Source organism: Luteimonas notoginsengisoli (genome assembly GCF_042648885.1).
Lineage (GTDB): Bacteria > Pseudomonadota > Gammaproteobacteria > Xanthomonadales > Xanthomonadaceae > Luteimonas > Luteimonas notoginsengisoli.
Genome location: NZ_JBHRYF010000008.1, coordinates 223,313 through 682,376 on the forward strand (window position 1 = coordinate 223,313; position 459,064 = coordinate 682,376).

385 protein-coding genes, 1 tRNA gene and 4 pseudogenes (1 of these 390 only partly in view) are annotated in these 459,064 nt (G+C 69.1%); 187 read left to right on the top strand and 203 right to left on the bottom strand.

Annotation, left to right across the window (positions count from 1 at the left end; translation table 11 throughout):
* The 3 genes from ACFOM9_RS08975 to ACFOM9_RS08985 all read right to left on the bottom strand — a co-directional run bounded on the left by ACFOM9_RS08975 (position 1) and on the right by ACFOM9_RS08985 (position 1,995).
* Entirely contained in the window at positions 1-831 is an 831-nt protein-coding gene (locus ACFOM9_RS08975; protein ID WP_386709223.1) for a helix-turn-helix transcriptional regulator, read from the bottom strand.
* 76 nt (positions 832-907) lie between these two features.
* The gene (locus ACFOM9_RS08980) at positions 908-1,444 is read right to left on the bottom strand and encodes a cytochrome b (protein ID WP_386709226.1); all 537 of its coding nucleotides are present in this window, start codon (positions 1,442-1,444) and stop codon (positions 908-910) included.
* Between the two features lie 128 nt (positions 1,445-1,572).
* A complete protein-coding gene (locus ACFOM9_RS08985) occupies positions 1,573-1,995 on the bottom strand; it encodes a VOC family protein (protein ID WP_386709229.1) in 423 nt (140 codons plus the stop codon).
* A gap of 192 nt (positions 1,996-2,187) precedes the next feature.
* Here ACFOM9_RS08985 and ACFOM9_RS08990 point away from each other — a divergent pair, with 192 nt between their 5' ends.
* Entirely contained in the window at positions 2,188-2,889 is a 702-nt protein-coding gene (locus tag ACFOM9_RS08990) for a glycosyltransferase (RefSeq protein WP_386709231.1), read from the top strand.
* Positions 2,890-2,896: 7 nt separating this feature from the next.
* Here the strand turns inward: ACFOM9_RS08990 and ACFOM9_RS08995 are convergent, their stop codons facing one another.
* Positions 2,897-3,808: a formate/nitrite transporter family protein gene (locus ACFOM9_RS08995; protein WP_386709234.1), complete on the bottom strand. Its 912-nt coding sequence runs from the start codon at positions 3,806-3,808 to the stop codon at positions 2,897-2,899.
* A gap of 285 nt (positions 3,809-4,093) precedes the next feature.
* On the opposite strand from ACFOM9_RS08995, the gene ACFOM9_RS09000 reads away from it, so the two are divergent.
* The gene (locus ACFOM9_RS09000; protein WP_386709237.1) at positions 4,094-5,374 is read left to right on the top strand and encodes an extracellular catalytic domain type 1 short-chain-length polyhydroxyalkanoate depolymerase; all 1,281 of its coding nucleotides are present in this window, start codon (positions 4,094-4,096) and stop codon (positions 5,372-5,374) included.
* A 163-nt stretch (positions 5,375-5,537) separates the two neighbouring features.
* Here ACFOM9_RS09000 and mddA read toward each other — a convergent pair whose 3' ends face one another.
* Positions 5,538-6,326, bottom strand: coding sequence for a methanethiol S-methyltransferase (gene mddA, locus ACFOM9_RS09005; RefSeq protein WP_386709240.1), 789 nt, complete (start codon positions 6,324-6,326; stop codon positions 5,538-5,540).
* Positions 6,327-6,493: 167 nt separating this feature from the next.
* Positions 6,494-7,561: an alpha/beta fold hydrolase gene (locus ACFOM9_RS09010; protein ID WP_386709243.1), complete on the bottom strand. Its 1,068-nt coding sequence runs from the start codon at positions 7,559-7,561 to the stop codon at positions 6,494-6,496.
* Positions 7,562-7,767: 206 nt separating this feature from the next.
* Here ACFOM9_RS09010 and ACFOM9_RS09015 point away from each other — a divergent pair, with 206 nt between their 5' ends.
* The 5 genes from ACFOM9_RS09015 (at position 7,768) to ACFOM9_RS09035 (ending at position 12,108) form a co-directional block, all read left to right on the top strand.
* Positions 7,768-8,325 carry a gluconokinase gene (locus ACFOM9_RS09015; RefSeq protein WP_386710960.1) on the top strand — a complete coding sequence of 186 codons (558 nt, stop codon included), beginning with the start codon at positions 7,768-7,770 and terminating at the stop codon, positions 8,323-8,325.
* Between the two features lie 292 nt (positions 8,326-8,617).
* Positions 8,618-9,241, top strand: coding sequence for a GntR family transcriptional regulator (locus tag ACFOM9_RS09020; protein WP_386709246.1), 624 nt, complete (start codon positions 8,618-8,620; stop codon positions 9,239-9,241).
* Between the two features lie 264 nt (positions 9,242-9,505).
* Complete coding sequence (locus ACFOM9_RS09025; protein WP_386709249.1) at positions 9,506-9,649, top strand: benenodin family lasso peptide; 144 nt, start codon at positions 9,506-9,508, stop codon at positions 9,647-9,649.
* A 51-nt stretch (positions 9,650-9,700) separates the two neighbouring features.
* Positions 9,701-10,369 (top strand): lasso peptide biosynthesis B2 protein, encoded by a 669-nt coding sequence (locus ACFOM9_RS09030; protein ID WP_386709252.1) that lies wholly within the window; start codon positions 9,701-9,703, stop codon positions 10,367-10,369.
* Positions 10,369-12,108: an asparagine synthase-related protein gene (locus tag ACFOM9_RS09035; protein WP_386709255.1), complete on the top strand. Its 1,740-nt coding sequence runs from the start codon at positions 10,369-10,371 to the stop codon at positions 12,106-12,108. The genes ACFOM9_RS09030 and ACFOM9_RS09035 overlap by 1 nt, the downstream gene beginning before the upstream one ends.
* Before the next feature lie 16 nt (positions 12,109-12,124).
* On the opposite strand, the gene ACFOM9_RS09040 is transcribed toward ACFOM9_RS09035, so the two are convergent.
* Both ACFOM9_RS09040 and ACFOM9_RS09045 read right to left on the bottom strand, forming a co-directional pair.
* Complete coding sequence (locus ACFOM9_RS09040; protein WP_386709258.1) at positions 12,125-14,209, bottom strand: Atxe2 family lasso peptide isopeptidase; 2,085 nt, start codon at positions 14,207-14,209, stop codon at positions 12,125-12,127.
* 129 nt (positions 14,210-14,338) lie between these two features.
* Positions 14,339-17,014, bottom strand: coding sequence for a TonB-dependent receptor domain-containing protein (locus ACFOM9_RS09045; protein ID WP_386709261.1), 2,676 nt, complete (start codon positions 17,012-17,014; stop codon positions 14,339-14,341).
* Positions 17,015-17,278: 264 nt separating this feature from the next.
* Between ACFOM9_RS09045 and ACFOM9_RS09050 the strand changes: the two genes are divergently transcribed.
* The 3 genes from ACFOM9_RS09050 to ACFOM9_RS09060 all read left to right on the top strand — a co-directional run bounded on the left by ACFOM9_RS09050 (position 17,279) and on the right by ACFOM9_RS09060 (position 19,062).
* Positions 17,279-17,584 carry a helix-turn-helix domain-containing protein gene (locus tag ACFOM9_RS09050; RefSeq protein WP_386709264.1) on the top strand — a complete coding sequence of 102 codons (306 nt, stop codon included), beginning with the start codon at positions 17,279-17,281 and terminating at the stop codon, positions 17,582-17,584.
* Between the two features lie 236 nt (positions 17,585-17,820).
* Positions 17,821-18,105 (top strand): helix-turn-helix domain-containing protein, encoded by a 285-nt coding sequence (locus tag ACFOM9_RS09055; protein WP_386709267.1) that lies wholly within the window; start codon positions 17,821-17,823, stop codon positions 18,103-18,105.
* 21 nt (positions 18,106-18,126) lie between these two features.
* Positions 18,127-19,062 carry an HNH endonuclease gene (locus ACFOM9_RS09060; protein WP_386709270.1) on the top strand — a complete coding sequence of 312 codons (936 nt, stop codon included), beginning with the start codon at positions 18,127-18,129 and terminating at the stop codon, positions 19,060-19,062.
* 155 nt (positions 19,063-19,217) lie between these two features.
* Here ACFOM9_RS09060 and ACFOM9_RS09065 read toward each other — a convergent pair whose 3' ends face one another.
* From ACFOM9_RS09065 to ACFOM9_RS09085, 5 genes are all read right to left on the bottom strand, one after another.
* Entirely contained in the window at positions 19,218-20,996 is a 1,779-nt protein-coding gene (locus tag ACFOM9_RS09065) for an ATP-dependent nuclease (protein ID WP_386709272.1), read from the bottom strand.
* A gap of 14 nt (positions 20,997-21,010) precedes the next feature.
* Positions 21,011-22,957, bottom strand: a complete 1,947-nt coding sequence (locus ACFOM9_RS09070) for a Z1 domain-containing protein (protein WP_386709275.1) — start codon at positions 22,955-22,957, stop codon at positions 21,011-21,013.
* On the bottom strand, positions 22,954-23,382 hold the full coding sequence (locus tag ACFOM9_RS09075) for a hypothetical protein (RefSeq protein ID WP_386709278.1): 429 nt from the start codon (positions 23,380-23,382) through the stop codon (positions 22,954-22,956). The genes ACFOM9_RS09070 and ACFOM9_RS09075 overlap by 4 nt, the downstream gene beginning before the upstream one ends.
* Before the next feature lie 229 nt (positions 23,383-23,611).
* Entirely contained in the window at positions 23,612-24,664 is a 1,053-nt protein-coding gene (locus ACFOM9_RS09080; RefSeq protein ID WP_386709281.1) for a DNA cytosine methyltransferase, read from the bottom strand.
* Between the two features lie 600 nt (positions 24,665-25,264).
* Entirely contained in the window at positions 25,265-26,230 is a 966-nt protein-coding gene (locus ACFOM9_RS09085; protein ID WP_386709284.1) for a hypothetical protein, read from the bottom strand.
* 759 nt (positions 26,231-26,989) lie between these two features.
* Here ACFOM9_RS09085 and ACFOM9_RS09090 point away from each other — a divergent pair.
* The 7 genes from ACFOM9_RS09090 to ACFOM9_RS09120 all read left to right on the top strand — a co-directional run bounded on the left by ACFOM9_RS09090 (position 26,990) and on the right by ACFOM9_RS09120 (position 34,903).
* Complete coding sequence (locus ACFOM9_RS09090; RefSeq protein ID WP_386709287.1) at positions 26,990-28,882, top strand: hypothetical protein; 1,893 nt, start codon at positions 26,990-26,992, stop codon at positions 28,880-28,882.
* Positions 28,872-29,705, top strand: coding sequence for a hypothetical protein (locus ACFOM9_RS09095; protein WP_386709290.1), 834 nt, complete (start codon positions 28,872-28,874; stop codon positions 29,703-29,705). Before ACFOM9_RS09090 ends, ACFOM9_RS09095 begins: the two co-directional genes overlap by 11 nt.
* Complete coding sequence (locus ACFOM9_RS09100) at positions 29,702-30,466, top strand: DUF6339 family protein (protein WP_386709293.1); 765 nt, start codon at positions 29,702-29,704, stop codon at positions 30,464-30,466. Before ACFOM9_RS09095 ends, ACFOM9_RS09100 begins: the two co-directional genes overlap by 4 nt.
* 79 nt (positions 30,467-30,545) lie before the next feature.
* Positions 30,546-31,790, top strand: a complete 1,245-nt coding sequence (gene dcm / locus ACFOM9_RS09105) for a DNA (cytosine-5-)-methyltransferase (RefSeq protein ID WP_386709296.1) — start codon at positions 30,546-30,548, stop codon at positions 31,788-31,790.
* 4 nt (positions 31,791-31,794) lie between these two features.
* Complete coding sequence (locus ACFOM9_RS09110) at positions 31,795-32,214, top strand: very short patch repair endonuclease (RefSeq protein WP_386709299.1); 420 nt, start codon at positions 31,795-31,797, stop codon at positions 32,212-32,214.
* Positions 32,214-33,599 (top strand): MvaI/BcnI family restriction endonuclease, encoded by a 1,386-nt coding sequence (locus ACFOM9_RS09115; RefSeq protein WP_386709302.1) that lies wholly within the window; start codon positions 32,214-32,216, stop codon positions 33,597-33,599. Before ACFOM9_RS09110 ends, ACFOM9_RS09115 begins: the two co-directional genes overlap by 1 nt.
* A 212-nt stretch (positions 33,600-33,811) precedes the next feature.
* Positions 33,812-34,903 carry an IS3 family transposase gene (locus ACFOM9_RS09120; protein WP_386709305.1) on the top strand — a complete coding sequence of 364 codons (1,092 nt, stop codon included), beginning with the start codon at positions 33,812-33,814 and terminating at the stop codon, positions 34,901-34,903.
* 798 nt (positions 34,904-35,701) lie between these two features.
* Here the strand turns inward: ACFOM9_RS09120 and ACFOM9_RS09125 are convergent.
* The 3 genes from ACFOM9_RS09125 to aceE form a co-directional block, all read right to left on the bottom strand.
* On the bottom strand, positions 35,702-38,935 hold the full coding sequence (locus ACFOM9_RS09125; RefSeq protein WP_386709307.1) for an RHS repeat domain-containing protein: 3,234 nt from the start codon (positions 38,933-38,935) through the stop codon (positions 35,702-35,704).
* A 14-nt stretch (positions 38,936-38,949) separates the two neighbouring features.
* Positions 38,950-43,197, bottom strand: a complete 4,248-nt coding sequence (locus ACFOM9_RS09130; RefSeq protein ID WP_386709310.1) for a hypothetical protein — start codon at positions 43,195-43,197, stop codon at positions 38,950-38,952.
* Positions 43,198-43,774: 577 nt separating this feature from the next.
* On the bottom strand, positions 43,775-46,465 hold the full coding sequence (gene aceE / locus ACFOM9_RS09135; protein WP_386709313.1) for a pyruvate dehydrogenase (acetyl-transferring), homodimeric type: 2,691 nt from the start codon (positions 46,463-46,465) through the stop codon (positions 43,775-43,777).
* A 233-nt stretch (positions 46,466-46,698) separates the two neighbouring features.
* Between aceE and ACFOM9_RS09140 the strand changes: the two genes are divergently transcribed.
* The 3 genes from ACFOM9_RS09140 to ACFOM9_RS09150 all read left to right on the top strand — a co-directional run bounded on the left by ACFOM9_RS09140 (position 46,699) and on the right by ACFOM9_RS09150 (position 49,382).
* Positions 46,699-48,498 carry a sensor histidine kinase gene (locus ACFOM9_RS09140; RefSeq protein ID WP_386709316.1) on the top strand — a complete coding sequence of 600 codons (1,800 nt, stop codon included), beginning with the start codon at positions 46,699-46,701 and terminating at the stop codon, positions 48,496-48,498.
* The gene (locus ACFOM9_RS09145; protein WP_386709319.1) at positions 48,495-48,935 is read left to right on the top strand and encodes a response regulator; all 441 of its coding nucleotides are present in this window, start codon (positions 48,495-48,497) and stop codon (positions 48,933-48,935) included. Before ACFOM9_RS09140 ends, ACFOM9_RS09145 begins: the two co-directional genes overlap by 4 nt.
* A gap of 105 nt (positions 48,936-49,040) precedes the next feature.
* Positions 49,041-49,382, top strand: coding sequence for a response regulator (locus tag ACFOM9_RS09150; protein ID WP_386709322.1), 342 nt, complete (start codon positions 49,041-49,043; stop codon positions 49,380-49,382).
* A 97-nt stretch (positions 49,383-49,479) separates the two neighbouring features.
* Here ACFOM9_RS09150 and ACFOM9_RS09155 read toward each other — a convergent pair whose 3' ends face one another.
* Together ACFOM9_RS09155 and ACFOM9_RS09160 are read right to left on the bottom strand one after the other, a co-directional pair.
* Positions 49,480-49,938 carry an REP-associated tyrosine transposase gene (locus ACFOM9_RS09155; RefSeq protein ID WP_449284265.1) on the bottom strand — a complete coding sequence of 153 codons (459 nt, stop codon included), beginning with the start codon at positions 49,936-49,938 and terminating at the stop codon, positions 49,480-49,482.
* Positions 49,939-50,113: 175 nt separating this feature from the next.
* Entirely contained in the window at positions 50,114-52,447 is a 2,334-nt protein-coding gene (locus tag ACFOM9_RS09160) for an NADP-dependent malic enzyme (RefSeq protein WP_386709328.1), read from the bottom strand.
* 409 nt (positions 52,448-52,856) lie between these two features.
* On the opposite strand from ACFOM9_RS09160, the gene dgcN reads away from it, so the two are divergent.
* From dgcN to ACFOM9_RS09190, 6 genes are all read left to right on the top strand, one after another.
* Positions 52,857-53,909: an N-acetyltransferase DgcN gene (dgcN, locus tag ACFOM9_RS09165; protein WP_386709331.1), complete on the top strand. Its 1,053-nt coding sequence runs from the start codon at positions 52,857-52,859 to the stop codon at positions 53,907-53,909.
* The gene (dgcA, locus tag ACFOM9_RS09170; RefSeq protein ID WP_386709334.1) at positions 53,894-54,922 is read left to right on the top strand and encodes an N-acetyl-D-Glu racemase DgcA; all 1,029 of its coding nucleotides are present in this window, start codon (positions 53,894-53,896) and stop codon (positions 54,920-54,922) included. The genes dgcN and dgcA overlap by 16 nt, the downstream gene beginning before the upstream one ends.
* 81 nt (positions 54,923-55,003) lie before the next feature.
* Entirely contained in the window at positions 55,004-56,221 is a 1,218-nt protein-coding gene (gene gltS / locus ACFOM9_RS09175; RefSeq protein WP_386709337.1) for a sodium/glutamate symporter, read from the top strand.
* A 368-nt stretch (positions 56,222-56,589) separates the two neighbouring features.
* Entirely contained in the window at positions 56,590-58,356 is a 1,767-nt protein-coding gene (locus ACFOM9_RS09180) for a gamma-glutamyltransferase family protein (RefSeq protein ID WP_386709340.1), read from the top strand.
* Positions 58,357-58,514: 158 nt separating this feature from the next.
* Positions 58,515-59,414 carry a LysR family transcriptional regulator gene (locus tag ACFOM9_RS09185; RefSeq protein WP_386709343.1) on the top strand — a complete coding sequence of 300 codons (900 nt, stop codon included), beginning with the start codon at positions 58,515-58,517 and terminating at the stop codon, positions 59,412-59,414.
* Between the two features lie 232 nt (positions 59,415-59,646).
* Positions 59,647-61,008 carry a hypothetical protein gene (locus ACFOM9_RS09190; RefSeq protein ID WP_386709346.1) on the top strand — a complete coding sequence of 454 codons (1,362 nt, stop codon included), beginning with the start codon at positions 59,647-59,649 and terminating at the stop codon, positions 61,006-61,008.
* Between the two features lie 42 nt (positions 61,009-61,050).
* Here ACFOM9_RS09190 and ACFOM9_RS09195 read toward each other — a convergent pair whose 3' ends face one another.
* Together ACFOM9_RS09195 and rsgA are read right to left on the bottom strand one after the other, a co-directional pair.
* On the bottom strand, positions 61,051-62,313 hold the full coding sequence (locus tag ACFOM9_RS09195) for a flavohemoglobin expression-modulating QEGLA motif protein (RefSeq protein WP_386709349.1): 1,263 nt from the start codon (positions 62,311-62,313) through the stop codon (positions 61,051-61,053).
* A gap of 201 nt (positions 62,314-62,514) precedes the next feature.
* Positions 62,515-63,624, bottom strand: a complete 1,110-nt coding sequence (gene rsgA / locus ACFOM9_RS09200; RefSeq protein ID WP_386709352.1) for a ribosome small subunit-dependent GTPase A — start codon at positions 63,622-63,624, stop codon at positions 62,515-62,517.
* A gap of 260 nt (positions 63,625-63,884) precedes the next feature.
* Here rsgA and ACFOM9_RS09205 point away from each other — a divergent pair, with 260 nt between their 5' ends.
* The 3 genes from ACFOM9_RS09205 to ACFOM9_RS09215 are packed head-to-tail and all read left to right on the top strand — an operon-like array spanning position 63,885 to position 66,582.
* On the top strand, positions 63,885-65,144 hold the full coding sequence (locus ACFOM9_RS09205) for an aminotransferase class I/II-fold pyridoxal phosphate-dependent enzyme (protein ID WP_386709355.1): 1,260 nt from the start codon (positions 63,885-63,887) through the stop codon (positions 65,142-65,144).
* Positions 65,145-65,155: 11 nt separating this feature from the next.
* A complete protein-coding gene (locus ACFOM9_RS09210) occupies positions 65,156-65,899 on the top strand; it encodes an SGNH/GDSL hydrolase family protein (RefSeq protein ID WP_449284268.1) in 744 nt (247 codons plus the stop codon).
* 11 nt (positions 65,900-65,910) lie between these two features.
* Positions 65,911-66,582: a methyltransferase domain-containing protein gene (locus ACFOM9_RS09215; protein ID WP_386710963.1), complete on the top strand. Its 672-nt coding sequence runs from the start codon at positions 65,911-65,913 to the stop codon at positions 66,580-66,582.
* A gap of 72 nt (positions 66,583-66,654) precedes the next feature.
* Here ACFOM9_RS09215 and ACFOM9_RS09220 read toward each other — a convergent pair whose 3' ends face one another.
* Positions 66,655-67,461 carry a polysaccharide deacetylase family protein gene (locus ACFOM9_RS09220; RefSeq protein ID WP_386709361.1) on the bottom strand — a complete coding sequence of 269 codons (807 nt, stop codon included), beginning with the start codon at positions 67,459-67,461 and terminating at the stop codon, positions 66,655-66,657.
* Between the two features lie 146 nt (positions 67,462-67,607).
* Between ACFOM9_RS09220 and ACFOM9_RS09225 the strand changes: the two genes are divergently transcribed.
* Positions 67,608-67,934 carry a rhodanese-like domain-containing protein gene (locus ACFOM9_RS09225; protein ID WP_386709364.1) on the top strand — a complete coding sequence of 109 codons (327 nt, stop codon included), beginning with the start codon at positions 67,608-67,610 and terminating at the stop codon, positions 67,932-67,934.
* A 39-nt stretch (positions 67,935-67,973) separates the two neighbouring features.
* Here ACFOM9_RS09225 and ACFOM9_RS09230 read toward each other — a convergent pair whose 3' ends face one another.
* The 6 genes from ACFOM9_RS09230 to ACFOM9_RS09255 all read right to left on the bottom strand — a co-directional run bounded on the left by ACFOM9_RS09230 (position 67,974) and on the right by ACFOM9_RS09255 (position 74,008).
* Entirely contained in the window at positions 67,974-68,507 is a 534-nt protein-coding gene (locus ACFOM9_RS09230) for a DUF924 family protein (RefSeq protein WP_386710966.1), read from the bottom strand.
* Positions 68,508-68,545: 38 nt separating this feature from the next.
* On the bottom strand, positions 68,546-68,959 hold the full coding sequence (locus ACFOM9_RS09235) for a GFA family protein (RefSeq protein ID WP_386709367.1): 414 nt from the start codon (positions 68,957-68,959) through the stop codon (positions 68,546-68,548).
* A gap of 331 nt (positions 68,960-69,290) precedes the next feature.
* Complete coding sequence (locus ACFOM9_RS09240) at positions 69,291-71,441, bottom strand: prolyl oligopeptidase family serine peptidase (RefSeq protein WP_386709370.1); 2,151 nt, start codon at positions 71,439-71,441, stop codon at positions 69,291-69,293.
* Positions 71,442-71,531: 90 nt separating this feature from the next.
* Entirely contained in the window at positions 71,532-71,882 is a 351-nt protein-coding gene (locus ACFOM9_RS09245; RefSeq protein ID WP_386709373.1) for a hypothetical protein, read from the bottom strand.
* A gap of 256 nt (positions 71,883-72,138) precedes the next feature.
* Positions 72,139-73,035, bottom strand: a complete 897-nt coding sequence (locus tag ACFOM9_RS09250) for a patatin-like phospholipase family protein (RefSeq protein ID WP_386709376.1) — start codon at positions 73,033-73,035, stop codon at positions 72,139-72,141.
* Between the two features lie 4 nt (positions 73,036-73,039).
* Entirely contained in the window at positions 73,040-74,008 is a 969-nt protein-coding gene (locus ACFOM9_RS09255) for a helix-turn-helix transcriptional regulator (RefSeq protein ID WP_386709379.1), read from the bottom strand.
* Between the two features lie 283 nt (positions 74,009-74,291).
* On the opposite strand from ACFOM9_RS09255, the gene ACFOM9_RS09260 reads away from it, so the two are divergent.
* The 6 genes from ACFOM9_RS09260 to ACFOM9_RS09285 all read left to right on the top strand — a co-directional run bounded on the left by ACFOM9_RS09260 (position 74,292) and on the right by ACFOM9_RS09285 (position 80,868).
* Positions 74,292-74,909: a hypothetical protein gene (locus ACFOM9_RS09260; RefSeq protein WP_386709381.1), complete on the top strand. Its 618-nt coding sequence runs from the start codon at positions 74,292-74,294 to the stop codon at positions 74,907-74,909.
* Between the two features lie 27 nt (positions 74,910-74,936).
* On the top strand, positions 74,937-78,002 hold the full coding sequence (locus ACFOM9_RS09265; protein WP_386709384.1) for a molybdopterin oxidoreductase family protein: 3,066 nt from the start codon (positions 74,937-74,939) through the stop codon (positions 78,000-78,002).
* Complete coding sequence (locus ACFOM9_RS09270; RefSeq protein ID WP_386709387.1) at positions 77,999-78,226, top strand: hypothetical protein; 228 nt, start codon at positions 77,999-78,001, stop codon at positions 78,224-78,226. Before ACFOM9_RS09265 ends, ACFOM9_RS09270 begins: the two co-directional genes overlap by 4 nt.
* Entirely contained in the window at positions 78,223-78,990 is a 768-nt protein-coding gene (locus ACFOM9_RS09275) for a 4Fe-4S dicluster domain-containing protein (RefSeq protein ID WP_386709390.1), read from the top strand. Before ACFOM9_RS09270 ends, ACFOM9_RS09275 begins: the two co-directional genes overlap by 4 nt.
* Before the next feature lie 104 nt (positions 78,991-79,094).
* Positions 79,095-80,045, top strand: a complete 951-nt coding sequence (locus ACFOM9_RS09280; protein ID WP_386709393.1) for a dimethyl sulfoxide reductase anchor subunit family protein — start codon at positions 79,095-79,097, stop codon at positions 80,043-80,045.
* A gap of 139 nt (positions 80,046-80,184) precedes the next feature.
* Positions 80,185-80,868: a DUF481 domain-containing protein gene (locus tag ACFOM9_RS09285; protein ID WP_386709396.1), complete on the top strand. Its 684-nt coding sequence runs from the start codon at positions 80,185-80,187 to the stop codon at positions 80,866-80,868.
* A gap of 228 nt (positions 80,869-81,096) precedes the next feature.
* Here ACFOM9_RS09285 and hemC read toward each other — a convergent pair whose 3' ends face one another.
* The 5 genes from hemC to ACFOM9_RS09310 form a co-directional block, all read right to left on the bottom strand.
* Positions 81,097-82,014 (bottom strand): hydroxymethylbilane synthase, encoded by a 918-nt coding sequence (gene hemC / locus ACFOM9_RS09290; RefSeq protein ID WP_386709398.1) that lies wholly within the window; start codon positions 82,012-82,014, stop codon positions 81,097-81,099.
* Positions 82,015-82,134: 120 nt separating this feature from the next.
* The gene (locus ACFOM9_RS09295) at positions 82,135-82,869 is read right to left on the bottom strand and encodes a LytR/AlgR family response regulator transcription factor (RefSeq protein ID WP_386709401.1); all 735 of its coding nucleotides are present in this window, start codon (positions 82,867-82,869) and stop codon (positions 82,135-82,137) included.
* Positions 82,870-83,143: 274 nt separating this feature from the next.
* The gene (locus ACFOM9_RS09300; RefSeq protein ID WP_386709403.1) at positions 83,144-83,809 is read right to left on the bottom strand and encodes an alpha/beta hydrolase; all 666 of its coding nucleotides are present in this window, start codon (positions 83,807-83,809) and stop codon (positions 83,144-83,146) included.
* A gap of 49 nt (positions 83,810-83,858) precedes the next feature.
* The gene (gene mdoH / locus ACFOM9_RS09305) at positions 83,859-85,763 is read right to left on the bottom strand and encodes a glucans biosynthesis glucosyltransferase MdoH (protein WP_386709406.1); all 1,905 of its coding nucleotides are present in this window, start codon (positions 85,761-85,763) and stop codon (positions 83,859-83,861) included.
* Positions 85,760-87,316, bottom strand: a complete 1,557-nt coding sequence (locus ACFOM9_RS09310) for a glucan biosynthesis protein (protein WP_386709409.1) — start codon at positions 87,314-87,316, stop codon at positions 85,760-85,762. Before ACFOM9_RS09310 ends, mdoH begins: the two co-directional genes overlap by 4 nt.
* Positions 87,317-87,756: 440 nt before the next feature.
* On the opposite strand from ACFOM9_RS09310, the gene ACFOM9_RS09315 reads away from it, so the two are divergent.
* Positions 87,757-89,259, top strand: a complete 1,503-nt coding sequence (locus tag ACFOM9_RS09315; RefSeq protein ID WP_386709412.1) for a catalase — start codon at positions 87,757-87,759, stop codon at positions 89,257-89,259.
* An 86-nt stretch (positions 89,260-89,345) separates the two neighbouring features.
* Here ACFOM9_RS09315 and ACFOM9_RS09320 read toward each other — a convergent pair.
* Together ACFOM9_RS09320 and ACFOM9_RS09325 are read right to left on the bottom strand one after the other, a co-directional pair.
* A tRNA-Ile gene (locus ACFOM9_RS09320) sits at positions 89,346-89,418 on the bottom strand.
* A gap of 193 nt (positions 89,419-89,611) precedes the next feature.
* The gene (locus ACFOM9_RS09325; protein ID WP_386710968.1) at positions 89,612-92,011 is read right to left on the bottom strand and encodes a GH92 family glycosyl hydrolase; all 2,400 of its coding nucleotides are present in this window, start codon (positions 92,009-92,011) and stop codon (positions 89,612-89,614) included.
* A gap of 220 nt (positions 92,012-92,231) precedes the next feature.
* Between ACFOM9_RS09325 and ACFOM9_RS09330 the strand changes: the two genes are divergently transcribed.
* From ACFOM9_RS09330 to ACFOM9_RS09340, 3 genes are read left to right on the top strand one after another with little or no spacing between them, the layout of a single operon-like run.
* Complete coding sequence (locus ACFOM9_RS09330; protein WP_386709415.1) at positions 92,232-93,254, top strand: N(4)-(beta-N-acetylglucosaminyl)-L-asparaginase; 1,023 nt, start codon at positions 92,232-92,234, stop codon at positions 93,252-93,254.
* A 51-nt stretch (positions 93,255-93,305) separates the two neighbouring features.
* Complete coding sequence (locus ACFOM9_RS09335) at positions 93,306-94,427, top strand: LacI family DNA-binding transcriptional regulator (RefSeq protein ID WP_386709418.1); 1,122 nt, start codon at positions 93,306-93,308, stop codon at positions 94,425-94,427.
* Positions 94,424-95,404, top strand: coding sequence for a carbohydrate kinase family protein (locus tag ACFOM9_RS09340; RefSeq protein ID WP_386709421.1), 981 nt, complete (start codon positions 94,424-94,426; stop codon positions 95,402-95,404). Before ACFOM9_RS09335 ends, ACFOM9_RS09340 begins: the two co-directional genes overlap by 4 nt.
* Here ACFOM9_RS09340 and ACFOM9_RS09345 read toward each other — a convergent pair.
* The 8 genes from ACFOM9_RS09345 to ACFOM9_RS09380 all read right to left on the bottom strand — a co-directional run bounded on the left by ACFOM9_RS09345 (position 95,392) and on the right by ACFOM9_RS09380 (position 110,289).
* Complete coding sequence (locus ACFOM9_RS09345; RefSeq protein WP_386709424.1) at positions 95,392-96,369, bottom strand: glucokinase; 978 nt, start codon at positions 96,367-96,369, stop codon at positions 95,392-95,394. The genes ACFOM9_RS09340 and ACFOM9_RS09345 overlap by 13 nt on opposite strands.
* Complete coding sequence (locus ACFOM9_RS09350) at positions 96,293-97,144, bottom strand: copper homeostasis protein CutC (RefSeq protein WP_386709427.1); 852 nt, start codon at positions 97,142-97,144, stop codon at positions 96,293-96,295. The genes ACFOM9_RS09345 and ACFOM9_RS09350 overlap by 77 nt, the downstream gene beginning before the upstream one ends.
* Complete coding sequence (locus ACFOM9_RS09355; RefSeq protein WP_386709430.1) at positions 97,141-98,565, bottom strand: glycoside hydrolase family 47 protein; 1,425 nt, start codon at positions 98,563-98,565, stop codon at positions 97,141-97,143. The genes ACFOM9_RS09350 and ACFOM9_RS09355 overlap by 4 nt, the downstream gene beginning before the upstream one ends.
* Entirely contained in the window at positions 98,562-99,854 is a 1,293-nt protein-coding gene (locus ACFOM9_RS09360; protein WP_386709433.1) for an AGE family epimerase/isomerase, read from the bottom strand. The genes ACFOM9_RS09355 and ACFOM9_RS09360 overlap by 4 nt, the downstream gene beginning before the upstream one ends.
* On the bottom strand, positions 99,851-102,565 hold the full coding sequence (locus ACFOM9_RS09365; protein WP_386709436.1) for a beta-mannosidase: 2,715 nt from the start codon (positions 102,563-102,565) through the stop codon (positions 99,851-99,853). Before ACFOM9_RS09365 ends, ACFOM9_RS09360 begins: the two co-directional genes overlap by 4 nt.
* Positions 102,562-104,079 (bottom strand): tryptophan halogenase family protein, encoded by a 1,518-nt coding sequence (locus tag ACFOM9_RS09370; protein ID WP_386710971.1) that lies wholly within the window; start codon positions 104,077-104,079, stop codon positions 102,562-102,564. The genes ACFOM9_RS09365 and ACFOM9_RS09370 overlap by 4 nt, the downstream gene beginning before the upstream one ends.
* Positions 104,080-104,252: 173 nt before the next feature.
* A complete protein-coding gene (locus tag ACFOM9_RS09375) occupies positions 104,253-107,414 on the bottom strand; it encodes a TonB-dependent receptor (protein WP_386709439.1) in 3,162 nt (1,053 codons plus the stop codon).
* Between the two features lie 529 nt (positions 107,415-107,943).
* The gene (locus ACFOM9_RS09380) at positions 107,944-110,289 is read right to left on the bottom strand and encodes a GH92 family glycosyl hydrolase (RefSeq protein WP_386709442.1); all 2,346 of its coding nucleotides are present in this window, start codon (positions 110,287-110,289) and stop codon (positions 107,944-107,946) included.
* A gap of 101 nt (positions 110,290-110,390) precedes the next feature.
* On the opposite strand from ACFOM9_RS09380, the gene ACFOM9_RS09385 reads away from it, so the two are divergent.
* Together ACFOM9_RS09385 and ACFOM9_RS09390 are read left to right on the top strand one after the other, a co-directional pair.
* Positions 110,391-111,482: a LacI family DNA-binding transcriptional regulator gene (locus ACFOM9_RS09385; RefSeq protein WP_386709445.1), complete on the top strand. Its 1,092-nt coding sequence runs from the start codon at positions 110,391-110,393 to the stop codon at positions 111,480-111,482.
* The gene (locus ACFOM9_RS09390) at positions 111,479-112,774 is read left to right on the top strand and encodes a sugar MFS transporter (protein ID WP_386709448.1); all 1,296 of its coding nucleotides are present in this window, start codon (positions 111,479-111,481) and stop codon (positions 112,772-112,774) included. Before ACFOM9_RS09385 ends, ACFOM9_RS09390 begins: the two co-directional genes overlap by 4 nt.
* 129 nt (positions 112,775-112,903) lie before the next feature.
* Here the strand turns inward: ACFOM9_RS09390 and rpoD are convergent, their stop codons facing one another.
* Entirely contained in the window at positions 112,904-114,775 is a 1,872-nt protein-coding gene (gene rpoD / locus ACFOM9_RS09395; protein WP_386709451.1) for an RNA polymerase sigma factor RpoD, read from the bottom strand.
* 132 nt (positions 114,776-114,907) lie between these two features.
* Positions 114,908-115,348, bottom strand: a complete 441-nt coding sequence (gene dtd, locus ACFOM9_RS09400) for a D-aminoacyl-tRNA deacylase (RefSeq protein WP_386709454.1) — start codon at positions 115,346-115,348, stop codon at positions 114,908-114,910.
* Between the two features lie 299 nt (positions 115,349-115,647).
* On the opposite strand from dtd, the gene ACFOM9_RS09405 reads away from it, so the two are divergent.
* The 3 genes from ACFOM9_RS09405 to ACFOM9_RS09415 all read left to right on the top strand — a co-directional run bounded on the left by ACFOM9_RS09405 (position 115,648) and on the right by ACFOM9_RS09415 (position 118,617).
* Positions 115,648-116,568: a lauroyl acyltransferase gene (locus ACFOM9_RS09405; protein ID WP_386709457.1), complete on the top strand. Its 921-nt coding sequence runs from the start codon at positions 115,648-115,650 to the stop codon at positions 116,566-116,568.
* The gene (locus ACFOM9_RS09410) at positions 116,565-117,092 is read left to right on the top strand and encodes a PH domain-containing protein (protein WP_386709460.1); all 528 of its coding nucleotides are present in this window, start codon (positions 116,565-116,567) and stop codon (positions 117,090-117,092) included. Before ACFOM9_RS09405 ends, ACFOM9_RS09410 begins: the two co-directional genes overlap by 4 nt.
* Positions 117,093-117,153: 61 nt before the next feature.
* Positions 117,154-118,617, top strand: coding sequence for a PH domain-containing protein (locus ACFOM9_RS09415; protein ID WP_386710974.1), 1,464 nt, complete (start codon positions 117,154-117,156; stop codon positions 118,615-118,617).
* Between the two features lie 18 nt (positions 118,618-118,635).
* Here the strand turns inward: ACFOM9_RS09415 and ACFOM9_RS09420 are convergent, their stop codons facing one another.
* Positions 118,636-119,700, bottom strand: a complete 1,065-nt coding sequence (locus ACFOM9_RS09420) for a CDP-glycerol glycerophosphotransferase family protein (RefSeq protein ID WP_386709463.1) — start codon at positions 119,698-119,700, stop codon at positions 118,636-118,638.
* Between ACFOM9_RS09420 and ACFOM9_RS09425 the strand changes: the two genes are divergently transcribed.
* The 3 genes from ACFOM9_RS09425 (at position 119,651) to ACFOM9_RS09435 (ending at position 122,364) form a co-directional block, all read left to right on the top strand.
* Positions 119,651-120,511: a glycosyltransferase family 2 protein gene (locus ACFOM9_RS09425; RefSeq protein WP_386709466.1), complete on the top strand. Its 861-nt coding sequence runs from the start codon at positions 119,651-119,653 to the stop codon at positions 120,509-120,511. The genes ACFOM9_RS09420 and ACFOM9_RS09425 overlap by 50 nt on opposite strands.
* Positions 120,512-120,632: 121 nt before the next feature.
* Entirely contained in the window at positions 120,633-121,490 is an 858-nt protein-coding gene (locus ACFOM9_RS09430) for a glycosyltransferase family 2 protein (protein ID WP_386709469.1), read from the top strand.
* Positions 121,491-121,587: 97 nt separating this feature from the next.
* A complete protein-coding gene (locus ACFOM9_RS09435) occupies positions 121,588-122,364 on the top strand; it encodes a class I SAM-dependent methyltransferase (RefSeq protein ID WP_386709472.1) in 777 nt (258 codons plus the stop codon).
* Between the two features lie 35 nt (positions 122,365-122,399).
* On the opposite strand, the gene ACFOM9_RS09440 is transcribed toward ACFOM9_RS09435, so the two are convergent.
* The 4 genes from ACFOM9_RS09440 to def form a co-directional block, all read right to left on the bottom strand.
* A complete protein-coding gene (locus ACFOM9_RS09440) occupies positions 122,400-124,079 on the bottom strand; it encodes an ArnT family glycosyltransferase (RefSeq protein WP_386709475.1) in 1,680 nt (559 codons plus the stop codon).
* A 55-nt stretch (positions 124,080-124,134) separates the two neighbouring features.
* Positions 124,135-125,463, bottom strand: coding sequence for a 16S rRNA (cytosine(967)-C(5))-methyltransferase RsmB (gene rsmB / locus ACFOM9_RS09445; RefSeq protein WP_386709478.1), 1,329 nt, complete (start codon positions 125,461-125,463; stop codon positions 124,135-124,137).
* Between the two features lie 267 nt (positions 125,464-125,730).
* Entirely contained in the window at positions 125,731-126,651 is a 921-nt protein-coding gene (gene fmt, locus ACFOM9_RS09450) for a methionyl-tRNA formyltransferase (protein ID WP_386709480.1), read from the bottom strand.
* Positions 126,652-126,735: 84 nt separating this feature from the next.
* Positions 126,736-127,251, bottom strand: a complete 516-nt coding sequence (gene def / locus ACFOM9_RS09455) for a peptide deformylase (protein WP_386709483.1) — start codon at positions 127,249-127,251, stop codon at positions 126,736-126,738.
* 230 nt (positions 127,252-127,481) lie between these two features.
* On the opposite strand from def, the gene ACFOM9_RS09460 reads away from it, so the two are divergent.
* The 9 genes from ACFOM9_RS09460 to ACFOM9_RS09500 all read left to right on the top strand — a co-directional run bounded on the left by ACFOM9_RS09460 (position 127,482) and on the right by ACFOM9_RS09500 (position 137,285).
* Positions 127,482-128,642: a LysM peptidoglycan-binding domain-containing protein gene (locus tag ACFOM9_RS09460; protein WP_386710977.1), complete on the top strand. Its 1,161-nt coding sequence runs from the start codon at positions 127,482-127,484 to the stop codon at positions 128,640-128,642.
* Positions 128,643-128,721: 79 nt separating this feature from the next.
* Positions 128,722-129,909: a DNA-processing protein DprA gene (dprA, locus tag ACFOM9_RS09465; RefSeq protein ID WP_386709486.1), complete on the top strand. Its 1,188-nt coding sequence runs from the start codon at positions 128,722-128,724 to the stop codon at positions 129,907-129,909.
* Positions 129,906-130,379 carry a DUF494 family protein gene (locus tag ACFOM9_RS09470; protein ID WP_386709489.1) on the top strand — a complete coding sequence of 158 codons (474 nt, stop codon included), beginning with the start codon at positions 129,906-129,908 and terminating at the stop codon, positions 130,377-130,379. The genes dprA and ACFOM9_RS09470 overlap by 4 nt, the downstream gene beginning before the upstream one ends.
* 98 nt (positions 130,380-130,477) lie before the next feature.
* Positions 130,478-131,221, top strand: coding sequence for a GYF domain-containing protein (locus tag ACFOM9_RS09475; protein ID WP_386709492.1), 744 nt, complete (start codon positions 130,478-130,480; stop codon positions 131,219-131,221).
* A gap of 44 nt (positions 131,222-131,265) precedes the next feature.
* Complete coding sequence (locus ACFOM9_RS09480) at positions 131,266-132,186, top strand: RDD family protein (protein ID WP_386709495.1); 921 nt, start codon at positions 131,266-131,268, stop codon at positions 132,184-132,186.
* Positions 132,187-132,359: 173 nt separating this feature from the next.
* Positions 132,360-134,882, top strand: coding sequence for a DNA topoisomerase I (locus ACFOM9_RS09485; RefSeq protein WP_386709498.1), 2,523 nt, complete (start codon positions 132,360-132,362; stop codon positions 134,880-134,882).
* 320 nt (positions 134,883-135,202) lie between these two features.
* The gene (locus ACFOM9_RS09490) at positions 135,203-135,763 is read left to right on the top strand and encodes a Sua5/YciO/YrdC/YwlC family protein (RefSeq protein WP_386709501.1); all 561 of its coding nucleotides are present in this window, start codon (positions 135,203-135,205) and stop codon (positions 135,761-135,763) included.
* Between the two features lie 100 nt (positions 135,764-135,863).
* Positions 135,864-136,652, top strand: a complete 789-nt coding sequence (locus ACFOM9_RS09495) for a DUF4124 domain-containing protein (protein WP_386709504.1) — start codon at positions 135,864-135,866, stop codon at positions 136,650-136,652.
* Entirely contained in the window at positions 136,653-137,285 is a 633-nt protein-coding gene (locus ACFOM9_RS09500; protein WP_386709507.1) for a DUF4124 domain-containing protein, read from the top strand. It abuts the gene before it with no gap.
* 223 nt (positions 137,286-137,508) lie between these two features.
* On the opposite strand, the gene alkB is transcribed toward ACFOM9_RS09500, so the two are convergent.
* The 7 genes from alkB to ACFOM9_RS09535 form a co-directional block, all read right to left on the bottom strand.
* On the bottom strand, positions 137,509-138,147 hold the full coding sequence (gene alkB, locus ACFOM9_RS09505; RefSeq protein ID WP_386709510.1) for a DNA oxidative demethylase AlkB: 639 nt from the start codon (positions 138,145-138,147) through the stop codon (positions 137,509-137,511).
* Positions 138,148-138,175: 28 nt separating this feature from the next.
* Entirely contained in the window at positions 138,176-138,988 is an 813-nt protein-coding gene (locus ACFOM9_RS09510) for a 2OG-Fe(II) oxygenase (protein WP_386709513.1), read from the bottom strand.
* Positions 138,985-140,052, bottom strand: a complete 1,068-nt coding sequence (gene ada / locus ACFOM9_RS09515) for a bifunctional DNA-binding transcriptional regulator/O6-methylguanine-DNA methyltransferase Ada (protein WP_386709516.1) — start codon at positions 140,050-140,052, stop codon at positions 138,985-138,987. Before ada ends, ACFOM9_RS09510 begins: the two co-directional genes overlap by 4 nt.
* A 209-nt stretch (positions 140,053-140,261) precedes the next feature.
* Positions 140,262-140,663, bottom strand: a complete 402-nt coding sequence (locus tag ACFOM9_RS09520) for a YciI family protein (protein ID WP_386709519.1) — start codon at positions 140,661-140,663, stop codon at positions 140,262-140,264.
* 283 nt (positions 140,664-140,946) lie between these two features.
* Entirely contained in the window at positions 140,947-141,387 is a 441-nt protein-coding gene (locus ACFOM9_RS09525; RefSeq protein ID WP_386709522.1) for a VOC family protein, read from the bottom strand.
* Entirely contained in the window at positions 141,384-141,812 is a 429-nt protein-coding gene (locus ACFOM9_RS09530) for a helix-turn-helix transcriptional regulator (RefSeq protein WP_386710979.1), read from the bottom strand. Before ACFOM9_RS09530 ends, ACFOM9_RS09525 begins: the two co-directional genes overlap by 4 nt.
* A 79-nt stretch (positions 141,813-141,891) precedes the next feature.
* Entirely contained in the window at positions 141,892-142,668 is a 777-nt protein-coding gene (locus tag ACFOM9_RS09535) for an SDR family oxidoreductase (protein ID WP_386709525.1), read from the bottom strand.
* A 60-nt stretch (positions 142,669-142,728) separates the two neighbouring features.
* Here ACFOM9_RS09535 and ACFOM9_RS09540 point away from each other — a divergent pair, with 60 nt between their 5' ends.
* The gene (locus tag ACFOM9_RS09540) at positions 142,729-142,956 is read left to right on the top strand and encodes a hypothetical protein (protein ID WP_386709528.1); all 228 of its coding nucleotides are present in this window, start codon (positions 142,729-142,731) and stop codon (positions 142,954-142,956) included.
* A 223-nt stretch (positions 142,957-143,179) separates the two neighbouring features.
* Here ACFOM9_RS09540 and sppA read toward each other — a convergent pair whose 3' ends face one another.
* Together sppA and ACFOM9_RS09550 are read right to left on the bottom strand one after the other, a co-directional pair.
* Positions 143,180-145,084, bottom strand: coding sequence for a signal peptide peptidase SppA (gene sppA, locus ACFOM9_RS09545; protein ID WP_386709530.1), 1,905 nt, complete (start codon positions 145,082-145,084; stop codon positions 143,180-143,182).
* Positions 145,085-145,253: 169 nt separating this feature from the next.
* The gene (locus ACFOM9_RS09550) at positions 145,254-146,645 is read right to left on the bottom strand and encodes an MATE family efflux transporter (protein ID WP_386709533.1); all 1,392 of its coding nucleotides are present in this window, start codon (positions 146,643-146,645) and stop codon (positions 145,254-145,256) included.
* 142 nt (positions 146,646-146,787) lie between these two features.
* Between ACFOM9_RS09550 and ACFOM9_RS09555 the strand changes: the two genes are divergently transcribed.
* Positions 146,788-148,224, top strand: coding sequence for a DUF3667 domain-containing protein (locus ACFOM9_RS09555; RefSeq protein ID WP_386709536.1), 1,437 nt, complete (start codon positions 146,788-146,790; stop codon positions 148,222-148,224).
* 197 nt (positions 148,225-148,421) lie between these two features.
* Here the strand turns inward: ACFOM9_RS09555 and ACFOM9_RS09560 are convergent, their stop codons facing one another.
* Both ACFOM9_RS09560 and ACFOM9_RS09565 read right to left on the bottom strand, forming a co-directional pair.
* Positions 148,422-149,066, bottom strand: coding sequence for a DUF3106 domain-containing protein (locus ACFOM9_RS09560; RefSeq protein WP_386709539.1), 645 nt, complete (start codon positions 149,064-149,066; stop codon positions 148,422-148,424).
* The gene (locus ACFOM9_RS09565; RefSeq protein WP_386709542.1) at positions 149,056-150,024 is read right to left on the bottom strand and encodes a sigma-70 region 4 domain-containing protein; all 969 of its coding nucleotides are present in this window, start codon (positions 150,022-150,024) and stop codon (positions 149,056-149,058) included. The genes ACFOM9_RS09560 and ACFOM9_RS09565 overlap by 11 nt, the downstream gene beginning before the upstream one ends.
* A 434-nt stretch (positions 150,025-150,458) precedes the next feature.
* On the opposite strand from ACFOM9_RS09565, the gene ACFOM9_RS09570 reads away from it, so the two are divergent.
* Positions 150,459-152,804: a primosomal protein N' gene (locus tag ACFOM9_RS09570; protein WP_386709545.1), complete on the top strand. Its 2,346-nt coding sequence runs from the start codon at positions 150,459-150,461 to the stop codon at positions 152,802-152,804.
* A gap of 177 nt (positions 152,805-152,981) precedes the next feature.
* On the opposite strand, the gene ACFOM9_RS09575 is transcribed toward ACFOM9_RS09570, so the two are convergent.
* A complete protein-coding gene (locus tag ACFOM9_RS09575; RefSeq protein WP_386710982.1) occupies positions 152,982-153,752 on the bottom strand; it encodes an NYN domain-containing protein in 771 nt (256 codons plus the stop codon).
* Between the two features lie 199 nt (positions 153,753-153,951).
* Between ACFOM9_RS09575 and ACFOM9_RS09580 the strand changes: the two genes are divergently transcribed.
* Positions 153,952-155,238, top strand: coding sequence for an NAD(P)/FAD-dependent oxidoreductase (locus tag ACFOM9_RS09580; RefSeq protein WP_386709547.1), 1,287 nt, complete (start codon positions 153,952-153,954; stop codon positions 155,236-155,238).
* A gap of 225 nt (positions 155,239-155,463) precedes the next feature.
* Here ACFOM9_RS09580 and rpoH read toward each other — a convergent pair whose 3' ends face one another.
* The 10 genes from rpoH to rhlB form a co-directional block, all read right to left on the bottom strand.
* Positions 155,464-156,342, bottom strand: coding sequence for an RNA polymerase sigma factor RpoH (rpoH, locus tag ACFOM9_RS09585; protein WP_386709550.1), 879 nt, complete (start codon positions 156,340-156,342; stop codon positions 155,464-155,466).
* A 358-nt stretch (positions 156,343-156,700) separates the two neighbouring features.
* Positions 156,701-163,111: a hypothetical protein gene (locus ACFOM9_RS09590; RefSeq protein WP_386709552.1), complete on the bottom strand. Its 6,411-nt coding sequence runs from the start codon at positions 163,109-163,111 to the stop codon at positions 156,701-156,703.
* Positions 163,112-163,267: 156 nt separating this feature from the next.
* Positions 163,268-165,700: a winged helix-turn-helix domain-containing protein gene (locus ACFOM9_RS09595; RefSeq protein ID WP_386709554.1), complete on the bottom strand. Its 2,433-nt coding sequence runs from the start codon at positions 165,698-165,700 to the stop codon at positions 163,268-163,270.
* A gap of 117 nt (positions 165,701-165,817) precedes the next feature.
* Positions 165,818-166,237 (bottom strand): DUF3037 domain-containing protein, encoded by a 420-nt coding sequence (locus ACFOM9_RS09600; protein WP_386709557.1) that lies wholly within the window; start codon positions 166,235-166,237, stop codon positions 165,818-165,820.
* Positions 166,218-166,991 carry a HipA family kinase gene (locus tag ACFOM9_RS09605; protein ID WP_386709560.1) on the bottom strand — a complete coding sequence of 258 codons (774 nt, stop codon included), beginning with the start codon at positions 166,989-166,991 and terminating at the stop codon, positions 166,218-166,220. Before ACFOM9_RS09605 ends, ACFOM9_RS09600 begins: the two co-directional genes overlap by 20 nt.
* Positions 166,988-167,695 carry a uracil-DNA glycosylase gene (ung, locus tag ACFOM9_RS09610; RefSeq protein WP_386709563.1) on the bottom strand — a complete coding sequence of 236 codons (708 nt, stop codon included), beginning with the start codon at positions 167,693-167,695 and terminating at the stop codon, positions 166,988-166,990. Before ung ends, ACFOM9_RS09605 begins: the two co-directional genes overlap by 4 nt.
* Positions 167,696-167,734: 39 nt before the next feature.
* Positions 167,735-168,526, bottom strand: a complete 792-nt coding sequence (locus ACFOM9_RS09615; protein WP_386710985.1) for a response regulator — start codon at positions 168,524-168,526, stop codon at positions 167,735-167,737.
* Positions 168,527-168,678: 152 nt separating this feature from the next.
* Positions 168,679-169,608, bottom strand: coding sequence for a permease-like cell division protein FtsX (ftsX, locus tag ACFOM9_RS09620; RefSeq protein WP_386709566.1), 930 nt, complete (start codon positions 169,606-169,608; stop codon positions 168,679-168,681).
* Positions 169,601-170,290 carry a cell division ATP-binding protein FtsE gene (gene ftsE / locus ACFOM9_RS09625; RefSeq protein ID WP_386709569.1) on the bottom strand — a complete coding sequence of 230 codons (690 nt, stop codon included), beginning with the start codon at positions 170,288-170,290 and terminating at the stop codon, positions 169,601-169,603. The genes ftsX and ftsE overlap by 8 nt, the downstream gene beginning before the upstream one ends.
* Positions 170,291-170,464: 174 nt before the next feature.
* The gene (gene rhlB, locus ACFOM9_RS09630; protein ID WP_386709572.1) at positions 170,465-172,231 is read right to left on the bottom strand and encodes an ATP-dependent RNA helicase RhlB; all 1,767 of its coding nucleotides are present in this window, start codon (positions 172,229-172,231) and stop codon (positions 170,465-170,467) included.
* Between the two features lie 224 nt (positions 172,232-172,455).
* On the opposite strand from rhlB, the gene trxA reads away from it, so the two are divergent.
* Together trxA and rho are read left to right on the top strand one after the other, a co-directional pair.
* Positions 172,456-172,782, top strand: a complete 327-nt coding sequence (trxA, locus tag ACFOM9_RS09635; protein ID WP_386709575.1) for a thioredoxin TrxA — start codon at positions 172,456-172,458, stop codon at positions 172,780-172,782.
* 280 nt (positions 172,783-173,062) lie between these two features.
* A complete protein-coding gene (rho, locus tag ACFOM9_RS09640) occupies positions 173,063-174,805 on the top strand; it encodes a transcription termination factor Rho (RefSeq protein ID WP_386709578.1) in 1,743 nt (580 codons plus the stop codon).
* Between the two features lie 41 nt (positions 174,806-174,846).
* On the opposite strand, the gene ACFOM9_RS09645 is transcribed toward rho, so the two are convergent.
* The 3 genes from ACFOM9_RS09645 to ACFOM9_RS09655 all read right to left on the bottom strand — a co-directional run bounded on the left by ACFOM9_RS09645 (position 174,847) and on the right by ACFOM9_RS09655 (position 177,649).
* Positions 174,847-175,734: a hypothetical protein gene (locus ACFOM9_RS09645; protein ID WP_386709580.1), complete on the bottom strand. Its 888-nt coding sequence runs from the start codon at positions 175,732-175,734 to the stop codon at positions 174,847-174,849.
* Between the two features lie 154 nt (positions 175,735-175,888).
* Positions 175,889-176,752, bottom strand: a complete 864-nt coding sequence (locus tag ACFOM9_RS09650) for a TonB family protein (RefSeq protein WP_386709583.1) — start codon at positions 176,750-176,752, stop codon at positions 175,889-175,891.
* A 99-nt stretch (positions 176,753-176,851) separates the two neighbouring features.
* Positions 176,852-177,649, bottom strand: coding sequence for an energy transducer TonB (locus tag ACFOM9_RS09655; RefSeq protein ID WP_386709586.1), 798 nt, complete (start codon positions 177,647-177,649; stop codon positions 176,852-176,854).
* 340 nt (positions 177,650-177,989) lie between these two features.
* Between ACFOM9_RS09655 and ACFOM9_RS09660 the strand changes: the two genes are divergently transcribed.
* Positions 177,990-179,822 carry a monovalent cation:proton antiporter-2 (CPA2) family protein gene (locus ACFOM9_RS09660; RefSeq protein WP_386709589.1) on the top strand — a complete coding sequence of 611 codons (1,833 nt, stop codon included), beginning with the start codon at positions 177,990-177,992 and terminating at the stop codon, positions 179,820-179,822.
* Positions 179,823-179,996: 174 nt separating this feature from the next.
* Here the strand turns inward: ACFOM9_RS09660 and ACFOM9_RS09665 are convergent, their stop codons facing one another.
* The 4 genes from ACFOM9_RS09665 to ACFOM9_RS09680 form a co-directional block, all read right to left on the bottom strand.
* A complete protein-coding gene (locus ACFOM9_RS09665; protein ID WP_386709592.1) occupies positions 179,997-183,275 on the bottom strand; it encodes an ankyrin repeat domain-containing protein in 3,279 nt (1,092 codons plus the stop codon).
* Entirely contained in the window at positions 183,268-183,540 is a 273-nt protein-coding gene (locus ACFOM9_RS09670) for a YcgL domain-containing protein (protein WP_386709595.1), read from the bottom strand. The genes ACFOM9_RS09665 and ACFOM9_RS09670 overlap by 8 nt, the downstream gene beginning before the upstream one ends.
* A 134-nt stretch (positions 183,541-183,674) precedes the next feature.
* A complete protein-coding gene (cydB, locus tag ACFOM9_RS09675; protein WP_386709598.1) occupies positions 183,675-184,688 on the bottom strand; it encodes a cytochrome d ubiquinol oxidase subunit II in 1,014 nt (337 codons plus the stop codon).
* Positions 184,685-186,130, bottom strand: coding sequence for a cytochrome ubiquinol oxidase subunit I (locus tag ACFOM9_RS09680; protein WP_386710988.1), 1,446 nt, complete (start codon positions 186,128-186,130; stop codon positions 184,685-184,687). The genes cydB and ACFOM9_RS09680 overlap by 4 nt, the downstream gene beginning before the upstream one ends.
* 320 nt (positions 186,131-186,450) lie before the next feature.
* Between ACFOM9_RS09680 and ACFOM9_RS09685 the strand changes: the two genes are divergently transcribed.
* Positions 186,451-188,832: a S9 family peptidase gene (locus ACFOM9_RS09685; RefSeq protein ID WP_386710991.1), complete on the top strand. Its 2,382-nt coding sequence runs from the start codon at positions 186,451-186,453 to the stop codon at positions 188,830-188,832.
* A 48-nt stretch (positions 188,833-188,880) separates the two neighbouring features.
* Here ACFOM9_RS09685 and ACFOM9_RS09690 read toward each other — a convergent pair whose 3' ends face one another.
* Complete coding sequence (locus ACFOM9_RS09690; RefSeq protein WP_386709601.1) at positions 188,881-189,321, bottom strand: hypothetical protein; 441 nt, start codon at positions 189,319-189,321, stop codon at positions 188,881-188,883.
* Between the two features lie 352 nt (positions 189,322-189,673).
* On the opposite strand from ACFOM9_RS09690, the gene hemF reads away from it, so the two are divergent.
* Positions 189,674-190,585, top strand: coding sequence for an oxygen-dependent coproporphyrinogen oxidase (gene hemF / locus ACFOM9_RS09695; protein WP_386709604.1), 912 nt, complete (start codon positions 189,674-189,676; stop codon positions 190,583-190,585).
* A gap of 141 nt (positions 190,586-190,726) precedes the next feature.
* Here the strand turns inward: hemF and ACFOM9_RS09700 are convergent, their stop codons facing one another.
* Together ACFOM9_RS09700 and polA are read right to left on the bottom strand one after the other, a co-directional pair.
* Entirely contained in the window at positions 190,727-191,203 is a 477-nt protein-coding gene (locus ACFOM9_RS09700) for a DUF421 domain-containing protein (protein ID WP_386709607.1), read from the bottom strand.
* 313 nt (positions 191,204-191,516) lie between these two features.
* Positions 191,517-194,279 (bottom strand): DNA polymerase I, encoded by a 2,763-nt coding sequence (gene polA, locus ACFOM9_RS09705; protein ID WP_386709609.1) that lies wholly within the window; start codon positions 194,277-194,279, stop codon positions 191,517-191,519.
* A gap of 109 nt (positions 194,280-194,388) precedes the next feature.
* On the opposite strand from polA, the gene ACFOM9_RS09710 reads away from it, so the two are divergent.
* Positions 194,389-194,694 carry a DUF2782 domain-containing protein gene (locus ACFOM9_RS09710; protein ID WP_386709612.1) on the top strand — a complete coding sequence of 102 codons (306 nt, stop codon included), beginning with the start codon at positions 194,389-194,391 and terminating at the stop codon, positions 194,692-194,694.
* Between the two features lie 274 nt (positions 194,695-194,968).
* Here ACFOM9_RS09710 and ligD (ACFOM9_RS09715) read toward each other — a convergent pair.
* Both ligD (ACFOM9_RS09715) and ku read right to left on the bottom strand, forming a co-directional pair.
* A pseudogene (ligD, locus tag ACFOM9_RS09715) lies at positions 194,969-195,835 on the bottom strand (non-homologous end-joining DNA ligase); the annotation flags it as partial.
* 24 nt (positions 195,836-195,859) lie between these two features.
* On the bottom strand, positions 195,860-196,774 hold the full coding sequence (gene ku, locus ACFOM9_RS09720) for a non-homologous end joining protein Ku (protein WP_386709615.1): 915 nt from the start codon (positions 196,772-196,774) through the stop codon (positions 195,860-195,862).
* A 205-nt stretch (positions 196,775-196,979) separates the two neighbouring features.
* Between ku and ACFOM9_RS09725 the strand changes: the two genes are divergently transcribed.
* Together ACFOM9_RS09725 and chaB are read left to right on the top strand one after the other, a co-directional pair.
* Complete coding sequence (locus tag ACFOM9_RS09725) at positions 196,980-197,225, top strand: hypothetical protein (protein WP_386709618.1); 246 nt, start codon at positions 196,980-196,982, stop codon at positions 197,223-197,225.
* A gap of 127 nt (positions 197,226-197,352) precedes the next feature.
* Positions 197,353-197,580, top strand: a complete 228-nt coding sequence (gene chaB, locus ACFOM9_RS09730; RefSeq protein ID WP_386709621.1) for a putative cation transport regulator ChaB — start codon at positions 197,353-197,355, stop codon at positions 197,578-197,580.
* A gap of 125 nt (positions 197,581-197,705) precedes the next feature.
* On the opposite strand, the gene uvrD is transcribed toward chaB, so the two are convergent.
* From uvrD to ACFOM9_RS09755, 5 genes are all read right to left on the bottom strand, one after another.
* The gene (gene uvrD, locus ACFOM9_RS09735; RefSeq protein ID WP_386709624.1) at positions 197,706-199,886 is read right to left on the bottom strand and encodes a DNA helicase II; all 2,181 of its coding nucleotides are present in this window, start codon (positions 199,884-199,886) and stop codon (positions 197,706-197,708) included.
* A 263-nt stretch (positions 199,887-200,149) separates the two neighbouring features.
* Entirely contained in the window at positions 200,150-200,755 is a 606-nt protein-coding gene (locus tag ACFOM9_RS09740) for a TIGR00645 family protein (protein ID WP_386709627.1), read from the bottom strand.
* A 196-nt stretch (positions 200,756-200,951) separates the two neighbouring features.
* Complete coding sequence (locus ACFOM9_RS09745) at positions 200,952-201,281, bottom strand: hypothetical protein (protein ID WP_386709630.1); 330 nt, start codon at positions 201,279-201,281, stop codon at positions 200,952-200,954.
* Between the two features lie 36 nt (positions 201,282-201,317).
* The gene (locus ACFOM9_RS09750) at positions 201,318-202,148 is read right to left on the bottom strand and encodes a hypothetical protein (protein WP_386709633.1); all 831 of its coding nucleotides are present in this window, start codon (positions 202,146-202,148) and stop codon (positions 201,318-201,320) included.
* Positions 202,149-202,171: 23 nt separating this feature from the next.
* Positions 202,172-204,508: a S9 family peptidase gene (locus ACFOM9_RS09755; RefSeq protein ID WP_386709636.1), complete on the bottom strand. Its 2,337-nt coding sequence runs from the start codon at positions 204,506-204,508 to the stop codon at positions 202,172-202,174.
* Positions 204,509-204,648: 140 nt separating this feature from the next.
* Here ACFOM9_RS09755 and ACFOM9_RS09760 point away from each other — a divergent pair, with 140 nt between their 5' ends.
* Complete coding sequence (locus ACFOM9_RS09760; protein WP_386709639.1) at positions 204,649-206,442, top strand: DUF885 domain-containing protein; 1,794 nt, start codon at positions 204,649-204,651, stop codon at positions 206,440-206,442.
* Between the two features lie 197 nt (positions 206,443-206,639).
* Here the strand turns inward: ACFOM9_RS09760 and ACFOM9_RS09765 are convergent, their stop codons facing one another.
* The 3 genes and pseudogenes from ACFOM9_RS09765 to coaBC all read right to left on the bottom strand — a co-directional run bounded on the left by ACFOM9_RS09765 (position 206,640) and on the right by coaBC (position 210,797).
* The gene (locus ACFOM9_RS09765) at positions 206,640-208,955 is read right to left on the bottom strand and encodes a phosphomannomutase/phosphoglucomutase (protein WP_449284266.1); all 2,316 of its coding nucleotides are present in this window, start codon (positions 208,953-208,955) and stop codon (positions 206,640-206,642) included.
* Positions 208,956-208,979: 24 nt separating this feature from the next.
* Positions 208,980-209,438 (bottom strand): dUTP diphosphatase, encoded by a 459-nt coding sequence (dut, locus tag ACFOM9_RS09770; RefSeq protein ID WP_386709642.1) that lies wholly within the window; start codon positions 209,436-209,438, stop codon positions 208,980-208,982.
* A 121-nt stretch (positions 209,439-209,559) separates the two neighbouring features.
* Positions 209,560-210,797 (bottom strand): annotated as a pseudogene (gene coaBC, locus ACFOM9_RS09775) (bifunctional phosphopantothenoylcysteine decarboxylase/phosphopantothenate--cysteine ligase CoaBC).
* 184 nt (positions 210,798-210,981) lie between these two features.
* Here coaBC and radC point away from each other — a divergent pair.
* From radC to ACFOM9_RS09810, 7 genes are all read left to right on the top strand, one after another.
* Entirely contained in the window at positions 210,982-211,656 is a 675-nt protein-coding gene (gene radC, locus ACFOM9_RS09780; RefSeq protein WP_386709645.1) for a RadC family protein, read from the top strand.
* A gap of 232 nt (positions 211,657-211,888) precedes the next feature.
* Positions 211,889-213,577 carry an arginine--tRNA ligase gene (gene argS, locus ACFOM9_RS09785; protein ID WP_386709648.1) on the top strand — a complete coding sequence of 563 codons (1,689 nt, stop codon included), beginning with the start codon at positions 211,889-211,891 and terminating at the stop codon, positions 213,575-213,577.
* Complete coding sequence (locus ACFOM9_RS09790; RefSeq protein WP_386709651.1) at positions 213,578-214,333, top strand: SPOR domain-containing protein; 756 nt, start codon at positions 213,578-213,580, stop codon at positions 214,331-214,333.
* A gap of 2 nt (positions 214,334-214,335) precedes the next feature.
* Complete coding sequence (locus ACFOM9_RS09795; RefSeq protein ID WP_386709654.1) at positions 214,336-215,193, top strand: carboxylesterase family protein; 858 nt, start codon at positions 214,336-214,338, stop codon at positions 215,191-215,193.
* Between the two features lie 90 nt (positions 215,194-215,283).
* On the top strand, positions 215,284-215,694 hold the full coding sequence (locus ACFOM9_RS09800) for a hypothetical protein (protein WP_386709657.1): 411 nt from the start codon (positions 215,284-215,286) through the stop codon (positions 215,692-215,694).
* Between the two features lie 48 nt (positions 215,695-215,742).
* Positions 215,743-216,303 (top strand): methyltransferase family protein, encoded by a 561-nt coding sequence (locus tag ACFOM9_RS09805; protein WP_386709660.1) that lies wholly within the window; start codon positions 215,743-215,745, stop codon positions 216,301-216,303.
* 67 nt (positions 216,304-216,370) lie between these two features.
* On the top strand, positions 216,371-217,129 hold the full coding sequence (locus ACFOM9_RS09810; protein WP_386709663.1) for an SDR family NAD(P)-dependent oxidoreductase: 759 nt from the start codon (positions 216,371-216,373) through the stop codon (positions 217,127-217,129).
* A gap of 167 nt (positions 217,130-217,296) precedes the next feature.
* Here ACFOM9_RS09810 and speA read toward each other — a convergent pair whose 3' ends face one another.
* Positions 217,297-219,186: an arginine decarboxylase gene (gene speA, locus ACFOM9_RS09815; protein WP_386709666.1), complete on the bottom strand. Its 1,890-nt coding sequence runs from the start codon at positions 219,184-219,186 to the stop codon at positions 217,297-217,299.
* 205 nt (positions 219,187-219,391) lie between these two features.
* Between speA and speE the strand changes: the two genes are divergently transcribed.
* Together speE and ACFOM9_RS09825 are read left to right on the top strand one after the other, a co-directional pair.
* Positions 219,392-220,246, top strand: coding sequence for a polyamine aminopropyltransferase (gene speE, locus ACFOM9_RS09820; protein ID WP_386709669.1), 855 nt, complete (start codon positions 219,392-219,394; stop codon positions 220,244-220,246).
* Between the two features lie 483 nt (positions 220,247-220,729).
* Positions 220,730-221,395 (top strand): lipopolysaccharide core heptose(II) kinase RfaY, encoded by a 666-nt coding sequence (locus tag ACFOM9_RS09825; RefSeq protein ID WP_386709672.1) that lies wholly within the window; start codon positions 220,730-220,732, stop codon positions 221,393-221,395.
* Between the two features lie 11 nt (positions 221,396-221,406).
* Here ACFOM9_RS09825 and ACFOM9_RS09830 read toward each other — a convergent pair whose 3' ends face one another.
* Positions 221,407-221,745, bottom strand: a complete 339-nt coding sequence (locus ACFOM9_RS09830; protein WP_386710997.1) for a P-II family nitrogen regulator — start codon at positions 221,743-221,745, stop codon at positions 221,407-221,409.
* A 213-nt stretch (positions 221,746-221,958) separates the two neighbouring features.
* Between ACFOM9_RS09830 and ubiK the strand changes: the two genes are divergently transcribed.
* Both ubiK and ACFOM9_RS09840 read left to right on the top strand, forming a co-directional pair.
* Positions 221,959-222,231, top strand: coding sequence for a ubiquinone biosynthesis accessory factor UbiK (gene ubiK, locus ACFOM9_RS09835; RefSeq protein WP_386709675.1), 273 nt, complete (start codon positions 221,959-221,961; stop codon positions 222,229-222,231).
* 10 nt (positions 222,232-222,241) lie between these two features.
* Complete coding sequence (locus ACFOM9_RS09840) at positions 222,242-223,756, top strand: YifB family Mg chelatase-like AAA ATPase (RefSeq protein WP_386709678.1); 1,515 nt, start codon at positions 222,242-222,244, stop codon at positions 223,754-223,756.
* A 54-nt stretch (positions 223,757-223,810) separates the two neighbouring features.
* Here the strand turns inward: ACFOM9_RS09840 and ACFOM9_RS09845 are convergent, their stop codons facing one another.
* The 4 genes from ACFOM9_RS09845 to aceB all read right to left on the bottom strand — a co-directional run bounded on the left by ACFOM9_RS09845 (position 223,811) and on the right by aceB (position 228,850).
* Entirely contained in the window at positions 223,811-224,278 is a 468-nt protein-coding gene (locus ACFOM9_RS09845; protein WP_386709681.1) for a hypothetical protein, read from the bottom strand.
* A gap of 39 nt (positions 224,279-224,317) precedes the next feature.
* Positions 224,318-225,517 carry a polymorphic toxin type 44 domain-containing protein gene (locus ACFOM9_RS09850; protein ID WP_386709684.1) on the bottom strand — a complete coding sequence of 400 codons (1,200 nt, stop codon included), beginning with the start codon at positions 225,515-225,517 and terminating at the stop codon, positions 224,318-224,320.
* A gap of 199 nt (positions 225,518-225,716) precedes the next feature.
* Entirely contained in the window at positions 225,717-227,012 is a 1,296-nt protein-coding gene (gene aceA, locus ACFOM9_RS09855; protein WP_386709688.1) for an isocitrate lyase, read from the bottom strand.
* Between the two features lie 218 nt (positions 227,013-227,230).
* Positions 227,231-228,850, bottom strand: a complete 1,620-nt coding sequence (gene aceB / locus ACFOM9_RS09860; protein WP_386709691.1) for a malate synthase A — start codon at positions 228,848-228,850, stop codon at positions 227,231-227,233.
* A 109-nt stretch (positions 228,851-228,959) separates the two neighbouring features.
* On the opposite strand from aceB, the gene ACFOM9_RS09865 reads away from it, so the two are divergent.
* The gene (locus ACFOM9_RS09865) at positions 228,960-229,925 is read left to right on the top strand and encodes a LysR family transcriptional regulator (protein ID WP_386709694.1); all 966 of its coding nucleotides are present in this window, start codon (positions 228,960-228,962) and stop codon (positions 229,923-229,925) included.
* 35 nt (positions 229,926-229,960) lie between these two features.
* On the opposite strand, the gene ACFOM9_RS09870 is transcribed toward ACFOM9_RS09865, so the two are convergent.
* The gene (locus ACFOM9_RS09870; RefSeq protein WP_386709697.1) at positions 229,961-230,515 is read right to left on the bottom strand and encodes a gliding motility protein GldB-related protein; all 555 of its coding nucleotides are present in this window, start codon (positions 230,513-230,515) and stop codon (positions 229,961-229,963) included.
* A 180-nt stretch (positions 230,516-230,695) separates the two neighbouring features.
* The gene (locus ACFOM9_RS09875; RefSeq protein ID WP_386709700.1) at positions 230,696-231,754 is read right to left on the bottom strand and encodes a LysR family transcriptional regulator; all 1,059 of its coding nucleotides are present in this window, start codon (positions 231,752-231,754) and stop codon (positions 230,696-230,698) included.
* A 126-nt stretch (positions 231,755-231,880) separates the two neighbouring features.
* Here ACFOM9_RS09875 and ACFOM9_RS09880 point away from each other — a divergent pair, with 126 nt between their 5' ends.
* The 10 genes from ACFOM9_RS09880 to sigJ all read left to right on the top strand — a co-directional run bounded on the left by ACFOM9_RS09880 (position 231,881) and on the right by sigJ (position 244,280).
* Positions 231,881-232,138, top strand: coding sequence for a hypothetical protein (locus tag ACFOM9_RS09880; protein ID WP_386709703.1), 258 nt, complete (start codon positions 231,881-231,883; stop codon positions 232,136-232,138).
* Positions 232,135-233,082, top strand: coding sequence for an SDR family NAD(P)-dependent oxidoreductase (locus tag ACFOM9_RS09885; protein WP_386709705.1), 948 nt, complete (start codon positions 232,135-232,137; stop codon positions 233,080-233,082). The genes ACFOM9_RS09880 and ACFOM9_RS09885 overlap by 4 nt, the downstream gene beginning before the upstream one ends.
* A 125-nt stretch (positions 233,083-233,207) precedes the next feature.
* Positions 233,208-234,341 carry an efflux RND transporter periplasmic adaptor subunit gene (locus ACFOM9_RS09890; protein ID WP_386711000.1) on the top strand — a complete coding sequence of 378 codons (1,134 nt, stop codon included), beginning with the start codon at positions 233,208-233,210 and terminating at the stop codon, positions 234,339-234,341.
* 319 nt (positions 234,342-234,660) lie between these two features.
* Positions 234,661-237,846: an efflux RND transporter permease subunit gene (locus tag ACFOM9_RS09895; RefSeq protein ID WP_386709708.1), complete on the top strand. Its 3,186-nt coding sequence runs from the start codon at positions 234,661-234,663 to the stop codon at positions 237,844-237,846.
* A gap of 100 nt (positions 237,847-237,946) precedes the next feature.
* A complete protein-coding gene (locus tag ACFOM9_RS09900; RefSeq protein WP_386709711.1) occupies positions 237,947-238,675 on the top strand; it encodes an SDR family oxidoreductase in 729 nt (242 codons plus the stop codon).
* 23 nt (positions 238,676-238,698) lie between these two features.
* Complete coding sequence (locus ACFOM9_RS09905) at positions 238,699-240,177, top strand: efflux transporter outer membrane subunit (protein ID WP_386709715.1); 1,479 nt, start codon at positions 238,699-238,701, stop codon at positions 240,175-240,177.
* Positions 240,178-240,214: 37 nt separating this feature from the next.
* A complete protein-coding gene (locus tag ACFOM9_RS09910; RefSeq protein WP_386709718.1) occupies positions 240,215-241,249 on the top strand; it encodes an NADP-dependent oxidoreductase in 1,035 nt (344 codons plus the stop codon).
* A gap of 69 nt (positions 241,250-241,318) precedes the next feature.
* On the top strand, positions 241,319-242,704 hold the full coding sequence (locus tag ACFOM9_RS09915) for a M28 family metallopeptidase (protein ID WP_386709721.1): 1,386 nt from the start codon (positions 241,319-241,321) through the stop codon (positions 242,702-242,704).
* Positions 242,705-242,899: 195 nt separating this feature from the next.
* Positions 242,900-243,331 carry a carboxymuconolactone decarboxylase family protein gene (locus ACFOM9_RS09920; protein ID WP_386709723.1) on the top strand — a complete coding sequence of 144 codons (432 nt, stop codon included), beginning with the start codon at positions 242,900-242,902 and terminating at the stop codon, positions 243,329-243,331.
* 16 nt (positions 243,332-243,347) lie between these two features.
* On the top strand, positions 243,348-244,280 hold the full coding sequence (sigJ, locus tag ACFOM9_RS09925; RefSeq protein ID WP_386709726.1) for an RNA polymerase sigma factor SigJ: 933 nt from the start codon (positions 243,348-243,350) through the stop codon (positions 244,278-244,280).
* 58 nt (positions 244,281-244,338) lie between these two features.
* Here sigJ and ACFOM9_RS09930 read toward each other — a convergent pair whose 3' ends face one another.
* From ACFOM9_RS09930 to ACFOM9_RS09975, 10 genes are all read right to left on the bottom strand, one after another.
* A complete protein-coding gene (locus ACFOM9_RS09930; protein ID WP_386709729.1) occupies positions 244,339-245,679 on the bottom strand; it encodes a hypothetical protein in 1,341 nt (446 codons plus the stop codon).
* A 95-nt stretch (positions 245,680-245,774) separates the two neighbouring features.
* Positions 245,775-247,949: a peptidyl-dipeptidase Dcp gene (gene dcp, locus ACFOM9_RS09935; RefSeq protein WP_386709731.1), complete on the bottom strand. Its 2,175-nt coding sequence runs from the start codon at positions 247,947-247,949 to the stop codon at positions 245,775-245,777.
* 179 nt (positions 247,950-248,128) lie between these two features.
* The gene (locus ACFOM9_RS09940) at positions 248,129-249,712 is read right to left on the bottom strand and encodes a serine hydrolase (RefSeq protein ID WP_386709734.1); all 1,584 of its coding nucleotides are present in this window, start codon (positions 249,710-249,712) and stop codon (positions 248,129-248,131) included.
* Positions 249,713-249,731: 19 nt separating this feature from the next.
* A complete protein-coding gene (locus ACFOM9_RS09945) occupies positions 249,732-250,856 on the bottom strand; it encodes a YkvI family membrane protein (RefSeq protein WP_386709737.1) in 1,125 nt (374 codons plus the stop codon).
* 136 nt (positions 250,857-250,992) lie between these two features.
* On the bottom strand, positions 250,993-252,006 hold the full coding sequence (locus tag ACFOM9_RS09950; RefSeq protein WP_386709740.1) for a DUF1611 domain-containing protein: 1,014 nt from the start codon (positions 252,004-252,006) through the stop codon (positions 250,993-250,995).
* Positions 252,007-252,104: 98 nt separating this feature from the next.
* Entirely contained in the window at positions 252,105-254,489 is a 2,385-nt protein-coding gene (locus ACFOM9_RS09955; protein WP_386709743.1) for a TonB-dependent receptor, read from the bottom strand.
* 196 nt (positions 254,490-254,685) lie between these two features.
* On the bottom strand, positions 254,686-256,446 hold the full coding sequence (locus ACFOM9_RS09960; RefSeq protein WP_386709746.1) for an N-acyl-D-amino-acid deacylase family protein: 1,761 nt from the start codon (positions 256,444-256,446) through the stop codon (positions 254,686-254,688).
* A 152-nt stretch (positions 256,447-256,598) separates the two neighbouring features.
* Positions 256,599-257,726, bottom strand: a complete 1,128-nt coding sequence (locus ACFOM9_RS09965) for a DUF819 family protein (RefSeq protein ID WP_386709749.1) — start codon at positions 257,724-257,726, stop codon at positions 256,599-256,601.
* A gap of 13 nt (positions 257,727-257,739) precedes the next feature.
* Positions 257,740-258,744 (bottom strand): dipeptide epimerase, encoded by a 1,005-nt coding sequence (locus tag ACFOM9_RS09970; protein ID WP_386709752.1) that lies wholly within the window; start codon positions 258,742-258,744, stop codon positions 257,740-257,742.
* Between the two features lie 69 nt (positions 258,745-258,813).
* A complete protein-coding gene (locus ACFOM9_RS09975; protein WP_386709755.1) occupies positions 258,814-260,832 on the bottom strand; it encodes a serine hydrolase in 2,019 nt (672 codons plus the stop codon).
* Between the two features lie 212 nt (positions 260,833-261,044).
* Here ACFOM9_RS09975 and ACFOM9_RS09980 point away from each other — a divergent pair, with 212 nt between their 5' ends.
* Complete coding sequence (locus ACFOM9_RS09980) at positions 261,045-261,788, top strand: helix-turn-helix domain-containing protein (RefSeq protein ID WP_386709758.1); 744 nt, start codon at positions 261,045-261,047, stop codon at positions 261,786-261,788.
* 132 nt (positions 261,789-261,920) lie between these two features.
* On the opposite strand, the gene ACFOM9_RS09985 is transcribed toward ACFOM9_RS09980, so the two are convergent.
* Positions 261,921-262,529, bottom strand: a complete 609-nt coding sequence (locus ACFOM9_RS09985; protein WP_386709761.1) for a lysophospholipid acyltransferase family protein — start codon at positions 262,527-262,529, stop codon at positions 261,921-261,923.
* A gap of 24 nt (positions 262,530-262,553) precedes the next feature.
* On the bottom strand, positions 262,554-262,973 hold the full coding sequence (gene arfB / locus ACFOM9_RS09990; RefSeq protein ID WP_386709764.1) for an alternative ribosome rescue aminoacyl-tRNA hydrolase ArfB: 420 nt from the start codon (positions 262,971-262,973) through the stop codon (positions 262,554-262,556).
* A gap of 682 nt (positions 262,974-263,655) precedes the next feature.
* On the opposite strand from arfB, the gene ACFOM9_RS09995 reads away from it, so the two are divergent.
* Positions 263,656-266,097: a putative bifunctional diguanylate cyclase/phosphodiesterase gene (locus ACFOM9_RS09995; RefSeq protein ID WP_386711003.1), complete on the top strand. Its 2,442-nt coding sequence runs from the start codon at positions 263,656-263,658 to the stop codon at positions 266,095-266,097.
* On the opposite strand, the pseudogene ACFOM9_RS10000 reads toward ACFOM9_RS09995, so the two are convergent.
* The 12 genes and pseudogenes from ACFOM9_RS10000 to ACFOM9_RS10055 all read right to left on the bottom strand — a co-directional run.
* Positions 266,088-266,873, bottom strand: a pseudogene (locus tag ACFOM9_RS10000) (pseudouridine synthase); the annotation flags it as partial. The gene ACFOM9_RS09995 and the pseudogene ACFOM9_RS10000 overlap by 10 nt on opposite strands.
* A 4-nt stretch (positions 266,874-266,877) precedes the next feature.
* Positions 266,878-267,210, bottom strand: a complete 333-nt coding sequence (locus ACFOM9_RS10005; protein ID WP_386709767.1) for an endonuclease domain-containing protein — start codon at positions 267,208-267,210, stop codon at positions 266,878-266,880.
* Between the two features lie 119 nt (positions 267,211-267,329).
* Complete coding sequence (gene ubiB, locus ACFOM9_RS10010; protein ID WP_386709770.1) at positions 267,330-269,003, bottom strand: ubiquinone biosynthesis regulatory protein kinase UbiB; 1,674 nt, start codon at positions 269,001-269,003, stop codon at positions 267,330-267,332.
* Positions 269,000-269,656 carry a ubiquinone biosynthesis accessory factor UbiJ gene (locus ACFOM9_RS10015; protein WP_386709773.1) on the bottom strand — a complete coding sequence of 219 codons (657 nt, stop codon included), beginning with the start codon at positions 269,654-269,656 and terminating at the stop codon, positions 269,000-269,002. The genes ubiB and ACFOM9_RS10015 overlap by 4 nt, the downstream gene beginning before the upstream one ends.
* A 234-nt stretch (positions 269,657-269,890) precedes the next feature.
* The gene (locus tag ACFOM9_RS10020) at positions 269,891-270,049 is read right to left on the bottom strand and encodes a DUF1328 domain-containing protein (protein WP_386709776.1); all 159 of its coding nucleotides are present in this window, start codon (positions 270,047-270,049) and stop codon (positions 269,891-269,893) included.
* Between the two features lie 51 nt (positions 270,050-270,100).
* Complete coding sequence (oleD, locus tag ACFOM9_RS10025; RefSeq protein ID WP_386709778.1) at positions 270,101-271,111, bottom strand: 2-alkyl-3-oxoalkanoate reductase; 1,011 nt, start codon at positions 271,109-271,111, stop codon at positions 270,101-270,103.
* Entirely contained in the window at positions 271,108-272,889 is a 1,782-nt protein-coding gene (locus ACFOM9_RS10030) for a fatty acid CoA ligase family protein (RefSeq protein WP_386709781.1), read from the bottom strand. Before ACFOM9_RS10030 ends, oleD begins: the two co-directional genes overlap by 4 nt.
* Positions 272,890-273,027: 138 nt before the next feature.
* Positions 273,028-273,711, bottom strand: coding sequence for a phospholipase D-like domain-containing protein (locus ACFOM9_RS10035; RefSeq protein ID WP_386709784.1), 684 nt, complete (start codon positions 273,709-273,711; stop codon positions 273,028-273,030).
* A 10-nt stretch (positions 273,712-273,721) separates the two neighbouring features.
* The gene (locus tag ACFOM9_RS10040; RefSeq protein WP_386709786.1) at positions 273,722-274,660 is read right to left on the bottom strand and encodes an alpha/beta fold hydrolase; all 939 of its coding nucleotides are present in this window, start codon (positions 274,658-274,660) and stop codon (positions 273,722-273,724) included.
* A 63-nt stretch (positions 274,661-274,723) separates the two neighbouring features.
* Entirely contained in the window at positions 274,724-275,740 is a 1,017-nt protein-coding gene (locus ACFOM9_RS10045; RefSeq protein ID WP_386709789.1) for a 3-oxoacyl-ACP synthase III, read from the bottom strand.
* Between the two features lie 93 nt (positions 275,741-275,833).
* On the bottom strand, positions 275,834-276,154 hold the full coding sequence (locus ACFOM9_RS10050) for a DUF4156 domain-containing protein (protein ID WP_386709792.1): 321 nt from the start codon (positions 276,152-276,154) through the stop codon (positions 275,834-275,836).
* A gap of 235 nt (positions 276,155-276,389) precedes the next feature.
* Complete coding sequence (locus tag ACFOM9_RS10055; RefSeq protein WP_386709795.1) at positions 276,390-279,284, bottom strand: M16 family metallopeptidase; 2,895 nt, start codon at positions 279,282-279,284, stop codon at positions 276,390-276,392.
* A gap of 359 nt (positions 279,285-279,643) precedes the next feature.
* Here ACFOM9_RS10055 and ACFOM9_RS10060 point away from each other — a divergent pair, with 359 nt between their 5' ends.
* Both ACFOM9_RS10060 and ACFOM9_RS10065 read left to right on the top strand, forming a co-directional pair.
* The gene (locus ACFOM9_RS10060; RefSeq protein WP_386709798.1) at positions 279,644-280,351 is read left to right on the top strand and encodes an SDR family oxidoreductase; all 708 of its coding nucleotides are present in this window, start codon (positions 279,644-279,646) and stop codon (positions 280,349-280,351) included.
* A gap of 312 nt (positions 280,352-280,663) precedes the next feature.
* On the top strand, positions 280,664-281,131 hold the full coding sequence (locus ACFOM9_RS10065; protein WP_386709800.1) for a tRNA (cytidine(34)-2'-O)-methyltransferase: 468 nt from the start codon (positions 280,664-280,666) through the stop codon (positions 281,129-281,131).
* Positions 281,132-281,285: 154 nt separating this feature from the next.
* Here ACFOM9_RS10065 and ACFOM9_RS10070 read toward each other — a convergent pair whose 3' ends face one another.
* Both ACFOM9_RS10070 and ligD (ACFOM9_RS10075) read right to left on the bottom strand, forming a co-directional pair.
* A complete protein-coding gene (locus tag ACFOM9_RS10070; protein WP_386709803.1) occupies positions 281,286-281,579 on the bottom strand; it encodes a hypothetical protein in 294 nt (97 codons plus the stop codon).
* 120 nt (positions 281,580-281,699) lie between these two features.
* A complete protein-coding gene (ligD, locus tag ACFOM9_RS10075) occupies positions 281,700-284,339 on the bottom strand; it encodes a DNA ligase D (protein ID WP_386709806.1) in 2,640 nt (879 codons plus the stop codon).
* A gap of 470 nt (positions 284,340-284,809) precedes the next feature.
* Here ligD (ACFOM9_RS10075) and ACFOM9_RS10080 point away from each other — a divergent pair, with 470 nt between their 5' ends.
* A complete protein-coding gene (locus tag ACFOM9_RS10080; RefSeq protein ID WP_386709809.1) occupies positions 284,810-285,394 on the top strand; it encodes an outer membrane beta-barrel protein in 585 nt (194 codons plus the stop codon).
* 284 nt (positions 285,395-285,678) lie between these two features.
* On the opposite strand, the gene ACFOM9_RS10085 is transcribed toward ACFOM9_RS10080, so the two are convergent.
* The 5 genes from ACFOM9_RS10085 to ACFOM9_RS10105 all read right to left on the bottom strand — a co-directional run bounded on the left by ACFOM9_RS10085 (position 285,679) and on the right by ACFOM9_RS10105 (position 288,907).
* A complete protein-coding gene (locus ACFOM9_RS10085) occupies positions 285,679-286,692 on the bottom strand; it encodes an NAD(P)H-dependent glycerol-3-phosphate dehydrogenase (RefSeq protein ID WP_386709812.1) in 1,014 nt (337 codons plus the stop codon).
* 5 nt (positions 286,693-286,697) lie between these two features.
* Complete coding sequence (gene secB, locus ACFOM9_RS10090; RefSeq protein ID WP_386709815.1) at positions 286,698-287,225, bottom strand: protein-export chaperone SecB; 528 nt, start codon at positions 287,223-287,225, stop codon at positions 286,698-286,700.
* A 90-nt stretch (positions 287,226-287,315) separates the two neighbouring features.
* Positions 287,316-287,759 (bottom strand): rhodanese-like domain-containing protein, encoded by a 444-nt coding sequence (locus ACFOM9_RS10095; RefSeq protein WP_386709818.1) that lies wholly within the window; start codon positions 287,757-287,759, stop codon positions 287,316-287,318.
* A gap of 213 nt (positions 287,760-287,972) precedes the next feature.
* Positions 287,973-288,392, bottom strand: coding sequence for a hypothetical protein (locus tag ACFOM9_RS10100; protein ID WP_386709821.1), 420 nt, complete (start codon positions 288,390-288,392; stop codon positions 287,973-287,975).
* Between the two features lie 50 nt (positions 288,393-288,442).
* Positions 288,443-288,907 (bottom strand): YiiD C-terminal domain-containing protein, encoded by a 465-nt coding sequence (locus ACFOM9_RS10105; protein ID WP_386709823.1) that lies wholly within the window; start codon positions 288,905-288,907, stop codon positions 288,443-288,445.
* A gap of 91 nt (positions 288,908-288,998) precedes the next feature.
* Between ACFOM9_RS10105 and ACFOM9_RS10110 the strand changes: the two genes are divergently transcribed.
* The 5 genes from ACFOM9_RS10110 to ACFOM9_RS10130 all read left to right on the top strand — a co-directional run bounded on the left by ACFOM9_RS10110 (position 288,999) and on the right by ACFOM9_RS10130 (position 293,650).
* Positions 288,999-289,790 (top strand): uroporphyrinogen-III synthase, encoded by a 792-nt coding sequence (locus ACFOM9_RS10110; protein WP_386709826.1) that lies wholly within the window; start codon positions 288,999-289,001, stop codon positions 289,788-289,790.
* 58 nt (positions 289,791-289,848) lie between these two features.
* The gene (locus ACFOM9_RS10115; protein ID WP_386711006.1) at positions 289,849-290,820 is read left to right on the top strand and encodes a hypothetical protein; all 972 of its coding nucleotides are present in this window, start codon (positions 289,849-289,851) and stop codon (positions 290,818-290,820) included.
* Positions 290,821-290,904: 84 nt separating this feature from the next.
* On the top strand, positions 290,905-292,158 hold the full coding sequence (locus ACFOM9_RS10120) for a heme biosynthesis HemY N-terminal domain-containing protein (RefSeq protein WP_386709829.1): 1,254 nt from the start codon (positions 290,905-290,907) through the stop codon (positions 292,156-292,158).
* Positions 292,159-292,322: 164 nt separating this feature from the next.
* Positions 292,323-292,700, top strand: coding sequence for a hypothetical protein (locus tag ACFOM9_RS10125; protein WP_386709832.1), 378 nt, complete (start codon positions 292,323-292,325; stop codon positions 292,698-292,700).
* A gap of 221 nt (positions 292,701-292,921) precedes the next feature.
* Positions 292,922-293,650 (top strand): hypothetical protein, encoded by a 729-nt coding sequence (locus ACFOM9_RS10130; protein ID WP_386709835.1) that lies wholly within the window; start codon positions 292,922-292,924, stop codon positions 293,648-293,650.
* A gap of 9 nt (positions 293,651-293,659) precedes the next feature.
* On the opposite strand, the gene ACFOM9_RS10135 is transcribed toward ACFOM9_RS10130, so the two are convergent.
* Positions 293,660-294,130 carry a hypothetical protein gene (locus tag ACFOM9_RS10135; protein WP_386709838.1) on the bottom strand — a complete coding sequence of 157 codons (471 nt, stop codon included), beginning with the start codon at positions 294,128-294,130 and terminating at the stop codon, positions 293,660-293,662.
* Positions 294,131-294,133: 3 nt separating this feature from the next.
* On the opposite strand from ACFOM9_RS10135, the gene ACFOM9_RS10140 reads away from it, so the two are divergent.
* Complete coding sequence (locus tag ACFOM9_RS10140; protein WP_386709841.1) at positions 294,134-295,018, top strand: XVIPCD domain-containing protein; 885 nt, start codon at positions 294,134-294,136, stop codon at positions 295,016-295,018.
* A gap of 89 nt (positions 295,019-295,107) precedes the next feature.
* On the opposite strand, the gene ACFOM9_RS10145 is transcribed toward ACFOM9_RS10140, so the two are convergent.
* Positions 295,108-296,385: an acetyl-CoA C-acetyltransferase gene (locus ACFOM9_RS10145; protein ID WP_386709844.1), complete on the bottom strand. Its 1,278-nt coding sequence runs from the start codon at positions 296,383-296,385 to the stop codon at positions 295,108-295,110.
* A gap of 92 nt (positions 296,386-296,477) precedes the next feature.
* Between ACFOM9_RS10145 and ACFOM9_RS10150 the strand changes: the two genes are divergently transcribed.
* Positions 296,478-297,359, top strand: coding sequence for a hypothetical protein (locus ACFOM9_RS10150; protein ID WP_386709847.1), 882 nt, complete (start codon positions 296,478-296,480; stop codon positions 297,357-297,359).
* Positions 297,360-297,623: 264 nt separating this feature from the next.
* Here the strand turns inward: ACFOM9_RS10150 and ACFOM9_RS10155 are convergent, their stop codons facing one another.
* Both ACFOM9_RS10155 and ACFOM9_RS10160 read right to left on the bottom strand, forming a co-directional pair.
* Positions 297,624-298,103: a GNAT family N-acetyltransferase gene (locus ACFOM9_RS10155; RefSeq protein ID WP_386709850.1), complete on the bottom strand. Its 480-nt coding sequence runs from the start codon at positions 298,101-298,103 to the stop codon at positions 297,624-297,626.
* A gap of 249 nt (positions 298,104-298,352) precedes the next feature.
* On the bottom strand, positions 298,353-298,934 hold the full coding sequence (locus ACFOM9_RS10160) for a superoxide dismutase family protein (RefSeq protein WP_386711008.1): 582 nt from the start codon (positions 298,932-298,934) through the stop codon (positions 298,353-298,355).
* On the opposite strand from ACFOM9_RS10160, the gene ACFOM9_RS10165 reads away from it, so the two are divergent.
* Positions 298,933-299,061: a hypothetical protein gene (locus ACFOM9_RS10165; RefSeq protein ID WP_386709853.1), complete on the top strand. Its 129-nt coding sequence runs from the start codon at positions 298,933-298,935 to the stop codon at positions 299,059-299,061. The two genes, ACFOM9_RS10160 and ACFOM9_RS10165, sit on opposite strands and share 2 nt — an antisense overlap.
* Positions 299,062-299,081: 20 nt before the next feature.
* Here ACFOM9_RS10165 and ntrC read toward each other — a convergent pair whose 3' ends face one another.
* From ntrC to glnA, 5 genes are all read right to left on the bottom strand, one after another.
* Positions 299,082-300,494: a nitrogen regulation protein NR(I) gene (gene ntrC / locus ACFOM9_RS10170; RefSeq protein WP_386709856.1), complete on the bottom strand. Its 1,413-nt coding sequence runs from the start codon at positions 300,492-300,494 to the stop codon at positions 299,082-299,084.
* A gap of 210 nt (positions 300,495-300,704) precedes the next feature.
* A complete protein-coding gene (locus ACFOM9_RS10175; RefSeq protein ID WP_386709859.1) occupies positions 300,705-301,730 on the bottom strand; it encodes a two-component system sensor histidine kinase NtrB in 1,026 nt (341 codons plus the stop codon).
* 394 nt (positions 301,731-302,124) lie between these two features.
* The gene (locus tag ACFOM9_RS10180; RefSeq protein WP_386709862.1) at positions 302,125-302,856 is read right to left on the bottom strand and encodes an N-acetylmuramoyl-L-alanine amidase; all 732 of its coding nucleotides are present in this window, start codon (positions 302,854-302,856) and stop codon (positions 302,125-302,127) included.
* A 57-nt stretch (positions 302,857-302,913) separates the two neighbouring features.
* The gene (locus tag ACFOM9_RS10185) at positions 302,914-303,420 is read right to left on the bottom strand and encodes an arsinothricin resistance N-acetyltransferase ArsN1 family B (RefSeq protein ID WP_386709865.1); all 507 of its coding nucleotides are present in this window, start codon (positions 303,418-303,420) and stop codon (positions 302,914-302,916) included.
* A 127-nt stretch (positions 303,421-303,547) separates the two neighbouring features.
* Positions 303,548-304,957 (bottom strand): type I glutamate--ammonia ligase, encoded by a 1,410-nt coding sequence (gene glnA / locus ACFOM9_RS10190; protein WP_386709868.1) that lies wholly within the window; start codon positions 304,955-304,957, stop codon positions 303,548-303,550.
* A 322-nt stretch (positions 304,958-305,279) separates the two neighbouring features.
* On the opposite strand from glnA, the gene ACFOM9_RS10195 reads away from it, so the two are divergent.
* Positions 305,280-306,092, top strand: a complete 813-nt coding sequence (locus tag ACFOM9_RS10195) for an undecaprenyl-diphosphate phosphatase (protein WP_386709871.1) — start codon at positions 305,280-305,282, stop codon at positions 306,090-306,092.
* A gap of 92 nt (positions 306,093-306,184) precedes the next feature.
* On the opposite strand, the gene ACFOM9_RS10200 is transcribed toward ACFOM9_RS10195, so the two are convergent.
* The 7 genes from ACFOM9_RS10200 to ACFOM9_RS10230 form a co-directional block, all read right to left on the bottom strand.
* Positions 306,185-306,796, bottom strand: a complete 612-nt coding sequence (locus ACFOM9_RS10200) for a YbhB/YbcL family Raf kinase inhibitor-like protein (protein WP_386711011.1) — start codon at positions 306,794-306,796, stop codon at positions 306,185-306,187.
* A 64-nt stretch (positions 306,797-306,860) separates the two neighbouring features.
* The gene (locus tag ACFOM9_RS10205) at positions 306,861-308,936 is read right to left on the bottom strand and encodes a tetratricopeptide repeat protein (protein WP_386709874.1); all 2,076 of its coding nucleotides are present in this window, start codon (positions 308,934-308,936) and stop codon (positions 306,861-306,863) included.
* A gap of 64 nt (positions 308,937-309,000) precedes the next feature.
* On the bottom strand, positions 309,001-310,008 hold the full coding sequence (locus tag ACFOM9_RS10210) for a YheT family hydrolase (RefSeq protein ID WP_386711014.1): 1,008 nt from the start codon (positions 310,006-310,008) through the stop codon (positions 309,001-309,003).
* A 77-nt stretch (positions 310,009-310,085) separates the two neighbouring features.
* Complete coding sequence (locus ACFOM9_RS10215) at positions 310,086-310,997, bottom strand: lysophospholipid acyltransferase family protein (protein ID WP_386711017.1); 912 nt, start codon at positions 310,995-310,997, stop codon at positions 310,086-310,088.
* A 141-nt stretch (positions 310,998-311,138) separates the two neighbouring features.
* Positions 311,139-311,501 carry a hotdog fold thioesterase gene (locus ACFOM9_RS10220; RefSeq protein ID WP_386711019.1) on the bottom strand — a complete coding sequence of 121 codons (363 nt, stop codon included), beginning with the start codon at positions 311,499-311,501 and terminating at the stop codon, positions 311,139-311,141.
* Between the two features lie 91 nt (positions 311,502-311,592).
* Complete coding sequence (locus ACFOM9_RS10225; protein ID WP_386709877.1) at positions 311,593-312,204, bottom strand: YkvA family protein; 612 nt, start codon at positions 312,202-312,204, stop codon at positions 311,593-311,595.
* Between the two features lie 101 nt (positions 312,205-312,305).
* A complete protein-coding gene (locus tag ACFOM9_RS10230; protein WP_386709880.1) occupies positions 312,306-312,509 on the bottom strand; it encodes a hypothetical protein in 204 nt (67 codons plus the stop codon).
* Between the two features lie 386 nt (positions 312,510-312,895).
* Between ACFOM9_RS10230 and ACFOM9_RS10235 the strand changes: the two genes are divergently transcribed.
* A complete protein-coding gene (locus ACFOM9_RS10235; protein WP_386709883.1) occupies positions 312,896-313,531 on the top strand; it encodes a hypothetical protein in 636 nt (211 codons plus the stop codon).
* Positions 313,532-313,556: 25 nt separating this feature from the next.
* Positions 313,557-315,401 carry an XVIPCD domain-containing protein gene (locus tag ACFOM9_RS10240; protein WP_386709886.1) on the top strand — a complete coding sequence of 615 codons (1,845 nt, stop codon included), beginning with the start codon at positions 313,557-313,559 and terminating at the stop codon, positions 315,399-315,401.
* Between the two features lie 18 nt (positions 315,402-315,419).
* Here ACFOM9_RS10240 and ACFOM9_RS10245 read toward each other — a convergent pair whose 3' ends face one another.
* The 4 genes from ACFOM9_RS10245 to ACFOM9_RS10260 all read right to left on the bottom strand — a co-directional run bounded on the left by ACFOM9_RS10245 (position 315,420) and on the right by ACFOM9_RS10260 (position 319,117).
* Positions 315,420-317,336: a phospholipase D family protein gene (locus ACFOM9_RS10245; RefSeq protein ID WP_386709890.1), complete on the bottom strand. Its 1,917-nt coding sequence runs from the start codon at positions 317,334-317,336 to the stop codon at positions 315,420-315,422.
* Positions 317,333-317,914 (bottom strand): YceI family protein, encoded by a 582-nt coding sequence (locus tag ACFOM9_RS10250; protein ID WP_386709893.1) that lies wholly within the window; start codon positions 317,912-317,914, stop codon positions 317,333-317,335. Before ACFOM9_RS10250 ends, ACFOM9_RS10245 begins: the two co-directional genes overlap by 4 nt.
* The gene (locus ACFOM9_RS10255; RefSeq protein ID WP_386709896.1) at positions 317,905-318,381 is read right to left on the bottom strand and encodes a SixA phosphatase family protein; all 477 of its coding nucleotides are present in this window, start codon (positions 318,379-318,381) and stop codon (positions 317,905-317,907) included. Before ACFOM9_RS10255 ends, ACFOM9_RS10250 begins: the two co-directional genes overlap by 10 nt.
* A gap of 106 nt (positions 318,382-318,487) precedes the next feature.
* A complete protein-coding gene (locus ACFOM9_RS10260) occupies positions 318,488-319,117 on the bottom strand; it encodes a nucleotide-binding protein (protein WP_386709899.1) in 630 nt (209 codons plus the stop codon).
* A 195-nt stretch (positions 319,118-319,312) separates the two neighbouring features.
* Between ACFOM9_RS10260 and ACFOM9_RS10265 the strand changes: the two genes are divergently transcribed.
* The 5 genes from ACFOM9_RS10265 to ACFOM9_RS10285 are packed head-to-tail and all read left to right on the top strand — an operon-like array spanning position 319,313 to position 324,533.
* Positions 319,313-319,987, top strand: coding sequence for an ABC transporter ATP-binding protein (locus tag ACFOM9_RS10265; RefSeq protein WP_386709902.1), 675 nt, complete (start codon positions 319,313-319,315; stop codon positions 319,985-319,987).
* A complete protein-coding gene (locus tag ACFOM9_RS10270) occupies positions 319,974-320,984 on the top strand; it encodes an HlyD family secretion protein (RefSeq protein ID WP_386709905.1) in 1,011 nt (336 codons plus the stop codon). Before ACFOM9_RS10265 ends, ACFOM9_RS10270 begins: the two co-directional genes overlap by 14 nt.
* Positions 320,981-321,958 (top strand): HlyD family secretion protein, encoded by a 978-nt coding sequence (locus ACFOM9_RS10275; RefSeq protein ID WP_386709908.1) that lies wholly within the window; start codon positions 320,981-320,983, stop codon positions 321,956-321,958. The genes ACFOM9_RS10270 and ACFOM9_RS10275 overlap by 4 nt, the downstream gene beginning before the upstream one ends.
* The gene (locus tag ACFOM9_RS10280; RefSeq protein WP_386709910.1) at positions 321,955-323,268 is read left to right on the top strand and encodes an efflux RND transporter periplasmic adaptor subunit; all 1,314 of its coding nucleotides are present in this window, start codon (positions 321,955-321,957) and stop codon (positions 323,266-323,268) included. Before ACFOM9_RS10275 ends, ACFOM9_RS10280 begins: the two co-directional genes overlap by 4 nt.
* The gene (locus ACFOM9_RS10285) at positions 323,265-324,533 is read left to right on the top strand and encodes an ABC transporter permease (protein WP_386709913.1); all 1,269 of its coding nucleotides are present in this window, start codon (positions 323,265-323,267) and stop codon (positions 324,531-324,533) included. The genes ACFOM9_RS10280 and ACFOM9_RS10285 overlap by 4 nt, the downstream gene beginning before the upstream one ends.
* Positions 324,534-324,694: 161 nt before the next feature.
* On the opposite strand, the gene ACFOM9_RS10290 is transcribed toward ACFOM9_RS10285, so the two are convergent.
* Positions 324,695-325,756, bottom strand: coding sequence for a hypothetical protein (locus ACFOM9_RS10290; protein ID WP_386709915.1), 1,062 nt, complete (start codon positions 325,754-325,756; stop codon positions 324,695-324,697).
* Positions 325,757-325,908: 152 nt separating this feature from the next.
* Here ACFOM9_RS10290 and ACFOM9_RS10295 point away from each other — a divergent pair, with 152 nt between their 5' ends.
* On the top strand, positions 325,909-327,696 hold the full coding sequence (locus ACFOM9_RS10295) for an Mbeg1-like protein (RefSeq protein WP_386709918.1): 1,788 nt from the start codon (positions 325,909-325,911) through the stop codon (positions 327,694-327,696).
* A 53-nt stretch (positions 327,697-327,749) separates the two neighbouring features.
* A complete protein-coding gene (locus ACFOM9_RS10300; protein WP_386709920.1) occupies positions 327,750-328,553 on the top strand; it encodes an ankyrin repeat domain-containing protein in 804 nt (267 codons plus the stop codon).
* 149 nt (positions 328,554-328,702) lie between these two features.
* Here ACFOM9_RS10300 and ACFOM9_RS10305 read toward each other — a convergent pair whose 3' ends face one another.
* The 3 genes from ACFOM9_RS10305 to ACFOM9_RS10315 all read right to left on the bottom strand — a co-directional run bounded on the left by ACFOM9_RS10305 (position 328,703) and on the right by ACFOM9_RS10315 (position 332,012).
* Positions 328,703-329,359 (bottom strand): tetratricopeptide repeat protein, encoded by a 657-nt coding sequence (locus ACFOM9_RS10305; protein ID WP_386709923.1) that lies wholly within the window; start codon positions 329,357-329,359, stop codon positions 328,703-328,705.
* 284 nt (positions 329,360-329,643) lie between these two features.
* Positions 329,644-331,554, bottom strand: a complete 1,911-nt coding sequence (locus ACFOM9_RS10310) for a M61 family metallopeptidase (protein WP_386709926.1) — start codon at positions 331,552-331,554, stop codon at positions 329,644-329,646.
* A 146-nt stretch (positions 331,555-331,700) separates the two neighbouring features.
* Positions 331,701-332,012 carry a hypothetical protein gene (locus ACFOM9_RS10315; protein ID WP_386709928.1) on the bottom strand — a complete coding sequence of 104 codons (312 nt, stop codon included), beginning with the start codon at positions 332,010-332,012 and terminating at the stop codon, positions 331,701-331,703.
* A gap of 33 nt (positions 332,013-332,045) precedes the next feature.
* On the opposite strand from ACFOM9_RS10315, the gene ACFOM9_RS10320 reads away from it, so the two are divergent.
* Complete coding sequence (locus ACFOM9_RS10320) at positions 332,046-332,360, top strand: hypothetical protein (RefSeq protein ID WP_386709931.1); 315 nt, start codon at positions 332,046-332,048, stop codon at positions 332,358-332,360.
* A gap of 39 nt (positions 332,361-332,399) precedes the next feature.
* Here the strand turns inward: ACFOM9_RS10320 and egtD are convergent, their stop codons facing one another.
* Together egtD and egtB are read right to left on the bottom strand one after the other, a co-directional pair.
* Positions 332,400-333,362, bottom strand: a complete 963-nt coding sequence (gene egtD, locus ACFOM9_RS10325) for an L-histidine N(alpha)-methyltransferase (RefSeq protein ID WP_386709934.1) — start codon at positions 333,360-333,362, stop codon at positions 332,400-332,402.
* On the bottom strand, positions 333,359-334,654 hold the full coding sequence (gene egtB / locus ACFOM9_RS10330; RefSeq protein WP_386709937.1) for an ergothioneine biosynthesis protein EgtB: 1,296 nt from the start codon (positions 334,652-334,654) through the stop codon (positions 333,359-333,361). The genes egtD and egtB overlap by 4 nt, the downstream gene beginning before the upstream one ends.
* A 111-nt stretch (positions 334,655-334,765) precedes the next feature.
* Between egtB and ACFOM9_RS10335 the strand changes: the two genes are divergently transcribed.
* Positions 334,766-335,962 (top strand): aminotransferase class V-fold PLP-dependent enzyme, encoded by a 1,197-nt coding sequence (locus ACFOM9_RS10335; RefSeq protein WP_386709939.1) that lies wholly within the window; start codon positions 334,766-334,768, stop codon positions 335,960-335,962.
* A gap of 220 nt (positions 335,963-336,182) precedes the next feature.
* Here the strand turns inward: ACFOM9_RS10335 and ACFOM9_RS10340 are convergent, their stop codons facing one another.
* The 3 genes from ACFOM9_RS10340 to ACFOM9_RS10350 form a co-directional block, all read right to left on the bottom strand.
* The gene (locus tag ACFOM9_RS10340; protein ID WP_386709942.1) at positions 336,183-337,643 is read right to left on the bottom strand and encodes an ABC transporter permease/substrate-binding protein; all 1,461 of its coding nucleotides are present in this window, start codon (positions 337,641-337,643) and stop codon (positions 336,183-336,185) included.
* Positions 337,644-337,870: 227 nt separating this feature from the next.
* On the bottom strand, positions 337,871-338,608 hold the full coding sequence (locus tag ACFOM9_RS10345) for an ATP-binding cassette domain-containing protein (RefSeq protein ID WP_386709945.1): 738 nt from the start codon (positions 338,606-338,608) through the stop codon (positions 337,871-337,873).
* Positions 338,609-338,705: 97 nt separating this feature from the next.
* Positions 338,706-339,305: a DUF938 domain-containing protein gene (locus tag ACFOM9_RS10350; RefSeq protein ID WP_386709948.1), complete on the bottom strand. Its 600-nt coding sequence runs from the start codon at positions 339,303-339,305 to the stop codon at positions 338,706-338,708.
* Positions 339,306-339,426: 121 nt separating this feature from the next.
* On the opposite strand from ACFOM9_RS10350, the gene ACFOM9_RS10355 reads away from it, so the two are divergent.
* The 7 genes from ACFOM9_RS10355 to ACFOM9_RS10385 all read left to right on the top strand — a co-directional run bounded on the left by ACFOM9_RS10355 (position 339,427) and on the right by ACFOM9_RS10385 (position 345,714).
* Positions 339,427-339,921, top strand: a complete 495-nt coding sequence (locus ACFOM9_RS10355; protein WP_386709951.1) for a hypothetical protein — start codon at positions 339,427-339,429, stop codon at positions 339,919-339,921.
* Between the two features lie 105 nt (positions 339,922-340,026).
* Entirely contained in the window at positions 340,027-342,495 is a 2,469-nt protein-coding gene (locus ACFOM9_RS10360; protein WP_386709954.1) for a DEAD/DEAH box helicase, read from the top strand.
* Between the two features lie 451 nt (positions 342,496-342,946).
* A complete protein-coding gene (locus ACFOM9_RS10365; RefSeq protein WP_386709957.1) occupies positions 342,947-343,828 on the top strand; it encodes a ribonuclease H-like domain-containing protein in 882 nt (293 codons plus the stop codon).
* Positions 343,829-343,883: 55 nt separating this feature from the next.
* A complete protein-coding gene (locus tag ACFOM9_RS10370) occupies positions 343,884-344,264 on the top strand; it encodes an I78 family peptidase inhibitor (protein ID WP_386709960.1) in 381 nt (126 codons plus the stop codon).
* A 70-nt stretch (positions 344,265-344,334) separates the two neighbouring features.
* On the top strand, positions 344,335-344,817 hold the full coding sequence (locus ACFOM9_RS10375) for a ribonuclease domain-containing protein (RefSeq protein ID WP_386709963.1): 483 nt from the start codon (positions 344,335-344,337) through the stop codon (positions 344,815-344,817).
* On the top strand, positions 344,814-345,257 hold the full coding sequence (locus ACFOM9_RS10380) for a barstar family protein (RefSeq protein WP_386709966.1): 444 nt from the start codon (positions 344,814-344,816) through the stop codon (positions 345,255-345,257). Before ACFOM9_RS10375 ends, ACFOM9_RS10380 begins: the two co-directional genes overlap by 4 nt.
* 154 nt (positions 345,258-345,411) lie before the next feature.
* Positions 345,412-345,714, top strand: a complete 303-nt coding sequence (locus ACFOM9_RS10385) for a hypothetical protein (RefSeq protein ID WP_386709969.1) — start codon at positions 345,412-345,414, stop codon at positions 345,712-345,714.
* Positions 345,715-345,787: 73 nt separating this feature from the next.
* On the opposite strand, the gene ACFOM9_RS10390 is transcribed toward ACFOM9_RS10385, so the two are convergent.
* From ACFOM9_RS10390 to ACFOM9_RS10405, 4 genes are all read right to left on the bottom strand, one after another.
* On the bottom strand, positions 345,788-346,897 hold the full coding sequence (locus tag ACFOM9_RS10390; protein WP_386709972.1) for a DNA topoisomerase IB: 1,110 nt from the start codon (positions 346,895-346,897) through the stop codon (positions 345,788-345,790).
* 56 nt (positions 346,898-346,953) lie between these two features.
* Positions 346,954-347,214 (bottom strand): hypothetical protein, encoded by a 261-nt coding sequence (locus ACFOM9_RS10395; RefSeq protein ID WP_386709975.1) that lies wholly within the window; start codon positions 347,212-347,214, stop codon positions 346,954-346,956.
* A 218-nt stretch (positions 347,215-347,432) separates the two neighbouring features.
* Positions 347,433-348,032, bottom strand: coding sequence for a GTP cyclohydrolase I FolE (folE, locus tag ACFOM9_RS10400; RefSeq protein WP_386709978.1), 600 nt, complete (start codon positions 348,030-348,032; stop codon positions 347,433-347,435).
* Between the two features lie 226 nt (positions 348,033-348,258).
* Positions 348,259-348,576, bottom strand: coding sequence for a hypothetical protein (locus ACFOM9_RS10405; RefSeq protein ID WP_386709981.1), 318 nt, complete (start codon positions 348,574-348,576; stop codon positions 348,259-348,261).
* A gap of 326 nt (positions 348,577-348,902) precedes the next feature.
* Between ACFOM9_RS10405 and dbpA the strand changes: the two genes are divergently transcribed.
* On the top strand, positions 348,903-350,285 hold the full coding sequence (gene dbpA / locus ACFOM9_RS10410) for an ATP-dependent RNA helicase DbpA (protein WP_386709984.1): 1,383 nt from the start codon (positions 348,903-348,905) through the stop codon (positions 350,283-350,285).
* Between the two features lie 199 nt (positions 350,286-350,484).
* On the opposite strand, the gene ACFOM9_RS10415 is transcribed toward dbpA, so the two are convergent.
* The 3 genes from ACFOM9_RS10415 to ACFOM9_RS10425 form a co-directional block, all read right to left on the bottom strand.
* Positions 350,485-351,036: a YdeI/OmpD-associated family protein gene (locus tag ACFOM9_RS10415; RefSeq protein ID WP_386709987.1), complete on the bottom strand. Its 552-nt coding sequence runs from the start codon at positions 351,034-351,036 to the stop codon at positions 350,485-350,487.
* Between the two features lie 180 nt (positions 351,037-351,216).
* A complete protein-coding gene (locus ACFOM9_RS10420) occupies positions 351,217-351,444 on the bottom strand; it encodes a hypothetical protein (protein ID WP_386709990.1) in 228 nt (75 codons plus the stop codon).
* A 143-nt stretch (positions 351,445-351,587) separates the two neighbouring features.
* The gene (locus ACFOM9_RS10425; protein WP_386709993.1) at positions 351,588-352,565 is read right to left on the bottom strand and encodes a zinc-binding dehydrogenase; all 978 of its coding nucleotides are present in this window, start codon (positions 352,563-352,565) and stop codon (positions 351,588-351,590) included.
* Between ACFOM9_RS10425 and ACFOM9_RS10430 the strand changes: the two genes are divergently transcribed.
* The 11 genes from ACFOM9_RS10430 to ACFOM9_RS10480 all read left to right on the top strand — a co-directional run bounded on the left by ACFOM9_RS10430 (position 352,548) and on the right by ACFOM9_RS10480 (position 361,631).
* A complete protein-coding gene (locus ACFOM9_RS10430; RefSeq protein ID WP_386709995.1) occupies positions 352,548-352,964 on the top strand; it encodes a DoxX family membrane protein in 417 nt (138 codons plus the stop codon). The two genes, ACFOM9_RS10425 and ACFOM9_RS10430, sit on opposite strands and share 18 nt — an antisense overlap.
* A 114-nt stretch (positions 352,965-353,078) precedes the next feature.
* Complete coding sequence (locus ACFOM9_RS10435) at positions 353,079-353,924, top strand: dioxygenase family protein (protein ID WP_386709998.1); 846 nt, start codon at positions 353,079-353,081, stop codon at positions 353,922-353,924.
* A gap of 223 nt (positions 353,925-354,147) precedes the next feature.
* On the top strand, positions 354,148-355,176 hold the full coding sequence (locus ACFOM9_RS10440) for an ABC transporter substrate-binding protein (RefSeq protein WP_386710001.1): 1,029 nt from the start codon (positions 354,148-354,150) through the stop codon (positions 355,174-355,176).
* 18 nt (positions 355,177-355,194) lie between these two features.
* The gene (locus tag ACFOM9_RS10445; protein WP_386710004.1) at positions 355,195-355,797 is read left to right on the top strand and encodes an SCO family protein; all 603 of its coding nucleotides are present in this window, start codon (positions 355,195-355,197) and stop codon (positions 355,795-355,797) included.
* Positions 355,794-356,288 (top strand): cupredoxin domain-containing protein, encoded by a 495-nt coding sequence (locus tag ACFOM9_RS10450; RefSeq protein ID WP_386710007.1) that lies wholly within the window; start codon positions 355,794-355,796, stop codon positions 356,286-356,288. Before ACFOM9_RS10445 ends, ACFOM9_RS10450 begins: the two co-directional genes overlap by 4 nt.
* 21 nt (positions 356,289-356,309) lie before the next feature.
* A complete protein-coding gene (locus ACFOM9_RS10455; RefSeq protein ID WP_386710010.1) occupies positions 356,310-357,068 on the top strand; it encodes an ABC transporter permease in 759 nt (252 codons plus the stop codon).
* The gene (locus ACFOM9_RS10460; protein WP_386710013.1) at positions 357,058-357,834 is read left to right on the top strand and encodes an ABC transporter ATP-binding protein; all 777 of its coding nucleotides are present in this window, start codon (positions 357,058-357,060) and stop codon (positions 357,832-357,834) included. The genes ACFOM9_RS10455 and ACFOM9_RS10460 overlap by 11 nt, the downstream gene beginning before the upstream one ends.
* Positions 357,835-357,933: 99 nt before the next feature.
* A complete protein-coding gene (locus tag ACFOM9_RS10465) occupies positions 357,934-358,788 on the top strand; it encodes a type II toxin-antitoxin system RelE/ParE family toxin (RefSeq protein ID WP_386710016.1) in 855 nt (284 codons plus the stop codon).
* A gap of 106 nt (positions 358,789-358,894) precedes the next feature.
* Positions 358,895-360,787 carry a molecular chaperone HtpG gene (htpG, locus tag ACFOM9_RS10470; protein WP_386710019.1) on the top strand — a complete coding sequence of 631 codons (1,893 nt, stop codon included), beginning with the start codon at positions 358,895-358,897 and terminating at the stop codon, positions 360,785-360,787.
* A 272-nt stretch (positions 360,788-361,059) separates the two neighbouring features.
* Positions 361,060-361,455, top strand: coding sequence for a nuclear transport factor 2 family protein (locus ACFOM9_RS10475; protein WP_386710022.1), 396 nt, complete (start codon positions 361,060-361,062; stop codon positions 361,453-361,455).
* 47 nt (positions 361,456-361,502) lie between these two features.
* Positions 361,503-361,631, top strand: coding sequence for a hypothetical protein (locus ACFOM9_RS10480; RefSeq protein WP_386710025.1), 129 nt, complete (start codon positions 361,503-361,505; stop codon positions 361,629-361,631).
* On the opposite strand, the gene ACFOM9_RS10485 is transcribed toward ACFOM9_RS10480, so the two are convergent.
* Positions 361,628-362,533: a MerR family transcriptional regulator gene (locus tag ACFOM9_RS10485; RefSeq protein WP_386710028.1), complete on the bottom strand. Its 906-nt coding sequence runs from the start codon at positions 362,531-362,533 to the stop codon at positions 361,628-361,630. The genes ACFOM9_RS10480 and ACFOM9_RS10485 overlap by 4 nt on opposite strands.
* A 123-nt stretch (positions 362,534-362,656) precedes the next feature.
* Between ACFOM9_RS10485 and ACFOM9_RS10490 the strand changes: the two genes are divergently transcribed.
* Positions 362,657-363,166, top strand: a complete 510-nt coding sequence (locus tag ACFOM9_RS10490; protein ID WP_386710031.1) for a fasciclin domain-containing protein — start codon at positions 362,657-362,659, stop codon at positions 363,164-363,166.
* Positions 363,167-363,196: 30 nt separating this feature from the next.
* Positions 363,197-363,433: a DUF378 domain-containing protein gene (locus ACFOM9_RS10495; protein WP_027079414.1), complete on the top strand. Its 237-nt coding sequence runs from the start codon at positions 363,197-363,199 to the stop codon at positions 363,431-363,433.
* A 295-nt stretch (positions 363,434-363,728) separates the two neighbouring features.
* On the opposite strand, the gene ACFOM9_RS10500 is transcribed toward ACFOM9_RS10495, so the two are convergent.
* A complete protein-coding gene (locus ACFOM9_RS10500; RefSeq protein ID WP_386710035.1) occupies positions 363,729-364,232 on the bottom strand; it encodes a M48 metallopeptidase family protein in 504 nt (167 codons plus the stop codon).
* 163 nt (positions 364,233-364,395) lie between these two features.
* Here ACFOM9_RS10500 and ACFOM9_RS10505 point away from each other — a divergent pair, with 163 nt between their 5' ends.
* The 3 genes from ACFOM9_RS10505 to ACFOM9_RS10515 all read left to right on the top strand — a co-directional run bounded on the left by ACFOM9_RS10505 (position 364,396) and on the right by ACFOM9_RS10515 (position 367,320).
* On the top strand, positions 364,396-365,781 hold the full coding sequence (locus ACFOM9_RS10505) for a hypothetical protein (protein ID WP_386710038.1): 1,386 nt from the start codon (positions 364,396-364,398) through the stop codon (positions 365,779-365,781).
* Between the two features lie 134 nt (positions 365,782-365,915).
* Entirely contained in the window at positions 365,916-366,869 is a 954-nt protein-coding gene (locus ACFOM9_RS10510) for an MBL fold metallo-hydrolase (RefSeq protein WP_386710041.1), read from the top strand.
* 184 nt (positions 366,870-367,053) lie between these two features.
* Positions 367,054-367,320 (top strand): hypothetical protein, encoded by a 267-nt coding sequence (locus tag ACFOM9_RS10515; RefSeq protein ID WP_386710044.1) that lies wholly within the window; start codon positions 367,054-367,056, stop codon positions 367,318-367,320.
* Between the two features lie 654 nt (positions 367,321-367,974).
* Here ACFOM9_RS10515 and ACFOM9_RS10520 read toward each other — a convergent pair.
* Complete coding sequence (locus tag ACFOM9_RS10520) at positions 367,975-368,379, bottom strand: RidA family protein (RefSeq protein ID WP_386710047.1); 405 nt, start codon at positions 368,377-368,379, stop codon at positions 367,975-367,977.
* Between the two features lie 127 nt (positions 368,380-368,506).
* Here ACFOM9_RS10520 and ACFOM9_RS10525 point away from each other — a divergent pair, with 127 nt between their 5' ends.
* Positions 368,507-369,430 carry a LysR family transcriptional regulator gene (locus ACFOM9_RS10525; protein WP_386710050.1) on the top strand — a complete coding sequence of 308 codons (924 nt, stop codon included), beginning with the start codon at positions 368,507-368,509 and terminating at the stop codon, positions 369,428-369,430.
* 160 nt (positions 369,431-369,590) lie between these two features.
* On the opposite strand, the gene ACFOM9_RS10530 is transcribed toward ACFOM9_RS10525, so the two are convergent.
* Together ACFOM9_RS10530 and ACFOM9_RS10535 are read right to left on the bottom strand one after the other, a co-directional pair.
* Positions 369,591-370,019, bottom strand: coding sequence for a hypothetical protein (locus ACFOM9_RS10530; protein ID WP_386710053.1), 429 nt, complete (start codon positions 370,017-370,019; stop codon positions 369,591-369,593).
* A gap of 185 nt (positions 370,020-370,204) precedes the next feature.
* Positions 370,205-371,632, bottom strand: coding sequence for an MATE family efflux transporter (locus tag ACFOM9_RS10535; RefSeq protein WP_386710056.1), 1,428 nt, complete (start codon positions 371,630-371,632; stop codon positions 370,205-370,207).
* A 138-nt stretch (positions 371,633-371,770) separates the two neighbouring features.
* Between ACFOM9_RS10535 and ACFOM9_RS10540 the strand changes: the two are divergent.
* Positions 371,771-371,983, top strand: a pseudogene (locus ACFOM9_RS10540) (AraC family transcriptional regulator); the annotation flags it as partial.
* Between the two features lie 89 nt (positions 371,984-372,072).
* Here the strand turns inward: ACFOM9_RS10540 and ACFOM9_RS10545 are convergent.
* On the bottom strand, positions 372,073-372,348 hold the full coding sequence (locus tag ACFOM9_RS10545) for a winged helix-turn-helix domain-containing protein (RefSeq protein ID WP_386710062.1): 276 nt from the start codon (positions 372,346-372,348) through the stop codon (positions 372,073-372,075).
* A gap of 965 nt (positions 372,349-373,313) precedes the next feature.
* Here ACFOM9_RS10545 and ACFOM9_RS10550 point away from each other — a divergent pair.
* The 3 genes from ACFOM9_RS10550 to ACFOM9_RS10560 all read left to right on the top strand — a co-directional run bounded on the left by ACFOM9_RS10550 (position 373,314) and on the right by ACFOM9_RS10560 (position 377,175).
* Positions 373,314-373,967 carry a hypothetical protein gene (locus ACFOM9_RS10550; RefSeq protein ID WP_386710065.1) on the top strand — a complete coding sequence of 218 codons (654 nt, stop codon included), beginning with the start codon at positions 373,314-373,316 and terminating at the stop codon, positions 373,965-373,967.
* Position 373,968: 1 nt separating this feature from the next.
* Positions 373,969-374,571 (top strand): hypothetical protein, encoded by a 603-nt coding sequence (locus ACFOM9_RS10555; RefSeq protein WP_386710068.1) that lies wholly within the window; start codon positions 373,969-373,971, stop codon positions 374,569-374,571.
* Between the two features lie 102 nt (positions 374,572-374,673).
* Positions 374,674-377,175 carry a hypothetical protein gene (locus tag ACFOM9_RS10560; RefSeq protein WP_386710071.1) on the top strand — a complete coding sequence of 834 codons (2,502 nt, stop codon included), beginning with the start codon at positions 374,674-374,676 and terminating at the stop codon, positions 377,173-377,175.
* Between the two features lie 66 nt (positions 377,176-377,241).
* On the opposite strand, the gene ACFOM9_RS10565 is transcribed toward ACFOM9_RS10560, so the two are convergent.
* From ACFOM9_RS10565 to recC, 4 genes are all read right to left on the bottom strand, one after another.
* The gene (locus tag ACFOM9_RS10565; protein WP_386710074.1) at positions 377,242-378,153 is read right to left on the bottom strand and encodes a DNA adenine methylase; all 912 of its coding nucleotides are present in this window, start codon (positions 378,151-378,153) and stop codon (positions 377,242-377,244) included.
* 107 nt (positions 378,154-378,260) lie between these two features.
* The gene (gene recD / locus ACFOM9_RS10570; RefSeq protein WP_386710077.1) at positions 378,261-380,030 is read right to left on the bottom strand and encodes an exodeoxyribonuclease V subunit alpha; all 1,770 of its coding nucleotides are present in this window, start codon (positions 380,028-380,030) and stop codon (positions 378,261-378,263) included.
* Positions 380,027-383,755, bottom strand: coding sequence for a UvrD-helicase domain-containing protein (locus tag ACFOM9_RS10575; RefSeq protein WP_386710080.1), 3,729 nt, complete (start codon positions 383,753-383,755; stop codon positions 380,027-380,029). Before ACFOM9_RS10575 ends, recD begins: the two co-directional genes overlap by 4 nt.
* The gene (gene recC, locus ACFOM9_RS10580; protein ID WP_386710083.1) at positions 383,752-387,198 is read right to left on the bottom strand and encodes an exodeoxyribonuclease V subunit gamma; all 3,447 of its coding nucleotides are present in this window, start codon (positions 387,196-387,198) and stop codon (positions 383,752-383,754) included. Before recC ends, ACFOM9_RS10575 begins: the two co-directional genes overlap by 4 nt.
* A gap of 403 nt (positions 387,199-387,601) precedes the next feature.
* Here recC and ACFOM9_RS10585 point away from each other — a divergent pair, with 403 nt between their 5' ends.
* From ACFOM9_RS10585 to ACFOM9_RS10610, 6 genes are all read left to right on the top strand, one after another.
* The gene (locus ACFOM9_RS10585) at positions 387,602-388,384 is read left to right on the top strand and encodes an ABC transporter ATP-binding protein (protein ID WP_386710086.1); all 783 of its coding nucleotides are present in this window, start codon (positions 387,602-387,604) and stop codon (positions 388,382-388,384) included.
* Positions 388,384-389,133 carry an MlaE family lipid ABC transporter permease subunit gene (locus tag ACFOM9_RS10590; protein WP_386710089.1) on the top strand — a complete coding sequence of 250 codons (750 nt, stop codon included), beginning with the start codon at positions 388,384-388,386 and terminating at the stop codon, positions 389,131-389,133. Before ACFOM9_RS10585 ends, ACFOM9_RS10590 begins: the two co-directional genes overlap by 1 nt.
* 102 nt (positions 389,134-389,235) lie before the next feature.
* Positions 389,236-389,781 (top strand): outer membrane lipid asymmetry maintenance protein MlaD, encoded by a 546-nt coding sequence (mlaD, locus tag ACFOM9_RS10595; protein ID WP_386710092.1) that lies wholly within the window; start codon positions 389,236-389,238, stop codon positions 389,779-389,781.
* Positions 389,778-390,437, top strand: coding sequence for an MlaC/ttg2D family ABC transporter substrate-binding protein (locus ACFOM9_RS10600; protein WP_386710095.1), 660 nt, complete (start codon positions 389,778-389,780; stop codon positions 390,435-390,437). Before mlaD ends, ACFOM9_RS10600 begins: the two co-directional genes overlap by 4 nt.
* Complete coding sequence (locus ACFOM9_RS10605) at positions 390,424-390,714, top strand: STAS domain-containing protein (protein WP_386710098.1); 291 nt, start codon at positions 390,424-390,426, stop codon at positions 390,712-390,714. Before ACFOM9_RS10600 ends, ACFOM9_RS10605 begins: the two co-directional genes overlap by 14 nt.
* 66 nt (positions 390,715-390,780) lie before the next feature.
* On the top strand, positions 390,781-391,866 hold the full coding sequence (locus ACFOM9_RS10610; RefSeq protein WP_386710101.1) for an MlaA family lipoprotein: 1,086 nt from the start codon (positions 390,781-390,783) through the stop codon (positions 391,864-391,866).
* A 164-nt stretch (positions 391,867-392,030) separates the two neighbouring features.
* On the opposite strand, the gene rmuC is transcribed toward ACFOM9_RS10610, so the two are convergent.
* Positions 392,031-393,362, bottom strand: a complete 1,332-nt coding sequence (gene rmuC, locus ACFOM9_RS10615; protein ID WP_386710104.1) for a DNA recombination protein RmuC — start codon at positions 393,360-393,362, stop codon at positions 392,031-392,033.
* A gap of 107 nt (positions 393,363-393,469) precedes the next feature.
* Between rmuC and ACFOM9_RS10620 the strand changes: the two genes are divergently transcribed.
* The gene (locus ACFOM9_RS10620; protein WP_386710107.1) at positions 393,470-394,030 is read left to right on the top strand and encodes a DinB family protein; all 561 of its coding nucleotides are present in this window, start codon (positions 393,470-393,472) and stop codon (positions 394,028-394,030) included.
* Between the two features lie 10 nt (positions 394,031-394,040).
* Complete coding sequence (locus ACFOM9_RS10625) at positions 394,041-394,400, top strand: DUF488 domain-containing protein (RefSeq protein WP_386710110.1); 360 nt, start codon at positions 394,041-394,043, stop codon at positions 394,398-394,400.
* A gap of 196 nt (positions 394,401-394,596) precedes the next feature.
* On the opposite strand, the gene ACFOM9_RS10630 is transcribed toward ACFOM9_RS10625, so the two are convergent.
* The 6 genes from ACFOM9_RS10630 to rpmH form a co-directional block, all read right to left on the bottom strand.
* Positions 394,597-395,793 carry a class I SAM-dependent rRNA methyltransferase gene (locus ACFOM9_RS10630; protein ID WP_386710113.1) on the bottom strand — a complete coding sequence of 399 codons (1,197 nt, stop codon included), beginning with the start codon at positions 395,791-395,793 and terminating at the stop codon, positions 394,597-394,599.
* A 403-nt stretch (positions 395,794-396,196) separates the two neighbouring features.
* Positions 396,197-397,216: an energy transducer TonB gene (locus ACFOM9_RS10635; RefSeq protein WP_386711022.1), complete on the bottom strand. Its 1,020-nt coding sequence runs from the start codon at positions 397,214-397,216 to the stop codon at positions 396,197-396,199.
* A 114-nt stretch (positions 397,217-397,330) separates the two neighbouring features.
* A complete protein-coding gene (mnmE, locus tag ACFOM9_RS10640; RefSeq protein WP_386710116.1) occupies positions 397,331-398,674 on the bottom strand; it encodes a tRNA uridine-5-carboxymethylaminomethyl(34) synthesis GTPase MnmE in 1,344 nt (447 codons plus the stop codon).
* Positions 398,675-398,777: 103 nt separating this feature from the next.
* Positions 398,778-400,487 carry a membrane protein insertase YidC gene (gene yidC, locus ACFOM9_RS10645; RefSeq protein ID WP_386710119.1) on the bottom strand — a complete coding sequence of 570 codons (1,710 nt, stop codon included), beginning with the start codon at positions 400,485-400,487 and terminating at the stop codon, positions 398,778-398,780.
* Complete coding sequence (gene rnpA / locus ACFOM9_RS10650) at positions 400,487-400,930, bottom strand: ribonuclease P protein component (RefSeq protein WP_386710122.1); 444 nt, start codon at positions 400,928-400,930, stop codon at positions 400,487-400,489. The genes yidC and rnpA overlap by 1 nt, the downstream gene beginning before the upstream one ends.
* Before the next feature lie 49 nt (positions 400,931-400,979).
* Positions 400,980-401,120, bottom strand: coding sequence for a 50S ribosomal protein L34 (rpmH, locus tag ACFOM9_RS10655; protein WP_013536759.1), 141 nt, complete (start codon positions 401,118-401,120; stop codon positions 400,980-400,982).
* A 248-nt stretch (positions 401,121-401,368) separates the two neighbouring features.
* Between rpmH and dnaA the strand changes: the two genes are divergently transcribed.
* From dnaA to ACFOM9_RS10715, 12 genes are all read left to right on the top strand, one after another.
* Positions 401,369-402,694, top strand: coding sequence for a chromosomal replication initiator protein DnaA (dnaA, locus tag ACFOM9_RS10660; protein ID WP_386710127.1), 1,326 nt, complete (start codon positions 401,369-401,371; stop codon positions 402,692-402,694).
* 291 nt (positions 402,695-402,985) lie between these two features.
* A complete protein-coding gene (dnaN, locus tag ACFOM9_RS10665; protein ID WP_386710130.1) occupies positions 402,986-404,086 on the top strand; it encodes a DNA polymerase III subunit beta in 1,101 nt (366 codons plus the stop codon).
* A gap of 77 nt (positions 404,087-404,163) precedes the next feature.
* Positions 404,164-405,249 carry a DNA replication/repair protein RecF gene (gene recF / locus ACFOM9_RS10670; protein WP_386710133.1) on the top strand — a complete coding sequence of 362 codons (1,086 nt, stop codon included), beginning with the start codon at positions 404,164-404,166 and terminating at the stop codon, positions 405,247-405,249.
* A 120-nt stretch (positions 405,250-405,369) separates the two neighbouring features.
* Positions 405,370-407,817, top strand: coding sequence for a DNA topoisomerase (ATP-hydrolyzing) subunit B (gene gyrB / locus ACFOM9_RS10675; RefSeq protein WP_386710136.1), 2,448 nt, complete (start codon positions 405,370-405,372; stop codon positions 407,815-407,817).
* A 13-nt stretch (positions 407,818-407,830) separates the two neighbouring features.
* Entirely contained in the window at positions 407,831-408,649 is an 819-nt protein-coding gene (locus ACFOM9_RS10680; protein ID WP_386710139.1) for a CPBP family intramembrane glutamic endopeptidase, read from the top strand.
* Between the two features lie 59 nt (positions 408,650-408,708).
* Complete coding sequence (locus ACFOM9_RS10685) at positions 408,709-409,518, top strand: M48 family metallopeptidase (RefSeq protein ID WP_386710142.1); 810 nt, start codon at positions 408,709-408,711, stop codon at positions 409,516-409,518.
* A 108-nt stretch (positions 409,519-409,626) separates the two neighbouring features.
* Positions 409,627-410,853: a tetratricopeptide repeat protein gene (locus ACFOM9_RS10690; RefSeq protein WP_386710145.1), complete on the top strand. Its 1,227-nt coding sequence runs from the start codon at positions 409,627-409,629 to the stop codon at positions 410,851-410,853.
* Positions 410,854-410,995: 142 nt separating this feature from the next.
* The gene (locus tag ACFOM9_RS10695) at positions 410,996-411,673 is read left to right on the top strand and encodes an energy transducer TonB (RefSeq protein WP_386710148.1); all 678 of its coding nucleotides are present in this window, start codon (positions 410,996-410,998) and stop codon (positions 411,671-411,673) included.
* A gap of 90 nt (positions 411,674-411,763) precedes the next feature.
* On the top strand, positions 411,764-412,534 hold the full coding sequence (locus ACFOM9_RS10700) for a MotA/TolQ/ExbB proton channel family protein (protein ID WP_386710151.1): 771 nt from the start codon (positions 411,764-411,766) through the stop codon (positions 412,532-412,534).
* A 26-nt stretch (positions 412,535-412,560) separates the two neighbouring features.
* A complete protein-coding gene (locus tag ACFOM9_RS10705; RefSeq protein WP_386710153.1) occupies positions 412,561-412,989 on the top strand; it encodes an ExbD/TolR family protein in 429 nt (142 codons plus the stop codon).
* 12 nt (positions 412,990-413,001) lie between these two features.
* Complete coding sequence (locus ACFOM9_RS10710; protein WP_386710156.1) at positions 413,002-413,415, top strand: ExbD/TolR family protein; 414 nt, start codon at positions 413,002-413,004, stop codon at positions 413,413-413,415.
* A 164-nt stretch (positions 413,416-413,579) separates the two neighbouring features.
* Positions 413,580-414,755, top strand: a complete 1,176-nt coding sequence (locus tag ACFOM9_RS10715) for a hypothetical protein (protein WP_386710159.1) — start codon at positions 413,580-413,582, stop codon at positions 414,753-414,755.
* Here ACFOM9_RS10715 and ACFOM9_RS10720 read toward each other — a convergent pair.
* The 3 genes from ACFOM9_RS10720 to cls form a co-directional block, all read right to left on the bottom strand.
* Positions 414,710-415,477, bottom strand: coding sequence for a pyridoxine 5'-phosphate synthase (locus ACFOM9_RS10720; protein ID WP_386710162.1), 768 nt, complete (start codon positions 415,475-415,477; stop codon positions 414,710-414,712). The two genes, ACFOM9_RS10715 and ACFOM9_RS10720, sit on opposite strands and share 46 nt — an antisense overlap.
* Positions 415,478-415,490: 13 nt before the next feature.
* Positions 415,491-415,742: a hypothetical protein gene (locus ACFOM9_RS10725; protein ID WP_386710165.1), complete on the bottom strand. Its 252-nt coding sequence runs from the start codon at positions 415,740-415,742 to the stop codon at positions 415,491-415,493.
* A gap of 81 nt (positions 415,743-415,823) precedes the next feature.
* Positions 415,824-417,266, bottom strand: coding sequence for a cardiolipin synthase (cls, locus tag ACFOM9_RS10730; RefSeq protein WP_386711025.1), 1,443 nt, complete (start codon positions 417,264-417,266; stop codon positions 415,824-415,826).
* A gap of 69 nt (positions 417,267-417,335) precedes the next feature.
* On the opposite strand from cls, the gene ACFOM9_RS10735 reads away from it, so the two are divergent.
* Positions 417,336-418,454: a PA0069 family radical SAM protein gene (locus ACFOM9_RS10735; RefSeq protein ID WP_386710168.1), complete on the top strand. Its 1,119-nt coding sequence runs from the start codon at positions 417,336-417,338 to the stop codon at positions 418,452-418,454.
* 231 nt (positions 418,455-418,685) lie between these two features.
* On the opposite strand, the gene ACFOM9_RS10740 is transcribed toward ACFOM9_RS10735, so the two are convergent.
* A complete protein-coding gene (locus ACFOM9_RS10740; RefSeq protein ID WP_386710171.1) occupies positions 418,686-418,979 on the bottom strand; it encodes a hypothetical protein in 294 nt (97 codons plus the stop codon).
* 174 nt (positions 418,980-419,153) lie between these two features.
* The gene (locus tag ACFOM9_RS10745) at positions 419,154-420,953 is read right to left on the bottom strand and encodes an SLC13 family permease (protein WP_386710174.1); all 1,800 of its coding nucleotides are present in this window, start codon (positions 420,951-420,953) and stop codon (positions 419,154-419,156) included.
* Between the two features lie 90 nt (positions 420,954-421,043).
* Between ACFOM9_RS10745 and ACFOM9_RS10750 the strand changes: the two genes are divergently transcribed.
* Both ACFOM9_RS10750 and ACFOM9_RS10755 read left to right on the top strand, forming a co-directional pair.
* Positions 421,044-422,186 (top strand): sensor histidine kinase, encoded by a 1,143-nt coding sequence (locus ACFOM9_RS10750; RefSeq protein ID WP_386710177.1) that lies wholly within the window; start codon positions 421,044-421,046, stop codon positions 422,184-422,186.
* Positions 422,183-422,623 (top strand): response regulator, encoded by a 441-nt coding sequence (locus tag ACFOM9_RS10755; protein WP_386710180.1) that lies wholly within the window; start codon positions 422,183-422,185, stop codon positions 422,621-422,623. Before ACFOM9_RS10750 ends, ACFOM9_RS10755 begins: the two co-directional genes overlap by 4 nt.
* A 54-nt stretch (positions 422,624-422,677) precedes the next feature.
* Here ACFOM9_RS10755 and ACFOM9_RS10760 read toward each other — a convergent pair whose 3' ends face one another.
* Positions 422,678-423,394: a UPF0149 family protein gene (locus tag ACFOM9_RS10760; protein WP_386710183.1), complete on the bottom strand. Its 717-nt coding sequence runs from the start codon at positions 423,392-423,394 to the stop codon at positions 422,678-422,680.
* Positions 423,395-423,538: 144 nt separating this feature from the next.
* Between ACFOM9_RS10760 and ACFOM9_RS10765 the strand changes: the two genes are divergently transcribed.
* Entirely contained in the window at positions 423,539-423,934 is a 396-nt protein-coding gene (locus ACFOM9_RS10765) for a YchJ family protein (RefSeq protein WP_386710186.1), read from the top strand.
* Positions 423,935-424,172: 238 nt separating this feature from the next.
* On the opposite strand, the gene ACFOM9_RS10770 is transcribed toward ACFOM9_RS10765, so the two are convergent.
* Positions 424,173-425,240 (bottom strand): class 1 fructose-bisphosphatase, encoded by a 1,068-nt coding sequence (locus tag ACFOM9_RS10770; RefSeq protein WP_386710189.1) that lies wholly within the window; start codon positions 425,238-425,240, stop codon positions 424,173-424,175.
* A gap of 124 nt (positions 425,241-425,364) precedes the next feature.
* On the opposite strand from ACFOM9_RS10770, the gene ACFOM9_RS10775 reads away from it, so the two are divergent.
* Both ACFOM9_RS10775 and ACFOM9_RS10780 read left to right on the top strand, forming a co-directional pair.
* Positions 425,365-425,739, top strand: a complete 375-nt coding sequence (locus ACFOM9_RS10775) for a VOC family protein (protein WP_386710192.1) — start codon at positions 425,365-425,367, stop codon at positions 425,737-425,739.
* A gap of 40 nt (positions 425,740-425,779) precedes the next feature.
* A complete protein-coding gene (locus tag ACFOM9_RS10780) occupies positions 425,780-426,475 on the top strand; it encodes a helix-turn-helix transcriptional regulator (protein WP_386710195.1) in 696 nt (231 codons plus the stop codon).
* Between the two features lie 108 nt (positions 426,476-426,583).
* On the opposite strand, the gene ACFOM9_RS10785 is transcribed toward ACFOM9_RS10780, so the two are convergent.
* Together ACFOM9_RS10785 and ACFOM9_RS10790 are read right to left on the bottom strand one after the other, a co-directional pair.
* Positions 426,584-427,219: a response regulator gene (locus ACFOM9_RS10785; RefSeq protein ID WP_386710198.1), complete on the bottom strand. Its 636-nt coding sequence runs from the start codon at positions 427,217-427,219 to the stop codon at positions 426,584-426,586.
* Positions 427,216-428,415: a sensor histidine kinase gene (locus ACFOM9_RS10790; protein WP_386710201.1), complete on the bottom strand. Its 1,200-nt coding sequence runs from the start codon at positions 428,413-428,415 to the stop codon at positions 427,216-427,218. The genes ACFOM9_RS10785 and ACFOM9_RS10790 overlap by 4 nt, the downstream gene beginning before the upstream one ends.
* 209 nt (positions 428,416-428,624) lie before the next feature.
* Here ACFOM9_RS10790 and ACFOM9_RS10795 point away from each other — a divergent pair, with 209 nt between their 5' ends.
* Entirely contained in the window at positions 428,625-429,965 is a 1,341-nt protein-coding gene (locus tag ACFOM9_RS10795) for an alpha/beta hydrolase family protein (RefSeq protein ID WP_386710204.1), read from the top strand.
* 106 nt (positions 429,966-430,071) lie between these two features.
* Here the strand turns inward: ACFOM9_RS10795 and phhA are convergent, their stop codons facing one another.
* Positions 430,072-430,962, bottom strand: coding sequence for a phenylalanine 4-monooxygenase (gene phhA, locus ACFOM9_RS10800; RefSeq protein WP_386710207.1), 891 nt, complete (start codon positions 430,960-430,962; stop codon positions 430,072-430,074).
* A gap of 121 nt (positions 430,963-431,083) precedes the next feature.
* Between phhA and ACFOM9_RS10805 the strand changes: the two genes are divergently transcribed.
* The 5 genes from ACFOM9_RS10805 (at position 431,084) to ACFOM9_RS10825 (ending at position 436,420) form a co-directional block, all read left to right on the top strand.
* Positions 431,084-431,560 (top strand): Lrp/AsnC family transcriptional regulator, encoded by a 477-nt coding sequence (locus ACFOM9_RS10805; protein ID WP_386710209.1) that lies wholly within the window; start codon positions 431,084-431,086, stop codon positions 431,558-431,560.
* Positions 431,561-431,640: 80 nt separating this feature from the next.
* Positions 431,641-432,024 carry a nuclear transport factor 2 family protein gene (locus tag ACFOM9_RS10810; RefSeq protein WP_386710212.1) on the top strand — a complete coding sequence of 128 codons (384 nt, stop codon included), beginning with the start codon at positions 431,641-431,643 and terminating at the stop codon, positions 432,022-432,024.
* Between the two features lie 459 nt (positions 432,025-432,483).
* Positions 432,484-432,834: an excalibur calcium-binding domain-containing protein gene (locus ACFOM9_RS10815; protein WP_386710215.1), complete on the top strand. Its 351-nt coding sequence runs from the start codon at positions 432,484-432,486 to the stop codon at positions 432,832-432,834.
* Between the two features lie 196 nt (positions 432,835-433,030).
* Positions 433,031-435,832, top strand: a complete 2,802-nt coding sequence (locus ACFOM9_RS10820) for a M14 family zinc carboxypeptidase (RefSeq protein WP_386710218.1) — start codon at positions 433,031-433,033, stop codon at positions 435,830-435,832.
* 219 nt (positions 435,833-436,051) lie between these two features.
* Positions 436,052-436,420, top strand: coding sequence for a hypothetical protein (locus ACFOM9_RS10825; RefSeq protein WP_386710221.1), 369 nt, complete (start codon positions 436,052-436,054; stop codon positions 436,418-436,420).
* Positions 436,421-436,511: 91 nt separating this feature from the next.
* Here ACFOM9_RS10825 and ACFOM9_RS10830 read toward each other — a convergent pair whose 3' ends face one another.
* The 3 genes from ACFOM9_RS10830 to ACFOM9_RS10840 form a co-directional block, all read right to left on the bottom strand.
* A complete protein-coding gene (locus tag ACFOM9_RS10830) occupies positions 436,512-437,537 on the bottom strand; it encodes a TIGR00266 family protein (RefSeq protein ID WP_386710224.1) in 1,026 nt (341 codons plus the stop codon).
* A gap of 303 nt (positions 437,538-437,840) precedes the next feature.
* The gene (locus ACFOM9_RS10835; RefSeq protein WP_386710227.1) at positions 437,841-438,200 is read right to left on the bottom strand and encodes a hypothetical protein; all 360 of its coding nucleotides are present in this window, start codon (positions 438,198-438,200) and stop codon (positions 437,841-437,843) included.
* Positions 438,197-439,906, bottom strand: a complete 1,710-nt coding sequence (locus ACFOM9_RS10840) for a M20/M25/M40 family metallo-hydrolase (RefSeq protein WP_386710229.1) — start codon at positions 439,904-439,906, stop codon at positions 438,197-438,199. Before ACFOM9_RS10840 ends, ACFOM9_RS10835 begins: the two co-directional genes overlap by 4 nt.
* Positions 439,907-440,150: 244 nt before the next feature.
* Here ACFOM9_RS10840 and ACFOM9_RS10845 point away from each other — a divergent pair, with 244 nt between their 5' ends.
* Entirely contained in the window at positions 440,151-440,822 is a 672-nt protein-coding gene (locus tag ACFOM9_RS10845; RefSeq protein WP_386710231.1) for a DUF2238 domain-containing protein, read from the top strand.
* A gap of 26 nt (positions 440,823-440,848) precedes the next feature.
* Here the strand turns inward: ACFOM9_RS10845 and ACFOM9_RS10850 are convergent, their stop codons facing one another.
* The 7 genes from ACFOM9_RS10850 to ACFOM9_RS10880 form a co-directional block, all read right to left on the bottom strand.
* Positions 440,849-441,919: a serine hydrolase domain-containing protein gene (locus ACFOM9_RS10850; RefSeq protein WP_386710234.1), complete on the bottom strand. Its 1,071-nt coding sequence runs from the start codon at positions 441,917-441,919 to the stop codon at positions 440,849-440,851.
* Positions 441,920-442,055: 136 nt separating this feature from the next.
* Positions 442,056-442,601 (bottom strand): outer membrane beta-barrel protein, encoded by a 546-nt coding sequence (locus ACFOM9_RS10855; protein ID WP_386710236.1) that lies wholly within the window; start codon positions 442,599-442,601, stop codon positions 442,056-442,058.
* Between the two features lie 155 nt (positions 442,602-442,756).
* A complete protein-coding gene (locus ACFOM9_RS10860) occupies positions 442,757-443,545 on the bottom strand; it encodes a rhomboid family intramembrane serine protease (RefSeq protein WP_386710239.1) in 789 nt (262 codons plus the stop codon).
* Between the two features lie 215 nt (positions 443,546-443,760).
* Positions 443,761-444,930 carry an ABC transporter permease gene (locus ACFOM9_RS10865; protein WP_386710242.1) on the bottom strand — a complete coding sequence of 390 codons (1,170 nt, stop codon included), beginning with the start codon at positions 444,928-444,930 and terminating at the stop codon, positions 443,761-443,763.
* Positions 444,927-445,682: an ABC transporter ATP-binding protein gene (locus tag ACFOM9_RS10870; RefSeq protein WP_386710245.1), complete on the bottom strand. Its 756-nt coding sequence runs from the start codon at positions 445,680-445,682 to the stop codon at positions 444,927-444,929. The genes ACFOM9_RS10865 and ACFOM9_RS10870 overlap by 4 nt, the downstream gene beginning before the upstream one ends.
* A gap of 73 nt (positions 445,683-445,755) precedes the next feature.
* The gene (locus tag ACFOM9_RS10875) at positions 445,756-447,309 is read right to left on the bottom strand and encodes an alpha/beta fold hydrolase (protein ID WP_386710248.1); all 1,554 of its coding nucleotides are present in this window, start codon (positions 447,307-447,309) and stop codon (positions 445,756-445,758) included.
* 287 nt (positions 447,310-447,596) lie between these two features.
* Positions 447,597-448,364, bottom strand: coding sequence for a ferredoxin--NADP reductase (locus ACFOM9_RS10880; protein WP_386710250.1), 768 nt, complete (start codon positions 448,362-448,364; stop codon positions 447,597-447,599).
* An 84-nt stretch (positions 448,365-448,448) separates the two neighbouring features.
* Between ACFOM9_RS10880 and ACFOM9_RS10885 the strand changes: the two genes are divergently transcribed.
* The 8 genes from ACFOM9_RS10885 to ACFOM9_RS10920 form a co-directional block, all read left to right on the top strand.
* Complete coding sequence (locus tag ACFOM9_RS10885) at positions 448,449-449,435, top strand: ABC transporter ATP-binding protein (protein ID WP_386710253.1); 987 nt, start codon at positions 448,449-448,451, stop codon at positions 449,433-449,435.
* Between the two features lie 106 nt (positions 449,436-449,541).
* The gene (locus ACFOM9_RS10890) at positions 449,542-450,351 is read left to right on the top strand and encodes an ABC transporter permease (protein WP_386710256.1); all 810 of its coding nucleotides are present in this window, start codon (positions 449,542-449,544) and stop codon (positions 450,349-450,351) included.
* A 56-nt stretch (positions 450,352-450,407) separates the two neighbouring features.
* Positions 450,408-451,142, top strand: coding sequence for a hypothetical protein (locus tag ACFOM9_RS10895; RefSeq protein ID WP_386710259.1), 735 nt, complete (start codon positions 450,408-450,410; stop codon positions 451,140-451,142).
* Between the two features lie 151 nt (positions 451,143-451,293).
* On the top strand, positions 451,294-452,256 hold the full coding sequence (gene panE, locus ACFOM9_RS10900) for a 2-dehydropantoate 2-reductase (protein ID WP_386710262.1): 963 nt from the start codon (positions 451,294-451,296) through the stop codon (positions 452,254-452,256).
* Between the two features lie 97 nt (positions 452,257-452,353).
* Positions 452,354-453,211 carry an HpcH/HpaI aldolase/citrate lyase family protein gene (locus ACFOM9_RS10905; protein ID WP_386710265.1) on the top strand — a complete coding sequence of 286 codons (858 nt, stop codon included), beginning with the start codon at positions 452,354-452,356 and terminating at the stop codon, positions 453,209-453,211.
* Positions 453,208-455,652, top strand: coding sequence for a sodium:solute symporter (locus tag ACFOM9_RS10910; RefSeq protein WP_386710268.1), 2,445 nt, complete (start codon positions 453,208-453,210; stop codon positions 455,650-455,652). Before ACFOM9_RS10905 ends, ACFOM9_RS10910 begins: the two co-directional genes overlap by 4 nt.
* Positions 455,653-455,828: 176 nt before the next feature.
* Positions 455,829-456,710 (top strand): LysR substrate-binding domain-containing protein, encoded by an 882-nt coding sequence (locus ACFOM9_RS10915; RefSeq protein ID WP_386710271.1) that lies wholly within the window; start codon positions 455,829-455,831, stop codon positions 456,708-456,710.
* A 299-nt stretch (positions 456,711-457,009) separates the two neighbouring features.
* Positions 457,010-459,064: the 5' portion of a TonB-dependent receptor gene (locus ACFOM9_RS10920; protein WP_386710274.1), read on the top strand. Its footprint extends 198 nt past the window's final position; the window shows 2,055 of its 2,253 coding nt (coding positions 1-2,055); it begins with the start codon at positions 457,010-457,012; the stop codon falls past the right edge of the window.

Consider the following 459,064-nt stretch of genomic DNA (forward strand, 5'->3'; position numbering starts at 1 on the left):
TTAGCGATGCAGCGCCGCCTGCCGGAACTCGCTGGGCGTGCGCCCGTAGGCCTTCTGGAACGCAGCGCTGAAATGACTGTGGCTGGAGAACCCCAGGTGCAGGCCGAGCGCGGTGAGGTCGTCCCATTCGCCCAGCAGGTCGAGTGCGCGCGCCAGCCGCAGGCGCAGCTGGTAGCGGTACAGCGGCACGCCCTCCACGTCGCGGAACGCCTGGGTGAGATAGACCGGCGACACGCCGACCTCCGTCGCCACTTCCGCCAGCGTCCAGCGCCGCGCCAGGTCGCGCGCGAGCACCAGCTTGGCGCGATCGACCAGCCGCTGCCGGCCATGGCTGGATGCGGCGGCATGCGTGGTGCGCGGGGCGAGCGCGCGGTGCACCAGGGTCAGCGCCAGGCTCTCGCCTTCGAGCACCTCGGCTACGCCTTCGTGCAGGGCATGCCGCAGCAGCGCCACCAGCACTTGCGCACGCGGGTCGATGCGCAGTCGCGGCTCGCGGAAGCGCAGCGGCTCACCCGCCTGCAACAAGCCGGCCGGCGCGATCTCGCGCAGCAGGTGCGGGTCGACCCACAGCGACAGGCTGGCGTCGCCGCCGGGGTTGGGATGGCTGACCCGGTAGCCTTCGCCGGCGTTGAAGAACAGCACCTGGCTGGCGTCGGCGACGGCCTCGCCGCCCTCGACGTGACGCACGTAGCTGCCGCGGTAGGGGAAGACCAGCTCGGTCCGCCCCATCCGCTCGATCTCGCCCTGGTGTCGGCAAGTCCCCGCGCACAGGACGTCGCGCACTTCGATCAGCGGCGTGCGCAGCAGCAGGTGGACGGTGAAGTCGGACATCGGCGCATTACATCACTGCCACCAACCCACGCGGCAGATCGGCGGATTCGGTTGGCGCCAACCCCAGGACGTGCCGCTAGAACATCCGTCGCAGCGTGTCGTCCCGGCGCAGCAGGTGATGCCAGAGCGCGGCGAGGATGTGCGCACCGATCACCCAGTAGAACAGCTCGCCGATCGTGCCGTGCAGGTCCTCGAGCGTGTGCGCCAAGGCCTCGTTCTCCGGCAGCAGCGCAGGCAAGGCGATGCCGGTGAATGGCAGCACGATCGACTTGCCGTCGCTCCACGCCGTGGCCAGGCCCAGCAGGGGCTGGACCACCAGAAACAGGTACAAGGCCAGGTGCAACAGCTTGCTGGCCAGCGTGTTCCATGCCGCAAGCGCGGGCGTGACCGGCGGCGCACCGTCGCGCCGCCGCAGGCGCAACCGCCACAACGCCAGCAGCACTATCGAGATGCCGACCCAGAAGTGTCCTTGCACCATCGCCGCGCGCGGCGCGCTGCCGCGCGGGAACAGGCCCCGCTGCTCGATCAGCAGGTAGGCCGCCGCCACCAGCAGCGCCATCAGCCAGTGGACGCGCCGCAGCGCCGGGGAATAGCGCGAACCGATCACGGACATTGCGAATCTCCCCGGCTGGACGTGCGCACACGCTACCGCGACGCGACAGCGCCGTCTTGATCGCGGTCAACTTCGGCGACGCGGCGTTCGCGCGCCGATCGGCGGCAAAACCCGTCGTGCGCCCGGGCTCAGCCGGCCATGTGCTTGGGCACCATCACCATCCAGTGCACGCCGAAGCGGTCGGCGACCATGCCGAACGCCGTCGCGAAGAAGCTCTCGGCCAGCGGCATGTCGATCCGCCCGCCGTCGGCCAGCGCATTGAAGCGGCGCCTGGCATCGGTCTCGTCGGCGCAGACCAGGGTCATCGCGAAGCCCTTGAACTCCGGCTGGCCGCTGCACATGCCGTCGGACAGCCCGAGCTCGGTGCCGCCGATGCGCAGCCCGGCGTGCATGACCTTGTCGGGCGGCGGAGTGGAACCGTCGGGACACTGGCCATCGGGGCCTTCGCCGTAGGTCATGCGCATCTGGACCTCGGCGCCGAGCGCCTTTCGGTAGTACGCGATCGCTTCGTCGGCGCGTCCTTCGAAGAACAGGTAGGGCTGGACGGACATGGGGAACCTCGCTTCAGGGTGGAAGACCGCGCCGGCATGGCGCACTCGCCTGACATGACGAACCGCCGCGGCTGGAATCGACATCGGTTCGCAGCCGCCCATCGGGCGACCACGCCAAGTGCGCGCGGGCCGTACGGCATGGAAGCACGCGGCGTCACCGGCCGCGACATCGCGCCGTGCCATGCTCGACGCATGCTTTCGGTCATCGTCCCCGCCCATGACGAAGCCGCGCTGATCGGCGCGACCCTGGATGCGCTGCAACGCGCGGCCGGCGCGCTGCGCCTGGACCACGAAGTGATCGTGGTCGACGACGCCTCCACCGACGCCACCGCCGCCATTGCCGCGGCGCGCGGCGCCCGCGTGCTGCGGGTGGAGCACCGGCATATCGCCGCGACCCGCAACGCCGGCGCCGCCGCGGCGACCTGCGACCGGCTGCTGTTCCTCGACGCCGACACGCTGGTGGACGCGACCGTGCTGGCCGCCGCGCTCGCGGCAATGGAGAACGGCGCGGTCGGCGGCGGCTGCAGTGTGCGGCTGGCCGGGCGCGTGCGCTGGTTCGAGCGCGCGTTCACCGCGGCGCTGATGCAGGTGTTCCGCCGGGTGAAGATCGCGCCCGGCTGCTTCCTGTTCTGCACGCGCGCGGCGTTCGATGCGGTCGGCGGGTTCGACCAGCGCTGGTACGCCGGCGAGGACGTCGCGATGAGCCGCGCGCTGGCCGCCCACGGCCGCTTCGTGATCCTGCGCGAAGCGGTGCTGACCTCCGACCGCAAGCTGCGCACGTTCCGCCTGCACGAACACCTGCGGCTGCTTTGGCGCTTCCTGCGCGGCGGCCGCGGGATCCTCCGATCGCGCGAGGTGCTGGAACTCTGGTACGAGCGGCGGGACCGAGGCTAGCGCGCGCTCACTCGCCGTCGCTGCGCACCTGCGCGTGGCTGACCAGGGCGAAGATCAGGCTGCCGCCGACCACGTTGCCGGCCAGCGTCGGCAGCGCGAAACGCAGCACCGCATCGGGCAGCAAGGCCTCGCCGGCGAACACCATGTACATCGCCTCCACCGAGCCGACCACGATATGGGTGAAACCGCCCAGGGCAATCACGTACGTGCACAGCACGATGATCGCCAGGCGCGAGCGCTCGGTGGCGGCCATCATCCACACCATCATCGCGATGATCCACCCGGCCATGACGCCCTTGGTGAACATCGCCAGCGGCGCGTTGTGCATCAGTTCGCTTCCCAACTCGAGGAAGGCGCGCTGGGTGTCGGCGTCGAACTGCTGCAGGTGCAGGAGGCCGAACGCGAACACCGTCGTGCCCAGCAGGTTGCCTGCCAGCACCACGCCCCACAGCCGCAGCAGCGCCTGGACGTTGTGCAGCGTGGGCTTGGTCATCACCGGAAGCACCGCAGTCAGCGTGTTCTCGGTGAACAGCTGCTGGCGGGCGATGATCACCGCCAGGAAGCCGAAGGTATAGCCGAAGCCTTCGACCAGGTAGGCGCCCGGCAGGCCTTCCATGTGCCGATGCAGCAGGCCGCGGGCGACAAACGAAAACCCCATCGTCAGCCCCGCCGCCAGCGCCGACCACGCCAGGGCCGACAGGCTGCGCTTGAGCTCTTCCTGCCCGGTGCGGCGCACGATCTCGTGCAGGACCGCTGCCCGCGGCGGGCTCTTCTTCGCCACGTCGCGGTGTTCTTCGCCGGACAGCGCGAACCCGCTGTCGGACTCCTCCTTCAGCGATTCCTCGACCTCGGCCTCCTCGCGCGCCTGGACCTGCTTGTCCGCCGCCTTCCTGGCCACCTTGTTGCTGTCGTCGGCCATGCGATCGCCTGCGGTAGATCCCGAAGGCCCGGGTTATCGCAGGCGATGCGTGACGCCCACGAAAACACGCCGCGACGCGCGGTGGCAGCGCGGAATCCGCGCGGCGCTGCGTCGGTGCGCACGCGCATGCGCATGCGGCCGGACCGCATCCGGCCACGCGTGGGCGAAGATGGCCCACGCCGCTGGGCGCGCATTCGTTCCATGCCCCTCGCTGACCGGCCACACCTGCGCTGCATCTGGCGTTTTCCTCGCCGCTTCCGGCACACGAGTCGCAGGCCCACGTCAGTGGGACAGCGCATCACAGGAAATGTCCCAGCACCACCGCGGCGCGCGGCCGATGAAGCTCGCGTTGATGCGCCCGCCACTAGGATGTCCTTCCAGGCGGCCCCGTCGGCGCACGCCCTCCCAGGATCGACCTTGAATCTCATTGCAACACTGCTCCGGCGCACGAACGCGCCGGGCGCGGCCGAATCGCCAAAAACCTCCAGACCCGGCGTCGATGTCGCTGCCACCATCGAACAAGCGCTCGACATGGCCGGCCTCGGGCGAGGCGCGGGAGCCGGCCCGGACGTGCGCGCCATCATCGGCGACGCCTTGTCGCAGGCCGGGCTCGGGTCGCGGCCGGCGCCCCTCCAGGACACGGCGACAACGCCACAGGCGCCGGCCGACTTGCGCAAACCCGGCGTCGATGGACATGCCCCGACGACGCGCGGCCAATGGCTGTCGCGATCGTTCAGCAACGCCGCCGGTACGCTCGGCTACCGGCTTTACGTGCCCGCCGGGCATGACCCCGCCGCCGCTGCCCAGGTGCCGCTGGTGGTGATGCTGCATGGCTGCACGCAGTCACCCGACGACTTCGCCGCCGGCACGCGCATGAACGAGCTTGCCGACACACACGGCTTCCTGGTGGCGTATCCCGCCCAGACGGCCAAGGCCAATGGCTCCAAATGCTGGAACTGGTTCCGCGGCGGCGACCAGGCGCGTGGACGCGGCGAACCCGCGCTGATCGCCGGCATCGCGCAGCAGGTCGCTGCCGATGAGCGGATCGATCCCCGCCGCGTGTTCGTCGCCGGCCTGTCCGCCGGGGCGGCGATGGCGGTCATCCTCGGCCGCACCTATCCGGACGTGTTCGCCGCGATCGGTGCGCACTCGGGCCTGCCATTCGCCGCGGCGCACGACGTGGCCTCCGCATTCAGCGCGATGCGCGCCTCACCCGCGGGAATGCGTGAGCGGCCTGTCGGCGGCGCGGTGCCGACGATCGTGTTCCATGGCGATGCCGACCACACCGTCGCATCCGGCAATGGCCGCGCGATCGCCGGCGATGCCACCACGGGCGCGATGCAATCCACGACCCAGGCCGGCGTCGCCGCGGGCGGCCGCTCCTACACCCGGGAAGTGCTCACCGATGCCGACTGGCGGCCGCGGGTGGAGCTGTGGACCCTCCACGGCGCCGGCCACGCCTGGAGCGGCGGCAGCGCGAAGGGCACGTACACCGATCCGTCCGGACCGGATGCGTCGGCGGAGATGGTGCGGTTCTTCCTCCAGTTGCCAGTGGCCGCGCACTGAGGCCAACCGCGCAGCGAAGCGCCGGATCGCGCCGTGCCGCTTGCGACCGTTGCCCGCCATCCGGAGGTTCGCGCACCGCATCACCCGCCGGGCCTCGCTCTGCGCCGGATGAAGGATCCCGGCGTGAGCCGTCGTCGATGGATCCGCTCCTGCGTTGCGATCCTTACCGCTCCAGTCCCGCCGAGCGCATCGGCGGGACGGCCGCTGCGACGCGCGGCCGCGGGCGCCGCCAGGGCAGCAGCATCGGCACCCGGCGCTGATAGTCCCGATACGTGTCGCCGAAGTGCGCGACCAGGTCGCGCTCCTCAAGGAACTTCACCGCGACCAGGATGTAGCCGGTGGTCATCAGCGCGAACAGCAGGTGGCCGAGGCTCATCGTCGGCGCGGCCCAGAACGCGACCAGGAAGCCGAGCATCAGCGGATGCCGCACGATGCGGTAGAACGCGCGGGTGACGAACGGCGTGTCCAGCGAAGGCGCGCGCCCCTGCGCATGGCGCCAGACCTGGCGCAGGCCGAACAGGTCGAAGTGGTTGATCAGGAACGTACTCGACAGCACCAGCAGCCAGCCCAGCGCGCACAGTCCGTACAGCGCGATTCGCGCCGCTTCGCCCTCGACCTGCCACACGCGCAGCGGCAGCGGACGCCACAGCCAGAACAGCAGCACAAGAACCAGGCTGCTGGCCAGCACATAGGTGCTGCGCTCGATCGCGGCGGGAACGATCCACGTCCACCTGCGCTTGAACGCCGGCCGCGCCATGCCGCTGTGCTGGATCGCGAACAGGCCAAGCAACGCGAGATCGATCGCCAATGCGAGCGGCAGTGTGGTCGGCGGGCCGCTGTCGACGTGCTTGGGCACCCCCACGCCGGTGACGAACGCGATGGCGTACAGGAACGTGGCGAGGAACACCGCGTAGCAGGCGGCACCGTAGAGCAGGGCGAGGATGCGGGACATGGCACGGACCTCAGGCACGGTTCGGGGGAGCGCGCCATCGCCGATGCCGGTGCTGGCGTCGCCGCCACGATCGCCCCGGGCCTGCGTCCGCGCCATGGGAACCTTGTCCCGGCGCCCGGCTCGAGTCCCGCACAACCGGGACAAATGTCCCGGTCCCCAGCCCGTCGTCAGGCCGCGGGCGTCGAGCCGCGCGCCAGCACGATCGCCTGCGCGCGGCTGCGCACGCCCAGCTTGCGGAACAGGTTGGACACGTGGTTGCGCGCGGTCTTCTCCGCGACGCCCAGTTGCCATGCGATCTGCGCATTGCTGCGGCCCTCGCACAGCAGCGCCAGCACCGCGCGTTCGCGCGGGGTCAGGCCGTCCAGCGGCAACGCCGATGTCGCGTCGCCGGCCCGCGCCCGGCCGGTGAACTCCAGCACCGCCTCGCAGAACGCGCCCCAGGCCGGCTCGTCCTCCAGCAGCACATGGTTGTGGGAATCGAGCTGCACGAACGTCGCCCCGGGAATCCCCGCGGCCAGTGCGCGTCCCTGCGACAACGGCGCGATCTGGTCGTGGCTGGCATGCAGCACCAGGGTCGGTACGCGGACCTGGGCGAGCAGTTCGCTCACGTCCACCTCGCCGCGCGCCCACAGCAGCGCGCGGGCGTTCGCCGCGGACGTGGTGCGCCGGCAGAGTGCATTGAACCAGTCGAACTGCGCCTGGCTGCCATGCGGCACGAAGCGCGTGGTGAACAGCTGCCGGAACACCGGGTTGTCGCTGCCCCAGCCGAGCCCCACCACCTCCATCACCGCATTGAACAGCGCGCGCCGCTCGGGATCATCGCTGCGGTTGCCGCCCAGCGCATAGCCGCCGTAGAGGATCAGGTGCGACACGCGCTCGGGATGCCGCACCGCGTAGCGGATCGACGTGGCCGCGCCCTGGCTGATGCCGAGCAGCGCGAACGGCGCCGCGACCGCGGCATCGTCGATCACGCCCTCCAGGTCATCGATCCAGTGTTCCTGCGCCAGGTCCCCCACCTCCCAGTCCGACATCCCGCAGCCGCGCTCGTCGTAGCGGATGTAGCGGAAGTGCTCGCCGAAGAAGCGGACCCAGTGCGCCCAGACCGGGCTGTCCAGGTCGTCCTGCAGGTGCGTCAGCCACGTCGCGGCCTTGACCAGCGCCGGCCCGCGCCCGATCTCGGCCCAGGCCAGCCGGACGCCGTCGTTAGTGAGCACGTAGTGGATGCGCTGCTTCATGGGTTGGACAACGGGGAATCCGGGCTCGCGTGGCCGGTCACATGGCGGCACCTGGACGCACTCCAGTCCTCGGCAGACGCCGGCGCGCACGGCCGGGGGCCATCGATCCCCGCGTCGGGCGCGTGCCCGCCACTTCGACGAATCCGTCTTCATGGTTGCTGATACGTTCCTTCAGACGCTTGCGCAAGCAGACCGCAGGAACCGCGATGGCGGAGCGACCACCACTTCCCCCTCTCCGATCCACGGATGCCATGCCGGCCCAGCCGCAAGCCATCGTCGTCATCGGGGTCGCCGGGAGCGGAAAAAGCACCGTGGCGCGCGCTCTGGCCGGGCACTATGGATTCGTGTTGCTGGACGCGGACGATTTCCACACTGCTGACGCCAAGGCGCGGATGGCCGCGGGCATCCCGCTGACCGACGCGCACCGCGACCCGTGGGTGGATGCGCTTGCATGCGAGCTGCAGAGAGCGGCGCAGCAAGGCCGTTCATCCGTGCTGGCCTTCTCCGGCTTGCGCGCCGCGCACCGACAGCGGCTGCGCGACAGCGGCGTCCCCGCGCGCTTCGTCTCCCTGCACGCGTCGCCGGAGGTCATCGCCGCCAGGCTCGCCGCGCGCCGCGACCACTTCATGTCGCCACAGCTGCTGGCCAGCCAGTTCGATGACCTGCAGCTACCGATCGGGGAGCCGGATGTCGTGATCGTTGGTGTCGATCGTCCGCTCGAGCAGGTTCTCGATGAAGCGGTCGCTGCACTGGCAGGAACGTAAGCGCCGGTCGCTTTCTGCGGGCCTCGATGCCTTGGGCAACTGCGCATCCGTCACACGCTTAACCATTAAGAAATAGGCCAGATCCGTAACCGCGTTCGGCTGACGTGTCGAGGAACCAGAGCGACAACGGGACCCCGCGATGCCATCGAAGTCGCCATTGTTTCTGTTGAACAACAACTGCGACCACCGTCGGGAAGTGCGCGCAATTATTCAATAATTATTTCTCAAGCCATGATTGATGGCTGTACCATCGCGCCCAAAGCGGCCGCCTTCGCAGACATGGAGTTTTGCGATGACTGCGATCCAATCGAAAAGTGTTTTCCTGTACAGCGAGATCAGGCGTGCGCTGCGGTCGGGACCCTACCTTCCTGGACAGCGGATCGATCCTGCGACCCTCGCCGGGGAATTCCATACAAGTGCCACGCCAGTCCGGTTCGCCCTGTACCGCCTCGTCGGCGAGGGCCTGATCGCCGATCACGCTCGCAGCGGCCTCTATGTTCCCCTGCTAACCGAGGTCGCACTTCGCGACCTGTACGACTGGATGCGGCGTCTGCTGCTGATGGCCTGCGACATCGGGACAGTATCCACACCTGTCACGACTTCGGACCTGACGGCTGTTGCGTCCGAGGACGACGTACCCACGGTGACCTGGCAGCTTTTCGACGCGATCGCCCGGGCAACCGACTATCGGCCCTTGCACCAGGCCGTGACGCAGGCCAACGACAGACTGGCGCCGATTCGGCGGTCGGGGCGTGTCGACGACGCATGCGAAGAGCTTTCCGCACTGATCGGGCATTGGCAGAAATGCGATATCCGTTCCCTCAGAGCCGGACTGAACGCCTACCACGAGCGCCGCAAGAAGCTGGTTCCGCACATCGTTGCTTCCCTTGGCGACGACAGCGATCTTCTCCACTGACTCTCGAAAGCACGCCATGCAGTAGTCGCCTTCGTGCCACCTTCGCGATGACACTTGCTGCCGTCGCGTTTCGACTGCCGAGCCAAGCATCCGTGGACCATCCACGTCCATTTGCGTGCTTGAAGGAGCAAGCTTTCTGGCCAAGCATCACGGCGCGTAAAGAATTGTGGATAGACGACGCAGAAACTATTTGAAAATCAAGATTTTGAACACCTACCCTGATTTCGTCATGGGACATCCATGACGCAATCGGAGAAGACAGCAATGAACGCAAACGAGAGCACCCGCACGGATGTGCAGGAAGACCTGATCGAACTCGGCGTCGCAAGCGTCGAAACCCTTGGCAAGCTCGGCCCGACCGATGAGGCCGTGTTCCATCGCATCATGCCAGGCATTTCGGAAGAATGACCGACCGACCGGGCGCACCGAAAGGTGCGCCCACTGCCGGGAGCACGACACGTGCGCTACAGCCTTCCATACAACTTGTCTTACTGCCTGATTGACGGCCATGCCATCTTTCTGGATATCAATTCGGACCGGTATTTCCGCCTGTCCGACGCGCTGGAGGCCGAATTTCTCGCATATGTATCCGGAGGCGAAGCCGGCCATGCATGCGTGGATGCGCTAGTCGATCGCGAAATTCTGGTTCCGGACTTATCCATGCGCACTCGGCCCCCTGCTCTCCCACAGCCTTCCCGAAGCGCCCTCGAACTGGAAGTGCGCGCCGGTTCCGCTCGCATCGCGGCGATCATGCAGGTGTTCGCGATCGTCTTGCGCACAAGACGGCGATTGCGCAACCTCTCGCTGTGCGCGGTTCTCGACGATGTCGTGCGCTGCCGTGAAAGACACCGGTCGAATGCGGTTGGCGCGGAGCATCGCGAAACGCGCGCGCTCGATGCTGCCTGGCGATTTGTCCGTGCCCGCCCGTACGTGCCTTTCGAAACGTCGTGCCTGCTGGACTCGATCGCGCTGGCGAGTTATCTGGCGAAAAATGGCGTGCAGGCGAACATCGCGTTCGGCGTCACCAATGATCCCTTCTCCGCACACTGCTGGGTGCAGGTCGGAGACCTCGTGCTTAACGATACTGTTGGAAATGCCACCGCCCACACGCCCGTACGGGTGATCTGATGTCCTGTCGCTACATCGCAGTGCTGGGCGACCGTAACGGCGACGACAGCGCAATCCGAAGAGCGGCGCCCGTACTCCGGAACTCCGGCCTGTTCCCTCGCCTGCTCACTCGGTCGATTGGCCTGTTCGCAGCCGAAGGAACGCCAACGCTGGCGCTTTTCGGCAACAGCATCCTGGTGGGTCACGTCTTCCGCAGGGACGGCAGTCCGCTGCGGGCGACAGGAGACGTTCCCGGCTCATTGAACGGGCCACAGCTCCGTCGCTTCCTGCTGGAAGACTGCTGGGGCGAGTACGTCCTGATGCAACCAGACACTAACGAAAGTGCAGACCTGGTCATCATGCGTGATCCGTCCGGCGGCGTTCCCTGCTTCCATTCGGACGATGCCGAGCCGCGATTCGTGACGTCCGACATCTCGATCGCCACGCATCACGGGCTCTACCGGAAGCAAGTCGACTGGGATTTCATCAATCGCTGCCTGGTCTACCCGCACCAGGTGACGCAACGCACGGCCCTGTCCAATGTTCGCGAACTGTTGCCCGGCTGCCTGCTTTGTGTCCGCGAGACGGACGTTGCCTGCGAGCAGGCATGGTCGCCTTGGGATTTCGTCGCCTCGGGCCGACGAAACGACAACCCCGACGAAGCTGCCGCCCGTGTCCGCGACGGCGTCATGACCGCGACCAGGGCATGGGCCGACACCGACCGGTCCGTTCTGCTGGAGATGTCGGGAGGTCTTGATTCCTCGATCCTTGCAACGTGCCTGCACAAGACAGACGCCAACGTTTCCTGCTGCACGCTCGTTACTTCGGTCCCCGGCGCCGATGAGCGGCAGTACGCGGGGCTTGTCGCGGAATATCTCGGGGTTCCGCTGCAGGTCGAAGAACTGGGCTTCGGGCTCGCCCGCTTCGACGCTCCGCCGCCGTCCTGGTCGGTCGCTCCGCGCATCAGCATTCTCCAGCATGCGCTCAACGAGGTCATGACCGAAGTAGGTGGCAAGGAGGATGTCGCCAGCCACTTCTCCGGAGGAGGAGGCGACACCATCTTCTGCTATCTGGGAAACGCGGCGCCCGCGGCCGATGCTTTCAGGGAGCGCGGCGTTTCGGCAGGCACGAATGCCATCCGCGAACTGTCGCTTCTGCACCAGTGCACTTTCTGGAAAGCAGCGCGCCTGACGCTCGACAAGCTTGTCCGACAACCCAAGGCTCCATACGGCGCCGACCTGACGTTCCTGGCTCCGCAGGTCGCGGCCATGCCGCCCGACCGGCATCCATGGTTCGAAGCGCCCGGCGATGCACTGCCCGGCGACCGGCAGCGCATCGAGCTGCTGGCGGGCACGCAGCTCTACCGCCACGCCATGTCGCGTGGCCCGTCGCGCGAACTGCGCCTGCCGCTGCTGTCGCAACCCGTGGTCGAAGCATGCCTGACCGCACCGACGTGGATGTGGATCGCCGGCGGCAGGAACCGGTCGGTCGCCAGGGCGGCATTTTCGAACGATCTCCCGCGGGAAATCCTCGAGCGAAGGAGCAAGGGCGACTTCGCGCAGTACCTCGGCGCCGTCTGGCGCAGGAACGGACAACGGATGCTGGACTTTCTCCTGGAAGGCGAGCTGCAGGCCAGGGGCCTGCTGGCACCCGACAGCCTCAGGGACTTCCTGCGTCGCCGTCTGGCGCCACGGGACCGGTCGTTCTTCCGCATCTTCGAGCTGTGCATGATCGAGAACTGGGTCCGCCACCAGCGCTGATCCGTCACATCCCCCGTCAGGGTCCGGCCGCGCCACGCATGCCGACCCTCATCGCTCGCCATCGCTCGTACTGGCCGCTCTTTTCCGGACTGCCCGACTCGAAATCCTGCAGCCAGTAGCGGAACCAGTCCAGGTTGCGCTCGTACGCAGCCGCCTTGTGCACCGGCTGGAACTTCTGATGGGCTTCGTGGGGAAAGATGTAGAGATCGGCCCGGTTCTCCCGCACCATCGGGATGACGTAATCCAGCGCGTACAGATATTCCTCCTCGGGCATCTGGAGCAGCACGGGAGTCCTGATCCTCTCCCGGTTGAAGGCGGGCGAGATCCGCCTCCACTTCTTCGGTGTCGCTTCAGGGGCGCCAAGTCCCCAGGCGGCCCGCAACCCGGCAAAGAACCTTTCGCCCTGAAGGCTGCCCATCAGGTAGTAGAGCGGAGACACGGACGGCGACGTCACGGATGCGGCGGCAAGCAGGTCCGTCTCCGTCGCCACCCAAAGCGTGACCTCGCTGCCGAAGCTGAGGCCGCCCATGCCAACCCGATCCGGGTCGATCACGCCTTCGTTCGCCAGCAGTTCCACCACGCTTTTCACTGCCGAAGCGCCTTCGTCGTACCGGGCGATCGGGTCGGGCTGGTGCGGCCTGGCATTGATGCAAAGGGCCGCGATGCCGGCGTCTGCAAACGATGCCAGGGGCCATTCGTCGCCTGTTCCGCCGCGCAGAAATCCCGTGCAGCTGTAGTAGGTCACGAAGAGAGGCCGGCTTGCCGCTGCAGGTGCCTTTCCGTCGAACAGCTGCCCGGTGAACTCCCGGCCGTTCGCATCCTTCCAGCGCAGGAACCGCGAAGAAACGCTCCTCACCAGGTCGAACCGGAGCGCATCGTTCGGATCGAACATCAGTTTCCGACTTCCGGTGTCGATATCGATCCTTTCCAGCCGCGGCGGCCGGTCCGCCTCCGCCACGACACATGCCAGCGCCAAGGCCGATATACCGCACGAGCTGGAGACCTCCCTCCCCCCGTTGACGAGTCCACGGGACTGCACAACCGGCAACACCGTGTCCGTGTCGATGTTCCAGCGGAAGATGGACTGGGCCCACCCGTCTTCCAGCGGGCTCGTCGTGAACAGCACCTCGGCTGCGCCGGGCCGCCATTGCACGCTGGTGATCGCGGCGCCTGCGCACGCTTTCGCAAGGCACTTCATCCCCTGTCCACCTGCCGAACCCGGAAGGATTGCCAGCTCGATATCCGGCGCAGCCTGTGCGCCGTTCGCAGCCCGGGCATGCGTCAGCGCGGCCACCCTCCCCGTCCGCGGGTCACGAACTGCTTCCATGAGAACCTGGCCTTGCGGACCTGATCCTGCGCGAGAGTCACCGTCAGGACCGGGCGAAGCACCTTCGTTGCGCTTCCGCGTCAACAGATCAATCTCCTTCCAGCGTTCGGGAATACCGGCCAACACGCCATCGCGACTGAATCCAACCCCGCTGAATCGCTGCGTCGCCAAGCGCCCCGCGCTGTAGCCCGAGCGAAACACGCCTTGCCCGACCGGCAACGCCGCAGTTGCATGGACGCCGCGGTCGTACTCGTCCTGCTCCGCCTGGAGGATTTCGTCGCGGGTCGCACCCACGCTGTACCGCAAGCTCGTGCCGTCGTCGCTCAACGCGAAGTCACGGACATCCGCCGCATCGAAAGTAACGGGTTCGGCTCCCGAGCCATCGGCCGAAGCGCGCCATACATCGATCCGCCCGTCCAGAAGCGCGAGATAGAAGATCGACCGCCCGTCCGGCGCCCAGCGTGCCTCCGCAGGCAGGGCGCCGCCGGCCATGTCGTGCAACTGCACGCCGCCGTCCGCCACCCGCCGCGGTGGTGCATTGCCGTCCATGTCCTGGACGTACCAGACGGTGTCGTACGTGTTGCGTTCGATGGACGCACGGTCCATCCGGAACGCCACCTGACGTCCGTCCGGCGACACGACGGGCCCGGACAAATCGGCAACCTCGACAAGGCGGCGCGGCGGGACTGCTTCCGATGGCAACGGATCGAGCAATGCGATCACGATCAGCAGAGCGGCGACTTTCCGGCCCAGGTCGTCCAGGGTCATCTTCATCCACAATTCCTCTTCACGGCGAACGCGTCCACCCGGGGTGGCGGCTCATGATGTGCATCCGAATGGCACGGGGCATCGCCGTGCCCGGACTGTCTGCACGCCGCGTGCGCGGCGAACGTTCCGTCTTCCTCAGAACCGCTTCGATACGGAGAAGCTCAGGTATCGGCCGATTGCCGAGTAGTTGGTCGAGTCGTATGGCACCCAGGTTGCATCGGTCACCTGATGCAGGGGCGGCGCCCGGTCGAACAGGTTGTGTGCGGAGAGCGCGAAGTCCCAGCCCGCCGGCGAATCGCGATCATCGATGATGTAGCGCAGGTTGAGATCCGCCGTCGTGAACGAAGCCGTCTTCACCCCGTCGAACGGATTGGTCACGCCGCTGGTGTAGTTCGCAAACACCGAAGCGGTGAATCCGCCCTGCATCCAGACGAGACCCGCGCGACTGTTGACCGTCGCAGGGCTGGAGAGCGTGCCGGCAAGATCGAACGCGCTGTCCTCCGGACTGTTCTTTTGCGTGCTGTCCAGCCAGCTGGTCGAGCCTCGCAACGTCAGCCGGCCTGCGCCGACGTCAAACCGGTACGACCCGGACAGGTCGAGGCCCCTGACGTGCTGCCGGGCAACGTTGACGTACTGTGCGTAGAGCAGTGCGACGACCTTGTCCGGGTCGTAGGCGCTGCCGGTGTAGTTGTAGAAGCCGGTCGTCGTGGCGAAGATGCGCGCCTGCTCCTCCAGGGTCGGGGTGAAGTCGACGTAACGAGCATAGGCGGGGTTTGTCAATGCGTCGGCGTAATTGCCGATGGGCTGGACCACCCGCTCCGTATAGTCGATGTCGAACACGCTCAGTTCGGCCTCGAGGGCGGGCAGCGCCCGCGGATGGATCGCCAGCGCAGTCGTCCATGTGCGGGCGCGTTCGGGATCCAGATCCGGATTCCCGCCGAAAATCGACAGCACGGTCGCTTCGGGATCGGCGCTGCCGCCGAACAGGGCCGCCGGATAGAGCACGGCCCCCTGTTCCTGGTACCGCTGCAGCAACGTCGGCGCCTTGAACGACCGGCCCCAGGATGCCTTGAGCGTGTAGTCGCCGGTCGGGGCGTAGACGAGCCCGAGTTTCGGCGTGGCGACGCTGCCGAAGCTGTCGTAATCCTCGCCGCGCACGGCAGCGGTCAACGTGAGCCTCTGCGCACCCGCATCCGCACCCGAACCCGAGTCCGGGCCGATCAACGGCATGCCCAGCTCGGCATAGGCGAAGCGACTGCTCTCTCCGCCTCCGATCAGGGTCTCCCCGGATACGACGTTGCGATCGACGAATTCGTTGCGCCGGTAACCGGCGCCGACCGCGAGCCGCGCGTCACCCCCAGCCAGGGCCAACAAAGGCCCTTCCGCCCCCACCTCGTAGCTGCGGCTCTCGTTGCAAAAGCAGTCGTCGTACGGCGACGGCAACGCCTCCCCCGTATCGATCATCATCATCCGTTCCCGCTGAACGCGTCGGTCGCGACCCCAGGCCGCGCCGAGCGAGAGCTGCCAGTCGTCCGCGAACGACACTTCGACGCTCGGCGCAACCAGCGTCGTCGTCGTTTCGGGGGCGAACCGGCTGTAGTAGCTGGAGATGCCGCTGTAGTAGCTGAAGGAACGCTGCTCCCGCTCGGTCCGGAGTGCGTCCAGCCGCAGCTCCACGGCATCGCCCAGCGACTGGTGGCCGCTGACGAGGCCGCTGCGCAGCTGGCTGCCCGGATAGATGGTGGTCGGCGGGGCCATGTCCGCGGTGTAGTCGCGCTGGCTTGCCCGGATCGGGTCGACCGAGGCGTGCTTGTACGTGGCGATCAACCCGCCGTTCGACCACACCGTGCCTGCCGTTGCCGTGTACTCGCGGGTTGCCATTCCGCCGTCGGCAGTGCCGCCATAGAGCGCGCCGACCGTCGCACCGGCATAGTCGCGCCTGAGGATAACGTTGGCGACGCCGCCCACGGCATCCGAACCGTAGATCGCCGAGGCGCCGTCGGCGACGATCTCGACACGATCCACCGCTTCCACCGGGATCGCGCCGATATCCACGGTCTGCGCAAAGCCGCCATACGAGAAGCGCCGGCCGTTCAGAAGCGTCAAGCTTGCGTCCGCCCCCAGACCCCGCAGGTTCAGCGACGAGCCGCCCGTGATGTTCTGGTTGGCAATGCCCCCCGGCCCGGCCGTGGCTCCGGCAGCCACCCCGGGATTCTGGCCACCGCTGAAGTTCTGCGGGATGCTGCGGATCACCTCGCCAAGATCGGTGAAGCCTTCCTCGCGGATGTTCTCCGCGCCGATCGTGATCACCGGGGACGGGCTTGTCCCGCCGCGGATGCGGGTGCCGGTGACCGTGACCGACGCCATCTCCGTGACCGGCTGCGACACCTGCCGCGATTTCGCTTCCATGCCCGCGCGAGCAGCACTGCCTTCGGGCACGGTGCCCTGCTCCGCGACCTCGATCACGACGGTCGCGTCACCGGTCTGCCGGTAGCCCAGGCCGCTGTCCTGCAGCAGCCGGCCGAGTGCATCCTGCCAGTTCATGTGACCACGGATTGCATTCGCTTGCTTGCCCGCTACCTGTTTGGACCGATAGTGAAGCTCGATCCCACTCTGCTTGCCGAGGGCGTCCAAGGCCAGAACAAGCTTCCCGGCCGGCAGATCGAAATCCATTTGTGAGCCGGTTGCCGCGGTAGGGGCCGGAAGCCTGGGGCCAATCGTCGCCTCCTGAGCCACGGCGGCCCCGCTCATACCGGCAGCGACGACGAACATGGCCGTACAAGTGAAGTCATGCAGAGTGCTGGTCTTCATGTCGAGTCCTTGGTTTCCAACGATTGGCAACGCCGGCATTCCGGTGAGATCACGCACCGAGTTGTGCCAGCCCCCATCCGGTTGTCGGCATCAGACGTCCCCCGCTGCAGTGCCGAATCGCAATGCCATCCGTCGGAGGACCACACGCAGCCGATGCCGGAGCTACGATTTACGTAGCCATCCGGACACTACGTTAAACGTAGTAGCGGGGTCAAGCGTCCTTCGGGAAGCTCCCCATCATGAAAGTCTGGGACGTGCAAACTCGTGGCTAAGAAGGGCCAGATCCCTGTCTACAGCCGCCGACTACGAGAGGCACGGGAAGCTTGCGGCATCTCGCAGCGCATCCTGGGCATCAAGATTGGTGTAGATGAATTTGTCGCCAGCACCCGCATCAATCGCTACGAGAAGGGTGTGCACCAGCCGGCCCTGCGAATCCAGCAACGGTTGGCGATCGCCCTCGGCATGCCGCTCGCCTATTTCTATGCCGAAGACGAAGAGCTCGCGCAGTTGATCGCTGACTTCAAGCCCAAAGGCAAGAAGAGAAATCTTTGGAAGCGAGCCCGCAGCTAAGGGCCGCCTCATGCAGAAGGGAGGCAGGGCATCAGCGCCAGCCAGGAACACCGCGCCCGCCCCATCAGCAGCTGCGAGCCAGTCTCGTGGCCGTGCCGGGCCAGCAGAGAAAATTTTCTCCGCTGCCTTGCTTGCGCCCTCGTGTGGCTCGGACGCGTGACTACGTTAAACGTAGTATCGAATTCAAGCGTCCTTCCGGAAGCTTCCTTGCATGGAACTCCGGAACGTACAGACGCTTGGCTGAGAAAAGACAACTCCCTGTCTACAGCCGCCGGCTACGCGAGGCGCGGGAAGCCTATGGCATCTCGCAGCGCAATCTGGGTATCGAGGCGGGTCTGGACGACTTCGTAGCCAGCACCCGGATCAACCGCTATGAAACCGGCGTGCACCAGCCCGATCTGCAGACCCTGCAACGGCTTGCAGCGGTCCTCGGCCTGCCGGTGGCCTACTTCTACGCCGAAGACGACGAACTCGCCCGGCTGATCATGGATTTCAAGCCACAAAGTAAGCGCAAGCGCTGATGAAGCCATGGGGAGTCTTGGATGCAACTGAGCAAGCCCAGCCAACTCCTTGAGCTCTCCACCGGGGACACTGTTACCAAGCGCAACCTATTCGATCTCATCCAGTTGTCGAAAGTCGAAGGCTCTGCCTTCTGGCAGGACCGAAGCTGGCTGATCGGCAACACGCCTCAGCAGGGCATCAACTGGATAGGTGAACTTCCAGAGTGCCGCGCCGTTCTCATCAAAACCAAGCACGGATCGTACGAGAATGATGGATGGGCCGGCAGCAGCAAGAACGTTTATCACTACTCGTTCAAGGCACGTGGCGGAACGATCTCGTATACAGAGAAGGCGAACAGGGTTCTTGTCGATCAGCCCGATTACCAGTATCCGATCTTGCTGTTCACGGAGATAGACGGTCGCTGGTCATATGAAGGCCATTTCTCCGTTTCCGGCATCAGGGACAACCATGTCGTCCTGGAACGCACCACGCTTCCCCTACCGGAAAGGTCGCGGGCCCGGGTAAGCGCGAGCTCGGAGACAGACGACAGCGCCGCCATCGATGCGTTGCTGGGCGATCACAACATTCCGAGAACCGAACGTGTACAGCTGATCAAGGCCCGCGTCGGGCAAGGCTTGTTTCGTTCTCGGGTTGCGGCGATCGAGCAATGCTGCCGCATAACCGGCATAGCTGACTCTAGGTTCCTCATCGCCAGCCACATAAAACTATGGTCCATAAGCAGCAACGCCGAGAAGCTCGATGGCAGTAATGGCCTTCTGTTGACGCCGAACATCGATCGCCTTTTCGACAAAGGCCACATCACCTTCGAGGACGACGGGCGGGTGCGTGTCAGCACCGAGCTGCCAGCTAACGTGCTCATAGCCTGGGGTTTGGACGCTCCTATCCCGCCGAAACCCCTTATCCAGCAGCAACGACGCTATATGGCCTATCACCGGTCTGCCGTGTTTCATGAGTAGTAGAGAGCATCGGTTCATGAAATCCAGGCGCCGGTGACGTGAACAGACAACATAATCAGATGCTCTGAGGACGGCATCCTTGACCTAAAGGGTGATGGAGCTGACCGTCTTGACGCATCGTCGAACGCCGTCTCGTTGCTTCGGCCGTAATATTTTCAAGAGTGCAGCCACGCCTCCAGCTTCTCTCGAATTGCACCAATCTCGGGATTGTCCCGAGGGACCTTCGCAATTGTGACCTTGGCCAAACCGACGATGTCATCGGAGTTCAGCGTCACATCAAGACCTTGGGCCAAGTACGCCTTGAAAGCCTTCTTTGCTTCGCCGGAGTTTTTGCCCTCATGTCCTTTGCCCGGGTCAAGGGCCTCGAGAATCACATGCTCCGGCGTCCCTTTGGGTAGATAGCTCAAGTGCTCGCGTAGCCAGCGGAGATATTCCAGCTGCGCCCGAATCTTGGCAGTATCGTGGCCGGCCTGATCTGTCCCGCCGGGTATGTGCAGCACCGGCTTGACCCCGGTTTCTTGCTTCAACAATTCCTCCAGCTCGGGGTACCGGGCCGGAGGAACATGCAGCGGATCACTGAACTCCTGGACCTTACGTTTGTCTCCGTCGAGCAGCACGAAGACATCGTCCCCCGACACCATCGCAGAGGGACCGAAGTAAGCCAGAATCGCGTCGGCCCCTCCCGGTGCGATGCGAACCTCCAGCGCCTCTGCGTCCCCCGGATCAAGGCCTTTCGCCGCATGCTCTACGAGGATCGCTGCGATGGGATCTTCGACGAGTACCCGTCTGATGTTCTCCGGCGGCTTGCCCAACCGTTTCAAGGCGGCCGACGGGCTGCTCTGCGGCAGGATGCGCGAACGACCCGTCCCGTTATCCTCGAAAACCTTGATCGCGTTCTGCGGAAGGCTTCTGAGAAACTCCATGGAATGCGTGGAAACAACGACCTGATGCTTGTCGTGCTTGATTCGTTCGAGCAGAAACCTCAGCAGCACCCTCTGCGCGCCGGGATGGAGCGACGTTTCCGGCTCGTCCAAGAGTATGAGGGATCCGGGCGGCGCATTGAGTATCTGGACTACGGCACTCACGGCCGCTATCTCGCCGCTTCCCGCGAACGCTTCTGAGTACTGAGTCCCTCGATGGAAGACGACGCTGAGATCCTGGCCCCGGTTGCCGGGATAGAGCGAGTGCCTGACAAGCCGCGCTGACTGGTACTCGCGCCCAAGAATCCTGGAAACGTGTATCAACTCATCCTCAGTCAGAAGACGGTTCTCGAAGACTCGCTCCCTACCTCCACCCAGCTTGTATGACTTCCGGTCATCCAAGACGATCTGCTTAAGGCGCTTGGCTTCACGGAGCATCGCTTCGCGTTTGTCCCCTCCGCTTATTCCGTCGTCGAAGTAGAAGTACCTGTCGAATGACCCGAATGTGGTCTTCAGATTGATATAGACGCATGTTCGCTTGACCGGATTCCAGCGGTCTTTCGCCTTACCCTCGAATTTCCCAGCCGGTAGCGGCTGCATTCCATCTCTTGTGCTGCTTCGATATGGCTCCCAGTAGTCGCTTCCCCTCTTCTTTCCGATACGGGCCTTGCGCGTTTCCACGACCCCGTTGTACGGCTCACTCCAGTGCCCGTAGAAGAAGCGCTGCGGATCCTTCTGGCTGCCTTCTATCGGATCCAGTTCCGTCGCGAACCAGAACTTCGACGTGGAGTATCCAAAGGGCGCGCCCCACAACGCGTGCAGCACGGAGCTCTTGCCGATGCCATTTGCACCAACGAGCGCGGTCAGTGCGAAATCGAAAGTAACCGTGGTTCCCGGCTCTATGTTTTTGAACTTCGGGAAAGTGATGTGGGTGATACAGCTCTTGAGGGCGCCACCTGGCTTGAAGCCCTTGATCGTGTCGACAAGTTTTGCGATCTCTTCTTCCGTAGACATCGTGCCGTCACTTCCTAGATGGCGAAGGCAAACGCATACCGGCCTGCCGGAAACCTGACCTGCGGCCACCAAGCCGCTTTGCGGCCGCCTTTCTCCGCCGTCCTCAGCATGAAGATTGCGGGCCTTGTATCTGGCACCAATCTTGCCTCGCCTCCTGTCAGGATTCCCTGCGTTTCCCGCCGCTGGCCGACGAGGTCGCGATCGCGATCGACATATACGAAACCTGTTTTCTGATTCCGGAGGTTTGCGCATTGCCCTATGGATTCCGCAACTGCGAGCCCGTCCCAGACCAGTTCGGCAGCTTCCGGATCGGGCTGCGTGAGGCCAATGAGTCGCTTGATTGTTTCGATGGGGAACTCGCGGTACTCGCCGTCTGGTATGGATTCCAATGTCGCGTCGATTTGCGCGGTCAGGGTCGAGCTTTCGATATCGCGTCTGACCTGCGCAGGGTTGTATGATCCGCCGGCCGTGTAGACGCCAACGGCCCCCGGAACGAGCACATTCTTGCGCGTAGGCTGAAGGTTACCCTCAACATAAATTCCTCTGAACTCTTCAGCCGCTTGGCTCGAAACCAGATCGCGCAGGCTTCGCTCCATCTTGTTGATCGCCTTGAAAACGGTGTGCAGCTGCGGAGGCAGGAAAAGGCGAAGAAGCCCGATGTCCCGCCTGCGGTATCCGTACATGCGTGCATGCTGCAGGACAGTATCGGCTTGGGGCGTACGGGGATTCCTTCCGTAATAGCTGACGAGGAGGTTCTTGATCGTGACGCCTCTTCCGAGCTTGTTTCCGCCCACAAACAGGTTGTAGGGGGAGCGCACTGCTACATCCTCGTCGGTTTGTCCGTTGACCAGCTTCACTGCTATCCCGGGGCTGAAGAACTCCACTGCCTCCAATAGGTTGTCGAAGCTCGCCTGCTTGAGTGGAGGATGCGTAGATGCAAGGTCGTCGTACGCGCTCCTGAGGCGAGAAACAACCTTCTGGTCTTTCGACTTCAGCGAACCCGTCAGATCAGTCTTGTACTTCCTGAGCAGGCTGACGATATGGTTGTGATCGCTCGTCTTGGTGCTGACGTGGCAAAGAAATGCGCAGTTCTGCGTCGGCTCCGACGATCGCTTGTACGTTGCCGCGATCATGAACGTATCGAGCGCCCTCAAGAGCGAGGCCGGGATTGTCTGGGACGGTGCTGGCTGTGGTCCCGGAGTCAGACTCGCAATGTCCTGCAAGGGGAATTCATGCACCAATAGAGAGTTGTCGGAGAAGAAGTCCTCGCCGCCGACATAGTCCGCACCGGGATGGCTGAGGATCGTGAACTTGGGCCGGAATGAATGCTCTTCGGCCTGAAGGAAGAGGGCCTGTGGGGTCGCAGTCACCTGCAGGTAAGTGTTCTTGTGAAAGAACGATCTGATCTCTTCGATAAGCTCGTTTATCGCGCTTCTGGAACCATCATCCCTGCGCGCCTTGGTGTTCAGGCTGGCCTGATCCGCCTCATCATCGATGATCAGGCAGCTCACACCACGCAGCGAGCTCTTCTTGAAGTTCTCGATAAGCATCCTGAGGTGGCTGCCGTTCTTCGTGATAACGATTGCGCACGTGCCGCCCTTGATTCGCTGTATGAAGGATTCGAGGTCTTTGATGTCCTTCTTGCCTAGGATGTCGATTCCCGGAAAAGCCTCCTGCGCCCTCGCGTACGTCTGTTCGTACAGGGGGTCTATGTCTGATGTCAGGATAATTACCGTCTTGTAGCCTTCGTCCGCACCGATTGCGCCAGTCGCCGTCAGCACGCCGGTTTTCCCGCTCTGCACCAGGCCGTAGATCAGGCCATTGGTTTGCTCCTGCCCACCGCTTAATGGGTTTGCCCAGTTGGCCGCAACCTCTTCCGCCGTTCGCTGAATGTCGTCGACCTCGGACAGATTGCTCACTTGGGTGCGCAAAAGATTGAGAACTTGATCCCGATGGTTCATGCGATCTCTCCCAGCAGCCTGCTCCAGTCCGACGGCGGCACTTTGCGCTCCAATGTGCCGTTCGGCCCGCTGATCTCGAAATGCTGCCTGTGCTTGCGGGCGCATGAGACCCTGAGGGCCGATTTCCTGATGGCAGCAATGCCCGCGTACGACGCAAATGGCAGCGCAGCAACCCCGTCACTGCCGCAGATCAGGCCGATCGTTACGGGCAATTCGACGGAATTCCGGTAGAGCAGATGCTGCTCGTCTGCGGTGAAGGTGAATCCCCAAGGGCTGCGAACGCCCGTTGAGTACTTCAGATGGATCAGAGCACTGCCGTTGATCAGGAAAAACGGGGTCTTGTATGCGACGTGGGCACCCATCCCGCCTCGCAGCAGAACGTGTAAAGCGGCCCCTTCGTAGAATTCCTGCTTCTGAATGCCCATTGTCCATCTGGAGCACGCGCTTGGCCACATGGCCTTCCCCTGCGCGCGCTTGCGCCCGAGTCATCATGGACGAAGGCCTACCCCCCTGCAACAATGGCCGCCCGCGTCTTACGGGCTTCGGCAATCCTTGCCGGGACAGCTTTCGCCGCGATTGCTCGCGATCTGCTGCAGCGCGGGAACCAAGTGCTTGATGTGGACGACGACTCGGGTTTCGATGATCTCCTGCCCATCATTTGCTTTTGCGCTTGCCGCGAGCGCCGGTCCGCCGTTGCGCAGCGAGCAGCCCCTTCCGAAGCGAGCCGGCGTGGGCAGCAATGAAAGGTGGGGGCAACGCATTTCCGATCATCAGGGCAATGGCTTCCTTCCCGTGCGCTACATCGAACTGGTAGTCGCGCGGGAAGCCCTGAAGCAGCGCAGCCTCGCGCAGCGTGATCGTTCGATTGCGTGCCGGGTGAAGAAAGCGCCCCTTGGAGGGATTGTGGCACCCGCTTGTGATGGTCGGCGATACGTCGTCCCAGCTCATCCGGCCGTAAACGTCCTTGAATCCGTCGCTTCGGAGGTGACACGCTAGCTGGTGCTGCGGACCCAAATCGGAGCGGCTGCCACCATCCTTCGGAATGAGGCTTATCAGGTCACGAACGGCCTGCGACCTCTTCTCCCGCAGCGCATGGAGCGCGTCCTTTGTACGCGACGGCGCCAGCAGGCCGCTCAATGCTTGGCGTACGGTAACGCGCTCTGTAGCCGCAGGTGCGATTGATGGCGTGCAGACACGTGAAGCAAGCATGATTAGCCGCTTGCGCCGCTGCGGGACGCTGTAGTCGGCGGCGTCCAGCACGTGAACCACGACCTCGTAACCCAATGCGACGAGCTGGTTCTTCACCCTTGTGAAGCGCCCGTCCCTGCCGAGGGCCGGTACGTTCTCAAGCATCACGGTCTTCGGGTTCATCGCCTTCACGAAACGCAGGAAGTGCGAGACCAGATTGTTCCTCTCGTCGCGGACGTAGGTTTTCTGGTTCTTCGTCCGAAGGCGGGAGAAGCCTTGGCACGGTGGGCACCCGGCCAACAGGTCTAAGTCACCCCGCCGCAGGCCAGCTTTCCGCATGACACCCAGCGGCGTAACCTCGCGGATATCCTGCTTGAACAAGTGCACGTCGGGGTGGTTCAGTTCGTAGGTACGCTGCGCCTTCTCGTCGATCTCGACAGCCGCCACGACTTGAAATCTGGCTTTGAGAAGGCCGTAGCTCAGCCCGCCGCAGCCGCTGAACAGATCCACGGCGGTCATTCGCTTTGGAGCGGATCTGGGTCGTTTGGTACGTTGTTCCATGACGATCCTCAAGTGTGCTGCTGATATGTGTCGGCGCTTCTTGAGTTGACCGATTTCTTCAGAGAAACCCCGCCACACGAGGCTCCGCTTCCCACCAAACAACGCCTGCGCCCCGTTTGGAACGACCAAAGCCGGCGGCGTCCCGGGCATCTTCTCATGATCGCATAGCCCCGGTGTTTGGCAATCTAGCTGGGCGCTACGAGGAATTCCGCTGGCGCTATTGATCACCCACGGGACCTGAGCAGATGTGTACCGGTCCAACGCTTTATCCCATTGGCGCTGCCATCTGCCGCAGCATCCCGCCCGTCACCTCGGCACCTCTTGGCCCCGGAGTAGCTTCAGCAGTGCGGACAGTACATCCCGACCGTCGGCGAAGAATCCCAGGAACACGAACCGCTGACCGGAGCCGATCTGGAGGAATTGTCCCTCGCACCATTCCTCGCAAGCGATACCCCCGAACGGGATTTCTCCCTAGGCTCGATTCCCTCTCACCAACGAGCTCCACCGGTGTTTGAAAGGGATGGCATTTCGCCAACCCCTTCAGTGCCTGCGGTACGCCTAGTGCACTCGCTCCACCAGGATTAGTATCGCCCGCTGATGGAGCGGCGAGGTATAGGTGACGACCACGTCAGCGTCGATCTCCGGTTTGAACGCGGCCTTGCCGGCCTCCAGGTCGTTTGCAAATATAACCCGGGTTCGGTTATCGACGACTCCTGGAATCGTTCCCGCCCATCCCTTTACCGCCGAATCGTAATCCGAGGCGCGTAGCTTCAGCTTGACCTTCGCGTACGTCGCATCCTCCGATGTATCCGGAACATCGACGTTCTTTGGAAGAGAAGCAGCTCCTTCCTTCGAAAGCACTTGCACCGCGCCGCTCTCTCCTTCGAACTCCACAGCGGCGCCCTGTTCTCGCGCCGGTGCAGTCGCGTCAAGCGCAGCTTGCACCGCACGCTTTTGCGAAGTCTTAGAGATGGCGACGTCAATCGCCTTCTGGAAATCCTTCGGCGAGGTTTGATAAGCCTCGGCACCAATGACGATTACCGCGTTATTGTCGCCTTGTATGGTGCTCAAGGAACCGCTCGGTGCCTCGCTCGGAAGAAGGTTCAGGCTTCCGATTAGCAGAGCGCCGATTAACACGCCAATCGCAACCTTCAGCATCGGAGTCCCCCCCTCCCATGTTGTCTTGATTGTGTCGGCCACCTTGTCCACGCATTGCTCGTAGTCTTCTTTGGTTTTGAAGAGGAGCTTAATCTTCAAGTCTTCGATGAAGCTTCCGTCTTCAAGGCCGCTGACCTGCAGCTCTGCCTGCTTCACGCGTGCGCCGGTGACCGACTCAATTGCCTTCGGCAACTGCGTTTTTACTATTCGGTCCATGCCCCGCAGGGAGGCAATGACCGCCTCCACACTGACTGGTGAATCCGTCCGGAACCTAACCCGATGTTCTATCAGTACTAGGTACGGTTCTCCCTTGCTGCGACGCCGCCGCCTCGGGCGGGCTATAGCCCTCTTCTTCTTTGCTACCACAAATGCCTCCCCAGGACATTAGACCCGGGCCATCCTACACGCCGTACCGGTAGTCGAGGCATTTTCCTACCCCGAACCGTTAGCCTTACCGATACCAACTTACGCTTGTCAAGCAACTCCCAGATTCACGCACCGGGTGGGGCTGAGGATCATCAGTTGCAGTTGGTGCCGAATACTGGCGGCCTTCAAATGCCACTAGGCCATCGCGGCCGACGCGGCGGGTGGCGACGCCGAGTAACAGGGCCAGGTTCACTTTCGCTCTGCCTTCAAGCACGGAATAGATGACTTCGTAGATGCGATTGTATTCGGGCAGCATGAGCCGGAGCTTCGACGGTGCCGCCCTGCGCTTGGCCCTGTATTCTGTCCCCCGGTCGTGCGTCGTCTCGCCTGCGGCATCAGTTCAGCATTGGGGCCCTCCAGAGTGGACTCAAGTCACCGCTCCCAGACGAACCTGAGCTCAGCCGACCATTCCTCTCGCAGGCACCCGCAGCAGATTGCGTCGCCCCCCCCCCCGTGGTCAGGAGTAGACGTCCTCGATGTGCTTGGGTCGCGAGTCAGTATCATCACGACGAATCGCGGCTTCGGATCGACAGTACCCGGTCGATTCCATTCCGTGGTGGAGCGCGCCATCTAAGAATTTTTCCTGGATCGCGGCACGCGTATCAAGATGCCGCGCAATGCCAAGCTTGACATGGTGTGCATTGGCGCTGGCAGTTGTTCTGATTCGGTTTTCGGGGTCCACGTGCAGGGGGATGAATTATGGCGAACTGGGAGTTCCTGCCCAATCCGGGCAGAGAAGAGGAAGGGCTTGGCCACGCCGGTATCGAAACCTTCAAGGGTTCGCCCTACCCTGGCATTGCCCGCGAGAGTTCGCAGAACAGTCTGGATGCTGCTGCCCGCCAACCTGACGGGACGTCTGCGCCTGTACATCTTGTTTTTCGGCGCCTTTCCCTGCCCGCAGAAGAAATCCCTGGTCTGCCAGAACTGAGAAAAGCACTACGGGCCTGTCTCGATCAAGCGAAGGACAGAAATCTCAAGAAGGACAGGGACTTCTTCGAGCGGGCCAACCGTGTAGCGGCGCAACCACGAATACCCGTGCTTTCAGTTGAAGACTACGGAACGATGGGTCTCATTGGCCCGGCGGTGCAGGGCAAGCCGTTCCACGCGCTGGTGAAGTCGTCTGGCGTAAGCCAGAAGGCAGATGCCGATGCAGGTGGTTCGTTCGGCATCGGCAAGAACGCCGCCTTTGCGATTTCCGACCTGCGCACCGTGTTCTATTCGACCTTGTACGACGAGGGCAAAGGCAAGATTCATTTCGCCCAAGGCAAAAGTGTTCTTGTTTCGCATGACGCGGGCGGCGGAGAACACAACCGGGCTACCGGTTATTGGGGGATCAGCGAGTTCCTGCCTGTCGCGGATGAAGGCCAGTTGCCTGGCTGGTTAAGACGCACGGAGGTCGGCACAACGGTTGCGAGCATCGGCTTCATTGAGGAACCGGACTGGCACTGGCAGATGGTCGAGTCCCTAATTCGCAATTTCTTTTCGGCTATCAACAGTGGAGCGATCAGCTTCACTGTCCAGTGGTCGGTCGATGACTTCCTGCATATCTCACCGGAAGTTCTGGAAGGACTTTTCGATCTGAAGGAGGTTCGCGACGCTGCCGAAAGAGCCGGCACTATCGATGATCTGGACTTCAGCAAGGCGATGCTTTCCGCATTGAAATCTTCCGAAGCCGAGACCAGGACCGAAGAGTTCATCGGTGTCGGCACCTTCCGCATGACGCTCCTGCAGAGCGACGGTTTCCCACGCCGCTTGGGCATCCTGCGAAACGGCATGTACATCTCGGACAACTTGCGCCACTTCGGTCATGCAATGTCCCGCTTCCCCATGTCCAGAGACTTTGTTGCAGTGCTCGAACCAGACGACCGGGACACCAGCGGTCGGGTCAGGGACCTGGAAAGTCCGCGCCATGACGAAATTTCGGCGGAACGCCTGGACGATCTTTCCGAGCGGAGAAAACTCAAGGCCGCGATGAAGAAGGTCGGCGAATGGGTCAGAAACACGATCAAGTCAGCGACCACCAGACCTGCCGGCCCTGAAGTCCTGCTTGATGAGATGAATCGCTTCTTCTCGAAACCCAGTGCCGGGCAGACCATCCCGGATCCCGCAAACAAGAACGACGACCCCGAGCGCACGAAACTTGCTGCGCGCAATACATCGAAGCCTGCTGTCGGGGCAGGCAGTCAAGGCGAAAGCGGATCGTCCGGCGGCAAGAAGCCAAGCAAGACAGAAGGCGGGAAAACTACTGGTGGCAGGCAGGGCACCGGGCGCGGCACGGCTGGCGGCCGGGGCGGCAAAAGCATCCCTGTTGATGCATTGAGGAACTCCAGGTCTTCTGACGGAAGACAACGCATCATTGCGTTTACTCCCGGCGCTACGGGAACGGCGATTCTGGAAATTGCCGCTGTTGGTGTGACGAACGATGAAACACTGGATGTTCGCTCCGTGGACGGAAATTCCAGCGCGAAGGCACCCCGGCTTGAGCTGACCGACGGCGCAAGAAAAACGATAATGGTGGAATTCGATTCGCCCTACCACGGTCCGATCAGCGTCGTTCTCACCCCGGTCGCGGAGAAATCCGATGAGAATTAAGCAGTCCGCCAGTTTTCCTCACCCGATACTGGCCGAGGCTACGGGGGACTATGGCCCGAACAAGTTCCAGCTCTCACTCGAAGTCCAGGAACAGGCAGCCGCCGGCGATGTACATCTGACCGGAAAACTCCTGCTTGATGATGGTTCAATCCTGAAGCTGATCGAAGCTGGTCAAGCCGTTTCCGGCTTGATGATTTATTGTCAGGGAACCTACCTTGATGCATTCGAGAATCGCGACCTTGGTGATATCGAGCTTGATCTTTCAGGAGGCAAGGTACGTGGTCCGGTTCATGTACGTGGCGTTGTCGTAGCGCTGCAGGACGGTCTGAAGCTCGATTCGGCGGCTATTAGTGATGAGTTTCCAGATGAGTCCAGGTTTGTAGATGCAGGCGACCTGCTCGCCATGACTGATGAGCTCAGTTTCGAAGCGGGACTCGAGAAACTTTCTCCAATGGAATCCATTTTTCGTCTGAAACTGCATGAGGAACTGACCGAAGGCGTGTTTGCCCTGGATTTGGACGATGAAGCAATCGGAATCCTGGCTGCCCCCTCCCTGCACCGGTTCCTTAGCCTGCTGAGAGAGCAGGCAGCCAGAGATGCGCTGCTTTCATCCCTTTACCTTCCAGTCGTCATGTCTGTTCTTGATGCCATGCATGACGAGCCGGACTATGTGGATAAACGCTGGCATAGCGTGATGAGTGCCCGATGCAACGCCGAAGGGATCGATCTCGCAAACCCCGATCTGGCCAGTGCAGCGCAACGCTTGCTGGACTCTCCGTTGGGTTCCTTGCAAAGGGTTTTCGAGAAGCTGGGGGGCGCATGAACAAGTTGCTTTACGTTGGTCAGCAGGTGGCTGACGATCTGAAGAAGAAAATTGGCGAGCACCTGGAAAGGTACAGAACCGGAGATTTTCTCGACATGGAAGCCGGTGGAGACTGGCGCATTCCCCTTTCGCTGGACGGCAACCTGGCGGAACTCGGAGTCTTGAAAGCAGACGGGGGCGCGGAGGCCGAAATCCTGAACTCCCTGACTGTCGGCCACGCGCTCGTGAAACTGACTCCGACTCTGGCACGAGAGAACCGATTGTGGATTCGGCTGAGTCACATCGAGTGTCTGGAATATTCCCGCGATCGCTGGCTGCCGGCCACTCTGGATGATGAAGACGCGATCGCCAGCATTGCAAAGCACTTCTTTGCGCCTACGCTGACTGGATGCCGTGACGATCACTCCGTATCGCGCCTGTGGTGGAACTACCACATCGCCAAGCAGATCATGCCGGAGAATCCGGCCCGGGCTTTGAAGATGATGCTGGCCAGAGCAGATATCCGCCTGAACTTTCTTGAACGTCCCGGGATTGCGGCACGCCCCGCGCTTGGCAGAGGCATCATCAGAGCCTTGGAGAACAGCGTGGCACTCCTAAACGGCCAAGAGTTTTTCCGGGCTTTCATGAGGAGAGTGAACTTGCGCGGCGCCGGTATCGCCTTCGAGGTTTGGGACGACACCAGAGTTGACGAGTTCATGACCGGATGCATCGATCAAGCCGAAGGTGAGATGAAGGGGGCAGCCAACCCGGGCAAGCCTTGACTGGCGGCTCGCGGTCTCAGCAATTGAGACGAGAATCGGACATAATGTCCGCATTCCGTCCCGCCGCCGAGATTGCCCCATGCAAGACGTTCTTCAGCTCCTTGCCGCCCTCCGGGGCCGTTACAACCAGGCGGAGCTGGCCGGGGCCTTGGGCATCACCGCCCGTACCCTGCGGCGCTGGGAGACAGGGGAGACCGAACCGCCTCCGTATGCGGCCGACGCCATCCGCCAGCGCCTGATGCCCCTGGCCGGTCCCGGCGAGCCGGAAGACTGCGACTTCCGCTTCATCGACCTGTTCGCCGGCATCGGCGGCATCCGCATGGCCTTCGAGGCCCACGGCGGGCGTTGCGTGTTCACCAGCGAATGGAACCCCTGGGCGCAGAAGACCTATCTGGCCAACTTCCCGGAATCGGCGCACACGCTGGCAGGCGACATCACCGCGATCGACGAGCGCGACATCCCGGACCACGACGTGTTGCTGGCCGGCTTTCCCTGCCAGCCTTTCAGCATCGCCGGCGTGTCCAAGAAAAACGCGCTGGGCCGTGCCCACGGCTTTGCCGACGAAACCCAGGGCACCCTGTTCTTCGACGTGGCCCGCATCATCGCGGCCAAGCGGCCTGCGGCCTTTCTGCTGGAGAACGTCAAGAACCTGGTCAGCCACGACAAGGGCAATACCTTCCGGGTCATCAAAAAGGTGCTGGAGGAAGAGCTGGGCTACCACATCGTCTGCAAGGTGGTGGACGGCGCGCACTTCGTGCCGCAGCACCGCGAGCGCATCCTGATCGTCGGCTTCCGCGAGAAGACCGGTTTCAGCTTCGACGACCTGACGTTCCCGGCGCACAGGCAGACGATGAAGGACATCCTGCATCCGCAGGACGGCAGCGAGGAGCCGGAGTCGCACTACACCGTCGGCCCGAAGGCCAAGGTCGATGCCCGCTACACGCTCACCCCGAAGCTGTGGGCCTATCTGCAGGCGTACGCGGACAAGCACCGCGCCGCCGGCAACGGATTCGGCTTCGGCCTGGTGGGCCCGGACAGCGTGTCGCGCACGCTGTCGGCGCGCTACTACAAGGACGGCTCGGAGATCCTCGTGTCGCAGGGCCCGCGCCGGCGCCCGCGCCGGCTCACGCCCCGCGAGTGCGCCCGCCTGATGGGACTGCCAAACGATTTCGTCATACCGGTCAGCGACACGCAGGCCTACAAGCAGTTCGGCAACAGCGTGGTCATGCCGGTCATGCGGGAGGTGGCCCGGGTGATGAAGCCGCGCATCATGGAGCTGATCGTCCCGGAGCTGGCAAAGCAGAAGTCCCTGCTCGCCGCCTGAGCCGATGGACGTCGTCGACCGTGCCACGCGCAGCCGGATGATGTCCGGCATTCGCGGCAAGGACACGAAGCCGGAACTGGCGGTGCGCAGCTTCCTGCATCGTGCGGGGCTGCGCTTCCGCCTGCATGCGAAGCTGCCGGGCAAGCCCGACCTCGTGCTGCCCAGGTATGAAACCGTGGTGTTCGTGCATGGCTGCTTCTGGCACCGGCACGAAGGCTGCCGCTACGCCACGACGCCGGCCAGCAACGTCGAATTCTGGCAGGAGAAGTTCGCCGGCAACGTGCAGCGGGACGCGCGGGTGAAACGGCAGCTCGAGGAAGCAGGCTGGCGGGTCGAGACGGTGTGGGCCTGCCAATTGGGCGAACAGGAGCTTGCCGGGCTTGCGGACAGGATCCGGAACGGCGCACCAGCGGGGAGGCGTTGATGGCGGCTGACGATAGGGACCGATGGCTGTCGGAAGTCGAACTTTCCACGGTCTTCACGATGCTCCGGGACAACGGCGTGACCGAGGTCCTGTACAAGGTGCTTCCGCGCAATGCGAACAGCAAGAATCAGGTCTATCTGGCCCCCGATCTGTCCCAGCTCGGGAAGATTCCTTCCGGCGAAGTGACGGCGCATCAATCGGTTTCCGCAAAAAGTGGAAAGCAGGAAGCCGTCTTCCGCTCCGCCCTCGATTTTCACTGGCTGGATGCCCAAGGGCAGACGCACGCGGCGCCGAATGCGCAACTCATCTTCTATCCGCAGTATCCGGAAGTGCGGTTCTCGGGCTTTCTGCTGGGTTGCAGGCACGCACCGACGTCGCTCTGGGTGAAGGAAAAGCGCGGCCAGGAGCCCGACCGCATTCTTGTTCTGGGACTCGGCAACGGCCGCAAGGTCATCGCCACTGTCCTGCCGCCGGAGTCGCCGGCGGCCAGGGCGATCCGGGCGACGGAGCCGCACGAGCCCTATGGCGCTCTGCACATGCTGCCCATGCCCGGACAGCGGGAAGTCGACGGCTTTCGCGAGCTCATGCGCGAGCTTTGCGGCGTCCACGGACGCTCGTGGGTTCCCTCGACACGCCTCGACCCCGACGGCGCTCTGGTTGCCTGCAACGCGTCGAACTGCAACGGCAACACGCTGGAGTCCCTGCTGGGAATCCGTTCGAACGGGTACTCGCTGCCCGACTTTCGCGGGTGGGAGGTGAAGGCGCGGCAGGTTGCCAACGTGGACAGGCCGGGCGCCAGCACGGTCACGCTGTTCACCCCCGAACCCACCGGCGGGGTCTACACGGATGCCGGCGTCGAGGAATTCGTGCGTCGCTACGGCTACCCCGACATGAGGGGTCGCGACGATCGTCTCAACTTTGGCGGCATCCATCGCGCAGGCACGCCGGCCCATCGCCTCACCGGTCTTCGTCTGGTGCTCGACGGCTTCGACACCGTGAAAAGATTTGCGCCCAACGGCGCCGTCCAGTTGCTGGATGCCAGCGACAACGTCGCCGCGTCGTGGTCCTTCGCGAAACTGATGGACCACTGGAAAGCCAAACATGCTGCCGCAGCCTTCGTGCCGTCGCAGCAGCGCAAGGCGCCGGATCTGCAGTACCGTTTCGGCCGCCGGATCCTGCTGGGCGAAGGTGCGGAGTTCGGCCTTTTCCTCAACGCCGTGAATGAAGGCAGGGTCTACTACGATCCGGGCATCAAGCTGGAAGGCATCAGCACTGCCACACCGAAGCCGAAGAAGCGCAGCCAGTTTCGTGTTGCCAGCAAGGATCTGCCGGCGCTCTACGAATCGAGCCGGATCGTGGACGCGTGCGAGGAAGCGGGTCGGTGAGACAGAGGTTCGAACAGTCATCCCGGAGATGACGCGACTCCCGTGTGATGCTTCGGCATCCTTGTGCTCGAGAGGTTGAACACGCCGCACGTGTTTTCCAGCGATCGGATCTGCAGCCAACCCGACCTCGAGATTGTTGAGGCATGTCACCATCCTGGATTCTTGCTCCCGCCTCCAGGCGCATACTGGCTTCTCCGTGATGGCGAATGTCGATGGCCAGATCGCGAAAGCTGACCTATGCCCAGGCCGCACGCATCCTGCGCACCCTGGAGCTCGGCGGGACCGGCGTCGCCGCAGCGAAGGAATACGGCGTCACTCCGGCCACGATTTCGCTGTGGCGGCCCTACATCGGACTCGACGAGGAATGGCTGCTACGGGTGAAGGAACTCGAACGCACCCGGAAGAAGCTGCGTCGCCGTCTCGCCTTGGCTCGGCTGCAAGTGAAGATTGCCGCGTCCCTCTTCCGGCAGCTCGAACCCAATCCCCGTCGCCGCGCACTTTTCGCAACTGCCATCCGGTCGCAACACCCGATCTGCCGTCATCGCGCCAACGAAATCCTGGGCCTGACCACTGCCGGCACCATAAAACCGGTGCGTCAGGGAGATGCCGCGCTGATCGCGACGATGCGCGCCTATCTCACCGAAAACCCCGGCGAGGGCTTCCCCAAGATGTTCCGGATCCTCCTGCAAGGGTCAGGATGCACCCGCTTCCACGCCGAGATGCTCTACCGGCAGGCGCGGCTCACGAAGCACTTCAGGAATCGGACCACGCGATTGCCTGGCCCATGTGACAGGCGCGTACGTGTCACTGGTGCACCGGACTCCACATGGTCCATCGATTTCCTGGTGGATGCCCTGTCGGATGGCCGGCGCTACTGGGTGCTCAATGGAGTGGACGAGTTCAATCGTGAGTGCATCTTCACCAAGGTTCTGGCGCGCGCGAGCACACGTGCTGTCGTGCACGAGTTGGAAGCTGCTCGCCTAGCCGGCCGCGTGCCGGCGAAGATTCGAAGCGACAACGGAGCGGAGTTCAAAGGCTTGGAGTACTTGCGCTGGGCAAGTCGTCACGGAGCCAGGCTCGCGTATGCGCGGCCCGGACACCCCATCGATAACGTCTGCGTCGAGCGCGTCCATCGAACGATGCGCGCCGAAGTCTTCAACTGCTATCGATTCGAGAGCATCGAGCAAGTCCAGTGGCAGCTTGACTACTGGCGCATCCGGTACAACCTAGTGCGGCCGCATATGTCGCTCGGCATGATGAGTCCCGTGCAGTACGCACAGCTGGCGAGGCTCGGGCGGGGCTAGCCGTACTTCGCTAGCAGCACTGCTCCATCGAATGCTGCGCGACAGGCCGCATTCAACCCGGTCGCAAATGGCGACGCTGTGCCGACTGGAATTCGCCCTAGCACAGCCGCATCTGTCCAGCTCGGCTCTGTCGGCAGATTGTACGTGCTGTATGCGATGAACCCGACGCCGGCAATGATATCCAGCGCGCCCATAGGAACGCGCGTTCTTGTAGGGATTCAGGCCGAATACCTTGCATCGATTGAAGTCCCCACATCGCCACCATGAGCGGTCACTGGTCAGACGCTGAGGCAAATCCGAAGTTCGGGATCGGTCATCGCCGCGCACCAGTAGCGGCGGCTACAACCTCAACAATGAAGGCCTGCATCGGCGGGTCCTGTGCTTAAAGGGCAGGCGGAAATGGACGCAAACCTATTTCGTGGGATCGCTTCGTCAAACTGTCGTCAACGTCATGCTCTGACAGCATGAAGATCCACCGCGGGGAATCGCAGAATCCCTACCTTGTTAGCCCACCGGCTTCCCCACCTTTCACGTGAAGTACCCTAACGGAAACCAGACCCCTCGGACCGCCGTCACTCCCATGTTCGGCAATACGTGGCCTGGATCCAGACTACGCACGTCCACATCCTCAATCACGGTCTCGACCCTCAGTTGGGGGTACTTGGCAAAAACAGTGGATGCAAGTAACTGCAATGCATCAGATTGGTCATACCCGGTAACACCGCAACCAAGCGAGAGCGGCGAAAAAGGAGGAAGGTTCTCAAAGGTGAACCAGAATCGCCGAAGCACATCGTTCTCCTACGGTTTAGGTTCGAAACGGATTGATGGCAAGCCCGCGTCCGGCGCGCCTTGCAAGATGCCATGCGGGGCCAAGCTGGGCAAATTTTGCTGCAACCCATCGAAATTGCCCGAATTTGAACCTGCTGTGGTGTAATCAATATCGCTACGTGTCCCTGGCCCCTTGCCGATGGGTAGATCCGTCCCTACTCCCCGTCTAGTCCCGGATGCGGCGGAACCAACAACATCCAATGGCCTACCCGCTTGATTCACCACGGATTGAATGGCTTTCGCCTCGGCTTTTGTTAAGTCACCAAATCTGGATGGAAGGTTTCCTGCCCTTGTTGCTAATCCTGTGAAGGCACCGGCAGCCGCAGTCCCAACTTCAACAATCGCTGCTCCGGCCAACTCGTTACTGGCGATCGGAAGTTGTGGTGCATTTATCATCGCCGCTGGATTGCCAGAGGCCATCCCTGCGGCGGATGACAACTGATTGAATCCCTGCTTTGCAGCACCAGTCAGATTGCTCGCTGCTGTTCCTGGTTCACCGCGGCTTCCTAGTGCGGTCGTGCTTGGCAATATGAATTCTTTTATCTTTTCCCATGATTGCCGCCCGTCCGGATCACTAAATCTGTACGGATTATTGTTCGCATACCAATAGGCGTTGAAATTCGCTCCGGTACTGGCATCTGCGTTTACCGGGTCTCGCGATAGGAACCTCCCTAAGATCGGATCGTAGTAGCGCTGCTGCATGTACACCAATCCGGTCGCCGCATCTTCGTGATGACCGGTGTAACCGGGCCCATTCCGGGGCAACCGATTGGCTGCCCACCCGTAAGGCTCGTACTTGGTTTCCTCCACCACCATTTGGCTTTCGTTGGTGATCGCCACCGGGCTCCCCAGCGCATCGGTGTGCTGATACCGGATGTTCACCGGCGTTGCAGCCCCACTGTTGGGCAGGCTTCGCTCGGCAAGGAGGTTGCCGCCAAGGTAGATGTACTCCCGGCGCTTGGCCTCGCCTTGATCCTGCGTGAATAGCAACTTGCCGTCCAAGCCGTAGACCGACCGCAGCACGCCGCTCCCGTTGACCAGCCGGTTCGAGGCGACTCGACGTCCGAAGCCGTCGTACCAGTACTGGTTCTCCCGGTTCACCACTTCACGCAGCCGATTTCCGTAATCGAACTTGTGGATCACTTCATTGCGCTGAGCAAGATTACCCTGCAAATCGTAGCCAAGGCCCGTGATCGTCTCGCCCGTGCAGCCATTGGTCTTGACGTTGGTCAGCTGCCACTTGGCGTCATAGCAGTAGTAATGATCACGAATCCGGTTGCCACCGGTCACCCTCACCCGAGTCAGGTTATCCAGCACGTCGTAGGTGTAGGTCGCAGTTCCGAACATGTCTGACGAGACTGTGCTGGTCAGCCTGTTCAAATCGTCGTAGGTCATGGTGCGGTTGCCCGGGTGATCGGCCCGGCCATCGCTGATCGACATCACGTTGCCGTTTCGATCGTAGTCGTAACCGTCATTGAGCACCGCGGCCGTGTTGCAGGTGCTGGCGAAGTCGCAACTGGTGTCCGGCAGCCCACGAGGGTTCTGGGTCAATGTGTGCTTCAGGCCATTACCGTAAGTGAACGCCTTGATTGCCCCGTTTGGATGATAAGTGACGTCGCTGGCGAAGATGCCGGCCTTCGTCGGTTGGCCCAGGGCATTGGGGTCATAGTCAACTATCGAACCCAGGTAGCTCGCCGGATATATCAGACTGGCCAAGTGGCCATTGGCGTCGTAAGTGTGAGCGAGAGTATGCGCACCCCAACCGGTCAATTCCTGGGTTTCGGTCGCCAGCAGCCTGCGCCGGTTGTAGGTGTACCGGTTGGTCACTATGTGGGTGTCGCTGAGCATCGTGGTAACGATTCTGCTAGGCAAGCCATCAGGTGTGTAATCCCAGGTCTGGTTGCCTTCGCCGTCCGGAAAGCTCAGGGTCTCTAGCCGGTTCCGTGCGTCGTAGGTCCGCGTGATTCTTCTAGCCAGGATGGCGGCCGTATTGCCGCTTGCCTCGCAGGGCGTGCCCGCCGTCAGCCCCGAAGCCGACCAGGCGAGGTTACCGAACCCGTCGTAGCCCTTCAGGGTGGCACCAGTCTCCGGGTCCAACGAGCGGCACAGCTCCTGGAAGTTGTTGTAAGTGTAGCTCCTGGTCAGAGCGACACTGCCGTCACTATTGCGACGCGTCATCGTGAGCGGATTACCGAAAGTATTCCGGGTAATTTCGGTGTAAACCCCTTCTGGATGGGCAATGCCGACAGGCCATTGAAATGTCGGTTGGTCGTACGCCCTGTAGGCGGTCGTGGTTTGATTTTCCTTGGCATCCGTTACTCTGGTCTGGAACCCGTCCAGATAGTCCGTCAGGGTCGTCAGCAAACCGAGTTCGGAGTCCTGGGAAACGACGGTCGTTCGGCCCAACGAGTCATATTCGGTCCATGTACCGGTATCGACCTCATGGCTGACGCCGGGATACGACGCGAAGATCACATGCCCCTCAGGGTCATACGCGAAACGCTGGAATCGTTGCGTTCCGGATTTGTCGGCCGCGTCATATTCGTGGACGAGCAAGGGGCGCCACAGAGCGTCAAAGTACGTCAGCTTCTTTCCATCGCCAGTCGCAACGGTTTGACGCCAGTGTCCGGCCTGAATGCCGTACTCCATTCCGTTGACGAGCTCAAACAGCTGCGTTGTTTCCTTCCAGGGACCGCTGTCTTCTGCCGGATAGGCAATAGTGGCCAGCCTGCCCATCGGATCGTACGTATAGCTGGTCGTGTAACCGAGCTCATCCGTGACGGAAGTGAGCCACCCCTTGACCCCATCCACCGTGGCTGCGCGCGAGCTGCCATCTTCGAACTCGATCGACCGCGGGATCCCGCGCGTCCAGCCGCCCAGCGTGGTTACGTTGTTGTTGCCATCGGTGACCGTTGCTACATTGCCATCGGCATGGTAGGTCAAGGACTGCTGCAGCTTGCCGAAGGACTTGAAGGTTTTGGGCTGAGCATTGGAGTTGAATTCAACTTCCGAGACAACGCTCCCGTCAACGGTGGACCTGGCCACCTGCCCCAGCACCCATTTGGAGGTGTTGTCCGAGTATGTGATTACTTCGGTCTGGCTATAGGTCTGGGCCAGACACGCAAAGGTGGAGAAGAGTCCTGCGACACCGACGAATCCGGCACGCAGGAACTTGCCACCCGACGCCTTCAAACCGATCTGCATCCGTGATGTTCCAGTCATTGATCTTCCCCTGACTCCGGCGTCACCCCATCAGGAACACCTGGACCACCAGGCCCCGGACCAGTGCTCGGGACAGTGAACCCCTTGCTTGCAGAATAGGCACCACAACTCATCAAGTCGCAGGCTCTTACCCGATAACTGTATGTGGTGCCCGGCATGGCTGCGGGCAGCACGTACTGTCGATCGCTTCCCGTGTAAACGATACTGATTGTCTGAACCGCAACTCGCGTTCGAGTCTGTTCCAGTTCGTACCTGGCCGCATTGGGTACTGCAGTCCACGACACCGAGTAAGGCAGGTCCGGTTGCATCGGCACACTGGCTGAAATCGTTGCAGTTGCCATTGGCAATGTGACCGCCACATTCTTGCTGGACGAATAGGCAGCACAACCGGCTACGTTGCACGCCCTCACTCGATACAGATAGTTTCCGGATTTCTGACCTGACACCGCCTTGCTGCGTGATGCGGCATCCTGGAATTTCGCCCACGCGCCGGAGTTTTCCGCCTTGTCCAACTCATAGCGGGTTGCTCCGGGAACGGCAGTCCAACTGACAGTGTAGGAGCCTGTCGAGCTGGTGGCGGGAGCAGTCAACGCTGGCTCATCACCAGTCGGTGGCAAAGTTACCGCCACTGCCTTGGCCGGTGTGGACCACGCGGAGCAGGAAGTATTGAAGCAGGCTCTTGCCGAGTATCCCCAGGTTGCGCTCCCCTTGCCGCTGATGGATCGGCTCCTGGCGGTTCCGTTCTGTATGGTCGTCCACGACCCGGCGTTGGATTGCTCACGCAATTCGTACCGGTTGGCAGTCGCCACTGCAGTCCAGCTGACGGAGAACGCGCCGGTATAACTGGCATCGGGCGCCGTGAGGATTGGCGCGGACGCGGGTGGGAGAGTCACTACGACTATGTCGGCGGGGAGGGACCAGCCCGAGCAACCTCCGACATTGCATGCCGCGGCGCTATATCCCCATGTTCCCGACACCCTTCCGGTGAGCATCTTCGGTACGGCGGGGTCCGTGGTTGTCCAGGACCCGCCGTTAAGCTGTTCGCGGAGCTTGTAATAGGTCGCGCCACTGACTGCACTCCAGGTGAGGAGGTAGTTGCCCGTAGCGTTCGTGGCTGGAACCACCACGTCTGGAGGCGAAGCCGGTGGGAGAGTCACCACGACCGTCTCGGGGAGGGACCAGTCCGAGCACCCGCCCACGTTGCACGCTGCGGCGCTGTACCCCCATGCCCCTGACGTCTTGCCGGTGATCGACGTGGGGCTGGTTGCCGAAGTCGGGGCTTTCCACGCCCCGTCGTTGAGCCGCTCCCGCAGCTTGTAGGAAGTCGCACCGCTGACCGGAGTCCACGTGATGGGAAAGTCCCCCGTCGAACTGGCGGCAGGGACCACCAGGTCTGGAGGCGAAGCCGGGGGGAGAGTCACCACGACCGTCTCGGGAAGGGACCAGTCCGAGCACCCGCCCACGTTGCACGCCGCGGCACTGTACCCCCATGTTCCTGACGCCCTATCGGTGATCGGTGTGGGACTCGTTGCCGAAGTCGGGGTTTTCCACGCACCGCCGTTCAGCCGTTCCCGCAGCTTGTAGGAGGTTGCACCGCTGACGGCATTCCAGGTGATGGAAAAGTCGCCCGTCGAACTGGCGGCAGGGACCACAAGGTCGGGCGGCAAGGACGGAGGGAGGGTCACCACGACTGTCACGGGCAAGGACCAATCCGAGCACCCGCCCACGTTGCACGCCGCGGCGCTGTATCCCCATGTCCCTGACGCTTTATCGGCGATTGATGTGGGACTGGTTACCGAAGTCGGGGTTCTCCACGCGCCACCGTTCAGCCGTTCCCGCAGCTTGTAGGAGGTTGCACCGCTGACGGCATTCCAGGTGATGGAAAAGTCCCCCGTCGAACTGGCGGCAGGAACCACAAGGTCTGGAGGTGAAGCCGGGGAGAGAGTCACCACGACTGCTTCGGGAATTGACCAGTCCGAGCATCCGTTGTCGTTGCACGCAGCGGCGCTGTACCCCCACGTCCCCGATGACCTTCCGGTGATCGAAGTGGGGCTGGTCGCTGAAACCGGGGTTTGCCACGCATCGCTATTGAGCCGTTCCCGCAGCTGGTAGGAAGTCGCGCCACTCACTGCGCTCCACGTGATGGAATAGCTGCCCGACGAACTGCTGGAAGGAACAACCAGATCTGGTGGAAATGCCGGCGCTAGCGCGACCGAGATTGATGCGGACGCGGACCACGACGTGCAGCCGGCGCTGGCACAAGCGCGTACGGCATAGCTCCAATTGCCATTCCCCTTTCCACTAATTGGCCTTGACAGTCCAGACGTCTCCGGGAAAGCAGACCACACCCCGCCTTCACCTCGCTCACGCAATTCGTACGTGTCTGCTCCGGACACGCTGTTCCAGCCAACTGCGTATGACCCGGTATTGCTGCTCGAAGGAACAAGAATCGAGGGCACGTCCGCGGGCGGCAAGTTCACGCCCCCTGGGGTCGAACCCAAGGTCGCAACCGCTGATGACTTGACGATCTCGATGGGCCGTCCGAACACATCGAAGGATGTGACCTGTCGAGTGAAGACGGCCTCGTCTTGAACGATGTCCCGGCGACGCAAGGGCCGCAACCCTGCTTGCATCACTTCGTCCATTCTCGCGGAACCCGGCGAACCGACGATCTTCGGGAATGGCTGACCCTCCAGGTCGCCATCCGCCACGTAGGTGTTGAGGGTGGTCCGTTGAACCACACGCCCCTGTGGCGTCTGGTAACCTTCTTCGACCATCAGGAGCTGGCCGGCGTTGCGTTTGTACATGTTTCCGAACGTGCGTCTTTCGTACGAATTTTCCGGCCCTAGCACAACAGTGGATTTCGTGGCTGGGCAGGCAAACTCTGTCGGCGGATCAGCGCACACTTCTTCAAATGCGAGCCCGCCCCCTCCGTAGTAGTTGTAGGTCCATTGCATCGCCGGCAAACCCGGGCCAACGATGGTTTTTGATACCAGCGTCAATGAATCGTTGAAGTTGGGAATCGTCAGATATCTATACGACATCAGCCCTTCGTCTATGAAGGTATTGCAAAGCTTGGGAACGTTGCTTTGGAAGTGACGTTGAACTGCAAAGTCATAGGTCGCGGTTGCCCCCGACGGCAGCGTTATGGCGATGGTGTAACCGCCTGTGGACCCCTCCGGCGCGGGACATCGAGGCACAGGGCCACCGGCATCGCCTTCGTACAGAGGAAGTGACGGAGTTGGCTGTACCTCCAGGGCGCCCGTCGAGGTTGCACGCCAGTGAGAGCCATCCGGCAGTGCGACGACAATCGAGTTGTCGCTGGGATATGAGTAGGTCCATGTGCCGACGCTTGACGACACTGTACCGACCTTGTCGCCATTCCAGCTGTCGATCTGAATGAATCTGCCATCGCTTGCAAGTATCTTTTCGAGCTTCTCTCCGTTGTACTTGTACGTGACCCAATTTCCGAATCGATCTTCAATCCGGCTGACGAGGAAATAGACCATTTTCCTGTCCATGCGACTCGTCGTGTGGGCGTAGTTGCCGTAGCGCTTCGAGAGGCCCGTGTACGATTTCACGACCACATGATCGAAATGATATTTCTCGCCGCCAGGAGAGATTGCGATGAAGCCTTCTCCGGGATAGCCGTTCTCTGTTTCCGGCAAGCATTTGAACGCCCAGAAGTCCTTGGTCATGATGGTTGTTCCACCGTCCGGCTTTGGCAGCACGGGTGCGGGGGAGTGCAACATCAATTGATCGCCAGCCCATGGAATGTGCATCCAGTTGCCACTCCAGTAGTCTGAGGCGCTTATGTAGGGTGTGCCTTGCGGCGGCGTCCCGTAAGCCGAGCAGCGCGCATTAGGATTCGTTCCCGCCACCTGCCAGCCCGCCGGGGTATGCACGCCTTTCAGGTAGGGAACATCGAGGATCCCGAAAACGCCGAAGCCGATCAGATCCGAGGATCCGGTAGACATCCGATCTTCAACCGGCAGTGCTCTTTGCAAACGTACCGGCAACGAACTGTTGCCAGGGATATCGATATCAGTCCACCTGAACTGCACGGATCCGCTCGCCAAGTCGATGCTGTCACCAAAGGAATCCGTGCCCAGCGGCTCGATGCTGGAGCTCTTCTGGATGGTCTCGGTGTACTTCTGATCGAATCGGACCGTCCCTTGCGCTCCGGCTTCTTGGTGCCATCCGCCCATGCCCAAGAGGAGGAGCGTCCCGAACGCGATGCGCATCGAATGACTCCAATGCGGATGTTTCGTCAGCCACGGTCCGCTGAACAACGGAGTTGCGCGCGACAGTTTGGAACGCGACGAATCATCGCGAATCAAGAAACCTTGCATTCTGGATCCCCTGTTCCCTTCAAAGCTGGAGGTCGAACTCAAAACTTCTGCCCGCGCGAATTACTGCTGCGGACACCCCTTGCCCGACCTCCGAGTTATCGGCCAAGCCCACACAAGACACACCCTTCCCGAGCCGCTACTTGCACTGCGAAGCGCACCAGTTCAATGAAAGCTCCCGCGAGCGCCTCCCAAGTTGCGCATGACGGTTCCCCAGCCATTCCTTTTGGTGCTGGTGGCCATTTGACTATGAATTGGATGTCCTTTGCGTGGCTTTCGATCTAGGAAAAATTCCTGGCTAACGCGGGTCAGTGCAATGGCTGGCCCTTGATGTCTGCGAATCGCGGGATTCCTGGAGTGAAGCTCCCGCGTAGCTGGTCTAAAGTGCTGCAGCAAGAAGGGCGGCCATTCGGCCGCCCCTCGTCATCTCATTCGGGCATTCACCCGCATGCGTCGAATGGAAATGCAACCCTCAGACGTGGAGCGGATTCGGCTTCTCCGCATCGATCTTGTACAGCTTGATCGCCCGCGCGACATCCTTTGCCGTCATCTTGCCTTCCGCCGCCAGCCCCGCGATCGCGGCCTGGGCGACGTGGAAGCGGTCCACTTCGAAGTGCCTGCGCAAGTTGGCGCGGGTGTCGCTGCGGCCGTAGCCATCGGTGCCGAGCACGGTGTAGTGCATCGGCACGAACGCGCGGACCTGTTCGGGGTAGGCGCGGATGTAGTCGGTGGCGACGATGGCCGGGCCCTGGCGGCCTTCGAGCTGCTGGGTGATGTACGCCTTGCGCGGGGTCTTGGCTTCGGGGTGGAAGCGGTTGTGGCGTTCGGCGGCCTGGCCGTCGCGCGCGAGCTCGTTGAAGCTGGGGCACGACCAGATGTCGGCGGTCACGCCGAAGTCCTTGTCGAGCAGGTCGGCCGCGGCGATCACTTCGCGCAGGATGGTGCCCGAGCCCATCAGCTGCACGCGGTGCTCGCCCTTCTTCGGCTTGCCGGCGTCCTTGAACAGGTACATGCCCTTGAGGATGCCCTCGGCGCTGCCTTCGGGCATCTCCGGGTGGGCGTAGTTCTCGTTCATCAGGGTGAGGTACCAGTACTCGTCGTGCTGCTCGGCGAGCATGCGCTGCATGCCGTGCTGGACGATGGTCACCACCTCGTAGCTGAAAGCCGGGTCGTAGCTGCGCACGTTGGGGATCAGCCCGGCCTGGACCATGCTCTGGCCGTCCTCGTGCTGCAGGCCCTCGCCGTTGAGCGTGGTGCGGCCGGCGGTCGCGCCGAGCAGGAAGCCGCGCGCGCGCATGTCGCCGGCCTGCCAGGCGGCGTCGCCGATGCGCTGGAAGCCGAACATCGAGTAGTAGATGTAGAACGGCAGCAGCTGCAGGTCGTTGGTGCTGTAGCTGGTGGCGCAGGCGAGCCACGACGCGAACGCGCCGGCCTCGGTGATGCCTTCCTGCAGCACCTGGCCCGCCGCGTCCTCGCGGTAGTACATCAGCTGGTCGGCGTCGACCGGCTTGTACTTCTGCCCGTGCGGGGCGTAGATGCCGATCTGGCGGAACATGCCTTCCATGCCGAAGGTGCGCGCCTCGTCGGCGACGATCGGCACCAGGCGCGGGCCGACCTGCTTGTCGCGCAGGGCGATGTTGAGCATCTGCACGAAGGCCATCGTGGTGCTGATCTCGCGCTCGCCGGTGGACTTGAGCAGGCGGTCGAAAGTGGCAAGCGCAGGCACCGCCAGCGATGTGCTGGCCTTGCGGCGGCGCTGCGGCAGGTAGCCGCCCAGGGCGCGGCGGCGCTCCTGCATGTACTCGACTTCCGGCGACTTCTCGCCGGGGTGGTAGAACGGGATCTGATGGTCTTCGAGCTGCTTGTCGCTGACCGGGATCTGGAAGCGGTCGCGGAACGCGCGCACGTCCTCGTCGTCCATCTTCTTGGTGTTGTGGGTGGGGTTGAGCGACTCGCCGGCCGCGCCCATGCCGTAGCCCTTGACGGTCTTGGCCAGCACCACGGTCGGCATGCCCTGGGTGTGCACCGCCTCGTGGTAGGCGGCGTAGACCTTGTGCGGGTCGTGGCCGCCGCGGTTGAGGCGCCAGATGTCGTCGTCGGACAGGTTGGCGACCAGCGCCGCGGTCTCGGGATACTTGCCGAAGAAATGTTCGCGCGTGTAGGCGCCGCCGAAGGCCTTGCAGTTCTGGTATTCGCCGTCGACGGTTTCCATCATCAGCTGGCGCAGCTTGCCGCTGGTGTCGCGCGCCAGCAGCGGATCCCAGTAGCTGCCCCAGATGGTCTTGATGACGTTCCAGCCGGCGCCGCGGAACTGGCCCTCGAGTTCCTGGATGATCTTGCCGTTGCCGCGCACTGGGCCATCCAACCGCTGCAGGTTGCAGTTGATGACGAACACCAGGTTGTCCAGGCCCTCGCGGCCGGCGACGGAAATCGCGCCCAGGCTCTCGGGCTCGTCGGTCTCGCCGTCGCCGAGGAAGCACCACACCTTGCGGTCGGTCTTCGGCATCAGGCCGCGGCCTTCGAGGTACTTGAAGTTGCGCGCCTGGTAGATCGCGGCGATCGGGCCGAGGCCCATGCTGACGGTGGCGGTCTGCCAGTAGTCGGGCATCAGCCACGGATGCGGGTAGGAACTGACCCCGCGGCCGTCGACTTCCATGCGGAAGTTGTCGATCTGCGATTCGCTGATGCGGCCTTCGAGGAACGAGCGCGCATACACGCCAGGCGAGCCGTGGCCCTGGATGTAGAGCAGGTCGCCCGGGTGCTCGTCGCTGGGCGCGCGCCAGAAGTGGTTGAAGCCGACGTCATAGAGCGTCGCCGACGAGCCGAACGTGGCGATGTGGCCGCCGAGGTCGCCGGGCTTGCGGTTGGCGCGGGCGACCATGGCCATTGCGTTCCAGCGGATCAGCGAGCGGATCCGCCATTCCATCTGCGAGTCGCCGGGGGACTTGGCTTCCTGGCCCGGCGGGATGGTGTTGATGTATTCGGTGGTCGGCGCGAACGGCAGGTGGGCGCCGGCACGGCGGGTGAGCTCGACCATGCCGTTGAGCAGCTGGTGCGCACGCGCGGGGCCCTCGCGGTCGATGACGGCCTTGAGCGATTCGAACCACTCCTGGGATTCGGCCGGATCGGGATCGTTGACGAGGACTTCGTTGAGCCAGTTCATGGTGCGCGCTCCGCCGCGGCCCGCTGGCCGCGCAGTGGTCGTGGATTAGAGCCTCCATTCTATCAGGGCGGTCCTGCGCGCCGGCCGGCCCGCAGCGTTTCCGCGGCGGGCTGTACCCGGCCACGCCGCGGAGCGCGGAGCGGTTGCGATTGGCCGGTGCCACCGCCATCATCGCGCCGGGGGGAGCCGTGGACGCGTGGGCGTTCGCCCCTTTCCTCGTCCAGGCGTAGCGCATGCCCCACAGTCGTCGACCCGAACCGACCCCCAAGTGGCGCCTGGCGCTGCTGCTGCTGGCGGTCGCGCTGATCGTGGTGGTGCCGGCGGTGCTGCTGCGCACGGCCGCCATCGAAAGTATCGCGGCCCTGGAGCAGGTCAACCACTCGCAGCAGGTCGAGGCGCAGGCCTACGCGCTGGCCTACGACGTGCGCAACGTGGAGTCGGCGGTGCTGGCGACCGCCGCCGGGGTGGAGGACGCGGAGCTGCCGGCCCGGCTCGAGGAGAGCCGCATGCGGATCGCGCCGGCCCTGGATACGCTGCAGGCCCTGACCCGCGACAACCCGGGGCAGCAGGTGCGGGTCGGCCATCTGCGCGCCAACGTCGAACAGCGCATGGCCGAAGTCATGCGCGGCGAACAGGACGGCGTGTCCGCGGCGGGCGTCGAAGCGCTGGTCACGCGCTTCCCGATCCGCGGCATCGTCGCGGAAATGGTTGCCGAGGAGCGCAAGCTGCTGGCGCAGCGCGTCGCGGCTTCCGACCGCACCCGCAGCCGCGCCGAACTGCTGCGCTGGGGCGCGATGCTGGCGCAGCTGGCGCTGCTGGGCACGGTGACGTTCTTCGCCAGCCGCCAGATCGCCGGGCGACTGTCGGCCGAGCGCTCCACCCGCCGCGCCAGTGCGCGCGCGGCGGTGGTGCTCGATACCGTGCGCGAACCGATCGTGCTGGCCGACGCCGGGCTGCGCGTGGTGATGCACAACGCGGCGTTCGCCGAGCTGTTCGGCATCGAAGGCGACGCGACCGGCGCGCTGCTGGCCGAGGTCGGCGGCGGGGCGTGGAACGACGAGGAAACCCTGCGCCGGCTTGGTGACGTGATGGCGCGCGACCGCGAACTGTGGGACTTCCAGCGCCGCCAGGAAACCGCCGACGGCTTCGAGCGGGTGATGCTGATCAACGCGCGCCGCATGTCGCTGCCCGACAGCGAGGACGACGCGGTGCTGATCACCGCCAGCGACATCACCTCGCAGAAGGCCAGCGAGCTGCAGATTCGCGAGCTCAACCGCCAGCTCGAAGGCAAGGTGGAGCAGGTGTCGGATGTCAACCGCGAGCTGGAGGCGTTCAGCTATTCGGTCTCGCACGACCTGCGCGCGCCGCTGCGCCACATCGCCGGCTTCGCCGACAAGCTCGGGCGGCAGTTGGGCGACGACATCGACGACAAGAGCCGCCATTACCTCAACGTGATCTCCGGCTCGGCGCGGCGGATGTCGGCGCTGATCGACGACCTGCTGGTGTATTCGCGCCTGGGTCGCAGCGCGCTGCGGCCGCAGGTCGTGGACCTGCAGTCGATGATCCACGACACCCGCTCGATGCTCGACGCCAACGCCCACGCCGACAACCCGGACCATGTGATCCACTGGCGGATCGGCCCGATGCCGGTCTTGGTGGCCGACGAGAACATGCTGCGGCAGGTGTGGCTCAACCTGCTGGGCAACGCGGTCAAGTACAGCGCGCGCAGCGAGCCGGCGGTGATCGAGGTCAGCCACGACCACGAGGCCGATGGCAGTCATCGGTTCAGCATTCGCGACAACGGCGCCGGCTTCGACATGGCCTACGCCGGCAAGCTGTTCGGCGTGTTCCAGCGGCTGCACGCGGCCTCGGAGTTCTCCGGCACTGGCATCGGCCTGGCCAGCGTCAAGCGCGTCATCACGCGCCATGAGGGGCGCATTTGGGCAGAATCCGAACCCGGCAAAGGCGCCACCTTCCACTTCACCCTTCCAGGCAACCTGGAACCCACCAGCAAGAGCACGCCCACCGCATGAGCACCATCCGCACCATCCTGCTCGCCGAAGACAGCCCCCACGACGCCGAGATGGCGCTCGACGCCCTGCGCGATGCCAACCTGGTCAATCCGATCGTGCACGTGGAGGACGGCGTCGAGGCGCTGGACTACCTGCTGCGGCGGGGCCGCTTCGCCGACCGCCCCGAGGGCGACCCGGCGGTGCTGCTGCTGGACATCAAGATGCCGCGCATGGACGGCCTCGAAGTGCTCACGCAGCTGCGCCAGCACGCCCACCTCAAGCGTCTGCCGGTGGTGATCCTGTCGTCCTCGCGCGAGGAAAGCGACCTGGCCCGCAGCTGGGACCTGGGCGTGAACGCGTACGTGGTCAAGCCGGTGGACGTGGACCAGTTCTTCGAGGCGGTGAAGACGCTCGGCAGGTTCTGGGCCGTATTCAACGAAGCGCCGCAGGATCCCTGAGGTTCGGTGGCGATGTCGAAGACCGATCCTCTTCGACCCACCGCTGCCGGAAGCAAGGAAGGAACGGAAGCGCTCCCCACGCGCCCACCTTCGCCGCCTTGGCGCGTGCTGCTGGTCGACGACTGCGCCGACGATGCCGAGCTGACGATGATCGAACTGCGCGCCGCCGGCATCCCCGCCGACTTCGCGCGCGCCGACAGCGAAGCCTCGCTGCTCGCGGCGCTGGACCGCGCGATCCCCCATCTGGTGCTGTCGGACCTCAACATGCCCGGCTTCGACGGCGCCCGCGCCCTGGCCATCGTCCGCGAGCGCGCGCCCCAGGCGCGCTTCGTGTTCCTCACCGGCGCCCTCCGCGAAGACGCCAGGCTCCCCGCCGTGGACGGCGTGCTGCTGAAGCACGACCTGCACGCGCTGCCGGGGCTGGTGCGGGAATTGTTGGGGGATTGAGTCCGAAGCTTTTTGTAGGAGCGGCTTCAGCCGCGAGCTTTTCGGATTCCGGAACGGAAAAGTCAAAAGCTCGCGGCTGAAGCCGCTCCTACAGGGACTACTCGAGCCATACCGCGCCCCAGAACGGGTAGTTGCCGGGCTTGGACACCAGGCCCGCGCGAACCGGATTCATGACGAGATAACGGGCTACGGGAAGCAGGTCCTCTTCCTTGCGGAGCGCATGGTCGTGGTATCCCGGCGCCCAAATGCCGCCGAGCGCCGGATGTCGCTGTCGTAGATGACGCGCGCTCGCGCCCTTGAGTCGGCCGGCACAATCGGCCAGCGCCATGTCGTCCCCGAGCTCGACCAATCCATGCCAATGGTCCGGCATCAACACCCATGCGAGCAGCCTGTTCTTTCGCCAAAGCTGTGATCCTGCCATCAGCCTGGCGGCGTCGGACGCGACCGACCAAACGAAGAAATGCGGTTGCCTGCGGGCCGTCGTGAACGTCAACAGATAGATCCGACCCGGTTCGGACCATCTTCCCCGACGCAGCGCTTCGTGTCCTGACCTCATGCAACCAGCCTGTGGGAGAGGCTTGCGCGCTTGAATCGGCCGAAACCACGATGTGGCGTAGGGGAATACCGCTGTCTCGCATGTAGGAGCGGCTTCAGCCGCGAGCCTTTCGACCTGGGGCATCGGGTCAAGAGCTCGCGGCTGAAGCCGCTCCTACAGGGCATACGCGACGCGGTCAGGTATTGGCTTCCCTCTGCAGCTTCCGGATCTGCGCTTCCACCGCCACGATCGCGGTCATGTTGACGATGCGGCGCGGGGTGCTGGCGGGGGTGAGGACGTGGGCGGGCTGGTCGATGCCCATCAGGATCGGGCCGATGGCGACGCCGTCGGTCATCACCCGCAGCATGTTGTAGGTGATGTTGGCCGCGTCCAGGTTGGGCATCACGAACAGGTTGGCGCGTCCCTTGAGGGTGGTATCGGGGAACATCCGCGTGCGCATGTCCTCGTGCCATGCGGTGTCGCCCTGCATCTCGCCGTCCATGTTCAGGCGCGGGGCGCGGCGGGCGAGGATCTCGCGCACCCTGCGCATCTTCGCCGCCGAGGCGTTGTCGTGGCTGCCGAAATTGGAGTGCGACAGCAGCGCCACGCGCGGTTCGACGCCGAACAGCTTCAGCCGGTAGGTCGCTTGCAGGGTGCTCTCGGCGATCTGCTCGGCGGTGGGATCGAGCTGGACATGGGTGTCGAGGAAGAACCACAGCCCCTGGTCGTTGATCACGCCGGTCATCGCCGAGGTGCTGGTGACGCCCGGGTCGAGGTCGAACACGCTGCGCAGGTAACCGAGCTTCTTGTGGAAGCGGCCGACCAGGCCGCAGATCAGGCCATCGGCTTCGCCGCGCTCGACCATCAGCGCGGCGATCAGCGATGGCCGCGAGCGCAGCAGGTTCTTGGCCGCGTCGGGGGTCACCCCGCGACGGGCGGTAAGCGCGTGGTACTGGCTCCAGTATTCGTGGAAGCGCGGGTCGTCGTTGATGTTGGTGAGGTCGAAATCCTCGCCTACGCGCAGGCGCAGGCCCAAGCGCTCGATGCGGGTTTCGATGACATCCGGGCGGCCGATCAGGATCGGTCGCGCCAGCTGCTCGTCGACCACCGTCTGCACCGCGCGCAGCACCGCCTCTTCCTCGCCCTCGGCGTAGACCACGCGCTGCGGATCGGCGCGCGCGCGCTCGTACACCGGCTTCATCATCAGGCCGGTGCGGTGGATGAACTGGCCGAGTTTCTCGCGATAGGCGCCGATGTCGAGGATCGGCCGCGTCGCCACACCCGAGGCCATCGCCGCCTCGGCCACGCACGGCGCGAGCACCGTCAGCAGGCGCGGGTCGAACGGGCGCGGGATGATGTAGTCGGCGCCGAAGGAGGTCACGTCGCCGCCATAGGCGCTGCCCAGGTCGGACGACTCCATCTGCGCCAGCCGCGCGATCGCGCGCACGCAGGCAAGCTTCATCGCCTCGTTGATCTCGGTGGCGCCCACGTCCAGCGCGCCGCGGAAGATGTACGGGAAGCACAGCGCGTTGTTGACCTGGTTCGGGTAGTCCGAACGGCCGGTGGCGATGATGCAGTCCGGACGCACGGCCTTGGCCGCTTCGGGCAGGATCTCCGGATACGGGTTGGCCAGGGCGAGGATGATCGGACGCGGCGCCATCGTGGCGACCATTTCGGGCTTGAGGATGCCGCCGGCCGACAGGCCGAGGAACACGTCGGCACCGACGACGATCTCGGCCAGCGTGCGCAGCGGCGTGTCGACCGCGTAGCGCGCCTTGTCGGGGTCGAGCCCCGGGCGCCCGGCGTGGATCACGCCGTCGCGGTCGAAGGCAATGATGTTGTCCTGCTTCACCCCCAGCGCCACCAGCATGTCCAGGCAGGCGATGCCCGCCGCGCCGGCGCCGGTGGTGGCCACCTTGACGTTACCGATGTCCTTGTCCGCGACCTGCAGCGCGTTGAGCACCGCGGCGCCGACGATGATCGCGGTGCCGTGCTGGTCGTCGTGGAACACCGGGATGTTCATCCGCGCGCGCAGCTTGCGCTCGACGATGAAGCATTCCGGGGCCTTGATGTCCTCGAGGTTGATGCCGCCGAAGGTGGGCTCGAGGCTGGCGATGATCTCGACCAGCTTGTCGGGGTCCTTCTCGTCGACCTCGATGTCGAACACGTCGATGCCGGCGAACTTCTGGAACAGCACGCCCTTGCCTTCCATCACCGGCTTGCCGGCCAGCGGACCGATGTCGCCCAAGCCCAGCACCGCGGTGCCGTTGGAGATCACCGCCACCAGGTTGCCGCGCGCGGTGTAGTCGTAGGCGGCGGCGGGGTTGGCGGCGATCTCCTCGCAGGCATAGGCCACGCCCGGCGAGTAGGCCAGCGCCAGTTCGCGCTGGGTCACCATCGGCTTGGTCGCGGCGACCTTGATCTTCCCGGCCGGGGCGAGGCTGTGGTAGTCCAGCGCCGCCTGCCTGAAGTCGTCGGGCAGGTTGCCCGGCTGGTCGGGATCGGGCGTTTCTGGGGATTGTCCGGACATGTCTGGCGATTCTGCGAAGGCTGCTTCGATTCTACCTTGCCGCATCCGACGGGGTCCCTGGACCGACGCACGCCCTGCTTTTCCTTGCCCACTTCGAACGCAACGCAGGCCGCCGGCGTTCCGGCGTCGCCGCCTGCCGGCCGACACGCATAACCCGCGGTTATGCACGGCCTGCGTCTTTTCAATGGTCGGCCGGCAGGCCAGTGGCTAAGGTTGTGGCATCCCGTGCGGAACGCCGGCGACGCGCCATCCCTGCAGCCCGACGGTGCTGCAAGAACGGTCACGCCGGGCATGTCGCACGCCGCCAATCCCCGTCGTCCGCGCCGGGACCTGCTCCGATCAACGCCCGTGTCGTTGCACGACGGCCGCGACCCCCTCCGCCCGCGCCATGCCAGGACTGCCCAGACCCATGCCTTCGATTGCCTCGCCTGCCCAGGCCGCGCCCGCTTCCCGCTGGGCGCCGCCGTACCTGCTGTACCTGGGCAATGCGCCGGACCACCTGGCGGCAAAGACCGCGCGCGGCCTGGCCCATTGGCGGCCGCAGTGGTGCGTCGGCCAGTTCCGGGGCAGCGACTGCAGGACCACGCTCGACCTGCCGGACCTGGACTTCGGCCAGGCCGTGGAGGCCGGCGCGAACACCATGATCGTCGGCGTCGCCAACGCCGGCGGCGTCATGGATGCCGAAGCCGTGGAGCACGTGGTGCAAGCGCTCGATGCCGGCATGAACATCGCCTCCGGCCTGCACGAGCGGCTGGCCTCGCATCCGCGGATCGTGGCCGCGGCCGAGCGAAACGGGCGCTTCCTGTTCGATGCGCGGCAGCCGCCGCCGCTGGCCGTGGGCAATGGCCGTCGCCGTGCCGGCCGGCGCCTGCTGGCGGTGGGCACCGACTGCTCGGTGGGCAAGATGTACACCACGCTGGCGATCGAACGCGAACTGCGCGCGCGCGGCGTGCGGGCCGATTTCCGCGCCACCGGCCAGACCGGCATCTTCATCGCCGGCGCCGGCGTGCCGATCGATGCGGTGGTGGCGGATTTCATCTCCGGCGCCGCCGAATGGATCTCGCCCGCGCGGGAGGATGGCGGCTGGGACCTGGTCGAAGGCCAGGGCTCGCTGTTCCATCCGTCCTATGCCGGCGTCTCGCTGGGCCTGCTGCACGGCGCCCAAGCCGATGCGCTGGTGCTGTGCCATGAACCCGGCCGCGCGCACATGCGCGGACTGCCGCATTACCCGGTGCCCGACCTGGTGACCTGCCTGGAGGCCAACCTGCAGGCCGCGCGCCTGACCAGTCCCGAGGTCATCGCCGTGGGCGTGGCCGCGAACACCTCGCGCGCGGAAAGCGCCGACGCCGCGGCGCGGATCTGCGCCGAGATCGAGGACGCGCTGGGATTGCCCTGCCAGGACCCGGTCCGCATGGGCGTGGCACGCATTGCGGACCGGCTGCAGTCATGCTTCGCGAACTGAGCGCCCGCCACCGCGGCTGGGCGCTGGCCGCGCCGTTCCGCATCTCGCGCGGGGTCAAGTATTCGGCCGAGGTGGTGGAGATCGAGATCGGCGAGGGCGATTGCCGCGGACGCGCGGAGTCGGTGCCCTACGCGCGCTACGGCGAAACCATCGAGTCGGTGCTCGATCAGATCGAAAGCGCCAGGCAGGCGATCGCCGACGGCGCGTCGCGCGCGCAGCTGGCGGAACTGCTGCCGGCCGGCGCCGCGCGCAACGCCCTGGATTGCGCGCTGTGGGACCTCGAAGCGCAGCGCGCCGGTACGTCGGTCTGGTCGACGCTGCGCCTGGCGCCGCCGCAGGTGCTGACGACCGCGCTGACCGTGAGCCTGGACACGCCCGAACGCATGGGCGAGGCGGCCGCGCGGATCGCCTCGGCGCGGCTGGTCAAGGTCAAGGTCGACGCCAGCGCGCCGGCCGCGCAGATCGAGGCGGTGCGCCGGGCCGCCCCGGACGCGCGCCTGATCGTCGACCCCAACGAGAGCTGGAACATCGCCCTGCTGCGCGACATGCAGCCCTCGCTGGCAGCGCTGCGCGTGGCCCTTGTGGAGCAGCCGCTGCCGGCGGCGGACGACGACGCGCTGGAAGGCTTTGCATCGGCGGTGCCGATCTGCGCCGACGAGTCCTGCCATGTCGCCGCCGACCTGCCGCGCCTGCAGGGGCGCTACCAGGCCGTCAACATCAAGCTCGACAAGACCGGCGGCCTGACCGAGGCATTGGCGCTGCGAACGGCAGCGCGCGCCGGCGGATTCCGGATCATGGTCGGCTGCATGATCTGCTCGTCGCTGGGCATCGCGCCGGCATTCCTGGTGGCGCGCGGCGCCGAGTTCGTCGACCTCGATGGCCCGCTGTGGCTGCAGGCCGACCACGCCGACGGCGTGCGCTCGCGCAACGGCGCGCTGCACCCGCCCGCGCCCGGCTTCTGGGGCGAGGGCCGCGACGCGAATACCGGGAACGCCGTGGCCAGCGCGCGGTGACGTCCGCCATGCTTCCATGGCCGGCACCGGCCCGCGCTGCTGCGCCGTCGGGCGGGATCTTCTTCCTGGCGGGCATTGCACATGATTGAATTGAACGCGGTGCAGACCGTGGCCTTCGGCGGCCTCGCCCTTTTCCTCGGCTACGCGCTGTGCCGCGTCGTTCCGGTGCTGGGCCGCTACAACCTGCCCGCGCCGGTCATCGGCGGGCTGGTGGTCGCGCTGGTGGTGCTGTGGGCGCATGGCCGCGACACGGTGCTGTTCCAGTTCGACACCGCGCTGCAGGCGCCGCTGATGATCGCCTTCTTCACCTCCATGGGGGTCAACGCCAGCGTCGCGCTGCTCAAGGTCAGCGGGCGCCAGGTGATGGTGTTCCTGGCGCTGGCGAGCGGGTTCGCGATCGTCCAGAACCTGGTGGGGATCGGGGTGGCGACATCGTTCGGGCTCGATCCGATGTTCGGCGTGCTGGCCGGATCGGCGACGCTCACCGGCGGGCCCGCGACCGGCCTGGCCTTCGCGCCCTTGTTCGAGAAGGCCGGGCTGGTCGGCGCCGAATCGATCGCGATCACCTCGGCCATGGCCGGCATCGTCTGCGGCGGCATCGTCGGCGGCCCTGCGATCACCGTGCTGATCCGCCGACTGCGCCTGCAACCCGGCGATGCGCAAGCGGACGTGCCTGCGGCCGCGGCGGCGGAACTCGACCTGGTCGTCGGCGACGGCGTCATCACCGACACCGAGTCGGCGCGCGAATACAAGGCGCTCAAGAGCATCGTGGTGATCCTGATCGCGATGTGGGCCGGCGCCTGGGTGGGCAAGGGCTTCGACGCGCTCGGCATCACCCTGCCCGTGTACATCGGCGCGATGCTGGTGGGCGCGGTGATCCGCAACTTCGACGACCGCACCGGCTGGGTCGGCCTGTCCGTGCAGACCACCGACCTGATCGGCAATGTGTGTCTCGCTCTGTTCCTGGCCGTGGCGCTGATGAACCTGAAACTGTGGGAACTGTCCGGGCTGGCGCTGCCGCTGGTGGTGAACCTGGGGTTGCAGGTCGCGCTGGTGGTGGCGTTCTGCATCCCGGTGTTCCGGATCATGGGCCGCGACTACGACGCCGCGGTGATGGGCGGCGGCTTCATCGGCTTCATGCTCGGCACCACGGCCAATGCGATGGCGGTGATGCGCACGCTGGTGCTGCGCTATGGCATGGCGCCGCGCGCGTTCCTGGTCGCGCCGCTGGTGGGGGCGTTCTTCATCGACTTCACCAATGCGCTGATCATTACGGGGTTCCTGAACTTCTGGCCGTAGGGGCGGTTCGGGGAAGCTCGATGGTTTCGCCTTGAGCGTCATTCCTCGAAGGCGGGGCTTTCAACAGACGACTCCTGGTCACCCAGCGACCTTGGGCCAACGAAGCTCAAAGTCACTGGATCCCCGCCTTCGCGGGGATGACGATCAAAAGCGGCTGGATTTCCGCGTGCCACCGGACATGCGTTGGTTGAAAACCGTGGGCATGACGATCAAAAGATGATTTTCCGACTGCGTGGGAATGACGATCACAAGATGGGCTCCCGCCCCGGCATAACCGGAGGCTATCCAACGGCCATGGAAAGTGAGGGCACGGCTGCGAACGGGGTTGCTAGGCTCGGCACATGCCCATCGTTTCCGCTTGCACTGTCTTGATCCGCTTCCGATCCGTCGCCCGCGTGGTCGACGATCTTTCCTGTCGCGCCCGCACGTGTGGCGCCGCAGGACTGCTGCTGGTGCTGGGCGCCTGCGCGACCGGCGAGCGCGCCGCCATGCCCGCGCCGGCTCCGGTCGTTGCGACGCCCGTATCCGAAGCGGTCGTGGTCGCCGCGCATCCCCTGGCCGTCGATGCCGGCACCGCGGTGCTGCGACGCGGCGGCAGCGCGATCGATGCCGCGGTCGCGGTGCAAGCGATGCTGGGGCTGGTCGAACCGCAGAGTTCGGGCCTTGGCGGCGGCGCGATCATCATGGTCTACGACGCCGCCACGGGTTCGGTGACGAGCTACGTGGGGCGCGAGTCGGCGCCGGCCCTGGCCACGCCCGGGCTGCTGGACGATGCCGACGGGCAGCCGATCCCGCATCGCGAGGCGATGCTGACCGGGCGCGCGACCGGCGTTCCCGCCGCGGTCGCGGTGTTCGCCGCCGCGCAGCGGGACCACGGCAGGCTGCGCTGGGACCAGCTGTTCGACGAGACCATCGCGCGCGCCGAACAGGGCTTCCGCATCAGCCCGCGTCTGGCCAGACACATCCATGGGAAGTTTCCGCAGGCATCGGCGCCCGATGTGGTCGCGTATTTTTCCGATGCCGCGGGCGATCCGCTGCAGGTCGGCGACGTGCTGCGCAATCCCGACTACGCCGCCACCCTGCGCACGCTCGCCCAGGGCGGTGCGCAGGCGTTCTACCGCGGCGACATCGCGCACGCGATCGTGGCGCGAACGCACCAGCCGCCGCTCGGCGGCGCGATGAACGCGCGCGACCTGGCCGGCTACAGGCCCGAGGTCGGCGAACCGGTCTGCCGGCCGCTGCGGCAGTACGTGCTGTGCGTGGCGCCGCCGCCGACCAGCGGCGTCGGCCTGCTGCAGCTCATGGCATTGCTCGACGGCACCGACATCGACCAGCGCGGCCCGGACGACCCGCAATCGTGGTTCCTGTTCGCCGAGGCCAGCCGCGTCATGTACGCGGATCGCGACCGGTACGTGGGCGACCCGCGCTTCGTGCCGGTTCCGGTCGACGGCCTGCTCGACCCCGCCTACGTGGCGGCGCGCCGGCAGCTGATCGGCCCCCGCGCCGCGCCCGCTGCACCGGCGGCGGGAACGCCCGCCGGTGCGCCCCCCACGGCGGACGACCGCACCGACGAGCCGGGTGGCACCAGCCACATGGTGGTCGTCGACGCGCGCGGCAATGCGGTCTCGATCACCACCACGATCGAGTCGTACTTCGGTTCCGGGCGGATGGTGGGCGGCTTCTTCCTCAACAACCAGCTGACCGATTTTTCCTGGGATTCCGCGGCCGGCCCGGTGCCCGCCGCCAACGCCATCGCCGGCGGCAAGCGCCCGCGTTCGTCGATGACGCCGGCGATCCTGCTGGACCGCAATGGGAATTTCGTCGGCGCGATCGGTTCCCCCGGCGGCTCCGCGATCCCGGCCTACATCGGCAAGACGCTGGTCGGCCTGGTGTATTGGCAGATGCCGCTGCAGCAGGCGGTGGAGCTGCCCAACCTGGTTGCGCGCGGTACGCGCTTCGACGGTGAGGCCGCGCGCTTTTCGCCGCGCATCCGCTCGGAGCTCGCGCAGCGCGGAATCGAGGTGCGCGCAGGCTCGGGCGAGGATTCCGGCCTGCACGGGGTGTTCTACCGCGACGGCGTACTCGAGTGGGCGGCCGATCCGCGACGCGAGGGCACCGGCCGCCAACCCGAATAGCGCATCGCGATCATTCCGCGTCGGTCGCCGGCACGGCAGGACGCGGTCGTCCTGCCACCGCGGACCCCGCCATGCAACCGGCGGATAGCCGCGCGACTCCGACGCGTCCGCGCGATGCGTCGAATGACAGCCCTGCGCGCCTCGCCTAAGATCGAAGCATGCGATTCCGCCAGATAGAAGTCTTCCACGCGGTTTACACGACGGGTTCGATCAGCGCTGCCGCACGTGCACTGCACGTCTCGCAGCCTTCGGTCAGCAAGGTCCTGCACCATACCCAGTACCAGCTCGGCCTGACGCTGTTCACCCTGGTGCGCGGGCGCCTGGTCGCCACCGACGAGGCCCATGCGCTGTTCGTGGAAGTCAGCGAGATCTTCGAACGCCTCACCTCGCTGCAGAAGACCGTCGGCAACATCCGCAACGTCGGCGGTGGCCACATCCGCCTGGGCGTCGTGCCGTCGCTGGGCCTGCACGTCGCGCCGCTGGCGATCGCACGCTTTCGCAAGCTGCATCCCGAAATCACCTTCGACGTGCAGACCCTGCACCACGACGCGCTGTTCCAGTCGCTGTACGAGCGCACCTGCGACATCGCCATCGCCTACGATCCGCCGCTGCATCCGCGCATGAAGCGGCGCGTGCTGGACACCGGCCAGCTGATGCTGCTGTTCCGGGAGGACGAGCTGGCGGATGTCGTCGACGCGGTGCCGATCACGCTGCTGGACGGCCGCGACATGGTCGGACTGACCGCCAGCGGGCCGGTCGGCGACGCGTTCACGGCCGAGCTCAAGCGCCACGGCGTGGTGATCCATGAAGTGGTCTCGAACCAGACGTTCTACATCGCCGCGGCGCTGACCCGCTGCGGCGCGGGGATGACGGTGGTCGACGAATTCACCGCGCGCGCGGGCGCCGACGCATCGGTGCGCTTCCGTCCGCTCGACCCGCCGATCCGGTTCCAGATCGAATGCGTGTTCCTGGAGGATCGTCCGCCATCGAAGGCGGCCGAGGAATTCATCGGCCTGCTCTCCGCGATCATTCAGGAGATCCGCACGCCCGCCGCCTAGACGCGCAGGCCTGCGCAGCCCGGACGCGCTGCCGCGGCTTCACGGTCCTCGCGGTCGGATATCGAACACATTTCGGTTCGCACGGCGGACGGGGAATGATTCCACCGGTATCGGCGAAAGCCAGCGCCCGGTACGAGGTTCAGTCCCCGGCACTAGGGCCCGCCCCATGTGTTTCGCAGCAACGGCGGGCTCTATCGTGTGAATTCCCCCTTGTTGCCGCGAGCGCCCGCCAATGCCCCCTCCCATCGGCCCGATTCCGCTGCCACCCCCATTGCCGCCTCGGCCAATCCCGCTGCCGCCTGGCGCCGATTCGCGGCCGCCGGGCGTTCCATACGGCACCGGCACGGATGGGCAGCCGAAGCCGGAGCAGCAGCTCCAAGCCGAATTCGAAGCCACGCTCGCCTCGGTGAACGCCAGCGGCGACCTGTCCACGCTCGATGCGGTCGACAACTTCCGCCAGACCCTGACCCCTGAGCTGCAGCGGCAGTACGACGCCCAACTGGAGACGCTGCGCAACGATCCGCGCATCGAGTTCCAGTACGAGCCGGGGGTGGAGCCCAGCCCCAATGCGGCGCTCGAGGACATGACACTGCGTGGCATGGTGGCCGCGACGTTTGGCAATCCGGACATCATGGAAAGCACCATCACCGAGGCCGTCAGCAACAACGACCAGTACAACGGCGGGCCGGATGGCGACGGCTACCTGGTGCTGCGCTTCTACGACGGCCCGGCCAGGACCGACGACGGCAGCGAGGCCGCCGGCTGGGCGATGTACGGCGCCGGCCATATCCGCATGGACGCCAACTACACGATGTCTGCCCTGAGCAAGGGCGACAGCGTCCCGCAACACGAGTTCTCGCACCTGATGCAGGGTTACAACCAGCGCGAGGGCCAGGACAGCCTGTTCCCGGGCGACTTCCCCTACGAGGACGAAATGCTCTCGGCGCTCGCGTCCACCGATTTCGTGGAGCGCGGCGGCGAAACCTGGCCCGACCTGCAGAACCGCTTCCGCCAGTACCCCGAGACCCTGGCCCGCGAGCATCCCGAGATCTATCGGATGATGGCCGAGTATGCCGGCTACGATCCCTTGACGCGGCAGAGCAGCCCACCGGTGCGGCTGGATGGTACCGGCGACATCCAGTCGGCGTCCGCGACGCTGCGCCAGTACTTCGAACAGGTCGGCGGTGGCGACGACTTCATCACCGTCGACGAGCTGCAGGGAATGCTCGACAACCCCAACTTCGACCTGCCCGTGGAAGTGCGCGCGGCGGCAGCCTTCCTGCTCAGCAGCCCGGCGGCACGCTATGTCGTGGACACGGCGGCCAGCGGCAAGGACAGCGTGGACGGACGAATCGGCCTCGGCGACCTGCAGGCGGTGGACGGACTCGTCGATTCCGGTGAGTACGCGTACGTCCTGCTCGACACCGCCGCGGGCAAGGGGAGCCGCGACGGCTACATCAGCCGCAACGATTTCATGGCCGCGCTGTCCGACCCGGGCATCCCGCCGGAAATCCGCGAACAGATCGTCGAGATCCTCGGCGACAACCCGCAAGTGCACCTGCCGCCGGTTTTCGGCGGCGGCATCCGTTATTGACGCGCCGATACGCGAATCCTGAAGGTCGCCTGCAGCCGGCCTTCAGAGTTCGAAGTCGGGCGCGGCGTCGGACACGCTGTCCAGCCGGATGCGGTTGGCGAACAGCGAGAACGCCAGCATGCCCGCCAGTCCGTTCGCACGCGACACCCAGTGCGGCAGCCAGCGCGGCGGCTGCAGCACGCCGGCCTCGAACAGCGGCGCGAAGCGCTGCACGTCGCCGAGCGTCATCTTGCCGGCGAACAGCTGCCTGCACAGGCGAAGCTGCCCCTGGCGCAGCGCCCAGCGGAAGAACGTGTGCACGCCGATCAGGCCGCGCAGGTACACCGCGTCCTTGGTGAAGGCATGGCCGCCGGTCAGCGGTACGCCGCGGAACACGCGCTGCGCCGAGGCGAAGCTTTCCTCGGCCGATTGCCCGGCGCCGAGGAAGTAGCGGAACACCTCGACGAAGTCGGCGCCGCCGAGCGCCATCGCGATCGCCTCGATCCGCAGGCTCACCCGCTTCATGCGCTCGATGTCGATGTTGCCGGTGATCTGTTCGGCGAATACCGCCAGCCCTTCCTGGGTCGCGGTGGTGCGCGGCGACGACAGCGCCAGGCTGCCGAGCACCGTCTGCTCGCGGCCGTTGAGCGCGGTGAGCGAATGCACGAAGGCTTCGTGCTGGAGCAGCTGGTGGTGGTCGTAGTCGGTGTACGCGGCGCCGCTGCGCAGGCGGATCCGGCGCGCGCCGGCCGCGGCCTTGGCGATCATGCCGGGATCGAGTTCGACGCTGATCACGCGGCTGCCGAAGTAGCGGTCCAGGTCGGCCTGCAGCTGCAGCTGCAGCGCGGTGGCGGAGATGGTGACCTGCTCGGCCGGCGACAAGAGTTCGCGGTCGAGTTCGTTGGCGATGTCGATGAAGTGCCGGGCGGCTTCGCGCGCGGTCGGGCCATGGCCGGGCAGCGGCTCGTCGGGGCGGCCATAGAGCGCCACCGAATGCGCGCCGACCGCCGGCGTGCCCAGCGATTCCAGCAGCTGCGCGGCGATCGACCAGCTGCGGGTGGATTCGACGAGGTAGGCGCCGAGCGGATGCGCGGGATCCGCGGCCGCTGCGACGGCGTCGAATTCGCGCCGCGCATCGGTGAAGTCGAGCTTCGGATAGGCCACCTGCGGGGGGACATCATGTCCGCGCGCGTGGCCTTCGAGGAAGCGCGCCTGGAGTTCCACCGGCCAGCTCACCAGGGCCAGCAAGCGGATCCCGCGCGCCGCCTCGACCATGCGCGCATCGAGCGCGGCGTGGTGGACGATGTCGGCGCCGCCGCCGGTCATGCCACCAGCCGCGTTTGTGGGAGCGGCTTCAGCCGCGAGCCTTTGCTTCTGCCCCTCCCCCTGCGACGGCAGGGGGAGGTTGGGAGGGGGTGCCCACGGTTCGCGGTGCTGCTGAAGACACCCCTCCCCAGCCCTCCCCTGCCTTCGCAGGGGCGGGAGCAAGAACAACAGCGCGCGGCCGAAGCCGCTCCCACAAGGGACTCAGTGGCGGCCACGTCTGTCGTCCGTACGCTTGCCTGGCGCCTTGCCCTGCACCTTCGCGTCGCCCTTCTGCGCCAGCCGCGTGGCCAGCCGGTCGGCGGCACCGGCAACCTCGTCGCGCAGCTTGAGGTAGTTGGCGAAGCGCTGCGAATCGAGCGTCTCGCCCTGGATCGCGGCGCGCACCGCGCAGCCCGGTTCGCGCTCGTGCCTGCAGTCGCGGAACCTGCACTGCTCGGCCAGCGCCTCGATGTCGGCGAAACCGCCTTCGGCCAGGTCCTCCTCGCCGGTGGGTTTGAGCTCGCGCATGCCCGGGGTGTCGATCAGGCAGGCGCCCGACGGCAGCGGGATCAGCGCGCGGTGGGTGGTGGTGTGGCGGCCGCGGGCGTCGCTCTCGCGCACGTCGGCGGTCTTCATCTTCTCGGCGCCGAGCAGGGTGTTGGTCAGGGTCGACTTGCCGGCGCCGGAACTGCCGACCAGCACCGCGGTCATGCCCGCCTGCAGCCAGGGCTGGAGGGCGGCGACGCTGTCGCGGTCCTTGGCGTTGACCGCGAACACCGGCACGGCCTGCCCGGCCACGCCGACGAGTGCGGCGACCGCCGCCTGGACGTCGCTGTCGTCCTTGTCGGCCTTGGTCAGCACCACCACGGGCTGCGCGCCGCCGCCGTGGACCAGCAGCAGGTAGCGCTCGATCCGGCGCGGATTGAAGTCGCCGTCCAGTCCGCACACCACCAGCACGGTGTCGATGTTGGCGGCGATCACCTGCTGTTTGTAGTGCTCGCCGGCCGCGCCGCGCTTGATCGCGCTGCGCCGCGGCAGCAGGGCGACGATGCGCTCGCCTTCGAGCAGCACCCAGTCGCCCACCGCGGCGCGCTGCTCGGCCGAGCTGCTGCCCTTGCGATAGCCGGCCGGCCGCTGCCATTCGGGCAGCGATTCGACGGTGAAGCCTTCGCCCGGCCCTTCGGCCACCATGTAGCCGGAGCGATGCTGTTCGACCACCCGCGCCGGCCGCGCCTGCGGATGGGCGCCCATCGCGTCGCGCCATGCCGGATCCTCGGGTTCGCCGGCCCAGGGCCAGCCGATGATGCGCAGGGCGGCGAAGTCGGAAATCAAGCGTGTCGGCAGGTGGTGTGCATGGCCTGATTCTAAGCGCAGCCGCCACCCGTGGCCCGCGCAGGCGAAGCATGCCGGGGAAGCCGCGCGCCAGGCGCCCGCCATCGCATCCCGTGCGTGCGATGCCACGGATACGCTCCGCTTGGCCGGCAGCAGCGGAGCTCGCCGGCTCACGCCCGCGCTTGCGGAAGTGTCCGCTGCGGCGCGCAGCGCCGGGTTTTCCGCTAGGCTTTGCGGCCACTTCCGCCGCCCTTCGCCCGATGTCGCCACCCAGCCTGAAGACCCGCGAACGCCTGTCCGAAGTCCGTTACGAGATCCGCGGCGAACTCGCCCGCCGGGCGCGCGAGCTGGAGCTCCAGGGCCGCACCCTGGTCAAGCTCAACATCGGCAACCCCGGCGCCTTCGGCTTCCGCGCCCCCGAGCACCTGCAGCACGCGATTGCCGACCGCATCGCCGACACCGATCCCTACACGCACCAGCAGGGCCTGCCGGCCGCGCGCGAGGCGATCGCCGCGTTCCACAAGGCACGCGGCACGCCCAACGCCGCGCCCGAACGCGTGTTCATCGGCAACGGCGTCAGCGAGCTGATCGACCTGTCGCTGCGCGCGCTGCTCAATCCCGGCGACGAAGTGCTGCTGCCCTCGCCCGACTATCCGCTGTGGTCGGCGGCCACCATCCTCAACGACGGCCGCCCGGTCTATTACCGCTGCAAGGTCGCCAACGACTTCCTGCCCGATCCGGACGAGATCGAGGCGCTGGTGTCGTCGTGCACCCGCGCGATCGTGCTGATCAACCCGAACAACCCGACCGGCGCGAACTACCCACGCGCGCTGCTCGAACGCATCGTCGCGATCGCCGCGAAGCACGACCTGCTGCTGATGTGCGACGAGATCTACGACGGCATCCTCTACGACGACGCGAAGTTCGTGCCGGTCGCGCCGATCGCCCAGGACGTGCCCTGCCTGTCGTTCGGCGGCTTGTCCAAGGTCCACCGCGCCTGCGGCTGGCGCGTGGGCTGGGCGGTGCTCTCGGGTGATCCGCTGCGCAGCGGCGAGTTCCACCACGCAATGGACCTGCTCGGCGCCCTGCGCCTGTGCGCCAACGTCCCGGGGCAGTTCGCCATCGAGGCGGCGCTGCACGGCGTCGACACCATCTCCGCGCTGTGCGCGCCCGGCGGGCGGCTGCATGAAGCGCGGCGCGCCGTGGTCGAGAGCTGCGCGGCCAGCGAACACCTGAAGCTGGTGGCGCCCGATGCGGCGCTGTACGCGTTCCCGGGCGTCACCGGGGACGCCGCCGAGGGCTTCGACGACCACGCCTTCGCGCTGGAGCTGCTGGAAACCGAGGACGTGCTGATCGTGCCGGGCTCGAGCTTCAACGTGCCCTACCGCAACCATTTCCGGGTCACCCTGCTGCCGCAGCCCGATGCGCTGCGCGAGGTGTTCCGCCGCATCGACCGCGTCCTGTCGCGGCGCGTCGAATCCGCCCGCCGCAACGGCGCGCCGCAAGCGGCGGTGGCATGACGGCGATCCGCATGACCGGCGGCCCGCTGCCGCCGCTGCGTGCGCTGCGCTACCTGGCGCTGGGCGACAGCTACACCATCGGCGAAGGCGTCGGACCCGCCGGTCGCTGGCCGGTGCAGCTGGCGCACGCGCTGCGCGCCGAAGGCGTGATGCTCGGCGACCCGAAGATCGTCGCCGCCACCGGCTGGACCACCGACGAGCTGGCGGCGGCGCTGGACGCGTTCGATGCATCCCACACCGCCGTACATGTGCCTGTGGGAGCGGCTTCAGCCGCGGGCTGTTCGGACAGCGCCGAAGATCAAGGGCTCGCGGCTGAAGCCGCTCCCACAACAGCGGAACCACCGCGCTGGGACTTCGTCAGCCTGCTGATCGGCGTCAACGACCAGTACCGCGGCCGCGGCCTCGACGCCTACCGCGCAGGGTTCGCCGGCCTGCTCGCGCGCGCCATCGACTACGCACGCGGCCGTGCGGACCGCGTGCTGGTGCTGTCGATCCCCGACTGGGGCGTGACGCCGTTCGCCTCGCGCGAAGGCCGCGACGGCGCACAGGTCGCGCGCGAACTCGATGCCTGCAACGCGTCGGCGCGAGAAGCGTGCGATCGGCACGGCGTCGCCTTCGTCGACGTCACGGCGGCGAGCCGCGAGCTTGGCGCCGCGCCAGGAATGCTCGCCGACGATGGCCTGCATCCTTCGGCCGCGATGTATGCGGCGTGGGTGCGCCTGGTCCTGCCCGTGGCACGCGGGCTGCTGGCATGAGCGGCGAGCCGCTGCCGCGCGAACAGGCCACCGTCATCGCGCGCGCCTTCCTGCCGCCGTACCGGGTGCTCAATCGCTGGGACTACCACTACATCCGCAGCAAGCTGTCGACCGACCCGCTCTATCCGGGTGTGTTGGGGGCCCTGCGCGGCAGCACCGCGCCGCTGCTGGACCTTGGCTGCGGCCTGGGCCTGCTGGCGCATGCGCTGCGCCACGACGGGCAGTCCATGCCCTACCACGGCGTCGACAACGACGCGGACAAGATCGCCCGCGCGACCGCGGCCGCCGATCGCACCGAGATGGCCTCCACCCGTTTCGCCTACGTCGACCTCGCGCACCATCTGCCCGAGCACGCCGGCAGCGTGGCGATCCTCGACGTGCTGCAGTATTTGCCCGCCCCTGCGCAGCGGCACCTGCTGGAGAACGTGATCGCCATGCTGACGCCGGGCGCGCGCCTGGTGATCCGCACTGGCCTGGTCGACGGCAGCCGCCGCGGGCTGGTGTCGCGGATCGGCGATCGCGCAGCGAACCTCATCGGCTGGATGCAGTCGACGCCGCGCTGCTACCCGAGCGCCGAGGACCTGCGCGCGATCCTCGAGGGTGCCGGCCTGCAGATGGCGATCGAGCCGCTGTGGGGCCGCACGCCGTTCAACAACTGGCTGGTGGTCGCGCAGCGCGACTAGGGCGGGGGCAACCCGCCATCGCGGTGCGCGGATGCAGCCGCTTCGGGCGTGCGTGCCATGAGCGCTCGCAGGCTACGCCCCGTCTTCCAGCTCCTCGGGCAGCACCGTCGCGTAGCCCAGCGCATGCAGGCGCTGCAGCAGCAGCGCGATCATCTCCACGTTGCGACCGTGGCGCGCGCCTTCGTGCAGCAGCACGATCGCGCCAGGCGACAGGTCGCGTTCCAGGCGCGCCACCACCGCGGCCGGATTCGAACGCACCGCATCGTAGGCGCGCGCATCCCAGGCCACGCGCGCCAGGCCGCACTCGCGCAGCAGCGGCGACACGAAGGGGTTGGCATGGCCGACCACCGCGCGGAACCAGCGCGGCGCGATCCCGGTGATCGCGCGCAGCGTGTCCTGGCACTGCGTGATCTCGCGGCGCATCCGCGCCGGCCCCAGCGACCAGAAGCGCGCCTGCGGATGGCCGTGGCTGTGGTTGCCGATGCCGTGGCCGCGCGCAACGATCTCGCGGACCAGGTCGGGCCGCGCGGCGGCGCGTTCGCCGACCAGGAAGAACGTCGCTTTCGCGCCATGCGCGTCCAGCAGATCGAGCAGCGCACGCGTGTCGTCGGACGGGCCGTCGTCGATGGTCAGCCACACGCGCCGGTCGTCGATCGGCAGGTGCGACAGGACCGGGCCGTACATCGCCGAACGCGGCCGCAACGCGCCCCAGAGGAACGCCAGGTGGGTCGCCACCAGCAGCGGCAGCCCGAACCGCCAGCCGAGCTGCCACCACGCCACCGCCACCGCGGCATGCGCCGCCAGCAGCGCCCACCGCCACGCCGACGACGCGCGCGGCACGCGGTGCAGGGAGGGCCGGGATTCGCGGATCGCGCTCATGCCGGCATGATGCCATGCAGCATTCCGGCGGGGCGGCGCGCGGCGCGGCCGGAAGGCATGCGATCCGGGCGCTTTTCATGGCTTGAAAGCGGGGACTGGTCCGGTGCGTTCAGTACAAAACGCGCTCCGATCCCTAGACTGTCGGCATGACGACCGCAATCCAGGATCTCTCTCCCGCCGAAGCCGCCGCCCGCGTCCGCGATGGCAGCCTCAGCATCGTCGACGTGCGCCCGCCGGAAGAACGCGAGCTGGCGGCGATTGCCCTGCCTTACGCCGTGCTCGAGGGCGGTGGCCTGGAGGAACTGCTGGCCCAGCCGCACGACCTGGCGCTGGCGTTCCTCTGCCACCACGGTGGGCGCAGCGCACAGGCCGCCGGGCATTTCCAGGCGCATGGATTCGCCAACGTGTTCAACATCGTCGGTGGCATCGATGCCTGGGCGCAGGACGTGGATCCTTCGGTGCCGCGCTACTGATCGCGCCGGACTGGCCCGCGTGCGATGCGCGCGGACAACTCAGAAGCCGCCGCCGGCGTCCAGCCAGGCCTGTTCCTCCGGCGTGTTCTCGCGGCCGAGTTCGCGATTGCGGTGCGGGAAGCGGCCAAAGCGCTCGATCACGTCGCGATGGGCGATCGCGTACTGCATGAACTCCGGCGCCACCGAGCGCATCAGCTCGATCGTGCGCAGCTGGTCGGCCATGTCCTCCGAATGCTCGAACGGCAGGTACATGAACACGCGCAGCGCCGGTTCGACCCGCGCGTCGAGGCCGGCTTGGATCGCGCGCGCGGCGTAATGCCGCGCGAGCGGATCGGTGGCATAGGCGTGGCCGCTGCGGCGGAAGCAGTTGCGCGGGAACTGATCGAGCAGCAGCACCAGCGCCAGTGCCCCGTCCGCGCTGTCGATCCAGTACTCCAGCTCGCCCCGCGACGCGGCCCAGTGCGCGTCGAGGAATGCCTGGCGGAAGCGCGCGTCGAACGCCTCGTCGCGCGCGAACCACTTGTCCGGGCCGGCCTCGCGCCAGAAGTCGATGACCTGCCGCGGTTCGACCATCCGTCCGGCCTCCGTCGCGCCGCCCGTGCCGATGTCGCTCATAGCCAGCGCTTCTCCGCGTCGGAGGGTTCGTTGCGCCAGTCGTTGTCGCGCCCGTTGCTGTAGCCCACCGACACGTCGGCAAGCGCCTGCGCGGACACGTCGTCGAGGCAGGCCAGCTGCACGGAATAGAACGCCCCGCCCACTTCGGGAATGTCGCCGTGGCCGAAAGGGCGCACGCCACAGGTGCCGCAGAAGGGCCAGTGCACGCTGCTGGTGTTGAACTGGTAGTCGACCAGGACGTCCTGCCCGGCGAGCAGGCGGAAGGCGTCGGGCTTGATGCCGGCGCTCCAGTTGCGGGTCTTGCGGCAGATCGAGCAGTTGCACTTGCCGCTGCCTGCGTCGAGATCGATGTCCGCTTCGAAGCGCACTTTGCCGCAGTGGCAGCTGCCGGCGTAGGTCTGGGTGGTCATGTGGGGACTCCACGCGATGGAGGAGCCCGGAGTCTAGCGCGGGTGCGGCGGGTGCTCTGTTGCAAAGCGGAAGCGGGGTAGCGTGCGCGACAGAGCGGTTGCCGAATGATTGCGGCGAAAAGCCGGCCGCTCACCTGCGCTGCGTGACCCCGGCATGGCGATAGAGCGGCTGGCCGGGACTCTCGCAGGCCCTGCGCACCGACCTCCCCGCAGCGGAACTGGGAGAGGGACTCCCCCGATTCCTACCTGCAGCGCGTCCCTCTCCGGCTTCGCAGGAGAGGGCCTGGCGCGGCGGGGCAACGTCCCGGCGCCGCGCCTGGTTTCGCTCGCGCTACTTCGCCAGCTCGTTCCACAGGAACGTGTAGTTCAGCGCCCACACGTGCGCAGACTGCTTGTTGGTGGCGCCGGCGCCGTGGCCGCCTTCGGTGTTCTCGTAGTAGCGCACGTCCTTGTCGGCCGCGAGCATCTTCGCCGCCATCTTGCGGGCGTGGCCGGGATGCACGCGATCGTCGCGCGTGGTAGTCCAGATGAAGGTCGCCGGGTAGTCCTTCGCCGGGTCGAACAGCTGGTATGGCGAGAAGGTCTTGATGTACTCCCAGTCGGCGGTGTCCGGGTCGCCGTATTCGGCCATCCAGGAGGCGCCCGCGAGCAGGTGGCTGTAGCGCTTCATGTCCAGCAGCGGCACCTGGATCACGATCGCCCCGAACAGTTCCGGGTACTGCGTGAGCATGTTGCCGGCGAGCAGGCCGCCGTTGCTGCCGCCCTGCGCGGCGAGGTGCCGGGCGGACGTGACCTTGCGCGCGGCCAGATCCTTGGCGACCGCGGCGAAGTCCTCGTAGGCCTTGTGGCGGTTCGCCTTCAGCGCGGCCTGGTGCCAGCGCGGACCGTATTCGCCGCCGCCGCGGATGTTGGCGACCACGTACACGCCGCCCTTCTCCAGCCAGCCCTTGCCGACCGTGCCCGAGTACGACGGGGTCAGCGCGATCTCGAATCCGCCGTAGCCGTACAGCAGCGTCGGCGCGCTGCCGTCGAACGCCAGGTCCTTCGGCCGCACCATGAAGTACGGCACCCGGGTGCCGTCCTGGCTGCTGGCGAAGTGCTGTTCGACCACGTCCTTCGAAGCGTCGAAGAACACCGGCATGGTCTTGAGCGTTTCCGGCCTGCCCTCGCCCGGATGCTCGGCCAGCATCAGCGTGGACGGGGTCAGGTAGTTGGTGGTGGTGATCCAGACCGCGTCGCTCTCGTCGGCATCGACCGCGCCGACGCTGGTGGTGCCCAGCTCGGTGGCGCCGATGTCCAGCGCCGTGGAGCTCCAGCCATCGTTGCCGTGCCTGTACAGGAACAGCTTGTTCTTGACGTCCTCGAGCACGTTGAGCACCAGCTGCGTCCTGGTCAGCGTCGCGCCGGCCAGCGAAGTGGTGTCGGTGGGCTCGAACAGCACGTCGAAATCGCGCTTGCCGGCCATGAAGTCGTCGAAGCGGGTGACGATGTAGGAGCCAGCCTTGTAGGTCTTGCCGCCGACGTCCCACGGCTCGCGCAGTTCCAGGCCAAGCCATTCGCGCTGCACCGACTTGTTGGCCGAGTTGGGCACGTCGACCTTGGTCAGCGTGCCGTCCTTGCCGCGCAGGTAGAGCTCATCGTTGTAGAACGCGATCGAGCGCTGCACGAAGTCGCGCTCGAAACCGGGCGTGTCGTCGTGGCCGGCGCCGATCGCCATGTCCTTGGCGGTGCCTTCGTAGACCAGCGTCGCCGATTCGATCGGCGTGCCGCGCTTCCATTGCTTCACCACGCGCGGATAGCCCGAATCGGTCATCGAACCGGGGCCGAAGTCGGTCGACACGTACACGGTGTCGCGATCGATCCAGCCGAGGCTGCCCTTGGCTTCGGCGCGGTAGAAGCCGTCCTCCACCCACTGCCTGGTGGACAGGTCGAACTCGCGGGTGACGTCGGCATCGGCGCCGCCGCGCGACAGCGCGACCAGGCAGCGGTTGTAGTCCGGGCGCAGGCAGTCGGCACCGTGCCAGACCCAGTTCTCGTCCTCGGCCTTGTTCAGCGCGTCGAGGTCGAGCAGGGTTTCCCACTTCGGCTCGTCCTTGCGGTATTCCTCCAGCGTGGTGCGGCGCCACAGGCCGCGCTCGTGCTGCGCGTCCTGCCAGAAGTTGTAGTAATACTCGCCGCGCTTGCTGACGTAGGGGATCTTGGCGTCGGAATCGAGCACGGCGAGGATGTCGGTCTCGAGCTGGTCGAAGCCGGGCGCGCCGGCCAGCTCGGCCTCGGTCCTGGCGTTCTGTTCGCGCACCCAGGCCAGCTGTTTGTCGCCGGTGACGTCTTCGAGCCACTGGTTGGGATCGGCGGCAGCGGCCGGCATGGCGTCCTCCTTGGGGGCGTTCTCGTCGGCTTGCGCGGCCAGGGCGGTCGGGCCGGCGAGGCCGGCGGCGGCCGCGAGTCCCGCGGCAAGGCAAACATGCGACAGCTTGGGCATTCAGATCCCCCGTGGATGGCAGCGAATGGAAGCCGGCAACGCTAGCACAGGCTCGCGCGGGGACGGCGTGCCGGAAGCTGCGACCGGATCTCAGGCCGCGTGCGGCAGCCGGGCGCGCGCAGGCACCGCGCGGCGCCGCGCCTGGGTGGTGCCCGGCCGGCGCCGCCGCATGGTCGCTGACGAGTCCGGCATGCGGCGGCGCGGCAGGCGCAGGGGAAGACGCGCGGCGGCCAGCGCCGCGAGGCTGGCCAGCGGCATGCCCAGCAGCCACAGCGGCATCCAGCCGAAGGCGGCGCTGTCGGCGCGCGCGGCCGGCAGCGACAGCACGGCGATGGCGCCCAGGAACAGCGCGCCGAGCAGCCACGCGGCAAGCGGCGGTGCGGCGGCTCGGGTGGCGGCGTTGGCGGCATTGCGGAACAGCGGGTGGCTGGCAGGCGTCATGTCGGCGTTCCTCGGATCGGGAACGCAGCGTCGCGTGCGGGCATCTCAAAGGCTGCGACCTGGGAAGACGCTGTAGAACCGGGTCCCGTGGGAGCGGCTTCAGCCGCGAGCTTCTGGCCCGCGGCGAACGGTGCCCCGGGAAAAGCTCGCGGCTGAAGTCGCTCCCACAACGGCGGGCTTTCGCGTCCGGACATTCGGCGCCCTGCCTGAGCTCGCGGCTGAAGCCGCTCCCGCAGGAAGGATCGAGCGCGCGGGATCAGTAGCCTGCCGCGTCCAGCGCCTTCTCCGCGGCGTTGCGGCCGACGTCGACCAGCTCCTTCGCGCGCCAGAATTCGTAGAACTGGCACACGTCGCGCGGGATCCCGATCACCAGCTCCGGCGGGTCGAGCGCCAGCTGCACGCGGGCGATCTGGGCCTGCATGGTGTCCAGCGCGCGCGACAGGGTGTCGACCAGGCCGACTTCCGCCGCCGGCTCGCCGGCGCGGCGTCCGAACCAGCGTCCCAGCCGCGAAACGGATGCCGGCGCGGCGGGTACGCCGTCAGCCGGATCGCCGGGCGGCTGCCGCGGACGGCTGTGCATGTCGACCGCCACCAGCCGGTGCGCATCGGACAGGCGGGTGGCGGTGATCGGCAGCGGCGCGAGCAGGCCACCGTCGACCAGTTCGCGCCCGTGCACCACCTGCGGGGTGAACAGGCCCGGGATCGCGAACGACGCGCGCAGCGCATCCCACAGCGGACCGCTGCGCAACCACACCACGCGCTGGCGTTCCATGTCGACCGCGGCCGCGGTGAACGGGACCGGCAATTCCTCGATGCGCGGATCGCCGACCACCTCGCGCATCGCGTCGACCAGCCGCTGGCCGGCGATCAGCCCGGGGCGTCCCATCACCGGATCGAGCAGGCGCAGGAAATCGCGGCGCGACAGGCGCTCGAAGCCTTCGCGGAATTCGCGCAGCCGCCCGGCCGCGTAGACCCCGCCGACCAGCCCGCCGCTGGACGAGCCGGCCACCGAGACGATGTCCAATCCGCGCGCTTCCAGCGCTTCGATCACGCCGATCTGCGCCAGTCCGCGCGCGCCGCCGGCGCCGAGCGCCAGCGCGATCGGCTCGCGGCGCGTCGGGGATCCCGGGCCATCCGGCATGGCGATGGCCATCGGCTCAGCGCTCGTAATTGCCCAGCGCCAGCGTGAGCAGCGTGCGCGCCTGCGCGCGCAGCGACTCGGGTTCGACGATCTCGGCGTCGCTGCCGTAATGCAGCACGTCCATGAGCAGCTCACGCGGCGCGCTGTACGGCACCTTCAGTTCGTAGCGGCCGTCGGCGAGGTAACGCCCCTGCTGCTGCGAATGCCAGTGCTCGTCCGCGACCCAGCGCGCGGACTTGGCGCTGAACACGATCGTCGCCACGCCCTTGGGCGGCCCGGAGAAGATGCCGTAGCTGCCGGCCAGGTGCGCGTCGAGCTTCGCTTCGTCGACATCACGGGCGACGACGTCGAGCTGGCGCGCCGCGCCGATGCGATCGACCGAAAAGCTGCGCAGCGCCTCCTTCTCCTCGTCCCATGCGTCGAGGTACCAGTTGTCGCGGTAATGGGTGATGCGCTGCGGCGACACGGTGCGCCGGGTCTTCTCGTCGGTGGAGCGGGCGCGGTATTCGAACGACAGCTGTTTGCGCGACAGCACCGCCGAGCACACGGTGCGGAATGCATGCTCGTCCATGCGCCGGGTGCGGTGCGGGATCACCCGCACGCGCTCGACCGGCCACGGCTTTCCGGCGGCATGTTCGGACAGCAGTTTCTCGATCCGCCCCTGCAGCGGCGCCAGCGCCGACGACAGCACGCCGCCGCCGCTGCGCGACAGCAGCTGCTGCGCGGCAAGCAGCGCGTGCAGTTCGTCGGAGTTGAGCCACAGGCCGGGCAGTTCGAAACGGTCGCCTTCGTCGGCGTCGTAGCGGAAGCCGGCCTCGCCGTCGCCGACCACCGGCGCCATCAGCCCGTCGCGCAGGAACGCGAGGTCGCGGTAGACGGTGGCGCGCGAGCATTCCAGCTCTTCGCGCAGCCGGGCCACCGTCACCGGATAGCGGGCGGTCCTGAGGATGCGGTGCAGCGAGAGGATGCGTTCGTATCGGTCCATGGGGCGATTATGGCGCGGCGCGGCGGGCTTCGCTGGCCGGTCGCCCTGTGTCTTGGCCCGGGCTGGCGGCGCGGCCCGACGTCCTGCCCTCGGGCGCCGGGCGGCATACCTTCGCCGTGCGGGGAGGCCCGGCACTCATGCGCCCCGGCCACCGGTCATCCTCGCCGCTTGTGTCCCGGAGGGACTCGACGATCGACATTACGTCGCGGCAATGAACGGATAACCCCGGTTTAACCGCGGCGTCGACAGACTGCGCGGCCTTCGGCACGGATCGGAAGTCGACATGGGGCGGACAGGGAAAGTCGATGGCGTCCGCGTGGTCGCATGGACGTTCGCGCTCGGTGCGCACCTCGTGCTGTTGTGGCTGGCGACGCGCAAGATCGCCCCGCCCGAGCCGGCCAGCGATGCCAGGAGCGCACTGCGCCTGGTCTGGCTCGAACCGGCAAAATCGGTTCCCAACGTGTCAGCGCCCGCAGCCGAGCCCCCGCCGAGCGAGCGGCGCCCTGCCCCGACGTCCACACCTCGCCCGCCGACACGCGCAACGCCAGCTTCCGAACCAGCCGCGGCTGCCGCACCGGGGCCCGGCAAGGCAACGAGCGCGGTGTTCATCGAACAGGCCCGACAGCTGTCCGATATCCCGGCGGGCGGCGCGCAGTTCGTCCCCGACCCGCTCGCCCATCGCGATGCGACCCTGCCGGGATCCGGTGGCGGCCGGTTTCGGATGCGCGCGCCGCCGAGCATCCGCCGCGCGCTGCTCAAGATCGGAACGATGGCGGGCGGCCCCGGCTACACCACCGATCCGTGCGCGCGCATCGCAGGCAACCTCGGCGAGCTGTCGCAGCTGGGCGACAGCGAGCTGCTGCAGGAAGAATTGCGGCGCAAGCGCGCGCTTTGTGACTGAGCCATCGGGCCCGTGCACAATGCGGCCATGCGTCCGCCCAACGAGCCAGCACTCGACCTGTCGCCTTCGCCGGGCGACGAGGTCAAGGCCACGACCTGCTACATGTGCGCGTGCCGCTGCGGCATCAAGGTGTGGCTGCAGGACGACGGATCGCAGGGCAAGGCGATTCGCTACATCCAGGGCAATCCGGCGCACCCGGTCAACCAGGGCGTGCTGTGCGCCAAGGGCGCGGCCGGGATCATGCAGCACTACGCGCCATCGCGGCTGGAAAAGCCGCTGCTGCGCGTGGGCGAACGCGGCAAGGGCGAGTTCAGGGAAATCGAGTGGGAAGAAGCGCTGCAGCTGGCGACCTCATGGCTGGCGCCGATCCGCGAACGCAATCCCGACGAGCTCGCGTTCTTCACCGGCCGCGACCAGTCGCAGGCGCTGACCGGCTGGTGGGCGCAGCAGTTCGGCACCATCAACTACGCCGCCCACGGTGGCTTCTGCTCGGTCAACATGGCTGCCGGCGGCCTGTACACCTTCGGCGGCAGCTTCTGGGAATTCGGCGAGCCCGACTGGGAGCACACGCAGTACCTGGTGCTGTGGGGCGTGGCCGAGGACCACGATTCGAATCCGATCAAGCTCGGCCTGGGCAAGCTGAAGGCGCGCGGCGCGAAGATCGTCGCGGTCAATCCGGTGCGCAGCGGCTACGGCGCGATCGCCGACGAGTGGATCGGCATCCGCCCCGGCACCGACGGCCTGTTCGCGTTCGCGCTGATCCACGAACTGCTGCGCATGGACCGGATCGACCTCGACTACCTGGTGCGCTACGCGAATGCGCACTGGCTGGTAGTGCGCAATCCCGGCGGCGTCGATGACGGGCTGTTCGCGCGCGACGCCGACGGCCACGTGCTGTGCTGGGCTGTTGCCCCTCCCCCTGCGGAGGCAGGGGGAGGCTGGGAGCGGGTTGCGTCGGATCCCGCGCAACCTTCCGGAAGCAGCGACGGGGCCGACGGCACCCCTCCCCAGCCCTCCCCTGCCGTCGCAGGGGAGGGAGCTCAAGCGCGCGCCGACGCGATCGACATCTCGCCGGCCGTCGTCGGCGAATACACGCTGGCCGACGGCCGCAGGGCCGTGCCGGTCTTCCAGCTCATCGCCGAGCGCTACCTCGATCCGCAGTACTCGCCCGAGGCGGTCAGCGAACACTGCGGCATCCCCGCCGACACCATCGCCCGCATCGCGTGCGAACTGGCGCAGGCCGCGTTCGATAGCAACCTCCGGCTGCCGATCGCCTGGACCGACGCCTGGGGCCGCGAGCACGACGAGATGGTGGGCCGCCCGGTGTCGATGCACGCGATGCGCGGCATCAGCGCGCACAGCAACGGCTTCCACACCTGCCGCGCGCTGCACCTGCTGCAGCTGCTGCTGGGCGCGATCGACGCGCCGGGCTCGTTCCGCTACCAGCCGCCGTATCCAAAACCCATTCCGCTGCCCAACCGCCCGGGCAAGACGCGCAAGGCCGACGGCACGCTCGACGCGGGCCCGCTGGGCTACGTGCACGGCCCCGAGGACCTGCTGGTCGACGAACACGGCCAGCCGCGGCGCATCGACCACGCGTTCTCGTGGGCCTACCCGCTCTCGGCGCACGGGATGATGCACACCGTGATCCGCAACGCCCATGCGGGCGATCCGTACCCGATCGACACGCTGCTGATGTTCATGGCCAACATGAGCTGGAACTCGGCGATGAACACCGGCCAGACCATGCAGTGGCTGACCGACCGCGATCCGGACGGCAACTACCGGATTCCGCACATCATCTATTCGGACGCATTCGCGTCCGAGATGGTCGCCTACGCCGACCTGGTGCTGCCGGATACGACGTACCTCGAACGCTTCGACGCGATCAGCCTGCTCGACCGTCCGATCTCCGACGCCGACGGCGCCGCCGATGCGATCCGCCATCCCGTGTTCGACCCCGCGACGCAGGCCGGCGGTGACGGCCGCAAGCGCGACGTCCGCGGCTTCCAGTCGGTGCTGCTCGACCTCGGGGCGCGGCTCGGCCTGCCCGGCATGGTGCATGCCGACGGCTCGCCGAAGTACCGCGACTACGCCGACTACATCGTCCGCCACGAACGCGCGCCCGGCGTCGGCCTGCTCGCCGGCTGGCGCGGCGAGCACGGCGACCAGCACGGCAAGGGCGCGCCCAACCCCGGGCAGCTGCAGCGCTACATCGAGAACGACGGCTTCTGGCGCGCGGAGGTGCCGGAGCACGCGCGGTATTTCAAGATGGCCAACCGCGGCTACCTCGAGTGGGCGCAGAAGCTCGGTTTCGTCGGCTCGACCGCGCCGATCGTACTGCAGCTGTATTCGGAACCGCTGCAGAAGTTCCGCCTCGCCGCGCAGGGCCACGGCCCGCACCAGCCGCCGCCGGAGCACCGCGAACGCGTCGCCACGTATTTCGATCCGCTGCCGATCTGGTACGAGCCCTTCGAGTCGAGGCAAACCGAAGCGGCGGCCCACCACGATCGCACCGGTGAGGCAGCGCAGGCAGTGGACGCGGCGAAATTCCATCCGCACCCCTTTCCCCTCCACGCCGTTACCCAGCGGCCGATGTTCATGTACCACTCGTGGGGCTCGCAGAACGCGTGGCTGCGGCAGATTGCCGCGCGCAACTACCTGTACCTGCATCCCGACACCGGCGCGAAGTACGGCGTGGCCGACGACGACTGGATCACCGTCACCTCCCACCACGGCAGCATCACCGTGCAGGCGAAATTCGCCGGCAACGTGCAGCCGGGCACGGTGTGGAGCTGGAACGCGATCGGCAAGCGCCGGGGCGCCTGGCGACTGGCCAAGGACGCGCCGGAGGGCGACAAGGGCTTTTTGATGAACCACCTGATTTCCGACATCACCCCGCGCGGGGACTACGCCAACGCCGACCCAGTCACCGGGCAGGCGGCGTGGTTCGACCTGCGCGTGGACATCCGCAAGGCCTCCGACGACGTGGCCGCATCCAGGCCCCGCTTCGCGCCGCTCGGCTTCGCCGAAGCCGATGAAGCGCCGCTGCGCTACGGTGGCGCACTGCGCGCCAAGGCTTACCGGCGATGAGTCGGCTTGCCACTGTGGTGCGCTGGGCCTGCCTGCTGGCGGGCGTCTGCGGCCTGGTCATCAGCGCCTGGGCGTTCATCGATCCCACCGCGTTTCCGCAGATGCGCATGGACGGCATGGTGCCGCCGCCATCGCCGCGCTGGCGGGCGGCGCTGGGCTTCGTGTTTTCACTGCTGCTGGTCGGCTACGGCTCCGGCAGGCTGCGCCATCGGGAGCTGCCGTGACTGCGCTTCCGCCGCCGTCGAAGGTGAAGCTCGGCCTGGTGATCGACCTCGACACCTGCGTGGGGTGCCACGCCTGCGCGACCAGCTGCAAGGAATGGAACGCCGGCGGCATCGCCGGGCCACTGACCGACGAGCAGCCGTACGGCAAGGATCCGGTCGGTGTCTGGTTCAACCGCGTGCACAGCTACGAGATCGCGCCAACGTCGGCCTGCGCATCGCAGGGCAGCATCGCCGCCGAGGCCGCGCAACCGGCGATGACGCTGCATTTCCCGCGCTCCTGCCTGCACTGCGAAACGCCCGACTGCGTGACCGTGTGCCCGACCGGCGCGAGCTACAAGCGCGCCGAAGACGGGATCGTGCTGGTCGACGAGGACAAGTGCATCGGTTGCAAGCTGTGCAGCTGGGCCTGCCCCTACGGCGCGCGCGAGTACTCGCCGGTCGAAGGCGTGATGAAGAAATGCACGCTGTGCGTGGACCGGATCTACAACGAGAACCTCGACGAAAGCGAACGCCAGCCGGCCTGCGTGCAGGCCTGTCCGACCCGTGCCCGCCATTTCGGCGACCTCGGCGACCCGGAGTCGAAAGTCTCCAGGCTGGTCGCCGAGCGCGGCGGCGTGGCGCTGATGCCGGAGCTGGGCTACAACCCGGTGAACCGCTACCTGCCGCCACGGCCGCGACGCGACGGTGGCGAAGGTGCGACGCAGGACACGACAGTGGAGGCGACATCGCCGCTGCATTGGCTGGGGCGATTGTTGCGACGCTAGGATCGAAGATGCCCGCTGGCGTCCGTGTCTTCCGATCGGCATCCGCCGGCAGGAGATCTGGAACCCGGCTCCACACGCCGAAAGCCTGGAACCCCAATCCGACCATGCACCCCGCGCTGTCCGTCATCTTCTTCACCACCTTTTCCGGCGCGGGCTACGGGCTGCTCGCGTGGCTCGGCGCCTGGATCGCGCTGTCCATCCTGCGCGGCCAGGCATCGCCCGCGCTCACCGGCGTGCAGCTGGCAGCGCTGCTGCTCGGCCTGCTGCTGTCGACGGCCGGCTTGCTCGCTTCGCTCGGCCACCTCGGCAAGCCGCTGCGTGCGTGGCGCGCGTTCTCGCAGTGGCGCACCTCGTGGCTGTCGCGCGAAGGCGTGATGGCGATCGCGACGCTGGTGCCGGCGCTCGTGATCGGCGCGCTGCTGGTGTGGGCCCCGCCCGGCCCGGCCACCGCGCCGCTGCTGGCGATCTCGGGCGTCGTGCTGGCGCTGTGCGCGCTGGCCACGGTGGCCTGCACGGCCATGATCTACGCATCGCTCAAGCCGATCCCGGCCTGGCGCCATCCGCTGGTGCTGCCGGTCTACCTGCTGTTCGCGCTGCTGACCGGGCTGGCGCTGCTGTTCGCACTGATGCTGGCGATGCCGGGCCACCGCGGTCCGGACGCGATGCTGCTGATGCTGGCGATCGTCGCCGCGCTGCTGGTCGCGCTGAAGTGGCTGTATTGGTACCAGACCGACCGCGACGGCCTGCCCGGCAGCCGCGCTGCCGCGATCGGCCTGCCGGGTCGCGTGGCGAATGTGTTCGAACGGCCGCACACGGAAGCCAACTACATCACTCGTGAAATGGCGTTCCAGGTCGCGCGCGCCCACGCACGCTGGCTGCGCATCGGCGCCAGTGTATTGCTCATCGGCGGCCCGCTGCTGGGCTACCTGCTGCTGGCCTCGGGCAGTCCGGTCTTCGCGCTGACCACGGCGACCGTGCTGATGCTGACGGGTGGTTTCGTCGAGCGCTGGCTGTTCTTCGCCCAGGCCCGGCACAAGGTCACGCTGTACTACTGATCGCCGAATCGGCACGGCCGCTGCGGGCGCCGAACCCGTCGGATGGCTGAATGCGTGGCCGCGATCACGCCCGCTGCCTTTGGATTGTCACGCGGACGCCGGCATAATCGCGCTGTAATCGTTTCCACAGAGCCTTGCCATGCCCGCGGTCTGGTGGCTGGCGCTAGCCGGCCTGCCCGTTTTCCAGCAGCCCATGCCCGAAGCGCCGGGCGAACCCGCCGTGCTCGCCGTCGCGGCCGGGCACGTCTCGCTGCGCGCGCCCTGCTATCGCCTGGTCTGCCCGGACGCGGAATGGCTGGCCGCCACGCCCTACACCACGCTGTGGAAGCCCAAGGTGCCCGGGACCGTGCCCCGCCTGCGCCCGGTCCGGGCCTCGCCGCTGGCCACCCGCAGCTACGCCGCGCTGCATGCGCCAGCCTCGCGCCGCGAATGGGTCGACGCCGAGGCCAGCTACGCCAAGGTCGACACCACGTTCGGCCTGGAGGCGATCCGCCGCCCCGGCACCCAGGTCCAGCTGGAGCTGGGCACCGGCTACCGCCTGCAGCCCTACACCGACTACGGCACCGCCTCGATCGGCGTGATCGCCAGCGGCGGACTGCGCGTGTCGCAGCGGTTCGGCGACTGGGCCGAGCTCAACCAGCAGATCCGCGTGGAAACCGGCCGCCACAACACGTTCGTGCGCCAGACGCTCGGCGTCGACATCATGCTGCAGCCGCGCTGGACGCTGCAGTCGCGGCTGGAGGTCAACCACGACAGCGCCGGCGACGGCGGTCGCGGCAGCACCGATGCGCACGGGTCGCTGAACCTGCACTACGCGTTCTGAGCGGGGCGTGTCCTGGCGCACGCGCGGCGCGGCGCCTGTGCGCATGCGCGATGTCGCCTCATCAGACGCGCTCGGCGAGACCTTTACGTACGGTTCGATGGCGTGGCGGCCACGGCTTGCCTGCACGCGCCCTGCCCGGCCATTCGATCATGGGGCGCAGGACACGATCAGTCCGGTCGCAGAATCCCGTCAGATCGTCCCGCGCCGCAGGAACGCGCCGCTGGCGACTCACTCGCGCGGCGGCAGGAACTCCGCCGCGCCCGCGTCCAGCAGCCGCCGGGCGACGAGGTTGCCGATCGCCTCGGCCTGCGCTGCGTCGCCGTCGGCTTCGGCGCGCACGCAGCGGCCGTCGGCGGCGGAACCGACCAGGCCCTGCAGCAGCAGCTGCGTGCCATCGAGTCGCGCCAGCGCCGCCACCGGCACGTGGCAGCTGCCGTGCAGCGCGCGGTTCATCGCGCGCTCGGCTTCCACGCAGGTGCGCGTGGGCGCGTCGTCGAGCGTCGCGCACAGCGCGCGGGTGATGGCATCGTCCTGGCGGCATTCGATCGCGATCGCGCCCTGCGCCGGCGCCGGCAGCCAGCCGGGCGCGTCGAGCCGGGCGCGGATGCGTTCGCCGAACCCCAGCCGCAGCAGGCCCGCGCACGCGAGCACGATCGCGTCGTAATCGCCGTTGTCGAGCTTCGCCAGGCGACTGTTGACGTTGCCGCGCAGGTCGGCCAGCTGCAGGTCCGGGCGTCGCGCGCGCAGCTGCGCCTGGCGCCGCAGCGACGAGGTGCCTACGCGCGCGCCTTCGGGCAGGGCGTCGATGCCGTCGTGATGGTTGCTGATGAACGCGTCGGCGTGGTCGGCGCGGTCGAGGATCGCCGGCAGCGCGAACGGACCTTCGAGCTCCATCGGCACATCCTTGAGCGAATGCACCGCGCAGTCGGCGCCACCGCGCAGCATCGCGAGCTCCAGCTCCTTGAGGAACAGGCCCTTGCCGCCGATCGCCGCCAGCGAGCGGTCGAGCACCTCGTCGCCGCGGGTGGTCATCGGCACCAGCAGCACCTCCAGCCCGGGGTGCGCCGCGCGCAGGCGCTCGGCGACATGGTCGCTTTGCCAAAGCGCCAGCGGACTCTTGCGGGTAGCGATGCGGATCGTGGCCATGGGCCATTATCGCCGCTGGGGGGGTGCGCGTGGGATGGCCGGTGCGGGCGGCTCCAGCCGCGAACCTCGAGGCTCCGGCCTCACACGCCCGCGGCCCGGAGCCACCGCGGGATGCCACGATTACTGCCGGACCACGTCCTTCAGCCCGGCCACGCAGCGGCGGCTGACTTCCAGCGGCTGCTCGCCGTGGCGCAGGATCGCGTGGACGCGCCCGTCGGTTTCGCGCCGCAGTTCGACCAGTTCGTGGCGCGCGATCAGGCAGTTGCGGTGGATGCGCAGGAAGCGGTCGCCGAATTCCTCCTCGAGCGCCTTCAGCGATTCCTCGATCAGGTCCTCGCCGCGGGCGTGGTGCACCACGACGTATTTCTCGTCGGCCTGCAGGTAGTGGATGTCCTCGATCGGGATCAGCCGCAGGCTGCCGCGCAGGCGCGCGCACAGGTGCGTGCGCTGGCGGCCCTTGCCGTCGCGCGCCGCGGCGGCATTGTGGTCGCGGCCGGCAATGAAGGTGCGCGCGCGTTCGAGCGCGGCATGCAGGCGCTCGGCGCGCACCGGTTTGACCAGGTAGTCGACCGCGGCGGCTTCGAACGCCGACAGCGCGTGCGCGTCATAGGCAGTGCAGAACACGACCGCCGGGCGCGGCTCGAACGCGGCCAGGTGGCGCGCGGCTTCGAGCCCGTCGATGCCGGGCATGGCGATGTCGAGCAACACCACATCGGCGTCGTGCGCGGCGCAGGCATGCAGCGCCTCGCGCCCGTCGCCGGCTTCGGCGACCACTTCCAGGTCAGCGTGGTCGGCCAGCAGCATGCGCAGGCGTTCGCGGGCCAGCGGTTCGTCGTCGGCGATGACCACCTTCATGCTCGCGGCGTCCTCGGGCAGCTGCGGGGCTATTCGGTTCGATAGTAGCGGCCGCGTCGCGGCGGGGCCATCGGGCGCGATCCGACCCAGGTCTCGCCTGTCGCGGGAGCGGCTTCAGCCGCGAGCCTGCGGAGGCAGGGGAGGGTTGGGGAGGGATGCCGTCAGGATCACTGCGTATCGTGATCACCCCTCCCGATCTCCCCTGCCTTCGCGGAAGAAGGGCTACGGCAAAAGCTCGCGGCTGAAGCCGCTCCTACACGGCCGTCGGGCCGTGTCAGGCGTCGGCCAGCCGCGGCGACAGCCAGTCACCGAGGTCGCGGATCTCTTCCAGGCAGACCGAGTGCGGCATCGGATACGCGTGCCAGTCGACGGCGAAGCCCAGGTCACGCAGCAGGGCGGCGCTCTGTTCGCCCGCACGCAGCGGCACCACCGGATCCTGGGTGCCGTGCGCCATGAACACCGGCTGCGCGTTCGCGCCGACGGCCAGCGCGGCAGCGGCGGTCTGCGCCGCGGGAACATAGGTCGATAGCGCGACCAGGCCGGCCAGCGCTTCGCTCCGGCGCAGCCCGGCGGCAAGGGTGACCGCCCCGCCCTGTGAGAAGCCGGCGAGGAACACCCGCGACGCCGGCACGCCGCGCTGGGCTTCGCGCGCGACCAGCGCTTCGACCCGCTCCACCGACGCCGCCACGCCCGCCTCGTCGGCGCGGTTGGCCAGGTCGGCCTCGCGGATGTCGTACCAGGCGCGCATCGGCACGCTGTTGTTGATCGTGACCGGGCGCACCGGCGCGTGGGGGAACACGAAGCGGACCGCAGGCCACGCCGGGCGCACGAGTTCCGGCAGGATCGGCACGAAGTCGCCGCCGTCGGCGCCCAGGCCGTGCAGCCAGATCACGCTGTAGCGCGGCGACGGGCCGGTTTCGCGTTCGATGGTCTCGAGCATGTTGGGGCCGTGTGTGGGTGGTGCGGGCATTATGGCGGCAGGCGCCGCGTCAGGCAGGCGCGTGGTCGTCCGCGCGCGCGGCGCGCAGTTCGCTGGCGCGCACCAGCACCGCCGGCGGCGCCAGCTCCTCGGGCGTGCAGAAGATGCGGCGCCGGCGCAGCCACTGCCCCGGGGCGCGCGCCGAGGTCAGCATCACGATCGGGATCGACAGCACCAGGCCCAGGATCACCGGCGACATCCACCACGCCAACGCCGGCGAGATGCTCCACGCCATCGCCGCGGCCAGCACGCCCAGCAGGCTCAGCCCGCCGTAACTGCGCAGCAGGCTGGAAAACGGCAGGCTGCCGTCGTCGCGACGCTGCGACTCCCAGCCCGAATCCTTGCCTGCCAGCACCTCGGCCACGCCGCGCGACTGCACGTACATCGTCACCGGCGCCATCAGCGCGGCCAGCACGGTTTCCAGCAGCATGCCGACGAACGTGCGCCAGGCGCCGCCGCAGCCGCGGCGCATGTCGCGATCGAAGACTGTGGCGATGAAGCCCATCAGCTTCGGCGCCAGCAGCATGCCCATGGTGAACACGAACACCCAGAGGAAGCGGTCCGGATCCTGCTCGCGCCAGTACGTCGTCGGCGAAAAGTCCGACAGCTCGACGTTGCCCCACGACAGCCCCGCGTGGTGCAGCGGAATCGCAAGGCCCACCAGCATCAGCATCGCCCACATCGGCGCGGTGAAGTAGTGGCCGATGCCGATCAGCAGGTGCCAGCGGCTCACCCAGTGCAGGCCCCTGGCCGGCAGTACTGCCCCGTGCTGCAGGTTGCCCTGGCACCAGCGGCGGTCGCGCACCAGCATGTCGGTCAGCGACGGCGGGCCTTCCTCGTAGCTGCCGGCCAGCGACGGCACCATGTGCAGCGCCCAGCCGCCGCGGCGCAGCAGCGCCGCTTCGACGAAATCGTGGCTGAGCACGGTGCCGGCGAACGGCTTTACCCCGCGCAGCTCCGGCAGCCCGGCGCACTGCGCGAACGCGCGCGTGCGGATCATCGCGTTGTGGCCCCAGTAGTTGCTCTCCGCCCCGTGCCACCAGGCCACGCCGTAGGCGATCACCGGCCCGTACACGCGCCCGGCGAACTGCTGCATCCGCGCGAACAACGTATTGCCGTTGACGATCACCGGCAGGGTCTGGATCAGGGCCACGTCGTCGTGGCCTTCCATCGCACCGGCCAGGCGCACGAGCGTGTCGCCGGTCATCAGGCTGTCGGCGTCGAGGATCAGGAACTGCGGATATGCACCGCCCCAGCGGCGTACCCAGTCGGAGATGTTGCCCGCCTTGCGCTCGTGGTTGTTCTCGCGAAGCCGGTAGAACACGCGCGCCCCCGGCCCGAGCCGTCGGCGCAGGGCATCGAACGCGCTCCGTTCCGCCTGCTGGATGCCGGGATTGCGGGTGTCGCTGAGCACGAAGAAGTCGAAATGGTCCTGCTGCCCGGTGGCCGCCAGCGACTCGTGCATCGCCTGCAACCCGGCGACCAGGCGCTCGGGATCCTCGTTGTAGGTCGGCATCAGCAACGCGGTGCGCGATGCCAGCCGCGGCAGCGGCAGCTTCGCCGACAGCCCCAGGCGCGCGCGCCGCTTGGACACGATCAGCACGAAGCCCGCCAGCGCGCCGACGAACGCCTGCACGATCCACGCGAACAGGAACACGAACAGCACCAGCAGCGCGGTCTCCAGCACGTCGGTGCCGTCGCCGCGCAGCAGCCACCAGATCTGGTAGGTGGCAACGAAGGTCAGCAGCACCGCCGCCCCGATGATCGCCAGCCGACGCCAGAACATGCCGCCGGGCGTGGTCGGGAACCGGCGCCCCTGCATGCGGCCGGCACGCAGCGACTGCACGGGCATGTCCAGCGGCGCTTCGGCTGGCAGCGCCGGGGCCGCGTCGGATGCCGCCTCGATCTCGCTCACGCCATCCACCGGTACAGCCAGGTTTCCGTAAGCGGGCCCTGGTCGTCGACCAGCCGCGCACGCAGCTCGCTCACGCGCGCATCGCCAGGATGCAGCTCGAAGCTCATCCGCCAGCCGCCCGTGTCGGCATTGCGATACGCGACCGGGTTGCGCAAAGCGCCCTGTGAGGCGGCGGCATCGACGCGCGGCTTCGCGTCATCGGCCAGCTTCGCCAGGCGTCCGCCGGCGAGGTCCACCACCACCAGCCGCGCGCCGTCGTGGGAGGCGCCGATGCGGGTCGCGGACACGGTGGCCAGCGCCGGCTTCCACGCATGGTCGCGGCACCAGTGCAGGCGATAGCGCCAGCGGTGTTCGGTGCCGGCGGCGATGGCCGCCTTCGGCCGCCAGAACGCCACGATGTTGTCGTGGTACTCGTCGGCGGTCGGGATCTCGACCAGGTGCACCTCGCCTTCGCCCCAGTCGCCGAGCGGCTCGACCCACAGGCTGGGCCGCTTCTGGTACGCGGCCTCGGCGTCCTGGAAATCCTCGTAGCGACGCTTGCGCTGCATCAGCCCGAAGCCGCGGGGACCAGCGTCCTGGAAGCCGCTGTGCTGCAGCGATGCGGGATTCTGCAGCTGTCGCCAGGCCTGCTCGCCCTTGCCGTTGAACATCGCCAGGCCGTCCGAGTCGTGCACCGCCGGGCGGTAGTCGTCGACGCCGATGCGGTCGCTGGGATCGAACTCGAACATGCTCGTCAGCGGCGCGATCCCGGCATGGACGAGTTCGACGCGCGGATACAGCCGCATGTCCACGTCGAACACCGTTTCGTCGCCCGGATCGATCGCGAAGCGGAACGCCCCGGCCACGCTCGGGCTGTCGAGCAGCGCGTGCACCACCAGCGCCTGCGCGTCCGCCGCCGGCCGCTCCAGCCAGAACGCGGTGAAGCGCGGGAACTCCTCCGGCGCGGGCTCGCCGGTGCCCAGCGCCAGCCCGCGCGCCGACAGGCCGTAGTTCAGTCCCTTGGCCACCGCGCGGAAATAGCTGGCGCCGAGGAAGCTGCACAGCTCGTCGAAATGGTCGGCACGGTTGATCGGCGCGTGCAGCCGGAAACCGGCGAAGCCGACGTCGCCGACCTTCGGCACCGGCTGCGGCGCGTAGTCGAACAACCCGGTGGAGAACGCGAACGGCGCCGCCCGGCCATCGTGCACCGTGTACACGTCGACCCGATCCTTGAACAGGAACCCGCGGTGGAAGAACTGCGCCTGGAACGGCAGCCCGTCGTCTCGCCACAGCGCACGCGCGGGCCGGTAGCGGAAGTCGCGGTACTGGTCGTAGCCGATCTTCGCCAGCGCCGGCGGCAATGCGTCGCCCGGTGGCCGATAGGCCTGCGCGGCGAGCGCACGGGCCAGCGCCGGCACGGTGCCATCGTCGAACCTGCCGGTGAATCCGGTGTCGCTCGCCGGCGTGGCTGCAAACGTTTCCAGCGGTCGGACCAGCGTGAGCAGGGGCAGCGACAATCCCGACAGGACCACTTCACGACGATGCACCGTTACCTCGCGGGCGAAATGCAGCAAGGCACTATACGGCGACAAGGCTCACCAGAACGTAAAGCCGACGCGTGCCGACAACTGCGCGAGCGAGACACGCCGCAGCCATCAGCCACGCGGCGCGGCGGAATCGCTCCGGCTGTTCTCCCGTTCGGACGCAGTGGATGATGACCGGATTCCGGCGCGCAAGAACTCGGGCCCCCCCAATCCCTTCGGTGCACGCCCCAGTCGGCTGTCGATGCAGAACGCCCGAGCGCGACGCCCATGCAGCCGTCGCGTCCATGCGCGTGCACGAGTTGGCTACGTACTCACACCGACGTCGCTGTGCCCGGATTGTCCCGTGCGCTGCGCGCGGGACACCGCCGCGCCTATCGCTGCGATCAGGACAATTGATTTGCGCCCCATGGGGTAGCGGAGGAGACTCGGTCGCACACACGCGCCGTCCCACCGCCCAGGAGCAAGCCGCCATGACCACCCCAGCAGACAAGCGCTCGACGACAGGATCGACCACCGGGAGCGGCGCACCGGCTCCGAGCGACCGCAACTCGCTGACCATTGGCGCGGACGGCCCGATCCTGCTGCATGACGTGCACTTCCTCGAGCAGATGGCGCACTTCAATCGCGAGAAGGTGCCCGAGCGCCAGCCGCACGCGAAGGGTGCCGGCGCTTTCGGCGTGTTCGAGACCACCGAAGACGTGTCGAAGTACACGAAAGCGGCGCTGTTCCAGCCAGGCGCGCGCACCGACATGCTCGCCCGCTTCTCCACCGTCGCCGGCGAACAGGGCAGCCCCGACACCTGGCGCGACGTGCGTGGCTTCTCGCTGAAGTTCTATACCGACGAAGGCAACTACGACCTGGTCGGCAACAACACGCCGGTGTTCTTCGTGCGCGACCCGATGAAGTTCCCGCATTTCATCCGCAGCCAGAAGCGCCTGCCCGACTCCGGCCTGCGCGACAACCACATGCAGTGGGACTTCTGGACAAACAATCCGGAGACCGCGCACCAGGTCACCTACGTCATGGGCATCCGCGGCCTGCCGCGCACCTGGCGGCACATGAACGGCTACGGCTCGCATACTTACATGTGGATCAATGCCGCCGGCGAGAAATTCTGGGTCAAGTACCACTTCCATACCGAGCAGGGCATGGAATTCTTCAGCAACGCCGAGGCCGCTGCGATGGCCGGCAAGGACGCGGACTTCCACCGTGGCGACCTGTTCAACGCGATCGCCCGCGGCGACCATCCGAGCTGGATCCTGTCGGTGCAGGTGATGCCGTACGCCGATGCCAAGGACTACCGCTTCAACCCGTTCGACCTGACCAAGGTCTGGCCGCACGCGGATTACCCGTTGATCAAGGTCGGCCGGATGACGCTCAACCGCAATCCGGACAACTTCTTCGCCCAGATCGAGCAGGCCGCGTTCTCGCCGGGCAACACGGTGCCGGGCATCGGCCTGTCGCCGGACAAGATGCTGCTCGGCCGCGCGTTCGCCTATGCCGACGCGCAACGCAACCGCATCGGCACCAACTTCCACCAGCTGCCGGTCAACCAGCCCAGGTGCCCGGTCAACAGCTACCTGTTCGACGGGCAGATGGCCTACCACCACAGCGGCAACGCGCCGGTGCACGCCACCAACAGCGGCGGTCGCCCGTGGGCCGACGAAACCGGCGCGATGGCCGACGGCTGGGAGGCCGACGGCGAGATGGTGCGCAGCGCCTACACCCTGCACGCAGAGGACGACGACTTCGGCCAACCCGGCACGATGGTGCGCGAGGTGCTGGGCGACGCCGAGCGCGACGCGCTGGTCGACCAGGTCGCCGGCAGCCTGCTCGGCGGCGTGCGCAGCCCGGTCCTGGAGCGCGCATTCGGCTACTGGAAAAGCATCGATCCCGACGTCGGCCAGCGCATCGAGGACAAGGTCCGCGCCGGCAGTGCGCCGGAGCCGGCCGAAGGCATGGGCGAAGGCTGAGCGTGGCCGACAGGACGCGGCGGGATGGCTTTGCATCCCGCCTGTGCGGAGTGCATCCGCTCACACCGCGTGCGAACTCGGCATTCTGGGCCCACCAGGACTCGAACCTGGAACCAAAGGATTATGAGTCCTCTGCTCTAACCATTGAGCTATAGGCCCGTACCGCACGCAGTTTAGAGGAGCGCCCGCGGGGCAGCCATCGAGTTCGGACGCCGGCGCTCATGAAAGCCCTCCGCGCGTCGGCCCATGTTTCCACTTCCGCACCGCGAACGCGCAGCTAACGCGAACGATCCCGGAAAGGCGTAGCGCGCCCAGGCGCTTTCGCGCCGGCGCCGACCGACCGGCGGCGTGCCTAGCGCGACTGCGCGGGATCCACCGCCGCGCACAGCGCCGGCGGGATGTCTTCCTTGCGGGTGCCCCATCCCGCCGGGTCGGGGCGCTCCGACAGCATGTACTCCAGCTTGCCGCCTTGCATCAGCCGCTCGACCGGCAGCCACGTCGCCGCCTGCGGCTTGCCATCCAGGGCCACCGACGCGACGTAGCGCGGCTGCGGCGACCTCGCACCGTCGGCCTTGACCACCAGTCGGCGACCGCCTTCGAGCTCGAGGGTCACGCGGTCGAAGCGCGGCGGATGCAGCAGCATCCGCCCGCTGCCCGGCATCAGCGGCGAGAACCCCATCGCGCCGAAGAGATAGAACGCCGACATCGTCCCGAGGTCGTCGTTGCCCGTGACGCCGTTCGGTGCGTTGGTGAAGAGCGTCTGCACGGCATGCAGCACGGTCGCGGTCTTCCACGGCTGGCCGACTAGGCTGTACAGCGTGGGTACATGCATGGTCGGCTCGTTGTTCGGGTTGTAGCGGTACTGGCCGTAATAGCTGTACGCGCCGCCTACCCAGGCCTTGCGCGCCGCGTTCGCGGGATCGGCCAGCAGCTCGTCGTAGGCAAAGAAGGCGTCGAGCCGGCGCGCCATCGCATCCCTTCCGCCCATCGCGCGCGCCAGTCCCGGCACGTCCTGCGGCACAAGCCACTGGTATTGCCAGGCCGTGCCCTCGTGGAATCCGTAGTGCGAGCGCGGGCTGTAAGCGCCGGTGGGCGGCGTGAACCACGCGCCGTCGGCCAGCCGCGGGCGCGGAAATCCGGTGAAGCCCGATTCGGGCTCCGCCAGCGCGGGGTCCCAGACGTTGCGCCAGTTGCCTCCGCGCGCGCGCAGCGCCGCCGCGTCGTCGTGCTTGCCAAGCGCGTCGGCCATCTGCGCCAGCGCGCAGTCGGCGAGCGCGTATTCCAGCGTCGCCGAGCCGCCGTTGTGCGGGTCCACGTCCATGCCCTTGGCCGGGAAGGTGCGATCGAAGACCACGAAGCCGTCGCGCAGGTAACCGGCGTTGCCCGCGCGCCCCTCCGAACGCGACAGCAGCGGCGGTACTTCCCAGGCATTCCTGCGCAGCGCGGCCCAGGCGGCGTCTTCGCGCCCGTCGAGCGCGCCGTAGCGCCACAGGTCGACCAGGAACGGCGTGACCGGATCGCCGGTCATTGTGTTGGTGTCGAAGTCGGCGTAGCCCCACTTGGGGAGCCAACCGCCCTGCGCGTCGATCGCCAGCAGCGAGCGACCGATGTCGCGCGCGCGCCGCGGTTCGAGCAGCGCCAGCAGCTGGTTCTGCGAGCGGTAGGTGTCCCACAGCGAGAAGAACTCGTGGTACGTCCAGCCGTCGGCGACGTGGATCGCGTCGTCGTAACCGCGATAGCGGCCGTCGGCGTCGCTGCCGGTCAGCGGCTGCAGCAGCGCGTGGTAGAGCGCGGTGTAGAACACCACGCGGTCGTCGCGGCTTCCTCCTTCGACTCGTACCTTCGACAACGCATCGCGCCAGGCCTGCTGCGCGGCGCCGCGCATGGCATCGAAGGTCAGCAGCCTGCCGTCGCGCTTGGCTTCCGCGCGCAGGTTGGCGCGCGCGCCTTCGAGGTCGACGTGCGAAATCGCGCTGGTCGCGGTGACGCTGCGCGCGCCGGCGAGATCGAAGCTCAGCCAGGCGCCGTTGAATGGCTCGTACTCGCTCTCCATGCTGTAGCGCGCGCCCGGCGTGCCGCCTGCCTGGCCCCAGACGCCGAACGACGCGAACGGACGGTCGAACTCGATCCGGAACCACGTCGCGTACTGGTGGCCGCCGCAGAAGCTGAGCGTCGTCACCTTGCCCTCCACCGCGCGGTCGCCGACCAGGCGGATCTCGCTGCCGATCACGCGGTGCTTCTCGTTGGCCTGGCCGACGTCGACCAGGACATGGCCGGTCGCCGCGCCCGGGGCCCAGGTGTAGCGCTCGGCGGCGGCGCGGGCAAGCGCGGTGGCCTCGACGTCGATGCCGCCGTAATCGGTGAGCCGCACCCTGTAGTAGCCGGCCTGGCCGCCGTCGGGATCGTGCCGGTAGCGGGCTCCGTACTTGCGGTGGTCGAAGCTGTCCGCGTTGCGCGTGTCGAAATCGCCACCGGGGCCGATCACGCCGGTCACCGGCAGCACGGACACCTGCCCGCCCTGCTCCCAGCACCCGGCGCCAGACAGGTAGCTGCGGCCGAAGCCGCGGATCCGCTCGTCGCCGTCCCGCCAGCCGGCGTAGTGCGAGCCGGTCGGGCTGACCTGGATCATGCCGAAGGGCGCCGAGGCCCCCGGAAAGGTATTGCCCTCGTCGCGGGTGCCGATGAAGGTGTTGACCAGGGTCGCCAGGTCTTCGGATCCGCCGGCGCGGACCGGCGCGGGCGCGAATGCCATCGCCGCGGCCAGCAGGCCGGCCGACGCCGCCCGCGCGAGGGCAAGCCGGGGACGCCAACCCGAAGCGGTCGCCAACGCGGCGGACGTGACCAGTCGGAACATGCGAGCCTCCCCGGCATTGGGTGGTCGGGCAGGCTCGGCCACCCGTGCGCAACGCAGCGAAGGTGTAATGTAGCGCACGATTTAGAACGATCCAAATCGAAGCCAGAAGGAGCGACCGATGCTTGCACGCCGCGGTTTCCTGCAACTGCTCGGCCTCTCGGCCGCCCTGCCGGCGCTGGCGCGCGCCGGCGTTCCGGCCCCGGATCCGGACCCGGCCACCGACGCCGCGCCGCTCGTGGTCTCGACCTGGGCCTTCGGCCAGGCCGCCAACGCCGCGGCCTGGCACGTGCTCGAAGCGGGAGGCGCGGCGCTGGACGCAGTCGAGGCCGGCGCCAGGGTGCCCGAGTCGGATCCGGCCAACCATTCGGTGGGCCTGGGCGGCTACCCCGACCGCGACGGGCACGTGACCCTCGACGCCTGCGTCATGGACCACCTGGGCAAGCTCGGCAGCGTGGCCTGCCTGGAAGAGATCGTGCACGCGGTCTCGGTGGCGCGGCGGGTGATGGAGAAGACCCCGCACGTGCTGCTGGTCGGCGAAGGCGCGCTGCAGTTCGCGCTCGGCGAAGGCTTCCGGCGCCAGGACCTGCTCACGCCGGAAGCCGAACAGGCATGGCGGGCATGGCTGAAGACCGCGGAGTACCGGCCACAGCCGAACATCGAACTCAGCAACCGCTACCGGATGCCCGGTGCCGTGCCGGGCGGGGAACGCAACCACGACACCATCGGCATCCTCGCGCTGGACCGCGCGGGGCACCTGGCCGGCGCCTGCACCACCAGCGGCATGGCGTTCAAGATGCGTGGGCGCGTCGGCGATTCGCCGATTTCGGGCGCCGGACTATTCGTCGACGGCGAAGTCGGTGCCGCCAGCGCGACCGGGGTCGGCGAGGAATGCCTGCGCATCTGCGGTTCGCACACCGTGGTCGAACTGGTGCGCCAGGGTCGTGCGCCCGAGCAGGCGTGCAAGGAGGCGATCGAACGCATCGCCCGCCGGTATCCGTCACCGCCCAGGGATCTGCAGATGGCCTTCGTCGCCGTCGATCGCCACGGGCGCGTCGGCGGCTACGCGCTGCAGCCCGGCTTCAGCTATGCCGTGCGCACCGCCGTGGACGACCGCCTGGTGGAGGCGCCGAGCCTGACGTAGACGCGGCCGGCCGCTTGCCGGCGCCCTGCTTTTGACGCACGATGGCGCGGATTGAATCGATCTAAACCGGGTTCGGGCGCGCTTTTGGAAAAGCCTCGCAGGATCACCTTGAACGACATCGCGCAGGCCTGCGGCGTTTCGCGCGCGACGGTGTCGCTGGTGCTGCGCAACAGCCCGCTGGTACGCACCGAAACCCGCCACCGGGTCGAGGCCGAAATGCAGCGCGTAGGCTACGTCTACAACCGCGTGGCGGCCAGCCTGCGCCAGCGCGTCTCCAAGGCCGTGGCGCTGGTCATCAACGACCTGTCGAACCCGTTCTTCGCCGAATTCGCGGCCGGCGTGGACGAGGCGCTCGGCGCCAAGGGCTACGTCACCCTGCTGGGCAGCAGCAACGAGTCAACCGCCCGGCAGCAGCAGGTGCTGGGCTCGCTGATGGAGCACCATCCGGCCGGGATCATCCTGTCACCGGCCGAGTCCAGCCGGGCCGCCGACGTCGCACAGGCCGTCGGCCGCCACACGCCCCTGCTCGTGTTCAATCGCGAGCTGGCCGACGGCGAGGCCGAGGGATTCGGCTACGACTTCCTCGGCCTGGACAACGTCGCCGGCGCCCACGCCGCCACGGCCTACCTGCTGGCCAAGGGCCACCGCCGCATCGCCTTCTTCGGCGGGCACGCGCAGTCCAGCTCGTGCGCCCAGCGCCGCCAGGGCTACCGCAACGCGCTGGCCGAAGCCGGCATCGACGTCGAGGCGCGCTGGATGGTGGAAACCGCGCCGACGCGGCTGGAAGCCAACGCCCACGCCGACGCGCTGTTCGCCGCCGATCGGGCGCCGACCGCGGCGGTCTGCTACAACGACGCCGTCGCGCTCGGCCTGATGCTCGGCCTGGCGCGCCTCGGCCGCCATCCCGGCCTCGATTTCGCCGTGACCGGCTTCGACGACATCTCCGAGGCAGCGGTCGGCGTCCCGCCGCTGACCACGGTCAATGCCGACCCGCGCGCGCGGGGCCGCCAGGCCGCCGAACTGCTGCTGGAACGCGCCTCGGCGCCTGCGCCCCTGCCCCGGCGCAGGGTGATTGCGCCGGTGCGCCTGACCGAACGCGACAGCACGCCCGACGCCGCCGATGCCCGGCCCGGCGACGCGGCCGTGTCGCACCCGCGGCGGGAGCGGCCGTGAGCGCCGGCACCATCGCCTGCTTCGGCGAGGCGTTGATCGACTTCCTCGCCGACCCGCCCACGCCGGGCGAAGCGCGCACGTTCCGTCAGTACGCGGGCGGCGCGCCGGCGAACGCGGCGGTGGCCATCGCACGCCTCGGCGGCCGCTGCGAGTTCATCGGCATGCTCGGAACGGACATGTTCGGCGACTTCCTGCTCGAAAGCCTGCGCGAGGCTGGCGTCGGCGTGCGCAGCGTCCGCCGCACCGCGCAGGCGCGCACGGCGCTCGCCTTCGTCTCGCTGGACGCGCAGGGCGAGCGCAGCTTCAGCTTCTACCGCCCGCCTGCGGCAGACCTGCTGTTCCGCGCCGGGGACTTCGACGACGCCGGCTTCACCGGGATCGGCTGCTTCCACGTCTGCAGCAATAGCCTGACCGAGGCCGAAGTCGCCGCCGCGACGCTCTCGGGCATGGCGCGCGCGCGCGCAGCGGGCGCGCTGGCGAGCATCGACCTCAACCTGCGGCCGGCGCTATGGCAGGACGGCGCGCCCTCGCTGCCCGCGCTGTGGACGGCGCTCGAAGCGGCCGACCTGGTCAAGCTGGCGCGCGAGGAGCTGGAGTTCCTCAAGCGCGACGGGCTCGGCGACGACGACCTCGTCGCCCGCCTGCTGCAGGGCGCGCGCCTGGTGCTGGTCACCGACGGCGCCATGCCGGTGCGCTGGTACACCCGCGCCGGCAGCGGCGAGTTGCCCACGTTCGACGTTCGCGCGATCGACACCACCGCCGCCGGCGACGCCTTCATCGGCGGCCTGCTGTCGCAGCTCCAGCGATGCGGCCACCTCGCGGGCGGCTTCGATGCGCTGCTCGCGCAGGCCGGGGAGCTGGCGCGCTGCCTGCGCTATGCCGCCGCCTGCGGCGCGCTGGCGGTCACCCGGCACGGCGCCTTCGCCGCGCTGCCGCGCCACGAGGAAGCGCTGGCGCTGCTCGATCAGGCGCCCTGAGCCCGGGCCGCCTGCTGCAGGTACCAGCACGCGGCGCCGATCACGCCCACGTCGGGATCCTCGACCAGGCGCACCGGGATGCGCTCCAGCACCGGGCACATCAGGTCCTTGTCGACCAGGCGCGCAGCGAAATCACTTTCGAGCAAACGCCGCTTGAGACTGGCCGCAACGCCGCCGATCACGAAGACGGCGCTGGCGCCGGTGGCCATGGCCAGGTCCCCGACCAGGCTCCCGAACAGACCGCAGAACCGCGACACCGCTTCGGCCGCGTGGGCGTCGCCATTGCCATCCGCCGCGGCGGCCACGTCCAGCGGGGAGCCAAGCACCGGCGCCACGCCATCGAGCGCACACAGGCCGCGATAGAGGCAGAGCAGCCCGGGGCCGGACACGGCGTGGCCAATGCCGACGTGGCCGGTGCCTGCCTCCATCCACTGCCTCAACAGCGCCAATTCGCGCGCATTGCCCGGTGCGAACGACATCTGCTGCGGCTCGCACGGCAGGACGGCGACGCCGCCGGCCACCGGCACGCGCAGCGCGGCACCCAAGCCGGTGCCGGGACCGACCACCAGCACCGGTCCATCCGCGGCGGCGCCCGCGCGCGGCGTCAGCAGCGTCGTGTCCGCGGCTTCCATGCACTGCACGGCGTGCGCGGCGGCGACGAAATCGTTGACCACCGCGACGCGCGGAATTCCGAGCGCGCGCAATCCGTCGGCGTCGACCGGCCACGGCAGGTTCCGGCTGATGACGCGGCCGCCCTGGACGACGCCGGCCACCGCGATCGCGGCAGCTTCCACCCGCGACGCCTGCGGCAACAAGGCCGACACGACCTGCGCGAGCGATCCATGCGCCGCGCACAGGCCCTGGCTGCGGTGCACGACCGCGATGCGGTCACCGCCCCGCGGCTCCACCAGGGCCAGGCGCGCATGCGTCCCGCCGATATCGGCGGCGAGGAAAACCCGGCTCATGCCGGTTCGCGAACCGCCCGCAGCGCTGCGCAATGCGACGCACCTGGTCGGCGTCGCTGCGCGACTCCCCCTCCTCCATGCCGAGCGTCTCGCGCGGCGCGTGGCGCATTGCCGACGGCAGCGCACGCTTCGCCGAGGCGTGGAACTCGCGCGCGCCGGTCGCGGTCGCCAGCGCCGCGACGTTGCCGGCGTCGACGCCGCCGCCGGGCATCACCGCGATGCGCCCGGCGGCACGTTCGACCAGGTCGCGCAGGCGATCCGCGCCCCGCGGCGCGCTGGCCGCGCCTCCGGAACTGAGAATCCGGTGGAATCCCAGTTCGATGGCCTGGTCGAGCGAACGCAGGAGATCGCGGCTCACGTCGATGGCGCGATGGAAGGTCAGGTCCAGCCCGCCCGCCGCGTCGACCAGTTCACGGCATCGCACCGCGTCGACTTCGCCATCCCGGTCCAGCGCACCAACGACGACGCCCTCGCAGCCCAGCGCCACGCAGTGGGCGACATCGGCGAGCATCGTGGCGTGCTCCTCCGCGCTGTAGGCGAAATCGCCGGCGCGCGGCCTGACCAGCACGTGGATCGGGATCGACAGCCGCTCGCGCACCAGCGAGATCTGCGCGTGCGAAGGCGTCAGCCCGCCGATCTCCAGCGCCGCGCACAGCTCGATCCGGTCGGCGCCTCCGTCCTGCGCCGCGAGCGCGGACGCCAGCGAATTGGCGGCGATCTCGAGCACGCACGCGTCCCCGGCGCCGCGTCCATGCGCGGCCGCGTCGGGACTCATGGTGTCGCGGGCACCCGTTTCAGGGGGTGGGCTTCGGTGTTCAGCACCACCTCGTCCAGGTTGATCGCATCCTGCGGCGCGAACAGCAGCCAGAAGTACTTGAACGTCTCCGCCAGCACGAAGCTTTCCATGCGATCGGCCTTCTCCTTGGTCACGACGCTGCGCAGCGCGGCGTAGCCGCCGTCGGTGCGCGTGTAGCGGACGAAGTCGTCGAACATCGCCGCGCCCTGCCGCCGCCACCGCGGGTCGCCGTCGAGCCGGTGCAGGTACCACGCGGACTCGGCGATCTCCGGGCGCAGCGCGTAGCCGGGCGACAGCACCTGCATCGCGCGGTAGTCGAGCACTTCGGGTTCGATGCCGTGCAGCCGCCACATCCGGAACCCGGAGTCCTGCAGGCGCGACGCGCGCGTGATGTCGCCAGAATACGCCAGCAGCCCGGGCAGGAAGGCATCCAGCGCGCCGTAGTGCGCCTGCGTGCGGGCGCCCGTGCGCATGTCGGCGTAGCCGTACCACAGCGCCCCATCCACCTCGTCGGCAAGGTAGCGATTCATCGCCGGCGCGCTGGCCTGCCACATGCGCAGGCAGTCTTTGTCGTCGAACAGCTTCCAGCATTTCCACAGGTACTCGTAGTACGAGTCGATGCCGCCGCTGATGTGCGAGGAAGAATCGGTCCAGGCGCCCGTGCGCACGTCGACCGCGCTGCCCACCAGGCCGGTGTGCGGGTCACGGCGCTCGAAGGTCGCCACCAGCGCGCGCTTGGCCTTGTCGTAGTAGGCCTGCTTGCCGGTCAGCCGCGCCAGCGTGCCGTACTCCAGCAGCAGGGTGCCGGTCTCGGCGGGATTGCTGATCGGCCCGCTGGTCGCGCCGGTGCGCAGGTTGACCTTGGTCCACGGCAGCCCGGTCGGCGTGTCGAACACCGGCGACATGCGCGTGCCGAGGTCATCGGCCAGCGCCAGCAGCTTCGGGTCACCGGTCAGCTGGTAGCCCGACAGCAGGCCGCCGAGCAGTCGAATGGTGACCTCGAAGTGGCTCACGCTGATGTCCCGGTCGAACGAGAGCTGCGCGTCGATCAGTTTGCGCGCCGCGTCGGCCTGCTCGTCGTAGCCCATCAGGATCAGCGTGTCGAGCGCGTCGACGGGCGTCATCAGCAGCGACTGCGCGTACCAGTCGTGCGGCTTCAGGCTCAGCGGCGCCAGGTCGTCGTGGCCCCAGGCGTATTGCCTGTAGCCCTGCCAGGCATGCAGCGCCTCTTCGCGCACGCGCCGGGCGTAGCGTGCCGCCTCGGCGTCATCCATCGGCGTGGCGTCGGCCGTGACCGTTGCGGCGACCGCGGCCGGCGCGGCAGCGACGGGCGCCGGCTGCGTCGCGCAGGCGGCCAGGCCAGACAGTCCGATGAGCAGGGCGATGCAGTGTGTCTTCATGGCGTACTCCGGTGCGTGCGCAGCCACGACAGCACGTCGTGGCAGGCGCCCATGGTGTGGTAGTCGGTCTTGCCGGCCGGGGATTTCTCGTCGTCGTACTTGCCGTTGGCGCGGTCGAGGATGCGATACCAGGCGCCGTGGCGATGGTCGACCAGGTGCCGCCACGCGTAGTCCCAGAGACGGTCGTACCAGCGCCAGTAGGTCTCGTCGCCGGTCGCCGCTGCGAGCCGCGCGGCGGCGGCGATGGACTCGGCCTGTACCCAGAAGTACTTGTCCTCGTCGCAGACAAAGGTCTCGCCGTCGGCGAGCAGGCGACCCGCCGCGCCGGGCGCGCGCAGCCGCTCGGGCGCGAAGCCGTAGACCATGCCGCCGTATTCCTCATCCCAGGACTTGGCGATGGCCTGGTCGAACAGGAACCGCGCCTTGGGCACCAGCCAGTCCTGCGCCGCGCCGGAATCGCGCAGGTGCTGGTCGAGGATCAGCAGCAGCTTGGCCCATTCGGTCTGGTGCCCGGGCTGGAAGCCCCAGGGCTTGAACAGGTGCTTCGGGTCGTCGCGGTGGAAGTCCCAGTCGACGTTCCAGTCCGCGTCGTAGTGCTCCCACACCAGTCCGCCGGCCTGGTCCGCCTGGCGGCGTGTCATGTGATCGGCCAGCAGCAGGGCGCGATCGAGATAGCGGCGCTCGCCACCGGCTTCGTACGCGGTGAGCATCGCTTCGCACGTGTGCATGTTGGCGTTCTGGCCGCGATAGCCGGAGAACACCCAGTCGCGCGTCGCCTCGTCGCGGTACAGGCCGTGCTCCGGCTCCCAGTAGCGTCGTTCCAGCAGCTGCCAGGCTTCGTCCATCCAGCCGCGGGCCTGTTCGATGCCGGCCTTCAGCGCGCAGGCGTAGGCAAGCAGCACGAAGGCCGCGCCGTAGCACTGCTGGGTGAGGTCCTCGGGCCTGCCGTCGCGGATGGTCCAGGCATAGCCGCCGCTCGCCGGATCGAAGTGGCGCTCGCGCAGGTAGGCGATGCCGTGGCGCACGGCGGCGAGGTATGCCTCGCACAGCGCCGGATCCTCCGCGCCGAATTCGTTCGCCGCCATCGCGTAGTCGTAGACGAAGCGCGTGCTGCTGACCAGGTGGCGATGGCTGGCGTCGTAGACCGAGCCGTCGTCCTTGAAGTAGTGGAAGAATCCGCCCGCCGGATCGATGCAGCGCGGATGGTAGAAGGCCATCGTGTCGCGGATGTGCGCGCGCAGGGCGCCCGGTCGGCGGAAGTCGGGCATCGGGGGCGTGGCGTCGGTCATCGGTTGGTTCCGGCTCCGGAGGTGCCTGCATCTGGGGACGGCAGCGCGTCGGCGAGCGAGCGCAGGTGGAGCGCGCCGCGCAGCGCGGCGAGGGACGCGGGCGACGACAGCCGCAGCGATCGCCGTTCGCCCGGCAGCAGCGTGAGCGCATTGTCCTGCAGTTCGGCGTCGAGGTCGCCGAAGTCGATCCACAGCGCGCGCACGGGACGCTGCGCCTCCAGCTGCAGGCGGAACCGGTCGCCGTCGTGGACCAGCGAAGACCGCAGGCCGGGATCCGGCCAGGCGATGTCACGCGCCGGCGCAAACCAGACCGTGCCGCGCGAAGGCGGCTCGTCGGCAACTTCGAGGTCGAACACGGCAACGCTGCGGCGCGGGTCGGCGCCCGCGAGCAGCTCGGCGTCGTCGCGCCGCATCGCCACGGTTGCCGCGAGCGGCGGCAGCTCGACCGGCGTGCGCTCGTCGCGTAGCAGCCGCCCGTCGCCGACGTCGAAGACGCGCAGGCGCAGGCTGCCGCGCAGCGCGCGCATGCGGTCGGACAGCAGCGACACCGTCGTCGTCCCGTCGCGCCGCAGCGCGGCCACGGTCACCGGGGCGAAGAATCGCCGGGCATGGAAGTGCAGCGCCTTCCAGCGCCCGTACCAGTCGATGCCCGACCACGAGGCGCCCGGCCAGACGTCGTTGAGCTGCCAGTACAGCGAACCCATCGTCACCGGCCGGCTGGCGCGGTGGTGCAGCGCGGCCACTTCGATGCCCTCGGCCTGCATGACCTGGCCCAGGTAGACGAAGTCGGCGAAATCCCGGGGCTCGCCGTACTCCATCCGGATGTAGTGGAGCAGGCGCTCGTTGCCCGTGCCGGCCATGAACTTCTGGTGCGCCTTCACCACCGGCGCGTCGATCGACAGCGGCGCGTCGCCGGCGAAGGCGCGCACCGTGCGCATGACGGGCCAGGCCTGCAGGCCGTACTCGGACATGAAGCGCGGCGTGACTTCCAGGTACTTCGCCACCGGGTATGCGGGATTGCCCCACACCTCCCAGTAGTGCATGTCGCCGGCCTCGGGCGTGTTCGCGGCCTCGGCCAGGTCGTTGCCGGGCGAGCTCGACCAGTAGGCGGTGCCGCCGCCCTCCTGCGCCACGATCTCGCGCAGGTCGTGGCCGAACAGTTGCACGTAGCCTTGCCACACCCGGTCGGCGAACGCCGGAGCCGCCTCGGCCAGCGCCTTGCCGTGGCCCCACGACTTCCAGGCGATCTCTTCCTCGTTGTTGCCGCACCACAGCACCAGGCTGGGGTGGTTGCGCAGGCGCCGTACCTGGTCGCGCGCCTCGGCGGCCACGCTGGCGCGGAACGCGGGATCGTAGGCCGGCGGCATGCCGCCGCCGAACATGAAGTCCTGCCAGACCATCAGCCCGAGTTCGTCGGCGATGTCGTAGAAGGCGTCGCGTTCGTAGTAGCCCCCGCCCCACACGCGGACCATGTTCATGTTGGCGTCGCGCGCGGACTGCAGCACCCGGCGGATGTTGGCGTCGGTCACGCGCGGCGGGAACATGTCGAACGGAATCGCGTTGGCGCCCTTGGCGAACACCGGGACGCCGTTGACGACGAAGGCGAAACCGCCCCCTTCGGCGCCGCGCTGCAGCTCGACGCTGCGCAGGCCCGTGCGGCGCCCGGACGTCGCGACCACGGCCTTGCCGTCCATCAGCTCCACGTCGAAGCGGTACAGCGGCTGCCTGCCATAGCCGGTCGGGAACCAGCGCTGCGGGCTGGCGATTTGGACCGGCAGCGACACCGCGCTGTCGCCCTCGTGCAGCGTCGTGCGCCGCTGCGCCGCCAGCGTGCGCCGGCCATCGGGATCGGTCTGCCACAGGCGCAGCGCGTAATCGCCGTCTCGCGCCGCGTCGACCGTCACGATGGCCACGATCTCGGCGATTTTCTCGCCCACCCGGTCCTGGCGGATCTGCAGGTCCGCGATGCGCACGGCGTCCCAACTCTGCAACCGCACCGGCTTCATGATCCCGGCGGTGACGTAGCGCGGCCCCCAGTCCCAGCCGTAGTGGTAACCGGGCTTGCGCGCGAAGTTCGCGGTCATCGCGTCGCGCGGCTCGTCGCCGTAGGGCGAGGGATAGTTGCCAGCCAGCCTGTGCGGCATCGCCTGCACCTGCGGCAGCAGCCGCGCGATGGGCGAACGCAGCACGACGCGCAGCGTGTTGCCGCGTGCACGCAGCCGGCCCTGCACCGGCACGCGCCAGATGCGGAATACGTTGTCGGCATCCAGCACCTTCGTACCGTTGAGCCAGACCTCGGCGAACGTGTCCAGCCCATCGAAGACCAGGTCGGTGCGCGCAGCGGCCAAGGTCGCGGCCCCGACGTCGAAGCTGCCCGCGTACTCCCAGTCCGCCAGTCCGATCCACTGCAGCCCGGCCTCCGCCGCGCCGGCGTAGGGATCCGGGATCAGCTCCTGCGCGAGCAGGTCCGTATGCACAGTGCCGGGCACGGACGCGTCGCGCCACTGCGCAGCCTGCGGATGCGCGTCCGCCGCAGCGGCGCCGGGCAGCAGGCGGAACCGCCAGCCCTCGTTGAGCACGCGCTCGTCGAGCACGGGCTCGCCGGCGCAGGCCGCCGCGACCGCCGACAGCGCGGCGCACGCGACGGCGAGCGCGCAGGCCCTCCAGCGCGCGCGGCGCTTGCACGCGGCGATGCCCGCTAGGCACGTCACGCGGGCGGCGCCTTGCAGTGGCGGTCGATGAAGGCCTGGTGCGAAGGCATCGCAGCCACCGCATCGGCGATCGAAGCGCGTACGCGTTCGACGAACGTGGCCAGCTCGCCGTCGGGAATCGCATCGACCAGGGGGTGGTAGCCGCGCGGCACGATGCGCTGGCCCAGCATCACCTGCACCCAGCTCGGCAGCGCGAAGAAGTCCTCGGCGTTGCGGAAGTAGCGACCGTCCAGGCGGAACAGGTCAATCGTCTCGCGCACCGTCTCGGGCAGCGGTACCTCCCGGCAGCGGATCCAGAATGGCGCGTCGTCGCGCTCGGTCGCGCTGTAGTGCAGGACCAGGAAGTCGCGGATGCGCTCGTACTCGAGGACGGTGTCGCGGTTGTAGCGCTCGGCCAGCAGCGGGTCGAAGCCGCGGTCCGGAAACAGGCCGAGCAGGCGTTCGAGGCCGGACTGGACCAGGTAGATGCCGGTCGACTCCAGCGGTTCCATGAAGCCGGCCGCCAGCCCGAGCGCGATCAAGTTGCGGTTCCAGAACCGCCGGCGGTGGCCGGTGGTGAAGCGCAGCAGACGCGGCTCGTCGAGCGCGCGCGCGTCCAGGCCGGCGAGCAGCTGCGTCGCGGCCTGGTCGTCGTCCATGTAGGCGCTGCAGTAGACGTGGCCGTTGCCCACGCGGTGCTGCAGCGGGATCCGCCACTGCCAGCCGGCCGAGCGCGCGGTGGCGCGCGTGTAGGGTGTCGGCGGCCCCGCGCGCTCGCTGGGCACGACCACCGCGCGGTCGCAAGGCAGCCAGTGCGTCCAGTCCTCGTAGCCGGTCTTCAGCGTCTGCTCGATCAGCAGCCCGCGGAACCCGGAGCAATCGATGAACAGCTCGCCTGAGATGCTGTCGCCGCTTTCCAGCACCACCGCCTCGACGTCACCGTTGTCGCCTTTGCGCCGGACATCGACGATCCTGCCCTCGATGCGCACGACGCCACGGCGCTCGGACAGCCTGCGCAGGTAGCGCGCGTACAGGCCGGCGTCGAACTGGTAGCCGTAGGCAACGTCGGTCAGCGGCGCGCCGCCGGGCGCATCGGCCGCGCCGGTCGTGAACCTGCCCTGTGGCGCGGCGGCGGTTGGCAGCGAGAAGGCGGCGATGCCCGGCGCCCGCCCCGCGAGGAACAGTTTCAGCCAGAGCTGGTGGAACGGCAGCGGCCCCAGCGAGCGCCCGATGGTGCCGAAGCCGTGCACGTAGCTGTCGCCGATGCGCGCCCAGTCGTCGAACCGGATCCCGAGCTTGAAGGTGGCCTGCGTATTGGCGACGAAATCCATCTCGTCGATGCCCAGCACGCTGCCGTTGAAACGCTTCATGTGCGGCACACTCGACTCGCCGACGCCGACGATGCCGATCTCCTCGGATTCGACCAGGCGCACGTTCGCTTCCGGGCCCAGGTACGTGGACAGCGTCGCCGCGGCCATCCAGCCGGCGCTTCCTCCGCCGACGACGACCACGTTGCGGATCCGCTTGTCGCTGATGGTCACTGCAGGTCCGCCGCGTTGCGAAGGCAGGGTGGGCCGCCGATGCGGCATGGATGTCGCCAGGCGCGTGCCGGTCGGGCGCGGGGCGCGCCCGCGCTGCGGGGATGCCGCAGCGAGGGGTCGCCGGAAAGCGGACTGCGCGCGTCCTGCGGCGCGAAGGGCGGCTGCACTCAGAACCTGTAGGTCATGCCGAGGTAGTAGATGCGGCCGGCGTAGCCGTTGGAATAGAAGCGGTCTTCGGTGTCGTTGCCCAGATGCGAGCGCGACTCCTCCTCGGTCAGGTTCAGGACCGACGCGCTCACCGTCATGTTCTCGAGGAAGGTGTAGGACGCGTTGAGGTCGATCTGCTCGTACGGCTCCTCGTAGACGTTCAAGCCATTGACCTGGCCGTCCACCACTTCGCCGCGGCGGTTGTACGAGGCGCGTGCCAGGAAGTGCTCGTTCTCGTAGAACACGGTCAGGTTGGCCTGGTTCTTCGCGCTGCCGACCAGCGGCGACTTGCCGATGTCGGTGCCGTCCTCGAGCCTGATCGCCGCTTCGTTGGTGTCGTTGTAGGTGTAGTTGACCTGGAAGCCGAGGCCGAAATCCAGCGTGTGCTGCGCGTAGAACTCGACGCCCTGCGACACGCCGTCGCGGCCACCGGCCTGGGTCGAGTAGTTCCGCACGGTCACGTTCTCGCCGCCCACGTCCATGGTCACGTCCTGGACCACCGGCACCGAGAAGTTGCTGACGTCCTTGCGGAACAGGTCCACGCCCACGACCGAACCCGGGCGGAAGTACCACTCCAGCGCGAGGTCGTACTGGGTGGCCTTGTAGGGTTCGAGCGTCTTGTTGCTGCCGCTGCCGTACCAGCCCTGTTCGTTCGCGCCGCCGGTCAGGCGGCGGTCGTCGACGTACTCCTGGCTGTAGAACTCGAGGCTGCCGGGGGCGGCGATATCGGCATAGCTCGGGCGGGAAATCACCTTGGATGCCGCCGCGCGCAGGAGCAGGTCGTCGGTCAGGTCGTAGGCGACGTTGAAGCTCGGCAGCACGTCGTTGTAGGTGCGATCGAGCGAACTGACCTCGAAGCCTTCCGGCCTGGCCACCGCATCGGCGAGCCGCCAGTATCCCTCCGTGCCGCAATAGGTCCCGGCCGGCGCGCCGCCGGGCACCGGGCCGGGCGCGGACGTGTTGCAGGGCAGCGCGCTGTCGTCCGCGCCGTCGTAGAAGTAGTCCTCGTAGCGCGTGATCTTGTCCGTGGAATCGGCGTGCTGCTTGGTCCGGACAAAACGCAAGCCCAGGTTGCCGCGCAGGCGTTCGGTGCGGAAGTTGGCCTGCAGGTAGGCGGCGCCGATCTTCTCGCCGACGTTGTAGACGAAGTTGTCCTCGTTGCGGGTCTGCATCGCCCCGAAATTCTGGTTGAGGAAGTCGATATAGGCCGGGTAGTTGATCGCCGGGAAGGCGCTGGCATTGAAACCGCCGGCAAGGTCGCCCAGCGACTGCGCGTAGAGGAAGTCCGGCGAGAACGTGTTGGCCAGCGCGGTGCAGGCGCCGTTGTTCTGGTAGCGGTTGGCGTAGTCGGCCGGATCGCTTCCCGGGCACACCCAGTAGTTGTTGCCGGTGCTGCGATGGATGCCACCGTCGCGGTACTTCACGCCGAACTGCAGCGAGTCCAGCCAGCTGCTGTCGGTATGCCAGGTGAAATCGGCCTGGCCGTATTTCTGCCAGGTCGAGTTGCGGGTCCAGGACGAACCGGTCGAACCCAAGTCGACCTGGCCGATGCCGCTGAGCAGGTTCGCCATCAGTTCCGGCGAGAACGTCATGGTCGGCGTGCCGGTCAGGTCCCAGGCGCTGAGGAAGTTGCCGAGGCTCCAGCTGCCGTCCGGGTTGTGGCGGCGGGGCTTGATGGGCAGGGTGAACTGCAGTTCCGGCCCGCCCTTGGCCCAGGTGCGGCCGGCCTTGAAGCTGGCGTCCAGGGACTCGCCCTGCCACTCCGCGCCGATGTCGAACGTCTGCGACTTCGCGCTCTCCCTGTTGTAGCTTCCGGTGAGCTGCGGGGTGGGAAGAGCGCAATCGTCCGATCCCCAGCCACCCGGAGGCAGGCCCGCCGCGGCGGCCTCTTCCTCGCTGCAGTAGTACGTCTTGCCGGGATGCACGCTGTACTGCGCGCCGGTGACGATCGTGCCGCTGGGGTCGAAGGTCAGGCCGTCGAGCATGCGGCCGCCGGGCCAGTTGCCGTCGCCCGAGTAGCGGGCCAGGCTCCACTCCGGGATCTTCAGGGTGTTGGTCTGCGAGTCCTGCGACAGGTCGAAGCGGAAGTAGTTGGCCGTCAGCGTCAGGTTGTCGAGCGGCTTGAACTGCAGGGTGAGCTGGCCACCCTTGCGCTCGCGTTCCTCGTTGAGCACGTTGAGGTTGACCGAGGTCGGCATCATGAAGTCGGTGTAATAGTTGCCGTTCTGGTCGTTGAAGCCCGACTCGCCCCACCAGTAGCTGTTGAAATCCGAGGGCTTGCCGTTGACGTCGGTCGCCGGATGCGCGTCATAGTCGTCGCCGTACCACGTCCAGCTTTCCGTGCTCGTCCCCATCGTGCGCGTGGTGCGCTTCTGGTCGGTGTAGCCGACGAAGACGCCGAAACGGTCGTCCTTGTCGTGCCATGAGTACGAGGCCGAGTACTGCCCGTCGGTCTTGCCGGTCGTGTCGGCCCGGGTGCCCTCGGCGGACACGAAGCCGGTGTTGGCCTCCATCTCCAGCGGTCGACGCGTATGCAGGATCACCGTTCCGCCGATGCCGCCTTCGTCGATGCGCGCCTCGGGCGTCTTGAACAGCTCGGCGCTGGACAGCATGTTCGCCGGGAGCAGGGTGTAGTTGAACGAGCGCGTCGGGTCGCCGTTGGATTCGGCGGTGGCGATGTAGTTGCCATTCAATTCGGTCAGCGTCAGCTCCGAGGACAGCCCGCGGACGCTGACGTTCTTGCCCTCGCCGCCGTCGCGGTCGATGATCACACCGGGCACGCGCTGCAGCGCGTCGGCCACGTTCTTGTCGGGGAATTTGCCCACGTCCTCGGCCGTGATGACGTCGACCACGGCATTGGCGTTGCGCTTCTGGTCCAGGCTCTGCTCGATCGCGTAGCGGTAGCCGGTGACGGTGACCTTGTCGAACTGCTTGACCTGGTCCGACGCGGCCGTGTCCGCCGCGTCCGTCTGCGCGGCGGCCTCCACGGCGCCGGCCTGCGTATCGGTCGGCGCGGGATCCTGCTGCGCCAGCGCCTGCGCGGGCACCCCGGCCGCGGACACCAGGGCAACGGCGATGGCCACCGACAGCGAGCTCCTGTGGTGTGCGTGGGTCAGTTTCATTCCAATCTCCCTCGTACCGGATTGAATTTCGAAGGCGACGCGGACCGACTGGATCGATCCAATTCGCGCACAGACCCCCCTGTCTGCGAGCGGATCGTCGCCATCGCGCGCTGCCGGCAATTGCGACGGCCCTCGCGGTAATAGCGGTTTTAGATCGATCCAATTCGTGCGGCCAAATTAGTAGCACGGAATCTGGAGCATTGCATGCTGCTGCGCAGCACGGCCCCGCTCCGCTGGTGGCGCGCGAGGGCGGAGAACCGGGCGATGGCGGGACCAGCAGCCCGAGCTCGCCGCGATCGGGCGAGTGCCCACCGGCGCATCGGACCCGCCAGAGTCGAGACTCGAAACGCCAGCCCGCTAACCGCTAACCGCTAACCGCTAACCGCTAACCGCTAACCGCTAACCGCTAACCGCTAACCGCTAACCGCTAACAAGATGATGGAGGTCTGCTCGACCGGGCGAACGATGGGCCCGCGCGCCGACAGTCCAGGGAGCACGCGCCGCAGGCTACAAGCCGGGTGGGCTGCGCTCAGCGCTTTGACATCGAGTACGGGGCCGCCGCGCCCGCTCCGGGCCATGCCTTGTTCGGTTCGGCCTGCATGGTGAAGCGCAGTTCGCCGCCGGCCAGGATCTCCTCGTGGCGCAGGAAGGCGCGGTCAAGCGGCTTGCCGTCGAGCGTCACGCCGCCGACGTAGGGATGCGCGTCGTCGAGGTTGTCGGCGATCACGGTGAATCGCTTGCCGTTGGGCAGGTGGATCGATGCCCGCGGCAGGAATGGGCGGCCGATGATGTATTCGTTGCTGCCCGGCGCGACCGGATAGAAGCCCAGCGCGGTGAATACGTACCAGGCCGACATCTGGCCGAGGTCGTCGTTGCCCGCAAGGCCGTCGGGCGTCGGCTTGTACTGCGTGTCCATGATCTGCTTCAGCCGCGCCTGGGTGCGCCACGGTTGCCCGGCGTACGCATAGAGGTAGGCGACGTGGTGGCTGGGCTCGTTGCCGTGCGCGTACCAGCCGATCAGGCCGGTGATGTCTTCCATGTGCTCGAACACCGACGCATCGACCTTCGCGTCGAAGACCTCGTCGAGCCTGGCCAGCAACCTGTCCGCGCCACCGTGGGCAGCTGCGAGGCCGGCGACGTCCTGCGGCACGTACCACGAGTACTGCCAGGCATTGCCTTCGGTGTAGTCGGTGCCATAGCCACTGGCGTCGGGGCCGAAGGGCTCGCGGAAACTGCCGTCGCGCTTGCGAGCGCGCATGAAGCCGGTCTTCGGGTCGAAGGCGTGCTTCCAGTTGGCGGCGCGCTTCCCGAACGTCGCCGCGATGTCGTCGCGGCCCATCGCATCGGCCATGCGGTGGATCGTCCAGTCGTCGAACGCGTATTCCAGGGTTTTCGACGCGGCCTCGCCTTCCTCGTCGATTGGCACGTAGCCGAGCTCCATGTACTGCGCGATGCCGTCGTAGGGGCCGTAGCTCGCGCTCGCGACCATCGCTTCGAGCGCTTCGTCGGCGTCATAGCCACGGATGCCCTTGATGTAGGCATCGGCGATCACCGGCACGGCGTGGTAGCCGATCATGCACCACGTTTCCAGACCGTGGAACGCCCAGACCGGCATCACGCCGTACGGACTTTCGCGACGCGAGGCGAGCAGCGAATTGACGATGTCGCTGGTGCGCTGTTCCGGCTGCACCAGGGTCAGCAGCGGATGCAGCGCGCGGTAGGTGTCCCAGAGCGAGAACGTCGAGTAGTGGGTGAAGCCTTCGGCCTCGTGCACGGCGTTGTCCGGGCCGCGGTAGCGGCCGTCGCTGTCCATGAACAGGCTCGGCCCCATGAAGGCGTGGTAGAGCGCGGTGTAGAAGCTCGTGCGCATCGATTCGGGCGCGTCGACGTCGATCGCGCCCAGCGCCTGCGCCCACTGCGCCTGCGCATCGCTGCGTACGCGGTCGAAATCCCAGCCCGGCACTTCGGCTTCGAGATTGGCGATCGCGTTGTCCTCGCTGACCGGCGAGATCGACACCTTGACCAGCAGCGGTTCGCGCGAAGCGTCGCCGAAGTCGAACGTGCCGACCAGCTGCCGGCCCTCGACCTGCGCGCGGCGGGTCGGATCCTTCTCGCCCGGGGGCGGGAAACCCTTGTAGGGGACGTCCTGCTCGGTGTCGTCGAAGGCGTGCCCGGTGACGGGGCGCGAGAAGCGCATCGCGAAATACAGCTGGCGGCCCGGGGCCCAGCCGCGCGTTTCGCGGAAGCCGGTGACGGTGCCGCCCGGCCGCAGCCGCAGGCGCGACCACGACACCTTGCCGGGGTAGTCGTACATCGACGTGCGCAGGTCGACCAGCACGTGCGCCGCCTTGCCCGCGGGGAAGCTGTAGCGATGCACGCCCACGCGCGCCGTGGCGGTGAGTTCGGCGCGCACGCCGGTGTCTTCCAGGGTGACGGCGTAGTAGCCGGGCTCGGCGCGCTCGCTGTCGTGCGAGAAGCGCGAGGTGTAGCCGCTGCCGGGCTGGTCGGGATCGCCGCGCTCGGTCTTCACCGTGTCGCCTGCAATCGGCATCAGCAGCACGTCGCCCAGGTCCGAGTGGCCGGTGCCGGAAAAGTGGGTGTGCGAGAAGCCGACGATGGTGGTGTCGTCATGGCGGTAGCCGGCGGCCCAACCGTAGGCGTCCTTGCGCGGCTGGATCCGGGTGTCGGGGCTGAGCTGGACCATGCCGAACGGCACCACTGCGCCCGGAAAGGTGTGGCCCTCGCCGCCGGTGCCGATGAAAGGGTCGACCGCGGCCACGGCCGCCTCGCCGCGCGTCGCGCCGGCCGCCGTGCCGGCCGCCATCACCATGCCCATCGCCATCACGACAAGCCCTCCACGCCTCGTGTCCGCCATCGCCGCGCCTCGGTTGGATCGGTCCAAAAATGACGGTAGCACCGGCGCCGTGGCGCCACATGCTGCGGCGCAAAATGCGCGGCGCCGCGGTCGGCGGCAGGATGCGACTTCGATTGGATCGATCCAAACCAGTGCCCCATCCGGTTGCTCCCCGCCGCGTCGCCGTCACCGACATCGCCGCCGGCTGCGGCGTGTCGCGCTCGACCGTGTCGCTGGTGCTGCGCGACAGCCCGCTGGTCAACGCCCAAACCCGCGCCCGCGTGCAGGCCGAGATCGGGCGCAGCGGCTACGTCTACCACCGCGGCGCCGCAAGTCTGCGCCGGCGGACCTCCAACGCCGTGGCGCTGGTGGTCAACGACCTGTCCAACCCGTTCTTCGCCGAGTTCGCCGGCGGTGTCGATGCGGCGCTGGCCGAGGCCGGCTACGTGCTGCTGCTGGGCAGTACCGGCGAGTCGCCGGAGCGCCAGCACGCGGTGCTCGCCTCGCTGATCGAACACGATCCCGCCGCGCTGATCCTGTCGCCGGCCGAGCACAGCGAGCCGGCACGCCTGCGCCGGCTGCTGGGCGGACGCATGCCGGTGCTGGTCTTCAACCGCGCGCTGGACGGCGCCGGGGAGGACTGGGACTTCCTCGCGCTCGACAATCGCCACGGCGCGCGGCTGGCCACCGAACACCTGCTGCAGCAGGGCCACCGCGCGATCGCGTTCTTCGGCGGGCACCGCGATTCGAGTTCGTGCACCGAACGCCGCGCCGGCTACCGCGATGCGCTGGAAGCCGCCGGCATCGCGCCGGTTCCGGCGTGGCTGGTCGAATGCACGCCCACCCGGTTGGAAGCCGCGCGCCAGACCGGCGCGCTGTTCGCGCGCGACCCCGCGCCGGCCGCGGCGGTCTGCTACAACGACGCGGTCGCGCTCGGACTGGCCAGCGGGCTGGCGGCACGCGGACGCCGCGCGGGCGTGGACTTCGTGCTCACCGGCTTCGACGACATCCCCGAGGCTTCCGTGTCCACGCCACCGCTGACCACCATTGCCGTCGCCCCGCGCGAACGCGGACTGCAGGCCGCCCGATTGCTGCTGGCGCGGCTGGGCGGCGACGCCGAAACGCCACGCCGCACCGTCGCCCCCGCGCGGCTGGTGGTGCGTGCCAGCAGCCAGCTTCCGCAACACCCCATCCTTCTCGGAGACGCCTCGTGAATCGCAAGCCGCTGTCCAACTTCGCGGCGATCGCCGTGCTCACGCTGATCTTCTTCACCTGGGGCGGGCTGACCAGCCTCAATGACGTGCTGATCCCGCACCTGAAGGCCGTGTTCGAGATGAACTACGCGCGCTCGATGCTGATCCAGTCGACGTTCTTCGGGGCCTACTTCCTGATGTCGCTGCCGTCGGGCGCGGTGGTGGCGCGCGCCGGCTACAAGGCCAGCATCGCGATCGGGCTGGTGGTGGCGGCCGTCGGCGCAGCGCTGTTCTATCCGGCCGCGGCGCTGCCGTCGTACCCGCTGTTCCTGGGCGCGCTGTTCGTGCTCGCCAGCGGGCTGACGCTGCTGCAGGTGGCGGCCAATCCCTACATCGGCCTGCTCGGCGATCCCGCGGGCGCCGCGAGCCGCATGAACCTGGCGCAGGCGCTCAACTCGCTGGGCACGACGCTGTTTCCGTGGCTGATCGGACCGCTGATCCTGTCGACCGCGGTGCTCGGCGCAAGCGAGATCGCGTCGATGGACATCGCCGGGCAGCTCGCCTACCGCGCGCAGCAGGCGCAGTCGGTCCAGGTGCCCTACCTGCTGCTCGGCGGCGGCCTGCTGCTGCTGGCGGTGTTCGTGCTGGCGATGCGGCTGCCAACGCTGCGCGACGCGTCCCTGCCCGCGGAGACGCCGCACGGCTTCGCCGAGGTGCTGCGGCACCGGCACCTGCGCTGGGGGGTGGTGGCGATCTTCGTCTACGTCGGCGCCGAGGTCGCGATCGGCAGCTTCCTGATCAACTACCTCTCCGGACCGACCACCGGGGGACTGACCGAAGCCGTGGCCAGCCGCTACCTGGCGTTCTACTGGGGCGGCGCAATGGTCGGCCGGTTCGCCGGCGCGGCGCTGCTGCAGCGGGTCGACGCGCGCCGGCTGCTGGCGCTGTTCGCGGTCGCCGCCGCGGTGCTGCTGGCGACCACCATGTCCACGCGCGACCAGCTGGCGATGTGGAGCGTGATCGCGATCGGCCTGTTCAACTCGATCATGTTCCCCACCATCTTCGCGATCGCCATCGAGCGCCTCGGGCCGCTGACCAGCAAGGCGTCGAGCCTGCTGGTGATGGCGATCGTCGGCGGCGCGGTGGTGCCGTGGGTGCAGGGCTGGCTGGCGGACAGGATAGGCATCCAGCATGCGTTCGTGGTGCCGCTGGCCTGCTACGCGTTCATCGTCTGGTATGCGGTGCGCGGCTCGCGGGCCGCTGCGTCGGCACGCGGCGCCGTGTCCGTGCAACCGGCGGAACCGCTGGGCTGATGTCGCGCAGGCCAACTTGCGTTCCCGGGTACCGGGGAGAGCTCGCGACTGGAGCCGCTCGTGCAGGGTTTTCCGCCATGAAAAAGGCCCCGCGATTGCGGGGCCTTTCGGTTTCAGCAGCGGCATTGATCACTCGATGTCGAGGAAGCTGCGCAGCTGCTCCGAGCGGCTCGGGTGACGCAGCTTTCGCAGCGCCTTGGCCTCTATCTGGCGGATCCGCTCGCGGGTGACGTCGAACTGCTTGCCGACTTCCTCGAGGGTGTGGTCGGTGTTCATGTCGATGCCGAAGCGCATGCGCAGCACCTTGGCCTCGCGCGGGGTCAGGCCGGCGAGCACGTCGCGCACGGTTTCCGACAGGTTGATGTTGGTGGTGTTCTCGATCGGGGACTCGACGTTGGTGTCCTCGATGAAATCGCCCAGGTGCGAGTCCTCGTCGTCGCCGATCGGCGTCTCCATCGAGATCGGCTCCTTGGCGATCTTCATCACCTTGCGGATCTTGTCCTCGGGCATGTCCATCTCTTTCGCCAGCTCTTCGGGCGTCGCTTCGCGACCGAACTGCTGCAGCATCTGGCGGGAGATGCGGTTGAGCTTGTTGATCGTCTCGATCATGTGCACCGGGATGCGGATGGTGCGCGCCTGGTCGGCGATCGAGCGGGTGATCGCCTGGCGGATCCACCAGGTCGCGTAGGTCGAGAACTTGAAGCCGCGGCGGTGCTCGAACTTGTCGACCGCCTTCATCAGGCCGATGTTGCCTTCCTGGATCAGGTCGAGGAACTGCAGCCCGCGATTGGTGTACTTCTTGGCGATCGAGATCACCAGGCGCAGGTTGGCCTCGACCATTTCCTTCTTGGCCTTGCGCGCCTTGGCCTCGCCGTAGGCCATCGTGCGGCTGATGTCCTTGATGTCGGCCAGGTCCACGCGCATCACCTTCTCGATGGCGATGGTGGCTTCCTGGTGGGCGATGATCTGGTCCTTCACCTCGCGCAGCCCGCTCGACCACTTCTGCTTGCGCTTGAGTACGTCGTCGACCCACTCAAGGTTGGTCTGGTTGCCTTCCCACGAACGGATGAAGTCCTTGCGCGGCATCTTCGCCACGCGGGTGGACAGCTCCAGGATCCGGCGCTCGTGGTCCTTGATCTCGCCCAGCACCTCGCGCAGCTTGCGCACCAGCACGTCGACCAGCGGCAGCGGCAGCTTGAAGGTCACGAACAGGTTCGCCATTTCCTCGCGCAGCTTGCCGGCCTGCTTGGCGCTGGCACCGTTCTTGGCATAGACCTTCTGGAACTTGGCGTACAGCGCGGCCAGCTCGTCCATGCGACGCGCGACTTCGACCGGATCGGGTCCGGTCGGGCCGGCTTCCTCGGCTTCGTCGCTCGAATCGTCGTCGCTGTCGTCGTCGCCGTCGTCGTCCTTGTCGTCCTTGCCGCTGCTCGCTGCAACGACCGGCGCCGGCGGTTCGGGTTCTTCGTCGAGCTGGTCGTTGAAGCCGACCACGATCTCGGCCAGGCGCTTCTTGCCGGCCTTGTGCAGCTCCCAGTCCTCCAGCAGCAGCTGCACCGACCACGGGAAGCTGGCCAGCGACAGCAGCATCTGGTTGAGGCCTTCCTCGATGCGCTTGGCGATGGCGATTTCGCCTTCGCGGGTCAGCAGTTCGACCGTGCCCATCTCGCGCATGTACATGCGCACCGGATCGGTGGTGCGGCCGCCTTCGGCATCGAGTGCGGTCAGCGTGGCCGCCGCTTCCTCGGCCGCGGTGTCATCGACCTCGCGGTTGCCGGTGTTGTTGTCGCCGAGCAACAGCGTGTCGGCATCGGGCGCGACTTCGTGCACCTCGATGCCCATGCCGTTGATCATGCCGATGATGTCTTCGATCTGCTCCGGATCGACCATGTCGTCCGGAAGGTGATCGTTGACTTCGGCATAGGTCAGGTAGCCCTGTTCCAGGCCCTTGCTGATCAGCTGCTTGATGTCGGACTGCGGGGCCTGACGTTCGTTGGCCATGTGGGGAGCCACCGGGGAATGTTAGTGAAGAGAACCCTGCATTATACCGGCTGGCCGGGTCCCGGCGGCGCGAACGGCCGGGAATCGCCTTGCGGCAAGCTCAGTCCATCCCCGATTCGATCCGGGAAGGCGCTACGCCTTGAGCAGGAAGGTCACCGGACCATCATTGGCCAGGCTGACCACCATATGGGCACCGAAGCGGCCGGTTTCCACCCCCGGCGGATGGTTTTCGCGGCAACTTTGCAGCAGCAGGTCGAAGATCCGTTCAGCCTCGGCGGGCGCGGCGGCGGTGCTGAAACCGGGGCGCATGCCCGAGCGGGTGTCGGCCGCCAGGGTGAACTGGCTGACCAGCAGCAGGCCACCGCCGGTCTCGGCGAGCGAGCGGTTCATGCGTCCCTGGTCGTCGGCGAAAACCCGGTAGCCGAGCAGGCGCCCGGTCATCCGCGCGACCTGCGCCGCTCCGTCCCCCGGTTCGATCCCGACCAGCGCCAGCAAGCCCGGTCCGATGGCGCCAAGGCTGGCGCCGTCGACGGTGACGCTGGCCGACGTGACGCGCTGGATGAGGCTGAGCATGGGAAAGGGCGGGGAAAGGGGGCCGGGGAGCAGCGTAGCGTCTGCCCCTCGTTTGCGCGAAGGCGGGCCTGCACCGGACGAGCGTCTGATCCTCCAGGACACTGCTGCGTGTGACAGCACAAGCGGGACGAGGGCCAGGCAGGGCTCCCGCATGCCTTTCGAAGATCAGGGAAGGTCATGGAGCCCGCGCTTCGCGGAATGACGAACGAATGCGCGCGTCGCCGGGCCGCTTCCACTCCTCGTTCCCCGCTTCTCGCCCTGCAGCCAAAGCTCCGCTTGCCCCCCGCTACACTTCCCGCATGACCCGATTCGCCGCCTGGCTGCTGTATGCCCTCGTCGCCGCGCTCGGCCACCTGCCGTGGCGGTGGCTGCGCGGACTGGGCGACCTGCTGGCCTGGGGCTGGCAGCGCGCAGGCGCTCGCGAAAGCAAGGTGGCCGCGCGCAACCTCGAACTCGCGTATCCGGACCTGCCCGCGCCGCAGCGCGCCGAGCTGCAGCGCGCGGTGCTGCGCACCACCGCGCGCCAGACCCTGGAGACGCTGCGTTTCTGGACCCGGCCGCATGCGTCGAACCTCGCGCTGCTGCGCACGCGCGATGGGGTGGCGCTGTTCGACGCGGCGATCGCCTCCGGGCGCGGGGTGATCGTCGCCGCGCCGCATTACGGCAACTGGGAGCTGCTCAACCAGTGGCTGGCCGCGCGCACGCCGCTGGCGATCCTGTATCGCGCGCCGGAATCGGCCGTGGGCGAGGCGTTCCTGCGCCGCGTGCGCGCCGACAGCGGCGACCGCGTCACCCAGGTACGCGCCGAGGGCCCGGGCATCCGCCAGTTGTTCAAGCTGCTCAAGGCCGGCGGCGTCACCGGCATCCTGCCCGACCAGCAGCCCAAGGCCGGCGACGGCGTGTTCGCCCCGTTCTTCGGCGTGCAAGCCCTGACCATGACCCTGCTCGGCAGGCTCGCCGAACGCAGCGGCGCGACGGTGCTGTTCGGCTACTGCGAACGCATCGGCGCGGGCCCGGAATTCGCGCTGCACTTCGAACCGGCGCCGGCCGCGATCGCCAGCCAGGACCCGGTCGAAGCCGCCACCGCGCTCAACGCCGCGGTCGAACGGATCGCGCGTCGCGACCCGGCCCAGTATCAGTGGACCTACAAGCGCTACACGCGCCGTCCGCCGGGAAGCGGCGAAGCCAATCCGTACGTCGACCCGGAGCGGCTGCGATGAACGAAGCGCAGGCCGCCACGGATGCGGCGCCGACGGCTGCCCCGGCGCCGCCTGACTGGCACAAGCTGCCGCCGCGCGCGCGCACGCTGTTCGTCGGCGCTACCGCGATCGGGTTCGCGCTCTCGGCGACGGTGGCGGCGGTGGTGTTCTGCCTGAGCGCACGGCCGTCGTGGCTGTGGTGGCTGCCGCCGGCGTGCGCGCTGCCGGCGGCGCTGTTCGGTGCGTGGCTGGGCTGGCGTCGCTACCGCCACACCCGCTGGCTGCTCGACGCCGACGGCTTCGGCCTGCGCCGCGGGCGCCTGTGGCAGTCGGACACGCGGGTGCCTGGCTCGCGCGTGCAACACCTGGACATCCGCCGCGGGCCGCTGGAGCGCCACTTCCGGCTGGCGACGCTGGTCATCCATACCGCCGGCACGCGCCACAGCGAGGTATCGGTGTCCGGACTGGCCGCCGACGACGCCGAGCGCCTGCGCGACCATCTCGCAAGGCAGACCGACGACGATGACGACGACGCCGGCGACTGAGCCAAGCCCCCCGCCGGTGCCGGCGGACGGCGCCAACGGCGAGGTGCGACGGCTGCATCCGATGTCGTGGCTGTTCGTGCTGCTGCAGCAGCTCAAGCAGTTCGTGGTGCCGCTGCTGGTGCTGGTGTTCCTCGGCCGCGGCGATCGCAACCAGCTGTGGTCGCTGCTCGCCGTGGGCGGCTTCGTGGTGGTGGCGCTGTGGCGCTACCTGACCTTCCGCTACCGCATCACCGCCGACAGCGTGGTCATCGACAGCGGGTTGCTGCAGCGCAGCCGGCGACAGGTGCCGTTCTCGCGCATCCACAACGTCGCCATCCACCAGTCGCTGCTGCATCGGCTGTTCGACGTGGCCGAGGTGCGGCTCGAATCGGCCGGCGGCGACAAGCCCGAAGCGCAGATGCGGGTGCTGCAGCTCAGCGATGCGATCGCGCTGGAGGCGCTGGTGCGCCGGCGCGGGGCGGCGGCGCCGGCGGCCCCCGCGCCCGCCGCAACCGCCGCATCCGCCGGGCAGACGGAAGACCTGGCCGAAGGCCGCGTGCTGCTCGCCCTATCGCCGGCCGAAGTGCTGCGCCTGGGGCTGGTGTCCAACCGCGGCATGATCGTGGTCGGCGGCGCGGCGGTGGGACTCTCCCAGCTCAACCCGCGATTGCCGGACGATGTGTCCGATCGCTGGAGCCAGGGCCTGCAGGCGTATTTCGGCAGCCATCACTTCAGCTACGGCGAGTACGCGCTGGCGATCGTCGCCGCGCTGCTGGGTTTCGCGGTGCTGCTGCGCGTGTTCTCGGTGGCGCTCGCGCTGCTGCAGTACTGGGGCTTCCGGCTGGAGGAACACGGCCGCCGCCTGACCGTCGAACGCGGGCTGCTGACCCGCCTGCGCACCAGCGCGCCGCGGCGGCGGATCCAGTCGTGGACGCTGCGCGAGAGCGTGCTGCACCGCTGGTTCGGCCGCCGCACGCTGGAGATCGATTCGGCGGTGGCTGCCGACAGCAACCAGCGCCGCGGCCTGCGCGAACTGGCACCGATCGCCACGCCGGACGCCTGCGATGCGCTGGTCCGCCACCTGCTGCCCGGCACGACGTGGCCACCGGCGAACTGGCAGCCGCTGCATGCGCGCGCATGGTGGCGGCTGTCGCTGCCGGGGAGCGTGGTCGCGCTGCTGCTGTCCGCCGCGCTGTGCTGGCGCGCAGGGCCCTGGGGACTGGCGGCGCTGCTGCTGCTGCCGTGGGTGGTGTTCGTCGCCCGCCAGCATGCCCACCGCGCGGGCTACGCGATCGACGAGCGCCTGGTGGGCGCACGTACGGGCTGGTGGTCGCGGCGCTGGCGCTTCGCCGAGCTCGACAAGCTGCAGGCGCTGGAACTGCGGCAGTCGCCGCTCGACCGGTCGCTGGGCATGGCGACGCTGTGGCTGGATACCGCCGGCGCCGCCTCCGGTCCGCTGCGCCTGCGCTACCTGCCCTTGGCGCAGGCCCAGGCCCTGCGCGCGCGGCTGGGCCGCGAGATCGCGCGGCGGCCGCTGCGCTGGTAGCGCGCGGATGCTCCGCCCTCAGCGCGCCGCCGGTCCCCAGTAGCCCAGCTCGCGACGGATTTGCAGGCTGCGCAACGCGGCGCCCGGCGGACGCCGGCGCAGCGGGCCGAGCTCGCCTGCCAGCAAGGCGTCCGTGGCGGCAAGCACGCGCTGCGACGACCGTCCATCGCGATACGGATGGATGCGATCGGCGTAGGCGGCCAGTTCCGCGCGCAGTTCCGCCGGCGGCGCGAAGCCCAGCTCCAGCATCGCCGGCAGCGCGGCCGGATCGTCGAAGTCGAGCATGTGCGGTTTCGGCGCGCGATTGCGGAAGGTGATCACCGGCTTGCGCTGGACCACGAACTCGCTCACCACCGAGGTGGTATCGGCCACCAGCACGTCGGCCGCGCGCTCGGCGCTGACCAGCTGCTCGGTCTCGACGAAACACGCGTTGTCGCCGGCCAGCGCGCGATAGTGTTCGACCAGGCCGGGATCGCACTTGGGATGCAACGTCAGCAGCCAGTAGCGCTCGCCGGCGGCCACCTGCGCCGCGATCGCGGCATGCAGGTGCGGGGCGGCGCTGAGGCGCTCGGTGAACGTCGAGGCGAACATCGCCACCGGCCGTCCGCCGGCCGCCGCCCGCAGCCGGGCCGCCAGCGGATCCTCCGGACCGAACAGGGGATCGAGCTTGGGCCAGCCGGTTTCGACCACCTTGAAATGGCCGGCGCGGGCCGACAGGGCCTGGAACGGAGCGGTCGTCGCCGGCCCCTGGGTGCAGTACAGGTCGAACAATCCGCGCACCCGGAAGTGGCCGCGCGCATCCTCGCGCTTCTCGACGTTGAAACCATGGAACAGCTGGACCTTGGCGCCGGCGACGAACGGCGGCACCCAGTTGGCCGCACTGAACACGGCGCGCGGGCGCAGCGCCACCGCGTCGCGCGCGCCGCCGACCATGCGCACCGGCGCGGGCAGCGTTGCGCCGGTCGCGCCGTCGACCAGCCAGGCATGCACGCCATGCCCGGCGTCTTGCAGCGCACTGGCCAAGGGCTTCAGGATGGGCAGCGCATACCGCTCGGTCGCGAACAACAGGTACTCCGCCATCAACGCTTCCTCGAATCCCGGGCCCGCCGTCTCGGCCTGCATTATCGCGTTCAACGAAGCCGACCGGATCGGCGAATGCCTGGCCTCGCTGGCGTTCTGCGACGAGATCGTGGTGGTCGATTCATTCTCCACCGACGCCACCGCCGACATCGCGCGCGCGGCGGGAGCGCGCGTCCTGCAGCGTCCGTTCGACGGATTCCGCAGCCAGAAGGCCTTCGCGGTCGAACAGGCGCGCCACGACTGGGTGCTGTGCCTCGACGCCGACGAACGCGTCGGCGACGCGCTGCGCGACTCGATCGATGCCGCGCGGGCGTCCGGCTTCAGCGCCGCCGCCGGTTACCGTTTCGCGCGGCTGGATCATTACTTCGGCCGCTTCCTGCGCCACGGCAACGCCTATCCCGATCGCGTGCTGCGCCTGTTCGACCGTCGCCGCGGCGGCTGGCGCGGCAGTCGCGAGGTCCACGAGGCGGCCAGCGTCGACGGGCCGGTGCGCACCCTGGCAGGCGACCTGATCCACTACCCCTATCGCTCGTTCGAGCAGCAGCTGGCCAAGACCCAGCGCTACGCACGGATGATGGCCGAGCACGAGTTCGCCCGCGGCAAGCGCGCATCGCTGGCCAAACTGGTGCTTTCGCCGGCCTGGCGGTTCTGGCGCGGCTTCGTGCTGCGGGGCGGATTCCGCGACGGCTGGCACGGCCTGGTCTACGCCTACGTGCGCGCCAACTACGTGCGCCAGAAGACGATCATGCTGTGGCTGCTGCAGAACGGGCAGCCCGTGGCGGCGCCGGCACCGTCCGACCTGTCGACCGGCTGATTCGCCCGACATGGGCGGAATCGAAGGCCCCTGCGATTCCGCGCCGAAGACGCTGGACAAGTGACGACAAACCCCTACCTTTGTCGCGCCGCATTAATCCACCCATCTCTTCGAACCCGCCATGTCCCCGCGCCCTGAACGCACGAGCGTCGTCATCACCACCTACAACTGGCCCGGCGCGCTGCGACTGGCGCTGTCGGCGCTGTCGCGCCAGGTGGTGTTGCCACATGAGGTCGTCGTGGCCGACGACGGCTCGGGCGAAGAAACGCATGCGCTGATCCGCCAGGTCGCACGCGACTACCCCGTGCCGCTGCGCCACAGCTGGATCGAAGACCGCGGCTTCCGCGCGGCGCTCGCCCGCAACCGCGCGATCGCGGCGACCAGCGGCGACTATGTCCTGCTGCTCGACGGCGACATGGTGGCCCATCCGATGTTCGTCGCCGACCACCGGCGTGCCGCGCAGCGCGGCAGCTTCGTGCAGGGCATGCGCGTGCTGGCCGATGCGAACGGCAGCGAGCGGCTGCTGGCGGGCGAAAAGCAGGCGCTGGGCTTCTTCGACCGCGGCCTGGCCCGGCGCCGGCACACGCTGCGCATTCCGCCGCTGGCGGCGCTGGCGCTGCGCGTCTCGCGCGGCCAGAGCCGGCGCGGAATCAAGACCTGCAACCAGGCCTGGTGGCGCGGCGACCTGCTCGCGATCAACGGTTTCGACGAACGCTTCGAGGGCTGGGGCCGCGAGGACAGCGACCTGGCATTGCGCGCGTTCCACGCCGGCCTGCAGCGCCGCTCGCTGCGCTTCGCCGGGCTGGCCACGCACCTGTACCACTTCGAACGCCACGAGGCAGGCGAGAGCCGCAACGAAAGGCTGCTGACCGAGACCCTGCAAACCGGTCGCGTCCGCAGCGTGGCCGGGCTCGACCGCCACCTCGCCGAATTCGCCGCCAATCCGCTGCCGGACCTGCGAACGGCCGGCAAGAGCTGAGTCCGGTCGCGGCTTGCAATCGACCCGGCGCGGGCGCGATGCGGCGCTGCCGTCGATTTCGTAGACTCGAAATCCGTTCCGCGATCGCGTGCTCCCCATGTCGACTTCCCCATCTCCACGCGACGCAGTGGCCGAGCGCGCCGAGAGCTTCCGGACCGGCTTCGACGGCCGACGCATGCGCGACTACAAGGGATTGCCGATCTACGCGGCGCCCGGCCTGCACGAAGCGGCCTCCACCCTGCTGGGCGGCGCGGTCGCGCCGGGGTCGCGCGTGCTGGAGTTCGGCGCCGGCAGCGGCGCGATGTCACTGCGCCTGGCCGACGCTGGCTATGCGGTGACCGCCAGCGATCTGTTCCCCGAAAGCTTCAGGCCCGACCACATCCCCTTCGTGGCCGCCGACCTCAACGGCCTGTTCGCGGCGCAATGGCCGCAGGGATTCGATGCGGTGATGGCGCTGGAGATCGTCGAGCACCTCGAAAACCCGCGCCAGGTCCTGCGGCAGATCCGCGCGCTGCTGCCGCCGGGCGGCCGGCTCGTGCTGTCGACCCCGAACATCGCCAATCCCGTGTCCCAGGCCCTGTTCCTGCGCCGCGGCGAGTTCCAGTGGTTTCGCGACGTCGACTATCGCGAGCAGGGCCATATCACGCCGCAGAGCCCCTGGATGCTGGAGAAGGCGCTGCAGGAAGCGGGATTCGTGATCCGCAGCGAGCAGGCCGTGTCCAACCCGTTCCGGCGCGTGCGCAAGCTGGGCCTGGGCGTGCGCCTGCTGGCGCCGGCGCTGGCGCTGTTCAATGGCCTGCCGCGCTCGCGACGCGGCGAGCTCTGGCTGGTGGAGGCCGAAGCGGTCCCGCTGCCGGGCGAGGTCTCCGCCTGACCGCCACGCCGCGATCGTTGTCGATGCACTAATGCCTATCGCAAGACCCTGCAGTCGGCCGGCACGTCGGCGGGACGCACCAGTCGCCACGCGCGACGATTGGCCGCGCCCAGCGGCTCGGCATCGGAACGCTCCAGGCAGGCTTCCAGTTCGTCCACCTGGCCGACCAGCAGCGCGCGCCGCTCCGGCGCCGCCGTCGCCCACGCCACCGCTGCGTTCCACTGCTGCACCGGCGTGCGCTTGAACCCGAACTCCACCGTCGGCCCGCGCGCCTGCAGCAGGTTCTGTTCGCGCCAGACCACCAGCCCGACCTCGACCCTTGGCCCGACCTTGGCACGCACTTCGCGCATCAGGTCGCGCGACGAGCTTTCGCCGTCGAGCAGCGGCGCGATCGCCAGCCCCCAGCCGCACCACAGCACCACCGTCATCGTCGCGGTCAGCGCCACGGCGCCGCGCGGCTGCAGCCACAGCGCCGCGCCGGTGATCGCGCCGCCCATCGTCGCCAACGCCCACCACAGGCTGTCCTGCCCGGACGCCATGCCGCGCCCCGCTTCCAGCTGCAGTTCGAACCTGGGCTCTCCCACCAGCGCCACCACGCCGGCCGCGAACAGCCCCAGCCCCAGCCCCAGCGACAGCGCGAACAGCGCCCGGCGCACGCCGCGGCGCTCGAGCAGGCCGGGCAGGAACGGCGCGGCCGCCAGCGCCAGCATCGGCAGCGCCGGCAGGATGTACATGTCGCGCTTGCCGCTACTCAGGGTGAAGAACAGCAGCACCAGCGCGCACGTCGCCAGCGGCCACAGCACCCGCGCGTCGCGCGCGCGCCAGGCGTCGCGCCACGGCTTGAACAGCCACGGCAGCAGCAGCGAGAACGGCAGCCACGACACCGCCACCACCCGGGCGAAATACCAGAACGGCTGGTGGTGGTGCCAGGACTCGGCGTAGCGGGTGGCGGTCTGCCGGAACAGCAGGTCGTCGACGTAGGCGCGATGCGTGGGGTCGCCGTCGGACAGCGCCAGCCACAGCATCGGCCCCAGCCACAGCCAGATCGCAGCCAGGAACGCCAGCGCGCCCACGGCCCAGCGCCAGGCGCCGCGCGGGGCCGGTTCGCTCAAGCCCTGCCAGCCGCGCCAGCGCATCCACGCGTACGGCAGCAGGGCCAGCAGCGCCAGGAAACCCACGCCCTTGCTGATCACCCCCAGCCCGGCGGCGAAACAGCCGGCCCAGAACCAGCGCCAGTGCGGCCCCAGCAGCAGGTGCCGGCCGAGGCCATACATGCCCAGGGTGATGAAGAACACCACCGTCGGATCGATCTGCGCGCGCTTGGCCTGGTACACGAACTGGAACGCGCATAGCACCGCGGCGGCGGCCCACAATCCGGCGCGGTGCCCCCACAGCCGCCGCCCCAGGTCGAAGGTCAGCCACAGCGTGCCGAGCGCGGCCAGCAGCGACGGCAGCAGGAAGGCCACCGTCCAGTTGCGCACCACCGCATAGGCCAGGCCGAGCAGCCAGAAATACAGCGGCGGCTTGTCCGAATACAGCTCTTGGCCGCGGTGCGGGAACCACCAGTCGACGGACTCCCACATCTGCTTGGCCACCAGCACGAAGCGCGGTTCGTCGGCCGGCCAGGGCGCGCGCAGGCCGATGCCGGTGGCGATCACCAGCAGCGCCACGCAGGCCAGCAACCAGAATTCACGCGACTGCGGGGTCTTCAGCATGGCGCGATGATAAGCACGCGCGGCGTCGGATTTCCGTTGGCTGCGGGACCGGCGATCAGCGCTTGCGCAGGCGCGCGTAGAAGAAGCCGTCCATGCCGCCCTCGCCGGGCAGGCGCTGCCGGCCCGCACCGGACACGCGACCGAAGCGGTCGTCCAGCGGTTCGGGCAACACATCGATGGTGCGCGCGAGAAAGGCCTCGATCTGTCCGGCGTTCTCCACGTGCAGGATCGAGCACGTCGCATAGAGCAGCACGCCGCCCGGCGCGAGCACCCGCCACGCGGCATCGAGCAGGCGCGCCTGCTGCGCGCGCAGCGCGTCGAGGTCGGCGGCGCGGCGATGCAGCAGCACGTCCGGCTGGCGGCGCACGACGCCGGTGGCCGAACACGGTGCATCGAGCAGCACCGCGTCGAACGGCACGCCGTCCCACCACGCGCCGGGACCATTCGCATCGAGCGCGGCGGCGTCGGCGACGCGCAGCGCTGCGTCCGCGCCGATCCCCAGGCGCGCCAGCGTTCCGCGCACGCGCTCGAGCCGGCGCGGGTCGACATCGAGCGCGGTCAGCCGCAGCGACGGATCGCGTTCGAGCAGGTGCGCGGCCTTGCCACCGGGCGCGGCGCAGGCGTCGAGCACGCGCCTGCCCGAAGCTGGCGCACCCGGCGCTGGCGCCAGCGCGTCGGCCACGGCCTGCGCAGAGCCGTCCTGCACCGAGACATCGCCGCGGTCGAAGCCCGGGAGCGAGGCGACCGCCACCGGCGCGTCGATGCGCAGGGCTTCGGGCAGCGCATCGGCGATCGTCGCCTCGATACCGGCCTCGCGCAGGCGCCGCGCGTACCCGTCGCGGCCGCCACGGAGACGATTGACCCGCAGCCACATCGGTGCCGGCGACGCGCTGGCGGCCACGATGGCTGCGTAATCATCAGGCCAGTCGGCGCGCAGGCGTTCGCGCAGCCAGGCCGGCCACGCGGCGTCGGCAGGCACGGTGGGCAAACCCTCGCGCTGCGCGCGACGCAGCAACGCGTTGACCATGCCCCGCTGGTGCGCACGACCGAGCAGGCGCGCGGCTGCGACCGTCGCATCCAGCGCCGCGTGCGGCGGCAGCCCGAGCGGGTCGAGCTGGGCGAAACCGGCGTGCAGCAGCGCCCGCAGTTCGCCATCGCGCTTCCCCAGCGGCCGCGGCACCCACGCCCGCAGCGCCGCGTCGGCGCGCGCCCGCTGGCGCAGCGCCGCGAAGCAGATCGCCTCGACCAGCGCCCGGTCGCGCACGTCGGCCAGCGACGGCAGCGCCTGCGCCAGCTCGGCCTTCAACGAGCGGCCGCGGTGCAACACCGCGTCCAGCACCTGCGCGGCCATCGCGCGCGGCCCGGCACCCTTGTCGTCATTCATCCCGACATTGTCCGCCAGGCGCGCGGCCGTGTGGTCCGCGGCATCTGCTCTTGTAGGAGCGGCTTCAGCCGCGAGCTTTTCACGAGCCACCAATTTTTCGGCCCGGGCCCAAGAGCTCGCGGCTGAAGCCGCTCCCACAAAGATCTCGACAAGAACTTGGCAGGCGCTGCTCCGACGGATCCGGATCACCGGTGTCGACGTCAGGCCCGGAGCCAACCACCAGTCGTCAGGAACACCAGCGGCCGTCCTTCGATCGGCGCATCCGCGCTATGACGCCTGCAGGTCGCGCCGCGCGTTGAGGAAGTCGGCGGCGGTGATCGCCTTGCCGCCCTCGCGCTGCAGCGTCCGGATCCGGAGCGCGCCCTGGCCGCACGCCACGTCCAGGCCATCGCGGCCGACGCACAGCAGCGTGCCGGGCGTGGCCGCGTGGCCGAGCGCAAGCGCGCTCGCGGCGTGGATGCGCAGGCGCTCGCCGGCCACCATCGCCTCGGCCATCGGCCACGGATTGAACGCGCGCACCTTGTTGGCCAGGGTCGTCGCCGGCTGCGACCAGTCCAGCTTTGCCTCGGCCTTGTCGAGCTTGTGGGCGTAGGTCACGCCGTCGACAGGCTGCGGCCTCGGCACCGGGCGCATGCCGGCGCGCAGCAGGCCCAGGCCGTCGGCGAGCACCTGCGCGCCGAGCGCGGCGAGGCGGTCGTGCAGCTGCCCGCCGGTCTCGTCCGCGAAGATGTCCAGCGGCTGCGACAGCAGCACCGGCCCGGTGTCCAGGCCGGCTTCCATCTGCATCAGGCACACGCCGGCTTGCGTGTCGCCCGCTTCGATCGCGCGCTGGACCGGCGCCGCGCCACGCCAGCGGGGCAGCAGCGATGCGTGCACGTTCCAGCAGCCGAATTTCGGAATCGCCAGGATCTTCGGCGGCAGGATCAAGCCGTAGGCCACCACCACCAGCAAGTCCGGCTGCAGCGCGGCCAGCGCGTCGCGCGCGAGCTGCGACCTGAGCGACTCGGGCTGCAGCACCGGGATGCCACGCTCGATCGCCGCGCGCTTGACCGGCGACGGGGTCAGCGCGCGCCCACGGCCGGCCGGTCGATCGGGCTGGGTGTAGACGGCCACGACTTCCTGCCGGCCAGCTGCGGCGAGCAGCGAAGGCACGGCGAACTCGGGCGTGCCGGCGAAGACGAGTCTCATGGGCGTGGGGGTTCGAGGATTGGGATCGGGGATTCGGGACAGCGAAGGCGCGGGGTCCGCGCGCGGCGCGACCCTGTCGAATACCTAGTCCCGGGCCTTCTGCAGCTTGTCGTACTTCTTCAGCGCCCGCTCGCGCTTGAGCGGCGAGAGGTAGTCGATGAACAGCTTGCCGTCGAGGTGGTCGACCTCGTGCTGGATGCAGGTCGCCAGCAGGTCGTCGACCTCGAGCACGAAGGTCTTGCCGTGGCGATCCAGCGCCTCGACCTCGATGCCGTCGGCGCGGGTCACGTCGGCGTAGATGCCGGGGATCGACAGGCAGCCTTCCTGGTGTTCGCGCAGCTGCTCGGTGCGACGGCGGATCACCGGGTTGATGAACACCAGCGGCTGGTCGCGGGTCTCGCTGACGTCGATGACCATGAAGCGCTCGTGCACGTCGACCTGGGTCGCGGCCAGGCCGATGCCGGGCGCGACGTACATGGTCTCGAACATGTCGTCGAGCAGGCGCTGGAAGACGGGAGTCGCGATGCGATCGGCGTCCAGCGCGCCGGCGACGTTGCGCAGGCGCGGATGCGGCAATTCGAGGATCGGAAGCAGGGACATGGCTGGCGTTCTGAAAGGTTGTACGGGCGGTTCCGGCCGGCCCGGGACCGGCGGGACGGCTGCGATGCGAACCGCCGCGCCCCAAAGGGTGGCGCCGGTCACAACCGCGAGCTTGGTCGACGATTGTAGCGTTCGCAGGCTTGCGTCGGGCCGGGTTTTGTAGGCTATAGTGCCCCGGCTGGAATGGGGAAATTCCGGGAAATTCCAAGGGGAGCAAGTAGATGGCCGGCATGCTTCAGCGCCTTTCTCAGGGGCTACGCACGGGTGTTGCAGTCGCACTTCTGACCGTGGCGGGCTACGCCATGGCGCAGGGCATCCGTGGCGATCACCCTGACACCTATGTGGTCGTGCGCGGCGACACGTTGTGGGACATCGCGGGCAAGTTCCTGCAGCGCCCCTGGCTGTGGCCGGAGATCTGGCAGGCCAATCCGCAGATCCGCAACCCGCACCTGATCTATCCGGGCGACGTGATCAGCCTGGCCTACCTCGACCGCGTGACCATGCAGCAAGGCCCGCGGACCGTGGCGCAGCCGATCAACGCGATCCCGCTGTCGGACATCGAGCCGTTCCTCAAGGACCTGCGCGTGGTCGACGACTTCGAGCAGCTGCCCTACGTGGTCGGCCTCGAGGAAGACCGCCTGCGCGGCAGCAAGGGCCAGGTGGTGTACGTGCGCGGCCTGGCCGCCTCGCCCGGCCAGCGCTACCTGCTGGTGCGCCCGACCGTGCGCTATACCCGCCTCGAGCGCGCCGGCATGTGCTGCGACCTGCTCGAGAAGGACGACCTCGACTATCGCGGCCGCCGCGACGTCGACTTCGGCAAGTACTGGAACCACGTCGTGTTCCCCGACAAGGGCGGCGAGACGCTGGGCTACGAGTTGATGCGCGTGAACATCGGCACCGTCACCCGCGGCGAAGTCGGCGGCATCGAGGCCAGCACCGTGCTGCTCGACGAGGCCGGCCGCGAAGTGCGCATCGGCGACCGCCTGATCGCGGTCGACGCGCAGCCCTACGACCTGCAGTTCTTCCCGCACCCGCCCAAGCAGCAGACCGAGTACGGCCGGGCGCGCGTGCTGGCGGTCACCGACAACCTGTCCTACGGCGGGCCGCGCGACGTGGTCGCGCTGTCGGTCGGCAGCCAGGACGGCGTCGACAACGGCACCGTGTTCTCGATCTGGCGCGAAGGCAGCAATGTCGTCGACCGCGTCGAGCACAGCGCCGAGCATCCTGCCGGGGCGGTGAGCTTCAACGACAAGGTGCGCCTGCCCGACGAGTACGCCGGCCACGTCATCGTGTTCCGCACCTACGACAAGGTGAGCTACGGCCTGATCATGGACGGCGTCAAGCCGACCGCGATCGGCTACCACCTCAAGCATCCGGACGCGACCTACTGATCATCCGGGGTTTCCTGACCCGACAACGCGACGGCGCCCGAGGGCGCCGTCGTCGTTTCCGGATTACGCTGGGCGCGCCATGACCCAAGCCCACCACGATGCGCTGCTGCGCCTGATCGAAGCCGGCGGCAGCACCGCCGCGCGCCGCACCCTGCTCGAGACCCACCGCGACCCGCTCGCGGCGCTGGAGGCGGGTCCGCGGGCCTGGCGCGAGGCCGGCTGCGACGAGACGCAGGCGCGCGCGATCACGGGCACCGCCACGCCGTCCGCACAGCGCGAACTGGCGCGCGCCTGGCTGGCCGAGCCGGGCCACCACCTGCTCGGCTGGCACGACCCCGACTACCCGGCGCTGCTGCGGCGCGTCGCCAATCCGCCGCTGGCGCTGTTCGTGGCCGGCGACCCGGGCCTGCTCTGGCACCCGGCGGTCGCCATCGTCGGCAGCCGCTCGCCGAGCGCCGGCGGGCGCGACAACGCCCGCGACTTCGCCCGCGCCATCGCCGCGACCGGCCTGGGCGTGACCAGCGGGCTGGCCGCCGGCATCGATACCGCCGCGCACGAAGCTGCGCTGTCCGTCGACGGCATCACCGTGGCGGTCCTGGGCAGCGGCATCGACATCGCCTATCCGCGCGCGAATGCCGGCCTGTACGCACGCATCGCCGGGCGCGGCGCCGTGGTCAGCGAATATCCGCCGGGCACCCAGTCGCAGCGCGGCTTCTTCCCCGCCCGCAACCGGATCATCGCCGGGCTGGCGCTCGGGGTGCTGGTGGTCGAGGCCGCCGAGCGTTCCGGCGCGCTGATCACCGCGCGCCTGGCCAGCGAGGCCGGGCGCGACGTGTTCGCCGTCCCCGGCTCGATCCACAATCCGATGGCGCGCGGCTGCCACCGCCTGATCCGCGACGGCGCCGGGCTGGTGGAAGCCGCAAGCGAGGTCACGGCCGCCGTCGCGCCGCTTGCCGCCGAGCTCGGCGACGCCTTGCGCCAGCGCCTGGCCGCCCCCAGTTCCGGGGCCGGGACCGCCCCGGGCGACGCTGCGACCAGCGAAACGACGGACGATCCCGACTACAACCGCTTGTGGCAAGCCCTCGGGCATGACCCAACGGGTATGGATCGGCTGGTCGAACGCACTGGATTGACGACCGCCGAACTGTCATCCATGCTGCTGCTCATGGAACTGGAGGGACGCGTCGCCGTGGCACACGGCCGCTATGCCCGAAGGCGCCATGACACCGCGAACACCGCGCCTTCGGGCGCAGGCCGGGGGAAATGAAAGAGAGCATTCTGGACGTCCTGCTCTACCTGTTCGAACACTATTTCACCGAAGACGCGGACCTCGTCCGCGACCGCGATTCCCTCCAGGCCGGCCTGCTCCAGGCCGGATTCAGCCCCGCCGAGATCAGCAAGGCCTTCGACTGGCTCGACGCCCTGGCCGAGCAGCGGCCGAGCGCGGCGATCCCGCGCACGGACGGCCCGACCCGCGTGTATTTCGGTCCCGAGCTGGACAAGCTCGACGTCGAATGCCGTGGCTTCCTGCTGTTCCTCGAACAGCACGGCGTGCTCGACGCCGACCAGCGCGAGCTGGTGCTCGACCGCGCGATGGCGCTGGACCAGGACGAACTCGACCTCGACGACCTGAAATGGGTCGTGCTAATGGTGCTGTTCAACCAGCCCGGCTCCGAAGCGGCGTACGCCTGGATGGAGACGCAGATGTTCATCGACGAGCCGGAGCCGGTGCACTAGCATCGCGACGGCTGGATTTCGACGGCCGCGCCGGGGAGGGTGCGGCCGTTTTGCTGCGGGACATCCTCGCGCCGTGATGCGGGGAAACAGGGGATTTCATGACCGATTGGTATTACCACGACCCGGCCCAGGGTCGCGTCGGCCCGCTGTCGGCCGAGCAGCTCCGCGCGCGCTACGTCGACCGCCGCGTCCAGCGCGACACGCTCGCCTGGCACGCCGGCGCGCGCGAATGGCAGCCCCTGGATCGCTACTCCGAAGAGCTGCAGCTCGACACCGTGACCCCGGACGCGTCGCTGCCGCCGCCCCTGCCGCCAGTGCTTGCGCCCGCGCCCTCGATGGCCGCGTCCCGGGCGTCCACCGCCACCCGCATGCCCACGCGCGGCGCGGTCCCACCGAAACGCGGGCGGTCGGGCTGCGCAATCGTGGCGATCGTGGGCGCGGTCGCCGCGGTGCCGGTGATCGCCATCCTCGCCGCGATCGCCATTCCCGCCTACCAGGACTATACGGTCCGCGCGAAAACCACCGCGGGCCTGGTCGGCGCCGCGTCGGCGATGCAGCGCGCGGTCGACGAGTTCCATGACGCCCGCGGCCGCTGCCCGGGCAACGACGACTTCGCCCCGCTGCTGCGCCAGTTCGCCGCGATCGAAAAGACCACCACCGTGCGCTTCGGCGCGCTGGCCGACGGCAGCTGCGCGTTCGAATTCACCCTGCACGGCAACAGCGCGATCGAGGGCCGGACCTGGGTGTTCGAAGCCCATGCCGACGGCGACCTCGCCGGCTGGGACTGCAGCGGCGGCGACCTGCCCGCCCGCTACCGCCCCGCGCACTGCCGCCGCCCCTGACCGGCGGCGCGCGGCAGATCGACCACTTTCAAGGAAGACCCGGCATGACCCAGTGGTACTACAGCGATTACCAACGCAACCGCCACGGCCCGGTGAGCGCCGAAGACCTGGCGACGCTGCACGCCAACGGCCAGCTGGCGAACGACACCCTGGTCTGGCGCGAGGGCCTGGCGCAATGGCAGCCCTGGCACAGCGTGATCGACGACGTGGTCGGCGCCACGCCGGCGCGGGCCAGCGTCGCGACGGCCTCCTTCGCGACCGCGCCAGCCGACGCGCCCGCGGACGCCTTCGCCGGCCCCTACACCGTCGCCGAACCGCGTTCGCCGTACGCCCCGCCGAGGGCGCCGCTGCAGCGCGCGGCGGAGGTGCACCTGGACGGTGAAGTGGTCTACGCCGGGTTCTGGAAGCGGGTCGCCGCCAACCTTATCGACAGCGTGATCATCGCCGTGCTCGGCGCGGTCATCGGCGCCGCGATCGGCGGCCTGATGGGCGCGGCGTTCGGGATCGGCGGCGGCCTCGACAGCGCCGGCGCGCTGGCCATCCAGGGCGTGGTGCAGCTGGTCTCGCTGGTGCTCACCGCCGGCTACTACGGCTGGTTCTACGCTTCGGTGCAGCAGGCCACGCCGGGCAAGATGGCGATCGGCATCAAGGTGGTCCGCGGCGATGGCGATGGCTGCGGGTTCTGGCGCGGTTTCGGGCGCTACTTCGCCATGATCCTGAGCGGCTTGGCCCTGTGCATCGGCTTCCTGATGGCCGCCTTCACCGCGCGCAAGCAGGCCCTGCACGACATGATCTGCGACACCGTGGTGGTCGACCGCTGGGCGTTCACCGCCTACCCCGACCAGCAGCGCGAGGAACTGGGGACGGTGGCCATCGTGGTCCTGGTGCTGGGCGGGCTGCTGTTCGCGGCACTGGTCCTGGTGGCCTTCGCCGCCGTGGCCGCGATTGCCGGAGCCGGCCATTGACCGGTCCGGCCAGCCGCCGCGCTTGACAGCGCCTGCCGTGGCGTGATTCCACTATAAATAGGTGTAAACCTGAACGCCCGTGGCCCAGGCTGCGGGCGTCGTCTTCTCCAAACCCCTATATTGCCGCGGCCCCGCCCGCGCCACGCACCGCAAGGAACAGGCTCCCGCCCACCATGGCCAAGAATCTCCTCATCGTCGAATCGCCTGCCAAGGCCAAGACGATCAACAAGTACCTCGGCAAGGACTTCACCGTCCTGGCCTCGTACGGCCATGTCCGCGACCTGGTGCCGAAGGAGGGCGCGGTCGATCCGGCCGACGGCTTCCGCATGCGCTACGACCTGATCGAGAAGAACGAGAAGCACGTCGCGGCGATCGCCAAGGCGGCCAAGTCCGCCGACGGCATCTTCCTGGCGACCGACCCGGACCGCGAGGGCGAGGCGATCAGCTGGCACATCGCCGAGATCCTGCGCGAGCGCGGCCTGCTCAAGGACAAGACCCTGCAGCGGGTAGTGTTCACCGAGATCACCCCGCGCGCGATCCGCGAGGCGATGGCCAACCCGCGCGACATCGCGTCCGACCTGGTCGACGCCCAGCAAGCGCGGCGCGCACTGGACTACCTGGTCGGCTTCAACCTCTCGCCGGTGCTGTGGCGCAAGGTGCAGCGCGGCCTGTCCGCCGGCCGCGTGCAGTCGCCGGCGCTGCGCATGATCGTCGAGCGCGAGGAGGAGATCGAAGCCTTCGTCGCGCGCGAGTACTGGTCGATCGAAGCCGAGTGCGCGCACCCGGCGCAGGCGTTCACCGCCAAGCTCACGCGCCTGGACGGCAAGAAGTTCGAACAGTTCACCGTCACCGACGGCGACACCGCCGAAGAAGCGCGTCGCCGCATCGTGTCGGCCGCCGGCGGCGCGCTGCACGTCACCGACGTCGCCAGCAAGGAGCGCAAGCGTCGCCCGGCGGCGCCGTTCACCACCTCGACCCTGCAGCAGGAAGCCTCGCGCAAGCTCGGCTTCACCACGCGCCGGACGATGCAGGTGGCGCAGAAGCTGTATGAAGGCGTGGCGATCGGCGAGGAAGGCACCGTCGGCCTGATCAGCTACATGCGTACCGACTCGGTGAACCTCTCGGTGGACGCGCTGGGCGAGATCCGCGACGTGATCGCGCGGGACTTCGGCACCGGCGCGCTGCCCGACAAGCCGAACTTCTACACCACCAAGAGCAAGAACGCGCAGGAGGCGCACGAGGCGGTGCGTCCGACCTCGGCGCTGCGCACCCCGGCGCAGGTGGCGCGGTTCCTGTCCGACGACGAGCGCCGCCTGTACGAGCTGATCTGGAAGCGCGCCGTCGCCTCGCAGATGGTGCCGGCCACGCTCAACACCGTGTCCGTGGACCTGGCCGCCGGCAGCGAGCACAGCTTCCGCGCCAGCGGCACCACCGTGGTCGATCCGGGCTTCCTCGCCGTGTACGAGGAAGGCAAGGACAACAAGTCTGCCGATGACGCCGACGAAGGCCGCAAGCTGCCGGCGATGAAGACTGGCGACCGCGTGCCGCTCGACCGCATCCACGCCGACCAGCACTTCACTCAGCCGCCGCCGCGCTTCACCGAAGCCTCGCTGGTCAAGACGCTCGAGGAATACGGCATTGGCCGGCCGTCCACCTACGCCTCGATCATCCAGACGCTGCTGTTCCGCAAGTACGTGGAGATGGAAGGCCGCGCCTTCCGCCCCAGCGATGTCGGCCGCGCGGTGTCCAACTTCCTCAGCGGGCACTTCACCCGCTACGTCGACTACGACTTCACCGCCAAGCTCGAGGACGAGCTCGACGCGGTGTCGCGCGGCGAGGAGGAATGGGTGCCGCTGATGGAGAAGTTCTGGGGACCGTTCAAGGAACTGGTCGACGAGAAGACCGAAAGCGTCGACCGCAGCCAGGCCACCGGCGCGCGCGAGCTGGGCACCGACCCCAAGTCGGGCAAGCCGGTCAGCGTGCGCCTGGGCCGCTACGGGCCCTACGCCGCGATCGGCAGCACCGCCGAGGATGAAGAGGAGAAGCCGCGGTTCGCCTCGCTTCGTCCCGGGCAGAGCATGCACACGATCTCGCTCGAGGACGCGATCGACCTGTTCCGGTTGCCGCGCGCCCTGGGCGAAAGCAACGGCGAGGACGTCAGCGTCGGCGTCGGCCGCTTCGGCCCGTTTGCCAAGCGCGGCAGCGTTTACGCGTCGCTGAAGAAGGAAGACGACCCGTACACCATCGACCTGGCGCGCGCGGTGTTCCTGATCGAGGAAAAGGAGGAGATCGCGCGCAACCGCGTGATCAAGGAGTTCGACGGCAGCGACATCCAGGTCCTCAATGGCCGCTACGGCCCGTACATCAGCGACGGCAAGCTCAACGGCCGGATTCCCAAGGACCGCGAGCCGGCGTCGCTGACGCTGGCCGAAGTGGTGCAGTTGATGGAAGAAACCGGCAAGCCGATGCGCGGCCGGTTCGGCAAGAAGGCCGCGGCAAAGAAAGCGCCGGCCAAGAAGGCGCCGGTGAAAAAGGCGGCGGCGAAAAGGGCCCCGGCCAGGAAGTCGGCGAAGAAGGCCACGAAGAAAACCGCCGCAACGAAGACGCCTGCGAAGAAGACGGCCGTGAAAAAGGCGGCCTCGAAGAAGGCCGCGCCGAAGAAGGCCGCCGCAACCGACGACGACGCGCCGTTCTGACGCGTCGTTCCTGCCTCCAGGAGCGGTGCTGGCGGGCGCCTTCTCCTCGCCGGGAGACTTTGGCCACGAGGCCAATTCCCTCCCGATAGAAGGCGGGGCAAAGAAGGGGCGTTGCGATCACGGGTTCGCGGCCTGACGAACGCCATCGACGAGCCACGCTCGATGGCTGGCGGGAGAATCGCCGCCGCGAAGCGTGCACTCTCTTCGGCACCCACGCCTGGGCAGGATGAGGGGCAAACAAACACACGTTGCCGTAGCCGCTGTGGCCAGCGCCATATTGCCGGGATGGCGGATGGACAGCCCCGCCCTACAATCACGCCATGCCCCAGCTCTCACCCACCGAAGCGGCGATTGTCCTGCGCGCCGGCGGCGTCGTCGCCTATCCCACCGAAGCGGTCTGGGGGCTGGGCTGCGATCCGTTCGACGAAGACGCGGTACTGCGCCTGCTGGCGGTCAAGCAGCGCCCGGTCGACAAGGGCCTGATCCTGATCACAGCCTCTATCGCCCAGCTCGACGGCCTGGCCGACTGGGACGCGCTGCCTGGCCAACGCCGCGGCGAGGTCCTGGCCTCCTGGCCCGGCCCCCACACCTGGATCGTGCCCGCTGCGGCGCGCGTGCCGCGCTGGATCACCGGCGTGCATGAGGGTGTGGCGGTGCGGGTCAGCGCCCATCCGGTAGTGGTCATGCTGTGCGAAGCCTTCGGCGGCGCGCTGGTCTCGACCAGCGCCAATCGCGCCGCCGCGCCCCCGCCGCGCAAGGCCGCCGATCTGGATGCGGAGCTACTTTCGGCCATCGACGGCTGCGTCAGCGGCGAGACCGGCGACCTGGCCCGCCCGACCCCTATCCGCGACGCCCGCAGCGGCGCCGAAATCCGCGCCTGACCGCTGCCGCATCGTGGTATGCGTCCTGCCGCAGCGGCTGTGTGGCCCCGCACCGGCCTTGCACTTCACGTTCGCGCGGGTCGCGCGCAGAATGCCGGCCATGGCCATCCGCCTGCCCCGCCTGCTGCTGTTGCCGCTGCTGGCCGCGATCGCCGGCAGCGCCGTCGCGCAGGACAACGACATCACCATCTACCGCTGCACCGATGCGGCGGGCCACCTGACCGTGCAGGATTCGCCGTGCGCCGACAACCAGGCGCAGCAGGTGCGGCGCATGATCCAGCCCACCGATCCGCCGCCCCGCGCAGAGCCCGTCGCGCCGGCGGATCTCCAGCCTACGCCCGAGTCGGCTCCGGTCGTGGTCGCGCGGCACGCACCGCGGGCGATTTACGAATGCGTGCGCGATGACGGCAGCCGCTACACCAGCGACGACGGCGAAGGCAATCCGCGCTGGATTTCCAGCGGCGGCGACTGGTCGTATGACGACGGCCCGCGTCTGCGCGGGTCCGGCATCGTGTACAGCCGCGGACAGGCTGCCTCGTCCAGTCCCACCCTGCAGGCCAGCGCACGCGGCGCCGAGGGCGGCGGTGCCAACCAGCCGAGGCCCAGCTTCCGCCGCACGGATTCCGCGCCGCCTCCGCCTCCGCCGCCAGGCCATGGCCACGGACACGGCCATGGACACCATCGCGGTTACGGGTTCGGCGGCGGCGGCATGTGGGTGCGCGACGCGTGCCACGTCCTGCCGCAGGCCGAAACCTGCGACCGCCTGCGCGACCGCCGCGAGCAGATCCGCAAGCGCGCCTTCAATGCCCAGGCCAACGAGCGTGCGACACTGCACGTCGAAGAGCGCGGCATCAACGCGCGCCTGGCGGAAGACTGCGGAGGAGCGTGAATGCGTCAGCTGTTGTGCTCGGTCGCATTGATCGCGGTGGCGACGATCGCCCATGCCCAGGACACCCGGACCGACACGATCTATCGCTGCACCGATGCGCGCGGCGCACTGACCATCCAGAACGGCACGCCCTGCCCCAAGGGCAGCAGGCAGCAGGTGCAGACGATCGAGGCGCCGATGGTGATCCCGCGCTACGAGGCGCCGCCCGCGATCGTCACCCGCGTTCCGGAGCCACCGCCGGAACCCGCACCGGTCGAGCCCGAGCGTCCGCAGGCGCCGCCGCCGGCCCGGCTCGACGACGCGCAGCGCCTGCCGCCGCCGCCGCTGTACCAGTGCAATACCTGGGACAACGATCACTACCTCAGCGAGGATCCCGAGCCGAAGCCGCGCTGCGTGGCGCTGCAGACCACGGGCCTGGCCGGCGATCCCAACCGCGCCGGCGGACAGGCCTGCGAAATGAAATACGACCTGTGCGCACGCGTGCCCGACGGGGCCGCGTGCGAAGGCTGGAAGCAGCGCCAGCGCGAGATCGAGTCGACCTGGCGCTACGCGCCCGGCAACGACAAGCCGTGGCTGCAGGACGAGTTCGCGCGGGTGACGAAGATCCTCAACGACACCACCTGCGGCGGGTAGCCCCCGTCCGGTCGCCGGAATCACGGAGACCGTCTGCCGGGGCCTGGAACTGCCGCTCTGGCTGGGCATGCATCGCGAAGAGCTCGTGGCATCGCTGCTCCCACATCATCGAAGCACGAGCTCGCGGCTTCCGCCGCTCCTACGGGGATGCGGCGGCTGGTTGCGCTGCTGCTGCCTGACCCCCGTTGTGGCTGCACTTCTCGCGCCCAGGGTTGACCGCTCCTCAAAGCGCCTTGCGAAACGTCAGGTTCACCCGGCGCGCCCCGAGCGCCGGATGCACGCCGTCGGCCAGCGGCAGCACGCCATGGTGGAATAGCCGCGACGCGCCACCCCACGCCACCACGTCGCCATGCCGCAGCGGCACCCGCTGCACGCGGTCGCCGCGCGCCGGGCCGCCGAAGACGAAGGTTGCCGGCAGGCCCAGCGACACCGACACGATCGGCGCATCCAGGTCGCGCTCGTCGCGGTCCTGGTGCAGCGAAAGCCGCGTGTCCGGCTGGTAGCAGTTGATCAGGCAGGCGTCGGGCGCGAAGCCCTCGAATCCGGCGGCGCGCGCCGCCTCCGCGGCCAGCTGCGCGAACAGGGGCGGCATCGCCGGCCACGGCCGCCCGTCGAGCGGGTCACACGGGGCGTAGCGATAGCCGCGACGATCGCTGATCCAGCCGACCTCGCCGCAGTTGCTCATCGCCACCGACATGCGCAGCCCGCGCCGCGTCTCCATGTGCCGGAACGGTGCCTGGACCGTGATCGCATCGATCGCCACCTGCAGCGCCGGCGCGCGATCCAGCGCGAAGCCGCGCAGCAGCCACGCATCGTCGGCGAACCGGGTCGCACCCGCCCCGGCGTCGAACAGATCCCGCATGGGCGCGCCCGCGTCGATGCCGGCGGCCTCAGGCGGCGTCGTGGAAAATCACGCCGAGCGTGTGGCGATGCCCGCGTCGCAACCGGCTGACGCCATGGCGCATGGTCACCCGGTACACGCCGCGCGTGCCCTGCACGGGCCGCTGGTGCACGGCGAACACCACCGCGTCGCCCCGCCGCAGTGGCACCACTTCCACCCGCGACTGCATCCGCGGGCGCTGCTCGGTGAGCACGAATTCGCCGCCCTCGAAATCGCCGTCCGCCGCGCCACCGGCACCGACGAAATCTCCGTCGACAACAACGCCCGATCCCGGCCGCGACAGCAGTACGGCGACCTGCAGCGGGAACACGTGTTCGCCGTACAGGTCCTGGTGCAGGCAGTTGTAGTCGCCTTCGCCGTAGCGCAGCAGCAGCGGCGTCGGCCGGCGCTGGCCGGCGGCATGACAGCGTTCGAGGAAGTCCGCATGCGGCCCCGGATACGCCACGTCGAGCTTCATCGCCGCGTTCCAGCGGTTGGCCACCGGCACCAGGCGCGGATACAGCGACGCGCGCAGCGCCTGCACCGCGGCGGGCAACGGATAGCGGAAGTACCGATATTCGCCGCGGCCGAAACCGTGCCGCGCCATCACCACGCGGCTGCGATGCCGTGCATCGTCGTCGTACAGCGCCGCCAGCGCTACGCATTCCGCGCGTGACAGCAGGCCCGGCAGGATCGCGTTGCCGCGCGCATCGAGCTGCGCGCCGATGTTTTCCCAGTCGAAGGCGGCGACGCGCGCTTCGATGGAAGCGTGGCCGTCGTCCGCGCCGAGTACCATCCCGCTGGCCGCGAGCCGCGCGTTCACTCGCGCGCCTCGCGGTCGAGCAGTGCGCGCTTGCGCTCCACGCCCCACCGATAGCCCGACAGTCCACCATCGTTGCGCACCACGCGGTGGCAGGGAATCGCCACCGCCAGCGCGTTGGACGCGCAGGCCTGCGCCACCGCGCGCGCGGATTTCGGCGCGCCGATGCGGTCGGCGACCTCCCGGTAGCTGGCCGTGCTGCCAGCCGGGATTTCGCGCAGCGCCTGCCACACCCGCTGCTGGAACGCGGTGCCGCGCACGTCCAGCGGCAGCGACAAGCCGACCTTGGGCGCCTCGACGAAGCCGACCACCTCGGCGACCAGCCGCTCGAAGCTCGCGTCACCGCCGGTCAGCTGGGCTCTCGGGAACTGGTCCTGCAGCTGCCGCGCCAGCGCATCGGGATCGTCCCCCATCAGGATCGCGCAGATGCCGCGCTCGCTGGCCGCCACCAGGATCGACCCCAGCGAGCACTCGCCGACAGCGAAACGGATCGCGGCGTTGGCGCCGCCGGCGCGGTAGTCGCGCGGGGGCATGCCCAGCATCTCGTCGGACTGCGCGTAGAAGCGGCCGCTGGAGTTGTAGCCGGCGTCGAAGACCGCCGCGGTCACCGAATGGGCGCGCGACAGTTCGCTGCGCACACGCCGCGCGCGGTGCGCGTTTGCGTACCCCTTGGGCGTCAGCCCGGTGACGGCCTTGAACACGCGATGGAAGTGGAACGGGCTCAGCCCCGCCTTCGCCGCCAGCGTGGCGAGGTCAGGGGCCTGCTCGGCGGATTCGATCGTCCTGCAGGCCGCCGCGACCAGCGCCGCATGCTGTTCGCGCACGCCGTCCTGGTCCGGGCGGCAGCGCTTGCATGGACGGAAGCCGGCGCGTTCGGCGTCTTCGCGGCTGGCGTGGAAGCGCACGTTCTCCGGTCGCGCGCGGCGCGCTGCGCAGGACGGCCGGCAGTACACGCCGGTAGTCTTCACCGAGTACCAGAAACGGCCGTCGGCGCCCCCATCGCGAGCCAGCACCGCCGCCCAGCGCGGATCGCGCTCGATGGCGTTCGCGGCGAAAGTCTTGTTCATGGTGGCGTGCATTGTGCGCTCCGGTGACTGGACTGGCCGCCAATGTAGGCACGCTCGCGCGGAGCCGATATCCGGGTCTTGCGGTCGAATTCGCCCTTCCGGCGACCGCATTCCCCGCGGGCCAGACTCACGTGCCGTTTGCTGCGAGGCTAGGCCTGCAATGTCGCGATGCGCGCGCGGGAAGTGGCCTCAGGATGGGCGGCGCGCGTTCACGCCTCCGCACGCGCCGCCGGCGTCTCGTTGCTGGCCGCGAAGGCGCTGGCGCGCTCCGGGTCGAGCGGCCGGATCTCGAACTCCAGCCCGTAGGCCAGGGTCGGATTGCGCGCCATCAGCGCCGCGGCCTCGTCGAGGCTGCCGGCGATCACGTGCCAGTAGCCCCCGATGATCTCCTTGCTTTCGCTGAAAGGCCCGTCGACCACCGCCTGCCGCGACACCCGCTTGCCTTCGCGCGTCAGTCGGGAGCCGGCCCGCATCCGGCCGGCGGCAACCAGCTGCCCGTGCCAGGCGTAGAAGTCGTCGATCGCCGCCTGGATCTCCTCCGGCGACAGGTGCGCGTCCCACTGGCCGCGGGACAGGACGAGGTATTCGGACGAAGGCTGTGGTTTCTGCATCGCGGGTTCCCGGCAGTGGTGGGGCGGAGCGATTCACGCGCTCGCAGGGGCGGACACGATCCTGTCGACGCCTGCGCAGGCCAGCATACCGTCGCCGGCTCCCGGCGATCGGGGCCGTCCCGCGACGATTGCGGGAAGCCGCGCTGACCCGCGCCGCGCCCTGCGGACAGGACGCGGCGCTCTCGAGGCCGCCGCAGCTTCCACGGCCGCAGCATTCGCACGTGTTCGGCGACCCGGTCGCACCAGCCGGCAGGAGAGTCGACCGGCGCGCCGCCGTGCCCGGTCAATCCGCCTTGCGTCCCTCGATCATCTTCCACCCGTTCCCCGACGGATCCCGGAAGTTGGCGTCCACGCTGCCGTAGCGTTCCGTCGGTTCCTGGGTGAATTCGACGCCGCGGGCGTGCAGCCGTCCGTATGCGGCGCGGCAGTCGTCGACGACCAGCACGAGTGGCGGCATGGCGCCTTTGGCGACGGCTTCGCGCATCGCTTGCGCGGTGGCGTCGTCGACCGTGGGCGCCTGCGGGACAAACAGGCCGAGTTGGAACGACGGCTGGTCCGGGTGCTGCACGGTCAGCCAGCGATAGTCGCCGTTGCGGGCGTCGGTATGGACGCGGAACCCGAGCTTGCCGACGTAGAAATCGAGGGCTTCGTCCTGGTCGCGCACGTACAGGCCGATGACCAGGCCGGTGACTGCGATGTCGGTGGCCAATGCACTGTGGTTCATGGGGTTTCCTTGTTGTTGGGGGCCGCCAACGTATCGCCCGCGTCGCGCCGCCGCTTCTCCGAAACTGCGATGGTGAGGTCGGGACGGGCGGCCGCGCTCAGGAAGCAACCGGGCACACGGTCGAGCGCGTGCGGCGCCGCCTGTTCGCGCGCGCGAAGTTCGCGCGGGCTTTCGCCGGTGACGTCGCGGAAGGTGCGGCCGAACGTGCCCAGGCTGTTCCAGCCCGCCTGCAGGGCGATGTCGAGGATCGGCAGGTCCGTGTCGCGCAGCAGCGCGGCGGCGCGTTCGATCCGGCGCGTGAGCAGGTAGCGGTGCGGCGGCACGCCGAAGGCGTCCTTGAACGCGCGCGCGAAGTGGGCCGCGGAGACGTGGCTCACGCGCGCAAGCCGCTGCACCGGCCAGGCTTCATGCGAGGCGGCGTCCATCCTGTCCTTCGCGCGCAGCAGGCGGCGCAACAGTTCGGGGGCGTGGCCTGTCGGCTCGATCTTGCCCAAGGCGCTGCGCTCAGAACCCGTAGCGCAGGAACCCGCCGTCCACCGCGATGCATTCGCCGGTGATGTAGGCCGCGGCGGGCAGGCACAGGAAGGCGACGGCGGCGGCGACTTCCTCCGGTTCGCCGACGCGCCCCATCGGCGTGCGCAGCAGCACTTCATCCAGGTAATCGGGATCGGAGAGCTTTTCCGAGGTGCGGCGCGTGCGGATGTACCACGGCGCCACCGCGTTGACGCGCACGCCGTCCTCGGCCCATTCGACCGCGAGGTTGCGGGTCATCTGGTGCATCGCCGCCTTGGTCATGCCGTAGGGTGCGCCGCTGCGCACGTGGGTCTCGCCGGACACGCTGCCCACGTTGACCACGCTGGACACCGCATGTTTCGTCAGCAGCGGATAGGCGTAGCGCGCCAGTTCGAACGCGCTGAACAGGTTGATCTCGAACACCTGCCGCCACTCGTCCTCGGTGTAGTCGACGGCGGCCTTGCTGAGGTTGCCGCCGGCGTTGTTGACCAGGATGTTGAGCCCGTCGCCCTGGTCCTCGACCCAGTCGAGCAGCTCGCGGCGCTGCTCGTCGTCGGCGACGTCGGCGATCAGCGCGCGCACGTCGCCGTCGGGGAATTCGTCGGCCAGTTCGTCGCGCGCGGCTTCGAGCAGGTCGCCGTTGCGCGCGGTGATCAGCACGCTGGCGCCGAAACCCAGCAACTCGCGCGCGATCGCGCGGCCGATGCCGGCGCTGCCGCCGGTCACCAGCGCCAGTTGCCCGTCGAGTCGCCAGCGTTGCGGATCCATGTACGGCCTTCCGGCAGGGAGTGGGGGTAGCATAGCGCCGGGCCAATCGAGGATGCCGCCATGTCGATTCCTTCCGCACCCGGCGCGACGATCGCATGCGCGCTGCTGCTGGCGCTGTCGTGCGCGGCCTGCACGCGGCCGCCACCGCCGCCGCCGGAACAGCCGCCCGAGCCGCAGGCGCAGGCCGAAGTGCGCAAGACGATCCCGGCGCCGCTCGATAGGGCGAACGCGAGTCAGGGCGCGGCGGCGAAGCAGGGCGGGGCGATCGTCGTGGCCCTGATCGGTTGATGCGGCGCCCGGGATTTCCGTAGGAGCGCACCGGGCGCGGTGCTTGCAGCGCGCTCGAGATGCCGGACACGCACCTCGCGGAGCCGCCGCTTTCTGGAATCCCGCTCGCACTCACTGCGCTTCAGCGGGATTCCTGGATTCGTGGCGGCGGTGGGGAAGCCTTCCCCGCCTCACCCTCCCTTGAAAGGGAGGATTTGATTGACGAACCGGTTGATCCGCGGAGTCAGAACCCGCAGAAACAGAATGCCAGCGCCTTGACCGGCTGCCCCGGGCGGGCGATCGCGGCGTCGAGGAACTTCAGCTCGCTGCGCGCCTGCGGCACCGCGTTGGCGAGCACCGCGACCCCGGCCAGTTCGCGCGCGAATTCCGAATGGCGCAGCCACGCGCCGCCGAGGCGGCTGCCGGCCAGCCCGCTGAAGAACTGCTGGAACGGCGTGGCCATCTTCTCGACGTAGCGCACGCGGTACTCGCCTTCCTTGCCGAGCTTGGCGCGCGCGGCGGCATCGCCGATGGCGTCGTGCAGCCCGCCGAAGGCGTCGACCAGTCCGCGATCCTTCGCCTGCGCACCGCTCCAGACGCGGCCGCGCGCGACCTGGTCGACCTGTTCGACCGTGCGCTCGCGGGCCTTGGCAACGCGACCGGTGAAGTCGCGGTAGCCCTTTTCGATGACCGCCTGCACGACCTGCCCGACTTCCGGCGCCAGCGGCCGGGTGATGTCGAACGCCCCGGCGAAACGCGTGGTGCCCACGCCGTCGGTGTGCACGCCGATCTTGTCGAGCGTGCGCGGGATGGTCGGGATCATGCCGAAGATGCCGATCGAACCGGTGATCGTCGACGGGTCGGCGTAGATCCGATCGGCGTTCATGCTGATCCAGTAGCCGCCCGACGCGGCCAGGTCGCCCATCGACACCACCACCGGCTTGCCGGCCTTCTGCAGCGCGACCACTTCGCGGCGGATCTGTTCGGAGGCGTACACCTCGCCGCCCGGCGAGTCCACGCGCAGCACCACGGCCTTGACGTCGTCGTCGTCGCGCGCGTCGCGCAGCAGCGCCGCGGTCGATTCGCCGCCGATGCTGCCGGCCGGCTGCTCGCCGCCGGCGATCGCACCCTCGGCGACCACCACCGCCACCTGCGGGCGTTCGTCCATCGGCGAGAGCGTGCGGTCCAGGTGCTGCAGGTAGCCGCCCAGCGAGACCTGGCGGAAACCACCCTCGGCATCGGCATCGGCGGCGCCGCGCTCGACCAGCAGGTCTTCCACCTCCTCCTGCGTCTTCAGCCCGTCGACCAGCTTCTGCTGCAGCGCGTATTCCGCCAGGTCGCCGCCGACCGCTTCGATCCCGGCCGGCAGGTTGTCGATACCGGCGGCGAGCCGTGCCGGCGTGAGCTTGCGCACGCGCGCGATGTCGCCGAGATAGCGCTGCCAGACGTCGTTCATCCAGTACAGGTCGGCCTCCTTGGCCTCGGGCGACGCGGCATCGAGGATGTAGGGCTCGACCGCCGACTTGTATTCGCCGACCTTGAACACGTGCACGTCGACGCCGAGCTTGTCCTGCAGGCCTTCGCGATAGAACTGGTGGTAGCGGCCAAGGCCTTCGAGCAGCAGCCCGCCCATCGGGTCGAGGTAGACCTCGTCGGCCTGCGCGGCGAGCAGGTACTGCATCTGGTCGAGGTTTTCGCCGAACGCGACCACCTGCTTGCCGGCGGCGCGCAGCCTGGCCAGCGCCGCGGCGACCTCGCGGATCGAGGCGTAGCCGGAGAACGCCATGCGGTCCACGCGCAGCAGCACGCGTTCGATGTGCTTGTCTGTGCGCGCCGCGTCGATCGCCCGCAGCAGGTCGCGCAGCTGCACCTCGCGCGCGCCGTTGCCGCTGATCGCATTGAACGCGCGCATGCCCGGGTCGATGCTGTACTGCTCCACCAGCGCCCCTTCCGGCGCGATCACGAGCGTGGTCTGGTCCTGCAGCGGCTTGATCCGCCCGGCCGCCGCCATCGCGATCAGCAGCACCAGAAGCAGGCCGAAGAACAGCAGGTTGAACGTCAGCCGCCGGACGAAATTCATCGCGTCCCAGATGAAGACGAAGAAGGCGGCGACGGGGCCGTGGCGGTTGCCCTGCGGGGGCTGGTTCATGCGAAAGACTCCAGGTGATCCGGAAGGCCGGTGCCGTCGTTCTCGCAGGAGCGGCTTCAGCCGCGAGCTCTTTTGCCTGGTGCAGGGAAAAGCTCGCGGCTGAAGCCGCTCCTACAGGACAACGGAGCTGCGACCGATACGGCAGGATAGCCCGCGCGCCATCGGGGTTTCATGCGCCATCGGTCACCGTGACCACGCGCGCATCGCGCGAGGAGCGCAGGAACCGCATGCCCAGCAGGATCGATGCGACGACCAGGCCCGCGATCAGGCCGATCCACATCCCGCGCGGCCCCCAGCCCAGGCCCAGGCCGAGCGCGGCGCCCAGGGGCATGCCGACGCCCCAGTAGGCGCAGGCCGCCAGCAGCATCGGCACGCGGGTGTCCTTGAGCCCGCGCAGCGCCCCGGCCGACAGCACCTGGATGCCGTCCGGGAACTGGAACGCCGCGGCGTACAGCAGCAGCGACGAGGCCAGCGCCGCCACCACAGCGTCGCGGGTGTACAGCGCGACGATGTGGTCGTGGCCGAGCAGCAGGATCGTGCCGCCGGTGAGCTGGGTGGCCAGGACCAGCACGCCGCCGGCGAACGCCGCCTGGCGCACGCCGTGGCTGCCGCGACCCTGGCCCACCGCGTGCCCGACCCGCACCGTGGTCGCCTCGGCCAGCCCGAACGGGACCATGAAGCACAGGCTGGCGACGTTGATCGCGATCTGGTGCGCGGCCGCGGGCACGTCGCCCAGTCGGCCGATCAGCAGCGCGGTGACGATGAACAACCCGCCTTCCATCAGCACCGTCACCCCGATCGGCAGGCCTGTGGCGAGCAGGCCGCGGATCGGCGCCCAGCGCGGCCGGTTGGACAGGGTGAAGAAGCGCACGAACAACCCCAGCGACGCGAAACGCTTCGACCGCGCGAGATACGCGGCGAACGCCAGCATCTGTGCCCACAGCATGATCGCCGAGGCGATGCCGAGGCCGCCGGCGCCCATCTCGGGAAACCCGAACTCGCCGAACGTCAGCACCCAGCCCAGCGGCAGCAGCAGCAATAGTCCGCCGAAGCCGAGCACCATCGTCGGCAGCGTCCAGTGCATGCCGTCGCTGAGGTAGCGCATGCAGTAGTACAGCGTCAGCGCCGGCACGCCCCAACGGATGCCGCGCAGGAAGTCGGCGGCGCCGGGGCGGATCTCGGGCGCGATGCCCATCGGCTCCAGCGCGAACACCGCCAGGCTCATGAACGCGAACAGCAGCAGGCCCAGCCCGGCGCCCAGCCACAGCGACTGCCGGAACAGCGGCCCGATCTCGCCATGTCGCCCGGCGCCGGCGAGCTGCGACACCGATGGCGGCAGCGCCATCAGCGTGCCCATCGGGATCATCATCGGCAGCCAGAACAGCGCCGTGCCGACCGACACCGCGGCCAGCGTGGTGGTGCCGTGGTGGCCGGCGAGCACGGCGTCGACGAACCCGATCAGGCCGGTGGAGACGTGGCCGACGACCAGCGGCGCGGCGAGCACCGCAGTGGTGCGCACCTCGTCGCGGAAGCGCGGGACGGGCTGTGCGGTCGCTTGCATCGGGGAGCTGGCGGGGTGCGGCGCGACTGCGGCCGCGCGCCGAACCGATGTCGGACGCTGGCGCCGGGTCGCGGCAGGCGGCTATGTTACCGGGCTTGGGGGACGCCCTGCGCGCCGTGCCTGCGGCGCCGAGGATCAGCAGATGCAGACAGACGACAACACGCCGGCCGAGCGCGCGGCGCCGACGCCACCGCCCTTGCCCGCGTCGCGCGCGCGCGGCAACTGCGGCAACTGCGGTTCGCCGCTGCTGGGCGAGTACTGCTACGCCTGCGGCCAGCCGGTGACGGGCATGGTGCGGCATTTCTCCACCATCGTCGGGGATTTCACCGACACCGTCCTCAACTGGGACGCGCGCCTGCCGCGCACGCTGTGGCCGCTGCTGGTGCGGCCGGCGTTCCTCACCCGTGAATACTTTTCCGGCCGCCGCGTGCGCTACGTCAGCCCGGTCAGGCTGTTCGTGACCCTGGCGATCGTGACCTTCTTCGTCGCCCAGCTGATGCTGAGCTTCGGCGACAACAACTTCAACATCGTCGGCGGCAAGGGCGTCAACGACGCCAGCTTCTCGCAGGTGGAAACGGTGGACGAAGTCAACCGCCAGCGCGACGAGGCGCTGGCCGACCTGGCCGGTGCGCGCAAGCAGGATGGCAAGGGGGTGCCGGGCCTGGACGCCGGTCTGGGTATCGCCGAGAAGGCGATCCGCAACAGCGCCGACGCGCGCATCCGGGTGCTGGAGCGGCGCGCGGCGCGCGAGGAAAAACGCGCCGAGCGTGCCGCGGCTGACGCGGAGAGCGGCGCGAAAGCGGCCGGCGCTGCCAGCGCTGCCGGGAAGGTCGATGCGGCCTCCGCAGGCTCCACCGCGGCACGTGCCGACGCGCGGGAGCCGGTCGAGTCCCCGGCTGGGGAGGCGTCCGCTGCTGCCACCAAGCCGGATGCGGACCAGGAGCCGGGAAGCGACAAGGACCAGCGCAAGGGCAACGACAACGATGACGACAACGACAACGACAACGACAACGACAACGAACTGAGCTTCAACGGCACGCCCTGGGACCCGAAGACCAACCCGCTCACCGTCTCCTGGTGGCCCGACTTCGCCAACCGCTGGCTCAATGCCCAGGTCGGGCGCGCCAAGACCAACATCCAGCGCCTGCGCACCGACCAGGAGTTCCTCAAGGACACCTTCCTCGGCGCGGTGCCGTCGACGCTGTTCGTCCTGCTGCCGCTGTTCGCGCTGATGCTGAAGGTGCTGTACCTGTTCAAACGCCGCCTGTACATGGAGCACCTGCTGGTGGCGCTGCACAGCCATGCCTTCCTGTGCCTGGCGCTGCTGCTGGTGTTCGCGACGATGGCCCTGCAGCGCTGGCTGGCGCCGGGGACGGGCGCGCTGCATGGCCTGTTCAACTTGGTCGAAGGCCTGCTGTGGGCGTGGATGCCGCTGTACCTGCTGCTGATGCAGAAGCGCATCTACGGGCAGGGCTGGACGATGACGCTGATGAAGTACTCGCTGCTCGGATTCTGCTACGTGATGCTACTGAGCTTCGGCGCGGCGTTCACGGCCATGTTCGCGCTGGTGTACGCATGAGGCGCGGGGATCGGTAACGCGGACGTGATCGTCGTGATCGTCCGCTGCCATCCCGGGCGTAGCGCGACCTCTGGATCTCCCTTGGCGCGGCAGCGCTGCGGATCCATCCCCCGTTCGGTGAAGACAGCTCACCGACGCGCGCGAAGCCGGTCGTCACGCATGGGCCCCCGGACCACCAGCGTCAGTACGGGATCGCGCTAGCGGCGCAGGCGTTCGCGCAGCCAGGCATCGCGCCGGGCTGCCGGCTGCGCCAGCAACTCGGTGCGCAGGGCGTCGCGGCCCTGTGGCGGCGTGCGCTGCGCCAGCACCGACAGGTCCGCGCGTGCTTCCGGCGACAGCGCGCGCAGCGCTTCGAGTAGCGCTTCGCGCTGCCCGGGCGGCACCTGTGCGACCAGGGCGTGCAGCTTCGGATAATCCGCGCCCAGCGTCGGGCCGAGCAGCCAGCCGCGGTGCTCGCTGCCGTCGAGCGCTTCGTACTGCGCGCGCAGCGTCTGCTGCTGGTCCGGCTGCAGCGCCGAGAACGCCGCCGCGGCGGCGCGCAGGCGATGTCGTTCGGCCTCGGGCAGGGCCTGCCACGCCTGCCAGGCTTCGCGGCTTTCGCGCTGCGCGGCGGGGACCTGTGCATCCCACTTCGCGACCCGGGTGTCGAATGCGGCGCGCTGCGCCGGCGTCATCGCCGCCAGCACCTCGGCGTGCCGCTTCAGGTCGGCTTCGGTCGGCGCCGGCAGCGTCCGCGCCTTTTCGAGCAGGCGCGGTGGCAGCGACTGCGCGGCGGCGGCGGTCGCCGAGGCCAGCGCCAGGGCGAGCACCCACCAGCGTGCGCGAAGGACGTCAGAACACATCTTCGGTCTCCGTGGGTGCATCGGCGTCGCTTGGCGCATCCACCACCGGGGGTGTGCCGCTTCGGGCGTCGGCGCCGGCCTCGGGGACCTTGGCTTCGGCCGCCAGCCAGGCGTAGAAGCCGGGGTCGCGGGCGGCGGCTTCGAGGGCGGAGGCGGCGAGCAGGTCGAAATCCGGATGGGTCAGCAGCGCGCCGCGGTCGTCGAAGGTCGACGCCGGGGCCTGCGCCGGCGGCAGCGGCTCGACGTCGATGCGCGACGTCCGCGCGCCGTCGGCCCTGTCGAACACCGGCAGGAAGGTCGCCGCGAATGCCAGCAGGCAGGCCGCGCCGGCCGCGAGCATCGCCGGCATCCGCCAGGGCGCAGCGGCCGCGTCGTCGCCACCCGGGGCCGCGGCCCTGGGCAGGTCGAGGCGCCGGCCGTGCGCCGCCGCCTCGCGCATCCGTGCCAGCTGGGCCATGCGTTCGGCCGACAGGTCGCGCACCGCGTGGCGCGCCGCCTCGCCCAGCATGCGCCAGCCCTGCATGTCGGGCTGTCCGTTATCGCCATGCGGCAGCGCGCGCTGCAGCGCCAGCCGGTAGGTCGGCCGCGCGACGCCGAGCACCGCGGCGGCCTCGGCCTCCGGCAAGCCGGCGACCAGCCGCAACAGCAGTGCAGCGCGCGGACCGCGGCCGATGCCGCCGAGGAAGCCGAAGCCGCTGCCCCAGGCCGGCGCCACCGGCTGCTCCCGCAGTTCCGGGGTGGCCAGCAGCAGGGTCCAGAACTGCCGCGGCCAGTCGGCGAAGGGGATCCTCGCCGCGGGCAGGCGGAAGGCCCGCATGGCGGCGATCAGGGCGCGGTCGCCGGTCGCCGCGTCGCCGACCTGCAGCTGGGCGAAGACCGCGCCGCGGCGCTCGATGCCGCGCAGGAAGGCCGTCAGGGCGGCCGGCGCCGAAGCGGCTTCGTGGAGGGTGCGCGGCATCGTCTGCTCGGTGTGATCGCCCCGCATGATAGCCGCCGCGCCGGAAGCCTTGCCCCTTGACGAAACCGCAAATACCGGCAAGGCCGCAATCGTCGGCGGAATCGGTTGTGCACAGCGCTCATGTCGTCGTCACAAACCTTGCCCGTTTGTCGACCCCCGCTTGTGCAACTCCGCTGTTTCACGGCCAAGTGTTTGATTCCACGGGAAGAGTTGCAGTTGGCACTTTTTTGACCAACACGCCGATGCGGCCTGTTTTTCCGTGTGGTTTGGCGTGAAGGCGAGTGCCATGCACAGAGTTATCCACATGCGATGTGGATAAGGGGAAAACCCTAGGAGCCACGGCAACTTGCGGGCCATTGGTGGAACCGAACCGAGCTATCGCACGCAAACGCACCTCGTCGGCGGTGGTCGGCGACGGCCGCTAGACTTCCGCGATGTCCGCCGACGTTTCCGCCCTGCAGGTCGCCCTGCCGCTGCCGCTGCCGCGGCTGTTCGACTACCGGCCGCCGGCTGGCGTCGCGGCCGCGCCCGCGCTGGTCGGCTGCCGGGTGCGGGTGCCGTTCGGGCCGCGCGAGCTGGTCGGCGTGGTCGCAAGCGTCGGGGCCGCGCCCGACGGGGCACCGGAACTGCGCGAGGCCCTGGCCTGCCTGGACGACGCGCCGCTGCTGCGCGGCGAATTGTTCGAATCGCTGCGCTGGCTGTCGCGCTACAACCACGCGCCGCTGGGCGAGGTGCTGGCCTCCGCCCTGCCCGCGGCGCTGCGGCGCGGCGAGCCGCTGCCCGACACGCACGCCTGGGCCTGGCGACTGACCGAGGCGGGCGCCACGGCCCTGCCCGGCCTGCGCGCCGGCAGCCGTCCACGGCGCCTGGCCGACCTGCTGCAGGCGTCCGGGCGCGACGCGCACGCGCTGGAGGAGAGCGTGCTCGAGGCGCTGATGCAGGACTGGCGCGGCGCGGCGCGTTCGCTGGGCAAGCGCGCACTGGTAGAACGGATCGCCATGCCCGCCTCGCAGCTGGCGCCGGCGCCGCAGCCCGGGCCCGAGGCGAATGCCGAACAGGCCGAGGCGATCGCCGCGATCCGCGAGGCCCAGGCCGGCGAGCGCGCGGGTTTCGCCGCGCTGCTGCTCGACGGCGTCACCGGCAGCGGCAAGACCGAGGTCTACCTGCAGGCGATCGCCGACTGCCTGGCGCGCGGCCGGCAGGCGCTGGTGCTGGTGCCGGAGATCGGCCTGACTCCGCAGCTGCTGTCGCGCTTCCGCGCGCGCCTGGGGGTGCCCGTGCACGCCACGCATTCGGGCTTGAACGACGGCGAGCGCGCGCGCACCTGGGCAGCCGCCCTGCGCGGCGAGGCGCGGGTGGTGGTCGGCACGCGCTCGGCGGTGTTCACCCCGCTGCCCGAGGCCGGGTTGATCGTGATCGACGAGGAGCACGACGGCAGCTACAAGCAGCAGGACGGCATCCGCTACCACGCGCGCGACTTCGCGCTGGTGCGCGGCAAGGCGCTGGGCGTGCCGGTGCTGCTGGGCAGCGCGACGCCGTCGCTCGAATCGCTGCACAACGCGCGCGCCGGTCGCTACGCGCACCTGCGCCTGAGTCGTCGCGCGGGCGAAGCCAGGCCGCCGCGGGTGCGGGTGCTGGACGTGCGCAAGCGTCCACTCGACGCCGGGCTGTCGCCGGAACTGCTCGACGCCGCGGGCAAGGCGGTCGCCGCGGGTGGCCAGGTGCTGGTGTTCAAGAACCGTCGCGGCTACGCCCCGGTGCTGCTGTGCCACGACTGCGGCTGGAGCGCACAGTGCAGGCGCTGCAGCACGCCGCTGCAGGGCACGCCGATGACCGTGCACGGCGGCGGCCGCCGCCTGCAGTGCCACCACTGCGGCGCGCGCCAGCCGGTCCCGCTGGCCTGCCCCGACTGCGCCAGCCTCGCGCTGCAGCCGCAGGGCATTGGCACCGAGCGCATCGAGGAGTTGCTGGCGCGGCGCTTCGACGCCGTGCCGGTGCTGCGCATCGACCGCGGCAGCACCCGTCGCCGCGGCGCGCTGGAGAAGCATCTCGAAACCTTCGGCACGCAGCCCGGCGTGCTGATCGGCACCCAGATGCTGGCCAAGGGCCACGACCTGCCGAACCTGACCCTGGTGTGCGTGGTGGGCATCGACGAAGGCCTGTTCTCGGCCGACTTCCGCGCCGCCGAGAAGCTGGCCCAGCTGCTGATCCAGGTCGCCGGCCGCGCCGGGCGCGCCGACAAGCCCGGCGAAGTGCTGTTGCAGACCCACCATCCCGACCACCCATTACTGCAGACGCTGATTGCCGGCGGTTACCACGCCTTCGCCGAAGCCGAACTGCTGCAGCGCGAGGCGGCCGGCTTCCCGCCGTTCGCGCACCTCGCGCTGCTGCGCGCCGAAGCCAAGCACGTCGACGCACCGATGCAGTTCCTGCGCGCGGCCAAGGACATGCTCTCCCCCTTTGTCGTGCCCTCCCCCTTTGAAAAAGGGGGATCCAGGGGGATTTGCTCTTCTGCGGAAGACAACAGGCAACCGCAACAGCAGATCCCCCCCAGCCCCCCTTCTCCTAAGGGGGGAGCCACGGTGATCGAGCTGCATGGCCCGCTGCCTGCGCCGATGCCGCGGCGCGCCGGCATGCACCGCGCGCAGCTGCTGGTATCGGCCGCGACCCGACGCACGCTGCACGGCGCGCTCGACGGCGCGATTCCGGCGCTCTACGGTCTGCCCGAAGCGCGCAAGGTGCGCTGGTCGCTGGACGTGGATCCAGTGGACCTGTACTAGGCGTCCTTGGGAGCGGCTTCAGCCGCGAGCGCTGGCGCGGGCAAAGCGCAGCAACAATCCCATCTCTTGTGGCAATCGGGCCAACAGCGAGAGCCTTCGCGGCGCCCTGGTCGCGCGCGGAAAGCTCGCGGCTGAAGCCGCTCCCACACGAGCCGTTTTGCGTTTGGCCGGCCTGCTTCAGCCGGCCGCCTTCTTGCGTGCGCGCTTGCGCGGCGTCGCCGGCTTCTTCGCCCGGATCGACAGCGACGGGCCGTTTTTCTGCGACTCGAACAGGCCCGTGGCTTCGATCAGGTCACTGAGCTTGCGGTAGCCGTAGTTGCGCGAATCGAACGAGCCTTGGTTGCTGATGTGGCTGCCGACCGCGCCCAGGTGCGACCAGCCGTCATCGCCCTGCGCGGCATCGACCGCGTTGCGCAGGATGCGTGCCAGTGCTGCGTCGCCCTGCAGGTCGCGCGTGCTGCGCGCACGCGGATTGGCGACGCTGGCATCACGCGCTTCCTCCGGCGCGCCGAGCTTTTCCAGGTACAGGAACACCGAGCAGGCCTTGACGAACGGCTCGGGCGTCTTCTCCTCGCCAAAACCGTAGACGGCCACGCCGTCGTTGCGCAGCCGCATCACCAGCGGAGTGAAGTCGGCGTCGCTGGAAACGATCGCGAAGCCGTCGAGGTTGCGCGCGTACAACAGGTCCATCGCGTCGATCACCATCGCCATGTCCGAGGCATTCTTGCCGGTCGAATAGGCGAACTGCTGGATCGGCCGGATCGCATAGGTGTGCAGCACCTTCTCCCAGCCATTGAGGTGCTGGCTCTTCCAGTTGCCGTAGGCGCGACGCACGTTGGCCACCCCGTGGCGCGCGATCTCGGCGAGGATGACGTCGATCTTGGATGCCGGCGCGTTGTCGGCGTCGATCAGCAGCGCGAGGCGTTTTTCGTTGTCGGGCATGGCCAGATTCCAGCGGGGACTGCGGGAAGCCTAGCGCAAGCGGCAGAGACGCACTGCAACGGTCCAACGCCGGATCGGCGTCGCCGCAAGCCACGTGCGGCATCTCCCTGCACCAGGTGCATCAATGCATCTCCGAGTATGCGTTGCATGTTTCGCAACGCGCCAAGCGGCATCATCGGCATCCCTTCCACGTTCGCGAGGCGCCATGGACAGCCACCGCACTGCCGCCGGCGATCGGCCTCCGCACGTCGTCGTCATCGGCGGCGGATTCGCCGGCCTGTGGGCGACGCGCGCGCTGGCCCGCGCGCCGGTACGCGTCACCCTGGTCGATCGCGGCAACCACCACCTGTTCCAGCCACTGCTGTACCAGGTCGCCACCGCCGGGCTGTCGGCGCCGGACATCGCCGCGCCGCTGCGCCACATCCTGCAGCGGCAGCGCAACGTCACCGTGCTCATGGAAGCGGTGGCGGGAATCGATACGACCTCGCGCGAGGTACGGCTCGAACGCGGCGACGTGCTGCGGTACGACTACCTGCTGCTCGCCAGCGGCGCGACCCACGCCTACTTCGGCCACGACGCGTGGGCCGCGCATGCGCCCGGGCTGAAGACCCTGGACGACGCGCTGCACATCCGCCGCCGGATTCTGTCCGCGTTCGAGCGTGCCGAGATCGAAAGCGACCCCGCGGAGAAGCGCGCACTGCTGACGTTCGCGATCGTCGGCGGAGGGCCGACGGGCGTGGAACTCGCCGGCACGTTGGCCGAGATCGCGCGGCACACGCTGAAGCGCGAATTCCGCAACATCGAACCGCGCGATGCGCGCGTGCTGCTGCTCGAGGCCGGGCCGCGGGTGCTGTCGACGTTTCCCGAATCGCTGTCGGCAAAGGCGCGCCAGCAGTTGCAGGCGCTCGGCGTGGACGTGCGCACCGGCGTGCCGGTGAACGCGATCGACGCCGGCGGGGTGCTGCTCGGCGAGGAGCGCATCGCCGCGCGCACCGTGCTGTGGGCGGCGGGCGTGGCGGCATCGCCGCTGGCGCGTGCACTCGAGGTGCCGCTCGACCGGGCCGGACGCGTGCCGGTGCAGCCGGACCTGTCCGTGCCCGGGCTGCCGGATGTGTTCGTCGCCGGCGATCTCGCGGCCGTGCAGCAGGACGGCAAGCCGGTACCGGGCGTGGCGCCGGCCGCCAAGCAGATGGGTCGCCACGTCGCCGCGGCCATCGCCGCGCACCTCGCCGGCAAGCCCGCGCCGCCGTTCCACTATCGCGACTACGGCAACCTCGCGACCATCGGCCGCATGGCGGCGGTGGTGCACCTGGGCAAGCTGAAACTCTCCGGCGCGCTGGCGTGGTGGTTCTGGCTCACCGCGCACATCTTCTTCCTGATCGGCTTCCGCAACCGGCTGGTGGTGATGCTCAACTGGACGTGGGCATACTGGAGCTACCAGCGCGCGGCACGGATCATTCTGGGGCGCGACGAAGACAACCCGAACCCATAGGAACGGCGGAAGCCGCGATCCAGGCCCCTCCCCCTGCGACGGCAGGGGAAGGCTGGGAGGGGTGGTCATGGTTCGCGCTGATCCGAAAGACACCCCTCCCCAACCCTCCCCTGCCTTCGCAGGGGAGGGAGTTCAAAGCTCGCGGCTGAAGCCGCTCCCACAAGATCCGCTGCAAACGAAACGGCCCGGTTTCCCGGGCCGTTCGATCTTCGACGACGCTGCAGCCTAGGCCGCAAACAGCGCCTTCATCTTCTTCAGCGCATTCGCCTCGACCTGGCGGATGCGTTCGGCGGAAACGCCGTATTCGTCCGCCAGTTCCTGCAGGGTGATCTTGTTCTCGTCGTCCAGCCAGCGGCGGCGGATGATGTCGCGCGAGCGTTCGTCCAGGCGCCCCAGGCCTTCGCGCAGCAGCTGCAGCTGGTGGTCTTCGCTGTCCATGCGCTCGTAGGCCTGCGAGGGATCTTCCTCGCTGGTCATCAGGTAAGCGGCCGGCGACGGCGGGGCGTGGTCGTCGTCCTCGTCGCTCGGCGCATCGAAGCCGATGTCGCGGCCGGACAGGCGCGACTCCATCTCCAGCACTTCGCGCTCGGAAACGTTGAGGTCCTTGGCCACCGCGGACACTTCGGCCGCGTTCAACCAGCCCAGGCGCGTCTTGCTCTTGCGCAGGTTGAAGAACAGCTTGCGCTGCGCCTTGGTGGTGGCGACCTTGACGATGCGCCAGTTCTTGAGGATGTACTCGTGCATCTCCGCGCGGATCCAGTGCACGGCGAAACTCACCAGGCGCACGCCCACTTCCGGGTCGAAGCGCTTCACCGCCTTCATCAGGCCGATGTTGCCTTCCTGGATGAGGTCGCCCAGCGGCAGGCCGTAGCCGTTGTAGCCGCGCGCGACGTGCACGACGAAGCGCAGGTGCGAATGCACCAGCTCGCGGGCCGCGTCGAGGTCTTCCTCGTTGCGGAATCGATGGGCCAACGCCTGTTCGTCCTCGACGGAGAGCACCGGGATCTGGTGCACCGCGCCGATGTAGGCGTCCAGCGAGCCGAGCGCGCTGGGCACCGGCAGGTTGTTGGCGACGAGGGGATAGCTGAGCGTGGTTGCGGTCATGGGGGCCATTTTAGCAGTGTCCATATGTGACTGCTAAGTTGTGGAGGAGTTCCCAGCGTTCCATTCATGGAACGGACGGGGTGCCGGGGCGGTGATGCCACGGGAAACGGAGAGTCCGGGAAAGTCCGGTCGCTGTGGGGTGGAGTTTGCCAGAACCTGCGTTCCCGGTCGGTGAGCAAGTTCGACCCGCGCAGCCGGCGGTGGTTCCCGCCGCCGGGACAAAAAAACCCCGGGCGAGACCGGGGCCAAGGAAAAAGAACGCGACCCGCGTCGCCGGTGGCCCTGCCGGGAGAAGGCCTGGCCGGCCGGGGCGTGCGTCGCGCCACCGGCGGGAGCCGGCGACGCGGGCCACGCAGGGTTACAGGTCGAAGCCGAAGCCGATGCCGGCCGAGCTGTCGTCGCTGCTGAACGCGCCGCCGATCGAGAACGACGCGCGCTCACCGATCTGCTTGGCATAGCCCACCGACAGCGCGCTCTCGCCGTTCTGCCAGCCGGCACCCACGGCCACCCGGCCGCGCTCGCTGCGGCCGCCGGCGGCGTTCATCGCCATGTTCATCATCGCCGAGCTCATCGCGCCCATCCGGTCGATCCGCTTGTCCTGCTGGTTCAGGCGGTTGCCGAGGTTGTCGCTCAGCTGCTCGAACTGGTCGTCCAGCGCGGTGAACCTGCTGTCGGTGTAGGCCTTGGCCGAGGCCAGGGTCTTGGTCGCGGTGGTGTCGGTGTAGGCGTTCGCCGAATCCAGGGTTTCCTGGTCAAGAGCCGCCGGGCCCGGCGCCTGGGCCACCGGCGCCGACTGGCCGCCGGTCGAGGGGGCGCCGCCGGCCAGGCCGCCCGCGGACGGCGCGGGGGTGCCGGTGGTTTCCGTGTCGCGGGCCGGGCCGGCCTGCGCGTCGCCGCCGGCGACGCGATCGTCGACCTGCGGGGTGGCGCCGCTGGAGGCGGTTGCCGGCGCGGAGGCCTCGGTGGCCGTGGTGCCGCCCTCCAGCGCGCCGAGGCGGCTGTCGAGGCCGCTGATCGCGCCATCCAGCGCCCCCAGCGCGTCGCCGACGTTGTAGTAGCTGCCGCCCTGGATCAGGTAGGTCGGGCCGCTGAAGCCGTTCGCCCCCATCGACGCGCCGCCGCCGAGGGACTGCGCCATCGAGTCGCCCATGCCGAACAGCTGCGCGCCGTTCACCGCCTCGGTGCTGGTGGTCGACAGTGCGCCGGCGGCGACGTTGGCGATCGTGGTGCCGCCGGCGCCTTCGAGGGTCAGGCGGGTCTTGTCCTCGTCGTCGTACTTCACCGTGCCGGCGAGATCGGCGTCGACCTCGTCGAGCGCCGAGTTGAACTGGCCGACATTGACCGCGTCGGTGTCCTGGGTGCCGGCCGCGAGGTTGGTGAGCTGGCGTTCGTTGCCGGCGCTGCCGACCGAGACGCTGTCCGCACGATCGGCAACCGAACCGGCGCCGAGCGCGACCGCATTGGCGGCCTTGGCCTGGGCACGCGCGCCCAGCGCGGTGCCGTCGGTGGCGGCCTCGAGCACGCGGGCGTCGTAGCCCGCGGCCGTGGCCCCGGCCGAGCGTGCCTGGGCGTTGGAGCCGATCGCAGACGCCGTGGCCGCCAGCGCCTGGGTGTTGGCGCCCAGCGCAGTGGCGTTGGTGCCGGTCGCCCTGGCGTTGCTGCCCAAGGCGGCGGCGCTGACCTTGCTCGCCTGGCTGCCGGCGCCGATGGCGGTGGCGCCGTTGGCGCTGGCCGAGGCGTTGGCGCCAGCGGCCAGGGCGCCCTGGCCGCTGACCGCCGCGTCGTCACTACCATCCTGTGCGCCGCTGGCGGCGAGGTAATGGCTGACCTCGCCGGCCTCGGCCGCCACGGCGTCCAACTGCGCCTTGTTCACCGCATCGGTGGCTTCGGTGCCTGCCGCGACGTTGGTGATCTGGCGCGTCAGGCCGCGTTCGACCGACCCCACCGACACCGTGTTGGCGCGTTCGGCGTCGGACAGCGCGCCCAGCGCCACCGAGTTGTCCGCCGAGGCGAACGCCTCCGGCCCGAGCGCCAGGCTCGAGGCGCCGGTGGCGAAGCTCAGCGTGCCGAGCGCGACCGCGTGGTCGCCGACCGCGAAGCCGCCGCCGACGGCAATGGCGTAGTCACCCTGCGCCAGCGCGCCGGCGCCGATCGCGGTCGCGGTCTGCCCGGACGCCTCGGCGCCCTTGCCGATCGCGGTGCCGTAGCTGCCGGCGAAGGTGTTGCGTCCGACCGCCGTGGCGCTGTCGCCGAGCGCGTTGCCGCCGACCGACACCGCCATCTCGCCGCCGGCGTAGGCGCTGCTGCCCACCGCGACCGAGGCGTATTCCAGCGCGTTGGCGCCGTTGCCAATCGCGGTGCTCTCCTGGCCGGACGCGACGGTGGCGAAGCGTTCCAGCTCGCCGGTGTTGCCGTTCCAGACGTAGGCATAGCCGCCCAGCGCGGTGGAGCCGTCGCCGGTGGCCTGGCTGCCCGCACCGTAGGCGGTGGCATCCGCGGCGCTGGCCAGGCTGCCAAGGCCGCTGGCGACGGTGTAGTCGGCGATCGCGTTGGCGCCGCTGCCGAAAGCGGATGCGCCGTAGCCGATGGCGCTGGCACCATCGCCCGCGGCGGTGGCGAACTGGCCTTCCACGTACGCGCCCGCGCTGCTCTCGTCGCCATCACTGGCCTTGAAGAAGTAGTCGGTGTTGTCCGCGGTCTTGGCCACCTCCTGCAGCTGCGCCAGGTTCACCGCATCGGTGTCCTCGGTGCCGGCGGCCACGTGGGTGATCTGGCGCTCCTTGGCGAAGCCGTCGATGTTGGCCCCCGCGCCCACCGACACCGAGTTGGCGCGGTCGGCCACGGAGCCGGTGCCGAGCGCGACGCTGTTGTCGCCGATCGCCTGGGCATAGAAGCCCAGCGCGGTCGCACTGTCGCCGTTCGCGAAACTCGAGCCGCCGATCGCACTCGACCACCGCGCGTTGGCGAACGCCGATTCGCCGACCGCGGTGGCGCTGACTTCGGTGGCGAAGCTGTTCCAGCCCAGCGCGGTGGACTGGATGCCGGTGGCCTGCGACGCAGCACCGAAGGCCGAGGCGCGCTCGCCCGAGGCGACGGTGGCGACATGGCCCAGGTTCGGACCGGCCGGGCGGCTGCCGCCGACCGCGGTGCTCTGGTCGCCGGTGGCCTGGGCGCTGTCGCCGACGGCGACCGCGCTTTCGCCAGTGGCGTTGGCGCGCGAACCCAGGCCCGTGGCCCACACGCCGCTGGCGCTGGCGTTCGCACCAACGGCGGTGGCGAGGTCGCCGCCGGCCTGTGCACCGGCACCGAAGGCGCTTGCGCCGATGCCGGTCGCGGCGGTGGTGCCTTCGATGGTGACGTCGCGCATGAGCTCGGCGTCGTAGTAGGTGTAGTGCAGCTCGCCGCCGGCGGCGGTGGACGAGTCGCCGGCCGCCACCGCGTTGAAACCCACGGCCGTGGCGTTGGCTGCCACTGCGTTCGCACCGCTGCCGAATGCCGACGCGCCGGCGCCGGTGGCGTTGGTCGCCTCGCCCGCCGCCACCGCGTTGTCGCCTTCGACATAGGCGCCGGCATCGCTGTCGGCGCTGCCGCTGGCCTGGAAGTACTTGCCCGTCGTGCCGGCCGCATCGGCCACTTCGTTGAGCTGCGCCAGGTTCACCGCGTCGGTGTCCTCGGTACCCGCGGCGACGTGGGTGATCTGGCGGTCGATCGCGGCGATGTCGGCCGGCCATTGGCCGTCGTGGATGCGCGCCGGCGAGCCGACCGAGATGCTGTTGTCGCGATCGGCATACGAACCGGCGCCCAGCGCCACCGCGTTGGTCACGCCGGGCGCGACCTCGCTGTTGGCGCCCAGCGCCATGCTGCCGTCAGCGCCGGGGAAGACGATGCTGTTCCAGCCCAGCGCCACGCTCTGCACGCCGCCGGTGGCCGAGAGCCCACCGAAGGCCAGGCTCTCGGTCCCTTCGGCAACCGACAGCCCGCCCATGGCGATGGTGCGATCGCCACGCGCCTGCGCCTGGTTGCCAAGCGCAGTACTGAACACACCGTACGCGCGTGCGCTGCCGCCGACCGCCGTGCTCCAGTCGCCGCGCGCGGTGGAGGCCTGGCCGATGGCGGTCGAGCTTTCGCCGCTGGCTTCGGACACCACGCCGACGGCGGTGCTGCCGTACTGCGTGGCGCGCGCCGCGGTGCCGATGGCGGTCGACTCCTGCCCGGAGGCCGTGGTCGACCAGATTTCCTCTTCCCAGGTATCGCCGTTGATCACCACCATCTGCCCGCCGATGGCGGTCGCACTCTGCCCGGTCGACTGGCTGCCGGCACCGTAGGCCACGCTCCATTTCTCCGACGCGACCGCGCCGTAGCCGCTGGCGGTCGCCAGTTCGCCCAGCGCCATCGCGCCGCTGCCGAACGCGCTGGCGCCGAAGCCGATCGCGCTGGCGGCGTCGCCCGCGGCGGTGGCGAACTGCCCTTCCACGTACGCGCCCGCGCTGCTCTCGTCGCCGTCGGTGGCCTTGAAGAAGTAGTCGGTGTTGTCCGCGGTCTTGGCCACTTCCTGCAGCTGCGCGAGGTTCACCGCATCGGTGTCCTGCGTGCCCGCGGCGACGTTCGTGACCTGGCGCTCGGCGCCCGCGCTGCCCACGGACACCGAATCGGCACGGTCGGAAATCGATGCCGCGCCCAGGGCGACCGAGTTGTCCGCCTCGGCCCGGGCGTCGATGCCCACGGCGACCGCGCCCACGCCCAGCGTGGTGGTGTGCATGCCCAGCGCGGTGCCGTCCAGCATCGCGAACGCCGAGTCGCCGATCGCGGTGCTGCGGTCGCTCCACGCCGTGCTGGAACTGCCGAATGCCGTGCCGTTGTCGCCGAAGGCGCTGGCATTCATGCCCATCGCCGTGCCGCGCACGCCTTCGGCCAGGCTGCCTACGCCGGCGACCGTCGAGTAATCGCCGGTCGCGCTCGAGAACGCGCCGATGGCGACGCTGGACACCCCCACCGCTTCGGACACGATGCCGATGGCGATCGACTGGACGCCGGCGGCGGCGCTGCTGCCGCCCAACGCGAACGAACCGTCTCCGTAGGCCTGCGCACCGGCGCCCAGCGCCACGCTGCCGCCGCCCACCGCGAGGCTGCCCGCGCCGATCGCGGTTCCGCTTCCGCCCACCGCCGTGGCGCCGTAACCGATCGCGGTCGCATGGGTAGCGGTTGCCAGGCTCCCCGCGCCGAGCGCGGAACTGCCTTCGCCGGCCGCGTTGCTTTGCAGGCCTGCGGCGGTCGAGGACAGGCCGGTTGCCATGCTTTCCGCGCCGATGGCCATCGCGCCGTCGCCGGACGCGATGCTGGCGTAGCCGGAGGCGAGCGACTCGATGCCGCTCGCCTCGCTGCGCGCGCCGGTGGCCAGGCTGCCGTCGCCGGCCGCGGACGCCAGCGCGCCGAGCGACGCGGACTCGGTCCCGACGGCCGTTGCGTTGAATCCGGCCGCGGTGGCCAGTTCGCCGACCGCGACCGCGCCGCTGCCCAGCGCGGAGGCGCCCATGCCCAGCGCGCTGCTGCTGGCACCGATGGCCGTGGTGTAGTCGCCCTCGGCGAGGGCGTCGGCCCCCAGCGCGGTGCTGTCCTCGCCCTGGGCCGCGGCCTGGAAGCCGTTGGCGGTGCTGTCGATGCCTTCGGCGACGCTGAGCGCGCCGGTGGCCGAGGCGCTTGCGCCGCTGGCGCGGGCACCGGCGCCGACCGCGGTCGAACCCGCGCCGTCGGCACGAGTCTGGACGAACTGGCCGCTGCCGTCGTCGACGTAGTAGGCCCCGCCCAGCGCCGTGCTGTTGTCCTGCGTCGCCCGCGCGCCGGCGCCCAGCGCCGTGGCCGCGCGACCTTCGGCGACGGCCTCGATCCCCACCGCGGTGCTCTGGTCGCCCGCCGCGACCGCGTTGCTGCCGAGCGCGCTGGCATGGTCGCCCAGCGCGCTCGCGCCCGGTCCGACCGCGACGCTGGACGCGCCTTCGGCGGTGCTGGCGATTCCCACCGCCACGCCGAAGTCGCCGCTCGCGTACGACGCCGCGCCCAGCGCGGTGGCGTTCTCGCCGCTGGCCAGGGCGAAGTTGCCGAGCGCGGAACTGGCGTAGCCGGTGGCCCGCGCGACCGGGCCCAGGGCGGTGCCGAAGTCGCCGCTGGCCTTGGCGCCGGCGCCGACCGCGACGCCCTGGCTGCCGGTGGCGGCGGTGTATTCCCAGCCGGCGAAGGTGTTGAATGCGCCGCCGATCGCGACGCTCGAACCGCCTTCGGCGCGCGCCTTGGCGCCCATCGCCACGTCGCCCAGCGCGCCGGCGGTGCTTTCGCTGCCCACGGCCACGCCCCACTGGTCGCCGGCCTGCGCGGCGTGGCCGGTGGCCACCGAGCGGTAGCCGCTGGCAACGCTGCCGGCGCCGCTGGCCAGGGCGTTCTCGCCGCTGGCCTGCGCGTCGTCGCTGCCATCGCCCGCGCCGCTGGCGGCGAAATAGTGGTCGGCAGCCGTGGCGGCGCGCTTGGGCGGCAGCCGGGTGCCGGTACCGGCGATCGGGTCGATCGTCGCCCCGCAGTCGTCGGCCGGCAGCTTGCGGCCAGCGCGGTCGCTGACGCCTGCCGGGCGGCAGGCGTCGGCGTCGACCGTGGCGCCGGGCGCCGGAGTCGCGGTGGTCATCGCCGGCGTGGGGCGGGCGGTTCGCGACGCGGGCGATTCGGCCAGGGCGGGTTGCGACAGGACCAACAGCAGTGCGGCGTACAGCGGCGTACGGATCATCGGTGTCTTCCCTCGGAATGGAACGTCAGGGGCCTGCGGGGGCAGGCGGGCTGCAACGGATGGCAACCACCGGACGCTGCTCCGCGGCCCGCGGGCTGTCATTCCAGTTGCTTGACGATCTTGTTTCCGCGAGATTTCCCGCGCCGGATCAGCGATTTACGGGCGCGGGAGCGGGTCGGGCGGCAGCGGCGCCAGCAGTTCGGCCGGGATCGGGCGCTCGCCCGCCAGCGCCCGCGCGCGCACCAGCGCCGCTTCCCACTGCTCGCGCTGGCCGAGCCGGGCGTACAGCGCCACCTGCAGCAGCGCCAGCCCGAAATCCTGGTCGGCCCAGGGCGCGACCCGTCCGGCCAGACCGCCGGCTTCGGCGGTCTGCCCACGCGCCAGTCTCCAGCGCGCGTAGGCCTCCACGGCCGCAGCGACCTCGGCCGGGATCGCGCGCTGCTCGGCCAGCGCAAGTGCGTCCCGATATCCCGGCTCGCCGGCCGGCCCGTCGCGCAGCGCGCGCAGCAGCCGCTGCGGCACGGTGTCGCCGGCCAGCATGTCGCCGCTGACGGGCAGGTCGAGGCCCTGCGCCGCCTGGCCGCGCCGCAGCTGCAACCAGGCCCGCAGCTGCGGTCGGCGCGCGGGCGGCCAATCGGTCAGCGCGGCATCGGCGATGCTGACCACCGCGCGCGGGTCGCCGGCCTGTCGCGCCAGCTCCATGCGCAGGTAGTCGCGGCGCTTGTAGTCGCCGGGCACCACGCGCGCGGCCTCGGGCATCGCCAGCAGCTTGCCGGCCTCGCCCAGCCGACCCACCGCGAGCAGCGCCTCGGCGCGGCCGAGCAGGATGTTGGCGCGCTGCGCGGGATCGCGGATCCGCGGCAGCAGCGTCCAGGCGCGGTCGCTTTCGGCCAGCGCGGCTTCCGGATCGAGCAGCTGCAGCCGCGCGCTGATCAGCATGCCGCTGATCCCGGCGAGCTCGTTGACCGCGCCCATCGATTCGAAGTCGCGCGCGGCCTTCTCGAAGTAGCCAACCGCCTGCGCCGGCCGTTGGCGATCCATGGCCAGGTTGCCGAGGTTGGCATCGACGCGTGCCACCGCCAGCGCGTCCCCGTTGCGCAGCAGCTGCACCCGCGCGCGCCCCAGGTCCGACAGCGCTGCGTCGAAGCGCCCCTGCGAGGAGCGCGTCACCCCTCGCCCGTTGAGCGCGTGGCCCAGTTCGACCGGCGATCCGTTGCGCTCGAGCATCGCGATCGACGCGTCGTAGCTGCGCTCGGCCTCGGGGTAGCGATCGAGGCGGATCAGCATCGCGCCGCGCGAGTTGAGCAGGCGGGCGCGGAACGTCGGATCGCCGTGCGCGGGCTCACCGGCGAGCAGCGCGTCGAGGGTGGCCAGCCCGCGCCGGTATTCGCCGGCGCGGAAATCCACCTGTGCCAGCCGGTAGCGCAGCTGCGGCTGGGCGCGCTGCAGCTCCGGGGCTTCGTTGAGGATGCGGCGCGCGGTGTCGAGCTCGTTGGCGAGCATCGCCGACTGCGCGCGTTGCAGGCGCTCGTCGAGGCCGGGCGGCGGTTCGCCCTCGACCTCGGCCGCATCTCCGCCGAGCGCGGCCAGCAGGCGGTCGCCGGCGAGGCGCGCGGCCTCGAGCAGGTCCTTGTCCCGGGCCTGCCCGCGCTGCACCAGGCCGTGGCGGTCGGTCGCGCGCAGGCGCACCGTCCAGCGGCCGTTCTCGCCGCTGGCGCGGCTTTCGACGATCCAGTCGACGCGCGCGGCGTCGCGCATCGCGCGGATGTCCGGTGCCGGCCGTGCGCTACCGGCGTCGCGCAGCAGGTTCAGCGTGGTGTCGCTCGGCAGCGCCGGCAGGCCGCCGCGGCGGATGCGGTCGGCGAGGTAGTCCATCAGCCCGAGCCGCGCCCAGGCCACGTCGCCCGGGCCTTCGACGCGTGTGGGCAGGACCATGATCGCGCGCCGCGGCTCCGCGTCGGCGACAGGGGCCGCAGGCGCCGGCCGCGCATGCTGCTGCCAGGCGAACGCGGCGGCGAGCGCGGCCAGGGCCAGCGCCAGCACGAACAGCGTCGCCATCGGCCCCCTGCGTTCGCGCCGCGGCGCCCGCGGGGCCAAGGGCGTCGCGTCGGGTTCTTCGGATCGAGGCCGGTCCTGCGGTGGCGCCGGCGATCGCGGCAGGGAGGGCGAGGGGGCCGGCATCGCCAGGGGTGCGGGTGGCATGACGTGCGAGACCGGCTCAACCCCGTCCGGAGCCGACGGCGAGGGCGCTTCCTGCACAGCGGGTACCTGCTCCACCGTGGTCGGTGCGACCCAGCGGAAGCCGAAGCGCGGCACGGTGCGGATCATCCGCTGTTCCTGGCCGTCGTCGCCGATCGCGCGCCGGCTGCGCAGGATGATCTGCGCCAGCTGCGCATCGGACACGTCGCTGCGCGAGAACACCACGCGCGCCAGTTCGTCGCGATCGACCGCACGCTCGCGGTGTTCGATCAGGTGGGCCAGGCATTCGAACACCCGCGCCGGCAGCCCCACCGGCACCGCGCCGTGCAGCAGTTCGCGCTTGGCCAGGTCCAACGCATGGCGCCCGAAGCGATAACGCACGTTCGTCATGGGATCAGGATGCGGGATCGGGCCTGCACGCGCATGGGCCGGACATCATCGCGCATTCGCGCGGCGACGGCAGCGCGGGGCGTTCGGGCGCGGTGGATCCGGAAAGTTCGCGATCCGCTAGTCCCGCCGGCCGCTTCCGGCGTGCCCCGCCCCGGCCACCCGCACCATGCGGTCCAGCAGCGTGTCGACGATCGCGGCGGGATCGGCGCTGCGCCCGGTGTGCACCGGCGACATCTGGATGATCGAGCTGCGCCGCGCGGTCAGCCAGTGGAAGCGCGCGCGCGCCGGCAGCGCGCCGATCGGGCCGCTGCCCGGGCCACCGCGGCAGATCGTGGCGATCGCCGCCAGATGCGCGCGCAGGGTGTCCAGGTCGATGTGCGGATCCAGCGCACGTACCCGCGCCGCGTCGAGTTCGATGCCGGCTTCGAGCAGGCCGGTGGCGTGGCACGACACCACCACGCCGACATTGATGAACTCCTCGCGTTCCACCCGCGGCACCACGCGGATCACCGCATAGTCATAGATGGCCGTGGGCACGAAGCGCCTCCTCGACGAATGCGCCGCGCTGCCGCAGCCGCGCGTGGAAATGTTCGACGTATGCGCGCCGATGCGCCTCGACGTCGGCGAACGCGGGTTCGCCCGCCAGCCATGCATCCGGCACCAGCGCGACGATGCGCGCGATGTCGTCGTCGGCGATGCGAGCGGAGAGGATCGCATCGGCCTCGCGCAGGCGGCTGGCCCGCGGCAGCAGCACGTGCTGCGCGATGTGGGTGAACGGCGAGGCGGCCGCGTGCGCGGCACCCGGCCAGTCGTGGTGGAAATACAGCGCCGCGCCGTGGTCGATCAGGTGCAGCTTGCGGTGCCACATCAACAGGTTGGTGTTGCGCGCGGTGCGGTCGACGTTACTGGTGAACGCGTCGAACCACACGATCGACGAAGCGAGCAGTGCGTCGGAGTGTTCGACCAGCGGATCGAAATTGATCGAACCGGGCAGGTAGTCGAGGCCGACGTTGAGGCCGCCGCTGGCGCGGATCAGGTCCTGGATCTCGGGATCGGGCTCGGTGCGCGCCAGCTCGGGATCGAGTTCCACCAGCACGATCTCCGGGATCGGCAGGCCGACCAGGCGGGCAAGCTCGCCGGCGATCACCTCGGCGACCAGCGCCTTCGCGCCCTGCCCCGCGCCGCGGAACTTCATCACGTACATGCCGTCGTCGTCGGCCTCGACCACCGCCGGCAGCGAACCGCCTTCGCGCAGCGGGGTGACATAGCGGGTCGCGGCGACCGTCCTCACGACAGCTGCAACTCCGCGCGCGGCGGCAGCGACCAGTCGATCGGTGCCTTGCCGCTGCGCGCCAGGTAATCGTTGGTCGCGGAGAAGTGACCGCAGCCCAGGAAGCCGCGGTGCGCCGACAGCGGCGAGGGATGCGTGGTCTTGAGCACGCGATGCCTTTGCTGCTCGATCATCTTGCCCTTGGCCTGCGCATAGCTGCCCCAGAGCAGGAACACCAGGCCTTCGCGTTCGCGATTGAGGGTATCCACGACGTGATCGGTGAAACCCTCCCAGCCCTTGCCCTGGTGCGAGCCGGGGCGCCCTTCCTCCACGCTCATCACCGAGTTGAGCAGCAGCACGCCGCGCCGAGCCCACGGCACCAGGCAGCCGTGGGCGGGACGCGCGATGCCAAGGTCGCGCTGGATTTCCTTGAACATGTTGTCCAGCGACGGCGGCACCGGCTCGCCCGGCTGCACCGAGAAGCACAGCCCGTGCGCCTGGCCGGCGCCGTGGTAGGGATCCTGGCCGAGGATGACGACCTTGACCTGGTCGAACGGGGTCGCGTCGAAGGCCGAGAACATCTGCCGCGCGGGCGGGTAGATCCGCGCACCGGCCGCGTGGCGCTCGCGCAGGAATCCCGACAGCGCCTGCATGTCGTCGCGCTGCAGCCAGTCGCCGATGCGCGCCTTCCAGGACGGTTCGAGCTTGACGCGGTCGTCGGGCATCAGGAGTCCCGCATCATCGTGTGTCCGGTGCCGCGCCCATCAGTCCGCGCTCCGCTCCGGAAGTCCCGCCAGCCGCAGCTGGAACAGCGTCTTGGTCACCAGCAACCGCTCCTCGATCGGCTTGAGCACCAGGTCGTTGGCGCCTTCGCGTAGCAGCGTGGACTGGTTGACGCGGTTGAAGTCGCCGGTCATCACCAGCACCGGCAACCGGCGCTTGCCGTATCCGAATTCGTTGCGGATCGCGGCGAGCAGGTCGTGGCCGCTGAGCTCGCCTTTCAGGTACACGTCGGTCAGCACCAGGTCGGCGCCCGGCGCGTCGGCGGCGTGGGCATGCGCCCGCAGGTATTCCAGCGCGTCCTCGACGCTGGGCACGTGGGTCACGCGCATCTGCTGGGCCTGCAGCATGCGCGTGGTGGCGATGGCCACCGTACGGCTGTCCTCGACGTAGAGCACGTGCGCGCCCGGGATCGGCGCAGGCTGCACGTAGCCGCGGATGAACGCGGCCAGCGCCTGGTGGCCGTGGGCCTTGTCGAAATAGTCGGTGACATCGTCGGTGAAGCGCCGCGCCTCCAGGTGCGCCTGGGCGTCGCCGGACACCACGATCACGGGCACGTAGCGCTGGCCCGTCGCCTCGCGCACCGTGCGCGCCAGCTGCAGGCCGTCGCCGTCGGGCAGCGCCAGCGCGGTGGTCACCAGGTCCACCGGCGCGGCGTTCAGCGCGGCGCGCGCTTCGTCTAGGCCGCTGCAGCCGACCACGTCGACCTCCGGCAATTCCTTGCGCAATACATCGCCGATCAATCGGCGCACCAGCTTCGAGCCGTCGACCACCATCACCCGCGGCGCGGCGCTGGCAACATGGCGCAGGTCGTGGTTGCGCCTGTCGGCCGCCGCGCCGTCGGACGCAGCGCCGTCGGAACGCACGCCGTCGACCGGTGCGTCGCTGCTTGGCGCGCCGTCTCCGGGCCCTTTGCCGCCAGAACCGCTCATGTTTCGGTCGGCCGGGTCTGGCGCAGGTAATGACCGGTGACCAGACCGGCGCCGAGCCAGCCCAGCGCCGTCGCGCCGGCGAGCACCGCCAGCGCCACCGGCGGGGTGAAGCCGGCCAGTTCGAAGCCGCTGCCGTAGCTGGCGGCGAGCTGCGCCAGCGGCGCGCGCAGCGCGTGCCCGGCGGCGGCCAGCAGCCCGACCGCGAGCGCGCCTGCGCCGACGCCGTACCACGCGCCCAGGTACAGGAACGGGCGGCGGATGAAACCGTCGGTGGCGCCGAGCAGCTGCAGCACGCCGATTTCCTCGCGCCGCGACTGGATGTCGAGGCGCACGGTGTTGCCGACCACGAGCAGCGCGCCGAGGCCGAGCAGGAACGCCAGCACCCACGCCACGCGGCCGCCGAAGCGCAGCCAGCCGTCGAGGCGCTCGCGCCACTGGCTGTCGTGCTGCACGAGCTCTGCTTCGGGCAGCTGCGACAGCCCGTCGGCGAGCAGGGCTTCGTCGCCGGCCGGAGTCACGATCAGCACGTATGGCAGCGGGTTGTCGCCGGCGGCGTCGACCGCGGTCGCCGGCACACCCTTGTCGCGCAGCGACTGCATGCCCTGTTCTGGCGTGCGCAGTTCGACCTTGCCCACGTTGCGGCGCGCACGCAGCTCGCCGGCCAGCGACGTGGCACGTTCGCCACCGACGTCCTGCTGCAGGAACACGCTGATCTCGCGCGACTGCTGCACGCTGCCGGAAAAACGCGCGACGTTGCCCAGCACCAGCCACAGTCCCAGCGGCAGCGCGAGCGCGACGGCCATCACGCCGACCGTCAGCGCCGTGGCCCAGGGCTTGCCCAGCACGCGGCCGAGGCTGGCGACGAAGCTGTAGACGTGGTGGTCGAACCAGGTACCGATGCGGGAGTTGCCGCCGCCGTTATTCATTCGCCAGGTCCTCCGGCGAGATGTCGTCGGCGAGCACGCCGTGGTCGAGCACCAGCACGCGCTTGCGCATGCGCTTGACCAGGCCGAGGTCGTGGCTGGCGACTAGCACGCTCGTGCCGCGCTCGGGCAGGGAGGCGAACAGCGCCATGATCTCGGCCGACAGCGTCGGGTCGAGGTTGCCGGTGGGTTCGTCCGCCACCAGCAGGCGCGGCTCGCTGACCACCGCGCGGGCGATGCCGACGCGCTGCTGTTCGCCCGCCGAAAGCTGCGTGGGCAGCGCCCGTTCGCGCTCGGCCAGGCCCAGGCGTTCGAGCATCGAGCGCACGCGGCGGCCGATCTCGCCGCGACGCATGCCGCGCAGGATCAGCGGCAGGGCGATGTTGTCGTACACGCTGCGGTCGGTGAGCAGGCGGTGGTCCTGGAACACCACGCCGACCTCGCGCCGATGCAGCGCGACGCGGCGGCCGCGCACCTTCATCAGGTTGCGCTCGGCCAGCAGCACCGCGCCGCGACTGGGTCGCTCGGACAGGTGGATCAGCTTGAGCAGCGTGCTCTTGCCTGCGCCGGAGTGGCCGGTGACAAACAGCATCTCGCCGGCGCCGATCTCGAAACTCACGTCCGACAGCGCGACATGGCCGCCCGGGTACTGCTTGCTGACGTTGTCGAAGCGCAGGACGCTCATGGAGGCCGGGATTCGATTCGCGATGGGGGATCGGGAAGGCTAATGCTTCCTCGCCGGATCCGCCATCGCAACGCGATTCACCTCACGTGGCGTCCGATCGGGGGTCGCATGTGCGCGAGGCGGCGATCCGGCGCACTGGATGCCGAATCGCGCGTCGATTTCCGGCCCTGCGTCTCAGTGCTGCGTATTGGGCGCCCGCGTCACCAGCTTCTTCAGCCCGCGGCCGATGCGCGAGAACAGCGACGATTGCGCACCCTTCGCGTCGCCCGCGGCCGATGGCTGCGACGGCTGGGCCGGCTTCGTCGCGCGTGCCGGCCTGGCCTGCACCTGGCGTGGACCGGCCGCCTGCGCGGGCGCGGCCGGCTGGTCGCCACCGGCCTGCTGGACCGCCTCGCCACCATCGACGCGGCGGCCGCCACGACGCCGGCGACGCTTGCGCGGCGCCCGCGCGGCATCGCCAGCGGCGGGATCGGATGCCTGCGTGTTGGCAGCCTGCACCGCGGCCGGAGCGGCGGCGCTGGGTTCCCGGACCGCGGCGTCAGCCTCCTCGACGCGACGCGGTGGCCGCGGCGGTCGCGGGCCGCGTTCGCCACGGCTTTCGCCCGGACCGCTGCGGCCACCGCTGCTGCGGCCGCGGCCACTTGGCTTGATCCCGCGGCGGGCATCGTCGGCGGCGCGCTGCTCGCGCGCCTCCTTGAAGATCTCGCCGATGCTCTCGCCTTCCTCGGCATTGGCCTCGACGCCTTCGCGCGGCTTGCGCGGCAGCGCGGTCAGCAGGTCCGCGGTGATCGGCTCCACCGGGATCTTCTGTTCGATGTACGCCTCGATGTCCGGCAGGCTTTGCGCGTAGCGCTCGCAGGCGAAGCTGATCGCGTCGCCTTCCTCGCCCAGGCGCGCGGTGCGGCCGATGCGGTGCACGTAGTCCTCGGCGTCGAACGGCAGATCGTAGTTGTAGACGTACTTGACGCCGTCGATGTGCAGGCCGCGCGCGGCGACGTCGGTGGCGACCAGGATCTCGAGCTGGCCTTTCTGGAACTTGCCGAGGAGCGATTCGCGCTTCTTCTGCGGCACGTCGCCCGACAGCACGCCGACCCGGTAGCCGGCGCGTTCGAGCGCGCGGGCGACGCGCTCGACCCAGGCCTTGGTGTTGACGAACACCATCGTGCGCGCGCCCTCGCCGCGCGACAGCAGGCCGAGCAGCAGCGGGATCTTCTCGTCGTCGGCCGGCAGGTACATCAGCTGGCGCACCGTCGAATTGGTGATGAACTCGCTCTCGACGACGATCTTCTCGGGCTCGTTCATGTGCTCGTATGCCAGTTCGAGCACGCGGTGGCTCAGGGTGGCCGAGAACAGCAGGGTCTGGCGCTCGGTGCGCACCGGCATGCGGCGCAGCAGGAAGCGGATGTCCTTGATGAAGCCCAGGTCGAACATGCGGTCGGCTTCGTCGAGCACGCAGACCTCGCAGGCGTGCAGCGACACGACCTTGTGCTGCTTGACGTAGTCGATCAGGCGGCCGGGCGTGGCGATGATGACGTCGGCGCCTTCCTGCAGCAGCTGGCGCTGCTTGTCGTAATCGACCCCGCCGTAGACCAGGGCGAACTTCAGGCCGAGCTCGGAGCCGAACTTCACCGCGTCCTTGTGGATCTGGATCGCCAGCTCCCGGGTCGGGGCCAGGATGAGCGCGCGCGGGTCCTCGGGCTTGCGGTCGGCCAGCGCCGGGCTGGTCAGCAGCCGGTTCACCACTGTGACCAGGAAGGCCAGGGTCTTGCCGGTGCCGGTCTGCGCCTGGCCGGCGACGTCGCGCCTGGCCAGGGTGATCGGCAGGGTCAGCGCCTGGATCGGCGTGCAGCGGGTGAATCCTGCGGCGTCGAGGCCCGCCAGCAATGACGGATGCAGCTCGAACGAGGAGAAGGTGATGTCGGTAAGGGGCTTGTCGCTCATGCGTCAGATAGGGTCCGCGCGGCAATGCGCGCTTGCGTGGGATGCGGTGGCCGAGGAGACTGCCGGCACCGGAAGGGAGTGCGGTCGCGGCCCCGAACGGTCCCCGTGCGGGCCATGGGCGTGTCCTTGAATCGACCGCGAATCGCCCCAGTTTAACAGTTAACCGCCGCCATCATGGCGCCGCCGGGCCTTGGCCCGCATATCTGGTCCATCAGGAGAATTCCGTGAGCGAAAAGGTCATCCATGCCACCGACGCCGATTTCGACCGCACCGTCCTGCAGTCGTCCGAGCCCGTGCTGGTCGATTTCTGGGCCGAATGGTGCGGCCCCTGCAAGATGATCGCCCCGGCGCTCGACGAACTGGCCGAGGCCTACGAGGGCAAGGTCAAGATCGCGAAAGTGAACGTGGACCACAACCGCGGCACGGCGATGAAGTACCACGTGCGCTCGATCCCGATGCTGCTGCTGTTCAAGGATGGCCAGGTGCAGGCCACGCAGATCGGCGCCGTGGGCAAGGCGCAGCTGGCGCAGATGATCGACAAGGCGCTCTGAGGCGCCATTCGAACCTGCCAGGGGATCGCCGTGAAAGCGGCCGGGCCCGCGATCGGGGATGAAAACCTCGCGGCCCTGACCCCTCCCCGCCGGCTGAACCGCGAGCATTTGATTCCTCGCCCGCGCGCTGGCTGCTTGCCGTCAGCCCGCATACGGTGCTAGTTTCTGTCCGACCCGGCGTGATGATTGCCTGATCCAGGCCCGCCGCACCCTTCTGAAGACTCCCTCTACCCATCCCGCCCGCATTCCGCGGGCGCTCGCAGCAGCGAGGAATTCGCACTTGTCCGACAACACCCCCGATTCCGGCGACACCGCCGAGAAACGCGTGCGCAAGCCGCGCGCAACCAAGGCCGCCAAGGCCATCCAGACAGAAACACCGGCAGCGCCTGCCGCGCCGAAACCGGCTCCACCTTCCGATCCGCCGCAGGCCTCGGCGCCCGCCGCGGAGCCGCGCCCCGCCTCGCCGGCGCCCATGCCTGCGTCCCCCAACCCGCCTTCCGCCCCGCCTTCGTCGGCGCCGGCCGGGAATGCAGGCGGCAACGGGTCGAACGATGGCGCCGAAGCGCGCCAGCAGCAGGGCCAGGGCAACGGCGGCCCGAACAACAATCGCCGCGACCGTTTCCGTAACCGTCGCGATCGCGACCGGGGCGGCGGCGGCGGCGGCGGTGGCAGTCGTCACCGCGACGACGGCCTGCCGCGCGACGACAACGGCGACCAAGGCCAGCGCCTGCCGCCGCCCAACCTCCCCGAGGGCTTCCCGCAGTACTCGCTCGGCGACCTGAAGCGGATGCCGGCGCAGAAGCTGCTCGACATCGCGGAACAGCTCAACATCTCCGACGGCGTCGCCCGCGCCCGCAAGCAGGACGTGATCTTCGCCCTGCTCAAGGTGCTCACCCGCACCGGCGAAGGCGTGCAGGCCGACGGCGTGCTGGAGATCCTGCCCGACGGGTTCGGCTTCCTGCGCGCGGCCGAGGCGAGCTACCTCGCCGGTCCCGACGACACCTACATCTCGCCCAGCCAGATCCGCCGCTTCAACCTGCGCACCGGCGATCATTTGTCCGGCCGCATCCGCTGGCCCAAGGACGGCGAGCGCTACTTCGCGCTGAACGTGGTCGACACGATCAACGGCGAGCCGCTGGAAGCGTCGAAGAACAAGGTGCTGTTCGAGAACCTGACCCCGCTGTTCCCGCGCAAGCGGTTCAAGCTCGAGCGCGGCGACGGCTCCTCCGAGGACATCGCCGGCCGCATCCTCGACCTGATGGCGCCGCAGGGCAAGGGCCAGCGCGCGCTGATCGTGTCGCCGCCCAAGGCGGGCAAGACAATCATGATGCAGCAGATCGCGACCGCCATCACCACCAACCATCCCGACGTGCACATGATCGTGCTGCTGATCGACGAGCGGCCCGAGGAAGTCACCGAGATGCAGCGCACCGTGCGCGGCGAGGTGATCTCGTCGACGTTCGACGAACCGGCCGCGCGCCACGTGCAGGTCGCCGAGATGGTGATCGAGCGCGCCAAGCGCCTGGTCGAGCACAAGCGCGACGTCGTGATCCTGCTCGACTCGATCACCCGCCTCGCCCGCGCCTACAACAACGTCGTGCCGAGTTCGGGCAAGGTGCTCACCGGCGGCGTCGACGCCAACGCCATGCACCGCCCGAAGCGCTTCTTCGGCGCGGCGCGCAACGTCGAGGAAGGCGGCTCGCTGACGATCATCGCCACCGCGCTTGTCGACACCGGCAGCGCGATGGACAAGGTGATCTACGAGGAGTTCAAGGGCACCGGCAACTCGGAAGTGCACCTGGACCGCCGCATCACCGAAAAGCGCGTCTATCCGGCGATCAACGTCAACCAGTCCGGCACCCGCCGCGAGGACTACCTGATCGAGCCGGAGCTGCTGCAGAAGATCTGGATCCTGCGCAAGCTGCTGCACCCGATGGACGAGATCGCGGCGCTGGAGTTCCTGCTCGACAAGATGAAGAGCACGAAGAGCAACGACGAGTTCTTCGCTTCGATGAAGCGGTAGCTCCCCTGAAACGAGAACGCCCCGCATTGCGGGGCGTTTTTCTACTCGTTGGGAAAAACTTCGAATCTCGGGCGCCTGGCCAAGGCCGATAGATCGCGGAGCCGCGGGTTCTTCATCGAAGTGGACTGCACGAGCTGGTAGCCCGTGAGGACTTCGAGCGGCGGGATATCCGGGTTTGCCTCGGCAAACGCGAGCGCGAAATCATCCCGCATGTCTCCCAGCTGCTTGGCATATCCAAGACTGGCCAACGCCATGCCCCGCTGTCCACTTGCCAGCGCATAGCGTGCATAAGCATATGGACCGAATGCCGAGCCTTCCGAAAGAATGTCTCCGGCCAGCTTCAGATGATCGACGTCGGCCGCGAGTGCCGCTCGGTTCACCGCTTCGCCCGGTTTCGGCAGCTGGGCCGACTGGCGCCCGAGATAAAAGGCGCTTGCCTTGAAGTTTCCCCGATCCGATAACGTCTTCAACTCCTCGTCGCTCATCATCGCAGCCGCGAGGACGTCGTCGGGTGTTGGAAATCCTTGGCTTACGAGCCACCTGAGTTGATCGGCGCTATGAAACGAAAACACGTTGGAGAACGCATATTTCCCGCCGCTTTCGCGACCCACCCCGTACGCTGCGTAAAAACTTCCAATCAACTCCCGTTGAGCCGGCGTATAGCGAGCGAGAAGGTCTGCCTCGTCGGTCGCGGCAAGCACGCCACTTACGCCTGCAAACTGGTATTTGGCCGGGATGGCCAATTCGGCGGGCGCCGAATCAGCATTGGACAATGCCGGCCTGCCCGGTTCCGGCTCGATCCCATTCTTTTCCCCCTGCGTAGTTTCCCGAGTGAAACCAGCATGTTCGCCCTTCAAGCACAGCAGGGCGCCGGCTCCCAGTGCAACGATGATGATCCCCGCAATGAGGTGCCTGTCCTTCTTCGACATCACTACTCGCTCCCGGAACTGGTCGCAAGCGAGTTGCAGCTCGTGCGGCGCCCGCGGAAATGCCGTCTCTGCTCAAGGGAACCGCTCGACACGCTTCCGTGGCCAATGCCAGCGGCAGTCGCAAAGCTTCGATGCATGCGGTGCTCGTGTGCGCTCAGCCCTCCTGCAGCGGGGTCAGCAGCTTCGGTCCCCCGCCAACCGGATGCAGGCCAACCCCGGCGATCGCATCGGGTTTCGCATCGTCCTGCGCCCACGATGCGGTCGCGCGCGGGCCGGGAAGATAGGCCTGCCAGGCCCCGTACCGCGGCCCCGCCGTGTCGTAGAGCATGAAGGCGACCGGCACGCGTACCGCCCAATGGGCTTCGTCGACCGCGTCGCCGGTAGTGGGCGGATGGAAAGTCCATTTCCATGCGGCCTTGGTCGCGGCCTGGCCGAAGCGCTCGCGCATCTGCGCCATTTCCTCTTCGGTGCCAATCGCGGTGAGGTTGACCTGCTCGACGAAAAGATCGTCCACCCGGCCCTCCCGGTTGATCCGCAGCACCAGGTATACCGTTCCTTTTCCGCCCATGCTCGCGGCACCGGCGGGGTAGCTCGGTGGCTGCATGCGGTCGCGCGTGACCTGGTCGGTGGCGCTGTCGCTGTACTTGCCGAAGCTGACGCCGGCAATCGACATCTGGAAGTTGCCCCCGTCCACCGGCCTGGCCACCATGCGCAGGCTCATCGGGCTGCGCACCGCCACGGCCTGCCCATTGCGCGTCGTGGGCTGGAACTGCCAGGCAGGCACGCGGTCATCCAGGAAGGCCGACACATACCCGGGCACCTTCGCGCGATCGTCCAGCACATAGCCGCTCACCGAACCATCCGGGTCGATGTCGATGGTGCCTGTCAGCAGCATGCTGACCTCGACCTGCTTGCGCACCGATTCGGGCGCCTTGCCCTTGGTCCTGATAATGGCCGTGGCCGTGACGACCGGCGCCAGCAGCGCGATCGCGAGCAGGATGCGCCATGCACCTTTCATTGAGCTCTCCCTTGTCTGGATTTGAACGCAGCCATTACATCCATGTTGTCAGTGGTCGCAAGGCAGGTGCCCGACTGCCATGGCTTCCGGCAAAAACGGTCAGAGCGTCGTGCCGACGACGTCCCGGGCCAGCTTGAAACGTGAATCCAGCGGCTGCATCTGGCCGTCCTCCAGCGTGTCGCGCATGGCCTGCGAAGTCGTCGACTCGCGGATCAGCCACGGAACGGGCTGGATCGGCCCGGGTACGAACCCGCTCCACCGCCCACCCATCGAAAAAACGACCGGAACGCGGACCAGCGTGGGCGTGGCTTCTCCGTCGATCTTTTCAGTCGGGGTGAACTTCCAGTTCCGGGCGGCGGCAACACTCGACTCTTCCAGCATCCGGCGCCAGCGATTGGCGGTCTTCCCCTTCACGTCCTTGCTCAGGCTGGTCTGCTCGGACATGGCGTCCACGACGTTGCCGTCCGCATCCACCTTGACGATCAGCGACACCTTCCCTTCGACGTATGCACGCTGCATGGCCGGCGGATACAACGGCGGCGCCAGCGTCCGCCTTTTCCCCGGCTCCCCGAACCAGACGTTGGTGACTTTCAGCGCGAACTGATCGCCTTCGGTCGGAACCGCGGTCAGCGCGAGGCGCATCCGGGTCGTCGCGATGACCGGCCTGCCATCGACGAGGATCGGCTCGAACTTCCAGCGTCGCACGTTGCTGTCCACGGCCTGGACCACGCCCTGCGGCAGGTCGCCCCCGAGTCGGTAGTCCTTCACCGCGCCGTCCGGCCCGATCTCGATCTCGCCAACGGCGTCCATTTCGTACGTCATGGGTGGCGCGGCCATCGCGGCCAGCGGTAGCAGGAGCAGCGCCAGCCACCACCCGTGGTTCTTCGATGTCTTCATTTCCACCCTCCCCCGTAAACCCGGAGTTTCCATCGTCCCCGATACCGGGGCAAGCGGAAGATCCGCGGCTTAGCGTCTTGCGGCCGATCCCGAAACCGAACGCTGTCTGTCGCAACAGGAAATCCACAGCCCGCACGATCGAATGGCGCCGGCGATTCGAGTCGGCGAATGCTGCCGACCGCAGGCAAAACCGCGCGCTGACGTGCGGCGAGACCCATCCGTCCCACGATCCGCGCGGCTCGACGCTCTTGGAATCTCCTGCCGCGCGGGCCAGGAACCCACGTCGCTCCCATCCGATCGACTTGCAACGCGAGCGGGCATAATCGGCGAGGAGGTGCGCATGCACGGAAGTGGTCTCGAACTGGCGCTGGTATTCCTGCTGGCCGCGGTGATCGCGGTGCCGGTGTTCAAGAAGCTCGGCCTCGGCGCGGTCCTGGCGTATCTCGCCGCCGGGGTGGTGCTGGGCCCGGACGGGATCGGCGTGGTCCGCGACGCCGACCGGATCCTCAACGCGGCCGAAATCGGCGTGGTGATGCTGCTGTTCGTGATCGGCCTCGAGCTGTCGCCCGCCCGGCTGCGGGTGATGCGCAAGCCGGTGTTCGTCTCCGGCGGGTTGCAGGTGCTGCTCAGCGCGCTGGCATTGGGCGCGGTCGCGATGGCCGCGCACCTGTCGTGGAAGGCGGCGCTGGTCGTCGGCCTTGGCCTGGCGCTGTCGTCCACCGCGGTCGGGCTGCAGCTGCTGGGGGAGCGCAAGGAACTCAACACCGATTACGGCCGGCTGGCGTTCGCCATCCTGCTGTTCCAGGACCTGGTCGCGATCCCGCTGCTGGCCGCCATCCCGCTGCTCGGCGGCGCCAAGGAACAGACCCTGACCTGGCCGATCGCCCTGCAGGCCGTCGGCGCGGTCGCGCTGGTGGTGTTCGGCGGCCGTTACCTGCTGCGCTACGTGTTCCGGGTGGTGGCGCGCACCGGGATGCCGGAGGCGTTCACCGCCACCGCGCTGCTCGCGGTGCTCGGCTCGGCGTGGTTCATGCAGGAGGCGGGGCTGAGCGCGGGGCTGGGCGCGTTCATCGCCGGCGTCCTGCTCGCCGATACCGAGTTCCGCCATGAGCTCGAATCGCAGATCCAGCCCTTCGAGGGGCTGTTGCTGGGCCTGTTCTTCATCGCCGTGGGGCTGGGCATCGACCTGGACCGCGTCGCGGCCGAGCCGCTGCTGATCGGCGGCGGGGTGCTGGCGCTGCTGGTGGTGAAGTTCGCGGTCCTGTTCCTGGTCGGACGGCTCTGGCCGGGCCGACTGCCGCCGCGCGAGGCGCTGGCCCTGGGCGGGGTGCTCTGGCTGGGCGGCGAGTTCGCCTTCGTGGTGTTCAACGAAGCCGCGCGCGTCCGGCTGATCGACAGCGTGGTGCATGACAGGCTGGTGGCGATGGTCGGCATCTCGATGGCGCTGACGCCGTTGCTGTTGATCGCGATCAGCCGCCTGTTGCGGAAGATCCCGGTTGCGTCCCGCAGCCACGGCGCCGGCCCGGACTTCGACGACATCAAGGACAACCGACCCGAAGTGCTGGTCGCCGGCATGGGCCGCTTCGGCCAGATCGTCGCGCGCCTGCTGGTGGCGCAGCGCATTCCCTTCGTCGCGCTGGAGAGCAACCTCGATACCGTCGAGGGCCTGCGACGGCTCGGCAACGAGCTGTATTACGGCGACCCCACCCGCCCCGACCTGCTGCGCGCGGCGGGCGGGGAGCGGATCAAGGTGTTCGTGATGGCGATGGACGATCCGGACACCAATACCCGGGCGGTGCGGCTGGTGCGGCGCATGTATCCGGACGCGAAGGTGTTCGCGCGTGCAAGCGACCGCCAGCATGCCTGGCGACTGATGGACATGGGCGCGTCGGTGTTCCGCGAACTGTTCGGCTCCAGCCTGAAGATGGGCGAAGAGGTGCTGGTCGCGCTCGGCATGTCGCCGGAGAAGGCGGCGGAGCACGCGGAGCGGTTCCGCGAGCACGACAACAGACTGCTCAGCGCACAGCATCTGGTCTACGACGACGACGTCGCGCTGCGGCAGACCTCGCGCGAGTCGCGGGTCGAACTGATGCAGCTGTTCGCGGCCGATTCGATCGGCTCGGACGACCCGGCGCAGGCGCCGTTGCCGGAGCCGCCGAAACAGGCCACCTGATTCAACCGATGTACTTGTTGGAGCGGCTCGGTCCGCGCGCCCCTTGATTACGGTGTGCAGGGTGACCGACGTCGCGGTGCCCTGGCGCAAACGCATCGCGACTTCGGTCGTTCCTACAAAAGCAGGCCGCGAAATTCCGGGCCGGATCTATCCTGCGAATGGCACGAGTGCGCGCTATCCCCGGTCGCGCAGGAAGCGCGCCATCGAAACGCCCGACTGCAACGGCGCGAACTCGGCGGCGACGTCGACGAAGCCGCGCATGACCGCGATCTCGCGCGGGGTCCGGTTGAGCGCGTCGCGCAGGTCCGGATCGCAGCCGGCGCGCAGCAGGCGCTGGGTCATGCGCAGCTGGCCGTGCAGCGCGGCCAGGTGCAGCGGGCCGAATCCCCGGGGGTCCTGGGCATCGAGGCCGACGTCTTCATCGAGCAGGTGGTCGAGGCCCGCCATGACCACGTCCTCGTCGCAGGCCGTGCCCGGCTCGGCGCGCGCGCCTAACAGCAACAGCAGCGGCGTCACGCCGCTGGCCGCCGGCGTGTCGGGATCAGCGCCGGCCAGAAGGAGTGTGTCGAACAGCGCAAGCAGGCGCGCGCGATCGCGACTGGTGAAGCCGTAAAGCGCGGCGCAGTGCAGCGGCGTGAGGCCCTGCGCATCCGCGGCCTGCACGTTGGCGCCCGCGGTGAGCAGGCGCGCGCACAGGTCGGGCAGGCCCAGCGCGGCGGCCAGCATCAGCACGGTGACGTCGCCGGGCAGGCGCTGTTCCAGCGTGGCGCCGGCCGCGAGCAGGCGCTCGACGATCTCGCCCTGGTGCATGCTCACCGCCGCCGACAGCGGCGTCGCCCCGGTGTGCGCGGCGCACTGCGGATCGGCGCCCTGCTCGAGCAGCCATTCGACCGTCCCGCGGTGTCCGCCGCCGGCCGCGCGCAGCAGCGCCGTGCAGCCCTGGACGTCGACCGCGTCCACCGGAAGGCCTAGGCCGAGCAGGCGTCGTACCGCGTCGGTGTCGCCGACGATGGCCGCGGCGGGCAGGTCGGTGTCGCGCAGCGCACGTCCGGGCAGCGGCCAGCCGCGCCAGTCCAGCCAGTCGGCGAGGTCGCGGCGGCCGCCCGACAGCGCGACCCCGAGCGGTGTCTGGCCGTCGGCCGCGCGCACTGCCGGCGAGGCGCCGCGGCTGACCAGCAGCTTCAGCGCCGCCTCGCGCGACAGCGCCGCGCACAGGTGCAGCGCGGTCATGCCGTGGGAGTCGCGCGCGTCGAGGTCGACGCCGCAATCGACCAGCCGTTCCAGCAATCGCATCCAGCCCAGCCGCACCGCCAGCGCCAGCGGCGGATCGCCGCCAGGAGACGAGGCGAACGGGTCGGCGCCGTGTTCGAGCAGGTCCAACGCACACTGCTCCAGCGCGCGCCCGGCCTGGTCGCCGCCGACGCAGGCTTCGAGGAAGCGCGCCAGGCCACCGGCGCCTGCCGGCGACGCGCCGCGACGCAGCAGCAGCTGCAGCGCCGGCAGCGCCGCATGGCCGCGCGCGAGCAAGGTAAAGACCGGGATGTCGCCATCGATGCCGGGCACTTCGGGATCGGCGCCGTGGTCCAGCAGCCATTCGATCCGTTGCAGGGAAGGCGACGCTTCGTCGCCGTCAAGCAACAGGCCGCCCAACTCGCGCGGCGACAGTAGCGACAGCAGCCGTGCGTGGCCTTCGAAACGCCCTTCGTGCAGCGCATCGCGCAGCAGCGCGAGCGGCGCGCGGTCCGGCGGAGGCGTGTCGCCGGTGTCGGCGGCCACCGTCGAGGGCAGCGGGTAATCCGGGTCGAGCGCCGCGACCAGCGACCAGCGGCCTGCGGCAGCCGCGTGGTCGATCGCGCGCTTGCCGTCGGCGTCGGTGCGCGCGGCGTCGGCGCCGAGTTCGAGCAGCCGCCGCACCAGCGCCGACGACGCCTGTTCGGCGCGGCTCGCGAGCAGCAGCGCATCGCGGCCTTCGCCGTCGAGCGCGCCGGCATCGGCGCGGGCGGCGACCAGCGCTTCCAGCGCGGCCAGGTGCCCGCCGCGCGCCGCCTCCAGCAGCGGCGTGCGGCCGGCGCCATCGCAGGCATTGACGTCGGCGCCGGCGTCGACCAGCGCCGCCACGATCTCGCCGTGGCCAGCGAATGCCGCCTGGTGCAGCGCACTGCGGCCATCGCGGTCGCGTGCGTCGGCCTTGGCCTTGTGCTTGAGCAGCAGGGCGACGCCGGCCGGATCGTCCTCGTCGCCGCCGGCGGCGGCCAGCAGCGCGGGCGTGGCGTCGGAAGGTTCGGGATACGCGCCGCGTTCGAGCAGGAAGCGCGCCAGGCGCCAGTTGCCTGCGGCGCAGGCCACGCCGAGCGGGGTCATGCCGTCGTGGTTGAGCGCGGTCATTTCCGCAGCCGCGTCGCGCAGCAGCGCGGCCACGCCGGGGTCGGAGCTGCGCGCGGCATGGTGCAGCGGGGTATTGCCCTCGGCGTCGGCGGCCCGCGGATCGGCGCCGTTGGCCAGCAGCGTCATTACCGCTTCGGGACGGCCGTGCCAGCTGTCGCGGGTCGCGGCGAGCAGCGGCGTCATCCCGTGGTGCGCGGCGTTGACGTCCACGCCGCTGGCGATCAGCGCGCGCAGCAGGCGCAGGTCGGGCAGCACCGCGGCCAGCACCGGCAGGCTGCGCTGGTCGCGTTCTTCGGCGGCCGGCAGCGCGTGCGGGTCGGCACCGGCATCGAGCAGCTCCAGCGCGCGGTCGACGCGGCCGCGGCGCGCGGCGTCGTGGAGCATCGCCTGCAGGTCGCCGTCCAGCGCGACCGGCGGCGTCGTGTCCGCACCGGCCATCTCGACGATCGGCATCGGCATCGGCAACTGCTCCGGGGCCGGCATGCGCTGCAGCGCCGCGTGCAGCAGCGGCCAGGACAGCACCGAGATCGCCGCCACCACCCAGTGCAGGGTCGGCGACAGCACGCCCGGCCACGCCTGCAGCAGCACCATTGCGAGCAACGCGGCCACGCAGGCGGCCGCGGCCACGCCGCGCCAGCCGCTGGTGTCGGCGTCGCCCAGCGCGTGCCAATGTCCGCGCAGCGCACCGCCTTCGCGCTCGACCGCCCGCCACAGCGGCCAGGTGCGCCACAGTCCGATCACGCAGATCCCGGCCACGGTGCTCAGCGCCAGCGCGGCGCCCAGGCTGCCGCTTTCGAGCAGCGCGCTCAGCGGCCAGGCGACCAGCAGCGAGGCGGCCGCCAGGCCCGCGCCCCACAGGCCGGACACGGCCAGCGTGTCGGCTTGCAGCCGCGCGCGATCGGGCGCTTGCGCATCGCGGCGCCAGCGCAGCGCCAGGGCGAACGCGGGCTGCGCCAGCCAGCCGCCGAGCGCGGCCACCATGCCGCCGAATCCGCCGACGCCTGCCAGCACCAGTCCGATGGCGAACGCAATCGCCCAGCGCCGCCGCTGCAGCAGGGACTCAGGCATCGGTGCCCCAGTCCTGCGTCATCGGATCGATCGCGAGCGTGGGCGGCAGCTGCAGGTGGAAACCGCGCAGCAAGAGGTTTTCGCGCACGGCCTCCACGTCCTCGCGCGCCAGCTTGCGGTCCGGCGTCAGCGCCACCTCGAGCACGAATTGCAGCGTGCCCAGCTGCGTGCGCAGTGGCCCGGGAATCCGCTCGAAGTCGTCGCGCGCGGCCAGGTAGACGTAGGTGTCGGCCTTGCGCAGGCTCTTGTAGACGTAGGCATGCATGGGTGGAGCCGGGGACTCGCGATTCGGGAATGGGATTCGGACCGGCAAAAGCGCGGTTTTCCGGAACCCGTGAAGCATAAGGCACCGCGACCCGGGTTGCCCCCAATCCCGGATTCCCGTTGCGACGCCGCCGTTCAGTGATATCCCGAATCCGCCGCCACCTTGCCGCGGAACACCGAGTACGACCAGTACGTGTAGCCCAGGATCGCCGGCAGCAGGATCGCGATCCCGACCAGCAGGAAACCCTGCGACGACGGCGGCGACGCAGCCTCCCAGATCGACAGCGCCGGAGGCACGATGTTGGGCCAGATGCCCAGCACCAGCCCGGCGAAGCCGAGCACGAAAAAGCACAGCGTCAGCACGAACGGCGCGGTGTCGCGGCCCTCGCGCATCGCCGCGCGCCACAGCGCGAACGCATTCGCCAATGCGAGCAGGGGCACCGGCGCCAGCCACCAGAAATTCCCGCTGTCGAACCAGCGCGCCATGATCCGCGAGTCCAGGAACGGCAGCCAGGCGCTCACCAGGCCCATGAACGCAACCACCACCAGCACCAGCGGGCGGGTCAGGGTGCGCGCGGTCTTCTGGGTGGCGCCCTCGGTCTTCATGATCAGCCAGCACGACCCGAGCAGCGCGTAGCCGAACACCACCGCCACCCCGGTCAGCATCGAGAACGGGCTGAACCAGCCGAACGCGCCGCCCAGGTACTTGCCATCGGTCAGCGGCATGCCCTCGACCAGCGCGCCGAGGATCAGGCCCTGGGCGAACGCGGCGAGGATCGAGCCGAGCGCGAACGCCGCGCCCCAGAAGCGCTTCGCGCGCGTCGCCTTGAAGCGGAACTCGAACGCCACGCCGCGGAAGATCAGCGCGATCAGCATCAGCAGCACCGGCAGGTACAGCGCCGACAGCACCAGCGCGTAGGCCTTGGGGAAGGCCGCCAGCAGGCCGGCGCCGCCGAGCACCAGCCAGGTCTCGTTGCCGTCCCAGATCGGCGCTGCGGTGTTCATCATGTGGTCGAGCTGGGCTTCGTCCTCGGCGAATGGCGCCAGGATTCCCAGGCCCAGCACGAAGCCGTCGAGCAGCACGTACATCAGCACGCCGAAGCCGATCACCCCGAACCAGACCACCGGCAACACCAGTTCCAGGTTCATCGCGCGCCCTCCTTCTTCACTGCCTCGTGCTGGTCGCCGGGCACCTCGTCGTCGCCCACCGACAGCGGCCGCGCCGGGGTCTTGTCGCCGCCGCCGTGCTCGGGCGGCGTCTCGTCGGGATGCGGGCCGCGGCGGATCATCTTCAGCAGGTACCAGATGCCGGCGCCGAAGATCACCGCGTAGGCGCAGGCGTAGGTCACCAGCGACGACATCACCGCCGCGGCGGTGATGTTGGGACTGACCGCCTCGCTGGTGCGCAGCAGGCCGTAGACGACGTACGGCTGGCGACCGATCTCGACCACGTACCAGCCGGCGAGCAGCGCGACGAAGCCGGCGGGGCTGAGCAGACGCCAGCCCTGCCACAGCCAGCGCGCGCGCCCGGACTGGTCGAACATCCAGCCGCGCCACCACGCCCAAAGCGAGGCGAGCGTGAGCAGCAGCATCAGCACGCCCAGGCCGACCATCACGCGGAATCCCCAGAACACCGGCGCCACCGGCGGGCGCTCGTCGGCCGGCACCGCCGTCAGCGGCTGGATCGTGCCGTCCCAGCTGTGGGTCAGCACCACGCTGCCCAGGCGCGGCACGGCAACCTCGAAGCGGTTGCGCTCACCGTCCTGGTCGGGCAGCCCGAACAGCACCAGCGGCACGCCTTCGCCGGGCTCGCCTTCGTGCCAATGGCCCTCCATCGCCGCCAGCTTCACCGGCTGGTGCTTGCCGACGTTGAGGCCGTGCAGGTCGCCGGCGAGGATCTGCAGCGGCACCGCGATCGCCGCGAACGCCACCGCCATCTTCAGCCCGCGCCTGCCGGCGGCGAAGTGGTCGCCGCGCACCAGGTACCACGCGCTCACCCCGCCGATCACGAAGCACGTGGTGATGAAGGCCGCCAGCACCATGTGCGCGAGCCGGTACGGGAATGATGGATTGAAGATCACCGCCCACCAGTCCACCGGCACGAACATGCCATCGACGATCGCGTGGCCCTGCGGCGTCTGCATCCAGCTGTTGGCCGAGATGATCCAGAACGTCGAGATCAGCGTGCCCAGCGCCACCATGCAGGTCGCCAGGAAATGCACCTTGTGCGACACCCGCTTCCAGCCGAACAGCATCACGCCCAGGAACGTGGCCTCGAGGAAGAACGCGGTCAGCACCTCGTAACTCAGCAGCGGGCCGAGGATGGCGCCGGCGCGCTCGCTGAGCACCGCCCAGTTGGTGCCGAACTGGAAGCTCATCACGATGCCCGACACCACGCCCATGCCGAACGACACCGCGAAGATCTTCAGCCAGAAGAAATACAGGTCGCGCCACAACGATTCGCGGGTGCGCAGCCAGCGCCATTCGACGAACGCCAGCCAGTGCGCCAGGCCGATGGTGAAGGCGGGGAACAGGATGTGGAACGAGATCACGAACGCGAACTGCACGCGCGACAGGAACAGCGGCGACAGCAGGAGATCATCCACGTGGCGCGACTCCGCGGCGTGGGGGATCGCCGCCGCGGGCATTGTGCGCCTGCAGTGGTGACGTTCGCAAAAAGCGCGCCCACGTCATCCGCGCGTGGAGCGGCGTCAACCGCGAGCTCCTGGTGATGCATCGGCAGATCACCGTTGCCCCGGGGAAACGAGAAACTCGCAGCTGGAGCTGCTTCCGGGAAACGCAGGGCCCGCATGACCCGTGGCCCATGCGCGGAACGCCGGGCCTGCTAACCTTCGCGGGATTTTTTCCCGCGGAACCGCCCACGATGCGTCACCGACTTCCCTGCCTTGCCCTGCTGTCGCTCACCGGCGCATTCGCCGTCGCCGCCTTCGCGCAGCCTGCGCAGGCGCAACCGCTGACCCTGGAACAGGTCATGGCCGATCCGGACTGGATCGGCGCGGGGATCGAGGACGCGTGGTGGGCGTGGGACGGCCGCCACGCGTACTACACGCGCAAGCGCGACGGCGGCAACATCCGCGACACCTATTCGCAGGTCGTCGAGCCCACCCCCACGCAGGCGGTGGACGCGGCGCCCGTTCGGCTAGACGGCGAGGCGCTGGCCGGCATCGACGGCGCGCAGCAGGTGGTCGATCCGCAGCGCGCGCGCATGGCCTTCGTGCGCAACGGCGACATCTTCGTGCGGGACCTGTCGAGCGGTGCGCTGACGCAGCTCAGCCGCACCGACGCCGCCGAGTCGCGCCCGCAGTGGAGCAGCGACGGCGCGCTGGTCTGGCGTTCGGGCAACGACTGGTTCCGCTGGACCGCCGCCGCCGGCACCGCGCAGGCCTCGCTGCTCAAGGCCGAGGACGATCCGGACAAGAAGCCGAAGGCCGACGACCTGCGGGAGCGCCAGTTCGACATGCTGCGCACGCTGCGCGACGACCGCGCCCGCCGCGAGGCCGTGCGCGCGCAGGGCGAGCAGTGGCGCCGCGCCGATCCCACCCGCGCGCCGGCGCCGGCGTACCTGGGCAAGGACGTCGACATCGTCGACAGCGCGCTGTCGCCCGACGGCCGCTGGCTGGTGGCGGTGACGCAGGCCAAGGACGCCGACGGCGGCCAGGCCGGCAAGCTACCCAAGTACGTGACCGAATCGGGTTACGAGGAATTCGAGGAAGTGCGCACCCGCGTCGGCCGCGACGCGCCGCTGGCGCAGAAGGTGTGGCTGGTGGACGTCGCCAACGCCACCGTGCGCGAACTCGCATACGACGCCTTGCCCGGCATCGCCGACGACCCGCTGGCGGGCCTGCGCAAGGCCGCCGGCAAGGACGCGCTCAAGGGCAACCGCGATGTGCGCATCGAGACCGATGGGGGCGGCAGCGCAGCGGCGATCCACTGGAGCCGCGACAGCCGCGAAGTCGCGATGCTGGTGCGCGCAGTCGACAACAAGGACCGCTGGATCGCCAGCGTGGATCTTGCCAACGCGAAGCTGCAGTCGCGCCACCACCTGCACGACGACGCCTGGATCAACTGGAACTACAACGAATTCGGCTGGATGCCCGACAACCGCACCCTGTGGCTGCTGTCCGAGCAGTCCGGCCATTCGCACCTGTACCTGGCCGGCGCCGACGGCAAGGCGCGCGCGCTGACGTCCGGCAAGTGGGAAGTGTCGCAGCCGGCGCTGTCGCCGGACGGGCGTACGTTCCACTTCGTCTGCAACCGGCAGTGGCCGGGCGACTACGAAGTCTGCGCGGTGACGGCGACGGGCGGCGACGTACGCGAGCTCACCGCGCTCGATGGCGTCGAAAGCTTCGAGCTCTCGCCGCGCGGCGACCGCATGCTGATCGCGCACTCGCGCAGCTACCTGCCGATCCAGCTGGCGGTGGCCAACGTCGACGGCAGCGGCCTGCGCGAGCTGACCGACACGCGCAAGCCCGCGTTCAAGGCGATCGACTGGATCGAACCGGAGTACGTGCAGGTACCGTCGAAGCACGGCGCCGGCTCGATCTGGGGCAAGTACTACGGCCCGAGGCAGCTGGAGCCGGGCCGTGAGTATCCGATCGTGATGTTCGTGCACGGCGCCGGCTACCTGCAGAACGTCAGCGCGCGCTATCCCAACTACTTCCGCGAACAGATGTTCCACAACCTTCTGGTGCAGCAGGGCTACATCGTGCTCGACCTGGACTACCGCGCCAGCGAGGGCTACGGCCGCGACTGGCGCACCGCGATCTATAGGCAGATGGGTTATCCGGAACTGGAGGACTACCTCGACGGCCTCGACTGGATCGTCGCCAACCGGCAGGGCGACCGCGACCGCGCCGGCATCTACGGCGGCAGCTATGGCGGCTTCCTGACCTTCATGGCGCTGTTCCGCGAGCCGGGTACGTTCAAGGCCGGCGCGGCGCTGCGGCCGGTGTCGGACTGGTCGCAGTACAACCACGAGTACACGTCCAACATCCTCAACACGCCCGAACTCGACCCCGAAGCCTACAGGCGCTCCTCACCGATCGAATATGCCGACGGCCTGCAGGACAGCCTGCTGATCGCGCACGGCATGATCGACGACAACGTGTTCTTCAAGGACTCGGTGATGATGGCGCAGAAGCTGATCGAACTGCGCAAGGACAAGTGGGAGATCGCGCCCTACCCGATGGAACGCCACGGCTTCGTGCACCCGGACGCGTGGTACGACGAGTACCGGCGCATCCACGAACTGTTCGAGGACACCCTGAAATAGACTGGTCCACAAAGCCCGGGAATGGAGTGCGTTCCGGGGCTTCGATCCTCAATCCACGAAGCTGACGCCCACCACGCGATAGACGGGCGCCTGCCGGTTCGCGATGTCCACCGACACCGTAGCGCCTTCCACTTTCTCCAGCGCGACAAGCGTGGTTCGCTCCGTCGTGTTGTCGCCGATGGCTTCGATGGAAAGCGTCATGCGCCCATCCTGGGCACTCGCATCGTCGATCGTGCGGAAAATTGCACGCAGTCTCTCGCCATCGGCAAGCGGGTCGGCAAGCTGCGCGCTGCCGCTCTCGTCCCCTTCAAGCAGCGCTTGAATGGAGCGTGCATTCGGCTTCGCAGAGAAATAGCTGACGTTCTGGCGCACGTCCACCGGATCAATCGTCGGGTGCGCGCGAAACATCAGCAGCACCGAAGCCGCGACAGGCGCAGTCTCGGCCAGTTCGGCAACCGCCGCATCCGACATCTGGATGCCATAGAACATCAATCCCGCGACTTCCGCCGTCGGTGCGTCCCCGGAATGACTGCGCGATGCCTGGGCCTGGCCGCAAGCGGCCATGAGTACCAACGCAATCGAAGCAAATTTCAGAAGGACATTCCAAGCCTCCCATTGCACTCTCGTCGCCGTTCGTGAGCCTGGCTTATTTCAGGTGAACAGTGCATCAAGCTCGGGTCAACGCAACGCTGGACAGGTGTCGCCATCCCCGCGAAGGCGGGGATGCGCCTTACAACAGCCGAAGGGCTGGTCATCCGTGTCCTGGAGCCGCCCCGCGGCCGCTGCCATCGGCTGATCCGGATCAACCGACATCGCGCCGGCGCCGCCTACAATGCACCGCATGGAAGACATCGACCGCGTCCGCGACTACCTCACCGGCCTGCAGGACCGGATCTGCGCCGCCATCGAAGCCGCCGACGGCAGCGCCCGCTTCGCCGAGGACAACTGGGCACGGGACGAAGGCGGCGGCGGCCGCACCCGGGTACTGCGCGAAGGCGCGGTGTTCGAGCAGGCCGGGATCGGCTTCTCCGACGTCTCCGGAACGCAGCTGCCACCGTCGGCGACCGCGGCACGGCCGGAGCTGGCCGGCGCCTCGTGGCGCGCGGTGGGCGTGTCGCTGGTGTTCCATCCGCGCAACCCGCACGTGCCGACCACCCACGCCAACGTGCGCCACTTCCGCGCGGTGCGCGATGGCGAAACGGTGGCCTGGTGGTTCGGCGGCGGCTTCGACCTGACGCCGTTCTATCCGGTCATCGATGACGTGCTGCACTGGCACCGCATCGCACGCGACCTGTGCGCGCCGTTCGGCGACGACCGCTACGCCGCGCACAAGCGCTGGTGCGACGAGTATTTCTTCCTGAAACACCGCGACGAGACGCGTGGCATCGGCGGGCTGTTCTTCGACGACCTGCACACGCACTTCGAGCGCGACTTCGCTTACCTGCAGGCGGTCGGCGACGGCTTCCTCGACGCCTACCTGCCGATCGTCGAACGCCGCCGCGATGCGCCATACGGCGAGCGCGAGCGCCAGTTCCAGCTCTATCGCCGCGGCCGCTACGTCGAGTTCAACCTGCTCTGGGACCGCGGCACGCTGTTCGGCATCCAATCGGGCGGGCGCAGCGAATCGATCCTGATGAGCCTGCCGCCGCTGGTGCGCTGGGAATACGGCTACCGGCCCGACCCCGGCAGCGACGAAGCGCTGTTGCAGGACTACCTGCGCCCGCGCGACTGGCTGGCGGACTTGTCCGCCTGAGTGCGCAACGGCGCGGATCGTGCGGTGCCACGTCGTTCGGCGCGCCACGCCCGAGACTTGGCAACCGCGGCATGCCACCCGCATGCGGCATGCAGGGACGCGACCTGCGCGGCCAGTCCCGACCCCGCGCCGGCCTGGCGCTCAGGACTCGCGGGTCACGATGCTGATCTTGCCGTCCTTCTCCAGCATCGCCAGGCGCACCTTGGAAATCGCGCCGCAGTCGGCGTTGCGCATGGCTTCCTGCAGGTCGTCGATGCTCAGTTGGCAGCGTTCGAGCGCCTCGCCGTAGATGTGCCCGTTGCGTGCCAGCACCACCGGCCTGCCCTCTACCGCGCGCTCCAGCCAGCGGCTGCGGGACGTGACCCAGCCGGTGAGCTTGTTCCAGCCCACCAGGGTCACCGTGAGGATGATCCCGCCCTGCAGCGAATCGTCCCCGGCGATCATCGAGCCCTGCAGCGCGTCGCCCAGCAGCACGAGGACCAGCAGGTCGAACGGCGTGAACTGGCCGACCGTCCGCTTGCCGGCGAGGCGCAGCACCACCAGCAGCACGAAGTAGACCACCGTCCCGCGCAGGACGATTTCCCACCACGGGATCGAGAGTTCGAACAGTTCCGACATGACGCCCTCCTCCAGGGTGACGTCACCTTACAAAGCAGGGCGGGAAGGCCGCGTCACGCGCATCGCGGACAGAAAAAAAGCCCCGCAGGCAGGGGGGGCCGGCGGGGCTCGGTGGGAACGGGGCCTGGGGAGTGGCCTTCGTTCCCGGGGATCACTCCAGGGGAGGGAGAGATCAGTGACGAACGTTGCATCCGTCACGGGCTATATGACCACCCCCCGCATTGATAGTTCGTGAAGCCCGGGGTTAAGTTTCTGTTGGATTCAGCGGGCGTTTACCCCGTTCAGAATCATCGGAATCCGCGTGTTTGCGGCCCTAATGGGCCTCGTCCCAGTTCTGTCCAACCCCGCTGTCGACCACCAGTGGAACACGCAGTTCCGCCGCTGCGGACATCAGGCGAGGCACCTCGGCCAGCAGCGTGTCGACGAAATCCTCGTCGGCCTCGAACACGAGTTCGTCGTGCACCTGCAGGATCATCCTCGCGCGCGCCGCGTACGGCGCCAGCCAGGCGTCGATGGACACCATCGCGCGCTTGATGATGTCGGCCGCGGTGCCCTGCATCGGGGCATTGATCGCGGCGCGCTCGGCGCCGGCGCGCTGGCCCTGGGTGCCGCGCTGGATGTATTCCAGGTACAGCCGGCGGCCGGACACGGTCTCGACGAAACCGCGCTCGCGCGCCTCGTTGCGGGTGCGCTCCATGAAGTCGCGCACGCCCGGATAGCGCGAGAAGTACAGCGCGATGTAGTCCTGCGCCTCGCCGCGCGAAATGGCGAGGTTGCGCGCAAGCCCGAACGCGCTCATGCCGTACATCAGCCCGAAGTTGATCGCCTTGGCGGCGCGCCGTTCGTTGACGGTCACCTCGTCGAGCTTGCGCCCGAACACCTCCGCCGCCGTGGCGCGGTGGATGTCGACCCCGGAGGAGAACGCCGACAGCAGGCCCGCGTCCTGCGACAGGTGGGCCATGATCCGCAGCTCGATCTGCGAATAGTCGCAGGCCAGCAGCTTGCGTCCCGGCGGCGCCACGAACGCCTTGCGGATGCGACGCCCGTCCTCGCTGCGGATCGGGATGTTCTGCAGGTTGGGATCGCTCGACGCCAGCCGCCCGGTCGCGGCGCCCGCCTGGTGGTAGCTGGTATGCACGCGACCGGTTTCGGGGTTGACCATCTCCGGCAGCTTGTCGGTGTAGGTGCCGCGCAGTTTCGCCAGCGCGCGGTAGTCGAGGATCACCCGTGGCAGCTCGTGCTGGTCGGCGATCGCCTCCAGCGCCTCCTCGTTCGTCGACGGCTGGCCCTTGGGCGTCTTCACCAGCGCCGGCAGCTTCAGCTCCTCGAACAGCAGCGCGCACAGCTGCTTGGGCGAGTCGAGGTTGAAGGTCCGCCCGGCAAGTTCGGTGGCGCGCTGCTGCGCGGCCAGCATCCGGCGCGACAGGTCGGCGCTCTGGCGATGCAGTTCCGCCACGTCGACCATCACGCCGTTGGCCTCGATCCGCGCCAGCACCGGTACCAGCGGCATCTCGATGTCGCGGTAGACCGACTCCAGGGCCGGTTCCGCGGCCAGCTTCGGCGCCTGCAGCCGGTGCAGGCGCATGGTGACGTCGGCGTCCTCGGCGGCGTAGCGGGTGGCGTCGTCGAGCGCCACCTGCGAAAACAGGATCTTCTTGCTGCCCTTGCCGGCGACGTCCTCGTACTTGGTCGTCGCATAGCCGAGCTGGCGGGTGGCCTGCGAATCCATGTCGTGGCGGCTGCGGCCAGAATCGAGCACGAAGCTCTCCAGCAGCGTGTCGTCGGCATACCCGGCGACTTCGACGCCGTGGCGGCGCAGCACGTGCAGGTCGTACTTGCCGTGCTGGCCCAGCTTCTTGCGGGCCGGATCGGCGAACAGCGGCGCGAGCGCGGCCAGCGTGGCGCTGCGGTCGAGCTGGGCGGGCACGCCCGGATAATCGTGCGCCAGCGGGATGTAGCACGCCACGCCCGGGTCGACGCAGAAGCTGATGCCCACCAGGTTGGCGCGCATCGCATCGAGCGAATCGGTTTCGGTGTCGAAGGCAAACTCGTCGGCGGCGCGCAGGCGCTGGATCCAGTCCTCGAGCTGCGCCTGTTCGAGCACGGTTTCGTACGTGCCGGGCGCGGACAGCGCCGGATCGGGCGCTGCCTCGGGCGGCGGCGCGGTGACGAATGACGCGCCGCGCGCCGACCTGCCCGCGCGCGCCTGCGGCGCCGGTCCGGTCGACGCGTCGCCGTCGAGTTCGCGCAGCGCCTGGTTCAGGCCGTAGCGGGTGAACAGCACGCGCAGCGCATCCGCGTCGCGTTCTCGCAGGCCGAGCGATTCCGGCCCGCCCTCGAGGGCCACGTCGGTCTTGATCGTCACCAGGTCGCGGTTGAGCGGCAGCCGTCCCAGCGCGCCGCGCAGGTTGTCGCCGACCTTGCCCTTGATCCCCGGCGCGGCCGCGATCACGCCATCGAGCGTGCCGTGCTCGGTCAGCCACTTCGCCGCGGTCTTCGGCCCGCATTTCTCCACGCCGATGACGTTGTCGATCGCGTCGCCCATGAGCGCCAGCAGGTCGACGATCTGCGACGGCAGGACGCCGAACTTGGCGACCACCGCGTCGTCCGAATCCATGCGGCTGCCGCTCATGGTGTTCACCAGCACCACCCCGGGCCGCACCAGCTGGGCGAAGTCCTTGTCGCCGGTGGAAATAGTCACCTGCATGCCCGCGGCGGCGCCTTGCAGGGCCAGCGTGCCGATCACGTCGTCCGCTTCCACCCCGCCCACGCGCAGGATCGGGATCCCCAGCGCCTGCACCAGCGCCATCATCGGCTCGACCTGCGCGCGCAGTTCGTCGGGCATCGGCGCCCGGGTGGCCTTGTAGTCCGGATACAGGTCGTCGCGAAAGGTCTTGCCGGGCGCATCGACCACGAACGCGAGGTGCTCGGGCTGCTCCTTGAGGTGCGCGCGCAGCATGTTGACCACGCCGAACAGCGCGCCGGTGGGCTCGCCGGCCGCGTTGGACAGCGGCGGCAGCGCGTGGAAGGCGCGGTAGAGGTAGGAGGAGCCGTCGATCAGGACCAGTCGTGTCATAGGTCGATTCTACCGGCGCCCGCGACGCGCGTCGGGCCTCGGGCGCGCTCACCGCGCGGCCACCGCGACGCGGTGCATACTGCTGGCCAATCCCCCGAGGAGCCGAGCCATGGCCGTGCCCCGCCCCGCTGTTTCGCGCATCGCGCTGGTTTCCGCGCTGCTGGCGCTGTCCGCCTGCGCGGCGATGCCCGCCGACCCCACCGCCATCCCGCCCGACGCGGTGCCCACCACCCGCACCGAGGCCAACGGCGACGTCATCACCGAGTACCGCGTCGCCGGCAAGCTGCGCATGGTCAAGGTCGAGCCGTCGCGGGGTCCCGCCTACTACCTCTACGACCGCGATGGCGACGGCCTGCCCGACAGGGAAGGCGACAACCCGCCGCAGACGTATTTCAAGCTGTTCGAGTGGAACTGAGCGCCTGACGGCGCGCCGGCGCCTGCCCGGAGGCGTCATGGCTAGAGTTGGCACATTCGGCTAAAGCGGCTACGGGCAGGATGCTTGCTCGTGTCCGACGCAGTTTTCGCGACCACCGTGGGCGTGGTTGTTCAGTTGCGACGCACGGAATTGAATCGGAACCACCGAGGCGCCAGCTTGCGGCACGAACCCTTGGCTGCTTGTGGGGTTTCCAAAAGCTTGCTGCCTCAGCCGCTTCCGCGAATCCCGTCGCCGCGCCTGTCTGTGTGTCTGGCTATCCGCCGGACGCAGGCAACGCCTGCTGGAGGTCGTCGAAGCCGTCCCACGGATCCTTGTGCAGGCGCGCGGCGCGCTGCTTTGCCGCGGCGAGATCGAACGCTGCCGGCTTCGCGATGCCGCCCAGGTCCTCCCAGCGCAGCGGCACCGCGACCGGCGCGCCCTTGCGCGCGCGCAGCGACCACGACGCGACGCTGGTCGAACCGCGCGCGTTGCGCAGCCAGTCGATGAAGATCTTCCCCGGGCGCTTGGCCTTGGACATCGTCGCCACGTAGCGCTCCGGCGCGCGTTCGGCCAACGCGTGGGCGAACCCGTCGCAGAATTCGCGCACCTCGTCCCACGACGGGCCGCGCGCGAGCGGCACGACGACATGCAGGCCCTTGCCACCGGACAGGCGCACGAAAGACCGCAAGCCGCTCCGCCGCAGCCTGTCGCGCATGTCGCGCGCGGCGGCAACGACTTCCGGCCAGCGCACGCCTTCGCCCGGGTCGAGGTCGAACACCATCCGGTCGGGGCGCTCGGGATCATCCACGCGCGCGCCCCACGGGTGGAACTCCAGCGCATTCATTTGCACCAGGTCGATCACGCCTTCGATGTCGTCGACATACAGGTACTGCTCGCGGCCGCTCTTCTGTTTGATCGGGATCGCATGCACGTTCCCGCCCAGGCTGTCGGCGTGGTGCTTCTGGAAGAAGCACTCGCCCTGGCTGCCGTCCGGGCATCGCAGCAGCGACAGCGGGCGGCCCGCCAGCTCCGGCAACAGCCACCTGGCGACGCTGCGGTAGTAGTCGGCCACGTCGCCCTTGGTGTAGGCCGCGCCTTCGAACACCACCCGTTCCGGGTGCGTGATCCGCGCACTCCCGCCAGCGGGTCCCTTGCTGCCCACGCCCTAGCCCGCCTTGCGCCGCGCGCTCTTCTTGGTGGCCTTGGCCGCCTTCTTGGACGCCTTCTTCGCGGTCTTCTTCGCCGCCTTCTTGGTGGCGCCCTCCTTCGCTGCCGGCGTGCGCTTCTTGGTCGCGATGCTCTGCTGCAGCAGCGACATGAAGTCGACCACGTTAGTGGCCGCGTCCTCCGGCGCCGCAGGTTCGTCGTCCGCCTTGGCCAGCGCGCCCTTGGACTTCATCTTCCGCTGGATCACCGCCTCCAGGCGTGCGCGGAACTCGTCGTGGTAGTCGTCCGGCTTCCACTTGCCGGCCATCGAGCTGATCAGCTGCTTGGCCATGTCCATTTCCCTGGACGTGATGCGCCACTCGGAGGGCGGGCCCTCGGGCAGCTTGTAGTCGGTTGGATCCACCAGTTCCTGCGGGTAGCGCAGCAGCATCAGCAGCAGCGCATCGCCTTGCGGCATCACCGCCGAAAGATACTCGCGGGTGCGGATCACCACACGGGCGATCCCGACCTGCTTGGTTTCCTTCAGGGTTTCGCGCAGGAGCACGTAACCCTTCTCGGCCTTCTTGGCCGGCACCAGCACGTAAGGCTTCTCGATGTACTGCAGCGGGATCGCGTCGGCGTCGACGAAGGCTTCGACCTCGACGGTTTCGTGGCTCTCGGGCGCGGCGGACTTGATGTCCTCCTCCTCCACGACGACGTAGCTGCCCTTGTCGTACTCGAAGGCCTTGACGATGTCCTTCCACGGCACTTCCTCGCCAGTTTCGGCGTTGACGCGCTCGTAGCGGACGGGTTTCTTGTTGCGCGAGTCGAGCATGCGGAAATGCAGGTCGATCTTGCGCTCGCCGGACATCAGCGAGACGGGGACATTGAGCAGGCCGAACGACAGCGTTCCGGTCCAGATCGGGCGGGCCATGTCAGGCCTCCGTCCAAGCCGGCGAGCGTCGCCGGGCGCGATGGGCACCACGCGGGAATGCGGCCACGACGATCTCCATCTGCAGGGCCCCCGACCCTACGGCCGGGCCAGTGAGATCGCGGTGAAGCGGGCCGGTTCACGCCTTGTGCAAGCCGGCCACGCGATCATCCGGCCGCATCACGCAGGGGAAAGCCCGGAACCGCACATGTACGGCCGCGAGCGACGACAGAGGCAGGATCCCGACACCGCAACCCTGCGCGCAGGACTGACCCCGGCCCAGCTCCATGCGCTGGCCACGCTGGAACAGTTCGGCTGGACCCTGCGCTTCGTGCGGCGGCCGCTGTTCCGCGACCCGGTCCCAGTCGTGTTCCAGCGCGACGGCAGGCGGTTCGTCGTGCTCGAGGCCGACGGCACGCTGAACGAGGCGCCCGACCTGGTGATCCGCGACTAGGCGGATGCTGTGTTTCGGCTGCGAACGGCAGCCGGGCCGTCGACCGTTGCCGTCACGCCGGGTTGCCATCGGCTTAACCCCGGCCCTCGCATGGTTCGCCCCACCCCCAAATCCCGTGGGAGGCAACATGCCTTACGACCGCGTCAGCGACCTGCCCGATTCGGTGCGCGACAACGTGCCCAAGCACGCGCAGGAAATCTACAAGGAAGCCTTCAACAGCGCGTGGGACGAATACAAGGATTCCGATGAGCGCCGCGGCGATGCCTCGCGCGAGGAGACCGCGCACAAGGTCGCCTGGGCCGCGGTCAAGGAAAAGTACGAGAAGGGCGACGACGACAAGTGGCACGCGAAGTAGCCCGCCGGCTGAATCCAGGCGCTTGTGGGAGCGGCTTCAGCCGCGAGTTCTTCGTTGGACGTTCACGCCCTGCCGGCAAAAAGTTCGCGGCTGAAGCCGCTCCCACGAAGGCACGGCCAGGCAGGCTACGCCGGCTGCAGGTTCGCGTACGCAAGCACCAGCCACTTGCTCCCGGCCTCGTCGAAATTGACCTGCACCCGCGCGTGCGCGCCGGCGCCTTCGATGTCGGTGACCACGCCGCTGCCGAATTTCGCATGCACGACGTTCTGGCCCAGGCGAATGCCGGGATTCTCGTCCACCACCGCGTGTCCCAGGTTGCGCCGCGGCGCATTGGAATACATCGGCCGCGACACCTGCACCTTTGGCCGGACCTCGTTGAGCAGTGTCGCGGGGATCTCGCGCAGGAAGCGCGACGGAATGCCGTACATGTCCTGGCCGTGCAGGCGCCGCGACTCGGCGTAGCTGAGCACCAGCTTCTGCCGCGCGCGGGTGATGCCGACATAGGCCAGCCGGCGCTCCTCTTCGAGCCGCCCGCTTTCTTCCACGGAACGCGCGTTGGGAAACAGCCCCTCCTCCATCCCCGCCAGGAACACCAGCGGGAATTCCAGGCCCTTGGCGCTGTGCAGCGACATCAGCTGCACGCCGTCCTCGCCGGCCTGCGCCTGGCCCTCGCCGGCCTCCAGCGCGGCATAGGCGAGGAACGCGACCAGCTCTCCCAGGGCCGCGCTCTCGTCCTCGTCGCCGCGCACGAAGCGCGAGGCCACCGAGACCAGTTCGTCGAGGTTGTCGACGCGCGAATCGGCGGCGCCCTTGGATTCGTTGGTGTAGTGCTCGCGCAGGCCGGAGCGCACGAGCACGTGGTCGATCTTGTCCTTGAGCGGCAGCTCGGCCACCTCGCCGTCGAGCGCGTCGACCAGCGCATGGAAGCCTGCCAGCGCGTTGCGCGCGCGGGCCGCCAGAGCGTGGTCGCGGGCGACGCGGATCGATGCCTCCCACAGCGACACGCCGTCGACCCGCGCGCGCCTGCGCACTTCGTCGAGCGTGCGCTCGCCGATCCCGCGCGTGGGCGTATTGACCGCGCGCTCGAATGCCGCATCGTCGCTGCGATTGCTCACCAGCCGCAGGTACGCCAGCGTGTCCTTGATCTCGGCGCGCTCGAAGAAGCGCACGCCACCGTAGACCCGGTACGGGATCTGCTCGCCCAGCAGCGTCTCTTCGAAGGCGCGCGACTGTGCGTTGCTGCGATACAGGATCGCGCAGTCGCCGTGGCTGCCGCCGCCCTGCACCCAGTGGCCGATGCGCTCGACCACGAAGCGCGCCTCGTCGACTTCGTTGTAGGCCGCGTACAGGTCGACCGGCTCGCCTTCACCGCTGTCGGTCCACAGCTGCTTGCCCATGCGCGCCGGGTTGTGCGCGATCACGGCGTTGGCGGCGCCCAGGATGTTGGCGCTCGAGCGATAGTTCTGTTCCAGGCGGATGGTCTGCGCGCCGGGGAAATCCTGCAGGAACCGCTGCACGTTCTCGACCTTGGCGCCGCGCCAGCCGTAGATTGCCTGGTCGTCGTCGCCGACCACGAACACCTGGCCGCTGTCGCCGGCCAGCAGGCGCACGAAGCCGTACTGGATCGCGTTGGTGTCCTGGAACTCGTCCACCAGCAGCTGCCCGAAGCGCTGGCGGTAGTGCGCGAGCAATGCCGGCGTGTCGCGCAGCAGTTCGTGCGCGCGCAGCAGGATTTCGGCGAAGTCGACCAGCCCGGCGCGGTCGCAGCGCTCCTGGTACAGCGTGTAGCTCTTTAGCATCACCTCCGACCATTCGTCGCGGTCGGACTGGATGTTCTGCGGGCGCCGGCCCTCGTCCTTCTGGGCGTTGATCCACCAGGCGATCTGCTTCGGCGGAAAGCGCGCCTCGTCAAGCTCCAGCTGCCGCACCACGCGCTTGACCAGGCGCAGCTGGTCGTCGCTGTCGAGGATCTGGAAACCCTCGGGCAGCCTCGCGTCCTGCCAGTGCAGCCGCAGCAGCCGGTGCGCGAGGCCGTGGAAGGTGCCGATCCACAGTCCGCGCGAGCCGTTGCGCAGCAGCGCATCGGCGCGGTGGCGCATCTCGCCGGCGGCCTTGTTGGTGAAAGTCACGGCGAAAATGCCGTGCACCGGCACGCCGAACACCTCGTTCAGCCAGGCGATGCGGTGGGTGAGCACGCGGGTCTTGCCGGAGCCGGCGCCAGCGAGCACCAGGTAGTGCCCCGGCGGCGCAGTGATGGCCTCGCGCTGGGCGTCGTTGAGCCCGTCGAGCAGGTGGGAAACATCCATCGCGGCATTCTACGCGAGGGTCCGTCGCAGCCCGGGCGACTTGGCATGATCGGGCGTTCTTGTGGGAGCGGCTTGAGCCGCGAGCTCTTGGGGGGAGCTGGGATTACGGATTACGGATTAGGGATTAGGGATTAGGGATTAGGGAAGGCTCGCGCTCTTGCCCCCTTTGCAAAAGGGGGTATGGGGGATTTGCTTTTCCAATCACCGTCACTATCACCGATAAGCTGGCGGCTGAAGCCGCTCCCACAAGGGCCTTGCGCCCCTCAGTGCCCGGCGGCGGCCTGCTCGCGCTTGCTCGATGTCCCCGTCATCAGCTTGTCGGTCCAGGCGATCCCGATCGCCGAGAGGATGAACACGCAGTGGATGATCGTCTGCCACATCACGCCGGCCTCGGTGAAGCGGCTGCCCGGCGTGCCGAGCGTACCGATTTCGATGAAGGTCTTGAGCAGGTGGATCGAGCTGATGCCGATGATCGCCATCGCCAGCTTCACCTTCAGCACGCTGGCGTTGACGTGGCTCAGCCATTCCGGCTGGTCGGGGTGGCCCTGCAGGCCCAGGCGCGAGACGAAGGTCTCGTAGCCGCCGACGATCACCATCACCAGCAGGTTGGAGATCATCACCACGTCGATCAGGCCGAGCACGATCAGCATGATCACCACCTCGGCCGACTGCCCGCTGCCGGGCGCGCCCTCCGGCGTATGGCCGCCGAGGAACACCTGGTCGACCAGGTGCACCAGCTCGACGCCGAACTGCCAGACGTAGATGGCCTGCGCCACGATCAGGCCAAGATAGAGCGGCAGCTGCAGCCAGCGCGAACTGAAGATCAGGGCCGACAGCGGCGTGAGGCGGGTCGAGCGGAGCTGGGTCATGCGGAGGCTGGCGAGGAAAATGGTCGCGCAGGTTAACACCCCGGAATGACGGCGCGCCCGCGGCCCGGGCAGTCCCGCCATCTGCCGTCTAGTCTCGCGAGCGACCGTCCGCCTGAACCGATCGTCGGGCCGCACCGGCGCGACGAGGCGTGCGCCTGATTCGCGAAACGACGGTCCCGCCAGCACACGCGAACACTCACGCGATGATGCCAAGGGTGAGCCAGATCCACAGCGTCCCCGCGTCGCCCGAAAACGTGAGCTCCAGGTTCCCCGCTAATGCAATGGAACCGGGAAGCCATGCAACGGCGAGGCCAAGCGAGACCCACGACGCCGTCCGAAGCACGGAGCGCTGCCGATTGAGCTCAACCGCGATGCCCGCCAACCCCGCGAGCCCGGAAGCAGCCAGTGCGTTGCCGAGGGGAAGACCGCCGGGCAAACGCCACTCCAGATAGGCGGCGCCAGATGCAAGCGACCAGATGGCGAAGATCGCGGTGACCGAAAGCAAGATGACCTTCGTCTTGCGCATGGTGTCTTGCAGCGAGGAACTGTTGGCGTGAACGAATTAGGCTTTGGGTGGGGAGAACCGGGCAAGAACCTCTTTGAGTCCACTCTCCATCCTTACCTGATTCTTCTCTAACTGGGTCAGTAAAACGGCTACATCTGTCTTTACGCCAATCTCATTCTTCAATGCAGCCATTAGCTTTGCCTGCGTTGGGGCGACACGTGCAACTTGGTCCGTTACAACTTGAACAAAGCCGCTCTGGGATGAGCTGTACGACTCCCACGCCTCGGAGCGTTCGTTGGCGTAATTAGTATATTGCTCACGGAAGCTATCAAACGACCGTTGCAAAGCCATATTTGCTGCTGGGTCGGGCCGTCCGGTCTCGTTCATAGCGGTGATTTCACCAGTTACCCGCTCCGCTTCTTTTAAGTAACGGTTGTAGAACTGATCTGCGAGGGCAATATCTGTCCGCAACTCATGCAGAGGCTTGGCAGCGATCATCAAGGCAAACAGCGATTCAGTGTAGAGAGCTTGGAGCTCGCTCGCATGTTTCATGACCTCATCGCTACCAACCAGCTGAACTTTCGCGAGCTGGGTATTTGCCCCTTGCACTGGAGCTCCAAAATCCGGTGAGGTTGGATCCTTTGATGACAGAGATCCGAGATGTCCCTGCATTGCAGCGATGTCGCTATACAACTGGAGATAAACCTCCTTTCGCAGCAAACCGAGCCGGTCCTTCAGCTTCTCCCTTGCGTCGTGTTCAAGTTGAATCCGCAGCCGTCGTGCGGTACTCCAGTTCGACAGAACGATACCGCCCAGAGATATCAGCGCGGCGACGATCCCAGACCAGACGACCGTTGGCATACTGAGTGCTGGCAGGGTTGGCTCCACCACTGTCTAACTCCAAGGCCTAGCTATTGTTTAGCTGGTGCAATCTCGTAGCCAGCGGGCGGCTCCGCGCCCAGCAGGTGCCGCACGAAGTAGTCCCAGCGACGCCGCGTGACGTACATGCCGACCTCGCCGCTGCCGTAGCCGTGGCGCGCTTCGGGCAGCAGCAGCAGATCGAAATCCTTGTTCGCCTCGATCAGCGCCTGCACCACGAGCAGGGTGTTGGCGGGCGGCACGTTGTCGTCGAGCATGCCGTGGATCAGCAGCAGGTGGCCCTGGAGCCTGGCGGCGTGGTTCTGGTTGGCCTGGTCGTCGTAGTTGCTCGACCCGTCCTTGGCGATGACCGGCAGGCCCTGCCACTTTTCCGCCCAGTCGTCCTCGTAGCTGCGGTTGTCGTGGTTGCCGCTCTCGGCGATGCCGACCTTGAACAGCTCCGGGTAGCGGAACATCGCGCCGGCGGCGGCGTTGCCGCCGCCGGAGTGGCCCCAGATGCCGGCGCGGTCGAGATCGATCCAGGAATAGCGTTCGGCCAGCTGCTGCATGCCGGTGACCTGGTCGGGCAGCGTGTTGTCGCCGATGTCGCCGAAGTAGGCGTCGTGGAAGGCCTTCGAGCGCCACGGCGTGCCCATGCCGTCGATCGCGACGACGATGAAGCCGAGCTCGGCCAGCGCCTGGTTGTCGCCGTGTGAGGCAAGGAAGCTGCGGCTGCGCACCGAGCCGACCTGCGGGCCGGGGTAGACGTAATTGATGATCGGATACTTCTTCGACGGGTCGAAGTCCGTGGGCTTGAACATCAAACCGTACAGGTCGGTCCTGCCGTCGCGCGCCTTGACCGTGAACGGCTCCGGCGCCACCCAGCCAGCCGCGCGCAGCCGCGAGATGTCGCCGCGCGCGACTTCGCGCACCAGCGTGCCGTCGGCAGCATTGCGCAGCAGCGTCACCGGCGCGGCCCCGGTGGTGGAGTAGGTGTCGACGAAGTACATGCCGCCGGGCGACAGCGTCACCTTGTGGTCAGCGTCTTCGGGCGTGAGCAGCACCGGTTCGCCGCTGTCCAGCGACACCTTGTAGAAATGCTGGTAGTACGGATTGCGGCCGCCCTCCATGCCAACGCCGCGGAACCACGCCGTGCGCGTGTCGGGATCCACGCGCAGCACTTCGGTGACGTTGCCGGCGCCGCTGGTCACCGCGTGCTTGAGCCTGCCGCTGGTCGCGTCGTACAGGTACAGGTTGCCCCAGTTGTCACGCTCGCTGAACCAGAGGATCTCGTCCGACTGCGGCAGGTAGCGCCAGTTGACCGCGCCGTTGCCGCTTTCGAAGTACGTGTTCACCTTCTCGCCGAACACCGTGCGCACCGCGCCGGTCTCCGCGTTGGCGATGCGCAGCCAGGTCTCCTGGTGATCGCGCGAGGTGGAGGCGAAGGCGAGGGTCTTCCCGTCCGGCGCCCACTGCACGTCCTCCCAGCCGCCGCTGCAGCTGACGTCGTCGCACAGCGTCGAACGATGCTGGTCGGGCGGCATGTCCAGCCGCACCACCTTGCGCGCCGGCACGTCGATGATGACGCGCTCGATCATGGTGACGTGTTCGTCGCCGACGAACGGGTACTTCCAGCGCTCGACCTTCGGCGCGCCGACGTTGGTGTGCACCAGGACCATCTCGCTGGTCCTGCGCTGGTCCTGCCGGAACGTGGCGATCCTGCTCGAGTCCGGCGACCACACCAGGATCGCGTCGTCGGTGTGCTTCCAGCCGGCGTTGTCGGTGGCGTAGCCGTAGTCGGTGCTGCCGTCGCTGGTCAGCTGCGTTTCCGCGCCGGTGGCGAGGTCGCGGATCCACAGGTTCCAGTCGCGTACGAACGCCTCGTGCAGGCCGTCCGGCGAACGCACGCCGGGTTCGCCGGTCTTCTCCGAGCAGGCGCCGCTGGCGGATAGATCGCAGCGGTACACCTTGCCGAACGCGCCCAGGGTGACCCTGCCGTCGTCGTCGATCGACCAGCGACTGAGCGGCAGCTTCTCCGCCTTCACCGTCTTGCCACTGGCCTTGCCCAGCGCGCGCGCGAGCTTGACGTGGTCGAAGGCCGGCACCACGCCGCCGCTGGTGGCATCCACGCGCAGGAAGCGATCGCCATCGACGTCGTGGTCGCGGTAGCCGAACTGGCGGTCGTCGAGCCAGGCCAGCAGCGTCGGCACGTGGTCCACGAGCGGCGCGGTGTTGTGCGGCAGGAACTTCTCCGCGCGGGCGTAGTCGCCTGCATCCACCACCGGCGCCTGCGCGCGGGCAGGTGCCGTTGCGAGCATTCCCAGGGCCAGGCATCCGGCCACCGCCACCATCCGCGCGTTGCGCGCGCCGCCCCCGATCATCGAATGCATGCCACCGTCCGGTTCAATAGGGCGCATTGCCGCGAGCGCGCCGTCGCACCCATGCTACCGCGCCGCGACGTGACTTGCGGCCGATTGCCGGCGCCCGGCGCGCGGCGTAGGGTCGCGCAGACATTCCACGGATCGACGCCATGAAACCTCTCGTTCTCGCCATCGCACTCGCGCTTGCCATGCCCATCGCCGCCTCCGCGCAGGCGCCCGTCCCACAGGCAACGACAGCGGCGCCGGCCACGCCGGCGTGGGTGCAGAAGAGCAATGGCGACGCGCAGGTCCTGATCGCCGCGCAGGCGCAGTTCCAGCCGGAGGGCTTCTCGTTCTTCGGCATCCCCGGCTACGACGACAAGGTGTCGGACCTCGGACCCGACAACGGCAAGCGCTTCCGCGCGGCGATGGCCGAGGCGAAGTCGGCATTGCAGGCCAAGCTGCAGGCCGAGCGCGATCCCAACGTGCGCCAGGACCTGCAGATCATGATCCACGCCGCCGACGAGAGCGTCGCCGGCAGCGCGCTCAACGAACGCCTGCTCCTGCCGTGGGCCGACGTGCCGCAGCTGGTGTTCTCGGGCATGCAGGGCCTGCTCTCCGACCAGACGCCGCCCGAGCGCCGCGCGCGCGCGCTGGATCGGCTCAAGGCCTATGTCGGCATGGCCCCGGGCACCACGCCGGTCACCGATCTGGCAAAGGCGCGCTACACCGAACGCGCCGGCGACAAGGCGCTGCTGCGGCCGACAAAGCTGGAGGTCGAGCAGGCGCTGGGCAACGTCGACACCTACATCGCCGGCATCGGCAAGCTGTTCGCGAAGTACGACATCCAGGGTGCGCAACCCGCGCTCGATGCCATGGCCAGGCAGCTGAAGGATTACCAGGCCTGGGCGCGCACGACGGTGCTGCCCGAGGCGCGCACCGACGCAAGGCTGCCGCCGGAGCTGTACGCCTTCCAGCTCAAGCAGTACGGCATCGACATCGACCCGCAGCTGCTGATCGACCGCGCCCAGGTCGAATTCATGGAAACCCGCGCCGCGATGGCCCAGCTCGCGCCGCTGGTGGCCAAGGCCAAAGGGTTGCACGGCATCGAGGACGGCGACTACATCGGTGTGATCCGCGCGCTGAAGAAGGACACGATCCCCAACGACCGGCTCGAGGCGCGCTACCGCACCGTCATCGATGCGATCGACCCGATCATCCGTGACCGCGGCATCGTCGACGTGCCGAAGCGGCCGATGGTGATGCGCCTGGGCAGCGAAGCCGAGTCGGCCTCGCAGCCGGCGCCGCACTTCCTGCCGGCGCCGCTGGTGGGCAACACCGGGCAGCAGGGCCAGTTCGTGCTGCCGGTGTCGGTGCCGAACCCGGACGGCTCGGCGCTGCAGTACGACGATTTCAACTTCGAATCCGCGGCGTGGACGCTCTCGGCGCACGAAGGCCGGCCGGGCCACGAGCTGCAGTTCACCGCGATGGTCGAACGCGGCATTTCGCTGGCGCGTACGCTGTTCGCGTTCAACTCGGTCAACGTCGAGGGCTGGGCGCTGTACGCCGAGGCCGAGATGGTCCCGTACGAGCCGCTCGACGGGCAGATGATCGCGCTGCAGCTGCGCCTGCTGCGTGGCGCCCGCGCGGTGCTCGATCCGATGCTCAACCTCGGCCTGATCGACCGCGAAGGCGCGCGCCGGGTGCTCGAAGACGAGGTCGGCGTGTCGCCGGCGATGGCCAAGCAGAAGCTCGACCGCTACATGTTCAACGCGCCCGGACAGGCCGGCAGCTACTTCTACGGCTACAGCCGCATCCTGCAGCTGCGCATGGACACCGAACTGGCGCTGGGCGCCAAATTCAGCCGCCTGGAGTTCAACAATTTCCTGCTCGACCAGGGCCTGCTGCCGCCGGACCTGTTGGCCAAGGCGGTAGAGGAAGAATTCATCCCCGCGCACAAATAGCGCGGGACGAACCTGTAGGAGCGGCTTCAGCCGCGAGCGCTGCTCTGGCCCCTCCCCCTGCGACGGCAGGGGGAGGCTGGGAGGGGGTGGTCACGGCTCGACCTGATTCCGGAAGACACCCTCCCCGCTCCCTGCCTTCGCACGGGAGCAAGCAAGCCCTCGCGGCTGAAGCCGCTCCCACAAGGGACACTGGACGCTCAGAACGGCAGCTGCAACTCTGGATCCACCGCCAGCAGCTGCTCGCGGAAGACCTGCTGGATGCGCTCGAGCGCTCCGGCCGAATCACCGTCGAAACGCAGCACCAGCACCGGCGTGGTGTTGGACGCGCGCACCAGCCCCCAGCCGTCGGGCCAGTCGACGCGCAGGCCGTCGATGGTCGACAGCCGCGCGTCGTCGAAGTGCGACTGCGCGACGAAGCGTTCGACGAACGCGTGTGGATCGCCATGGGGCGCGTCGACCTTGATCTCCGGCGTCGACACGCCGTTCGGCAATTCCTTCAGCACCTCGTCCGGTGTGCGCGGATCGGTGGCGAGGATTTCCAGCAGGCGAGCGGCGGCATAGATGCCGTCGTCGAACCCGTACCAGCGCTCGCCGAAGAAGAAGTGGCCGCTCATCTCGCCGGCCAGCTCCGCCTCGGTCTCGCGCATCTTGGCCTTGACCAGCGAATGCCCGGTCTTCCACATCAGCGGGCTGCCACCGTGGCGCAGGATGTGGCCGGGCAGGCGCCCGGTGCACTTGACGTCGAACAGGATCACCGCCCCGGGGTTGCGCTCGAGCACGTCGGCGGCGAACAGCATCAGCAGCCGGTCGGCGAAGATGTTGTCGCCGTCGCGCGTCACCACGCCGAGACGGTCGCCGTCGCCGTCGAAGGCGATGCCGAGGTCGGCGTCGAAGCGCGCGACCGTGTCGATCAGGTCCTTGAGGTTGCCTGGCTCGCTCGGATCGGGGTGGTGGTTGGGGAAGCTGCCGTCGATCTCGCAGAACAGCGGGATGACTTCCGCGCCGATCGCCTCGAGCACGCGAGGTCCTACCTCGCCGGCCACGCCGTTGCCGGCGTCGACCACCACCTTCAGCGGGCGCGCGATCTGCACGTCCTCGGCGATGCGCTGCACGTAGTCGTCTGCGATGTCGCGCTCGCTGTAGCCGCCGGGCGCAGGCGACTCGAACATGCGGTCGTCCGCGATCCGCGCGTGAAGGTCGGCGATCGCGTCGCCGTGCAGGGTCTCGCCGCCGACCACGATCTTGAAGCCGTTGTAGTCGGGCGGATTGTGGCTGCCGGTCACCGAGATGCAGCAGCCGGTGTTGAGGTGGTAGGCGCCGAAATAGACCACCGGCGTCGGCGCCATGCCGATGTCGATCACGTTGCGGCCGGCCTTGCGCAGGCCCCGCGCGAGGCCTTCGACCAGGTCCGGCCCGGACAGCCGGCCGTCGCGGCCGACGACGATATCGTCCAGCCCCTGCTCCCGCATCAGCGAACCGACCGACTGGCCGATCAGCTCGGCGACGCCCGCGTCGAGCGTCTGGCCGATCACGCCGCGGATGTCGTAGGCACGGAAGATCCCGCTGTCGATGCGCACCGGCGCGCGCCTCGGCGCGTCGCGCACCACCACCGGCGCCGGCGCCTGGCCTTCGGGCGGGCCGTCGACCAGCACCTGCGACAGGGTCGGCGCGCTGCCGTCGTCCACCCGCTGCAGCCCGCCGATCCGGCTGGGCAGGCGCCACAGCACATATCCCAGCAGCGCCAGCACCAGGGCGCCGATGAACGAGCCCAGCACGCCGAGGCCAAACGGGCTGATCACGGCGGTCGGCACCGCGGCGGCGATGCGCAGCCCGGTGCCGCGGACAGGCACGGCCAGGCGCTCGGCGCCCTGCGACAGCGACGCGTCGCCGCGCTCGAACAGGGTATGGCTACCCTGACGCAAGGCCAGGTAGCTGTCGTCGGAGAGGTTCGCGCTTTCCAGCCCCCGGGTGGCGCGGACCAGCGGCAGGCGCACGAAGGCGATGCCCGTCACCACGCCGTCCACTTCGGCCGGCGCTGCCAGCGCGATCGCAGGCTTGCCATGGTCGCGGATCGCCCACAGCACCGGCTTGCCCTCGGTCATCGCCGCTTCGGCCGCCGCGACCCGGCCGAAGCCGCTTTTCGGCAGGCCGGCGTAGGCGTCCTGCAGGTCGGGCGGCAGCACCGTCGCCGCCTCGATGCCCTTCCAGTCCGCGCCGAGCGCGGTGCCCGCCGCCGCCAGGTCGCCGGCCCGCAGCGCCGATTGCACCGGCGCCGACGCCAGGCGCTGCGCGAGCGTGTCCAGGTCGCCCTGGAGCACGCGCTGCACGGACTGGGCGGCCAGGTCGCGAGCCTCTTCGAGATCCGCGCGGCGACCGTCGTCCTGGATCTGCCGCCAGCCGCTCCAGGCCAGCCACAGCGCCAACAGCGCCAGGATGCCGCCCATGATCGGCAGGTACGGTCGCGCCTGCGCCAGGGCAACGCGCAGCTTGCCCGGTTCGTGTTCGTCATGCATGGCCTGCCCCCCGACTGCCATCGTTCAGCGCGAACCGGTGTGGCCGAAGCCACCCGCCCCACGCTCGCTCTGGGTGAAAGTATCCACTACTTGCAGCGCCGCGCGCACGATCGGCAGCACCACCAGCTGCGCGATGCGATCGCCGGGCGCGATCGTGTAGGCCGCCTGTCCGCGATTCCACACGCTGATCATCAGCGGCCCCTGGTAGTCGGCATCGATCAGGCCGGTGCCGTTGCCGAGCACGATGCCGTGCTTGTGGCCGAGCCCGGAGCGCGGCAGCACCATCGCGCACAGGCCCGGATCGTCGATGTGGATCGCCAGGCCAGTGGGCACCAGCGCCACATCGCCGGGCTGCAGCACCAGCGCGTCGTCGAGCGCCGCGCGCAGGTCAAGCCCGGCGCTGGCCTCGGTCGCGTAGGCCGGCAGCGGCCAGTCGCCGCCCATGCGCGGATCGAGAATCTTCAGCTGCAGCGTGTGTTGCATCGGCGGTCCTGTTCGCCGCGCGCGGCGGGCGGCGTGGAAGAGCGGGAGTGGCGGCGCGGCCTGCGAGGGTAACGCAAGCGCCCGCCACGTCGCGTCGCTGGCGCCAAGCCGGCGCCGCGGGTCAACCCGCGTGGTCGGCAGCGAGCCGCCCGGCCACCAGGTCCAGCAGCTGGTCGGCCAGTTCGGTCTTCGGCGCGGGTCCGAGCACGCGTTCGCCGCCGTGCCAGTAGACCGCCAGCGCATTGTCGTCGCCCTCGAAGCCGCTGCCCGCGACCCCGACCCGGTTGGCGGCGATCAGGTCGAGCTTTTTCTTCGCCAGCTTGCCGCGGGCGTTGGCCTCGACGTCGTCGGTCTCGGCCGCGAATCCCACCACCAGCCGCGGCCGCGAATCGTGACCGGCAACGTCGGCGAGGATGTCGCGCGTGCGCACCAGTTCGAGCGTGAGCCCGTCATCGCCATCGCGCTTCTTGATTTTCGACGTCGCCGTGCGGCCCGGGGTGAAGTCGGCCACCGCGGCCGCGCCGATGTAGACGTCGGCCGGCAGCTGGTCAAGGACGGCGTGGTGCATCTGCGCGGCCGACCGCACGTCGATGCGCTGCACGCCATCGGGCGTGGCCAGCGCGACCGGTCCGGCGACCAGCACGACCTGCGCGCCGCGCCGCGCCGCCGCGGCGGCGATCGCGAATCCCATCTTGCCGCTGCTGCGGTTGCCGATGTAACGCACCGGATCGAGATCCTCGTAGGTCGGCCCCGCGCTGACCACGACGCGCAGCCCCGCCAGTGCGGCGGCGGCGCTCATGGGCGCCAGGCTGCGGCCAGCTCCGCGACGATCGCCGCGGGTTCGCGCAGGCGGCCGGGGCCGGATTCGCCCTCGGCCAACGGGCCGTCGTCGGGCCCGATGACCTGCACGTCGCGCGCACGCAGCGTGGCGATGTTGGCCTGCGTGGCCGGATGCAGCCACATGCGATGGTTCATCGCCGGCGCGACCGCGATCGGCGCGGTGGTGGCCAGGCACAGGGTGGTGACCAGGTCGTCGGCGAAACCGTGCGCGAGCTTGGCCAGAGTGTTGGCGGTCGCCGGCGCAACGACGATGTGGTGCGCCCAGCGCGCCAGTTCGATATGGCCCATCGCCGCCTCGGCCGCGGCGTCCCAGAGGCTGGTGCGGACCGGCAGCCCGGACACGGCCTGGAAGGTGGCGGTGCCGACGAAGTGCTGCGCGTTCTCGGTCATCGCCACCTGCACCGTGGCGCCCGCGTCGCGCAGCCCCCGGACCAGTTCGGCCGCCTTGTAGGCGGCGATGCCGCCGCACACGCACAGCAGGATCCTGCGTTCCCGGAGCTTGTCGCCGGCCTCGGCCATGTCAGGCAATCCCTACACGCAAACGAGCCGCCAGCTTACCCGAACCGATGTGCGGCCCCGACTGCGCCAAGCCGCGCCTCAGGTTGCAATGACGCATCGCCGGCGGCTGCGACGGGGGCGTGCTTTCCACTCCTTTGCCACGCATCCGCAGCAGTCCCGGCGAACCACCTCACAGGATCCCGCGATGCACATCCGCGACTGGCCCGCCGGCGAACGCCCCCGCGAGAAGCTGCTCAAGCGCGGCGCGGTGGTGCTGTCGGACGCCGAACTGCTGGCGATCTTCCTCGGCTCCGGGCTGCGCGGCCTGGATGCGGTCGCCACCGCGCGCCAGCTGCTGGCCGAACACGGTCCGCTGCGCCGCCTGCTCGAACACGCACCGGGGGATCTGGCCAGGCTCCCCGGGCTCGGGCCCGCGCGCGCCAGCCAGCTGTCGGCGGCGCTGGAACTGTGCAACCGCTACCTCGCCGCCGGGCTGGAACGCGGCGAAGCCCTGACCGATCCCTCGGCCGCCGGGCGCTATTTCGCCCAGCGCCTGCGCGGCCAGCCCAGCGAGATCTTCGCCGCCCTGTTCCTCGACACCCGCCACCGCGCGCTGGCGTTCGAGGAGCTGTTCCGCGGCACGGTCGACGGCGCCGAAGTGCATCCGCGCGAAGTCGTGCGCCGGGCGCTGGCACACAACGCGGCGGCGATCATCGTCGGCCACAACCATCCCAGCGGCAGCGCCGAGCCCAGCGCCGCCGACCGCGCGGTCACCGCACGTCTCAAGCAGTCGCTGGCGCTGGTCGACGTGCGGCTGCTGGACCATTTCGTGATCGGCGACGGCGCGCCCGTGTCGCTCGCGGCGCGCGGCTGGGTGTGACGGATCGCCCCAGATCCTGCCTGCATCGACGGGAATCGGCGACCGCTGGAGCGGCACGGAGCCGCGATCGGCTGCCCGCGGGCTTGCGCCGCCAGCGCGGGCCGCAAAGCATCCGGCCACGGCCGCGCTCGCCACGCGTCCCGTGCCGCATTCACGCATCCGCCTGCTCCGCCAGCGCCAGCGCGCCGCTCACGTACAATGCGGGGCCGTTGATCCGCGACACCCCGTCCCCGTGAAATCCCAGCTCCGCGCCCTGATTGCACAGGGCATCGATGCCCTCCGCGCCGCCGGAACCCTGCCCGCCGACCTCTCCGTGCCCGACTTCGTGGTCGAGCGCCCCAAGGACCGCAGCCACGGCGACTTCTCGACCAATGCCGCGATGCTGCTGGCCAAGCCGGCGCGCAGCAATCCGCGCGCGCTGGCGCAGGCCTTGGTCGACGCACTACCGGCCAGCGACGATATCGCCGCGGTCGAGATCGCCGGCCCGGGATTTTTGAACTTCCGCCTCGCCGCGGGCGCCTGGCAGCGCCAGCTGCGCGCGCTGCATGCGCGCGGCCGCGCCTACGGCCGCAACGACAGCGGCGCCGGGCGCACGGCCGGCGTCGAGTACGTCTCGGCCAACCCGACCGGTCCGCTGCACGTCGGCCACGGCCGCGCGGCGGTGATCGGCGACTGCATCGCGCGCGTGCTCGACGCCAACGGCTGGAACGTGAAGCGCGAGTTCTACTACAACGACGCCGGCGTGCAGATCGAGAACCTCGCCAGATCCGTGCAGGCCCGCGCGAAGGGGCTGACGCCCGACGACGCCGGCTGGCCCGAGGACGGCTACCGCGGCGACTACATCGCCGACGTCGCCCGCGCGTTCCTTGACCGCGCCAGCGTCGAGGTCGAGGGCCAGGTGGTGTCCGGCAACGGTGACGCCGACGATTTCGATGCGATCCGCCGCTTCGCCGTGGCCTGGCTGCGCAACGAGCAGAACGGCGACCTGGCCGCGTTCGGGGTGGCGTTCGACGTCTATTTCCTGGAATCGTCGCTGTATGCCGATGGCAAGGTCGAGGAGACCGTGCGCGGCCTCGTCGCCCACGGCCACACCTACGAGGACGGCGGCGCGCTGTGGCTGCGCACCACCGATTTCGGCGACGACAAGGACCGCGTGATGCGCAAGTCCGACGGCACCTACACGTACTTCGTGCCCGACGTCGCCTATCACCTCTCCAAATGGCAGCGCGGCTACGAGCGCGCGATCACCGAGCTGGGCGCCGACCACCACGGCTCGCTGGCGCGGGTGAAGGCCGGGCTGCAGGCGCTCGATGCCGGGATCCCGGCCGGTTATCCGGAGTACGTGCTGCACCAGATGGTCACGGTGATGCGCGGCGGCGAGGAAGTGAAACTGTCCAAGCGCGCGGGCAGCTACCTGACCCTGCGCGACCTGATCGAGGAAGCCGGGCGCGATGCCACCCGCTGGTTCCTGCTCGCGCGTCGGCCAGACTCGCAGTTGGTGTTCGACATCGACCTGGCCCGCAGCCAGTCGCTCGACAACCCGGTCTACTACGTGCAGCTGTCGCATGCGCGCATCTGCGGCCTGCTGCGGCAGATGGACGAGCGCGGCCTGGCCTTCGACCTCGACAACGGCCTGGCGCAGCCGATCGATCCGGGCGATACCGCCTGCCACGGCCTGCTCACCGACCTGTCGCGTTGGCCGGAGGTGCTGGCCACGGCCGGCGAACAGCTCGAACCGCACCTGGTGACGACCTACCTGCTCGAACTGGCGCAGGCGTTCCAGACGTACTACAACAACCACCAGTTCCTGGTCGACGACGCCGACGTGCGCGACGCGCGCCTGGCGCTGGCCCTGGCGGTGCGCCAGGTACTGGCCAACGGCATGGAACTCATCGGCGTGAATGCACCGGAGAAGATGTAAGTGGCAGCAAGACGCGGCAAGTCGCAGGCGCGACGCAACTCGGGCAACTCGGGCGGGCTGCCGGGCTGGGCGTGGCTGATCCTCGGCATCGTGATCGCACTGGTCGCGGTGCTGGCGCTGCCGCGGGTGTTCAAGTCCGGCGGCAGCGACGGCTTCATCCTGCCGCGCCCGAACCCGGACGCGCAGCCGTCCTCGTCCAGCAGCGCCGGCGACGATGCCGACCTGCCGGCGCCGGTCGCGAGCGCGCCCAGGGCGGGCGCCAAGGACGCCGGCGACGAGGAGCGGGAGTACGACTTCTACACCGTGCTGCCGGGCCAGGAAGTGGCGATGTCAGACGCCGAACTCGCCGCCAGCGCCCGCGCCGAGGCTGCACGCAAGCAGCAGCTCGCGCAGCAGCAGGCCGCCGCGGCCGCGGCGTCCGAAGACGCGGCCACGCCGGCGACGGCCATTCCGGCATCGCCCACCCCGACCACGCCTGCGCCAGCAGCCACCGCCGCGCCGACGGCAGCGACGTCCGACAACCAGGCGCCGTACATCCTCCAGGCGGGCGCCTTCGGCGCGTCAGGCGACGCCGAGGCGGTCAAGGCGCGGATCGCCCTGCTTGGCCTCAACGCCCGCGTCGAGTCGGCCGCGCTCGACGGCAAGACCGTCTATCGCGTGCGCATGGGCCCCTACGGCACCGCCACCGAACTGGCTGCGGCCAAGGCCAAGCTCGCCAACGGCGGCCTGCCGGCGATGGCGATCAAGGTGAAATGAACATGCCGGGCCGGCGATGGCGCCTGTGCGCGTACGCCGGCCTGTGCCTGGGGCTGGCGGCCTGCGCGACGACAGGCGGCGTCGACGTCGTGCGCGGCGCTCCCCCGCTGGATCGTTCGGCGACCCATGGCCTGACCGCCGACGATTTCCGGGCCGGGGTCTTCACCGCGGCCGACGGCACCACCCTGCCGTACCGCCTGCTCGCCCCCGCGCGGCTGGAGCCCGGAAGGCGCTATCCGCTGGTCGTGCAATTCCACAACTCCGGGGCGATCGGACGCGACAACCGCGCCCAGATCGAAGCCGACATTTCGGCGCGGGCCTGGGCGCTGCCGGCGATCCGCGCGCGGCATCCCGCTTTCGTCCTCGTGCCGCAGTTCCCCGTGCGCAGCGCGGACTACGACGACCCGCGGGCGCCGCGCAGCGCCCATGCGGGGCCGCCGCTGGAGGCGGCGCTGGCGATGGTCGCGGCCATCGCGAACGAGCACCCGATCGACCCGGACCGCATCTACGCCAGCGGGTTTTCGATGGGCGGTTCGACCACGTGGCTGGCAGCGCTCGAGCGGCCCGGACTGTTCGCCGCCGCGGTCCCGATCGGCGCCATCGCCCCGGACCGCAGGTTGGCAGGGAAATTGACCGCGCTGCCGCTGCTGGTCCTGCACGGCGACCAGGACGACGAAAACCCGATCCAGTCCAATCGGGACATGGTCGCCGCAATCCGCAGCGCCGGCGGCCGCCAGGCGCGCCTGCGCGAATACGCCGGGCTCGCCCACCAGCCGCCGGGCGACCTCATTCCCGGGCACTGGTGGCGCGACTGGCTGTTCGCCCAGCGGCGCGCGCCGCAACAGCAGCCGTCGCGCTGAAATCCGCGGGCCGCGACCGCCGTCAAGATCCGGTCGCGATCGTTGAGAAGCCCGCCCTGCATGATGTCTTCCCATAGGGAGACCGCCGCCATGCCCATCGAAGCCGCCTTGATCAAACCCGTCGTGGACGCCCTGATGGGCCTGTTCCGGCAGGGCGAGAACCTGCGCCTGAAACACAACGCCGAGGCCGCGCTGCGCGAGGCGATCCGCGAGCTGCTGCTCGCCAGTCCCGACGACAACAGGGTCGAGGCACGCATCGCCATCGCCAGGGCCGCCGGGATCCTCTCCGAGGACGTGGTGCTGGCCGAGGACATGCTGAAGAAGCATCGCGCCACCAAGGCGCGCACCAGCGGCAAGTCGGCGACCGGTCGCAAGCGCGGGTCCGCGGCCGCGAAGACCGACGAGCCCGCGCCTGCGAAAAAGACCCCCGCTCCGGCGACCAGGAAGGCGGCGCGGAAAACGCCAGCGAAAGTCGTGAAGCCGGCTCCGAAGAGCACCTGATCCGGCGCCGGCTGGCGCGGCACGTTGCGGCCAGCGCAATATCGGGCGATGGACAAGCTCTTTCCCGCGCTCTGCCTGGCCTGGTTCGCCAGCGAATCCTGGATCGTGTTGCGGCTGCGCTCCAACGACGCCCGGCGCAGCCGCGATGCCGGCACCCTGCACCTGCTGGTGGTGGTGATCGGCGGCGGCATCGCGCTGGCGGTCGGGTTCGCCTGGCTCGACCTGGCTCGCTTCCCGCGCCCGCTGCAGGCGCCGCTCTGGTGGCTGGGCATCGTGCTGATGGCCGCGGGCATGGCGCTGCGCTGGTGGTCGATCCGCACCCTGGCCGTGCATTTCACCGTCGACGTGGCGATCGGCCCCGGACACGAACTGGTGCGCGGCGGTCCGTACCGCTGGTTGCGGCACCCCTCGTACACGGGCTTGCTGGCGACTTTCCTGGGCTACGCACTGTGCCTGGGCAACTGGCTGTCGCTGGCGGCGATGTTGCCGGTGGGCCTGGCCCTGCTGTGGCGGATCCAGGTCGAGGAGCGCGTGCTGGCCGCGGCGTTTCCGGATGGCTACCGGGCGTACGCGAGCGCAACCAAGCGCTTGATTCCGTACGTGTGGTGACCGGCGCGCCGCGCGGCGATGCTCGCCGCACGATGTCTCGGAAACGCAACGCGCCTAGAATTGCCGCATGACCAAGACCCTGCTTGTCACCGGCGCCACCGCCGGCTTCGGCGCCGCCATTGCAGAACGCTTCGCCGGCGCCGGCTGGCGCGTGGTCGCCACCGGCCGCCGCGCCGACCGCCTGCAGACGCTGGTGGAACGCTTTGGCGCCGACCTCGTGCATCCGGCTGCCTTTGACATCCGCGACGCCGATGCGATGCAAGCCGCGCTCGACGCGATCCCGGCGCCGTTCCGTGATATCGACGTGCTGGTCAACAACGCGGGCCTGGCACTCGGCACCGCACCTGCGCAGCGCGCGGACCTGGCGCAGTGGCGGCAGATGATCGACACCAACGTCACCGCGCTGGCGGCGATGACCCACGCCCTGCTGCCCGGGCTGATCGCGCGCCGCGGGACGATCTTCAACGTCAGCTCGATCGCCGGCAGCTATGCCTACCCGGGCGGCAACGTCTATGGCGCGACCAAGGCGTTCGTCACCCAGTTCTCGCTCAACCTGCGCACGGACCTGCACGGCACCGGGGTGCGCGTGACGTCAATCGAACCGGGGATGGCCGAAACCGAATTCACCCTGGTGCGCACCGGCGGCGACCGGCCCGCGTCCGATGCGCTCTACGCGGGCGCGCAGCCGATCAGCGCGGCCGACATCGCCGAATCGGTGTGGTGGATCGCCAACCTGCCGCCGCACCTGAACGTCAATCGCTTCGAGGTGATGCCGGTCAGCCAGTCGCTGGCCGGCCTGCAGGTCCATCGCGACCTTGCGAAGTAGCGTGCACCAGGCGAAAAACGCCTAGGCGGCGAGGCCATCGGGGGCGGGCAGCAAGACGCTGCCCGCCCGAGTTGCCGGTCAAGGCAACGGTGTGCCGCTAGGGATCCCGCATCGTTGCAGCCCAGGCCGTGCCGTCGATCCTGCCTATCGCCAGAACGGACTCGTGACTACGCCTCGGGCGTGTCGTCGAGATAGGTATATCCGGTCAGCCCGGCCTCCAGCGCATCGTTCAGTCGCTGCGCCTCGTCCGCCGGCAGTCGCGCCGCGTCCACCTTGTCGCGGTATTCCCGGCGCAGGTCGTCGATCTGATAGCCGACGTAGTCCAGCATCACGTCGGTGGTGTCGCCGCGGCGCTGCTGGACGATCGCGTAGCCGTCGCCGTCGAGCTTGACCTCGATCGCGTCGGTGTCGCCGAACAGGTTGTGGATGTCGCCGAGGATCTCCTGGTAGGCGCCAACCAGGAAGAAGCCCAGCCGGTAGCTTTCGCCGTGGCGCAGCGCGTGCAGCGGCAGCGAGGTGTCGAGGTCCTCGTTCTCGACGTAGGTGTCGATCTTGCCGTCCGAATCGCAGGTCAGGTCGGCGATGATGCCGCGCCGCGTCGGCGCTTCGTCCAGGCGCTCGATCGGCACGATCGGGAACACCTGGTCGATCGCCCAAACGTCGGGCATCGATTCGAATACGCTGAAGTTGACGAAGTACTTGTCGACCAGCCGCTCGCTCAGCTCGTCGAGCAGCGGCCGGTGGCTCTTCTCGCCGTACGTGAGGCGCGCCCGCACCGCGTGGGCGATGGCGTAGAACAGGTCGTCGATGCGCGCGCGGTGCACCAGGTCGAGCTGGCCGAGTGCGTACAGCGATAGGCCCTCGGCGTGGAAGTGCTGCGCTTCCTGGAACAGCTCCACCGCGGGGCGCTCGTCGAGCTCGCCGTGGATGCCGCGCAGGTGGCGGATCACCATCGGCTCATCGTCGTGCTCGTCGGGCACCCGGCCTTCGGGCGCGGCTTCGACCTCCGAAACGTTGGCCACCAGCACCGCATGGTGCGCGGTCATTGCGCGCCCGCACTCGGTGACGATGCGCGGCGGCGGCAGGGCGTTGGCCACGCAGGCGTCGGCCAGCGGCTGGACGATGCTCGAAGCGTACTGCGCCACGCCGTAGTTGACCGAGTTGTAGCTGCGCGAACGCGTGCCTTCGTAGTCGATCCCCAGGCCGCCGCCGACGTCGACATAGTCGATCACCGCGCCCAGCTGCGACAGTTCGACGAAGTAGCGCGTCGCCTCGCGCATGCCGCGGGCGATGTCGCGCACGTTGGAAATCTGCGAACCCATGTGGAAATGCAGCAGCTTCAGCGCGCCGCCCATGCCGGCGTCGCGCAGCGCCTTCCACAGGTCCAGCAGCTGGCGCGGGCTGAGACCGAACTTGGCCTTGTCGCCGCCCGAGTTCTGCCACTTGCCCGCGCCCAGCGAGGCCAGCCGCATGCGCACGCCGAGGATCGGCTCGACGTCGAGCGCCTGGGCTTCCTCCATCACCAGCCGCAGCTCCGATGGCTTCTCGACCACGATGAAGGTGTTGATCCCCAGCTTGCGGCCGATCAGCGCCAGGCGGATGTACTCGCGGTCCTTGTAGCCGTTGCAGATGACCAGACCGCCCGGCCGCGAGAGCGCGAGTACCGCCATGAGTTCCGGCTTGCTGCCGGCTTCCAGGCCGAAGCCATCGCCCGCGTGCGCGGCCAGCGTGCCGGCAACGCCGCGATGCTGGTTGACCTTGATCGGATACACGGCGGTGTAGCCGCCGGCGTAGTCCCAGTCGGCGCGCGCCTGGGCGAAGGCGTCCTGCAGCATGCGCAGGCGGTCGCCGAGCACGTCCGGGAAGCGCACCAGCAGCGGCAGGTTGGCGCCCTGCGCGAGCGCCGCGTCGATGACCTCGGGCAGCGCGATCGCCGGACCGTCGGCGCCGCGCGGTCGCACCACCATGCGCCCGCCGCCGTCGACGTCGAAATAGCCGGCGGCCCAGTGCGGGATCGAGTAGGTCTTGCGGGCCTGGTCGGGCGACCACGCGGTCATGGCAACGTCCTGGAAAATGCAGGCGCGCAGTTTAGCGGCTTGCCTGCGAAGAAAGCGGTGACGGGTGGCCGCGCGCGCATGTCGCGGGAATCGCGGGACCACCGGCGGCACCTGCGCGACGCGGCCAATGCGCGTCGATGCTTCACGGCGGTTCGCCACGGCGGTTCGCTACAATCGCGGCCCGCCCACGCACGCCTTTCCTCCGATGACCGACACGACCTGGATGTACGAGAACTTCGAGCCCGCCGGTTCGGCCATCGGCTATCGCGTGACCCGCAAGCTCGACGAGGTGCAGTCGCCGTTCCAGAAGATCGAGATCTACGAGTCGACCGACTGGGGCAACCTGATGCTGATCGACGGCGCGATGATGCTGACCACGCGCGACAATTTCCTGTACCACGAGATGATGTCGCACCCGGCGCTGTTCACCCACGCCGATCCGAAACAGGTCGTTATCATCGGTGGCGGCGACTGCGGCACCCTGCGCGAGGTGCTGCGCCACCCGGGCGTGGAGAAGGCGGTGCAGTGCGACATCGACGAGCAGGTGACGCGGATGGCCGAGAAGTACTTCCCCGAGCTGTGCGAATCCAACGGCGACTCGCGCGCGCAGTTGCTGTTCGATGACGGCATCGCGTACATGGCCAACTGCGCGCCATCGAGCGTCGACATCGTGATCGTCGATTCGACCGACCCGGTCGGCCCAGCCGAAGGCCTGTTCAACCGGGCCTTCTACGAAAGCTGCTTCCGCGCGCTCAAGGACGACGGCATCCTGGTGCAGCAGTCGGAGTCGCCGCTGGTGCTGCTGGACCTGATCCGGGAAATGCGCGGCGAGATGCGCAAGGCCGGCTTCAATGCATTCCAGACCCTGCCGTTCCCGCAGCCGTGCTATCCGACCGGCTGGTGGAGCTGCACCCTGGCGCGCAAGCACGGCGATGACGGGTTCGGGTTCCGCGAAGTCGATGCCCGCGACAAGGCGTTTGCGACGAAGTACTACAGCGCCGACACCCACAAGGGCGCGGCCACGCTGCCGCCGTTCGTCGCCGCGGCACTGGCCGAATAGTCCATCGCGCCCGGCCTCCGGGCGGTGTCCGGGGCGGGCCTTCGCGTGACGGCAACTGCTCCCGCCGCGGCGGGGAGCCCGGTCCGCGTGGCGGACACTGCATGACCACGCGCCAGCCGTGACGCAACCAAATCCGTCCGAATACGCGCCGTAGCCAGGCGAACGATCCGGCGCGCGACGGTGCGTCGCAACTGCCGCGCTGCGCGGCGCGCACTCCTCGTCGGACACCTTCGGCGCTGCAACCCCGCCCTTCAGTCGACACCGCCTCCGGGGGCGGGCATGTCCGGCCGGTGGACTGGCGACGCCGCCGCCGGGATTCGTGCGCGCAGGGGAACGCTGTGTAGCCCGCGACCCTGTCGGAAACGTGTCGGAATGGCGTTATTATTTATTGAACCGACCGGTACACCATATCCGGCGACGCTACCAACCTGCGAGCCATGCGCAGCCCGCCCTCCCCGAAGCCGGCACAGCGCGGATCCACCGATGACCCACTGCCCCCTGACCCTCCCGTCCTGGCCGGACGCCGACGCGCGCATCCTCAAGCGTGGCACCCGCTTCCTCGAACCCGATGTCTACGTGGCCCGGCTCTGCCGGCAGCCGGCCGTGTTCAAGGACTACCGGCGCTACCGCCGGACGCCGCTGTCGCCGCTGGCGCGGCTGCTGGTGCGACGCGAAGCGCGGATGCTCCAACGCCTGTCCGGCTGGGGTTACGCGCCTGCGCTCCTCGGCACCGTGGGCGGCCTGGTGCTGGGCATGGAGTTCATCGAGGGACACGCGCTGGGCAGCAACGTGGCGGTGGTGTCGGACGACGTCTTCCGCCGCCTGAAGGCCGCCGTCGCCGCGCTGCACGCCGCCGGGATCGCCCACAACGACCTGCACGGCTCCAATATCCTGGTCAGCGGCGACATGCCGCGGGTGGTCGATTTCGCCTCCGCGCTGCCAATGCCCGCGTGGCTGGCGCGCAGCGCCTTCGGCCGCCAGCTGCGGCGCAGCGACCTGGCCAACGTGGTGAAACTGCAATCGCGGCTCACCGGCACCGCGCCGTCTGCGGTCGAGGCGGCGATGCTCGCCGAACCCGGATGGGTGCGTTCGATCCGCGGCGCCTGGAAGCGCCTGTATCGCGGTGTACCGGCGAAGGCGGGGGCCTGACCGGCGGCGGTCTACAGCGCGTCGCCGTCGAGCTCGCCGGTGCGGATCCGCACCACCCGCTCCAGGTCCCAGACGAACACCTTGCCGTCGCCGATCTTGCCGGTGCCGGCGGCCTTCATCACCGCCTCGATCACGGCGTCGGCCTGGTCGTCGGTAACCGCGACCTCGAGCTTGATCTTGGGCAGGAAGTCGACGACGTACTCGGCGCCGCGGTACAGCTCGGTGTGGCCCTTCTGGCGGCCGAAGCCCTTGACCTCGGTGACGGTGATGCCGGCGACGCCGGCGTCCGCCAGCGCTTCGCGCACGTCGTCGAGCTTGAACGGCTTGATGATCGCCACCACCATTTTCATCGATTGCATTCCCCGCTGCGGATGCCACCAGCATAGCGCGGGCGCAGCGCGCCGGACCTGTCGCGCTGCGGACGCCGCGCCCCGGTACGGGCGGGAGTGGCGGCCGCGGTCGCGGCTGTGTCAGGCTTTTCCTACCCCACGTCGCGCCTCGCACCGATGGCGCCCGCACGGCCACGGCCACACGCTGGGCCAACCCCGCCGAGGAGCCATCCCATGATCGACCTCAACCACATCGACGACCTCGCCCGCCGCCTCAGCAGCCTGGTCCCGCCGTCGATGCGCGAGAGCCGCGAGGAGCTGCAGCAGAACTTCAAGGCGGTGCTGCAATCGGGCCTGTCGCGGCTGGACCTGGTGACGCGCGAGGAGTTCGACGTGCAGCGCGCGGTGCTGCTGCGCACGCGCGAGAAGCTCGACGCCCTGCAGCAGCAGGTACAGGCGCTCGAGGCGCAACGGGCCGCGTCACCGCTGCCGCCGCAAGCCCACTGAGGGCGAGGCCATGTCGCTTGCGCTCGTGCACGGACGTGCGCGCGCAGGAGTCCACGCGCCGGAAGTCCGGATCGAGGTCTACCTGGCCGGCGGCCTGCCGCGGATGAACATCGTCGGGCTGCCGGAAGCGGCGGTGCGCGAATCGCGCGACCGCGTGCGCGCCGCGATCCGCTGCGCGCAGTTCGAGTTCCCGCAGCGCGCGATCACCATCAACCTGGCGCCCGCCGACCTGCCCAAGGACGGCGGACGCTTCGACCTGCCGATCGCGCTCGGCATCCTTGCCGCGAGCGGCCAGGTGCCCTTGCAGGCGCTGGCCGAGTGGGAATTCCTTGGGGAGCTCGGCCTCACCGGCGAGCTGCGCGCGGTGGACGGGGTGCTGCCCGCGGCGCTGGCCGCCGCCCGCGCGGGGCGCAGGCTGGTGGTGCCGGTGGCGAATGGTGCGGAAGCCGCGCTTGCACAGGGCCTGGAAGTACGCACTGCGCGCACCTTGCTGGAGGTGTGCGCCATGCTCGCCGGCACGCGCGAACTGCCGCTCGCGGTGGCGCCGCCCGCGCTGTGCTCCGATGGACCCGACATGCGCGACGTGCGTGGCCAGCTGCACGCGCGGCGCGCGCTGGAGATCGCCGCGGCCGGAGAACACCATCTGCTGCTGGTCGGCCCGCCCGGCTGCGGCAAGACCCTGCTGGCCTCGCGCCTGTCCGGCCTGCTGCCGGAGGCCGCCGAGGCCGAGGCGCTGGAAACCGCCGCCATCGCATCGGTCAGCGGCCGCGGGCTGGATCCCGCGCGCTGGCGCGAGCGGCCCTACCGTTCGCCGCACCACACCGCGAGCGCGGTCGCCCTCGTCGGCGGCGGCGCCGAACCGCGCCCCGGCGAAATCTCGCTCGCGCACCACGGAGTCCTGTTCCTCGACGAACTCCCCGAATGGGATCGCCGCGCGCTGGAAGTGCTGCGTGAACCGCTGGAGTCGGGCGTGGTGACGATCTCGCGCGCGGCGCGGCAGAGCGAGTTTCCGGCGCGGTTCCAGCTGGTCGCGGCAATGAATCCCTGCCCCTGCGGATGGGCGGGCGACGTTTCCGGGCGCTGCCGCTGCAACCCCGATGCGATCCGACGCTATCGCGGCCGCATTTCCGGGCCGCTGCTGGACCGCATCGACCTGCACGTGGACGTGCCGCGCCTGCCGCCCGCCGAGCTGCGCCCGGACGCCGAGGACGGCGAATGCAGCGCCGCTATCCGCGCACGCGTCGAAGTCGCGCGCCGGAAACAGTTGCAGCGCGCGGGGAAGGCCAATGCCCGTCTCGGCCAGGCAGCGACCATGGCTGCCTGCCGCCTGTCCGACCGCGACCAGCAGCTGCTCGAACGCGCGATCGAGGCGCTGCAGCTGTCGGCGCGCGCGATGCACCGCATCCTGCGCGTGGCGCGCACCATCGCCGACCTCGCCGACAGCGACCACATCGCCACCGCCCACCTGACCGAAGCGCTCGGCTATCGCGGACTGGATCGCGGACTCGCGGCGCACGCGGCCTGAGCGGTCTTCGGCTTTGCGCGAGCAGATGCGCGATCGGGGTGTCCCGAGCCGGCTTCAGGGAGCAGGCGCCATCCCGCCGGCCGGCGCATCGGGATTCTCGACGCCGGCGCGCAGCACGACCGTCACCGCATGGCCATCGATGTCGAGCTTCGACTTCGGCACCTCGATCGAGCGCGCCCGCAGGTAGCGCGCCTCGAGCGTGCCCGCATCGCGCCAGTGCAGGTCCACGCCATAGGCGCTGGCGTTGCGGGTCGCTCCGTACAGCTCGGCCGCGACCGGGGCGCTGTCCCACGCGTCGTCGTGCCCGACCACATGGACGCGATAGACGAACGAAGCGGTGGCGCCGGGGTTGTATTCGGTCAGCACGGCGTCGACGGCGCCGTCGGGCGAAGCGATGCGCGCGACTTCCACGTCAGCGCCGGGCTGCGATGCGCCGCAGCCGGCGAGGCATGTCGCCAGCGCCGTCGCGAACAGCCGCAGTGCCGGGCGCCAGCCCGGCGCCATCGATCGCGTGGCGTGCATGGGCCTCGCCTGCCATCAGGAAATGGATGCCCGCGTCATTCAATCCGACCAGACCCGGTGCAGGCCCGAATTGTAGTACTCGTAGCCTTCCTGGATCTGCTGCTGGTCGCGCGGGTCGTCGCCATAGGATCCGCCGAGGTCGTACGGGTTGCCCCAATCGTCCTTCGAGGTGCCCGCCTGTCCCTGCGCGAAGCCGGCGGCGCGCAGCGCGACGTCCTCGGGAATGCCCATCGCCGCGGCCACCACGCCATAGTGGAAGTTGCCGAAGTTCTCGTACTGCGCGCCCTGCTGCTTGAAGTCCCATTCGGCGCCGCCCTTGACCTGGTCGTAGAACCACGGGAGGTCCTGCGGGAAGCCATGCTGCTGCGCCTCGGCGATGTTGTCGTCCATCGACACGCCCGGGGGCGCCTCGGGAGTGGTCACGAGGCCCGCCGCGGTCGCCTCGTCTCGGGTCATGACCTGACCCATCGCCTGGGCGACGCCGTCGACGAACGATTCCGCGCCGAACATCCCGACGTTGTCGCCCTGCATCGTCTCGAGCTGCGGCATCGCCGCCTCGAACACTGCCGTGCGCGTGGCCAGGTCCGTGCCCTCGGCCGCGTCGAGGATGCCGGTGAGCGCAGACGGATCGTAGCTGGTGGTGCCCGCGGTCCTTCCGGAGAAGTCGGCGATGTATCGCCGGCCCATGGCCACCGACATCACGTCCTGCAGCTGCTCCTGGCTGAGCGAGCCGATGGCTTGCTCGAACGCGGCCGGGTCGCCGTCGAGGCTGGCCAGGACCGTGCCGATCGCCGCCGTCTCCGCGTTGCCCCACGTGCCTTGGGTCGCACTGTACTCGCCGTCGATGCTGCCCTTGGTCGCCTCGATGAAGCCGGTCTTGGCTTCGATGCTGCCGTGGCTGGCGACGGCATCGGCGAGCGCGGTGCGTCCGCCCGGACTGCCGTCGAAGGCCTTCACGAAGCGCGCCATCTGGGTCGCGTCCATGCCTTCGGCCAGCTTGTTGAACACGTCGGCGCGCTCGCTCGCGCTCAGCGAACCGCTCAGCCCGTCGATTTCCTGGGTCCAGTTCTTGATGTCGTCGTCGCTGAGCTTGGCGATGAACTCGTTGCGCTCCTGCGGCGACAGGCCGTTGATCGCGCCGGTGATGTCATCCAGGTCGCCCTTGCTGACGTCCCAGTCGAAGATGCCCTGGTCCAGGCGGTCCTTGGTGAGGCTGACCGCGGAATCGACGCTGCCCATCTGTTGAACTCCAAGCTCTGCAATGGGCGAAGCCTAGTGTCGCCGCCGTGCGCGCACCTGCTGGGGAAAACCCTAGTGGCACGCGCGCGGCGTTCGCGTAATGCCCAGGCGCGCCGCGCCAAGGCGCGCCACGCGGGATCGACGCGCGATGCTGCGACGCCGATCCCACATTCCGCTTCGCGATTTCGTTGCCGCATGTTCAGGCCGCGCGCGTCTCGAACTGTGCCTCCTCGGTCGAGCCCTTCAGTGCCACGGTCGAGGACTGCGCGCCCTGGATCGCCTGGGTCACGGCGTCGAAGTAGCCGGTGCCGACCTCGCGCTGGTGCTTGACCGCGGTGAAGCCCTTGTCCGCGGCGGCGAACTCGGCCTCCTGCAGCTCCACGAACGCGCTCATCTGCCGCTGCGCATAGCCGTGGGCGAGGTTGAACATCGAATAGTTCAAGGCGTGGAAGCCGGCCAGGGTGATGAACTGGAACCGGTAGCCGTAACCGGCGATCTCCTTCTGGAACTTCGCGATCGTCGCGTCGTCCAGGTTGGCCTTCCAGTTGAAACTCGGCGAGCAGTTGTAGGCCAGCAGCTTGCCCGGGAACTTCGCGTGGATCGCTTCGGCGAACCGCCTCGCGAACTCCAGGTCCGGCTTGCCGGTCTCGCACCACACCAGGTCCGCGTACGGCGCGTACGCGAGCCCGCGGCTGATCGCCTGGTCCAGGCCCTTGCGGGTCTTGTAGAAGCCTTCGGCCGTGCGCTCGCCGGTGCAGAACGGACGGTCGTTGTCGTCCACGTCGCTGGTCAGCAGGTCGGCGGCCTCGGCATCGGTACGCGCGACGATCAGCGTCGGCACGCCCATCACGTCTGCGGCCAGGCGCGCGGCGGTGAGCTTCTCGATCGCCTCACGGGTCGGCACCAGCACCTTGCCGCCCATGTGGCCGCACTTCTTGACGCTGGCGAGCTGGTCTTCGAAGTGCACGCCGGCGGCGCCGGCCTCGATCATGCCCTTCATGAGTTCAAAGGCGTTGAGCACGCCGCCGAAGCCGGCTTCGGCGTCGGCGACGATCGGCTGCAGGAAATCGATGTCGTCGTTGCCCTCGGCATGGTTGAGCTGGTCGGCGCGCAGCAGGGTGTTGTTGATGCGCTTGACCACCGCCGGCACCGAGTCGGCCGGATACAGCGACTGGTCGGGATACATCTGCCCGGCGAGGTTGGCGTCGGCGGCTACCTGCCAGCCCGACAGGTAGATCGCCTTCAGCCCGGCCTTGACCTGCTGCATCGCCTGGTTGCCAGTCAGCGCGCCCAGCGCGTTGACGAACGGCTCGGCGTGCAGCGACTTCCACAGCTTCTCGGCGCCGAGCCGGGCCAGCGAATGCTCGACATGCACGGTGCCGCGAAGCCGCACGACGTCGGCGGCGGAGTAGCTGCGGGTGATGCCGGTCCAGCGCGGATTGTTGCTCCAGTCGACGTTGAGCTGGTCGGCGGTTTGCAGGCATTGCGTCTTCATGGCGTCGATCCTCGGGCTTTGATTCAAGCCCTCCCCGTCGAGAGGAGGGTGGGGTGGGATGGGTCTGGCTGGCGGCGTTGGATCTGGACTGGGCGGGAAGCGGCATGAGTTGCGAGCGGGCGGCAATCCCGTCGGCTCCCCGACCGGTCCGGCCTACGTGCACGGCGCTTCGGCGTTCGGCAGACCCGCCGGCCAATGGCACGCGGAGAGAAGAACGCTCAGTCGATGCGTTCGTACGCGGGCAAGGTCAGGAAGTCCTCCAGCGTGCCGCGCTGGGTCAGTTGCTCGAGCAGCGCGATCGCCTCGGGCACCCGGCCCGCGCCCGGCACGTCGGCGCCGGACAGGCGCGAAGGCAGGCCGAGCAATGCGCGGTCGAACAGCGCTTCATCGATCTCGGTGCCATCGTCGAGGTGAAGCGTCTGGCGCGCGTGCAGCCACTGCCACAGCTGCGCGCGCGCGATTTCGGCGGTCGCGGCGTCCTCCATCAGGTGGTGGATCGGCACGCAGCCGTTGCCGTCGAGCCAGGCGGCGAGGTAGCGCACGCAAACCTCGACGTTGCCGTCGAAGCCGGCGCGGGAGATGGTGCCGGGGGACGGCTGCAGCAGGTCGTCGCGCCCGACCAGCACCTCCTCGCGGATGACGTGGTGCTGGTGCGGGCCCCGCATGCGTTCGTCGAACACCTGTCGCGCGATCGGGATCAACGCCGGGTGCGCGACCCAGGTGCCGTCGTGGCCGGCACCGACCTCGCGCAGCTTGTCGGCACGCACGCGCGCCAGCGCCGCCTCGTTGGCAGCCACTTCGCCCGCAGTCGCCCCGCTGATGGGGATCTGCGCCGCCATGCCGCCCATCGCATGCGCGCCGCGGCGGTGGCAGACCTGGATCAGCAGCTCCGAATAGGCGCGCAGGAAGGGCTGGGTCATCGTCACCTGCCCGCGCTCGGGCAGCACCCGGTCCGGATGCGCGCGCAGCGTCTTGATGTAGGAAAAGATGTAGTCCCAGCGACCGCAGTTGAGGCCGGCGATGCGCCCGCGCAGGGCGTAGAGGATCTCGTCCATCTCGAACGCCGCGGGCAGCGTCTCGATCAGCACCGTCACCTTCATCTGTCCGCGCGGCAGGTGCAACTGCGCCTCGATATGGGCGAGCACGTCGTCCCACAGCGCGGCCTCTTCCATCGACTGCAGCTTGGGCAGGTAGAAGTACGGCCCGCGGTCCTTGCGCGCGAGCGCGGCGGCGTTGTGGAACGCGAACAGGCCCAGGTCGAACAGGCTCGCCGACATCCGCTCGCCGTCGACCAGCACGTGCTTCTCGTCCAGGTGCCAGCCGCGCGGGCGCACCAGCAGGACTGCCTGCTGCGCGTGCGGCTTGAGCGCGTAGGCCTTGCCGGCGGGGCTGGTGAACGCCAGCGTCCCGGCCACGGCCTCGCGCAGCGCACGCTGGCCCTCGACCATGTTGGCCCAGGTCGGCGCGGTCGAGTCCTCGAAGTCGGCCATGTAGCAGTTCGCGCCGGAGTTGAGCGCGTTGATCACCATCTTCGGATCGACCGGCCCGGTGATCTCGACCCGGCGGTCGAGCAGCGCGCGCGGGATCGGCGCCACGCGCCAGTCGCCGTCCCGGAGCGCACGGGTGTCGGCGCGGAAGTCGGGCAGGCCGCCGCCGTCGAAGAACGCCTGGCGCTCGCGCCGCGCGGCCAGCAACTGGCGGCGGCGCGCCTCGAAGCGGCCGTGCAGGTCGGCCAGGAAGGCCAGCGCCGGCGGCGTCAGCAGCGCGTCCTGGCCTTCGGCGCGGGCGGTGACTTCGATGCCGGCGTCGGTGGGGGATTCGCTGAGGACTGCGGACATGGGGGATTCCTGTGCATCGAGGAGAACCTCAACATCCGCCCGGGTACGGTATTTGACAACATAGTTTTTCCAATGCTAATCATTAGTCTTGCTAATAATTGGTCTGGAAATGGCTGAAAACCGGGCTCCGGCCCCGCGTTTTGCCTACAAGGCTGACCGCCTCAAGCCCCTGCGGGCGTTCTGCCAGACCGCCCGGCTGGGCTCGGTCTCACGGGCGGCCGAGGCGCTGTACGTGAGCCAGCCGGCGGTGACCCAGCAACTACAGGCGCTGGAGCGCGAGCTGGGGGTGCGCCTGTTCGAGCGCAGCGGCCGGCGCCTGGTGCCGACCCGCGAGGGCGAAACCCTGTATGAACTAGCGCGGCCGCTGGTGGAGGGGATCGACGGCCTGGGCGGCGCGTTCCGCGAGAAGCTGCGCGGACTGGACGCTGGCGAGCTGCACGTGGCCGCGGGCAGCTCGACGATCCTGTACCTGCTGCCCAAGATCGTGGAGGCCTTCCGCGCCGCGCAGCCCGACGTGCGCCTGATCCTGCACAACGTCACCGGCGCCGGCGGGCTGGACCTGCTGCGCTCGGACGAGGTGGATCTGGCCGTGGGCTCGATGCTCGACGTGCCCGCCGACCTCGACTACGCGCCGGTCTACCGCTTCGACCCGATGCTGATCACCCCACCCGGCCATCCGCTGGCCAACAAGCGCGAGCTGGCGCTGGCCGACCTCTCGCCCTACGGCCTGATCCTGCCGCCCAAGCGCCTGACCACCTATCGCCTGGTCGACCTGGTGTTCCAGCAGAACCGCGTGCCTTACGCGGTGGCGCTGGAGGTCGGCGGCTGGGAAGTGATCAAGCAGTACGTGGCGATGGGCCTGGGGATCAGCATCGTCACTTCGATCTGCCTGACCGACGCCGACCGCGAACGCCTGGCCGCGCGCTCGCTGGCGCGCTGGTTCCCGATGCGCAGCTATGGCGTGGTGATGCGCAAGGGCAAGTACCTGTCGTCGCAGGCGCGCGCGTTCGTCGACCTGATCAAGCCCGACCTGTTCACCCGCGAGCATGACGCGAGCGGCCATTCGGCGCGCTAGCGATTCCGGATTCATGCTCTTGTGGGAGCGGCCCGCTAGTCGAGCTCGATGCCCGGGTACCAGCCGCTTTTTTCGAGGAAGGCCTTGGGGTCTTCCATGTCCATGATGTCGCGCAACGCCTGGCGCTTGTCGGGCGCGTTCCGGTAATACGCCTTGGCGATCCGGTAGCCCACCCAGTAGCCGAGGTCGCCTGGGGTGTCGGGCGTGGCGTTGTAGACCCAGTCCGACAGATCGGTCTTGTCGATGTCCGCGGCAAAGCGGGTCTCGATCTCCAGCTCGCGGCCGACGGCTTCGGCGGCGTTGCGCGAATAGGCGATCCGCTGGCCGGTGACGTTGCGTTCCCGCGCCAGCACCTGCAGCCCTTCGGAGCCCTGGTCGAGATAGTCGCGCTGGATCTGTTCGGCGGTCGGATGGCCGCCGGCCGCGTCATAGACCCGATAGAACCGGTCGACGTCAGTGGTCTGGATGACAGACCCGGCCGTCGCGGCACGCACCGGTACGTAGACCGCGTCCGCAGCCATGGCGGCGAGCGAGGCAGACCACACGCAAAGCACGGCACCAATGCCCATCGAGCGTACTGCGTGATTCATGAAGACCCTGCCGGTGGGTTGTGCGAAGGCATCAGCGCCAGAGAAGCGTCGCGCCGGTATCAGCCTCCCCTTCAAGGGAGGGTTGGATAGGGATGGGTTGCTTTGCCGCGGCGGTGGAGAACCCCTGCCCGCCCCCTTGAAGGGGAAGGGCTTTCTGCAGTCGCCCTGACCCGCCGGAAATTACACCAGTTCGACGTCCTCGTCGTCGCGCGCTTCCTCCGCGTTCGCGCTGCGCTTCGACGCACGCGCCAGCTCGGCGTCGACCGTGGTCGCGGTGTCGGCCGCCTTCTTCGCCGCCTTGCAGCGGGCACGCGCATCCGGGCAGAGCACCTGCATGTAGTCCGAATCGAAGCTCAGCCGCTCGACCAGGAAGTCGACGAAGGCGCGGATCTTGGGCGAGGTCACCTGGCCGCGCGGGAACAGCGCGTTGAGCTCGAACTCCGGCCCGGCCCAGCCGGCCAGCACGCGGCGGATGTAGCCCTTCTCCGCATAGGCCTTGACCATGATGTCGCTGGCCAGCATCAGGCCTTCGCCGCACAGCAGCGCGCCGCGCACCGCGGCCGGGTCATTGGCGACCATGATCGGGTCGATCGGATATTCCACCATGTTCTCGCCGTCGCTCAGCGGCCAGAAGTAGTGGTTGTTGCGATGCATCTTCTGCATGCCCAGGGTGCGGTGGTGCTGCAGGTCGTCCGGATGCAGCGGCTCGCCGTGGCGCTCGAGATAGGCTGGGCTGGCGTAGACCTGGGTCCGCAGCACGGTGAGCTTGCGCGCGACCAGGTTGGAGTCGGGCAACGCACCCATGCGCAGCGCGACGTCGATCTCCTTGTCGATCAGATCCAGCGATTCGTTGGACAACAGCATCTCGACGCGCACCTCGGGATGGCGCGCGTGGAACTCGCCGAGCAGCGGCGCGATGCGCTCGATGCCGAGCGAATACGGCGCCGTGATGCGCAGCCATCCGCGCGGCCCGCCCTGCAGCTGGCCGACCGCGCTCTCGGCTTCGTCGAGTTCGCGCGCGATGCGCTGGCTGTGTTCGTAATAGACGTTGCCGGCCTCGGTGAGGCCGAGCTTGCGCGTGGTCCGGTGCAGCAGCTGCGCGCCCAGGCGCGTTTCGAGTTCCTGCACTTTGCGGCTGACGGTGGTCTTGGGCAGGCGCAGGGTGCGGGCAGCGGCGATGAAGCTGCCCTGCTCCACCACTTTGACGAAAACCAGGGTGTCGTTGAGATCCCGAGCCATGGCGATGCTCCGATGGGGGTCAGGGCATTGGCCCAGACGAGGGACAATTATTCCCCGATTCACCGGCTAATCAAGTGCCGGCTCGAGGCTTACCTTGTGCCGCATCCCGCTCCGTGAGTCGCCGCCATGCGCCCCCCTGCCCGCCGTCGCCTGCTCCAGTCCAGCCTGGTCGCGTTCGCCCTGATCGACGTGCTGCTGCTGGCCTCCTTCGTTTTCAATCAATGGCTTGAAGTCTCGTTCTGGGAGTCCGTGGGCCTCGCCGCGCTGTTGGCGATGCCTCTGACGATGCTGCTGCTGCCCCTGGTCGATGCGGTGCTGGCCGGCCCCGATGCGGGCGCAGGAACCGGCTTTTCGGGAGACAAAATCCCGGGAGCGGGACAATGAGCACTATCCCGCGTCACAACCTGGTGGTTCTTGGTGCGACCGGCGCCCTCGGCAGCGCCGTGGTCGATGCCGCGGGCAGGGCCGGGCAGCCGGTGATCGCGATCGCCCGCGACGCCGGCGCGCTGTCGACCCTGCGCGCCCACCACCCCCATGCCGACATCACCACGCTCGCCGCTTCTGTCGGCAGCGACGGGCAGGCCGCGGCGCTGGCGCAGCGGCTGCGCGAACTCGACCGGCCGCTGTCCGGCGTGGTCGCCGCGATCTGCGGCGACTGCGGCCGCGGGCGGGTGCTCGACGAGCCGGCCGAATTCCTGCGCCGGCGACTGGACGAGGACCTGCTGCCGCACCTGTTCGCCGCCCGCCACCTGCTGCCGCTGCTGGCCTCGCACGGGAACGGCGGCTACGTGCTGATCGGCGGGCCCGGCGCCGAACACCCTTGGGCCGGGTACGGCCACCGCTCGATCGGCGCGGCGGCGCTGCAGATGCTCGCGCGGGTGCTGCACGACGAAGCCCGCGCCTTCCCCGTCCACGTCCAGCTGCTCGCGGTCGATTCGCCGGCGCGCACCGAGACCAACGCGCGCCATGCCTGCAGCGGCTGGCCGAGCGCGGATGCGATCGCACGGCGCGCGCTGGACATGCTCGACCAGCGCGGCCGCCAGCCCACCCAGGCGGTGGTCCGCTATGGCGCGGCGCAACCGCTGGGTTTCGACCTGTGGAGCGACGACCTGGACCATTCGACGCTGTCCGCGCCGGCCAGGCCGCAGCCCGCCGACGCTTCACCAACCGCGGCGCCTTCGCGCGACCGCCCTCCCCCGATGCCACCGCAAGAACCGGAACGCCAGCGCGACCTGCTGCCAGCACGCTGTCTGCAGGACGCGCGCACCCTGCTCGACCAGCTCGGTGGCCCCCGCCCCAAATCCAGCCAGGAAACCTCCCCTCGATGAACGTCCAATCCTCCACCGTCCGCCAGTCCCCGAGTTTCCGCGCCGCGATCCGATCCGGTGGCCCGGGCAAGCCAACCCGTCGCGCCCCCGTCCGCGCATCGCTGGCGGTGCTTGCGCTCGCCTCGATGATCGCCGTGGTCGTCTCCGCCTGCGGCAGCAGCGAGGCCGCGCCCGGCGCCGGCATGCCGCCACCGCCCGAGGTCAGCGTCGCCACCGTGCTGAGCAAGTCCGTGCACCAGTGGGACACCTTCAACGGCCGCGTCACTGCCGTCGAGTCGGTGGAACTGCGCCCGCGCGTGAGCGGCTACGTGCAGCGGGTCGCATTCGACGAAGGCCAGGAAGTGAAGAAGGGCGAGCTGTTGTTCGTGATCGACCCGCGTCCGTACCGCGCCGCGCTCGACAAGGCCCAGGCGCAGCTGCAGCGCGCCCGTGCCGAGGCGAAGCTCGCCCAGGCGCAGGACGCGCGCGCGCAGGCACTGATCGAAGCCAAGGCGATCTCGCGCGAGGAGTTCGAGACCCGCAAGGCCGCCACCGCGCAGGGCGACGCCGGCGTGCGCGCGGCCGAGGCCGCCGTCGCCGCCGCCGCGCTCGACCTGCAGTTCACCCAGGTGCGCGCGCCGATCAACGGCCGCATCGGCCGCGCCATGGTCACCGAGGGCAACCTTGCCCAGGCCGACGCCACGCTGCTGACAACGCTGGTCTCGCAGGACCCGATGTACGTGTACTTCGAGAGCGACGAGCAGACCTACCTGCGCTACGGCGAGCTGGCGCGCAAGGGCGAACGCACGCGTTCGAGCAACCCGGTGCGCGTCGGCCTGGCCAACGAGACCGGCTTCCCGCACGAAGGCACGGTGGACTTCGTCGACAACCAGGTCGACCCGGCCACCGGCACCATCCGCGCCCGCGCGGTGCTGCCCAACGCCGACCGCTCCCTGACCCCGGGCCTGTTCGCGCGCGTGCAGGTGCAGGGCAGCGGCGAGTTCAAGGCGATGCTGATCGACGACAAGGCCGTGCTCACCGACCAGGACCGCAAGTACGTCTACGTGCTCGGCGCCGACAACAAGGCGGTGCGCAAGGACGTGCAGCTGGGCCGGATGATCGACGGCCTGCGCGTGGTCGAGTCGGGCCTCGGCCCGAAGGACAAGGTGATCGTGCACGGCGTGCAGAAGGTGTTCATGCCTGGCATGCCGGTCGCGCCCAAGACCATCGCCATGGGTGCCGACGCACCGGCGCCGGAACAGCAGGTCGCAATGAAGTAGCCCCTTGTAGGAGCGGCTCCAGCCGCGAGCTCTTCCAAACGCTCGCCCGAGGCTCCCCGCCCGACGCACTGCCGATGCGGACGCATCACCGTGCACACCGCTTGCCGCCGGCCTTCCCCGCGAATCCCCTCTCCCCGCGCGGGGAAGGCCGACCGGCTTTTCACTCAGATCCCTCCCTAGCGAAGGCAGGGGAGGGTTGGGGAGGAGTGACGCAGGCACCCGCGACAACTTCCGCAAGGCTGCGCCGGCTCCGACAGCACCCCCTCCCAACCTCCCCCTGCCTCCGCAGGGGGAGGGGCCAGAACCTCAGGACACTCACATGGACTTCTCCAGATTCTTCATCGATCGCCCGATCTTCGCCGCGGTGCTGTCGATCGTGATCTTCGCCGCCGGCCTGATCTCGATCCCGCTGCTGCCGATCGGCGAGTACCCCGAAGTCGTGCCGCCGTCGGTGGTGGTGCGCACCGTGTACCCGGGCGCCAACCCGAAGGTGATCGCCGAGACCGTGGCCACGCCGCTGGAGGAAGCGATCAACGGCGTCGAGGACATGATGTACACCAAGTCCGTCGCCGGTTCCGACGGCGTGCTGCAGATGACGGTGACCTTCCGCCCCGGCACGGACGCCGACGACGCCACCGTGCGCGTGCAGAACCGCGTCAGCCAGGCGCTGGCGCGGCTGCCCGAGGACGTGCGCCGGCAGGGCGTGACCACGCAGAAGCAGTCGCCCACCTTCCTGATGGTGGTGCACCTGACCTCGCCCAACGGCAAGTACGACACCCTGTACCTGCGCAACTACGCGCGCCTGCACGTCAAGGACGCGCTGTCGCGCATCACCGGCGTCGGCGACGCGCAGGTGTTCGGCGGCGGCGACTACGCGATGCGCGCCTGGCTCGACCCGGACAAGATCGCCTCGCGCGGCCTCACGGCAGGCGACGTGGTGCGCGCGATGCGCGAGCAGAACGTGCAGGTCTCGGCCGGCCAGCTCGGCGCCGAACCGATGCCCGACAGCGACTTCCTCACCCTGATCAACGCGCAAGGACGCCTGCACACCGAGCAGGAGTTCGGCAACATCGTGCTCAAGGCAGGCAACGATGGCGAGGTGGTGCGCCTGTCCGACGTCGCGCGGCTGGAACTGGGCGCCGGCGACTACACCCTGCGCTCCAAGCTCGACGGCAAGAACGCCGTTGGCATCGGCATTTTCCAGGCGCCGGGTGCCAACGCGCTCGAGATCCGCGACGCGGTGATCGCGACGATGGACGACATGTCGGCGCGCTTCCCCGACGGCATCAAGTACGAGGCGGTCTACGACACCACGATCTTCGTGCGCGACTCGATCAAGGCCGTGGTGACCACCCTGCTCGAAGCGGTGGTGCTGGTGGTGCTGGTGGTGATCCTGTTCCTGCAGACCTGGCGCGCGTCGATCATCCCGCTGATCGCGGTGCCGGTGTCGATCGTCGGCACGTTCGCGGCGCTGCACCTGCTCGGCTTCTCGATCAACACGCTGAGCCTGTTCGGGCTGGTGCTGGCGATCGGCATCGTGGTCGACGACGCGATCGTGGTGGTGGAGAACGTCGAGCGCAACATCGAGGAAGGGCTCACGCCGCTCGCCGCAGCCCATCAGGCGATGCGCGAGGTCTCCGGGCCGATCATCGCGATCGCGCTGGTGCTGTGCGCGGTGTTCGTGCCGATGGCGTTCCTGTCGGGCGTCACCGGGCAGTTCTACAAGCAGTTCGCCGTGACGATCGCGATCTCGACGGTGATCTCGGCGATCAACTCGCTGACCCTGTCGCCGGCGCTGGCCGCGCGCCTGCTGCGTGCGCATGACGCGCCGAAGGACCGGCCGACGCGCCTGATCGACCGCCTGTTCGGCTGGCTGTTCCGGCCGTTCAACCGCTTCTTCAAGCGCAGCTCCGACCGCTATCAGGGCGTGGTGTCGCGCACACTCGGCCGCCGCGGCGCGGTGTTCTTGGTGTACGCGGTGCTGCTGGCCTCCACCGGCCTGATGTTCAAGGCCGTGCCGGCGGGCTTCATTCCCACCCAGGACAAGCTGTACCTGATCGCCGGCGTGAAGCTGCCGGAGGGGTCGTCGATCGCGCGCACCGACGCCATGCTGTCGAAGGTGGCCGACATCGCGATGCATACCGAGGGCGTGGCGCATTCGATCGCGTTCCCGGGCCTGAACGCGCTGCAGTTCACCAATACGCCCAACACCGGTGTGGTGTTCCTGCCGCTGGAACCGGCCAACAAGCGCCACCGCAGCGCGGCCGAGATCAACGCCGAGATCAACCAGAAGATCGCCGGGCTGCAGGAAGGCTTCGCCTTCTCGCTGATGCCGCCGCCGATCCTTGGCCTCGGCAACGGCAACGGCTACCAGATGTTCATCGAGGACCGCGGCAACCTCGGCTACGGCGCACTGCAGGATGCGGTGGCCGGCATGCAGGGCGCGATTTCGCAGACGCCGGGCATGGGCTTCCCGATCACCAGCTACCAGGCCAACGTGCCGCAGCTCGACGCGGAAGTGGACCGGGTCAAGGCCAAGGCGCAGGGCGTGCCGCTGACCGAATTGTTCGACACGCTGCAGACCTACCTGGGCTCGGCCTACGTCAACGACTTCAACGAGTTCGGCCGTACCTGGCAGGTGATCGCGCAGGCCGACGCGCGCTTCCGAGACGACGTGCAGGACATCGGCAACCTGCGCACCCGCAACGACCGCGGCGAGATGGTGCCGATCGGCTCGATGGTGAAGATCCACCAGACCTACGGCCCCGACCCGGTGCTGCGCTACAACGGCTACCCGGCCGCGGACCTGGCTGGCGAAGCGGACCCGCGGATGCTGTCGTCGGCGCAGGCGATGGGCACGCTGGAGCAGCTGGCGTCGAAGGTGCTGCCCAACGGCATGCAGATCGAGTGGACCGACCTGAGCTACCAGCAGTCGACCCAGGGCAAGGCGGCGCTGGTGGTGTTCCCGCTGGCGATCCTGCTTGCCTTCCTGGTGCTGGCTGCGCTGTACGAGAGCTGGACCCTGCCGCTGGCGGTGATCCTGATCGTGCCGATGTGCATGCTCTCGGCACTGCTGGGCGTGTGGCTGACCGGCGGCGACAACAACGTGTTCGTGCAGGTCGGGCTGGTGGTGCTGATGGGGCTGGCGTGCAAGAACGCGATCCTGATCGTGGAGTTCGCGCGCGAGCTGGAGATGCAGGGCAAGGGCATCGTGGAATCGGCCCTGGAAGCCTGCCGCCTGCGCCTGCGTCCGATCGTGATGACCTCGATCGCGTTCATCGCCGGCACCGTGCCGCTGGTGCTCTCGCACGGCGCCGGCGCCGAGGTCCGCTCGGCCACCGGCATCACCGTGTTCGCCGGAATGATCGGCGTGACCGTGTTCGGCCTGTTCCTGACGCCGGTGTTCTACGTCGCGCTGCGCAAGCTGGTGAAGCGGCCGCTGGTGCGCCACGACGACGCCGCCGCGCACGGCGCCCCGCCTGCGCTGGAGACGCGCCCCCTCTGATGGCATCCCGGTTGGCGCATGGACGCGCGCCGGGGACGACACCCAAACCCGATGGCCGCGTGCGACGCGCGGCTTCTTCCCCTCTTTCTGGAGCAAGCACATGCATCACGACAAGATCGCACTGGTCACCGGCGCCACCCGCGGCATCGGACTGGAAACCGTGCGCCAGCTGGCCACGCAGGGCGTCCATACCCTGCTCGCCGGGCGCGACCGCGGCCGCGCGGTGGAAGCGTCGCTGGCACTGCAGGCAGACGGCCTGCCGGTGGAAGCCGTTGCGCTGGACGTGACCGATGCGGCCAGCATCGCCGCCGCCGCGCGCGAGATCGAACAGCGCCACGGCCGTCTCGACATCCTGGTCAACAACGCCGGCGTTTTCCTCGACGACACCAGCCTCGCGCCGTCGGCGCAGCCGCTCCCGGCCTGGCGCCAGACCTTCGACACCAACCTGTTCGGCGTGGTCGCGACCACCCAGGCGCTGCTGCCGCTGCTGCGCAAGTCGCCGGCCGGGCGCATCGTCAATCTGTCGAGCAGCCTGGCGTCGCTGGCGCTGCACAACGATCCGGACTCGCAGATCTACGACCTGAAAGTGCCCGCCTACGACGCGTCCAAGACCGCGCTCAACGCCTGGACGGTGCACCTGGCGCACGAGCTGCGCGACACCGCGATCAAGGTCAACGCCGTGGATCCCGGCTCGGTGAAGACCGACATGAATGCCCACGGCGAGCTGGATGTCGCCACCGGCGCATCGGGCAGCGTGGCGATGGCGCTGGTCGGCGCCGACGGACCCAACGGCAGCTACACCCACCTCGGCCAGGTGTTGCCGTGGTGACCCCGACAGCGAGGACCTTCCCCATGCAGACCTTCCGGACCATCACGCGGCCACTGGTCGCCTCCGCGCTCGCACTCGCGCTGGCGGCGTGCACCGTCGGCCCCGACTTCGTGCGACCCGACGTCGCCGTGCCCGACGCCTTCAGCCAGCCGGCGCCTTCGTCGGCCGCGGTCGAGGGGGCGGCGGAAACGCCGCCTGCGACCGCAGCCGACCCGGCGTTCTGGCTTGGCTTCGGCGACCCGCAGCTCACCGCGCTGGTCGAGCAGGCGCTCGCCGCCAACCACGACCTGCGCATCGCGCTGGCCAGCTACGACCGTGCGAACGCGCTGCTGCGCGGGTCGAAGTTCGACTCCTTCCCCACCGTCACCGCCAGCGCCGAAGGCAGCGACAGCCGCGCCAGCGCGGACCAGGCGCCAGGCGTGTCACGCGACGACCGCGACGGCGAGAGCTACAGCGCCGGCATCTCGGCGGCGTGGGAGCTGGACCTGTTCGGCCGCATCCGCCGCGGCGTGGAAGCCAGCCGCGCAGGCGCCGCCGCCAGCGCCGCTGACCTCGAATCGGCGCAGGTGGCGATCGTCGGCGAGCTCGCACGCACCTACTTCGACCTGCGCGGCCTGCAGGAGCGCCTGCGCGTGGCCCGCGACAACGCCGACAACCAGCGCGAAACATTGCGCCTGGTGGATGCGCGCCTCGGCGCCGGGCGCGGTACCGAGTTCGACACCGCGCGGGCGCGCGCGCAACTCGAGGCCACCTCCGCGCGCATCCCCGCCCTCGAAGCGCAGGTCGCCTTCGACATGCACCGCCTCGCGGTGCTCGTCGGCAGGACTCCGGACGCGCTGGTCGCGCAGCTCCAGCCCGCCGTTCCGCTACCCGCGCTGCCGGCGAAGCTCGATGCCGGGACCCCGGGCGAACTGCTGCGTCGCCGGCCCGACATCGTCGCGGCCGAGCAGCGCCTGCACGCGGCCACCGCGCGCATCGGCGTGGCCACCGCCGACCTGTTTCCGCGTTTCACCCTGGGCGGGCTGATCGGCAGCCAGGCGATCGACACCAACATGCTGTTCGAGCGCAGCAGCGAAACCCGGTTCGTGGCGCTGGGCATCGACTGGTCGTTCCTCGACATCGGCCGGGTGCGCGCGCGCATCGCCGCCTCCGACGCTGAAGCCGAGGGCGAACTGGCGCGCTACGAGCAGACCGTGCTGCTGGCGCTGGAGGAAACCGAGAACGCGCTGGTGCGCTATGCGCGCGCCCGCACGGAGGATGCGCACCTCGAACGCGCCGCGATCGACAGCGCCACCGCCGCGCGCCTGGCGCGGGTGCGCTTCGACGCAGGCGCCGTCGACCTGTTCGAGGTCCTCGACGCCGAGCGCACGCAGCTGGAGGCGCAGGATGCGTTCGCCGCCAGCCGCACGCGCAGCGCGACGGGCGCGGTGTCGCTGTACGTGGCGCTGGCCGGCGGCTGGCCGGACACGCTGCCGGTGCGCGAGGCGATCGGGCAACGCTAGGCCGCCGCACGCCTCTTCCACTTCAATCGACCGAGCCATGCCAGTGCACTCCACTTCCCCCAGCGGTCGCATCGTCCTGGCCGCGCGTCCACGCGGTCGCCCGCAGCTGTCCGACTTCCGCCTCGAGCACGTCCCGGTGCCCGAACCGGCCGAAGGCCAGGTCCTGCTGCGGACGATGTTCCTGTCGCTGGATCCGTACATGCGCCAGCAGATGGACGCGGTCGCCCCGGTGTACTCGTCGTCGATCGCACTGGGCGCGCCGATGGTTGGCGAAGCGGTCGGCCGCGTGGTCGCCTCGCGACATCCGCGCTGGCGCGCAGGCGACCTGGCGCTCGGTCCCGCCGGCTGGCAGGAACACGCGCTGCTCGACGGCAACGCATTGACGCCCCTCGGCCCGATGCAGTCGCCGTCGCAGGCGCTGGGCGTGCTGGGCATGCCGGCGTTCACCGCGTACGTCGGCCTGCTCGACATCGGCCGACCGCGCGTCGGCGAAACGCTGGTGGTGGCGGCCGCCACCGGCGCGGTCGGCGCGATCGTGGGCCAGATCGCAAAGCTCAAGGGCATGCGCGTGGTCGGCATTGCCGGCGGCGCGGACAAGTGCGTGCACGCCGTGGAGGCACTGGGCTTCGACGCCTGTCTCGACCGCCACGCGCAGGACCTGGCGAGCCGGCTGGCGCAGGCCTGTCCAAGCGGTATCGACGTCTATTTCGAGAACGTCGGCGGCGCGGTGCTGGACGCCGTGCTGCCGCTGCTCAACGTCGGCGCGCGGATCCCCCTGATCGGGCATATCGCCGACTACAACGGCGCCACGGACCGCGGTGTCGACCACAGGCCGGCGCTGCTCGCCGCAGTGCTGCAGAAGCGCATCCGCATGCAGGGCATGATCATCCTCGACCACTATGCGGATCGTTTCGAAGCCTTCCGCCGCGACATGGCCGGGTGGCTGGCCGACGGGCGCATCGCCGAGCGCGAGCACCGCGTCGAGGGTTTGGAACGCGCGCCGGAGGCGTTCATCGGCCTGCTCGAAGGCCGCAATTTCGGCAAGGTGGTGGTGCGCGTCGGCGACGACTGAGGCGCGGCGGGTTCGCGCGCGGACCGCGATGGCGTAGGGTTGCGTTCCATCGACCCACTGGAGCGCGCCATGCGCCGTCGCCTTGCCGTTGCCCTGTCCGCAAGCCTTGCCGCGACCGCGGTGGCGGCGCCACCGATGGCGCCACCGGCCACCCAGGCGCTGCTCCACGACATCGGCACCGCGCCCTCCGCCGCGCGCATCGAGGCCGACATCCGCAAGCTGGTGTCGTACGGCACCCGCCACACCCTGTCGGACACAGAATCAGACACGCGCGGCATCGGTGCCGCGCGGCGCTGGATCCACGCCGAGTTCGAGCGCATCTCATCGCAGTGCGGCGGCTGCCTGGACGTCATCGACGTGGCCGGCACGATCTCGGGCGAGCAGCGCATCCCCGACCCGACCGAGGTGGTCAGCGTGCTCGCGATCCAGCGCGGCACCTCCGATCCCGGCCGCTACGTGATCATGAGCGGCGACATCGACTCGCGCGTCTCCGACGTCATGGACTTCACTTCCGATTCGCCCGGCGCCAACGACAACGCATCGGGCGTCGCCGGCACGCTTGAAGCCGCGCGGATCCTGTCGAAGCACGGGTTCCCGGGCACCATCGTCTACGCGGCGCTGTCGGGCGAGGAGCAGGGACTGTTCGGCGGCAAGATCGTCGCCGCGAAAGCGCATGCCGAGGGCTGGCGCATCGAGGCGGTGCTCAACAACGACATGATCGGCAACATCGCCGGGCTCAACGGCGTGGTCGACAACACCACCGCCCGCGTCTTCGCCGAGGGCACGCGCGCCACTGAGACGACGGACGAGGCGAAGCAGCGCCGCTTCACCGGCGGCGAGGTCGACTCTCCCACGCGCAACCTGGCGCGCTACATCGACCGCATGGCCGACCTGTACGTGCCCAACCTCGACGTGATGATGGTCTACCGCCTCGACCGCTTCGGCCGCGGTGGGCACCACCGCCCGTTCAACGACCTCGGCTATCCGGCGGTGCGGGTGATGGAGACCAACGAGAACTACCAGCGCCAGCACCAGGACCTGCGCACCGAGGACGGGATCGCTTACGGCGACGTGATCGAGGGCGTCGACTTCGACTACGTCGCCAAGCTGACCGCGCTCAACGCGGTGAGCCTCGCCGGCATGGCCTCGGCGCCGCCGCCGCCGGCGGACGTCACGATCGAAGGCGCGGTGAGCGCGGATACCACGTTGAAATGGCAGCGCGCGCCGGCATCGCAGGCGCCGCACCTCGCCGGTTACAAGGTCTACTGGCGGCTGACCACCGAACCGCAGTGGACGCACGGCTTCTACGTCGGCGACGTGGCGCAGCACACCCTGAAGAACGTGGTGATCGACAATTACTTCTTCGGCGTGGCTGCGGTGGGCAAGGACGGCTCGGAGAGCCCGGTGGTGTTTCCGGGCGCCGCTGGAAGCTTCGGCGGTTACGGCGCGCCGTAGTCCCGCCCACCTCGGATGGCCCATGTGGGAGCGGCCATGGCCGCGATGGCTCGTCATCCGCATCGCCCAGACGTCGCGGCCATGGCCGCTCCCACACACACGGCCGGATGGCGGCAATCTCCCGGGATGTCACAGGGCGACTGGCTGGATCGTCAATCAGGCAAGGCACTCCGCCTGATCCCAAGGAAATCCCCCATGAAAAACGAGAACACCATCCGCTACCCGCAGCAGGCCCCCGCCGTCATGCAGGTGCTGGCCCAGGTCAATCCGGCCATCAACGCCCTCGGGCTCGATGCCAGGCTCCACCACCTGGTCGTCCTGCGCGCCTCGCAGATCAACGGCTGCGCGCACTGCGTGAAGATGCATACCCACGACGCACGCAAGGACGGTGAAACCAGCGAGCGGCTCGACCGCCTGGTGGTCTGGCAGCACGTGGACGACTACAGCCCGCGCGAGAAGGCTGCGCTGGCGTTCACCGAGGCGATGACGCGGCTCGACGATCAGTCCGTGCTGCCGGAGCTTCGGGCCGCGCTGCGTGAGCACTTCACCGAGCAGGAGGTCGCCGCACTCGGCGCGGACGTGGCGATGATCAACCTGTGGAACCGCATCTCCATCTCGAACCAGTGAGCCGCGACCAGTGACGATGGACGTCCGCGATTGCCTCGCACAGTTCGAGCAGGCCCGCCCGGGCCTGCTCGGCCTGGCCTACCGCATCCTCGGCTCGCGCGCAGATGCTGAGGATGCCGTGCAGGACACCTTCCTCAAGTGGCAGGCCAACGACCGCAGCGGCATCGACAACCCCCGCGCCTGGCTGACCACCGTCTGCACGCGCCACTGCCTGGACATCCTGCGCTCGGCCGACCGGGCGCGGGTCGAGTATGTCGGCCCATGGCTGCCGGAACCGGTGCTGACCGCCAACGACGACACCATCGGACACGCGTCGGAACACACCTGGTCAGAGCACGCCTCGCCAGAGCATGCCGCCGCGCTCGCCTCCTCGCTCACCACCGCCTTCCTGCTCGCCCTGCAGCGGCTCACCCCGAAAGAGCGCGCGGCCTACCTGCTGCACGAGATCTTCGACATGCCCTACCTCGAGGTCGGGCGCACCCTCGACCTGCAGGAGCCGGCGTGCCGGCAGCTGGTGGCGCGTGCGCGCGCGCATATCGAACAGGCGAAGGTGCGGCACGCCACCCCGCCGGAGCGACAACGCCGGCTGCTCGCCGCATTCGGGACCGCCATCGCTACCGGCTCGGTGGATGCGCTCGCCGGCCTGCTGTCCGACGACGTGCGCCTGTCGGCGGACGGCGGCGGCAAGGTGTCCGCTGCGCGCCGCGTCATGCACGGGCCGGAGGAAGTGCTGCGCTTCATCCAGGCCGGCCTGCACGCGTGGTGGGCGTCGGGACAGCTTGAGGAAGCGACGATCAACGGCAACCGAGGCTTCCTGTTCCGCGATGGCGGCGACATCGACGCAACGGTGTCCTTCGCCTACGACGAGGCGGGCCTACTCACCGACGTGTTCATCATGCGCAACCCGGACAAGCTGGCGCGGATCGGAGCCGCGCCGCAGATCGCGTGAAAGCGCCTTCTGACGCTCGCGGGAGACAGCTGATAGGACCCAATCGTTCTGCGCGACTCTAGTGCATTGATTCTTGCGCATCCATTGGCTTTCGCAGTTCCATGAACCAGCCGGCGGGATTGATTGGAATCCTCACCACATCCCCCGGCCCCGCTTCGGCATAGGCCTCGACATGTTGTCGATACGCGAAGTCCCCAAACGCGCGGATTTTCCAGCTGGCTGGAAGCGCTACCAGCACCACGCACCCCAGCATGCCGATCGCCAGCGCCCTCGAGACGAGCGAGCGATCGTATGCAGCCACGCACATGAGCGCCGCGTAGAAGCCAAGGATTGGCAGGAACGAGTACCGTTCTCCCGCATGTGGCACCTCCCAGATCACCCACTGGGCCGTGGTGGACAGTTGCGGCGACAACAGTGCCGCGATGAAGACGAACAAGGTGAAAACAATGAAACCGATCGCCCCATCGTTTCCCAATCGCCAGGCACGCCAGAGCACGGCTGCACCGAGCGTGGCAGCAATGAAGGGCAAGGCTATGCCTTCCCTCCAGGGGGGCAACAGATAGACGTGGCGCCACGCGTCTCCGATTAGGCCCGCCAGTACGACTTGCCCACCCGCGATACGTAGAAAACCCTGCCAGGTGGCACCAAGCGGAGCGACAGCGCGGCTGACTCCCATCTGCGGAACGGCAAGCGCCAACTGTATGCAGGCGCCAGAAAGAATCAGTGCGAGCAACCACATCGCGCGTCGATCGCGCCTGCGATACGCCAACCAGGCAACACAGGGCAACAGCAGGATGCAGAATGGGCCGCTCACGCAGAAGAGCGCCACAAGGACAATATCGGTGGCCACCTGCCGTCCGGACTTCCAGTCATCGAAGCAACACACGAGCGCGGCGGACACGGCCAAGTGCCACTGCGCATTCGTGAGATTGGCATGCACTTCTGTCGTGTACGGTTGCGCGATATAGAGCACGCTGAGAACAAGACGTGCACCCACTGATGGCACCAGCGCACGACCGCGTCCGCCGTTGAGAAGCAGCACCGGTAGAACCTGCACCGCGACCGCCGCAAGATTGAAGGTGAGCGGCGCCCAGCGCATCGGCACGAGCGTTGCGATGCCGGCCACCAGGCGAGACACGGTCTGCAGATAGCCATTCTGTGGCAGAAAGAGGGAGTGCCATGCGCCCAGGTTATGGGCGTTGGCGAACCAGATTTTGCCGTCCTCGGCCCAGAACTGTGGGTTGAGGATGACGTCGGGCCTTCGCATGATCACGACCGCTGCACAGGCGGCGAACAGCAGTAGCCATGGCCCGTGGACGCGTGCCATTGCAACGAGCCCTGAGTTCACGCGGATTGAGCCGTCAGTAATGAACTGGTCCTCCCGCGAGTTGTCGTCCAAGCTAATGAATGGCGAAACGTCATCCAGATCATGATCCCATGAAAAAAAGGGATGGCCGAAGCCACCCCTTTTTCGCTGCAGGCTACATTGCGGCTCTACTTCAGCCCGCGGCTCTCCAGCAGCGGCTCGACGCTCGGGTCCTTGCCGCGGAAATCACGGTACAGGGTGGCGAGGTCGACGGTGTTGCCGCGCGAGAGGATCTTTTCGCGGAAGGCCTGGCCGTTCTCAGCGGTCATGCCGCCGTGCTCCTTGAACCACTCGAACGCGTCGTCGTCCAGCACCTCGGACCAGAAATAGGCGTAGTAGCCGGCCGAGTAGCCGCCGCCCCAGATGTGGTCGAAATAGCTGGTGCGGTAGCGCGGCGGCACTTCCGGCAGGTCTACCTTGAACTTCTTCAGGGCCTCCGCCTCGAACTTGTCGACGTCCTGCAGCGGCGCATCGGCCGGCAGGGTGTGCCAGGCCATGTCGAGCAGCGCGGCCGACAGATATTCGGTGGTGGCGTAGCCCTGGTTGAAGGTGCGCGACTTCTTGATCTTGTCGACCAGCGCCTGCGGCATCGCCTCGCCGGTCTTGTAGTGCCTGGCGTAGTTGGCGAACACCTTGGGATCGGTCGCCCAGTGCTCGTTGAACTGCGAGGGGAACTCGACGAAGTCGCGCGAGGTGCTGGTGCCGGAGATCGACGGGTACTTCACGTCCGAGAACATGCCGTGCAGCGCGTGGCCGAACTCGTGGAACATCGTGGTGACGTCGTCGAAGCTCAGCAGCGCCGGCTGGCCCTCCGCCGGCTTGGTGAAGTTGGCGACGTTGTAGACCACCGGCTTGGTGCCGGTCAGGCCGTTCTGATCGACGAACACGTCCATCCACGCGCCGCCGGACTTGCTGTCGCGCTTGAAGTAGTCGGTGTAGAACAGGGCCAGCGAACTGCCGTCCTTGTCGAACACTTCGAACACGCGCACGTCCGGGTGGTAGACCGGGATGTCCTTGCGCTCCTTGAAGGTGACGCCGTAGAGCTGGCCGGCTGCGTAGAAAACGCCGTTCTGCAGCACGTTGTCGAGTTCGAAGTAGGGCTTGATCTGCGACTCGTCGAGGTCGTACTGCGCCTTGCGCACCTGCTCGGCATAGAAATCCCAGTCCGAGGCGGCCAGCTTGAAGCCTTCGGTCTTGGACGCGGCGGCCTGGGCGTCGATCACCTTCTGCATCTCGGCGATCTCGCTCTTCGCCTTCGCGGTGGCCGCCGGCACGGTGTCGGTGAGCAGCTTGAGCGCGTTTTCCGGCGTCTTGGCCATCTGGTCGCCCAGCTGGTAGGCGGCGAAGGTGTCGAAGCCCAGCAGCCTGGCCTTCTGCGCGCGCAGCTGCGCCAGGCGCTGGATGGTCTTGCGGGTGTCGTTCTCGTCGTTGTGCTCGGTCCGCGTCATCGAGGCTTCGAGGATCCTTGCGCGCAGTTCGCGGTCCTTCAGCGACGCCAGCACCGGCTGCTGGGTCGTGTTCTGCAGCGCGAACAGCCACTTGCCGTCGAGCTTGCGGGCGGCGGCGTCCTGCGCCGCGGCGGCGATGTCGCCGTCGGACAGGCCGTCGAGCTTCGCCTTGTCGTCCACCACCACCGCGCCCTTGGCGGCGGCGGCGACCAGCATCGCGTGGAACTTCGTCGACAGCGAGCTTTCCTCGACGTTGAGCTTGCGCATCGTCGCCTGGTCGGCGTCGGACAGCTGCGCGCCGGCGCGGACGAGGTCCTCGTAGTCGCGTTCGACCAGGCGCTTCTGCACCGGGTCGAGGTCGAGCTTGTCGCGCTGGTCGTAGATCGACTTCACCCGCGCGAACAGCTTGGGATCGAGGTTGATCTCGTCCTGGTGCGCGGCCAGCTTGGGCGCGATCTCTTCCTGGATCTTCTGGCGTGCGTCGTTGGTGTCGGCCTGCGCCAGGCCGAAGAAGATGCGCGCGACGCGGCCGAGGGTCTCGCCGGTCTTCTCCATCGCCACGATGGTGTTGTCGAACGTCGCCGGTTCCGGGTTGTCGGCGATCTTGCGCATCTGCGCCAGATGCTGCTTCATGCCCTCCTCGAACGCCGGCAGGTAGTGGGCATCCTGGATCCTGTCGAACGGCGGCGCCTGGAACGGCAGGGTGCTGGCGACCAGCAAGGGGTTCTCGGTGGCGGCGGGAGTCACGGCGGCGGCTTCGGTCTTCGGTTCGGGAGACGGGGATTCGGGGGCCTGGCCGTTGCACGCCGAGAGGGCGAGGGTGATGGCAGCGGCGAGCGCGAGCGGTCGCGTCATGGGTGGCAACTCCTGTGGGCGGGCGTGCTGTGGGCAGGCATGGGCGGAAGCCGCACAGGGTAGCGCCCGGGGCGGGTCCGGGCATGTGCAATTGGTTCAGCCCGCCGTGCGGGCGCCGAAGACGCCACCCGCGCCGCGCCCGGCGGGCGCAGCGCGGCAACGAGGCTCGCTGTCCGGACTCAGTCGCCGGGCACCGGCTTGAACAGCAGGTCCTGGTAGTCGTAGCTGAAGTCGGCCAGCGGCGACACCGCCTTCATGGTGATGCGCGCGACCTTGCCTTCGGCGTCGAGGCTGAAGGTGACGTAGGCAGGCTCGAGGGCCGCGTCGTCCCAGCGCGCGATGAACGTGTCGTACTGATGGTGCTCCAGCTTGCCGGCCATGTTCGGCGTCTGCCTGAAGTCGATGCGCAGCGCGCCGCTGCGCTCGGTGATCGCGATCGGGCCGTACCAGCGATCGGCGTAGTCGCCGGCGTAAGCCGCCACGGGCAGCGAGGGCCGCGACGCGTTGCGCTCGTCCGCACGCATGCCTTCCAGCGCCGCCAATCCGCCGGCGAGGCGCTCGCGGTTCCAGGTCTCGAAAGCCGTGACCCAGTCGCGCGACTCGAACCCCAGGTAGTGGTCGAGCAGCTCGTAGCCCAGGGCGCGCATCGTCTCCACGTCCTCGGAATTGATCTGCATCGCGATGCCGAGTTTGCGCTCGGGCACCATCACCACGAAGGCGAGCGCGCCGAACACCGCGCCGCCGTGCTGCAGCACCTTCACGCCGCGGTAGTCCTGCACGTTCCAGCCCAGGGCATAGCTGGAGAACTGCGGGGTGATGTCGGTGATCGGCGCCGGGTAGGAATGGATCGCGATCGGCACCTGCGGCGACCACATCACGCGCGCGCTCGCTTCGCTCCAGACGCGCTTGTCGCCGCCGGGAAGCGCGCCAAGCGCGAGCTGCGCCTGCATCCAGCGCCCCCAGTCGTTGGCGCTCCACGACAGGCCGCCGGCCGGCGCCGCCACCTGGCCCAGACCTTCGCGCTCGGGCAACACCTGCTGCTTGCCCAAGCCGCGCAGGCGCGGATCCAGGCGCGCGTGCGGCTGCGCGCGGTTGGCCGTGGCGAAGCGATCGGCCTCGTCGCTCACCGCCGTCTTCATTCCCAGTGGCTTGAAGATGCGGTCGCAGACAAACTGCTCCCACGGCGTGCCGCTGACCTCGGACACCAGCTCGCCGGCGACCACGTACAGGATGTTGTCGTAGGCATAGCCGCTGCGGAAACTGGTCGCCGGCTCGATGTCGCGCAGCGCGCGCACGATGTCGCGGCGGCTGCGCGAGGTGCGCGGGATGTACAGCAGGTCGCCCGCGCCCAGGCCCAGGCCGCTGCGATGCAGCAGCAGGTCGCGCACGGTCATCTCGCGGGTGACCCACGGGTCGTACATCCGGAAGTCCGGCAGGTGGTCGATGACCCTGTCGTCCCAGCCGAGCTTGCCGTCGTCGACCAGGATCGCCAGCGCCGCCGCGGTGACGGCCTTGCCGGTGGAACCGGTGGGGAAAATGGTGTCGGCGTCCACCGGCGCGGACCCACCGAGCTTGCGCACCCCATAGCCCTTCGCGCTGACGACCGCGCCCTCCTCGACGATCGCGATCGCCATGCCCGGGACGTCGCGCGATCGCATCGCCGCCTCGACCCGCGCATCGAAGCCGTCCGGGGGCGCGGCCACGGCGGCTGCGGCGCACAGCAGGCTTGTCGCGATCGCGACAAGCCGCAGGCATTTCGACATGGCCATCATCCTGATCTCCCTAGGTCTGCTCATGGGGTTCGGCGGCGAGGCGACCGGGCCGGCGCCACAGCAGCCAGATCCCCCAGGTCATCAGCGGCAATACGTAAATCGCCAGGAACAGCCAGGTCAGCGTGCCGTAGCCCTTCGCGATCAGGTCGACCAGCCCGACGGCGCTCGCGGCGTACACCGCCACCAGCATCACGCCGATCGCGATCGCCGGGCGCAGCGCCTGCGGCATCGGCCGCCGTCGCGCGTCGTAGGACTTCGCCACCCGCTCGTTGATCGCGTGCAGCAGCGCCACGCCGGTATCGACCAGGGTCAGCAGCACCGCGAGCTGGAACGCCCACTCGAACCAGGGCGCCTGCAGCTTGGCCAGCAGGAACGCGGACGGCAGCGCGACGTCGGCGATCTCGGACGGGTAGCCCATCATCGCGATGTAGAACACGACGCCCGGCAGCATGCCCAGCGGCCCGGCCAGTGCGCCGGCCACCAGCGCCTCGCGGCGACGGGCGAGATGACGGACGCAGAACAGCACCGCGGGAATCGTGGCGACGTTGTAGCCGGCGTACGTCACGCCGGCGGTGAACCAGCCCTCGCCCACCGGCATCGACGCGAAGCTGGCTTCGATGCGATCGCCGAACGCAGCCACGCTCCACACCACGAACGCGAAGTAGACGAGGTACAGGTACCCCACCGAGATCGTCAGGAATTTCTCGATCACCGTGGCGTTGAAGAACAGCAGCGCGCCGGTGGCGGCGATCATCGCCAGCGAACCGGCCAGCCTGGGCAGCCCGAACAGGCTGTGGGCGATCTCGCCCGCGGCCGCGCCCATCACCGCCAGGATCACGATCATCAGCAGGAAGTAGCCGATCTCGAACACGAACCAGCCGCGGCCGAGCAGGACCTGGAAGAACGACCGGTAGTCGTAGGCGCGCGCAACGCGTGCCAGTTCGAAGCTGGCCATCAGCACCGCGCTCCACACCAGCATGCTGACCAGCATCCCCAGCAGCCCCCCCCACGGCCCGGCCGGCAGGAAGAACTCCACCAGTTCGCGCCCGGTGGCGTAGCCGCCGGCGATCACCGCGGCCTGGAAGACGAAGCCGGGCAGCAGGTAGCGCTGGAACCAGCTTGGCGCTGCGCTCATGGCGTTCCCGTGTGCAGTGCGGTTCCCCGGCGCGATGGCCGGGTCGCGGTGACGGCAGGATTCCCCGCGCGGCGCGGAATGACAGGCCGTGGCGCCGCGTGACGTGCATCGATCGCATCGCAGGCGGGCGCCGGACTCATGCCAGGCAATCCTCCACCAGGCGCTCGAACGCCGCGCCGCCGCGCATCGGGTCGGCGACTGCGCAGCCCAGCCGCTCGCGCTCGTCGTCGAGCAGGCGCAGCGCAGCGGTCGGGTCCAGGTGCGAGGTGTTGAGGCTGACGCCACCGCAGCGGATCGCCGGGTTGGTGCGCCGCCCGAGCTGCAGCGCCAGGGCGATGGTGTCCTCGATGGTCGGCAACGCGAAGTCCGGATGCCCGAGCACGCGTTCGCGCCCGGGCTGGTGGCAGACCACCACCACGTCGGGCTGGCTGCCGTGCAGCAGTGCCAGCGACACGCCGGCGTAGGCCGGATGGAACAGCGAGCCCTGTCCTTCGATCACGTCCCAGTGACCGGCGGCCGCATCGGGCGACAGCATTTCCGCCGCGCCCGCGGCGAAGTCGGACACCACCGCGTCCATCGGCACGCCGCCGCCGGCGATCAGGATGCCGGTCTGGCCGGTGGCCCGGAAATCGGCGTCGATCCCGCGCGCGGCGAACGCGCGTGCCAGCGCGAGCGCGGTGTATTTCTTGCCCAGCGCACAGTCGGTGCCGACCGTGAGCAGGCGCTTGCCGCTGCGTCGGCGGCCCGACCCGACCGGGATGCCCGACGGCGGCTGTCGCACGTCGATGAGGCGGCGACCAAGGCGCTGGGCGGCATCGCGCAGCGGCGCGACGTCGGCCAGTCGCGTGTGCATGCCACTGACGATGTCCAGGCCTGCCTCCATCGCCTGCAGCAGCGACGGCATCCAGGACACCGGGATGTGACCGCCCGCATTGGCCACTCCGATCACCAGCGAGCGCGCGCCCGCGGCGTACGCGTCCGCCGGCGCCATCGGTGCCAGGCCGGTGGTCACGCCCGCACCATCGCAGCGCAGTTCGCCGACGCAGCGTTCCGGCGCCCAGTCGCGCAGGCCGAAGGCGGTCTTGGCGTAGCTGGGTTCGCTGATGTCGCCAAGAAACAGCAGGTAGGGGCCGGGAAGCGCCTGCATCATGTGCGCTCCGGCCCGCGGGAGCGAGGCCACGGCGCCGTGCCGGCGCTCCTGGCGGGCGGCTGCGCGGTGGACGCCATCGACCTGGACTGCACGGATGCCTAGAACCGGTAATCGACTTCGATGCCGAACGTGCGCGGACGGATCGGCGTGCCGACCTGGAACGGCACTTCGTCGGTCAGCGCATTGGTCCTGTTGGCGATCGTCTGGTACGCGCGCTCGTCGGTGACGTTTTTCACGTACGCACGGATCGACCAGCTGTCGTTGGCGATGCCCGCGTACAGGTCCAGCGAGCTGTAACTGCCGACCTCGATCGCCGGGGTCGTCGTATCGTCCACCACCACCGCGGGCGTGGTGTCGGTCCTGATGACCTGGCGTTCGCTGGTGCCGGTCGGACGGTCGTCCACCCAGCGGACGCCGCCGCCCACGTTGCCTTCCCAGCCGCCGCCGAGCTCGAAGTAGTAGTCCGCGGTCGCCGACCAGGAATATTTCGGGATATAAGGCAGCGTGTCGCCCTCCAGGCCGTTGTTGAGCTGCACGACGTAGGGCGGGGACGGGATGAACAGCGGCGGCAGGTCCTCGCTGAGCGTGGCATCGGTGTAGTTGGCGTTGAACCCGAGCTGCAGGTTGCTGGTGGCGCGGAACCGCGTGGACAGTTCGAGTCCCTGGCTCCGTGCCTTGCCGCCGTTGGCCAGCCCCGAGTTGCCGTTGAAGTAGGTGATGATCTGGATGTCTTCCCAGTCGATGCGATAGGCCGCCAGGTCCAGCTGCAGCCGCGCGTCTGCGAACAGTCCCTTCAAACCCAGCTCGTAGCTGGTCAGGGTGGAGGAATCCACCGCCGGCGGGATACCCGGCAGGACCACGTTGGGTCCGCCGGGCTGGTAGCCGGTGGCGACCTTGGCGTACAGCAGCGTGTCGTCGTCGAGCTGGAATTGCGGGCTCACGCTCCAGGTGAACACATCCTCGCTGGAGCTGTTGTCCGTGTCGGCGATGGGCAGCAGGATGCCTTCGGACACGTTCTGGCTGAAGTCCTGGTCGTTCTTCGCATAGCGCACGCCGGCACCGATCTTGAAGCGCTCGGTGAACCGGTACGAAGCATTGGCGAAGACCGCGGTTTCGCGGTACTCGGTGGGGATTTCCAGGTAGGCCAGGGTCCCGGCGATGCCGTCGTACGGCGCCGGCAACGGGCTGCCATCGAGTTGCCGCAGCGCGATGAACTGGGTGTTGTTGCCGGTCTCCCGGGTATGGAACGCGCCCAGCAGCCATTCGAACGGCGATCCGGACTTGGACGTCAGCCGGAACTCCTGGGTGAACTTCTCCAGGGTCAGGGCGTTGTCGAAGTACGCGCTGCCCGGATCGGGCAGGCCGAGTCCGAGATTGGTGAACTGGCCGTATTCGACGGTGGAGTCCGCGCGGAAAAAGGCCTTGGTCTTCGAAAAGCCGGTCGCGGAAATGAAGTCCGCCCAGCCCAGGTCCCAGTCGAGCGTACCGGCGTAGAAATCCATGTCCCTGCGGAAGGTTTCGTCGAACCAGATCCGGTTGGTCAGGTCGCCGTCGATCGCATCGCCGGTGGCGGGGTCGAGCGCGACGTTGCCATCGTTGTCGGTGTCCGCGGTCTGGCGCATCGCCGAAAGCTTCAGGCTGACGGCATCGCCCTGCCACAGCAGCGCCGCGCGCGCGCTGGTCTGGGTGCCGTCGTTGATGTCGTCCTCGCCGCTGATCGTATTGTCGACGTAACCCGGGATCTCGTTGCGCGTGTAGCTCAGCCGCAGGCCGAGCCGGTCGCGGGTGATCGGCAGGTTGGCGCCGAAGCGGACGGTCTTGCCGATCTCGCCGTCCTGCACGCTCGAGACGCCGGCGCCGACGCGGAACTCGGTCTCGGAAAGATCCGGCTCGCGCGTGACGTACTTCAACAGGCCGCCCATGGCGCCTGCCCCGTACAGGGTGCCCTGCGGTCCGCGCAGCACCTCGACGCGCTCGATGTCGTAGGGCAGCAGGTCCAGGGCCAGCTGCGTCGCGCGCTGGTACAGGCCGCTCGAACCCAGCGGCGTTTCGTCGATGTAGGTGCCGATGGTGGAGCCGGACGACAGCGGCGCGATGCCGCGCATCGAAATGATGGTCTTGCCGGGCGAGCCCAGCGACACCGCCTGGAATCCGGGGATGTAATCCGCGTAATCGCTGAGCTGGGTGGCGCTGACTTTCTCCAGCTGCTCGCCGTCCAGCACGCTGATCGCCGACGCCACCTCGTTGATGTTTTCCACGCGCTTGTTGGCAGTGACGGTGATCCTGCCGAGGTTGGTCGGTTCGTTGCCGGCGCTTGCCTGGTCCGGATTCGCCGCGCTCGCGTCGACCGGCTCTGCATTGGGCGGCGCGCCAGCTGGGTCCTGCGCGAGCACGGCGCCGCTGGATGCCAGTGCCAACGCGCCGGCGATGGCGACGACCAGCGGCGAGCGACGGGTCGACCTTGCGGAATTGGAATGTTGCATCGTGCGTGTCCCCCGACAGTGGTGCATTCGATGACCGGAACCAGGCGCGGAGCACCGCGCAGTGGCGCGGGTCCATTCAGGCATATTTGTCCCGTCGGGGACTATTGATCCTGATTAGAGAAATGTCAACCTGTCTCGCGACGCCGGACCAACGGCTCGAAAGATCGGCGAGCGCGGGCATCCCGGCGCTCGCCGCTCATCGCCGGCTGCCCTTGGCAGCGCTTCCCCGCCAGCCCGGGCCGCGGACGACGCGCCCCGGCATCGCTCCGGTGTGTTCCCCGTCGCGCAGCACCTGCACGCCGTTGACGAACACGTCGCGGACTCCGGTGGCGTATTGCATCGGCTGCTCGTAGCTGGCGTGGTCGGCGATCGCTTCGGGGTCGAAGACCACGATGTCGGCGTAGCACCCGACGGCGAGGCAGCCCCGGCCCTGGAGTTTCCAGTTCTGCGCCGGCAGCCCGGTCAGCCGATGCACGCCCTCGGCCAGGGTCATCAGCCTGCGGTCGCGCACGTAGTGGCCAAGGAAGCGCGCGAAGTTGCCGTAGGCGCGCGGGTGCGTGCTGGACTTCAGGAACACGCCCTGCGGCGCGGACGATTCGGCGTCCGATCCCAGGCTCACCCAGGGCTGCTCCAGGCCCAGCTCGACGTTGTCCTCGCTCATCAGGAAATACGCCGCTCCCACCAGCGACTGATCCTCGCTGATCAGGTCGAGGACCGTTTCCTCGGCGGACTTGCCGCGCAGCCGCGCGACCTCGGCCAGGGTCTTGCCGGCGAGCGGCTTGAGCTTGTCGTTCTTGAAGCCGAGCAGCAGCACGCGATCGTCGGAGCCGGCAAGCAGGCGGATGTTCTCCCAGCCGGCGCCAGGGTCCCGCATCTCGGCGACGACGCGCTCGCGGATCGCCGGGTCCTTCAGGCGCACGATCATCGCCTGCAGCCCGCCGGCCTGGACCCACGGCGGCAGGCCCGCCGTGAGGCCCGTGGCACCTGCGGTATAGGCATACATGTTGGCGCTGACCTCGAGGCCCTGGCCGCGTGCGGCGTCGATCTTCGCGATCGCCTGGGCCATCTTCTGCCAGTTTTTCTCACCCGCGGCCTTGAGGTGGTAGACCTCGGCACGCTCGCCGGTGGCGCGGGCGATGGCGATGGTTTCGTCCAACGCTTCAAGCAGGCGGTCGGCCTCGCTGCGCATGTGCGCGATGTAGCCGCCACCGGATTCAGCCGCGGCCTGGGCGAGCGCGGTCAGTTCGCGGCCGTCGGCGAACGTGGCCGGCGGATAGATCAGCGAAGCGCCAACGCCCAGCGCGCCCTCGTGCATGGCCTGGCGCACCAGGTCCTGCATGCGCGCGAGCTGCGCGGGGTCGGGCTTGACGTCGTCTTCGCCAAGCTCATGGATCCGCACCGTGGTGGCACCGACGAACGAGGCGACGTTGGGAGTGACGCCGCGCGCGGCAAGCCAGTCGAGGTATTCACCGAGCGTGGTCCATTCGACGGGATATTCGATATCCACCTGCTGGGCGACCGCATCGGCGCGCATCTTCTCGGTGTAGGGACCCCAAGACCAGCCTTCGCCGAAAATCTCCAGGGTGACGCCCTGCTTCGTGTCGCTCATCCCGCGTCCGTCGGCAACCAGCGAATCGACCGCCCAGCTCAAGGTGTTGATGAATCCCGGCGCGACGGCCCTGCCCCCGGCGTCGAATACCCGCGCGGCCGGCCCACCGCTGCCGGTCGGCAACAGCGCCACGATGCGATCGCCGCGCACCGCGACATCGACGTGCTGTGGCGCAGCGCCGCTGCCGTCGTAGACCACGCCGTTGCGGATCAGCAGGTCGTAACGCGGCGCCGGGGCGGCGGCGACGGGTGCGCCTGCGGAGACGTCGCGCCCGGGAAACGCCGATGCGCAGCCCGCCAGCGCGATCGCCAGCGCGGCGGGAAGCAGGGATGCGGCCAGTCGAGCCATCACCAGTCTCCGTTGGAATGTGCGGCGGTTCGACGCATCCGGTCCGTGGCCAGCGCTGGCAAGGCGCGGAACGTCGGCCGCCTCGTCCACGAAATCCTGCCCGACGCTTTCACGCATCGCCGAGCAACGACTGCGATCCCTGCCCTGCATCCTCAGGCGAGCACTTCGAACAGCCCGATGCCGACGAAATTGCCCAGCACGTAGCCCAGCACGCCGGTTGCCACCGCCGGCACCGCCAGGCGCCGCCAGCCAAAGAGCACGGCGAACGCGATCGCGATCGGTGGCCCGCCGATGCAGGCCGTCGACGCAATCACGATTTCCGCATGGTTGAGCCGGCACAACCGCGCGCCGGCCAGGATGAAGACCATGTGCACCGCGAAGATGATCAGCACGTAGGCGAACAGCGCCGGCGCCGCACCCAGCAGCGCGCCGATGTCGGCACCCGCGCCCAGCAGGGCGAAGAACAGGTACATGAACAACGTCGCCACCAGCTCCGGCCCGGCGAGCGACCTGAGCCAGCGGCGTCCCAGCGTCGCGATCGCGACCATGAGCACGGTGATGTAGAGGATCGCGTAGCTGGGCTGGCCCAGCGCGTCGGCGGTCGCCGTGCCCAGCGCGCAGGCGAGCGTCGCCAGGCCGAGCGCCACCGCCAGGTCGATGACGGTGGGAATGCGTTGCGCGGCGTCGTCGCCTTCCAGCGGCTCGCCCAGGTGGTCGGTCCGCCAGGCGAACCGGCCCTTGAACGACGGCCAGGTCGCAGCCGCGCCGATGAACAGGAAATAGCCCAGGCCGACGACGTTGTCGATCGCCACGCCGGCGGCGAGGCTGGTCGGGTCGCGGAACCCGATCGCTTCGGCGACGGCGGCGAAATTGAGCGATCCGCCGACGTAGGTGGCACTGAACACCGCGGCGTACTCGGCCTCGTGCGGGCCGAGGTCGAGCAAGACCGCACCCGCCCACGCGCCCGCGACCACACCGACCGCGCCGAACAGGAAGGCAACCAGCGTGCGTCCGCCTTCGACGACGATGCTGACCAGGTCGGCGCGCACCAGGAACAGCGCGATGGCGAGCGGGACCAGGGTGGTCCAGATCACGTCATAGGCCGGCGCCGACGCCGGGATGACGTTGAAATTGGCCAGCGCGATGGCCAGGGCGATGACGAACATCACCCCCGAGACGCGCTGCCCGGCCTTGGTTTTTTCGAGCGTGGCGCCGATGACCGTGATCGCGAAGAAGACGGCGAGCAGCGCGAAGGTATTGTCGGCGGGGATCAACGCCATGGTGGGTGGCCGATCATTCCGCGGCGGCCCCCGCGCCCCAGACCGCATCGGGGCACTCGATCAAGCCGTCGCGGTAGACCACGCCCGGCGTGCGGTCCTGTTTCAGGAACACCGGCCCGTCCAGGTCCACCACGTCGCAGAACTGGCCGAGCACGAACGCCGGCGCCATCGCCAGGCTGGAGCCGGCCATGTTGCCGACCATCACCTGCTTGCCCAGTTCGCGCGCGCGTCGTGCCATGCGCAGGCCTTCGGTCAATCCGCCGCACTTGTCGAGCTTGATGTTGATGACCTCGAAGCGCGCATGCCGCGCCTCGAGTTCGGCCAGATCGAGGATGCTCTCGTCGGCGGCGATCGGCAGCACGCGTTCGATGCCGTCGAGGTCGGCCTCGTGCCCGCGCCGGCACGGCTGCTCGAGCAGCGATACGCCCGCCTCGACCAGCGTCGGCAGCAACGCCGGCAGCGTGGCCGCGTCGTAGCCCTGGTTGGCGTCGACGCCGATCCACGCGTCCGGGCAGCGCCGGCGCACGGCGTGCACGCGCCGGCCATCGAGACCCGCTTCGCCGGTGAGCTTGAGTTTCAGGGCGCGCGCGCCGGCGTAGGATGCGGCCCGTTCGGCCATGACGTGCGGTTCGTCGGCGCCGACGGTAAACGTGGTGAGCAGCGGTCGCACGCCGTCGAGCCCGGCCAGTTTCCAGACCGGGACGCCGCTGCGCCGGGATTCGAGTTCCCACAGCGCGCAGTCGAGCGCGTTGCGCGCGCCGCCCGGCGGCAGCAGGGCGTTGGCGGCGGCGCGGTCGACGCCGGCTTCGATGCGCGCGCGCAGCGATTGCAGCGTGGCCAGCATGCCTTCGGGGCGGTCGTCGTTGTAGTACACGCCGGCCGCCTCGCCGCGGCCGATGTGCGCACCGTCGCGCAGGGTCACCACCGTCGCCGGCATGGCGTTGAAGACGTAGCCGGAGATGCGGAACGGCGCCGACAGCGGCAGCGGTTCGTTGTGCAGTTCGAGTTGCAGGCTCACGGGCGTCCGGGCAGGTTGGGGATGCGGGCGGGCGGGAATGTCGCCGGCCCGCGTCGGTCGGAAGCGGGATCAGTAGAAGGCGCCGTATCCGGGCAGGTGGTGGGCAATGCCGATCCACAGCAGGAACAGGCAGGCCAGCGCCAGCACGATGCTCCACGCCTTGGCCCAGCGACGGCGACGGCTGCGCAAGACCTGCCAGCAGTTCCACAGCGCGGCGAGTGCGCCCAGCGGCAGCACCACCAGCGCGAGCAGGCGCACGGCGTGGACCAGGATGTCGCTGCCGGGGCCGAGGCGCTCGAGGTCGCTCATCATGAACAGCACCAGGCCGAAGGCGCCGAGCGTCACCAGCAGCACTGCCAGCGCGGCGATGCGGACGATGCGGTGCGCACGCGCATCGCTGCCCGAGAGGCGGTACGACACGCCGTAGTGGCGGCGGACGAAGGCCGACAGCGGCCACGCGAGGACGGTGGCGAGCAGCGCCAGCAGGCTCAACCCCAGCAGCGGCAACACCAGTGCGGGCGACTTCCACCAGGGCAGGCGCTGGAACACCATGATCGCCGCATACGGCTCCATGCTGAAACGCGTGACCTGGCCATCGACCACGTCGGCGGCCAGGCGGTCGCCACTGGCGACGTCCTGCCACAGGTAGGGCTCGATCTCCCGCCATTTCTTCGGCGCGCCGGAGGCGTCGAGCGCCATCGACACGCCGATGGTGCCGTCCTCGTTGGGGAAGACCTTGACCGCGCCGAGCAGGTTGAGGAGCGACATGAAGTTGCTGTCGGGGCGGCGGCTGCTGCCGTAGGCGCCTGCGATCTGTTGCGCATGCAGCTTCGCGTCGGCGGCGGACACGGCGGCTTTCGGAGCGGGCGGGCCGGGCAGGTAGCGGTCGGCGAAGCCTTTGCTGAGGTTGTCGCGGATCAGCAGCGGCGCGCCGTCCCGGCCGGCGCTGTTCATCGACACGAAAATGCCGATGCCGTCGTCGAGGAACAGCTGCAGGTCGCTGTGGAACCAGCTCGTGTCGCCGCCGTGCGAGATCGCGCGATGGCCGTTCATCGATGTCTCGTAGAAGCCCAGCATCATCCGGTTGAGCGAACCGACCGACGCCTGGCCGGTGGTGTGCATCTTGCGTGCGGTCTCCGCGCGAAGGATGCGGGCGTCGCCGTAGGCACCGTCCTGCAGGTGCGCGATCATGAACTTCGCCATGTCCGGACCGGTGGCGGCGAGGCTGCCGGCCGGCGCCAGGCTGATGAACTCGTAGCCCTTCGGCTTTCCGTCGGAGGCGCGCTCGTAGCCTTTCGACATGTTCGCCAGCAGCGCCGGCGGCAGCGGCTGGCGGAAGCTCGAATGCGCCATGCCCAGCGGCGCGAAGATGTGCCGGTCGATGTAGTCGTCGAAGGTTTCGCCCGACACCCGCTCGATGATGTAGCCCGCCAGCGCGGTCGCGTAGTTGGAATATGCCGGCGTGGTGCCCGGTTCATGGATGCGCTCGGGCACCCAGCGCTTGAGCGCCTCGCCGAGCGGCACGATTTCATCGGGATTGCTGGTGATCAGGCCGCGGATCTGCTCCTCGAAGCCCACGGTGTGCGTCATGACCTGGCGCAGCGTGGCCGGCTTGCCGTCGCGCGGGGGAACCTTGAAGTCGATGTACTGGTTGAGGTCGGCGTCCAGGTCGAGCTTGCCCTGCTCGACGAGCTGCATCACCGCCGTCCAGGTGAACAGCTTGGAGATCGAGCCGGGCCGGAACAGGTGCCTGGCCGGATCCACCGGCGTGCGCTTGGCCAGGTCGGCGTAGCCGTAGCCCTTCTGCAGCAGCACCTGGCCGTCCTTGACCACCACCACCACCGCGCCGGCGATGTCGCCCGTCTGCAGCGCGTACGGCATGTAGCCGTCCAGCCAGGCTTCCAGGTCGGCGCGGGTGAGCGCGGGTCGGCCGTCGGCGGCGGGCGGCGGTGGCGGCACAGCGTCCTCTGCGGCTGGGACCGCTGCCTGGGGCTTGGCCAGCGCCGGGGCCTGCGCCGATGCCGGTCGCGCGGGCGAGAACGCCGCCAGTGACAACAAGAGAACCGAAACGAACCAGATCGCACGCATCGACATGTCTCCCCGTCATGCCCGTGGGCAGTTGGACCGGCGGCCGCGGACTCACCGCCACCACCGAAGGATTGCTCTGTTTCGCAATAATGATCCTGATCAGAGAATTGTCAACCCGTCTGGCAAATACGTTCGCGTGGCGGATAATGGGCGCCATGGGCCCGAACGCCCGGCGCCGGTCCCGGCGCGCAGCACCGCAGGAGCCACGACGCATGACCTCGCAACACCCCACCATCGGCAGCCTGCTGCGCGGACTGCGCGCCCGCAACGGCTGGACGCTCAAGGAAATGAGCGAGCGCTGCGGCATCCCGCTGTCGACGCTGTCGAAGGTCGAGCACGACCGGCTGACCCTCACCTACGACAAGCTGCTGCAACTCAGCCAGCGGCTCAACATCCGCATGTCGGAACTGTTCGCCGAGCAGGACGAGGCCGCCGAGCCCGCGGTGACCGCGCGCCGCAGCATCGGCCGGATCGAGGACGCGATCCGCGTCAATACGCCCAACTACGACTACTACTACCTGTGCCCGGAACTGCGCCGCAAGCGCATGATCCCGGTGCTCACGCGGGTGCGCGCCAACAGCATCCGCGAGTTCGGCGACCTGGTGCGCCACTCCGGCGAGGAGTACATCCACGTGCTCGAAGGCAAGGTCGAGGTGCACACCGAGTTCTACGACCCGATCGTGCTCGGGCCGGGCGAGTCGGTCTACATCGATTCCAACATGGGCCATGCCTATATCGCCGCGGCGGGCTGCGATGAAGCGCTGCTGCTCGGCGTGTGCTCCAGCGCCGACGAGCAGCTGCTGGAATCGCTGATGACGCTGCACGGCGAAGACACCTCGCCGCCCCCGCCCGCGGCCAGGCGGATCGCGGCGCCGGCCCCCAAGCCTGCAAGTCCGCGCGCGCGGCGCGCGCGAGTGGCGGGCACGGCCGCGGGCAAGTCCAAGCCCGCGCGCTGAGGGAAGCCAGCGCGCCGGGGCGTGATGCGTCGGCGCAATCCCGGCGCTTCGCCGCTGGGTCCGCCATGCTGTAGCCGCTGTGCCGTCCGCGTCGCGCCAGATTCCGAAACGGCAAGCCGCCGCACACGTCGCTCAGACGGTGCCGCGATTCTTCCCCATCCAGGGCCGGTACCACGCGCGGATCGCGGCCATGTCCGCGGCCATGTCGTCGGTCAGGTGGAACAGCGGCCCGAAGCCGATGATGCGGTCGGGGTAGTGGAAGTACATACGCAGCACCGGGACGTCGGCGGCCTTGGCGATCTTCCAGAAGCCGGTCTTCCAGCGTTCCACCCGCTTGCGCGTGCCCTCGGGCGCCAGCCCGTACCAGAAGCGATCGCTGCCGTGGATCAGCGCGGCGGCCTGCTCGACCACGCCCTGCGCGGCCTTGCGATCCACCGGGATCACGCCCAGGCGCCTGAGCAGGAAGCCCAGTACCGGGATCCGGAACAGCGAATCCTTGCCCAGCACGCGGATGTCGACGCCCAGCGCGAGCTTGGCCGCGAAGCCCCACAGGCCGTCCCAGTTGGACGAATGCGGCGCGCCGATCAGCACCAGCCGCGGGATGTCGGGCAACGCCCCGGCCATGCGCCAGCCGCCGAGCTTCAGGATCGTGCGTCCCAGCCAGCGGGCGATGCGGCTGGGCTTCACCCGCGGGGCGTTCGGCGGCAGTGGCAGGACCACGTCGTCGTGCGTTGGCGTCATGCGTTCCCCTGGCTTGGCCGGCGGTCAGTCCCAGTCGCGGCCGCCGGTGCCGCGGCCGCGCTTGATGGTACTGCGTTCGCGCTTGGCGTCGAGGCGGCGCTGCTTGGACGCGCGCGTGGGCCGCGTCGCCAGGCGCGGCTTGGGCGCATGCAGGCCGGACTCGATGAAATGCGCCAGCCGCTCGCGCGCGTCCTGGCGGTTGCGTTCCTGGGTACGGAAGCGCTGCGCGTTGAGCACCAGCACGCCGTCGCCGGTGACGCGGCGGTCGCGCCGGGCCAGCAGGCGCTCGCGCACCGGCTCGGGCAGCGACGGCGACCGGGCGATGTCGAACCGCAGCTCCACCGCGGTGGACACCTTGTTGACGTTCTGCCCGCCGGGGCCCGCGGCCCGCACGAAGCGCTCGACGATTTCATGTTCCGGGATGGCGATCGCCGGCTGGGTCATGGGAGTCCTCCGCCGACGATTGTAGAGGGCGGGCGCTGCGCCGACCCGTTGCGCGCTTTTCCTGGATCGCCCACACCGGTGGATGCGTGTCCCGGGCCGCCCGGCCTGGCTGCGGTCGTCGGCGTCGCCGGCCTTCAGTTCGGTGCGGCCTGGCCGATATCGGGACGTACAGCCGGCATGGGCTTGGACCCGCGCGCCGGCGGGAGCGGAAATGGACCTGGAAAACGCACCGATGCAGATCGACGCCCTGGGCGACTGTGGACGGCGCCTGGGCCACGCCGTGGAACGGCTGCTCGCGGCGCCGGACAAGCGCACCTTTGCCGAGCGCGCCGGCGAGTATCTGGTCGCACAGGGTTTCACCGGCGTCGCGGTCCAGTGGCGGACGCGGGAATCCGATTCCGGCCCCGAGCCCGGCGCCGCGCAAGCCGCGGCGGCGCCCATGCCGGACGACCGGATCGGCCGCCTGGCGGCCCGCATCGAGGTGGCGTCCGGCACCCGGGCGATCGACGTCGTCGTGGACGGCGACGAGCCGCTGCGACCGCGGCTGGAAGAGCATTGCCGCTTCCTCGCCCCGCTGGCGTCCTCCACCTTCGAGAAGGTGCGGCTGACCGAATCCGAACGCCTGCAGTCGGCGCTGTTCGCCATCGCCGACATGGCCAGCTCCGACATGGAGCTCAACGCGATGCTGCGCGCGCTGCACGGCATCGTCGGCCGCTTCATGTACGCGGAAAATTTCTACATCGCGCTCTATGACGAGGCGACCGACGCGCTGCGCTTCATCTACCTGGTGGACACGGCCGACCCGGTGGTGCGCGACGCCAACGAATTCATTCCGATGTCAGTCATGGATCGTGGACTGACCTGGTACCTGATCCGCGACCGCAAGCCGCTGCGCGGCACGCTGCAGGACATCCGCAAACAGGTGTCGGGCCCGACCCGCGACATCGGCATGGATTGCCACGACTGGCTCGGCGTCCCGGTGGTCGTCGGCGAACGCGTGCGCGGCGTGCTGGTGGTGCAAAGCTACGTCGAACGGCCGCGCTACACGCTGGCCGACCAGGCGCTGCTGGGATACGTCGGCAGCCACATCCTCAACGCCGTGGATCGCAAGCTCGCGCAGGAAGAGATGGAACGCCGGGTGGTCGAACGCACCCAGGCGCTGACGCTGGAGATCCAGGAGCGCCAGCGCAGCGTCCGCATCCAGGAGACGCTGTTCCGGATCGCCGAGCTGTCGCACACCGCGACCAACCTCGACGAGTTCTACGCCGCCATCCACGGCATCGTGGGCGAGCTGCTCGACGCCCGCAACTTCTATATCGCCGTGCTGTCCGAGGACGACGGCGCGCTGCGTTTCCCGTATTTCGTCGACCAGGCCGGCGCCAACGAGACCGACCGTCCATTGGGCAACGGCCTGTCCGAGCACGTCCTGCGCTCGGGCCGCGCCTGGCTGATCGACCGCGGCGACGCGGCCACGATGGCCGAGCTGGAGTCGCTGGTCGCGCGTGGCGAACTGGCGCCGCTGGGCCCGGAACCCGAAGCCTGGCTGGGCGTGCCGCTGATGCTGGGCGAGCGCGCGCTGGGCCTGCTGGCGGTGCAGAGCTATACCCCCGGCGTGGGTTACACCGAGCGCGACCGCGAACTGCTGACCTTCATCTCCTACCAGATCGCCAACGGCCTGGAACGCCAGCGCGCCGCGGCGGCCCTGAAGGACGCCTACAACGACCTCGAGAAGCGCGTGGCCGAGCGCACCGTGGAGCTGTCGCAGCAGATCCGCGTGCGCGAGCAGGTCGAGCAGCGGCTGCAGCACGAAGTGCTGCACGATCCGCTGACCGGACTGCCCAACCGCGCCTGCCTGCGCAGGCGCCTGGTGCACGCGCTGAGGCTGCGCGACGCCGATCCCGAGTTCCGTTTCGCCGTACTGTTCATCGACCTGGACCGCTTCAAGGTCATCAACGATTCGGTCGGGCACCTGATCGGCGACGCGCTGCTCAAGGAAGTGGCCCAGCGCTTCAGCCGCTGCGTGCGCAAGGACCGCGACATGGTGGCCCGCCTGGGCGGCGACGAATTCGCGATCGTGATGGAGTTCGAGGACGCCGACGATCCGCTCCGACTGGCGCAGCGGATCATCGACTCGCTCAAGGAGCCGGTGCGGGTCCAGGGCAAGGAGCTGTTCACCGGCGCGAGCGTCGGCGTCGCGCTGAGCTGCCATCGCTACAAGGAGGCCGAAGACCTGCTGCGCGATGCCGACATCGCGATGTACCGGGCCAAGTCCGGGGGCCGCCACCGCTTCGAGCTGTTCGACGAGGACCTGCACGCGCAGGCGCTGTCGCTGCTGGAAGTCGAGGGCGACCTGCGCCGCGGCCTGAACCGCGGCGAGTTCGTGCCGTACTTCCAGCCGATCGTGCGGCTGTCCGATGGCGGGACCGTCGGCTACGAGGCGCTCATGCGCTGGAACCACCCGCTGCGCGGCGTGCTGGCGCCGGCCGCGTTCCTGCACGTGGCGGAGGCGAGCGGGACGATGGAGACGCTGGACTGGCAGCTGTTCGAACGCGTGCTGGCGACGATCCCGCGGCTGCTCGATCCGGGCCAGTACATCAACCTCAACTTCTCGCCGCGGCACTTCCGTTCGCCCGACCTGGACCGGCGTTTCCTCGAGCTGCTTGCGCGCCGCGGGATCGCACCGGGCCAGGTGCGCATCGAAGTCACCGAGGGCGTGCTGCTGGAAAACCCGGAGCAGATCGGGCACGTCTTCAAGCGCCTGCTCGCGGGCGGCGTGCTGATCGCGCTGGATGATTTCGGGACCGGCTACTCCTCGCTCAGCTACCTGCACCGCTTCGACCTGCATACGGTCAAGATCGATCGTTCCTTCGTCCACGACCTGGACAGCGGCGAGGAAAGCGCGAGCGCGGCGGTGGTGAAGGCGATCCTCGCGCTGTCGCGGGCGCGCCACCTGGAGGTGGTGGCCGAGGGCATCGAAACCGAGCCGCAGCGGCGCGCGCTGCTGGCGCTGGGCTGCGGACTCGGCCAGGGCTACCTGTTCGCGCGGCCCGCTTCTGCCGAAGCGCTGGTGTCGGCGCGCGAACAAGCCAACGCACCGCCTTCGTCGCGGGTGTGCAACGCCTGAGCGACCTCGCGCGCGACGTTGTCGCCGAACATCGCCAGCGCGCGCGCGAATCCGGCGTCCACCGGGGCGTCGGCGACGATCCGGCGGCCGTCCTGCGGATGCACGAACGACAGCCGCGACGCATGCAGCAGCATCCGGTGCACGCCGCGCATGCGGAAGATGCGGTTGTGGCGGCCATCGCCGTGGCTGGTGTCGCCGATCAGGTGGTGCGACAGGTGCTTGAGGTGGCGGCGGATCTGGCGGAAGCGACCGGTTTCCGGCCGCGCGCGCAGCAGCGCGTAGCGCGAGGTGGAAAAGCCCGCCGAGGGTTCGTCGAGTTCCATCCTGGCCAGGCATTCGAACCGGGTCAGCGCGGGCTTCTTCACCGGCTTGCCGGGCCCGCCGTCGAGCGGATGGTCGACCACGAAGCTGGCCTCCGGCGGCCAGCCGCGGCATACGGCCAGGTACTCCTTCTCGAAAGCCTCCTGCGGCGCCTCGCGCGCCATCAGCGCCTTGCCCAGCTCCGAAGCGGTGTCGCGGTCGAAGGCCAGCAGCAGGCAGCCGCTGGTGGCGCGGTCGAGCCGGTGGACGAGGAAGATCCTGGTACCGAACTGCTCGCGCAGCCGGTCCGCGGCGAAGTCGCTCTCCCCGCGCGCCAGCTTGCTGTCGTGGACCATCAGGCCGGCGGGCTTGTCGACCACGGCAAGGAAATCATCGCGGTAAAGCACGTCGAGCTCTTGCCCCCTCCCCTGCGAAGGCAGGGGAGGGCTGGGGAGGGGTTGCGTGGGATCAGGCATCACTTCACTTCAGGCTTCGCAGGATTTCACCGAGTACGACCTCTGTGTCCACGAGTACATCGTCATTCCAGAACCGCGGCACGCGATATCCGTTGCATTCGATCCTTCGCGTGCGCGCAGCATCCTCTGCAGTCCGCTCGACGTGCTGGCCGCCATCGAGTTCGACGACCAATCGCGCCTCGATACACGCGAAATCCGCGATGAAGCCGGCAATGGGATATTGGCGCCGGAACTTGTAGCCGGCGAGCTGGCGGCCCCGCAGTTGTTGCCAAAGATGCTGTTCGGCATCGGTCGCATTGTTTCTCAGGGAGCGCGCGTTCTTCCAGATTTCTTCCATGAAACCAATTCCTTTCGGCAACGGCGCAGCGATCCGGCGCAACCCCTCCCCAACCCTCCCCTGCCTTCGCAGGGGAGGGAGCTGATCCCGATACTCCACGCCTCGCAGGGAGGGAGCTCTCAGCGCCGCGGCCACGCCGCCGCGACCGCCCATAGGCCGCCGATGCCGGCGATCCAGGCGGCGGCGGGGATCGACAGCAGGCGCGGGCCGCCGGCTTCCAGGCCGTACAGGATCGCGGCCACGATCAGCAGGCCGCTGCCGAAGATCGCCGCCACCGTGCGCCGCTGCACGCTCTTGATCGTGTGCACCAGCTCCGACAGGTCGCGCGATCGCAGCGCGAGTTCGTGCTTGCCCTGCACCTGCTGGGTCAGCCACGCGTGCACCAGCCGCGGCACCTCCGGCGCCTGGGTGATCAGCTCCGGCAGGCGCTTGCGGAATTCGCCGGCCAGCCTTTGCGGGCTGTAGCGCTCGGCCAGGATGCGTTCCAGCACCGGCCGCGCCACCGCCCAGATGTCGATCTGCGGGTCGAGCTGGCGGCCGACGCCCTCGATGTTGAGCAGGGTCTTCTGCAGCAGGATCAGTTGCGGCTGCAGGGTCAGCTCGTAGCGCTGCGCGGTGCGGAACAGCTTCAGCAGCACCTCGGCCAGCGAGATCTGCGACAGCGGCCGGGTGAAGTACGGCTCGCACACGGTGCGCGCGGCGGCCTCGAGCTCGTCGATGCGGATGTGCGACGGCATCCAGCCGGCCTGCACGTGCAGCTCGGCGATGCGGCGGTAGTCCTTGTTGAAGATCGCCATGAAGTTCTCGGCGAGGTAGTACTGATCCTCGCTGGAGAGCTGGCCCATGATCCCGAAATCCAGCGCGATGAAGCGCGGATTGGCCTTACGCGCCGGGTCGCTGTCGACCCAGATGTTGCCGGCGTGCGCATCGGCGTGGAAGAAGTTGTCGCGGAACACCTGGGTGTAGAACACGCGCACGCCCTTGGCCGCCAGCGCCTTGCGGTCGATGCCGGCGGCATCGAGCGCTTCGATGTCGTCGCTGGGGATGCCGTACACGCGCTCCATGGTCAGCGCGCGGCCGGCGCTGTGGCTCCAGATCGGTTCGGGCACGTAGAGATCGTCCGAATTCGTCCAGAAGCGCCGCAGCACCGAGGCGTTGGCGCCTTCGCGCTGCAGATCCAGCTCGGCGGCGAGCGTGCTCTCGATTTCGGCGACGATCTCGCGCGGACGGATCTTGTCGGCGCTCGGATGGGCGCGGTCGACCAGGCTCGCGATGTTCTTCAGCAGCGCGATGTCGGAGGCGATCTGGCGCCCGATGCCCGGACGCAGCACCTTGACCACGACTTCGCGCTGCGGCGTGCCGTCCTCCCCGCGCAGCGTCGCGGCGTGGACCTGGGCGATCGAGGCGGACGCCAGCGGGACGGTGTCGAAGTCTGCGTAGGCATCGTCGATGCCGCGCCCCAGCGACTGCTCGACGATGCGTCGCGCGGTGTCGCCGTCGAACGGCGCGACCCGATCCTGCAGCTCCGACAGCTCGTCGGCCACGTCCGGTGGCACCAGGTCGCGGCGGGTCGACAGGATCTGCCCGAACTTGACGAAGATCGGCCCCAGTTCCTGCAGCGCCAGGCGCAGGCGCGCGCCGCGCGACTGCGCGGCCAGCTCTCGCGGCGCGCGCGGCACGAACGGCCGCATCAGCTTCAACCAGCGCTCGGCCGGGGTGCCGTCGAACAGGTCGTCGAGGCGATGGCGCACCAGCACGCGGCCGATGCGCAGCGCACGCAGCGCGCCCTTCATCGTGGCGCCCCGCCGAGTCGCGCGACGCGCGCGGCTACGCGTTCGAAATCGTCGCGCAGCGCGTCGACGTCGTCGTGGAAGGCGTCGAGCTCGTCGCGACCGACCACGTCGCGCGACTCCTCGACCACGTACTCGGCGGCGTTGCCAGCCAGCTCGCTGCCCAGCGTGCGCGCCTGCTTCAGGGCGCCCGCCAATCCGTTGGCGACCTGCACGCCGAGCACGTCGCCGAACACCGCGACGAACGGCTGCTGCCAGTCGGGATCGAAGCGTTCGGCCAGCCGCTGCAGGCGGCGCGCGAGATCCGCATCGCCGGAGATGCGCATGCCGCCGATCGGCGGCGCCTCGTCGCGACGCGCACCCAGCAGCCCGGGCAGCTGGCCGAGCAGCGCGCCGAGCGTGCTGCGCACAGACAGGTCGGGCTCGCCTTCCTTCGCGACCGGACCGACGACGAGGCGCTCGCCCTCGACTCGCAGCTGCAGGGCGAGCGGTGGCGACTGCAGCGCCAGTTCGATGCGCCGGCCGTCCAGCGCGCGAAGCGCCTCCCGGGTGTCGGGATCCAGTGCAACCGCACGGTTGAGCCCGGCTTCCAGGACCCGCCCGGCGGCAGGCTTGAGGGCGTCCAGCGGTGAAGTCGGGGCACGGGCGTCGGTCATGGCCCATTGTAGCCGTGGGTCCGTGGTGGTCCGGCAACCACGCTTGTGGAGGGCGTGCGGGAGCGGAGGCGGCTTCTCCCATGTGCGCCGGAATCAATTCAACAGCGGCGAGCAAACGCGAAGCTGCCGCCGCGCCAGGCAGCGGCTGGCGCGAGGTGCGGGTAGCTCCAAAAGACAGGCACAAAAAAAGCGGGCCCGTTTCCACGGGCCCGCCTGGTCACGCGATGCGTGGCGTCAGACGCGCTTGCCGCGCAGCAGCGACACCACGGCCAGGATCAGGAACACGACGAACAGGATCCAGGCGATGTTGGTGGCGGCGCCGGCGATGCCGGAAAAACCGAGCACCGCGGCAATGATGGCGATGACGAAGAAGACGATGGCGTAGTGCAGCATGGACAGGCTCCGGTGCGGTGATTGGCCGCCATCTTCCGCACGGCGAAGTCGTCACCGGGTGATGGCGCCGGGGCTTTCCCACCAATGCTTCAGCTGGGTGAGCCCGTCGTGAAACGACACCCGCGGCCGGTAGCCGAAATCGCGCTCGGCTGGGGCCATGTCGTACCAGTGCGTCGTGCTCAGCTGCTCGGCGAGGAAGCGGGTCATCGGCGGCTCTCCGCGCAGCGGCAGCAGGGACCACAGCGCTTCGCACGCCGCACCGGCCGCGTAGGCGACGCCGAACGGAATGCTTTTGTCGACCAGCGGCGCGCCGGCCGCGCGCAGCAGTCCGTTGACTACTTCGCGCACGGTCTTCGGCTCGCCGTTGCTGATGAAATACGCGCGGCCGGCGCAGGCCGCGCCGGGGCCGAGGTGTTCGAACGCATCGAAATGCGCCTGCGCGGCGTTGTCGATGTAGGTGGTGTCGATGACGTTGCTGCCGTCGCCGACGAAGCGCAGCCGGCCGGCCCTGGCGCGCTCGACCAGGCGTGGCAGCAGCTGGTTGTCGCCCGGACCCCAGATCAACCGCGGGCGCAGCGCGACGGTGGCCAGGGTGGTGTCGTTGGCGGCGAGCACGGCCTTTTCGGCGATCGTCTTGGTGGCGGCGTACGCAGCCTTGAAGCCTTCGCCATAGGGCACGCTGTCGGCGGTGCCGCCCGCTACCGGATGGGTGGCGCGGTGGGTCACGCTGGGGGTGGACGTGTAGACCAGGCGGTCGATGGCGTGGGTGCGGCACGCGGCCAGCACGTTGTCGGTTCCGACCACGTTGGCGCGGTGGTAGCTGTCGTGGCTGCCCCAGGCGCCGGCCTTGGCCGCGTTGTGGAAGATCGCCTCGCAGCCACGCGCCGCGGCGACCACCGCGTCGCGCTCGGCGAGGTCGCCGCGCAGCTGACGCACGCCCAGGGTGTCGAGCACCGGGTACAGGCCGCGATTGAAGCTCACCACTTCGTGCCCGCGCTGCACCAGCCCGCGACACAGCGCGCGGCCGAGGAAGCCGCCGCCGCCGGTGACCAGGATCTTCATGCCTGCCTCCGCAGTTGTTTCGCCGCCCACGCCGCCAGTGTCTCGCGCCCGATCTTGGCGTTGTGGCGGATGTCGACCGGAAAGCGCGGGTGGAACAGGAATGTGTCGACCTGCGCGGTGTGCACGAAGCCTTCACCCAGATGGCGCAACTCATCGGCGATGCGCGGCTGCGCGCCGCGTGCGACGCCGGCGCGCAACTCGACGCAGAGCACCGGCCGCTGCGGGCCGGGGGCGCCGATGCCGACCAGCGCGGTGCGGCGCACCTCGGGGTGGGCGTTGAACACCGGCTCGACCTGCTCGGTGCACAGGGTGCCGGCGGCGGTCACCACGCGCTGCGACTTGCGGCCGCAGAACCACAGCCGGCCCTGCGCGTCGAAGTAGCCCAGGTCGCCCATGCGGTGGACGATGCGTTCACACTGCCCACTCGCGCCCTCGCCCCTATCGGTGTCCTCCGACCGGGAGAGCGAATTGCCGCCGGCATCGCTCTCCCCATGCCGGAATAAAGGGCCGCTCGCGCTTGCCGGAGAAGTCTCGCTGGCGGAGCTGTTCGCGGCGGAAGCGACGTTCTCCCGGATCTTCGCCAGTCGCGTCTGCGCGTCGCGGTTGAAGTAGCTGTCGGTGGCGCTCGGACCGGCGACGGTGATCTCGCCGACCTGGCCCGGCCTGACGAGCAGCGCGTCGGACCAGTGTTCGATCGCCTCGTCGCTGACCTGGATGATGCGCACCTCGTTCGGCGCCACCGGCCGGCCGACGCAGGTGCCCGCGCCCTGCTCGGTGCGCTCGCGCAGCGTGAGCAGCTCGCGCCCTTCGATCGCGGCCACCGGCAGGCATTCGGTCGCGCCATAGGGCGTCCAGAACTGCGCGTCGTCGGGCAGCAGCGCCTGCATCTTCGCCACCACGTCCGCCGGCACGGGCGCGCCGGCCGACGTCACGCAGCGCACCGTCGGCAGCGCCGCGCCGTGCTCGGCGAGCACCCGCATCAGCGCCGGCGAGCCGAACAGCTGGGTGACGCCGAAACGTTCGATCGCCGACAGCAACTTCGCCGGATCGGCCGCGGCGGGGCGCGTCGGGTCCATGTCGGGAATGATCGAAGTCAGTCCGAGCGCGGGGTCGAACAGCGCGAACGGCGGGAAGGTCGGCAGGTCGATGCCGCCGGCCTGCATGCCGAACGCCGTGCGCAGCATGTCCACCTGGGCTGTGAAATGCCGGTGCCGGTACACCACGCCCTTGGGCACGCCGGTGGAGCCGCTGGTGAACAGGATCGCGGCGACGTCGTCGGGGTGGGTGTCGCACAGCTGCGGCCCCGCGCCCGCACCGTCGCGTTCGACCTGCGCCAACGTGGCGTCGGCCAGCCACGCGCGCGCCCCGGTGGTCACGCGCACGCGCGCTGATGTCGCCCAGCCGAGCAGCCGGCGCGCCAGCATCGAAAGCGGGATGCCGATGAACGCTTCCGCCTGCGCCTCGCCCAGGCACTGGCGCAGCGCGCGCTTGTCGATGCCCGGGTCGACCAGCACCGGCACCGCGCCGGCCTTGAACAGCGCGAACATCAGCAGGAAGAACTCCGGCGTGGGCCGCACCATGACCACGGTGCGGGTGCCGCGGGCGACGCCGCGGCGCGCGAGGCCGGCGGCGATGGCGTCGCTGCGCGCATCGAGCTGCGCGTAGTCCAGGACGACGTCATAGCGCGCGCCGCGACCGGGGCAGCGGATCGCGACCTGGTCGGGGCGCTGCGCGGCCAGTTGCGGCAGCGCGGCGGCGATGTTGCAGACCGGGTTCATGCGGGGATTATCGCCGCCCGCCGGAAGACGTCCCGCGCAAGCGCCCTGGCTGCGCACCGATGGGCATGGCAGCGCGGCCGCCGCTACTGGCGAGCTGGGTCGCCTGCCCGCCCGCCGCCCGCGCCCGCAGCATCCGGCTCATGCGAAGTGCCCCCAGAGCACCTCGAACTGCTGCGCGAACGAGCGCACCAGGTTGGGATCGTCGGTGACGACGAGATTCTCATCGTTGTGGGTGGTGGCGCTGCGCGTCCAGTTGAAGCTGCCGTTGGCCAGCAGGCACCCGTCGAACAGGGCGAACTTGTGGTGCATGTGGCTCGGGCCGGCATCCAGCCGCACCTCGACCCCGTGATCCACCAGCCGGGCGATATCGCTGCCGGTGTCGTACTGCTTGTCGTTGTCGCTGACCACCCGCACCCGTACGCCACGACGATGGGCGGCGATGATTTCGTCGGAAAGGCGATCGTCGGCGATGGTGAACACGCAGATGTCCAGTTCCCGTCGCGCAGCGCGCATCCGCCCGCACAGGTCGCGCAGGCAGTGCTCGCCGGGGGCGAACCACGCGCTGGATACCGTCGGCGCGGCCTGGCTGGCCGCATCAAGGGTCTTGATCACCTGTTCCAGCCAGCGCAGGGCTTCGAGCGCGTCGCCCGGCTGCGCGGCCACGATCTCCCGCACCATGTCGAAGCCGCGGTTGCGCAGGTAGCGGATGCGCGCCGGATCGATCTGCCGGCCGAGTTCGCGCAGCTCCGCCTTTTCCTCGCCGCTGAGCGTGAGGTCCTGTGCGCTGTCGCGCAGGGCGCGGTCCAATGCGGCGAAATCCATGGCGGGCGCCCTAGCGGGGGATCGGAGACTCGTCGAGGAAACGCCGGATCTGCGGCACCAGCGCCTCATGCCGGTCTTCCAGCACGTAGTGGCCGGCGTCTTCGAACGCCATGACCAGCGCGCGCGGCAGCGCCTCGCGAAAGCCCGCGAGGAAGTGGCGGTCGAACACGAAATCGCGCAGGCCCCAGCCGATGAAAGCGGGCCGATCGGCGAACTCGCGCAGCCGGCGCCCGACTTCGGCCAGCAGCGGCCAGGCACGATCGCCTTCGCGCAACGGGATGTCCTGCATGAAGCGCAGGGTGCTGATGGCGTTGGTCCAGCCGTCGTACGGCGCGATGTACGCGCGGCGCACGTCGGCCGCAAGCCTGCGGCGCGTCCCCAGCCAGGCCGCGCCGCGCGCGAACAGGTTGAAGCGGCGGATCGCCCAGCCGCCGAGCCGCGAGTCGCGCCCCAGCGACAGCTGCCAGGGCATTGGCTTGGCCGCCGGCAGCGGGAACGCCGCGGTGTTGGTGATCACCAGCCGCTTCACCTGCGCGGCATGCGACAGCGCCCAGCCGAAGCCGATCATCCCGCCCCAGTCGTGCACCGCCAGCGTCACCGGCCCGGCGATGCCGAGATGGTCGAGCAGCGCGGCCAGATCTTCGACGCGCGACTGCAGGGTGTACTCGTAGCGCGGCGAGGCAGCCGCCGTGTCGTCGGGCTTGTCGGACAGGCCCATGCCGACGTGGTCGGGGACGATGCAGCGGTAGCCCGCGCTCGCACCCGGCGTGCCGGACGCTGGGCCGCGCAGCCCGAGCACCAGGTGCCGCCAGTAGTAGCTCCACGACGGATTGCCATGCACCATGACGACCACCTCGCCGTCGCGCGGGCCCTCGTCCAGGTACGACATCGCGATGCCGGGCCGCACCTCGAAGCGCTGCGGCGTGAACGGGTAGTCGGGGAAGTCCATCGGCACCTGCACGAATGAAAAGGGCCGGCATGACCGGCCCTTGCGGAGTTCGAAGCGCGCCGGCTACCAGACCACTTCGGCCATCGAGCAGTTGAGCCCCGAACCGATCCCGAGCAGGGCGATCCGGTCGCCCTTCTTCAGCCGTCCGAGCTCGCGCAGCTTGGACAGCACGATCGGCACCGAGGCCGGGCCAATGTTGCCGTGCTCGCCGAAGATGGTCAGGACCTTCTTCGGGTCGATGCCCATCGCCTTGGTGAAGGCGGCGGTGTGCACCTTGCTGACCTGGTGGATGACGAACTCGTCCATTTCCTCCACCACCCAGCCCAGGGCCTGGCGCGCGGCAACGAAGGTCTTCTGCGCCAGCTTGACCCCTTCGATCAGCAGCGTGCGGGTATCGGTGACCATGCCGTCGAGGTTGCCGCGGCAGAGCTTGTTCCACTGCGTGGCCGCGCGGGTGACGCCGCCGCGGTAGCGCGGTGCGCCCGGGGCGAGCTCGGCGCGCGCCAGCACCATCGCCGCGGCACCCGAGCCCAGGGTCAGGGTGGCCAGTTCGTTGCGGAAGGCTTCCTCGGTGGAATCGGCGCGCATCATGCGCTCGAGGGTCTTTTCGTAGGCGAGGTCGGCGGTCTCGCCGTCGACCACCAGCGCGTAGTCGATCTCGCCGCGCTCGATCATGCGGCTGGCGATGTCCATGCCGTTGAGGAAGGCGAGGCAGGCGTTGGCGACGTCGAAGTTCTGGCACTCGTCGCCGAGGCCGAGGTTGCCGCTGACGATCGAGGCGGTGGACGGCTCGAGGTAGTCGCGGCTGACCGAGGTGTTGACCAGCAGGCCGACCTTGTCGGGGTCGATGCCGGCATCGGCCAGTGCCTTGACTCCGGCGAGCGTCGCCGCGTCGGAGGCCAGCATGCCTTCGTTCCACAGGTGGCGGGCGTGGATGCCCGCGACGTCCTGCAGCACGTCGGTCTTGATGCCGAGGCGGTCGAGGGTGGGCTTGAGGCGCGCGTTGATCTCGGCGCTGGAAAGCCGGCGCGGCGCGTCGATGTGGGCCAGGCCGGCGATGGCAACGTGTTGGAAAAGCATGGACTGGCCGCCGGAACGGGACAAAAGGGAACCCATGTTACCGGCTCCGGGGTCCTCTCGCACCCAATGTCCCGGGCCCGGGCGGGGAAATGGTCAGTTTCCGCAGCGCCAGGCGGCGAACTGCTGGTCGCCGTTGGCCGGCGGACCCAGCGGGCTGATGGTGTCGGCGCCGATCCCCGGGGCCTCGTTGCGGGCCAGGGTTTCGAGCTCCTCGCGCACCCTCAGGTCGTTGCGTTCATAGACCAGGGCCACCTTGTCGGCCACCGACACGCTGATGTCGCCGCGCTTCTCGCAGTTGGCCGGCGCGGTGGAGGCCACCTTCACCGCCGAGGCGCCGGGCGCCATGTGCACCCAGGTACAGCCGGACAGGCCGAGGGCAGCAGTGGCAATGGCGGCGACGAGCAGAATGCGCATGAACGGCTCCGGGCAGCGGGAAAACGGCATTGTGGGCAGGCCGGGCTGAATGCGGCAAGCCGCGAGCGCATTGCGGGAGCGCTTCAGCCGCGGATCGTTGCGGCTCCCTTTGCACTGCGGCGGCAGGCGGAGGGTTGGCGTGGGCGCCGAGCGAATTTCCCAAACGACGCCGGCGCCGACGCAACCCCTCCCCGGCCCTCCCCTGCCTTCGCAGGGGAGGGAGCAGAACGCAGCCCTATTTCTCGCCCTTCTCGCCTTCGTCCTTCGCGCCAGCGGTCGCGGCCACCGGCTTGCCGTCCGCGTCAACGATGCTGACTTCGCCCAGGCCCAGCGCGCGCACCGGCTGTTCGATCTTCTTCAGGTCGCCGACCACCACCCAGGTCAGCGCCTTGGGATCGATGGTGGCGGCCGCGGCCTGCACCTGGGCCGGCGTCAGCGACTCGACCTCGGCCTTGCGCCGGAACACGTAATCGTCCGGTCGGTCGAAGCGGACGATGCCGCCGATGGTCGCCAGCACCGAGCGCGCGGTTTCGTAGGCGCCGGGCAGGCCACGGATCTCGGTGGCCTTGATCTTCGACACCTCGGCGGCGGTCGCCGGCTTGCTGCCGTCGGCGTAGCCGTCGATCTCGGTGCGCATTTCCTTCAGCGAATCGACGGTGCGGTCGATCTGCACCGGCGCGTACGCCATCCACGGCCGCTGCCCGATCGCGCCGGACACGAAGCTGTAGGCGCCGTAGGCCCAGTGCTTGTCCTCGCGCAGGTTCATGTTCAGGCGCGAGGAGAACTGCCCGCCCAGCACGTCGTTGGCGATCTCGAACTCCACCGCCTTCGGATCCATCGTCGACGGCACCACTTCGCCGGCGAAGATGTTGGCCTGCACGGCGCCCGGCTGGTCGATCAGGAACACGCGCGGCGCGTCGGGACGCGCGACTTCCGGCACCGCGACCGCCTGCGGCGCGGCGCCTTCGCCCTTCCAGTCGCCGAAGTGCCTGTCGAGCACCGGCACGATGTCCTTGAGCGTGGTGTCGCCGACCACGATCACCGTGGCGTTTTCCGGTCGCAGCCAGGCGTGCTGGTAGGCGAGCAGGTCGTCGCGGCCGAGCGCGGCGATCGAGGCTTCGGTGCCGGTGCCGCTGAACGGGATCGCGTACGGATGGCCTTCGCCGTACAGCAGCGGTGGCAGCACGCGCATGGCGGCGCCGTTGGGGCTCGCCTTCTCCTGCTTGATGCCCGCGATCCAGCTCGCCTTGACCCGGTCGATCTCCTTCTGGTCGAAGCGCGGCTGGCGCAGCATCTTGGCGAACAGCGCCACCGACGGGTCGAGGTTCTCCTTCAGCGCCGACAGGTAGGCATTGCTGCCGTCGAGCGCGGCGGCGGCGCCGAGGCTGGCGCCGAGCGATTCGGCGCGGTCGCCGAACGCCAGCGAGTCTAGGTCGCCCGCGCCTTCGTCGAGCATGCCCATCGCGAAACTGGCCGCACCGAGCTTTGCCTTGGCATCGCTGGCCGAGCCGCCCTTGAACTCGTAGCTCATCTGCACCACGGGAATGTCGTGGCGCTCGGCGAGGATCACCTTCGAGCCGTTCTTCAGCGTCGCGCGCTGCAACTCGGGGAACTTCAGGTCGGGGAAGCTCGACGGCTCCGGCACGCCCTTGCTGCGATCGACGGTGCTGGCTTCGACGGTGTACTTCGGATCCACCGGCGGCAGCGTCATCGGCGCCGGCTTGGCGGCAGGCTCTTCGGCCAGCGCGGTGCGCTCGCCCGGCTCGACGACCAGGGTGTGGCTGCCCTCGCCGAGCCACTTGGCGCCGACCGCCTTGAGGTCGGCCGCGCTGGCGCCCTGGATGTTGGCCAGTTCCTCGCGGAAGCAGCCCGGGTCGCCTTCATAGATCGCGCACGAGGCCAGCGCGTCGGCCTTGCCGCCGAAACCGCCGATGCGCTCGATGCCGCGGATGAAGCCAGCGCGGAACATGGTCTTGGCCTGGTCCAGCTCGGCCTTGCTCGGGCCTTCCGCGACGAGCCTGGCGAGCTCTTCGTCGATGATCGCCTCCACCTTCGCCGGGTCCACGCCCTGCTTGACGGTGGCGATGACCATGAAGTTGGAGCCCAGCTGCGACGGGCCGACCATGGTACTGACGCTGTCGACCAGCTTGTCCTGGTGCAGCAGGCGCTTGTCCAGGCGCGACGACTTGCTGCCGCCGAGCAGTTGCGAGAACAGCTGCAACTGGTCGATGTCGGCGGTGCCGATCTGGGCCACGTTCCAGACCCGGTAGATGCGCGTCTGCGGCACCTTGTCCTGCATCACTTCGCGGGTGTCGGCCGGACGCTTGGCGACGTCCACCGGCGGCTGCGCCATGGTCGGGGTGGCCGGGATGTCGCCGAAATACTCGGCCACCTTCTTCTTCGCCGTGGCGACGTCGATGTCGCCGGCCAGCACCAGCACCGCGTTGTTGGGTCCGTACCAGGTGCGGAACCAGTTCTTGACGTCCTCGAGCGAGGCGGCGTTCAAATCGTTCATCGACCCGATCACGCTGTGGTGGTACGGATGGCCTTCCGGATACAGCGCGCGGCCGAGCTTCTCCCAGACCTGGCCGTAGGGCTGGTTCTCGCCCTGGCGCTTCTCGTTCTGGACCACGCCGCGCTGCTCGTCCAGGGTCTTCTGGTCGATCGCGCCGAGCAGATGGCCCATGCGGTCGGATTCCATCCACAGCGCCATGTCGAGGGCGGTGGTGGGCACGTTCTCGAAGTAATTGGTGCGGTCGGAGTTGGTGGTGCCGTTCATGTCCGTGGCGCCGGCCAGCTCGAACGGGTCGAAGAACTCGCCCGGATGGTTTTCCGAGCCGTTGAACATCAGGTGCTCGAACAGGTGGGCGAAGCCCGTGCGGCCGGCCGGTTCGTCCTTGCTGCCGACGTGGTACCAGATGTTCACCGCCACGATCGGGGCCTTGCGGTCGGTGTGCACCACCACGCGCAGGCCGTTGGGCAGGGTGAACGTCTCGTACGGAATGTCGACCGACGCGACGCGGCCGGCATCGGCGAACACCAGCCCCGGCGCGAAGCTGCCCCCGAGGGCGGTGGCCAGGGCGAGGCCGAGCACGGCGGCGCGGGGACGGCGGAGATTGGCAAGCGACATGGGCACTCCTGTGCGAGCGTGAAAGGCGGAATTGTCCCGCCCATCGTACCGGCTGTCCGGCAGCTGAACACTAGGCCACAAGTCGGGGCCGCAGGCTCACGGCGCTCGGGGAACGCGTGCCCAAGCCCGGGGCGCGCGCAGATCGGAGGCGCCGGTTGTTGCGATCCGGTACTGGATCAGCGCCCTCTGGGCGCGACAGCGCGATGTCCTTGGCGTGCCTGGAAGCAAAAGCCCTGGTCGAATCCAGGTCCAGGACGGCGCCAAGCGAACCAAGGCTGCGGTTGGCGCACCACCATCGCGACGTCCCGCCGTCGCGCCGACACGGCGCATGAACGCGAGGGCTGCCAGTCTCCCGGTCCATGGAAACCCGAACTTGCCTCGTTACCGGCGCCAACCGCGGCGTCGGCCTGGAATTCGTCCGCCAGCTCTTGGCCCGCGGCGACCGCGTGGTCGCCACCTGCCGTCAGCCCGGGCGCGCCACTGCCCTCAGCGGGCTGGCCGGTGAACACCCCGGTCGCCTGCACGTGCTGCCGCTGGACGTGGCCGATCCCAGATCCCACGCCGCGCTGGCCTCCGAGCTGCCGCTGGCGCTCGGCGACGACGGCCGCCTCGACCTGCTGGTCAACGGCGCCGGCGTGCTGCATTCGGGCGAGCGTTTCGGCAAGGTCACCGCCGCGATCCTCGAGGACAGCTTCCGGACCAACGCCGCCGGCCCCCTGCTGCTGACCCAGGCGCTGGCGCCGCTGCTGGCGGACGGCGCGCGGGTGGCGAACCTGTCCTCGGAGCTGGGTTCAATCACCGATGCGGGCCGCTTCGGCACGCCCAGCTACTGCATCAGCAAGGCCGCGCAGAACATGGCCAGCGTGCTGCTCGCCCATGCGCTGCGCGAGCGCGGGATGATCGTGGTGGCGCTGCACCCGGGCTGGGTGCAGACCGACATGGGCGGGCCGAACGCGACGGTGCCGGCGGAAGATTCGGTGCGCGGATTGTTGCAGGTGATCGATGGCCTCTCGCCCGAAGACAGCGGCAGCTTCCGCGACTGGCGGGGCGAAACCCTGCCCTGGTGAGGGGCAGCCTTCTCCGACTTGGGAGAATTGCAGGAGCGGCTTCAGCCGCGAGCTTTTACTTCTGCGCTCCCGCGTCGGAAGGAGATGGTGGCATTTCAACTTGATCCGACCGGCACCCCTCCCCTGCCTTCGCAGGGGGAGGGGGCAAACGCTCGCGGCTCAAGCCGCTCCTGCAAAAGCAGCACAAGTCCGCCCTGCGAGGCGATCAGCCCTCGCGCTATCCTCCCCACCCCGCGCCGTCGTCGGCGTTATGCGGCCGCAAGGCCGTATCAACGCCGACAGTCATCACGGCGCATCGCGCGGGGATCACCCTTGTTCGACGTCATCCTCCACCAGCCGGAAATCCCGCCCAACACCGGCAACGCGATCCGCCTGTGCGCCAACACCGGCGCGCGGCTGCACCTGGTGCGGCCGCTGGGCTTTGCGATCGATGATCGCCAGCTGCGCCGCGCGGGGCTGGACTACCACGAGTACGCGCGCGTGCAGGTGCACGATTCGCTGGCCGCCGCGCTCGAGGCGATTGCACCGGCGCGGCTATTCGCATTGAGCACCCGCGGCGCGCGGCGTTACGACGCCGCGCGCTTCGCGCAGGGCGACGCCTTCCTGTTCGGCAGCGAAACCGCGGGCCTGCCCGACGACGTGCTGGCCACCGTCCCGGAAGCGCAGCGCCTGCGCCTGCCGATGCGCCCGGACAACCGCAGCCTCAACCTGTCCAACGCGGTGGCGGTCGTGGTGTTCGAGGCCTGGCGGCAGCAGGGATTCGCTGGCAGCGAAGCTTGATCGTCGCCCCGCGTTATGCCGGCATCGCGGGCCTGGTAACCATCAGGCAGAAGATCACTCGCCCGCAGCAGCTAGCGTGTGACGCTCGGGCGTGCTCCACAGCGGCAGGGTCAAGGCGGTGTTCCTGGGTTCGCTCCGCGGTGGAGACCCGCGATTACGGCTGGCTGGCGCCGGCTGCGTCCGCGTCGGCGGGGCGGTTCGCGCCGTCCTCGGCGGTCCCGCTCGGCGCCGGCGCGTCGTCGCTGCCGGCCGGGCCGTCGACCGCCTGCTTCACGAACGCACCGTCGGCGCCCACCAGATGCCACTGGCCCCACTTGTCCGAAACGCCCTGGCCCGCGGTCGACGCAGCGCCCATGTCGCCGGCGTAGCGATACAGCGGGTTGCCGTCGTAGGTCAGCTGCAGGCTGCCGCCTTCGCGGGGCAGCGCGCCCAGCATGCCCGGCTGCATCCCGGGTGCCGACGATGGCCGCGAGGCATGCGCCACCAGGGGCGTCCCTATGCCGTGCTCGAACCCACGCGACGAACCGTGGATGTTCGTCCGCGTCGCGCAACTGCGCATCCGTGCGGCCTATCGCTTGCGCCTGGTCCGCTTCGGCGCCGCGCTCGCGTCGGCGCCCAGCAGGTCGCCGACCTGGTCCAGGTCCTGGCGGATGGCGTCGATGCCCTCCCAGGGGTGCGCTTTCCAGCGCTTCATCCGCCGCGGCGCGCTGTCGATGTCGAAGGCGGCGCCGCTCTTGACGCGACCCAGCTCGTCCCAGCGCAGCGGCATCGCCACCGGCGCACCGTCGCGTGCGCGCAGCGAGAACGACGCAACGCTGGTCGCGCCGCGGCCGTTGCGCAGGTAGTCGATGAAGATCTTGCCGGTCCTGAACTTCTTGGTCGCGGTGGCGACGAATTTCAGCGGCTCGGTCTGCGCCATGGCGTCGGCAAATCCGTGCGCGAACGGCTTGACCACGTCCCAGTCGCAGCCGGGATTCAACGGCAGCACGACGTGCAGGCCCTTGCCGCCCGAGGTGCGGACGAACGACGCGAGCCCCAGCTGTTCCAGCAGCCCGCGGATCTTGCGCGCCGCGTCGACCACATCCGCCCAGGCGACGTTGGGCCCGGGATCGAGGTCGAAGACGATCCGGTCGGCGCGATCAGGTGCATCCGCGTGCGCGCCCCAGGGATGGAATTCCAGCGCGTTGAACTGCACCAGCTCCATGACCGCGGCCGCATCGCGCACCACCAGGTAGTCGGCCTGGTTGCCCGCCTCTTCCTTGAGCTTCACCGCGTCCACGTTCTCGAGGCCGGCGGTGTGGTGCTTCTGGAAGAAGCAGGGACGACCCACGCCCTGCGTGCATCGCAGCAGCGACACCGGCCGCCCGGCGATTTCGGGCAGGAACCACTCCATCACGCTGCTGTAGTAGTCGGCGACCTGGCGCTTGGTGATGCCCTGGTCGGGATAGACGATGCGCGTCGGGCTGGTCAGCCGGAATTCCGCACGCCCCGGGTCTTCGTCCGGCGGATCGGCGGCGGTGGAGCGGTGCGCCGCTTTCTTCGTCGATGACTTCTTGGCGGCCTTCGCCGCTTTCGCCGCCTTCGAGGCCTTGGTCTTGCCTGCGGCCGCGGCGCGATCGGAATCGGCCAGGTCGCCGGGCGACTTGTCCGGCCGCAGCCCCTTCAGCGACGGCTGGCGCAGCAGTCCGCTGCCGCCGATGCCGCGGTAGAACACCTCGACCACGGCGGCGGGATCGAACCACTGCGCCGAGCGCAGGTCGGTGTCGTGCGGCGGCACGTGGACCGTTGGCTTGGTGGCCGCGTTCTTGCGGTCGAGCTTCTTGTCGATCTCGCGGATCAATTCGTCCGAGAAGCCGGAGCCGACGCGCCCGGCGTACGACCAGCCGTGCTTTGGATCGGGACGCGCCAGCAGCAGCGATCCGAAGCCGGTGCGGCTGCCCTTGGGCGCGGTGAACCCGACCACCGCGAACTCGTCGCTTGCCAGGCGCTTGGTCTTGCGCCATTCGTCGCTGCGACCGGGATGGTGCGGACGGTCGCCGCGCTTGGAAATGATGCCCTCGAACTGCTGGTCGCTGGCGAGCCTGTAGGCCTCCATGCCATCACCCGCAATGTGCGAACTGAAGGACAGGTGCGGGGGCGCCGACTCAAGGATCCTGCCGAGCAAACCCTTGCGCTCGACCAGCGGCGCGCGGGTGATGTCGACGCCATCGACGTGCAGCAGGTCGAACAGCACGTAGGCGAGCGAACCCTGGCGTTCGCCCGAGAGGGTGGCCTGCAGCAGGTTGAAGTCCTGGGTCACGCCGCGACCGGCGATGAGCTCGCCATCGAGCGCTGCCGATCCCAGGCCCAGCGCTGCCACCGCCGCGGTGATCTCCGGCACCTTGTCGGTCCATTCCAGCGCATTGCGCGACCACAGGCGCACCTGGCCGTCGACGACGGTCGCCACGATGCGGTAGCCGTCCCACTTGATTTCGTGCAGCCACTGCTCGCCTTCCGGGGGTGCCTCGCCGAGCTTTGCCAGCTGCGGTTCGAACGGATCCTGCTTGAGCTTTTCCTTCTTCGCGCCGGTCAGCTTTGTCGCGGCGGCGGCCCAGCTTTTCCGGCGCCGGCTTGGCAGCGCGACCGCGGCCAGGCCTTTCTTCGCCGCCTTGCCCTTGCCCGCGCGCCTGGCATCCTCGGCGGGCGGCGCGGCCACGTCGCCGAGCAGGTCGTCGGCCTCGATGGTGCCGGCGTACTCGTCCTTGTCCTTGAACAGGAGCCACTGCGGCTGCTTGGCGGGCTTCGCGGTGCGGACCAGGTGCCATCCGCCCTTGAGCTTCCTGCCGAACAGCTCGAAGCGCAGGTGCCCCTTGGCCAACTGCGCTTCGGCGTCGCCGTCGGTGGCCCAGACGCCGTTGTCGAACTGGGCGACGTGCCCGCCGCCGTACTGGCCCTTGGGGATCTCGCCTTCGAATCCGGCGTAGTCGACCGGGTGGTCCTCGACTTCGACCGCCATCCGCTTGACCTCCGGGTCGTACGACGGCCCCTTGGGCACCGCCCAGCTTTTCAGCGCATCGCCGACCTGCAGGCGGAAGTCGTAGTGCCGCCGGCTGGCGTGGTGCAGCTGCACGACGAACAGCGCGCGCTTTCCCTTCGGCAAGTTCTTGCCGGGCTCGGGCTCGCGCGTCTTCGAGAACTGCCGTTTGCGCCGGTACTCCGTCAGGCTCATCGCAAGGCTCCATCGCGGACGCCCGTTATGCGGCCGCCGCCGTATATGTCGCGTGCATAGGGCATTGCCCGCTGCACGGCCGTGCTGCATGGAAGTCGGCATGGACTCGGCCATGACAGCAAATGCGCTTGCACAAGCAGGGAAGCGAAGCCGCGTAACGGACGACGCGCCGGACGGCAGCAACTCCGCCGGAGGGGCGCGTGCAATGGCACGCCAATCAAGTTGCGTTGCAAAGAGCACGGGCCTGCGCAACTCGACATTGAAAGCACAGCGAACACATGCGCCGCGGACTCGATCGAGGTAGAAAAGTTCCTGTACTGTCAAGTTCAATATTCAGCCTGCGTTGCCGGCAGCCACGCAGAATGCGCGTCACCGGTTCAGGCGTCACCGTTTCCCCGACGGTCTCTCTCCCTCCCCTGGCGCCTGGCCGGCCCTTTGCACAACAACAAGATTCCAGAAGGGTCCCCCGAATGAAGAACTCCCTGATTGCCGCCGCATTGCTGGCGGTGCCGGCCTTTGCCATGGCCGCGAATGCCTCGGCTGCCGACGATGTCTCCTACAACTATGTCCAGGGCGGCTACACCGCCACCAACGGCGACGGCAACGTCGATGCCGACGGCTGGGCGATCGACGGCTCGGTTGCCGTGCATCCCAATTTCCACCTGTTCGGTGGCTTCAACCAGCAGGAAATCGAAGACACCAACATCGACGTCGACCAGTGGCGCGCCGGCGTGGGCTACAACCACGAGATCTCGCCGAAGGCCGACCTGCTGACCCGCATCGCCTACGAGAAGTTCGATGCCGGCAGCAACCTGGACTTCGACGGCTACAGCGTCGAAGCCGGCGCCCGCGCCTCGCTGACGCGCAACCTGGAAGGCTATGCGCTGGCCGGCTACGAAAGCTACGACAGCGACGGCCTGCTCGAGGACGACAGCAACTTCTATGGCCGCCTCGGCGCGCAGTGGAAGTTCAACCAGAACTGGGGCGTCAGCGGCGACGTCAAGTTTTCCGACGGCGATACGCAGTGGTTCGTCGGGCCGCGCCTGACCTGGTAACCGCCGCGTCATCTCCCGGCGATATCGTTTCAACCGCGATCGATCTCTCTCCCCGCATCGCGACCGGCCCGGCCAGAAATGGCCGGGCTTTTTTATGCCCGTGTTGCTGCCAGCCGCGGGCTTTTGGGCCCTACTTCTTTCAGCCGGCGGAGATTGGGAGGGGTGGCCGCGGTTCGCGGTGCGCCGGAAGACGCTCTCTTCCGCTGCCTTTGCCGGAGCCAAGCTAACGAGATCACGCGCCGCGGTATCCGCGCGCAGGTGACTGGTGCCTGCGCGAGGGGCGACTACGCTGCCGGGTATTCGGCCTTCTGTTCCCGCGACAGCAGGCGCTGCAGCGCTTCGGTCGGCGTGATGTCGCCGTGCAGGACGGCGCGCACGTTCTCGGAGATCGGCAGCTCCACGCCGTGGCGTTCGGCCAGTCGCATCACTTCGTTCGCGGTCTGCACCGATTCGACGACCTGGCCGATTTCGCGCACCGCGTCGTCGAGACTCTGGCCGCGGCCGAGCGCGAGGCCCAGGCGGCGATTGCGCGACAGGTCGCCGGTGCACGTCAGCACCAGGTCGCCCAGGCCGGCCAGGCCCATCAGCGTTTCGGCGCGACCGCCGATCGCGGCGTTGAGCCGCAGCATTTCGTTGAGGCCGCGGGTAATCAGGCCGGTGCGGGCGTTGAGACCGAGCCCCATGCCATCGGCGGCGCCGGTGGCCACCGCCAGCACGTTCTTCATCGCCCCGCCCAGTTCGGCGCCGCGCATGTCGCTGCCGGTGTAGGCGCGGAACTCGGGACCATGCAGCACGTCGGCGACCTGCTGCACGAACGCGGCGTCCTCGCCCTGCACGGTCAGCGCGGTCGGCAGCCCGAGGGCGACCTCCTTGGCGAAAGAGGGGCCGGTGACCACGGCCAGCGGCACGTCGGCCCCGAGCACCTCAGCGGCGACTTCGTGCAGGAATCGGCCGGATCCGGGCTCGAATCCCTTGGCCGCCCACGCCACGCCGGCATGCGCCGGACGCAGCGGCGCGAGCGCGCGCAGGGTTTCGGTGAACGCATGGGATGGCACGACCACCAGCACCAGGTCCGCGCCGCGCATCGCGGCGGCCAGGTCGGTGGTGGCGCGCAGGCCCGCGGGCAGGGCGATCCCGGGCAGGTAGCGCGGGTTTTCGTGGCGCTGGTCGATCGCTTCGGCGACCGCCGCGTCGCGCCCCCACAGCACGGTGGGATGGCCGTGGCGGGCGATCAGCGCGGCCAGCGCGGTGCCCCAGGAGCCCGCGCCCAGCACGCTGACCGATGGTGCTACCGCCATGGCGTTCAGGCGTTGCCGGCGGGTTCGCTGCTGGCGAGGTCGCCGTCGCCGCCCTTGGCCTGCTGCTCGGCGCGCTGGCGCAGGCTTTCGGCGTACAGCGCTTCGAAGTTGATCGGCTGCAGCAGGAACGGCGGGAAGCCGCCGGCCTGGATCAGGTCGCCGATGGTCTGGCGCACGTACGGATACAGGATGTTCGGGCAGTGGGTGCCGAGGATGGCATCGAGCGCGGCATCGTCGAAGCCGTTGAGGCCGAACACGCCGGCCTGCTGCACTTCGGCAAGGTAGGCGGTCTTGTCTTCGCCCAGGGTGCAGGTCAGGGTGACGCCGAGCACGACTTCGAAGGCGTTCTCGTTCAGGCGCTGCACGCGCTGGTTGAGGTTCATCTGCAGCTGCGGCTGGACCTGCTCGTTGAACACGGCCGGCGCGCCCGGAGCCTCGAACGACACGTCCTTGACATAGATCTTCTCGACGCTGAACTGCGGGCCGTTGGACACGGGCGCTGCGGTGCCGTTGCTGACGGGTTGGTCGGACATCGTGGAACTCCGGCTGGAAGGAACGTACGGGAAAAGAGGCCGATTATGGCATGGCGGTCCGGCGCGCCCGGCGGCGACCGGCCTGCTGGCTCAGCCCTTGGCGCGGCCCTTGGCCAGCGGCAGGTCGGCCTGTTGCCAGCCGCCGATGCCGCCGTCGAGCACGTGCACATGCTCGAAGCCGGCCTTCTTCAGGCGCTTGGCGGCGGTGCCCGCGGTCTGGCCGGTCTTGCACACCAGCACCACCGGCAGCGCCTTGGCGGGCGCGAGCTGCTTGCTCTCCGGATCGAACTGGCTCATCTGCACGTTCTTCGAGCCGGGGATGTGGCCCTTCTCGAAATCGGCGGCCGGGCGCAGGTCGACGACCAGCGCGTTGTCGCGATTGACCAGCGCGGTCAATCCGGCCGGACGCAGGACCCGGTAGCCGCGGAACAGCTGCGCGACCTCGTTGGCGATGATGGCGAGGGTCAGGCCGACCAGGGCGATCGACAGCAGTTGGTGGCGGCCGGCAAAGGCCAGCAGTTCTTCGAAATTCACGGGATCGACGCGTTCAGGCCGGGAACTGGCGGGCGGCGATTGTCGCACAGGCTCCGCCGTCGCCCTCCCCTGCCACGCAGGGCGAGGCTGGAAGAAGTGCCCACGGTTCGCGGGGCTGCTGGAGGTCGGCCACGCCGACCGCTCGCGTCGAGGCGGGAGGGGAACCAACGGCCCGGGGGCCGGAAGTCCTCTACAAACGGGCGCGTCCTGCGGCTATTCGCCGCTCCACAGGTCCGGCAGGCCATTCATCTGCCACCAGGCCTTGGCTTCGGCGTCGTAGTGCCAGCGCTCGGTGTAGCGCATGCCGCGCTCGGTCATGGTGTGCTTGTTGATCACGCCCAGGTCGATCTCGCGGACCACGTCGCCGTCCGGCAGGGTCTGCGTGCCGAGGTCGTGGTAGCGGGAAATGCCGACGTGCTTGTAGCGTTCGAATTCGACCGGCGTCATCGGATGGGCCTGGCGATACGCGCTGTCGACCAGGTTCCAGGCGCCCTCGAAGTCGCCCCAGCGGATCGCCGCCGACCACGCGTACTGGGCCTCGTGCAGCTTGTCGGCCTGGCCGCCGGTGCTGGCGCAGCCCATGGCCAGCAGCGCGAAGGCAACGGCCAGCCACCAGTGCTTCAACATCCGCATCGCGTCTCTCTCCCGGGGTCGGCGTGGCGCCAAGGGTAGCAACCCGCGACTCAGCCGTGCTTGCGCAGGATCGCGACGTAGCGCGCGCGGAACGTCGTGGCAACGCCGCCGCCGGGCAGCGGCACGGTCGCGACCAGCGTGGTGCGGGCGCGACCGCGCCCGCGCAGCGTGGCGATGAAATCGTCCCATGAAGCGCCCTGCGCGATCCGCGCCTGCGCGCGCAGATCGCCGAACAGCGGCGCCAGGTAGCGCACCTCGCTGTCGGCCACGAACACGTCGGCCTCCAGCCCGGCCTGCTGTACGTGCAGCGTCGCCAGGCCCCACGACGCCAGGGTGAGCAGCGACACCAGGCTGCCGCCGAAGGCGCAGCCCTTGTCGTTGACGTGCAGCGCCAGCGGCGCTTCGAGCGTCAGTGCGTCGCCGTCATAGCCGGCGATCCGCAATTGCATCGCCGCCACCGGCGGCATCGCCTGGTAATGGGCGTCGAGCGCGCGCAGGGGGTGTTCGAATTGCAACGGCGTGGTCCTCGGCTGGAAGGCGGTGGGCCGCCGGAAAGCGCGCTCGCGAAGGCTTGCGGCCACCACGGCGACCGCCCAAGCTTGCCCGATGCGCGACCGATCTTCCTCTCCAGCGGCACTGGCCGGATGCTACGTCATCTCGCTGCGCCCGGTCGGCGGGCACGCGGCGATCCGGCGCATGGCGGCCGCACGCGGCGCGCACGTGCTGGCGCTTTCGCCGTGGCGACTGGTGCTGCGCGACGATGCCGTGGCCCGGGCCGAGCTGCGCGCGGCACTGGGCGCCGACAAGGTCCTGGCGACCAGTCCGGCGGCAGCGCGCGCCGCGCGCGCGCTGCAACCGCTGCGGCGGCGACGCGGACAGCAGTGGTTTGCGGTTGGCACCGGCACGGCCGCGGCGCTGCGCCGCGCCGGGATCGAAGAGGTCGCCGCGCCCGAGCGGATGGACAGCGAAGGCCTGCTCTCGATGCCAGGCCTGCGCGATGTGCGTGGCAGCGCGATCGGACTGCTCACCGCCCCGGGCGGGCGCGGCCGGATCGTGCCGGCACTGCAGCGGCGCGGCGCCCGGGTGCTGCGGGCCGATGTCTATGCACGCGTGCCGATCGCGCCGTCGCCGCGCGCGGTCGCGGCGTTGCGCGCCCTGACGGCCCCGGCCTGGCTGCTGCTGAGCAGCGGCGAAGCGCTGGCGCACCTGTTCGACACGCTGCCCGGCGATGCCGCCGCCGCACTGCGCCGCGCGCGCGTGGTCGCGGCCAGCGAGCGGCTCGCGCGGCAGGCGGAAGGGCACGGCTTTGCCGTCATCGCGGTCGCGGCAAGCGCGCGCCCACGCGACCTGCTCGATGCCGCCGCAACGGCGGCGGCCGCGCCCCGGAATCGGCGCTGATCCGATAGCATTTACGCCTTCCCCGACGATCGTCGCCCCCTGGCCGCACGCCTTGAGCATTCCCTCTCCCACTCCCGCCGCGGGCCGTCGCGGGAGTACGGCCCTGGCCTGGTTCGTCGCGCTGCTGGCGCTCGCCGCCGGCGGCTGGTTCGCCTGGCACGGGTGGCAGGCGCGCTCGCAGCGCGCGCTCGAGATCGAGGCCCAGACCACGCAGCGCCTCGGCGCGCTGGAACAGCGCATCGACGCGCTCCGCCAGGACCAGCGCGCGCAAGCGCAGCGGCTGCAGCAGGCGTCCTCCACCAACCGCGTGCTGCGCGACGAACTGCTCGGCATCGGCCAGCGCGCCGCGCTGCTCGAGGACAGCATCTCCGCGCTCGCCGATCCCGATCGCAACGGCGCGCAGGCGCTGCGCCTGGACGAACTCGAACTCGTGCTCGGCCTGGCGCAGCAGCGCCTGCGCCTGGCCGGCGACCTCGACGGCGCGCGCCGCGGCTACGCGCTGGCGACCAGCCTGCTCGACGGGATCCACGATCCGGCCTGGCTCGGCCTGCGCCAGGCCCTGGTGCAGGAGCGCAGCGCGCTCGAAGCGCTGGGCGACGATCCGCGCGCGATCGCCGCCGGCCGCCTGCAGGCGTTCGCGGCCTCGCTGCCGGCCTTGCCGATCACGACCGCCGCGCGCGACGACGTCACGCTGCCCTGGTGGCGACGCGCCTTCGCACGCATCATCGACGTGCGCCATGCCGACGCCGCGGTGGCGATCGAGCCCGGCGACCGCGCCGCCGGACTGGCCGCGCTGCAGCTCGAACTCACTTTGGCCCAGGCGGCGGTCGAACGGCGCGACCGCGCCGGGTACCGCGATGCGCTGGCACGCGCCGAGGGCTGGACAACGCGACTGTGGCCGGATTCGCCGCAGCTGCGCGAACGCCGCGCGCGCCTGCGCGCACTGCGCGGACTGTCGCTGGCGATCGAACTGCCGACGCTGGGCACCACGCTGGAACAACTCCGGTCGATGCGCGCGGGCACGCGCTGACGCGCGAGTCCGGACGCGTTCAGCCAGCCGATACCGGGTTCACGCGGCGCGCGGTAGGGTACCGGCACACACGGAGGGCGTGCGATGAACCTGTTCCGCAACCTGCTGTTCTGGATCGTGCTGGCGCTGGTCGGCGCGCTGCTGGCGCAACTGCTGCTGGCCGACCCCGGCTACGTGCTGGTGCGCTACCGCGGCATGGACTACACCACCACCGTCGCGGCGGGGCTGCTGATCCTGGTCGGCGTGCTGTTCGCGCTGTGGCTGGTGTGGAAGCTGGTCACGCTGCCGCTGCGCGCCTGGCGCGGGCACCGCGACAGGCAGTCTCGCGCGCGCCTCGGCGGCGGCCTGGAAGCGCTGCACCACGGCCACTACGCGCGTGCGCAGAAGCTGCTCGAACAGGCCGCGGTGGATGACGAAGCGGCCGCCGGGGTTGCCCGGAGCGCTGCGGCGCAGGCGGCCCTGGCGCGCGGCGACGCGGCGGCGGCGCGCGCGCAGGTCGAGGCGTTGGGCGAAGCCCACGCGGCCTCTCGCGCGATCACCGCCGCCGAAATCGCACTGGCCGACGGTCGCCCCACCGATGCGCTGGTCGCGCTCGATGCACCGGCCGCGCAGCCGCTGCCACCGCGCGGCCTGGCGCTGCGCGCCGAAGCCCTTGCCGTGTCCGGCCAGGGCGCGCAGGCCTACGGCATGCTCGGCCCGATGCGCCAGCAGCAGGCGCTGCCCGAATCGCGCCTGTCGGAGCTGGAAACGCGCTGGGCGGAGGCTGCGCTGCGCGAGGCCGGCGACGCCAACGTGCTCGCCGAGCGCTGGGAGTCCCTGCCCAAGCCGCTGAAATCGGAGCCGCGGGTGGTGATCGCCTACGCCGACCGCGCCGCCGACCTGCGCTGGGAGGATGCGTCGGCCAGGAGCATCGAGCAGGCGCTCGACGCGCGCTGGGACGAACGCCTCGCCGCGCGTTACGGTACCTTGCCGATCGCGCGCCTGGAGCAGCGCCGCGGCAACGCCGAGCGCTGGCTGCAGGCCCATCCGGCCAGCCCCGCGCTGCTGCTCACCCTCGCCCGCGTGGCGCGCGCGCAGGGGCAGTGGCCGGCGGCGCACGACTACCTGCACCGCGCTTTGGCGCAGGGCGCCGGCAGCGAGGCGTGGGAGGAATTCGGCCACGGCTTCGCCCATGCCGGCGACGATGCCAGCGCCCGCATCGCCTACGCCAACGCATTGCGCGCCGCGCGCGGCGAGGCGGTGGAGGAACTGCCAGGCCGCGACCTGCGGCAGAAGATCTACGACGAGGCGGTGATCGAGGAACGCGACGAACACGGCATGCCGCGGCTGCGTGAGTAGCGCTTGCCCGGGCTCGAATCCGTGTCCTTGTGGGAGCAGCTTCAGCCGCGAGCTTTTCAATCGACGCCCGCGACACCGTCGCCAGCAGGACGATCGCGTCAAGCGCTCGCGGCTGAAGCCGCTCCCACAACCGTTTGCCCTGCATCGTCGATGGGCCTGCTTGCATGACCCTGCCCCGCTCCCTCGATCCCGCCGACCTGCGCCACTCGCTGCCCGGATTCGCGCGCTGGTTCCGCTACCCGTTGCACGCTGACGACTTCCACCCGCTGCGCGCCAGCGATGACGCGGGTGCACGCCTGCTCGGCTACTACGCCGCCAAGCCGCTGTACGGAAAAATCGACGCGCGCGGCCGCGTGGACAGGAGCGCCGGCTTCAACGGCGAAGTAGTCGCGGTGTTCCTGCCCTCACCGGCGCGCTCATGGCGTCGCGCGCGGCTGATCCGCACGCGCATGCCGCGCCATCGTGTCCGCCGCGCCGACGGCACCCGCAACTGGCCCGCGATCCGGCGCGCGGCCGAAGTTGCGATCCGCCGCAGCCGGTAGCTGCTGAGGCCAATTGTGCGAAGAAGCGGCGGCGATTTCGCGCCACGTCGCAACGATATCGGTGACGATGATTCCGGTCCGGCGCGCCGGGCGAAGCTAAGATTGGTCGATTGGCTGGTCTGGAGAGGGACATGACGCAGGGATTCGCGCATCGCCTTGCACCGTTGCTCGGCTGCTTGCTGGCCGCCTGCAGCGCGCAAACGAATTCACAGGAGAACACCATGGGACTGGACCCCGCCACCGCCGCCTACCAGCAGTACGGCTACAACGACCACCCGGTCGAAGCCCGCCTCGGACCGCACCGCTACCTGATCCCTGCCAACTATTTCCGCGACCAGATCGGTCCCGACTTCCAAGGCAACTTCAGCCTGCTGGTGCAATGGCCCGACCTGCAGCCGCTGCCGCCAGGCGAGCGTTCGAAACAGGACATGGAGGCGTTTGCGAAGCAGATCACGATAGTGCCGCACTATGTCGACCGGGTGCCGCTCGAAACCAGGCTTGAGGCTTCGCTGCACCATCCTTGGGCCAATGAAAACGATCCCACGGTCGCACTGGAGCTGCGCGATCGGATGCCGGGCGTGTTCGACCTCACCCCTTATCGCGTCAACGGCGACCGGTTCCTCGCCTACCAGCAACAGCAGGAAAAGCTGCTCGGCATCCCGTCCGGCGCAAAGCTGGAGGACACCCGGGACTGGTACATCGCGCGTGATGCAGACGGCAGGCCGACCACGGTCATCAAGTGCGATTCCCAGTTGCGACCCGACGGCTACATCATTCAAGGCGAGCAGCTGCTGCCCGACGGTGACTGGACGTCGGGTTGCGACCACATGATCGTGATCCCGGAGGACAAGCTTCGAATCTCGATCGGCTATCGACGCGTCTTCCTGAAGGACTGGAAGAAAATCGAGCAGCGCGCGCGGGACCTGTTCGCGCAGTACCGCGCCCGCTGACCTCAGGGATCACAGGAGTAGACCATGGAAGGGCTCAACCAGCAGGACATCGAAATCCTCGGCTTCTATGCCGAGAAGGGAAATCGCGAGCTTTACCGGAATTACCTGTCCCAGCACGAAGGCAACGATGGCTACGGCCTGCTCGCGCTTGGTGTCGTGCGCAATGACAGCATGCCCGGGTCGGTTGCCAACAATTTTGCGCAGAACCACGCCCTCCGACACGACGATCGCGTGCTCAGCGAACGGGAGTGGGAACGGTTCGGTATCGACTTGATCCGAAGAGACTTCGAGCGTCGCGTCGAACATTTTGCCGACGGGCGGCCCGACCTGGCGCTCAACCTGGCTGTCCGGGACATTCAGTACGCACACGATACGTCCTTCGAGAACGCCCGCATCGATCCCAACGCCTGGACCCCGCGCCAGCTGCTCGAAGCCGCGCGCCGGCAGGGTGGCGAGCAAGCCGCCGAAGGCGTCTGGCATGGAATGCTCGACAACAACACGCTGGGGCTCGGGCTGGGCATCGGCCGCGCCGGCATCACCCTGGGCGACATCGTGCGCTACGACGACGACCAGCTGCCTGCCCTGCGCTACACGGGCGCGCTGGCCGGTGCCAGCGTGATGGCCTCACAGGACCGCCCCACGACCGATCCCGGCGTGGTTGGCGGGGCCAGCTTCTATTACCTGTACGACGACCGCGCGCGCGAATGGTCGAGCGTCGCCGCCGGTGGCGGCATGGGCGGGCCGGTGATTCGCCGCGTCACCGACCCGGAACGGGTCGCCGAACTCGACGACACGCGCGCCCTGCGCCTGGAGCGGCAGGAGAAGGCCGGGCAGTTCCACCCGCTCGATCCTGCCCGCGAACGCGGAATTTCCGAAAGTCCGTGGACATTGGCCGATGCCGGAACGCCTTCGCAGACTAAGCGAATCGCAACGTCCGACCCCATGCGCCCCGACCACCCCGATCATCGCCTGTACCTCGGCAGCCGCGACGCCGTGCACCGGCTCGACGCCTCGCTCGGCCGCGGGCCGGACCAGCACAGCGAGAACATGATCGCCAGCCTCGCCTGCCTTGCGCGGCGCAGCGGCCTGGAGCGCATCGACCACGTCGTGCTCGGCGAGCAGACCAGGGCGCTGCGGCCGGGCGAGCACGTGTTCGTGGTCCAGGGCCGGCTCGACGACCCGGCCCATGTCCGTGCGCACATGAAAACGCAGCTCGCCGTGGACACGCCCGCAGCGGATTCGTTGCGGGAGCTGCAGGCGTTCGACCGGGCCGCGCGGCAGGCCCGGACGCAGCAGCAGGCGCAGGCGGAATCGCTCGAGCATGGCGCGTCCGCACAGCAGCGCGCAGCGCCGATGCAGATGGGCTGATACCTGGCCTGGGCCTGGCAGACCCGCCAGGCTCGCGGCTGCAGCCGCTCCCACGAGCGCGCGCGGGGCGGACTGCCCGCAGGCAGCGCTCAGCGCTCGAGGATCGCCACCACGCCCATGCCGCCTGCCGTGCAGATCGAGATCAGGCAGCGACCACCTCCGCGCTGCTGCAGCTCCTTCGCGGCGGTGGCGACGATGCGCGCGCCGGTCGCGGCGAACGGATGGCCGGTCGCGAGCGAGGAGCCGTTGATGTTGAGCTTGGCGGGGTTGATCTTCCCCAGCGGGGCGTCGAGGCCGAGCCGGGACTTGCAGTACTCCTCGCTCTCCCACGCGCGCAGCGTGCACAGCACCTGCGCGGCGAACGCCTCGTGGATCTCGTACAGGTCGAAATCCTGCAGGGTCAGGCCATTGCGCGCGAGCATCTCGGGCACGGCGATGGTCGGCGCCATCAGCAGGCCCTCGCCGTGGACGAAATCCACCGCGGCGGTCTGCGCGTCGCGGAGATGGCACAGCACCTCGTGGCCGTGCGCTGCCGCCCACTCATCCGTGGACAACAGGCAGGCAGCGGCGCCGTCGGTGAGCGGGGTCGAGTTTCCGGCAGTCAGCGTGCCACGGCCGGAAACCTTGTCGAAGGCCGGCTTCAGCGTGGCGAGCTTCTCGATCGAGGTATCGGCGCGCAGGACGTTGTCGCGCGAGACACCGCGGAAGCTGACCACCAGGTCGTCGAAGAAGCCGCGGTCGTAGGCGGCGGCGAGCTTGTGGTGCGAGGCAACGGCGAGCTCGTCCTGCGAGTCGCGCGAGATGTTCCACTCCTTGGCCATGTCCTCGCAGTGGTCGCCCATCGACTTGCCGGTGCGCGGCTCGGCCACGCCGGGAAACTCGGGCTTGAGCTCGCGGAAGTGGAAGCCCTTGAACGCAGCGAGCTTGTCGCGCGTGGTCTTGCCGCGCGCGGCCTCCAGCAGCCGGCGACGCAGCTTCTGTCCATAGACGATCGGCACGTCGGACGTGGTGTCCGAGCCACCGCCCACGCCGGCCTCGATCTGGCCGGCGGCGATCTTGTTGCCGATCATGACCAGCGCGTCGAGCGAGGTGCCGCAGGCGCGCTGCAAGGTGATGCCCGGGGTCAGCGGGGACAGGCCCGAGGACAGCGTGGCCTCGCGTCCCAGGTTCCAGTCGCTCGGGTGCTTGATCACCGCGCCCATCGCCACTTCGCCCAGCTGCTGCCCGTGGAGCCCGAACTTCTCGACCAGCGCACCGAGCGTGCGCACCGACATGCCGAGGTTGCCGACGTCGGAATAGGCCGTGTTCTGGCGACAGAAGGGGATGCGGACGCCGCCGAGGACGGCGACGGGACGGCCATGGAGCATCGGGATTGCCTCGTTGCGGGCCTGCCAGCGTGGCGGGCCATAATGGAATGAGTCTAGCGCCGTGACCGTGCACGGCCAATCATGAGCAGGCGATGAGCGAAAAGATTCTGCATGTCCTCGGTGCGCTGGCACTGGAGCTGACCCCTGGCAGCAGCGCCTCGCGCGACGCGCTGCCGCAAAGCGAGGCCGGCGAGCTGGGCGCGGCGATCGCGCGCGACCTGGCCCGCTTCTCGCCGGAGGCCGCGGCGCTCGACCTGACCACCGCCGGCGCCCACTACGACCCGGTTGAACTGCTGCGCCCGGGCTGGCCCATCCACCGCGAGCTCGATCAGCTTGGCGCGCGCGCACCCGGCGGCGGCAGCGGCGGTGCTCGCATCATCGCCTTCGGCAGCCACGACGGCCGCCTGCCGGGCGCACTGTCGCCATCGGCGGATTACGCCGGAGGCCCGCTGCGGCTGGTGCCCTGGTCGCTGGCCGGCAGCGCCGACACCGTGCGCGACGTCGGCGATGCCTGCGAACGCGACCTGATGGAACGCGGCATGGCCGGCGCCGACACCGCGCTGCTGGCGCAGGAAGCGTTCGACCTGCAGGTCGAACACGCGCGTTACCTGACCATGCACGACCTGTGCGCGCTGATGGCGATGCAGTACGACCACGCTGGCCTCGCGCCGCTGTGGCCGGTGGTGGAAACCGCGCTGCTGTCGCCCGACCGCGATGCCTGGCTGGACGCGCCGCCCGAGCCGTTGCTGCACTACACCGACCACGAGGCGCGCATTGCCCTGCTGACGCCCAACGCCTGGCGCGCGCGCAATGGGGAGTCGGTCGCCGATGGCGGCGACCGCGACGACGAACGCCTGCAGCGCAGGTTTGCCCACTATGAGGCGCGGCAGCGCCAGTTCGCCGCGGTGCTGCGCGCGCACGGCGTGGCGGTGACGTTCGCGCATTGCCAGGGCGACCCGGTGGGCGAGCTTTAGGATCACCCCGCCGTCCGCGTCGACAGACAGGCAGACAGGGAGGCTCTGCGTTTGGCTCAGCCATGAGGGCGAGCTTGGCCGTTCGGCCTTTGCACTGCGCTGGCGATGAGACGGGGTTTGGCTTCTCTCCCTGCGAAGGCAGGCTCCTGCCGACAGGGATGCGCTGGATCCCGCGCGACTGTCCGACAGCGGCGCTGGATGCAGGGCATCTTTCCCACCCCGCCTGTCGGCGTCGCTGGACCAAGCGCGTCGCTGAGGCCGCTCCTACGTGGCGCGGTGTGCTGATCGCGATTGCAGTGCCGATTCCAGGATGTCGTAGCCGGCGTCCGCCATGCCCAGCGCGGCGTAGGTCCGGCGCGCCGCATCGTTGCCACGCTCGACGTACAGGCGTAGCCCGACCACGCCGGGCGCTGCGCCCGCGAGCGCTTCCACATGCCGGTACAGCGCCGCGAACACGCCGCGCCGGCGGTGCTGCGGCACCACGTACACGCTCTGGATCCACCACCAGTCACCGTTGCGCCAGTCGCTCCACTCCGTGGTGAGCATCAGCGTGCCCGCGCGCGCGTCTTCGCCATCGCAGGCGATGAAGTAGCGCGCCTTCGCCGCATCGGCCAGGCCCGAGGCGATGCCGGCACGCACGGTGTCGGGATCGAGGCGCTTGTGTTCGGTTTCCAGCGCCATCGCGATGGCGCAGTCGGCGAGCCAGTCGCGATCGGCAGCCACGGCTGCGCGGATGGAATACATGGTCACCTCGTGTGCCCCCGATCGTGTAGGAGCGGCTTCAGCCGCGAGTTTTGGTCGGGGCACCACCGCGAAGCCAGCCACAGCGTCGTGTTGGAACCAGGTTGCCGCGAGGCGACGGCTACGCCATGGCGTCCCCAGCGCCAGTGTCGTAGTTGCTTGCGTGGTCGCACCGGACTACGCCGCGAGCGTCGTAGCTCGCGGCGCAAACCGCTCTGCTCCGGCGCCCGGGCGCAGCCGCAGTGCGGCCGATCACATCTTCGGCGTGATGATCCCGCAGGCCACGCGCGCGCCGGCGTTCCCCGATGGCTGCGAACGGTAGTCATCCGGCGCGGCATGCACGATCACTGCGCGTCCGGCGATGTCGTTGGCCGCGCCGCCGCCGAGGGTAACGCCGGTCAGGTGGATGTTGATCTTCGCCAGGCCCTGCGCATTGGCGACGATATTGTCCATGTCCCCGGCGTGATGGACCGCCGTGCCGGCGCGGCCGTGCGCGCTGCCGGCGGGATTGAAGTGTCCACCCGCGCTGCTGGCATCGGCGGCGCTGCAGTCGCCCTTCTCGTGCACGTGGATGGCGTGCGTCTGGCCGGCGCCGAGGCCGCCGATCTCGCCGGTGATGTGCACGCCATCGCCCATCGGCACCAGCGACAGCTTGCCGCTGACCAGGCTCCCCGACGCGGACGCCAGGTTGACGGCTGCCGACTTGGCCGCGCTGGTGCCCGGGGAGGCGGGCGTCGGCGACGACATCGTCGGCGCCGTCTTTTCACCGGTGGTCGAACAGGCGGCGAGGGCGCAGGCAGCGGCGACGACGAGCAGGTGGTGGCGAGGGCGCATGGACATGATGGTTTCCTTGCTGAAGGTCTCACGCACGCTAGCGCGCGCGGGGTTCACGGCGGATGAAAGCACGATCGACGAAAGCGCACTGGATGAAAGCCACGGCGGGCGCATGCATGGCGGATGAAAGCGCGTCGGCGCAACGCCCTACTCGCGCCGCTGCCCGGCACCGAGCTTGCGGGTGAGCGTGTTGCGGCCCAGCCCGAGGCGTTGCGCGGCTTCGGCGCGGCGGCCGCCGGTATGCGCGAGCGCGGCTTCGAGCAGCGCGCGGTCGAAACGCGCGAGCGCTTCGGCGTGGATGCCGGTGTCGCCGTCGGCGAGCCGTGCGCCAGCCCAGGCCGCGAGCGCATCGTCCCACTCGCGCACCGGTGCGCGTCGAGAAGAAGCGAGCATGCCGTCGAGGTCGGCGGGCGTGATCGTGTCGCCGGGCGCCAGCGCGGCCAGGCGCCAGCACAGGTTCTCCAGTTCGCGCACGTTGCCCGGCCAGTCATGGCCGAGCAGGCGCTGGAGCGCGGCCTTGCCGAAGCGCTTGGGCGGCGCGGCGAATTTTTCCGCCGCCGCCCGCAGGAACCGCTCGGCCAGCTTCGGCACGTCCTCGCGCCGCTCGCGCAGCGGCGGCAGGTGCAGCCGCACCACGTCGAGCCGATGCAGCAGGTCGGCGCGGAAGCGTCCGTCGGCGACCAGTGCTTCGAGGTCCTGGTGGGTCGCGGCCACCACGCGCACGTCGACGCGGATCAACGCGCGGCCACCGACGCGGAAGAACTCGCCCTCGGCCAGCACCCGCAGCAGCCGGGTCTGCAGCGGCTGCGGCATGTCGCCGATCTCGTCGAGGAACAGGGTGCCGCCATCGGCCTGTTCGAAGCGGCCGACATGGCGCTTGCTGGCGCCGGTGAACGCGCCGGCCTCGTGGCCGAACAGTTCGCTCTCCAGCAGCTCGGCCGGGATCGCCGCGGTGTTGAGGGCGACGAACGGCGCGCGCGCGCGCGGCGACTCGCGGTGCAGCGCGCGGGCCACCAGCTCCTTGCCGGTGCCGGTCTCGCCGGTCACCAGCACCGAGAGCGGCGCTTGCGCAAGCCGGCCGATGGCGCGGAACAGCTGGCGCATCGCCGGCGTGTCGCCGACCAGCCCATCGCTGGCGGATTGCCCTGCCAGCGCGGGCGCTGGGGCCTCCTCGCCACCACCGCCATGCTGCGCCAGCACGCGCTCGGCCAGCGCGACCGCATCGTCGAGGTCAAACGGCTTGGAGAGAAAGTCGTGCGCGCCGCCGCGGAACGCGCCCGCGGTGCTGGCGACGTCGGTGTAGGCCGACATCACCACCACCGGCAACTGCGGATGCGAGTGCTTGAGCCGGTCCAGCAGCACCAGGCCGTCGTCGCCGGGCATGCGCACGTCGGTGAACAGCAGTCGCGGCGGCGGCCGTGTTGCCAGCGCGTCAAGCACCGCACGCGCGGAATCGAAGCCGACCACGTCGAAGCCCGCCTCGCGCAGCGCGGTCGCGAGCACGAAGCGCACGCTGCGGTCGTCGTCGACGACCCAGATGGTGGAGGGTTCAGCTGCCATGGAGGATCGGCCTGTTGCCGTTGTCTTTTCTGTTGTTGCTCGCCGTTCGCGAACCAGCGGAAGCCCGGTACCGCTGGCCTGTCGCGTTGCAGCGACGATCCAGCGCAAGAAGCCAAGTCTCTGGATGACCAGACGTACGTCTGTTGACAGCCCCGCCTGAGCGGGAATGAGGAAGGGCCGTGGCAAGCACGGCGATCGTCGTCGCGCCCGTCATCCCCCCTCCTCCACCAGCATCGGCAGCAACATCGTGAACACCGTGTGCCCCGGTCGCGAGCGGTAGGCCAGCGAGCCGCGGTGCTCGCGCGCCACCTGCTGGGCCAGCGCCAGCCCCAGCCCGCTGCCTTCGGCGCGCCCGGAGACCAGCGGCAGGAAGACCTGCTCGGTCAGCGCCTCGGGCACGCCGCGGCCGTCGTCGACGATCTCCAGCCGCAGCGCCAGGGGATGCAGCTCGTCGGCAATGCGCAATGCGTGCTCGGCCCGCGTGCGCAGGGTGACGTTGGCGGCGCCTGCCTCGATCGCGTTGCGGACCAGATTCCAGGTCGCCTGCACCAGGCGGTCCGGGTCGCCGGTAAGGTCCGGCAGGCTCGGGTCGTAGTCGCGGACCAGCTTCACCGCCCAGCCGGCATCGGATTCGGCCAGGCGCAGCACGCGTTCGAGCACGGCGTGGATGTTCAGCGGCGCATGCGGCCGCGGCGGCGCCGGCGACAGCAGTCGGTCGAGCAGTTGGGTCAGTCGCTCGACTTCCGATTCGATCAGGCCCGTGAGCTCAAGCGAGGCGGCATCATCGGCGCGCCGCGCCAGCAGCTGCGCCGCGCCCTTGAGCCCCGCCAGCGGATTGCGCAGCTCATGCGCCAGGCCCTTGAGCGCCGCCGACAGCGCCGAAGGCAGCGCGGCCACCGGATCCTCGCCGGGAAACTCGTCCACCGGGTGCGCCTCCAGCAGCCAGCCGCCGGATTCGGGCGCGCCGAGCCAGGCATCGGCGAACTGCGGCGCCATGCCGGGGAACGCCAGCGGCAGCCGGCGCAGCCGGATCGGGTCCTGCGACGCGCCGCCGTCCAGCGCGCGGGCCAGCGCGTCGCCTTCGAATTCGAGCGCGGCCAGCGGCAACCCCGGCAAGCGCCGCGCTCCGACCCCGAGCCAGCGGGCGAAGGCGAGGTTGACCGATGCCACGACGCCATCCGCCCCGACCCGCGCCAGCGGCGTGCTCAACAGGTCGTAGGCGTCCTCTGCAGTCATTGCACCAATATAGTGCAAGGGCGTGCCCCGCGGTCTGCGCCAGCCGTATTCCGGAGCGTCTAGATCAAAAGAGTCGCCGCCGCCGATTCGCCAAACCGCGTGTATCGCGATCGCAACCCCGGCCTAACACTCCGGCGGGCAAGCTCGGACACTGAAGCAACAGCCCACAGAACGCTGTCACTCTCTCCAGACTGCCCCGCCCCGGGGCTTTTTTTTGCCTCAGCGCGGGCGTCCTGCAATTGCAGGCTTGCCGGGACGTCAGGTTCCGTCTTCTGTTCTGGACCGCCGAGATGCCGCAGGCCAAGGACACCCGACGGGTGATCGCCGGGCCGCAACGCACGGCTTCACGGGTCGGTAGAAGAATTGCCTGCGTGCCGTCGCGGCCGGCAGCGGGCTACCGCGTCAGCGCGTACAGGATGCGTGCGTCCTGCGCATCGAGCACGTCGTTCTCGTCGCCGCGGAAACGGCGATGGAAGGCGCGCACGATGGCGGCGTGACCGGCGCTGTCGTCCTGCTCCAGCGGATACCCGAGCATTCGCAGCGCCTGCCAGGGATCGAACCCAGGCGGCGGTTCGGCCAGCGGCTCCCCGGGCCACAGGCCGAAGCCGGCGTCGGCCAGCTGCTTCCACGGAAAGCGGAACCCGGGGTCGCGCTTGCGCGTCGGCGCGAAGTCGGCGTGGGCGACGATCGCGGTGCGCGGGATGCCATGGCGTTCGCACAGGTCGCCCAGCAGGCGCACCAAGCTGTCGATCTGCGCCGGCGAGAAGGGCTCCTCGCCGTTGTTGTCGAGCTCGATGCCGATCGAGGCGGAATTGACGTCGGTGATCGTGCCCCAGCGGCCGGGGCCGGCGTGCCAAGCGCGGTCCTGGTCGGCGACCAGCTGGTAGATGTCGCCGTCGTCGCCGACCAGGTAATGCGAACTCACCGGGCCGCCGCTGTTTTTCGTGCGCAGGGTGTCGAGGCTCTGCTGCACCGATTCCTGCTCGGTGGCGTGGATCACGATCAGCACCGGCTGCCGTGGGCCGAAGTTCGGCGACGGCACCCATTGCGCCATCGGGTTGCGCGGCGGTGCGTGGCTGCAGGCGGCGAGCAGCAGCGAGACAACGAGCAGGAAGGAGATGCGCATCGCCCTATTGCAGCCGCAATCGGTGACCGGCGCAACCCTGCCGCGCGGGCCGGGTCGTCAATCCAGCCGGAGCTGCCAGTAGCCGACGTCGATCCAGCGTCCGAACTTGTGGCCGACTTCGCGCAGGTGCGCGCTCTGGGTGAATCCCAGCGCCTCGTGCAGCGCGACACTGGCGGGGTTGGGCAGGGCGGCACCGCCGATGACCATATGCAGGCCGCGAGCGCGGAGCTGCTCGAGCAGGCATTGGTAGAGGCGGCGGCCAATCCCGCGGCCGGTCATTTGTGGGGCAAGGTAGATCGAGGACTCCACGCTGTGGCGATACGCGGCGCGTGCGCGCCAGCGGGTTGCGTAGGCGTAGCCGAGGATGTCGCCGGCGGCGTCCTGGGCGACAAGCCAGGGCAGGCCGTCTTCCTGCACCGCCGCGATCCGCCCGCGCATGTCGTCACCGGCAACCGCGTCGACTTCGAACGTCACGATCGTCGACGCGACGTAGTCGTTGTAGATGGCCGCGAGCTGCGCGCCATCGCCGGGGTGGGCGTCGCGGATGTCGAAGGAGCCTGTCATCGTCGTGCGCCGTTGTCGAATGCGGTTTGCGGCCGTTTGCTGCCCGTGCGCGGTGGACAACGAGGGGCTCGCACGCTGCGACCCCGCCCTCGCGGAGGGCGGAGCGCAGCGGGCGGCTTTTGCGGCCCTAGATCGCGTAGTACATCTGGTACTCGAGCGGATGCGTCGCCGCGCGGAACGCGGTGACTTCCTTCATCTTCAGGCCGATGTAGGCGTCGATGAAGTCGTCGGTCATGACGCCGCCGGCCTTGAGGAACTCGCGATCGCCGTCGAGCGCCTCCAGGGCCTGGTCGAGCGAATGGCAGACGGTCGGGATGCCCTTCTCCTCTTCCGGCGGCAGGTCGTACAGGTCCTTGTCGCTGGGGCCGCCCGGGTCGATCTGGTTCTTGATGCCGTCGAGGCCGGCCATCATCAGCGCGGTGAAGATCAGGTAGCCGGAGTTCATCGGGTCGGGGAAGCGGACCTCGATCCGGCGCGCCTTGGGATTGGCGACATACGGAATGCGGCAGGACGCGGAGCGGTTCGAGGCCGAGTACGCCAGCATCACCGGCGCCTCGAAACCCGGCACCAGGCGCTTGTACGAGTTGGTGGTCGAGTTGGCGAAGGCATTGATCGCGCGCGCGTGCTTGAAGATGCCGCCGATGTACCACAGCGCCATCTGCGACAGGCCGCCGTAGCCGTCGCCCGAGAACAGGTTGACGCCGCCCTTGGCCAGCGACTGGTGCACGTGCATGCCGCTGCCGTTGTCGCCCACGATCGGCTTGGGCATGAAGGTCGCGGTCTTGCCGTTGCGATGGGCGACGTTCTTGATGACGTACTTGGTGGTCTGCAGTTCGTCGGCTTTCTTCACCAGCGAATTGAACTTGGTGCCGATCTCGCACTGGCCGGCATTGGCGACTTCATGGTGGTGCACCTCGACCTCGATGCCGACCGCTTCGAGGGTCTTGCACATCTCGGCGCGGATGTCGTGCAGCGAATCGAGCGGCGCGACCGGGAAATAGCCGCCCTTGACGCCGGGACGGTAGCCGGTGTTGCCGCCGGCGTATTCGCGCGACGAGTTCCAGTGCGCTTCTTCCGAGTCGATGTGGAAGAAGGTGTGGCCCATCTCGTTGGCGTAGCGCACCGAATCGAAGATGAAGAATTCGGGCTCCGGGCCGAAGAATGCCTGCTCGGCGATGCCGCTGGACTTGAGGAACGCCTCGGCGCGACGGGCGATGCCGCGCGGATCGCGGTTGTAGGCCTGCATCGTGGTCGGATCGAGCACGTCGCAGGTCAACACCAGGGTCGGATCGACGGTGAACGGATCGAGGAACGCAGTGTCGGGGTCGGGCAGCAGCACCATGTCGGACTGGTGGATGCCGCGCCAGCCGCCGATCGAGGAGCCGTCGAACATCTTGCCGTCCTCGAACAGGCCCGGCTCGATGATCGATTTCGGGAACGTGACGTGGTGCTGTACGCCGCGCATGTCGGAGAAGCGCAGGTCGACGAATTCGACCTTGTGGTCGGCGATGAGTTTTTCGACGGTTTCGAGGGACATGGCATTCGGCCGGTTGAGAGGATGGTGCTGCTTGTCGCAAGCGACGTGCCAAGTCCATTGAGATGCAAGTTATTGATTTTGCTGGGATGTCTTGACACAAGAACAGTACTTCGCACCAATCGGGTGCAGTACTTGGACGTGGCGCTTCAAGTTGGTGCGGATTGGTTGCCCACGGCAGCAAAGCTGGCCGGACAGCAGAGCGATGGCCAACGCGACACCGGTCGCCGGCTTGCGGTCGACAGCCCGAGGGCGCGACCTGCCGCGGCCGGAGCGCGATCGGGTTCCCGTATCCTGTGCCGCCCTTCCCCAACATCGGTCTGTCGTGAACGATCTGCTCGCCGCCCTGCTGCTGGGCATCATCGAAGGCATCACCGAATTCCTGCCGATTTCCAGCACCGGCCACCTGCTGATCGCGGAGCGCTGGCTGGGGCACCGCAGCGACCTGTTCAACATCGGCATCCAGGCCGGCGCCATCCTCGCCGTCGCGCTGATCTACCGGCAGCGGCTGTGGCAGCTGCTGGTGGGCCTGCGCGAACCGGACAACCGCGACTACGCCTTCAAGCTCGGCGCCGCGTTCGGCGTGACCTGCGTGCTCGGGGTGATCGTCAAGAAGCTGGGCTTCGAGCTGCCCGACCGGATCGAGCCGATCGCCTGGGCGCTGATCTTGGGCGGCGCGTGGATGGTGGCGGCCGAGCATTTCGCGGCGAAGCGGGCGCAGGCGCTGGGCGAACGCAGCGCGATCAGCTGGACGGTGGCGATCCTGGTCGGCATCGCGCAGGTGGTGGCCGGCGTGTTCCCCGGTACCTCGCGCTCGGCGGCCACGATCTTCGTCGCCCTGCTGTTCGGCACCACCAGCCGGGTGGCGGCCACCGAGTTCGCGTTCCTGGTCGGCATCCCGACGATGTTCGCGGCGACCGCCTACGAACTGGTCGACGTCGTGCGCAGCGGCGAGGCCATGCACGAGGACTGGACCGCGCTTGCCATCGCCTTCGTGGCTTCGGCGGTCACCGCCTTCATCGCGGTGAAGTGGCTGCTGCGCTACATCCAGTCACACCGCTTCACCGCGTTCGCGGTCTACCGAGTGGCGCTGGGCGCGGCGCTGTTGCTGCTGGTGCCGGCGGCCACCGCCGGCTGAGCTGAGGCTTCGGCGCGGGTCGAATCACGCCACTGCGTGTCGGCCAGCTCCATCCACCCCGCGACTGCCACGCCGCAGCGCCCGGCCGCCGATCAACCGGCGCCGGGATGCAGCGAATAGGTGCCGTGCACCGAGGCCTCGGCCAGCACGTGGCCGTGCATGGCGCGGAACACGTCGCCCGCGGCAAACCGCTCCGGCAACGCCAGCGTGTCCACGTCGAGCGCGAACAGGCGGAAGAAATAGCGATGCACTCGGAGGTCGTTCGGCGGCGGATACGGGCCGTCGTAGCCGAGATAGTCGCCGCGCATGTCGTCGCTGTTCGCGAACCAGCCGGTGTAGTCGTTGAGTCCCTGGCGCGCGCCCGCCGGGCCCCGGGGCGCGCGCTTGCCGCCCTTGTCGACGCCGTCGCTGCAGCTGCCCGCCGCGAGTTCGCGCACGTTCGCCGGAATGTCCGCCATCACCCAGTGCACGAACTCCCCGCGCGGATGCGCGACCGGGATCTCCACGTCGTCGCGGCCGGCCAGCGAGGGATCGGTCGGGGCGTCGGCGTCGATGCACAGCAGCGCAAACGAGCGGGTCGCGGGCGGCGCGTGCTCCCAGGCGAGCTGCGGATTGCGGTTGCCGCCGAACCCTCCGGACGCGCCGAGCGCGAACTCCTCCGCGATCGGTTTGCCGGGCTCGAAACTGCTGCTGTGGATCCGCATGGGGTGCGTTTGCATGACGATGTCCTCCTCCAGCATCCAACAAGACTTTGATTGAACGCTTCGATCAGGCCTCGGGATAGCCCAGGCGCTGCGCCACCGGCGCCAGCAGGGCGAACGGTTCGGCCAGCGCGCCGGCGAACTCGCGCCAGTGGCCGGCGGCGAAATGCGGCGGCCCGAACAGCCCCGCCGGCGGCGTGGCGATGTGGGCGCGCAGCGCGGCGCCCAGCGCAGCGGCGACCGCGCCGCCGTCGGCGTGGATCTCGTCCATCTTCACCAGCGCGTAGAGCACCGGCGAACGCTCGTGCAGGACCGCGACATGCTCGAGATGGCGCGCCAGCCAGCGGCCCATCTGCAGCGGCGACTCGACCCGCAGCTGCAGCCTGGCGCCGAACGCCAGCCAGTCCAGCAGCATGTCGCGCGGATCGCGCAGCGCGATCACGACGTTGGCCTGCGGCACCTCGCTGCGCAGCATCGGCAGCAGCGCGTTGTCCCACCACAGCAGCCAGTCGATCACCTCGCCGTTTGGCACGCCGCGCGCGGGCAGGTGGTCGCGCCAGTCTCGCGCCACGGTGGCGGCGTCCAGCTCACCGTCGGACAGCCGCGAGGCGACGCGGAAATTCTGCAGCAGGTCCTCCGGAGCCCGCCCGGCCTCGAATCGGTCGCTGCGGAACGCCGGCACCGTGCCTGCCAGCACCGCGGCCAGGCGCTCGACGCCCGAACCCGGCGCGCCGGCCAGGAACGCCACCGCGGGCGCATCCGCGGCCGGCATGGCCATCGGCGGCAGCGCGGGATCGGGCGCCGTGGGTTCGGGCAGCGGCAAGCTGCGCGGCGCGGCGTCGGCATGCAGGCCGGCCCACGTCGCAACCGCGGCTTCGAAGCGGCCAGCGCGCTGCTGCGCGTGGCCCATCCAGCTGCGCAGCTCGCGGCGCACGTCTTCGTCCTGCGCCTGTGCCAGCAGCGACTCGATATGGGCGAAGCCGGCGTCCGGATCGCGTGCGACCAGCCGGTCGGCGATGCGCATCTGCGCCAGCCGGTGGCCCGGAGCGAGCACCACGATGCGGTGCGCGATCGCCTCGGCGGCCTCGGTCTCGCGGCGCATGCCCAGCAGCGCCATGTTCGCCTCCAGCGCGGGCAGCGACTCGGGCATCTGCGCCAGCCAACGCTGGGCCAGGTCCAGCGCGGCCGGATCGGCCGCGTCCTCCACGGCCAGCCGCGCCTGCCACAGCATCGCGGCCTGCGGCGAGGTCGCCAACGCGGCGTCGAACACGCTGCGCGCCATGTCGCGATCGCCATTGCGGCGCAGCGCCTCGTACAGCGCCTCGAGCGTGCGCGCATCGTCCGGCTGCGTGGCCAGCGCGCGGCGCAACCACGGCAGCGCGCGCTCGTGGCGGCCGGCGGCCAGCTCCAGCTCGCCCGCGAAGCGGTGCAGGCCCGGGGTGACGTCATCGCGGTCGAGCAGCGGCGCCAGCTCGTCGGCGGCCTCGCCCGGCCGGCCCTGGCGGCGCAGCAGTTCGGCCAGCAGCGGGCGCAGCCCGCGCGTCGTCGGCATCGTTTCCAGCGTGCTGCGGAAGGCCTGTTCGGCGAATGCCAGATGGCCTTTGCCCAGGTAGGCGAAGCCCAGGGCGTAGCGGATCTGCGCGTCTTCCGGCGCCGCCTTCGACGCCTGCGACAGCAGCACCAGCGCCGCGTCGGCGTCGCCGCGCTCCAGCGCGATGCTGCCGTGGAGCAGCTGCGTCCAGGGATGGCGCGGCGACACGCGCTCGGCCAGCCGCGCCTGCCGTTCGGCTTCGTCCAGGTCGCCGCGCATCAGCGCCAGCTGCGCCTGCATGACATAGGCGCCGAACTGGTTGGGGTCGAGCTGCACGGTCTGTGACAGCGCCGCCTGCGCGGCATCCAGCCGGCTGCCGTGCAGCAGGTAGCCGGCACGGTGGAAATGCAGGTCGGCGTCGTCCGGGGCCAGCGCGATGGCGCGGTCGATGCTGGCCAGGGCGGCATCGCCGTCGCCACTCGCGCGCAGCGCCATCGCCAGCGCGCGGTGCGCCTGCGGGTCTTCGGGGTGGTCGGCGATCGCGGCGCGGGCGAGCGACAGCGCGTCTTCGTTCGCCCCGCGCCGGAGCGCGTCGAGGATATCTGCTTGCATGGGGAAATGGTCGGCGGGCGGCGCCCGGAATCCGGCCATTCTAGCGGCCACCCGCGACGGGGCTTCAGTCGGCAGGCAGGGCCGCCGCGAGGCGCTCGGCCACCCAGCGCTCGGCGAAGCCGTCCAGATGCACGTTCTCGAGGAAACCGCAGTGCCCGCCCCACTGCGCGATTTCCAGCCGCGCCCGCGCGGGCAGCACCAGGGCGTGGAAATCCTCGATCGGGATCACCGGATCGTCGGCCGCCATCAGGATGTCGGTCGGCACCGCCAGCGGCGCCAGCCGGTCGCCGGCGATCGAATAGCCGTCGAAATAGTTGTCCAAAGTGCCGAAGTCGGTGTGCCGCTGCACCAGCCATTGCGTCAGCTCGCGCATGTGCAGCTTCAGCGTCGCGTCGTCGAAGTCGTGGCGCTCGGGGAACAGCCGGCGCTTGCGCTGCAGCGAAGCGCGCCACTTCTTCTCGAAGTAGCGCATGTACATCGGCGTGCCGCGTTCCATCTGCAACATCGTGCGCGCCGGATCCAGCACCGGGCACACCGCGGCCACGCGCGCCAGGTCCAGCCCCGCGGACGACGCCCGCAGCGCCAGGCGCAGCACGAAGTTGCCCCCCAGCGAATGCCCGGCCGCGACCATCGGCCGCGCGGTTCCATCCGCGGGCAGGAAGCGGCGCGCGATGTCGCAGGCCGCGTGCACCACCTCGTCGATGCGGTTGGAATGGAACAGCGCCTCGTTGAGGTGGTGGGTGTCGCCGTGGTCGCGGAAGTTGAGCCGGAACACCTCGAACCCGCGCAGCAGCAGTTGCACCGCAGTCATGCGCATGTAACTCGATTCGGTGCTGCCTTCCCAGCCGTGCAGCAGCAGCGCGAGCCCGCGCGGACGCATCCCGGGCAGCGTGGTGTGCAGGCCGTGCAGGCGCACGCCGTCGCCGCCATCGATCATGTGCCCGCTGCTGACCGCGCCGATCCGCGCCAGACCGCGCGCGCCGCGCATGCGCCGCAGCGGGCTGCCGGCCAGGATCGACTGCACGTGGCGGTTGCGCAGCCACGCTGGCGGTCGGTAGCCGGAGGCGGCGATCCGGGACTCCGCCCTTGGCGCCCCCGCTTCCATCGCGGGCGCCTGGGCGATGGGCTCCAGGGGCTCCGGCATCGCGGTTATTCCCGGCGCCCGGGCTCGGCCGATGGACCCGCCTGGCCCGTCGCGCCGCCCTGCATCGCGGCGACGATGCGCGCACGCGCGAGCTCGGCGATGCGGCGGCGCCCCTCGGCGTCGCCGGGCACGATCGGCGGCAGGAACACCACTTCGACCACCCGCGGCGGCTCGCCGATCAGGCGCAGGAAGTTGCCGAGGAAGCTTTCCTTCGGCTGGAACGCCACGATCGTCTGCGCACTGCCGTCGGCGCCGTAGCGCAGCGCCACCGGCTGCACCGGCGCACCGGCCTCGACCGCCGCCAGGAAGATGCGCGCATGGAACGGGCCGACCTCGCGGCCGTCGCGGGTGCGCCCTTCCGGGAACACGCCGACCGAGTGCCCCGAGCGCAGCCGCGCCAGCATCACCTGCAGCACGCCGCCGAGCGATTCGGTGCTGCCGCGCTGGTGGAAGATCGTCTCGCCGCGCGACGCCAGCCAGCCCACCAGCGGCCAGCTCGCGATCTCGCGCTTGGCGACGAAGCCCATCATCCGCTGGCTGTGCAGGGTGACGATGTCGACCCAGCTGACATGGTTGGCAACGAACAGCGTGGCCGCCGGCACCGGCGTGCCGATGCGGACGAGGCGAAAGCCGAACGCGCGCAGCAATCCGGACGACCAGGCACGGACCATCCGATGGTCCAGGCGCGCGCCGCCAAATTCGCGGGCTCCCCACGGCGGCATCATCAACAGCAGCGTGACCGGCAGGTCGACCAGGATGTGCCACACCAGGAACGGCACCCGGTACAGGTAGCGCCACGCGCGCACGACGGTGCCGTCCGACGCCGGCGCGCCGGGCTGGACGGGGGAAGGCTGCAAAGTCATGCGCGCACGATACCGGATGCCCGCCGGGCGAGGAATCGAAAGCTGCGACCGCAGGCCCGCAGCTCCGCAGGCAGGGTCGGCGAAGCGCGAGACGGCCATCGCCGCGATGGAACGATGTGCCGCCGTGCGGGGCAACGCGGCCATGGCCATTCCCTCGACTTCGCTGACACCGACAAGGCCGCCGATGTCCGCCAGCTATGCGCGCCGCGGCACCACCGCCAGGGTCAGGCGCGACACGCAGGCCAGGCGGCCGCGGTCGTCCTCGATGCGGATTTCCCAGACCTGGGTGCTGCGCCCCACGTGCAGCGGCCGCGCGGTGCCGGTGACGAAACCTTCGCGCACGCCGGCCAGGTGGTTGGCGTTGATCTCGATGCCCACGCACATCGCGTCATCGGCCACGCACAGGTTGCCGGCGCTGCTGCCCAGCGTCTCGGCCAGCAGCACCGAAGCGCCGCCGTGCAACAGGCCATAAGGCTGGTGGGTACGCGCGTCGACCGGCATCGTGCCGCGCACGAAGTCCTCGCCGATCTCGGTGAAAACGATGCCCAGCGCCTCCATCGCGGTGTTGCGCGAGGAGGCATTGAGTGCGTCGAGGCTGGCGGCCTTGCGGAAGATCACGCCGGAACGGCCGGCGCGCAACGGCAGCGGCTCACTTGAAGGTGAACATCCCCGGACGCCAGGCGCGCGTGTAGCTGCGCTTGGCACCGTAGCCGCTGCTGCTGCCGTAGCCGATGCCGACATCGCGTTCGCGTCGTGCGTGCATCCGGTCGACCAGCTCCTCGCGGCGGCTGTCCAGCCATTGCGCCTGGCCCACGGTGGACGGCTCGATGCCGCGCTTCTTCGCCTCGTGGGCGCGGAATTCGCAGAAATCGTCGTAGGCGTCGAGCTCGTGGCGCAGTTCGCGCACGCACAGCTCGATCATGATCGCGTCGTCGAGGAAGCCCAGGACTTCGACGTTGTCGGGGATCACGTCCTTCGGATCGACGAAATAGACCAGCGCCGACATCACGCGCTGGCGGTCTTCGTCCTGCATGTTCCAGCCCTTGTCGCGGACCATGGCGATCATGTCGTCGAGCTGCAGCAGGCGCTCGCGGACGAAGTCCGGAACGTGCACCTTCTGCGCATCGGCCAGCAGCGAGCCGGCTGCCGCCACGACCTCCTCGGGCGTCTTGCCTTCCGCGGCCTTGCGCGAGGCCTCCATCGCCTTGTTGAAATGCTCGAGGTCGCGATCGCTGAGATCGATGGTCAATGAGATCGACATGACGGGTCCGGAAGGGGGCGGCGGGAAAGACTGCGAAGACTAGGGCGCCGCACGCGCACGCGTCAACAGAACTTGAAGCAGCGGCAGTGCTGCAGCCTGGCTCAGCCGCAACGGAAGAGCGCGTTGCCCCAGTCGCTCGCATAGCGCTTGCCGCTGGCGTAGCCACTGCTGCTGCCGTAGCCGACGCCGAAGTCGCGCTTCGGGTACTTGTTGCGGTACGCGGCGGCGACGACCACGGTGGTGGCCGGCGCGGCAACCTGCGAACGCGGGAAGGTCTTGGCGGCATGGGAAGTCTGGATGGTCATGGTGGATCTCCTGGGGGATGTGATTTGGTGTGTTGGTAGACTACAACACCGAGACGAGTCCGCCATGGGCCGGAAGTCACCCCTCGTCAGCGGGTCGAGGCCCGGATGGGCTGCAGTGCTTGTCCGGTTTGGATGCGGCGGCTGCGCTGGGCGGTTGGCATGACCAATGCCACGGTCCACGGAGGCTGACCTGCGATCACCCCAGCTCCGCTCCTCATCCCCGGGCCGGTCTGGCTTTGCGCCCACGCCTGGGGGCGCGTCATGGCATCAGGGGTGGGATTGGCGCCAGCCAAGGCTGCCGGCCGGACACGGCGTGATGGCCATCGCGGCCGCACCCGATACGCATTGGATAGACTCGCCACAGGCCATGCGAAGGAACGCAATCGATGAGTTCGTGCCGCAACGCAGACGCGCACCGACTTACGGTGACGCTGCTCCTGGTTTCTTCCGCCGTGTTCCTGTCCGGCTGCGCCCACTCCAATCTGCTCCCCTCCCCAGTGCCGGCACAGGAGGCCGCCGCCATGACCGCACCTGTTGCACCAAGCGACAACCCGACGCTTACCGCCGAGGAGGTCGGCAAACGGTTCCTGAAGCTGATCGAGGGGTTGGAATCGCGGAGTGATCTGAGTCTGGACCGAATCAGGAAAGTCACCGGCATCGCGCTTTTCCGCGTCGAAGGCGGCCAGCGCTACGCCCATAGCGAAGCCTTGGGCGGCGGCTGGTATTACTCCCTTTGGCACGTCCCTGCATCACCTTCTCTCAAGCAAGGCGTGGCACTGGACTTTGGAAAGGCGGGGGAGAGTTTCGCCGACATGTCTGCTGTTTGCGCCTTGGACTTCGACCACTACCACGCTGCGCTCAAAGCGATGGGTTACCGCGACATGCCAATCCACGGCGAGATCGGCCAGTTGCAGAGCTGGCGCTACTACAAGAACGACATCACGCTCTCGATCATTCCGCAGAACGTGATCGCCGGCGAGTCCGGCCGGCTTTGCGTGAAATCCATCGGTACATTGAACTGATCCTGATCCAGGGAAGGAGCCCGGGATGGCCAAGCCCAATCCGCAACTCGAAGCCGCGCTTGCGCAGTTCGCGGCCCAACCGGGTACGACACCCGACCAGGAGGCCCAGCTTCGCGCCGCGCTGACCGCCGACGCCGATCGGCTCGCGCGACTCAACCAGGATGCCGCGCTCGGCCGGGTCACCGGCTACGCACTCGAAGCCGCCGGCAATGCCACCGCGATCGGCCGTTACGACAAACCGACCGGCCTCGTCTTCCTGCCGGTCGCCAGTTTTCAAGCCGGCGGCAACGCCCCCAGCGACGACCTGCGGTCGGTGATCGGGCTGCAGTCGATGTCGGTCGACTTCGCCCACCAGAGCTATCGCGACCTGGCCAATCGATCCCACGTCGTCAGCACCGACATGCTGGACAACCTGCAGTCCACCCTCAACGGCTCACCGGTACTCGCCGGGCAGGCGAAGGCCGCGGTCAGGCAGGGGCACCTGGAGCGGTTCGCCATCCTAGACCCGGCGATGTCCGCTGGCGCGACCTACGATGGCAGGGACACGGCCAAGGCGATGAACCTGCCGGCGCACGTGCTGCAGACCGGTTCCGCCGGCAGTCCGCAGGGCCGATACGACGCGCGGGACCTGACGTTCGTGATGGGGCACGAGCTCCAGCATGGCGTCAACCACCAGGCCAAAGCCGAGGCGACCCGGGCCTTCCTCGCGAACATCCAGCAGCAGGCCGGCGTCCGGAGTCCTGTGCACGACTACACGGACGAGCTGGATGCCTATATCCAAGCCGGACGCGAGGACGAAGCCAAGGCTGAGATTGCGGGCTGGAATGCACTGCTGAGTAGGGAAAGACAGGGAAATCCAGGCATCAATGGATTGGACCTCATGTTCAACACGAATAACGACAGGATCCGGGATTTCGTGACTTTTGATCCGGTGACGAATCGTGCCTTGCCAAACCCCGGCCTCACCTTCAACCCCGACGGCACGCTGTCACAGACGCCGGCCAACGTCGCCGCAATGGGCCGGCACTACTTCGATCGCCCGTCGCCCAACTACACGCAGCCCGGCCAGCGATCGGTCGGCATCGGCGAGCATCGGGACCTGGCCGGCAATCCCCGGCCGACCGCGGATTACACCAACTACTACGGCGCCTGGGCCTGGGAGCGGATCCTCGCTGCCGAGGACCGCGCTGGCGTGCGCCACCGGGGCGGCGCGCCGCGGATCGCCGCCGACATGGCGGGCCTTGGCCTGAAGGAAGACCTGATCGAAATGGAAGGGTTGGACCTGGGCCGCAACCGGGCGCGCCGGCCCTACTACGACAGCTCGACCACGCCAGCGAGCCTGCACCACTTCGACCACACCCAGGATGGCAGCGTCCATCCGACCCACGACCACCAGCATGTGCCGGTCGCTCCGGCATCCGCGCGTCGCGGCCCCGATGACGCGGGACACCCCGACCACGCCATGCTGGAGCAGATCCGCACTGGCGTGCGCGACATCGACGCCCGCCTGGGCAAGCCCCACGACGCGATGAGCGAACGGATCAGCCGCAGCCTGCTGGCCGCCTGCAAGGGGCATCGCCAGGCGCCGCCTGCTGCCGGCACTGCAACGACGGCCGAGGTATTGGTCCGCGTCGACCACGTGGTGCTGGGCACGACGGGCAACATCTTCGCGGTCCAGGGGCGCCTGGACGATCCCGCGCACAAGCGCGTAGCGGTGCGGGTGGAGGACGCGATCCGGACCCCGGTTGAGCAGTCGGACGAACGCCTGCAGTCGGCCAGCCGCGCCGCCGAACAGGCGCAGTCGGAAGCACGATCACCGGTGCACGACCTCGACGGCGCAGTCCGCGCCAGCCACCCGATTTCGATGTAGGGCGAGCCGCAAGCCCGCTCAAAGAATCGGCGCCAACCCCGCCCCGAACGCGGTGAAGATCCGCGTCATCAGCGACTTCAGCCCCAGGCTGACCTCCGGGAAATCGCCGACCGGTTCGTAGCATTTCCGGAATCCCGGATCCGTCGGCGGCAGCGGCAGCGGACAGTCCGGCCCGGGGACGAACTCGTAGCTGGTGGCATAGCGCACCGGCCACAGGTCGAAGATCGGCAGCGCCTCTGACACCTTGGCCAGCGAGTACTCGAGGCCGGAAAAGACCGGGGGCTTGTCGCGGCGGGCGATGGTCCAGGCGTTGGCCGGCGCCATGTCGCGGCGGATGCTGTCGGCGAGGGCCTTGGCGAACGCGGGGTCGTCGATCACCACCGCGCTCTCGGTGTTGTAGTGGTCGCCGCGCGGATCGAAGTTGTGGGTGCCGACCACGCCGATGCGCTCGTCGATCACCATCGACTTCGCGTGCAGCCCCCAGCGCACGCCGCCGCGGGCCAGCGGCACCGGCTCGTTGGCCGAGAAGCCCGACCAGCGCAGCGCGGAGTATTCGCGCCCCAGCGGGCGGCGGCCGCCGTCGGCCTTCGGCACTTGGGTGAACACCGGCGTACCGTCCTCCCGCCACGACACGCCGAAGGCGCCCGTGGCCTCCGGGTCGATCGGCGCGTCGGCCGGGAACGGCTTGAACTCGTGGATCTCGAAGCCGAAGTCGCGCAGGAAGCGGCGCTTGTATTTGTACGACAGCGCGTAGGTGATGAACGCGTCGGTCGCGGCCAGGCTGTTGGTCGAGACCAGCACCCGCGGTGGGTCGTCGCGCTCGTGCAGCTCGCGGAACAGGTCCTGCGCGGCCGGCGACAGCACCAGGTACGGGGTCTGCAGCAGCACTTCGGAGCGCGCCGACGCGATCAGTTCGCGCAGGCCGTGGGTAGAGGCGGCGACCTCGTCCTCGCGCGAGCGCCGGTGCTTGCGCGGCAGGTCGGCAATGAACTCGACCTCGCCCACGGGCAGCGCCTCCGACACCAGCCGCCGGTCGACCAGAGCGTCATCGGCGGCATCGCGGGCCATCCGCTGCGCGCGCGCAGGTTGCTCGAACGCGGGCGGCGGCAGCGGCGGCACGCCTTCGCGCAGCAGGCGCTTGCCGACGTCGACCAGTTCGGCGATGCGGCGCGTCCGGCGCGCGCTCCAGAACGCCTCGAAGTTCTCGCCCATCTCGCTCGTCGCCGGTCCGGCCACCAGCACGTCGCGGTCGCGGAAGTTGTAGACCGGATCCCAGTCGTAATAGTCGTCCTGGTAGTTGCGCCCGCCGGTGATGCCGACGATGCCGTCGACCAGCAGCAGCTTGCCGTGCATGCGCTGGTTCAGGCGTCGCCAGCAGCACGCCGCGGCCAGCACGTATTGCGGGTAGTTGATGTGCGCGCGGCCGAGCACCGGGTTGTAGATGCGCAGCTCGAAGTTGCGGTGCGCCCCGGCCAGCGCGGCGAGGGTGTCGACGTGCCGCAGCGCAGAGAGCTGGTCGATCAGCACCCGCACGCGGACCCCGCGCCGCGCCGCGGCCAGCAGTTCGCCGAGCACCAGTTGGCCGGCATCGTCCTCGTCGAAGATGTAGGTCTGCAGGTCGATCTCGCGGTTCGCGCTGCGGATCAGGTTCAAGCGGGCCAGCAGCGAATCCTGGCCATAGTCGAGCAGCAGCGCGTAATGGTGCGGCGCCCCGGGGGCGCTCTGGGCGTAGGCCCGGGTGCCCAGTGCGCGCAGCGGGGACGGATCGGCGCAGGCGTCGGCGCGTTCGCAGGTGTCGACACTGGACTGCGCCTGCGCCGCCACCTGCAGCGCACGTTCGCGCTGCAGCGGCGACAGGCTGGTGCACGCGGACGCCGCCAGCAGCAGGACGGGCAGCAGCCAGCGCGCCGGGTGCCCTGCGGTGCGCGGCGTCATGCACCACCCTCGGGCAGCGTGCGCACGCGCAGCGAGAACACCACCTTGTCCGCCAGCGCGAAGCCCCAGCGGCCCATGCCGTAGTCGCCGCGATTGATGCTGCCGCGGGCGAGGATGTCGCAGTCCACCCCGGGGCGCTCGCAGGCCGCCGGGCGGATCGCGAAGCTCTCGCGCCGCTCCACGCCGCGGATCGTGACCTGGCCGCCGAGCCGGCCGCCATGGCGGGTCAGGTCGGTCGAATACGGGTCGGACACGAACTCGATCCACTCATAGCGATCGGCCTCGAAGAAGCCCTCGCCCCGGGTCAGGCGGGTGAAGGTGGAACTGCCGTCGATCTCGACCTCGGCCGCGGCCAGCCGCAACCGCACCTGGTGGCGGCCATCGGGCAGCACCGCGACCTCGCCTTCGTAGCGCGGGAAATGGCCGACCAGGGTCTTGCCCCAGCGCGTCTTCAGGGTGAAACCGATCGCGGAAGTGGCCGGGTCGATCCCGGCGGCGCGCGCGGTGGCCAGCAGCAGCGCAAGGGTCAGGCAGGCGGCGGCGAGCGCCGCAACGGGTCCCCGTGGGGTCACGGCCACCAGAACGCGGACAGGGTCGCGATGCCCGGTTCGATCTCGCCTTCCTTCGGCAGGGACAGCACCGCGATGCCGCCCGGCGGCATGCCGCGGTAATCGCCGGACTGGCCGCTGTGCATCAGCGCGACCAGGCGTTCGAGGCCCGGGTTGTGGCCCACCACCAGCAGCCGGTCGACGGCCCGGTGGCGGTCGACCAGCGCCGCCAGGGTGCCCGGCGAGGCTTCGTAGACATCGTCGTCCAGGCGCTGGTCGACGTAGCCGACCTGCCCGAGCACGGCTTCGAGCGTCTCGCGGGTGCGCCGCGATGGCGAGCACAGGGCCAGGTCGGGCACCAGGCCGTGCTCCTGCAGCCAGCGGCCGGCGGCTTCGGCCTCGGCGTTGCCCTCGGCCGACAGCGGCCGGTCGAGGTCTGGTTGCCCGGGGGCGGGAGGCTCGGCGTGGGCGTGGCGCAGCAGGATCAATTCGCGCATTCGGGCAGGTTCCAGGAGGCGGGTGACGCGTGAGGTGCAGGCTGCAGGCTCGGGAAGGACGGGGCCGTGATGTCCAGCGCCTGCTGTCCCCGGTCCCTGGTACCGGTCACGACTTCTTCAACCAGCGTAGCAGCGGCTGCCAGTCCTCCTGGTGGTCGCGGACCTGCGCCGAATGGTAGTCGAACAGGCTCTTGCCCAGTCCCACCAGCACCACGTACGCCTGGCTGTCGCGCAGCTGGGCGACCATCGGGTAGGGCCACTGCGCGAGCAGTTCCAGCGCCTGCTGCGAGGCATTGGTCCACGGCTTGAGCTTGTTGCCGACCAGGCCGACCCGCAGCTGGCCGCGGCGGATGCGCGGGTGCTTGGACAGCGAGTTGAGGAACGGCACCGTGGCGTCGATGTCCAGCGATGACGGCAGCACCGGCACCACCAGCGCGTCGGCGTGCTCGAGGAAGCCATCGAGCTCGCCGCGCATGGCGCCGGCGGGGGCGTCGATGACCACCCGCTGGGCGTCCTCGGGCACCGAGCGGTGCCAGCCCTTGCCGAGGCCGTCGAGCGGCAGCACCGCGCTGTCCAGTCCCGCCCTGCGCTCGGCCCAGCGGGTCGAGGATCGCTGCGGGTCGGCATCGACCAGGACCGTGCGCTGCCCCGACAGCGCCGACTGCGCGGCGAGGTGGGTTGCGATCGTGGTCTTGCCGACACCGCCCTTGGAACTGGCCACCAGCACTGTCTTCATGCGCTTCCTCCGGTCGACGAAACGATCCGCGAGGGTACACCGCGCCGGAGGCAGCCGCGACCGAGGCGCCTCGACGCCGCGGCGCGACGCTCGCTATCCTCCCGGCATGGGGAACCGACGGTGCGCGACGCGGTCTCGAAGTGTGGTCTTGCAGCAGGGAAGAATGCGCGGACCACGCGCGACGAGAACCGCGCCATGATCGAATTGCAGCAGGTGCACCGCACCTACGCGATGAGCGGGCAGACCGTGCACGCGCTGGTCGCGGTCGACGTGGCGATCACGGCCGGCGAATTCGTCGCCGTCACCGGGCCCTCCGGCTCGGGGAAGTCGAGCCTGCTCAACATCCTGGGGTGCCTCGACCGCCCCAGCAGCGGCCGCTACCTGGTCGAGGGCCGCGATGTGGCCACGCTCGACGACGAAGCCAGCAGCGACATCCGCAACCGCCGGATCGGCTTCGTGTTCCAGAGTTTCCACCTGCTGCCGCGGCTGTCTGTGCTGGAAAACGTGCTGCTGCCGCTGCGCTTCCACCGCCAGCCGCCCGCCGGCGCACATGAGCGGGCGCGCGAACTGCTCGACCGCGTCGGCCTCGGCGACCGCGGCGACCACCGCCCGGGCGAACTGTCGGGCGGGCAGATGCAGCGTGCGGCCATCGCCCGCGCGCTGCTGCTCCAGCCTGCGCTGCTGCTGGCCGACGAGCCCACAGGCAACCTCGACTCGAAGAGCGCCGCGGACGTGCTCGGCCTGATCGACGAAGTGCACAAGAGCGGCCAGACCGTGGTGCTGGTGACCCACGACCGCGACGTCGCCGTGCACGCGCCGCGCGAAATCCGCCTCCACGACGGCAGGATCGAGGCCGATGTCCGGCGCTGACCGCATGCGCGCCGCGCGGCACGCCCAGCTGCTGCTGGCGCTGCTGTTCGTCGCGGCCGCGCCACGAGCCGCCGCCGTGGTTCTGACCGGCGAGGTCCGCGCGACCGACGCCCAGGTCCTGTACGTGCCGTTCTCCAACACCGCGCCGGTGGTCATCCGGTTCTTCGTCGCCGAAGGCGAGCCGGTGAAGCAGGGCGAGCCGGTGCTGCGCATCGACCCCGGCCAGGCGGCCTCGCAGTTGCCCGAACTCGACGCCCAGATCGAACAGGCGCAGGCCACTGCCGCCAAGGCGCTGGCGGAACTGCAGGTCAAGGCGTTGGAGGCCGAATCCGCGGTCGTCGACGCCCGGGCCGAACTGGACACCGCGCGCCTGGACGCCGGGCTGCCGCGCGAGCTGGTTTCCGGCTTGGATTACGACCGCTACCAGGGCGAGCTCGACCGCACCACCCGCGAGTCCGCGCTCAAGCAGTCCGAGCTGGTGGCCGCGCGGGAGGCCGTGGAACGCCAGCGCCGCGACAGCGCGCTGGAGGTGAAGAAACTGCAGCTCAAGCGCGACTATTACGCCGCCTTGGCCGAGAACGCCGAGGTGCGCGCCACCCGCGACGGGGTGGTGGTGCACGGCTACAACAACAACTGGCTCGGCGGACGCATCGACGAAGGATCCTCGGCCATGCCCGGCAGCGAGGCCGGCCAGGTGGTGGCGCCGGGCAGCGCCATGCAGGTCCGCGCCTGGGCGCTGGAACCCGATCGCCGCGGGCTGCGCGTGGGACAGACGGTACGGCTGGCGTTCGACGCCCTGCCCGGCCGCAGCGTCGACGGCCGCATCCGCGGCATCGCCGGCGCCCCGGAGCCGCGCGCCGAATGGGGCAACGGCAGCTACTTCGTGATCGACATCGACCTGCCGCAGAAGACCGGCCTGGCGCTGCTGCCCGGCATGAGCGTGCGCGTCATCGCCCCCGCGCCGGGCGCCGGGCGCGCCACCGGAGCCGCGCCGTGAAGCCGCGGCTGGCCGGCCTGCCGCTCGCCGCCGCGCTGCTCGCCGCGGCGATGCCGGGCGCGGCCGAAACACTGCGCATCGACGGCGAGGTCTACGCCCGCCGCAGCGCGCAGATCATGCCGCCGATGGTCGAGGGCATCTGGCAGTTCAACATCACCCAGCTGGCGCCCGACGGCGCGCCGCTGGAGAAGGGCGCGGTGGCGGTGGCGTTCGACGCCAGCTCGGTGATGAAGTCGCTGGCCGAGAAAAACAGCAAGCTGCAGGAAAAGCAGCGCGAACTCGACCGCCTGCAGCTGGAACTGGCCGAACGCGAGCGCAGCAGCCGCCTCGACACCGAAAAGGCGCGCGCCGAGCTGCAGAAGGCCGCGCGCAAGACCGAGCAACCGCAGGAACTGATCGCAGGCATCGAATACCGCAAGCTCGTGGTCGCACGCGCCCAAGCCGAGCGCAAGCTGGCGCTGGCGCGCGAGCTCGAGCGCGCCAACGCGCAGCAGCGCACCCAGGAGCTGCGCCTGGTGCGCTCGGAGATCGCCCAGCTCAGCGCGGACGTCGCGCGCCTGGGCAAGGCCCAGGCCGACCTGTCCATCGCCGCGCCGCGCAGCGGCATCCTCATGCACCGCAGCAGCTGGAACGGCGACAAGTTCGACGTCGGCAGCCAAGTCTGGCGCGGCCAGACCATCGCCGAAATTCCCGACCCGGCCACGCTGGCGGTGCGTGCGGAGCTGCCCGAACGCGACTATCTGCGCGTGCGTCCTGGCCTGGCGGCGCGTGTCCGGGTGGAGGGCGGCGGGGGCGTGTTTCCGGCCAAGGTCGCCTCGATCGGGCGCACCGTGCGCAGCAAGTCGCAGGTGCAGCCGATCCCGGTGATGGATGTGGAAATCCGCCTCGACGATCCCGACGCCAGGCTCAAACCCGGCCAGACCGTGCGGGTGGAGCTGACCGTGCCCGACCTCGCCGCGAAGGTTGCGCCGTGAACCCGCGCCTCGCCCGCGCATGGCCGCTGGTCGCCGCGCTGCTGCTGGCGGGCTGTGGCGAAGCACCCGCGCCGCCGGTGACCGAGACGGTCGCCGCCGGCCCGCTGCTGCTGGAAGCGCGCGGCGACGGCGTGCTGCGCTCGTCCAAGCCGACGCCGCTGCAGGTGCCCGGCAACGGCTGGTCCTCGCGCCGGATCGAATGGATGCTGCCCGAAGGCAGCCGGGTGAAGAAGGGCGCGCTGATCGCCCGCTTCAGCAGCGAGGAAAGCGAGCAGGACCTGGCGCAGGCACTGGTCGATCTGCAGCGCAACGCACTGGCGCGCGCGGCCAAGGACGAGGAACTGGCCAGCGCGCAGGGGCGGGTCGGCGTGGACATGGCGCAGGTCGCCACCGGCCTGGCCATCGCGCGCCGCTACGCCGGCGCCGACCTGAGCACGCTGGCGCGCAACGAAGTGCTCGACGCGATCGAGGACGTCCACTACCTCGAGGCGCGGCAGGACACGCTGCTCTGGCAGCGCGGCCAGGCCAGCGTCCGCGGCGGCGCCGAGCTGGCCCTGCTCGACGCCCAGCGCGCGACCTTCGACCTCGATGCCAGGGCGCGCCGCGAGGACCTCGACGCGCTGGAACTGCGCGCACCCAACGACGGCGTGCTGATGCTCAGCGCCAGCTGGTCCGGGGTGAAGCCGGCGACCGGGGCGTCGCTGTACGCCGGCAGCGAATTCGGCAGCCTGCCCGACGCGGCGGCGATGGAAATCGAGCTGTCGCTGCCGCAGCTCGAATCGCAGGGCGTGCGCCTGGGCCAGGCGGTGGAGATGTTTCCGCTCGGCCGGCCCGCCGACAAGATCGCCAGCAAGCTGTCGTGGGTGGCCAGCGCGCCGAAGTCGCGCAGCCGCAGCGACCCGGTGAAGTACCTGTCGATGCGCGCCCCGGTGCCGCCCCAGGCCGCGGCGCGACTGGGACTGGTGCCCGGCCAGCAGATGCGGGCGCGGGTCATCCAGCTCGACGCGGCGAAGGCGATCAGCGTGCCGAACGTTGCCCTGCGCAGCCACCAGGGTGCGCTGATGGTGCGGGTACGCGACGGCCACGATTTCGCGTGGCGCAAGGTCAAGCTGGGCGTACGCGGAGTCGCGCGCACGCAGGTGCTGTCCGGACTGTCGCCGGGCGATCAGGTGCTGCTGGCGAACGCCGCCGTGCCCGAAGATGACGCCAACGACGAGACGGCCGGCGACGGCAAGCCGGATAGGAGAGCCGGCGCTGGCGCGGATGGCGCCGCCGCCGATGGGGATGCAGCGGAGGCGGACCGCCCATGACCCGCCTGCTCGCCGTGCTGCCACCGGTCTGGCGCGAAGCCGTCGAAGAGCTCTGGCGCCGGCGCCTGCGCACCGGGCTGACCCTGCTTGGCCTGGTGTTCGGCGTCGGCGCGATCGTGGCGATGCAGGCGGTGGGCGAAGGCAGCCGCCGCGAGGCGCTGCGACTGGTCGAGAGCCTGGGCCTGCACAACCTGATCGCCCAGGCCCGCACCCAGGACGAGGACGCGCGCCGCGAAACCCGCGAGCGCAGCCTGGGCCTGAGCCTGGCCGACGCGCGCGCCGCGCTGGCGGTGGTGCCGGGCGCCGAGCGCTACGCCGCCGAGAAGGCGGTCAAGACCTACGCCATCTTCAGCGACCACGGCCGCAGCGATGCCCAGGCCAGCGGCGTGAGCCCGGACTACTTCGCGCTGTCGTCGCTGCGCATCGCCAACGGGCGCGCGCTGACGCAGGCCGACGACGACGCGCTGGCGGCGGTGGCAGTGCTCGGCCACCAGGCCGCCACCGACCTGTTCCCGGACAGCAATGGTCCCGGCGGCAGCGACCCGGTCGGCCAGCTGGTCAAGGTCAACCACGTCTGGGTGGAAGTGGTGGGCGTGCTGGCCGACCGCGACCTGGGCAAGGACCAGTTCGAGGGCGTGCAGCTGGGACTGGAAAGCAACCGCGTCTACCTGCCGCTGGCCAGCGCGCTGGCGCGCTTCCGGTTCCAGCCGCAGGACGACCAGCTCGACCGCTTCTGGCTGCGGATCGACGACCCCGCGCGGCTGGCCGCCGGCGCCGGCGTGCTCGGGGCCGTGCTCGAGCAGCGCCATGGCGGCGAGGCCGACTACGAGCTGGTGGTGCCGCAGCAGCTGTTCCGCCAGCACCAGCAGACCCAGCGCATCTTCCAGGTGGTGATGGGCGCGATCGCAGTGATCAGCCTGGTGGTCGGCGGCATCGGCATCATGAACATCATGCTGGCCAACGTGCTCGAGCGCCGCCGCGAGATCGGCCTGCTGCGCGCACTGGGCGCGCGCCGGCGCGACGTGATCGCGCAGTTCCTGCGCGAGGCGAGCGTGATCTGCATCTCTGGCGCGCTGCTGGGGCTGCTGTTCGGCACCGCGCTGGCCTACGCGATCGCCGCATTCGCCGGGTGGCAGGTGGCGTGGGCCCCGGTGCCGATCCTGCTGTCGACCACGGTCTGCGCGCTGGTCGGGCTCGCCTTCGGCGTGTACCCGGCCCGTCAGGCGGCGCGGTTGGATCCCATCGCCGCGCTGCGGCACGAGTAGCGCGGCCACCGCCGCTGCGGCGATGTGGGAGCGGCTTCAGCCGCGAGCTCTCTGGTGAACAGGCACCATCCAGGAAAGCGCGCGATCAAAGCCGCCCCGGCAGGATCGCTCTTTGGCTGGACAGGAAGCCGCGGCTGAAGCCGCGCCCGCCGTGCGCTGGTTCAGCGGCGTGGCGGTTGCCAGCCTTCGGGCGGATCGAGCGGCACCTGCGCTTCGGCGAGCACGCGATCGATCAGGTCCTGCTCGCTGCGCACCGCAGGGTCGCGCAGCAGGCGCGCGAACTGCGCCGCACCCTGGTCGGGCTGGGACGCGGAGATGCGGCCCCATTCGAGCATTCGCCAGTCCTGTCGCCGGCGCTTTTCCTGCACCTGAGCCAGCTGCGCAGGCGATGCCCCGGTGGCCTGCAGCAACGAAAGCCCGAAAGACGTGGCCAGGCTGGTGTCCGATCGCTCCGCGGCAACCTGGCCGACGTGGTGGCAGTCGGCAGCGCGCGTGGGCGTGGCCTCGAGGGCATCGCCATGACAGGCGGCGTAGACAGGGTTCAGCGCGGGCATGGCCACGGCTGCCAGGATGGAGGCGGCGGTGACCGCGGCCGCCGCGTCGGGCGCCAGGTCCTCGCCACCCAGGATCTCCGCTTCGTCGGCGCGCGGCGGGTGCGCGGCGAGCGTCGCCTGCGTCCAGCGCAGCTGCTCGTAATAGTGGAAGTCCCACCGCGCGTAGGTGTCCGCGTTCGGCAACCACGAATCGACCGCGCTGCCGCTGGCCAGCAGCGGCGCAAGGTTGTCCGGTTCCACTTGCCGCCAGCGGTCGGCCGCCCGGGTGCGGATCGCGGCATCGACACCATCGGCGGCCTGCAGCACCAGCATGTTGGCCAGCACGTCGCTGCCGGCTCGCGCCGAGGCCAGCTGCAGCCACCGTGCCACGCGCGGATCGCGCGGGCTGGACTGCGACGGTGCATCGCCGCCGGGTGACGCATCACGGGGAGCCTGCGTGGCCAGTTGCAGCAGGCTCGCAGCGAAAGCCAGGTCGCGTGGCTTGCCGCTGGCAGCCAGTTCGACCGCGGTGCGCTCGTAGGCCGCGACCGCTTCCCGCATCACCTGCAGTTGCGCCGCCTCCCCGGCATCCATCTGCCGGTCGTCGTACCCGGGCGTCTGCGCCGCGGCCGCGGAAGCGCCACACAGCAATGCGGCGAGCAGGCAGGTCGTGATCGGGCGGGGCGTCATCGGGCAGGCTTCCTGTCGAACGGATGCCAATCACGATAACCCGCCGGCCGTGCCGCGCACGCGCAGGCGGCAGACCCTAGGGTCCGTCCCAGCTGTCGGCGCGTTCAGCTCGGGCCTAGCCTGCGACTATCCATCCGTGTCGGAGACCGCAGATGCTCATCGCCCAGGAACGCGCGCAGCCGTATGCCAGTTCGCTGCTGTCGCAGGCCAACCTGTCGCCGACCCATCTGTCCCAGGGCCCGCGTCCGCTGGCGTTCCAGCCCGCCGACACGTTCCCCAAGGGCGATGGCACGTTCAGCGGCCAGGCCGCGGGTACCCAGCCGCAGGCCGACCTCGACCAGCAGCTGGCGATGATGGCCAACGACGCCTACGCCGCCGACAACCCGCTGACCGAACAGGCTCTGCAGGATGCGGGCTGGAACCGGCTGGAGTCCAACGAAGCCGGAACTGCGCTGGTCGACGCGCAGGGTCGCGAGATTCCGATCGACCCGGCGCTGCTGAGCACCTCCAACGGCTTCGACGCGGCGATCTACCAGAACGACCAGGGCCAGTACGTCGTCGCCTACCGCGGCACCGACAACTGGGGCCTGGCCAATCCCGGCGACGCCGACGACAACGGCCTGCAGGGCCTGGGCTTCCAGACCGGGCAGTACAGCGACGCCATCGCGCTGGCGCAGCGCGCCGAGCACGTGTTCGGCGATGGCAACGTCGTGGTCACCGGCCACTCGCTCGGCGGCGGCCTGGCCTCGGCCGCCGCGCTCGCCACCGGCGCTTCGGGCGTCACGTTCAACGCCGCCGGCCTGAGCAACGAAACGCTCGAATCGCTGGGCTTCAATCCCAATGCGGTGCGCGACTCGACGGCCGACAGCGGCCAGCTGCGGCGCTACATCGTCAACGGCGATCCGCTCAACGGCGCGCAGCAGGACATCCCGGCGCTGCCGATTCCGGTCCTCGGCCTGATTTCCCCGCCCAACGCCATCGGACACGAATTGCGGGTCGATCCGCCGGCCGACACCGGCTTCGATCTGGCCAAGCTGCACGGCGGCGGCGGCGACGGCGCGTCGTATGTCGAAGCGCTGCGCCAGAACACTCCCTACGATCCGGCCAACCGCCCCACCGCGCCCGAGCGCGCCGGCGCCGCGGTCAACGACGGCCTAGATACCCTGGGCGACCAGGGGGGCCACCTGCTCTCCGACCTCGGCCACGGCGCCGATCGCCTGCTCGATACCGCAGGCTCGGTGCTGCGCGGCAATCCCGGCCTGTTCCCCGGCAGCTGGGTCGCCGGCACGGTCCTCGACGGCGCGGGCGCACTGGCGCGCAACACCGGCGACCTCGCCGGCGCGGTCGTCGACGGCGGCCTGGACCTGCTCGGCAACGTCGCCGAGCCGGTCATCGGCTTCACTGGCAACGTCGGTCGGGATGCGCTGGAAAACCTGGGCGAATTCAACCTCAACCAGCTCGGCAACCTCGCCCGTCAGGGCAGCGACCTGGTCGGCGACGTGCGCGGCAACGTCAGCGAAACCGTCGACGGGATCTCCGACGCGGTCAGCAACGAACTCGCCAAGGGCGACCTGGTCGAAGGCACCTTCGACGTGATCGGCAGCGTCCTCGACGGCGGCATCGACACGGTTGGCGACGCCGCCTCCGGCGTCCTCGGCTTCGCCGGCGACACCGTGCAGAACGCGACCAACGCCGGCGGCAACATGCTGCGCGACCTCGGCGAGCAGGTCGGCCTCGAACAGCCGTTCGACGCAGTGGCCGGCTTCGTCGAAGGCAGCGGCAAGGTGGTCAGCGACGTGGCCGATGGCGCCGGCAAGGTGGTCGACACGGTGGCCGACGCGGTCGGCGACGGCGTGGAAGCGGTGTCCGGCTTCGTCGGCGACGTCGGCCAGGGCATCTCCGATGTCGCGGGCAAGCTCAATCCGCTGAAGTGGTTCTGAGCGCGGCCGCGGGCTTCGGCGCGAGCCGCGGCCTGACGGTGTAACGTGCGGCCATGCCCGCGATCCGCCCCGACGGTCTGCGCACCGACCTCCTGATTTTCTCCCCGCCCAGCCCTCTGCGCCGCGCCGCGGCGCTGCTGCTGGCTTCGCTTATGCTGGCGTCGACGACCGGCTGCGCCGGAGAGGGCAACGACTTGAACCACGGCAAGACCTTCGCCAATCCCACCCATGCCCAGTTGGCCGCCGCGGTGCGTGATGGCGACGACAGGCTGGCGCGCGAGCTGGTCGCCGCCGGCGCCAATCCCGACGCGGTCGACGACAAGGGCGTGCCGCTATTGCAGTGGGCGATGCTGCAGCAGGATCGCGGCGCATACCGCCTGCTGCTCGAGCTGCGCGCCGACCCGACGCGCGGCAACGCCGACGGCCAGACGGCGCTGCACCTGGCCGCGATGGGCAAGGATGCGTTCTGGCTCGACGACCTGCTCGAACGTGGCGTCAGCCCGGACGTCCCAAACACCGTCACCGGCGCGCCGCCGCTGTTCGACGCGCTGCGCGCTCGGCTGCCGGACAACGTCCACCGGCTGCTCGAGGCCGGCGCGCGGCTCGATACGCACGACCGCAGCGGCACCACGCCGCTCCATCAGGCCGCGCTGGTCAACGATCCCGCCTCGGCGCTGGAGTTCCTCGAAGCCGGCGCCGACCCTCGTGCCACCGATCGCAGCGGCGCGACCTTCCAGGATTACCTGTACGACGGCGACCCGGCCGTGCTCAACGCCTCCACGCGCAAGGCGCTCGCGGGCATCGACGCCTGGCTGCGCGCGCATAGCGTTCCGGTGAAGGATCCCGCGCGGCGGTAAAGCCGTCGCCTACCGTAGGCGCGGTGTCCGCCGCCAGCTGTCGGTGGGCGGTTGCTGGTTAATGCACGTAGAAGCGTTCGCGGCTCCAGCCCCTCCCACGGCGCCACGGGAACGATGCAGGAGCATCGCGTGCGCGCGCGCCGGATCGCTCAAGGCCAGGTCGGCGGTGCCGCGCGCCAGGCGGCGGCGACTTCGGCCAGCTTCGCCCGGTCCTCTTCGCGCCAGTCCGGCAGCAGTGCCTTCAGGTTGGCCGGATCGTTCCAGCGCTGCGGTTCGGTACGCACCGCGGCGGCGTACCACTGCACCGCCTCGCCGCGGCGGTCGAGCGTCCATAGCCCCAGCGCCAGGGTCGGCGGCACCCAGGCCGGGTTGTTGTAGGTGTCGATCCCCGCTTCGCGCCAGCGCGCCAGCGCGCCCTCGGCGTCGCCGCTGCGATACAGGTCCCAGCCGTAGTTCCACAGCAGCGGCGCGCGCAGCTGGCTGTTGTTGCCGAGATCGCCCAGCACCTGCGCGTACAGGGCCTTGCCCGCGTCCGCGCGACCGCCGGCATAGGCGATGTGCGCGAGCTGCGCGGCGGCCAGCTCGGCATTGCGGCCGTGGCCCTTCATCGCCTTGAGCAGCCGCTGCTGGACCGCGGCATCCTCGCCGGGAAGCAGGACCAGCGGCTGGGTGGTGGAACCGCTGCCGTCGAAATAGAACTCCTTGGGCGCCGGCAGCGACTGTGCGTGCAGTGCGGGCGGAACGAGGAGAACGAGCAGGAGAGGCAGAGCGAGCGCGCCGGTGCGGCGCCGGATGGACAGTTTCATTGCGACTTCAAGTTGCGGGGCAACCCCTTCCCCGCGCGCATGGTAGCCGCTGGCGCCCGGCGCGGCCAATCCCTGGGGCGTTCGCGGCCTGGACCGATCCAGCGGCGCGCTTCGCCAGCGTTTTGGCTGGCGATCGCGACTCCATTCGCGTTCCGGGGCGGCTCAGGCGTTGGCGCCGGCCATGCAGGTTCCGGGTCTTGTGCTGGGCGGCGTCGGCGAGCGCATTCCGGCGATGGCGGCAAGGCGCGCCGCCATGGCGAAGCCGGAAGTTCGACAGCGCTTTCCTATCGAGGCGTCAGGATCTTCGTCAGGTAGTCCGGCGTGCCCTCGATGCGCTCCAGATGCGGATAGCGCAAGCCGTCGTGGTAGGCGACGTCGATGGTGCGGAAGCGGTCGAACTCCTTGACCAGCAGCCGGATCGGCGCCTTGCCGGCCTTCGCGGACCTGATCGCGTCCTCGAGCGCGTCCTTGCCGTATTCGAGGTCGTTGACCGCGACGATCGTCATCCCCGTGCCGACCCCGGCGTCGAACGCCGGGCTGTCCCAGCGTACCTCGGTGACGTTGCCGTTCTTGTCGACGTTCAAGCCGATTGAATAGACGAAGCTCGCCGCGCCCTTGTCGTCCTTCATCTGCGCCTTGGCCCAGACGCTGGGCTCATCCTTGTAGACCAGCTTCCAGCCGCTGGCCGCGAGGCCACCGGTCAGCGGGGCTTTTCCGTCGAGGCGGTCGCGCAGGAACGTCGCCCAGTCGTCGTGCGCCACGCCGTCGAGCGTCGCGACCACGTCGTCGAAGGTGTAGGTGGCCTGCCGCTTCCATTCGCCGTCCTGGACGCCGAAGAACGCGCGCGCGAAATCGTCCAGCGATTTCCTGCCGCCGCTGAGCTTGCGGATGCGCGCGTCGGCTTCGAGCCAGATCATCTGCCCGCCGGAATAGTAGTCCTCGCTCATCTGGTAGCCGCGATAGGGCTTGGGCCGACGGCGGGCGACGATCGGATCGTTGGTGGTGTCCTGCAGCGCGCGCCACTCCAGGCCCGGGCGGTTGTCGGCGTAGGTCGCCGCCACCATCGCCAGCGCGTCGCGCGAGGCCTGCATCGGCCGCAGCCCGGCGCGCGCGGTCAGCACGTTGCCCCAGTACTGGGTCTGCCCTTCGTACACCCACAGCAGGCTGCCCTGCATCGGCACGTTGTAGTTGGGCGTCCACAGGTCGGCGGGGCGGCGGAACTTGCCGTTCCACGAATGCGTGTACTCGTGCGCGAGCAGGTCATCGCTGCCGGCTTTCCGGTCCCAGCCTGTGAAGTAGTCGTTGCCGAGGCCGTTCTCGCTGGAGCGCTGGTGCTCCAGGCCGTTGCCGCTCATCTGCTTCGACAGCGAGAACAGGAAGTCGTAATGGTCGTAGTGCTGCGAGCCGTACAGCTTGAGCGCCTGCTCCACCAGCGCGCGATGCTGCTCGACGTGCTCGGGCTTGGCTTCGAGGTACTTCGCCGCGTCGGCCACCACGTTCAAGCGCACCGGCACCTTCGCGCCGGGGGCCAGGTCAAAGGTCTTGAAATAGCGGCCGGCGTACACCGGCGAATCGACCAGGATATCCAGCGGCACCGGCTGGTAGCGCACGGTTTCGCCCTCGCGGCCCGCGACGTCCAGCGCGCTGGCGGCCTGGAAACCCGCCGGGTACTTCACCGAGGCCGCGTACTGGATGCGACTGGCGTAGTACCCGGCCGGATACAGCACCACCGCGTTCCACTGCAGGTTGAGCATGTTCGGCGTCATCACCACCCGGCCCTGGTCGCGGCCGGTGGGGGTGAGGTACTGGTACTGCATCGACAGCGTCGTCACGCCCTGCGGCACGTCCAGGTGGAAGGCGAACACGTCGAGCGGATCGCGCTTCCAGTCCAGCCGCTGGCCGTTGGCGGTGATCTCCAGTCCGGCGATCTTGTCGATCGGGCCCGAGGCGGCGTGGTTGCCCGGCAGCCACGCCGGGAACAGCAGCGTCAGCGGGCCAGGTTGCACCGGCATCGTCTGCGTGACGCGGAAAATGCGCTGCGCGGTATCGGTGGCATCGACGTCGATCGCGATCGTGCCCGGATACGCGACGTCGGCCGGCGCCGGCACTTCGGCGCGCGCGGGCAGTGCCGCGAACGGCGACGACAGCGCAAGGGCGACGGCAAGCGACAGACTGGCAAGGCGCGAACGGGACATGCGTGGATTCCTGTGTGAGGCGCAACGATTTCACGGCCGCCGACGGCGGAATCTCCAATCCTCGCCGCTGGGCGCCATTCGTACCCCTGCCATTGGGCATGGTCGACCGGGCGTGGTGCGCGGTTCGACCCGCTGCCGCGTCGACGCTAGCGTTCGCGCTCCTTTGCCACGGCCTTTCCGATGGAAGCACCAGACCCCTCCGCCGCGGCGCGACCGGCCGCAGGCGCGGGCGCGAGGTCTGACGCCACGCGCCGCACCGAGCTGTTCATCGGCGCCTGCGTCGTGCTGATTTCACTGGTCTCGCTGTTCGTCGCGGTCAGCGCCAACCGCACCCAGGAGCGCCTGCTGGCGGCCAGCACCTGGCCCAACCTGCAGTCGAGCTCCAGCAACGCCGATCGCGACGGCACGCGCGCGATCTCGTTCAACCTGGTCAACAACGGCGTCGGTCCGGCGCGCATCCGCTCGTTCGAGCTGCGCTACCGGGACAGACGATGCGCGATTCGGGCGAACTGCTGCGCGCATGCTGCCTGCGCGACGCCTCGCTGCCGGCGCCGAAAACCACCGTCAGCGCGGTCCGGCGACGGGTGATGGCCCCGGGTGAGGAATTCGCGTTCCTGCGCGTTCCGCTGCAGGCATCCAGCGCACCCGCGTGGCAGGCGCTCAACCGCGAGGCGTTCAACGTGCAGCTGCGCGTGTGCTACTGCTCGGTGCTCGAGGACTGCTGGCTGCTCGACACCCGCAAGCCGGAGCCGGAGCCGGTGCAAGCCTGCCCCGCCACGCCCGAAGGCGGCGGCTGGGAAAGCTGACGGCCGGTTGGCACGCGCGCGCGACGCGACGCTCGACGCTCAGGCGCGCTGCAGCAGCCGCAGGCCGAACCAGTTTTGCGGGTCGTTCCAGGCCTCGACGACCTTCAGCCCGGCCTGCGCGGCGAGCGCCGCCAGTCCGGGATCCGTGTACTTCTGGCTGTATTCGACCTGCATCGCTTCGCCGGCGGTGAAATGGAACGTGCGTCCCTCGACGGTCACATCCTGCGCGCGACGGCTCACCAGGAAGGTCTCGATGCGACCGGCGTCCTCGACGTAGGTGGCGCGATGTTCGAAGCCGTCGAGGTCGAAATCGCTGCCGATGTCGCGGTTGAGCCGCGCCAGCAGGTTGAGGGTGAACCTGGCGGTGACGCCCTGGGCATCGTTGTAGGCGGGCTCGATGATGTCCGGCGATTTCTGCAGGTCGATGCCGAGCAGCGCGCCGCCGCGGTCACCCATGGTCTGATGCATCGCGCGCAGCAGCCGCACCGCTTCGGCGTCGGTGAAGTTGCCCAGGGTCGAGCCTGGGAAGAACACCAGCGCATGATCGGCCGGGCGCCGGGGCTGCGGCAGCGGTACCGGCTGGGTGAAATCCGCGCACACCGGCAGCACCTCGACGTCGCCGAACTCGCGGTCCAGGCGTTCGACGCTGGCCAGCAGTGCGCTGCGCGAGATCTCGATCGGGGTGTAGGCAACCGGATCCTCCAGCCCGTCGAGCAGCAGCCGCGTCTTGCGACCGCTGCCGCTGCCGTATTCGACGACGTGCGCGCGCGGACCCACGGCCGCGGCGATGCCGGCCATGCTCGCTTCCAGCAGCGCAAGCTCGATCCGGGTGAGGTAGTACTCGGGTTGCCGCGTGATCTCCTCGAACAGCTCGGAGCCGCGGCGATCGTAGAAATACTTCGACGGCAAGCGCTTGGGCACGCGCGCGAGACCCGCGAGCACGTCGCCGGTGATGTCGTCCGGGGTCGGCTGCAGGTCGGTCAGTTCGGGCAGTACGCTCATCCGGCATCCCTGGCCAGGCGCAGGCCGGAGAACTGCCAGCGCGCCGGCGGCGCGAAGAAATTGCGGTAGCTCGCGCGCACGTGGTCGCGCGGCGTGGCGCAGCTGCCGCCGCGCAGGATCCACTGTCCGCTCATGAACTTGCCGTTGTATTCTCCCAGCGAGCCCGGCAGCGGCCGGAAGCCCGGATAGGACGTGTAGGCCGACGAGGTCCACTCCCAGACATCACCGAACATCTGCTGCAGGCCGCTTCCCGGATCGCTCGCTGCCTGCGGATGCAGCGCGCCGCCCTCGACGAAATTGCCGTCGACGGCGATGTCTGCCGCGGCGAGTTCCCATTCACTCTCGGTGGGGAGCCGCGCCCCGGCCCAGCGCGCGAAGGCGTCCGCCTCGTACTGGCTGAGGTGGCAGGCCGGCGCGTGCGGATCGCGTTCGCGCCAGCCGGCAAGCGTGAACTCGCGCGCGCCGTCCTCGTGCCAGTACAGCGGCCGACGCCAGCCTTCGGCCTGCAGCAGGGTCCAGGCATCGCTCAGCCAGAGCTCGGCGTTCACGTAGCCGCCGTCGGCGACGAACTGCGCGTACTCGCCGTTGCTCACCGGCCTGCTCGCCAGCGCATGCGCGCCGACCAGCGCGCGGTGGCGCGGCGACTCGTTGTCGTAGGCAAAGGACGCCGCCTGTGGCCACGGCGCCGCGCCGAGCTCGACGATGGCTTCGTCGCGCGCGATCCAGCGCAGCGGCGTTGCCGGCCCCGTGCGATGCGGAAGGTCCCCGCGGTACGCCGGCGCCAGCGGATTGCACCACAGCGCGTGCTTGATGTCGGTCAGCAGCAGCTCCTGGTGCTGCTGCTCGTGGTGGGTGCCGAGCAGCAGCACGCGCGCGTCCTGCGCGTCGAGATCGCCCGCCTCGAAGCGCCGGGCCATCCGCGCGTCCACTTCCTCGCGGTATTCCAGCACCTCGACCAGCGACGGCCGCGACACCAGCCCGCGCCGCGGCCTCGCGTGCATCGGCCCGACGCTGTTGTAGTAGCTGTTGAACAGGTAATCCCACTGCGGATCGACCGGCGCGTAGTGCGGCTGCGCGCCGAGCACGAAGCGCTCGAAGAACCAAGTGGTGTGGGCCAGGTGCCATTTCGTCGGGCTGGCATCGGGCATGCTCTGGACCATCGCATCCTCCGCCGACAGCGGCGCCGCCAGCGCGATGCTGCGCGCGCGCACCGTGCGATAGCGCGCGGCGAGGGAAGAGGGATCGTCGATGGTGCCGCGGCCGGCGGCGACAGATGCGGGGGATGCGGACATGCGCCGGAGGATAGCGCGGCCGGCCCAACGCAAGGTGACGGATGCGCGGCCGCGCAGCGACGCTGCGCGCGTGTCGCCCGGCGCCGTGATCGCCTGCTTTACAGTGGCGCCATGGACCCGAACATGGCGATCGTCCGCGCGCCCGATGCCGACCTTGCCGCGGCCTCGGCGGCCTTCCTCCCGTTCGACGACACGCTGTACCTGGATTGCGCGGCGCGCGCGCCGCGCCTGCGCGCGGTGCAGGCCGCCGGGCATGCCGCGCTCGATGCCGACGCCGCGCCGTGGCGCGCCGCCGACGCGCCGGTGGAAGCGCAGCTGGAGTCGCTGCGCGCCAGTGTCGCGCGCCTGCTGGGCGACGGCGACGGCGACGGCGACGGCGATGGCATCGCGGCGTTGCCCTCGGCGGCGCAGGGGATCGCGACCGCCGCGCACAACCTCGAGCTCGCGGCCGGCGACGCGGTGCTGGTCCTGGAAGGCCAGTTCCCCTCGAACCTGCTGCCCTGGCAGCAGCGCTGCGTCGAGCGCGGCGCACGCCTGCTCGGCGTGCGCCGGGAGGAAGGACGCGACTGGACCACGGCAATCCTCGACGCCGTCGAGCGCGAGCCGCGCCTGCGCATCGTCGCGCTGCCGCGGGTGCGCTGGGACGACGGCGCGCTGCTCGACCTGGACCGCATTGCCCCGCGCGTGCACGCGGCCGGCGCTGCGCTGGTACTGGACCTCAGCCAGAGCCTCGGCGCGCTGCCGGCGGACATCGCGCGCTGGCGCCCCGATTTCGTGGTGTCAGTCGGCTACAAGTGGCTGCTGGGGCCGCGCGGGCTGGCCTGGCTCTGGGCGGCGCCGCAACGGCGCGAACGCGGCGTCGCGCTCGCGCCGCACTGGTCGGCGCGCGATGCGGGCACAGGCTGGCGCTTCCCGCTCGATGCCGCGCCGCCGTATCGCTCCGGCGCGCGGCGTTTCGACGCCGGCGGGCTGGATGATCCGGTGCGGCTGGCAATGGCCCGCGCCGGCCTCGACCAGGTTCACGCCTGGGGCGTGGCGCACATTGCCGCCGCGCTTGGCAAACGCCTGCAGGCGTTCGACGAGGCGCTCGACGCGCACGGCTTGTCGGCATGGAAAACGCCGGAGCACGCACCGCACATCACTGCGCTGCGGCCGCCCGCGGCCAGGCTCGACGCGGTGTTCGCCGCGTTCCGGCGCGAACGCATCGTCTGCACGCGTCGATATGGACTGCTGCGGATCGCCCCGCACCTGCATGTCGGGGCGGACGCGCTGCAGCACGTCGTCGGGGTGGCAGCGCACGCGGGCTGACGGACTGGCGGCCGGCAAGCGAATTGCCGCCGCGGCCGTGTTCCGCTGCCCTTCTTGCACGCGCCATTTCAGTGCCGGTTAATCTGACTAGGGACTTGTGACTGACGTCGCTCGAGAAAGAGCGAGCGCTTTGGCAGAGCCAGCGGCGGAAGCTCTCGTTGGCCAGGAATCGAGCGCCGGAGCCCGCGTCTGAAGCGGCCCCTGCGGAAAGCCCGATCCGTCACGCCCGCGCGGCGATGCGCAGCCCGCGCGGCGTCAGCGCGCGCTCGACGAGTTCGAAGCCGCCCTGCACCAGCAGCGCGAGCAGCGCCGCGGGGACCGCGCCTTCCAGGATCAGTCCGATGTCGTCGAGACGGATGCCGGCCAGGATCGGCTGGCCGTAGCCGCCGGCGCCGATCAGCGCGCCCAGGGTCGCGGTCCCGACGTTGATGACCGCCGCGATCTTGATCCCGGCCAGGATCGTGCGCAGCGCCAGCGGCAGTTCGATCCGCCACAGCCGGGTACGCGGCGGCAGGCCGATGGCCGCCGCGGTTTCGCGCAGTTCCCGCGGGATCCCGGTAAGCCCGGCGTGCGTGTTGCGCACGATCGGCAGCAGGCTGTAGAGGAACAGCGCGGCGATTGCCGGCTTCGCGCCGATGCCGAACAGCGGGATCATGAATACGAACACCGCCAGCGACGGGAGCGTCTGCAGTACGCCGGTCAACGACAGCACGCCTTGCCCCAGTCGCGGCCGGCGCGCGGCGAACACGCCCAGCGGCAGCGCGACCAGCAGGGCAAGCCCCAGCGAAATGCCGACCAGCACCAGGTGCTCGCGCGTGCGCTGCCAGATCCGTGCGGCGCGGCCGCGGGCTTCGGGCGCGGCGACCCCCAGCCACGCGGCGGCAACGTCGGCTTCCTTCGCGTGCTCGAGCTTCACCTGCGCGTTGAGGCGCTGCATCGTCGCGGCATCGATGCGTCCGGCCATGCCCTCCAGCGCGGATACCCATCCCGGCGCGCGCTGCGCGAGGTCGGCGCGATACAGGTACACCGCCGCGTAGGAAGCGAAGTAATGGCGGTCGTCGTCGAGCACCACGAGCTTGTAATAGGGAATCTCCGCGTCGGTGCTGTAGAGATCGGTGACGTCGATCGCGCCGTTGGCAAGCGCGCGGTAGGCGAGGTCGTGGTCGAGGCCGTCGGGCTTCTGTGGCAGTCGGTAGGCATCGCGCAGGCCCGGCCAGCCATCGGCGCGCTGCATGAACTCGTTGCTGAGACCGGGCTTGAGCGCGGGGTGCGCGCGCAGGTCGGATATGGTCGCGATCCCCAGGGCCTGCGCACGCTGCGCACGCATGCCCAGCGCGTAGGTGTTGTCGAAACCGATCGGTTGGGTCATCGCCAGGCCGCGCCTGGCAAGCGCCTTGCGCAGCGCGTCGAGGTCGGCGCCCGGCAGCCGCAACAGCTCTTCGGCGAGCGTCCCGGTGTATTCGGCATAGACATCGATCTGGCCGTTCTCGAGCGCGCGCCAGAGGATGCGGGTGCCGCCAAGCTGGCGCCTGTGCTCGACGGCCAGCCCCTGATGCCGCGCGAGACCGGCGCCGATCTCGCCGAGGATCACCGCCTCGGTGAAGTTCTTGGAACCGATGACGAGCGGGCGCTGGGCCTCGGCCGGCGATTGCGTGGCCGCCGTGGCCGCGATTGCACTCACCGCGATGGCTCCTGCCAGGCAGGCCGCCAGCGCCAGCCTTCGCCTTCGGCTGGACGACCGGCGCCTTGCGATCGTCATGCCCGCGATCGCGGCGGTCCAGCGCGTCCGCTGCGGTGGCGTGGAGGGTGGAAGCCCGACACGCCGCGCCCCCGCCTTCGCCGGGGTGGCGCGCAGCAGCGCGGCGCACAGGAATCGCAACGCGGCTCCCGGCAACGCCGGCAGCCCTGTCACGCGCGATCCCCGACGCTGCGCTGCGCGGTCATGAATTCGCGCACGAACGGAACAGCGGGCGCCTCCAGCAGGTCGCGCGCGCTGCCCTGCTGCAGCACGCGTCCGTCGCGCAGCAGCACCAGCGTGTCGCCGAGCCAGGCCGCCTCGGCCACGTCATGCGTCACCAGCACCACGGTCTTGTCGAGCGTGTCGAACAGCTCGCGCATCTGCGCCTGGAGTTCGTGGCGCACGATCGGGTCGAGCGCGCCCAGCGGTTCGTCCAGCAGCAGGACCCCGGGATCGAGCATCAGCGCGCGGATCAGCCCGACCCGCTGCCGCTGGCCGCCGGAGAGCTCCGCCGGGTAGCGCGACAGCGCGGCGAACGGCAGCCGGCACAGTTCCGCCAGCGCGTGCAGGCGCGCGTCGATGCGTTCACGCTCCCAGCCCAGCGTTCGCGCCAGCAGCGCCGCGTTGCCCGCTCCCGTGAGGTGCGGGAACAGCCCGCCCTCCTGGATCACGTAGCCGATGCGGCGACGTTGCTCGAGCAAGGTTTCGCGGCGCAGCGGCTCGCCGTCGAAACGTACCTCGCCGCTGTCCGGCCATTCCAGCCCGACCAGCATCCGCAGCACGCTCGACTTGCCGGCGCCGCTGGGCCCGATCAGCGCGGTGGTCCGGCCAGTCGCGATCGAGAGGTCCAGCGCGTCGAGTGCGACCGTGCGGCCGTAGCGTTTCGACACGTGGCGCAGCTCGAACATCGGACGAGGATATCGCAGGGTGGTGCGGCGCCCTGCCTTCGCACCGCTCCGGCGGGATCGGGATGCATGCCTGTGCCGACGGCGGCGCAGCGTTGGCCTAGCCCTGCCGCGTCCAGACCAGGCAGCGGTTGTTCGCCGGCATGGCCACGTCGGCGACAAGACGCAGCCCTGCCGCCCGAGCCAGCGCATCCAGCGCCTCGAAGTCGCGGACGCCCGAGCGCGGATCGCGTGCCTTCAGCCAGTCGTCGAAATCGCGATTGCTGTCGCTGGTGTGCGCGCCTGCGTACTTGAACGGGCCGTACACGACGACCGTTGCCGCATCCGCCAGCACGCCGGCCATGCCGGCGAAGAAGGCCTCCACCTCCCGCCAACCCATGATGTGCAGGGTATTGGCGCTGAAGACCGCATCGAATCGTGCGGCCGGCCACGGGCCGCGCGCGACGTCGAGCGGCAGCGGCGGCGGCGTGTTGGCCAGGCCGGCCTCGTCCAGCCACATCCGGATGCCCGGCAGGGACTCCGCGCGATCCGAGCACTGCCACTGCAGCCACGGCATCGCCGCGGCGAAATGCACCGCGTGCTGGCCGGTGCCGCTGCCTATTTCCAGCGCGTGTCGGCAATCGGCGAAACGCTCCCGCAGCAAGGCGAGGATCGGTTCGCGATTGCGCTCGCAGGCGGGGGCGACAGGTTTGTCGGTCATTCGGGGTCTCCGCTTGCACGCGGATCGCGAAGCGAACGGCGCAGGGTAGTGCATGGGCGCCTGGACAGGACGCTCCGCGGCCCGGCGCCGCAGCGCCCGGCGCGGCAGGCATGATGCAGCGATGCCCCGGACCACCGCCACGCACTCGCGCGTCCTCCCGATCGCGCCCGATCGCTGGCCGCGGCCGGCGACCGCGATCGCACTCGACGGTCTGCAGCTGGCCCCCAAGCCCGAACTCCACGTCACCCTGGTCGGCCGCGCGCTGGCCGCCGAACTGCATGCGACGTTCGGCGATCGCGCGGCAGCGCTCATCGACGCGGCGCGGCGCGCGCAGGACTGGCGATTCGAACGCACCGGCCATTGCCTGCTGCTGCGCAAGGCGTTCGTCGAGGACGGCCGCGCCGCGGTCGCGCATTCGCTGGTGGAGCTGGTCGAGCTGCCGGCGATGGCGCCGTTCCAGCGCGCGCTCGGACGGCGGCTCGGGCGCCAGCTGCCGGTGCCGCCGCCGCATGTGACGCTCTACACCAACGGCAACCCGAAGGGCATCGGAATCTCAGGCCCGGCGCGACTGCGCGCCTTCACGGTGCGCGTCGTGATGCCGCGCGAACTGGCCTGACGGCGCGTCCGGCCGGACTGCACCTGGCGCGGCCCCGAAGCGGCGCCGGTCTCACCAGCTGCGACGCACTTCCGGTCCACTGCCCGCACTTCACGGGGACGGCAGATGGCACAGGCGCTGGCACGACGGGTCGAGGACGAAGAGCGCGCGCTCGCGCTGGATGACAGCGGCCGGCGCACCGGCGATGGCGCCGCGCTGACCCGCGCGCTGTCACGGCGCTACGGCGACCGGATCACCGGCAGCTTCACCATTCCCGGGCGCGAGGGCGCCTACGCGCCGATTCCCGGCGACGTACCCGCGGCCCTGGCAGCGGCGCTGCGTGCCCGCGGCATCGAGCGGCTGTATTCGCACCAGGCCGACGCCTGGGACGCGGCGCAGCGCGGCGAACACGTGGCGATCGTGACGCCCACCGCCTCGGGCAAGTCGCTGTGCTACACGCTGCCGGTGGTCGCCGCGGCGATGACGTCGCAGGCCAAGGCGCTGTACCTGTTCCCGACCAAGGCGCTGGCCCAGGACCAGGTCGCCGAGCTGCTGGAGCTCAACAACGCCGGCGAGCTCGGGGTGAAGGCCTTCACCTTCGACGGCGACACCCCCGGCGACGCGCGCCAGGCGATCCGCCTGCACGGCGACATCGTGGTCAGCAACCCGGACATGCTGCACCAGGCGATCCTGCCGCACCACACCAAGTGGGCGCAGTTCTTCGAGAACCTGCGCTTTGTCGTCATCGACGAGGTGCATACCTATCGCGGCGTGTTCGGCAGCCACGTGGCCAACGTGCTGCGACGGTTGAAGCGGGTGTGCGCGTTCTACGGCGTCACCCCGCACTTCATCCTGTGCTCGGCGACGATCGGCAATCCGCGCGCGCACTGCGAGGCGCTGGTCGAGGCGCCGGTGCACGCGATCACCGAGTCCGGCGCGCCCACCGGCGACAAGCACGTGCTGCTGTGGAACCCTCCGGTGGTCAACAAGGACCTCGGCCTGCGCGCATCGGCGCGCTCGCAGTCCAACCGCATCGCCCGCATCGCGATCAAGTCGGGGCTCAAGACGCTGGTGTTTGCGCAGACGCGGCTGATGGTCGAGGTGCTGACCAAGTACCTCAAGGACGTGTTCGACCACGACCCGCGCAAGCCGCCGCGGATCCGCGCCTATCGCGGCGGCTACCTGCCCACCGAGCGCCGCGCCGCCGAGCGCGACATGCGGGCGGGCCGCATCGACGGGATCATCGCCACCTCGGCGCTGGAGCTGGGCGTCGACATCGGCAGCCTCGACGTGGTGGTGCTCAACGGTTATCCCGGCACCGTGGCGGCGACCTGGCAGCGCTTCGGCCGCGCCGGACGTCGGCAGCAGCCCAGCCTGGGCGTGCTGGTGGCCAACTCGCAGCCGCTGGACCAGTACGTGGTGCGGCATCCGGACTTCTTCGCCGACGCCACGCCCGAGCACGCGCGCATCGCGCCCGACCAGCCGCTGGTGCTGTTCGACCACATCCGCTGCGCGTCGTTCGAACTGCCGTTCGACGTGGGCGATGCGTTCGGACCGATCGATCCGGGGGTCTACCTCGAGGCGCTGGCGGAAACCGAAGTCGTGCACCGCGAGGGCACGCGCTGGGAATGGATCGCCGACAGCTACCCGGCGCAGGCGGTGTCGCTGCGCTCGGTGGCGGACGGCAACTTCGTGGTCGTCGATCGCACCGACGGCGCGCAGAAGATCATTGCCGAGGTTGACTACTCCGCCGCCGCGCTGACCCTGTATGAAGGCGCGATCCACATGGTGCAGTCCACGCCGTACCAGGTGGAGCGGCTGGACTGGGAGGGGCGCAAGGCGTTCGTCGTGCGCACGCACGTGGACTACTACACCGACAGCATCGACTTCACGAAATTGAAGGTGCTCGACCACTTCGACGGCTGCCAGGCCGGGCGCGGCGATGCCCACCACGGCGAGGTCCACGTGGTGCGTCGCGTAGCCGGCTACAAGAAGATCCGCTACTACACCCACGAGAACATCGGCTACGGCCCGGTCAACCTGCCCGACCAGGAGCTGCATACCACCGCGGCGTGGTGGCAGCTGCCGCAGGCGGTGCTGCTGCGCGCGTTCGCGTCGAAGCAGGACGCGCTCGACGGTTTCCTCGGCGCCGCGCACGCGCTGCACGTGGTGGCGACGGTGGCAGTGATGGCCGACGCACGCGACCTGCAGAAGTCGGTGGGCAACGGCGACGGCGCGTGGTTCGCCACCCAGGACGGCAGCGGCCACGGACGCGCGCAGGATGCGGACGGCAAGGCCGTGGCGATCGGCGCCGGCGCGCCTGGCGATGGCGTGCTGATCGAGTCCGCGCAGTTCGTGCCCACGGTATACCTGTACGACAACTTCCCCGGCGGCGTGGGCCTGAGCGAACCGCTTTGGCAGCGCCAGGCCGAACTCGTGCAGCGCGCACGCGAGCTGGTTGAACGCTGCGACTGCCGCGCCGGCTGCCCGGCCTGCGTCGGGCCGGTGCTGGCGATCGACGAGGCGAAGGCGCTGGCCACGCCGAAGCAGCTGGCGCTGCAGGTGCTGGCGCTGCTGGCCGAGTCGACAACGTGAGGGCCGCACGCCTTTGCAGGAGCGGCTCCAGCCGCGGGCTTTCGAGCTCCCTCCCCTGCGAAGGCAGGAGAGGGCTGGCGAAGGGTGTCTTTCGGATCAACGCGAGCCGCGACCACCCCCTCCCGCCCCCCCCCTGCCGTCACAGGGGGAAGGGCCAAGTCCAAAGCTCGCGGCTTGAGCCGCTCCTGCACGGGCGCTGGCGATGACGGTATCGCTGCAAAAGCTGCGCGCGCTGCGCCGACAGGTGGGAAGCACGTCGGTTCCGCCGGAGAAGGCAGGCGGAAATGACGAGGCCGTGCCTCGTCCGGCGCAAGCTTCCGCCATCGCTCCGCGCGCAGGCGAAGCCGCGTCCCCGCTGCGCCCCGCAGGCGCTGCGGGGTCTTCCCGGCTTCCCGCCGTCGCGCCCGCACTGGTCGCTTGCGCCAACACGCCGGCTTCGAATCACCCGCCAATGGTTGATAGGCAGTCGATCCGGCCCGCCTCCCCTAGGGAAGGAACGGGCACCGCCGCGCACTCCATCGATTCGCTGCGCCGCCTGCTCGGCGTGCGCGCCCGCACCGTGGTGCCGCTGCCGACGCGCGGACCGGTTGACCGGTCCTTGCCCGGCACCGAGATCGCGCCGGGCCTGCGCCTGGTCGAGGCGCACCTGCCCATGGCGCTGCCGACCGAAGCGCTGTCGCTGGCGTTCGCCGCACGGGTCGCACCAAAGCGCAGCCGCTCGCCCGCCGTCGGCGTCGCGACGCCCCACGCCGCCGACCCCCACGACCTGCTGTTCTTCGATACCGAAACCACCGGCCTTGCCGGCGGCACCGGCACCCGGGCCTTCATGATCGGCGCGGCGGATTTCCACCAGCACCCCGAACACGGGGCAGGACTGCGCGTGCGCCAGCTGCTGATCGCGGCCATGGCCGCGGAAGCCGACATGCTGCACGCCTTCGCCGGCTGGCTGTCGCCGCGCACGGTGCTGGCCAGCTACAACGGTCGCTGCTACGACGCGCCGCTGCTCAAGACGCGCTACCGGCTGGCGCGGCTGGCCGATCCGCTGCACGGGCTGGCGCACGTCGACCTGCTGTTCCCGTCCCGCCGGCGCTGGCGTGGACGCTGGGAAAACTGCCGGCTGGCGACGATCGAACGCGAGGCGCTGGGCGTCCTGCGCGAGGACGACCTGCCCGGTTCGCAGGCACCGGCGGCCTGGCTGCAGTACCTGCGCGGCGGCTCGTCGTCGCTGCTCAGGCGGGTCGGCGCGCACAACCACCAGGACGTGGTGTCCCTGGCACTGCTGATGATGAAGCTGGTGGCGCTGCACGCCGAAGAGGCAATGGGCGCGGGTTAACGTTTTGCACACGGCGGCGGCGGCACGCTCGCGGTTCCCGATACGGAGCACGCCGATGGCCAGTTTCTCCCGCCTGTCCTTCCCCGTTGCGCTCGCGACGATCCTGGCGGCGGCGCTGTGCGCCTGCGCTTCGACCCGGGACGACGACGCGTCTTCCGCGCCGCCGGCAGCGGCGGCCGGCACGACGACCAGCGAGGCGCCCACCGCCACTCCCCCCGGCGACGCCTCGGCGCAGTGCAACGCCGCCGCCGCGAAAGCCTTCATCGGCCGCGAGGCCACCGAGGCCACCGTGGCCGAGGCGCAGACCGCAGCCGGGGCGACCGGTGCGGTGCGCGTGATCAAGCCGGGACAGCCGGTGACGATGGATTTCCGTGGCGACCGCCTCAACGTCGAGGTCGACGAACGCAACGGCATCGTGCGCCTGACCTGCGGGTGATCGACAGGCCCATCGGCGCCGTGCGCTTGCCGCCGGCGCCCTGACTTCACCGCCCCCGGAACGACCCCCGATGCGACGCCACGCCTGGCTCCTGATCGGCATGCTGCTGCTCGGCCTGTGGGCGTGGGCGCAGCGCGACACGCATGCGCCCGCCGTCGACGCACCCGCGCACCCGGCTGCCGGGGCGCACGACCCGCTGCCGCCGGGCGCCACCTCGACGCGTGCACAGCCCACCTCGTCCGCGCACGCCGGTTACCCCGACTGGCTCCCCGTCGAAGCGCTGGACACGCTGGCGCTGATTGAACGGGGGGGCCCGTATCCGCACCGCCAGGACGGGGCCGGATTCCAGAACCGCGAGCGCCGGCTGCCGTCGCAGCCGCGCGGCTATTACCGCGAGTTCACCGTGCGCACGCCCGGCTCGCGCGACCGCGGCGCGCGCCGCATCGTCAGCGGCGGGGGCATGTCCGATGGGAGCCGGCCGGTGGAGTTCTTCTACACCGCCGACCACTACCGCACGTTCCGCCGCTTCGTACCCGCGGAGCCGCGCCGGTGAGCGCCCTGGAGCTGCGCGCGCTGCTGGCCGACGCGGACCAGAACGGCGCCTACTTCGTTGACGTGCGCGACCGCGAGGGATTGGAGGACGCCGCGCGCGAACTGCGGTTTGCGCTGGCGCCGATCGACTTCGCCGGCTGCAACGGCAAAGCCGAGGTGCTCGACCGCTTCGCCGCGGCGCTGCGTTTCCCGGCCTGGTTCGGCGGCAACTGGGACGCACTGGCCGACTGCCTGGGCGACCTGTCGTGGTGGCCCGCCGATGGCTACCTGCTGCTGCTCGACCACGTCGGCGCGTGGCGCGCCGCGGAGCCCGACGAGTTCGCCACCCTGCTCGAGGTCCTGAACGAAGCCGCCGCGCTGTGGTCGGCGCAGCGGCAGCCATTCTGGGCGCTGGTGCCGCTGTCGGCACCGGCGCTCGACGACGTGCTCGAGCCCGATTGACCCCTCCGACACGCGCGTCGATCGCGCATGAATCCGCCCGCAACGCGCGTCGCGGGCAGACACCACCCCACGATTTCCTTCGCGAAAACTAACGGCATGGCCACATGTCGCTGCGCAGACTGCGGGCGCGTCCCACCACGTCGAGGAACCCCCCATGAAGCACGCGCTTCTTCCCATTGCCGCAGCGACGGCCATTCTGCTCCTGTCCGCCTGCGGGCGGGACGACGACAGCGTGATGTCGCCCCAGCCCGCGCCGCCGGTGGACCAGACCGCGCCGGCCACCGATGTGCCGCCGCCGGAACCGATTCCCGCACCGCCCATGGACGACACGATGACCCCGCCGCCGGCGGACGACTCGCTGCCGACGGACACCACGATGCCGCCGCCGGTCGATACCCCGGCCGATCCCGCGAACCCGGACGCCGCCGCCGGTTCCACGGCGCCGCCCGAGGGCTGACCCAAGCTTTTCTCTCTCTCCAAGGTCTGCCCCTTGCCCACCTTCCCCGGAAGGTGGGTTTTTCTTGCCGGTCTCAGCGCTTGCGGCCGCGGCGCGCGCGTCGCAGGAAGCGCAGCGTCGCCTGTTCCCACTGACGCGCGCCGCGCGCCCCGGCAGCCGCCGCCACCAGGCGGCCATCGCGCCAGCCCTCGGGCACGGCCGGATCCACGTACGCCTTGCGGCACACCGCCGGGGTATTGCCCAGGATCTGCGCAACCTGGGCGATCACCTGCTTCTCCGCCTCGGCGAGGCTGCGCTCGGACGGGGCACCGCCGTGCGCGGCTTCGGGCAGCGGCGTCTGCGCGAACAGCCGGAACGCATGGAACGTCCCGCCCCAGGTCCGGAAATCCTTGGCGTTGAAGCCATCGCCGATCACGTCGTGCAGGTAGGCGTTGACCGCGCCCGAATCCACCGGCTGCACCGTGCCGTCGTCGTCGCGGTACTGGAACAGCGCCTGCCCCGGCAATTCCTGGCAGGCGCGCACCAGCTTGACCAGCCGCGCGTCGTCGATCGCGATGTCATGGGCGAGCCCGCCCTTGCCGCGGAACGACAGCCGCGCGCGCCCGCCGCGCACGAACGCGACGTGGCGGTTGCGCAGCGTGGTCAGGCCGTAGGAATGGTTGTCGCGCGCATATTCGTCATTGCCCACCCGCACCAGGGTGTCGGCCATGATCGAGACCACGATCGCCAGCACCTTGTTGCGGGGAAAGCCGCGCGGCCTGAGGTCGGCGCGCAGGCGCCGACGCAGTTTCGGCAGCGCATGGCCGAACGCGACGATGCGATCGAACTTCCCGGCGTTGCGCGCCTGCTGCCAGTCAGCGTGGTAGCGGTACTGCTTGCGCCCGCGGGCGTCACGGCCGGTGGCCTGCAGGTGGCCGTTGCCGCGGGTGCAGATCCAGACAGCGGTCCAGGCCGGCGGGATGGCGAGGGCGCGGATGCGCTGCAGGGTGGCCGCGTCGCGGACCACCCGGCCGCGTGCCGAGCCGCTGTCCGGCAGGCGATAGCAGAAGCCCTTGCCGGCGCGCTGCCGGCGAATGCCCGGCTCCGAGTCGCAAATCCAGACCAGTCCCGCTTCCGCCGCGGCCCGGTCGGAATCGCCGGCGTCGACGGGTCCGGGGGGGGCATGCGGGGCGGGAGGAGACATGCGCCGAGTCTCCAAGGCGCGTCGTCAATGCGGCGCAAAGGCGCCGACGCGGGGGTTCAGTCGCCGCGCTTGCCGCTGAAGTCCAGGGGCTGCTCGGACTCGCTGTCCTCGCTGCTCCACGTCGCTTCGCGTACCCGCTCGCAATCTGTCGACACCGGTTCGCCGGGCTGGCTGGGGGCGCTGGCGCACAACGGATTGGCATCGACCGCCGCATTGCTGTCGCGGTAGTCGACGCCGCTGCAGGCGGCCGCGTGCAGGACGATGGCCAGCACGAGGGCGGCGCGCGTGACGGAGGAGGAAGGAAGCGAAACGCGCATGGCGGGATCCCGTTCGTTCGTGGTCGTGCCGGGATTGTGCCGCATGGTTGCCGCGCCGGCAGCCTGCCAGGACGCACTTGCCGGGCGGCTTGCCACGCGTTGCGAGAGCCAAGGGTCAGGCGCATCCCCCCGGGCTCAGGCTCGCCGGGCGGCTTGCCTGGGATGTTTCGATTCGAACCCGCATCGCGCCGCTGGCAAGCGGCGGTCGTCAGGGATTCCTAGCGCCCGGTCTTGTCGAGGAAGCGCAGGAATTCGGCGCGGGTGCGGGCGTCCTCGCGGAAGCCGCCCAGCATCTTCGAGGTCACCATGCTTACGCCGCGCTTGTGGATCCCGCGCGTGGTCATGCACTCGTGGCTGGCTTCGACCACCACACCCACGCCGCGGGGGGCCAGCACGTGCTGGATGCTCTGCGCGATCTGCGCGGTCATCTTTTCCTGCACCTGGAAGCGGCGCGCGTACGCTTCAACCACGCGCGCGAGCTTGCTGATGCCGACCACCTTGCCGTCGGGCAGGTAGCCCACGTGCACCCGGCCGATGATCGGCGCCATGTGGTGTTCGCAGTGGCTCTCGAACTCGATGTCGCGCAGCACGATCATCTCGTCGTAGCCGGCCACTTCCTCGAACGTGCGCTCCAGGTATTCGCGCGGGTCGTCGGCATAGCCGCTGAACCAGTCGCCGTAGGCGTCGACGACCCGCTTGGGCGTGTCGACCAGACCCTCGCGCGCCGGATCATCGCCGGCCCAGCGCAGCAGCGTGCGGACCGCATCCTCGGCCTGCTGGCGGCCGACGCCGTTGCGTTGTTCGTCGAGGTCGGCCATTGCGCTGCTCCTGTCGGGGAGGCGCATGTTACCGCGCGCTGCCTTGTGCCGGCCGAATGGCGGTCGCCTCATCCACGTCGACTGGATGGCAAAATCCTGCATCCGCGCCATGGCGGGAGCGACCCAGGCGCGAGCTTCGAAGCTTCGATCCGCGCGGACGGTGCGCGGCGGGGGCCGCCGCGGCAGGAAGATCGCGTCGCCGCAAACGCCCGCGACTCGCAGGCGCTCAATGACCCCGGTGCGCGGCGGGGTCCGCTTCGTCGTATTGGCGCCAGGCATCCTCCACTGCGCCGCGCGCTTCGGTCCACTGCAGACGCGAATCGGCCTTGCGGCGCAGCCAGTCGCGTGCCAGCTGGTGTTCGATTTCCTCGAAGCGTTCGTCCGGATGCTCGTCGCGGGCGCTATGGCCGTAGCGGTATGCCGGTGCGTAGTCGCACCAGTCGCGGCCGGTCGAGTAGTAGGGCGCATCGCGATAGACCGCGCGATAGTGGTCCTCGTCGTAGCGCTTCGAAGGCGGCTTGGGATGGGAGGAATGACGTTGCATGGGGCGCCATTGAAGAAGTCGCAAATGGGGGGAATCGGCGGCCTGATCGACCGTCTCGTAGGTTCACGCGCAGGCTATCGATCGCGCGGTGGCGCTGTCGTGAAGTTGCAGGTTCGAACTGAACGTGCGCTGCGGGCCGCGCGGCGTTCCTGTCGAGAGGATCAACGACGTCTGACCTCCCGCTCGATCACGCCGCGAATCGCGCGTCCGTCACACCCGATTTCTTTTGCTCTGGAGGAAATCGGTCACCCCAATTAGGACTGTCGGCAACCGCGCTTGTCCGGGCGCGCAGGCGCTGGCCGTCGTGCACCTGCGATGATGGGCGCATGACCACGCCATCCGATTTCGCCTCGCTCCCGCTTTCGCCCGCCCTGCTGCAGGGCGTCGATGCCCTCGCATTCACCTCGATGACGCCCATCCAGGCGCGCGCGCTGCCGCCGATCCTCGAGGGCCGGGACGTGATCGCGCAGGCACCCACCGGCAGCGGCAAGACTGCGGCGTTCGGGCTCGGCCTGCTGCACCGGCTCGATCCGGCGAATGGCGACACCCAGGCGCTGGTGCTTTGCCCCACGCGCGAACTGGCCGACCAGGTCGGCAAGCAGGTGCGGCGGCTGGCCACGGGCATCCCCAACCTGAAGGTCTCGATCCTGTGCGGCGGCATACCGCTCGGCCCGCAGCTGGCCTCGCTCGCGCACGCGCCGCACGTGGTGGTCGGCACGCCCGGCCGCGTCCAGGAACTGGTGGCCAAGGGCGCGCTGTCGCTCAAGGCCGTGCGCACGCTGGTGCTGGACGAAGCCGACCGGATGCTCGACATGGGCTTCGAGGATGCGATCCGCGACCTGGTCAAGCGCACGCCGAAGGACCGCCAAGGCCTGCTGTTCTCGGCCACCTTTCCCGACGCGATCCGCACCCTGGGCAAGGCGATGCTGCGCGACGCGCTGGAGATCAGCATCGACGGCGGCGCGCAGCCCGCCGCGATCGAGCAGCTGTTCTACGAAACCGATCCCGCGCGGCGCGCGCCGCTGCTGGCCGCGCTGCTGCTGCAACACCGCCCGGAGTCGGCGGTGGTGTTCTGCAACACCCGCGCCGATACCGTGGAGGTGGTCGGCTCGCTCGCCCACTACGGTTTTTCCGCGCTCGCCCTGCACGGCGACATGGAGCAACGCGACCGCGACGAGGTGTTGGTGCAGTTCGCCAACCGCAGCTGCAGCGTGCTGGTGGCCAGCGACGTCGCCGCGCGCGGACTGGACGTGGAGGACATCGGCGCGGTCATCAACTACGAGCTGCCCACCGATACCGACACCTACCTGCATCGCATCGGCCGCACCGGGCGCGCCGGGCGGGACGGCCTCGCGCTGAGTCTGTGCGCGCCGCGCGAACAATCGCGCGCGACCGCGATCGAGGAGCGCCAGGGGCAGCCGCTGCGCTGGGACAAACTGCAGCCGCTGACGGGCAAGGCCAGCAACGTGCCGACCGCGGCGATGGCGACGCTGCGCATCGACGCCGGCCGCACCGACAAGCTGCGTCCCGGCGACATCGTCGGCGCGCTGACCGGCGACGCGGGCCTGCACAAGGACACGATCGGCAAGATCGACGTGTTCGCGACGCGCAGCTACGTGGCGATCGTGCGGGCGAACGCGGCGCTCGCCGTGGAGCGCCTGCGCGCGGGCAAGATCAAGGGGCGCAAGTTCCGCGTTCAGCGGCTGTAGGCCGCGTCGCCTCGCTCTTGTGGGAGCGGCTTCAGCCGCGAGCTCTGCCCTGGCTCCTCCCCCTGCGCAGGCAGCGGGAGGTGCTCACGGTTCGCGTGCTGCTGAAGACACCCCTCCCCAACCCTCTCCTGCCTTCGCAGGGGAGGGGGCTGAACGCTCGCGGCTGAAGCCGCTCCTACCAACGGCCTTGTCGCGCAACCTACTCCGCCGCTTCCGGCGCACCCATGTTGCCGCGGCTGTACATCCCCGAGCGATCGAAGCAGCACGCGCGGCGCATGCCGGAGGCGAGCTTGTCGCAGGCGGTATCGATGCGCTTGACGCGCGTCTCGGCCTTCTTGCCCGAGACGATCCAGGCGATCCAGTCGCGGCGCGCCACCGGGGTGATGTCGGCCCAGGTCGCGTGCGCGGCCGGGTTCGCTGCGAGTGCCGTGCGCAGGTCGGCGGGCACCCGGGGTTCGGGTTCCACTTCCACCGGCGCGATCTCCACCGCGACCATGTCGCCCGCGACCGCCTCGGCGGCTTCGCGCAGGGCCTTGTCGACCTTGAGCCAGTGGCTGCCATGCCCGTCCGGCTCGAGCGTGGCCTGGAAGGGCGCGCCGTTGAGGGTGCCGTCAACCGTCGTCATGCTCCGCGTCGGCAGCTTCGCGCTGGCCGTATCGGGCAGGACGAGGAACGTCCACGCCGCGGCCTTCGGGCTCGCCGGACGCAGCAGTCTTGCCTTGAAACGGATCTTGCCGGCGACCTTTGCCATGGCGGCAAACGTTACCACTGCATCGGTGATCCTTCAGCCCGTCTCCCGGGGGCGGCTGCGGCGAGATCAGCCAGCGCAGCGCGTATCCGCCGAAAGCGTTTTGGTCACGTGCGCGAGTGGGTGCCGTCAGCCACGACCCGGCATTGGGCGGAATCCGCTTCGCGGGTTCCGCGCTCGGCATCAGGCAGTCGCTGGCGCTCCGGCCCGCGGCCGCCAGCCGAGCAGGCGCGCCGGCAGCATCAGCAGCGCGGACAGGAACGCGAACAGGGCCGCGAACGTGACGCCGACCAGGCGGAACGGCAAGAGCACCAGCCAGGCCAGCGGCCACAGCACCAGCGCCAGCAGCGCGAGCGGCCAGCACAGCGCGAACAGCACGCACCACGCCAGCAGGGCGATCAGGGTCTTCATGGTCGGGCCTCGCACGGTCACCTCGCTGCACACGCAGCAATGACCTAAGGTGCCCGGCGTTGCCATGCCCCCGCAAGCACAACGCGACGAAACGCCGGATGTAGCGACGAATGCGCGTCGCGAAGCGTCGTGCAGGCCGCTCCTCAGGCGCGCAGCAGCACCTTGCCATGGCGACCTGGCCGCAGGCTCGCGGCGGCGGCCTTCGCGGCGTCGGCAAGGTCGTACACCGCGTCCACCGGCAGCCGCAGCTCGCCGCCCAGCGCGCGCTGGAGCAGCTCGCCGACCAGCCGCTTCTTGTCGGCGACCGCCATGTCGCGGCTGACCCTGCTGCCCCAGAAGCCCTTCACCGTCGCGTGCTTGAAGATCATGTCGCCCGACGGCACCTGCATCGGCTCGCCGCTCATCGCACCGAACGACACCAGCACGCCGTTCTCGCCGAGCAGCGCCATGAGATCCGCGCTGGCCCTGCCGCCGACCGAATCCACCGCGGCGTTCGCCAATCCATCGCCGAGCGCTGCCTTCGCCGCGTCCACCCAGCCGTCCGCCGCGGTGGAGATGACGTCGCCGATGCCCAGTGCGCCCATTTCCGCGACGCCGGCATCGCGCCGCACCAGGCTGAGCACGCGCACGCCGCGCGCCGCCGCGAGCATCGCCAGCGTCTTGCCCACCGCGCCGTTGGCCGCGTTCTGCACGATCCAGCCGCCGCGTTCCACCTGCAGGAACTCCAGCAGCATCAGCGCGCTGAGCGGCATCGCGATCAGCTGCGCGGCCATCTCGTCGGCAATGGCGGCGGGCATCGGGATGACCATCCGTGCCGAGGCGACGAAATACTCCGCCCACGTGCCGCGTCCGGACGCCGCAGCGACGCGCTGTCCCACCGCAAGCCCTTCCACGCCCGCACCGAGCGCATCGATCACGCCCAGCCCCTCGCTGCCACCGATCGCCGGCAGCGCCGGCTTGTAGCCGTACTGCCCGCGGATCGTCCACAGGTCGTGGTTGTGGATCGGGGCCAGCTGCATGCGGATCCGCACCTCGCCCGGGCCGGGTTCGGGCACCGGACTGTCGCCGGCGACGAGCACTTCGGCCGGATCGCCGAACCTGTGATGCATGGCGCTGCGCATGTCGATCTCCCGGCGATACATTCGTGCCATCCAAGCTACACGACCGGAATCCGGAGCGGCTATGCCGCCACCCAGGGCCACATTGAGGCCATGGGCGTGCCGGGCGCCCTGTTGCCGCTGGTGATCGTGCTGGAACTGGGCGGCGGCCTGGCCCTGCTCGCCGGCGGATTCACGCGCCCGATCGCGCTGGCGCTGGCCGCGTTCTCGCTGGCCTCCGCGGCGCTGTTCCACGCCCACCTGGGCGACGCCAGCCAGGCGATCGCGTTCTGGAAGAACGTGGCCATGGCCGGCGGCTTCCTGATGGTGGTGGCGCACGGCGCCGGTGCGCTCAGCCTCGATGCGGCCTGGGCCCGCCGCCGCGCGCTTCCCGCACGCCCGGTCCCGCTCGCCGTTTCCTGATCCGACTGGCCGCGGGCTCGCCTGCCCGAGGCCCCTCCCAGGCCGCCACGCAATCGAACGCGTCCAGGGCCTGCGGCGCACTTTGCACAATCACGAAAAACGCCTGGAGCTGCCATGAACCTCGCCCCCTCCCTTTTTATCTCCCACGGCTCGCCGATGTGGGCGCTGGAACCGGGCCTGCTGGGTCCCGAACTGCAGCGGCTCGGCCGCACGCTGGCGGAGGTGACCGCCATCGTGGTCGTGTCGCCGCACTGGCAGACCCGGGGCCTGCGCGTGGCGGCCACCGCCGCGCCGGAAACGATCCACGACTTCAGCGGCTTCCCGGCGCCCCTGTACGCGCTGCGCTACGCGCCGCCCGGCGCGCCGGTGCTGGCCGCCGACGTGGCGCGAATGCTGGGCGACGCCGGCTTCGACGCCGCCATCGACCCGCAGCGCGGCCTCGACCACGGCGCATGGGTGCCGCTGCGCTACCTCCGGCCGGACGCCGACGTGCCGGTGCTGCAGGTGTCGCTGCCGCACGACATCGACACCGTTGGCGCGCTGCGCCTCGGCCAGGCGCTGGCGCCGCTGCGCGAACGCGGCGTGCTGGTGGTCGGCTCCGGCAGCCTCACCCACAATCTGTACGAATTCCGCCAGCACATCGGCGACCCGGAATACGCGCAGGCCTTCGCCGACTGGGTCGCCGACGCGGTGCGTCGTCGCGACGTCGACGCGCTGGTGCATTACCGCGAACGCGCCCCGCACGCCGCGCGCGCGCATCCCAGCGAGGAACACTACCTGCCGTTGCTGGTGGCGATCGGCGCCAGCCACGCCGGCGAAACCGCGACCCTGATCGAGGGCGGCATGACGCATGGGGTGCTGTCGATGGACTCGTTCGGGTTCGGGATGCCGGACGCGGCAAGCCGACATCCGACGGAATCCGCTGCGCGGGTTCCGTCCTACGGATCTCCCGCATCGTAGGGCGGAACCGCCGAAGGAGATTGAGCCGCATGCGCACGACCGGACGATGTTGGCGCCGCCCAAGGCACCGCGCGGATTCCGCTTCCGGGGTCCCCAACCGCACATGCACGAACGCAGGCGCCACGCCCACGCATGCGCTGACTGACAATACACGCAACATCCCGCCGCGGGTGCCGCCGGACCGCTGGTCTACAATCGCCGCTGTTTTCCAGCGCGCGACCGCATGCACGACCTGCACCAACCCCGACGCCGACGACTGCTGCAGGCGATGCTGGCGGCCCCGTTGTGCGGCGGACTTGCGGCCTGCGCCGACAACGCGCCGACAAGCGACCTGGTGGTCGGCGGGCTCCCCGTGACCTGCAACCTGACGTTGCCGGTGGCCTGCGTGGCGCGCGAGAACGCGGCCCGGGCGGCCGGCAAGCAGGGCCGCGTGTTCGAGTTCAGCAAGTACAGCGGTTTTCCCGAACTCAAGGAATCGCTGATGGCCGGCCGCATCCAGGCGGCCTACATGCTGGCGCCGCTGAGCATGGCGCTGGCCGACCAGAAGATCCCGGTCAAGATCGTCTCGCTCGGGCACCGCTCCGGCGCGGTGATCATGGTCCACACCGGTTCGCCGTACCGGACATTCCGCCAGCTGGCCGGCAAGACCATCGCGATTCCAAGCCGCTTCGCGGTGGACTTCCTGTTCCTGCGCAAGATGCTGCTGCGCGAAGGCATGACCCAGGACGACATCAGGCTGGTCGAGATGCCGCCGCCGGACATGCCCGCCGCGCTGTACGCCAAGGCGATCGATGCCTACTGCACCGGCGAGCCCTTCGGCGCGGCCGCGCAGATGGCGGGCTACGCGCGCCCTTTGAGCATGACGCGCGACGAATGGCGCAACTACATCTGCTGCGTCCTGACGGTGCGCGAAGACCTGATCCAGTCCAACCGCCCGCTGGTGCAGGACCTGGTGAACCACGTGATGGCGGCCGGCCGCTGGCTCGACGCCGCCCAGGCCAACCGGGACAAGGCCGTGGACATCGCCGCCAGCCGCGAATACTTCAACCAGGATCCCAACATCATCCGCTTCGTGATGCAGAACCCGACCGACCGCGTCACCTACGGCGACCTGCGGATGATCCGCGCCGAGTTCGAGGAGCTGATGCAGCTGTCGATGGACGCCGGCACCATCGAGCATCCGATCGCCTACGAGACCTACATGGACGAGAGCTTCACCCGGGCCGCGCAGCCGGTGAAGATCGCCATCTGACCGCGAGCACTCCCCGACATGACATACCGCCACCACATCGCCGCCTTGGCAGCCGCGCTCCTCGCGCTGTCCGCCCTGCTGTTCGCGCACGGTGCGCCTGCGGCAGAGGCCGGCAAGCTCAAGGCAGGCGTGTTCGATCCGCCGCGCGCGGCGCCCGAGCTGGCGCTGCTGTCGTCGAACGGCGGTGACCTGTCGCTGGCGGCGTACCGAGGCAAGGTGGTGCTGCTGGGCTTCGGCTTCACCACGTGTCCCAAGGTCTGCCCGACCACGCTGGCGGTACTGGCGGCGGCGCGCAAGCGCCTGGGCGAACAGGGCCGGCAGGTGCAGGTGGTCTACGTCACCGTCGATCCCGAACGCGACAGCGCCCAGCGCATGCGCAGCTACCTCGCCGCCTTCGACCCGGGCTTCGTCGGCGGCACCGGCACCGCGGCGCAGCTGGCCGCGGCGCGCGCACGCTATGGCGTCACGGCCGAACGCAAGGTCGTCGGCGACAGCTACTTCTACGCGCACTCCTCGTCGGTCTACCTGATCGACACCAAGGGGCTGCTGCGCGGGATGATGCCGTACGGGCGCGCGCCCGAGGACTACGCGCACGACGTGCGCGTGCTGCTGGCCGAATGACAGCCCAGCCCATCGAGCGGGCGCGACCGGCGACCCGCCGGCGCGCCATCGGGATCGCCGCGTCCGCGCTTGCGATCGCGGCGATCGCCGTCGTGGGCTGGGCTGCGTTCGCGCCGGTCCCTGTGGCCGCCGATCGCGAACAGCCGTTCGTCATCCCCAAGGGGACCTGGGCAAAACGCATGGCCGGCGATCCTGTCGAGATCCTGCCGCAGCGCATCCGCCTCACGCTCGGGATCAACGACGTGCTGGTGCTGACCAACCACGACGAGGTGCCGCAGACCTTCGGCCCCGCATTGCTGATGCCGGGGCAGAGCTTCAGCCTGCCGTTCGAACTCGCCTCGGACTACGAGTTCGCCTGCACCGCGCATGCCAGCGGGCAGATGACTATCATGGTCGACCCGTTCCCCGCTTCGCCCTGGGCCAGGTTGCGCTGGCGGGCGCTGGAACTGGTGGATTCCTTCCGGGACAAGACACATGACCCACATGCCTGAGGTGGCCGTGGAACTGCGCGCATGAACAAACTCCGGCAGTCGCTCCCGGGCATCGCGATCATCGTGCTGGTGGTGGTGGGCTGGTGGGCGGCGGTGGCCGCGACCGGCAGCGTGATCTTCCCCACGCCGTGGCAGGTGGTGCTGGGCACGGTCGACCTGATCCGCGACGGCACGCTGTGGCTGCACATCGGCGCCTCGCTCGGCCGCGTGGCCGCCGGCTTCCTGCTTGCGGTGGCGGTGGCGGTGCCGCTGGGCCTGTGGATGGGCCGCGTGCGCGGCGCCTACGATACGTTGAATCCGCTGTTCCAGATCCTGCGGCCGATCTCGCCGATCGCGTGGATCCCGATCGCGATTCTCTGGTTCGGCGTCGGCAACGCTTCGCCGATCTACCTGATCTTCATCTCGTCGGTGTTCCCGATGATCGTGCAGACGGTGTCGGGCGTGCACGGCATCGAGAAGCGCTACCTGCGCGCTGCCGAGAACTTCGGCGTGTCGCGCCGCACCCTGCTGACCCGGGTGGTGATCCCTGCGACGCTGCCGGAGGTCATCGTCGGCATGCGCATCGGCCTCGGCGTGGCGTGGCTGGTGGTGGTGGCCGCGGAGATGATCGCGCTGCGCTCGGGCCTGGGCTACCTGATCATGGACTCGCGCAACGCCGGCAACCGCTACGACCTGGTGATCGCCGGCATGGTCATCATCGGCCTGATCGGCCTGCTGCTGGACGGACTGATGCGCATGCTGGAAGGCCTGAAAATCGTGCGGTGGCGTTATGTCCACTAGGATCGACGTCGCGGGGCTGCACAAGGGTTTCGCCACCGACAAAGGCCCGCTGGCGGTGGTCGACGACGTCAGCCTGCAGGTGGAGGACGGCGAGTTCATCGCCATCGTCGGCCCTTCGGGCTGCGGCAAATCGACGCTGATGCGGATGATCGCCGGCTTCATCGCGCCCGACGCCGGGCACGTGCTGATCGACGGCGTGGAGCGCACGCGGCCGGGGCCGCAGGGCATCCTGATCTCGCAGCACGGCTCGGTGTTCCCGTGGCTCACGGTGCGGCAGAACCTGATGTTCGGCCTGAACGACATCTCGTCCAAACAAGAGAAGGCGGCGGTCGCCGACCACTACGCCAGCATCGTCGGGCTCAAGGGATTCGAGGGCAGCTATCCGCACGAACTGTCCGGTGGCATGCTCAAACGCGTGGAAATCGCGCGCGCGCTGGCGGTGAAACCGGCGATCCTCTACATGGACGAGCCGTTCTCCGCGCTCGACGCGCTGATGAGCCTGCGGATGCGCAACGAGCTGCTGCGGATCCTCGAGCGCGAGCGCCATACCGTGCTGCTGATCACCCACGACGTGGAGGAGGCCATTCACCTCGCCGACCGGGTGATGGTGCTCTCGCCGCGGCCGACGCGGATCCAGGCGACGTTCGAAGTGAACCTGCCGCACCCGCGCAAGCTCACCAGCCCCGCGGTGCAGGAACTGCGCATGGCGATCCTGAAGGAACTGGGCGTCGAGGCTGAAGCGGACCCGGTTGACGCACGAGCCTGATCCCGGTGCGCGGCAACGGGCACGTTACGATGCCGCACCCCGCGCCACGCTACGCAGCACACGCATGAAGGACCGCCACATCGAAGCGCCCCCGGCGGCATGAGCCAGGCGTCGCGCCGTTCCGGCCCCGGCGCCCGCGACCGGAGCGAGCGCCTGCAACCCTGGACCGCCGCGCTGCTGACCGCGCTGGTGCACCTGCTGTTGCTGCTGCTGGTGCTGTGGGCGCCGCCGATCACCCTGGCCCCGCCGCAGGATGGCGCCGCCGGCGGCGCGATCCAGGTGACCTTCATCGACGACACGCGGGGCCAACCGCCGCCCGCGCGCGCGCGCGCCGTGCGCAGGACGCCCGCACGCCCGCCTGCCAAGGCCGCGCCACCGGCCGAACGGATCCGGACCACGCGGGTCGCGCAGGCCGACGCGCCGGTGCCGCCCGACGCGGCCGACCATGCCGACAACGCCAATCGACAAGTCGTCGAGCTTGCAGCGCCCACGGAAGAACCGGTGGCGCCGCCCGCCGGCGCGCCGGCACCGGCCAGGCAGCGCCCGCGCGGTTGGGGGCTGCCGCCGGGCATGCTGCCGGACAACCCCGATCCGGTGGCGGCGGGCCCGGCACGCGGTCGCGCCGGCCGCAGCCGCGGCAACGACACGCCCGCGTCCGGGACCAGCATGGAAGTGGGCGGCTACCAGGTGTACTACGACCTGCTCGACGAGACCCGCCTGCGCGCGTGGCGCGACCAGGGCATGACCGAACTGTTCCTGCCCCTGCCGGGCACGCGGCGCTACATGGTCTGCCCGCTGGACATCGCCCTGCGCCGCGACTCCGGCCAATGCCGCCTGGTCGAACCGGACTCGCCCGAACTTGCGGCCATCGGCGATGCGCGCGACGTGATCGTGATGCAGCGGGTCTACCGGCTCGGCGAAGTCCTGTGGCGCGGGCCGGGCGCGTACCGCTGACCCGCGCCGCGGGCAGGCGTGACCGGCCCACCGCGTCGCCCGACTTGAAATCCCCGCCCCGGCGCGCATATCCGCGTCTCTCGTCCATGCACGCCGGACCGCTCCCATGACCACCACCACCGAAACCCGCGCCTTCGAGGCCGAAGTCTCCCAGGTCCTGCACCTGGTCACGCATTCGCTGTACTCGCACAAGGAAATCTTCCTGCGCGAGCTGATCTCCAACGCCTCGGACGCCTGCGACAAGCTGCGCTTCGAGTCGATCGCCAACCCCGACCTGCTGGCCGGCGACCCCGAGCTGCACATCGACGTCAGCTGGGACAAGGACGCGCGCACGATCACCATCGCCGACAACGGCATCGGCATGTCGCGCGACGAGGTGGTGGCCAACATCGGCAGCATCGCCAGCTCCGGCACCCGGCGCTTCCTGGAGGCGATGGGCGCCGAGCAGAAGGCCGACGCGCGCCTGATCGGCCAGTTCGGCGTCGGCTTCTACTCCGCCTTCGTGGTTGCCGGACGCGTGACCGTGCTCACCCGCCGCGCCGGCGCCGCGCCCGAAGACGGCGTGAAGTGGGAAAGCGACGGCCGCGGCGAGTACACGCTCGAAGCCGCCACCGTGCCCGCGCGCGGCACCACCGTGGTGCTGCACCTCAAGGACGGCGAGGACGAATTCCTCGACAGCTGGAAGCTGCGCGCGCTGGTGCGCAAGTACTCCGACCACGTCGCCTTCCCGATCCGTATGCCGAAGGAAGCGCCAATCGCCGACGACGGTGACACCAAGCCCGACGCAGCACCCGAGTGGGAAAACGCCAACGACGCCTCGGCGCTGTGGACCCGGCCCAAGTCGGAGATCAGCGACGAGGAGTACCAGGCCTTCTACAAGGCGCTCGGCCACGACTTCAACGACGCCGCGGCCTGGACCCACAACCGCGTCGAGGGCAGCCAGAGCTTCACCACCCTGCTGTACCTACCGGCGAAGCCGCCGTTCGACCTGATGATGGGCGGCCGCGACGAGCGCAAGGGCCTGAAGCTGTACATCAAGCGCGTCTTCATCATGGACGCCGCCGAGGAGCTGCTGCCCAACTACCTGCGCTTCGTGCGCGGCGTGGTCGACGCCGACGACCTGCCGCTCAATGTCAGTCGCGAGATCCTGCAGCACAACCGCCAGCTCGAACGCATCAGGGGCGCCTGCGTGAAGCGCGTGCTCGACCTGATCGAGAAGCTCTCGCGCGACGAACCGGAAAAGTTCGCTGCGTTCCTCAAGGCCTTCGGCAACACGCTCAAGGAAGGCATCGTCGAGGATGCAACCAATCGCGAGCGCATCGCCAGGCTGCTGCGCTTCGCATCGACCAAGGGCGACGGCGAGGCGAAGACCGTGTCGCTGGACGACTATGTCGGCCGCATGGCGCCCGGCCAGGACGCGATCTGGTACGTCACCGCCGACGGCTATCGCGCCGCCGCCGGCAGCCCCCAGCTCGAGGCCTTCCGCGCGAAAGACATCGAGGTGCTGCTGATGTCCGACCGCATCGACGAATGGATGCTCGGCAACCTGCACGAGTACGCGGGCAAGTCGCTCAAGCACGTCGCCAAGGGCGAACTGCCGCTGGACGAGGCCGACAAGGCGAAGCAGCAGGAAGCGACCAAGGCCGCCGCGCCGCTGCTGGAAAAGCTCAAGGGCCTGCTCGGCGACCGGGTCGAGGACGTGCGCGTGTCCGCGCGCCTGACCGATTCGCCGTCGTGCCTGGCGATGTCCGAATGGGAGATGGCGCCGCACCTGGCCCACCTGCTGCGCGAATCGGGACAGGACGTGCCGGAGAGCAAGCCGACGCTGGAGATCAATCCGGCGCACCCGCTGCTCAGGCAGGTCGAATCCGAAACCGACCACGCCCGCGCGACCGACCTGGCCACGCTGCTGCTCGAGCAGGCCGAACTGGCCGCCGGCGCGCCGCTGCCGGATCCGGCGGCGTTCGTGCAGCGGATGAACCGCCTGCTGGCGGGCTGAGCGCGCGCCAGGCCCGGTCAGGCCGAAGGCACCACGCACATCCGGCGGCGATGACGCCGCAGGACGTTGCCGCTGCCTGTCGAGAACGCGGCGTGTTGCCTGCTGTTGCTGCGCATCCACGCGCGCCTCAGCTGCGCAGCTTGTCCTCATCGCGCCCACACCGGCTCCGGACGGGCGCGCGCGACCAAGACAGCATCGTGAAAGGCCGGTTATTCATGCGCGCCGAACCTGCCGCGCGGCACGATGTCCGTCCCCGTGCGCAGGAGCATTCCGTGGCCACATCCAGCATTGCATCGGAGATCGAGGAGCTCGAGCGCAGGTTCTGGCAATCGATGGTGGACGACACGCCCGAGGTGGCCACCGACCTGCTCGCCGAGCGGGCGCTGATGGTCGGTGGGCACGGCGCGATGTCGTTCGACAAAGCCGGCTACACCCGCATGGCGAATGATCCCAAGCATCGCCTGCACGCGTTCGCGATGTCGGAGTTCGAGGTGCTCTCTCCGGCCGACGACGTCGCCATCGCGAGCTACCGCGTCCAGCAGACCGTGGAAGTCGACGGCGAGCGGAATGAGCTGGCGGTCGTCGACTCTTCCACGTGGGTGAGGATCGACGACGCGTGGAGATGCGCCGCGCACACCGAAAGCTTGGCGCCGCCAGGCGGCGCGTAAACCGGCGACGCCACTCGAACTGCGCTTGAGGGGCAGCAGCGCCTGCCATGGCCGTGACCGCTCGCGACACGGTCGCGGCGGCAGTCATCGTCGACCGCCGCGAGCGCCGCGCTGGCGCAGCGAATCAATCGACTGTGAGCCTGCTGGCCGCGCAGACAATGTGCGCGTTGCGCTAACCGGCGCCGCGGCGCGCGGCCACCGCGTCCATCCGCTTCAGCCGCCGCGACAGCGCGTCGGGATCGGTCACCGCCTGCACGCGCGCGCTGCCCAGCGCTTCGGCCATGTAGCGCGCATTGACGCCGCCCACCCACACCGGCACGCCCGGCGGCAGGTCCGCGTCCAGCACCCGCAGCTGCGCCAGCGCTTGCGGCGCGCTGCCCGGATCGATCGAGCTCAGCGCCACCGCGCCCGCCCCGAGGCGGGTGGTGACGCGCACCAGTTCCTCCGCGGGCAGTTCGGTGCCCAGGTACAGCACCGGCGCGCCGGCATCGTGCGCGTACAGCGCCGCGCCCAGCAGGCCCAGTTCGTGCGGCTCGCCCGGCAGCGTGGCGAACAGCACCCGCGGCCGCCGTTCGCGCGGATGCTGGTTGATCACCGACAGCAGGCGCGCGCGCAGCAGGCTGCTGACCAGCCGTTCCTGGGCGATCGCCAGACGCCCGTCGGCCCAGCGCAGGCCGACTTCGCGCAGCAGCGGCATCACCACGCGCGACACCAGCACCGCCACCGGCAGGGTGGCGATGGCCACCGAAAGCTCGCGGTCGAATTCGTCCACCTGGTAGTCGGCGATCGCATCGAGCATCCGGGCAGGCAGGCAGTCCAGGCCGCCGAAGCCGGTCTGCCGGCTGCGCTCCAGCAGGGCGTCCAGCGCCGCATCGTCGAGCGCGGCAAGGTCCCGGATGGGGTGGCCGCGGGCCGTGAGCCGGTGCAGCCGGGTCAGGCGTTCGATCGTGGCCGCGTCGTACAGGCGGCGCCCGTTGGCCGCCCGCTGTGGCGCCACCGCGGCGTGTCGACGCTCCCAGGCACGCAGGGTTTCGGGCGTCAGCCCGGTGAGTTCGGCGGCGGCCTTGACGGGATACATGCTGGGTAATGTACAACATCTGTACAAGTTGAAGTTGTACACGGTGCTAACGGGTGCGGATCGACACTGGCGCCGTTCCCTCACCCGAGTCCCGCCATGAACCGCACTCCCCGTCCCCGCCTCATGTCCCTCCTCACCGCCGCCCTTGCCCTTGGACTGGCAGCCCCGCTGGCCTTCGCCGGCCAGCCCGCCGGCACCGCCGCACCCGCCAGCCGGGCCAAGGCCGACATCGTCGACACCGCGATGGCCGCCGGCCAGTTCAAGACCCTCGCCGCCGCTCTGAAGGCCGCCGGCCTGGTCGACACCCTCAAGGGCCCGGGCCCGTTCACGGTGTTCGCACCGACCGACGCGGCGTTCGCCGCGCTGCCCGCCGGCACCGTCGAAACCCTGCTGAAGCCGGAAAACAAGCAGAAGCTGATCGCGATCCTCAGCTACCACGTCGTGCCGGGCCGCGTGCCGGCGGCGCGTGTGGCCGGGATGGATTCGGCCACCACCGTGCAGGGCGGAAGCCTGGACATCCAGTCCTCCGCCGACGGCGTGACCGTGGACGGCGCGAGCGTCACCAAGACCGACGTGGAGGCCAGCAACGGCGTCATCCACGTCATCGACAAGGTCCTCATGCCCAAGGGCTGAGCCCTGCCATCCCACCTGGAGTCACGAGACATGAAAGCGATCAACCTCACCACCCTCGCCCTGGTCATCGTCGGCGGCATCAACTGGGGCCTGGTCGGCCTCGCCCAGTTCGACCTGGTCGCCGCGATCTTCGGCGGCCAGGACGCCGCCCTGGCCCGGGTGGTCTACACCCTGGTCGGCCTGTCCGCCCTGTGGCAGATCGTGCCGCTGATGCGGGCCGCCAGCACCGGCCAGGTCCAGGCGGAGGCGCGCCACGCCCACCGCTGAGTCCGATCGTCGCGTTCCCGGCGCGGGGCGACTCCCGCGCCTTCCCCGACCGCCCGGCGTTGCCCCGCCGGGCGGTCATTCTTTTTGCGTCGCCACCACATGCGCGGGGCATCGCGCCCACGCTGACCTGGTCGCCACGCTGCTGCGTCGCGTGCGGACAACCGACACCTGCATGCCCACCGCGCATGCGAATGCCTGCGTTGCGTTCCAGTGCCGGCGCCCGACGCGGGATCGGCGCATGCCGAATGTCCGCGCGACTGCCGCGTAGCAAGTCGCGACCCGTGTTTCCCGCCAGCTAGCCAACGCCCCGCGTGGCATCGAGGTGCGTCAGGTACAGGCGCAGGTCGAACTCGAGCTGGTGGTAGTCGGGCTCCATGTGGGTGCACAGCCGGTAGAAGGCCTTGTCGTGCGCGGCCTGCTTCAGGTGCGCCAGTTCGTGCACCACGATCATCCTCAGGAACTCGGCGGGTGCATCGCGGAACACGCTCGCAATGCGCATCTCGCGGCTCGCCTTGAGCCTGCCGCCCTGCACCCGCGAAATGGTGGTGTGGGTGCCCAGCGCGTGCTTCATCACCTGCAGCTTGCCGTCGTAGACCACCTTGCCCAGCGGAGCGGACTGGCGCAGGTGCCGGTCCTTCATGTCCTGCACGTACTCGTACAGCTGTCCGTCGTTGCGCACGGTATGCGGTTGCCCGTATTTCTGTCCGAGCATCGTGCCCAAGCGCCCTTGCTCCATCAGCGCGCGCACCTGCGCGATCAGGTGTGGCGGATAGCCGGCGAGATATCTGGGGGTTTCCATCGGCGCAGGAGCGGGAAGGTCGGCGAGGGCTGTCCAGTATCGTGGGTCTGGACGCGCCGGCAAGACGTCGACCCGTGGCGTGTCGGGCGGGGGCGTCATCGCTTCGTCCTCCGGCGACGGCGGTTCCCGCCGCGGATAGACTGCCCCGATCCAGGGGATCCCGATGACCGACGAGACGACGCCGCAGCCCGGCAACGACCGCCAACCGCCCGGCAGCCGCGTCGCCTTCGAGCGCCTGCGCGAACGCACCGACGAGCTCGAGCTGATCATCTCCGGCCTGCTGGCCTTCGCGCTGCTGACCCTGCCCGGCCGCATCTTCGACAGCTGGGCCGCGAATTCCATCCACGTCGAAGGCCTGTTCGAGTACGCGCTGCAGTTCGGCTTCATCGTCAGCGCCGGCCTCAGCTACGCGCTGGGATTCGCTTTCATCATCCACATGGCCATTCGCGGCTACTGGATTGGCCTGATCGGATTGAAATCCAATTTCCCCGCGGGCATCCGCTGGGAACGCGTGCCGTTCATGGGCGCGGTGACGCGGGCGTTCTACCAGCAGCGCGTCGGCGACCTGGGCAACACGATCGACCAGGCCGACCGCGCGGCGTCGATCCTGTTCGCGATGACGATCCTGTTCGCGCTGACCATGGCCTGGGTGGGCGTGCTCGCGGTGGTGATGATCCTGCTTGGCGGCACGATCGGTTCGGCATTCAGTGGCGGCGAACAGGCGACACGGATCGTGCTGGTGGCAGGCTACATCGGCTTCCTCGTCGCCGCTCTCGCGCCGGTGTTGCTGGAAAAGCGCATCGCGCAGCGTGAAGCCGCGGGCAAGCCGTCGCCCGGCCTGCGCCGCACGGTGCGCGGGCTGCTGCGCGCCCTCGGGCTGGTGATGCCACAGCGCCTGATCGCGCCGGTGCAGCTCACGTTGCAGAGCAATCTCAACGGCCGCGGTTTCATGGCGGTGTACATCGTGGTGATCGCGCTGGCGATGCTGATTGGCGGCTTCCAGGTCTTCAACTCGGCCCTGTTCGCGATGATCAACCGCTACGACGTGCTGACCAGCGAAGCGGTCGAGCACGGCATGCTCAGCGCGCACTATGAATCGCTGCGGTCCGAGCACGACGTGCTGCTGCGCTACCCGATGATCCCCGCCGACCGTATCGCCGAGGCCGACCTGCGCCTGTTCATCCCGCACCAGCCCAAGCGCGACAACCCGCTCGCGCGCGAGCGCTGCACCGCGCTGGCCGATGGCCGCAACACTGCCGAAGGCGACGCCGCCGCGGCGCAGGCGCGCGACTGCATCGCCTCGCTGTGGCGCGTCACGCTCGACGGCAAGCCGCTGTCGCTCGACGACTTCGTCCCCATCGAGCGCCGCGACCTGGGCCTGCGCGGCCTGGTCGGCTACATCCCCATCGGCGCGCTGCCGCCTGGCCGGCACGACCTGCGCCTGGCCTGGAATCCGCAAGGCGAGAAGACCGGGCCGATGCGCCGCCGCGATTACCGGATTCCGTTCTGGTTCACGCCGGGGATCGACCAGGGCGTGACCGGCGACTAGCGGTTGCATGTCGTGTGCGCGCCGTCGTCGCGCCAGAGCCGTAAGCCCGCGCCCGCAAAGGCCGCTGGCACAATGCGTTTCCCCTGCCCGCATCCGAGGTCGCCATGCTCCGCACGTCGCCGCCCACCGTCCTGATGGCCCTCCTGCTCGCAGGCGCGATGCTGCCCGGCTGTTCACGACCGCAGCCCGATGACGCGAACGCAGCCGCCGGGGCCACCGCAGAGCCGGCGCCTGCCGCTGCCGGGAACGCCCCATCGGAGGGCGCGCGGGAAAACAACGCCGACGCGTTCCGCTTCAGGATCGGCGCGCTCGATGCGGTCGCGCTCAAGGACGGCGACGTCGACGCACCCAACGACGGCAAGACCTTCGCGATCGGCCAGCCGACCGAACAGGTCGCCGCGCTGCTGGCCGCCGCCGGCGCGCCCACCGACGTGCTGCACCTGAGCATCCAGCCGCTGCTGGTGCGCGCTGGCGAACGCGTGCTGCTGTTCGACACCGGCGCCAGCGACGTCGAGTGGGCGCGCGGCGGCCGGCTGCCTGCGTCGCTGCGCGCGGCAGGCGTGGCGCCGTCCGGAATCACCGACATCTTCATCTCGCACCGGCACCAGGACCACGTCGGCGGCCTGCTCGCGCCCGACGGCGCGCTCGCGTTCCCCAACGCCACCATCCACCTCTCGGCGACCGAATGGGCCGGCATGGAGGCCGACGCCGAGGCGGCGGCCCTGGTCTCCGCGATCGCGCCCAAGGTCGCGACGTTCGAGCCGGGCGCGGAACTCATCCCCGGCACGGTGACCGCCGTGGTCGACGACGGGCACACGCCCGGGCATTCGGCGTACCTGATCACCTCGGGCGATGACCGCCTGCTCTACCTGGGCGACACCGCGCACCACTTCGTGGTCTCGGTCCAGCGTCCGGAATGGACGGTCGCCTACGACATGGATGCGCCGCTCGCACAACGCCGCCGCCGCGAACTGCTGCAGCGCGCGGCCGACGACGGCACGCGCGTCTACGCCGTGCACTTCCCGTTCCCCGGCCTCGGGCGGTTCGAAACGCAGGGCGAAAGCTTCGTCTGGGTGGCCGAGCGCTGAGGCGGCGCCCCAGACACGCAGCCATTACGACGCGCCTGCGCAGGACACGGGGAGCTGCCTGACGACCAGACTTCGTCCGCTCGAGCTTCCTGAATCCGCGCCTGCGCACTCACGCCTTACCCACATCGGCTGCGGCAGGCTTCATCGAAGATCACCGCAGGAGTCAACCAAGATGAGCAATTTGATGAAGAACGTCGCCACGGCGACCTTTGTATTGACCTCCGCGCTCGCCTTGGCGGCATGCGATGTCGACCAGACCCAGGAAGGCGCACTGCCGGACGTCGAGGTGACCGCGAAGGGCGGCCAGCTGCCGGCCTACGATGTCGAGACGGCGGAAGTGGACGTCAAGACCGAGACGGTTCCGGTCGAAGTGCCCAAGATCGAAGTCGAGATGCCGAACGATCCGGATAGCAAGGTCACCGACGAGACCGACTCGGCCGCGAAGGATTGATCGCAGCCGGCACGCAAACCGGATGCAGGACGCGGGGCCGGGAAACCGGCCCCGCGTCTTTGGGGAAAACGAGGGTCGGATCCGACAGTCACGCGGCAACGCCACGCCCGATCCTTACCAGCGCCTTTCATGTCCCACCCGTATTGCAGTGGCACGCGGGTCGCTTCCCTGATCCGGCGGCCGAGCTTGCGCAGGACCCCGCGTATCTGCCCAAGCTGGATGGAACGCCCACATCGCCGCCATGGGAGCGGCCGCGCCCGCCCGTCCCGGCCGCACGGCACGACAGCGGTTCGACCCTGGTTTGAACAGGGCGGCGTCTGCCTCCTTCCGCAGCCTGGAACACACGAGGCAACCAACCGCCCTGCCGGTGTCCACAGGAACGCGACAGCGGCGTCGCTCGCGTTGACGCTGCGCAGGCGTTTTGCTTCCAGCTGGTTGCAGCTCCGCTCGCCGGGCACGGCAACCGCGCTGCTTGCGGCGACCACCTCGTCGCGGCACAAATCGCCATGGCAGGCCCCCGGGTCACCGTGGACCACGCCTTCCAGGCACGGGGCGGCGCTCTCCGGACCGGGGGGCAACACCCGCTTTGCGGCGCTCCGCTTCGAAGGACGCCCGGGTATTCGAGCAACCGTCGACGACCGTGCCGGCGCGGCGTCAACGCGCTCCGCGGGCTTCCGGCAGTTTTGCGATCACCTTGATTTCGAACTGGAAGCCGTACAGCCAGGTCACCCCGATGCCGGTCAGCGTCGGATAGGGCGCCTCGCCCCAGTACTCCGGCACGATGGCCCACGCCTTCTCGAAGTTCGTTTCTGGGTCGACGATGAACACGGTCACGTCGATCACGTCATCAAAGCTGCAGCCGGCTGCGGCGAGGACCGCGTTGAGGTTCTCGAAGGCACGCCGCACCTGGGTCTCGAACTCGGGCTCGGGCGAACCGTCTTCGCGGCTCCCCACCTGGCCGGACACAAAGAGCAACCCGTTGGCGCGCACGGCGGGCGAGTAATGGTTGCGCTCATACAGCGCGCGGCGGCCGGGCGGAAAAACGGCATCACGGATCATGGGGAATCTCCATCGCGGCCACGGCAACATGCTGCGGCCATGTCGGCATGCTGGATCGCGGTACCTGCTGGATAAAGCGGCCGATGGCGTCTAGATTGTTCGGAATAAACGACAGATCGACGCGCCCATGGACCGTTTCGACGCAATGCGTGCCTTTGCCCGGGTGGTGGAAAGCGGCAGCTTCACCAAGGCGGCGCAAACCCTGCAGCTGGGCCGCACGCGGGTGAGCGAACTGGTGCAGCATCTGGAAGCGCACCTGCGGGTGCGACTGCTCAACCGCACCACCCGGCGGCTCAACCTGACCGCGGAAGGCGAAGCCTACTATCCGCGCGTTGTGGCACTGCTGGCCGAACTGGATGCCGTCGAGGGCAGCATCGCCACGGCCAAGGCGGCGCCGCGCGGGCGACTGCGCATCGATGTGCCCAGCCCGTTCGCCCGGCTGGTGCTGGTGCCGGCGCTGCCTGACTTCCTCGCGCGGTATCCCGACATCGAGCTGCATATCGGCGTCAGCGATCGCGAGGTCGACGTGATCGCTGACAGCGTCGACTGCGTGATCCGCGGTGGCACGCCGGAAGACCTGTCGCTGGTGGCGCGTCTCATTGGCGAGCTGTCCTTCGGCGTCCATGCCAGTCCGGCATACCTGCAGCGTCATGGCATGCCCGACCATCCACGCGAACTCGACGGTACGCATCATGTGAGCGTCGGGTTCCTTCGCCCGAATACGGGGCGCATCCGCCGGTTCGTCCTGCAGCGTGGCGAGGAACGGGTGGACGGACAAGGCCGCAACGCGATCGCCCTGGATGACGGCGATGCCTACCTCGCCGCTGGACTGGCCGGGCTGGGCATCGTCTGCGTACCGGACTACATGGCGGCACCGCACGTTGCACGCGGTGAACTGGTGCGCCTGTTCGGCGACTGGCAGCTGCAGACGATGCCGATGCACGTGATGTTCCCGCCCAGCCGGCATGTCAGCCAGCGCCTGCGCGTGTTCATCGACTGGGTGACGCAGCTGATGGCGCCCGCCGCGCCCGGCGGACGTCGTTCATGGTGAAGCGGCTCCGCCCCGCGGGCGCGTCTCCTGCCGCGGGAGCAAGGCCGCCGCATGCGGCGTTGGCCAGATCGATGTCACCCGCGTCCTTCGCGACGAGCCGTTCGAACAGGCTTCGAACACCAGCTGCGCCAATGCAAGCCTGATCACGCTCCGCAGATCGTCACCGCGCGGTTTCCGGAATGGGCGCCAGGCCGAAGCGTCGCACGGTCCACAGCCACGCGAATCCCAGCAGCGCGCCGGCGATACCGTAGGCCGCGTCCAACGGATCGCGCGTGTTCAACAGCGGCAACAGGAACTCGTAGCCGAGGTTCGCCACGACCAGCGCGGCACCGGCCCAGGCCACGAAGCGCAACGGCACGCCCATCATCAGCCAAAGCAAGCCGGCACCCACGTAGAGCAGGTAGGACAGCGAGAAATTGAACACGTGCGTGTAGAAGCCCGGTACGGCGTCCACGAGCGCCTCCGAGCGCAACCGGCCCGGCTTGCGGCCCAGCAACAGCACGATGACGCCCGCCATCAGCAGCAGGTGGCAGAGCGATGCCCAGAGCGTCGGCGCGAAGCGGAGTGCGGGAATCGTCGGCTTGGTCATCGTGCAAATCTTATGCGATGCAGCGCCGCGGCTCGCGTCCCTGCCGCCAGCCGTCCATGGGATGACCTGCCTCCATTCCCTGTGCCGCAGTTCCACTGTCCGAAAAGCCGGGATCGCTCCACGCCACTACACCGTTGCGGCAAGCATCTTTGGCCCGGCAAGGAAGCATGCTGATCCGCTTCTTCTTACACCTGCACGGTCTTCCAGCGTCCGCGGCTGAACAGCCACAGCGTGAACAAGCCCACCGAGGTCTCGGAAACGAACACCGCCCAGAACACGCCGGCATGGCCCAGGTCGAGGCGCAGCGCCAGCAGCCAGGCCAGCGGGATCTGGATCAACCAGAAGAACACCACGTTGATCCAGGTCGGCGTGGCCGTATCGCCGGCGCCGTTGAAGGCCTGCACGCTGACCATCCACCAGCCGTACACGAATAGCGAGTACGACAGGATCCGCAGCCACGCCGCGCCGATCGCCACCACCCGGGCGTCGTCGCTGAAGAAGCCGACCAGTTCCTCCGGCAGCAGGAAGAACGCCAGCGCGATGCACAGCAGGTAGGCCATGTTGTAGCGGCCGATCTGCCACACCGCGGCTTCCGCGCGCCCGGGCCGTTGCGCGCCCAGGTTCTGGCCGACCAGCGTGGCGGCGGCATTGGACATGCCCCAGGCCGGCATCATCGTGAACATCATCACCCGGATCGCGATGGTGGCGCCCGCCACCGCCTCGCTGCCGATGCTGGCGAGGATCCGCATCAGGAAGATCCACGAGGTCATCGCCACGATCATCTGGCCCACGCCGCCCAGCGAGGTGCGCACGATCTGCCAGGCCACGCGGCCGTGCCACGCCAGCTGCGCCATGCCGACGCGGATGTGCTTGCCGCCGTGGAACAGGATCCACAGCTGCATCAGCACGCCGATGCCGCGGCCGATGGTGGTGGCGATGGCCGCGCCCTCCACGCCGAGCGCGGGCACCGGCCCGAGGCCGAAGATCAGCAGCGGGTCCAGCACGATGTTCAGGCCGTTGGCCACCCACAGCACGCGCATGGCGATGGCGGCATCGCCGGCGCCGCGAAAGATCGCATTGATCACGAACAGCAGCAGGATCACCACGTTGCCACCGAGCATCCACTGCATGTAGCCGGTGCCGTGCTCGAGCGTCCACGCATCGGCGCCCATCAGCGCCAGCAGTTCGCGCGCCCACACGATGCCGGCCACCGCGAACGGCACCGAAGCCAGCACCGCGATCCACAGCGCCTGCGCGGCGGTGACCGAAGCCTCTTCAGCCGCGCCCTCGCCCACGCGCCGCGCCACCAGCGCGGTGATGCCCATCGCCAGCCCGATCGCAATGGAATAGAGCAGGAACAGGTAGCTCTCCGTCAGCCCGACCGTCGCCACCGCCGACGACCCCAGCTTGGCCACGAAGAAGATGTCCACCACCGCGAAGGTGGATTCCAGCACCAGTTCCAGCACCATCGGCACCGCCAGCAGGAACACCGCCCGGCGCAGCGGGATGCGGGTGTAGTCGGCGCCGGTGCCGCGGATCGCGTCTCTCAGGCCGGCCCAGAGCGATTCGGGCGGGGCGGCGGTCGCGGTGTCGGTCGAAGGCGTGGGCTGCATCGTGGGGCTTTTTGTGGTGTGGCGATCCCGTAGACGACGGATGGCGGCCTGCGGATTCGACATCCGGACCGGAGGAACGCACCCGGGCCGAAAGGGACGGAGGGAATGATCGATCAGCTCCGTGCCCTTCCACTGGGCGCATCGCCCGGCCTGGTGCGCGCGCTGGCCGATGCGCGCCTGGCCACCGCGCTCCGCGTCATGCACGCGCGGCCGGACCACGACTGGACCGTCCGCGCGCTCGCGCGGTCCACCTTCTTCGAACGCTTCAATCGCGCGATGGGCATCGCGCCGCTGGAATACCTGCTGGCCTGGCGCATGGCGCTGGCCAAGGACCTGCGCGGCCGAAGGGAACGGAGGGAATTATCAATTACCTCCGTTCCCTTACATTCAAAGCGAAACCCACCAGAGCGCGACGCCCCGGGTTAATTCCCTCCGTCCCCTTAAGTTTGGATCGACTTCTGCTCCTGGCCGTCGTCGCCGATCGCGCGCCGGCTGCGCAGCACCACCTGCGCCAGCTGCGCGTCGGACACGTTGGGCCGGCCGAACACCGCGTGCACCAGTTCGTCGCGGCTGACGGCGCGGTCGCGGTGCTCGATCAGGCAGCACAGGCACTCGAACACGCGCGCAGGCAGGGCCGTGGCAACGCCCTGGTGGCGCAGCTCGTGCTTGGGCAGGTCGAGGACGTATGCGCCGAAGCGATAGCGTGCGATCGTCATGGACATCGGAAACGGGGGATGGCGCCATGATCGCGTATCCCGCCCGCGGGCACGAAGTACGCGCCCGTATCGTGGCCGGCGCCGCGCCGGATCACCGGCAGGCCGGGCGACCTGCCGTGTTCGCCCGACGGCTCACCGGCCCGGCTGCAGCGCCGGGACGCGGCGGGCAACGAAGGCGCGGGCAACGCAGCCGCCCCGCCGTCCTCGCTCCCTCCACGCTGAAGCGAACCCGGGTTCTTCGACGCCGCAGGCGGCCGCAGCCGCGCCGATCGCAAGCCCCGGCGCCTTGCGCGCAAGGGTCCGGGGCTTGCGCGCGAACGAAAAAGCGCCGAGTGCCAACGAAAAACCCTTGCGCGCAAGGCTGCAGGGCCGGCCTTCCAACCGGATTGGCCGGCGTTCCGGCCGAAAAGCCCGCGCGCAAGCCCGCCGAACCCCGAAACGCGACCCTCGCGACTCCAATCGCAAGCCCAGGACCCTTGCGCGCAAGGGTTTTTGGTTCGCGGCCCGACCGAAATGGTCGGACGTCCAACCAATCCGGTCGGCGTTCCGACCTCCACGGTCGAAGCCCGGCACTTTCCGGCTTGTGCGCAAGGCCTAGACCCTTGCGCACAAGCCCGAGAGCTTTGCGCTCAAGCTTCTCGACCTCACACATCGTTCTGAAGATTGGCCCTGGCACCTTTCGCGCCGCGGGCCTGAGGATTTCTGGCGGACGCCTTCAAGGCAAGACCGCTCTCAAGGAAAGGCCTGGTGCCGACAAGTGAACCTGACCCCGTTCTTGGGTAGCAGAGTCGGGGCGTAGCGGTGATCAAAGGGAGCAGGGCACATATCCCCCCCTGCCTTGGCTCTGACGCTCCACTGTGCTTCTTCAGCCGAGAACTGGCTGTCCCGGCGCATTTGTCTGGATCCACGGCTTGAGTGAAGATGAGCCACAATTGCAGCCTCGACCCCCTCTAAGGGAAACGCGTATGAGCACATCCGCTTCGCATTGCCGCTTCTGCGCCATTACATCGGGCGACTATGCCTTGGGCAAAGCTGATCAGCCTTGGTTGGAAGATGAAAGCCACATGGCTCTAACGTCGATTGGCGCAATGATCGAAGGGTGGACCCTCGTCACGCCACGGGATCATTCACTCAATCTACTCTCAAACTACTCTAGCCCAGCTTTTCATCGTTTTGTGGCTCAGGCAGTGGCGCGTGTTTCTTCGGCTTATGGAACCTGTGCCATTTTCGAGCACGGCGGACAAATCGAAGGCTCAGCTACCAATTGTGGGACCTCGCACGCCCATCTTCACGTGGTGCCGCTGAACTTCTTACTGCAACCTCTCCTTCCCTCGTTCGACCGAGGCCTACAGTGGTTCGATTGCGCGATGTCCGACCTGAAACGCTGCGTGGGCAAAGATGAGTATCTATTTGCGGCCAATTCGTATGCTGGGGCTAGCACCGTCGGCAGCGCCTGTATTTTAAGAGCTGGGCAGTCCCAGTTTTTCAGGCGCGTTATTGCTGAACAGCTTGGGTGCAGCGAGCAATCCGATTATCGGACACATCCGCATTTAGATAAAGCTGTCGCGGGCGCAACGCGATTGAGCGGACTGTGCGACCGGCTTGCGGAAGCGGCGTGAGATGGCTGATCAGAGGTTGGTGGGTAATGATGCTTCGAGCGCAGCTCAGGAAGCGGAGCAGCGATCTGTAGCTGCGAGACCTGACGACGAAATAATTAACGACGACGAGCGAGAGCGTTTTTTCTGGGAATCGAGATACCCCCCAGTTGCGGTTGCCAGGATTCGCCTGGATGCCGCATATGTCGTCTGCGTCTTTCTTCTTAGCTTAGGGGGCTTGTTAATTACCTGGCGCGGCGACTTGTTCGATCTCGTTGGATGCCAAAGCTGCAGTAGAGTAACGCTGGGTCGATATTCGTATCTGTTCTTTGCTGGTCTTCTCGGCGGGTCTCTATTTGGTCTTAAGTACCTTTATAAAGTCGTCGCAAGGGGATGGTGGAATTTGGATAGGGAACTATGGCGTTTCTTCTCTCCTTGGCTTGCCGGAGGGATGGCATTGGGAGTCGGTGCACTCGCCAATGCAGGCCTATTCGGGTTCACGGTGAACGACTCTCCCAGCGGAGCTTCTTTTGTTTCGTTGGGTTTTATAGCCGGCTACTTTGCAGATAGTGCTTCGAGGAAGATGCAGGAGATTGCCGACACGCTATTCGGGACGCGCCTGCACTAGGCTGTGGAACAGGTGGCAAAGCAGACCGCATTAGTACCGCACCAACTGTCGTCTGACGACGGCTCATCAGCGCTGCTAGCGGTGAATCGGAGCGTTCTAGTCGTGACCGGTGGCACGGTGATTGAGCTAGGACCTAACGTTTCCTCCGAGCAGGTCGGATTGAAGGCTCTGGGTTTGTTGAGGATGCCCACCGCCTGGGTGCCTCCATTCTTTGTTGTTTCCGGGACAACAGTGGCCTCTCAGGAGGCAATATATGAAGCCGCGCATAGGCTGGAGCTTCCCGACGAGGTCTGGGTGCGATCCAGCGGCATGTCGGAAGGAATGAGCGAGCGTGGCGCACTGGAGTCACAGGTCGCGCGCCTTTCGACCGTGTCTGCCACGATTGCTGAGCTAAAGGCTACGGCAGCCTTCCAAGCCGAGCGCGACAGCCAAATCATCCATTTTGTTGTGCAATCACGGGTATCCGCCAAGAAGAAGGGTCACCTGTCGAATGAGCGGCACTTGCAGCGCCATGCTCGTGATTGGACATATCAAATTGAAGATGGTGCGCCCCAATCGGTTGCTGTGCGCAAGTGGCGAGACGCTTCGCTTAGAGATACCCAAGCGTTGGCGTCGGAAGCCCTAGTACATATTCCGCGTCCGCTAAGAGCGATGGCGGCTTGGATTGGACAGAGCCGAGCGCATCTGGAGTGGGTTTGGGACGGCGAGCATGTTTGGGTAGTTCAGCTTGACCTCCTGAGAGATCGGGACACGGGTGTCGACCCCCGATCACTGGTCTCACGAAAGCCCCGGCCAGAGATTTCGAGAGAACGATTGCGGGCATTTACACCCTCAACCCTGAAGGAGATGAAGGGCTATCCGAAGCTAAACAACGCCAGGATGTACGCGAAGCTCGGCTATAAAATGCCAAAGTTTTACGTGTTGGTCAGCAGCGATCTCATTGACGAAGTACTGCATGGCGGCCGCATTCCCTCCGACCTGCTTTGCGATCTCGAGTTATTGTGCGCTCATCCGTTCGTTCTCCGCACTGACGCGGAAGGGCTCAAGCCCAGCCAGCGACAGATGCTTCCTAGAAGCGACGAACTTCGGACTGCATCAGCAGCTTGTGACTGGCTGCTTGGGAAGTTCCGCCAAACCATGTCCACTCTGAGTAGCGCCAAGAAAGTGGCCCTCATCGGGCATCACTTTATTCCTGCGGTTGCGTCCGCGTGGTGCCAGGCTACGCCTGACGATCGGCGCGCAAGGATCGAGTCACTTTGGGGAATACCGGAAGGCCTTTACTGCTATGCACATGACGTATTCGACGTAGACACTATGCATGCGCGGCTGGCTGGAAAGAATTTCAATTCCTCTCAGATCCTTCTAAGACGTGAGCGGTACAAAGGTAAGTTCGTCGCGCCTAACAGTCATGGCGAATGGCGAGTCCACCATACGTCAGTCGGCCCCGATTGGACACGCAGCATTGAACGGGATGCTTGGGTAAAGGAGATTGCCTGGCGCTCAAGAGAAATTGCCATCGAGGCTGGCGAACCGGTAGTCGTGATGTGGTTTATCAATATTCCGAATGAACAAAGTCTACAGCGGGTTATGCCGTGGTATCACGAGCCATGGAAGCCCACTCCCGGAGGCTACAAGAAGGCGGCGCCACGCACAAAGCTCAACTCAGCTCAGATCAGACGTGTTTCGAACCAACAGGATTGGCATGCGCTAGTGCAAGACGCAGCCAAAGGGGCTGTGATTGAGCGAGTAGTTGTGGATCCGCAGGATGAGTCAATCATTCGTTCGCGTGAGTTTGTCAATGCTTTAGCCACACACGCAAAGAACAATGACTATGTGGTGGAACTGAGCGGCGGATTGCTCTCCCATTTTTACTACATGCTCGCGAAAGAGGGCTGCCACGTTGAGTGCGTAGATCTGTTCGGAGTTACCGAAGAGGCCATTGAGTACAACAAGCTAGTTCGGGACAAAGTGCCTGACGACATTGTGCACCGTGGTGAATTGGTACAGGTATACGCGCTGCAAGGTGACGCTCTAGTTGCTTCGCTCAGGCGAAAGGTGGTGGAGGAATCGTTCGAAGTTCTTGAGGCTGCGACGATTGATGACATTGCGGACGAAATCGCCGACTTGGCCGAGGTCACTGAGGCGCTGATGTCAGCCTTAAAGATTGACATGAAGGAAATTGAGGGGCGGAGGGCGAAGAAGACGGAAAAGAGGGGCGCGTTTGAGAAAGGGCTTATGCTCGCTAGAACGTCCCTGCCGCCTCCCTTAAGAAGCGACATCAACGCACTAACAAGCTCAGGAGAGCAGATCAAAACGCTGAAGGATGTTATCGATCTTCCAAGATTTGATTCCGACTTTCACGTGGACCAGCGGCTGGATTCCAGCGGAATTCCCGAGAGACAGTTGACTTTGACACTCTCCACATTTGATGAGCACCACTCTTTTGGTGGTCACATATTTGACCTAGTTACTGCATCTGGGGCTGCACACAAGATTTTGTTCCGCGCTACCGTCGAACGTCTTGGTGCGACCCTCAAACTGAAAGTTCGTCTAACAAGTGCAGCAGATCAGATGGAGTTGCCGCTCGATACTCAAGACGCTTGAGGCATACCGAGAATGCCTAGTGATGAGGATGGACCTCATACAGATGCATGGCGCACATCCACAATGTCACGCAGCGACCCGCGGGTCCCGCATCAGCCTTGCGCCGCGGGTTAGTGCCGGCGGCATGGGCAGCGCCAAATTTCTGTAGATCAAGATCTCTTTCGCCAAAGGGCGGTTCAGATGCGTGGAATACTTGAGATTGAACAACGTCCAACTCATTCCCCCATACATCTTGCGAATCTCCAGAGCGTCATCGTATGTAACCAATACGGGACGGGTCAGCGATTTAACCACTTCGCTAACTGCAACGTGATCATCATGCTGGTAGCAATTCCGATAAAGCTGGGATCCTTTGACGTAGTACGGCGGATCTAGATAGATCAAGCTCTTCTTTGGCGGCAGCCGTGAGCCTATGCGTTCGAAAAACTCCAGCGCATCCATACCGTAAACTTGGATCTTCTCACGCAGCGCACCTATGGACCGAATGCGCGCAATAAGGTTCTCCTTGTTATAGCGCGCGTCGAGCTTGTAAGTGCCCGCTTGTGCTTTCCCTCCGATCACACCTCCATTCAAGATACCTGACCGATTGGTGCGATTAAGAAGAAAGGTCGAGAACGCGACGTCCAAGGGCTCGTAATGCTCAGTTCGCTCGAGCACCTGCTTGGCGTGAGATCGTGCCTCCATGGTCGGAGTGGTTCGAGCGATTCTTCGGATAAAAACCTCGGTGCGGTTTACCACGCAATCCCAGAACGCGAAGATTGCTGGGTCTGCATCGTTGATCACGATGCGGCCTGCGTAGCCTTGCAATAAGAGAAACAATGCCGCTCCGGCGCCACCAGCGTAAGGCTCGATATAGCAACCGCCTGTGAGCCCGTTTGCGCGCATCAACGTCGCCAACCAAGGACCCATCCGTCCTTTTCCACCGGGATAACGCAATGGGCTGGCGAAGGCGCCGCCTTGGTTGAGATTGTGCAGCATGTCCCCTCCGGGCTGCCGCCCTCTTTTTCATGCTAGCTATCAGTTGAATATGAATATAGCACTGCGACATCGACAAGACGCGCAGCAGCGAAAGGTTCAGAGTCGCCTTACAGGTTTCTTAACCTCCAACCTACCCCGGAGTTCCGCTCGGCATGATGCGTAAGCGCATCGGTGATCCCCTCTGCACTCCCCGCCACATGCAGCTCCCGCCGCGCACGCGTGATGCCGGTGTAGACCAGCTCGCGCGACAGCACGCGGCTGTCGTGCTGCGGCAGCAGCAACCACACCTCGTCGAACTCCGAGCCCTGCGCCTTGTGCACGGTCATGGCGAAGGCGCTGTCGTGCGCGGGCAGCGCGGCAGGGTGGAAGGCGCGCGGCGCATCAGGCGTGTCGCCGGGGAACCAGGCCATGACGCTGCCGTCGGTGTCGCGGAAGCAGATGCCGATGTCGCCGTTGAACAGGCGGTGGCGGTAGCTGTTCTCGGTGACCAGCAGGAGGCGGCCGTGGAAGTGGCGGTTCGCGGCGGCGCCGGAGCCGGCGAGCAGAGGTTCGATGCGGGCGTTGAGGGTGCGGGCGCCCTGCGGGCCTTCGCGCACGGCGGTGAGCAGGCGCAGGCGCGAAGCGAGCGCGAGGGCTTCGGCGGGGTTGCCGGCGTTGGCAAGCGCGCGCCAGTGGGCGAGCAGGTGGTCGCGATGGGTCTGCAGCGGGTCGGCGCTGCCTTCGTGGAAGTGCACGCCGGACAGGGTGCCGCCGCGCAGCAGCGACAGGGCGGTGGCGTTGTCGCCTGCGCGCACGGCGGCGGCGAGCGGGGCGAGCTGCAGGGCTTCGTGCTGGCGCCAGGAATGGGTGAGGTGGGTGCGGCGGGCGGGGAAGTTCGGGTTTGGCGCGATCATTGGGTGATCGCGGCCATGGGCCGCTCCTGCGGGACCGGGCTGCGGCTGCAATGCGTTGGCGGCGTCGGCGTCACCCGCCGCCGCGGCGAGGATGCCGGTGAGGACGTCGCCGGCTTCGACCGAGGGAAGCTGGTCGGGGTCGCCGATGAGGATCAGGCGCGCGCCGTCGGGGACGGCTTCGACCAGCTTGGCCATCAGCGGCAGGTCGATCATCGAGGCTTCGTCAACGACCACCACGTCGAATGGCAGCGGGTTGTCGGCGTGGTGGCGGAAGCGCGGGCTGTCGGGAATGGTGCCGAGCAGGCGATGCAGGGTGGTGCCGGTGGTGGGCAGGGCGTCGATGACGCCGGTGTCGGTGCCGTCGACGGCCAGCACCCGCAGCGCGGTGCGCACGCTTTCGGCCATGCGCTCGGCGGCGCGGCCGGTGGGGGCGGCCAGGGCGATGCGGGGTTCGGCGCGGTGCGCTTCGCGGGCCTGCTCGACGTGTTCCACCAGCCGGCGGGCGATGGTGGTGGTCTTGCCGGTGCCGGGGCCGCCGGTGACCAGGTCGACGCCGCCGGGGCCGGGCTGCGCGGCGATGCGCTGCAGGCCGGAGGCGACGCGGCGCTCGTACTCGCGGTAGCGGCGCAGGTAGAGCAGGCCCGGTGCGCCGGGCGCGCCTTCGAACACCAGCGGGCGGCTCGCGTCGGAAATGTCGGCGCCGGTGTCGGGCACGGCGACCCAGCGCGAGGCGGCCAGTTCGCTTCGCCAGGCGTCGGCGTCGGGCCACGGGATGTCGCTGTCGTGGTCGACGAGGACGCGCGGCGCGGCCGGGTCGAAGCCGGCGTGGCCGCGGGCGACGGCGAGCGAGGCGAGCGCGGCGGCGGCGAGGACGGCGTCGGGGGTGTCGGGGTCGAGGCGGCGCAGGCTTTGCGCGAGGGCGTGGTCGAGGGTGCGCAGGATGCCGGCGCGCCGGAGGGCGTCGAGGAGCGGGGTCGTGGTCATGGGGATGCTTCCTCGCGACCTGGCGAGCCTTCATCCCGATCTCTCCCCCGCAGGCGGGAGAGGGGCTTTGATCCGGAAGGTGGTTCGGTGCCGCGGGCGAACAGGGCGTCGAGGGCGTGGACGAGTTCGGGATCGAAGCGCTGTGCGTGCACGCCTGCCGGCGGTGCTTCCGCGGGCGCGCCAAGGTCGATGCCGCGGCAGAACACGTAGCGGATGCCGCCGAAGTCGCGCGCGTAGTCATAGGCGCCGCCGTCGGAGGCGTCGCCGAGGCGGAAGCGCAGCCAGCGGTGCAGCGCGAGGGTGTAGATCAGCGCCTGCAGGTCGTACTCGCTGTGCGCCATGGCGTCGCGCAGCGCGGCGGCGTGGTAGCGCGGCAGGCGGTTGGACTTGTAGTCGAGCACGTGCCAGCGGCCGTCGTGCTGGTAGGTGAGGTCGACCAGGCCGGTCATCAGGCCTTCCAGCCGCTGGCGCAGGCCGAAGCCGTGGCGGTCGCGGACCACGCCGTGCGCGTGCAGCAGCTGCAGCAGCGCGTCGACGCGGGTGGGCTGGAGGGCGAACTGGAATTCGATCTCGGGGCGGCGCGCTTCGTCGGGCACGTCGCACAGGCGCACGCCCTCGGGCAGCGGGACGCGCAGGGTGGCGCCGACCAGGCGCGTGACCAGGGCAATGCCGTCGTCGAGCACGTCGGCGGCGTAGCCCTCGGCGCGCAGGGCATCGGCGATGACGCGCGCCTGCCCGGCCGGGGCCGCGTCGCCGGGCTGCCAGTCGCGCCAGGCGGCAAAGCCGGCCGGCTGCAGCGCGATCCGTTCCAACGCGGCGTGCAGCGCAACGCCGAAGCGGGTGCCGGCGAAGCGCGGGTCGAAGGCGTCGGCATCGGGCGCGTCGACGTCTTCGGACGCGGCCGGTTCGTCGCGGCCGCCGGGCACGGGCAGCGTGGCGGCGGCGGACGGATCGTTGCCGGCGTCGGCGTTGGACAGCTGGGTGAAGCTGTAGACCCACCAGTCGTGCGACAGCGCGCGCTTGGCGACGCGCGCGGGCGGCACGGCGGCGTCGGATTCGGGCGGCAGGCGCGGCAGCTGCGCGGGCGGCGGGTTGTCGTCGAAGGCGATGCCGGGCACGGCGGCGAGCGCAGCCTCGTCACGCAGCATCGGCGCCACCGCGGCGTTGTCGTGGTTGGAGAACAGGCCGGTGGCGATCCACAGCGCGTGTTCGGCGCGGGTCATGCCGACATACAGCAGGCGCGCGTCCTCGGCGCGCTGCTCGATCTTCCACGCCTCCTTCGCGTACTCCCAGTCCGCATCGTCGAGGGCGATCTGCCAGTGCAGGCGGCGCTCGCTGTGTTCGTGGTGCGCCACGCAGTGCCGGCCGGGCGAAGGTTCCTTGCGGCCGATGCCGGCGAACGGCAGGAACACCAGCGGGTACTCCAGGCCCTTGCTCTTGTGCAGGGTGACGATCTGCACGCGGCGCGCGTCGGACTCGAGCCGCAGCAGCTGGGTTTCGTCGTCGGGATCGGCCTGCGCGATGCGCCGGCCCAGCCAGTCGACCAGGCCATGCAGGCCGAGCGCGAGCGCCTGTGCTTCGGCCAGCGCTTCGCCCAGCTGCAGGTAGTTGCTGACCCGGCGCTCGCCGTCGACCAGGCCGAGCAGGCGCTGCGCGTGCGCCGCGCACAGGTCGCTGACCAGGGCGAGCGGGCCGCCGCGCAGCAGGCGCTCGCGCCAGGCCAGCGTCTTGCGCTGCCACTCGCGGTGCGCGTCGCCGGCCGGCTTGTCGACGGGATGCTCGAGCGCATCGATGGCGGCCGCATCCTCGCCGACCAGCACCGTGGACAGCGCCGCGCGCAGGCGGCCGTCGTCGCCGACCTGCAGCAGCGCCAGCAGCAGCGTGTGCAGCTCGCGCGCTTCGCTGGTGGCGAAGAGGCTCTGCTTGCCCGCCGCCACGGCGGGGATGCCGACGGCGGCGAGCGCGTGCTGGATGCGGCTGGCCTCGAAGTGGGTGCGCACCAGCACGGCGATGTCGCCGGGCTGCACCGGCGCGCCGTCGATCGTGGCGCGGCCTGCGCGCGCATCGCCCAGCACGGCGTGGATCGCGGCGACGCAGGCGCCGGTGGCCAGCGTGCGCGAGTCCTCGGCGTTCCAGGGTTTGACCCTGCCCCGGGAATCGGGCGGCGGCTCGGGCGCCTGCCAGACGGTGAGCGCGGGTGCCGGCGCGCCATCGCGCAGGAAGTCCGCGTCCGCGCGGCGGCCGCCGGCGCTGACCTTGCGGAACCCGATGCGCGGATCGACGAAGGCGTCCTCGCCGGCTTGCGCGTACAGCGCGTCGATCGCCGCCAGCACCGAGGGCCGCGAGCGGAAGTTGTGGGCAAGCGGCGGCGCCTGGATCGCGCTGTCGCGCGCCTGCAGGTAGGCATGCACGTCGCCGCCGCGGAAGCCGTAGATCGCCTGCTTGGGATCGCCGATGAGAAACAACGCCGGCTCGGCGCTGCCGCCGCCGAACACGCGCTCGAAGATCTTCCACTGGCGCGCGTCGGTGTCCTGGAACTCGTCCACCAGCGCCACCGCGTACTGCGCGCGCAGGCTGCGCGCCAGCGCGTCGCCGCGCGGACCGTCGAGCGCGTCGGCGACGCCGTCGATCAGGTCGTCGTAGGTCTGCACCCGGCGCTGGCGCTTGGACTGGGCTAGGCGGATGCGGGCATCGCCGCGCAGGCGATGCAGGAGTGCGACACGCCGGCGGGCAAGATAGATGTTGCAGGCCTGCAGGGCGTCGAGGTACGGCGGGATCAACGCGCACAACGGTGACTCGGGCGTGCGTCCGGCGTGCGCCTTGTTGGTCTTGGCCTGCAGTGCTTCCGGGGCCAGGCGCGCAACGCGCTGGTCGAGCTGCGCGGCAACGTCGCCGGCCTCGCACCACGCGTCCAGCTGCGCCCACAGCGCGCGGATCCACTCGGCCTTGTAGCTGTTGCCGTTGAGCACCTTGCGTTCGACGGCGGCCAGCAGCGCGGCGAGGAAGTCTTCGCCATGCGCGCGGAACCCCGCGGCCAGTGCCTGCCCCGCCGCGTGCAGCGCGGGCGCGGGATCCGGCGGCAGCGATGCAGCCGGCGGCAGCAGGACCGGTTCGCGCAGCAGCGCGCCGAGGTCGGCGGCCAGCGCCGTCGGCCCTTCCTTCCACAGTGCGGCGAGGTCATCGGCGCCGTCGGCGTCGCGTCCGTGCGCGCGCCACAGGTCGGCGGCAAGCGCCTCGCGCAGCTCGCGGTCGTTGCCCAGCAGGTCCGGCGGGTCGAAGCCCTGCCCGCTTTCCAGCGCGTGCTCGCGCAGCACGCGGGCGCAGAAGCCGTGGATGGTGAAGATCGCGGCGAGGTCGACTTCCATCACCGCCCGCTGCAGCCGCCGGCGCAGCGCGTCCTCGCTTTCGCCGCTGCGCTGGCGATGCGCGCGCAGGATGTCGCGCGTCAACGCGACTTCGGCGTTCTCTTCTTCGCCCGCGGGCGCGTCGACCAGTTCGAGCGCCAGCTGCAGGCGCTCGCGGATGCGCTTGCGCAGCTCCTGCGTGGCCGCCTCGGTATAGGTCACCGCCAGCACCTGGCCCACGCGCAGGCCGCGCTCGACCACCAGCCGCGTCACCAGCGTGGCCAGGGTGAAGGTCTTGCCGGTGCCGGCGGAGGCTTCGACCAGGCGCACGCCGTCGAGCGGCAGGTCCAGGTACGGGTCGCGTGCGGAAACGTCGCTCATGCGGCGTCTTCCGCGTCGTCGTCCGCGGGGGGTTCGAACCCGTCCGGCGCGGCCGCGGGCTGGCCGTGCATCACCGCGCCGTAGATGGCGAACGCCGTGTCGGCAAACTCCTGCAGCGCTTCGGCATCGGCGAACGGGTCGCGCCCGCGCAGCGCCAGCCGCAGCGCCTCGCCATCGCCCTCGGCCCAGCTGCGCGCGCTGCCGCGCCAGCGGTCGCGGGCAGCACGCACGCCGCGCTCCTGGTTCGGCGCGGCAAACAGGGCCCACGCGCTGTACGGCGCGAACGGCAGCGGCCGTCGCAGGCCTTCGGCGCGCAGGGCCAGCAGGCCGCGCAGCGCGTCGATGGCGGCGTCGCGCGACAGCGCCTCGCGCGGATACGCGGCGACGCCGTGATCCACGTTGTCCTGGAATTCGACGAACGGCAGTTCCAGCCCGGCCGCCGCGGCCAGCAGCCAGTCCAGTCCATTGCGGATCGCCGACGGCCCGTTGCGTTCGCCGAAGCGCAGCCGCGCGATGCCCTGCGGCCACGCGTCGGCGAGGCGGCCGTGCAGGCGCAACCCGTCGACCTGTACGTCGAGCGACAGCGACTGCGGCTGCGCGTCGCCGCGCCACTGCGCGAAGTGCTGCGCGTACGGCCGCACTTCATCCAGTACCTCGGCCAACGCACGCCGGCCCAGCGGCCCGGACGGCAGCAGGCCGCGCGCGCGCAGCGCCGGATGCATGGCGCCCGGATCGTCGCCTGCGAGCAGCGCGTCGAACACCGCGCGCTGCAGCTGGTTGCGTTCGAGTCCGCGACCCGGCGCCTGCAGCGGTTCGATGTCTTCGCCCGCCGCGTCCACTTCCGCGAGGCGCAGGCCCAGGCGCTGGCGCAGGAACTGCTCGGCCGGCGCCATCAGGAAGCGGCGCAGCGCGTCGAGCGACAGTTCGGTTTCGACCTCGGACGGCGGCGCCAGTGCGGTGGCCGCGTCCATCCACGGCGCCAGCGTCGTGCGCGTGCCGGACAGCCGCCCGGCCGCAGGGTGCCAGTGTTCGCGATAGCTGAAATGGCGCGGGTCGCCGCTGCCGAACGCGGCCGGCGAGAACGGCTGCAGCGGATGCCGCAGCACCAGCGCTTCGACGATCTCGTCCTTCTTCTTCGCCCGCTGCGGATCGTCCGGCGCGACGTGGTAGTCCGCCGCCGCGGCGAGCAGTTCGGACACCACCGCCGACGGCTCGCGCGCGCTGCCGTCGCGCGGGTCGGCGCCGAGCCAGCTGACGTGGAACACGTCCTGCGCGGCGGAGAACAGCTGCAGGAACAGGTAGCGGTCGTCGTCGCGGGTGGAGCGGTCACCGTAGCGGCGCTGGTCTGTGCCCAGCGCCGCGGTGAGGCGGTTGAGGCCGGCGGCCGGATCGCGGCGCGGGAAGTCGCCGTCGTTCATGCCGAGCAGGCAGATCACCCGGAACGGCAGCAGCCGCATCGGCACCATGCGCGCGAAGCTGACGCCGCCGGTGAGCAGCGGCGCGCGGGTATCGGCCTCGCCCAGCACGGCGGCGAAGTGCGCGCGCACCACTTCACCCGGCACCGGCGCGTCGAATCCGGCGCGTTCGGCCTGGGCGGCGAACGCATCGACCAGCGAGCGCAGCCGGTCGAGCGCGCGCTGGCCGCCCTGCGTCGAAGGCGGCCGCGGCAGCAGCGCGTCGAGCAGTTCGAGCAGGCGCTCGCGCCAGCGCACCGGCGGCATGGCTTCGCCCAGCACGTGCTGGTGCCGGGCAAGCACGCGAAGCAGCCGCACGAGGGTGTCGAGCGCGTCGAGCGCGCCGCCTTCCAGCTCCGGCCACGGCGCGACCACCTGCGCATCGCCGCGGATCTGGCTGTCGTCGCCGCTGGCGTGGCCGAGCAGCAGCCGGTCGAGCGCGAACTGCCAGGTGTAGGCGTCGTCGTCCGGCGCGCCCAGCCGCGCGCGGTGCGCGGCGTCGATGCCCCAGCGCGCGCCGGCGGCATGCAGCCAGCCGTGCAGGCGTTCGAACGCGCCGGCATCGAGGCCCGCGGCCTCGGCCAGCGGCGGGCTGGCGAGCAGGTCGAGCGTCTCGACCAGCCCGAAGCGCGACACCGGCAGCGCCAGCAGGCGCAGGAACGCGGCGGCCAGCGGCTCATCGGCGAGCGGGCTGGCGTCGGCCATCGCCCACGGGATGGGCTGCCCGGACGCGCCATCGCCATGGCCGTGACCGCCGAACACCGCGTCGAGATACGGCACGTAGGGATCGATGTCCGGCGCCAGCACCGCGATCTCCCGCGGCTGCAGCGGCGGATCGAAGCGCTTGTCTTCCAGCAGCGCGCGCAGGCGGTCGTGCAGCACCTGCAGTTCGCGCAGGCGGGTGTGGCAGGCGTGCGCCTGCAGGCTGGCGTCGTCGCGATCGACCTCGGCGCGCGGCGTGCCGGACGGCCGCGCGCGGCGGTGGAACAGATCGGCCTGCATCCGGCGCAGCAGGCTGTCGCGCAGCCCGCCTTCGGCGAGCGTGGGCCGGGTGTCGGCGTCCGGGTCGACGTAGGCGGCGATCTCGCCGGACGGATGCACCACTTCGTAGCTGCCCAGCAGCGCCAAGAAATCTTTTCCGGCCGAGCCCCAGGCGCGCAGCAGCGGGTTGTCGGCGGCTTCGTCCCCGAATGGCTCGTCGCCCGCGCGCAGCCGCGCGCCCAGCGACTGCAGGTCGCCCCAGTATTCCTTCGTCGGCGTGGGCAGGTAGAAGTGCAGCGTGCCGACGCGGGCCTGCGTGGCCATCACCCGCAGCACGTCGGGCGAGACGTTGAGCGTGCCGAAGGCGAACAGCCTTGGTGGCAGGCCGGCGGGCGCGGCATCGGTGCCCTCGCCGGACAGGCTTCCGAACCGCGCGAGGTAATCCTGGATGCGGCGGGCGCGGTGGTCGCGGCCGCTGGCGACCGCGCGCCACAGGATCGCCTGCGGGTCGTCGCGGTCGGCGCCGGCTTCCCAGCGCAGCAGCCAGTCGCGGCGCCAGGCCTGGTACTTGCCGAACACGCCGGCCAGTTCACCGGCCAGGGTCCACGCCTTCAGCGGATCGTCGCCGTCGAGGTAGGCGGCCAACTGCGCCAGCGCCGGGCGCGCGCGCAGGGCCGGGTCGAGCAGCGCGGCGTACAGGTGCCAGTGCAGGCTGTCGGCGTCGAGCTCTTCGGTACTCGCATCTGCATCCGGCGCCGGGTTGGCGGCCAGCGCGCGGGCGACGAATTCGCCGGGGGTGAGGAACTCGAGGTTGGCGGCGATGCCGTGGCGCGCGGCCAGCGTGGCCTGCAGCCAGCGCCGCATCGCCACCTGCGGGACCAGGATCGTGTCCGGCGCCAGCAGCGGCTGCCCGGGCGCGGGCGTGCGCAGCTCCTCTGCCAGCAGCGCGGCGAGCACGTCGAGGGCGTTGGAGTGGTAAAGGCGGAAGTCGCTCGCGCGTGCGGCCATGCGGCCATGATGCCGGAGCGCGGTCGCACCTCGCGATACGAACATGTCGGGGGCGGCCGAAGCGTTTATAGGAGCTGCGGAAGCCGGAGCTTTGCTGTGGCCCCTCCCCCTGCGAAGGCAGGGGGAGGCTGGGAGGGGATGGTCACGGTTCGAGATGATCCGGAAGACACCCCTCCCCAACCCTCCCCTGCCTTCGCAGGGGGAGGGAGCAAAAGCTCGCGGCTTCCGCCGCTCCTACAGTGGATACGCGCGCCGACGTCCGATTGCGCGATAATTCCTGTACCGCGCGGTTCAGCCACTCCTGCCTTGTTCAGCCGGTTTTGCCCATGCTGCGCGGGATTTCGTCCGCGCGCCTGCGGTTCCCCATTCCCGAGCCCCCGCCTGCATGCCTGTCGCCACGCCAATGCAAGACATCGCCGTGCGTCTGTCCGGTGTCCGCCTCGATCGCGGCGCGCGGGCGGTGCTGTCCGGGGTCGACCTGGCGGTGCCGCGCGGCAGCATCACCGCGGTGCTGGGGCCGTCGGGCAGCGGCAAGTCGACTCTGCTCGCTGCCCTGACCGGCGAACTGGTCCCGGCCGCAGGCACTGTTGAAGTGCTCGGCCAGCCGGTGCCGCAGCGCCAGCGGGCGCTTCTCGAGCTGCGCAAGGGCATCGGCGTGCTGCTGCAGGGCAACGGCCTGCTGACCGACCTGACCGTCGCCGAGAACATCGCGCTGCCGCTGCGCACGCACACCAGGCTGCCGCGGCCGGTGATCGACCGGCTGGTTGCGATGAAGCTGCACGCGGTCGGCCTGCGCACCGCGGGCGACCTGTATCCGCGCGAGCTGTCCGGCGGCATGGCGCGGCGCGTGGCGCTGGCGCGCGCGCTGGCGCTGGACCCGCCGCTGATGATCTACGACGAGCCGCTGACCGGGCTCGACCCGATCGCGTCGGGCGTGATCATGAGCCTGATCGCGCGCCTCAACGCCAGCCTCGGCCTGACCAGCATCATCGTCACCCACCACGTGCACGAGACGCTACCCGTCGCCGACCGCGCGATCGTGATCGCCAACGGGAAGATCGTGTTCTCGGGCACGCCTGCGGAGCTAGAAGCAACGTCCGATCCGCTGGTGCTGCAGTTCCTGCGCGGCGAGCCGGACGGGCCCATCGCGTTCGATACCGCCGAACGCAGCCGGGAGGCCGCGTGATGCCGTTCGTCGCTGCGATCCGCTCGCTCGGCCGCGCCGGGCTGTTCTCGCTGTCGGTGCTGCGCGCGTCGAAGCCGACCGCGGACTTCTTCGCCGAACTGGTGCGCGAGATCTACAAGATCGGCGCGCGCTCGCTGCCGATCATCGCGGTCGGCGGCGCCTTCGTCGGGCTGTCGGTCACGCTGCTGGGCTACCGGGCGCTGGAAACCTACGGCGCGGCCAACCAGATCAGCGCCCTGGTCGGTCTGGGCCTGTACCGCGAGCTGGCGCCAGTGCTGACCGCGCTGCTGTTCATCGGCCGCGCCGGTTCGTCGATCGCTGCCGAACTGGGCCTGATGCGCGCCACCGACCAGATCACCGCGCTCGGGCTGATGGCGATCGACCCGGTGGCCAAGGCGGTCGCGCCGCGCTTCTGGGCGGCGGTCATCTGCGTGCCGCTGCTGACCGGCTTCTTCTGCAGCCTCGGCATCAGCGCGAGTTATTTCGAAGCCGTGCACGTGATCGGCATCGATGCCGGCACGTTCTGGCAGGTGCTGCGCGATGCGGTCGACTATCGCCACGACTTCCTGGTCGCGTTCGAGAAGTCGGCGGTGTTCGGCGGCACCGCGGCGCTGGTGGCGTCGTACGTCGGCTATCACGCCGAGCCGACCATCGAAGGCACCTCGGTGGCGACCACGCGCGCGGTGGTCAACGCCTCGCTGCTGGTGCTGATGTTCAACTTCGTCCTGTCCGCGCTGCTGTTCCGGTGACCCCACCGTGATCCGGAGCGCAGCCAGGCACCTGTTACCCGAAGCTCCGAAGGCAGATCCTTTGGTGCGCCCGGGAACGACCACATTGAAGAGGCAAGCCCCATGACAACCCGCGGTCCACGTCTCGAATTCGCGGTCGGTGCGTTCCTGCTGCTGGCGCTCGCGTCGATGCTGGTGCTGGCGATCGCCTCGACCAACGGCAAGTTCGGCTTCGGCGGCGACACCTACGAGCTCAAGGCGCGCTTCACCAACATCGGGCCGCTGCGGCCGATGGCGCCGGTGAAGATCGGCGGCGTCACCATCGGCCGGGTGGGCGACATCACCCTGGATCCGGTCAAGCTCGATTCGGTGGTCACCCTCGACATCGACAACCGCTACCAGGACCTGTCGGCGGACACCTCGGCCGGCATCCTGACCAACGGCCTGCTCGGCGAGAGCTACATCGGCCTGCAGCCCGGCGGCGACGTCGAGAGCTTGAAACCGGGCGAAGAGATCGCATTCACCACGCCTGCGGTCGACATCATCCAAATGGTCGGCAAATACATGTTCAGCGGCGGCGGCAAACCCGCGGCCGAGCCAGCCGCAGCGCCCGGCGATGACGCCGGCACGACGCAAACCCCCTCCCCCATGGAAGCCCCCCAGCCATGAACCGTAAACTCCTCCCCCTTCTCGTCGCCGGCGCGCTGCTGGCTTCGGCCCCGGCGCTGCTGCCGGTGCACGCCGCGCCGCAGGCCGCAGCCGCGGCCACCACCCAGCCCACGCCCAGCAAGCTGGTGCTCGACAACAGTCAGCGCATCCTCACCACGCTGGAGAGCCGCCGCGCTGAATTCACGAAGAACCCGTCCGCGCTGCGCCAGTTCGTCAGCGGCGAGTTCAACTCGATGTTCGACCGCGACTACGCGGCGCGCCAAGTGCTCGGCCGCCACGGCCGCGGCGCCTCGGACGCCGACATCAAGGCGTTCGGCGACGCGCTCGCCGACAACCTGATGCAGCGCTACGGCTCGTCGCTGCTGAGCTTCAACACCAAGCTGCGGGTGCGGGTGAAGTCCGAGACCCCGCTGCCGCGCGGCCTTGGGGTGAAGGTGTCCAGCGAAATGCTGCGCAGCGACGGCGACGCGATCCCGGTCGACTACCTGATGCGCCAGTCCGGCGGCCAGTGGAAGGTGTTCGACGTGATGGTCGAGGGCGTGTCGTTCGTGCAGACCTTCCGCCAGCAGTTCGACCAGCAGCTGCAGACCAAGTCGATCGCGCAGGTCGCGGCCGAACTGCGCACCGGCAAGCTGCAGGCCGATGCCGACAAGTAGCGCCGGCCTTCGCCGCGACGGCCATGCGCTGGTGTTCACCGGCGCGCTGCTGCGCGACGACGTGGCCGCGCTGTGGCGGCAGGTGCCCAAGGCGCTCGCCGACGTGCGGCGTCTGGACGTGCGCGCGGTCGGACGCATCGACAGCGCCGGCCTCGCTCTGCTGGCCGAGCTGGCCGCGCGCGCCGGTGGAGAAGTCGCGATCGACGGCGCGCCGGAGGGGCTGGCCGAACTGCGCGGCGCCTACCGGCTGTCGCCCGCGCTCGGCTTCGCGGCCTGAAACCTGTTGTCCGACCTGGTGACCTGGATGTCCCTCCCTTCCCCCCGAATCCTGCGAATCCCGACCATGACCCGCCATGCCGTCTTCCGCGCGACGATCGCCGCATCGCTGGCCCTGATGCTGGGCGCCTGCGCCAGCCAGAGCGGCGTGCGCGACGACGCACCACCACCGCCGGTTGGAAGCACGGCGCCGACGGCGGCAGCGACGCAGGACATCGGCGCGCAGGTGCCGTCGGGCGAAGCCGTCTCCGTTCCGATGCCGGACAGCGGCCTCTCGTCCACCACAATCGACGACGACGCCTTTCCGGCCATCGATGCGACCGACGCCCAGGCCAGCGCCGGCGCGCCCACCCAGGCCGAACTCGACTACGCCGCGCTCTACGGCGAGCCGCCCTACGACCCGGTCTACGATGCGACCCTCCCCGCGCCCGCGCAGCTGCCCAGCAGCTTCGACCCCTGGGAGAAGCTCAATCGCCGCGTGCACGCGTTCAACAACGTCGTCGACCGCGCCATCGCCACGCCGCTGGCCAAGGCCTACGTGAAAGTCGTGCCGCGGCCGCTGCGTCTGGGCGTGAGCAACTTCTTCCACAACCTCGGCCAGCCGGTCAGCGCGTTGAATGCGCTGCTGCAGGGCAAGCCGAAGCAGGCGGCGCAGTCGCTGGGACGCTTCGCGCTCAACAGCACGGTCGGCATCGGCGGCATCTTCGACCCGGCGAGCGACGCCAAGCTGCCCAACAAGAGCGAGGATTTCGGCCAGACCTTGGGCGTGTGGGGCTGGAAGACGTCGCGCTATGTCGAACTGCCGCTGTTCGGGCCGCGCACGGTGCGCGACAGCTTCGGCCTGGTCGGCGACGGCCAGCTGTCGCCGATCCGCCAGGTTGAGGACGACAAGACCCGCGTGTTCCTGCAGGGCCTGCAGCTGGTCGACGTGCGCACCCAGCTGTTCGCCGTGGACAGCATGCGCGCAGGGGCGGTGGACGACTATTCGCTGGTGCGCGACGCCTGGCTGCAGCGTCGCAACTACCAGATCTTCGGCGATCGCGAACGCAAGGTCGACGACAGCGAGCTCCCGGACTACCTGCGCGAGGACAGCGCCAACCCGACGGTGCCGGTGGACGTGATGCCGATCATTCCGGGCGCACCGACGAACTAGCCATGAGCTTCCGCCCCCTGCGAAGGCAGGGGGAGGCTGGGAGGGGTGCCCACGGTTCCGATTGATCCTGAAGACACCCCTCCCCAACCCTCCCCTGCCTTCGCAGGGGAGGGAGCTGAAGCTCGCGGCTGGAGCCGCTCTACAGGTATCGGGCCGGGGCGCGCCTATTCGCCGTCTTCGCCCAGCAGCTTCTGCGTCTCTGCGCCGGGCAAGGTTTCCACGCCCTTGAGCTGGCGTTCGATCGCGCGCGTGCGCACGCCGGCGGCCTTGATGCTGTTCTGCACGGTGTCCAGCTGCCCGTGCGCCTTTTCCAGCACGCCGGCAAACTTGCCGAACTCCGCCTTCACCCCGCCCAGCAGCTGCCACACCTCGCTCGAACGCTGTTCGATCGCCAGCGTGCGGAAGCCCATCTGCAGGCTGTTGAGCAGCGCCAGCAGCGTGGTCGGGCCGACCAGGGTCACGCGGAATTCGCGCTGCAGGCCGTCGAACAGGCCCGGCCGGCGCAGCACTTCTGCATACAACCCCTCGGTCGGCAGGAACAGCAGTGCGAAGTCGGTGGTGTGCGGCGGCGACAGGTACTTGTCGCGGATGCGCTTGGCCTCCACCCGCACCTGGCGCTCGAGCGAAGCGGCCGACGCGGTGACGCCCTCGGCGTCGGCGCGGTCGTGCGCATCCATCAGCCGTTCGTAGTCTTCGCGCGGGAACTTGGCGTCGATCGGCAGCCGCACCGGCTGGCCGGCGTGGGTGCCGGGCAGCTTGACCGCGAACTCGACGCGCTCGCTGGTGCCCGGCACGGTGATGCAGTTGGTCTCGTACTGCTCGATCGTCAGCACCTGCTCGAGCAGCGCGCCCAGCTGCACCTCGCCGAAGGTGCCGCGGGTCTTGACGTTGCCCAGCACGCGCTTGAGGTCGCCGACCCCGATCGCCAGCTGCTGCATTTCGCCCAGGCCGCGCTGCACCGCCTCCAGCCGCTCGGAAACCAGCTTGAACGAAGCATCCAGGCGCGTATTGAGCGTGGACTGCAGCTTCTCGTCGACCGTGGCGCGCATCTGCTCGAGCTTCGAGGCGTTGTCGGCCTGCAGCTTCTGCAGCTGCGATTCGAGCGTGCTGCGCATCTCGCCGATGCGCTGCTCGTTGCGCTGGGTCAGCTCGGCCAGGCGCTGGCCGAGCGTGTCGGCGAAGCGCTGCTGCAGGTCGGCGCCTTCGCTGCGCGACTTGCGCGCGTCCTCGGTCAGCGCTTCGCGCAGCACGTCCAGCCGCTGGTCGGTGCGTGTGCTGAACTCGGTCAGGCGCGCGCCGAAGCCTTCGATGCGCTGCGCCTGCGCGCTTGACAGGCTGTCGAGCTGCTGGCGCAGTTCGCCGCGGCCGTCGCGCTGCTCCTCGCGCAACGCCGCTTCGAGCGCGCGCTCGGGCTTGCGCAGCAGCAGCACGACCAACAGGGCGACCGCCGCAAGGACGGCGACCAGCAACAGCACCAGGAGCATGGTATCGGACATGCCGACAGTGTAAGCGGCGCCGTCGCAGCGGTTGCGATCCGGCGGCGCGCTGGCGCACGCGTCGCGGCGGCGCGACAATGCGCGCGAGCTCCGCCGCCGGAACCCCGATGCATTCGCACTTCGTGCTGCTGGCCGCCTACAACCGCTGGATGAACGAGCGCCTGTACGCCGCCGCGGGCACGCTGCCGGGCGAGGAGCTGGCGCGCGACCGGGGGGCGTTTTTCCGCTCGATCCTCGGCACCCTCAACCACCTGGTGGTCGCCGACACGATCTGGCTGCGCCGCTTCGCCGACCTGCCCGCGCGCCACGCGGAGCTCGATCCGGTTCGCGCGCTGCCGCAGCCCGAGCGGCTCGACGCGATGCCATTCCCCGAATTCGCCGCGCTCGCCGCGCACCGAGGCTGGCTCGACGCCATCATCGAACGCTGGGTGTCCGTGCTGGGCGAACCCGACCTGCGCCACGTCCTGCACTACGGCAACACCCGCGGCGCGCGCTTCCGGCGCCAGCTTGCGCCGCTGCTGCTGCACTTCTTCAACCACCAGGCGCACCATCGCGGCCAGGTGACCACGCTGTTGAGCCAGGCCGGCGTGGACGTCGGCGTGACTGACCTGCTTGCCCTGGTTCCCGACGCCGGCGTGGACACGGCCGCCGCACCGCGCCCGCACTGAGGACAGTGTCGTGCAACTGCGCAGCAAGCGCGCCTACCTGCCGCCCGGCGACGACGACGGCCACCGCATCCTGGTCGACCGGCTGTGGCCGCGCGGCCTGTCGAAGCAGAAGCTCGGCGACGTCGCCTGGATCAGGGACGTCGCACCGAGCGACGCACTGCGCCAGTGGTTCGGCCACGACGCGGCGAAGTGGGACGGGTTTCGCGAACGCTATTTCGCCGAGCTCGACGCCAACCCGGAAGCGGTCGCTGCTCTGCGCGCAACACTGTCGCCGCGGGGGCCGAACACGCTGCTGTTCGGCACGCGCGAGGAAACGCACAACAACGCCGTCGCGCTGTGCGAGTACCTGAGCGCGCATCGCGCGCGGTAACGCGGTCCATCAGGCGTTCATCCCGATGGCAAGTTGCGTCGGATAGCTGGAGGCGCGCGAATTGCTGCTGCAGGATTGGGTTCGGCGCGAGCGTGGGCCGCCGGTTGCGACCGCCGTTGCGCCTGCGGATGCGCGCCGCTACGAGGTCGAGGATCGGCGTCGCGCGGCCAGGAACGGCTTAGTTCCTGCCGAAACGTCAGTCCAGCACGCGGCAGAAGACCGCCTTGAGATAGCGCGATTCGGGCACGTTGGCCAGGAACGGATGGTCGGGGCCAGCGCCGGACACCTTCAGCACCTGGATCGTGCGCCCGGCATAGAACGCGGCGCGGCGCAGCATGTCGAGGAACTGTTCCTCGCTGACCAGCCCGGTGCACGAGAACGTCGCCAGCAGGCCGCCTGGCTTCACCACGCCCAGCGCCAGCTTGTTCATGTCGAGGTATTTCTTCAGCGCAGGGATCACCTGCTCGCGGTCGCGGGTCATCTTCGCCGGGTCGAGCACGACCACGTCGTAGGCATCGCCCGCACTCGCGGCGTCGCGCAGCCACGGGAAGATGTCGGCCTGGACGAAGCGGATGCGCGCGCCGCCCTCGAACGGCATGTTGAGCTTGGCGTTGCCGCGTGCGATGTCGAGCACGTCCTGGTCGATGTCGATGCCGACCACCTCCTGTGCGCCGCGCGCCGCGGCGTAGACCCCGAAGCCGCCGGTGTTGCAGCACAGGTCGAGCACGCGGCGGCCCTGCACCTGGTGCGACAGCCATTCGCGGTTCTCGCGCTGGTCGGCGAAGAAACCGGTCTTGTGCGCGCCAGCGGGATCGGCGCGGAAGCGGATGCCGTGCTCGGTGATGATCGCCGGCTCCGGGGCCGCGCCGCTGCTGCTGACCGGGCGGTAGTCGAAGCTTTCCTGCTTCTGCACGTGTTCGTCGGCGAAGCTGTAGAAGCGCGCGCCGGGGAACTGCGCGAGCAGCGCCTCGTAGATCCATTCGCGATGGCGGAACATGCCGGCGCTGAAGAACTCGACCACCAGCAGGTCGCCGTAGCGGTCGACCACCAGCCCGCTGAGGCCGTCGCCTTCGCTGTGCACCACGCGCCAGGCATCGGACACGGCGTCGAGGCGGAGGATGTCGCGGCGCAGGCGCACCGCCTCGCCGATGCGATGCGCGAACCACGCGGCGTCGACGGCGACATCCGGGTCGGCTTCGAGCATGCGCAGCGCGATGCGCGAATGGCCGTTGTAGAAGCCGCGTCCGATCCAGGTGCCGTCGACGCCGACCACGTCGACGATGCTGCCCGGCTTGGGCCGCTGCGCGGGCTTTTCCACCAGCTTCTGGAAGATCCACGGGTGGCTGCCGCGCCAGGCGTTGCGCAGGCGGACGGTGGGGATGGCGTCGGTCATGCGCGCATTATCGCGCACTGGGTCGAGTCACGAAGGCTTGCGGCCTGCAGCGCCGCAATGGGCGCCCGGACGACATCGCCATGCACCCTGTAGGAGCGGCTTCAGCCGCGAGCTCTTCGACGATCCGTAGAAGCAGGAATTTCGCGCGGAGGCCATGGCCACGCGAATTTGGAGCGCTGCCGCTTGGGAACGGATTACGGCATCCTTGGCGCAACGAAAACCGGTGCCGGATCGCGTCCTGACCGGAGCTCGGCGGGCCGTGGTGGGTCGCTAGCGCACGGTTCAATCGAAAATGGAGCGTCGCGCCATCCATGGCGCAACGACCCTCGTCTGGATCACCCGGCCCGGTTATCCATGGCCGGGCGTCGACAGCCTGCGCGGAGTGCGGCGCAGGCGGCTTGGCTCACCCCCCACCGGGGTTGAAGCCGATGGTGCGGCGCGTGGTGACCGGAGTGCCGATCGGCTCGAAGCGCCAACGCTTGACCGCGGCGACCGCCTCGCGATCGAACACCCGCGGCGGGTCGGAGCGCACCACGCGCGCGCTGCTGACCGAGCCGTCGGCGGCCACCGTGAACTCCACCTGCACCTCGCCCGACTGGCCGGCACGCAGGGCGTCGATCGGATACCGCGGCGCCGGCGTGCTGATCGGACGCAGGTCGCTCGCGGACACCGTCGCCTTCTCGACCGGCTTCGGCGCGGCCTGCTGCGCGGCGCGCTGCTGCGCGGCCTTCTGGTCCGCCTCGCGCTGGGCCGCGGCCTTCTGGTCCGCTTCACGCTTGGCTGCGGCCGCCTGCTCGGCCTGCTGGTTGGCCAGCTGCTCGGCCGCCTGCTGCTGCTGCTGTTGCTGCTGGGCGAGGCGCTCCTTTTCCAGCTGGATCTTCTTGGCCGCTTCCTCTTCGGCGGAGAGCTTCTGCTCCTCGGCGCGCTTGATTTCCGCTTCCTGCGCCGCGGCGATGCTCGCCTTCAGGCGCGGCAGCGACGGGTGGCTCTTGTCGGCCTTTTCGATCAGGCCATACAGGCGCTGCGCTTCATCGAAGTCGCCGCGGTCGCGGCTCTGTTCGGTGGCGATCACGGTCATCGGCATCAGGTCGGTCAGCGCGCTCGACACGCCCGGATCGCCGGGCAGCTTGTCGCGCAGCGCCAGGTAGTACTCCATCGCGTTGTCGCCGGCCGGGGCATAGAGCTTGCTCTCCTGGTAGGCCTCGGTGGCCTTCTTGCGCAGGTCGTCGGCGCTGAGCGCGGCGACCTCGGCCGAGACCGCCTGCGCTGGCGGCTGGACCGGCTGCGTCGCGGCCGGCTCGGCGCCGGTGGCCGCCGGCGCGGCGTCTTCCTTCTGGCCGCAGGCGCTGATCGCGACGACCAGCAGCACCCCAAGCGCCAGGCGCAGGTGGGCCGGCCGGGCGTCGGGCGCAAGCGGTGACATGGACTGTGACAAAGACATCGGTACTCCCCCTGGATGTGCGATTGGTGCACTTGCGTAGGACGCGATAGTACAGCCGGTTTGTCAACTGCCCGGCTCCCTGAACGGCGCGCGGGACTACTTGCCGATGCAGAAGCTCGAGAAAATGTGACCAAGTAGGTCGTCGGGGGCGACCCGGCCTGTGATCTCCCCCAGGGCGTCGTGGCCCGCGCGCAGCGCTTCGGCGGCCAGGTCCAGGCTCTCGGTGGCCAGTGCCTGCCGGGCGGCGAGGAGTTCGGTCGCAGCCCGGCGCAACGCGTCGACGTGGCGCCCGCGGGCGGTGAAAGCTCCTCCGGCGGCGTCCGCGGCCTGTCCCTGCCACAGCGCGCGCAGGCGTTCGTGCAGCTGGTCGAGCCCGGCGCCGGTACGCGCGGAGACCGGCAGGCCGGCGGCGGCGGCCGGCGCAGCGTCCTCGACCAGGTCGGACTTGTTGAGCAGCCACAGCGGCGTTGGCACGCCCGCCACCGCGGCCTGGAGTTCGGCCCGGCCGGCGTCCGGCGCGCGGGCATCGAGCACCACCAGGGCAAGGTCCGCGCTGGCCAGTTCGGCGCGCGCACGGCGCATGCCCTCGCGCTCGATGACGTCGCCCGATTCACGCAGCCCGGCGGTGTCGACCAAGGTCAGCTCGACGCCGTCAATGCGGATGGTTTCGCGCAGCAGGTCGCGGGTGGTGCCGGCGATGTCGGTGACGATGGCGCGATCGCTGCCGGCCAGCGCGTTGAGCAGCGAGCTCTTGCCGACGTTGGGCGGGCCGACGATCACCGCGTGCAGGCCGTCGCGCAGCTTGCGGCCGCGCTCGGCGTCGGCCAGCAGCGCGTCGAGGGCATCGATTGCGGCGTCCAGGCGCCGGCGCAGCGGCCCGCCGCCGAGGGTGTCGAGCGGCTCGTCGGCAAAGTCGATCGCCGCCTCCACGTGCACCCGCAGCGCCAGCAACTCGGCGGCGATGGCGTCGCTGCGGCGCGAAAACTCCCCGTCGAGCGCGCGACGCGCGGCGCGGGCGGCGGTCGCGTCGCCGGCGGCGATGAGGTCGGCGACTGCTTCGGCCTGGGCCAGGTCGAGCTTGCCGCTGAGGAACGCGCGTTCGCTGAACTCCCCCGGCCGCGCGCCGCGCGCGCCCAGCGCCTGGCAGCGTTGGACCAGCAGCTGCAGCACCGCGCGGCTGCCGTGCGCCTGCAACTCCACCACGTCCTCGCCGGTGTAGCTGGCCGGCGCGCGGAAGTGCAGCGCGATGCCGTCGTCGATGGTCGCCCCGTCGGCATCGACGAAACGCACGTGCCGCGCGAGCCGCGGCCGCAGCGGCTTGCCGGCGCAGACCTCGCGCGCGATGGCGCGCGCGCGTGGCCCCGACAGCCGCACGATGCCGACACCGCCGGCTCCCGGCGCGGTGGCGATGGCGACGATGGTGTCGCGGGCGTCGGTCATGGCCGACATGTTCGCAGACCCCGGCCGCAGCGGGCGTCCCGGAATGCACAAGGCCCGCCTTGCGGCGGGCCCTGCTTGCTCGATCGATCCACGCCGGTCGCCGTCAGCTCTTTTCCACCAGCGGCCTGGACGGCGGCTCGGCGTACTTGCGGGTGATCACCCACTGCTGCAGCAGGCCCAGGCCGCCGTTGGCCACCTGGTACAGCACCAGGCCGGCGGGCAGGAAGGCCAGGATCACGCCGAAGATCAGCGGCATCGTCTGCATCATCTTCTGCTGCATCGGATCCATGCCGCTCATCGGGGTGAGCTTCTGCGTGGCCCACATGATCGCGATGTTCAGCGCCGGCAGGATGAAGTACGGGTCGCGCGCGGTGAGGTCCTGGATCCACAGCGTCCACGGCGCCTGGCGCAGTTCCACCGACTCCATCAGCACCCAGTACAGCGCCATGAAGATGATCATCTGCGGCAGTACCGGCAGGCAGCCGCCGACGGGATTGATCTTCTCCTTCTTGTAAAGCTCCATCATCGCCATCTGGAACTTCTGCTTGTCGTCGCCGTAGCGCTCCTTGAGCTGCGCGATGCGCGGCTGGAAGCGGCGCATCTTGGCGGTCGACTTGTACTGCGCGGCCGACAGCGGGAACAGCGCCAGCTTCAGCAGGCAGACCAGGGCGATGATCGCCCAGCCCCAGTTGCCGAACAGCGCATGCAGCTTGGCCAGGATCCAGAACAGGCCCTGGCCGAGCACCGCGAACACCTGGAAGCGGCTGTAGTCGACCGCGCGTTCCAGCCCCGGCACGGCCTGCGCGCGCAGCTGCGAAACGAGCTTCGGTCCCACCCACAGGCGCGCGTCGCTCACGCCCTTCTCGCCCGGCGCGAGCGAGAACGACGGGCCCATCGCATGGATGCCCTCGACGCTGCCGGCGCTGGTCAGGCCGAAGCGCGCGGCCTGGTCCTTCTGCGGGATCCACGCGGTGAAGAAATGGTGCTGCAGCAGCGCGATCCAGCCCCCGGTGACGGTCTTGTCGAGCGGACCGTCGTCGATGAAGTCCTTGTACTTGCGACCCTCGTAGCCGTCGGCCGCGCTGAACCACTTGGCGCCGGCGAAGCTGTACGACTCGGGATTGGTCATGCCGCTCTTGGCCTGCGGCGGGATCCGCGCAAGCTGGCGGTAGAGGTAGCCCTGCCAGGGCTTGCCAGACGTGTTGACGACTTCGTCGTGCACGCCGATGGCGTAGCTGCCGCGCGTCAGGGTGTAGGTGCGACGGATGCGCACCGCGGCGTCGGGCGGCGAGACGAAGCTGACCTGCACCGCCTTCTGGCCGTCGGCGAGCCTGACGTCGCGCTGCTGCGGCTGCTCCGGCACCAGCGCCGGGACGCTCGCCCCGGCCTGGCCGACCCAGCCGCTCTTGGCGACATAGAAATGCGTCGGGTCGTCATCGAGCAGCTTGACCGGCGGGCTGCCCTCCGACCTGTCCTGTGGATACTGCAGCAGCTGCGCGTCGAACACGTTGCCGCCGTCCAGCGACAGCGTCAGCACGTCGGTGGTGACGGTCACGCGGTGATCGGCGGCGATCGGCGTGGCGGCGACCGCGGCCGCTGCCGGGTTGCCGGCGGCGCCCGACGGCTTCGCGCTGGGGATCGCGGCTTCCACGTCGCCCGGGGCCATGCCCGGCAGGGCGCCGGCGCTGGGCGGCGCCTGCTGCGCGGTTTCGGCCGCGGCGGGCGCGGGTTGCTTGTCCTTGCCCCACTCCATCCACAGCAGCACCGCCACCATCATCCAGGCGAAGATCAGGAACGTACGGGTCTGGTTCATCAGGCAGGCAGGCTCGAGCCGTCGGGTCGATCGTCCGACGCGGAATGGGAAGGAGGGGCAGCGGGCGCCGCGGGGGGGATTGTGCCGCCCGCGTCGCCCTGCGGCAATGCGCCGGCGCGCTGCAGCAGGTGCAACAGGCCCGCGCGCAGGGCAGCGTTCTCGCTCTGCGCCGCGGCCTTGCGGGCGACGACAACGTAATCGCCGTCCGCCAGCTGCGCGCGCAGCTGGCGGAACAGGTCACGCAGCACGCGCTTGATGCGGTTGCGCCCGACTGCGTGCGGATCGACCTTGCGCGACACGGCCAGGCCGAGCCGCGCCGGCGGCGGGCCGGCGACGAAATGCAGGGAGAACAGGGGCGAGGCAGTGCGCCTGCCCTGCTGGAACGCGCGGTCGAATTCGGCGCGTGCGCGTACCCGCACGTGGCGCGGGAAGCAGGCAGTCATGGGCAAAACGGTGCAATCGCGGCCGGGGGCCGGCCGCAGCGAAACGGCCTCAGGCCGTCAGGCGCTTGCGACCCTTGGCGCGGCGGCGAGCCAGGATCTTGCGGCCGTCGGCCGTCTTCATGCGGGCACGGAAGCCGTGGTCGCGCTTGCGCTTGAGGTTGCTGGGTTGGTAGGTGCGCTTGGTGGCCATGGCGGGACTCGAGCGAATACGCGTCGGAAAGAACCGGCGATTTTACTGTGAGCTGTTTTGGCCGGTCAAGCGGCGTCTCCGCAGGAGGCGCTGTTCCGTGGCCGTCGCGCGATCCCGCTGCGGCGCCGGGGCGCTGCCGTGCGCCTGCCGGGGTGCGGTGGTAGTCTGCCCGCTCCCTTGCTGCCGCGACCGTTGCGCGCCCGATCCGGGCGCACGACGCGGCGCTGTCATTGCGCAGAATCGAACGTATGGATGCCTGGCCCCGTTGCCTCGAACGCCTTGAAGCCGAGTTTCCCGCCGAGGACGTCCATGCCTGGCTGAAGCCGCTGCAGGCCACCTGGCGCGACGACGCGACGGTGCTGTACGCGCCCAATGCCTTCGTCCGCGACGAGGTGCGCTCGCGCTACCTGGGACGGATCCGCGAACTGCTCGGCCATTTCGCCGGCAACGCCGATGTCACCCTGGAGATCGGCTCGCTGCCGCGGGTCGCCGCCGACCGCGCCGCGACGACGACCCTGCCGGCGCGCAGCGTGCACGAGGTGGTGGCGTTCGCCGGCAACCTCGACAGCCACTACACCTTCGACAATTTCGTCGAAGGGCGCAGCAACCAGCTCGGTCGCGCCGCCTCGTGGCATGCGGCGCAGAACCCCGGCGATCGCGCCCACAATCCGCTGCTGCTGTACGGCGGCACCGGCCTGGGCAAGACCCACCTGATGTTCGCCGCCGGCAACGAGATGCGCCGCCACAACCCGGGCATGCGCGTGCTCTACGTGCGCAGCGAGCAGTTCTTCAGCGCGATGATGAAGGCGCTGCAGGACAAGGCGATGGACGGCTTCAAGCGCCAGTTCCAGCAGGTCGACGCGCTGCTGATCGACGACATCCAGTTCTTCGCCGGCAAGGACCGTACCCAGGAGGAGTTCTTCCACACCTTCAACGCGCTGTTCGACGGCAAGCAGCAGATCATCATGACCTGCGACCGTTTCCCGCGCGAAGTGGAGGGACTTGAGCCCCGGCTGAAGTCGCGCCTGGCCTCGGGGCTGAGCGTGCCGATCGACCCGCCCGACTTCGAGACGCGCGCCCAGATCGTGCTGTCGAAGGCGCGCGAGCGCGGCGCCAACATCCCCGAGGACGTCGCCTTCCTGATCGCCAAGAAGATGCGGTCCAACGTGCGCGACCTCGAAGGCGCGCTCAACACGCTCGCCGCGCGCGCCAACTTCACCGGCCGCGCGATCACGCAGGAGTTCGCCCAGGAAACCCTGCGCGACCTGCTGCGGGCGCAGCAGCAGGCGATCAGCATCGCCAACATCCAGAAGACCGTGGCAGACTACTACGGGTTGCAGATCAAGGATTTGCTGTCGAAACGCCGGACCCGTTCGCTGGCTCGCCCCCGACAGGTGGCAATGGCCCTGGCGAAGGAACTGACCGAACACAGCCTGCCCGAGATCGGCGACGCCTTCGCCGGGCGCGACCACACCACGGTGCTGCACGCATGCCGCCAGATCCGCAGCTTGCTCGGCACCGACGGCAAGCTCCACGAAGACTGGGACAAGCTGATCCGCAAGCTCAGCGAATAAGGCATCCCGCTGGTGCCCGCCCACGCTTCCGGGCAGCGCCAGCAGGTGATCCGCAATACCGTGGACGCAAGGTGGACAGCTTGTGGACAACTCCGGGGCGACTCCGGGCGTTGAAAGTTATCCACAGATTGCCCCGCACCGCAGCGACGGTTATCTACGGTCTTGATTGGCGATAATTTTGAATACATTCAAATGGTTATGAGTGTTACAACCAGATTTTCGAGACTCCATCACCACCAGCTTTTGTATTTATCCCATTCTTAGAGCAAGGGCATAGGGGAAACAAACGGCATGCGTTTCAGTCTGCAGCGCGAAGTGTTCCTGAAGCCGCTGGGCCAGGTGGTCAACGTCGTCGAACGGCGCCAGACCCTGCCCGTGCTGGCCAATCTCCTGGTCCAGGTCAAGGACGGGCAACTGTCGCTGACCGGCACCGATCTGGAAGTCGAGATGATCGCCCGTACCCCGGTCGACGATGCGCAGGACGGCGAAACCACGATCCCCGCGCGGAAGTTGTTCGACATCGTCCGTGCGCTCCCCGACGGCAGCAAGATTGCGATCTCGCAGACCGGTGACAAGGTCACGGTGCAGGCCGGGCGCAGCCGGTTCACCCTGGCCAGTCTGTCGGCCAACGATTTCCCCTCGGTGGACGAGGTCGAGGCCACCGAGCGCGTCAGTGTGTCGGAAGCCGCGCTCAAGGAGCTCATCGAGCGAACCGCGTTCGCGATGGCGCAGCAGGACGTGCGCTATTACCTCAACGGCCTGCTGTTCGACCTAGGCGACCAGCGCCTGCGCTGCGTGGCCACTGACGGCCATCGCCTGGCGCTGTGTGAAACGGCGCTCGATGCCGAGGGCCAGACCAAGCGCCAGATCATCGTCCCGCGCAAGGGTGTGCAGGAGCTGCAGCGCCTGCTTGAGGGCGGCGACCGCACGCTGGAGCTGGAGATGGGCCGCAACCACATCCGGGTCAAGCGCGACGATGTGACCTTCACCAGCAAGCTGATCGATGGGCGCTTCCCCGATTATCAAGCGGTGATCCCGATCGGCGCCGATCGCGAAGTCCGCATCGATCGCGAGGTCCTGCGGGCGGCGCTGCAGCGTGCGGCCATCCTGTCGAACGAGAAATATCGCGGTGTGCGCCTGGAGGTTTCCCCGGGCCAGCTGAGGATCAACGCCCATAACCCCGAGCAGGAAGAGGCGCAGGAGGAGGTCGAGGCCGAGACCAAGGTGGACGACCTGGCGGTCGGTTTCAACGTCAACTACCTGCTCGACGCCCTGAGCGCGCTGCGCGACGAACACGTCGTGCTGGCCCTGCGCGACGCCAACTCGTCAGCGCTGGTGCGCGAGGCCTCCAACGATCGCTGCCGTCATGTCGTCATGCCGTTGCGGCTTTGAGTTCCCGCGCCATGTTTCACGTGGAACAACAACGCCCGGCTTTCACCGGGCGTTTCGTTCTGTGCGGCTGAGTCAACGTGCGCCTGTCGCGGGTTGAAGTCCGCAAGCTGCGCAGTCTGGACGACGTCGTCGTGGTGCCCGGCCGCGGCCTGAACCTGTTCGTGGGTGCCAACGGCGCCGGCAAGACGAGCCTCCTGGAGGCTGTGCATCTGATGGCCTACGGTCGGAGCTTTCGCGGCCGCGTGCGCGATGGGCTGGTCACCAGCGATGCTCCGGCACTCGAGGTGTATGTCGAATGGGAAGATCATGCCCAGACGCGTCGTCGAAAGGCAGGCCTGCGCCACGGCGGCCAGACGTGGGAAGGACGACTGGATGGGGAGGGGGTTGCCCACCTCGGCGACCTCTGCGCCGCCTTTGCCGTCGTCAGCTTCGAGCCCGGGAGCCACGCGCTGGTCAGCGGCGGCGGTGAGCCCAGGCGCCGATATGTCGACTGGGGCTTGTTCCACGTGGAACAGGACTTCCTGCCGCTATGGCGACGCTATGCGCGGGCTCTGAAACAGCGCAACAGCCTGCTCAAGCAGCGCGGACGCAACGAGCAGCTCGACGTGTGGGATCACGAACTCGCCCAAGCCGGGGAGCCGATGACGCGCCTGCGCGAGGACTACCTCGCGCAGCTGCAGGGGCCGCTGGGCGCGATCTCCGGCGAACTGGCGCCAATGCTGGGGGAAGCGACCCTCGAATTCCTGCCCGGCTGGCGGCGCGACGAACTGTCTTTGGCGGACGCGCTGCTGCTGGTCCGGGAGCGGGACCTGCAGACGGGATTCACCTCCGTAGGCCCGCATCGCGCGGACTGGCGGATTCGCCATTCCGCCCTGCCGCGCGGCGAAACGCTTTCCCGCGGGCAGGCGAAGCTGACGGCCCTGACCTGCGTGCTGGCCCAGGCCGAGCACTACGCGGGCGTAAGGGGTGAATGGCCGGTGGTCCTGCTCGACGATCTGGCTTCCGAGCTCGATCGCAGCCACCAGCGGCGCGTCCTGGAGCGCCTGGCCAGGGGCGATGCCCAGGTGCTCGTCACGGGCACCGAACTGCCCGCCGAGACGACGCTGGGGGCCCTGGAATACAGATTGTTCCACGTGGAACACGGGCGGATCGACGCGGCCTGAAAGGCCCGACAGCCACGGGCAGCGCGGCGGCCCACCCCTCGAATTGCTATAATTCGAGCATTCCTTAGCTAATGTGTCTCGGTGCCGGCCCACGCCGCCGCCGCGGGAGTCTTGAGCCGAATGACCGAATCCAACCAGGGCGCCGAGCAGGGCCAGAACAACGTCTACGATTCCAGCCGGATCACCGTGCTGCGGGGCCTGGAAGCGGTGCGCAAGCGCCCGGGCATGTACATCGGCGACGTCCATGACGGTACCGGCCTGCACCACATGGTGTTCGAGGTGGTCGACAACTCGGTCGACGAGGCGCTGGCGGGGCACGCCGACGATATCCTCGTCACCATCCACGACGACGGCTCGGTCTCGGTGCTCGACAACGGCCGCGGCATGCCCGTGGATATCCACAAGGAAGAGGGCGTCTCGGCGGTGCAGGTCATCATGACCCAGCTGCACGCCGGCGGTAAGTTCGACGACAACAGCTACAAGGTATCCGGCGGCCTGCACGGCGTCGGCGTGTCGGTGGTCAACGCGCTGTCGGCAAAGCTGACCCTGGAGATCTGGCGCGACGGCTTCCACCACCACCAGGAATACGCCATGGGCGAGCCGGTGGCGCCGCTGGTGCAGCTGGAGCCCTCCGCCCGGCGCGGCACGCTCGTCCGGTTCTGGCCGGCCACGGAAACCTTCAGCGACGTCGAGTTCCATTACGACATCCTGGCCCGCCGCCTGCGCGAGCTGTCGTTCCTCAACTCGGGGGTGAAGATCACCCTGGTCGACGAACGCGGGGAAGGCCGCCGGGATGTGTTCCAGTACGAGGGCGGCATTGCCTCGTTCGTGGAACATTTGGCACAGCTCAAGACCCCGCTGCACCCCAACGTGATCTCGGTCAGCGGCGAAGAGGCGGGCATCACCGTGGACGTGGCGCTGCAGTGGACCGATTCCTACCAGGAAACGATGTTCTGCTTCACCAACAACATCCCGCAAAAGGACGGCGGCACCCACCTGATCGGCTTCCGCGCCGCGCTGACCCGCACCCTGACCAACTACATCGAACAGAACGGCATCGCCAAGCAGGCCAAGGTCAACCTGTCGGGCGACGACATGCGCGAAGGCATGATCGCGGTGCTGAGCGTCAAGGTGCCGGACCCGAGCTTTTCGTCGCAGACCAAGGAGAAGCTGGTCTCATCGGACGTGAGACCGGTAGTTGAGCACACGTTCGGTGCGCGTTTGGAGGAGTTCCTCCAAGAAAATCCCAACGAAGCCCGGGCCATCGCTGGCAAGATCGTCGACTCCGCGCGCGCCCGCGAGGCGGCTCGCAAGGCGCGCGACCTCACGCGCCGGAAGGGCGCGCTCGATATCGCCGGCCTGCCCGGCAAGCTCGCCGACTGCCAGGAGAAGGATCCGGCGCTGTCGGAACTGTTCATCGTCGAGGGCGACTCGGCCGGTGGCTCGGCCAAGCAGGGCCGCAACCGCAAGAACCAGGCGGTCCTGCCGCTGCGCGGCAAGATCCTCAACGTCGAGCGCGCACGCTTCGACCGCATGCTCGCGTCCGATCAGGTCGGCACCCTGATCACCGCGCTGGGCACCGGCATCGGCCGCGACGAATACAACCCGGACAAGCTGCGCTACCACCGCATCATCATCATGACCGACGCCGACGTCGACGGCGCGCACATCCGCACCCTGCTGCTGACGTTCTTCTACCGCCAGATGCCGGAGCTGATCGATCGCGGCTACGTCTACATCGGCCTGCCGCCGCTGTACAAGATCAAGCAGGGCAAGACCGAGCTGTACCTGAAGGACGACACGGCGCTCAACGCCTACCTGGCCAACAACGCGGTCGAGGGCGCATCGCTGGTCCCCGCCGAAGGCGAGCCCGCGATCGAGGGGACCGCGCTGGAGAAGCTGCTGCTGGCCTATGCCGGCGCGCGCGATGCCATCGTCCGCAACGCGCACCGCTTCGACCCGCTGGTGCTCGAGTCGCTGATCGACTTCACCCCGCTCGACGCCGAACACCTGGCGCAGAACACCGACGAGCGCCACGAGCTGGACGCGCTGGAAAAGCGACTCAACCGCAGCGGCCTGGGCAAGCCGCGCTATGCGCTGGAGCTGCAGGCGGCGGACGAAACGCGCCCCGGCGCGCTGCTGGTCAAGCGTCGCCACATGGGCGAAGAACTGATCCAGGTGCTGCCGTTCTCGCTGTTCGAAAGCGGCGACCTGCGTCCGTTGCGCGACACTGCCGCGCTGCTGCACGGGCTGATCCGCGAGGGCGCGCAGATCGTCCGCGGCAACCGCGCGCAGCCGATCGCCAGCTTCGCCGAGGCGCAGGCCTGGCTGCTCGACGAAGCCAAGAAGGGCCGCCAGATCCAGCGCTTCAAAGGCCTGGGCGAAATGAACCCCGAGCAGCTGTGGGACACCACGGTCAATCCGGACACGCGGCGCCTGCTGCAGGTGCGGATCGAGGACGCGGTGGCCGCCGACCAGATCTTCTCGACCCTGATGGGCGATGTCGTCGAACCGCGCCGAGAGTTCATCGAGGACAACGCGCTGAAGGTTTCCAACCTCGACGTCTGACAGCCGCCGACGCGTGGAAGTCCGCGCCGAACCGGTGGCCCCGCCACCGCTGCCGACGCAGCCGTGGCGCCCGGCGCTGGCCGCGTTCGCGGTCGACCTGGCACTGGCGATCGCGCTGGTGTTCGGCCTCTCGATCGCCGGGGTCATGGCGTGGGCCGCGGTCCGGGGCCTGCGCCTGGGACTCGCAGGCAGCGTGTCGGGCGATCCGCAGCACATCGCGGCCCAGATCGGCGAGCCGCAGGGCATGGCCCTGGTCGCGATCAGCGTCGTGGCGACCGCGGCCGCGGCGCTGGTGTTATATGCCTGGCGGCGCCGCGCCGCTCCCGGCGAGCGCGTTGCCTCGCATGCCGCCGCGCGCCGGGCTTCGACCTGGGGCTGGGCCGTCCTGGCCGGGCTCGCCGCGTTCGCCCTCAGCGCCGCCGTCACCACCCTCGCGCAGCAAGCGGGCATCGAGCAGGTGCCGTCCAACCAGGCGCTGATCGAGGCGGTGGGCGCCCGGCATCCCGCCTGGCTGCTGCTGTTCGTCGTGCTGCTGGCACCGGTCTACGAGGAGCTGCTGTTCCGGCGCGTGCTGTTCGGACGCCTCTGGGCCGCCGGCCGACCACTGCTGGGCCTGGTGTTGAGCAGCGCGGCGTTCGCCTGCATGCACGAGCTGCCGGGCACCGGCGACGACGGCGTCCTTGCCGGCGCACTGCTGTGGACCTGCTACGCGGCCATGGGCGGACTGTTCGCCTGGGTGTACCGCAGGACCGGCACCCTGTGGGCCGCGATCGGCGCCCACGCGATCAACAACCTGATCGCCAGCGCGCTGCTGCTGGCCGGCGTGCATTGACGGGCTGTTGATCCGGACCGGGCTACAACAGCGGATTCGAAGCCAAGGACCACCCTGCCATGAAGAAGCTCCTGCTCGGCCTTGCCGTCGCGGCCGGCGTCGCCGCGTGCGCGACCACGACCTCGCCGACCGGGCGCACCCAGTACGTCGGCGCGGTATCGCAGGACCAGCTCAACCAGATGGGCGCCCAGGCGTTCGCGGAAGCCAAGGCCAAGACCCCACAGACCAAGGACGCGCGCCAGCTCGCGTACGTGCGCTGCGTGGTCAATGCCCTGGTGCGCGAGTTGCCCGCCGACAGTGGGCAGGGCACGGCCTGGGACGCGGCGGTCTTCGTCAACGACGAGCCCAACGCGTTCGCCCTGCCGGGCGGCAAGGTCGGCGTGCAGACCGGCATCTTCAAGGTGGCCAGGAACCAGGACCAGCTGGCCGCGGTGATCGGCCATGAGATCGGCCACGTGATCGCGCACCACCACGACGAGCGCATCACCCGGCAGATGATCGCGCAGGGCGCACTGGGCGTGGCGGGGGGACTGGCCGGCGCCGGCTACGGCGAAAACGCGGCCAACACGACCACCCAGCTGGGCAGCATCGCCGCGCAGGGATTCTTCCTGCTGCCCAACTCCCGCGCCCAGGAAAGCGAGGCCGATGTGGTCGGCCAAGACCTGATGGCCAAGGCCGGTTTCGACCCGCGCCAAGCGGTGAACCTGTGGCAGAACATGATCGGCGCCGGCGGCAACCGCCCGCCGCAGTGGCTGTCGACCCACCCCGATCCCAAGGCCCGCATCGGCGAACTGCAGGCGCGGGCCAACGGCCTGCTGCCGCGCTACGAACAGGCCCGCGCCAACGGTCGCGCACCACGCTGCGGCTGAATTTGCGTTAATCCGGAATTGCGCGCGTGAAAGCGGTTTCTGCTAGCTTTCGCACCCCGGCCGCGGCTGCGCGCCGGCCCTCTTCTGCAACGAACGTCAGGTGATCCCATGTCGAAGACCTTCCCCGCCCGCCATGCCCTGGCCGCTGCCGTGCTCGCGCTGTTCCTGACCGGCACCGCCACGGAATCGTTCGCCCAGTCGGCGTCCGACGCGTTCCATTCCGGCCGCAAGAACCGCAAGGCGGACAAGGAACAGGGCAAGGAAGAATCGACCGCCAAGGTCGAGGCCAAGTATCCCAACGCCACCCGCGAGGAGCCAGAAGCCAAGGCCTCGGCAAAGCTCAGCGCGAAGCTGAAGAAGATCTTCGACGCCTACGGCGAGAACGATGCGGCCGCTGTCGTCCCGCTCGCGGACGAAATGATCGCCAACGACAAGGCCAACGCCTACGAGCGCGCCATCTCCGCGCGCCTGGCCGCGGCCAGCCTGATCGGCGAGGACGACGCCAAGGCCATGAGCTACCTGCAGAAGGCGCTGGAGTTCAACGGCCTGAGCAACAACGAGCATTACGACTCGATGCTGATGCTCGGCCAGCTGCAGATGCAGGGCGACGACGACGCCAAGGGTCTGGCCACGGTGGACAAGCTGATCGCCGAGACCAAGACCACCAGCCCCGACGTGCTGGCGATCAAGGGCAACGCGCTGTACCGGCTGGAGCGCTACCCGGAGGCGATCACGGCGCTGAAGCAGGCGATCGACACCGCCGGCGCCGACGCCAAGCCCGAATGGCAGCAGCTGCTGATGGCCTCGTACTTCGACAGCGACCAGCCGGCCGAGGCGGCCCGGATCGCCGAAGAGGCGCTGGCCAAGAACCCGGACGACAAGAAGCTGCAGATGAACCTGGCCTCGATCTACATGCAGGCCGAGCAGAACGACAAGGCCATCGCGCTGCTGGAGAAGATGCGGGCCAAGGGCCAGCTCACCGAAGACCGCGACTACCGCAATCTCTACGCGATGTATCTCAACACCGAGGGCCGGGAGAAGGAAGGCATCGCGGTGATCAAGGACGGCATGGACAAGGGCGTGATCAAGCCCGACTACCAGACCTACGTGGCGCTGGGCCAGGCCTACTATTTCACCGACCAGCCCGCGCTGGCGATCGAGAACTACCAGAAGGCCGCTCCGCTGGCGCCGGACGGCGAGGCGTACTTGAACCTGGCGCGGATCCTGTGGGGCGAGGACCGGTTGGGCGAAGCCAAGCAGGCCGCGCAGAAGGCGCTCGACAAGGGCGTGAAAAAGCCCGAGGAAGCCAAGAAGATTCTGGCCCAGAAGGGCTAAGGACGCCTTCGATCCGGCCGGAAGATGTTGGTATCGCCCGCCCGGATTGGTATAAGCTTGGAAGTTCCCGCGGCCAATAAAACCGCGGATCAACAACACCCGGGGCGCCGCGGCGTCCGGCCCTATTTCGAGCCCGCTGCGCATGACGGAACAGTTGCCGACCCATTACAAGCACGACCGCGATGAGGCCGACGACGGCCTCAACTGGCCGCGCATCACCGGTATCACCCTGGCGATCGCGGTTCATGTCGCGATCCTGATGCTGATGCTTGCGCCGGTGTCGCCGCCGGGCAACGCGGACGACGAAGAAGACGTGACCCGCGTGGTCATCATCGAGCCGCCGCCCCCGCCCCCGCCGCCGCCGCCGCCGCCGCCGGAACCGCCCAAGCCGCAGGAAATCAAGCAGCTGGCGCCGCCGCAGCCCACGCCCTTGCCGCCGCCGCCGGAAGAGCCGCCGGTGGTCTTCGACGAACCGTCGCCGATGGACGTGCAGGCCCCGCCGCCGGCCCCGCCGGCGCCGCCGCAGCCGCAGCAGAACATCGGTGCCAGCGTCGACATCTCCTCGAAGAACATGAACCCGCCGAAGTACCCGCCCGCGGCCGCACGCTCCGGGATCGAGGGCACGGTGATCCTGATCATCGACGTCGATGCCAATGGCAACGTGGTCGATGTGTCGGTGGAGAAGTCCAGCCGCAATCGCGACCTCGATCGCGCCGCCATGGCGGCCGCGAGGAAATGGCGCTTCAACCCGTCGATGGTGAACGGGCAGAAGGCCGCAGGCCGTGTCCGCGTCCCCGTCGACTTCAACCTCGGCGGCTGATCACCCGACCAGCCCCGAGACCAGGCTTCACTTGCAAGACCCGCTCCACCGCGTCAAACACCCAAACCACAACATCCAAAGGTAAGCGTCATGCTGCAGGAAACCACCAACGCGCCCGCCCCCGGAGGCGACGCCGCCGCTGCTCTCTCCCAGATGGGTGTCGACCATCTGATCAACGAAATGGTCACCAACCCGGGACAGCACGTCGTCCAGTGGGTGGTGGCGCTCACCCTGATCCTCATGTCGGTGATGTCGATCTACTGGATCGTCGTCAACCTGCTGAAGAACGTGAACCTGCGCCGCCGCGGCGATGCAGTCGTCACCACGTTCTGGGAAACCACCAACGCGCAGGATGCGATCCGCTACATGGAAGAGCAGCCGCGCAGCGAGCCGTTCTCCAAGATCGCGCTCGACGCCGCCCAGGCCGCTGCCCACCACCAGCAGAGCGAAGGCTCGCGTCTGGTTGAATCGCTGAACCGGTCGGAGTTCGTCGACCGCGCGCTGCGCCAGGGCGTGACCCGCGAGTCGATGCGGCTCGAGAGCGGCCTGACCGTGCTGGCATCGATTGGCGCCACCGCGCCGTTCGTGGGCCTGCTCGGCACCGTGTGGGGCATCTATGGCGCGCTGATCCGGCTCGGTGCCGGCGGCCAGGCGTCCATCGATGCGGTGGCCGGCCCGGTGGGCGAGGCGCTGATCATGACCGCGTTCGGCCTGTTCGTGGCGATCCCGGCGGTGCTCGGCTACAACTTCTTCGTGCGCCTGAACCGCATCACGAACAACAAGTTCGACACCTTTGCGCACGACCTGCATGACTTCTTCGCCACCGGCTCGCGCGTCGGCGAAGTTCCGGTCAAGCGGTAATTCGCATCGTCTGATGGAGTCCGGATATGGCTTTCAGTGCCAACGATAGCGGCAGCGGCGCGCCGAAGGCTGACATCAACGTCGTTCCGCTCGTCGACGTGCTACTGGTGTTGCTGATCATCTTCATGGTCACGGCACCGCTGATGTCACACAAGGTCAAGGTGGAGCTGCCAGAGGCCAACCTCGACCAGGTCGACGAATCCAAGAACAAGGTGCAGCCGATCACCCTGGCTGTCACCGACGACGGCGACGTCTACTGGAACGACCAGCCGGTCACGCGGGATGTCCTCGAAAGCCAGCTGGCGGTCGAGGCGCAGAAGACGCCGCAGCCTGCGGTCAACATCCGCGGCGACAAGACCACGCGGTACCAGGCGATCAGGGATGTGGTCAATACCGCGCAGGCGCAGGGAATGCGCAAGGTCGGTTTCGTCGCCACGAAAGAACAGAACCACTGAGGACATTGCATCATGGCCTTTTCTTCCAATTCCGACGGCGGCGCGATGTCCGACATGAACATCATTCCGCTTGCGGACGTGATGCTCGTGCTCCTGGTCATCTTCATGATGACCGCGCCGATTCCGTCGTACCCGATCGACATCGACCTTCCGCAGCGTTCGCTTACGCCACCGGTCAACCCGCTGGATCCTCCGGAGCCGATCCGGCTGCGGATCGACCAGTCCGGCACCATCTTCTGGAACGACAGCCCGACGCCCATCTCGGCGCTGCGCAACATGATGGAGTCCGAGGTCCAGCGCGACGTCAACAACCAGCCGACACTGGAAATCGACGTCAACGCGGACGCCGAGTACGGCGTCCTCGCCAAGGTGCTGGCCGAGGCCAAGAACGCACAGATGCAGAAGATCGGTTTCGTCAAGAACTGACTGCTCCACCGCGGCCGGCGCACCTGCAGCGCGCCGGTCCGGGCTTACCTTTGAACGCCGCCCTCGGGCGGCGTTTTTTTTGTGCCCGTCACGGAATGCCTGTTTGCCGAGCGAGTAGCGTGCAAGGGGAGGCAAGAATGCGGAGAGTGGCAGTGGCGGGATCGATGAAGCAGGCGTTCACCGAGGGAAGCCATGAGGCGGATCGCGGCGCAGGCCCGCGCCGGCAGGCAGGCACCCGAACGGCGCGCGTGATCGTGCGGAAGGTGGTCGCAATCGCCACGACGAAAGCCCGTGCGAGATCGGCGCTCGAGCGCGTGTCCGCCCGTAACCGGTCCGGTGATCGCGGATCGAACCCGGGCTCGCCGCTGCAAGGCGTGCAGATCGGGCGCATGTGGCAGCGGCTCGCCTGCATCGCTTCTGTAAGCGTGCTGTTGGCCCTGGGCGGCACCGTATCCGCGCGGGCAGACGAGGTGCCGCAGGCTTCTCCGATCACGCGCCAGATGGAGGAAATGCGGGCGCTGGACGGCAAGTTATCAGGGCAGGTAGCTGACGCCGAGCGCTTTCGTCGGCTAACCGAGTTCTACCGCGCCAGGTTTTCGGGCCTGCAAGCCAGTAGTGTCCGTGCAGCCATGTCGGACGAGGACCTTCGGGCGCTGACGCTCGCGGCCCAGCTGGCGGTGTTCTACCACCACGACGGCGACATCCTCGACGACGCGATGGCCGACCTGCGCTTGCTGGAAGATCGCGGCGCGGCCCGTCCCGGCGACATCCGCGCGGCCTACGGGTTGCTGGTCGCCGGGCGAAGATTCGAACAGGCGCGCCACTTCCTCGCAACTCACCCGGATCTGGATGAACCGGAGCCACCACGCTTACGAGGCTTGCGTGCCGATGTGTCAGGGGCTGCCGAAATGCGAGTCGACGAGACCGGGGGGACGCTGGAGTGGGCGCCGCTCGACTTGGCGACGTTGCCACGAATTCTTGTGATCGGCCATCCGTCGTGCCACTTCACCCAGGATGCCGCGCATGCGATCGAAGCTGATCCCGCGCTGCGCAAGCTGTTCGCCGCTCACGCCAAATGGCTGGCGCCACAGGACACCGGAACGGACTTCACCGTCTTTCACCGCTGGAACACCGAACATCCCGATCTGCCGATGACCATCGCCTATCGCGCCGCGGGCTTCCCGATGATCGACCATTGGGCGACGCCCACATTCTATTTTCTGAACCACGGTCGCGTCGTTTCGAAGGTGACTGGCTGGCCGCGGGGCGGGCGGCGCAATGAAATCCTCGCCGCCTACCGCGAGTCGTTCCCGGAGTCCGGGCCCAGCACCGCCAGATAGCGGCGGACCGTGGCGTCCAGGCCTTCGTACAGGGCTTCGCCGATCAGCGCGTGACCGATCGACACCTCCAGCACGTTCGGCACGGCATCGAGGAAGGCCGCGAGGTTGGCTTGGCTCAGGTCGTGTCCCGCGTTGACGCCGAGGCCGACGGCGGCCGCGGCGCGCGCGGTGTCGGCGTAGGCAGGCAGCGCGGCGGCGGCCGAGCCTGTCGCGAAGGCTTCGGCATACGGGCCGGTGTAAAGCTCCACGCGCGCCGCGCCGATGGCCGCCGCGCGGGCGACGTCGGCGCCGGTGTCGGCGAACAGGCTGACCCGGCAGCCAAGCGCACGCAGTGCGGCGACCAGCGGCGCCAGCGACTCGGCGTCGCGCGCGAAATCGAACCCGTGGTCGGAGGTCAGCTGTGCGTCGCCGTCGGGCACCAGGGTCGCCTGTGCCGGGCGTGCCAGTTCGCACAGCGCGAGAAAGCCGGGATAACCCGCGCGCGGCGGCGCGAACGGATTGCCTTCGAGGTTGAACTCGACGCCGTACCCGCGCGTCAGCTCCGCCAGCGCCAGCACGTCGTCGCTGCGGGTGTGGCGCGCGTCCGGGCGCGGATGCACGGTGATGCCGTGCGCGCCCGCGTCCAGGCAGGTGTGCGCGGCGCGCAGCAGGTCGGGCTCGCTGCCGCCGCGCGAGTTGCGCAGCACCGCGATCTTGTTGAGGTTGACGCTCAGGACGGTCATGCGCGGTGGCGGCTCAAGCGGCGGGCGGTTCGCCGGCGGCGCGTCCGGCCTGGGCCTGCTCGCGCAGGCGGCGGAGCTCGGCGGGATCCAGGATCAGGCTTTCGTCGCGGCTCTGGCTGCCGATGCGGCGCGCCAGCAGGCCCAGCGCGGCAGCGATCAGGAAGCCCAGCGCCGCGAGCAGGCAGATCACCGACAGCGCGACCGATGTCGACTTGAGCGCCACCGCGAACGCGGCCAGCGCCAACAGCAGGTAGAGCCAGGCCATGCGCCGCTCCTCGGTCGTGGAAACGTCGACAGTCTAACCGCCCCGGCGCGGACGCCAGCCCGGTGCGCGTCAGCGCATGGATCAGAGCAGCGGCGAGCCCAGCCGCGCCAGCGCTTCGGGCAGGCGCGCGCGCCACAGCGGGCGCTGGCGGTCGTCGCGTACCCGGGGGGCGTTCGCCAGGTCGAGTTCGAACAGCGCCGCCAGTTCCCCCGCGATCGTCGGGTCGTGGAACAGCACCGAAAGCTCGAAGTTCAGGCGGAAGCTGCGGTTGTCGAAATTCGCCGAGCCGATCAGCGCGAACGCGTCGTCGACCAGCAGCGCCTTGGTGTGGAGCATGCGGGGGCCGTATTCGTACACCTTCACGCCGGCCGCGAGCAGTTCGTCGAAGTACGAACGCGCGGCCAGCGTCACCAGCAGGCTGTCGCTGCGCCGCGGCACCATCAGCCGCACGTCCAGCCCGCCGAGCGCGGCCGAGGTCAGCGCCATGCTCGCCGCCTCGCCGGGGACGAAGTAGGGCGTCGACAGCCACACGCGCTCGCGCGCCGTGTGGATCGCGGACACGTGCATGCGGTGGATGGATTCCCACGACGAGTCCGGCCCGGAGGGCAGGACCTGCGTCGACACCGGCCCGGGTTCGCGCGGTGGCGGGTCGCGGGGCAACTCCGCCAGCACCGCACGACTGCGGGTCGCGTACATCCAGTCCTCGACGAACACCAGCTGCAGCGCGCGGACCGCGTCGCCCTCGATCCGCAGGTGCAGGTCGCGGAAGGCGTCGTCGCGCAGGGAATCGTTCTCGTCGTCGGTGATGTTGATGCCGCCGGTGAAGCCGATGCGGCCGTCGATCACCACGATCTTGCGGTGGGTGCGCATGTTGACCCAGGTGCGGGTCCAGATCCGGCCGAAGCGCGCGGGATGGAACCAGCAGAACTCGCCGCCTGCCGACAGCAACGGCGCGAAGAACTGCTTGGTCGCGCTCGCGGAGCCCACGGCGTCGAGCAGCAGCCGGACCTTCACCCCGGCCCGGGCGCGCTCGACCAGGGCCTCCAGCAGCGCATTGCCGGTGCTGTCGGGCTGGCAGGTGTAGTACTCGAGATGGACGTGTTCGCGCGCACCGCGTACGGCTTCCAGCAGCGCGGCATAGGTGGCGGCGCCGTCGACCAGCAGCCGTACCGAGCGCGCGGTCGAGGGCGGCAGCCCGGTCGTGGCGGCGCCCAGTCGCGCCAGCTCGATCGCCTCGTCGTCGCCGTCCAGGCCAGTGCTCTCTCGCGGCATCCGGCTGCGGCTGCGCCGCAGGCGATGGCGCTTGATCTTCTGCGGCCCGAATACCTGATAGATCAGGAAGCCGATCACCGGCAGCGCCGCCAGCCCCAGCAGCCAGCTCAGTGTTGCCACCGGCTCACGCTTCTGCAGCACGATCCAGCCCCCCAGCCAGACGAGGTAGGCGATCCAGACCACGGCCACGTACAGGCGCAGGTGCGGGATGGCGACGAAGGCCTGCCAGGCGTCTTGCAGCGGTTCGAACATGCGGTCGGTTCCCTGAATCATGTGGCGCGATGTCGCGGCCGCTGCGACGCCAAAGCGCTAGCCTAAGCCATGCATGACGATGGCAAGGTCAAATTGGCGCTGCAAGGCGCCCCCAAGGGGCGCGGCTCGGCGTCTTACGTAGCCGGGCGCTTCGAAAAGCGCGTGGCGCGCAGCGAGGACGACGGCTGGGGCTCGACCTGGGACCTGTCCGACGCCGCTGGAGCCGCCGACCCGCCGCCGCACCCGGACACCCGCGTGACCGAAGAGCGCGCGCGCAGCGTGATCAGCCGCAACCAGTCGCCGGACGTCGGGTTCAGCCAGTCGGTGAATCCGTACCGCGGCTGTGAGCACGGCTGCGTCTATTGCTTCGCGCGGCCATCGCACGCCTACCTCGACCTGTCGCCCGGGCTCGACTTCGAGACCCGCCTGTATGCCAAGACCAACGCCCCCGAGCAGCTGCGGATCGAGCTGGCGAAGCCCGGCTACCGTTGCAGCACGATCGCGCTGGGCATCAACACCGATGGCTACCAGCCCATCGAACGCCGCTACCGCGTCACCCGTGCGCTGCTGGAAATCCTCGCCGAATGCCGGCATCCGGTCAGCATCGTCACCAAGAACGCGCTGGTGCTGCGCGACCTCGATCTGCTCGCGCCGATGGCCGAGCGTGGCCTGGTCAGCGTGCACCTGTCGGTGACCACGCTCGACAACCGCCTGGCGGCGAAGATGGAACCGCGCGCCTCCGCGCCGCACAGCCGGCTCAAGGCGATCCGCGCGCTGTCGGAGGCGGGCGTGCCGACGGGCGTGCTGGTGGCCCCGGTAATCCCGATGATCACCGACCGAGAGCTCGAGGCTATCCTCGAAGCCGCGCGCGAAGCGGGCGCGCAGTCCGCGGGCCACGTGCTGCTGCGCCTGCCGCACGAACTCAAGGACATCTGGCGCGAGTGGCTGGAACTGCACTACCCCGAACGCGCCGCACACGTGATGAGCCTGATCCGGCAGATGCGAGGCGGCAAGGACTACGACGCGCAGTTCGGCACGCGCATGCGCGGCGAAGGCCCCTTCGCCGACCTGATCGCCGCACGCTTCGCCAAGGCCTACCGGCGGCTGGGCTTCGAGCGATCGCCTCCGCTCGATGCCACCCAGTTCATCGCGCCGCGCAAGCCGTCGCCGCAGGGCGACCTGTTTTGAGCGAGTTGGAGGTCGTCTTGCCCTGTAGCCGTGTCGCTCGGTGTTGCTGTTGCCGTGATCTCTGCCAACGAATCATGGCTCGGTCCGAAGACCCGGAGGGCGGCGCACAAGGATGTGCGCCGTCTTTCTATGAGGCAGCAAGCCGATTAGAAAAATCCCTGCGTCAACGAATCGCCTGGTTAGCTCTGCACGGGAAAGCGTTTTCTTTGGTTCCGTTTCTTTTGACGCTTATCAAAAGAAACGAAGCCGCCGAAGGCGGAAGCTTCTGACTTTGCCATTGACCTCGGCACCGGCTTCGATGTGCGAACATCCCGGAGCGGGAGCAAAGGTCAAGAGCGTTTCGCCCGCTGAGCGGGCGAGTTCATTTCTTTGATAAGCGTCAAAGAAACGAACCAAAGAAAACGCTTTTCCCGTACACATCTCCCGCAGCGGCGTCCAGCGACGCAGGGATTTTTCTAATCGGCTTCCTGCCTCATAGAAAAACGCCGCACATCCATGTGCGGCGCCCTCCGGGTCTGCGAACATTCGTGGCGCGGCCACGTCTTCAGAAGCGAGGGGCAAGAGCGACTCACTGCGAAGCCGCAACGGCAACGGCAACAGCGGCAGCAAACGAGCCGCAGCCGGAACCTTTCACGGAAGACATGCGCGCCTGCCGCATTGCACGCCGCGCGCAGCCTCGACGCGCTGGCGTCGCGGCGATCAGCTGCCCGTGAACGGCACCAGCGGCCCGCCCAGCCACAGCCACCGCGTCATCCACGCACAGACCAGCGCCAACAGCACCGTCAGCGGCGCGCCGATCTTGATGAAGTCGGAGAAGCGGTACTGCCCCGGCCCGAGGATCAGCAGGTTGCCGTGGTGGCCGATCGGGGTCAGGAAGGCGACCACCGCGCCCAGCGCGGTGCAGACCACGAACGGCGTGGCCGGCAGGCCGAGCGAATGGGCCAGGGCCACCGCGATCGGGCCGAGCAGCACCGTGGTCGCGGAGTCCGACAGGATCTGGGTGAGCAGCGCCGCGGCGGTAAACATCACCAGCAGGATCGACAGCGTCGGCCAGTCGTGCACCAGCGGCAGCAGCGCGTCGGCGAGGAGCCGCGCCGTGCCGCTGTGCTCCATCGCAATGCCCAGCGGGATGACGCCGGCGATCATCACGTACACGCGCACGTCGATGCTGCGGTAGGCCTGGCCGATCTCCACGCAGCGCAGCGCGACCATCGCCACCGCGCCGAACAGGAACGCCATCGGCGCCGGCAGCCAGCCGGTGGCGGCGGCCAGGATCGTGGCGCCGAGGATCGCCAGCGCCAGCGGCGCGCGCACGCGGCGCTTGGCTTCGCCCGCGAAGGGCACCAGCATCAGGAAGCCGTGGTGCGTGGCCAGGTCGGCGAAGTCGCCGGGCTTGCCCCACAGCACCAGCAGGTCGCCCTCGCGCAGGCGCGCGTCCGAAAGCCTCTGCGCGATGCCGCCCTCGCGGCGCCAGAGCCCGGCGATCACGGCCTGGAACTGGCGCGAGTACTCCAGCTCGCGGATGCTGCGGCCGATGAATTCCGAACCCGGGCCGATCACCGCCTGCACCAGCTGCGCCTCGTCGTCGTCGGCCTTGCCGCCGTAGCGCGCGACCGGCGCGAGCATGATGCCCGGGTCGTCGTGCAGCGACGCCAGCGCATCGGCGGACGCCTCCACCAGCAGCACGTCGCCGCTGAGCAGCGGATTGCCCTTGCCCAGGTCGCTGCGCAGCTTGTCGTCGCGCATCCAGCCGACCAGGCGGAACTTGTCGCCCAGCGCCTTCTGCAGTTCGCCCAGCGGCCGCGTGTTCCAGCGCGAGTCCTTCACCACCAGCAGTTCGGTGCGGTAGCGGTCCAGTCGCAGGTAATCGTCGTCGCCGGACTTGCCGGCGTGCTTGGGCAGGATCCAGCGCGCGAGCAGCATGTACGCCACCCCGAACACCACCAGCGCCAGGCCGATCGGCGTGATCGAAAAGATGTCGAGGCCCTTCTCGCCCGACCGCGAGAGCAGGTTGTCGGCGAGTAGGAACGCCGGCGCGCTGACCAGCGTGAGCGTGGTGCCCAGCGAGGCGGCGAACGACATCGGCATCAGCAGCCGCGACGCCGACAGCCCGTTCGCCTTGGCGAAGCGGGTCAGGATCGGCAGCATCATCGCGGTGACCATCACGTGGTGGGTGAACGACGCCATCGCCGCCACCGCCGGCATCGTCACCGCGATCGCGCGCCCCTCGCTCTTGCCCGACGCGCGGCCGATCCACTGGCCGATGTGCTCGGTGATCCCGGTCGCCGCGAGCGCGCCGGAAATCACGAACACCGCCGCGACGATGATCGCCGGCTCGCTGGCGAAACCCGACAGCGCCTGGTCGCCGTCGAGCACGCCGGTGACCACCAGCGCCAGCAGGATCAGCATCGCGCTGACATCGATGCGCACACGCTCACTGACGAACAGGTAGAGTCCGCCGGCAAGGATGAGCAGGAACAGGATCTGGTCCAAGGCCATGACGCATTCTGCCTGCCAAGGCCTTCACCTTGTCTACACCCCGCCGCAGCAGCGGCTTGCTACCTTCCCCACGGGATGCAGAATCCGGCCATGTCGAGCGCGCACAACCCCACCGCCAGTACGGGCGACGACCTGTTTGCCCTCGCGATGGCGTCGTCCGCAGGCGGCATGGCGATCGTCGACCTGGACGGCCGCTGGCTCGAGGTCAATCGCGCCTTGGCGCGCCTCGCCGGGCGCCCTGCGACGCAACTGGTCGGCGAGCCGATCGTGTCCACGCTGGCGGCGCGCGACATCGAAGCGCTGCGCAACGCGCTGGCCGCGGCCAGGGAAAGCGCGCAATCCCTGCCGGTGGCGTTCGTGCACGACGGCGGCGGCGAAGTCGGGGCCCGCCTCGATATCGCGCCGGTGCGCGGCGACGACGGCCAGCTGCGCGCGCTGGTCGTCCAGGCCACCCCTTCCGCTGCCCGACCCGCCGGGGCCACCGAGATCGACGCCATCACGCGGCGCCTGGCCGAATCCGAAGCCGCCGTCGCGTCGCTGAACCGGCTGCAGGCCTCGTTCGCCCACGGGGTGTCGCACGATCTGCGCGCGCCGTTGCGCGCGATCGACAGCTTTTCGGCGCTGCTCGCCGCCGACCGCGGCGGCGGCCTCGACGCCAGCGCGCGTGATTACATCGAGCGCATCCGCGCCGCCAGCGGGCGCATGGGCACCCTGATCGACGCGCTGCTCGAGTTGTCGCGGGCGATGCGCGCGGAGCTGCGCCCGGCGCCGGTCGACCTCGGCCTGCTGGCCGACTGGGCCTACGCCGAACTCGCCGATTCCGATCCCGGCCGCGACGCGCACATCGAGGTGCAGCCCGGACTGCAGGCGCAAGGCGACGAGCGCCTGCTGCGCCAGCTGCTGGGCCAGCTGCTGCACAACGCGTGGAAGTTCTCGCGCGACCGCGACCAGGTGCGCGTGCGCATCGATGGCGAACGCCAAGGCGACCGCATCGTGTTGCGCGTGCGCGACGAGGGCTGCGGATTCGACATGCGCTACGCTGACAAGCTGTTCGAGCCGTTCCAGCGCCTGCACGGGCTGGAGCAGGCCGCCGGCAACGGCATCGGCCTGGCCATCGTGCGCTGCATCGCCGAACGCCACGGCGGCCGCGTCTGGGCGCACGCCGAGCCCGACGCCGGCAGTACTTTCTTCGTGGAGTTGCCGGCCGTGCCGGACACCGGGAACCCGCCATGAGCCAGAAAGAGATCCTGCTGGTCGAGGACAACCCGGACGACGTCGAACTCACGCGCATCGCGTTCGCCGAAGCCAAGGTCGCCAACACCCTGGCCGTGGTCGGCGACGGCGCCGAGGCGCTCGATTACCTGTTCGCGCGCGGTCGGTACGCCGATCGCGACCCCGACGACCTGCCTTCGATCGTGCTGCTCGACCTCAACCTGCCCAAGGTCGACGGCCGCGAGGTGCTGCAGGCCATCCGTGCCAACGAGAAGACCCGCAGCCTGCCGGTGGTGGTGCTCACCACCAGCACCGAGCCGTTCGACGTCGAGGCCAGCTACGCGCTGGGCGTGAACAGCTACATCCGCAAGCCGGTGGATTTCGAGCAGTTCGTGTGGGCGGTCAAGCAGGTCGGCATGTACTGGCTGGTGCTCAACCATCCGCGCGAAGGCGCCTGAGACGCTCCGACAGGGCGCGCGCAGGCAAGCACCACGGCGGCGGGCCCGCCCCGACTACAACGCCCCGCAGCACTTCTTGAACTTGCGCCCGCTGCCGCAGGGACACGGCGCGTTGCGCTCAGGCGTCTCGGCTCGGCGCAGCGGCACGCGCGGGGTGAGCATGGCGATGCGATGGTGCTGCAGGTCGGCGAGCATGCCGGGCAGGGCGCCGATGATGTCGACGCGTTCGCGCCACGCCAGCGGCGTTGCCGGCGCGGTCGGATCGTCGCCGTCGAGCACCTCTCCGCTGGCGAGCTGGTCGAACAGGCCCAGGATCGCCGCGATCCATTGGTCCTCGTCCAGCCAGGCGTCCCACGCGGCCTCGCGCAGCTCGACCGCGCGCAGGAAGCCGCTGGCCCATTCGCGGCCGGCGTCGAGCGTATCGGGATGCACCGCGTCGGGATCTTCCGGCAGCCACACCAGCGGCGCCAGCCGGTCGGGGAGCAGCTCCTCGTCGTCGTGGCAGGCGCGGCGCAGCGCAAGCTCGCGCGCACCGGCCAGCAGGGCCGCGACGTCGGCCGCTTCATCGTCGTCGCTCCAGCGCGGCGTGGCGCCGCCCCAGACCACGGCCTGCCACTGGGCCTCGTCAATGGTGCCGGGCCCGACCACCAGCGCCGAAAAGAAGCCGTCCAGGGCCTCGAGCCCAAGGCCGCCGAACGGAACGGCGCGGCGCTCGAGCAGGTCGGCGAGCTGGTCGATGCGGTCGTCCTGGAGGATCGGATGCGGGGTCATGCATGCATCGTAATGCGACCGCCGGCTTTCGTGCAGCGTCCGGTCTTCCGTTGCGCGACGGTGGCCCTGCGGGTTATCGCGACGAACCGGATGCCAGCGTCGGCGGCGCCTGCGTGGCGGTGCGGACTTCGCCGACAATGGGCCATGTCCAAGCTCGCCTCGCCACCGTGTCCCTGCGGTTCCGGTCACGCGCTCGATGCCTGCTGCGGCCCGCTGCTGGCCACGCAGGCGGTCGCGCGGACCGCCGAGGCGTTGATGCGATCGCGCTACACCGCCCACGTCCGCGGCGACCGCGAGTACCTGCTCGCCAGCTGGCATCCGTCCACCCGTCCGGCCACGCTCGAAGTCGACGATGCGGTGCGCTGGCTCGGCCTGGCGGTGAAGCGCCACGTGCAGTCGGCGCCGGACGCGGCGGTGGTCGAATTCGTCGCCCGCTACCGCATCGGCGGCGGGTCGGCGGTGCGTCTGCATGAAACCAGCCGGTTCGTGCGCCAGCACGGTCGCTGGTACTACCTCGACGGCACGTTTCCGGACGCGTGAAGCGGCTTGATCCGTGGTATGGCTACGTCGCCTCTGCGCATGTGGGAGCGGCTTCCGCCCAGAGCTCTTCATCGGATCGACTGGCCGCAAAAGCTCGCGGCTGAAGCCGCTCCCACAAGGACCGACAGCTTTCCGTGCCTGTCGAAACGCCTCCATCGGCGAAAGCGGGCGGTGGCCGGTCGGCAAAGCGCGCGTCGCTCCGCCAGAGAGGCCGTGGCGCGGAGTCGCGACGACAGCGCTACTTCGTCGCGGAATCGTGCGTCACGTGGTAGCGGGTGGCTTCCTCCACCTCGCGCTTCGAGCCCAGGAACACCGGTACCCGCTGGTGCAGCTGCCCGGGGAGCACATCGAGCAGGCGTTCGCGGCCGTCGGTGGCCGCGCCGCCGGCCTGCTCGACCAGCATCGACATCGGATTGGCTTCGTACATCAGCCGCAGCTTGCCGGCCTTGCCCGGGTCCTTGCGGTCCCACGGATAGATGAAGATGCCGCCGCGCGTGAGCAGGCGGTGCACGTCGGCCACCATCGAGGCGATCCAGCGCATGTTGAAGTCTTTGCCGCGCGGCCCTTCGCTGCCGGCCAACAGGTCGCGCACGTAGTCCTGCATCGGCGTCTCCCAGTGGCGCTGGTTGGACATGTTGATCGCGAACTCCCTGGTCTCCTCGGGAATGCGCATCGCGCGCTGGGTCAGCACGAACGAGCCTTGCTCGCGGTCGAGGGTGAACGCGTGCGTGCCGTGCCCCAAGGTGAGCACCAGCATCGTGCTGGGCCCGTAGATGCAGTAGCCCGCGGCGACCTGCTCGCGCCCCGCCTGCAGGAAGTGCTGGTCGCCTACCTCGGCCACGCCCTCGGGGCAGCGCAGCACCGAGAAAATCGTGCCGACGCTGACGTTGACGTCGATGTTGCTGCTGCCGTCGAGCGGATCGAACAGCAGCAGGTAGTTGCCCCGCGGATAGGCGTCGGGGATCGGCTGGCTGTGGTCCATCTCTTCCGAAGCCAGCCCGGCCAGATGCCCGCCCCAGGCGTTGGCCTCCAGCAGGATCTCGTTGCTGAGCACGTCGAGCTTCTTCTGCGCTTCGCCCTGCACGTTGATGCTGGCGCCGTCGCCGCCGGCCGCCACCGCATCGCCGAGCACGCCGCCCAGCGCGCCCTTGCCGACCGCTACCGAGATGCGCTTGCAGGCGCGCGCGACCACTTCGATCAGCAGCCGCAGCTCCGGATTCAGGTGTCCCGCGCGCTGTTCCTCGATCAGGAACCGGGTCAGCGAACGATGCGTGGAATCGGGCGCGGGGGAAACGGCGTGCGGCATGTCGGAATCCTCCTTGTCGAGGCCGCCATTGTCTCATCTGTCCGCCGTGCTGACGCCACGCTGTCAGCAGCCCGCGCGCAGCCTGTCCCGGTGCGACAGGCACGCCAACGACAGGAGACATCCCGTGCTCAATCCCAACGTCCCGGCCTGGTTCGAGATTCCGGCCGCCGACCTTGACCGCGCCCAGGCCTTCTACGAGGGCATCCTCGACACCACCCTTGCGCGCGAGCGCATCGGCGGGGGCGAGCTGGCGGTGTTCCCCTACGCGGGCAAGCCGCATGCGTCCGGCGCGCTGATGGCGCATCCGCAGATGGCGCCATCGATGTCCGGCACCACGATCTACCTCTCGGTCGACGACGTGACGCCCGTGCTCGACCGCATCGCGCGCGGCGCGGGCGAAGTGCTCATCCCGCGCACCGCGCTGCCCGACGGGATGGGCGTGTTCGCCCAGTTCCGCGACAGCGAGGGCAACCGGGTCGGCCTGTGGTCGCAGCAGTGAGGTATCGCCGCCGGCAGCGGATGGCGGATCATGACGTCGCATGCGCCGCGCCGACCGCCTGTTCCTGATCATCCACGCCCTGCGCGGGCGCCGCGTCGCGCTGCCTGCGCGCAGCCTGGCCGAGACGCTGGGCGTCTCGCTGCGCACGATCTACCGCGACGTCGCCGACCTGCAGGTGTCCGGCGTGCCGATCGAGGGCGAGGCGGGCGTCGGCTACGTGCTGCGCAAGGGCGCCGACATCCCGCCGCTGATGTTCAGCGCCGCCGAGCTTGAGGCGCTGGTGGTGGGCACGCGATTCGTGCGCGCGTTCGGCGGCGAGCGCCTCGGGCTGGCCGCGCGCGCGGCCCTGCTGAAGATCGAGGCGGTACTGCCATCGGACCTGCGCGAGCGCAGCCGCCACACGCGTATTTTCGCGCCCGGCATGCCCGGCCGGCACGAAGCGCGCGGGCCGGTCGACCGTCTGCACGCGGCGATCGAGGCGCGCGCGCTGCTGCAGCTCGACTACCGCGACGGCGAGGGTCGCATCACCGCGCGCGAGGTCGAGCCGCTGTGCCTGGCGTTCTGGGGCGGCGCATGGACGCTCGGGGCGTGGTGCCGGATGCGCGAGGGCTTCCGCAACTTCCGTCCCGACCGCATCGCCACGCTGCGCGAAACCGGCGCCACGTTCGCCGACTGCCGCGAACGCGGACTCGACGCCTACCTGCGCTCGACCTGCATCGACGGCCGGGTCGACTGAATCCCGCGGCGGACGAAGGTCGGCGGACGCCAATACGCTGCTGGCCGTGGTCGAGGACCGGCCTGGAAACGCGGCGAAGGCCGGGGGCTACTACGCGATCGTGCCTGCTCAGATCACCCGCAGCGTGATCGCCTTGAGCACCGCGCGGGTGCGATCGCGGGTGCCGAGCTTGTCGAGGATCACCGAGACGTAGTTCTTCACCGTGCCCTCGGCGAGGAACAGCGAACGCGCGATCTCGCGGTTGGAGTAGCCGCCCGCGAGCAGCCGCAGGATCGCCACCTCGCGTTCGTTGAAGGTGTCGACCGGCGGGGCGTCGTCGCGGAACCGGAACCGCGCGCGGACCGGATCGGTGCTCACCGGCTGCAGCAGCGAGTCGCCGGCCGCCACGCGACCGATCGCATCGCGCAGGTCCTCGGGCGCGGCGTCCTTGAGCAGGAAGCCCTGCGCCCCGGCTTCGGCCGCGCGCAGCGGCAGGTCGTCGTCGTCGAAGGTGGTCAGCAGCAGCGTCGGCGTCGCGTCGCCGCGCTCGCGCAGCCTGCGCAGCATCGCGATGCCGTCCATGCCGGGCATGCGGATGTCGCTGAGGATCACGTCGACCGGCGTTTCCGCCAGCTGTGCAAGCAGCGCCTCGCCGTCGTCCACTTCGAAAGCCACGACGACGCCGAGATTCTCCAGCAGCGCGCGCAGGCCGGCGCGCACCAGCGCCTGGTCGTCGGCGAGCGCCACCCGCAGCGGCGCGGTCATGGCGTCGCGTCCCGCATCGGCGGCACGCGCGCGTCGATGCGCAGCGCGCCTCGCGCGCCGGTGCCCAGGCTGAGTTCGCCGTGCAGCGCGGCGATGCGCTCGCGCATGCCCGCCAGGCCGTTGCCCTCGTGGATCGCGCCGCGCAGGCGGCCGTCGTCCTCGATATGGATCGCGATCGCGTCGCCGTCGCGCGCCAGGCGCACGTGCACCTCGTCGGCATCGGCATGCCGTGCGCTGTTGGTCAGCGCCTCCTGCACCAGCCGCAGGATCGCTTCGGCGACGGCCGGATCGGTGACGTGGACGTCGTCGCCGATCGCCAGCCGCAGCGAAGGGCGCGGCAGCGGCGCGGCCAGCGCGCGCAGCGCGGTGCCAAGGTCCAGCCCGCGCGCGTCGCGCAGCGCCTGCACCACGCCGCGCAGGTCGCCGAGCAGTTCGCGCGCCAGCTGCTGCGACACGCGCACTTCCTCGCGCGCCTCCAACTGCGGATCGGCGGCCAGCGCGCGCAGGTTGAGGGTCAACGCGGTGAGCTTGTGCCCGGCGACATCGTGCAGCTCGCGCGCCACGCGCAAGCGCTCAGCATCGCGCGCGCTGTCGGCCAGCAGCGCGCGCGTGGCCAGCAGGTCGGCATTGACCCGGGCCAGGCGGTCGCGCGCCTGCCCGGCGCCGTAAGCGTAGTGGGCGCACAGCGCGGCGAAGATCTGGAAGCCGACATTGAGCAGCGTCACGACCAGTGGGCTTTCATAGCCGTGCCCGCGGAGCACCAGGTACATCGCGACATCGGCGGCCAGCACGGCCGGCACGCCGCGCCGGGGCGACCAGGCCGTGACCACCTGCGTGATCCAGACCACCAGCAGCACCTGCGCGGTGCCCGGCCCCGGGTCCAGCCACATCAGCGCCAGCGCCAGTGCGGGTTCGAGCAGCAACAGCGCGGCCTGCAGCCGAGGCCGACCGTCGCGCAGCAGGATTTCGGCGAGGAAGGCGGCCAGATACAGCAGCAGCAGGCTCCATCCGAGCACGAGGTGCGCCGGACGGAGGAAATGCAGCGACAGCGCTACCGCCAGCCAGGTGACGATGCCGGCGATCACCAGCGTGTGCATCAGCGGGCGCAGCGCGGGGTGGGCGATGAAAGAAGGCATCTGCATGGCCGCATGCTGCGGCGGGTGCGGGGTAGTTGCAACGCATCCGGCGCATGTCATGACTTCCGGCAGGTCGGCCGATGACGAGCGGCACTGCGCGACGCCTGGCGCGCGGCGCAGGCTTGCACGGCCATCGCGGTACAGGCCTGCGCAATCCCGCGCTCTACTGCCCGGGTCCCCGTTGGATCGCAGCGCACCGCATCGCTGCGGCGATCGGTGCAGATGCTCCGGCGCGCGGCCACGACACGCTCTTGCGCAACGAGACCCACATGAATCGACTGCTGCAACCCCGCCACCTGCTGTTCGCCGCGCTGCTGGCGAGCACCCCCGCGCTGGCCATCGACGACGCGCGCTGCCACGCCGGCGCCTACCGCCTCGACGATGGCGGCGTTGTCGCGATCGGCGCCCTCAGCGATCCGGCGCAGCTGCGCTGGCGCCGGCCCGACGGCACGACGGGGCTGCTCACGCCCGATGCCCAAGGCGGCTGGACCAGCACGCGGGGCTGGACCGGCCGCGCCGACGGCGTCCGGGTCGATTTTGGCCGCTGCGACGAGGCGCGCATCGTGTTTGCCGGCCATCCCGGCGCGCGGATCGGCTTCGACGTCACCGACACCACGTTTGCAGGCGATGGCGTCACCCTGCGCGGCCGGCTGGTGCTGCCCGAGGGCGCTGGCCCCGTGCCGATCGCAGTCGAGGTGCACGGTTCAGAGGACTACTCCGCGGTCGATCTGAACGCCATGCAGCAGCTGTTGCCGGCGCAGGGCGTGGGCGTATTCGTGTACGACAAGCGCGGTACCGGCGCCTCCACCGGCAAGTACACCCAGGACTTCCACCTGCTGGCGGGCGACGCCGCTGCCGCGTTGGGCGAGGCGCTGCGGCTGGGCGGCAGCCGGACCGGCAGGATCGGCTTCCACGGCGGCAGCCAGGCCGGCTGGGTCGCACCGCTGGCGGCCAGCCGGACGCCGCGCGCGCAGTTCGTGCTGGTCGGCTACGGCATGGCCACCGGCCCGCTGGCCGAGGATCGCGACCAGGTCATGCTCGACCTGCGCACCGCGGGCTACGGCGACGACGTGTTGGCCAAGGCGCGCGAGGTGACCGATGCCACCGCCGCGATCGTCGCCTCACGCGGTGCGCGCGGCTGGGAACAGCTGGACGCTGCGCGCGCGAAATACGCGGCGCAGCCGTGGTGGGGCGCGATGAAGGGCGAGTTCACCGGCCTTGTCGCGCACCATGCGCGCGCCGAAGTCGAGGCGATGGCGCCGAAGCTCGAAGTCGGTACGAGCTGGGACTACGACCCGATGCCCGTGCTGCGCGGCCTGCAGGTGCCGCAACTGTGGATCCTCGCCGGCGCGGACAGCGAGGCACCGCCGGAAGAGACCATGCGGCGCCTGCGCACGCTCGCCGCCGAAGGCCGGCCGATCACGACGATGGTGTTCCCGGACACCGACCACGGCATCGTCGAGTTCGAGACCGGAGCCGACGGCAAGCGCATCGAAACCGGCTATGCCGAGGGCTACCTGCGCATGCTCGTCGACTGGATCCGCGACGGCCGCCTCGACCACGCGCCCTACGGCAACGCGCAGCCGCTGGAAGCGACCCCACGCGAGTAAGGCGCGCCCAAGACGCGATGCCTTTCGCCAATCCGATCGCGCCCACGGGGCGCTCCTGCAGGGCATCGGGCATCGCCGGGTGGCGCGTGAGCCGCGCAGGCGGACGCTACACGTCCCCGTCGTCCGCCCACCCTTCACCGGTGCCCCGATTGAACACCCGGTCGCCGTCACGCACGTCGCCGGCCGGAATTGAATCCTGCTGCGCCAACCGCGCGTAGATCGGCGTGAAGTCCGGCGTGGTCGCGTCGATCAGCTGCTCGAAGCTGTCGATCACGAAGTAGGTCTTCTGGTAGCTGTCGATGCGGTAGCGGGTGCGCATGATGCGCTCGAGGTCGAAGCCGATCCGGTTGGGCGCATCGGACTCCAGCGAGTGCAGCGATTCGCCCTTCGACGAGACAATGCCGCTGCCGTAGATGCGCAGCCCGTCCTTCTGCCGGATCAGGCCGAACTCCACCGTGTACCAGTACAGCCGGGTCAGGTTCTGCAGTGCGTCGGCGCCGATGGCGTGCGCCTTGACCCCGCCGCGGCCGTAGGCCTGCATGTAGTCGCCGAACACCGGGTTCATCAGCAGCGGCACGTGGCCGAACAGGTCGTGGAACAGGTCCGGCTCCTCGATGTAGTCGATCTGGTCGGGGCGACGGATCCACCACGTCACCGGGAAGCGGCGGTTGGCCAGGTGGTCGAAGAAGTCCAGCTCCGGCAGCAGGCCTTCCACGCCCATCAGCGTCCAGCCGGTGGCCGCGCGCAGCACTTCGTTGAGCTCGGCAAACCTGGGGATACGGTCGGGCGTCATGCCCATCGCGTCCTGCGCGGCGAGGAACTCGTCGCTGGCGCGCCCGCGCAGCACCTCGCTCTGGCGCGCGTACAGCGTCGCCCAAGTGGCGTGGTCGTCGTCCGAATAGTCGTCCCAGGGCTGCTCGACGATGCCGGTGGCATACACCGGGACCTTGCCCTTGTCGGTGTGCAGGTTCTCGACGCGGCGCGGGTTGGCGGACATGGCGGTCTCCGGAGGCGACGTTCGACTGTAACCGCGCGGCGGCGCAACGGGATTGCCAAGTTGCGCCACGAGCGGCGTTTGGCGCACGATTCTTGCGTCAAAATGCAAAAGGACGCATCCGATGGCTGCCGCCGAGCTCGACCGCACCGATCTCCAGCTGCTCGCCGAACTCCAGCGCGGCGGGCGCCAGACCAACGCCGAACTGGCCGAGCGGGTCCACCTGTCGCCCTCGGCCTGCCTGCGCCGGGTCCAGCGGCTGGAGCGTGACGGCGTGATCGCCGGCTACCACGCCGAGGTCGATCCCGACCGCCTCGGCCTCGCGCTGCAGGGCTTCGTCCGGGTCCAGCTCAGCCACCACGACGCCGACTCCGTCGCCGCCTTCGCGCGCTTCGTCAACGAATGGGACGAGGTCGTTGCCTGCCACGCCCTCACCGGCGACATGGACTACCTGCTGCAGGTCGCGGTGCGCGACCTCGAGCACTTCTCCCGCTTCCTGCTCGACCACCTGCTCGCCCAGGCCGGGGTCGCCGACGTCAACTCGAGCTTCGTGCTGCGCACGGTGAAGGCGTTCAGGGGGATGCCGTTGCCGGGGGCGTGACGGTTGCGCTATCTCAATGGGCAATGGCGCGGCGTTATGCTGCGGCGAAAAAGCAGGTGTTAGGTGCGTACGGAGAGATTATGAGCAACTCAGACAGTAAGAAACTCCTAGATCGTTACTTGGTCGCCTACAACTCCTTCAACATTGACGGCATGCTTGCGCTGCTATCGCCGGACGTTCGCTTTGAGAACTACTCCAGTGGGCAACTCACTGATGCCGCAAATGGCATTGACGAGTTCAGAGCGCTCGCTGAGAAATCCAAGTCCTTGTTCTCTGAGCGGGAGCAGCGCATCACCAAGCTGACACTCGACCAAGACTCTGCCATTGCTGAGATTGCTTACCGGGGTCAGCTCGCTACCGACATACCGGGTGGCCCTTCAGCCGGGACCGTGCTAGACCTACAAGGTCAGTCAGAGTTTTCTTTCAAAGGTGGGCAGATCAGCAAGATCGTTGATCGCAGCTGAGTGCGCACCTAACAATCGCTCAAGCCGAACTTGCTTCGTTACACCAAAGCCATGGCAGGAAAAGCTCGCCATGGCTGGGGCTTCACTACGCAAGTCGGCTTAACCCAGGTGTCAGACCACTTGCCAACCATCATCACAGGGGAAAGTAACGGGAAAGTACACCTTGATCTTTTCGACCGTTCTGGCTCTGTCCGCTTGCGCAACCAAGACAATCAACACAGCGACGGCCAGAAGCACGCCGCCAGAGCGGGCGCGGGGTGAATTAACACCCCAAGTGCAACACCCCTGAGATTGCTGGAGTCGTTGTGTCGGCATTTGAGAGCCATGGCGTTTCTCTGGAAGCGAACGACTTTGACCAGAACTGCCCATACATCGACGCCTTGTTGCAGGCTGGAGAAGCACGATGGACACACTTCGCCGCAAGGCTGATGCGGCCGTTTGGGCTGCGGGAGATGCGCGATGAAGGTGAAGGACCTGGCGGTGCTGGTCGTACTCGGAGCGGTTGCGCTCTTCGGCTACGACAAATACAAGTCCTACGCGGCCGACGAAGTGCAGTCGCAGGCCGTGCAGGCAAGCCGACCTGTGCGGCCTGCGTCGCCGCCGGTGGAAGACCGGTCGTGGATCAAGTCGGACGCTGCCCCCGCAGCGCCGGGCAGCGCTTCGGCCGGGGCATTCAAATGCGATGGAAGAACCCATTGCTCGCAGATGACGTCCTGCGCGGAAGCGACCTATTTTCTCCGGCATTGCCCGGGCACGCAGATGGACGGCAACAATGACGGCGAACCATGCGAGCGCCAGTGGTGCAACTGATCTCGGCAATGATCCGAACCTTATGAAGCGCCTGATGCGGCTGCCCGGATGGGGGCAGCCGTGCACTGGTTCGTCGTAACTGAAGCGGGAGGCCTGGAGCGCATGGCGGCCGAAGCCGGCGGGACCCGAAACTGCGGCCAGGCATCACGTTCCAATGCCCGCAACGACACGTTGCATCAATCCAAGGGGAGTGGCTGTGCGCGAGATCCGCATGTTGTTGGGCATGGTGCTGGCGCTTGCGCCGCTGCTATCGGTCGCCGCCGAGGAGCGTGCAGTTCCACCCGAGTACCGGCGCGCAGCCGACCAGGCGGTCGACCAGGCCTACACCGACCTGATCGCCAAGGACACCACCGATCCCGCGCTCAACTCGCCGCTCACCGACTACCTGCCGGCATCCGACAGCGTGCCGACGCCGCTGCAGGTCTTCGGCCGGATCGCCGGCGCCGAGGGCTGGCTGCCTTACAGCGCCGACGTGCACCGCTATTTCCGCGAGCTGGAGAAAGCCAGCCCGCGCGTGCGCGTGATCCGCATCGGCCAGAGCGAGGAGGGCCGCGAGATGATCGCGGTGGCGATCGCCGACGAGGCGCTGATCGCCAACCTCGACGCCAACGCCGCGCGGCTGGCACAGCTGGCCGATCCGCGCACCATTGACCTGGACGACGCGCGGGCCGACGCGCTGATCGCGCAATCCACGCCCGTCTACTACATCACCGGCGCGCTGCATTCGACCGAGACCGGATCGCCGACCGCGCTGATGGAGCTGGGCTACCGCCTCGCGGTGGATGAGGCGCCGTACATCCGCGCGATCCGCGCCGGGGTCATCACCCTGATCACGCCGGTGGTGGAAGTGGACGGGCGCGACCGCAAGGTCGACGTCTACAACTGGCACCTGGCCAACCCCGGCAAGACCTATCCGTCGCTCGCGTACTGGGGCCACTACGTCGCCCACGACAACAATCGCGACGCGATGGGGCTGACCTTGAACCTCAGTCGGGCTGTGCTCGACACCTACGTCGGGCAGGGCGCGCAGGTGATCCACGACCTGCACGAGTCGTATGCGTTCCTCTACGACAACACCATCGGCACCGGGCCGTACAACGCCTGGATCGATCCGATCCTGGTCGGCGAGTGGCAGCAGCTGGGCTGGGACAACGTCCAGCAGCTGACGAAGATGGGCATGCCGGGGGTGTGGACGCACGGCGAGTTCGATGCCTGGAGCCCGGGCTACCTGATGTTCATGGCCGCCACCCACAACGGCATCAGCCGGCTGTACGAAACCTACGGCAACGACGGCGCCGACACGGTCAAGCGCATCCTGCGGCCGGAGGAGTACGCGCGCACCTGGTATCGGCCCAACCCGCCGTGGCCCGAGGTGCTGTGGTCGGCGCGCAACAACAACAACTACCAGCAGACCGCGCTGCTGACCGCGCTGCACTACTTCGCGCAGAACGGGCCGATGTTCCTGCGCAGCTTCTACGACAAGGGCAAGCGCTCGATCGAAAAGCCGCTCGCCTCCGGGCCCGCCGCGTACGTGTTCCCGGCCGGCGAGAAGCGGGACGGCTCGCAGGCGCGGCTGCTGCGGATCATGCAGCTCCAGCACGTGGAAGTCAGCCGCTTGGCGTCGGCGGTGACCGTGGAAGAACCGCCGCGTAGAAGCGAATCCGGCAAGGACAAGAGCGACACGGCCGGCAAGCGCCGCTTCGCCGCGGGCAGCTGGGTGGTGCGCATGGACCAGCCGTACTCGCGCATCGCCGACACCCTGCTCGACCGCCAGTACTGGTCGCCCAAGGACAAGTACGACGCGCCCTACGACGACACGGGCTGGTCGATGGGCGACCTGTTCGACGTGCACGTCGCGCGGGTGACCGACGCCGCGATCCTCGACGCGCCGATGACCAAGGTCGTCGACCCGGTCGCCGTCCCGCAGGGGCTGGCGAGCGTCGACGTCGAAGGCGCCGGCAAGCCGCTGCCGCGCATCGCGCTGATGCACACCTGGCTCAGCACCCAGACCGAAGGCTGGTGGCGCATGGAGCTGGACCGGATGCAGGTGCCGTACGACTACATCAGCACCCAGGACATCACCCACGACGCGAACCTGCGCGCGAAGTACGACGTGATCCTGTTCGCCCCGGTGGGGCGCGGCAACACCCGCCAGATCATCGACGGCCTGCCGATGTGGGGCAATCCGCTGCCGTGGAAGACCACCGAGCTCACGCCCAATCTCGGCCGCATCGACGCGACCGACGACATGCGCCCGGGCATGGGCGAAAGCGGCGTGGCCAACCTCAGGACATTCGTCGCCGACGGCGGGCTGCTGGTCGCGGCGGGCGACAGCGCGGTGTTCGCGATCGACGTCGGCCTGGCGCCCGGGGTGTCGGTGGCGCCCACCGATGACCTGAAGGTCGTCGGCAGCGTGCTGCAGGCGCAGTTCGTCGACCGCAAGCATCCGGTGGCGTCCGGCTACGACCGCGACACGCTGGCGGTCTACAGCGAGGAAGGCCTGTCGTTCCAGCTTTCCAACCTCGCCACGCCCGGCGGCGCGCCCTCGAAGCGCGGCCTGGCGACGGCGAAGGATTTCGAACGGCCGACCGGCCGCGGCGGCAAGCAGGACGTCGACACGCCGCAGGGTCGGGCATTCGTCGCCGCCGCGCCGCTGCCCGATCCAAAGCGATGGGAAGCCATGCCGCTGAACGAGGAGCAGGCGCGCAACAATCCCTGGGTGATCCCGCCGGCGCAGCGACCGCAGGTGGTCCTGCGCTTCGCCGATGCCGACGACCTGCTGGTATCCGGGCTGCTCGACGGCGGCGACGAGCTCGCCGGCCGCGCGGCCGTGGTCGATGCCCGCTACGGGCAGGGCAAGGTGCTGCTGTTCGCGATCAATCCGATCTGGCGCGGTGGAACGATCGGCAGCTATGCACTGGTGTTCAACGCGATCCTGCAACTCGAGCGGCTGGGCGAGGCGGACAAACCGGCGCAGGCGGCCGCGCCAACGCCATAGGAAGGGTATTGCTAGTGGATCGCCCGGCGCGAACTGCGTCGGCCGATCCTGGGTGGTTTATGCGATTCATTACGCGAGAACGCAGCGAAGTCCTCCGGTTCGCAAGACCGCCGGCGCCGCGCGATGTGGATCTCGGCGCCTGTATCGGGGGCACCCGGGCTCGCAATGGATGCCACGATCCATTAGGTTCGGTCGGGAGCCACAGGGAGGTCACACCAGATGAAACGTCTGTTGCCATGCGCCATCGTCGCTGCACTTCTCGCGGCGGGCCCGGTCCGCGGTGCGCCCGCTCCGGCGACCGAAGGCGATGCCGCCACCGCGGTGCTGGACTGCCATGCGCAGTACGCGCGTCGCTATGCCACTCACGTGGATGCCGCGCCGAGCGAGATCGCCGCCGGCGCCTTTGCCGCATGCCACGAGCCGATGGCGGCATATGAGGCTCTGGTGCCGGCGCTCGCGAAGAAGGATGCGCGTGTTGCGATCGGCGTGGGCGACGTACACGCCACCGAGCGCGAAATCATCGAGCGGTTCCGCGAGGATGTTCGCAACGCGACCATCGACGCGGTGATCCGCAACCGAGCGAAGTAGGACGGCGCGAAACGTCGCGATACCCATCGCCGCCGGACGGCGGAAGGGTATCGCCTGCTTCTGTCTATCCAGCGGATGCGCTGGCCTGCGATCAGAAGCTGTTGTCGCCGTCCAGCAGGCGGCCGATGCCGCCGAGCATCGACCCCTCGCCCCGATCCTTGCCGCCCGACTGCGGCGCCGCGGCCAGCATGCGCCCGGCCATGCGCGAGAACGGCAGCGACTGCAGCCACACCGTGCCCGGTCCGGTGAGCGTGGCCAGGAACATGCCTTCGCCGCCGAACAGCATGCTCTTGATTCCGCCGACCGCCTTGACGTCCATGTCGACGCCGGGATGGAACGCGACCACGCAGCCGGTATCGACGTCGATCCGCTCGCCCGCGGCGAGCTGGCGTTCCATCACCGTGCCGCCGGCGTGCACGAACACCCAGCCGTCGCCTTCGAGCTTCTGCATGATGAAGCCCTCGCCGCCGAACAGGCCGGTGAGGATCTTGCGCTGGAAGTGGATGCCGACCGACACGCCGCGCGCGCCGGCGAGGAAGCTGTCCTTCTGGCACACCAGCCGCCCGCCGTGGTCGGACAGCTTCATCGCCATCACCGTGCCGGGATAGGGCGCGGCGAACGCGACCTTCGCCTTGCCCTGGCCGGTGTGGGTGAACATCGTGGTGAACAGGCTCTCGCCCGACACCACGCGCTTGCCGGCCGACAGCAGCTTGTTGAACACGCCGCCGCCCTGGCCGGCATGCGAGCCGTCGCCGAACACCGTGTCCATCTGCACCGCGGAATCCTTGTACATCAGCGCGCCGGCCTCGGAGATCGCGCTCTCGCCCGGATCCAGTTCGATCTCGACGAACTGCATGTCGCCACCGACGATCCGGTAGTCGATCTCGTCGGCCTGCCCGCGTCCCGACCCCGTGGACGGGAGCGGCGGCATCAGCGCCGGAGGCGCATTCGCCGATGGCGCGAGTTCCGGCACGTCGCCGACCGGGCGCCATGCCGGCATGCCTTCGCGCCAGCACAGGTCCTCGGGATGCTGCTGCGCATGGGCGTGCGCCGCGTTCTCATCGAGCGGGCCAACCCGCGCGCTGTTGCTGCCGGAGCTGAAGTACCACTTGGCCATGGGGGCGAGTCCTTCGGGGTGGAAACGCGAGTCTACTGCGCGCGTGAAGTCCAACCATGTGCCACCGGTTGGGCGCGAGTCCACGGCAGCCGATGCACGGCCCCGATCATGTTGCCCATGTAGGAGCAGCGATTTCCGACTGCGGCATTCCCGCACCGCGCTGCGCGACGAAAGCGGGCGCCAGGCAACCTCTGATCAACTCGATGTCATCCCGAGCGCAGCGAGGGATCTGCTGCTTTTTATGGAGAAGACAGATCCCTCGCTGCGCTCGGGATGACAGAAATGGTGTTGTCCAGACTTTCCCTAGCGTGCCCTGCGCAGGAAGTAGTCCTCGCTGCCTTCCAGCGTGCAGCCGTCGTCGGTGGCGCGGCAGCGCACGTCGACGCGGTCGCCCGGCACCAGTTCCGGGTCGCGCGGACCCCAGGTGGCTTGCGACCAGCCGCGCAGGGTGACGACCTTCAGCCCGTCCACGGTGACCGAACATTCGCCGTCGGCGAAGCAGCCGTTGTCGATGGCGTCCACCCGGCCGGACAGCGTCCGGATCTCCCCCGAGGGATCCATCCCGCTCGCGACCGGCTGCGGGGCGGTCGCCACCGGCGTCGCGGCGCATGCGGCCAGTGCGCCCAGCAGGCAGGCCAATGCCGCGCGCAGCAGGAGGCTCACTTGCCGGCTCCGCCGGCGGCGTCGCGGGCGAACATCCCGCCGAAGAAATCGCCGTCGTTCCAGCGCGGACGTTCGGGCGCGTCGCCGACCAGCTGGCCGATGCGCGCGTTGAGTCGCGCCATGCGCGCGGCGTCGCCGTACTGGATCGGCTGGGTGTCGGCATCGTCGCAGGGCTGGTGATAGCAATTGCGCAGGAAGTAGCGCAGCGCCACCTTCGGATCGCGCCCGTCGGCCTTGTCGGCCGCCACCACGCCGCCGGTCAGGTACACCGCGGGCACGCCGGCGCGGATGAAGGCGTACTGGTCGCTGCGCACGAACACGCTTTCCTCCGGGAACGGGTCGGGCGACAGCGCCACGCCCACGTCCTTCGCCGCCGCGTCCAGGGTCGCCTGCAGCGTCGAATGCTCGACCCCGATCGGCACCACGTCGGTGGTCGGCGCCATCAAGACCGGCATGTCCATGTTGATGTTGGCGACCATCGAACCGGCCGGAACGGTCGGGTGGGTGGCGAACCATTCCGCGCCCAGCAGCCCCTTCTCCTCCGCGGTGACGGCGACGAACAGCGCCGAGCGCTTCGGCGGTTGCTTCGTCGCCTGCAGCTGCTGCGCCGCCTCGAGCAGGATCGCCACGCCCAGCGCGTTATCGAGCGCACCGTTGTAGATCGTGTCGCCCTTCACCGGCGCGCCGATGCCCACGTGGTCGAGATGCGCGGTGTAGACCATGTGTTCGGCGCCGAGCGCGGAATCGCTGCCCGGCAGTTTCGCCACCACGTTGCGCGACTCGATCGGCTCGACCGTCGTTCGCGATGCCAGCGCGATCGTGCCGGGCAGGCCGAAACCCTTGAGCGTGCCATCGCGCGCGGCGTCGAACAGCTGCGCCGCCGTCTGCGGGCCGTCGGCGAACACCAGGTCCGCGGCGGCCGCGCTCACCGATGCCACCACGCGCAGCTGCGGGAAGCTGTCGATGCCGCGCCCGTCGGCGTCGCGCAGCCGCATCGCCGGTCGGTTCCAGTTGGCGGCGTTCCGGGTCCACGGCGATCCCGCCTCGTCTTCCGCGGTGTTCACGAAGATCGCGCCGATCGCGCCGTGCGACGTCACCGCGCGCAGCTTTTCGCGGTACGAGGAATGAAACGCGCGGCGGTCGTCGTCGAAGCGCGCCGGCGCACCGCCAAAGAGCACCGCGATCTTGCCCTCGAGCGCCAGCCCCTTGAAATCATCGACGCCCAGCGCCGGCGCCTCCACCGCCTGGCCGACGAACACCGCCGGCGCCTCCACCGCGGCTTGCGGCGCGTTGAAGTTCTGCGACGGCAGGAACTGGTCCTGGAACCGCAGCGCGATGCTGCGGCCGCCGCGATTGACGGTGAACGCCGCGCCTTCGCGTACGCGCGTGGCCTTCAGCAGCGGCACGCGCTGGAAGAACGTGCCGTCGTCGCCGGCTGGCTGCAGGCCGATGCTGGCGAAACGCTTGCCGACGTACTCCGATGCCATCGTGTAACCGCGGGTGCCGGTTTCGCGGCCTTCCATAACGTCGTCCGAGAGCTTGCGCACGTCGGCCTCGATGCGCAGCGCGGACGGATCGTTGGCCCACGGTGCCGGCGCGGCGGCCTTGGCCGGGACCTTGTCGGCCGCGGCCGGCGGCGGTGCGGCGCGGTCGCAGGCGGACAGGCACAGCAGGCCCAGGACGAGGAGGGAAGGGGCGCGGCGCATCGGCGTGGTTCCGGCGTGGGAAGCCGCGACGCTAGCACAGCGGACCGCCCGCAGCCTGCCCCCGCATGCCCCTCGTCGCAGCGGTGCCGGCAACGATCTTTTCGTCGCCGAGTCCGTGCGGGGGCGAGCCGGGGGTGCGGGCGATTTTGCCTGGTGCCGCGCCAAGCGCGCGAATGTCGCGCCTCACGGACAAGTCGAGCGCGCCGCGGCTATCCTCGACGGCGATCCGCCCTCCGGAATCGCCATGACCCCATCGCCCCGTGCCATCGCGGTTCCGCCCACCGGCCTGGAGCGCGTCCTGCTGGTGGCGGTGGTCGTGCTCGCGCTGGCAGGGTCGCTGGCGATCGCGCGCGACCGGCTGACCTGGCTGCTCGAGGTGGTCTGGGTGATCGCGGCGCTGCCGCTGCTGGCGTGGCGCTGGCATCGCTTCCCGCTCACGCGCCTGCTGTGCTGGCTGCTGGCCGCGCACGCGCTGGTGCTGATCTACGGCGGCGCCTACACCTATGCGCAAACGCCCCTCGGGTTCTGGCTGCGTGACCTGTTCGGCTTCGAGCGCAACCCCTGGGACCGTGTCGGCCATCTGATGCAGGGGTTCGTGCCGGCGATCCTCGCGCGCGAACTGCTGCTGCGGCTGACGCCGCTGCGCCGGGGCGGCTGGCTGGCCTATCTGGTGCTCGCCGCGTGCCTGAGCTTCAGCGCCCTGTTCGAGCTGATCGAATGGTGGAGCGCGCTGGCCTTCGGCGCCGATGCCGACGCCTTCCTCGCCACCCAGGGCGATGTCTGGGACACGCAGTGGGACATGTTCCTGTGCCTGTGCGGTGCGATCGCATCGCTGCTGCTTTGGTCGCGGCTGCACGATCGACAGCTGGGAGCCGCGGCGGCAGAGAAGGATGCGTCGTTGCGCTCCGCCGGTTGACGCGCCTGCGCGTGGGACGCTGTCGTCTACCGCGGCGGCGAATCGGGCAGGTAGAGATCCGCGATCTTCAGCGCCAGCCGATACGGTTCGGGATCGTTGCGGTTGGTCAGCACCACCACGGTGAAGTGGCGCTTCGGCCAGCGCACGATCACGTTGCGCCCGCCGATCGTCTCGCCCGAATGCCACAGCACCTCGCCGTGGATGCGCCAGCCGTAGCCGTAGCCGTCGACATCGGCCTCGTCGTGGATCGGCGTGTGCAGGGCGAAGGCGTCGGCGCGCGAGGCGTCCGACAGCAGGCGGTCGTCGTACAGCGCCGCGTCCCATTTCGACAGGTCGTCGATCGACGAATAGATGCCGCCGTCGCCGAGCACGGCGCTGGTCGAACTCTGGTCGGTCCGCTGCCACTGCCCGTCGACCAGGCTGTGGCCGTAGGCGCGGTTGGCGACGGTCGAGATGCCGCTTTCGTAAGCCACCGTGTGCGCCATCCCCAGCGGTTCGAAGATGCGCTGGTGCAGGAAGCTGGCGAAACCCCGCCCGGAGGCCTTGCCGACGATCAGCGCGAGCAATGCATAGGCACCATTGCTGTAGCGGTAGTCGCTGCCCGGCGCGAAATACAGCCGATGCTCGCGTTCCAGCAGGTGCAGCACGTCGATGTCATGCACCTGGGCGACGGCGTCGGGGGCCATCAGGTCCTCGTAGTCGACCAGCCCCGAGCTGTGGGTGAGCAGGTGGCGCAGGGTGATGGGGTCTGCGACCTCCGGCAGCGAGGGCAGCCACTTGCGCACCGGATCGTCGAGCGACAGCTTGCCGTCCTGCGCCAGCAGCACGATGGCCGCGGCGGTGAACTGCTTGCTCACCGACGCCAGGCGGAAGTTGGTGGCCGGCGTCACCGGGATGCCGGCGTCCATGTCCGCCAGGCCATAGCCGCGCCGCAGCAGCGGTTGGCCTTCGCGCAGCACCAGCACCGCGGCGCCAGGCACATCGCCGGTGTAGTCGCGCATCAGCGCGTCGACGGAAGACTGCATCGACCCTGCTCCGGTGGCGCAGCCAGCCAGCAGCAGGGCGAGGACGGACGCGATGGGCGTGGCGAGGCGCATCGGCCGATTGTAGCCAGCCGGGGCGGCCGGCGGGACTGCAGCGGAACTTCGAAGCGGCCGCGCAATGGCGGCCGGGCCGCGGCGGAAAGGAAAGCGGCCGCGCAGTGGCGGCCGCTTCCCGGCGCGCGTGGCTGCTTTACTCGGTGCGGAACTCGAGGCCGAGCGTGAACACGTTGGCGGTGATGTCCACGCCATCGTCGCCGCCGGTGAGGCGATCGAAATTCAGGCTCATGCCGAAGGTCGGGCTGAAGTCGTAGCCGACCGACGCGCCGAAGTACGGATCGATCGAATCGGCGCTGTCGTGGCCGTAACCTTCGATCTCGCCTTCCAGCTTGCCCTGCGCCACGCCGGCGCGGCCGCTGAGGAAGAAGCCGTTGCCGTCGGCGCCGAAGTTCTTCTTGCCGACCACGCCCAGGCCCAGCGCCGTGGCCTTGAGCGACACGTCGTCCCAGCGGTCGTCGTAGACATGGGTGTAGAAGCCTTCGACCGCCCAGTTGGGATGGAAGTAGTAGCCGCCGCGCACCGACCAGTTGTTGCCCTTGTCGCCGATGCTGCCGACGTCCGACACGTCGATGTCGCCGTCGGTGCGGCCGGCCTGCAGGGCCATGAAGCTGGCGGCACTGGCGCTGGTGGACAGGCCGGCAAGGGCCAGGGCGAAGATCGCCAGGGAAGTCTTCTTCATCTTGCAGTTCCTGTTGTTGGAGGGCCCGTCATTGGGCGGCGGCAGGCTACCGGTCGCCGTCGCTGGCGGCAACCGGAAGTTTTCGCATGCCTGCGGGGATCGGCTGCCGGTGCAGGGCGACTGCGCGAAGTCGCGGTGTCGCGCGACACGTGTTGCTACTGGTCCCGCGTCGGGAAATGCAGCACCACGCCGCGCTCTTCCGGTTCCCGCCCCTGCTGCCACAACACCGGCACGTCGCGCGGCGCGGGGGTTTCGAACTGCCCACGATCGGCCCCGGCGGCGCGGGCTTCGTGTGCGGCCTGCTCTTCTTCGATTTCCCAGCTGTACCTGCGCCGCGGCGCCTGCGGATCCTTGCGCCGGAACGCGAACGCGGCGACCACGCCCGCGACCGCGCCGCCGAGGTGCGACTGCCAGGACACGTCGAGCTCGCGCGGCAGCACCGTGAGCAGCATGCCGCCGTAGAGGAACAGCGCGATCATCGCCGCGGCGATCGAGGCGCGGTCGCGGCGCAGCAGGCCAAGCACGAACACCAGGAACAGCAATCCGTGGCCGAGCCCGCTTGCCCCGAGATGATGCGAACCCGCGGCGCCCAGCAGCCACGCGCCCAGTCCCGAACCGATCCAGATCAGTGGCAACGCGCGAAGCGTCGCGCGCGGATAGACGCTGCCTGCCAGGGTGCCGAGCAGCAGCAGCGACACCGCGTTCGAGCCGAGATGACCCGGCGAGCCGTGCAGCAGCGGCGCGGTCACCAGGCCCAGCAAGCCCGCAGCGGTTTGCGGGACCACCGCGAACGGCCGCCAGTCCAGCGACTGCTGCGCCGAGAACACCATCGCCAGCAGCAACACGAACGCGAGGCTGGCCTTGAGCGCGCGCAGCAGGCGCGAGCGGTCGTGGCGGCGCTGGGCGGCGGCGTCGAGCGGCGGTTCGGGCGTGTCCAGGTGCATCGCCCGAGGATGGCGCCGAATCGCGGCGATGCAAGGGTGGCGGGCCTGACGCTTGGTGGGAGCGGCCTCAGCCGCGAGCGTCTGCTCCCTCCCCTGCGGAGGCACCGCGTACCGTGAGCCCCCCCTCCCAACCTCCCCTTGGCTTCGCAGGGGGAGGGGTCAATGCAAAGCTCGCGACTGGAGCCACTCCACGAAGGCGGTGTGCCGGGCCTGGTTCAGGTCGAGATCGCCAGCCGCTCCTGATGGTAGCGACGGGTCGCGGCGAACCACAGCAGCGCCGCCAGGCCGAAGCCGGCGCCGAAATACACCGCCCATTCCAGCATCGCCACCGGTTCGCTGCGGATCACCTTCAGCAGCATCTGGTTCTGCGCCAGGAATGGCACCGTGTATTGCCACAGCTGGGTGCGCACCGGGCTGACCATCAGCACCACCGTCGGCACGATCGGCAGCAGCATCAGCATCGACATGTAGCTCTGCGCTTCCTTCACCGACTTGGCGCCGGCGGCGATGAAGGTCAGCAGCGCGGTCCCGATGAACAGCATCGGCAGCAGCACGAGCAGCATCTTGCCGATCGCCAGCAGGCTTACGTCCATCATCCGGCCGATGCCCGGCGCGAACTGCGCGCCAACCTTCAGCGCGACCAGCGTCAGCAGCAGCGTCGTCAGGCCGACCAGCGAGGCCGCCACGATCTTGCCGCTGACGATCGCCCCGCGCGCGGCGGGCGTGGCCAGCAGCGGCTCCAGCGACTGGCGTTCGCGCTCGCCGGCGGTGGTGTCGATGATCAGGTAGGCGCCGCCGATGAAGGCGCTGAGAATCAGGAAATACGGCAGGATCGCCATCAGCATGCCGCGCCGCGCTTCCGGCGTGGACAGGTCCTTGTGCGCCACCGACAGCGGGGCGGCCACGGCCGGGTTGACCCCACGCGCCAGCAGCCGCAGCGCGCCGACCTGCTGGCCGTAGCGCTGCAGCGCGTTCTCGATCCGCTTGACCGGGATGGTCGAATCCTGGCGCGTGCTGTCGTGCACGATCTCGACCAGCGCCGGATTGCCGGCCTGCCAGTCCTTGGCGAACGCGTCGCCGATGCGCAGGTACGCATCCTCGTCCTGGCTGCGAATCGCCGCGTCGGGATCGCCGGCAAGCCGCTTGCGCTCGATGCCCTCGGCGGCCAGCCACTTGACCAGTTCGGGCGCGCGATCGGCGCCGACGATCGCCACCTGCAGGGGCTTTTCGATCTGGCTCTTGGCGCGGCTCTGGGCCAGGGTCAGGATCCCGAACAGCATGGCCGGCACCAGCAGCGGCCCCATCACCAGGGCCAGCATCAGCGTGCGGCGGTCGCGCGAGAGTTCGCGCAGTTCCTTCATGCAGACCGTCCACAGCGCCTTCATGCGTGCAGCCCCTCTTCCGAACCGATCAGCGTCACGAAGGCATCCTCGAGGTTGTCGTGGCCGGTCTGCGCGCGCAGCTCGTCGGCGGTGCCCTGCGCGGCGACGCGGCCGTGCGAGATCACCACGATGCGGTCACACAGGGCGGCGACCTCCTGCATGATGTGGCTGGAAAAGATCACGCAGCGCCCTTCGGCGCGCAGGTCCTTGAGGAAGCCGCGCAAGCCGCGCGTGGTCATCACGTCCAGGCCGTTGGTGGGCTCGTCGAGGATCACGTTGCGCGGGTCGTGCACCAGCGCGCGCGCGATCGCGGTCTTGGTGCGCTGTCCCTGGCTGAAGCCCTCGGTCTGGCGATCGAGGAAATCCTCCATCTGCAGCGCCGCGGCCAGCGCGCTGATGCGCGCATCGACCAGGGCGCGCGACATCCCGTGCAGTTCGCCGAAATAGCGGATGTTCTCGCGCGCGGTCAGGCGCTTGTAGACGCCGCGCGCGTCGGGCAGCACGCCCAGCGCGCGGCGCGCGGCCACCGGGTCGGCGGCGACGTCGCGGCCGTCGACCAGGATGCGTCCGCTTTCCGGCGCCATCAGCGAATACAGCATGCGCAGGGTGGTGGTCTTGCCGGCGCCGTTGGGGCCGAGCAGGCCGGTGATCTCCCCGTCGCGCGCCTCGAAGCCGACGTCGTCGACCGCAATCACGGGGGTCTTGTCCTTGCCCTTGCCGGGGAAGGTCTTGCGCAGGTGTTCGGCGATGATCATGGGGTTCGGGATCCGGAATCGGGGGCGCGGAAATGCGGGGCGGCGATCGAAGCGGAGGGCGCGTTGCGGCGCCTCACGGCCCCCATCCGTTGAAGCTCGTGAATGGCGGCGTGTAAGCGAGCTTGTCGAGACACTTCGCATCCAGCGTCTTGGCATCGGCGGTTTCGAGGAACTGCGCGAACAGCTTGGGCATGCAGCCGGCACCGATCACGTTGTGGGCCTGGCCGCGCAGCACCAGCGAGCGGCCCTTGGGCAAGGTCTTCACCACGCGCGCGGCGTAGGCGGGGGGCGTGACCGGGTCGAGTTCACCCGACAGCAGCAGGGCCGGGACGTCGCTGGCCAGCGGTGCGTGGAAATCGGCCGGGCGCTTGCCCTTCGGCCACGCGGCGCACTGCGCGACCAGGCCGGCGACCAGCGAGTTGCCCAGCAGCGACGACGCCATCGCCGGGTCGTCCTGCAGGCCGTCGGCGTCCTCGCTGCAGATCACCGACAGCTGCATGCCATAGGCCATCTGGTCCGACAGTTGGCTGCCGAGCATCTTCGACAGCGCCATCAGGCCGTCGTAGCGGCCCTGCGCGCCTTCGTGGATCAGCAGCGGCAGGATCGACGACACCATCGGCGAGTAGGCGTACATCCGCGCCAGCCCGGCGATGTGCGCCGGCAGCAGGCGTTCCTGCGTCGACCGGCCGGTGGAGGCGTCGCGGTAGGTCACCAGCGGCGGCTCGGCCTCGAGCCGCGCCATCAGCGCATCGAGCTGCCCGCGCGGGTCGCCGAGCGCGCTGGCGCAGGCCGGGATCTTGCCGCAGCGGGCGAACTGCAGGTCGAGCGCCGATTCGAGGTTGCGCGCGAAATCGTTGCCCAGGAACAGGTCGTTGGGCGCCACCGAATCGAGCACCAGCGTGCGCGTGTGCCGCGGATAGGCGCGCGCGTACTGCTGGGCGACGCGGGTGCCATACGAGATGCCGAGCAGGTTGATGGTGTCGGCGCCGATCGCCTGGCGCACCGCATCGAGGTCGCGCACCGCGTCGCTGGTGGTGTAGAAGCGCAGGTCCGCGCGCTTGGACAGCGCCTCGCGGCAGCGCCCGACCGCCGCCAGCATCGACTGCTCAGCGGCCGCTTCGTCGAGCGATGGCTCGCCTTCGGCGAGGTCCGGGCACTGCAGCGGGTTGGACTTGCCGGTGCCGCGCTGGTCGACCAGCACCACGCCGCGCTGCTTGAGCACGTCCTTGAACGCCGCCGCCACCGCGGGATAGCTCCCGGTCGCCGACTGGCCGGGGCCGCCGGCGAGCAGGAACACCGGGTCGGGCGCTTTCTCGCCGTCCTCGTCGGCCGGGATCCAGGCGATGTTGAGCGTGATCTTGCGCCCCTGCGGCAGCGCCGGGTTCTCGGCCACCGGCAGCGAGCCGCACTGCGCTTCCACGCCGGGCGCGCCGAGCTGCGAGGGCAGCGTGCACGGGGTGAAGGCGATGCTGCCGAGCATGCGCGGCTCGGCCGGCGGCGCGGGAGTGGGCTTCGTGTCGGGCGCGCCGCTGGCGGCCGCGTCGCGTGCATGGTCGCGATACTGGCGATAGCCGAAGACCGCGACCAGCGCGAGGACGACGAGGATGAAGCGGGCTTTGCGGGACATGGCGGCCTGCGGTGCGGAAGAAGCAAGGGATCAGGATGACACGACACGGCTGCGGGGCGGATGTGACAGGAGTTGGCCCTGCGCCCTGCCTTTTTCGTAGGAGCGGCTTCAGCCGCGAGCTTTTCCAGACAGGCCAGGAGCTCGCGGCTGGAAGCCGCTCCCACAAGAAGCCATCGCGTGGTGGGATGGGAGGATCGTCAATTACGCTTGACGGGCGCGAGAGCTCGCGGCTGAAGCCGCCTCTACAGCGGTTGCTCCGACACGGGAGTCGCCCCCTTGCGCCGCGGCTACTTGGAGGACACGTATTTCTCGCGGCGGATCTGCGGCACGGGCAAGCCGTGTTCCTTGAGCGCCTCGAAGCAGGCGTCGACCATGTTCGGATTGCCGCACAGGTAGGCGACGTCGCGCCCGGCGTCGGGCGCGATTTCCTCCAGGAACTGCTGCACGTAGCCATGCCGCACGTCGGGATGGGCGTGCGGGGAGCCGGCCTCGGGCAGTTCGCGCGACAGGCAGGGCAGGTAGCGGAAGCCCGGGTGCGCATCGGCGAAGGCGCGGAACTCGTCGCCGTAGAGCAGCTCCTGCGGCGTGCGCGCGCCGGCAAGCACCACCACCTCGACGCCGCGCTCGGCCATGGCCCGCTCGAGCTGCGGCAGCATGGCCCGGTATGGGGTGATGCCGGTGCCGGTCCCGATCAGCAGGTAGCGCGCGTTGGCGTCGGTGGGCGCCAGGCAGAAACGGCCGAACGGCCCGCTGGCCTCGATCCGGCCGCCTTCGTCCAGGCCCTCGAACAGCGCCGTCGCCGCGCCGCCGGCCACGTAGCTCACCGCGATTTCCACCGCGTCGCCCGGCGCCAGCGCGTGGTTGTGGATGGTGGCCAGCGAATAGCTGCGCTTGGTCGCGGTGCCGTCGGCGTATTCGAAATGCACCTGCACGAACTGCCCCGGGACGAAGTCCAGCGGCTGGCCGTCATCGCGCACGAACGAGAGATGGGCAACCGTCGGCGCCAGCATTCGCCGCCCGGTGAGCCGTAATGGAAAGCGCTTGATGGCGGACAAGGATCGAACGTTGCGTTGCCGGAGCGGACTCCGCAGGACCCCTATAATACCGGCTTGCCGCGACACCGCGGCCCAGGAAGCCCCATGACCGCATCCACGCAGCCCGCCGCGGGCGCATCGGCGGCGTCGCCTCCGGCGCTGTCGGTGCGCGACCTGCGCAAGACCTACGACAACGGCGTCGAAGCCCTCAAGGGCATTTCGCTCGACGTGCATCCCGGCGATTTCCACGCCCTGCTCGGCCCCAACGGCGCCGGCAAGTCGACCCTGATCGGCATCGTTTCCTCGCTGGTCAACAAGACCTCGGGCGAGGTGAACGTGTTCGGCGTGGACCTGCACGCGCACCGCGACCAGGCCATGCGCCTGATCGGACTGGTGCCGCAGGAGCTGAACTTCAACATGTTCGAGAAGCCGCGCGACATCCTGGTCAACTACGCCGGCTTCTACGGCATCCCGCGCGCGCAGGCGCTGGTGCGCGCCGAAGAGGAGCTGCGGCGCGCGCAGCTGTGGGACAAGGCGCAGATGATGTCGCGCACGCTGTCGGGCGGGATGAAGCGCCGGCTGATGATTGCGCGGGCGATGATGACCCGGCCGCGCCTGCTGATTCTCGACGAGCCCACCGCCGGGGTGGACATCGAGATCCGCCGCGACATGTGGAAGACGCTGCGCGAGATCAACGCCGCAGGCACCACGATCATCCTCACCACCCACTATCTCGAGGAAGCCGAGAACCTGTGCCGGCACCTGGCGATCATCGACCGCGGCGTGATCGTCGAACAGGGGCCGATGCGCACCCTGCTGGCCAAGCTCGACGTCGAGGGGTTCCTGCTCGACATCGATGGCGCGCTGCCGCACGCATTGCCGCAGGTCGGCGGCGCGACGCTGGTGGCGCTCGACGCGCACACCCTCGACCTCGACATGCCGCGCGCGATGGACCTCAACGGCGTGTTCGCCGCGCTCGATGCCGCCGGCATCCGGGTGCGCTCGATGCGCACCAAGTCCAACCGGCTCGAGGAGCTGTTCGTACGCATGACCGGGCCGCAGGCGGCCGCGCAGCCTGGGAAAGCGGCGTGAGCGACGACAGCCGCGACAGCGCGCCGGCCTCGTCGCCGCAAGCCGCACCCTGGGCCCGCGTCCTTCCGCCCGCCGCATCCACCACCGCCAGGACCACCACCGCTCCATGAGCAGCCCGATCCGGACCGACACCGCAGCCGCCAGCGACATGGCGCGCAACTGGACCGCGCTGTACACCGTGGCGCGCCGCGAGATCGCCCGCATCCTGCGGATCTGGGGACAGACCCTGGTGCCGCCGGCGATCACCATGACCCTGTACTTCCTGATCTTCGGCGGCCTGATCGGTTCGCGCGTCGGCGAGATGGACGGGATCCGCTACATGGACTTCATCGTCCCCGGGCTGGTGATGATGAGCGTGATCCAGAACAGCTACGGCAACATCTCCTCGAGCTTCTTCGGGGCCAAGTTCGGCCGCCACGTCGAAGAGCTGCTGGTCAGCCCGATGCCGAGCTGGGTGATCCTGGGCGGCTATGTCGCCGGCGCGGTGCTGCGCGGGCTGATGGTGGGCGTGATCGTGCTGTGCATCGCGATGCTGTTCACCACCGTGCGCGTGCCGCATCCGCTGGTCACCCTGAGCACCGTGCTGCTGGGCGCGACGATCTTCTCGCTCGCCGGCTTCGTCAACGCGGTGTACGCGAAGAAGTTCGACGATGTGGCGATCGTGCCGATCTTCATCCTCACCCCGCTCACCTACCTCGGCGGCGTGTTCTATTCGATCAAGCTGCTGCCCGAATGGGCGCAGGCGCTGACCCACGCCAACCCGATCTTCTACATGGTCAACGCGTTCCGCTACGGCCTGCTCGGCACCAGCGACGTGCCGGTGTGGGTGGCCTACGCACTAATGCTCGGCTTCGTCGTCGCACTGGCGACCCTGGCACTTTGGCTGCTCAGGCGCGGCGTGGGCTTGCGCAGCTGAGGCCGCGCGGCGAGCGTTCGCTATACTCCGCGCTCCTTCGCAACGGGAATCGCGGAATGACCAGGAGCAGGACACTGTGGGCACTGTGCATCGCGCTGGCGATGCTGGCCGGTTGCAAGCAGCGGGATGATGCGCAGGTGGCGCCGGAGGCCCAGAACGAGGCCGAAGCGGGCGCCGCGGTGGACGCCGCATCCGCGCCTGCGGAACAGGCACCTTCCGAACCAACCGCCGCGCAGGCGCCCTCGGAACCACCGGCCGCGACCGCTGCCGCGCCCGACGCCAAGGCCTTCGATATCAACACCATCCCGGTCAGCGACCAGCCGTTGCCGGCGTGGCCGTACGTGGCATTGCCGGCGGGATACGAGTTCGACCACGCTGATGACTTGGCACAGCGCAGCAAGGACCTGGCGCGCGTGGCGGTCTGGAGCGGCGGCCAGCTGCTGTGGGTGGAAGGCCGGGTCTTCGAGGACCAGATCGACAATGCCGATGGCAAGACCTACTCGAGGTTCGAGGTCCGCAAGAACGTGCAGCAGGCGGTCGAGGCGCTGGGCGGCGTGCGCGTGAGCGAGCGCAGCTTCGACGAGGCCACCTACAAGGCGAACGAGAAGGACCTGGAGGATTTCCGCCAGGAATTCTCGAGCATCCGCGATGCCTACTGGTACGGCAACGACGCCGATACCTACGTCATCCGCCGGGCCGACAAGGCGATCTGGGTCGTGTTCCAGAGCAGCAACAGCCAGGGCGCGCTGATGGTGGCCGAAGGCCCGCTGCCGGCCGCGCCGGCCGGCTAGGCACGGCCCGCGCGGTTCGCAAAAATGCCCGGCGAAAGTCGGGCATTTGCGTTTCCGGAGCGCGGGGTCGACAGTTCCACCGGGCATCGGCGGCGTTCGGCGTTTCGAGCGCAGCCGCCGGTTGCCGCCACTGGATGGAGGTTGCAAGACCATGAGACTCCTGGTCCTCGGCGCCGGCGGCACCGGCGGTTATTTCGGCGGTCGACTCGCGCAGTCGGGGTCCGATGTGACGTTCCTGGTGCGGCCCGCGCGCGCGGCGCAGCTGCAGCGCGACGGTCTGCGCATCCGCAGCCCGCTCGGCGACGCCAACCTCGAAGTCGCGCACGTCACCGCCGATGCGTTGCCCGCGCGCGTCGCGCAGGCGCCGTTCGACCTCGTGCTGCTCAGCTGCAAGGCCTACGACCTCGACAGCGCGATGGCCGCGATCGCCCCGGCGGTCGGGCCGGACACGACGATCCTGCCGATCCTCAACGGGCTGCGCCATTACGCCGTGCTCGACGATCGCTTCGGCGCGCAGCGGGTGGTCGGCGGCCTGTGCTTCATCAGCGCCGCGAAAGGTCCCGGCGGCGAGATCCTGCACCTCGGACATCCGGCCTCCATCACCTTCGGCGAGCGCGCCGGCGAGCCCGCAAGCGCGCGCACCCAGGCCTTCGCGGCGGAGTGCGCGCGCGCCGGCATCGACCACCTGTGCAGCCCGCGCATCGCGCGCGAGCTGTGGAGCAAGTACAGCTTCCTGGCCGCGCTCGCCGCCGGCACCTGCCTGATGCGCGCGAGCGTCGGGCGCATCGTGGCCACCGAGGGGGGCGACGCCTTCATGGCCGCGCTGCACGACGAATGCCTCGCCGTCGCCGCGGCCGAAGGCGAACCGGTGCCGCACGAAGATGCCGGGCGGGCGCGCGAGTTGCTGACCCGCGCCGGCTCGCCGCTCACCGCTTCGATGCTGCGCGACCTGCAGGCCGGCGACCGCATCGAAGGCGCGCACATCGTCGGCGACATGCTGCATCGCGCGGGCGCCGCGGGCCTGGACGCGCCGCGCCTTGCCATCGCCTGGTGCCACCTGCAGGCCTACGCCTCGCGACGCGAGGAGCCCGCGACGCCCGACCAGGTTCGATAGCAAAACTATCTTTTGAACATGGCCGGCGCCCGTGGTTCGGGCCGCGACTTGTCGCACACTGCGGCCATGACGACCAAGGCTGCCGATGGGCGCGCGGATGCGTAGCAAGCTGTTCGTGCCCGGGGCGCGCCCGGAGCTGTTCGACAAGGCGCTGGCCGGCGACGCCGATGCGCTGTCGTTCGACCTGGAAGACGCCGTGCTCGCGGCGCGCAAGGACGACGCGCGCCAGGCCGTGGCCGGATTCCTTGCCGGCGAGGCCGCCGGTCGCAGCGACAAGACGATGATCGTGCGCATCAACGCGCCCGATTCGCCGTGGTTCGCGCAGGACATCGCCGCGGTGACCCGCGGCCACGTGGCGCTGGTCAACCTCCCGAAGATCGAGTCGGCCGCCGCCGTGCGCGATGCCGTGCAGGTGATCGAGGCCGCCGAACGCGACAACCGGGCCGGGCGGCCGGTCCGTCTGCTGGTCAACATCGAAACGCCGCGCGCGCTCGCCGCCGCGGCGGACATCGCGGCGGCGCATCCGCGGGTGGCGGGGCTGCAGCTCGGGCTCGGCGACCTGTTCGGGCCGCTGGGCGTCGAGCGCTACGACGCGGCCAACGTGCACGCGGTGATGTTCGCGCTGCGGATGGCTGCCGCCCAGGCCGGCGTGTTCGCGGTCGACGGCGCCTTTCCCGCCATCGACGATGCCGACGGCTATCGCGCCGAGGCCGCGATGGCGCGGCGGCTCGGATTCGTCGGCAAGAGCTGCGTGCACCCGCGGCAGGTAGCGCTGGCCAATGAGGCCTTCGCGCCGACCGAAACGGAAATCGCCGCGGCGCAACGCGTGGTTGCCGCCGCCGAACAGGCGCAACGGGAGTCGCTGGGCGCGTTCTTGGTCGACGGCGCGATGGTCGATGCACCCTATCTCCAGCGCGCGCAGGCGCTGCTGGCCGCCGCGCGGCGCGGCCGGTGAGCATCGCCTCGCAATTCCCCGTTCGCAGGGCCGGCGCGCGGATCGCGCGCGGTCTGCTGCGCGCCGGGTTGGCCCTGGTGGTCGGACTGCTGGCGCTGCCGCTGTCCGCCGAAAGCCTGGCCCCGGTCGATGTCCGGGCGCTGCCGCCGCTTCCGGCCGCTGGACCGCTGCGGGACCTGGTCGCGATCGACGGCCATCCCGTCGCGCTCGCCGAAGGCCAGGCGTGGTGGCTGCCCGATGCGCGCGGCCAGTGGACGCGGCTCGCATTGCCCGCGGGCATGCCGCAGGCAAGCGCGGTGGTCGAAGGCGGGGCGCGCGCATGGCTGCTGACGACCGCCGCGCAGGCCGAGGCCGTCGATGGCGCGGCGGCGCTCGATTTGCGCGAGGGCGCGCTGCGCCTGCGTCCGATCGCCGACCTGCCCGAACCGCTGCGCGATGCGCGCGGCGCGTGGTCCGACAACGTGCTGACCGTCGCCGGCATCGCCGCCGACGGTGCGCCGCGGGTGTGGCGGATCGGCACCGACGACGACCGCGCGCGCTGGAGCGCGATCGCGGCCTGGCCCGGCGGCGGCACGCCGTCGTCGCTGGTCGGCCGCGGCGGCAGCCTGCTGCTCACCGTCCCCGACGGCGACGGCGAACGCCTGCTGCGCTGGACCGCCGACGCCGGCTGGCTGCCGCGCACGCGCGTCGACGGGCGGGTGCTCCCGGGTTCGGGCCATTCGCTCGGGCAGGCGAACGCGATCTACCTCGTGGGCGATCCGGCCCGTCCCGCTTCGCCGCCCCGGCTGGCCAGCTACCAGACCATCACCGACGCGTGGACAAACCTGCCCGGCGCGATGCCGGCGGGCGTGACGGCGACCGCCGCCGCCAGCGACGGCCTGTTCTGGGCGCGCGCCACGCCGGGCAGCGAGCGCGTCGAATTCGGCCGCGCGCAGGTGCAGGTCACGCGCCTGCTGCTGCGCTGGCTGGACTGGATCGTGATCGTGGTCTACCTCGCCGCAATGGTCGGCATCGGCATGTACTTCTATTTCGGCGAGAAGCGCGATTCGACTGCGAACTTCTTCGTCGGCGGCCGCAGCATCCCGTTCTGGGCCGCCGGCATCAGCCTGTATGCGACCAACACCAGCTCGATCAGCTTCATCGCCATCCCGGCCAAGTCGTTCGAGACCAACTGGCAGTACCTGACCAACAACCTGATCGCGATCGTGGGCCTGATGTTCGTCGCCACCTGGGTGGTGCCGCTGCTGCGACGACTGGACCTGATGTCGGTGTTCTCGTACCTCGAGACCCGCTTCCACCCGGCGATCCGCATGATCGCCAGCGCCTTGTGCATCGTGATGCAGATCGGCAGCCGGATGAGCGTGATCCTGTTCCTGCCGGCGCTGGCGATCGCGACCATCACCGGCATCGACGTGGTCTGGAGCATCCTGATCATGGGCGGCTTCACCATCGCGTACACCACGCTCGGCGGCATGAAGGCGGTGATCTGGACCGACTTCGTGCAGGTGTTCGTGATGTTCGGCGGCGCCGTGTTCGCCATCGGCTTCATCGTCTACAACATCCAGGGCGGCGTGCCGGCGTTCCTGCACACGGCCATGGCCGAGCAGAAGATGCACCTGCTGGACTTCAGCTTCGACCTCACCAAGGCCACGGTCTGGGGGTTCATCTTCCTGGTGCTGTTCGACGTGGTGCTGACGTTCCCCAAGGACCAGGTGCTGATGCAGCGCGTGCTGTCGACCAAGTCCGACCGCAACGCGGGCCGTTCGGTGTGGACGATGGCGGCGATCATGGCGCCAGGGGGCTTCGTGTTCTACCTGATCGGCACGGCGCTGTTCGTCTATTACAAGGCGCATCCGGAGCGGATGAACCCGACGCTGCCGATCGACGCCACCTTCCCGCTGTTCATCGCCGCGGAACTGCCGATGGGCGTGACCGGACTGATCATCGCCGGCATCTTCGCCGCCGCGATGTCCACGTTGTCGAGCATCATCAACAGCGTGTCGACGCTGGCATCGGTGGACTTCTACGAAAAGATCGCGAAGAACCCGACGCCGAAGAAGAGCGTGCTGTTCGCCGAAGTCGCCGGGATCGTGGTCGGGCTGGTCGCGATCGGGCTGGCGATCGTGCTGTCGCGCTACGACATCCACTCGCTGTTCGACGTCTCGATCGAGCTGGCCGGCCTGCTCGGCGGCGGCTTCGCCGGCGCTTACACGCTGGGCATGTTCACCCGTCGGGCCAACGCGCCCGGGGTGGCGATCGGGATCGGCATCAGCATCTGCCTCACGCTTGCGGCCTGGTCGCTGGACCTGGTGCATCCGTACTTCTACCTGGCGATCTCGATCCTGTTCTGCATCGTGTTCGGCTACCTGGCCAGCCTGTTCTTCCCGCCGCCGGCGCAATCGCTCGATGGCCTGACCGTGTACGCCGACCGGCCGGGCTGAGCCCGGGCGCCCGCTACCGGTCGCGGGGTTTGTGTCGCGCAGGGCGTTTCACCGGCGCGCGCACCACGCAGGTGCGCCATCCCGGAACGCAGCCCGAGCCGGGAAGCTGGCGGCGCGGAGCGCGTGGCGGCGGACTGCGCCCTTCTGTACCCTGCCGCCACGCCCAGCGAGCCGCCATGGAAACCCAGTTCCTCCATACCTTCGTCACCGTGGTCGACCAGGGCTCGATGGCCGCCGCGGCGCGCGTGCTCAACATCACCCCGGCGGCGGTGTCGCAGCAGATCCGGACCCTCGAGCGCGAAATCGGCGCGCCGCTGATCGCCCGCGTCGGCCGCACGGTCAGCGTCACCGAGGAAGGCTCGCGCATCCTGCAGCGCACGCGCGACCTGCTGCGCAGCGTGGCCGACCTGCGCAGCGTGGCCAACGAGAGCGGCGTCTCGGGCGAGCTGCGTCTCGGCGCCTGCCCCACTGCGCTGGCCGGCATCCTGCCCGACGTGCTCGCGCGCATGGTCGAGACCTTTCCGCAGATCAACGTCTTCATCAAGCCCGGCTATTCGGCCGAGCTGTACCGCGCGGTCGAGGCCGGCGACCTCGATGCGGCCGTGGTGCTGCAGGCACCGTTCCCGCTGCCCAAGACCTGCGAGTGGCAGCTGTTGCGCGCCGAACCGCTGATCGTGCTCGCGCCCGAGGACATGGCCGGCCGCGACCCGCACGAACTGCTGGCGACCGAGCCGCTGATCCGCTACGACCGCAACCAGTGGGGCGGGCGCCAGGCCGACGAATATCTGCGCGCGCACGGGATCGTCCCGCACGAGCGCTTCGAGCTCAACGCGCTCAACGCCATCGCAGTGATGGTCGACCGCAGGCTCGGCGTGTCGCTGGTGCCGGACTGGGCCCACCCCTGGCCCGAGGGGCTGCATCTGGCGCGCATTCCGCTGCCCGATGCCGACGTGCCGCGCCACATCGGCGTGGTCTGGTCGCGATCGAGCGTCCGCGTCCGGCTGACGACGGTCTTCCTGCAGGAGAGCCGCACGGCCATGCAGGAGCGGCAGCGCTGAGATCGGCGCCCTCGCCTCCGCGGCACCTGATGCGCGATGAAGATGACGCCGATGCTGCAGTGCGGCAAACATTTGCTTGCGTCGTAAGCAACAAAAACTAGCCTCTGAACATAGTTCGCAGCGGTTCCAAGGCCCGGGCGATCCGCATAGGCTCGTCCGAAACCAGAGCAGCAGGCGGTCGCGGCGTCGGGGAGACGCCGCCAGCGGAAACACAGCGCAGCAAACGTCCCCGGGCATCGCACGATGCGCCGGAATCGCCCTTGGCTGGCGCGCAGCCAGCAGCACAACACGAGACAGACATGATCAAGCCACTTTCCGCAGCGATCAGCAGCGTCCTGCTTGCTTCCGCTCTCGCCGGCACTGCCCGCGCGCAGGATCCGGCGCAGGACACCGACGAGGCGAACGCGACCGATGCCACCGACGCGCAGCGCAAGGCCGTCGACCTCGATGGCGTGATCGTCACCGGCACCCGCACGCCCAAGGCGATCGACAAGATCCCCGGCGCGATCACCGTGGTTTCGCCGCAGGAGATCCAGCACACGCTGCTGGTGACCGAGGACGCCACCGCAGTGCTGGCGCGCACGGTCCCGGGCTACGCCGAGTCCTCGCAGGCGATGAGCAATACCGGCGAAACGCTGCGCGGACGCATTCCGCTGCGCCTGTTCGACGGCGTGCCGCAGGGCTCGCCGCTGCGCGAGGGCACCCGCAACGGCACCTTCACCGACATGGGCATCATCGGCCGCATCGAGGTGATCAACGGTCCGTCGGCCTCCGAAGGCATCGGCGCCACCGGCGGGGTGATCAACTACCTGTCGAAGGTGCCGACCAGGGAAGGCAACGAGACCACTCTCACCACCCGCTACCAGACCCAAGGCGGCGACGACAGCGAAGGCTGGAAGGTGGGCGTGACCTTCGCCCGCAAGCAGGACGCCTACGACCTGCTGTTCGCGACCTCCTACATCGACCGCGGCATTTCCTACGACGGCGACGGTCGCCGCATCGGCATGAACACCAGCGGCTCGCTGGCCAGCTCGGAATCGCGCAACGTGTTCCTCAAGGCCGGCTTCAATTTCGGCCAGAACGGCGAGCAGCGGATCCAGGGCTCGTACAGCAAGTTCAAGATCGAGGGCAAGGGCAAGTACATCCAGGTGGTCGGCTGCCGCGGCCCGGAAGACGATCCGCCGTGCGACACCCCGCGCACCAACACATCCGAAAGGGGCCAGATCTTCGGCTCGAAGGATGCATTCAACGACTTCGAGCAGTACAGCGTGCAGTACACCCACGGCGACTTCCTCGGCGGCACCCTGGACATCAACGCCTACGGCGCCGACCAGGCGATGCGCTACCTGCCCGAGGACGACGACGCCAAGCAGCTGGTCAAGCCGCCGATCCCGGACGACGAGCGCATCTTCGACCAGTCGGAAATCGCCACCAAGAAAAAGGGACTGCGCACGTCCTGGACGCGCTCGTCGCTGTTCGGCGTCGACGGCCTCGAATTGCATACCGGCATCGACCTGGTGGAGGACGAGGCGCAGCAGCGCCTGGCGCTCACCAACCGCATCTGGGTGCCGCCGATGGAATACAGCAGCCTGGCGCCGTACGCGCAGCTGTCGTACGACATCGGCCCGGTGACCCTCAGCGCCGGCTACCGCCGCGAGGACGGCGAGCTCAAGGTCGACGACTACGTCACCACCGCCTACCGCAACAGCGTGTTCGTCGAGGGCGGCACGCTCGACTACCAGGCCGACCTGCCCAATGCCGGCGTGATCTGGCGCATCACCGACGAATGGTCGGCGTTCGCCTCGTACAGCAAGGGCTTCACCCTGCCCAACATCGGCATTCCGCTGCGCAACGTGAACCAGCCGGGGCAGTCGGTGGACGGGATCCTCGACCTGCAGGCGGTGATCGTCGACAACAACGAGGTCGGCTTCAACTGGCGCGGCCAGCGCGCCTCGCTGGGCGGCTCGGTGTACAAGTCCGAATCGGACCTAGGCACGTCGCTGGCGATCGACCCGGTCAGCAACGACTTTATCCTCAATCGCGCCCCGATCGAGATCAAGGGCCTGGAGCTGAGCGGCGAATACCGCTTCACGCCGGAGTGGAAGGTGTCGGCGCTGTACTCGCGCATCCGCGGCAAGACCGCGTTCTGGAACGCGAGCCCGACCGGCCTGTATCCGGCCGGCGGCCTGGAAAAGCCGATGGGCGTGCTCGACATCAACCCGGACAAGCTGTCCGCGTCGGTGACCTGGAAGTTCCTGCCCCAGGCCGACCTCACGCTGGGCGCAACCAAGCTGTACGACCGCCACATTTCCGGCAGCGACGTGCGCGAGTTCGACGGCGCCACCTACAGCTAC

Bases quoted from the DNA above. Each gene is read 5' to 3' on its own strand.
- ACFOM9_RS08975 (WP_386709223.1), bottom strand. From the start codon at position 831: ATGTCCGACTTCACCGTCCACCTGCTGCTGCGCACGCCGCTGATCGAA.
- ACFOM9_RS08980 (WP_386709226.1), bottom strand. From the start codon at position 1,444: ATGTCCGTGATCGGTTCGCGCTATTCCCCGGCGCTGCGGCGCGTCCAC.
- ACFOM9_RS08985 (WP_386709229.1), bottom strand. From the start codon at position 1,995: ATGTCCGTCCAGCCCTACCTGTTCTTCGAAGGACGCGCCGACGAAGCG.
- ACFOM9_RS08990 (WP_386709231.1), top strand. From the start codon at position 2,188: ATGCTTTCGGTCATCGTCCCCGCCCATGACGAAGCCGCGCTGATCGGC.
- ACFOM9_RS08995 (WP_386709234.1), bottom strand. From the start codon at position 3,808: ATGGCCGACGACAGCAACAAGGTGGCCAGGAAGGCGGCGGACAAGCAG.
- mddA (WP_386709240.1), bottom strand. From the start codon at position 6,326: ATGTCCCGCATCCTCGCCCTGCTCTACGGTGCCGCCTGCTACGCGGTG.
- ACFOM9_RS09010 (WP_386709243.1), bottom strand. From the start codon at position 7,561: ATGAAGCAGCGCATCCACTACGTGCTCACTAACGACGGCGTCCGGCTG.
- ACFOM9_RS09015 (WP_386710960.1), top strand. From the start codon at position 7,768: ATGGCGGAGCGACCACCACTTCCCCCTCTCCGATCCACGGATGCCATG.
- ACFOM9_RS09020 (WP_386709246.1), top strand. From the start codon at position 8,618: ATGACTGCGATCCAATCGAAAAGTGTTTTCCTGTACAGCGAGATCAGG.
- ACFOM9_RS09025 (WP_386709249.1), top strand. From the start codon at position 9,506: ATGAACGCAAACGAGAGCACCCGCACGGATGTGCAGGAAGACCTGATC.
- ACFOM9_RS09035 (WP_386709255.1), top strand. From the start codon at position 10,369: ATGTCCTGTCGCTACATCGCAGTGCTGGGCGACCGTAACGGCGACGAC.
- ACFOM9_RS09040 (WP_386709258.1), bottom strand. From the start codon at position 14,209: ATGAAGATGACCCTGGACGACCTGGGCCGGAAAGTCGCCGCTCTGCTG.
- ACFOM9_RS09045 (WP_386709261.1), bottom strand. From the start codon at position 17,014: ATGAAGACCAGCACTCTGCATGACTTCACTTGTACGGCCATGTTCGTC.
- ACFOM9_RS09060 (WP_386709270.1), top strand. From the start codon at position 18,127: ATGCAACTGAGCAAGCCCAGCCAACTCCTTGAGCTCTCCACCGGGGAC.
- ACFOM9_RS09065 (WP_386709272.1), bottom strand. From the start codon at position 20,996: ATGTCTACGGAAGAAGAGATCGCAAAACTTGTCGACACGATCAAGGGC.
- ACFOM9_RS09070 (WP_386709275.1), bottom strand. From the start codon at position 22,957: ATGAACCATCGGGATCAAGTTCTCAATCTTTTGCGCACCCAAGTGAGC.
- ACFOM9_RS09075 (WP_386709278.1), bottom strand. From the start codon at position 23,382: ATGGGCATTCAGAAGCAGGAATTCTACGAAGGGGCCGCTTTACACGTT.
- ACFOM9_RS09080 (WP_386709281.1), bottom strand. From the start codon at position 24,664: ATGACCGCCGTGGATCTGTTCAGCGGCTGCGGCGGGCTGAGCTACGGC.
- ACFOM9_RS09090 (WP_386709287.1), top strand. From the start codon at position 26,990: ATGGCGAACTGGGAGTTCCTGCCCAATCCGGGCAGAGAAGAGGAAGGG.
- ACFOM9_RS09095 (WP_386709290.1), top strand. From the start codon at position 28,872: ATGAGAATTAAGCAGTCCGCCAGTTTTCCTCACCCGATACTGGCCGAG.
- ACFOM9_RS09100 (WP_386709293.1), top strand. From the start codon at position 29,702: ATGAACAAGTTGCTTTACGTTGGTCAGCAGGTGGCTGACGATCTGAAG.
- dcm (WP_386709296.1), top strand. From the start codon at position 30,546: ATGCAAGACGTTCTTCAGCTCCTTGCCGCCCTCCGGGGCCGTTACAAC.
- ACFOM9_RS09110 (WP_386709299.1), top strand. From the start codon at position 31,795: ATGGACGTCGTCGACCGTGCCACGCGCAGCCGGATGATGTCCGGCATT.
- ACFOM9_RS09115 (WP_386709302.1), top strand. From the start codon at position 32,214: ATGGCGGCTGACGATAGGGACCGATGGCTGTCGGAAGTCGAACTTTCC.
- ACFOM9_RS09120 (WP_386709305.1), top strand. From the start codon at position 33,812: ATGGCCAGATCGCGAAAGCTGACCTATGCCCAGGCCGCACGCATCCTG.
- ACFOM9_RS09125 (WP_386709307.1), bottom strand. From the start codon at position 38,935: ATGCAGATCGGTTTGAAGGCGTCGGGTGGCAAGTTCCTGCGTGCCGGA.
- ACFOM9_RS09130 (WP_386709310.1), bottom strand. From the start codon at position 43,197: ATGCGCATCGCGTTCGGGACGCTCCTCCTCTTGGGCATGGGCGGATGG.
- aceE (WP_386709313.1), bottom strand. From the start codon at position 46,465: ATGAACTGGCTCAACGAAGTCCTCGTCAACGATCCCGATCCGGCCGAA.
- ACFOM9_RS09140 (WP_386709316.1), top strand. From the start codon at position 46,699: ATGCCCCACAGTCGTCGACCCGAACCGACCCCCAAGTGGCGCCTGGCG.
- ACFOM9_RS09145 (WP_386709319.1), top strand. From the start codon at position 48,495: ATGAGCACCATCCGCACCATCCTGCTCGCCGAAGACAGCCCCCACGAC.
- ACFOM9_RS09155 (WP_449284265.1), bottom strand. From the start codon at position 49,938: ATGAGGTCAGGACACGAAGCGCTGCGTCGGGGAAGATGGTCCGAACCG.
- ACFOM9_RS09160 (WP_386709328.1), bottom strand. From the start codon at position 52,447: ATGTCCGGACAATCCCCAGAAACGCCCGATCCCGACCAGCCGGGCAAC.
- dgcN (WP_386709331.1), top strand. From the start codon at position 52,857: ATGCCTTCGATTGCCTCGCCTGCCCAGGCCGCGCCCGCTTCCCGCTGG.
- dgcA (WP_386709334.1), top strand. From the start codon at position 53,894: ATGCTTCGCGAACTGAGCGCCCGCCACCGCGGCTGGGCGCTGGCCGCG.
- gltS (WP_386709337.1), top strand. From the start codon at position 55,004: ATGATTGAATTGAACGCGGTGCAGACCGTGGCCTTCGGCGGCCTCGCC.
- ACFOM9_RS09185 (WP_386709343.1), top strand. From the start codon at position 58,515: ATGCGATTCCGCCAGATAGAAGTCTTCCACGCGGTTTACACGACGGGT.
- ACFOM9_RS09190 (WP_386709346.1), top strand. From the start codon at position 59,647: ATGCCCCCTCCCATCGGCCCGATTCCGCTGCCACCCCCATTGCCGCCT.
- ACFOM9_RS09195 (WP_386709349.1), bottom strand. From the start codon at position 62,313: ATGACCGGCGGCGGCGCCGACATCGTCCACCACGCCGCGCTCGATGCG.
- ACFOM9_RS09205 (WP_386709355.1), top strand. From the start codon at position 63,885: ATGTCGCCACCCAGCCTGAAGACCCGCGAACGCCTGTCCGAAGTCCGT.
- ACFOM9_RS09210 (WP_449284268.1), top strand. From the start codon at position 65,156: ATGACCGGCGGCCCGCTGCCGCCGCTGCGTGCGCTGCGCTACCTGGCG.
- ACFOM9_RS09220 (WP_386709361.1), bottom strand. From the start codon at position 67,461: ATGAGCGCGATCCGCGAATCCCGGCCCTCCCTGCACCGCGTGCCGCGC.
- ACFOM9_RS09225 (WP_386709364.1), top strand. From the start codon at position 67,608: ATGACGACCGCAATCCAGGATCTCTCTCCCGCCGAAGCCGCCGCCCGC.
- ACFOM9_RS09230 (WP_386710966.1), bottom strand. From the start codon at position 68,507: ATGGTCGAACCGCGGCAGGTCATCGACTTCTGGCGCGAGGCCGGCCCG.
- ACFOM9_RS09235 (WP_386709367.1), bottom strand. From the start codon at position 68,959: ATGACCACCCAGACCTACGCCGGCAGCTGCCACTGCGGCAAAGTGCGC.
- ACFOM9_RS09240 (WP_386709370.1), bottom strand. From the start codon at position 71,441: ATGCCCAAGCTGTCGCATGTTTGCCTTGCCGCGGGACTCGCGGCCGCC.
- ACFOM9_RS09245 (WP_386709373.1), bottom strand. From the start codon at position 71,882: ATGACGCCTGCCAGCCACCCGCTGTTCCGCAATGCCGCCAACGCCGCC.
- ACFOM9_RS09250 (WP_386709376.1), bottom strand. From the start codon at position 73,035: ATGGCCATCGCCATGCCGGATGGCCCGGGATCCCCGACGCGCCGCGAG.
- ACFOM9_RS09255 (WP_386709379.1), bottom strand. From the start codon at position 74,008: ATGGACCGATACGAACGCATCCTCTCGCTGCACCGCATCCTCAGGACC.
- ACFOM9_RS09260 (WP_386709381.1), top strand. From the start codon at position 74,292: ATGGGGCGGACAGGGAAAGTCGATGGCGTCCGCGTGGTCGCATGGACG.
- ACFOM9_RS09265 (WP_386709384.1), top strand. From the start codon at position 74,937: ATGCGTCCGCCCAACGAGCCAGCACTCGACCTGTCGCCTTCGCCGGGC.
- ACFOM9_RS09270 (WP_386709387.1), top strand. From the start codon at position 77,999: ATGAGTCGGCTTGCCACTGTGGTGCGCTGGGCCTGCCTGCTGGCGGGC.
- ACFOM9_RS09280 (WP_386709393.1), top strand. From the start codon at position 79,095: ATGCACCCCGCGCTGTCCGTCATCTTCTTCACCACCTTTTCCGGCGCG.
- ACFOM9_RS09285 (WP_386709396.1), top strand. From the start codon at position 80,185: ATGCCCGCGGTCTGGTGGCTGGCGCTAGCCGGCCTGCCCGTTTTCCAG.
- hemC (WP_386709398.1), bottom strand. From the start codon at position 82,014: ATGGCCACGATCCGCATCGCTACCCGCAAGAGTCCGCTGGCGCTTTGG.
- ACFOM9_RS09295 (WP_386709401.1), bottom strand. From the start codon at position 82,869: ATGAAGGTGGTCATCGCCGACGACGAACCGCTGGCCCGCGAACGCCTG.
- ACFOM9_RS09300 (WP_386709403.1), bottom strand. From the start codon at position 83,809: ATGCTCGAGACCATCGAACGCGAAACCGGCCCGTCGCCGCGCTACAGC.
- ACFOM9_RS09315 (WP_386709412.1), top strand. From the start codon at position 87,757: ATGACCACCCCAGCAGACAAGCGCTCGACGACAGGATCGACCACCGGG.
- ACFOM9_RS09325 (WP_386710968.1), bottom strand. From the start codon at position 92,011: ATGGCATTCGCGCCCGCGCCGGTCCGCGCCGGCGGATCCGAAGACCTG.
- ACFOM9_RS09330 (WP_386709415.1), top strand. From the start codon at position 92,232: ATGCTTGCACGCCGCGGTTTCCTGCAACTGCTCGGCCTCTCGGCCGCC.
- ACFOM9_RS09345 (WP_386709424.1), bottom strand. From the start codon at position 96,369: ATGAGCCGGGTTTTCCTCGCCGCCGATATCGGCGGGACGCATGCGCGC.
- ACFOM9_RS09350 (WP_386709427.1), bottom strand. From the start codon at position 97,144: ATGAGTCCCGACGCGGCCGCGCATGGACGCGGCGCCGGGGACGCGTGC.
- ACFOM9_RS09355 (WP_386709430.1), bottom strand. From the start codon at position 98,565: ATGAAGACACACTGCATCGCCCTGCTCATCGGACTGTCTGGCCTGGCC.
- ACFOM9_RS09360 (WP_386709433.1), bottom strand. From the start codon at position 99,854: ATGACCGACGCCACGCCCCCGATGCCCGACTTCCGCCGACCGGGCGCC.
- ACFOM9_RS09375 (WP_386709439.1), bottom strand. From the start codon at position 107,414: ATGAAACTGACCCACGCACACCACAGGAGCTCGCTGTCGGTGGCCATC.
- ACFOM9_RS09380 (WP_386709442.1), bottom strand. From the start codon at position 110,289: ATGGCGGACACGAGGCGTGGAGGGCTTGTCGTGATGGCGATGGGCATG.
- ACFOM9_RS09385 (WP_386709445.1), top strand. From the start codon at position 110,391: ATGCGACTTCGATTGGATCGATCCAAACCAGTGCCCCATCCGGTTGCT.
- rpoD (WP_386709451.1), bottom strand. From the start codon at position 114,775: ATGGCCAACGAACGTCAGGCCCCGCAGTCCGACATCAAGCAGCTGATC.
- dtd (WP_386709454.1), bottom strand. From the start codon at position 115,348: ATGCTCAGCCTCATCCAGCGCGTCACGTCGGCCAGCGTCACCGTCGAC.
- ACFOM9_RS09405 (WP_386709457.1), top strand. From the start codon at position 115,648: ATGACCCGATTCGCCGCCTGGCTGCTGTATGCCCTCGTCGCCGCGCTC.
- ACFOM9_RS09410 (WP_386709460.1), top strand. From the start codon at position 116,565: ATGAACGAAGCGCAGGCCGCCACGGATGCGGCGCCGACGGCTGCCCCG.
- ACFOM9_RS09415 (WP_386710974.1), top strand. From the start codon at position 117,154: ATGTCGTGGCTGTTCGTGCTGCTGCAGCAGCTCAAGCAGTTCGTGGTG.
- ACFOM9_RS09425 (WP_386709466.1), top strand. From the start codon at position 119,651: ATGGGCAGCGCATACCGCTCGGTCGCGAACAACAGGTACTCCGCCATC.
- ACFOM9_RS09430 (WP_386709469.1), top strand. From the start codon at position 120,633: ATGTCCCCGCGCCCTGAACGCACGAGCGTCGTCATCACCACCTACAAC.
- ACFOM9_RS09435 (WP_386709472.1), top strand. From the start codon at position 121,588: ATGTCGACTTCCCCATCTCCACGCGACGCAGTGGCCGAGCGCGCCGAG.
- ACFOM9_RS09440 (WP_386709475.1), bottom strand. From the start codon at position 124,079: ATGCTGAAGACCCCGCAGTCGCGTGAATTCTGGTTGCTGGCCTGCGTG.
- rsmB (WP_386709478.1), bottom strand. From the start codon at position 125,463: ATGAATGACGACAAGGGTGCCGGGCCGCGCGCGATGGCCGCGCAGGTG.
- fmt (WP_386709480.1), bottom strand. From the start codon at position 126,651: ATGAGACTCGTCTTCGCCGGCACGCCCGAGTTCGCCGTGCCTTCGCTG.
- def (WP_386709483.1), bottom strand. From the start codon at position 127,251: ATGTCCCTGCTTCCGATCCTCGAATTGCCGCATCCGCGCCTGCGCAAC.
- ACFOM9_RS09460 (WP_386710977.1), top strand. From the start codon at position 127,482: ATGCTTCAGCGCCTTTCTCAGGGGCTACGCACGGGTGTTGCAGTCGCA.
- dprA (WP_386709486.1), top strand. From the start codon at position 128,722: ATGACCCAAGCCCACCACGATGCGCTGCTGCGCCTGATCGAAGCCGGC.
- ACFOM9_RS09470 (WP_386709489.1), top strand. From the start codon at position 129,906: ATGAAAGAGAGCATTCTGGACGTCCTGCTCTACCTGTTCGAACACTAT.
- ACFOM9_RS09475 (WP_386709492.1), top strand. From the start codon at position 130,478: ATGACCGATTGGTATTACCACGACCCGGCCCAGGGTCGCGTCGGCCCG.
- ACFOM9_RS09480 (WP_386709495.1), top strand. From the start codon at position 131,266: ATGACCCAGTGGTACTACAGCGATTACCAACGCAACCGCCACGGCCCG.
- ACFOM9_RS09485 (WP_386709498.1), top strand. From the start codon at position 132,360: ATGGCCAAGAATCTCCTCATCGTCGAATCGCCTGCCAAGGCCAAGACG.
- ACFOM9_RS09490 (WP_386709501.1), top strand. From the start codon at position 135,203: ATGCCCCAGCTCTCACCCACCGAAGCGGCGATTGTCCTGCGCGCCGGC.
- ACFOM9_RS09495 (WP_386709504.1), top strand. From the start codon at position 135,864: ATGGCCATCCGCCTGCCCCGCCTGCTGCTGTTGCCGCTGCTGGCCGCG.
- ACFOM9_RS09500 (WP_386709507.1), top strand. From the start codon at position 136,653: ATGCGTCAGCTGTTGTGCTCGGTCGCATTGATCGCGGTGGCGACGATC.
- alkB (WP_386709510.1), bottom strand. From the start codon at position 138,147: ATGCGGGATCTGTTCGACGCCGGGGCGGGTGCGACCCGGTTCGCCGAC.
- ada (WP_386709516.1), bottom strand. From the start codon at position 140,052: ATGAACAAGACTTTCGCCGCGAACGCCATCGAGCGCGATCCGCGCTGG.
- ACFOM9_RS09520 (WP_386709519.1), bottom strand. From the start codon at position 140,663: ATGCAGAAACCACAGCCTTCGTCCGAATACCTCGTCCTGTCCCGCGGC.
- ACFOM9_RS09525 (WP_386709522.1), bottom strand. From the start codon at position 141,387: ATGAACCACAGTGCATTGGCCACCGACATCGCAGTCACCGGCCTGGTC.
- ACFOM9_RS09530 (WP_386710979.1), bottom strand. From the start codon at position 141,812: ATGGACGCCGCCTCGCATGAAGCCTGGCCGGTGCAGCGGCTTGCGCGC.
- ACFOM9_RS09535 (WP_386709525.1), bottom strand. From the start codon at position 142,668: ATGGATCCGCAACGCTGGCGACTCGACGGGCAACTGGCGCTGGTGACC.
- ACFOM9_RS09540 (WP_386709528.1), top strand. From the start codon at position 142,729: ATGTCGATTCCTTCCGCACCCGGCGCGACGATCGCATGCGCGCTGCTG.
- sppA (WP_386709530.1), bottom strand. From the start codon at position 145,084: ATGAACCAGCCCCCGCAGGGCAACCGCCACGGCCCCGTCGCCGCCTTC.
- ACFOM9_RS09550 (WP_386709533.1), bottom strand. From the start codon at position 146,645: ATGCAAGCGACCGCACAGCCCGTCCCGCGCTTCCGCGACGAGGTGCGC.
- ACFOM9_RS09555 (WP_386709536.1), top strand. From the start codon at position 146,788: ATGCAGACAGACGACAACACGCCGGCCGAGCGCGCGGCGCCGACGCCA.
- ACFOM9_RS09560 (WP_386709539.1), bottom strand. From the start codon at position 149,066: ATGTGTTCTGACGTCCTTCGCGCACGCTGGTGGGTGCTCGCCCTGGCG.
- ACFOM9_RS09565 (WP_386709542.1), bottom strand. From the start codon at position 150,024: ATGCCGCGCACCCTCCACGAAGCCGCTTCGGCGCCGGCCGCCCTGACG.
- ACFOM9_RS09570 (WP_386709545.1), top strand. From the start codon at position 150,459: ATGTCCGCCGACGTTTCCGCCCTGCAGGTCGCCCTGCCGCTGCCGCTG.
- ACFOM9_RS09580 (WP_386709547.1), top strand. From the start codon at position 153,952: ATGGACAGCCACCGCACTGCCGCCGGCGATCGGCCTCCGCACGTCGTC.
- rpoH (WP_386709550.1), bottom strand. From the start codon at position 156,342: ATGACCGCAACCACGCTCAGCTATCCCCTCGTCGCCAACAACCTGCCG.
- ACFOM9_RS09590 (WP_386709552.1), bottom strand. From the start codon at position 163,111: ATGATCCGTACGCCGCTGTACGCCGCACTGCTGTTGGTCCTGTCGCAA.
- ACFOM9_RS09595 (WP_386709554.1), bottom strand. From the start codon at position 165,700: ATGACGAACGTGCGTTATCGCTTCGGGCGCCATGCGTTGGACCTGGCC.
- ung (WP_386709563.1), bottom strand. From the start codon at position 167,695: ATGCCCGACGACCGCGTCAAGCTCGAACCGTCCTGGAAGGCGCGCATC.
- ACFOM9_RS09615 (WP_386710985.1), bottom strand. From the start codon at position 168,526: ATGGTGGTCGACGGCTCGAAGCTGGTGCGCCGATTGATCGGCGATGTA.
- ftsX (WP_386709566.1), bottom strand. From the start codon at position 169,608: ATGAATAACGGCGGCGGCAACTCCCGCATCGGTACCTGGTTCGACCAC.
- ftsE (WP_386709569.1), bottom strand. From the start codon at position 170,290: ATGAGCGTCCTGCGCTTCGACAACGTCAGCAAGCAGTACCCGGGCGGC.
- rhlB (WP_386709572.1), bottom strand. From the start codon at position 172,231: ATGAGCGACAAGCCCCTTACCGACATCACCTTCTCCTCGTTCGAGCTG.
- ACFOM9_RS09645 (WP_386709580.1), bottom strand. From the start codon at position 175,734: ATGTCGAAGAAGGACAGGCACCTCATTGCGGGGATCATCATCGTTGCA.
- ACFOM9_RS09650 (WP_386709583.1), bottom strand. From the start codon at position 176,752: ATGAAAGGTGCATGGCGCATCCTGCTCGCGATCGCGCTGCTGGCGCCG.
- ACFOM9_RS09655 (WP_386709586.1), bottom strand. From the start codon at position 177,649: ATGAAGACATCGAAGAACCACGGGTGGTGGCTGGCGCTGCTCCTGCTA.
- ACFOM9_RS09660 (WP_386709589.1), top strand. From the start codon at position 177,990: ATGCACGGAAGTGGTCTCGAACTGGCGCTGGTATTCCTGCTGGCCGCG.
- ACFOM9_RS09665 (WP_386709592.1), bottom strand. From the start codon at position 183,275: ATGCCTGAGTCCCTGCTGCAGCGGCGGCGCTGGGCGATTGCGTTCGCC.
- ACFOM9_RS09670 (WP_386709595.1), bottom strand. From the start codon at position 183,540: ATGCATGCCTACGTCTACAAGAGCCTGCGCAAGGCCGACACCTACGTC.
- cydB (WP_386709598.1), bottom strand. From the start codon at position 184,688: ATGAACCTGGAACTGGTGTTGCCGGTGGTCTGGTTCGGGGTGATCGGC.
- ACFOM9_RS09690 (WP_386709601.1), bottom strand. From the start codon at position 189,321: ATGTTCTATGGCATCCAGATGTCGGATGCGGCGGTTGCCGAACTGGCC.
- hemF (WP_386709604.1), top strand. From the start codon at position 189,674: ATGGAAGACATCGACCGCGTCCGCGACTACCTCACCGGCCTGCAGGAC.
- ACFOM9_RS09700 (WP_386709607.1), bottom strand. From the start codon at position 191,203: ATGTCGGAACTGTTCGAACTCTCGATCCCGTGGTGGGAAATCGTCCTG.
- polA (WP_386709609.1), bottom strand. From the start codon at position 194,279: ATGACACGACTGGTCCTGATCGACGGCTCCTCCTACCTCTACCGCGCC.
- ACFOM9_RS09710 (WP_386709612.1), top strand. From the start codon at position 194,389: ATGGCCGTGCCCCGCCCCGCTGTTTCGCGCATCGCGCTGGTTTCCGCG.
- ku (WP_386709615.1), bottom strand. From the start codon at position 196,774: ATGGCCCGCCCGATCTGGACCGGAACGCTGTCGTTCGGCCTGCTCAAT.
- ACFOM9_RS09725 (WP_386709618.1), top strand. From the start codon at position 196,980: ATGTACGGCCGCGAGCGACGACAGAGGCAGGATCCCGACACCGCAACC.
- chaB (WP_386709621.1), top strand. From the start codon at position 197,353: ATGCCTTACGACCGCGTCAGCGACCTGCCCGATTCGGTGCGCGACAAC.
- uvrD (WP_386709624.1), bottom strand. From the start codon at position 199,886: ATGGATGTTTCCCACCTGCTCGACGGGCTCAACGACGCCCAGCGCGAG.
- ACFOM9_RS09740 (WP_386709627.1), bottom strand. From the start codon at position 200,755: ATGACCCAGCTCCGCTCGACCCGCCTCACGCCGCTGTCGGCCCTGATC.
- ACFOM9_RS09745 (WP_386709630.1), bottom strand. From the start codon at position 201,281: ATGCGCAAGACGAAGGTCATCTTGCTTTCGGTCACCGCGATCTTCGCC.
- ACFOM9_RS09755 (WP_386709636.1), bottom strand. From the start codon at position 204,508: ATGCATTCGATGATCGGGGGCGGCGCGCGCAACGCGCGGATGGTGGCG.
- ACFOM9_RS09760 (WP_386709639.1), top strand. From the start codon at position 204,649: ATGAAACCTCTCGTTCTCGCCATCGCACTCGCGCTTGCCATGCCCATC.
- ACFOM9_RS09765 (WP_449284266.1), bottom strand. From the start codon at position 208,955: ATGCATGACGAACACGAACCGGGCAAGCTGCGCGTTGCCCTGGCGCAG.
- dut (WP_386709642.1), bottom strand. From the start codon at position 209,438: ATGCAACACACGCTGCAGCTGAAGATTCTCGATCCGCGCATGGGCGGC.
- radC (WP_386709645.1), top strand. From the start codon at position 210,982: ATGCACATCCGCGACTGGCCCGCCGGCGAACGCCCCCGCGAGAAGCTG.
- ACFOM9_RS09795 (WP_386709654.1), top strand. From the start codon at position 214,336: ATGCCGGGCCGGCGATGGCGCCTGTGCGCGTACGCCGGCCTGTGCCTG.
- ACFOM9_RS09800 (WP_386709657.1), top strand. From the start codon at position 215,284: ATGCCCATCGAAGCCGCCTTGATCAAACCCGTCGTGGACGCCCTGATG.
- ACFOM9_RS09805 (WP_386709660.1), top strand. From the start codon at position 215,743: ATGGACAAGCTCTTTCCCGCGCTCTGCCTGGCCTGGTTCGCCAGCGAA.
- ACFOM9_RS09810 (WP_386709663.1), top strand. From the start codon at position 216,371: ATGACCAAGACCCTGCTTGTCACCGGCGCCACCGCCGGCTTCGGCGCC.
- speA (WP_386709666.1), bottom strand. From the start codon at position 219,186: ATGACCGCGTGGTCGCCCGACCAGGCCCGCAAGACCTACTCGATCCCG.
- speE (WP_386709669.1), top strand. From the start codon at position 219,392: ATGACCGACACGACCTGGATGTACGAGAACTTCGAGCCCGCCGGTTCG.
- ACFOM9_RS09825 (WP_386709672.1), top strand. From the start codon at position 220,730: ATGACCCACTGCCCCCTGACCCTCCCGTCCTGGCCGGACGCCGACGCG.
- ACFOM9_RS09830 (WP_386710997.1), bottom strand. From the start codon at position 221,745: ATGAAAATGGTGGTGGCGATCATCAAGCCGTTCAAGCTCGACGACGTG.
- ubiK (WP_386709675.1), top strand. From the start codon at position 221,959: ATGATCGACCTCAACCACATCGACGACCTCGCCCGCCGCCTCAGCAGC.
- ACFOM9_RS09840 (WP_386709678.1), top strand. From the start codon at position 222,242: ATGTCGCTTGCGCTCGTGCACGGACGTGCGCGCGCAGGAGTCCACGCG.
- ACFOM9_RS09845 (WP_386709681.1), bottom strand. From the start codon at position 224,278: ATGCACGCCACGCGATCGATGGCGCCGGGCTGGCGCCCGGCACTGCGG.
- ACFOM9_RS09850 (WP_386709684.1), bottom strand. From the start codon at position 225,517: ATGGGCAGCGTCGATTCCGCGGTCAGCCTCACCAAGGACCGCCTGGAC.
- aceA (WP_386709688.1), bottom strand. From the start codon at position 227,012: ATGAAGACGCAATGCCTGCAAACCGCCGACCAGCTCAACGTCGACTGG.
- aceB (WP_386709691.1), bottom strand. From the start codon at position 228,850: ATGTCCGCAGTCCTCAGCGAATCCCCCACCGACGCCGGCATCGAAGTC.
- ACFOM9_RS09865 (WP_386709694.1), top strand. From the start codon at position 228,960: ATGGCTGAAAACCGGGCTCCGGCCCCGCGTTTTGCCTACAAGGCTGAC.
- ACFOM9_RS09870 (WP_386709697.1), bottom strand. From the start codon at position 230,515: ATGAATCACGCAGTACGCTCGATGGGCATTGGTGCCGTGCTTTGCGTG.
- ACFOM9_RS09875 (WP_386709700.1), bottom strand. From the start codon at position 231,754: ATGGCTCGGGATCTCAACGACACCCTGGTTTTCGTCAAAGTGGTGGAG.
- ACFOM9_RS09880 (WP_386709703.1), top strand. From the start codon at position 231,881: ATGCGCCCCCCTGCCCGCCGTCGCCTGCTCCAGTCCAGCCTGGTCGCG.
- ACFOM9_RS09885 (WP_386709705.1), top strand. From the start codon at position 232,135: ATGAGCACTATCCCGCGTCACAACCTGGTGGTTCTTGGTGCGACCGGC.
- ACFOM9_RS09890 (WP_386711000.1), top strand. From the start codon at position 233,208: ATGATCGCCGTGGTCGTCTCCGCCTGCGGCAGCAGCGAGGCCGCGCCC.
- ACFOM9_RS09895 (WP_386709708.1), top strand. From the start codon at position 234,661: ATGGACTTCTCCAGATTCTTCATCGATCGCCCGATCTTCGCCGCGGTG.
- ACFOM9_RS09900 (WP_386709711.1), top strand. From the start codon at position 237,947: ATGCATCACGACAAGATCGCACTGGTCACCGGCGCCACCCGCGGCATC.
- ACFOM9_RS09905 (WP_386709715.1), top strand. From the start codon at position 238,699: ATGCAGACCTTCCGGACCATCACGCGGCCACTGGTCGCCTCCGCGCTC.
- ACFOM9_RS09910 (WP_386709718.1), top strand. From the start codon at position 240,215: ATGCCAGTGCACTCCACTTCCCCCAGCGGTCGCATCGTCCTGGCCGCG.
- ACFOM9_RS09915 (WP_386709721.1), top strand. From the start codon at position 241,319: ATGCGCCGTCGCCTTGCCGTTGCCCTGTCCGCAAGCCTTGCCGCGACC.
- ACFOM9_RS09920 (WP_386709723.1), top strand. From the start codon at position 242,900: ATGAAAAACGAGAACACCATCCGCTACCCGCAGCAGGCCCCCGCCGTC.
- sigJ (WP_386709726.1), top strand. From the start codon at position 243,348: ATGGACGTCCGCGATTGCCTCGCACAGTTCGAGCAGGCCCGCCCGGGC.
- dcp (WP_386709731.1), bottom strand. From the start codon at position 247,949: ATGACGCGACCGCTCGCGCTCGCCGCTGCCATCACCCTCGCCCTCTCG.
- ACFOM9_RS09940 (WP_386709734.1), bottom strand. From the start codon at position 249,712: ATGTCGAAATGCCTGCGGCTTGTCGCGATCGCGACAAGCCTGCTGTGC.
- ACFOM9_RS09945 (WP_386709737.1), bottom strand. From the start codon at position 250,856: ATGAGCGCAGCGCCAAGCTGGTTCCAGCGCTACCTGCTGCCCGGCTTC.
- ACFOM9_RS09950 (WP_386709740.1), bottom strand. From the start codon at position 252,006: ATGATGCAGGCGCTTCCCGGCCCCTACCTGCTGTTTCTTGGCGACATC.
- ACFOM9_RS09955 (WP_386709743.1), bottom strand. From the start codon at position 254,489: ATGCAACATTCCAATTCCGCAAGGTCGACCCGTCGCTCGCCGCTGGTC.
- ACFOM9_RS09960 (WP_386709746.1), bottom strand. From the start codon at position 256,446: ATGGCTCGACTGGCCGCATCCCTGCTTCCCGCCGCGCTGGCGATCGCG.
- ACFOM9_RS09965 (WP_386709749.1), bottom strand. From the start codon at position 257,726: ATGGCGTTGATCCCCGCCGACAATACCTTCGCGCTGCTCGCCGTCTTC.
- ACFOM9_RS09975 (WP_386709755.1), bottom strand. From the start codon at position 260,832: ATGCGTGCGATCTGGTTCGTTTCGGTTCTCTTGTTGTCACTGGCGGCG.
- ACFOM9_RS09980 (WP_386709758.1), top strand. From the start codon at position 261,045: ATGACCTCGCAACACCCCACCATCGGCAGCCTGCTGCGCGGACTGCGC.
- ACFOM9_RS09985 (WP_386709761.1), bottom strand. From the start codon at position 262,529: ATGACGCCAACGCACGACGACGTGGTCCTGCCACTGCCGCCGAACGCC.
- arfB (WP_386709764.1), bottom strand. From the start codon at position 262,973: ATGACCCAGCCGGCGATCGCCATCCCGGAACATGAAATCGTCGAGCGC.
- ACFOM9_RS09995 (WP_386711003.1), top strand. From the start codon at position 263,656: ATGCTGCGCGCGCTGCACGGCATCGTCGGCCGCTTCATGTACGCGGAA.
- ACFOM9_RS10005 (WP_386709767.1), bottom strand. From the start codon at position 267,210: ATGGAAGAAATCTGGAAGAACGCGCGCTCCCTGAGAAACAATGCGACC.
- ubiB (WP_386709770.1), bottom strand. From the start codon at position 269,003: ATGAAGGGCGCGCTGCGTGCGCTGCGCATCGGCCGCGTGCTGGTGCGC.
- ACFOM9_RS10015 (WP_386709773.1), bottom strand. From the start codon at position 269,656: ATGACCGACGCCCGTGCCCCGACTTCACCGCTGGACGCCCTCAAGCCT.
- ACFOM9_RS10020 (WP_386709776.1), bottom strand. From the start codon at position 270,049: ATGCTGCACTACGCCATCGTCTTCTTCGTCATCGCCATCATTGCCGCG.
- oleD (WP_386709778.1), bottom strand. From the start codon at position 271,111: ATGAAGATCCTGGTCACCGGCGGCGGCGGCTTCCTCGGCCGCGCGCTG.
- ACFOM9_RS10030 (WP_386709781.1), bottom strand. From the start codon at position 272,889: ATGAACCCGGTCTGCAACATCGCCGCCGCGCTGCCGCAACTGGCCGCG.
- ACFOM9_RS10035 (WP_386709784.1), bottom strand. From the start codon at position 273,711: ATGGATTTCGCCGCATTGGACCGCGCCCTGCGCGACAGCGCACAGGAC.
- ACFOM9_RS10040 (WP_386709786.1), bottom strand. From the start codon at position 274,660: ATGGACTTCCCCGACTACCCGTTCACGCCGCAGCGCTTCGAGGTGCGG.
- ACFOM9_RS10045 (WP_386709789.1), bottom strand. From the start codon at position 275,740: ATGCTTTTCCAACACGTTGCCATCGCCGGCCTGGCCCACATCGACGCG.
- ACFOM9_RS10050 (WP_386709792.1), bottom strand. From the start codon at position 276,154: ATGCGCATTCTGCTCGTCGCCGCCATTGCCACTGCTGCCCTCGGCCTG.
- ACFOM9_RS10055 (WP_386709795.1), bottom strand. From the start codon at position 279,284: ATGTCGCTTGCCAATCTCCGCCGTCCCCGCGCCGCCGTGCTCGGCCTC.
- ACFOM9_RS10060 (WP_386709798.1), top strand. From the start codon at position 279,644: ATGGAAACCCGAACTTGCCTCGTTACCGGCGCCAACCGCGGCGTCGGC.
- ACFOM9_RS10070 (WP_386709803.1), bottom strand. From the start codon at position 281,579: ATGCAGCCGGGCATGCTGGGCGCGCTGCCCCGCGAAGGCGGCAGCCTG.
- ligD (WP_386709806.1), bottom strand. From the start codon at position 284,339: ATGAGCCTGACGGAGTACCGGCGCAAACGGCAGTTCTCGAAGACGCGC.
- ACFOM9_RS10080 (WP_386709809.1), top strand. From the start codon at position 284,810: ATGAAGAACTCCCTGATTGCCGCCGCATTGCTGGCGGTGCCGGCCTTT.
- ACFOM9_RS10085 (WP_386709812.1), bottom strand. From the start codon at position 286,692: ATGGCGGTAGCACCATCGGTCAGCGTGCTGGGCGCGGGCTCCTGGGGC.
- secB (WP_386709815.1), bottom strand. From the start codon at position 287,225: ATGTCCGACCAACCCGTCAGCAACGGCACCGCAGCGCCCGTGTCCAAC.
- ACFOM9_RS10100 (WP_386709821.1), bottom strand. From the start codon at position 288,392: ATGCGGATGTTGAAGCACTGGTGGCTGGCCGTTGCCTTCGCGCTGCTG.
- ACFOM9_RS10110 (WP_386709826.1), top strand. From the start codon at position 288,999: ATGCGCGACCGATCTTCCTCTCCAGCGGCACTGGCCGGATGCTACGTC.
- ACFOM9_RS10120 (WP_386709829.1), top strand. From the start codon at position 290,905: ATGAACCTGTTCCGCAACCTGCTGTTCTGGATCGTGCTGGCGCTGGTC.
- ACFOM9_RS10125 (WP_386709832.1), top strand. From the start codon at position 292,323: ATGACCCTGCCCCGCTCCCTCGATCCCGCCGACCTGCGCCACTCGCTG.
- ACFOM9_RS10130 (WP_386709835.1), top strand. From the start codon at position 292,922: ATGGGACTGGACCCCGCCACCGCCGCCTACCAGCAGTACGGCTACAAC.
- ACFOM9_RS10135 (WP_386709838.1), bottom strand. From the start codon at position 294,130: ATGCCAGACGCCTTCGGCGGCTTGCTCGCCACCCTGCCGGCGCGCGGC.
- ACFOM9_RS10140 (WP_386709841.1), top strand. From the start codon at position 294,134: ATGCTCGACAACAACACGCTGGGGCTCGGGCTGGGCATCGGCCGCGCC.
- ACFOM9_RS10145 (WP_386709844.1), bottom strand. From the start codon at position 296,385: ATGCTCCATGGCCGTCCCGTCGCCGTCCTCGGCGGCGTCCGCATCCCC.
- ACFOM9_RS10150 (WP_386709847.1), top strand. From the start codon at position 296,478: ATGAGCGAAAAGATTCTGCATGTCCTCGGTGCGCTGGCACTGGAGCTG.
- ACFOM9_RS10155 (WP_386709850.1), bottom strand. From the start codon at position 298,103: ATGTATTCCATCCGCGCAGCCGTGGCTGCCGATCGCGACTGGCTCGCC.
- ACFOM9_RS10165 (WP_386709853.1), top strand. From the start codon at position 298,933: ATGGACATGATGGTTTCCTTGCTGAAGGTCTCACGCACGCTAGCGCGC.
- ACFOM9_RS10160 (WP_386711008.1), bottom strand. From the start codon at position 298,934: ATGCGCCCTCGCCACCACCTGCTCGTCGTCGCCGCTGCCTGCGCCCTC.
- ntrC (WP_386709856.1), bottom strand. From the start codon at position 300,494: ATGGCAGCTGAACCCTCCACCATCTGGGTCGTCGACGACGACCGCAGC.
- ACFOM9_RS10175 (WP_386709859.1), bottom strand. From the start codon at position 301,730: ATGACTGCAGAGGACGCCTACGACCTGTTGAGCACGCCGCTGGCGCGG.
- ACFOM9_RS10180 (WP_386709862.1), bottom strand. From the start codon at position 302,856: ATGCGCATCTCCTTCCTGCTCGTTGTCTCGCTGCTGCTCGCCGCCTGC.
- ACFOM9_RS10185 (WP_386709865.1), bottom strand. From the start codon at position 303,420: ATGACAGGCTCCTTCGACATCCGCGACGCCCACCCCGGCGATGGCGCG.
- glnA (WP_386709868.1), bottom strand. From the start codon at position 304,957: ATGTCCCTCGAAACCGTCGAAAAACTCATCGCCGACCACAAGGTCGAA.
- ACFOM9_RS10200 (WP_386711011.1), bottom strand. From the start codon at position 306,796: ATGCGGATCCACAGCAGCAGTTTCGAGCCCGGCAAACCGATCGCGGAG.
- ACFOM9_RS10205 (WP_386709874.1), bottom strand. From the start codon at position 308,936: ATGCAAGCAGATATCCTCGACGCGCTCCGGCGCGGGGCGAACGAAGAC.
- ACFOM9_RS10220 (WP_386711019.1), bottom strand. From the start codon at position 311,501: ATGGAGGCGCTGGGCATCGTTTTCACCGAGATCGGCGAGGACTTCGTG.
- ACFOM9_RS10225 (WP_386709877.1), bottom strand. From the start codon at position 312,204: ATGTCGATCTCATTGACCATCGATCTCAGCGATCGCGACCTCGAGCAT.
- ACFOM9_RS10230 (WP_386709880.1), bottom strand. From the start codon at position 312,509: ATGACCATCCAGACTTCCCATGCCGCCAAGACCTTCCCGCGTTCGCAG.
- ACFOM9_RS10235 (WP_386709883.1), top strand. From the start codon at position 312,896: ATGAGTTCGTGCCGCAACGCAGACGCGCACCGACTTACGGTGACGCTG.
- ACFOM9_RS10240 (WP_386709886.1), top strand. From the start codon at position 313,557: ATGGCCAAGCCCAATCCGCAACTCGAAGCCGCGCTTGCGCAGTTCGCG.
- ACFOM9_RS10245 (WP_386709890.1), bottom strand. From the start codon at position 317,336: ATGACGCCGCGCACCGCAGGGCACCCGGCGCGCTGGCTGCTGCCCGTC.
- ACFOM9_RS10255 (WP_386709896.1), bottom strand. From the start codon at position 318,381: ATGCGCGAATTGATCCTGCTGCGCCACGCCCACGCCGAGCCTCCCGCC.
- ACFOM9_RS10260 (WP_386709899.1), bottom strand. From the start codon at position 319,117: ATGAAGACAGTGCTGGTGGCCAGTTCCAAGGGCGGTGTCGGCAAGACC.
- ACFOM9_RS10265 (WP_386709902.1), top strand. From the start codon at position 319,313: ATGATCGAATTGCAGCAGGTGCACCGCACCTACGCGATGAGCGGGCAG.
- ACFOM9_RS10270 (WP_386709905.1), top strand. From the start codon at position 319,974: ATGTCCGGCGCTGACCGCATGCGCGCCGCGCGGCACGCCCAGCTGCTG.
- ACFOM9_RS10285 (WP_386709913.1), top strand. From the start codon at position 323,265: ATGACCCGCCTGCTCGCCGTGCTGCCACCGGTCTGGCGCGAAGCCGTC.
- ACFOM9_RS10290 (WP_386709915.1), bottom strand. From the start codon at position 325,756: ATGACGCCCCGCCCGATCACGACCTGCCTGCTCGCCGCATTGCTGTGT.
- ACFOM9_RS10295 (WP_386709918.1), top strand. From the start codon at position 325,909: ATGCTCATCGCCCAGGAACGCGCGCAGCCGTATGCCAGTTCGCTGCTG.
- ACFOM9_RS10300 (WP_386709920.1), top strand. From the start codon at position 327,750: ATGCCCGCGATCCGCCCCGACGGTCTGCGCACCGACCTCCTGATTTTC.
- ACFOM9_RS10305 (WP_386709923.1), bottom strand. From the start codon at position 329,359: ATGAAACTGTCCATCCGGCGCCGCACCGGCGCGCTCGCTCTGCCTCTC.
- ACFOM9_RS10310 (WP_386709926.1), bottom strand. From the start codon at position 331,554: ATGTCCCGTTCGCGCCTTGCCAGTCTGTCGCTTGCCGTCGCCCTTGCG.
- ACFOM9_RS10315 (WP_386709928.1), bottom strand. From the start codon at position 332,012: ATGCGCGCCGGACCGACGCCGTTGTTGACCAGGTTGAACGAGATCGCG.
- ACFOM9_RS10320 (WP_386709931.1), top strand. From the start codon at position 332,046: ATGCGCGATTCGGGCGAACTGCTGCGCGCATGCTGCCTGCGCGACGCC.
- egtD (WP_386709934.1), bottom strand. From the start codon at position 333,362: ATGAGCGTACTGCCCGAACTGACCGACCTGCAGCCGACCCCGGACGAC.
- egtB (WP_386709937.1), bottom strand. From the start codon at position 334,654: ATGTCCGCATCCCCCGCATCTGTCGCCGCCGGCCGCGGCACCATCGAC.
- ACFOM9_RS10335 (WP_386709939.1), top strand. From the start codon at position 334,766: ATGGACCCGAACATGGCGATCGTCCGCGCGCCCGATGCCGACCTTGCC.
- ACFOM9_RS10345 (WP_386709945.1), bottom strand. From the start codon at position 338,608: ATGTTCGAGCTGCGCCACGTGTCGAAACGCTACGGCCGCACGGTCGCA.
- ACFOM9_RS10350 (WP_386709948.1), bottom strand. From the start codon at position 339,305: ATGACCGACAAACCTGTCGCCCCCGCCTGCGAGCGCAATCGCGAACCG.
- ACFOM9_RS10355 (WP_386709951.1), top strand. From the start codon at position 339,427: ATGCCCCGGACCACCGCCACGCACTCGCGCGTCCTCCCGATCGCGCCC.
- ACFOM9_RS10360 (WP_386709954.1), top strand. From the start codon at position 340,027: ATGGCACAGGCGCTGGCACGACGGGTCGAGGACGAAGAGCGCGCGCTC.
- ACFOM9_RS10365 (WP_386709957.1), top strand. From the start codon at position 342,947: ATGGTTGATAGGCAGTCGATCCGGCCCGCCTCCCCTAGGGAAGGAACG.
- ACFOM9_RS10370 (WP_386709960.1), top strand. From the start codon at position 343,884: ATGGCCAGTTTCTCCCGCCTGTCCTTCCCCGTTGCGCTCGCGACGATC.
- ACFOM9_RS10375 (WP_386709963.1), top strand. From the start codon at position 344,335: ATGCGACGCCACGCCTGGCTCCTGATCGGCATGCTGCTGCTCGGCCTG.
- ACFOM9_RS10385 (WP_386709969.1), top strand. From the start codon at position 345,412: ATGAAGCACGCGCTTCTTCCCATTGCCGCAGCGACGGCCATTCTGCTC.
- ACFOM9_RS10390 (WP_386709972.1), bottom strand. From the start codon at position 346,897: ATGTCTCCTCCCGCCCCGCATGCCCCCCCCGGACCCGTCGACGCCGGC.
- ACFOM9_RS10395 (WP_386709975.1), bottom strand. From the start codon at position 347,214: ATGCGCGTTTCGCTTCCTTCCTCCTCCGTCACGCGCGCCGCCCTCGTG.
- folE (WP_386709978.1), bottom strand. From the start codon at position 348,032: ATGGCCGACCTCGACGAACAACGCAACGGCGTCGGCCGCCAGCAGGCC.
- ACFOM9_RS10405 (WP_386709981.1), bottom strand. From the start codon at position 348,576: ATGCAACGTCATTCCTCCCATCCCAAGCCGCCTTCGAAGCGCTACGAC.
- dbpA (WP_386709984.1), top strand. From the start codon at position 348,903: ATGACCACGCCATCCGATTTCGCCTCGCTCCCGCTTTCGCCCGCCCTG.
- ACFOM9_RS10415 (WP_386709987.1), bottom strand. From the start codon at position 351,036: ATGGCAAAGGTCGCCGGCAAGATCCGTTTCAAGGCAAGACTGCTGCGT.
- ACFOM9_RS10420 (WP_386709990.1), bottom strand. From the start codon at position 351,444: ATGAAGACCCTGATCGCCCTGCTGGCGTGGTGCGTGCTGTTCGCGCTG.
- ACFOM9_RS10430 (WP_386709995.1), top strand. From the start codon at position 352,548: ATGCATGGCGCTGCGCATGTCGATCTCCCGGCGATACATTCGTGCCAT.
- ACFOM9_RS10425 (WP_386709993.1), bottom strand. From the start codon at position 352,565: ATGCGCAGCGCCATGCATCACAGGTTCGGCGATCCGGCCGAAGTGCTC.
- ACFOM9_RS10435 (WP_386709998.1), top strand. From the start codon at position 353,079: ATGAACCTCGCCCCCTCCCTTTTTATCTCCCACGGCTCGCCGATGTGG.
- ACFOM9_RS10440 (WP_386710001.1), top strand. From the start codon at position 354,148: ATGCACGACCTGCACCAACCCCGACGCCGACGACTGCTGCAGGCGATG.
- ACFOM9_RS10445 (WP_386710004.1), top strand. From the start codon at position 355,195: ATGACATACCGCCACCACATCGCCGCCTTGGCAGCCGCGCTCCTCGCG.
- ACFOM9_RS10450 (WP_386710007.1), top strand. From the start codon at position 355,794: ATGACAGCCCAGCCCATCGAGCGGGCGCGACCGGCGACCCGCCGGCGC.
- ACFOM9_RS10455 (WP_386710010.1), top strand. From the start codon at position 356,310: ATGAACAAACTCCGGCAGTCGCTCCCGGGCATCGCGATCATCGTGCTG.
- ACFOM9_RS10460 (WP_386710013.1), top strand. From the start codon at position 357,058: ATGTCCACTAGGATCGACGTCGCGGGGCTGCACAAGGGTTTCGCCACC.
- ACFOM9_RS10465 (WP_386710016.1), top strand. From the start codon at position 357,934: ATGAGCCAGGCGTCGCGCCGTTCCGGCCCCGGCGCCCGCGACCGGAGC.
- htpG (WP_386710019.1), top strand. From the start codon at position 358,895: ATGACCACCACCACCGAAACCCGCGCCTTCGAGGCCGAAGTCTCCCAG.
- ACFOM9_RS10480 (WP_386710025.1), top strand. From the start codon at position 361,503: ATGGCCGTGACCGCTCGCGACACGGTCGCGGCGGCAGTCATCGTCGAC.
- ACFOM9_RS10485 (WP_386710028.1), bottom strand. From the start codon at position 362,533: ATGTATCCCGTCAAGGCCGCCGCCGAACTCACCGGGCTGACGCCCGAA.
- ACFOM9_RS10490 (WP_386710031.1), top strand. From the start codon at position 362,657: ATGTCCCTCCTCACCGCCGCCCTTGCCCTTGGACTGGCAGCCCCGCTG.
- ACFOM9_RS10495 (WP_027079414.1), top strand. From the start codon at position 363,197: ATGAAAGCGATCAACCTCACCACCCTCGCCCTGGTCATCGTCGGCGGC.
- ACFOM9_RS10500 (WP_386710035.1), bottom strand. From the start codon at position 364,232: ATGGAAACCCCCAGATATCTCGCCGGCTATCCGCCACACCTGATCGCG.
- ACFOM9_RS10505 (WP_386710038.1), top strand. From the start codon at position 364,396: ATGACCGACGAGACGACGCCGCAGCCCGGCAACGACCGCCAACCGCCC.
- ACFOM9_RS10510 (WP_386710041.1), top strand. From the start codon at position 365,916: ATGGCCCTCCTGCTCGCAGGCGCGATGCTGCCCGGCTGTTCACGACCG.
- ACFOM9_RS10515 (WP_386710044.1), top strand. From the start codon at position 367,054: ATGAAGAACGTCGCCACGGCGACCTTTGTATTGACCTCCGCGCTCGCC.
- ACFOM9_RS10520 (WP_386710047.1), bottom strand. From the start codon at position 368,379: ATGATCCGTGATGCCGTTTTTCCGCCCGGCCGCCGCGCGCTGTATGAG.
- ACFOM9_RS10525 (WP_386710050.1), top strand. From the start codon at position 368,507: ATGGACCGTTTCGACGCAATGCGTGCCTTTGCCCGGGTGGTGGAAAGC.
- ACFOM9_RS10530 (WP_386710053.1), bottom strand. From the start codon at position 370,019: ATGACCAAGCCGACGATTCCCGCACTCCGCTTCGCGCCGACGCTCTGG.
- ACFOM9_RS10535 (WP_386710056.1), bottom strand. From the start codon at position 371,632: ATGCAGCCCACGCCTTCGACCGACACCGCGACCGCCGCCCCGCCCGAA.
- ACFOM9_RS10545 (WP_386710062.1), bottom strand. From the start codon at position 372,348: ATGACGATCGCACGCTATCGCTTCGGCGCATACGTCCTCGACCTGCCC.
- ACFOM9_RS10550 (WP_386710065.1), top strand. From the start codon at position 373,314: ATGAGCACATCCGCTTCGCATTGCCGCTTCTGCGCCATTACATCGGGC.
- ACFOM9_RS10555 (WP_386710068.1), top strand. From the start codon at position 373,969: ATGGCTGATCAGAGGTTGGTGGGTAATGATGCTTCGAGCGCAGCTCAG.
- ACFOM9_RS10565 (WP_386710074.1), bottom strand. From the start codon at position 378,153: ATGCTGCACAATCTCAACCAAGGCGGCGCCTTCGCCAGCCCATTGCGT.
- recD (WP_386710077.1), bottom strand. From the start codon at position 380,030: ATGACCACGACCCCGCTCCTCGACGCCCTCCGGCGCGCCGGCATCCTG.
- ACFOM9_RS10575 (WP_386710080.1), bottom strand. From the start codon at position 383,755: ATGAGCGACGTTTCCGCACGCGACCCGTACCTGGACCTGCCGCTCGAC.
- recC (WP_386710083.1), bottom strand. From the start codon at position 387,198: ATGGCCGCACGCGCGAGCGACTTCCGCCTTTACCACTCCAACGCCCTC.
- ACFOM9_RS10585 (WP_386710086.1), top strand. From the start codon at position 387,602: ATGCAAGACATCGCCGTGCGTCTGTCCGGTGTCCGCCTCGATCGCGGC.
- ACFOM9_RS10590 (WP_386710089.1), top strand. From the start codon at position 388,384: ATGCCGTTCGTCGCTGCGATCCGCTCGCTCGGCCGCGCCGGGCTGTTC.
- mlaD (WP_386710092.1), top strand. From the start codon at position 389,236: ATGACAACCCGCGGTCCACGTCTCGAATTCGCGGTCGGTGCGTTCCTG.
- ACFOM9_RS10600 (WP_386710095.1), top strand. From the start codon at position 389,778: ATGAACCGTAAACTCCTCCCCCTTCTCGTCGCCGGCGCGCTGCTGGCT.
- ACFOM9_RS10605 (WP_386710098.1), top strand. From the start codon at position 390,424: ATGCCGACAAGTAGCGCCGGCCTTCGCCGCGACGGCCATGCGCTGGTG.
- ACFOM9_RS10610 (WP_386710101.1), top strand. From the start codon at position 390,781: ATGACCCGCCATGCCGTCTTCCGCGCGACGATCGCCGCATCGCTGGCC.
- rmuC (WP_386710104.1), bottom strand. From the start codon at position 393,362: ATGTCCGATACCATGCTCCTGGTGCTGTTGCTGGTCGCCGTCCTTGCG.
- ACFOM9_RS10620 (WP_386710107.1), top strand. From the start codon at position 393,470: ATGCATTCGCACTTCGTGCTGCTGGCCGCCTACAACCGCTGGATGAAC.
- ACFOM9_RS10630 (WP_386710113.1), bottom strand. From the start codon at position 395,793: ATGACCGACGCCATCCCCACCGTCCGCCTGCGCAACGCCTGGCGCGGC.
- ACFOM9_RS10635 (WP_386711022.1), bottom strand. From the start codon at position 397,216: ATGTCACCGCTTGCGCCCGACGCCCGGCCGGCCCACCTGCGCCTGGCG.
- mnmE (WP_386710116.1), bottom strand. From the start codon at position 398,674: ATGACCGACGCCCGCGACACCATCGTCGCCATCGCCACCGCGCCGGGA.
- yidC (WP_386710119.1), bottom strand. From the start codon at position 400,487: ATGAACCAGACCCGTACGTTCCTGATCTTCGCCTGGATGATGGTGGCG.
- rnpA (WP_386710122.1), bottom strand. From the start codon at position 400,930: ATGACTGCCTGCTTCCCGCGCCACGTGCGGGTACGCGCACGCGCCGAA.
- rpmH (WP_013536759.1), bottom strand. From the start codon at position 401,120: ATGGCCACCAAGCGCACCTACCAACCCAGCAACCTCAAGCGCAAGCGC.
- dnaA (WP_386710127.1), top strand. From the start codon at position 401,369: ATGGATGCCTGGCCCCGTTGCCTCGAACGCCTTGAAGCCGAGTTTCCC.
- dnaN (WP_386710130.1), top strand. From the start codon at position 402,986: ATGCGTTTCAGTCTGCAGCGCGAAGTGTTCCTGAAGCCGCTGGGCCAG.
- gyrB (WP_386710136.1), top strand. From the start codon at position 405,370: ATGACCGAATCCAACCAGGGCGCCGAGCAGGGCCAGAACAACGTCTAC.
- ACFOM9_RS10685 (WP_386710142.1), top strand. From the start codon at position 408,709: ATGAAGAAGCTCCTGCTCGGCCTTGCCGTCGCGGCCGGCGTCGCCGCG.
- ACFOM9_RS10690 (WP_386710145.1), top strand. From the start codon at position 409,627: ATGTCGAAGACCTTCCCCGCCCGCCATGCCCTGGCCGCTGCCGTGCTC.
- ACFOM9_RS10695 (WP_386710148.1), top strand. From the start codon at position 410,996: ATGACGGAACAGTTGCCGACCCATTACAAGCACGACCGCGATGAGGCC.
- ACFOM9_RS10700 (WP_386710151.1), top strand. From the start codon at position 411,764: ATGCTGCAGGAAACCACCAACGCGCCCGCCCCCGGAGGCGACGCCGCC.
- ACFOM9_RS10705 (WP_386710153.1), top strand. From the start codon at position 412,561: ATGGCTTTCAGTGCCAACGATAGCGGCAGCGGCGCGCCGAAGGCTGAC.
- ACFOM9_RS10710 (WP_386710156.1), top strand. From the start codon at position 413,002: ATGGCCTTTTCTTCCAATTCCGACGGCGGCGCGATGTCCGACATGAAC.
- ACFOM9_RS10715 (WP_386710159.1), top strand. From the start codon at position 413,580: ATGAAGCAGGCGTTCACCGAGGGAAGCCATGAGGCGGATCGCGGCGCA.
- ACFOM9_RS10720 (WP_386710162.1), bottom strand. From the start codon at position 415,477: ATGACCGTCCTGAGCGTCAACCTCAACAAGATCGCGGTGCTGCGCAAC.
- ACFOM9_RS10725 (WP_386710165.1), bottom strand. From the start codon at position 415,742: ATGGCCTGGCTCTACCTGCTGTTGGCGCTGGCCGCGTTCGCGGTGGCG.
- cls (WP_386711025.1), bottom strand. From the start codon at position 417,266: ATGTTCGAACCGCTGCAAGACGCCTGGCAGGCCTTCGTCGCCATCCCG.
- ACFOM9_RS10735 (WP_386710168.1), top strand. From the start codon at position 417,336: ATGCATGACGATGGCAAGGTCAAATTGGCGCTGCAAGGCGCCCCCAAG.
- ACFOM9_RS10740 (WP_386710171.1), bottom strand. From the start codon at position 418,979: ATGTTCGCAGACCCGGAGGGCGCCGCACATGGATGTGCGGCGTTTTTC.
- ACFOM9_RS10745 (WP_386710174.1), bottom strand. From the start codon at position 420,953: ATGGCCTTGGACCAGATCCTGTTCCTGCTCATCCTTGCCGGCGGACTC.
- ACFOM9_RS10750 (WP_386710177.1), top strand. From the start codon at position 421,044: ATGTCGAGCGCGCACAACCCCACCGCCAGTACGGGCGACGACCTGTTT.
- ACFOM9_RS10755 (WP_386710180.1), top strand. From the start codon at position 422,183: ATGAGCCAGAAAGAGATCCTGCTGGTCGAGGACAACCCGGACGACGTC.
- ACFOM9_RS10760 (WP_386710183.1), bottom strand. From the start codon at position 423,394: ATGACCCCGCATCCGATCCTCCAGGACGACCGCATCGACCAGCTCGCC.
- ACFOM9_RS10765 (WP_386710186.1), top strand. From the start codon at position 423,539: ATGTCCAAGCTCGCCTCGCCACCGTGTCCCTGCGGTTCCGGTCACGCG.
- ACFOM9_RS10770 (WP_386710189.1), bottom strand. From the start codon at position 425,240: ATGCCGCACGCCGTTTCCCCCGCGCCCGATTCCACGCATCGTTCGCTG.
- ACFOM9_RS10780 (WP_386710195.1), top strand. From the start codon at position 425,780: ATGCGCCGCGCCGACCGCCTGTTCCTGATCATCCACGCCCTGCGCGGG.
- ACFOM9_RS10785 (WP_386710198.1), bottom strand. From the start codon at position 427,219: ATGACCGCGCCGCTGCGGGTGGCGCTCGCCGACGACCAGGCGCTGGTG.
- ACFOM9_RS10790 (WP_386710201.1), bottom strand. From the start codon at position 428,415: ATGACATGCGCCGGATGCGTTGCAACTACCCCGCACCCGCCGCAGCAT.
- ACFOM9_RS10795 (WP_386710204.1), top strand. From the start codon at position 428,625: ATGAATCGACTGCTGCAACCCCGCCACCTGCTGTTCGCCGCGCTGCTG.
- phhA (WP_386710207.1), bottom strand. From the start codon at position 430,962: ATGTCCGCCAACCCGCGCCGCGTCGAGAACCTGCACACCGACAAGGGC.
- ACFOM9_RS10805 (WP_386710209.1), top strand. From the start codon at position 431,084: ATGGCTGCCGCCGAGCTCGACCGCACCGATCTCCAGCTGCTCGCCGAA.
- ACFOM9_RS10810 (WP_386710212.1), top strand. From the start codon at position 431,641: ATGAGCAACTCAGACAGTAAGAAACTCCTAGATCGTTACTTGGTCGCC.
- ACFOM9_RS10815 (WP_386710215.1), top strand. From the start codon at position 432,484: ATGAAGGTGAAGGACCTGGCGGTGCTGGTCGTACTCGGAGCGGTTGCG.
- ACFOM9_RS10825 (WP_386710221.1), top strand. From the start codon at position 436,052: ATGAAACGTCTGTTGCCATGCGCCATCGTCGCTGCACTTCTCGCGGCG.
- ACFOM9_RS10830 (WP_386710224.1), bottom strand. From the start codon at position 437,537: ATGGCCAAGTGGTACTTCAGCTCCGGCAGCAACAGCGCGCGGGTTGGC.
- ACFOM9_RS10840 (WP_386710229.1), bottom strand. From the start codon at position 439,906: ATGCGCCGCGCCCCTTCCCTCCTCGTCCTGGGCCTGCTGTGCCTGTCC.
- ACFOM9_RS10845 (WP_386710231.1), top strand. From the start codon at position 440,151: ATGACCCCATCGCCCCGTGCCATCGCGGTTCCGCCCACCGGCCTGGAG.
- ACFOM9_RS10850 (WP_386710234.1), bottom strand. From the start codon at position 441,919: ATGCGCCTCGCCACGCCCATCGCGTCCGTCCTCGCCCTGCTGCTGGCT.
- ACFOM9_RS10855 (WP_386710236.1), bottom strand. From the start codon at position 442,601: ATGAAGAAGACTTCCCTGGCGATCTTCGCCCTGGCCCTTGCCGGCCTG.
- ACFOM9_RS10860 (WP_386710239.1), bottom strand. From the start codon at position 443,545: ATGCACCTGGACACGCCCGAACCGCCGCTCGACGCCGCCGCCCAGCGC.
- ACFOM9_RS10865 (WP_386710242.1), bottom strand. From the start codon at position 444,930: ATGAAGGCGCTGTGGACGGTCTGCATGAAGGAACTGCGCGAACTCTCG.
- ACFOM9_RS10870 (WP_386710245.1), bottom strand. From the start codon at position 445,682: ATGATCATCGCCGAACACCTGCGCAAGACCTTCCCCGGCAAGGGCAAG.
- ACFOM9_RS10875 (WP_386710248.1), bottom strand. From the start codon at position 447,309: ATGTCCCGCAAAGCCCGCTTCATCCTCGTCGTCCTCGCGCTGGTCGCG.
- ACFOM9_RS10885 (WP_386710253.1), top strand. From the start codon at position 448,449: ATGACCGCATCCACGCAGCCCGCCGCGGGCGCATCGGCGGCGTCGCCT.
- ACFOM9_RS10890 (WP_386710256.1), top strand. From the start codon at position 449,542: ATGAGCAGCCCGATCCGGACCGACACCGCAGCCGCCAGCGACATGGCG.
- ACFOM9_RS10895 (WP_386710259.1), top strand. From the start codon at position 450,408: ATGACCAGGAGCAGGACACTGTGGGCACTGTGCATCGCGCTGGCGATG.
- panE (WP_386710262.1), top strand. From the start codon at position 451,294: ATGAGACTCCTGGTCCTCGGCGCCGGCGGCACCGGCGGTTATTTCGGC.
- ACFOM9_RS10905 (WP_386710265.1), top strand. From the start codon at position 452,354: ATGCGTAGCAAGCTGTTCGTGCCCGGGGCGCGCCCGGAGCTGTTCGAC.
- ACFOM9_RS10915 (WP_386710271.1), top strand. From the start codon at position 455,829: ATGGAAACCCAGTTCCTCCATACCTTCGTCACCGTGGTCGACCAGGGC.